General features: G+C 55.3%; 389 protein-coding genes, 2 tRNA genes, 1 other RNA gene, 2 pseudogenes and 1 other annotated feature (1 of these 395 only partly in view). Of the genes and pseudogenes, 202 read left to right on the top strand and 192 right to left on the bottom strand.

The annotated features are described in order from the left end of the window. The 15 genes and pseudogenes from NR114_RS07660 to NR114_RS07590 all read left to right on the top strand — a co-directional run. Positions 1-300: pseudogene (locus NR114_RS07660) on the top strand (hypothetical protein); the annotation flags it as partial. Then, complete coding sequence (locus NR114_RS07655) at positions 300-644, top strand: hypothetical protein (protein WP_234529133.1); 345 nt, start codon at positions 300-302, stop codon at positions 642-644. The pseudogene NR114_RS07660 and the gene NR114_RS07655, both read left to right, overlap by 1 nt. After that, positions 641-1,183, top strand: a complete 543-nt coding sequence (locus NR114_RS07650) for an ATP-binding protein (RefSeq protein ID WP_129940354.1) — start codon at positions 641-643, stop codon at positions 1,181-1,183. Before NR114_RS07655 ends, NR114_RS07650 begins: the two co-directional genes overlap by 4 nt. Before the next feature lie 4 nt (positions 1,184-1,187). Next, positions 1,188-1,382, top strand: coding sequence for a DUF2635 domain-containing protein (locus tag NR114_RS07645; RefSeq protein WP_129940355.1), 195 nt, complete (start codon positions 1,188-1,190; stop codon positions 1,380-1,382). Continuing rightward, positions 1,379-2,884 (top strand): phage tail sheath subtilisin-like domain-containing protein, encoded by a 1,506-nt coding sequence (locus NR114_RS07640; protein ID WP_256813824.1) that lies wholly within the window; start codon positions 1,379-1,381, stop codon positions 2,882-2,884. The genes NR114_RS07645 and NR114_RS07640 overlap by 4 nt, the downstream gene beginning before the upstream one ends. Before the next feature lie 9 nt (positions 2,885-2,893). Continuing rightward, positions 2,894-3,262, top strand: a complete 369-nt coding sequence (locus tag NR114_RS07635) for a phage tail tube protein (RefSeq protein WP_062790459.1) — start codon at positions 2,894-2,896, stop codon at positions 3,260-3,262. A 1-nt stretch (position 3,263) separates the two neighbouring features. After that, a complete protein-coding gene (locus NR114_RS07630; protein WP_129939251.1) occupies positions 3,264-3,554 on the top strand; it encodes a phage tail assembly protein in 291 nt (96 codons plus the stop codon). A 121-nt stretch (positions 3,555-3,675) separates the two neighbouring features. After that, positions 3,676-5,550, top strand: coding sequence for a hypothetical protein (locus tag NR114_RS07625; RefSeq protein ID WP_256813823.1), 1,875 nt, complete (start codon positions 3,676-3,678; stop codon positions 5,548-5,550). A gap of 36 nt (positions 5,551-5,586) precedes the next feature. Further along, on the top strand, positions 5,587-6,990 hold the full coding sequence (locus tag NR114_RS07620) for a DNA circularization protein (RefSeq protein ID WP_256813822.1): 1,404 nt from the start codon (positions 5,587-5,589) through the stop codon (positions 6,988-6,990). Further along, entirely contained in the window at positions 6,987-8,057 is a 1,071-nt protein-coding gene (locus NR114_RS07615; RefSeq protein ID WP_256813821.1) for a phage baseplate assembly protein, read from the top strand. The genes NR114_RS07620 and NR114_RS07615 overlap by 4 nt, the downstream gene beginning before the upstream one ends. Then, positions 8,057-8,647, top strand: coding sequence for a phage baseplate assembly protein (locus NR114_RS07610; protein ID WP_234529141.1), 591 nt, complete (start codon positions 8,057-8,059; stop codon positions 8,645-8,647). Before NR114_RS07615 ends, NR114_RS07610 begins: the two co-directional genes overlap by 1 nt. After that, the gene (locus NR114_RS07605; protein WP_256813820.1) at positions 8,644-9,081 is read left to right on the top strand and encodes a phage GP46 family protein; all 438 of its coding nucleotides are present in this window, start codon (positions 8,644-8,646) and stop codon (positions 9,079-9,081) included. Before NR114_RS07610 ends, NR114_RS07605 begins: the two co-directional genes overlap by 4 nt. 3 nt (positions 9,082-9,084) lie before the next feature. Then, positions 9,085-10,233, top strand: a complete 1,149-nt coding sequence (locus NR114_RS07600) for a baseplate J/gp47 family protein (protein ID WP_256813819.1) — start codon at positions 9,085-9,087, stop codon at positions 10,231-10,233. After that, positions 10,230-10,904 carry a YmfQ family protein gene (locus tag NR114_RS07595; RefSeq protein ID WP_256813818.1) on the top strand — a complete coding sequence of 225 codons (675 nt, stop codon included), beginning with the start codon at positions 10,230-10,232 and terminating at the stop codon, positions 10,902-10,904. Before NR114_RS07600 ends, NR114_RS07595 begins: the two co-directional genes overlap by 4 nt. Positions 10,905-11,520: 616 nt before the next feature. Then, positions 11,521-11,676: a hypothetical protein gene (locus NR114_RS07590; RefSeq protein WP_234530698.1), complete on the top strand. Its 156-nt coding sequence runs from the start codon at positions 11,521-11,523 to the stop codon at positions 11,674-11,676. Between the two features lie 128 nt (positions 11,677-11,804). Here the strand turns inward: NR114_RS07590 and NR114_RS07585 are convergent, their stop codons facing one another. Beyond that, entirely contained in the window at positions 11,805-12,839 is a 1,035-nt protein-coding gene (locus NR114_RS07585; RefSeq protein WP_256813817.1) for an acyltransferase, read from the bottom strand. Positions 12,840-12,933: 94 nt separating this feature from the next. Between NR114_RS07585 and NR114_RS07580 the strand changes: the two genes are divergently transcribed. The 4 genes from NR114_RS07580 (at position 12,934) to umuC (ending at position 17,676) form a co-directional block, all read left to right on the top strand. Beyond that, complete coding sequence (locus NR114_RS07580) at positions 12,934-14,847, top strand: GDSL-type esterase/lipase family protein (protein ID WP_256813816.1); 1,914 nt, start codon at positions 12,934-12,936, stop codon at positions 14,845-14,847. Next, on the top strand, positions 14,844-15,560 hold the full coding sequence (locus NR114_RS07575) for a LamG-like jellyroll fold domain-containing protein (protein WP_116690152.1): 717 nt from the start codon (positions 14,844-14,846) through the stop codon (positions 15,558-15,560). The genes NR114_RS07580 and NR114_RS07575 overlap by 4 nt, the downstream gene beginning before the upstream one ends. Positions 15,561-15,985: 425 nt before the next feature. Continuing rightward, the gene (gene umuD / locus NR114_RS07570) at positions 15,986-16,408 is read left to right on the top strand and encodes a translesion error-prone DNA polymerase V autoproteolytic subunit (protein ID WP_060441619.1); all 423 of its coding nucleotides are present in this window, start codon (positions 15,986-15,988) and stop codon (positions 16,406-16,408) included. After that, on the top strand, positions 16,408-17,676 hold the full coding sequence (umuC, locus tag NR114_RS07565) for a translesion error-prone DNA polymerase V subunit UmuC (RefSeq protein ID WP_256824825.1): 1,269 nt from the start codon (positions 16,408-16,410) through the stop codon (positions 17,674-17,676). Before umuD ends, umuC begins: the two co-directional genes overlap by 1 nt. A 135-nt stretch (positions 17,677-17,811) precedes the next feature. Here the strand turns inward: umuC and NR114_RS07560 are convergent, their stop codons facing one another. Then, a complete protein-coding gene (locus tag NR114_RS07560; RefSeq protein WP_256813814.1) occupies positions 17,812-18,705 on the bottom strand; it encodes a dihydrodipicolinate synthase family protein in 894 nt (297 codons plus the stop codon). A gap of 21 nt (positions 18,706-18,726) precedes the next feature. Continuing rightward, on the bottom strand, positions 18,727-19,422 hold the full coding sequence (locus NR114_RS07555) for a B3/4 domain-containing protein (RefSeq protein WP_256813813.1): 696 nt from the start codon (positions 19,420-19,422) through the stop codon (positions 18,727-18,729). A 43-nt stretch (positions 19,423-19,465) separates the two neighbouring features. Here NR114_RS07555 and NR114_RS07550 point away from each other — a divergent pair, with 43 nt between their 5' ends. The 4 genes and pseudogenes from NR114_RS07550 (at position 19,466) to NR114_RS07535 (ending at position 21,983) form a co-directional block, all read left to right on the top strand. Continuing rightward, positions 19,466-20,068, top strand: coding sequence for a helix-turn-helix domain-containing protein (locus NR114_RS07550; RefSeq protein WP_256813812.1), 603 nt, complete (start codon positions 19,466-19,468; stop codon positions 20,066-20,068). Between the two features lie 76 nt (positions 20,069-20,144). Next, positions 20,145-20,606 carry a GNAT family N-acetyltransferase gene (locus tag NR114_RS07545; protein ID WP_256813811.1) on the top strand — a complete coding sequence of 154 codons (462 nt, stop codon included), beginning with the start codon at positions 20,145-20,147 and terminating at the stop codon, positions 20,604-20,606. Positions 20,607-21,005: 399 nt separating this feature from the next. Further along, a pseudogene (locus tag NR114_RS07540) lies at positions 21,006-21,185 on the top strand (isocitrate/isopropylmalate family dehydrogenase); the annotation flags it as partial. Between the two features lie 399 nt (positions 21,186-21,584). After that, positions 21,585-21,983, top strand: coding sequence for a hypothetical protein (locus tag NR114_RS07535; protein WP_129982990.1), 399 nt, complete (start codon positions 21,585-21,587; stop codon positions 21,981-21,983). Positions 21,984-22,066: 83 nt separating this feature from the next. Here NR114_RS07535 and NR114_RS07530 read toward each other — a convergent pair whose 3' ends face one another. Both NR114_RS07530 and NR114_RS07525 read right to left on the bottom strand, forming a co-directional pair. Next, on the bottom strand, positions 22,067-23,188 hold the full coding sequence (locus NR114_RS07530) for an AI-2E family transporter (RefSeq protein WP_020826483.1): 1,122 nt from the start codon (positions 23,186-23,188) through the stop codon (positions 22,067-22,069). Between the two features lie 198 nt (positions 23,189-23,386). Further along, positions 23,387-24,598 (bottom strand): CynX/NimT family MFS transporter, encoded by a 1,212-nt coding sequence (locus NR114_RS07525; RefSeq protein ID WP_234529509.1) that lies wholly within the window; start codon positions 24,596-24,598, stop codon positions 23,387-23,389. A gap of 672 nt (positions 24,599-25,270) precedes the next feature. On the opposite strand from NR114_RS07525, the gene NR114_RS07520 reads away from it, so the two are divergent. The 8 genes from NR114_RS07520 to cspA all read left to right on the top strand — a co-directional run bounded on the left by NR114_RS07520 (position 25,271) and on the right by cspA (position 31,702). Continuing rightward, positions 25,271-25,687 (top strand): DUF2000 domain-containing protein, encoded by a 417-nt coding sequence (locus tag NR114_RS07520; RefSeq protein WP_129940369.1) that lies wholly within the window; start codon positions 25,271-25,273, stop codon positions 25,685-25,687. Between the two features lie 112 nt (positions 25,688-25,799). Next, entirely contained in the window at positions 25,800-26,837 is a 1,038-nt protein-coding gene (locus tag NR114_RS07515; protein WP_234529508.1) for a LacI family DNA-binding transcriptional regulator, read from the top strand. 208 nt (positions 26,838-27,045) lie between these two features. Then, the gene (locus tag NR114_RS07510) at positions 27,046-27,969 is read left to right on the top strand and encodes a TIM barrel protein (RefSeq protein WP_116690684.1); all 924 of its coding nucleotides are present in this window, start codon (positions 27,046-27,048) and stop codon (positions 27,967-27,969) included. A gap of 14 nt (positions 27,970-27,983) precedes the next feature. Continuing rightward, positions 27,984-29,156: a Gfo/Idh/MocA family protein gene (locus tag NR114_RS07505; protein WP_256813810.1), complete on the top strand. Its 1,173-nt coding sequence runs from the start codon at positions 27,984-27,986 to the stop codon at positions 29,154-29,156. A 144-nt stretch (positions 29,157-29,300) separates the two neighbouring features. Continuing rightward, entirely contained in the window at positions 29,301-29,510 is a 210-nt protein-coding gene (locus NR114_RS07500) for a hypothetical protein (RefSeq protein WP_020826491.1), read from the top strand. A gap of 148 nt (positions 29,511-29,658) precedes the next feature. Beyond that, positions 29,659-30,402: a DUF3658 domain-containing protein gene (locus NR114_RS07495; protein WP_256813809.1), complete on the top strand. Its 744-nt coding sequence runs from the start codon at positions 29,659-29,661 to the stop codon at positions 30,400-30,402. Positions 30,403-30,529: 127 nt separating this feature from the next. Further along, complete coding sequence (locus NR114_RS07490; RefSeq protein ID WP_046373798.1) at positions 30,530-31,174, top strand: Qnr family pentapeptide repeat protein; 645 nt, start codon at positions 30,530-30,532, stop codon at positions 31,172-31,174. A 315-nt stretch (positions 31,175-31,489) separates the two neighbouring features. Further along, the gene (gene cspA, locus NR114_RS07485; protein WP_020826494.1) at positions 31,490-31,702 is read left to right on the top strand and encodes an RNA chaperone/antiterminator CspA; all 213 of its coding nucleotides are present in this window, start codon (positions 31,490-31,492) and stop codon (positions 31,700-31,702) included. 395 nt (positions 31,703-32,097) lie between these two features. Here cspA and NR114_RS07480 read toward each other — a convergent pair whose 3' ends face one another. Further along, positions 32,098-32,778: a hydrolase gene (locus NR114_RS07480; protein WP_020826495.1), complete on the bottom strand. Its 681-nt coding sequence runs from the start codon at positions 32,776-32,778 to the stop codon at positions 32,098-32,100. Between the two features lie 268 nt (positions 32,779-33,046). On the opposite strand from NR114_RS07480, the gene NR114_RS07475 reads away from it, so the two are divergent. Both NR114_RS07475 and NR114_RS07470 read left to right on the top strand, forming a co-directional pair. Continuing rightward, the gene (locus tag NR114_RS07475; RefSeq protein WP_020826496.1) at positions 33,047-33,472 is read left to right on the top strand and encodes a universal stress protein; all 426 of its coding nucleotides are present in this window, start codon (positions 33,047-33,049) and stop codon (positions 33,470-33,472) included. Positions 33,473-33,747: 275 nt separating this feature from the next. Then, positions 33,748-34,503 carry an SDR family NAD(P)-dependent oxidoreductase gene (locus tag NR114_RS07470; protein ID WP_020826497.1) on the top strand — a complete coding sequence of 252 codons (756 nt, stop codon included), beginning with the start codon at positions 33,748-33,750 and terminating at the stop codon, positions 34,501-34,503. A 41-nt stretch (positions 34,504-34,544) separates the two neighbouring features. On the opposite strand, the gene NR114_RS07465 is transcribed toward NR114_RS07470, so the two are convergent. The 4 genes from NR114_RS07465 to puuD are packed head-to-tail and all read right to left on the bottom strand — an operon-like array spanning position 34,545 to position 38,664. Then, positions 34,545-35,825, bottom strand: a complete 1,281-nt coding sequence (locus NR114_RS07465; protein WP_020826498.1) for an FAD-binding oxidoreductase — start codon at positions 35,823-35,825, stop codon at positions 34,545-34,547. A gap of 11 nt (positions 35,826-35,836) precedes the next feature. Further along, positions 35,837-37,333: an aldehyde dehydrogenase PuuC gene (gene puuC, locus NR114_RS07460; RefSeq protein WP_256813808.1), complete on the bottom strand. Its 1,497-nt coding sequence runs from the start codon at positions 37,331-37,333 to the stop codon at positions 35,837-35,839. Between the two features lie 15 nt (positions 37,334-37,348). Further along, positions 37,349-37,906: an HTH-type transcriptional regulator PuuR gene (puuR, locus tag NR114_RS07455; protein ID WP_020826500.1), complete on the bottom strand. Its 558-nt coding sequence runs from the start codon at positions 37,904-37,906 to the stop codon at positions 37,349-37,351. Continuing rightward, positions 37,903-38,664, bottom strand: a complete 762-nt coding sequence (puuD, locus tag NR114_RS07450) for a gamma-glutamyl-gamma-aminobutyrate hydrolase (RefSeq protein WP_041414480.1) — start codon at positions 38,662-38,664, stop codon at positions 37,903-37,905. The genes puuR and puuD overlap by 4 nt, the downstream gene beginning before the upstream one ends. A 239-nt stretch (positions 38,665-38,903) precedes the next feature. Between puuD and NR114_RS07445 the strand changes: the two genes are divergently transcribed. The 6 genes from NR114_RS07445 to NR114_RS07420 all read left to right on the top strand — a co-directional run bounded on the left by NR114_RS07445 (position 38,904) and on the right by NR114_RS07420 (position 45,886). Continuing rightward, the gene (locus tag NR114_RS07445; RefSeq protein ID WP_020826502.1) at positions 38,904-40,322 is read left to right on the top strand and encodes a glutamine synthetase family protein; all 1,419 of its coding nucleotides are present in this window, start codon (positions 38,904-38,906) and stop codon (positions 40,320-40,322) included. A 317-nt stretch (positions 40,323-40,639) separates the two neighbouring features. Further along, positions 40,640-42,010, top strand: coding sequence for an APC family permease (locus tag NR114_RS07440; RefSeq protein WP_020826503.1), 1,371 nt, complete (start codon positions 40,640-40,642; stop codon positions 42,008-42,010). Between the two features lie 216 nt (positions 42,011-42,226). Then, positions 42,227-43,120, top strand: a complete 894-nt coding sequence (gene yddG, locus NR114_RS07435; protein WP_256813806.1) for an aromatic amino acid DMT transporter YddG — start codon at positions 42,227-42,229, stop codon at positions 43,118-43,120. A gap of 73 nt (positions 43,121-43,193) precedes the next feature. Beyond that, complete coding sequence (locus NR114_RS07430; RefSeq protein WP_046373794.1) at positions 43,194-43,466, top strand: hypothetical protein; 273 nt, start codon at positions 43,194-43,196, stop codon at positions 43,464-43,466. Positions 43,467-43,674: 208 nt separating this feature from the next. Beyond that, the gene (locus NR114_RS07425; protein WP_256813804.1) at positions 43,675-44,547 is read left to right on the top strand and encodes a glycosyl transferase; all 873 of its coding nucleotides are present in this window, start codon (positions 43,675-43,677) and stop codon (positions 44,545-44,547) included. 463 nt (positions 44,548-45,010) lie between these two features. Next, positions 45,011-45,886 carry a nucleoside-specific channel-forming protein Tsx gene (locus NR114_RS07420; protein ID WP_041414482.1) on the top strand — a complete coding sequence of 292 codons (876 nt, stop codon included), beginning with the start codon at positions 45,011-45,013 and terminating at the stop codon, positions 45,884-45,886. 55 nt (positions 45,887-45,941) lie between these two features. Here the strand turns inward: NR114_RS07420 and NR114_RS07415 are convergent, their stop codons facing one another. Next, positions 45,942-46,121: a hypothetical protein gene (locus NR114_RS07415; RefSeq protein ID WP_020826507.1), complete on the bottom strand. Its 180-nt coding sequence runs from the start codon at positions 46,119-46,121 to the stop codon at positions 45,942-45,944. 461 nt (positions 46,122-46,582) lie between these two features. Here NR114_RS07415 and NR114_RS07410 point away from each other — a divergent pair, with 461 nt between their 5' ends. Continuing rightward, positions 46,583-47,056, top strand: coding sequence for an anti-virulence regulator CigR family protein (locus tag NR114_RS07410; RefSeq protein ID WP_046373790.1), 474 nt, complete (start codon positions 46,583-46,585; stop codon positions 47,054-47,056). A 111-nt stretch (positions 47,057-47,167) separates the two neighbouring features. After that, the gene (locus NR114_RS07405; RefSeq protein ID WP_256813798.1) at positions 47,168-47,698 is read left to right on the top strand and encodes a chorismate mutase; all 531 of its coding nucleotides are present in this window, start codon (positions 47,168-47,170) and stop codon (positions 47,696-47,698) included. 12 nt (positions 47,699-47,710) lie between these two features. On the opposite strand, the gene NR114_RS07400 is transcribed toward NR114_RS07405, so the two are convergent. From NR114_RS07400 to hutC, 4 genes are all read right to left on the bottom strand, one after another. Then, positions 47,711-49,246 (bottom strand): serine hydrolase, encoded by a 1,536-nt coding sequence (locus NR114_RS07400; RefSeq protein WP_256813797.1) that lies wholly within the window; start codon positions 49,244-49,246, stop codon positions 47,711-47,713. A 281-nt stretch (positions 49,247-49,527) separates the two neighbouring features. Beyond that, positions 49,528-50,331, bottom strand: coding sequence for an N-formylglutamate deformylase (hutG, locus tag NR114_RS07395; RefSeq protein ID WP_020826511.1), 804 nt, complete (start codon positions 50,329-50,331; stop codon positions 49,528-49,530). Next, the gene (hutI, locus tag NR114_RS07390) at positions 50,328-51,551 is read right to left on the bottom strand and encodes an imidazolonepropionase (RefSeq protein WP_256813796.1); all 1,224 of its coding nucleotides are present in this window, start codon (positions 51,549-51,551) and stop codon (positions 50,328-50,330) included. The genes hutG and hutI overlap by 4 nt, the downstream gene beginning before the upstream one ends. A gap of 159 nt (positions 51,552-51,710) precedes the next feature. Continuing rightward, complete coding sequence (gene hutC, locus NR114_RS07385; RefSeq protein WP_044550189.1) at positions 51,711-52,466, bottom strand: histidine utilization repressor; 756 nt, start codon at positions 52,464-52,466, stop codon at positions 51,711-51,713. Between the two features lie 176 nt (positions 52,467-52,642). Between hutC and NR114_RS07380 the strand changes: the two genes are divergently transcribed. The 3 genes from NR114_RS07380 to NR114_RS07370 all read left to right on the top strand — a co-directional run bounded on the left by NR114_RS07380 (position 52,643) and on the right by NR114_RS07370 (position 55,656). After that, on the top strand, positions 52,643-54,013 hold the full coding sequence (locus tag NR114_RS07380) for a formimidoylglutamate deiminase (RefSeq protein ID WP_048762644.1): 1,371 nt from the start codon (positions 52,643-52,645) through the stop codon (positions 54,011-54,013). Further along, the gene (locus tag NR114_RS07375) at positions 54,013-54,576 is read left to right on the top strand and encodes a HutD family protein (protein ID WP_197820717.1); all 564 of its coding nucleotides are present in this window, start codon (positions 54,013-54,015) and stop codon (positions 54,574-54,576) included. Before NR114_RS07380 ends, NR114_RS07375 begins: the two co-directional genes overlap by 1 nt. A 78-nt stretch (positions 54,577-54,654) precedes the next feature. Next, complete coding sequence (locus NR114_RS07370; RefSeq protein WP_149572928.1) at positions 54,655-55,656, top strand: LacI family DNA-binding transcriptional regulator; 1,002 nt, start codon at positions 54,655-54,657, stop codon at positions 55,654-55,656. 56 nt (positions 55,657-55,712) lie between these two features. On the opposite strand, the gene NR114_RS07365 is transcribed toward NR114_RS07370, so the two are convergent. The 5 genes from NR114_RS07365 to NR114_RS07345 form a co-directional block, all read right to left on the bottom strand. Continuing rightward, a complete protein-coding gene (locus NR114_RS07365; RefSeq protein ID WP_256813794.1) occupies positions 55,713-57,155 on the bottom strand; it encodes a glycoside hydrolase family 32 protein in 1,443 nt (480 codons plus the stop codon). Then, positions 57,152-58,411: an MFS transporter gene (locus tag NR114_RS07360; protein ID WP_122078975.1), complete on the bottom strand. Its 1,260-nt coding sequence runs from the start codon at positions 58,409-58,411 to the stop codon at positions 57,152-57,154. Before NR114_RS07360 ends, NR114_RS07365 begins: the two co-directional genes overlap by 4 nt. A gap of 172 nt (positions 58,412-58,583) precedes the next feature. After that, a complete protein-coding gene (locus tag NR114_RS07355; RefSeq protein ID WP_048762649.1) occupies positions 58,584-59,894 on the bottom strand; it encodes an MFS transporter in 1,311 nt (436 codons plus the stop codon). A 90-nt stretch (positions 59,895-59,984) separates the two neighbouring features. After that, positions 59,985-60,371 carry a GFA family protein gene (locus NR114_RS07350; RefSeq protein WP_256813793.1) on the bottom strand — a complete coding sequence of 129 codons (387 nt, stop codon included), beginning with the start codon at positions 60,369-60,371 and terminating at the stop codon, positions 59,985-59,987. An 86-nt stretch (positions 60,372-60,457) separates the two neighbouring features. Beyond that, complete coding sequence (locus NR114_RS07345) at positions 60,458-61,156, bottom strand: DAPG hydrolase family protein (protein WP_048762651.1); 699 nt, start codon at positions 61,154-61,156, stop codon at positions 60,458-60,460. Between the two features lie 93 nt (positions 61,157-61,249). Here NR114_RS07345 and NR114_RS07340 point away from each other — a divergent pair, with 93 nt between their 5' ends. After that, positions 61,250-61,906, top strand: a complete 657-nt coding sequence (locus NR114_RS07340; RefSeq protein WP_256813792.1) for a TetR/AcrR family transcriptional regulator — start codon at positions 61,250-61,252, stop codon at positions 61,904-61,906. Between the two features lie 98 nt (positions 61,907-62,004). Here NR114_RS07340 and pckA read toward each other — a convergent pair whose 3' ends face one another. Continuing rightward, complete coding sequence (pckA, locus tag NR114_RS07335; RefSeq protein WP_048762653.1) at positions 62,005-63,624, bottom strand: phosphoenolpyruvate carboxykinase (ATP); 1,620 nt, start codon at positions 63,622-63,624, stop codon at positions 62,005-62,007. A gap of 465 nt (positions 63,625-64,089) precedes the next feature. Between pckA and NR114_RS07330 the strand changes: the two genes are divergently transcribed. Both NR114_RS07330 and NR114_RS07325 read left to right on the top strand, forming a co-directional pair. Next, complete coding sequence (locus NR114_RS07330) at positions 64,090-65,433, top strand: 2-hydroxycarboxylate transporter family protein (RefSeq protein WP_256813791.1); 1,344 nt, start codon at positions 64,090-64,092, stop codon at positions 65,431-65,433. Positions 65,434-65,740: 307 nt separating this feature from the next. Continuing rightward, complete coding sequence (locus NR114_RS07325) at positions 65,741-67,171, top strand: serralysin family metalloprotease (protein WP_129982972.1); 1,431 nt, start codon at positions 65,741-65,743, stop codon at positions 67,169-67,171. Positions 67,172-67,321: 150 nt separating this feature from the next. Here NR114_RS07325 and NR114_RS07320 read toward each other — a convergent pair whose 3' ends face one another. Further along, entirely contained in the window at positions 67,322-67,531 is a 210-nt protein-coding gene (locus tag NR114_RS07320) for a hypothetical protein (RefSeq protein ID WP_041414492.1), read from the bottom strand. Between the two features lie 165 nt (positions 67,532-67,696). Between NR114_RS07320 and NR114_RS07315 the strand changes: the two genes are divergently transcribed. Continuing rightward, the gene (locus NR114_RS07315; RefSeq protein ID WP_256813842.1) at positions 67,697-67,864 is read left to right on the top strand and encodes a hypothetical protein; all 168 of its coding nucleotides are present in this window, start codon (positions 67,697-67,699) and stop codon (positions 67,862-67,864) included. Between the two features lie 33 nt (positions 67,865-67,897). Here NR114_RS07315 and NR114_RS07310 read toward each other — a convergent pair whose 3' ends face one another. Together NR114_RS07310 and yniD are read right to left on the bottom strand one after the other, a co-directional pair. Then, a complete protein-coding gene (locus tag NR114_RS07310; protein WP_017892602.1) occupies positions 67,898-68,035 on the bottom strand; it encodes a hypothetical protein in 138 nt (45 codons plus the stop codon). Positions 68,036-68,053: 18 nt separating this feature from the next. Then, entirely contained in the window at positions 68,054-68,146 is a 93-nt protein-coding gene (yniD, locus tag NR114_RS07305; RefSeq protein ID WP_369982358.1) for a small membrane protein YniD, read from the bottom strand. 343 nt (positions 68,147-68,489) lie between these two features. Here yniD and NR114_RS07300 point away from each other — a divergent pair, with 343 nt between their 5' ends. Both NR114_RS07300 and NR114_RS07295 read left to right on the top strand, forming a co-directional pair. Further along, positions 68,490-68,882, top strand: a complete 393-nt coding sequence (locus NR114_RS07300) for an ASCH domain-containing protein (protein ID WP_256813790.1) — start codon at positions 68,490-68,492, stop codon at positions 68,880-68,882. A 1-nt stretch (position 68,883) separates the two neighbouring features. Then, positions 68,884-69,486, top strand: a complete 603-nt coding sequence (locus NR114_RS07295) for a hypothetical protein (RefSeq protein ID WP_256813789.1) — start codon at positions 68,884-68,886, stop codon at positions 69,484-69,486. 54 nt (positions 69,487-69,540) lie between these two features. Here NR114_RS07295 and NR114_RS07290 read toward each other — a convergent pair whose 3' ends face one another. The 10 genes from NR114_RS07290 to yebS all read right to left on the bottom strand — a co-directional run bounded on the left by NR114_RS07290 (position 69,541) and on the right by yebS (position 81,417). Continuing rightward, positions 69,541-69,780 carry a YebV family protein gene (locus NR114_RS07290; protein ID WP_020826538.1) on the bottom strand — a complete coding sequence of 80 codons (240 nt, stop codon included), beginning with the start codon at positions 69,778-69,780 and terminating at the stop codon, positions 69,541-69,543. Between the two features lie 136 nt (positions 69,781-69,916). Continuing rightward, positions 69,917-70,849: a spore coat protein U domain-containing protein gene (locus tag NR114_RS07285; protein WP_020826539.1), complete on the bottom strand. Its 933-nt coding sequence runs from the start codon at positions 70,847-70,849 to the stop codon at positions 69,917-69,919. An 18-nt stretch (positions 70,850-70,867) separates the two neighbouring features. Beyond that, complete coding sequence (locus NR114_RS07280) at positions 70,868-73,213, bottom strand: fimbria/pilus outer membrane usher protein (RefSeq protein ID WP_256813841.1); 2,346 nt, start codon at positions 73,211-73,213, stop codon at positions 70,868-70,870. A 151-nt stretch (positions 73,214-73,364) separates the two neighbouring features. Beyond that, the gene (locus NR114_RS07275; protein ID WP_020826542.1) at positions 73,365-74,129 is read right to left on the bottom strand and encodes a molecular chaperone; all 765 of its coding nucleotides are present in this window, start codon (positions 74,127-74,129) and stop codon (positions 73,365-73,367) included. Positions 74,130-74,151: 22 nt separating this feature from the next. Further along, entirely contained in the window at positions 74,152-74,700 is a 549-nt protein-coding gene (locus NR114_RS07270) for a spore coat U domain-containing protein (RefSeq protein WP_020826543.1), read from the bottom strand. A gap of 5 nt (positions 74,701-74,705) precedes the next feature. Next, complete coding sequence (locus NR114_RS07265) at positions 74,706-75,209, bottom strand: spore coat U domain-containing protein (RefSeq protein ID WP_149572915.1); 504 nt, start codon at positions 75,207-75,209, stop codon at positions 74,706-74,708. A gap of 2 nt (positions 75,210-75,211) precedes the next feature. Further along, entirely contained in the window at positions 75,212-75,751 is a 540-nt protein-coding gene (locus tag NR114_RS07260) for a spore coat U domain-containing protein (protein WP_234529492.1), read from the bottom strand. 279 nt (positions 75,752-76,030) lie between these two features. Next, the gene (rsmF, locus tag NR114_RS07255; protein WP_234529491.1) at positions 76,031-77,467 is read right to left on the bottom strand and encodes a 16S rRNA (cytosine(1407)-C(5))-methyltransferase RsmF; all 1,437 of its coding nucleotides are present in this window, start codon (positions 77,465-77,467) and stop codon (positions 76,031-76,033) included. 103 nt (positions 77,468-77,570) lie between these two features. Further along, positions 77,571-80,201 (bottom strand): PqiB family protein, encoded by a 2,631-nt coding sequence (locus NR114_RS07250; RefSeq protein ID WP_234529490.1) that lies wholly within the window; start codon positions 80,199-80,201, stop codon positions 77,571-77,573. Then, positions 80,170-81,417, bottom strand: coding sequence for a membrane integrity lipid transport subunit YebS (yebS, locus tag NR114_RS07245; RefSeq protein ID WP_234529529.1), 1,248 nt, complete (start codon positions 81,415-81,417; stop codon positions 80,170-80,172). The genes NR114_RS07250 and yebS overlap by 32 nt, the downstream gene beginning before the upstream one ends. 244 nt (positions 81,418-81,661) lie before the next feature. Between yebS and NR114_RS07240 the strand changes: the two genes are divergently transcribed. From NR114_RS07240 to htpX, 5 genes are all read left to right on the top strand, one after another. Next, complete coding sequence (locus NR114_RS07240) at positions 81,662-82,159, top strand: GAF domain-containing protein (RefSeq protein ID WP_020826549.1); 498 nt, start codon at positions 81,662-81,664, stop codon at positions 82,157-82,159. A gap of 95 nt (positions 82,160-82,254) precedes the next feature. After that, positions 82,255-82,965: an RNA chaperone ProQ gene (proQ, locus tag NR114_RS07235; protein ID WP_234529489.1), complete on the top strand. Its 711-nt coding sequence runs from the start codon at positions 82,255-82,257 to the stop codon at positions 82,963-82,965. Positions 82,966-82,984: 19 nt separating this feature from the next. Beyond that, on the top strand, positions 82,985-85,021 hold the full coding sequence (gene prc, locus NR114_RS07230) for a carboxy terminal-processing peptidase (RefSeq protein WP_020826551.1): 2,037 nt from the start codon (positions 82,985-82,987) through the stop codon (positions 85,019-85,021). 99 nt (positions 85,022-85,120) lie between these two features. Further along, complete coding sequence (locus NR114_RS07225) at positions 85,121-85,504, top strand: DUF4260 domain-containing protein (RefSeq protein WP_234529488.1); 384 nt, start codon at positions 85,121-85,123, stop codon at positions 85,502-85,504. 407 nt (positions 85,505-85,911) lie between these two features. Continuing rightward, on the top strand, positions 85,912-86,790 hold the full coding sequence (htpX, locus tag NR114_RS07220; protein WP_020826553.1) for a protease HtpX: 879 nt from the start codon (positions 85,912-85,914) through the stop codon (positions 86,788-86,790). 48 nt (positions 86,791-86,838) lie between these two features. Here the strand turns inward: htpX and NR114_RS07215 are convergent, their stop codons facing one another. Continuing rightward, complete coding sequence (locus NR114_RS07215; protein WP_234529528.1) at positions 86,839-88,233, bottom strand: MFS transporter; 1,395 nt, start codon at positions 88,231-88,233, stop codon at positions 86,839-86,841. A gap of 211 nt (positions 88,234-88,444) precedes the next feature. Between NR114_RS07215 and kdgR the strand changes: the two genes are divergently transcribed. Further along, a complete protein-coding gene (kdgR, locus tag NR114_RS07210; protein WP_234529487.1) occupies positions 88,445-89,236 on the top strand; it encodes a DNA-binding transcriptional regulator KdgR in 792 nt (263 codons plus the stop codon). Positions 89,237-89,310: 74 nt separating this feature from the next. Here kdgR and phnR read toward each other — a convergent pair whose 3' ends face one another. After that, a complete protein-coding gene (gene phnR, locus NR114_RS07205) occupies positions 89,311-90,030 on the bottom strand; it encodes a phosphonate utilization transcriptional regulator PhnR (RefSeq protein WP_048762663.1) in 720 nt (239 codons plus the stop codon). Positions 90,031-90,174: 144 nt separating this feature from the next. Between phnR and phnW the strand changes: the two genes are divergently transcribed. After that, positions 90,175-91,278, top strand: coding sequence for a 2-aminoethylphosphonate--pyruvate transaminase (gene phnW / locus NR114_RS07200; protein ID WP_256813787.1), 1,104 nt, complete (start codon positions 90,175-90,177; stop codon positions 91,276-91,278). An 8-nt stretch (positions 91,279-91,286) separates the two neighbouring features. Then, positions 91,287-92,096 carry a phosphonoacetaldehyde hydrolase gene (gene phnX / locus NR114_RS07195; protein ID WP_234529486.1) on the top strand — a complete coding sequence of 270 codons (810 nt, stop codon included), beginning with the start codon at positions 91,287-91,289 and terminating at the stop codon, positions 92,094-92,096. Between the two features lie 65 nt (positions 92,097-92,161). Here the strand turns inward: phnX and NR114_RS07190 are convergent, their stop codons facing one another. From NR114_RS07190 to NR114_RS07175, 4 genes are all read right to left on the bottom strand, one after another. Beyond that, positions 92,162-93,553, bottom strand: a complete 1,392-nt coding sequence (locus NR114_RS07190; protein ID WP_020826559.1) for an L-cystine transporter — start codon at positions 93,551-93,553, stop codon at positions 92,162-92,164. A gap of 183 nt (positions 93,554-93,736) precedes the next feature. Next, positions 93,737-94,285 carry a metal-dependent hydrolase gene (locus NR114_RS07185; RefSeq protein ID WP_020826560.1) on the bottom strand — a complete coding sequence of 183 codons (549 nt, stop codon included), beginning with the start codon at positions 94,283-94,285 and terminating at the stop codon, positions 93,737-93,739. 396 nt (positions 94,286-94,681) lie between these two features. Next, positions 94,682-95,347, bottom strand: a complete 666-nt coding sequence (gene hxpB / locus NR114_RS07180) for a hexitol phosphatase HxpB (RefSeq protein WP_201895336.1) — start codon at positions 95,345-95,347, stop codon at positions 94,682-94,684. A gap of 58 nt (positions 95,348-95,405) precedes the next feature. Then, on the bottom strand, positions 95,406-96,686 hold the full coding sequence (locus NR114_RS07175) for an HdeD family acid-resistance protein (RefSeq protein ID WP_116690648.1): 1,281 nt from the start codon (positions 96,684-96,686) through the stop codon (positions 95,406-95,408). A gap of 195 nt (positions 96,687-96,881) precedes the next feature. On the opposite strand from NR114_RS07175, the gene NR114_RS07170 reads away from it, so the two are divergent. Further along, on the top strand, positions 96,882-97,442 hold the full coding sequence (locus NR114_RS07170; RefSeq protein ID WP_020826563.1) for a YniB family protein: 561 nt from the start codon (positions 96,882-96,884) through the stop codon (positions 97,440-97,442). A 44-nt stretch (positions 97,443-97,486) separates the two neighbouring features. Here NR114_RS07170 and NR114_RS07165 read toward each other — a convergent pair whose 3' ends face one another. Continuing rightward, positions 97,487-98,356: a fructosamine kinase family protein gene (locus NR114_RS07165; RefSeq protein ID WP_020826564.1), complete on the bottom strand. Its 870-nt coding sequence runs from the start codon at positions 98,354-98,356 to the stop codon at positions 97,487-97,489. Positions 98,357-98,616: 260 nt separating this feature from the next. Here NR114_RS07165 and NR114_RS07160 point away from each other — a divergent pair, with 260 nt between their 5' ends. After that, the gene (locus NR114_RS07160; protein ID WP_234529485.1) at positions 98,617-99,066 is read left to right on the top strand and encodes a GNAT family N-acetyltransferase; all 450 of its coding nucleotides are present in this window, start codon (positions 98,617-98,619) and stop codon (positions 99,064-99,066) included. A 37-nt stretch (positions 99,067-99,103) separates the two neighbouring features. Here NR114_RS07160 and NR114_RS07155 read toward each other — a convergent pair whose 3' ends face one another. The 5 genes from NR114_RS07155 to ghoS all read right to left on the bottom strand — a co-directional run bounded on the left by NR114_RS07155 (position 99,104) and on the right by ghoS (position 103,087). Then, positions 99,104-99,964: a metal ABC transporter permease gene (locus NR114_RS07155; protein WP_020826566.1), complete on the bottom strand. Its 861-nt coding sequence runs from the start codon at positions 99,962-99,964 to the stop codon at positions 99,104-99,106. Then, positions 99,964-100,824 (bottom strand): iron/manganese ABC transporter permease subunit YfeC, encoded by an 861-nt coding sequence (gene yfeC, locus NR114_RS07150; protein ID WP_046373759.1) that lies wholly within the window; start codon positions 100,822-100,824, stop codon positions 99,964-99,966. The genes NR114_RS07155 and yfeC overlap by 1 nt, the downstream gene beginning before the upstream one ends. Further along, on the bottom strand, positions 100,824-101,714 hold the full coding sequence (locus NR114_RS07145; protein ID WP_020826568.1) for a manganese/iron ABC transporter ATP-binding protein: 891 nt from the start codon (positions 101,712-101,714) through the stop codon (positions 100,824-100,826). Before NR114_RS07145 ends, yfeC begins: the two co-directional genes overlap by 1 nt. Next, a complete protein-coding gene (locus NR114_RS07140) occupies positions 101,711-102,655 on the bottom strand; it encodes a metal ABC transporter substrate-binding protein (protein WP_046373757.1) in 945 nt (314 codons plus the stop codon). The genes NR114_RS07145 and NR114_RS07140 overlap by 4 nt, the downstream gene beginning before the upstream one ends. A gap of 132 nt (positions 102,656-102,787) precedes the next feature. Continuing rightward, positions 102,788-103,087 (bottom strand): type V toxin-antitoxin system endoribonuclease antitoxin GhoS, encoded by a 300-nt coding sequence (gene ghoS / locus NR114_RS07135; RefSeq protein WP_116690645.1) that lies wholly within the window; start codon positions 103,085-103,087, stop codon positions 102,788-102,790. A 109-nt stretch (positions 103,088-103,196) separates the two neighbouring features. Between ghoS and NR114_RS07130 the strand changes: the two genes are divergently transcribed. The 6 genes from NR114_RS07130 (at position 103,197) to NR114_RS07105 (ending at position 110,852) form a co-directional block, all read left to right on the top strand. Continuing rightward, positions 103,197-103,862, top strand: coding sequence for a transglycosylase SLT domain-containing protein (locus tag NR114_RS07130; RefSeq protein ID WP_020826571.1), 666 nt, complete (start codon positions 103,197-103,199; stop codon positions 103,860-103,862). A 307-nt stretch (positions 103,863-104,169) separates the two neighbouring features. Then, the gene (locus NR114_RS07125; protein ID WP_234529484.1) at positions 104,170-104,895 is read left to right on the top strand and encodes a gluconate 2-dehydrogenase subunit 3 family protein; all 726 of its coding nucleotides are present in this window, start codon (positions 104,170-104,172) and stop codon (positions 104,893-104,895) included. Between the two features lie 2 nt (positions 104,896-104,897). Further along, a complete protein-coding gene (locus NR114_RS07120; RefSeq protein ID WP_116690643.1) occupies positions 104,898-106,679 on the top strand; it encodes a GMC family oxidoreductase in 1,782 nt (593 codons plus the stop codon). Positions 106,680-106,691: 12 nt separating this feature from the next. After that, a complete protein-coding gene (locus NR114_RS07115) occupies positions 106,692-108,029 on the top strand; it encodes a cytochrome c (RefSeq protein WP_048762668.1) in 1,338 nt (445 codons plus the stop codon). Between the two features lie 256 nt (positions 108,030-108,285). Then, a complete protein-coding gene (locus tag NR114_RS07110) occupies positions 108,286-109,569 on the top strand; it encodes a septum site-determining protein (RefSeq protein WP_020826575.1) in 1,284 nt (427 codons plus the stop codon). Between the two features lie 149 nt (positions 109,570-109,718). Then, positions 109,719-110,852, top strand: coding sequence for an ABC transporter substrate-binding protein (locus NR114_RS07105; RefSeq protein WP_046375047.1), 1,134 nt, complete (start codon positions 109,719-109,721; stop codon positions 110,850-110,852). A gap of 38 nt (positions 110,853-110,890) precedes the next feature. On the opposite strand, the gene NR114_RS07100 is transcribed toward NR114_RS07105, so the two are convergent. Together NR114_RS07100 and NR114_RS07095 are read right to left on the bottom strand one after the other, a co-directional pair. Then, positions 110,891-111,577: a MarC family NAAT transporter gene (locus NR114_RS07100; RefSeq protein ID WP_020826577.1), complete on the bottom strand. Its 687-nt coding sequence runs from the start codon at positions 111,575-111,577 to the stop codon at positions 110,891-110,893. A gap of 124 nt (positions 111,578-111,701) precedes the next feature. Next, positions 111,702-111,923: a hypothetical protein gene (locus NR114_RS07095; RefSeq protein ID WP_020826578.1), complete on the bottom strand. Its 222-nt coding sequence runs from the start codon at positions 111,921-111,923 to the stop codon at positions 111,702-111,704. A gap of 247 nt (positions 111,924-112,170) precedes the next feature. On the opposite strand from NR114_RS07095, the gene NR114_RS07090 reads away from it, so the two are divergent. From NR114_RS07090 to ihfA, 10 genes are all read left to right on the top strand, one after another. Further along, positions 112,171-113,211 carry a CAP-Gly protein gene (locus NR114_RS07090; protein WP_176983980.1) on the top strand — a complete coding sequence of 347 codons (1,041 nt, stop codon included), beginning with the start codon at positions 112,171-112,173 and terminating at the stop codon, positions 113,209-113,211. A 251-nt stretch (positions 113,212-113,462) separates the two neighbouring features. Next, on the top strand, positions 113,463-114,074 hold the full coding sequence (locus tag NR114_RS07085; protein ID WP_048762704.1) for a hypothetical protein: 612 nt from the start codon (positions 113,463-113,465) through the stop codon (positions 114,072-114,074). A 223-nt stretch (positions 114,075-114,297) separates the two neighbouring features. Beyond that, positions 114,298-116,226 (top strand): threonine--tRNA ligase, encoded by a 1,929-nt coding sequence (gene thrS / locus NR114_RS07080; protein ID WP_041414516.1) that lies wholly within the window; start codon positions 114,298-114,300, stop codon positions 116,224-116,226. Between the two features lie 3 nt (positions 116,227-116,229). Further along, positions 116,230-116,781 carry a translation initiation factor IF-3 gene (gene infC / locus NR114_RS07075; protein ID WP_013812633.1) on the top strand — a complete coding sequence of 184 codons (552 nt, stop codon included), beginning with the start codon at positions 116,230-116,232 and terminating at the stop codon, positions 116,779-116,781. 98 nt (positions 116,782-116,879) lie between these two features. Continuing rightward, entirely contained in the window at positions 116,880-117,077 is a 198-nt protein-coding gene (gene rpmI, locus NR114_RS07070) for a 50S ribosomal protein L35 (protein WP_004931418.1), read from the top strand. A 43-nt stretch (positions 117,078-117,120) separates the two neighbouring features. Further along, positions 117,121-117,477 carry a 50S ribosomal protein L20 gene (gene rplT, locus NR114_RS07065; protein ID WP_020826620.1) on the top strand — a complete coding sequence of 119 codons (357 nt, stop codon included), beginning with the start codon at positions 117,121-117,123 and terminating at the stop codon, positions 117,475-117,477. A 113-nt stretch (positions 117,478-117,590) separates the two neighbouring features. Beyond that, positions 117,591-117,713: a sequence feature (Phe leader region), on the top strand. After that, positions 117,595-117,639: a pheST operon leader peptide PheM gene (gene pheM / locus NR114_RS07060; protein ID WP_121626058.1), complete on the top strand. Its 45-nt coding sequence runs from the start codon at positions 117,595-117,597 to the stop codon at positions 117,637-117,639. It overlaps the preceding feature by 45 nt. 118 nt (positions 117,714-117,831) lie before the next feature. Beyond that, positions 117,832-118,815, top strand: coding sequence for a phenylalanine--tRNA ligase subunit alpha (gene pheS / locus NR114_RS07055; protein ID WP_020826621.1), 984 nt, complete (start codon positions 117,832-117,834; stop codon positions 118,813-118,815). Between the two features lie 14 nt (positions 118,816-118,829). Then, positions 118,830-121,217, top strand: a complete 2,388-nt coding sequence (pheT, locus tag NR114_RS07050; RefSeq protein WP_116690595.1) for a phenylalanine--tRNA ligase subunit beta — start codon at positions 118,830-118,832, stop codon at positions 121,215-121,217. A 4-nt stretch (positions 121,218-121,221) separates the two neighbouring features. Continuing rightward, positions 121,222-121,518 carry an integration host factor subunit alpha gene (ihfA, locus tag NR114_RS07045; protein ID WP_004943604.1) on the top strand — a complete coding sequence of 99 codons (297 nt, stop codon included), beginning with the start codon at positions 121,222-121,224 and terminating at the stop codon, positions 121,516-121,518. Between the two features lie 215 nt (positions 121,519-121,733). Here the strand turns inward: ihfA and NR114_RS07040 are convergent, their stop codons facing one another. After that, the gene (locus NR114_RS07040) at positions 121,734-121,865 is read right to left on the bottom strand and encodes a hypothetical protein (RefSeq protein ID WP_048762671.1); all 132 of its coding nucleotides are present in this window, start codon (positions 121,863-121,865) and stop codon (positions 121,734-121,736) included. Between the two features lie 232 nt (positions 121,866-122,097). Between NR114_RS07040 and NR114_RS07035 the strand changes: the two genes are divergently transcribed. The 15 genes from NR114_RS07035 to NR114_RS06965 all read left to right on the top strand — a co-directional run bounded on the left by NR114_RS07035 (position 122,098) and on the right by NR114_RS06965 (position 137,556). Beyond that, complete coding sequence (locus NR114_RS07035; RefSeq protein ID WP_020826624.1) at positions 122,098-122,517, top strand: DUF2502 domain-containing protein; 420 nt, start codon at positions 122,098-122,100, stop codon at positions 122,515-122,517. A 173-nt stretch (positions 122,518-122,690) separates the two neighbouring features. Further along, positions 122,691-123,698, top strand: coding sequence for a vitamin B12 ABC transporter permease BtuC (gene btuC / locus NR114_RS07030; RefSeq protein WP_020826625.1), 1,008 nt, complete (start codon positions 122,691-122,693; stop codon positions 123,696-123,698). 41 nt (positions 123,699-123,739) lie between these two features. Then, on the top strand, positions 123,740-124,291 hold the full coding sequence (locus NR114_RS07025) for a glutathione peroxidase (RefSeq protein ID WP_256813784.1): 552 nt from the start codon (positions 123,740-123,742) through the stop codon (positions 124,289-124,291). Positions 124,292-124,311: 20 nt separating this feature from the next. Next, positions 124,312-125,067: a vitamin B12 ABC transporter ATP-binding protein BtuD gene (gene btuD / locus NR114_RS07020; protein WP_116690594.1), complete on the top strand. Its 756-nt coding sequence runs from the start codon at positions 124,312-124,314 to the stop codon at positions 125,065-125,067. A gap of 400 nt (positions 125,068-125,467) precedes the next feature. Then, positions 125,468-126,622 (top strand): UDP-4-amino-4-deoxy-L-arabinose aminotransferase, encoded by a 1,155-nt coding sequence (gene arnB / locus NR114_RS07015; protein ID WP_128865391.1) that lies wholly within the window; start codon positions 125,468-125,470, stop codon positions 126,620-126,622. Further along, the gene (arnC, locus tag NR114_RS07010; protein WP_020826629.1) at positions 126,609-127,589 is read left to right on the top strand and encodes an undecaprenyl-phosphate 4-deoxy-4-formamido-L-arabinose transferase; all 981 of its coding nucleotides are present in this window, start codon (positions 126,609-126,611) and stop codon (positions 127,587-127,589) included. The genes arnB and arnC overlap by 14 nt, the downstream gene beginning before the upstream one ends. Next, on the top strand, positions 127,589-129,571 hold the full coding sequence (gene arnA / locus NR114_RS07005) for a bifunctional UDP-4-amino-4-deoxy-L-arabinose formyltransferase/UDP-glucuronic acid oxidase ArnA (RefSeq protein ID WP_256813838.1): 1,983 nt from the start codon (positions 127,589-127,591) through the stop codon (positions 129,569-129,571). The genes arnC and arnA overlap by 1 nt, the downstream gene beginning before the upstream one ends. After that, a complete protein-coding gene (gene arnD / locus NR114_RS07000; RefSeq protein WP_020826631.1) occupies positions 129,568-130,473 on the top strand; it encodes a 4-deoxy-4-formamido-L-arabinose-phosphoundecaprenol deformylase in 906 nt (301 codons plus the stop codon). The genes arnA and arnD overlap by 4 nt, the downstream gene beginning before the upstream one ends. Continuing rightward, positions 130,470-132,134, top strand: a complete 1,665-nt coding sequence (arnT, locus tag NR114_RS06995; protein ID WP_256813783.1) for a lipid IV(A) 4-amino-4-deoxy-L-arabinosyltransferase — start codon at positions 130,470-130,472, stop codon at positions 132,132-132,134. The genes arnD and arnT overlap by 4 nt, the downstream gene beginning before the upstream one ends. Beyond that, positions 132,131-132,478: a 4-amino-4-deoxy-L-arabinose-phosphoundecaprenol flippase subunit ArnE gene (gene arnE / locus NR114_RS06990; RefSeq protein ID WP_048762677.1), complete on the top strand. Its 348-nt coding sequence runs from the start codon at positions 132,131-132,133 to the stop codon at positions 132,476-132,478. Before arnT ends, arnE begins: the two co-directional genes overlap by 4 nt. Next, the gene (arnF, locus tag NR114_RS06985) at positions 132,475-132,864 is read left to right on the top strand and encodes a 4-amino-4-deoxy-L-arabinose-phosphoundecaprenol flippase subunit ArnF (RefSeq protein WP_046373746.1); all 390 of its coding nucleotides are present in this window, start codon (positions 132,475-132,477) and stop codon (positions 132,862-132,864) included. The genes arnE and arnF overlap by 4 nt, the downstream gene beginning before the upstream one ends. A gap of 177 nt (positions 132,865-133,041) precedes the next feature. Beyond that, entirely contained in the window at positions 133,042-133,506 is a 465-nt protein-coding gene (locus tag NR114_RS06980) for an NlpC/P60 family protein (protein WP_041414519.1), read from the top strand. Between the two features lie 57 nt (positions 133,507-133,563). Next, the gene (locus NR114_RS06975; protein WP_128865393.1) at positions 133,564-134,577 is read left to right on the top strand and encodes a lipoate--protein ligase A; all 1,014 of its coding nucleotides are present in this window, start codon (positions 133,564-133,566) and stop codon (positions 134,575-134,577) included. 552 nt (positions 134,578-135,129) lie between these two features. Further along, positions 135,130-135,867, top strand: a complete 738-nt coding sequence (locus tag NR114_RS06970) for an EAL domain-containing protein (RefSeq protein WP_020826637.1) — start codon at positions 135,130-135,132, stop codon at positions 135,865-135,867. 246 nt (positions 135,868-136,113) lie between these two features. After that, entirely contained in the window at positions 136,114-137,556 is a 1,443-nt protein-coding gene (locus tag NR114_RS06965; RefSeq protein WP_046373708.1) for a protein adenylyltransferase SelO, read from the top strand. 55 nt (positions 137,557-137,611) lie between these two features. Here the strand turns inward: NR114_RS06965 and NR114_RS06960 are convergent, their stop codons facing one another. From NR114_RS06960 to NR114_RS06920, 9 genes are all read right to left on the bottom strand, one after another. Continuing rightward, complete coding sequence (locus NR114_RS06960) at positions 137,612-138,397, bottom strand: heme ABC transporter ATP-binding protein (RefSeq protein WP_020826640.1); 786 nt, start codon at positions 138,395-138,397, stop codon at positions 137,612-137,614. Then, positions 138,390-139,394 (bottom strand): iron ABC transporter permease, encoded by a 1,005-nt coding sequence (locus tag NR114_RS06955; RefSeq protein WP_122079087.1) that lies wholly within the window; start codon positions 139,392-139,394, stop codon positions 138,390-138,392. Before NR114_RS06955 ends, NR114_RS06960 begins: the two co-directional genes overlap by 8 nt. Continuing rightward, positions 139,394-140,224: a hemin ABC transporter substrate-binding protein gene (locus NR114_RS06950; protein ID WP_046373706.1), complete on the bottom strand. Its 831-nt coding sequence runs from the start codon at positions 140,222-140,224 to the stop codon at positions 139,394-139,396. The genes NR114_RS06955 and NR114_RS06950 overlap by 1 nt, the downstream gene beginning before the upstream one ends. Next, a complete protein-coding gene (locus NR114_RS06945) occupies positions 140,221-141,255 on the bottom strand; it encodes a hemin-degrading factor (RefSeq protein ID WP_256813782.1) in 1,035 nt (344 codons plus the stop codon). Before NR114_RS06945 ends, NR114_RS06950 begins: the two co-directional genes overlap by 4 nt. A gap of 63 nt (positions 141,256-141,318) precedes the next feature. Next, on the bottom strand, positions 141,319-143,361 hold the full coding sequence (locus NR114_RS06940; protein WP_129982955.1) for a TonB-dependent hemoglobin/transferrin/lactoferrin family receptor: 2,043 nt from the start codon (positions 143,359-143,361) through the stop codon (positions 141,319-141,321). A 93-nt stretch (positions 143,362-143,454) separates the two neighbouring features. Beyond that, a complete protein-coding gene (gene hemP / locus NR114_RS06935) occupies positions 143,455-143,646 on the bottom strand; it encodes a hemin uptake protein HemP (protein ID WP_170868563.1) in 192 nt (63 codons plus the stop codon). Between the two features lie 162 nt (positions 143,647-143,808). After that, complete coding sequence (locus NR114_RS06930; protein ID WP_020826646.1) at positions 143,809-144,294, bottom strand: glutathione peroxidase; 486 nt, start codon at positions 144,292-144,294, stop codon at positions 143,809-143,811. A gap of 103 nt (positions 144,295-144,397) precedes the next feature. After that, positions 144,398-145,444, bottom strand: a complete 1,047-nt coding sequence (locus tag NR114_RS06925) for a 3-deoxy-7-phosphoheptulonate synthase (protein WP_046373703.1) — start codon at positions 145,442-145,444, stop codon at positions 144,398-144,400. 194 nt (positions 145,445-145,638) lie between these two features. Continuing rightward, on the bottom strand, positions 145,639-146,460 hold the full coding sequence (locus NR114_RS06920) for a pyruvate, water dikinase regulatory protein (RefSeq protein WP_017892646.1): 822 nt from the start codon (positions 146,458-146,460) through the stop codon (positions 145,639-145,641). Positions 146,461-146,992: 532 nt separating this feature from the next. Between NR114_RS06920 and ppsA the strand changes: the two genes are divergently transcribed. Further along, positions 146,993-149,371: a phosphoenolpyruvate synthase gene (gene ppsA, locus NR114_RS06915; RefSeq protein ID WP_020826648.1), complete on the top strand. Its 2,379-nt coding sequence runs from the start codon at positions 146,993-146,995 to the stop codon at positions 149,369-149,371. A gap of 112 nt (positions 149,372-149,483) precedes the next feature. On the opposite strand, the gene rprA is transcribed toward ppsA, so the two are convergent. Beyond that, positions 149,484-149,594, bottom strand: an RNA gene (gene rprA, locus NR114_RS06910) — antisense sRNA RprA. 260 nt (positions 149,595-149,854) lie between these two features. Continuing rightward, a complete protein-coding gene (ydiK, locus tag NR114_RS06905; RefSeq protein WP_256813781.1) occupies positions 149,855-150,955 on the bottom strand; it encodes an AI-2E family transporter YdiK in 1,101 nt (366 codons plus the stop codon). A 243-nt stretch (positions 150,956-151,198) separates the two neighbouring features. Between ydiK and NR114_RS06900 the strand changes: the two genes are divergently transcribed. Together NR114_RS06900 and menI are read left to right on the top strand one after the other, a co-directional pair. Then, positions 151,199-154,255, top strand: a complete 3,057-nt coding sequence (locus NR114_RS06900; RefSeq protein ID WP_256813780.1) for an FAD-binding and (Fe-S)-binding domain-containing protein — start codon at positions 151,199-151,201, stop codon at positions 154,253-154,255. Beyond that, the gene (gene menI / locus NR114_RS06895; protein ID WP_020826652.1) at positions 154,252-154,668 is read left to right on the top strand and encodes a 1,4-dihydroxy-2-naphthoyl-CoA hydrolase; all 417 of its coding nucleotides are present in this window, start codon (positions 154,252-154,254) and stop codon (positions 154,666-154,668) included. The genes NR114_RS06900 and menI overlap by 4 nt, the downstream gene beginning before the upstream one ends. Before the next feature lie 54 nt (positions 154,669-154,722). Here menI and NR114_RS06890 read toward each other — a convergent pair whose 3' ends face one another. Continuing rightward, positions 154,723-155,127, bottom strand: a complete 405-nt coding sequence (locus NR114_RS06890; RefSeq protein ID WP_256813837.1) for a hypothetical protein — start codon at positions 155,125-155,127, stop codon at positions 154,723-154,725. A gap of 555 nt (positions 155,128-155,682) precedes the next feature. On the opposite strand from NR114_RS06890, the gene sufA reads away from it, so the two are divergent. The 7 genes from sufA to NR114_RS06855 all read left to right on the top strand — a co-directional run bounded on the left by sufA (position 155,683) and on the right by NR114_RS06855 (position 162,650). Continuing rightward, on the top strand, positions 155,683-156,054 hold the full coding sequence (sufA, locus tag NR114_RS06885; RefSeq protein WP_020826654.1) for a Fe-S cluster assembly scaffold SufA: 372 nt from the start codon (positions 155,683-155,685) through the stop codon (positions 156,052-156,054). Between the two features lie 14 nt (positions 156,055-156,068). Further along, entirely contained in the window at positions 156,069-157,565 is a 1,497-nt protein-coding gene (gene sufB / locus NR114_RS06880; protein WP_041414521.1) for a Fe-S cluster assembly protein SufB, read from the top strand. A gap of 42 nt (positions 157,566-157,607) precedes the next feature. Beyond that, positions 157,608-158,354 carry a Fe-S cluster assembly ATPase SufC gene (gene sufC, locus NR114_RS06875; RefSeq protein ID WP_020826656.1) on the top strand — a complete coding sequence of 249 codons (747 nt, stop codon included), beginning with the start codon at positions 157,608-157,610 and terminating at the stop codon, positions 158,352-158,354. Continuing rightward, positions 158,329-159,621 carry a Fe-S cluster assembly protein SufD gene (gene sufD / locus NR114_RS06870; RefSeq protein ID WP_115058947.1) on the top strand — a complete coding sequence of 431 codons (1,293 nt, stop codon included), beginning with the start codon at positions 158,329-158,331 and terminating at the stop codon, positions 159,619-159,621. The genes sufC and sufD overlap by 26 nt, the downstream gene beginning before the upstream one ends. Continuing rightward, positions 159,618-160,838, top strand: coding sequence for a cysteine desulfurase SufS (sufS, locus tag NR114_RS06865; protein WP_020826658.1), 1,221 nt, complete (start codon positions 159,618-159,620; stop codon positions 160,836-160,838). The genes sufD and sufS overlap by 4 nt, the downstream gene beginning before the upstream one ends. Before the next feature lie 93 nt (positions 160,839-160,931). Beyond that, positions 160,932-161,345, top strand: a complete 414-nt coding sequence (sufE, locus tag NR114_RS06860) for a cysteine desulfuration protein SufE (protein WP_020826659.1) — start codon at positions 160,932-160,934, stop codon at positions 161,343-161,345. A 291-nt stretch (positions 161,346-161,636) separates the two neighbouring features. Then, on the top strand, positions 161,637-162,650 hold the full coding sequence (locus NR114_RS06855) for a L,D-transpeptidase family protein (RefSeq protein WP_234530682.1): 1,014 nt from the start codon (positions 161,637-161,639) through the stop codon (positions 162,648-162,650). Positions 162,651-162,792: 142 nt separating this feature from the next. On the opposite strand, the gene NR114_RS06850 is transcribed toward NR114_RS06855, so the two are convergent. The 6 genes from NR114_RS06850 to NR114_RS06825 all read right to left on the bottom strand — a co-directional run bounded on the left by NR114_RS06850 (position 162,793) and on the right by NR114_RS06825 (position 167,324). After that, entirely contained in the window at positions 162,793-163,029 is a 237-nt protein-coding gene (locus NR114_RS06850) for a major outer membrane lipoprotein (protein WP_004943717.1), read from the bottom strand. 308 nt (positions 163,030-163,337) lie between these two features. After that, positions 163,338-164,750 carry a pyruvate kinase PykF gene (pykF, locus tag NR114_RS06845; protein ID WP_020826661.1) on the bottom strand — a complete coding sequence of 471 codons (1,413 nt, stop codon included), beginning with the start codon at positions 164,748-164,750 and terminating at the stop codon, positions 163,338-163,340. Positions 164,751-165,154: 404 nt separating this feature from the next. Next, positions 165,155-165,460 (bottom strand): cupin, encoded by a 306-nt coding sequence (locus tag NR114_RS06840; protein ID WP_020826662.1) that lies wholly within the window; start codon positions 165,458-165,460, stop codon positions 165,155-165,157. A gap of 124 nt (positions 165,461-165,584) precedes the next feature. Next, positions 165,585-165,661 (bottom strand) — tRNA-Val (locus tag NR114_RS06835). A 20-nt stretch (positions 165,662-165,681) separates the two neighbouring features. Further along, a tRNA-Val gene (locus NR114_RS06830) sits at positions 165,682-165,758 on the bottom strand. A 189-nt stretch (positions 165,759-165,947) separates the two neighbouring features. After that, on the bottom strand, positions 165,948-167,324 hold the full coding sequence (locus NR114_RS06825; protein WP_046373698.1) for an MATE family efflux transporter: 1,377 nt from the start codon (positions 167,322-167,324) through the stop codon (positions 165,948-165,950). A gap of 242 nt (positions 167,325-167,566) precedes the next feature. Here NR114_RS06825 and NR114_RS06820 point away from each other — a divergent pair, with 242 nt between their 5' ends. Further along, positions 167,567-168,217, top strand: coding sequence for a riboflavin synthase subunit alpha (locus tag NR114_RS06820; RefSeq protein ID WP_234530771.1), 651 nt, complete (start codon positions 167,567-167,569; stop codon positions 168,215-168,217). 29 nt (positions 168,218-168,246) lie between these two features. Then, positions 168,247-168,543, top strand: coding sequence for an I78 family peptidase inhibitor (locus NR114_RS06815; protein ID WP_020826665.1), 297 nt, complete (start codon positions 168,247-168,249; stop codon positions 168,541-168,543). A 65-nt stretch (positions 168,544-168,608) separates the two neighbouring features. Here the strand turns inward: NR114_RS06815 and cfa are convergent, their stop codons facing one another. Continuing rightward, entirely contained in the window at positions 168,609-169,760 is a 1,152-nt protein-coding gene (cfa, locus tag NR114_RS06810) for a cyclopropane fatty acyl phospholipid synthase (protein ID WP_046373697.1), read from the bottom strand. 340 nt (positions 169,761-170,100) lie between these two features. Next, positions 170,101-171,312 (bottom strand): purine nucleoside transporter PunC, encoded by a 1,212-nt coding sequence (gene punC / locus NR114_RS06805; RefSeq protein WP_020826667.1) that lies wholly within the window; start codon positions 171,310-171,312, stop codon positions 170,101-170,103. Positions 171,313-171,435: 123 nt separating this feature from the next. Here punC and punR point away from each other — a divergent pair, with 123 nt between their 5' ends. After that, positions 171,436-172,344 (top strand): DNA-binding transcriptional activator PunR, encoded by a 909-nt coding sequence (punR, locus tag NR114_RS06800; protein ID WP_256813779.1) that lies wholly within the window; start codon positions 171,436-171,438, stop codon positions 172,342-172,344. A 34-nt stretch (positions 172,345-172,378) separates the two neighbouring features. On the opposite strand, the gene purR is transcribed toward punR, so the two are convergent. Then, entirely contained in the window at positions 172,379-173,404 is a 1,026-nt protein-coding gene (gene purR, locus NR114_RS06795; RefSeq protein ID WP_020826669.1) for an HTH-type transcriptional repressor PurR, read from the bottom strand. 323 nt (positions 173,405-173,727) lie between these two features. On the opposite strand from purR, the gene NR114_RS06790 reads away from it, so the two are divergent. Then, complete coding sequence (locus NR114_RS06790; protein WP_020826670.1) at positions 173,728-173,817, top strand: YnhF family membrane protein; 90 nt, start codon at positions 173,728-173,730, stop codon at positions 173,815-173,817. Positions 173,818-173,871: 54 nt separating this feature from the next. Here NR114_RS06790 and sodB read toward each other — a convergent pair whose 3' ends face one another. Then, complete coding sequence (sodB, locus tag NR114_RS06785; protein ID WP_020826671.1) at positions 173,872-174,450, bottom strand: superoxide dismutase [Fe]; 579 nt, start codon at positions 174,448-174,450, stop codon at positions 173,872-173,874. 194 nt (positions 174,451-174,644) lie between these two features. Further along, positions 174,645-175,463, bottom strand: coding sequence for a C40 family peptidase (locus NR114_RS06780; RefSeq protein WP_020826672.1), 819 nt, complete (start codon positions 175,461-175,463; stop codon positions 174,645-174,647). A gap of 415 nt (positions 175,464-175,878) precedes the next feature. Here NR114_RS06780 and NR114_RS06775 point away from each other — a divergent pair, with 415 nt between their 5' ends. Beyond that, complete coding sequence (locus NR114_RS06775) at positions 175,879-176,226, top strand: Grx4 family monothiol glutaredoxin (RefSeq protein WP_020826673.1); 348 nt, start codon at positions 175,879-175,881, stop codon at positions 176,224-176,226. 71 nt (positions 176,227-176,297) lie between these two features. Here NR114_RS06775 and rnt read toward each other — a convergent pair whose 3' ends face one another. Both rnt and gloA read right to left on the bottom strand, forming a co-directional pair. Beyond that, a complete protein-coding gene (gene rnt / locus NR114_RS06770) occupies positions 176,298-176,978 on the bottom strand; it encodes a ribonuclease T (protein ID WP_020826674.1) in 681 nt (226 codons plus the stop codon). A gap of 79 nt (positions 176,979-177,057) precedes the next feature. After that, positions 177,058-177,465: a lactoylglutathione lyase gene (gene gloA / locus NR114_RS06765; protein ID WP_041414525.1), complete on the bottom strand. Its 408-nt coding sequence runs from the start codon at positions 177,463-177,465 to the stop codon at positions 177,058-177,060. A 325-nt stretch (positions 177,466-177,790) separates the two neighbouring features. Between gloA and idi the strand changes: the two genes are divergently transcribed. Then, the gene (gene idi, locus NR114_RS06760; protein WP_020826676.1) at positions 177,791-178,330 is read left to right on the top strand and encodes an isopentenyl-diphosphate Delta-isomerase; all 540 of its coding nucleotides are present in this window, start codon (positions 177,791-177,793) and stop codon (positions 178,328-178,330) included. An 80-nt stretch (positions 178,331-178,410) separates the two neighbouring features. Here the strand turns inward: idi and NR114_RS06755 are convergent, their stop codons facing one another. The 4 genes from NR114_RS06755 to NR114_RS06740 form a co-directional block, all read right to left on the bottom strand. Next, entirely contained in the window at positions 178,411-179,508 is a 1,098-nt protein-coding gene (locus tag NR114_RS06755; protein WP_122079121.1) for an alkene reductase, read from the bottom strand. An 88-nt stretch (positions 179,509-179,596) separates the two neighbouring features. Next, positions 179,597-180,217 (bottom strand): TetR/AcrR family transcriptional regulator, encoded by a 621-nt coding sequence (locus NR114_RS06750; protein WP_129982945.1) that lies wholly within the window; start codon positions 180,215-180,217, stop codon positions 179,597-179,599. A 103-nt stretch (positions 180,218-180,320) separates the two neighbouring features. Continuing rightward, positions 180,321-181,958 carry a phosphoethanolamine transferase EptA gene (gene eptA, locus NR114_RS06745; protein ID WP_176983993.1) on the bottom strand — a complete coding sequence of 546 codons (1,638 nt, stop codon included), beginning with the start codon at positions 181,956-181,958 and terminating at the stop codon, positions 180,321-180,323. Positions 181,959-182,109: 151 nt separating this feature from the next. After that, the gene (locus NR114_RS06740) at positions 182,110-182,751 is read right to left on the bottom strand and encodes an NAD(P)-dependent oxidoreductase (RefSeq protein WP_020826680.1); all 642 of its coding nucleotides are present in this window, start codon (positions 182,749-182,751) and stop codon (positions 182,110-182,112) included. 141 nt (positions 182,752-182,892) lie between these two features. Here NR114_RS06740 and NR114_RS06735 point away from each other — a divergent pair, with 141 nt between their 5' ends. The 3 genes from NR114_RS06735 to NR114_RS06725 all read left to right on the top strand — a co-directional run bounded on the left by NR114_RS06735 (position 182,893) and on the right by NR114_RS06725 (position 185,079). Further along, entirely contained in the window at positions 182,893-183,822 is a 930-nt protein-coding gene (locus NR114_RS06735) for a LysR substrate-binding domain-containing protein (protein ID WP_041414527.1), read from the top strand. Between the two features lie 21 nt (positions 183,823-183,843). After that, complete coding sequence (locus NR114_RS06730; RefSeq protein ID WP_115058942.1) at positions 183,844-184,083, top strand: DUF1289 domain-containing protein; 240 nt, start codon at positions 183,844-183,846, stop codon at positions 184,081-184,083. A gap of 99 nt (positions 184,084-184,182) precedes the next feature. Next, positions 184,183-185,079: an aldo/keto reductase family oxidoreductase gene (locus NR114_RS06725; RefSeq protein ID WP_020826683.1), complete on the top strand. Its 897-nt coding sequence runs from the start codon at positions 184,183-184,185 to the stop codon at positions 185,077-185,079. A 58-nt stretch (positions 185,080-185,137) separates the two neighbouring features. On the opposite strand, the gene NR114_RS06720 is transcribed toward NR114_RS06725, so the two are convergent. Then, positions 185,138-186,985 (bottom strand): polyurethanase, encoded by a 1,848-nt coding sequence (locus NR114_RS06720; RefSeq protein ID WP_234530098.1) that lies wholly within the window; start codon positions 186,983-186,985, stop codon positions 185,138-185,140. Positions 186,986-187,225: 240 nt separating this feature from the next. On the opposite strand from NR114_RS06720, the gene sodC reads away from it, so the two are divergent. Then, entirely contained in the window at positions 187,226-187,750 is a 525-nt protein-coding gene (sodC, locus tag NR114_RS06715) for a superoxide dismutase [Cu-Zn] SodC (protein ID WP_234530100.1), read from the top strand. 6 nt (positions 187,751-187,756) lie between these two features. On the opposite strand, the gene NR114_RS06710 is transcribed toward sodC, so the two are convergent. Genes NR114_RS06710 through NR114_RS06700 form a run of 3 tightly spaced genes read right to left on the bottom strand, consistent with a single transcriptional unit; the run spans position 187,757 to position 190,897 of the window. Further along, positions 187,757-189,790, bottom strand: a complete 2,034-nt coding sequence (locus NR114_RS06710; RefSeq protein WP_234530102.1) for an FUSC family protein — start codon at positions 189,788-189,790, stop codon at positions 187,757-187,759. 9 nt (positions 189,791-189,799) lie between these two features. Then, positions 189,800-190,657: an HlyD family secretion protein gene (locus NR114_RS06705; RefSeq protein WP_122079134.1), complete on the bottom strand. Its 858-nt coding sequence runs from the start codon at positions 190,655-190,657 to the stop codon at positions 189,800-189,802. Between the two features lie 3 nt (positions 190,658-190,660). Further along, a complete protein-coding gene (locus NR114_RS06700; protein ID WP_104410897.1) occupies positions 190,661-190,897 on the bottom strand; it encodes a DUF1656 domain-containing protein in 237 nt (78 codons plus the stop codon). Between the two features lie 180 nt (positions 190,898-191,077). On the opposite strand from NR114_RS06700, the gene slyA reads away from it, so the two are divergent. Next, positions 191,078-191,512 (top strand): transcriptional regulator SlyA, encoded by a 435-nt coding sequence (gene slyA / locus NR114_RS06695; protein WP_012144945.1) that lies wholly within the window; start codon positions 191,078-191,080, stop codon positions 191,510-191,512. Between the two features lie 85 nt (positions 191,513-191,597). Here the strand turns inward: slyA and NR114_RS06690 are convergent, their stop codons facing one another. Next, positions 191,598-192,062 (bottom strand): glycine zipper 2TM domain-containing protein, encoded by a 465-nt coding sequence (locus tag NR114_RS06690; protein ID WP_041415361.1) that lies wholly within the window; start codon positions 192,060-192,062, stop codon positions 191,598-191,600. Between the two features lie 369 nt (positions 192,063-192,431). On the opposite strand from NR114_RS06690, the gene anmK reads away from it, so the two are divergent. From anmK to pdxY, 5 genes are all read left to right on the top strand, one after another. Next, on the top strand, positions 192,432-193,553 hold the full coding sequence (gene anmK, locus NR114_RS06685) for an anhydro-N-acetylmuramic acid kinase (protein WP_046373688.1): 1,122 nt from the start codon (positions 192,432-192,434) through the stop codon (positions 193,551-193,553). A gap of 45 nt (positions 193,554-193,598) precedes the next feature. Further along, on the top strand, positions 193,599-193,901 hold the full coding sequence (locus NR114_RS06680) for an MliC family protein (protein ID WP_122079141.1): 303 nt from the start codon (positions 193,599-193,601) through the stop codon (positions 193,899-193,901). An 87-nt stretch (positions 193,902-193,988) separates the two neighbouring features. Beyond that, a complete protein-coding gene (gene pdxH, locus NR114_RS06675) occupies positions 193,989-194,642 on the top strand; it encodes a pyridoxamine 5'-phosphate oxidase (protein ID WP_046373687.1) in 654 nt (217 codons plus the stop codon). Positions 194,643-194,781: 139 nt separating this feature from the next. Continuing rightward, the gene (gene tyrS / locus NR114_RS06670) at positions 194,782-196,056 is read left to right on the top strand and encodes a tyrosine--tRNA ligase (protein WP_020826694.1); all 1,275 of its coding nucleotides are present in this window, start codon (positions 194,782-194,784) and stop codon (positions 196,054-196,056) included. 65 nt (positions 196,057-196,121) lie between these two features. Continuing rightward, the gene (pdxY, locus tag NR114_RS06665; protein WP_046373686.1) at positions 196,122-196,982 is read left to right on the top strand and encodes a pyridoxal kinase PdxY; all 861 of its coding nucleotides are present in this window, start codon (positions 196,122-196,124) and stop codon (positions 196,980-196,982) included. Positions 196,983-197,030: 48 nt separating this feature from the next. Here pdxY and gstA read toward each other — a convergent pair whose 3' ends face one another. The 5 genes from gstA to NR114_RS06640 all read right to left on the bottom strand — a co-directional run bounded on the left by gstA (position 197,031) and on the right by NR114_RS06640 (position 200,050). Next, the gene (gstA, locus tag NR114_RS06660) at positions 197,031-197,636 is read right to left on the bottom strand and encodes a glutathione transferase GstA (protein ID WP_129940478.1); all 606 of its coding nucleotides are present in this window, start codon (positions 197,634-197,636) and stop codon (positions 197,031-197,033) included. 92 nt (positions 197,637-197,728) lie between these two features. After that, positions 197,729-198,613 carry a 4-hydroxy-tetrahydrodipicolinate synthase gene (gene dapA / locus NR114_RS06655; protein WP_046373684.1) on the bottom strand — a complete coding sequence of 295 codons (885 nt, stop codon included), beginning with the start codon at positions 198,611-198,613 and terminating at the stop codon, positions 197,729-197,731. Between the two features lie 106 nt (positions 198,614-198,719). Next, positions 198,720-198,905: a hypothetical protein gene (locus tag NR114_RS06650; protein ID WP_020826698.1), complete on the bottom strand. Its 186-nt coding sequence runs from the start codon at positions 198,903-198,905 to the stop codon at positions 198,720-198,722. 73 nt (positions 198,906-198,978) lie between these two features. Then, positions 198,979-199,245: a DUF3811 domain-containing protein gene (locus NR114_RS06645; RefSeq protein WP_020826699.1), complete on the bottom strand. Its 267-nt coding sequence runs from the start codon at positions 199,243-199,245 to the stop codon at positions 198,979-198,981. A 103-nt stretch (positions 199,246-199,348) separates the two neighbouring features. Beyond that, the gene (locus tag NR114_RS06640; RefSeq protein WP_256813778.1) at positions 199,349-200,050 is read right to left on the bottom strand and encodes an HD domain-containing protein; all 702 of its coding nucleotides are present in this window, start codon (positions 200,048-200,050) and stop codon (positions 199,349-199,351) included. A gap of 199 nt (positions 200,051-200,249) precedes the next feature. Between NR114_RS06640 and NR114_RS06635 the strand changes: the two genes are divergently transcribed. Continuing rightward, positions 200,250-200,645, top strand: coding sequence for a nuclear transport factor 2 family protein (locus NR114_RS06635; RefSeq protein ID WP_046373681.1), 396 nt, complete (start codon positions 200,250-200,252; stop codon positions 200,643-200,645). On the opposite strand, the gene NR114_RS06630 is transcribed toward NR114_RS06635, so the two are convergent. Together NR114_RS06630 and NR114_RS06625 are read right to left on the bottom strand one after the other, a co-directional pair. Then, positions 200,642-200,911 carry a hypothetical protein gene (locus NR114_RS06630; protein ID WP_044550680.1) on the bottom strand — a complete coding sequence of 90 codons (270 nt, stop codon included), beginning with the start codon at positions 200,909-200,911 and terminating at the stop codon, positions 200,642-200,644. The two genes, NR114_RS06635 and NR114_RS06630, sit on opposite strands and share 4 nt — an antisense overlap. Positions 200,912-201,010: 99 nt before the next feature. Next, complete coding sequence (locus NR114_RS06625) at positions 201,011-201,388, bottom strand: RidA family protein (protein ID WP_115058931.1); 378 nt, start codon at positions 201,386-201,388, stop codon at positions 201,011-201,013. Positions 201,389-201,531: 143 nt separating this feature from the next. Here NR114_RS06625 and NR114_RS06620 point away from each other — a divergent pair, with 143 nt between their 5' ends. Then, on the top strand, positions 201,532-202,386 hold the full coding sequence (locus tag NR114_RS06620) for an aminoglycoside phosphotransferase family protein (RefSeq protein WP_020826704.1): 855 nt from the start codon (positions 201,532-201,534) through the stop codon (positions 202,384-202,386). On the opposite strand, the gene NR114_RS06615 is transcribed toward NR114_RS06620, so the two are convergent. Together NR114_RS06615 and NR114_RS06610 are read right to left on the bottom strand one after the other, a co-directional pair. Beyond that, positions 202,351-202,854: a cupin domain-containing protein gene (locus NR114_RS06615; RefSeq protein ID WP_046373679.1), complete on the bottom strand. Its 504-nt coding sequence runs from the start codon at positions 202,852-202,854 to the stop codon at positions 202,351-202,353. The genes NR114_RS06620 and NR114_RS06615 overlap by 36 nt on opposite strands. Before the next feature lie 138 nt (positions 202,855-202,992). After that, positions 202,993-204,186 (bottom strand): benzoate/H(+) symporter BenE family transporter, encoded by a 1,194-nt coding sequence (locus tag NR114_RS06610; RefSeq protein ID WP_149573353.1) that lies wholly within the window; start codon positions 204,184-204,186, stop codon positions 202,993-202,995. 112 nt (positions 204,187-204,298) lie between these two features. Between NR114_RS06610 and NR114_RS06605 the strand changes: the two genes are divergently transcribed. Together NR114_RS06605 and NR114_RS06600 are read left to right on the top strand one after the other, a co-directional pair. Further along, complete coding sequence (locus tag NR114_RS06605) at positions 204,299-204,862, top strand: helix-turn-helix domain-containing protein (protein ID WP_234530106.1); 564 nt, start codon at positions 204,299-204,301, stop codon at positions 204,860-204,862. Between the two features lie 158 nt (positions 204,863-205,020). After that, the gene (locus tag NR114_RS06600; RefSeq protein ID WP_234530108.1) at positions 205,021-207,111 is read left to right on the top strand and encodes a prolyl oligopeptidase family protein; all 2,091 of its coding nucleotides are present in this window, start codon (positions 205,021-205,023) and stop codon (positions 207,109-207,111) included. A 79-nt stretch (positions 207,112-207,190) separates the two neighbouring features. Here NR114_RS06600 and dtpA read toward each other — a convergent pair whose 3' ends face one another. The 5 genes from dtpA to rsxD all read right to left on the bottom strand — a co-directional run bounded on the left by dtpA (position 207,191) and on the right by rsxD (position 212,378). After that, a complete protein-coding gene (gene dtpA, locus NR114_RS06595; protein WP_046373676.1) occupies positions 207,191-208,711 on the bottom strand; it encodes a dipeptide/tripeptide permease DtpA in 1,521 nt (506 codons plus the stop codon). 606 nt (positions 208,712-209,317) lie between these two features. After that, the gene (gene nth, locus NR114_RS06590; RefSeq protein ID WP_020826710.1) at positions 209,318-209,959 is read right to left on the bottom strand and encodes an endonuclease III; all 642 of its coding nucleotides are present in this window, start codon (positions 209,957-209,959) and stop codon (positions 209,318-209,320) included. Next, positions 209,959-210,657, bottom strand: a complete 699-nt coding sequence (locus tag NR114_RS06585) for an electron transport complex subunit E (RefSeq protein ID WP_020826711.1) — start codon at positions 210,655-210,657, stop codon at positions 209,959-209,961. Before NR114_RS06585 ends, nth begins: the two co-directional genes overlap by 1 nt. Continuing rightward, a complete protein-coding gene (gene rsxG / locus NR114_RS06580) occupies positions 210,654-211,283 on the bottom strand; it encodes an electron transport complex subunit RsxG (protein ID WP_020826712.1) in 630 nt (209 codons plus the stop codon). The genes NR114_RS06585 and rsxG overlap by 4 nt, the downstream gene beginning before the upstream one ends. Before the next feature lie 9 nt (positions 211,284-211,292). Continuing rightward, entirely contained in the window at positions 211,293-212,378 is a 1,086-nt protein-coding gene (gene rsxD, locus NR114_RS06575) for an electron transport complex subunit RsxD (protein ID WP_234530110.1), read from the bottom strand. A 380-nt stretch (positions 212,379-212,758) separates the two neighbouring features. Between rsxD and NR114_RS06570 the strand changes: the two genes are divergently transcribed. After that, on the top strand, positions 212,759-213,652 hold the full coding sequence (locus NR114_RS06570; RefSeq protein WP_020826714.1) for a helix-turn-helix domain-containing protein: 894 nt from the start codon (positions 212,759-212,761) through the stop codon (positions 213,650-213,652). A 178-nt stretch (positions 213,653-213,830) separates the two neighbouring features. Here NR114_RS06570 and rsxC read toward each other — a convergent pair whose 3' ends face one another. The 6 genes from rsxC to NR114_RS06540 form a co-directional block, all read right to left on the bottom strand. Continuing rightward, positions 213,831-216,176, bottom strand: a complete 2,346-nt coding sequence (rsxC, locus tag NR114_RS06565; protein ID WP_256813777.1) for an electron transport complex subunit RsxC — start codon at positions 216,174-216,176, stop codon at positions 213,831-213,833. Next, positions 216,169-216,741 carry an electron transport complex subunit RsxB gene (gene rsxB / locus NR114_RS06560; protein WP_004943888.1) on the bottom strand — a complete coding sequence of 191 codons (573 nt, stop codon included), beginning with the start codon at positions 216,739-216,741 and terminating at the stop codon, positions 216,169-216,171. The genes rsxC and rsxB overlap by 8 nt, the downstream gene beginning before the upstream one ends. Continuing rightward, entirely contained in the window at positions 216,741-217,322 is a 582-nt protein-coding gene (gene rsxA, locus NR114_RS06555) for an electron transport complex subunit RsxA (protein WP_004938443.1), read from the bottom strand. Before rsxA ends, rsxB begins: the two co-directional genes overlap by 1 nt. Positions 217,323-217,466: 144 nt before the next feature. Further along, positions 217,467-217,907 (bottom strand): DUF2569 domain-containing protein, encoded by a 441-nt coding sequence (locus tag NR114_RS06550; protein ID WP_020826716.1) that lies wholly within the window; start codon positions 217,905-217,907, stop codon positions 217,467-217,469. 159 nt (positions 217,908-218,066) lie between these two features. Continuing rightward, on the bottom strand, positions 218,067-219,572 hold the full coding sequence (araA, locus tag NR114_RS06545; protein WP_234530114.1) for an L-arabinose isomerase: 1,506 nt from the start codon (positions 219,570-219,572) through the stop codon (positions 218,067-218,069). Positions 219,573-219,606: 34 nt separating this feature from the next. Continuing rightward, the gene (locus NR114_RS06540; RefSeq protein ID WP_234530116.1) at positions 219,607-221,292 is read right to left on the bottom strand and encodes a ribulokinase; all 1,686 of its coding nucleotides are present in this window, start codon (positions 221,290-221,292) and stop codon (positions 219,607-219,609) included. A 361-nt stretch (positions 221,293-221,653) separates the two neighbouring features. Here NR114_RS06540 and NR114_RS06535 point away from each other — a divergent pair, with 361 nt between their 5' ends. The 6 genes from NR114_RS06535 (at position 221,654) to NR114_RS06510 (ending at position 228,449) form a co-directional block, all read left to right on the top strand. Beyond that, positions 221,654-222,637 (top strand): arabinose ABC transporter substrate-binding protein, encoded by a 984-nt coding sequence (locus NR114_RS06535; RefSeq protein ID WP_020826719.1) that lies wholly within the window; start codon positions 221,654-221,656, stop codon positions 222,635-222,637. Between the two features lie 60 nt (positions 222,638-222,697). After that, entirely contained in the window at positions 222,698-224,233 is a 1,536-nt protein-coding gene (gene araG, locus NR114_RS06530; RefSeq protein WP_234530120.1) for an L-arabinose ABC transporter ATP-binding protein AraG, read from the top strand. Positions 224,234-224,250: 17 nt separating this feature from the next. Continuing rightward, the gene (gene araH, locus NR114_RS06525) at positions 224,251-225,234 is read left to right on the top strand and encodes an L-arabinose ABC transporter permease AraH (protein ID WP_020826721.1); all 984 of its coding nucleotides are present in this window, start codon (positions 224,251-224,253) and stop codon (positions 225,232-225,234) included. Between the two features lie 104 nt (positions 225,235-225,338). Beyond that, the gene (gene araC / locus NR114_RS06520; RefSeq protein ID WP_020826722.1) at positions 225,339-226,256 is read left to right on the top strand and encodes an arabinose operon transcriptional regulator AraC; all 918 of its coding nucleotides are present in this window, start codon (positions 225,339-225,341) and stop codon (positions 226,254-226,256) included. Between the two features lie 81 nt (positions 226,257-226,337). Beyond that, positions 226,338-227,378 (top strand): oxidoreductase, encoded by a 1,041-nt coding sequence (locus tag NR114_RS06515; RefSeq protein ID WP_020826723.1) that lies wholly within the window; start codon positions 226,338-226,340, stop codon positions 227,376-227,378. A 66-nt stretch (positions 227,379-227,444) separates the two neighbouring features. After that, positions 227,445-228,449 carry a bile acid:sodium symporter family protein gene (locus tag NR114_RS06510; RefSeq protein WP_046373668.1) on the top strand — a complete coding sequence of 335 codons (1,005 nt, stop codon included), beginning with the start codon at positions 227,445-227,447 and terminating at the stop codon, positions 228,447-228,449. A 37-nt stretch (positions 228,450-228,486) separates the two neighbouring features. Here the strand turns inward: NR114_RS06510 and add are convergent, their stop codons facing one another. The 9 genes from add to NR114_RS06465 all read right to left on the bottom strand — a co-directional run bounded on the left by add (position 228,487) and on the right by NR114_RS06465 (position 235,696). Further along, complete coding sequence (gene add, locus NR114_RS06505) at positions 228,487-229,485, bottom strand: adenosine deaminase (protein ID WP_234530122.1); 999 nt, start codon at positions 229,483-229,485, stop codon at positions 228,487-228,489. A 177-nt stretch (positions 229,486-229,662) separates the two neighbouring features. Beyond that, positions 229,663-230,256, bottom strand: coding sequence for an AAA family ATPase (locus NR114_RS06500; protein WP_256813776.1), 594 nt, complete (start codon positions 230,254-230,256; stop codon positions 229,663-229,665). After that, positions 230,253-230,690, bottom strand: a complete 438-nt coding sequence (locus NR114_RS06495; protein ID WP_041415363.1) for a PTS sugar transporter subunit IIA — start codon at positions 230,688-230,690, stop codon at positions 230,253-230,255. Before NR114_RS06495 ends, NR114_RS06500 begins: the two co-directional genes overlap by 4 nt. A gap of 9 nt (positions 230,691-230,699) precedes the next feature. Next, positions 230,700-230,966, bottom strand: coding sequence for a hypothetical protein (locus NR114_RS06490; RefSeq protein WP_256813775.1), 267 nt, complete (start codon positions 230,964-230,966; stop codon positions 230,700-230,702). Positions 230,967-231,061: 95 nt separating this feature from the next. Next, a complete protein-coding gene (locus tag NR114_RS06485) occupies positions 231,062-231,904 on the bottom strand; it encodes a class II fructose-bisphosphate aldolase (RefSeq protein ID WP_048760913.1) in 843 nt (280 codons plus the stop codon). Then, entirely contained in the window at positions 231,891-233,258 is a 1,368-nt protein-coding gene (locus NR114_RS06480; RefSeq protein ID WP_129982929.1) for a PTS sugar transporter subunit IIC, read from the bottom strand. Before NR114_RS06480 ends, NR114_RS06485 begins: the two co-directional genes overlap by 14 nt. Beyond that, complete coding sequence (locus NR114_RS06475; RefSeq protein WP_256824824.1) at positions 233,251-233,565, bottom strand: PTS sugar transporter subunit IIB; 315 nt, start codon at positions 233,563-233,565, stop codon at positions 233,251-233,253. The genes NR114_RS06480 and NR114_RS06475 overlap by 8 nt, the downstream gene beginning before the upstream one ends. A gap of 10 nt (positions 233,566-233,575) precedes the next feature. Next, positions 233,576-234,556 carry a 6-phosphofructokinase gene (locus NR114_RS06470; RefSeq protein ID WP_048760914.1) on the bottom strand — a complete coding sequence of 327 codons (981 nt, stop codon included), beginning with the start codon at positions 234,554-234,556 and terminating at the stop codon, positions 233,576-233,578. 384 nt (positions 234,557-234,940) lie between these two features. Beyond that, positions 234,941-235,696: a DeoR/GlpR family DNA-binding transcription regulator gene (locus NR114_RS06465; RefSeq protein ID WP_020826733.1), complete on the bottom strand. Its 756-nt coding sequence runs from the start codon at positions 235,694-235,696 to the stop codon at positions 234,941-234,943. 100 nt (positions 235,697-235,796) lie between these two features. Here NR114_RS06465 and NR114_RS06460 point away from each other — a divergent pair, with 100 nt between their 5' ends. Together NR114_RS06460 and NR114_RS06455 are read left to right on the top strand one after the other, a co-directional pair. Continuing rightward, entirely contained in the window at positions 235,797-236,393 is a 597-nt protein-coding gene (locus NR114_RS06460) for an NUDIX domain-containing protein (RefSeq protein WP_020826734.1), read from the top strand. Continuing rightward, positions 236,390-236,758, top strand: coding sequence for an NUDIX hydrolase (locus NR114_RS06455; RefSeq protein WP_234530130.1), 369 nt, complete (start codon positions 236,390-236,392; stop codon positions 236,756-236,758). Before NR114_RS06460 ends, NR114_RS06455 begins: the two co-directional genes overlap by 4 nt. A 203-nt stretch (positions 236,759-236,961) precedes the next feature. Here the strand turns inward: NR114_RS06455 and NR114_RS06450 are convergent, their stop codons facing one another. After that, positions 236,962-238,143, bottom strand: coding sequence for a MalY/PatB family protein (locus NR114_RS06450; protein WP_048760924.1), 1,182 nt, complete (start codon positions 238,141-238,143; stop codon positions 236,962-236,964). Then, positions 238,136-239,755 (bottom strand): maltose/glucose-specific PTS transporter subunit IIBC, encoded by a 1,620-nt coding sequence (gene malX, locus NR114_RS06445; RefSeq protein WP_048760927.1) that lies wholly within the window; start codon positions 239,753-239,755, stop codon positions 238,136-238,138. Before malX ends, NR114_RS06450 begins: the two co-directional genes overlap by 8 nt. 261 nt (positions 239,756-240,016) lie before the next feature. Here malX and NR114_RS06440 point away from each other — a divergent pair, with 261 nt between their 5' ends. Then, positions 240,017-241,048, top strand: a complete 1,032-nt coding sequence (locus tag NR114_RS06440) for a Mal regulon transcriptional regulator MalI (RefSeq protein WP_046373658.1) — start codon at positions 240,017-240,019, stop codon at positions 241,046-241,048. A 2-nt stretch (positions 241,049-241,050) separates the two neighbouring features. On the opposite strand, the gene NR114_RS06435 is transcribed toward NR114_RS06440, so the two are convergent. Next, positions 241,051-241,926 carry a LysR family transcriptional regulator gene (locus NR114_RS06435; RefSeq protein WP_256813774.1) on the bottom strand — a complete coding sequence of 292 codons (876 nt, stop codon included), beginning with the start codon at positions 241,924-241,926 and terminating at the stop codon, positions 241,051-241,053. 204 nt (positions 241,927-242,130) lie between these two features. Here NR114_RS06435 and ampC point away from each other — a divergent pair, with 204 nt between their 5' ends. Continuing rightward, positions 242,131-243,267 carry a cephalosporin-hydrolyzing class C beta-lactamase gene (gene ampC, locus NR114_RS06430; protein WP_256813773.1) on the top strand — a complete coding sequence of 379 codons (1,137 nt, stop codon included), beginning with the start codon at positions 242,131-242,133 and terminating at the stop codon, positions 243,265-243,267. Between the two features lie 45 nt (positions 243,268-243,312). Here ampC and NR114_RS06425 read toward each other — a convergent pair whose 3' ends face one another. The 3 genes from NR114_RS06425 to NR114_RS06415 all read right to left on the bottom strand — a co-directional run bounded on the left by NR114_RS06425 (position 243,313) and on the right by NR114_RS06415 (position 246,239). Then, a complete protein-coding gene (locus tag NR114_RS06425; RefSeq protein WP_176984008.1) occupies positions 243,313-244,467 on the bottom strand; it encodes an MFS transporter in 1,155 nt (384 codons plus the stop codon). Positions 244,468-244,543: 76 nt separating this feature from the next. Further along, complete coding sequence (locus tag NR114_RS06420) at positions 244,544-245,146, bottom strand: TetR/AcrR family transcriptional regulator (protein ID WP_020826743.1); 603 nt, start codon at positions 245,144-245,146, stop codon at positions 244,544-244,546. 163 nt (positions 245,147-245,309) lie between these two features. After that, the gene (locus NR114_RS06415) at positions 245,310-246,239 is read right to left on the bottom strand and encodes a LysR family transcriptional regulator (RefSeq protein WP_048760935.1); all 930 of its coding nucleotides are present in this window, start codon (positions 246,237-246,239) and stop codon (positions 245,310-245,312) included. A 101-nt stretch (positions 246,240-246,340) separates the two neighbouring features. Here NR114_RS06415 and NR114_RS06410 point away from each other — a divergent pair, with 101 nt between their 5' ends. Further along, entirely contained in the window at positions 246,341-247,489 is a 1,149-nt protein-coding gene (locus NR114_RS06410; protein WP_256813772.1) for a serine hydrolase, read from the top strand. Between the two features lie 106 nt (positions 247,490-247,595). Here NR114_RS06410 and NR114_RS06405 read toward each other — a convergent pair whose 3' ends face one another. The 4 genes from NR114_RS06405 to manA form a co-directional block, all read right to left on the bottom strand. Further along, the gene (locus NR114_RS06405; protein WP_256813771.1) at positions 247,596-249,065 is read right to left on the bottom strand and encodes a YdgA family protein; all 1,470 of its coding nucleotides are present in this window, start codon (positions 249,063-249,065) and stop codon (positions 247,596-247,598) included. Between the two features lie 361 nt (positions 249,066-249,426). After that, positions 249,427-250,914 carry a YdgA family protein gene (locus tag NR114_RS06400; protein ID WP_256813770.1) on the bottom strand — a complete coding sequence of 496 codons (1,488 nt, stop codon included), beginning with the start codon at positions 250,912-250,914 and terminating at the stop codon, positions 249,427-249,429. Positions 250,915-251,272: 358 nt separating this feature from the next. Next, positions 251,273-252,772: a YdgA family protein gene (locus NR114_RS06395; protein ID WP_256813769.1), complete on the bottom strand. Its 1,500-nt coding sequence runs from the start codon at positions 252,770-252,772 to the stop codon at positions 251,273-251,275. A gap of 141 nt (positions 252,773-252,913) precedes the next feature. Beyond that, entirely contained in the window at positions 252,914-254,092 is a 1,179-nt protein-coding gene (manA, locus tag NR114_RS06390; protein ID WP_256813768.1) for a mannose-6-phosphate isomerase, read from the bottom strand. A gap of 525 nt (positions 254,093-254,617) precedes the next feature. On the opposite strand from manA, the gene NR114_RS06385 reads away from it, so the two are divergent. The 4 genes from NR114_RS06385 to NR114_RS06370 all read left to right on the top strand — a co-directional run bounded on the left by NR114_RS06385 (position 254,618) and on the right by NR114_RS06370 (position 257,815). Further along, positions 254,618-254,950, top strand: coding sequence for a hypothetical protein (locus tag NR114_RS06385; RefSeq protein WP_256813767.1), 333 nt, complete (start codon positions 254,618-254,620; stop codon positions 254,948-254,950). A gap of 261 nt (positions 254,951-255,211) precedes the next feature. Further along, positions 255,212-256,609 (top strand): class II fumarate hydratase, encoded by a 1,398-nt coding sequence (gene fumC / locus NR114_RS06380; protein ID WP_116690548.1) that lies wholly within the window; start codon positions 255,212-255,214, stop codon positions 256,607-256,609. A 58-nt stretch (positions 256,610-256,667) separates the two neighbouring features. Beyond that, positions 256,668-257,357: a YafY family protein gene (locus NR114_RS06375; protein WP_020826752.1), complete on the top strand. Its 690-nt coding sequence runs from the start codon at positions 256,668-256,670 to the stop codon at positions 257,355-257,357. Between the two features lie 89 nt (positions 257,358-257,446). Then, on the top strand, positions 257,447-257,815 hold the full coding sequence (locus NR114_RS06370; protein ID WP_048759109.1) for a VOC family protein: 369 nt from the start codon (positions 257,447-257,449) through the stop codon (positions 257,813-257,815). Here the strand turns inward: NR114_RS06370 and tus are convergent. Together tus and NR114_RS06360 are read right to left on the bottom strand one after the other, a co-directional pair. Then, positions 257,805-258,743 carry a DNA replication terminus site-binding protein gene (gene tus, locus NR114_RS06365; protein WP_122079212.1) on the bottom strand — a complete coding sequence of 313 codons (939 nt, stop codon included), beginning with the start codon at positions 258,741-258,743 and terminating at the stop codon, positions 257,805-257,807. The two genes, NR114_RS06370 and tus, sit on opposite strands and share 11 nt — an antisense overlap. Before the next feature lie 148 nt (positions 258,744-258,891). Then, entirely contained in the window at positions 258,892-260,157 is a 1,266-nt protein-coding gene (locus tag NR114_RS06360; RefSeq protein ID WP_170868547.1) for an MFS transporter, read from the bottom strand. 129 nt (positions 260,158-260,286) lie between these two features. On the opposite strand from NR114_RS06360, the gene NR114_RS06355 reads away from it, so the two are divergent. From NR114_RS06355 to bioD, 3 genes are all read left to right on the top strand, one after another. Beyond that, a complete protein-coding gene (locus NR114_RS06355) occupies positions 260,287-261,177 on the top strand; it encodes a LysR family transcriptional regulator (RefSeq protein WP_046373645.1) in 891 nt (296 codons plus the stop codon). A 159-nt stretch (positions 261,178-261,336) separates the two neighbouring features. Further along, complete coding sequence (locus NR114_RS06350; RefSeq protein WP_020826757.1) at positions 261,337-262,554, top strand: ROK family transcriptional regulator; 1,218 nt, start codon at positions 261,337-261,339, stop codon at positions 262,552-262,554. A 152-nt stretch (positions 262,555-262,706) separates the two neighbouring features. Beyond that, positions 262,707-263,378 (top strand): dethiobiotin synthase, encoded by a 672-nt coding sequence (gene bioD, locus NR114_RS06345; protein WP_020826758.1) that lies wholly within the window; start codon positions 262,707-262,709, stop codon positions 263,376-263,378. Here the strand turns inward: bioD and clcB are convergent. Further along, positions 263,375-264,655, bottom strand: a complete 1,281-nt coding sequence (clcB, locus tag NR114_RS06340) for a voltage-gated ClC-type chloride channel ClcB (protein ID WP_046373643.1) — start codon at positions 264,653-264,655, stop codon at positions 263,375-263,377. The genes bioD and clcB overlap by 4 nt on opposite strands. Positions 264,656-264,929: 274 nt before the next feature. Between clcB and NR114_RS06335 the strand changes: the two genes are divergently transcribed. Beyond that, a complete protein-coding gene (locus NR114_RS06335) occupies positions 264,930-266,417 on the top strand; it encodes an MDR family MFS transporter (RefSeq protein ID WP_122079218.1) in 1,488 nt (495 codons plus the stop codon). A 33-nt stretch (positions 266,418-266,450) separates the two neighbouring features. Here the strand turns inward: NR114_RS06335 and NR114_RS06330 are convergent, their stop codons facing one another. Then, the gene (locus tag NR114_RS06330; protein ID WP_020826761.1) at positions 266,451-266,750 is read right to left on the bottom strand and encodes a DUF1161 domain-containing protein; all 300 of its coding nucleotides are present in this window, start codon (positions 266,748-266,750) and stop codon (positions 266,451-266,453) included. Between the two features lie 88 nt (positions 266,751-266,838). Further along, on the bottom strand, positions 266,839-267,207 hold the full coding sequence (locus NR114_RS06325) for a DUF1283 family protein (protein ID WP_020826762.1): 369 nt from the start codon (positions 267,205-267,207) through the stop codon (positions 266,839-266,841). 148 nt (positions 267,208-267,355) lie between these two features. Between NR114_RS06325 and NR114_RS06320 the strand changes: the two genes are divergently transcribed. Then, a complete protein-coding gene (locus NR114_RS06320) occupies positions 267,356-267,682 on the top strand; it encodes a YnfA family protein (RefSeq protein ID WP_020826763.1) in 327 nt (108 codons plus the stop codon). A gap of 35 nt (positions 267,683-267,717) precedes the next feature. Here NR114_RS06320 and ydfG read toward each other — a convergent pair whose 3' ends face one another. The 11 genes from ydfG to NR114_RS06265 all read right to left on the bottom strand — a co-directional run bounded on the left by ydfG (position 267,718) and on the right by NR114_RS06265 (position 279,938). After that, complete coding sequence (gene ydfG, locus NR114_RS06315) at positions 267,718-268,467, bottom strand: bifunctional NADP-dependent 3-hydroxy acid dehydrogenase/3-hydroxypropionate dehydrogenase YdfG (protein ID WP_044550842.1); 750 nt, start codon at positions 268,465-268,467, stop codon at positions 267,718-267,720. Positions 268,468-268,644: 177 nt separating this feature from the next. Then, entirely contained in the window at positions 268,645-269,166 is a 522-nt protein-coding gene (locus tag NR114_RS06310; protein ID WP_041414537.1) for a GNAT family N-acetyltransferase, read from the bottom strand. A gap of 97 nt (positions 269,167-269,263) precedes the next feature. Continuing rightward, complete coding sequence (locus tag NR114_RS06305; RefSeq protein WP_020826766.1) at positions 269,264-270,706, bottom strand: MFS transporter; 1,443 nt, start codon at positions 270,704-270,706, stop codon at positions 269,264-269,266. A gap of 169 nt (positions 270,707-270,875) precedes the next feature. Then, complete coding sequence (gene fecA, locus NR114_RS06300; protein ID WP_256813763.1) at positions 270,876-273,206, bottom strand: TonB-dependent Fe(3+) dicitrate receptor FecA; 2,331 nt, start codon at positions 273,204-273,206, stop codon at positions 270,876-270,878. Positions 273,207-273,316: 110 nt separating this feature from the next. Beyond that, complete coding sequence (gene fecR / locus NR114_RS06295; RefSeq protein WP_256813762.1) at positions 273,317-274,273, bottom strand: ferric citrate uptake sigma factor regulator FecR; 957 nt, start codon at positions 274,271-274,273, stop codon at positions 273,317-273,319. Beyond that, positions 274,273-274,794: a ferric citrate uptake sigma factor FecI gene (gene fecI, locus NR114_RS06290; protein WP_116690541.1), complete on the bottom strand. Its 522-nt coding sequence runs from the start codon at positions 274,792-274,794 to the stop codon at positions 274,273-274,275. The genes fecR and fecI overlap by 1 nt, the downstream gene beginning before the upstream one ends. Positions 274,795-274,887: 93 nt before the next feature. Next, positions 274,888-275,967 (bottom strand): ABC transporter ATP-binding protein, encoded by a 1,080-nt coding sequence (locus NR114_RS06285; protein ID WP_234530199.1) that lies wholly within the window; start codon positions 275,965-275,967, stop codon positions 274,888-274,890. Further along, a complete protein-coding gene (locus NR114_RS06280; protein ID WP_129982907.1) occupies positions 275,967-276,920 on the bottom strand; it encodes a carbohydrate kinase family protein in 954 nt (317 codons plus the stop codon). Before NR114_RS06280 ends, NR114_RS06285 begins: the two co-directional genes overlap by 1 nt. 20 nt (positions 276,921-276,940) lie before the next feature. Then, positions 276,941-277,780 (bottom strand): carbohydrate ABC transporter permease, encoded by an 840-nt coding sequence (locus NR114_RS06275; RefSeq protein WP_129940549.1) that lies wholly within the window; start codon positions 277,778-277,780, stop codon positions 276,941-276,943. Then, positions 277,770-278,678: a carbohydrate ABC transporter permease gene (locus NR114_RS06270; RefSeq protein WP_020826773.1), complete on the bottom strand. Its 909-nt coding sequence runs from the start codon at positions 278,676-278,678 to the stop codon at positions 277,770-277,772. The genes NR114_RS06275 and NR114_RS06270 overlap by 11 nt, the downstream gene beginning before the upstream one ends. Before the next feature lie 9 nt (positions 278,679-278,687). Next, positions 278,688-279,938 carry an extracellular solute-binding protein gene (locus tag NR114_RS06265; RefSeq protein ID WP_234530201.1) on the bottom strand — a complete coding sequence of 417 codons (1,251 nt, stop codon included), beginning with the start codon at positions 279,936-279,938 and terminating at the stop codon, positions 278,688-278,690. A gap of 100 nt (positions 279,939-280,038) precedes the next feature. Between NR114_RS06265 and NR114_RS06260 the strand changes: the two genes are divergently transcribed. The 6 genes from NR114_RS06260 (at position 280,039) to dcp (ending at position 289,804) form a co-directional block, all read left to right on the top strand. Further along, complete coding sequence (locus tag NR114_RS06260; protein WP_020826775.1) at positions 280,039-281,214, top strand: ROK family transcriptional regulator; 1,176 nt, start codon at positions 280,039-280,041, stop codon at positions 281,212-281,214. A 310-nt stretch (positions 281,215-281,524) separates the two neighbouring features. Beyond that, entirely contained in the window at positions 281,525-282,856 is a 1,332-nt protein-coding gene (gene guaD, locus NR114_RS06255; RefSeq protein WP_048759090.1) for a guanine deaminase, read from the top strand. Beyond that, positions 282,853-284,283 carry a xanthine dehydrogenase small subunit gene (gene xdhA, locus NR114_RS06250; RefSeq protein ID WP_234530202.1) on the top strand — a complete coding sequence of 477 codons (1,431 nt, stop codon included), beginning with the start codon at positions 282,853-282,855 and terminating at the stop codon, positions 284,281-284,283. The genes guaD and xdhA overlap by 4 nt, the downstream gene beginning before the upstream one ends. Then, positions 284,276-286,678, top strand: coding sequence for a xanthine dehydrogenase molybdopterin binding subunit (gene xdhB, locus NR114_RS06245; RefSeq protein ID WP_256813760.1), 2,403 nt, complete (start codon positions 284,276-284,278; stop codon positions 286,676-286,678). Before xdhA ends, xdhB begins: the two co-directional genes overlap by 8 nt. Continuing rightward, positions 286,662-287,435 (top strand): xanthine dehydrogenase accessory protein XdhC, encoded by a 774-nt coding sequence (xdhC, locus tag NR114_RS06240; protein ID WP_256813759.1) that lies wholly within the window; start codon positions 286,662-286,664, stop codon positions 287,433-287,435. The genes xdhB and xdhC overlap by 17 nt, the downstream gene beginning before the upstream one ends. 167 nt (positions 287,436-287,602) lie before the next feature. Beyond that, entirely contained in the window at positions 287,603-289,804 is a 2,202-nt protein-coding gene (dcp, locus tag NR114_RS06235) for a peptidyl-dipeptidase Dcp (protein ID WP_020826780.1), read from the top strand. Between the two features lie 192 nt (positions 289,805-289,996). Here dcp and NR114_RS06230 read toward each other — a convergent pair whose 3' ends face one another. From NR114_RS06230 to NR114_RS06210, 5 genes are all read right to left on the bottom strand, one after another. Continuing rightward, a complete protein-coding gene (locus NR114_RS06230; RefSeq protein ID WP_130015692.1) occupies positions 289,997-291,304 on the bottom strand; it encodes an MFS transporter in 1,308 nt (435 codons plus the stop codon). Between the two features lie 118 nt (positions 291,305-291,422). Then, entirely contained in the window at positions 291,423-292,064 is a 642-nt protein-coding gene (locus NR114_RS06225) for an N-carbamoylsarcosine amidohydrolase (protein ID WP_256813758.1), read from the bottom strand. A gap of 9 nt (positions 292,065-292,073) precedes the next feature. Then, positions 292,074-292,826 carry an Asp/Glu racemase gene (locus NR114_RS06220; protein WP_020826783.1) on the bottom strand — a complete coding sequence of 251 codons (753 nt, stop codon included), beginning with the start codon at positions 292,824-292,826 and terminating at the stop codon, positions 292,074-292,076. A 15-nt stretch (positions 292,827-292,841) separates the two neighbouring features. Further along, positions 292,842-293,636, bottom strand: coding sequence for an alpha/beta fold hydrolase (locus tag NR114_RS06215; RefSeq protein ID WP_020826784.1), 795 nt, complete (start codon positions 293,634-293,636; stop codon positions 292,842-292,844). Beyond that, positions 293,633-294,784 carry an FAD-dependent monooxygenase gene (locus tag NR114_RS06210; RefSeq protein ID WP_041414542.1) on the bottom strand — a complete coding sequence of 384 codons (1,152 nt, stop codon included), beginning with the start codon at positions 294,782-294,784 and terminating at the stop codon, positions 293,633-293,635. Before NR114_RS06210 ends, NR114_RS06215 begins: the two co-directional genes overlap by 4 nt. A gap of 329 nt (positions 294,785-295,113) precedes the next feature. Between NR114_RS06210 and NR114_RS06205 the strand changes: the two genes are divergently transcribed. The 4 genes from NR114_RS06205 to NR114_RS06190 all read left to right on the top strand — a co-directional run bounded on the left by NR114_RS06205 (position 295,114) and on the right by NR114_RS06190 (position 301,026). Further along, positions 295,114-296,172 (top strand): 2,5-dihydroxypyridine 5,6-dioxygenase, encoded by a 1,059-nt coding sequence (locus NR114_RS06205; RefSeq protein ID WP_256813757.1) that lies wholly within the window; start codon positions 295,114-295,116, stop codon positions 296,170-296,172. 66 nt (positions 296,173-296,238) lie between these two features. Continuing rightward, positions 296,239-296,712, top strand: coding sequence for a MarR family winged helix-turn-helix transcriptional regulator (locus NR114_RS06200; protein WP_046373624.1), 474 nt, complete (start codon positions 296,239-296,241; stop codon positions 296,710-296,712). Between the two features lie 203 nt (positions 296,713-296,915). Continuing rightward, positions 296,916-297,458 carry a (2Fe-2S)-binding protein gene (locus tag NR114_RS06195; protein WP_020826788.1) on the top strand — a complete coding sequence of 181 codons (543 nt, stop codon included), beginning with the start codon at positions 296,916-296,918 and terminating at the stop codon, positions 297,456-297,458. Next, positions 297,451-301,026, top strand: a complete 3,576-nt coding sequence (locus tag NR114_RS06190) for a molybdopterin cofactor-binding domain-containing protein (protein WP_234530209.1) — start codon at positions 297,451-297,453, stop codon at positions 301,024-301,026. The genes NR114_RS06195 and NR114_RS06190 overlap by 8 nt, the downstream gene beginning before the upstream one ends. Before the next feature lie 20 nt (positions 301,027-301,046). Here the strand turns inward: NR114_RS06190 and NR114_RS06185 are convergent, their stop codons facing one another. Next, positions 301,047-301,928, bottom strand: a complete 882-nt coding sequence (locus NR114_RS06185; RefSeq protein WP_234530210.1) for a LysR substrate-binding domain-containing protein — start codon at positions 301,926-301,928, stop codon at positions 301,047-301,049. Positions 301,929-302,039: 111 nt separating this feature from the next. Here NR114_RS06185 and NR114_RS06180 point away from each other — a divergent pair, with 111 nt between their 5' ends. The 3 genes from NR114_RS06180 (at position 302,040) to NR114_RS06170 (ending at position 306,657) form a co-directional block, all read left to right on the top strand. Further along, on the top strand, positions 302,040-302,786 hold the full coding sequence (locus NR114_RS06180) for a sulfite exporter TauE/SafE family protein (RefSeq protein WP_234530213.1): 747 nt from the start codon (positions 302,040-302,042) through the stop codon (positions 302,784-302,786). A gap of 464 nt (positions 302,787-303,250) precedes the next feature. Continuing rightward, on the top strand, positions 303,251-304,519 hold the full coding sequence (locus tag NR114_RS06175) for an HlyD family secretion protein (protein WP_234530215.1): 1,269 nt from the start codon (positions 303,251-303,253) through the stop codon (positions 304,517-304,519). A 2-nt stretch (positions 304,520-304,521) separates the two neighbouring features. Continuing rightward, positions 304,522-306,657, top strand: a complete 2,136-nt coding sequence (locus NR114_RS06170) for a peptidase domain-containing ABC transporter (protein WP_234530216.1) — start codon at positions 304,522-304,524, stop codon at positions 306,655-306,657. A gap of 32 nt (positions 306,658-306,689) precedes the next feature. Here NR114_RS06170 and hpxO read toward each other — a convergent pair whose 3' ends face one another. Then, positions 306,690-307,847 carry an FAD-dependent urate hydroxylase HpxO gene (gene hpxO / locus NR114_RS06165; protein ID WP_234530218.1) on the bottom strand — a complete coding sequence of 386 codons (1,158 nt, stop codon included), beginning with the start codon at positions 307,845-307,847 and terminating at the stop codon, positions 306,690-306,692. Positions 307,848-308,178: 331 nt separating this feature from the next. Between hpxO and NR114_RS06160 the strand changes: the two genes are divergently transcribed. From NR114_RS06160 to NR114_RS06150, 3 genes are read left to right on the top strand one after another with little or no spacing between them, the layout of a single operon-like run. After that, entirely contained in the window at positions 308,179-310,386 is a 2,208-nt protein-coding gene (locus tag NR114_RS06160) for a xanthine dehydrogenase family protein molybdopterin-binding subunit (protein ID WP_020826796.1), read from the top strand. Positions 310,387-310,400: 14 nt separating this feature from the next. Beyond that, positions 310,401-310,859 carry a (2Fe-2S)-binding protein gene (locus NR114_RS06155; RefSeq protein WP_020826797.1) on the top strand — a complete coding sequence of 153 codons (459 nt, stop codon included), beginning with the start codon at positions 310,401-310,403 and terminating at the stop codon, positions 310,857-310,859. 11 nt (positions 310,860-310,870) lie between these two features. Further along, on the top strand, positions 310,871-312,175 hold the full coding sequence (locus tag NR114_RS06150) for a cytochrome c (RefSeq protein ID WP_048759055.1): 1,305 nt from the start codon (positions 310,871-310,873) through the stop codon (positions 312,173-312,175). 36 nt (positions 312,176-312,211) lie between these two features. Here the strand turns inward: NR114_RS06150 and NR114_RS06145 are convergent, their stop codons facing one another. Beyond that, on the bottom strand, positions 312,212-313,381 hold the full coding sequence (locus NR114_RS06145) for a cupin domain-containing protein (protein WP_234530220.1): 1,170 nt from the start codon (positions 313,379-313,381) through the stop codon (positions 312,212-312,214). A 599-nt stretch (positions 313,382-313,980) separates the two neighbouring features. On the opposite strand from NR114_RS06145, the gene NR114_RS06140 reads away from it, so the two are divergent. From NR114_RS06140 to licT, 3 genes are read left to right on the top strand one after another with little or no spacing between them, the layout of a single operon-like run. After that, a complete protein-coding gene (locus NR114_RS06140; RefSeq protein WP_234530223.1) occupies positions 313,981-315,846 on the top strand; it encodes a beta-glucoside-specific PTS transporter subunit IIABC in 1,866 nt (621 codons plus the stop codon). Next, positions 315,843-317,255 carry a glycoside hydrolase family 1 protein gene (locus NR114_RS06135; RefSeq protein ID WP_234530225.1) on the top strand — a complete coding sequence of 471 codons (1,413 nt, stop codon included), beginning with the start codon at positions 315,843-315,845 and terminating at the stop codon, positions 317,253-317,255. The genes NR114_RS06140 and NR114_RS06135 overlap by 4 nt, the downstream gene beginning before the upstream one ends. Before the next feature lie 26 nt (positions 317,256-317,281). Next, on the top strand, positions 317,282-318,121 hold the full coding sequence (gene licT, locus NR114_RS06130; RefSeq protein WP_234530227.1) for a BglG family transcription antiterminator LicT: 840 nt from the start codon (positions 317,282-317,284) through the stop codon (positions 318,119-318,121). Here the strand turns inward: licT and NR114_RS06125 are convergent. After that, positions 318,118-319,038 (bottom strand): LysR family transcriptional regulator, encoded by a 921-nt coding sequence (locus tag NR114_RS06125; protein ID WP_234530229.1) that lies wholly within the window; start codon positions 319,036-319,038, stop codon positions 318,118-318,120. The two genes, licT and NR114_RS06125, sit on opposite strands and share 4 nt — an antisense overlap. A 99-nt stretch (positions 319,039-319,137) precedes the next feature. Between NR114_RS06125 and NR114_RS06120 the strand changes: the two genes are divergently transcribed. Together NR114_RS06120 and NR114_RS06115 are read left to right on the top strand one after the other, a co-directional pair. Continuing rightward, on the top strand, positions 319,138-319,710 hold the full coding sequence (locus NR114_RS06120; RefSeq protein WP_020826804.1) for a chromate transporter: 573 nt from the start codon (positions 319,138-319,140) through the stop codon (positions 319,708-319,710). After that, positions 319,707-320,228 carry a chromate transporter gene (locus tag NR114_RS06115; protein WP_020826805.1) on the top strand — a complete coding sequence of 174 codons (522 nt, stop codon included), beginning with the start codon at positions 319,707-319,709 and terminating at the stop codon, positions 320,226-320,228. Before NR114_RS06120 ends, NR114_RS06115 begins: the two co-directional genes overlap by 4 nt. Before the next feature lie 38 nt (positions 320,229-320,266). Here NR114_RS06115 and NR114_RS06110 read toward each other — a convergent pair whose 3' ends face one another. Beyond that, a complete protein-coding gene (locus tag NR114_RS06110; RefSeq protein ID WP_048759042.1) occupies positions 320,267-320,626 on the bottom strand; it encodes an AprI/Inh family metalloprotease inhibitor in 360 nt (119 codons plus the stop codon). 418 nt (positions 320,627-321,044) lie between these two features. Here NR114_RS06110 and NR114_RS06105 point away from each other — a divergent pair, with 418 nt between their 5' ends. Then, on the top strand, positions 321,045-322,655 hold the full coding sequence (locus NR114_RS06105; RefSeq protein WP_234530230.1) for a serralysin family metalloprotease: 1,611 nt from the start codon (positions 321,045-321,047) through the stop codon (positions 322,653-322,655). A 54-nt stretch (positions 322,656-322,709) separates the two neighbouring features. Here the strand turns inward: NR114_RS06105 and NR114_RS06100 are convergent, their stop codons facing one another. From NR114_RS06100 to NR114_RS06090, 3 genes are all read right to left on the bottom strand, one after another. Continuing rightward, positions 322,710-323,717: an alpha/beta fold hydrolase gene (locus NR114_RS06100; RefSeq protein ID WP_256813756.1), complete on the bottom strand. Its 1,008-nt coding sequence runs from the start codon at positions 323,715-323,717 to the stop codon at positions 322,710-322,712. An 83-nt stretch (positions 323,718-323,800) separates the two neighbouring features. Beyond that, on the bottom strand, positions 323,801-324,958 hold the full coding sequence (locus NR114_RS06095; protein WP_234530234.1) for a phytanoyl-CoA dioxygenase family protein: 1,158 nt from the start codon (positions 324,956-324,958) through the stop codon (positions 323,801-323,803). Further along, a complete protein-coding gene (locus tag NR114_RS06090) occupies positions 324,951-325,781 on the bottom strand; it encodes an SDR family oxidoreductase (protein WP_256813755.1) in 831 nt (276 codons plus the stop codon). Before NR114_RS06090 ends, NR114_RS06095 begins: the two co-directional genes overlap by 8 nt. A 161-nt stretch (positions 325,782-325,942) precedes the next feature. Here NR114_RS06090 and NR114_RS06085 point away from each other — a divergent pair, with 161 nt between their 5' ends. Then, on the top strand, positions 325,943-326,983 hold the full coding sequence (locus NR114_RS06085; RefSeq protein WP_046373604.1) for a LacI family DNA-binding transcriptional regulator: 1,041 nt from the start codon (positions 325,943-325,945) through the stop codon (positions 326,981-326,983). Between the two features lie 85 nt (positions 326,984-327,068). On the opposite strand, the gene NR114_RS06080 is transcribed toward NR114_RS06085, so the two are convergent. The 4 genes from NR114_RS06080 to NR114_RS06065 all read right to left on the bottom strand — a co-directional run bounded on the left by NR114_RS06080 (position 327,069) and on the right by NR114_RS06065 (position 331,637). Then, a complete protein-coding gene (locus NR114_RS06080) occupies positions 327,069-328,421 on the bottom strand; it encodes a GMC family oxidoreductase (protein ID WP_234530238.1) in 1,353 nt (450 codons plus the stop codon). Positions 328,422-328,692: 271 nt separating this feature from the next. Continuing rightward, the gene (locus tag NR114_RS06075) at positions 328,693-329,223 is read right to left on the bottom strand and encodes a sugar dehydrogenase complex small subunit (protein ID WP_020826813.1); all 531 of its coding nucleotides are present in this window, start codon (positions 329,221-329,223) and stop codon (positions 328,693-328,695) included. After that, the gene (locus tag NR114_RS06070; RefSeq protein ID WP_104410895.1) at positions 329,220-330,515 is read right to left on the bottom strand and encodes a cytochrome c; all 1,296 of its coding nucleotides are present in this window, start codon (positions 330,513-330,515) and stop codon (positions 329,220-329,222) included. The genes NR114_RS06075 and NR114_RS06070 overlap by 4 nt, the downstream gene beginning before the upstream one ends. A gap of 216 nt (positions 330,516-330,731) precedes the next feature. Then, entirely contained in the window at positions 330,732-331,637 is a 906-nt protein-coding gene (locus NR114_RS06065) for a DMT family transporter (RefSeq protein WP_020826815.1), read from the bottom strand. A 177-nt stretch (positions 331,638-331,814) separates the two neighbouring features. Between NR114_RS06065 and NR114_RS06060 the strand changes: the two genes are divergently transcribed. The 4 genes from NR114_RS06060 to NR114_RS06045 all read left to right on the top strand — a co-directional run bounded on the left by NR114_RS06060 (position 331,815) and on the right by NR114_RS06045 (position 334,406). Continuing rightward, positions 331,815-332,684 carry a helix-turn-helix domain-containing protein gene (locus NR114_RS06060; protein WP_020826816.1) on the top strand — a complete coding sequence of 290 codons (870 nt, stop codon included), beginning with the start codon at positions 331,815-331,817 and terminating at the stop codon, positions 332,682-332,684. A 17-nt stretch (positions 332,685-332,701) separates the two neighbouring features. Then, the gene (locus NR114_RS06055; protein ID WP_046373601.1) at positions 332,702-333,139 is read left to right on the top strand and encodes a glyoxalase/bleomycin resistance/dioxygenase family protein; all 438 of its coding nucleotides are present in this window, start codon (positions 332,702-332,704) and stop codon (positions 333,137-333,139) included. A 318-nt stretch (positions 333,140-333,457) separates the two neighbouring features. After that, positions 333,458-333,907 carry a MoaF N-terminal domain-containing protein gene (locus tag NR114_RS06050; RefSeq protein WP_046373600.1) on the top strand — a complete coding sequence of 150 codons (450 nt, stop codon included), beginning with the start codon at positions 333,458-333,460 and terminating at the stop codon, positions 333,905-333,907. 10 nt (positions 333,908-333,917) lie between these two features. Continuing rightward, on the top strand, positions 333,918-334,406 hold the full coding sequence (locus tag NR114_RS06045) for an ester cyclase (protein ID WP_020826819.1): 489 nt from the start codon (positions 333,918-333,920) through the stop codon (positions 334,404-334,406). Positions 334,407-334,437: 31 nt separating this feature from the next. Here the strand turns inward: NR114_RS06045 and NR114_RS06040 are convergent, their stop codons facing one another. Then, complete coding sequence (locus tag NR114_RS06040; protein ID WP_234530240.1) at positions 334,438-335,634, bottom strand: multidrug efflux MFS transporter; 1,197 nt, start codon at positions 335,632-335,634, stop codon at positions 334,438-334,440. A 264-nt stretch (positions 335,635-335,898) separates the two neighbouring features. On the opposite strand from NR114_RS06040, the gene NR114_RS06035 reads away from it, so the two are divergent. The 8 genes from NR114_RS06035 to NR114_RS06000 all read left to right on the top strand — a co-directional run bounded on the left by NR114_RS06035 (position 335,899) and on the right by NR114_RS06000 (position 343,932). Continuing rightward, positions 335,899-336,747 (top strand): GNAT family N-acetyltransferase, encoded by an 849-nt coding sequence (locus tag NR114_RS06035; RefSeq protein WP_234530242.1) that lies wholly within the window; start codon positions 335,899-335,901, stop codon positions 336,745-336,747. 246 nt (positions 336,748-336,993) lie between these two features. Beyond that, positions 336,994-337,866 (top strand): MurR/RpiR family transcriptional regulator, encoded by an 873-nt coding sequence (locus tag NR114_RS06030; RefSeq protein WP_130015714.1) that lies wholly within the window; start codon positions 336,994-336,996, stop codon positions 337,864-337,866. Positions 337,867-337,883: 17 nt separating this feature from the next. Continuing rightward, positions 337,884-338,447 (top strand): D-alanyl-D-alanine dipeptidase, encoded by a 564-nt coding sequence (gene ddpX / locus NR114_RS06025; protein ID WP_046373595.1) that lies wholly within the window; start codon positions 337,884-337,886, stop codon positions 338,445-338,447. Positions 338,448-338,482: 35 nt separating this feature from the next. Further along, positions 338,483-340,033, top strand: a complete 1,551-nt coding sequence (locus NR114_RS06020; protein ID WP_234530244.1) for an ABC transporter substrate-binding protein — start codon at positions 338,483-338,485, stop codon at positions 340,031-340,033. Between the two features lie 48 nt (positions 340,034-340,081). After that, positions 340,082-341,098 (top strand): ABC transporter permease, encoded by a 1,017-nt coding sequence (locus NR114_RS06015; RefSeq protein WP_044550981.1) that lies wholly within the window; start codon positions 340,082-340,084, stop codon positions 341,096-341,098. Between the two features lie 5 nt (positions 341,099-341,103). After that, positions 341,104-341,991, top strand: coding sequence for a D,D-dipeptide ABC transporter permease (gene ddpC / locus NR114_RS06010; protein ID WP_234530247.1), 888 nt, complete (start codon positions 341,104-341,106; stop codon positions 341,989-341,991). Beyond that, positions 341,991-342,995, top strand: coding sequence for an ABC transporter ATP-binding protein (locus NR114_RS06005; protein ID WP_234530249.1), 1,005 nt, complete (start codon positions 341,991-341,993; stop codon positions 342,993-342,995). The genes ddpC and NR114_RS06005 overlap by 1 nt, the downstream gene beginning before the upstream one ends. Continuing rightward, positions 342,985-343,932, top strand: a complete 948-nt coding sequence (locus NR114_RS06000; RefSeq protein ID WP_048759009.1) for an ABC transporter ATP-binding protein — start codon at positions 342,985-342,987, stop codon at positions 343,930-343,932. Before NR114_RS06005 ends, NR114_RS06000 begins: the two co-directional genes overlap by 11 nt. Positions 343,933-343,943: 11 nt before the next feature. Here the strand turns inward: NR114_RS06000 and lpxA are convergent, their stop codons facing one another. Next, positions 343,944-344,732: an acyl-ACP--UDP-N-acetylglucosamine O-acyltransferase gene (lpxA, locus tag NR114_RS05995; RefSeq protein ID WP_197820869.1), complete on the bottom strand. Its 789-nt coding sequence runs from the start codon at positions 344,730-344,732 to the stop codon at positions 343,944-343,946. 317 nt (positions 344,733-345,049) lie between these two features. Then, positions 345,050-345,331: a YjcB family protein gene (locus NR114_RS05990; RefSeq protein ID WP_020826830.1), complete on the bottom strand. Its 282-nt coding sequence runs from the start codon at positions 345,329-345,331 to the stop codon at positions 345,050-345,052. Between the two features lie 292 nt (positions 345,332-345,623). On the opposite strand from NR114_RS05990, the gene mrdA reads away from it, so the two are divergent. Both mrdA and NR114_RS05980 read left to right on the top strand, forming a co-directional pair. Beyond that, positions 345,624-347,549: a penicillin-binding protein 2 gene (gene mrdA, locus NR114_RS05985; RefSeq protein WP_165801829.1), complete on the top strand. Its 1,926-nt coding sequence runs from the start codon at positions 345,624-345,626 to the stop codon at positions 347,547-347,549. Between the two features lie 102 nt (positions 347,550-347,651). Next, positions 347,652-349,370, top strand: coding sequence for a penicillin-binding transpeptidase domain-containing protein (locus tag NR114_RS05980; RefSeq protein ID WP_115058856.1), 1,719 nt, complete (start codon positions 347,652-347,654; stop codon positions 349,368-349,370). Positions 349,371-349,653: 283 nt separating this feature from the next. On the opposite strand, the gene osmB is transcribed toward NR114_RS05980, so the two are convergent. Continuing rightward, positions 349,654-349,866 carry an osmotically-inducible lipoprotein OsmB gene (osmB, locus tag NR114_RS05975; RefSeq protein WP_020826833.1) on the bottom strand — a complete coding sequence of 71 codons (213 nt, stop codon included), beginning with the start codon at positions 349,864-349,866 and terminating at the stop codon, positions 349,654-349,656. Between the two features lie 502 nt (positions 349,867-350,368). Between osmB and NR114_RS05970 the strand changes: the two genes are divergently transcribed. Then, positions 350,369-350,503: an AcrZ family multidrug efflux pump-associated protein gene (locus NR114_RS05970; protein WP_044550993.1), complete on the top strand. Its 135-nt coding sequence runs from the start codon at positions 350,369-350,371 to the stop codon at positions 350,501-350,503. A 44-nt stretch (positions 350,504-350,547) separates the two neighbouring features. Here NR114_RS05970 and NR114_RS05965 read toward each other — a convergent pair whose 3' ends face one another. From NR114_RS05965 to NR114_RS05940, 6 genes are all read right to left on the bottom strand, one after another. Further along, positions 350,548-351,309 (bottom strand): amino acid ABC transporter ATP-binding protein, encoded by a 762-nt coding sequence (locus tag NR114_RS05965; protein WP_020826835.1) that lies wholly within the window; start codon positions 351,307-351,309, stop codon positions 350,548-350,550. Next, positions 351,306-352,223 (bottom strand): amino acid ABC transporter permease, encoded by a 918-nt coding sequence (locus NR114_RS05960; protein ID WP_048759000.1) that lies wholly within the window; start codon positions 352,221-352,223, stop codon positions 351,306-351,308. The genes NR114_RS05965 and NR114_RS05960 overlap by 4 nt, the downstream gene beginning before the upstream one ends. After that, positions 352,220-353,134, bottom strand: coding sequence for an ABC transporter substrate-binding protein (locus NR114_RS05955; RefSeq protein ID WP_234530251.1), 915 nt, complete (start codon positions 353,132-353,134; stop codon positions 352,220-352,222). Before NR114_RS05955 ends, NR114_RS05960 begins: the two co-directional genes overlap by 4 nt. Positions 353,135-353,150: 16 nt before the next feature. After that, complete coding sequence (locus tag NR114_RS05950) at positions 353,151-354,488, bottom strand: LLM class flavin-dependent oxidoreductase (protein ID WP_234530253.1); 1,338 nt, start codon at positions 354,486-354,488, stop codon at positions 353,151-353,153. A gap of 17 nt (positions 354,489-354,505) precedes the next feature. Further along, positions 354,506-355,825 (bottom strand): MmgE/PrpD family protein, encoded by a 1,320-nt coding sequence (locus tag NR114_RS05945; protein ID WP_048758993.1) that lies wholly within the window; start codon positions 355,823-355,825, stop codon positions 354,506-354,508. Between the two features lie 225 nt (positions 355,826-356,050). Continuing rightward, the gene (locus NR114_RS05940) at positions 356,051-356,938 is read right to left on the bottom strand and encodes a LysR family transcriptional regulator (protein ID WP_048758992.1); all 888 of its coding nucleotides are present in this window, start codon (positions 356,936-356,938) and stop codon (positions 356,051-356,053) included. A 123-nt stretch (positions 356,939-357,061) separates the two neighbouring features. Between NR114_RS05940 and NR114_RS05935 the strand changes: the two genes are divergently transcribed. Together NR114_RS05935 and NR114_RS05930 are read left to right on the top strand one after the other, a co-directional pair. Further along, positions 357,062-358,231, top strand: a complete 1,170-nt coding sequence (locus NR114_RS05935; RefSeq protein WP_234530255.1) for a serine hydrolase — start codon at positions 357,062-357,064, stop codon at positions 358,229-358,231. 2 nt (positions 358,232-358,233) lie between these two features. After that, complete coding sequence (locus NR114_RS05930; RefSeq protein WP_234530264.1) at positions 358,234-359,409, top strand: MFS transporter; 1,176 nt, start codon at positions 358,234-358,236, stop codon at positions 359,407-359,409. On the opposite strand, the gene NR114_RS05925 is transcribed toward NR114_RS05930, so the two are convergent. After that, the gene (locus NR114_RS05925; protein ID WP_048758990.1) at positions 359,402-360,265 is read right to left on the bottom strand and encodes an alpha/beta hydrolase; all 864 of its coding nucleotides are present in this window, start codon (positions 360,263-360,265) and stop codon (positions 359,402-359,404) included. The two genes, NR114_RS05930 and NR114_RS05925, sit on opposite strands and share 8 nt — an antisense overlap. A 187-nt stretch (positions 360,266-360,452) precedes the next feature. On the opposite strand from NR114_RS05925, the gene NR114_RS05920 reads away from it, so the two are divergent. Then, the gene (locus NR114_RS05920; protein WP_234530258.1) at positions 360,453-361,889 is read left to right on the top strand and encodes an MFS transporter; all 1,437 of its coding nucleotides are present in this window, start codon (positions 360,453-360,455) and stop codon (positions 361,887-361,889) included. On the opposite strand, the gene NR114_RS05915 is transcribed toward NR114_RS05920, so the two are convergent. From NR114_RS05915 to NR114_RS05905, 3 genes are all read right to left on the bottom strand, one after another. Beyond that, a complete protein-coding gene (locus NR114_RS05915; protein WP_020826842.1) occupies positions 361,868-362,269 on the bottom strand; it encodes a VOC family protein in 402 nt (133 codons plus the stop codon). The genes NR114_RS05920 and NR114_RS05915 overlap by 22 nt on opposite strands. 83 nt (positions 362,270-362,352) lie before the next feature. Continuing rightward, the gene (locus tag NR114_RS05910) at positions 362,353-363,600 is read right to left on the bottom strand and encodes an LVIVD repeat-containing protein (protein WP_234530260.1); all 1,248 of its coding nucleotides are present in this window, start codon (positions 363,598-363,600) and stop codon (positions 362,353-362,355) included. A 9-nt stretch (positions 363,601-363,609) separates the two neighbouring features. Continuing rightward, positions 363,610-364,683, bottom strand: coding sequence for a sugar ABC transporter substrate-binding protein (locus tag NR114_RS05905; protein ID WP_020826844.1), 1,074 nt, complete (start codon positions 364,681-364,683; stop codon positions 363,610-363,612). A gap of 223 nt (positions 364,684-364,906) precedes the next feature. Here NR114_RS05905 and NR114_RS05900 point away from each other — a divergent pair, with 223 nt between their 5' ends. Next, entirely contained in the window at positions 364,907-365,995 is a 1,089-nt protein-coding gene (locus NR114_RS05900; RefSeq protein ID WP_048758985.1) for an oxidoreductase, read from the top strand. Positions 365,996-366,031: 36 nt separating this feature from the next. Here the strand turns inward: NR114_RS05900 and NR114_RS05895 are convergent, their stop codons facing one another. From NR114_RS05895 to NR114_RS05880, 4 genes are all read right to left on the bottom strand, one after another. Continuing rightward, a complete protein-coding gene (locus NR114_RS05895; protein WP_012145111.1) occupies positions 366,032-366,226 on the bottom strand; it encodes a ribbon-helix-helix protein, CopG family in 195 nt (64 codons plus the stop codon). Positions 366,227-366,282: 56 nt separating this feature from the next. After that, positions 366,283-367,071 (bottom strand): spermidine synthase, encoded by a 789-nt coding sequence (locus tag NR114_RS05890; protein ID WP_234530262.1) that lies wholly within the window; start codon positions 367,069-367,071, stop codon positions 366,283-366,285. 37 nt (positions 367,072-367,108) lie between these two features. Beyond that, complete coding sequence (fabZ, locus tag NR114_RS05885; protein WP_020826847.1) at positions 367,109-367,564, bottom strand: 3-hydroxyacyl-ACP dehydratase FabZ; 456 nt, start codon at positions 367,562-367,564, stop codon at positions 367,109-367,111. A 240-nt stretch (positions 367,565-367,804) separates the two neighbouring features. Further along, positions 367,805-368,299 carry a TIGR00645 family protein gene (locus tag NR114_RS05880; protein ID WP_041414553.1) on the bottom strand — a complete coding sequence of 165 codons (495 nt, stop codon included), beginning with the start codon at positions 368,297-368,299 and terminating at the stop codon, positions 367,805-367,807. A 310-nt stretch (positions 368,300-368,609) separates the two neighbouring features. On the opposite strand from NR114_RS05880, the gene NR114_RS05875 reads away from it, so the two are divergent. The 3 genes from NR114_RS05875 (at position 368,610) to NR114_RS05865 (ending at position 373,661) form a co-directional block, all read left to right on the top strand. Beyond that, complete coding sequence (locus NR114_RS05875) at positions 368,610-370,070, top strand: serralysin family metalloprotease (protein WP_306219290.1); 1,461 nt, start codon at positions 368,610-368,612, stop codon at positions 370,068-370,070. 319 nt (positions 370,071-370,389) lie between these two features. Then, positions 370,390-372,747, top strand: coding sequence for a TonB-dependent receptor domain-containing protein (locus NR114_RS05870; RefSeq protein WP_234531052.1), 2,358 nt, complete (start codon positions 370,390-370,392; stop codon positions 372,745-372,747). Between the two features lie 95 nt (positions 372,748-372,842). Next, positions 372,843-373,661, top strand: a complete 819-nt coding sequence (locus NR114_RS05865; protein WP_256813750.1) for a hemin ABC transporter substrate-binding protein — start codon at positions 372,843-372,845, stop codon at positions 373,659-373,661. Here NR114_RS05865 and NR114_RS05860 read toward each other — a convergent pair. After that, positions 373,658-373,951 (bottom strand): SelT/SelW/SelH family protein, encoded by a 294-nt coding sequence (locus NR114_RS05860; protein WP_048758976.1) that lies wholly within the window; start codon positions 373,949-373,951, stop codon positions 373,658-373,660. The two genes, NR114_RS05865 and NR114_RS05860, sit on opposite strands and share 4 nt — an antisense overlap. A 71-nt stretch (positions 373,952-374,022) precedes the next feature. Next, on the bottom strand, positions 374,023-375,981 hold the full coding sequence (locus NR114_RS05855; RefSeq protein WP_256813749.1) for a sigma-54-dependent Fis family transcriptional regulator: 1,959 nt from the start codon (positions 375,979-375,981) through the stop codon (positions 374,023-374,025). A gap of 196 nt (positions 375,982-376,177) precedes the next feature. Here NR114_RS05855 and NR114_RS05850 point away from each other — a divergent pair, with 196 nt between their 5' ends. From NR114_RS05850 to NR114_RS05840, 3 genes are all read left to right on the top strand, one after another. Next, on the top strand, positions 376,178-377,194 hold the full coding sequence (locus NR114_RS05850) for a Gfo/Idh/MocA family oxidoreductase (protein WP_234531087.1): 1,017 nt from the start codon (positions 376,178-376,180) through the stop codon (positions 377,192-377,194). Beyond that, positions 377,194-377,973, top strand: a complete 780-nt coding sequence (locus NR114_RS05845) for a TIM barrel protein (protein ID WP_256813748.1) — start codon at positions 377,194-377,196, stop codon at positions 377,971-377,973. The genes NR114_RS05850 and NR114_RS05845 overlap by 1 nt, the downstream gene beginning before the upstream one ends. 91 nt (positions 377,974-378,064) lie before the next feature. After that, positions 378,065-378,988 carry a substrate-binding domain-containing protein gene (locus NR114_RS05840; protein WP_046373573.1) on the top strand — a complete coding sequence of 308 codons (924 nt, stop codon included), beginning with the start codon at positions 378,065-378,067 and terminating at the stop codon, positions 378,986-378,988. A gap of 73 nt (positions 378,989-379,061) precedes the next feature. On the opposite strand, the gene NR114_RS05835 is transcribed toward NR114_RS05840, so the two are convergent. Continuing rightward, a complete protein-coding gene (locus NR114_RS05835; RefSeq protein ID WP_256813747.1) occupies positions 379,062-380,288 on the bottom strand; it encodes an MFS transporter in 1,227 nt (408 codons plus the stop codon). Between the two features lie 96 nt (positions 380,289-380,384). Between NR114_RS05835 and NR114_RS05830 the strand changes: the two genes are divergently transcribed. From NR114_RS05830 to NR114_RS05810, 5 genes are all read left to right on the top strand, one after another. Next, the gene (locus NR114_RS05830) at positions 380,385-381,323 is read left to right on the top strand and encodes a LysR family transcriptional regulator (RefSeq protein WP_041414557.1); all 939 of its coding nucleotides are present in this window, start codon (positions 380,385-380,387) and stop codon (positions 381,321-381,323) included. Positions 381,324-381,469: 146 nt separating this feature from the next. Next, positions 381,470-382,231, top strand: coding sequence for a dimethylarginine dimethylaminohydrolase family protein (locus NR114_RS05825; RefSeq protein WP_020826859.1), 762 nt, complete (start codon positions 381,470-381,472; stop codon positions 382,229-382,231). A gap of 27 nt (positions 382,232-382,258) precedes the next feature. Further along, a complete protein-coding gene (locus NR114_RS05820) occupies positions 382,259-383,032 on the top strand; it encodes an ABC transporter substrate-binding protein (RefSeq protein WP_020826860.1) in 774 nt (257 codons plus the stop codon). Positions 383,033-383,087: 55 nt separating this feature from the next. Continuing rightward, complete coding sequence (locus NR114_RS05815) at positions 383,088-383,777, top strand: ABC transporter permease (RefSeq protein WP_129940592.1); 690 nt, start codon at positions 383,088-383,090, stop codon at positions 383,775-383,777. Next, positions 383,777-384,499: an ABC transporter permease gene (locus tag NR114_RS05810; protein WP_129940593.1), complete on the top strand. Its 723-nt coding sequence runs from the start codon at positions 383,777-383,779 to the stop codon at positions 384,497-384,499. Before NR114_RS05815 ends, NR114_RS05810 begins: the two co-directional genes overlap by 1 nt. Before the next feature lie 6 nt (positions 384,500-384,505). On the opposite strand, the gene NR114_RS05805 is transcribed toward NR114_RS05810, so the two are convergent. Beyond that, positions 384,506-384,961, bottom strand: coding sequence for an Lrp/AsnC family transcriptional regulator (locus tag NR114_RS05805; RefSeq protein WP_020826863.1), 456 nt, complete (start codon positions 384,959-384,961; stop codon positions 384,506-384,508). A 14-nt stretch (positions 384,962-384,975) separates the two neighbouring features. Here NR114_RS05805 and NR114_RS05800 point away from each other — a divergent pair, with 14 nt between their 5' ends. From NR114_RS05800 to adhP, 3 genes are all read left to right on the top strand, one after another. Beyond that, positions 384,976-386,082 (top strand): succinylglutamate desuccinylase/aspartoacylase family protein, encoded by a 1,107-nt coding sequence (locus NR114_RS05800; RefSeq protein ID WP_129940594.1) that lies wholly within the window; start codon positions 384,976-384,978, stop codon positions 386,080-386,082. A gap of 375 nt (positions 386,083-386,457) precedes the next feature. Then, positions 386,458-386,658: a hypothetical protein gene (locus NR114_RS05795; RefSeq protein WP_020826868.1), complete on the top strand. Its 201-nt coding sequence runs from the start codon at positions 386,458-386,460 to the stop codon at positions 386,656-386,658. 130 nt (positions 386,659-386,788) lie between these two features. Next, entirely contained in the window at positions 386,789-387,802 is a 1,014-nt protein-coding gene (gene adhP / locus NR114_RS05790) for an alcohol dehydrogenase AdhP (RefSeq protein ID WP_020826869.1), read from the top strand. 57 nt (positions 387,803-387,859) lie between these two features. Here adhP and NR114_RS05785 read toward each other — a convergent pair whose 3' ends face one another. Continuing rightward, entirely contained in the window at positions 387,860-389,380 is a 1,521-nt protein-coding gene (locus NR114_RS05785) for an aldehyde dehydrogenase family protein (RefSeq protein ID WP_020826870.1), read from the bottom strand. Between the two features lie 277 nt (positions 389,381-389,657). On the opposite strand from NR114_RS05785, the gene NR114_RS05780 reads away from it, so the two are divergent. Further along, positions 389,658-391,448, top strand: coding sequence for a sigma-54-dependent Fis family transcriptional regulator (locus tag NR114_RS05780; RefSeq protein WP_256813746.1), 1,791 nt, complete (start codon positions 389,658-389,660; stop codon positions 391,446-391,448). Between the two features lie 35 nt (positions 391,449-391,483). On the opposite strand, the gene NR114_RS05775 is transcribed toward NR114_RS05780, so the two are convergent. The 5 genes from NR114_RS05775 to NR114_RS05755 form a co-directional block, all read right to left on the bottom strand. Then, positions 391,484-392,410, bottom strand: a complete 927-nt coding sequence (locus tag NR114_RS05775; RefSeq protein WP_256813745.1) for an ABC transporter substrate-binding protein — start codon at positions 392,408-392,410, stop codon at positions 391,484-391,486. Positions 392,411-392,556: 146 nt separating this feature from the next. Next, a complete protein-coding gene (locus NR114_RS05770) occupies positions 392,557-393,024 on the bottom strand; it encodes a GNAT family N-acetyltransferase (protein WP_149573288.1) in 468 nt (155 codons plus the stop codon). A 38-nt stretch (positions 393,025-393,062) separates the two neighbouring features. Beyond that, the gene (locus tag NR114_RS05765; protein WP_234530969.1) at positions 393,063-395,150 is read right to left on the bottom strand and encodes an EAL domain-containing protein; all 2,088 of its coding nucleotides are present in this window, start codon (positions 395,148-395,150) and stop codon (positions 393,063-393,065) included. 264 nt (positions 395,151-395,414) lie between these two features. Continuing rightward, complete coding sequence (locus NR114_RS05760; RefSeq protein WP_234530970.1) at positions 395,415-397,850, bottom strand: glucose/quinate/shikimate family membrane-bound PQQ-dependent dehydrogenase; 2,436 nt, start codon at positions 397,848-397,850, stop codon at positions 395,415-395,417. Between the two features lie 855 nt (positions 397,851-398,705). Beyond that, positions 398,706-399,593, bottom strand: a complete 888-nt coding sequence (locus NR114_RS05755; protein WP_046373564.1) for a LysR family transcriptional regulator — start codon at positions 399,591-399,593, stop codon at positions 398,706-398,708. 132 nt (positions 399,594-399,725) lie between these two features. On the opposite strand from NR114_RS05755, the gene NR114_RS05750 reads away from it, so the two are divergent. Continuing rightward, the gene (locus NR114_RS05750) at positions 399,726-400,712 is read left to right on the top strand and encodes a zinc-binding dehydrogenase (RefSeq protein ID WP_234530971.1); all 987 of its coding nucleotides are present in this window, start codon (positions 399,726-399,728) and stop codon (positions 400,710-400,712) included. Between the two features lie 65 nt (positions 400,713-400,777). Here NR114_RS05750 and NR114_RS05745 read toward each other — a convergent pair whose 3' ends face one another. Both NR114_RS05745 and NR114_RS05740 read right to left on the bottom strand, forming a co-directional pair. After that, entirely contained in the window at positions 400,778-401,680 is a 903-nt protein-coding gene (locus NR114_RS05745) for an endonuclease/exonuclease/phosphatase family protein (RefSeq protein WP_234530972.1), read from the bottom strand. Positions 401,681-401,812: 132 nt separating this feature from the next. Next, entirely contained in the window at positions 401,813-402,733 is a 921-nt protein-coding gene (locus NR114_RS05740; protein ID WP_234530973.1) for a LysR family transcriptional regulator, read from the bottom strand. Between the two features lie 325 nt (positions 402,734-403,058). Between NR114_RS05740 and NR114_RS05735 the strand changes: the two genes are divergently transcribed. Continuing rightward, positions 403,059-403,946: a LysR family transcriptional regulator gene (locus tag NR114_RS05735; protein ID WP_234530974.1), complete on the top strand. Its 888-nt coding sequence runs from the start codon at positions 403,059-403,061 to the stop codon at positions 403,944-403,946. Between the two features lie 46 nt (positions 403,947-403,992). Here NR114_RS05735 and NR114_RS05730 read toward each other — a convergent pair whose 3' ends face one another. The 5 genes from NR114_RS05730 to NR114_RS05710 form a co-directional block, all read right to left on the bottom strand. Next, on the bottom strand, positions 403,993-404,844 hold the full coding sequence (locus NR114_RS05730; protein WP_116690480.1) for an aldo/keto reductase: 852 nt from the start codon (positions 404,842-404,844) through the stop codon (positions 403,993-403,995). Between the two features lie 126 nt (positions 404,845-404,970). Further along, on the bottom strand, positions 404,971-406,035 hold the full coding sequence (locus NR114_RS05725; protein ID WP_116690479.1) for an alpha/beta fold hydrolase: 1,065 nt from the start codon (positions 406,033-406,035) through the stop codon (positions 404,971-404,973). Positions 406,036-406,083: 48 nt separating this feature from the next. Further along, positions 406,084-406,848, bottom strand: coding sequence for a carboxymuconolactone decarboxylase family protein (locus tag NR114_RS05720; RefSeq protein ID WP_122079325.1), 765 nt, complete (start codon positions 406,846-406,848; stop codon positions 406,084-406,086). Next, positions 406,826-407,305 (bottom strand): cupin domain-containing protein, encoded by a 480-nt coding sequence (locus NR114_RS05715; protein WP_234530976.1) that lies wholly within the window; start codon positions 407,303-407,305, stop codon positions 406,826-406,828. Before NR114_RS05715 ends, NR114_RS05720 begins: the two co-directional genes overlap by 23 nt. 133 nt (positions 407,306-407,438) lie before the next feature. Next, positions 407,439-408,116 (bottom strand): heavy metal response regulator transcription factor, encoded by a 678-nt coding sequence (locus tag NR114_RS05710; RefSeq protein ID WP_187962889.1) that lies wholly within the window; start codon positions 408,114-408,116, stop codon positions 407,439-407,441. Between the two features lie 201 nt (positions 408,117-408,317). Here NR114_RS05710 and NR114_RS05705 point away from each other — a divergent pair, with 201 nt between their 5' ends. Continuing rightward, positions 408,318-409,370, top strand: a complete 1,053-nt coding sequence (locus tag NR114_RS05705; RefSeq protein ID WP_234530975.1) for an alpha/beta hydrolase — start codon at positions 408,318-408,320, stop codon at positions 409,368-409,370. Positions 409,371-409,677: 307 nt separating this feature from the next. Here NR114_RS05705 and NR114_RS05700 read toward each other — a convergent pair whose 3' ends face one another. Beyond that, positions 409,678-411,150, bottom strand: a complete 1,473-nt coding sequence (locus NR114_RS05700) for an aspartate aminotransferase family protein (protein WP_256813744.1) — start codon at positions 411,148-411,150, stop codon at positions 409,678-409,680. Between the two features lie 5 nt (positions 411,151-411,155). Beyond that, positions 411,156-412,278 carry the 3' portion of a diaminobutyrate--2-oxoglutarate transaminase gene (locus NR114_RS05695; protein WP_020826882.1) on the bottom strand. The gene runs 269 nt beyond the window's last position, so only the last 1,123 of its 1,392 coding nucleotides appear in the window; the start codon falls outside the window, past its right edge; it ends in the stop codon at positions 411,156-411,158.

Here is a 412,278-nt window from a genome sequence, read left to right as displayed (position 1 = left end):
GACACCGACACCGACACCGACACCGACACCGACACCGACACCGACACCGACACCGGCGATGATTCGGATGACGATGAGGACGGTGAAAAGCTGCCGGACGGCATGGTTTCAGTGGTTGTCACCAAAGGTAATACGGTGCGCCATGATGGCTGTGACTATTCAGAAAACCGGGCGTTCACGTTGCCGGTAGCGGATGCGCAGCGGCTGCTCGGTCTGGGTGTGGTTGCTGATGTTGAACAACTCCGCAAGCTGGCGTTGCTTCGCAGTGCGCCCGCAGTCACTGTGCAATCGGGGGAGTAATGGGTATCAACTGGGATCAGCATTTGCTTGCACCGTTGCACGGCGTTTTTGGTGACCCGGTTGACTACCGGCCAGCCGGCGGTGCGCCGTACACCGTCAGCGGCATTTTTGATCGTGCCTATACGCAAGAGGTCGAGCCGCTGGACAACGGCAGCACTATCAACACCACTTCTCCGGTGTTGGGAGTGCGTGATAGCGAGTTCCGGGCTCGGCCAAAGCAGGGGGATCGTGTGTTCGTCGGTATCGTCGGTGGGGTACCGGTTAATACGCTGTTTGCCGTGTCGGACGTTCAACCGGATAGCCATGGCGGGACAAAGCTTATTCTCAATAAGGTGAAAGTATGAATGCCAGAGGGATAAGGCTACTGGTCATTGAGGCGCTGAAGAATAAAACCGATGCAGGCGATCGGGTTTATTCGCCACGGGACTGGCCGACCACAGCGGACATGTACCCGGTTATTCTGGTGCAAACGCCGATCGACGTTAAGAGCTCACTTGGACGTAATGTTCCTCAGTTCAACACGGTGACGACTGTTCGCCTCACGGGGCGCCTGCAGGAGTTGGACGATGCATCGGAAGACAATGGGGCAGAGAGAGCAGAAGAGGCGCTGGAGCAGTTGCGCGAGCAGGTAGAGCGCGCGGTTATCAATAGCTATGAACTGACCCGCAAAATTCAGCAGTTTTTTCAGGTTCGCTCCACCATTGGTATTGATGCTGACGGTGAAGGGCACACAGCTCAACTGCTGATGGAACTGGACATCGAATATTACCAGGGCCCTGAAGAGTTCTATGAAATCGATACTGAACCTCTCGAGGGAATAGACGCAACGATCTCCATGCCTGATGGCACCCCCGAACCACTCGTAAAAATCGATCTGGAGTAACTCTATGTTTGTGAAACCCGCACCGGGGCGCATTGTGCGCGATCCGGTCAAGGGCACCTTTTTGCCTGAATCCGGCGAACAGGTACCCGACAATATTTTTTGGGGGCGCCGCCTGAAGGATGGCGATGTTGAAAAATTCGACCCTAAAGCGGCCGCAAAGCCAGCGACAGGGAAGAAAATCCAGGAGAATGATCAATGACCGTTCCATTTAATCGCCTTCCTTCCAATCAGCGCGCGCCATTTTTCTATGCTGAGTTTGATAACTCGATGGCCAACACGGCGACTGCGGTTCAGCGCACGCTGTTGATCGGGCAAATGCTGTCTACGGCAACTGCAACGCCAGGTATCCCGCAAAAGGTATCGTCTGATTCTGCTGTCGCCGGCATCTGTGGCAGCGGTTCAATGCTGCACAATATGATGACCGCGTACCTGGCCAATGACATTTCAGCGGAGCTCTGGATTTTGCCTCTGGCTGATGGCACCACGGGAACCACTGCAGCAACCGGGAAATTACAGGTCGTGACAGCAGCAGCCGCTACCGGCGTGCTGTCTCTCTATATTGCTGGCGTGCGTGTGCAACTGACGGTGGTCAGCACTGATGACAACCTTGCTGTGGCGGCCGCCATTGCTGCCGTGATCAACGCTCAAAGCAAATTGCCAGTCATCGCCGAGGTGGATTCCGCTGCTACCGACACAGTCAAGCTGACGGCGAAGAACAAAGGTGCGCACGGTAACAGCATCGACATTCGTCTGAATTTTCAGGGGGCAGCCGGCGGAGAAGAAACCCCTCAGGGTATGGAACTGAAAATAACGGTTATGGCAGGTGGTGCAGGTGCGCCAGCGCTGACGGACGCGCTGGGTAATCTGCAAGATCGGGCTTTCGATTTTATCGTCAACCCGTATACGGACACCACGTCACTGGATGCCGTGAAAGAGTTCCTTTCCGATGCCACCGGCCGCTGGTCTTACGCGCAACAGCTCTATGGTCATTCTTTCGGCGCGCTGGCGGGCACTTATGGTTCTCTTTCCGCTGCCGGCGAAGCGCGTAATAACCAGCATGAGACACTGCTGGGTATCAACGGTTCACCAACGCCGGCCTACCTGTGGGCCGCCGCGTTAACAGGTGCCATTGCGCCTAGTCTGCGTAATGATCCGGGCCGTCCGACACAAACCCTGACCATCAGTGGTGTTCTGGCCCCGCCGCTGGAAGAGCGTTTTATGCTGACGGAGCGTAACAATCTGCTCTACAGCGGTATCTCTACATTTACCGTGGCTGATGACGGTTCTGTACAGGTAGAAAAGACGATCACCACCTACCAGAAAAACAAGTTTGGTGACGCTGACGATAGCTATCTGAATATCGAGACGCTGTTCCTGCTGATGTTCGTGACGCGGTTCCTGCGCACTCAGATCACCTCCAAGTTCAGCCGCATGAAGCTGGCCAATGATGGAACGCGATTTGCGCCGGGTTCGGCTATTGTGACACCGAATGTGATCCGCGCAGAACTGATCGCTCAGTACCGCACGCTGGAATACAACGGGTATGTGCAGGATTCCGCGACATTCGCCAAAACCTTGCTGGTGGAGCGAAACAGCAGCAACACCAAGCGCATCGATGTGCTGTGGACAGGCACGCTGATCGACCAACTGGAAATTTTCGCACTACTCAATCAATGGCGCCGCGCGCAGACCGCAGCCTAAGGGGGATTTATGGGAGATACAACTAACCGCCTGGCCGGTACCGCTTACGTCACCATCGATGGGCTAACGGTCATGGTCGCCGGCCAGTTCAAGTACAGCCCCGGTAAAGTGGAACGGACCACGTTGACCGGGATGGATACGGTACATGGTTACAAGGAAAAACCACGGGCACCGTTCATTTCTTATCAGGCGCGTGACAGCGGCGGCACGTCGATCGCGCAAATCAACGACTCAACCAATGTTTCTGTTGTCGTTGAGCTGGCGAATGGGAAAACCATCATTGGCGAAAATATGTGGTCCGTGAATACGCAAGATGTCGATAGCGAAGAGGCGGTATTTGATGTTCGCTGGGAAGGCGGCTCGGTAACGGAGTATTGATATGGCTGTACTTGATAAAACCAAAACGATTGTGCTCTGCCAGGCGCTGACAGTGGGCGATACGCGTTATGAGCATCTGGACCTGAAAGAGCCTGCGCTGGCTGAGGTGGAGCAGTTTTATGACATTCAGCGTGCCAAGAACAGCATGGCTGCAATGAAGCTACTGATTGCCCTTAATGCGGGAGTGACTGAAAAAGCGTTGGGTGCCATGGCATTTACTGATTACCGGAAATGTGAGGATTTTCTGATGTCTTTTTTAACCTTCGATCCCTCTACGGATGGCAACAGTTAGCTGCTGAGGTGACGAAGTATTACGGATGGGGTCCACGCGATGCGTGGTCCCTGACCCGTACCCGGTTGGATTTTTGGGCTGACCAGGCCCGTCGTATCAACAAAGCGAAGGCGGGTAAGTAATGGCCAACTCATTCGATTTTGAGCTGAAGGCTAATGACGAAGCGTCGGCCGCGATATTGCGCATTGAAGAGGTGGTAAAAAACCTCAATCCGCTCCTGGATAAAACACGCGATGCCCTGGCGTTGGGTGGGCAGGATTCGAGAGATAATCTTGACGATTTGGGGAGTCGCTTTGACGTTCTGGCAAAGAATGCCCGCAGCGGTGTTCAGTTCATTGGTGATATGGTTCCACCACTGAAAATGGTGGGAGGGCTAACGCTGGGCTTGGGTGGCGCAGCGGCGGTTGTCAATGTCGTCAAAAACAATCTTACCAACTTTGCCAACACCGGTTACCGCATCGATAACATCGCGAAAAACGTCAATATGACGGCTGATGCTTTCCAAGAACTAACCGGAGCCATGATTGAGAACGGCAGCGCCCGTGAGGCAGCAGAGGGCTCTATAGGCGATTTGTTCGAGAAAGCGAACGATGCCGCACATGGTCGGAATGACGGGTTTTTGGCACTGCTGAAGCAACGCGGAGTGGGAATTAGTCTAACCAAGGATGGGCTGGCGGATGTTGGCAAGCTGGTTAACGATCTCAACCGCTCTATGCAGTCTCTGCCTGCAGGCCAACAGGCTCTTTTTGCCAATAAGCTAGGACTTTCACCTGAACTGCTCAGCTATTTGCGCAACACCACCAGTGAGGTGCAACGCCTGAAGGATCAGGCTCGCCGTGATGGCCTTATTTTTAGCGATAAGGACCTGCAGAACGCCCTGGCATTTAAACAGCAACTGAACCAGATCGGCGCAGCCTATGACGGGATGCTGTTGAAGGGGCAGGCCTGGCTGGGGCAATCTGAGACGCTGGCTGCGTCTGTGGACCAAATAAAGCAGGTTATGTCTAACGGCCTCGACAGCACGACGGTCGGCTCCATCCTGACGTTTAACCGTGGAGGAAAGCAGGCCGATATCATCCGTAATGCGCAGGGCGATGATAAATTTAAAGACACGCTTTCATGGAAAGAAAAGCTGGATTTAAAACTGGGTTATGCATCGGAAGATCTGATCAAAAAGCTCGACGGGTATTACAAGCCGGTTTGGCGCGCGGATCGGTTGAAAGGAGATTTGGATAAAATTTCTGGTATGCCGGGGCCCGGAAATGGGGTTTCTACGCCGTATGGCCAGCCTGGGAATAATGCGCTGGGTTTGCGGAATAACAACCCCGGTAACTTGCGAGCGGCCCCCAATGCCACGGGAAGAAATGGCGGGTTTGTCACCTTTGAAACCCCCGAGGATGGGTTGGCTGCACTATCACGCCAACTGATGTTATTCGGCGACCGTGGCAAAAATAAGCTAAATAGCATGATCCCAACCTATGCGCCTTCAAGTGAAAACAATACCCAGGCATATATTGAGGCTGTGGCAAAACAGACGGGCTTTAACCCATCTGAACTGCTGGACCTGCATTCTCCTGGGGTGCTGGAAAAGCTTATTCCCGCCATCATCAAGCATGAAAATGGTGCTCAGCCGTACACAGCAGACGAGATATCGAAAGGGATCAATGATTCTGTGAATGATGTGCGCTGGAGTGGTTTACGAGACCAGAACAATTTATTTAACCAGCGTCAGTCAGGTGTTTTCGAACAGGGTGATTCTACGGTACCGCTAACGGCCCAATCACCAAAGGCATCTGAAACGCAAGTCTCACTATTCACCCCTAAAACTGATGGTGAAGCAGCGATGGGCCAGATCACCGAGGCCATGTCGAAGGCGATGGACGAGAATAAGTTCCAGTTGGAAATTACCCTGGTGAATCCTCAGACCGGGGAACGCCGAAAAGTGCAAACGGATGGTGGAGGGCGTGTAGCGCTTTCCATGCAATCATTAAGTTAAACCCGCCTCGGCGGGTTTTTTATTTCAGGAGGGATGATGGCTCTGATCACTGATGCGCTTTCTTCACTATTGGGCAGTGGCGAGAGTTGGGACTGGTTTGAGCATATTCACCCTGCGTCGTTTCGTGGCGTACCTTTTGCTGTTGTCAGCGCAGAAGGGGTGTTTGGCCGCCGGCAGGCGGTGCATGAATATCCCTACCGCAACACCGCCTGGGTGGAAGATCTGGGCCGCGGCACTCGAAAAATGACCATTCGCGGTTTCATTGTGCATAACAGCCTGGCGTATGACGCGCCTGATGTTATCACTCAGCGTAATTCGCTGGTGGCCGCCTGTGAAATGGAGGGGGCTGGTACGCTGATCCATCCTACGCTGGGGGAACTCACGGTTAGCGTTCCTGATGGTGGTCTGCGCGTGCTGGAAAGTGTAGATAACGGGCGATCGTTTGAATTCACACTCACCCTCATTGAGTCCGGTCTAAAGGTTTTCGCCATTACCGGCAGCACACAGGCTTCTTCCCTGGTTCAAACCAATTGGCTACGCACCGGCTTGATGGCCGCCACCAAATTTATCGCAACGGTGAAGGGCGAGATCCGGAGTGTCACCCAAACCATCAAGACGCTACGAAACACGGCAGCGTTTTGGGGAAACATGGTGAAAGGCACGGCCAACGAAGTGACGAACCTCAGCAACGTCCTGAAATCCACCTTCGGCAGCGCCCGCTATGGCAGGTATAGCAAAGGGAGTGTGGGCGGTGGGGTGTCCGGTTCTACCGGTGCGATTAACCGATCAGACGATACGGCGGATTACGCTGGGCTGGTTCATCAAAAAATGGCTGAGGCGGTGACTGGCCGTGCAACGTTGCTGACCCTCACGGCCACCTTCGAGAGTGTGGTCGCAGTAGATGACTTTCCTGTCGATGCGAGGGCGATCATTGATGAGGTGATAACGGTAAGTGGCAGCGTTGAGGAAAAGATCCGCATGCTGGAAACCTTGTCCTCATACCGAAATGCGACGTTTTACGCGACGGATGCAGAAAATGCCATTGCTCAAAGTGCCACGATCCTACTTTGCGTTTTATCCGCTGGCGTCCTGGCTGTGGTTGCTGCCGACTATGAGCCTTCAAGCTATGACGATGCCATTTTGATGTTAAACCGCGTCTGCGACACGCTGGATGACGTTTTACTGATGGCAGCTGATGCCGGCGACGATGACGACTATCTCAATTTGCTGGAAACGCGAAACGCCCTCGTCAATGCGTACGGGCAGAAGGGCGCGGAACTGAGCTCGCTTACTCAAGTTGTTCTGTCTGCGTCATTGCCGGCGTTGACGCTGGCTAATCGCCTTTACCAGGATGCCGCGCGCGGTGACGAGCTGGTGCAGTCAGTTCAGCCGCGCCATCCAGCCTTTATGCCGACAAAATTCAGGGCGCTGAGAAAATGAAAGATGAACTGATATTGAAGGTAGACAACAAAATCATTCAGGGCTGGGATGAGGTAAGGGTAACGCGCGGCATTGAACGTTTACCCTCTGATTTCGATTTGTCTCTGATGGATTACTACCCAGGTACAGACGAGAAACAACTCGTTAAAAAGGGAGACGCGTGCCAGGTCATGCTGGGTAACGACCTGGTGATAACGGGATACATCGATCGCTGGTCTCCGACGCTTTCGAAATCACGCCATGAGGTCAGGGCAAGCGGGCGAAACAAATGCCAGGACCTGGTGGACTGTTCAGCAGAATGGCCCAATAACGTCATCAGCCAGGCTAACGCGCTGCAAATAGCTCAGCGCCTGGCGACGCCCTACGGCATAAAGGTTGCCTCTGACGTGACCGATCTGGTGACGGTGCCGCAATTCACGTTGAACTGGGGCGAGTCGTCGCAAGAAATTATCGACAGGATCTGCCGTTGGGCGGCATTGCTCTATTTTGATACGCCCGATGGTGATCTGCGTTTGACCCGGGTGGGTACTCGCAAGGCTGCCAGCGGTGTGGCTCAAGGTGAGAACATTGAAACGGCGTCATTGATGGACTCGATGGACGAGCGATTTTCCGATTATGTCGGCGTATCGATGTCGATGACGCCCGCGATGGAACTGTCACCTGACAGTGGGTATTCAGCGGTTGCACTGGCAAAAGCGCAAGACCCTGAGGCGGCAAAAATGCGGTATCGCAACCGCATAATCATTGTTGAAAGCACGATGAACTCTCATAGCCAGGCGCAAAGCTGCATCGACTGGGAAATGAACCGACGTTATGGCCGGTCAAGGCAACTGCAGGTGACGGTAGATAGCTGGCGTGACAAAGACGGCAAGCTGTGGGAACCCAATACCCTCATCCCCATCAAGATCCCTACGTTCGGACTCCCGGATGAGCTGTGGCTCCTCTCTGAAGTGACCTTTATTCGAAATGGTTGGGAGGGGACAATGGCGCGGATGGTGCTCATGCCTCCCGAGGCTTTCGCGGTGCAACCTTACCAATTTTACAGCCAGGTGCAGGAGCTTAATTGATGAGTGGCGATATTTTGAGGCAACTCGGCCGGCGCGTGTCCATGATGCTCGGCATTGGCCGGATCACCGCACACAGCGACGCTGGCGGCATACAAAAGCTTCAGTATCAGACGCCGCTGGAGGTGCGTGGCGAAACACCGCGTATGGCTGAATTTGGCTTTTCTTCAGGTCTGCCGGTGGGCACTGATGTTGTGCTCGCCTATTTGGGGGGGGATCGCTCCAGCGCTGTGATAGTGGCCAGCAACAACCAGCAATACCGGCAATCTGGTTTAAAGCCCGGCGAATCGGTCATTTATAACCAGTGGGGCATGTTTATAAAACTGACTGAGAACGGCATTGAAGTTGAAGCCAAAGGCCAGCCGGTGACGGTCAGCAACGCAACAACGGTAACGGTCACAGCAACAGAGAAAATTCGGCTTGATACGCCACGCCTTGAGGTGACAGGTGACGTCATTGACAACTGCGACAGCAATGTAGCCACGCTGAAACAACTGCGTGATGGGCATAATGATCATGACCACATCGTGAAAAACGTGCAGAGCGGCAACGATGAGAAAACCAGCGAGAAACCCAGGGAGCCTGTTGAATGAGTGATATCAGTTCTTTCTGGGACGTCGAACGCCTGGCGGCTGATTGGCGAGAAGGGCGCGGCGATTTGGTCAGCGGCGACGACCTGCAGACCGCAATCATTATCAGCCTGTTTACCGATCGGGTGGCACGCGATGATGACGATATTGATGGTGATGATCGGCGGGGTTGGTGGGGGGATGCCGACGAGGAAAATGATATTGGTTCCCGCCTGTGGTTGCTGCGACGGCAGAAACTGACTCAGGCAGTCGCGCAAAAGGCTGAAGATTACTCCCGGGAGGCGCTGCAATGGTTGGTGACTGATGGTGTGGTGTCGTCGTTTTCTGTCGCGACTCAGATCGTTTATCCCCGCCGTCTGAACATGGTGATCCGCTATCAAAGGCCGGGGAATAGTAACGATACGGATATGCGATTTTTTTGGGTTTGGGAGCAATAAATTATGCCATTCAAGCGGCCTACATTAACCGAGCTGCGTGAGAAGAGCCGCACACAGCTTCAATCAGAGCTCAGAAAAACTGGCGCGTTATTGCGTTATTCCAATATGCGCGTGCTGGCCGACGCCGATGCCGGCCTGGCTCATTTGCATTACGGCTATCTGGATTACATCGCGCTGCAGGCGACACCTTTTAATTCCACCGATGAATGGCTGGCGGGATGGGCAGGCCTGAAAAGTGTTTACCAGAACGCCGCCAATCCGGCGTCAACACCATCCTATCAATTCAGTGGGACGGCAGGGGCACCCGTTGGCAAAGGGGTTGTATTGCGCCGTGGTGATGGTTATCGCTACAGCCTTGTTGATGCCGTGAAGATCGGTGCTGATGGTACCGCTCATGGGAAACTTATCGCTATCCTGCCTGATATTATTGATGCGCCGAATGGGGGAGGAATTGACGGCAATGCTGATGCCGGTACTTCTTTGACACTCGATATCTCATTACCTGGTGTTGATGCCAGCGGTGTAATGATTGAACCCGCGACCGGTGGCGCTGATATTGAAACGCAGGAAAGTTTGCGCGCCCGCATGCTGTTGGCATACCAAAGCCCGCCGCAGGGCGGCAGTGATACGGATTATAAGCAATGGGCGTTGGCGGTGCCTGGCGTTACACGTTGTTGGCCCAAGAGGCGGTTGATGGGGGCAGGCAGCGTTGGGGTGTACATCATGTGTGACGGCAACGATGAAACCAACCACGGCTTTCCTGTTGGGACTGACGGCATATCACAGTTGGATGACTGGGGAGCGCAAAAGGCAACAGGTGATCAAGGTCGGGTGGCTGACTACATATACCCACTGGCGCCAGTGACTGCCCTGGTGTATGTCTGCTCCCCTGTGGCCAAGACGATTAATTTTGAGATCAGCGGTATCAGCCATGTTGGCAGCGATATTACTGCTGCAATCGATGCGGCCATTGATAACGTGTTCTTTGAGGGGGGAACGCCGGAAGGAAACGGAAAGATTTTTCTCTCTGACTTGAACAGGGCGATCGGGGATATTGATGGTACCGCTGGTTTTATCCTGGTATCGCCTGCGGCGAATATTGAACTTGGCGTGGGAGAACTGCCGGTGCGCGGTGAGGTGAACTATACATGAGCCAATTTACCGCAGAGAATTATCAGCAGGCTTTGCAGGCACTCATTCCAACCGGGTTGGCGTGGCCACGGGATCAGAACAGCATTCAGGCCGCCGTTATTCGTGCGTTGTCTATCAGCTTTCAGCGCAGTGACACTGATGCAATCGCATTGTTGGTCGGTGCATTTCCAGAAACGGCGACAATTATGCTCACCGAATGGGAAAAAACGCTTGGATTACCTGATGACTGTTCTATCGGAGAGGTTGATACCATTGCCAAGCGTCAGGCCGCTGTAGTATCGAAATTCATCAGCACAGGCGGCCAATCTCGCTCCTATTTCATCGGTATAGCCAATGCGCTGGGTTATAACATCACCATTAAAGAGTATCGTGAAGCCCGCGCAGGCTTGTCCGTTTGTGGCGATGGGCTGAATGGGGATGAATGGCCTTTTGTCTGGCTTGTTGAAGCGGAAGACACAACCATTACGTATGCACGATGTGGAATGTCGTACTGTGGTGATCCTTTGGCCTCCTGGGGTAACAGGCAGCTTGAATGTAGAATAAGTGCACTGGCTCCATCTCACACGCTGGTAAAATTTGGATATATCTTCTTTGGATTTAACGACGAAGGCGTTTATGACGTAACGCCTGAGTTTGCAAACATATTCGATACCGCCTCCGGATACCTTTAATTCAATTCTACATTCACTTTATCGTTCAATGAGCGAGGATAAGACATGCAAAAAGTTGGAAGTGTAACTGAAACTGCCGATCAGAACGGCGAGTTTACTAATGGTAATGTTGCACAGGGGGTTCCCCCTACAATATTAAAAGCCGAGATATTCAACACCTGGCAACGCGAATTAGTGGGTGTGGTCGAAAACTCGGGTATTTCTCTAGATCCTGCTAATGATGGTCAGTTGCTCTTAGCAATTAAGAGAATCATTCAGCAGGTTGGCAATAAACAAGCCCGGTTTGAAATGTCGGGTAATTTCATCGTGCCAGCCGGGATCACAACTGTGTATATCACGGCGTGCGCTGGTGGTGGCGGCGGTGGCGGCGGTGGTGGGTGTATAGCCGGTGGTTATGGCGGTTCTGGCGGTGGCGGAGGTGCGGGATATTCAGTGGTTAAAAAAGCGATTACGGTAACACCAGGAGCAACATACGCGGTGACTATAGGCGCTGCGGGGCAAGGTGGAATCGGTGGTACAAACTCAGGTACAGATGGGCAAAGTGGTACCGCAGGATCGGCAACCTCGTTTGGGACATTGTTAAATCTCGCCGGTGGTTCAGGCGGTCGATTTGGTAATGGATCTATTGCTGCTGGCGCAGGTGGTCAGGGGGGAATACCTGGCGGTGGTGATGGTGCAGATAGCGCTGGAGTTGGCGGTGGAACTGGAGGGATGGGAGGCGGAGGGCCACTGGGGACCGCTGGTGGTAGCGGTCGAGCAGGCAATACTGTAGGTTTGGATGCAAGTTCAGGGTATGGTTTTGGCACTGGAGGTGGCGGTGCCGGCGGAGGGTACAATTTAGCCGCTAACGGTGGGAAAGGTAGTTCCGGCACACCGGGGTTGATGCTAATTGAATGGTAATTAAGTAAACCATTTCATATAAGGTATTCTCCTAATCACATCAATAATAAGTGTACATGCCGTTAATGTGATAAATGCATTTAACGGTATATTTATCCACTTAGATATATTGAATTCTGAGGTCGCTGTTATTGTTAAGGATAACACAATTATATGTAAACAATAAATCCCAAGTGAGTTTTTGGCAATGATTGCAGATGCTTTATTATTTTTAATGTTTAATAGCAACATGAATAGACTAACACTATAAGTTAGCGTTAGAGGCGAGTTTAGGCCGCGAAATACCTCGCTTATTTCAAATGGAGTGCCGCTTGGTGACATTCTGATTGAGTCCCAATATGTTAGGGCTAGCATTAAAATTATGCTAATAAAAACAACTAATGCATGGGGGGCTTTTATTTTAAATAATGGTTTTTTGATATCTCGTAAGTAAGCGCCTAAGAAAAACCAACCGGACATTCCATAGAAAATATGTAGGTTATAAATATCTATTATGTTGTTTTTTGATTCAGAGACGCCCATCATTGTTGGATATAGAAAATTAGTTATTAACCATAATCCTAAAAAACACAATTTTTCTGCATGTGATGAATTGTTGTAAAATGGTATTAAAACTATGGCGGAAAGATAAACTCCTATCATCGAGTACAAAAACCAAAGGTGATAGTAAATCGGGAAGGTTACAAGTTGCTTGGAGAAATTCACTACAGACTTATAATCATCTTGCTTCCATATATAATAAATAATAGACCATGCTATTAATGGAAGAACTGCTCTTGGTAGTCTTCTGGTTAAAAATATTAATGGCGTGTAATTTTTATTAATGAGTAGAACGCCAGAAATCATAAAGAAAAACGGGACTGCGAATCTAGGGATTACACCATAGAAATTATTAGCCCACCACTCCGTTGGTGAGGAAATTATTGATGCGTGTATTAATATTACGGCAAAGCAGGCTAGTGCTCTCATGTTAATAAGAGCTGATGAAAGTCTGTTTTCAAAATTCATATCGTTGTTGTTATTTATATTATTCATTTTCATTTCTTAAATATTTGGCTTGTTGAATGATAGCTATACAGAGCTATTTGTCAATCTTATATATACAACTATCTCATTGATAGGAATTAATATGGCTCAAAGATACAATACCGGGAACCCTCGTTCTTCAAACAGCATGAAGGATGTGAACGATAACGCAATAGCGTTTGACGAGTACATCAACGGTGAAGGTGATGAAGCATATGATAGGTTTGAAAAGCCATTTCCGACGGTACGCAGAGCTGTTGCCGATCGGATAAATGAGATAACTGGAGCCAGTAGGGATGCTGAAGAGTATGCGAAGGATGCAAAGGTGTCGGCTGATAACGCTCAGAATATCGCTGATGCAAATACGTACTACACCACGCCAGAAGACCCAGACGGAACGATCGCCGGTTTAGCGGGCACACCTGATGGTAAGTCATTTCGTGTTGCCATTCAGGATGCAACGCTGTCCGTCGTTGCCTTCAATTACTACCTAAATAAAGGCGGTATCGCGGAGTTCATCACCTCATATCCGAATAAGCGTTATATCGATATGGTGAATGCCCTTGCTGATTCTACAGACAGGCGCACTCGGGGATTGTTGACATTAAAACGTAGAAAAAAACCTGTTGATTTTGTTAGCCGTCAGGGTGCAAGCATGTTTTCAATCAATGAGAACAGTGAAAAGGAGATGCCTGGTAAAACCTTCTCAGATTATATGAATATTCTGCGGGAGCTTATTATCGGACCATCGGCATTGCGTCGTGCCCGTCCTGGCTATCTTTTCAATATTGTTGCTGGTGGCTTCCGACTACTAGCTGTTCGTGATGATGGTACTGGTACTGTGGAGTATCGAGGTATCCCATTAGAAAACCATATTGGACTCTTGCAAAATACGCTTGGTGGCTTTGGCGACTCATTGTCCGATAACGGGCGAAATCCTCCAGTAGATGCAGGTAAACCGCGAGGATGGACGTTTAACGCACGTTCATGGCAGGTGTGGGCATCCTTATTTAGCGATGGGAGAATAAAATACATTGGACAATGGGCAACGGGGGGGTACACAACTGATGACATGATCCGATATCATTTAAAATCAGCAATCGCTGCAAGACCGAGGTTCATTACTTTTCTCGGCGGGCGTAATGATGTCATACAGACAAACAGCGATGGAAGTTTTAAATTCTCACTATCAGTAATAAAAAACAACATAAAATATATTTTAACTGAGTTCCGAAAAAACGGAATTATCCCGGTTGTTTGCTCTATGGCAGCTCAGAATAATTCTGTTCCAGCGTTAAAAAATCGAGAAAACGCAATTAATGCCTTTTTACGGGCATATGCGAACAAACAGGGATTGCCATTTGTTGATATGCGAGCAGTGACTGTAGATCCGGTTACCGATGGGTGGAAGGAGGGATATAACGGTAAATTACCGGATGGGGGACCAGACCCCTCGCATCCGGCACCGCTGGGCGCATTCCATATGGGCAAAGCGTTAGAAGAAGCATTGGCACCATTCACCATGCCAGTTTATCCGCAACTTGCGATCGCAAACCCCGTCACAGAGGGGGGAGCAAACGCGATTGTTAATCCTCTTTTCCTAGATACAGTTTCTGGTATACCGACCGGATGGACGGTAGTCGGTGGGGGCGTTTCGATCGCGACTGACCCGGCAGTAGTTGGAAATGTTCTGGTTGTGACAGGAATTGGCGCAACGGTTCCCCGAGTTTCGCAGATTGTGACTGTCATTCCTGGTGAAACGCGCACATTTAGCTTCAGGGTAAAAACAGACGTCACAATTGATAACTCAACGGCATGTTACTGCGAGGCAAATGATGCCTTTAAGACAAATATTGCTGGTATCAGAACGTGGAGGCAATCAACAGATGGATTTATGACATTCAACTATGACGTCATTATTCCTGCTGACGTGACTGAGGTTAACGTAATTATTGCGGCTAATGCTGGGCAAATTTGTGTGGGTCAAATTGGGCTGATAAAGGTGGAAGATATATGATTATTATTTGTGATGGTGTTATCAACGCCGGTGATTTGGAACTGGCTGAGCCGGAAATGATGCTGAATGATGACTCCAGCCTGGCGACTTATAGCATGCAAGACAAATATGATTCAAGCGGCAATGCTCGCGACCTGGTGACTGATAACGAATTTACAACCTTAGGGATGAAAACAATTGCAGACTCAGCGCATGGTGCAAACACTGGCATCATAGAAACAGATGAGATGACATTTGCGTTGTGCATTAATATGAGTTCGCCGACAGTATCAGGGCGTATATTCTCTAATTTCTACCCAGGTGTAGCCCCATTCTCTGGCATCCAGCTACGTATTGAACCTAACGGCGCACTGATTTTGCAGATTGCGACCGGCGATACAAACAATGGACAGACAGGAACCATTTCTGTGACATCTGTTGAGCATGGTGGTGCTGTTGGAGGCTGGACTCGCTTCACCGTCACAGTGTCAAATACAGAGGCTTCAATCACTCGATCGGGTGGTGAACGCAGGTCAACGCCGATTACTAAACGGAATAAATCGACAAGGCCGCTCATGTTTAACGGTTCACCAAGTGCTGAGCAGAATATGGGGCTACCAGGGTTAATAGGTTGTGCCGCAGTTTATGGCAGTGTTCTGACAGCAGAAAAGCAGGCGGAAAAGCGTGATGATTTGAAAACGGTCATGTCTCTTCGTGGTCAGTTCGTTAACTGAATGTCAACTAGGCGGAGCTATCTCCGCCTTCTCCAATCCCATTCTGCATGAGCCCAGATAGCAAGCATCGCGCAGCTCGAGATGAACATGACATCAGGCCAGCGCGTAAAGTCAGTGATAATGGAAGTTGCGGAAATCAGAGCTGCGATCCGTGTCAGCGTTTTGATGGGCATTTGAGGGCCAAGGCAAGGGGATTAGTCCTATATGTTGAGGCCGCCGCTAAAACGCTTCAAATTGGTTTTATAGATCAATTACTGAGTATCGATCGTCCAAAACGATCGCAAAGCTAACCATCACGCAAAAACATTTACAGGAACTATCTTTCTTTACCGATCAATATCCTACCATTCCAAGAGTTTTCCGAACTTTCCCCCCCTAAAAATTTGCGCTTATACTGTATAAAAACACAGTAACAAGGCAACATTATGACTTTCTTTTATCCAACACCAAACCCAACCAAACTAGAGATCCCGCTGTTTTCCGATAAAGTACCTGCGGGCTTTCCCAGTCCTGCAGCTGATTACGTCAGTTCACGTATCGACTTAAACGAGTACTGCATCAGTCACCCTAACGCGACCTATTTCCTCTATGCGACCGGCGACTCGATGCTGGAAGCGGGCATCACGGAGGGTTCTATGCTCGTTGTCGATCGCAGTATCAACCCTGCCCATGGCGATATCGTCATTGCCAGTATCGCCGGTGAGTTCACTGTGAAACGCCTTTGCTTGCATCCGCGCGCGCAGTTGGAGCCTATGAACCCGAAGTATGAGCCGATCTCACTCCATGACGGCGGCGACGATCTGGAGGTGATGGGCGTCGTAGTGTCTTCGATAACGAGGCTTAAGTAATGTATGCGCTCGCCGATGTGAATAGCTTTTACGCGAGCTGCGAAACATTGTGGCGTCCAGACCTGCGCGGCCGGCCCGTTGTCGTTCTATCGAATAATGATGGTTGCGTGGTGGCCAGGAGTAAAGAGGCGAAGGCTCTGGGCCTGAAAATGGGGGAACCCTATTTCAAAATTAAGCGCGAATTTGAGAGCGTCGGGGGGATAGCGTTCAGCAGCAATTATGAACTCTATGCTGATATGTCACAGCGAGTAATGGCCGTTTTAGAAGAGATGGCGCCGCGTGTTGAGATTTACTCTATTGATGAGAGTTTTATGGATCTGACAGGCGTCCGTAACTGTATCGACCTTGAAACCTTCGGTCGCCAGGTGAGGGCTAAAGTGTTGCGCAATACTGGGCTAACTGTCGGTGTTGGCATTGCCCAAACCAAGACACTGGCGAAGCTGGCGAACTTTGCGGCGAAGAAGTGGGACAAGACTGGCGGGGTTGTGGATTTGTCCAATGAAGGGCGCCAGCGCAAACTTATGGACTTACTGCCAGTGAATGAGGTTTGGGGTATCGGCCGGCGGATATCGAAAAAGCTAAACATGATGGGTATCGAAACCGCGCTGCAATTGGCAGATGCCAGCACTACGATGATCCGCAAACACTTTAGCGTTGTGATAGAGCGGACTGTGCGGGAGCTACGCGGTCAGCCTTGCCTAGAGCTTGAAGAATTCGCGCCGACGAAGCAGCAGATCATTTGCAGCCGCAGCTTTGGAGATCGCATCACTGAATATGACCAAATGCATCAGGCAATCTGCATGTATGCGACACGTGCAGCGGAGAAATTACGAGAAGAACGTCAGTTTTGCCGGCATGTTAGTGCCTGGCTTAAAACCAGTCCGTTCTCTATCAATGAGGAATACTACGGCAACACGGCCAGTATAAAACTGAGCACGCCGACACAGGATACCCGAGACATTATTGCCGCCGCGATGCGCTGTCTTGACGCGATTTGGCAACCCGGTCATCGGTATCAGAAAGGTGGGGTGATGCTGCAGGACTTTTTCAGCCAGGGAGTGGCGCAGCTTGGGCTGTTCGATGAATATCAGCCACGGAAGAACAGTGAGCAACTGATGGGTGTTCTTGACCGCATCAATAACTCGGGGAGGGCCCAGCTATGGTTTGCTGGGCAAGGGGCACACCAGTCATGGTCGATGAAGCGCGAGCTACTATCACCAGCATACACAACACGGCTAAGTGATCTTCCACGCGCTCGGGTGTACTAAACTAGTGACAAAATTTCACCTGGCAGTCAGTTTTGAGCGAAAAGCGAACCTAGAGATGTTGCTTCAATATACGATAAGTATTGAACTCCTGACAGGTTTCGAAAGGACTGGCAGACTGCCAATCCGGCGGGTAGATTATTTCAGCTCCAGCATGCTTATCACACTGGCAATATCCGCGATACCACTTGCTGACAACGGTTGCAGAGGTCGAGGTAGGCAATCCGTGTCGGCAAGCCCAAGCACGCCAGCGGCAGCGGCAATAACGCGAATACTTCCGCCATATTTACGGAACAGTGCCCACAATGGCTCAAGGCGTGCTGTAAGGGTAGTAACTCGTTCATGATCGCTCGCCGCCGCTGCGTCAGTGATTTGTTTCGCCATCTCAGGGAACAGACCTCCACACACGGAATACCAGACTTCACAGCCAGCGTTTAATCCCAGCCCGGCATAAGCATCTCCACTAATACCGATAGTTACGCCAGGGCGCAGATGTTGACGTAACGCATCCACTCGCTCGGTTGCTGCAGCCGGGCTATCCGGAACGCCGGGGATCTTAACCGAGCAAATACCCTCAAGTGATGAGAGACGTCCGTGAAGTTCATCCGTAAAGGTAAAATGCGTAGTGCCCGGATTATCATAGATGCACACCGGTACAGACACATACTGGGTAACGGTCTCAAAAAGTGAGAAGACTTCTTCGTCACAGAGTGGCTGGTAGCTGAGCGCCGGGAGTAACAGAGCATTAGCGCCAGCTGCCTGTGCATCATCTGCCAGATGCAGAATGGCATCGGTACTGACCGACCCGACACACACCATAACAGGGATATTCCCGGCATGCTGTTTTGCCAGAATTGCTACGCGCTTGCGCTGCTCCCGGGTCAGATAGGCATAGCTTCCGGTTGACCCCAGGATGCCCATAGAATCAACCCGAGCTTCTGTAAGGCGGGAAAGAATATGGCTGAAACCCTTTTCATCCACGCCGCTGGCGGTGACCGGGGTTAATGGGAACGCCGACAAGCCGGTAAACATAAATGTTTCTCCTAAATGATATTACTGGTGCTGTTCTTCTATGAGAGCAATTTCAACACACAGACCAGGCATCATTCTTTCCAGACCGTCAGTCAGCATGTTTCCGGCTTCGTGAAGCTTCGCCAGTGGCATCTGTGGCAGGCTCTCCAGAATAAACCACATATGTTGAGCTTCCACGCTTAAGCGAGTTCTGATCCCCTGTCGCCAGTTCCATCGGCGACAGGTTACGCCTGAATCGTCGCGCCAGATCACTTCGTATTGTGAAGGATACTCAACGGTGGTTTCCCCCTCTTTTACGGTATCGAAAGGCTCAGTGCCCTCTGCAATGACCAGACGTGGGGAACCCTTATAGGCAGCAATATTTTCGCCGCCCACCGGAATGGCATAGCGAAGACTAACGGCGTTATAAAGATCAACGATGGGATCGAGCGCGGGCATCGTACCGTCACGTAATACGCGCTTACGTAACGCATCAGCTGAACAAGGGGTGCGTTTGGGTTTGGCACCAAACTTTTGGAAAACCTCAGCCCACGCGGCCAGATGAGACTCCGCCCATTCAGACTCACCGGCCAGAACCGCTGCACACGCCTCTCGCAGCGCCGTTTCCCCAATATCAGGGTTCTGCAATGGGGCAGCTTTTACGTAGATACTGAGTGCCCGAAAGCCGGGAGCAATGCGATAAATTTCAGGGGCAATTGACGGAGATACTGTTAACACGTGATAATCCTGTAATGACCAATTTATCCCATGATAATGACCAATGACTAAAAAAGTCAATTTAATGACCGAAGCGGGTTCTATCGTCAGCACCGTGAATGAAGCAGTATCTCAGCGAATTAAGCTGTATCGTAAACAAAGGAAAATATCCCTCGATGAACTCTCCCGTCGGGCAGGCGTCAGCAAGGGCGCGCTGGTTGAGATTGAGGGATGCCGTGCGAATCCAAGCATTGCCCTGTTATGCCGCCTAGCTGCCGCAATGGGTGTTTCGGTGGCTGATTTTGTGGATGTTAGCTCCAAACCTACAGTACATCTCATTACTGAAGATGAGATCCCAGAATTGTGGGAGGGTGAAAAAGGCGGGAGGGCAAGGTTGCTTGCAGGGTCGGGTGGCCCCGATATGACTGAGCTCTGGATGTGGGAAATGCAGCCGGGCGAAAAGTTTGCTTCACCTGGCCACACGGAAGGGACGCTTGAACTGTTTTATGTTCAGACGGGCAAGCTCACATTGGGTGTGCAGGACCATCTGTATCGGGTAAAGACCGGCTGTTCGGCTACGGCCAGAACGGACGTTCCTCATTTCTATGAAAACCGGGAGGATGACCCATTGGTGTTCATCATGACAGTCCATGAGAAAGCATCCTAAGTACGGACCAATATAGAAACCAGCCCTTACCAATATGGCTTGTCTCATCACAAGTAGGTGCAGAAGGATATGTTCAGTGGATAATCAGCATCTGAGTTTTGCCAAAGACAAGTTTACTGTCACAACCGATCCTGCCTTTTTTCAGCTGGATGCCATTCACGATTACCTCTCGCAATCGTCTTGGGCTCCTGGCATTGATGCTGAAACGGTCAGAATATCCGTACAGAACAGCCTTTGCTTTGCGCTTTTGGATGGAACAAGACAAATCGGCTTCGCTCGTCTGGTCACAGACTATGCCACTTTTGGCTATTTGTGCGACGTCTACGTGCTGAACGATTATCAGAAAAGTGGCCTCGGTCGTTGGTTGATTGAATGCTGTCACGCCCATCCGTTGATGTCACGCCTGCGACGGATTATGCTGGTCACCGACAGCGCGCCCTGGCTCTACCAGAAACTGGGGTATCACCCGTTGAACCGACCGGACTTTATCTGGCAGATAAATCGACCAGACATTTATCGTAAGACCGAAGGTAAATGAATACTTTTCGGAGAGTAATGACAAATGCCAATCCGTAGCGCTGACGCCTCTGATCCAGAAGAACTCACCATATTCGCGAAACTAACTTTGCGATGTCCGCTCCTGGCACCGAGCTGCGAGCTGCCTGTCAGATTGGCTCTGGGCCCTAGCTGTGTCAGATTAAGTTTAAGCTAATACACTTGAGTCATGGTTGAAATCAGTCATCTGCACCTTCTCACGCCTCCTGCAGCATTTTCTCAATAGCCTCTCCGTCCGCTGCCCTATGACGGTGAGCGCAGTCAAAGGCATTATCAAAACCAGATAAACATTAATTATAATCAAAGGCTTACGAATTGCCTACAATGATACAACCACATGGATTAGATGTGGTTTTTATAACTACATTCAATTGGTTATGAACTAGATTGCAATCTAATGCTGCGCCACATGGGCTGGTTCGAAGCGGCTGACCTGATCGTTAAAGGCATGGAAGGTGCTATCGCTGCCAAGACCGTGACCTATGATTTCGAACGCCTGATGGAAGGCGCTAAACTGCTGAAATGTTCAGAGTTTGGCGACGCTATCGTTAAACACATGTAATGGTGTTTTAGCGTCAAATGATAACGGGAGCCTGATGGTTCCCGTTTTTTATTATGCAAACTGCAGTCCTTATCATCCCCCCACAAACCTCTCCTATTTAAATGGCAATAACGACCCAATCCAGCCCTGCCTATATATTATCGCGAGTGTTTTCGTAAAAAATTTAGCCATATTACCAGCCTCATTTAGACGTTTTGGTTGTGAGCCTGTATTTCTCGGGCCTGGCCTGCGTCAAGATAATCCGGACATTCAAAGATAAGCCAATGTTTACTGATAGGCCAAACAACGGCATTCAGTACGTTATGTTCTATAGATTACATAAACTGACTGTGTCGGTACCGGCAATGGTTCGGGTTTGTAGCCTGATAATTAAAATGGGAAGTCAGAGAGAGATTAATAATGGACAATCAAAAAGTTGAGTTTGGATTCGATACTATTGCAATGGAAGATGATACGGGGGCATCTCTGAGCGAATTACAAAGTCATTATAAAGTTGATGGTGTGGAAGTTTGGAAAAATTACGTTGAACTATATAAATTCAACGAGGGGGAATCGTTTGGTAACTATAGCGTGAGCATGTTGGAAATTCCCATCGATGCAGCGGGCAAGCCATTACCAACCGATATTTATATGCAGTCTCATGGGTTAAATGAACGAACCTTGCTCAGTGCGACCATCTGCGTTCATGGTGAGTGCGTCGGGTTCCAGAATATCGTTGGTGGTTCTGTGCGGCAACGTGATGGTGTATGGGGGCCAACGGTTCAGGCAAATTATACACGGCTGATTACACCGGTATGATGCCATCGTAAAATACCCCGCAGTATGCGGGGTATTGTTTACATTAAGTCGTAATGCTCAATCAAAAAACGACTTTTTATTATTCACTCAGCCTTGGTGGCGTCTGGGTGATTCTTGCCTTCCTCGATAAAGTCTTCGTCGATCTCATCGGTGGTTTCTGCACTGTCACGGCCGGAAAGAATATTCCAGCAGGCGATGAACAGGGCGGCGATCAATGGGCCGATAACGAAGCCGTTGATACCGTAAATCTCCATGCCGCCCAGGGTGGAAATCAGGATCAGGTAGTCCGGCATTTTGGTGTCTTTGCCGACCAACAGCGGGCGAAGAATATTGTCGACCAACCCGATGATCACCACGAAGAAACCGACCAGGAACAGGCCTTTCCACAGCATGCCGGTGGCGAAGAAATAGATGGCTGCCGGTACCCAGATAATGGCGGAACCCACCGCAGGGATGATAGACAGGAATGCCATCAACGCGCCCCACAGCAGGCTGCCGTCGATCCCGGTGAAGTAAAATGCCAGGCCGCCAAGCGCACCTTGCACCACGGCCACGACCACCGTGCCTTTCACCGTCGCGCGCGACACGGCAGCGAATTTCACAAACAAATGGTGTTTAACGTGCTGGGATAACGGCAGGGCTTCCAGCGTCAGATTGACCAGATAAGGGCCGTCTTTGAGCAGGAAGAACAGCAGATACAGCATGACGCCAAAACCCACGGCGAAGTTGAAGGTGCCTTTACCAATCAAAAAGACGCTGCCGGCCAGGTATTGGCCGCCCTTGAGTGCCACTTCGGAAAGCTGTTTCTGTATTTCCGCGGCGCTGTCCAGATTATGTTCCGCCAGAAAATGCCGTGCCCATCCGGGGAGCAATTTCAGGGTGTCGGCAACAATAACCGGGAACTGCGTATTATTGGTCTGCAGCTTGGTGTAAACGACATTCAGTTCAATCGCCAATGAAGAAGCGATGATCGCCAATGGCGTAAAGACGATCAAACAGATCACCGCGAGCGTTATCAATGAAACCAGGCCGTTTCGGTCTCCCAGATACTGTTTAAGTTTTTGTTTCACAGGGTGGAAAATCACCGCCAGGATGATAGCCCACAGCACAGATGAGTAGTAGGGACCCAAGACGTCCATAAAAGCAGCGGTAACGATAAAAAGGATCAGAAGAAAGAATCCCTTTGAAATACCTTTAGACATCATACCCGTCCCTCAGATGATAGATTTTGCCGGTGGATCTCGGTATTCACCGGCATTGACACTTCTTGAAGAATAAACCCTATCATCACAAACGGTTAACAGGTAGCGGATTTTATCGGTGAACAGTTAATAGAATTTACTAATAGTGCCTCATGTTATGAGGACATGAAGCTGATGAAACGGTGGCAGGGCATGCATTGCCTAGGCTCTGGTTTTCGATGCGAGCGCCAGTGCCAGGATACTGCCCAACAGCGCGGCGGCCAGCACCATACCCGCGGGAGCGGACCAACCGGCATAGGCGACAAGCGCACTCAGTACGATGGGGCCGATCACCTGACCGAGATAAATGCCTTGCATCACCAGCCCCAGGCTCAACGGGATCAAACCCGGCTCTGGCGCCGCCACCGGAGTGGCGGCCAGAATGGTGGCGGGCATCATGCCGCCAATGGCGCTAAACACTAAGCACAGCGGGATCAGTAAAGCGTTTGGTGTAACGGACAGGAAAACGCCGGTACCGGCAAGCCCCATCAGCAGGCTGACAACAGCGAGCAGAGTTCGAGCCCGCAGGCCGCGCGAAAGCAGTACCCCAGCTGCAAGATTGCCGAGGATATTGACGGCTATCACCGCCGCGCTGATCCCACCGGCGGCAGCCAGCGTCAGCCCTATACGCTGCATCAGGAAAATCGGCAGAAAGGCCATCACGGCGAAGAACTGCAGGTTATAGGTAGTAAATATCAAGGCCAGCAGCAGGGGCTGCCGTGCGCGCAGTATGCTGACCAACGCCTGACGCAGTTTAAAGGCAACAGTGGAAGACGTGGTGACAGCGGCTCGCGGAGTGGTGAATGGCAGCAGTAGCGCGGCCAGCAGGGTGAGGATACCGCCGGCGATCCAGCTTTGTTGCCAGTTGCTAAAATGCGGGCCGAAAAACAGCGAAATGGCCATGCCCGCCGGCATAAAGGTGCTCCAAATACTGAAAACCAGATTACGTTTTTTCGCTGAAACCACGCGTGTGAGCACGGTTGGCGCTGAGACCACGACGATAACGAAACCTATCCCTTCAATCGCGCGGGTGACGATCAAACCGATGAAGTTGTGTTGAGCCGCGCCAACGAAGCTGGCGGCGCTGACGATCACCAATCCCAGCCCCAACAAACGCCGGTCGCCCCAGCGGCGCACCAGCAGGCCGGCGGCGATGCCACCGAACACACCGATAAAGGGAAAGGCCGAAATGATCCAGCTCAGCGACTCCAGCGAACGGCCGAATTCGCGTTGCAGCTCCGGTAAGGCAATAGTCGCTTTACCCACGTGCAGGGCAACGGCAATACCGGCGAGCACCACATTGGCGATAGCCGGCCAGTGAGTGGTCGGGGTATCGAGGGTTGTGTTCAGCGTTTCAGGTTTGATGGCGGACATGGCGGTCTCCAGCGACGACAAAGACCAGACTATGCGCCTGGGCGCGACTAGCGGCAGTTCAATTATTGCTCTGTTTTTTGGCGCAACCGCATATTTCGAGCTTAATTGCGCAATCGCACTGGAAACGTTGGTACACCATCGCAGAGCCGCTGTTTATCGGGGCACGTCTTTAAGCCGGGGAATGGCCTTGGCTTAGGTACTGCGTATAAGAAGATGCCGATAGTATTTCCGCATCAGATGGATTGATATCTGGCTCCATATAAAGACGGGGATCGTGACTGTGACCAGGATCTGCAGCAAACGCCCCATTTCGCCCTCGACATGTGGGTAAATAAAATGGGATAGGTGAATAAATAGCCAAATCAACGCGATGTAGATCATCAATCCAGCCCAGCCCTCCCAATGGCGAAAAGTTCTAAAATAGGCATCGCGGTAATTACGATTGCGTATCCTGCGGGGTAGTGTCTGCAGCTCTGGGATTTGGCGTCGCGACCAATATATTTTCATGGCAACCTCCTGTTGCTAAGATGCATATGATATTCATTCGCAACAATGTCTGCAATCTGCCTGGCTACGACTTGGCCGCTCGGGAAGTAGCTTGCCAATGATCAATATCATTGAAGGCGATTGCGCGTCTGAATAACACTGGAGCCCCTATTCAAGGAGAAAAAGATGTACAGCGACAACGAGAAAAAGTTCTATATCATTCTGAACCGCAACCACGAACCGGCCACCTTATTTAACGCTTCCTGCCATTTAACCGCCGGCATTACCGATCTGATCGGACAGCGTGAATTCGACCATTATCCCAGCGCTATCGAAGGCGTAAGCGCCAATATGAGTCATTATCCGATCGTGATCCTGCAGGCGAAAAACAGCAGCCAGCTCAGCAATCTGATGCTCAAATGCAAGGAGGAAGGGGTGTTAGCCAACTTCTTTACCACCACCATGCTGTCACACTCCGCTGAACAGCAAATTGCCGATACCGCCAATACCGAGTATGACAAGCTGGAGTTCGTTGGGGTGGCGCTGTACGGGGATAGCGAACAACTTAAGCCGCTGACGAAGAAATTTTCCGTTTACCGTTGAGGTTTCCCTCCGCGCTGGGTGATTAACGCGTCCGATCACACAAATCCCGCATCGGCTTTCTTTTAACCTGCCTGCCATGATAGTTTCTATCAAAACAGTGATTGGAATGATTATGGCAGGCAAAAAAACGACGCTGGCAGCTATCGCCAGAGAGGCGCGCGTCGGTGTCGCGACGGTTGATCGAGTGATCAACCAACGTGCGCCGGTGCGGCCGGAAACGGAGCGTAAAGTCATAGCCGCGGCACAAAAGCTGGGGTTTGCGCTGGAGAAATCCCACCGGCTGTTTGAAGCCGCCAGACAGCCTGCCGTGCGCCTCAAAATGGGGTTTATCCTGCTGAAAAAGGAGCATTCATTCTACTCGCAGCTGGCGGAAAGCTTGCTGGAGCAGGCTATGCCTTATCACGATCGCGAGAGTCCGCCGCAGTTTATTTTTCATGATATTAGCGCGGTCAGCGACACCGCCGCCGCCATTACGCAGTTAAGCCAGAGCGTGGATGTTATCGGGGTGCTTGCGCTGGATAATCCGATAATCCGCTATGCGGTTGAAGAAGCCACTCGCCAGGGCGTGAAGGTGTTCACGCTGCTGTCCGATCTGTCGGTACACTGCCGCGCCGGTTATATCGGGTTGGATAATCAGCAGGCCGGCCGTACGGCCGCCTGGGCAGTGGAGCGTCTGTGCCGGCGGCAGGGCGAAGTAGGGGTGATCATCGGTGACAACCGCTTTCAGTGTCAGGAAACCTGTGAAAGCAGCTTCCGTTCTTATCTGCGTGAGCATTTAAGTACGCAGCGGGTGCTTGAGCCGGTCCGCAGTCATGAACAGGCCGAAAGTGCCAGGCAAGTGACTCATACTCTGCTGGAGCAGCATCCGAACCTGGTCGCTCTGTATGCACCCTGCGGCGGCGTGGAGGGAATCATTGCCGCATTGCGCGAGAGCGGCAGGCAGCATGAGGTCATGCTGATTTGCCATGGCCCGGTTGAGGGGGGCGAGATGGCGTTGATTGACGGCACTTTGGATCTGATGTTGAGGCACAGGATCCAGGAATTCGCCGCCTCGATCGTCAACACCTTTATTTCTGCCGCCAGCGGCGACGCTTCCGGGTTTACCCACGGCATCAACCGTTTTGATCTGATTACCAAAGAAAATATCTGATTACCGGCTCCCGCCCTGGGAGCCAATTCCCTCGCTAAAAATACCGTGCTCCCGTGAAGTCACGGCCTGCCTATGTTTGATAGAAAAGCATCATTTTATCTATCAGAAATAACGCGATCGCCATCAAAAAATGAAAATTCCATCATTGTTGGTTTCGAAATTTTCGTTTGATACTGGCGCTACACAACACCAAGAGACGGACTGAAAAATGACTTTGCCTATTGCTAACGCTCCCTGCAGCTGGGGAGTGGATGATCCTAAAAATCCTGACCTACCGCCTTATAGCAAAGTGCTGCAGGAAGCGAGCGCAGCAGGTTATCACAGCATTGAACTGGGGCCCTGGAGCTATCTGCCCACCGATGCCGCAACTCTGACCGCAGAGTTGCAACGCTATTCGCTGTCGCTGGTGGGGGGCACCATTTTTGATGATTTGGTCAGCGAGCATAACTTCGAGCACATACTGGCACTGACCCACAACATATGCCGCAACCTCTCGCAGGCGCCCCAGGCGCAACCCATTTGCGAGGGCCATTTTTCACCGCCGTATCTGGTGATTATCGACTTCGGCAATCCGCAACGGGCCAGGTTTGCCGGGCAATCAATGCTGGCACCGCGGCTGGATACAGCCGATTGGAACAGGATGATCGGCCATATTATTGCCGTTAGCGAGATTGCCTGGCGGGAATATGGGGTACGCCCGGTGGTACACCCGCACGCCGGAGGCTGTATTGAGTTCGCTGATGAAATCGAACTGCTGGCCGCGCAGATCCCGCACCACACTGCGGGGTTGTGTCTGGATACCGGACATCTGTACTACTCCGGCATGGATCCGCTCACCTGGCTCGAGCGCTACTTCTCCCGGATTGATTATCTGCATTTCAAAGACGTTAACCCGCAGGTGTTCCGCAATGTATTGGCGCGTGGTTTGGATTTCTTTACCGCCTGCGCGCAAGGGGTTATGTGCCCGCTGGGGAAGGGAGCGATTGATTACCCTGCCGTGCGCGACTTATTGGCTGCGCGCGGCTATCAGGGGTGGATCACCATTGAGCAGGAACGGGATCCGCGTCAGGCGCAAGGCAGCCTGCGCGACGTAACGGATAGCCTTACTTATTTACGCAGCGTCGGTTTTTAATCAGGAGCAACGAGATGATTAACGGTATTAAACCTCTGGAAAGATCTCTGCGGTGGGGCATGGTGGGCGGCGGGGGTACCAGTCAGATCGGTTATATCCATCGTTCTGCGGCATTGCGCGACGGCACTTTCACCTTACTGGCCGGCGCGTTTGACATTGACGCATCGCGCGGGCGCAGCTTTGGGCAAAGCCTGGGCGTGGCAGCGGAGCGCTGTTATCCGGATTACGCCACGTTATTCCGTGAAGAAGCCGCCAGGGCGGACGGCATAGAGGCGGTTTCCATTGCTACGCCAAACAATACCCATTTCGCTATTTGCCAGGCGGCGCTGGAAGCAGGCCTGCACGTGGTGTGCGAAAAACCCCTGTGTTTCACCACGCAGGAGGCGCAAGCACTGGTGGAACTGAGCCAAAGGCAGCATAAAATTATCGGTGTTACCTACGGCTATGCCGGGCATCAGTTGATCCTTCAGGCGCGTCAGATGATTGCCGATGGCCAACTGGGTGAGATCCGTATCATCAACATGCAGTTCTCTCACGGGTTCCATGCCGCGCCGGTGGAACTGGACAATCCCAGCACGCGTTGGCGGGTGGACCCGCGTTTTGTCGGCCCCAGCTATGTATTGGGTGATTTAGCCACCCACCCGTTATTCCTGGCGGAAACCATGGTGCCGCAGTTGAAGATCAAACGGTTGATGTGCAGCCGTCAGAGCTTTGTCAAAACTCGTGCGCCGCTGGAAGACAATGCCTATGTACTGATGGAGTACGATAATGGCGCTGTCGGTTCAATGTGGTGTTCGGCGGTTAACAGCGGTTCTATGCATGGCCAAAAGGTGCGTATTGTGGGGGAAAAGGCCAGCCTGGAATGGTGGGACGAACAGCCTAACCAACAGCGCTTTGAAGTGCAGGGCGAGCCGGTGCGTATTCTGGAGCGTGGTATGTCCTACCTCGATCCTATGGCATTGGCGGAGGATCGCATCGGCGGCGGTCATTCCGAAGGGCTGTTCGAAGCCTGGTCGAATCTTTACCGGCGCTTTGCGTTGGCGATGGACGCCACCGACCGGCGAGACGAGGCGTTTCTGGCCGGCTTTTGGTACCCCGACGTGCATGCCGGCGCGATGGGGGTACGCTGGGTGGAAAACTGCGTGCGCTCCGCCGATGCCGATGCCAGTTGGGTGGCGTTCCGCTAATCATTTCGACTGATGTATTTTCTGCCATATCGATGTACCGGCAACTTATCCTCAGCGGTAATGGGGGGTTCTGTGGTTCGCTTCATTAGATAAAACTTTAAATTCTGTTAAGTTACTTATTAGCGTAATCACAAGGAGAGAACGATGTTAGAGCAATATTACCCGGCCACCATGAGTTCCAAACCTATCACGGACGAACAGCATAAAAGGCTGGTGGCAGTGCAAGCGGCACTGGAGTTGATCAAGGCGACGCTGTCTGACACCAATGACGGCAACGGCGTAGACTTCCAGCTTAAGGCCGCTGAAAAGCACGTTGGCCCGCTGGCCGATGCCATTCAGGAAGCGCTGAAGTAAATCTTCATGCTTATCATCAACCGCCCAAGGGCGGTTTTTTTATGTCGCTTAAACGCAAAAAATCAGATTATTTGCCTGGTGATGCAGGGGGAAAGGGGGCAAAATTCAGCTCAGGATTGACTTAAGCAATAGCGAAGGAGAAGCATTGATGAAGGATGTGCATATCGCACTGTCGGGTGGCTGCGTGCGGTTGGCCTACCCGGGAGAAAACGTACTGAATTTTGCCGATAGCCTATCGTTTGGGCCGCTGTATGGGCTGGATGATGATCAGGCCCTGCAAGCCCGATGCCGCTGGTTGCGCGATCTGCACCAATCTGTTCATGCTCCCGAGTGGGATACCTCTGAAGCGCTGCCGCTGGCGATGACCACGTTAAAAACGCAACTCGCTGCTGTAAGCGGGCAGGTGACGTTGTGGGCTGGTGCCAATCCCGACGAGCAACTGATGCTGCGCGCACTATTGCCGTTGCTGGGGGAACGTCGCGTTTTCGTGGTTAACGTAACCGAACACACCGGGCGGGTTGCCACTAACTGGTGCCCGGCAGAAATGCTGGAACCACTGTGGATCTTGCGGCGCGAGCTTTCTGAGGAAGAGAAAGCCAGGCTGATTGCCGATTGGCATCGCCTGTTGGCGGAAAACTCACTGGTACGGATTTTTGCGGAAAACCGCGTGCAGGGGCAGGCGCTCGATTTCCATGACCGTCCGTTGTTAGATGCTTGCCCGAATGACTATACCCAGGGCTCACGGGTGGTCGGTGATGCGATGGTAAATTCACCTTATCCGGTGGGGGATACCTTTTTGAATTTCCGATTGTATGCCCTGATTGAACAAGGAGTGGTGCAGGCGCAGAACGCCAGCTTGAATATGAACCGGATCCAGGTCAAACAGGCTTAAAACTCACCTATCCCACGGGTTATTTTTTTGTGCTCAGAGGCAGATAAACCCCGTTAAAGCAGTTTAATCTGTCATGTAAATAGGATTATACTGCGCCATTGACTGTACAAATAAACAGGTGAATGGAATGGCGCTGGCTCTGAAGGGTGAAAAGATTGCTCGTAACCGGTTTACCGGTGAGAAAGTCGAAAATGGCAGCTTTATTAACTGCGATTTCTCGGGCGCCGACCTGACCGGCACCGAATTTATCGACTGCCAGTTTTACGACCGCGAGAGTCAACAGGGCGGTAACTTCAGCCGCGCCGTGCTCAAGGACGCCAGCTTCAAGAATTGCGATCTGTCGATGGCTGATTTTAGAAATGCCAACGCTTTAGGCATCGAAATTCGTGAGTGCCGGGCTCAGGGTGCAGACTTCCGCGGTGCCAGCTTTATGAACATGATTACCTCGCGCACCTGGTTTTGCAGTGCCTACATCACTAAAAGCAACCTGAGTTACGCTAACTTTTCCAAAGTGGTGCTGGAAAAGTGTGAGCTGTGGGAAAATCGCTGGAACAGCGCGCAAATCCTCGGTGCGACCTTTAGCGGTTCAGATCTGTCCGGCGGCGAGTTTTCCTCCTTCGACTGGCGTGCTGCCAACTTTACCCATTGTGATCTGACCAACTCTGAACTGGGTGAGTTGGATCTGCGCGGAACCGATCTGCAGGGCGTGAAGTTGGACAGTTACCAGGTGTTCCAGCTAATGGAACGCCTGGGCATTGCCATTATCGGCTAAGGCGACGATCCCGCAAAGGGCAATCAGGCCTTGCTGGGCGTGGGTGGGGCTGCAGAATCTGGGAAATAATAAGCAGGGCGTATAAATATAATGTTAAATATTCCTTGCTTAAATAATCTAGCTATGTGTAAATAGCGTCATCGGTTTGTAGTACAGACCTTATGAAAGCAGTTTTAGTAAAGCAGTTCTCAGTATTAGTGATATCCCATAGATAGCTCTTCTCCCGCGAATTTCCTTCTCTAGTGCCCAATAAGTTTCCAATAAAAACAGACCTCTATCGCCTTATGGCGTCTCAAAAATATAAAGGAAATATCTATGTCTAATAAAATGACTGGTTTGGTAAAATGGTTTGATGCAGGTAAAGGTTTCGGTTTTATCTCTCCGGAAGACGGTAGCAAAGACGTGTTCGTACACTTCTCCGCTATCCAAAGCAATGATTTCAAAACGCTTGATGAAGGTCAGCGCGTTGAGTTCACTGTCGAAAACGGTATGAAAGGCCCGTCTGCAGGCAACGTAGTCGTTTTATAATTTCAAGGTAGTGCTTTATTTCTTGCGATAGCGATGATGGTTTAAGCCGGAGCAGATGAGAAATAAAATAATTGCCTGAATAAACTCCGGGATTACCCGGAGTTTATCTAAAATAATTAGCTTCACCATTTTCAATAACCGAAGTTATTGGCAACAGAAAAGAAGATTGGCCCATAAAGTTATAAGTCCGATCCAGTCTATTTTTCTGTTGTGAAAAAGTTGTGCTTAGGCTGCGTAAGGTTGGAGTGTTCGATGGACGCTTACGCCATAACATGACGGTCGGGAAAGTAACCGACAAACATTGATGACCCTGGCCGAAAGCCGGGGTTTTTTTATGCCTGCTGCTCCGGTAAACAGGCTGGACCAGAATGAAGCAGGCCAGCCTGGCGTGACCGTTAGCCGCGCTGGGAATCCAGCACTTCGTTATTCTTCACCACGTCCTGAGCTTTAACATAGCTTTCAATCAGCAACTGATATGCCGGGAAGATTTTGGTGTAAACCTCAGCCCATTGCTGTGCATCCTCGCGGTTCCAACTGCCCTGCAGTTCAGAGGCCACGCCGGCGGTATCGATCGGTACCACTCCGGCCTGCACCACTCGCGCCATAGTAATCTCCTGCGCCATTTTAGAGTAGGTGCCGGAGGCGTCGATAACGGCAAAGACCTTATAACCCTCTGCCACGGCGCTGATCGACGGGAAGGCCATGCAAACGCTGGTGATGGTTCCGGCGATAATCAGGGTTTTACGTCCGGTCGCTTTTACGGCCGCAACAAAATCTGGATTATCCCAGGCGTTGATTTCGCCTTTGCGCGCCACATATTGCGCATGCGGTGCATTTTGGTGGATTTCGGGGATCAAGGGGCCGTTAGGACCCTGTGGAACGGAAGCCGTAGTAATGACCGGCAATTTGCTTAGCGTAGCGATACTGGCCAGTGCGCCAGCGCGAGCGCGCAGTTCAGTCATCGGCATATCGCCGACGGTTTGGAACAGGCCGCTCTGGTGGTCAATCAACAACATCACCGCGTCATTGGCATCAATAACAGGACGCTGGCCATTAAAGTTTGCTGGAGAGCTCATCTTTCTTTCCTCTGTGATCGGGACGTAGACAACAATTAACTTTGTTTAATAAAGGGTTAATCTCAGTGCTTGTTAACAGTGTAGGGCCAGAGGAAAATTCCACTAGAGGGCTAACTCAGGATGCATCGTTCTATAAAAAGAACAATAAGGCCAGGGGCAGGCGATTATTTCAGCGCTGAACTAAACTTAAACAGCATAACAAACATGCGGAAAGGCCCTGGCAGGGAGCGCCACTTTGTTCACCAGCGCAATGCGGAGGGCTGTAATCATGGCTTATCATCATATCGTTGTGGCAACCGATCTCAGCGAAGACGCTGAATTTTTGCTCGGCAAAGGCGCCAAGTTAGCAAGCGCACTGAATGCCAGACTATCCCTGATTTATATCGATATCCACCGTGGCGGCTATTACGCTGAGCTGGGCGTGGGTGAATACAACTACACCGACCGAACTTTTTCGGAGCGTGTCAAAAACATGCTGAATGCGATCAAGGATCAGTCGTCTTACCCGGTTGAAGAGGTGATTATCAGCCGCGGCGAACTGACGGAAGAATTGAACCGGGCGGCGAAAGAGAAAGGCATTGATCTGATTATCTTTGGCCATCATCACGATATCTGGAGCAGATGGATATCTTCGGCCCGGCAGGCGATCAATAACCTTAACGTTGACCTGTTGGTGATCCCCATTGCGAAGTAATGAACCTCGCCAACTGCACTAACGCGACGGTACGGGACTTATTGATAGGTGATAATGCGCGTTGGCAATAGTCACTGACATGAATTTTATTAACCCTATCAAATGGTTGGCTTAATTCCGATAATGCCTGACCTAGCGCATTGAATTCGCACTGAATACCTCTTTGTGATTAATAAACCGCACATTTTGACTGTCACTCGTCGTCCATGAGTTTTATCCTCGAACCATTAGGATTTGTATGATTTATAGAAATACATTCACATGGAGGAGGTCTCATGCGTTTTGACAATAAAGTGGTAGTGATCACCGGTGCAGGCAATGGGATGGGAGAGGCGGCAGCGCGTCGTTTTTCTGCCGAAGGGGCTACCGTGGTATTGGCTGACTGGGCGAAAGAGGCGGTGGACAAAGTTGCCGCTTCGCTGCCAAAAGGCAAGGCACTGGCGGTACATATTGACGTTTCCGACCACGTTGCGGTTGAAAAAATGATGAATGAGGTGGCCGAAAAATTAGGCCGCATCGACGTGCTGCTCAATAACGCAGGCGTGCACGTGGCCGGCAGCGTATTGGAAACCAGCGTTGCCGACTGGCGACGCATTGCCGGGGTGGATATCGATGGCGTGGTGTTCTGTTCCAAATTCGCCATGCCGTATCTGCTGAAAACCAAAGGCTGCATCGTTAACACCGCGTCGGTTTCCGGGCTGGGTGGTGACTGGGGCGCGGCGTACTACTGCGCGGCGAAAGGGGCGGTGGTTAACCTGACGCGTGCCATGGCGCTGGATCATGGCGGTGACGGTGTGCGGGTCAACTCGGTATGTCCGAGCCTGGTGAAAACCAATATGACCAACGGCTGGCCGCAGGAGATCCGCGACAAGTTTAACGAGCGTATTGCGTTAGGCCGAGCGGCGGAGCCGGAAGAGGTGGCGGCAGTAATGGCATTTCTGGCCAGTGACGACGCCAGTTTTATCAATGGTGCCAACATCCCGGTAGACGGCGGGGCGACCGCCTCTGACGGCCAGCCGAAGATTGTTTAAGCGGTAATTTCGGGCCCGGTGGTATACCGGGCCCGATAGCGTTACACCCCAATCCGATCCCGCAGCTGGTAGTAAGCTGCACCAATCGCGGTGAAAGGAATTTGCAGGTTGCGGCCGCCGAAGAACGGCAGGTGCGGCAGCTTGGCAAACGCATCGAACCTTTCCGCATCGCCGCGCATCAGCTCGGCAATCAGTTTGCCCGCCAAATGAGTACAGGTCACCCCGTGGCCGCTGTAGCCCTGCATGTAATACACGTTATTTTCCAGCCGACCAAACTGCGGCATGCGCGACAGCGTCAGCAGGAAATTACCGGTCCAGCGATAGTCGAGACGCACGCCTTTGAGCTGCGGGAAAGTTTTCAGCAGCTTTGGCCGGATCAGATTGTCGATATCGTCCGGATCGCGGGCGCCATACACTACGCCGCCGCCGTACAACAGGCGGTTATCGCCGGTGATACGGTAATAATCGAGCAGGTAGTTACAGTCTTCGACGCAGTAATTTTGTGGGATCAGCGATCGCGCCACTTCCGGCGCCAGCGGTTCGGTAGCCACCACCTGGGTGCCGCACGGCATGCTACGTTTCGCCAGCCGCGGTTCCAGCTTATCGCCCAGATAAGCGTTGCCGGCGACAATCACATAACGTGCTGTCACCTGGCCGTTGGCGGTGCTGACGATTGCCGGTTCGCCATGACGGATGTGGGTGACCGCAGACTGTTCGAAGATCCGTCCACCCTGCAGGCGAATGGCTTCGGCTTCACCGAGCGCCAGATTCAGTGGGTGAATATGGCCGCCGCTGTGATCCAGCAGCGCGCCGACGTAGCGCTCGCTATCGACCTCCTGGCGGATACGCTCGGCGTCCAGCAATTCAAGCTGGGTATTGCCGTAGCGCTCCCAGTGCTGTTTTTGTTCGATCAACGCATGATATTGCCGGTTGTTCAGCGCGGCGAAGATGCCGCCAGGGCGATAGTCACATTCGATGGCGTACCGTTGGATACGGCTGCGAATGATCTCTGCGCCTTCAAACATCATGCTGCCGAGCAGGCGGGCGCTTTCGGCGCCATAACGCTGTTCAATGACGTCGATATCGCGGCTGTAGGAGTTCACCAATTGCCCGCCGTTACGTCCGCTGGCACCGAAACCGATGCGGGCAGACTCCAGCACCACCACGTTGTACCCCGCCTCTACCAGAAACAGCGCCGATGACAAACCGGTGTAGCCGCCGCCGACGATACAGACGTCGCATTCAATGGATTCATTCAGCTGCGGGTAGGGCGCGTGGTTGTTGGCCGAAGCCGCATAATAGCTTTTTACGTGTTCAGTCATGATCTCTGCCCTTATTCCAATGAAATCCAGGTGGTTTTCAGCTCGGTGAATTTGTCCAGTGCGTGCAGTGACTTGTCGCGGCCGTTACCGCTTTGCTTGTAGCCACCGAAAGGAACGGTCATGTCCCCGTCGTTGTAGTTATTGACGAACACCGTGCCGGCTTTTAGCTGACGCGCCAAACGATGGGCACGGGACAGGTCGCGGGTCCAGATTGCAGCCCCCAGGCCGTAGTCGCTGTCGTTAGCCAACTGCATGGCCTGCTGCTCGCCGCTAAACGAAGTGACCGCCAATACCGGGCCGAAGATTTCGTCGCGCGCCACGCTCATGGCGTTGTCTACCTGGGTGAGAATGGTTGGGCCGAGATAACCGCCGTGTTCGGCTTGCGGATGATCGCGACCGTCGAGGAACAGCGCAGCGCCCTGAGTCAAACCCTGTTCGATATAGTCGGCCACTTTCTCGCAGTGGCCCTGATCAATCAGCGTGCCCATCGCCGTCGCCGGATCGAGCGGATTGCCTGGTGCAAAGGCTGCTGCATGGCGGCGCAACGCCTGTAAAAATTCTTGCTGTATGCTCTCTTCCACCAACAGTCGAGTACCGGCAATGCACACTTGCCCCTGGTTATAAAAAATCCCGGCGGCGGCGCTTTGTGCGGCCTTATCCAGATCCGGGCAGTCGGCAAAGATGATATTGGCGCTTTTGCCACCGGCTTCCAGCCAGACCCGTTTCATATTGGATTGGCCGGCATAGATCATCAGTTGTTTGGCCACTTGCGTTGAACCGGTGAAGGTCAGCGCGTCGACGTCGTTATGCAGCGCCAGCGCTTTACCGGCATCGTGACCATAACCGGGAACGATATTCAGCACGCCGTCCGGCAGCCCCGCCTGCTGCGCCAGTTGACCCAGATAGATCGCGCTCAGTGGCGATTTCTCCGAAGGTTTGAGGATCACGCTGTTGCCGGTGGCCAACGCCGGGCCGAGCTTCCAGCAGGCGAGCAATAACGGGAAATTCCACGGTACGATGGCGCCGACCACGCCAATGGGTTCGCGTTCGATTAACGCCAGCGCATCGCTGCCGGTAGGGGCGATTTCGCCATAAACCTTATCGATCGCTTCGGCATACCAACGCAGGCAACGAATAGCACCGGGCACATCATCACGCAGGCTGTGACGAATCGGTTTGCCGGTGTCCAGCGTTTCCAGCAGCGCCAGCTCTTCGTGGTGTTGTTCCATCAATGTCGCCAGCTTGAGCAGCGTCGCCTTGCGTTGCGACGGGGCCGCGCGCGACCAGTCGCCCCGCTCAAACACCTCGCGGGCGGCGCTGACCGCCAGGTCAATATCTACGCTGCTTCCTCGGGCCACCTGAGTCAGCTCTCGCTGACCGGCAGGATCCTCCACGGCAAAGGTTTCGCCTTCGGCCGCCTGCTGATAGCGGCCATTGATAAACAGTCGGTTCTCAATATTCAGGGCTTGCGCCCGGTGTTGCCAATACTGCAGGTGGTGGAAGTCCATACCTTGCTCCGTTGATCAGAATGTCGTCGGCGTATGGGCGCTGATAATCCGGCAAATCCGCGCCGACGTGTTGCTGAAACTGTGGGGAATGCCGGTGTTGATGGCGTAGCTCTGGCCAGCCAGCAGGGGATAAGCCTGCCCGTTGACCTGCAGCACGACTTCGCCTTCCAGCAGGGTGCCAATCTCTTCCCCCTGATGCTTGATGCGTTCACCGGTGGTGGTACCCGGCTCATAGGTTTCGATCATCATCGCCAGGGTGCGATTAGGATCGCCGTTGTGGATCAGTTTCATAGAAACCCCCTGGCTGCCAATCTCAATCAGATCCTGGTAGTCGATAACAATCCGTGGCTCGGCCGGCTTCTCTGGTTCGGCGAAAAATGCCGACAGGGACAGCCCGTACACCGTCAGCAGCTTTTGTAAGGTGCTGATGGCCGGACTGACCTTGTCCTGTTCGATGGTGCTGATGGCGCTGTGAGTTAACCCAGACAGTTCGGCCGCGCGGCGCTGCGATAATCCCAATTGCTGGCGGATTTGCGACAGACGTTTGCCCGGTGCCAAGCTGACATCGCTCATGGGCGTTTTTCCTTTTGATAGTTCCGGCAGGCGCTAATGAAACCTTCAAACAGCAGGCGTGACAGGGCATATTCCTCGCTGTTCCATTCCGGGTGCCATTGCACGCCCAGCGCAAAGGGCTGATCGCGCAGGCTGATGGCTTCTACCAACCCGTCGGCGGCGTGGGCTTCGATACGTACGCTGGATCCCAGCGTCTTCGCGCCCTGGCCATGCAGTGAGTTCACCCAGAATCTGTTGCAATCCGGTATCAGTTGCGAGAGTAGGCCCCCTTCCTGAACGATGACTTCGTGGGCAGGGGCATATTGCTGTTCGAGCGGCAGGTCGTGATCTTCACGGTGTTCCAGCAGCTCGGGCAGTTCATACAGCCGGCGGTGCAGGGTACCCTGGGTGGCGACCACCATTTCCTGCATGCCACGGCAAATGGCGAAAAGGGGAATGCGCCTGTCGAGCGAGTGGCGGATCAGCGCCAGGCTCAATTCGTCTCGCCCGGGATCGGCGTCAGGCTCATCGCCGTTTTCACCATAAAGGTGCGGCTGCACATTACTGGGGCTGCCTGGCAACAGAATGCCATCGAGTTGTGGCAGTAACTCTTCGAGCAGTTTCGGTTCTGCCAGCGCGTGTGGCAGGGCTATCGGCAACCCGCCCGCAGCGATAACGGCATTTAGGTACTTTTCTTGCAAGGTCTGAGTGAGGTGCCCGTTTAACCTATACCTGCACATCACTACGCCGACCACTGGTCTGTTAAATATATTGCCCATGCTGTCCCCTTGGTATGTTCGAAATTATGAACGATAAGCTTCTCCACTGCCGTTTCCGTTCAATATTTTATAAATCTAGCAGTGAGATGGGCAATATTCAAACTAAAAGTAACACTTGCAAAACAATTTTGTTGCATCTATGTTTCATTGGTGGACATTATATTGAGCAAGATGGTCAAAAAACATCGACGGCAATAAGTGTGAGAACCACAGACAAAAACATACATGGCGGGTGAATCATGCAGACCAACATAGTAGAAGTGGAAAACTTTGTTCAGCACCACGAAGAAAAGCGAAGTAGCGCGTTCCAACGTGAAGTGAAGAAGTATCTGGAACGTTATCCATTAACTCAGCACGTTGACGTTCTGTTGACCGACCTTAACGGCAGCTTCCGCGGCAAACGGATACCGGTTGGCGGGCTGAGCAAACTGGAGAAGGGCTGTTACTTCCCGGCGTCGGTGTTTGCGATGGATATTCTTGGCAACGTGGTTGAAGAGGCCGGATTGGGGCAAGAGCTCGGTGAGCCGGACCACATCTGTGTACCGGTGTTGGGCACGCTGACGCCGTCGGCGGCGGATCCACAATATATCGGCCAGGTACTGCTCACCATGCTGGATGAAGATGGTACTCCCTTTGACGTTGAACCGCGCAATGTGCTGAACCGAGTGTGGCAGCGTTTGCGTCAGCGCGGGCTATCCCCCGTAGTAGCGGTAGAGTTGGAGTTCTATCTCATCGATCGTCAGCGTGATTCGGAAGGGTATCTGCAGCCGCCGTGTGCGCCGGGTACGCAGGAGCGTAACACCCAAAGCCAGGTCTATTCGGTAGACAACCTTAACAACTTTGCCGACGTGTTAAGTGAGATAGACGAACTGGCACGCCTGCAGGGGCTGCCGGCAGACGGTGCGGTGGCCGAAGCCTCGCCCGGTCAGTTTGAAGTCAATCTGCACCATACCGACAACGTGCTGCAGGCCTGCGACCATGCGCTGGCGTTGAAACGCCTGATCCGCATGGTGGCAGAAAAACACAACATGCAGGCCACCTTCATGGCCAAGCCGTATGAAGAGCACGCCGGCAGTGGCATGCACGTGCATATCAGCATGCTGGACCGCCAGGGCAACAATGTCCTCGCCGATGATGACGGCGAAGACTCTGCATTGTTGAAACAGGCTCTGGCGGGAATGATCGCCCTGATGCCTTCTTCTATTGCGCTGTTGGCGCCGAACGTTAACGCCTACCGCCGCTTCCAACCGGGCATGTACGTGCCGACTCAGGCATCTTGGGGCCATAACAACCGCACAGTGGCACTGCGTATCCCTTGCGGCGACCGCGATAGCCACCGGGTGGAATACCGCGTGGCCGGTGCCGATGCCAACCCTTATCTGGTGATGGCGACCATCCTGGCGGGCATCGTCTACGGGCTGGAAACACCGCTGCCGCTGCAAGAGCCGGTAACCGGCAACGGGCTGGAGCAGGACGGACTGCCATTCCCTATCCGCCAGAGCGATGCACTGTATGAATTCGAGCATCAGCCGGTGTTGAATGCGCTGCTGGGTGAAAGGTTCAGCCATGTTTATCTGGCCTGTAAAACGGATGAGCTGGTGCAGTTTGAGCGCCTGATCACCGATACCGAAATCGAGTGGATGCTGAAAAACGCCTGAACCCGCTCATCCTCGATGATACCGCGCGCGTCTGGCGCATTCCGCCGGCTATCCTGTGGCCTGCGAAGCTGCGCGCAGCGGTAAAGCATTTCTTCTACTTGGCGTACAGGACGCCGGCGAGGAAAGAACCATGACAGCCATAACTGTTCCATCAACCTGCGCGGGCGGTTGCCTGTGCCGCAGTAAATATGGGCCTTCCGCTGGCCGCGTTTTTTTGTCTTTGCATCGTCCCTTCCGCCGCCTGAGCAGCAGTTTCCCCGCGGCCTCTCTGAATGACGTTAAACGGTTACCAGCAGAGGACAAAGGGGGGAAACGCCATGGCGATTAATGCGATCGAGGTTAATGAGGCGGCCAAGCCGCAACTGCGTAAAAGCCTGAAGCTATGGCAAGTGGTGATGATGGGGTTGGCTTACCTGACGCCCATGACGGTGTTTGACACCTTCGGCATTGTCTCCGGCCTGACCGACGGCCACGTCCCGGCCGCTTATCTGTTGGCGCTGGCTGGCGTGTTGTTTACCGCCATCAGCTACGGCAAGTTGGTTCGCAAGTTTCCGACCGCCGGTTCCGCCTATACCTATGCGCAAAAGGCCATTAACCCGCACGTCGGTTTTTTGGTAGGGTGGTCCTCGCTGCTCGACTACCTGTTCCTGCCGATGATCAACACCCTGTTGGCAAAGATTTATCTGACCGCGCTGTTCCCCGAGGTGCCGCCGTGGGTGTGGGTGGTAGGCTTTGTGATCATCATTACCGCCATCAACCTGAAAAGCGTCAATTTGGTGGCTAACTTTAACACCCTGTTTGTTTTGGCCCAGATAGCGATCATCGTGGTGTTTATCTTCCTGGTCGTGCGCGGCCTGCATAACGGTGAAGGACTGGGGACGGTGTGGAGTCTGCAACCCTTCATCAATGAGAATGCGCATTTGCTGCCGATCATCACCGGCGCCACTATTTTGTGCTTTTCGTTTCTCGGCTTCGACGCGGTCACCACCCTGTGTGAGGAAACGCCCGATGCCGCCAAGGTGATCCCGAAGGCCATCTTCCTGACTGCGCTGTACGGTGGGGTAATCTTCATCAGCGTTTCCTTCTTTATTCAGCTGTTCTTCCCATCTATTCAGCGCTTCCATCAACCGGACGCGGCGCTGCCGGAAATCGCGCTGTACGTGGGCGGCAAGCTGTTCCAGTCAATTTTCCTCTGTATTACCTTTATCAATACCCTGGCATCGGGGCTGGCCTCGCACGCCAGCGTTTCGCGACTGCTGTACGTGATGGGGCGCGACAACGTGTTTCCGGAAAAGTATTTCGGCTATATCCACCCGAAATGGCGCACCCCCTCATTGAACGTGTTGCTGGTTGGGCTGGTGGCGCTGTCCGCGCTGTCTTTCGATCTGGTCACCGCGACCGCGCTGATCAACTTCGGTGCGCTGGTGGCCTTCACCTTCGTTAACCTGTCGGTGATCAGTCATTTCTACATTCGCGAGGGGCGCAATAAAAGCTGGAAGGACCGTTTTAACTACCTGTTCCTGCCGTTGGTGGGGGCGTTAACGGTTGGCGTGCTGTGGCTTAACCTGGAAAAAAGCTCGCTGACCATGGGGCTGATCTGGGCCGGGCTGGGTTTTGCCTACCTGGTATATCTCACCCGGCGTTTCCGTCAGCCGCCGCCGCAGTTTGAACGGCAGCCGCAGCAATAAGGCCAAGGCGGTTGATGAACCCATCCAGGGGTAAATCGGTGGGGGGCGGCCATCTTCGCCCCGATTCAACTCATTGATTATGCTATAGGGCGCAGCATGCAGCGCCCCCACCAGGAAACGATAGGTACTCCGAGGCGGGCTTTCCCGCCTTTCTTTTTTTATCACCGGGCAGTAGAGTGAAAATCCTGATAAAAAATAACTGATTGGAACGCTTTCATGTCTTCTCTGCCCGCCCAATATAAAGCCACCTTGCTCGGTCTGTTGGCGATCCTGCTGTGGAGCAGCGTGGTTGGCCTGATACGCAGCGTCAGCGAAGGGCTGGGGCCGATTGGCGGGGCAGCAATGATCTACAGCGTCAGCGCGGTATTTTTGCTGTTGGCGCTGCGCATGCCGAATTTACGCCTGTTCCCACGCCCCTACCTGCTCCTCGGCAGCCTGCTGTTTGTCAGCTATGAAATCTGCCTGTCGTTGTCTTTGGGCTATGCCAATACCCGTCTGCAAGCGATTGAAGTGGGAATGATCAACTACCTGTGGCCCTGTTTCACCGTGCTGATGGCCCTGGTGTTTAATGGGCAAAAAGCCAAGTGGTGGCTGCTGCCGGGGTTGCTGCTGTCCTTGTTCGGTATTGGCTGGATCATGAGCGGCGAGGGCGGCTGGTCGCCGGCGCAAATGCTGGAAAACGTGCGCAGCAATCCGCTGAGTTATTCGTTGGCTTTTGGCGGCGCGGTTATTTGGGCGCTGTATTGCAATCTGACCAAGAAAATTGCCCAGGGCCATAACGGCGTGGTGTTGTTCATTACGCTGACCGCCGTGGCACTGTGGTTGAAATATGCATTCAGCAGCGAAAGCGGTATGCAATTCACGTTGCCGGTAACCCTGACGTTGATGTGCGCTGGCATGGCAATGGGAGCAGGCTATGCGGCGTGGAACGTGGGTATATTGCGCGGCAATATGACGCTGTTGGCGACGGCGTCTTACTTTACTCCGGTGCTGTCGGCGGTGTTTGCCGCGCTGGTGCTGAATACTGCACTGACCGCCAATTTTTGGCAGGGTGTGGTGATGGTCACGGCAGGTTCGTTGATCTGTTGGCGGGCAACCCGAGGAAATTAACGGAAATTATCTGCCTGTCGCCCAATGTTGAACTAGAATTTAACTAGCGATTCTGCCTGAAGGAACATAAAAAATGAGAGACGATATTCAATTCATTCAGCAGCCAGTGATTGACGACGAACGTTTTATGCGCGGTGATACCGTGCGCCTGACCACCGCCAATTTACGTCACGAATACCAGCTTGATGTCAGTATTTTACGCCGGGAAGGCAAACTGATTTTTGGCTCGGTCATCGCCGCCGCACCTAAAGTGGATATCCCGCCAAAAGAGTGGGAGATAGCTCCGGGGCAGGAGGTGGTTTTCCGCCAGGAAAATATTGCCAAAGCACTGCCTTCGGTAAACTAAGTGCTTTCCACGAACTTTGTATAATTGCCCTCACACAGGGCTTTTTCTGAGAATTTTTTTATTATTCACTATAATCGACTGATAAATATGGATGTTGGTTATTTCTTGTTCCGGCAAATGATAAAAATCTCATTTGCTATTAGAATGCTCCGAAAGTTGTTGGTAACATCATGGAAATGATGAAGCTCCAAATAGGGATATTATTGTTATGACTCACCCTGCGGATATCGCGCGCGTTTTTATCGGCTGCGACCCCAATGATTGCGATCTGGAACAGATGATGGTTCTGGAGTACAGCCTGCGTAAACATGCTTCGATACCCGTTCAAATCGTATGGATGCAGCTATCACGGGATCCTGCCAGCTTTTGGTTCTCGAATGGTGAGGGCGAAGGCTGGACGACCGAATGCTGGGCAACGCCTTTTTCCGCTTTTCGTTGGGGAATTCCCGCTTATTGTAATTTTCAGGGGCGTGCTTTCTATTCTGATGCTGACGTGCTTTATCTCAGTGATATCGCTGAAATTTGGCATCATCCGATGGAAGAGGGTACCGCCATACTGGCTGCGGGTACTGGCAAGGATTTACGTCTGGGTGAAATGCTGTGGGATTGTGAAGCGGCTGCACGTTTCTTGCCTTCACTCGAACAGTTGCGAGGCGATCGCCTGGGCCATAAAAAAATGCAACAATTTTTTGAGCAACACCCGGAGTTTGTTGCACCGCTGAAACCGGAGTACAGCAACTTAGATGGCGATGATCTGCCTGTGGAATCGCTGAAAACGCTACATTATTCAGATATGGGAAGCCAGTTCTCTCACCACTACTCATTGCCGCGGCTAAAAGCTGAAAATCGCCAGCACTGGTTTGATGGAAAAATTTATCGTCACTACCGCGACGATCTACGGGAACTGTTCGAGCAGTACTATCATGAAGCCTTGCAAGCCGGTTATACGCTGGAGCAGTATCGCAATGTGTTGCCGTACGGCCGCTTCAATAAACAGTCTCAGGAAAAATATGATGGCAATCCGATCACTCGTAAGAAAAAGCCATTCCTACAGCGCGTATTGAGAAGTCTTCTAGACTAGTCCCGCCTGCCTTATTGCCATTCCTTAATTAACCTGAATTTTCGATAGTCCGCTGGTGGGATGACAATCCGGCGGACAAACCCCTGCTGCAGCCAGCCGACCGCTGGGAAATCTATTTTCTGCATCCGCTTAGGTAACATCCCGATATCTTGCGTTTTGCCACAGTCATGAGAACGGTAATCAACTGGTTACAATTGGCACAAAAAATGCTCTAAAAATCACCGGGCATGACAAAAATCACAGCGATCGTGAATTTGCATGAAACATAATTTGACAAATGTGAACGCAATCGATTACCTATTCGCGAAATGCATAACTGGATCACAGATTCTTACACCCAGTGATTTCTATAATGCGCGCGTCGCCCGAGAGTTTGTAAGCAGAGGCAACGCCAGGTGTCGTCAGACTCATTGTCATCTTTTCTAACGGGCAGGAAATGGCCCTTTAAGCATGTGGTAATAAAATGAAAAAAATAGCTCTCGCAGCAGGTGTACTGCTCGCAGCGTCTTACAGTGCATCTTCAATGGCTGATAGCAAAGACAGCCAATACGTCTCGGATTGGTGGCACCAAAGCGTTAACGTGGTGGGCAGTTACCACACCCGTTTCGGACCTCAGTTGAACAACGATCTGTACCTGGAATATGAAGCCTTCGCTAAAAAAGACTGGTTCGACTTCTATGGCTACATCGACGTGCCTAAATTCTTCGGCGTGGGCAACACCCCTGACCGTGGTATCTGGGACAAAGGTTCTCCGATGTTTATGGAAATCGAGCCTCGCTTCTCCATCGACAAACTGACCGGCACCGATCTGAGCTTTGGCCCGTTCAAAGAGTGGTACTTCGCCAACAACTACATCTATGACCTAGGCCACAACGCCGACGGCCGTCAGAACACCTGGTATATGGGTCTGGGTACCGACATCGACACCGGCTTGCCAATGAGCCTGTCGATGAACATCTATGCCAAATACCAGTGGGAAAACTACCAAGCTGCCAACGAAAACAGCTGGGACGGTTACCGCTTCAAAGTGAAATACTTTGTGCCGTTGACCCAGGTGTGGGGCGGCAATCTGAGCTACATCGGTTTCACCAACTTTGACTTTGGTTCCGATCTGGGCAAAGACGACTTCACCGTGAACGGCCGTCAGGCGCGTACCAGCAACTCGATCGCTTCCAGCCATATTCTGGCGTTGAACTACGATCACTGGCACTACTCGTTCGTGGCTCGTTATTTCCATAACGGCGGCCAGTGGCAGGACGGCGTGGATATTGGCACCCCACAGGGCCCAATCAAATCCACCGGCTGGGGTTACTACATCGTGGCCGGTTATAACTTCTGATTTTCCGTGGTATCAGAAACAGAAAACCCCGCTTTGGCGGGGTTTTTTTTCGTCATCACTGCGCTTGTTCACCGGGCAGATGCCGCACCGGCATAAATAATCGTCCTTTGATTACGTGGCATTCATTATCGATCCAATTGATGATTTGTTCACGGCTAACGCCTTCGGATTGTGCGTAGCGGTGAAGATCGCCATTAAAGTGCTGCGTGATGTATTCCATGAGGGTCATTTGCATGTCTTTTGCTCCTGAACGCCCACCCGTTGCCAACTGGCCACCGTGGGAGGTAAAGGTTTCTCAGACGCCGAATTTAAAGTATTGGCAACCAAATCTCAACAAAAAGCACTGTCGTGGTGCATGCAATGTCGATTCAGCTGCAAAAAAGAATCCCGCACGGAGAGGCGGGAAGGGTTCAGTATTATCACTTTGGGTGATAAAAAGATGATTTGAGGTGCGACGAAAAAGAGCGGGCTAACTCTTTTTGTGACTTAGCCAAACTACTGCATGGCTTATTTCGCTGCAAGAAAAATCTTAGGCTGGAATTCGGTTTTTTCGAATAGTTTTGCGCTGGGATAATATTTTGTCATTTGGCCTGATGCCGATCTCTGTATGGCATCTAACTCTCAGAGTTTTCCTCATGCTTTGTGCGGAGAATTGCGCCTATAGTGAAGGTAATAACCCATGCAGGAAGTAACAAAATGAGCAAACGTCGTACTACTTTCACCGTATTGGCGCTGATTGTTTCTCTGGGGTTGTCATCCGCACCGGCGCTGGCCGATAAAGGCGGCAACGGTAACGGCGGGGGTAACGGCCATGGTAACAGCGGCAATCATGGTAATAACGGCAACAATGGCAAGCATGGCAATAAAGTCAAAGATAACGATGGCGACCGCGGCTTGGTTTCCGTCAGTATTTCTCATGAGCGTGCACGTTCTCTGGCCTTGAACTACGGTCTGACCGGCTACCGTTCTTTGCCACCGGGGATCGCCAAAAATCTGGCGCGTGGCAAGCCTCTCCCTCCGGGCATCGCCAAAAAAATGGTGCCATCCTCCATGCTGCACGATCTGCCTTATTACCCAGGCTATGAGTGGCGCATTGCCGGTAACGATCTGGTGCTGGTGGCGTTGAGTACCGCACTGGTTGCCTCGGTGATCAACGGCGTGTTTGATTGATTCCCGCTGACTCTGCTTTAAGGCCCCGCTTCGGTGGGGCTTTTTATTTGCCTGCAACGGGGGATCGTGGTGAACTCTTTTCCTGTAATTTTGGTGCATAAGGAAATTGTGATGTTCAGGATGTTATTGATTGCCTGCTGCCTGGTCAGTTTTTCCGCTTTGGCCAACGGAGGGACGGCACTGGGTGAACTGGTCAATCAGCGTCTGGGTTATATGAAAGACGTTGCCGGCTACAAGGCACAGCAGCATTTGCCGATCGAGGATTTGGCGCAGGAGGCGAAGGTACTGGCAAGCACGCAGGCAGAGGCGGGGCGCTTAGGGTTGGATCCGCTTTCGGTTCTACCGTTTATCATCGCGCAAATGGACGCCGCGAAGGCGATTCAATACCGTTACCGCGCGGACTGGCTGGCGCAGCCGGAAAGCGGCTGGCAGCCACGCCCGCTGGAACAGGTGCGGCCGCAAATTGCAGAACTCAGCAGTCGCATTTTGCAGCGACTGGCTCAGGAATTAAAAGCCGGAGCGCTGACGGAGAGTGCGCGCAGTCATTTTATTCAGGCTATTGATCAGAACAACCTCAGTGAGGCCGATAAGCAGCGGCTGTTTACCGCCTTATTGGCCGTCAGGGCCGCCAAGGCGGGGTGATCCCGGCGTCCGCTAATCGCGGCCGAGGCTGCTGCGCTGGAAGGTCAGCACCCGGCTGCGATTGGCAATCAAATCTACGCTATAGCCGCGGAAATAGAGGCAAAAGCGTTTCAACCACGGACCGTCGCTGCTTTCGACCAGCATGCGGCCCTGGCCCAGCGAACTGATCTTCCCGGTTTGCGATGCTGGGCCCACGCCAATGTGAACCCGATCGCCGCAGATCTCGAAGGCGGTGCGGTACTGCGGGTGGTACCACAAGCCCTGCACGTGCTTCAGACAATCGCGGTTTGGCGTGACGGGCAGAAAGCTGCGCGGCACGTGGCACACTTCACCTTCTACCGCTTCACCGGTCCATTTCAGCCGCATCGGCATATGAGCGGAAAGCGACACTGCATAGCCGTCATCGGCCTGATACAGCGCCTCTTCACTGCCCAGATAAGCGACGTTGCCGTCTTTCACTTCCAGCCAGTAAGGATCTGCCACCGTGGTGTAAATGCCATCAGGAATGGCGGTGCTGCGTTTCGGCAGGGCTTCACCCAGCAAGGCGGTCATCACCTGCAGTGCCATGTTGAAACTGTCGCAATCCTCCCGGTTAGCCACCACAACGACACCGGATTGCCGGTCGGGTGACAGCAGGAAATAAGTTTTGTAGCCGGCATGCGAACCGCCGTGGCCCAGCAGACGGTGTTCGCCGAGCGGCGTTTGCGCCAGCCCCAGCCCGTAAGCGCTGACCTGCCCTTGGTTGAGATGGCGTGGGGCACTCAGTTGCGCCAGTACGCCACGGCCAGGGCCTTGATTGGCCAGCAGCGTTTGCAGCCAGCGAGTGAGGGCATTGGCACTGCCGGTCAGGCTGCCGGAGGCGGAAAGGTGCAGGCCGGCGCTGGCCAACTGCCAGCCCTGCTCGGAACGCCAGTAACCGGGGGCAAGCCCAGGCACCACGTCATACCAGCTTTCCGGTGCCCGCAGTTGCACCTGCAGCGGCTGTGCAATGTGCTGCTGAACCAGTTGGTCGAAGTCATAGCCTTTGGCCTGTAGGGCCGCTTCAACCAACCGGTAGCCAGTGTTGGTATAGGTGATTTCGCTGCCTGCCGGGTAGTTCAGCCCCTCTAGCCCCTGCAGAAACTGCATGACCGGTTGCGCGTCACTGCGGGTATGCACCGAAATACCGAGCAGCCCCAGTGTTTCACGTACGTCAGGCAGCCCGCTGGTCATATCCAGCGCCTGGCCGACGGTTACATTTGCAAGCGGCTTTCGCAGCTCAGGCAGCAAGTCACCCAGGCGGTCGTTCAGGCTCAGTGCCTGATCCGTAGCGTTGAGCGCCAGTGTGGCGAAAATATGTTTGGTGACGGAAGCGTAGCGCACCACGGTGTCTGCGTTAAAAGGGGTATTTTGCGCCATATCGGCTCGCCCGGCATAGGCAGTTGCGCGTACTTGTGCGGCATCGAACAGGGTAATAGCGCCACCGGGTTGGTTGCCGGACTGCCAATCAGCCAGCAGTCTATTGGCGACGGCCTGCGCGGCACGCCAGTTCAGCGGGATTTCGGACATAGAGGGCCTCCAGAGTATTTTTTATTTATTTGTGCCTTGATGGGCTTTTCGCCAGATTGTGGCGTACCGCGCAAACGGCGGGCCGCTGTTTTGTGCGCTGTTCCGACCAGATTCACTGATTTTCAGTCAAAATTGCGATGCAGTACGCAAATTGAAACGGAAGCAACAAGGAGGCAAATTGTGTGCCGCAACGTCAGGGCGTTAAAGCGGGGGAGTGCTTGCTTGAAGGCTTGATTGTCGCAGGGCAATTAGCGTTGCCCCGCAACAGGAGGAGAAAAGGATTAACGCAGTTGACCGCCACCGGACAGCAGGCTGTCGATCATCTGTTTTAGCAGGCGTTGCAGAGAGGCGGCACGCTCGGGCTCAAACGCATAGGGATACTGTTCGGACATGTAGTTCACCTGCGCCAGCTCCAGTTGAATGGCATGCTGCTGCTCTTGCGGACGGCCATAAGCCCGAGTGATGTAACCGCCTTTGAAGCGGCCATTAAGTACATGCGTGAACTGCTGTTGCTGTTCGCAGCAGGCGACCAGACGATCGCTCAGCGCCGGGGCGCAGCTTTCGCCCCCGTTGGTGCCCAGGTTGAGGTCTGGCAGCTTACCGTCGAACAGACGTGGGATAACGGAGGCAATGGAATGGGCGTCGAACAGCAGCGCGTAACCGTGCTTGGCTTTCAGGCGCGTCAGTTCGTCTTGCAACTGTTGGTGGTAAGGTTGCCAGATCTGTTCCAGATAGCCGGTGCGCTCCTGGTCAGAGGGGGCTTTACCCGGCAGGAAGCTCGGTCGGCCGTCAAACAATACGTCAGGATACAGACCGGTGGTGGCGGTAGTATAAAGCGGTTTGTCGTCGGCTGGACGGTTCAAGTCGATAACAAAGCGCGAATAATTGCCGACCAATATGCTGGCACCCATGGCACGAGCGAAATCGTACAGCTGTGGGATATGCCAGTCAGTGTCGGGCAGTGGCCGTGCATCGTCGGTCAAGCCGGCTTCGACGGCCGGTGTCAATCGGGTACCGGCATGGGGAATACTGATCAGCAGCGGCAGGCTGCCGGGGTGGAAATCTAAAGCATCGCGAATGGTCATTGACGTACTTCTCCTCGGAAAATCACCGTACAGGGCAGTTGACCGCCCAACCAGTAAGCCAGTTCAGCCGGACGGGATAGCGGCCAGTGCACAAAATCCGCCAGCTTGCCGGCTTCCAGCGTCCCCTGGCTTGCCTGCAGGCCCAGCGCCTTGGCCGCATGCACCGTGACGCCCGCCAACGCCTCTTCCGGCGTCAAGCGGAACAGCGTGCAGGCCATATTGATCATCAAACGCAAGGACAACGCCGGTGAGGTGCCCGGGTTCGCATCGCTGGCGATCGCCATGGCTACGCCGTGCTTGCGAAACAGCTCTACCGGTGGGCATTGGGTTTCACGCAGCAGGTAATAAGCGCCCGGCAGCAGCACCGCAACGGTGCCTGCATCGCCCATTGCGCGCGCATCCTGTTCGGTAGCGTATTCAAGATGATCGGCGGAAAGGGCATGGTGCTGCGCTGCCAATTCACTCCCGCCCAGGGCAGAAAGTTGTTCCGCGTGCAGCTTAACCGGCAGACCCGCTTTTTCCGCTGCGGCGAACACGCGCGCCACCTGCGCCGGTGAGAACGCCAGATGCTCGCAGAAGGCGTCAACCGCATCGGCCAATCCGGCAGCGGCAGCCTGAGGAATAATGGTGTTGCACACCAGATCGATATAGTCGTCGGCGCGATGGGCATATTCCGGTGGCAGCGCGTGCGCCGCCAGACAGGTGGTTTTCACTTCAACCGGCAACAGTTCACCCAGCTTGCGCGCCACGCGCAGCATTTTCAGCTCGCTCTCCGGCGTCAGCCCGTAACCAGATTTAATCTCCACGCAGGTCACGCCTTCCGCCAGCAGCGGTCGCAGCCGGAACAGCGCCTGCTCCAGCAGCAGTTCTTCGTCGGCGTCACGGGTAGCCTTGACGGTGGAAATGATGCCACCGCCCTGGGAGGCGATATCGGCGTAGCTTACGCCGTTCAGGCGCTGCTCGAATTCGCCGCTGCGGTTGCCACCGAACACCAGATGGGTATGGCAGTCGACAAAGCCCGGCGTGATGATACCGCCGTCGAATTTCACGGTTTCATCCGCTATCAAGTTTGCCGGTAACGCCGCATGTTCACCCAGCCAGACAATCTTGCCGTCACGCACGGCGATCGCGCCGTTGGTGATGGTGTGATATTTACCGTAGCGCATGGTGACGACGTCGGCCCCGTGCCACAGGCTGTCGCAGTGAATCTCAGAGGTCATGGCTTTTCTCCGCCGGAGCCGTGGCTCCCACATGGTTGTATATACAATTAAAAACAACCTAGCTCATTCATCGAGTTGTCACAAGGGGCGGGATAAAAATTTGTTATCGGGATGTGATCGTTGTGGAAGAGCGGGTACCAAAACGGCACCCGCAGGGGATCAGACTTCGCTGGTGAAACGGCCGAACAGTTGATAACGGCTGCCCGGGTACAGCAGGCGTGCCGACGTGACCACGGTTTTACCGGACCAGGTGCGGCGGTGGATCAGTAATCCGGGTTCGTGGTCTTCCAACTGCAGCAGTTCGCGCTCCTGGCGGGTCGGCACTACCGCTTCGACGATGTGTTCGCCTGCGGTCAGCGGCGCGGCCTGCGTTAAATAGATATAGGGCGTAACGCGGTCGAAATCCTGTTTCATGTAGTCGGGGGCGATCAGGGGATTCACGCAGCGATCTTCCACCTGTACCGGCAGATCGTTTTCGTAATGCACAATCTGCGAATAGAAAAGCTGCTGGCCTGGTTGAATGCCCAGCGCCAGTGCCTCTTCTTCGCTGGCCGCTCGCGCTTTCAACTGCAGGATTTTGCTGCTGTGGCGATGACCCCGGGCGGCGATTTCGTCAGCGATGTTATGCACTTCCAGCAGCGCGGTGTGCGCCTTGGCTTCGGCGACGAAAGTACCCACGCCTTGCATGCGGATCAAATAACCTTCGGTGGTCAGTTCGCGCAAGGCGCGATTAATGGTCATCCGGCTGACGCCCAATTCGGCGACCAGCTCACTTTCCGAGGGGACGCGTTGGTGCGGCAACCAATGACCTGCACGAATTTGGTTCACGATCGCCTGCTTGACCCGTTGATATATTGGGGCGGGGGTATCGCTCATTGCAGCAGCCAGTTGCAGCACGGTCTGTTGATCAACCACGACGTTAACCTCGTCAAATAAAAAAATAATAACATCAGTTTACTGTTGATGTCGGCGTATGTATATGTATATACAACTAAGGGCCGGTCCGCCACAGCAATGCGCTGGGCCCGTATATTTTCGGATGCGCGATTATCGCGCGTTATTAGCCGTTACACTAACAGTGGAATACTGCCATGCCTGCATATTTTGCCTCACGCGCTCTGCTTCCTGAAGGTTGGGCGCATAACGTCCGGTTGGACGTGGATGCGCAAGGTTACCTGACTCAGGTGACTGCCGACGCCGATCCCGAAGGTTGCACCCGTCTGCACGGCGATGCGGTGCCGGGCATGCCAAACCTTCACTCCCACGCCTTCCAGCGTGCGATGGCCGGGCTGGCGGAGGTGGCGGGCAATCCGCAGGACAGTTTCTGGACCTGGCGCGATCTGATGTACCGCCTGGTGCAGCGCTTAACGCCGGAGCAGGTGGAGGTGATTGCCCGCCAACTCTATATCGAAATGCTGAAAGGGGGCTATACCCAGGTCGCCGAGTTCCACTATCTGCATCACGGCGCCGACGGTCTCCCTTATGCCGATCGCGGCGAAATGACCGGCCGACTCAGTCAGGCGGCGGCCCAGGCGGGGATCGGCATGACCCTGCTGCCGGTGCTGTATAGCTATGCGGGATTTGGCGGCCAGCCCGCTCAGCCGGGGCAAAAGCGTTTTATTCAGAATGCGGACAGTTATCTGGAGCAACAGCAGACGATCGCGCGTCAGTTGGCAGAGCAACCGTTGCAGAATCAGGGCCTGTGCTTCCACTCGCTGCGTGCGGTGGAACTGGGCCAGATGCAGCAGATCCTGGCGGCGTCGGACAGTTCGCTGCCGGTACATATTCATATTGCCGAGCAGCAGAAAGAGGTCAACGACTGTCTGGCCTGGAGCGGACGTCGCCCGGTCGCCTGGCTGTACGAGCATCTGCCGGTGGATCAGCGCTGGTGTCTGGTACACGCCACGCACCTCGATCGTGACGAGCTAGAGCAGCTGGCACGCAGCCAAGCGGTAGCCGGCCTGTGCCTGACTACCGAGGCTAACCTGGGCGACGGCATCTTCCCCGGCGACGCCTATCTGCAACATCAGGGGCGTTGGGGCATTGGTTCTGACAGCCACGTATCGCTCAATGTGGTGGAGGAGCTGCGCTGGTTCGAATACGGTCAACGCCTGCGCGATCAGCGCCGTAACCGGCTGACCACGCCGGAACAACCGGCCGTGGCTGACGTCCTCTACCAACAGGCCTTGCAGGGTGGGGCGCAGGCTTGCGGTGCGCCGATCGGTCGGCTGAAAAGCGGCTACCGTGCCGACTGGCTGGTGCTGGACGGCGACGATCCGTACCTGGCAGCGGCGCCGGACGCCTCCATCCTCAACCGCTGGCTGTTCGCCGGGGGTAAAGAGCAGATCCGCGATGTGTTCGTCGGTGGACGACAGGTGATCGAGCAAGGGCGTCATGCACTGCAGCAACGCAGCAGTGCCGAGTTCTTGCAGGTGTTGAAAACCTTCCAGCAGGAGGCGTGATGAGCCTGACGCGTTTTGATTTTGCTTCTCTGCCGGTTACGCCGTGGCGCAACGGTGGTGGGGAAACCCGAGAGATCGCCAGTTGGCCTGTAGGCACCCAGGATTTCGACTGGCGTGCCAGTATCGCCACCATCGCGCAAGACGGCCCGTTCTCGGCCTTCAACGGCATAGATCGTTCGATCACGCTGTTGGAAGGCGATGGCGTGCATTTGTTCAGCGCCGGGCACGTTGATCATCATTTATCGCAGGTTGGTGAACCGTTCGCCTTCTCCGGCGATGTGGCGTTGGGCGCGACCTTGTTGGGCGGCAGTAGCCAGGACTTCAATATCATGACCCGTCGCGGCCGCTGGGCAGCCGACGTGCAGCGAGTGACTAAGGCAATCGAGCTGCCGACACCGCATGCCGGTGTGCTGTACGTGCTGCAGGGACGCTGGTTGCTGGCGGATGGCGTTACCCTGACTGCACGCCAGGGTGGTTGGTGGCCGGCGGGTGAGTTTAGCGGGACGCTGGCCCCTCTGGAGGAAGATAGCGTCATTCTGTGGGCCGACATCACAGCCTGCTAAACCGGGCTAGAGTCCAGCGCTAAGTTGTGGGATGATCTGTACTTCTATCCCACACTTATCCCAGATTGAGAAGGGCGCATGGCCTCGCTGAAAGACGTTGCAAAACTTGCCGGGGTATCCCTGATGACGGTATCCCGCGCCATCAACGAGCCCGATAAGCTGCGGCCGGATACCTACCAACGCGTCAAACTGGCGATCGACCAACTGGAATACGTGCCCGATCTTGCGGCGCGACGCATTCGCGGCGACAGCAGTCGGGTTCAGACCCTCGGCGTGCTGGCGCTGGATACCGCGACAACCCCATTCTCGGTAGAGATGATCCTGTCGATTGAAAAAACGGCGCGTGAACACGGCTGGAACAGCTTCGTGGTCAACCTGTTTGCCGACGACAGCGCGGAACATACCGTAGATTTGCTGCTGGCACACCGGCCGGACGGGGTGATTTTCACTACCATGGGGCTACGCCAGGTAGATATACCGGCCAAGTTACTGGATAAAAAACTGGTGCTGGCCAACTGCATCAGCCAGGAACACCCGGTAGCCAGTTACATTCCCGATGATGAGCAGGGCCAGTATGACGCCATGCGTGCTTTGATCGCCAAAGGCTATCGCGCACCGCTGTGTATTCATCTGCCGGAAACGACCCTGGCGGCCGGGTTGCGCCGTCGCGGGCTGGAGCGCGCCTGGCGTGAAGCGGGTGGAGACGTCGATCAATTACGGCAATATCATCTCGATCTGACCGAAGGCGACGAGCATTACCGCGACAGCGTGGCATTGCTGGAACGGCACTTCTCGCCGGGGCGGCGCGACTGCGATGTGGTGGTGTGTGGCAACGATCGGGTGGCGTTTTTGGTGTATCAGGTGTTGCTGGCGCAGGGCTGGGAAATCCCGCAACAGGTCGGGGTGCTGGGCTACGACAATATGGTTGGTATTGGCCAGCTGTTCCTTCCGCCGCTGACCACGGTGCAGTTACCGCATTATGAGCTGGGCCGACAGGCGGCACTGCATCTGATTAATCAATTGGATCACAGCGACAGGGTGAAGGTGGCCTGCCCGTTATTACTGCGTGGGTCGCTGTAACCCAACAGGGCGCAGTTTATTCACCGCCGCGCCCTGCACATTGAGTTGTTCTCAGATCACTCCCAGATGCTTTCCAGTTTCCAGGCCTGTGCCGCGCCAAACTGCGCCAGTCCGCCTTCGGCGAACAGGGTGACGCTGCGTTGCCCGTCGGTTGGGTAGATACGGCTGGTCAGGCAGGCCTCGCCATGATTAACGAACACTTCCAGCGATGAGCGGTCGATAAAGACGCGCAGCGACAAAATGTCCGCCTCAGGCAACGGCACGCTGCGGCAGCCGCACAGGCCCGGATCTTCACTGAAACGTTCCAATACCAGTCGATGCGTTTGATTATCGACGTACAGCCGTGCGGCGGTGCCTATAACGATGCCGTAGCGCTCTGCATCGCTGGCGGCGACGTTTAGCGTCAATGCCAGTTCTTGCACCCCGTCAGTCAACACCTGCCGCTGGTTACGTACAGACACGGCGTCAAATGACTGTTGCTCGCCGCGCAACGCTGTCAGCTCACGCGCCGGATTCATCAGTACGTTGCCTTCACATGACAGCGTCAATTCACGGGGCAGGGTGAGTGCACCGGCCCAACCGTGGGGTTTGCTCGGCATAGGCGATTCCCACATGTCCATCCAGGCGAACAGCATGCGGCGACCGTCGGCGGCGGTGAAGGTTTGCGGTGCGTAGAAATCGTGCCCGCCATCCAGCTCGCAGAATGACTGGGTGACGCTGAAATCCTCATCGGGCCGCCAGTGGCCGAGCAGATAGCCGCTCTGGAAGCGGTTACGATTGCGATAACCCTGCGCTGTCAGTCCCTGCGGCGAGAACAGCAGAACCTGCTTTTCACCGAGCGGGAAGAAATCCGGACATTCCCACATATAGCCCTGGTGCGGCGATTGTGCCCCCGCCAGGACGCGATCGAACTGCCAGTCGCGCAGGTCATTCGAACGGTAAAGTCGAGCCTGGCCTAGCCCGTTTTCTTTGGCGCCCACCACCATCCACCAGCAGTCAGCTGCACGCCAGACTTTCGGATCGCGAAAGTGCTGAATGCCTTCCGGCGGCAGCAACACCGGCCCGTGTTTGACGAAATTTACGCCATCTTCGCTGGTGGCCAGGCACTGCACTTCGCGTACCTGGTCGTCATCGCCTTCTTTGCCCAGCCAGACGTGGCCGGTGTAGAGCAGCGTCAATACGCCGTTGTCATCCACCGCACAGCCGGAAAAACAGCCGTCTTTGTCGTAGCTTTCGCCGGGAGCCAGGGCGATCGGCTGATGCTGCCAATGCGCCAGATCCCGGCTGGTGGCGTGGCCCCAATGCATGGGGCCCCAGTTTTGGTCATAGGGATGATGTTGATAGAACGCATGGTAGACGCCGTTAATGTACACCAGACCGTTGGGATCGTTGATCCAACCGGCGGCCGCCGCCAGATGAAATTGCGGATAGTAATCGTCCTGACGTTGCGCGCGCAGCGCTTCGACCGCGTGATCGGCCTGAGCTAAAGCATTTTTCATTGGGTTGGCTCACTTGATTTTATCGTTGATTGAAATTGGGGCGTGCGGGCGACGGTTTCACCGCGCAGCAGGAAGCAGGAAATCAGCGTGGTACCGGCTACTGCGCAGCCCATCAGCAAATAGGTGTCGGCAAAGCCGATACGGTCGTAGCCGTAACCGGCGAGCGGCGCCAGGATGCCGGCGACGATCTGGCTGATAAACTGGAAGCCCACCAGATACAGCGTCGAGGACAGGCGGCTGTCAAAGCGGGTGGTGATGTATTTGAACATTGCCACCAGCAGGATAGGCAACTCCACGGCGTGCAGCAGTTTCATGGCGGAAATCATCAATGCGCCGCTGGCAAAGCCGGAACCGAACATGCGCAGTGCCATCACGCTGCTGGCCAGCAGCAAGCTCTGTTTGATGCCGATGCGATTGACCAGCAGGGGGGCCAGGAACATGCCGCCAGCCTCCAGAAACACCTGCAGCGAATTGAGGAAACCGTACATGCGGTTGCCTTCTTCGTGCGTTGCGAACTGCGAGGCAAAATACACCGGGAATTGCTGGTCAAATACGCCGTAGATGCTGGTACCGAGTACGAACACCACCAGTGCCCAGAAACCCGGCAGGCGCAGCAGCGCCAGCGCGTCCTGCAGCTTCAGATTTTCCGGTTTGCCGTATTCCAGACCGGCCATGGCGTTGGGCTTCAGTTCGCGCACCTGCCACAGCAACAGAAGAAATATCGCCGCCGAGGCCGAGGCGATCCAGAAGTTGATATTCGGATTGATGTTGTAGATGAAGCCGGCGAAGAAGGTCGCGCTGGCCCAGCCCAGTGAACCCCACATGCGGGCCCGGCCAAATTCAAAACCGACGATCCGGCTGACCCTTTCGGTATAGGACTCCAGCGCGCCAATGCCGGCATTGAACGCCAGGCTGACGAACACGCCGCCCACCAGCGCACCGGCCACCAGGTTGGTTTGCAGCAGCGGGGCGTAGACGTAGATAAAGAACGGGCCGGTCAGCAGCAGCAGCACGCCGACAAACAGCAGCAGATGCTTACGCAGCCCGAGCTTGTCCTGAATAAAACCGTACAGGGGCTGTGCGCACAGCGCCATGATTGACATCGCCGAGAAGATTAGGCCGGTTTCCGTGCCTTTCAGGCCGATCTTTTGGTTCAGCCAGATGGAGATCAGAGAAAAACTGGATGACCAGGTGAAGAAGAAGAAAAACAACAGGCCGCTGAGAAGCACATAATATTTTTTTGTTTCGCGGTTCATGGGGAATGCCCTGATGGATGAAATTGGCTCTATTGTTAACGTTAACTTTAAATCAAATAAAGCCACCATGGCCAGGGATTGCGATGTTAATCACAAAAGTTAACGTTAACATTTTGTTGGTGTGATCCAAATCACCTGTCAATAAAACAGGGGCGCAGTGCGCCCCGCAGGGTTAACGTTCGTTGAGTGAACGGAGATGGTCGTCGCGCCGCAGGGTCATCAGCGCGAACAGGCTGACTACCGAGGTGGCGACCACATAGTAAGCCGGGATATCGAGGTTGCCGGTCTGTTTGATCAGGCCGGTGATGATTAGCCCGGCAGAGCCGGAAAATACCGCGTTGGAAAGCGAATAGGCCAGCCCCAGGCCGGTATAACGCACCTGCGTCGGGAACATCTCCGCCAACATTGCCGGACCGGGGCCGGCCAGCAAACCGACGACAGCACCGGCGATCATCACCGCGATGCCTTTGGCCAGCAGCGAACTTTGAGGATCCTGCAGCAGGTGCAGCAGCGGGAAGGTGAACAGGATCACCGCCACTACCGCCGTCAGCATCACCGTTTTGCGCCCCAGCTTATCGCTGAGGATGCCGGCGGGCAGAATGGTCAGGGCGAAACCGACGTTAGCCAGTACCGTCGCCACCAGCGCCTGCTGGAAGGTGGCGTGCAGCGAGGTTTGCAGGTAGGACGGCATCACCACCAGAAAGGTGTAACCGGCAGCGGACCAGCCCATCATGCGCCCAATGCCAATCGCGATAGTTTTCACCACGCCGCTTAACTTCAGCTCGGGGGCTTGCACCTTGGTGCCGAGGTTTTGTTGCGCCTGGGTAAAGGTTGGCGTCTCTTGCAGTTTTAAGCGTAGCCACAGTGCTACCGCGCCCATTGGCAACGCCAGCAGAAAGGGGATGCGCCAGCCCCAGTCATGTAACTGCTCAGGGGTTAAAAGCGCAGCCAACAGCGCTACCAGTCCGGCCCCGGCCAACAGCCCGAAGGCCACGGTCAACGACTGCCAGGCCCCGAACAGGCCACGTTTGCCCTTCGGCGCGAATTCGGTCATCAGCGAAACCGCACCGCCGAACTCGCCGCCGGCGAACAGCCCCTGGAACATGCGCAACAGGGTCAGCAACAGCGGGGCGGCAACGCCGATGGAGGCATAGGTCGGCATCACGCCGATCAGGGCGGTAGCCACCGTCATCAGCAACAAGACTGCGATCAGCGTCGGTCGGCGGCCAATGCGATCGCCGATGCGGCCGAAAATCACGGCGCCTATCGGGCGACAGAAAAAGGCCAGCGCAAAGGCGGCATAGGTGAGGATCAGGCTGGTAATTTCACTTTCACCCTGAAGGGTGAAAAAATTGGCGGCGATCACGGTTGCGAGAAAACCGTAAACGCCGAATTCGTACCATTCGATAAAGTTGCCGACCGATCCGGCCAGCAAGGCCTGACGCGACTGGCGTGCGTCGATAACCGTGGTTTGTGTGTCCATCCCCATTCCCGTGCGTTTGAATTATTGTCATTCAGTTCTAAATTCTTATGACAAAACAATCAATTATTTTAAGCGGGAAGTGTGAAGGCCTCAGACGATGTCGTCGATTTTCCACCAGTCGGGGCAGCCATCGGAGAAGGAATGCGCAGTGGGGCGCAGCGCCGCTAGCTCACCGCGATCAAAACTGCCGGTGACCAGCGCGACGGTCGGTGCGTCATCGACAGCGCCCAGAGTACTGCCGCAACGTGGGCAAAAGGCGCGGCTGGAATAGTCCGAAGAACGGTACAGGGCAGGCACGCCGCCGGTACCGATCCAACTGACGGCTTCACGCGGAAACTCAACCCAGCACAACGTCGGTGCGCCGGAGTGACGCTGACAGAACTCGCATGAGCAACTGTGAGGATTACCGGGCAGGCCAACGGCCTGAAAACGGATATGCCCGCAAAGACAGCCACCTGAATACCGCCGTTTTTCCATCGCTTCACCTGTCGTTTATCGTTGTAGCCTGTAGGTTGAGCTTACTATAACGGCCCCGGCGAAAAATAAAACGCCGGGGTGAATGATTACCAGGGTAAGGGGGCAGCCTCATGGCCGTTTTCGGCGTAGTACAGCGAAGGCAGGAATTGCGCCAGATAGCTGAATTCATTGTAGCAATGGCGCATCAGATTAAAACCAACCTCGTCCGGCAGTTCTTCATGTGCGTTGACACAGGATTTCCCCAACAGAAAACGGCTGCGTAGCACGCAACCATAGGAGGTGTCGCGTGCCAGATGCAGCATTTCACCGTCCAGCGGATCGCCGTTATCGTCCAGCGCCACCTGCTCGCCAAAGCCGATCCGTGCGCATACGGCGGCGGATAACGCCTGACCGTCTCGCGCCTGTTGCAAAGGTTGTGGGGCAAAAAAGTCTTCTGCCGCGTGGAATTTGAGGCGGGCCGGAACCGGTGGCAATTCGGCTAACCATTCCACCGCGTTGATGCTGGCACCCACGTAGCTTTGGCCTTTTCTCCAGTGCTGGTCCCAGCCGCGGTGTTCGACATGATCGTGCGGATGCCACCAACGGATGTGCTGGGTGGTTTCGAAAAAGGTAAACCACCAATCCAGCATGCGGCCCTTGCAGCCGTGCAGATCGGTACGGATTGCCACGGTCAACCAGCCGTCGCTATTGCGCGTCAGCCCCATCTCCAGCCGCAGCGGTTCAGGTTTGAGCAACTCGTTGATATCATTTACGCCCCAGGGCAGCATCAGTGATTGATGTGTCATCACGCTCATCCTTTTTTATTTGGAAACGATATTGGTTTCCTAAATAAGGCTATGCCGCTATGCTGACTCTGTCAACGATTTCGAGGAACTGTGATGGTAAATAAAGTGGAAGCCGAACCCCGTTCGCGTGGAAGGCCCTCGGCTCCGGAAGGGGAGTTACGCGCGGCGGCAGTGGAGGCCACTCTGGCGTTGTTGCTGACGCAGGGCTATACCGCCACCACCGTGGACGCGGTGGCGAAGTGGGCGGGCATGGCGAAGAAAACCCTGTATCGCTTTGCCGAGAACCGCGATGCGCTGGTGACGCAGGCGATCGCTAGCTGGACCGACGCTTTTGCGCCGGTGTTTGAACAGGACGCCCAGCGGGCGACAGAGTTGCCGACGCTGTTGTCGCAGGGCTTGCAGGCCATTGCGCGACAGGTGCTGAGCGAGCAGGCGGTGGGGATGTTTCGCCTGCTGCAGAGTGAATTTCCGGGGCGTGAAGATTTACTGGCGGCTTATCAGCGCAACGGCATTGAACGGGGCAGGACGATTGTGGCTGACTGGCTGCAGCGCCAGCAACGGCGTGGTTGGCTGCGTGAACTGGATTGCGCGCAAACCAGCGATCTGCTGCTGGCGATGGTGATAGCAGAACCTTTGCGCCAGATGGCGCTTGGTCTGTTGCCGCCGGGCAGCGATATCGACACTCGCATAGCGGCGGCGTTGGCTTTAGTGCTCCCAGCTTTACTTAGGTCACCCTTGTCCGCCGCATAAGAATGGCAGAATTTGCCCGGGGGTTAGCATCGGGGCCAAGCCGCTGATGTAAAAAGGGGCCAGCAGGCCCCTGTAAGGATGATAAAGCGCGCTGTGGCTTAAAGTTTAGGCCCGGCGCTCACCAGTTTTTCCCCTGCGGGGGTGACGGTGTATTTGGCAAAGTTATCGATAAAGCGCTGGGCCAGATCCTGGGCCTTTTCCTGCCACAGAGATTCGTCGGCGTAGGTTTTACGCGGATCGAGGATCGAAGGATCTACCCCCGGCAATGCCTTCGGTACCGCCAAGCCAAAGATTGGCAGGGTGAAGGTGTCGGCGTGCTCGATCTCCCCGTTTAAAATGGCGTCGATGATGCCGCGGGTGTCCTTAATGGAAATACGCTTGCCGCTGCCGTTCCAGCCGGTATTCACCAGATAGGCCTGTGCACCGGCCGCTTCCATGCGTTTGACCAGCACTTCTGCGTACTGCGTCGGGTGCAGCGTCAGGAACGCCGCGCCGAAACAAGCGGAGAAGGTCGGGGTTGGGGTGGTAATGCCGCGCTCGGTGCCGGCCAGCTTGGCAGTGAAGCCGGACAGGAAGTGATATTGGGTTTGTTCCGGTGTCAGGCGTGATACCGGCGGCAATACGCCGAAGGCATCCGCCGTCAGGAAGATTATTTTCTTGGCATGTCCCGCCTTGGACACGGGTTTGACGATGTTTTCGATGTGGTTGATCGGGTAAGAGACTCGGGTATTTTCGGTCTTGCCGGCGTCATCGAAATCGATGCTGCCATCGGCCAGCACCTGCACGTTTTCCAACAGCGCGTCTCGGCGGATAGCCTGATAAATCTCCGGCTCAGCCTGAGGAGACAACTTGATGGTCTTGGCATAACAGCCGCCTTCGAAGTTGAATACGCCGTCGTCGTCCCAGCCGTGCTCGTCATCGCCGATCAGCTGGCGTTTAGGATCGGTGGAGAGGGTAGTTTTACCGGTGCCGGACAGGCCGAAGAAGACCGCCACGTCACCCTGTTCGCCCACGTTGGCTGAGCAGTGCATCGAGGCAATACCCTGCAGCGGCAGCAGGTAGTTCATGATCGAGAACAGGCCCTTTTTCATTTCGCCGCCGTACCAGGTCCCGCCGATCAGCTGTATACGTTCGGTCAGGTTAAAGGCGACGAAGTTTTCCGAATGCAGCCCCTGCTGTTTCCAGTCAGGATTGGTGCATTTGGCACCGTTCATCACCACAAAGTCCGGCTCGAAATTCTGCAGCTCTTCATCCGACGGGCGGATAAACATGTTTTTGACAAAGTGCGCCTGCCAGGCCACCTCGGTGATGAAACGCACTTTCAGGCGGGTGTCTGCGTTAGCGCCACAGAAGGCATCCACCACAAACAGACGCTTGCCGGAAAGTTGGTTACCCACCAGCGTTTTCAGATGTTGCCACACTTCCGGCGACAGCGGCTGGTTGTCGTTTTTGCCTGTGCCGCTATCGGACCACCAAACGGTATCGCGCGTGGTGTCGTCACGCACGATGTATTTGTCTTTCGGAGAACGGCCAGTGAATTCGCCGGTATCGACGTTGACCGCGCCCAACGTCGTTAACGTACCGCGCTCCAGCGCCGGCAGGTCGGCGCGGGTTTCCTCGATAAACAGTTGTTCATAGCTGGGATTATGGACGATCTCGGTAGCCTGATGGATACCGTAGCGGGCCAGCGTTTGTGGGGTAATCGCGATTGAAGACATATCCTACTTCCTTATTAGTTCTATGCCCTTCGCCTTTCTGACCACGGCCTTTGAAAGCGATAGGGCATATATTATGTGCCTGCTTTCCGCACGGTGCCGCGTGCAGAGCAAGGCTCGGGTACAAGCTGACCGGATTCAGCTATTTACCGCTCCGGTTCTCATTAATAAACGCACGGATTTTTACTTCCATCTATAGCATAGCAGTGAATTGGCGCCTGATTAATTTAATTACAAAACGCTGACGATAATTAATTAAAACCAACATTGGTGGGGGCTCACAATATTGAATTAATAAAAGGTAATTTGGTTTTGTATTTTTATTTTTTATCATATTGTCAGTGCTGTCCACTATTTTATTTATTATAAATAAGCCCATTCCGAAACGTACCTTTTAAAGCTTATAAATTATTTTATATGCCATTAGTCGATCCACTCCACACTGAACGCTTGTCAGCAGGGTGAATAATGAAACAGATAAATGCAGAAATGACCTGTGAGAAAGAGATACCGCAACCTGATTCATCAGGATTGATTAGCCACCTGCGGAAAATGGATATCGGTGCCGTGCCGGTTGCGCTGTTTATCACTATTTGCGCGATTGTCGCCGTATCGGCCTACGCCAACTTCCTGCCAAAGAATATGATCGGCGGCCTGGCGGTGATCATGACGCTGGGCTTTGCGTTGGCGCATTTAGGTAAAAGCATTCCGGTACTGCGTGATATTGGCGGCCCGGCCATTCTGTGCCTGATGGTGCCTTCGGTGCTGGTGTACTTTAATTTCTTCCAGCCCAACGTGATGGGCACCGTCCATCTGCTGATGAAAGACGCCAATCTGCTGTACTTTGTGATCGCCAGCCTGGTGGTCGGCAGTATTCTTGGCATGAACCGGGTGATTCTGATCCAGGGCATGATCCGTATGTTCGTCCCGCTGGTGGTGGGCACGGTAACGGCGGTGGCAACCGGATTGCTGGTGGGTAAGCTGTTTGGTTTTACCTTCTATCACACCTTTTTCTTTATCATCGTGCCGATCATCGGTGGCGGTATCGGCGAGGGCATTTTGCCGCTGTCGCTGGCGTATTCCGCCATTCTGGGTTCGACACCCGACGTGTACGTTGCACAACTGGCGCCGGCGGCGGTGCTGGGCAATATCTTTGCCATTGTCGCGGCCGGAGTGCTGGCGCGACTGGGCATGAAACGCAAGGCGTTGAGCGGTGACGGCATGCTGATCCGTTCGGCGGAGGAAAATGCGGTATTCGATATCAAGGAAACCAGTGGCAACGTCGATTTCCAGCTGATGGGCGGTGGACTGCTGGTGATTTGTGCCTTCTTTATCGTCGGTGGCCTGTTCGAACATATCGTGCATATTCCCGGTCCGGTACTGATGATTCTGTTTGCGGTGCTGTGCAAATATTGCCGGGTGATCCCAACCTCAATGGAAACCGGTGCGCACAGTTTTTATAAGTTCGTCTCCACCGCGTTGGTGTGGCCGCTGATGATTGGCCTCGGTATGCTGTATGTTCCGCTGGAAAGCGTCGTGGCGGTGTTCTCGGTCGGTTATGTGGTGGTATGCGGTTCGGTGGTGTTGTCGATGGGGCTGGTGAGTTTCCTGATTGCGCCTTACCTGAAAATGTTCCCGGTTGAAGCGGCGATTGTTACCTGCTGCCACAGTGGCTTAGGCGGTACCGGCGATGTCGCCATTCTCTCCGCATCCAACCGGATGGGCCTGATGCCATTTGCACAAATCGCCACGCGCATCGGCGGTGCTTCCACCGTTATCGGCGCCACGCTGTTATTGGGTTGGTTAATTTGAATCCGGGCTAAATTAAGGATTGCCGGGGTGGATTGCCCCGGTTTTTTTATTTTCGCCTGCCGCTAATAATAAGCACTCAAACGGAGTCGGAATTGAAGGTAATATTTTAATCAGATAGTTCTGTATTTTAATGAAAAGTGTCTATCCTGTTATTTAAGGGATTATCGTTCTCATTAAGAGTGCTCATGGAGGGTGCCAACCGCATTAGCGAGATCCCCGTATTTATTCAGCACCGGAACACGGCCATTAAGGCCATCCGACAGTGATCGTAGCGACTCACTGAAATGACGAATATGGAGATACTCTAATGTCATCAAGCAATCAACGCGTTAACCCATCGGCAGAAGCTACAAGCGTATTGGCCCTTCAAGGAGCCTATAAGGCTGATAGCGATCATGAATTGAACGTCATTCACCCTTCGAAAAGTTTTGAAGATGCCGGGTTGGCATTGATCCGCGGCGACCGCAGTTGGCACGACAAAGGTGTGACCGATACCGCGGTTAACCTGAGTTACAGCTTCTGGGAACAGGCGCCAGGCAACATGTCTAGCATGGGGATCGGCGGCTTCAGCAGTTTCAATGAACAGCAGCGCGAACAGGCGAAACTTTCGCTGCAATCCTGGTCGGATGTGGCCAATATCACGTTTACCGAAACCAGCGATACCCAAAGTGCCAATATCAAATTTGGCCTGTTCGATGTCAGTTCACGCGGCTCCTATGCCTTCGCCTATAACCCCGATACCTCCCCATCGGTGGCTGGGCAAACCTGGTACAACGCCACAAGCAATGTGTTCGCCAATAACCTGATCCATGAAAACGAATATGGCCGTCAGACGTTGACGCATGAAATTGGCCATGCGCTGGGGCTCCAGCACCCTGGGGATTACAACGCTGCCCCGGGTGTGAGCATCACTTACAACAATGACGCGACCTATTTTGAAGACAGCCGCGCCCACAGCGTGATGAGCTACTTTGGTGAAAGCAGCACCGGCCAAGATTTCAAAGGCGCTTACTCTTCGGCTCCGCTGTTAAATGACATTACGGCGATCCAGCAGTTCTATGGCGCCAATATGTCTACCCGCAGCGGCGACACGGTTTACGGCTTTAATTCCAATACCGATCGTGATTTTCTCACCGCCACCCACGCGCAGGATAAAATCGTGTTCAGCGCCTGGGATGCAGGCGGTACGGACACCTTTGATTTCTCAGGTTTTAGCCAGAATCAACGTATTAACCTCAACGAGAAGTCCTTCTCCGACGTGGGCGGCCTGGAAGGGAACGTGTCAATTGCCGCCGGTGTGACCATCGAAAATGCGTTTGGGGGATCCGGCAACGATGTGATCATCGGCAACGCCACCAATAACATTTTAATCGGCGGCGCGGGGGACGACATTCTGTACGGCGGCGGTGAATCGGATCATCTGTTTGGTAATGAGGGTAAGGACACCTTCGTTTATTTCGCCGCCAACGAATCACGTGCTGATGCGCCGGATTGGATCGTGGATTTTGTCAGCGGTGAAGACAAAATCGATCTGACGCTGTTCAACACCGGCAGCAGCAATGGCATCGAGTTCGTTAGTCAGTTCAGCGGAAAGGCCGGTGAAGCCTTGTTAACTTACGATGAGCTCAATCACGTCAACGATGTGGCAATCAATCTGGGAGGTGGGTTCGACAGCAGTGACTTCCTGGTGAAAGTGATTGGCCAGCCGCTGGTGGAGAGCGATTTCGTGCTGGTTTGACGGTTGCAGGCAACAAAAATAGTGCTTTATTGGGAAAAACACGACAATTCCTATTAATTTCGTCACGTTAGCCTGACATAGTAGCGCACAGAAGGCCGGGCTTGCATACCTCGGGCTTCTGCCGAATCGCCAACCAATCCGGTTGGCGATTCATTTTCCATCTTTCAGCATGTTGATCGCCGCGCTTATCAGGATCCGGCGTTCAATGTCGTTGCTTTCGGCCAGTTGCTGCGCCAGGTGTTTTGCCAGCGTTTCGACCGATAAAACCTCGCCGCGATGACGCAACTGCATCACGCTGTCGCCGATCAAACGCGCCACTTCATCCCACACGGTTTTTATCTCCTGCTCCGAGAACATCATGGGTTACCTCGGCTGGGTGATTTTTGGTCAATGTAGCAGTTGAGGTCAGGGGGCGCCACCGTACCGATCGCACAATGCCAAAACCGGATGCATAAAAAACAAGCCATCAGTATTTCTTCTGGTTTTTTCGTCCAATACTAACAGTGTCGAATATCTGGAGGGTGAATGATGAGACTGGTCGATAAACTGGCTGAGTACCATCGCCGCAGCCAGCGGGCTGAAGCGCAACATTGGCTGTACCGTTTATGGCTGCCGCAAGGGGAGGCGAGAATTACCTATTTACGCGAGTTGTTGGAGCCTGAGGCTAAGCAACCCGCGAAGCGGGAACACTGAAAGAAGGCGTGTCAGTATCCGGCCGGACTGGCGTTACTCGAGAATATCTTCGATCTCTTCAAGCACCTGGTGACCTAGCTCGGTGGTGATCATCAAAATACCGCAGACCAAAATAACCAGCGCCAGCAGCAGTAAGGCGATTTGTACGCCGTTGCCATTTCGTTTTGCCATGGGGCCTGTTCCTTGCCGTTAGCCGAAAACTATTGCCGCCCAGCGCAATAACAGTAGGGCGAGACAGATCAGCAATAATATTAAAAACATCTTCCAGTGCTTGCTGCGCATGCGTTTGGTGGCCAATGTGACCTCCTGTTTTAGTGATCAGCTGAAATACCAGCCGCCGATAGCAAAGATTACAATCATCACCACCGCCAGAACTTTTAACAGGTCGCTGAAGGTGTCATCGGGGTCTTTGTCGTCATTCTTCATTTTACCGCCTGGCCGTTAGCCATTGAGTGAATTGCGTTCACAGTATGCCTGTTGTCCCGGCATAGGCACAGGGGTTTACCCCAAACAGCCGTTAAAAGAGCCCAATAAGGCGGCTGCGGGCTGAATTCGGCAGTGCAGGCAGCGCCGGATACGTTGTACTATTCTGTCTGCACAATGATTTATTTAAAAAGGTATGGCAATGGCGAGCGAAATTCCGAAGAAATATGAAAACACCGAGCGTTGGGCGTTCGGCAAGACCGAGCAGCAGGCCGACGACGTGGCCAAGCTGATCCTGGACGGTACCAAGACGGCAACCTGCTCCAATCTGGACGGCGAAGGCATCCCGCTGGCCGGTGACGTATTTGTAGTGGTGGATGGTAAAGGTCAGCCGGTTTGCGCGGTGGAACTGACGTCGGTAGAGATGAAAACCTACGATCAGGTTGATGAGGCCCATGCTTTTGCCGAAGGGGAAGGTGACCGTTCGCTGGCTTATTGGCGTAAAGAGCTGCAGAGCTTCTTTGAAGAATATGAGCTGTTCTCACCGAACATGACGCTGGTGCTGATGAATTTCAAAGTCACAGAGACTTTCTGATTTGACGTCCCCCGTTCCTTACGTCTGCCAATGGGCGACGCCTGAGCTGGCGGCCGACCTGATTGCCGGGCGCGTGACGCTGGCGGATGACGCCAACTGGGCGCTCAGCGGCGCGCACGACCGGGCTGAATATATCGAATGGGCGAATCACGTTTGCGGTATGGCCTGCCTGAAAATGGTGTTGAGCCACCGCGATGGCGATGCACCGCCGCTGTTGGAGCTGGCGCGCCGCAGTTTGCCCTATGGGGCTTACGTGCGTGAGGGGGATCGCATCAAGGGGCTGATTTATGCGCCCTTTGTCGACTTTGTGCGTGAGCAGTTCGCCCTGGAGGCGGAGGTTCAGGTGGGTATTGAGGCGCAAGCGCTGCCACAGCTGTTGGCGCAGCGACGCTATTTTATGGCCTCGGTGCACCCTGGCATCCGCTGGCCCGAGCAGACACCGCCACAGCGGGGCGGACATCTGGTGTTGATTACCGCCGCTGAGGCACAGAGCGTGACATTCCACAATCCGTCTGGCGATCGGCCGCAATCGCGCAAACAGGTCACTTTACCGTTGGGCAGCTTTGCCCGCTTTTTCGCCGGGCGCGGTATCGCAATAGCATAAAAAAACGCGCGTTGTTCCCAGCGAAACAGCGCGCGTTCTTAGATATTCCATCATTCAATCCAACCGCATTACCCAGGCATCGGTCTGGCGATCGTAATGCTGCTTATACAGCAGCGATTGCTTGCCATCGAGTATTGCCGGGATGCTGGTGTGCTCATCCCAACCGTCTAACTGCATGCACAAATCGGGATCCGACTTGCAAGGGATCGCCAGTGTACTGACCTGCTCGGCCGAGGAGGACAAATGTGCGTCATCAACCTCGAAACTGCCTATTTTCACCACGGTTTTGCCCATTGGAACTCCTTGCTTGCTGTGCTGGTATGAGGTGTGACCAGTTGAGTCATCTTAATCAGCATAGCTAAATGAGCAAAAAATGCCACATAAAAAATACAAACTGGCAACATGAGCATTCAGCGGCTAGCGCAGGGGCTTAATACTCCACGACAAAACTCAGGTTGTCCTGGTAGGTGCCCACCGGCACTTCGGTTTGCGCCTGGTTGATTTGCGCCAGGTAGGGAATGCTTTGCGCCAGCCCTGTGCCAGAGCCTGCTTGCTTGTTAGCGCTGTTCCACACCGTGGTGGTGTTGGGCAGGTAAATTTGATACTGCAGATAGTTGCTGGTGCCACTTTTCATTCGCCGCCATCCGGTGACGGGGTTATTACCATCGGTAAAGTAGGTATTGTACCCCTCGGTTTTAGTGCAGGTGAGGGTGATGCTTTGGTTCACCGGATTAAACTGACCGACCAATGCCATGCTGCCGAAATTGACGTTTTGCGCGGTACCCAGCAAACAATCTTTAGTGATCGTCAGGCTGATGTTAACGGTGCTGGGCTTATTGGTGCCGTCCCACCAGATGCAAAGCCCAATCAGACCCAGGCCGCAGATATGGTAATTCCACACCAGGTTGACGGTATCGGTATAGGTACCTGCGCGCACGTTAGCCCCGGCGGTAGTTTTGATATACAGCGGGAAATTGACGTTGGGCGAGATCAGGATCAGCGTTAACAGGTTCAATGAACTGTAATCAATGGTTTGTCCGACGCTGTAGGGATATTGGTAATTCGCATCGGGGTAAATCAAATAAGGAATCTGATCGCCGGAACCGTCGGTATTAGCCAGCGCCATATTGTGGGTGGTCGAGTTGATTTTAACCGTCACGGTGTTTTGCGTCAGCAGCGACAGGCCAAGGCCGCTGCAGTTGAGCCCGGCGGTACCTTGAGCGCTGAGCGAACCGTTGTAGACGGCAAAAGAGCTGCTGCCGGGCAGCGTCACGGCACCGTTGGTGGTGGTACAGTCGGCGAGCGCCTGGCGGGCTGTGAGCAAGAGCAGCGCCAGCAATAACGCCTTGGTTCCACGGATCATATTTGTCTCCATAATGAGTTACTGGCACACGATCGGCCCGATACTTTGGATACCCTGGGTTTTGGTCAGGTTGAATTGCGCCTGGCAAGGGGCACTGCCGTCTGCCGGGATAACGCTCAGCCGGTTTTGCAATTGCACCGGATCCACATAGACCATGCCATCCCAACCGACGTAGCTTTGCTGTTTGCTGCCGATAACGGCCACTTCACTGCCATTAGCCAGTGGTTTGCCCTGGGCGTCGACCAGTTTGACGTCGGCGGCGGAAATGTGCTGGATGGGAAAATCGACCAGAAAACCGCTGTGATCGCGGATTGCCACGGTTTTCTCTACGGTGGGAACCGCCACGTCTGCAGGCAGGTTGAGCGGATCGATTTGGAATTTGGCGTGGTAGTAGGAAGTGACGGTTGGCACCAGCAAATAGCCTTTGGCGTTGGTCACCCCGATTAACTGATTTTCATAGCGGACCGGGATGTCCGGGTAGCCCTCGGTAGAGATCAGGGCGAAGGCGTCATTGATGGTGTTAGTGGCATACAGGTCGCCTTTCATCGCCACCAGCGAGCCGCTCACTTCGCCCCAGCGGGTATAATCATTGCTGTTGCCGTACATCCCGCCGCGGGCTTCGAGCAGGCGGGTACGCCAGGTGATATCGGCCTGGCTATAGCTGTCGCTGCTCTGTCCGTCCGCATAGGCCAGGTTCCAGCCCAAACCACCGTCGGTCGGCGCGGCACGGCTGTAGCTGACGCGTTGGTTCCAGCGATTGTTGTTGTCACGAGAGGCGCTGACGCTGGCGGTACCCCAACTGTCGAAGGGAATGGACAGTTGCAGTTGGGCGCTGTAGCCGCTGCTGCCGATTTCACGGTTCACTGACGCATACAGACTGGTATTGCGCCACAGCGAGATGCTGTAGGAAAAGTTGACCAGACGAGTGCGTTGGCCAATGGCGTCACGGACGTCGAAATAGCCGGCGCCAATGCTACCGAATCGGTTCAGACCGATACTGCCGGTCAGTTGATCGGTACGACGGCTCAGACGATAGTCACTTTTATACACCGAAATATCACCGAAGCCGGCACTGCGCAGGATGCGCTGAGCATTCAGACTGTAATAGCGGTTGCTGTAGGTATAGCCGATGCTGCTTTGATCGCCATGATTGGAGCTGTATTGATAGACCGGCTGCGGATCGGGCTGCGGGATAGGTTGACCGGTCAGGGGATCGTAGTAGTTGGGTTGTTGCGAAGGTTGATAATCGTTAAAGGCATTATCGCTGGCCTGGCTGTAGCTGTACGAGGCATTGAAAACGCCCCATTGACCAAGGCGAATATTCGCACCTGCGCCACCCACCGCCAATTCCGCTGCGCCTTCGGCGCGGCCTTCCAGAGTCAACCAGTCAGTGACGCCGTAACGTCCACTGCCGCTGGTCACCCACTGGCCATAATCGGCAGAGCTCATGCCATAATTGCGTCGCAGGGCACCGGCGGACAGGCTGAAATCGCTCATGCCGGTCTGCAACAGGTTACTGGCGACATAAAACGGCACCACGGTACTGACTTGTCGGCCCAGTGCATCGGTGGTGACCACGGTGGCTTGGCCCGCGCCGTTAATGTAGGGCACGGTATCCAGGGTGAAAGGACCGGGGTTAACGCTGGTGCTGCTGTTTTTATAGCTGTTGATATACAGATCGACGCTGCTGGGCAGTGCCGCCTGGCCCGAGAACTGCGGTAGCGGATAGGTGATCAGGTCTGGCCGGGAAGCAAAATTACGCGCCAGCTGGACGCCGCCGATACGCACCGAACTGCTCCAGGTCAGGGCGCCGGTGGTGAGATCGCCGGCGGTATAGCTAAGCAGGCGGTCATCATCATTGTAGCGCCACTGACTATCGTAGCGGATATAACGGTTGTCCTGCTCACTGTTGGCGGAGGTGTTAAAGCTGCCGCGGAAAATACCGGTGTTCGACACCACGCCAAAGCCATCGAACAGCCGTTGTTCTGTCCAGGCAGAAAGAGAGCCCGGCTGGCCGTTGGCGCTGCTTTGGCTGGCGTACAAATCGTAATTGAACAGCAGGCCGAGGCTGCTCTGCGCCGGCAGGCGATCCAGTGGGTTCTGAGCGTTGAATTTTTGATTGGGTAGCCAGTCGTTGGGGACGTTGATCATCAACTGTTGGGTTTCACCGCTGTAGGTGACGTCCACTTTCTCTAATTGGTCGACGGCGATTTCTTTCGCCTGTTTATCCGCTACCGGCAGGCCTGCGTCGAGCAACTGCTGCGGTGTGAGGTAATAGTGGCCGCCGCGATAGATCACTGGCACCACTTTCCCGGTCTGACGACCATTGACCACCGGCTCCAGATATAGGGTGGTATCCGGCATGCTGATGGCGCTCGGCGGCGGCGGCAAATCGTCGGCGCAAGCGTACGGTAGCCACGGCGTGGCCACTGCGCACAGTACGGCGAATGCTAACGGCTTCAGCCCGAACCCGTTACGCCTGGGGGACGGTATCCTGGTTAACGGCACATCAAGCTCAATAAGCGGTTAAGGTTATCGGCTGTTTGTTATCGTTGACCGTGGCTTGCAACTGACCGCTGCTGAAACTGCCCGATGCCGGCAGGGCAAAGCGCATCTGCGAGCCGGGCAACACATACCCCATCAGACCGGCATTAAGCGTTTTTCCCTGCATCGTCACTTTGGAGATACGCGCATGTACGATGCCCTGGTTGCGCACCTCCAGCCAACGTTGGCTACTCTGTTGCAACAGACGGTAGCTGAGCTGCGGCTGGTTGGCGGTGGCGTAATCGCGCGGTTTTTCTGAGTCTTGCTTGGTCCAGACCCCTTTACCGCTGACAAACAACGGGACTGAATAGCGCATCTGGAATTTCAGCCCCATCTGCGCCCCTTCTGGCGCGGATTGACTGCCTGAATCTTTTACCGGGACTTCATCAATCAGAATACGGTAGGCGCGCTCCTGCCCGGCGGGCGGCGGGGTTTGTTTAACCAGCCGGATCAGTTGGCGTTTTCCTGGTGCAATTGAGGCAACCGGCGGGCTGGCGATCACTTCGCTTTGGTTGCTGTAGTCGTCTTTACCGGCGGTCTGTTTCCAGCCGAGCACCCGCACTTGCATATAGACCGGCTTGCTGTCCCGATTTTCCAACCATAGCGCCGTCGCGGGTTGTTGATCTTCAATCACTGGATCGATGGGCCAAATCAGGATCGACGCGGCGGCCAGAGCCTGTTGTTGGCCGACAATCAGCAGCGCTGCCGTCAGTGGCAGTCGGAAGGGTATGCGCATGGCTAAATCCTTATTCAAAATACTAATAAGTGACCGTCAGTAAGACCGTATCGCTGTATGTGCCACTGGTGGGCAGGGTACTGGTCGAGAACAAACGGGCATAAACTTTTATTTCCTGGGTGCTACCGGTCGCGGCGACGACCTCTGTGGTGCCGCCGTTACTGCCATCGCCCCAAATGGTGGAATAATTACTGTCCTGGTAAAGCTGATAAATCAGGGTCTCGGGGGTCAGGGTATTTTTCAATTTGCGCCCGGCGGAGATAGAACCGGTGACATTGTTGCCGATGCCAAGCGCCAGCGTGACGCTCAGGCCAGGGTTGCAGCGAAACAGCACGGAACCGGCCCCCGAACTGGAAACTATGCTGATATTGCTGGCTAACGAGGAGATCTGTCCAAAGTTGAGGTTGCCGAAGGTGGTGACATCGCTGCTGCCGCTGCCCAAAATACAGCCTTTCACTACCGTCGCGTTGACGGTAAGCGCCTGGGTTTTTTGCTGATCGTTGACACCCGTGTCGCCCAGTACCGGCGGCGTTATCATCCAGAGCAGTAAACCACCGCTTAAAATACGCATTACCCTTACCAATTGATGGTGACCTGCACGGTGTCGGTGTAGCTGCCGATCGGAGGAGTGGATTGCACCGGGATCATGCCATACACCGGTAACCAGTTATCCTGACCGTTGGCGGTTTGCGATACTCCGGTCAGATTATCCCAAATGGTGCTGTGGGCGCTGGTGGTATACAGGTTGTAGTTCACCTGTTGGCCAGCGGCACTTTTCAGGTAACGGGCCGCGGTGTTACCGCTTTGTCCGCCGCCCAGCAGGACGTTGTAACTGGTGCCGTTGTTGCATTTGACACGAATGGCGCCCGCGTTTTGTTGCCCGGCAATACTGACGTTGGTAGTGAGGAAATAGACTGTACCAAAGTCCAGCGAACCAAAGCTGACATTGCCGCCCGAGTTGCTGCCTGCTTCACAGGCCTTCAACAAGGTGGCACTGACGCCGATGGTGGCGGTTTTGCTATCCGCGTTCACCGCCAGGCTCAGCGTCAGCAACCCACAAACAAAAAGGGCTTGCCGCACTGTTACCAGGTTACCGTCATCGTCACGGTATCATTGTAGGTATCAGGATCTGGCGTAGTGGCCGCCGCCGGGACACGACCATAGACAATTAATGGAACCGCTGCGCCGGTACCGGTGCCGGTCAGGGCATTGGCGCCGCTGGACCAGGCGGTAGCACGTGCCGAATCCTGATAGAGGTTGTATTTGATTAACGCGCCGGCCGTACTGGCCATTTGGCGTTGGTTACTAGCACCCACGTGCAGACCGTTATTCAACGCCACGGTATAGGCGGTGCCTGTGGTACAGGTCAGCGACAGGGTACCTGCACCGCCGGAACCGGTTGCGCTGGCGTCAATAATGTTGGACAGGGAAGAGTAAGTCCCGAAGCTAATGGCGCCAAAGTCGTTGGCGCTACCCGCGCTGTTTCCACCGCCGACTACGCAACCCGCGCCGATGGTTAAGGTTACGCCCAGGTTGCCCTGAATTGTGCCTGCTGCGTTAGCTGCGCCGTTTGCGCACAGCAGGGTGGCTACCGAGGTCAATGCCATCAGAGTTTTTTTCATATTAGTTTCCTTGCTGTGTAAGGGAGAACCCCACAAAAGCGCCGCCCGGAACCGGGTTAAACGCATTAATTTATTTACAGTTTAATTAATAGAATAAGAATGCTGAATTGTCTTGGTCAGGAGCCAAAAATTATCTTTATTTTTGAAAGGTGACGGTATATTTGGCAAGTCGGGAGGATAATGCCGAAAAGGGTAAATGATTAGAATAATAATATTCCCCTATCGGAATATTATTAGCGCCATTAACTGGCCGGCATTTCCCGGCCAGTTTCAGCGCATCTACTGATGAAAATCCAACGCGCCGTCGCGAACCAGTTCGCGGGGCAGATTATTTTTTATCCGGCTGCCGATGCGTTTGGCGATCCCCAGTGGCTGTTGCTGATAGGTCACAATACATTCATCGGTCAGCGGCGGTGAGTCCGGGTACAGGTCGCGGCCGTGATACCACTCCTGCGCCAGTGTGGCATCCAGCTCAAAGCGCTGCTTACCGTCAGCCGCCGCCAGTGCGATCACCGCTTCGTGCTGCCAGCGATAGCCTTTGGTGAAGCGTTCGGCCAGTTTCAGCCCAATGCGGGAAAAACGTACTTTGTTGACTAACGTTTCCAGCTCGGCGGGGAACAGCCAAATCTCTTTATCGCGCGCCCACAGGCGGCTGGTTTCATCCCAGACCAACCCGGAAGCAGCGGCGGCCTGGGCTATTTCAGCAGAGTCCTTGGCGGAAAGCGGCGCGAACGGGAATTTGCCCAGCTTATAGCTTGGTTTCGCCAACGCGGGCACGGAGTGATGTTTGCGCAGGCGGGCCACGAAGAAGCCTTCGCTGTCGTAGATCTGCGGGAACACGTGCAGGAAGCCTTCGTCGGTCAGGGCCTGTTTGGCGCCTGGGAACAGTTCGCCCAATGGCTCGACGCTGACCGCGTCGCCATAGGTCGCCAGCAACCCGTTGATGATCTGCTGATTTTCCTGCGCGTTGAGCGTGCAGGTGGAGTAGACCATGACGCCACCCGGTGCCAGGGCATGGAAGGCGCTGTCGATCAATTCGCGCTGAGTCTCGGCGATGGAGGCAACGCTCTCCGGCGACCAGTTGCTCATGGCGTCCGGATCTTTGCGTACTACGCCTTCACCGGAGCAGGGTGCATCCAGCAGAATGGCGTCGAAGCTTTCCGGTAGTGCGGCGCCGAATACCCGCCCGTCAAAGTGGGTGAGCGCCGTGTTTTTAACCCCGCAGCGGCTGATGTTGGCATGCAGCACCTTGACCCGGCTGGCGGAATATTCGTTCGCCACAATGCCACCCTGGTTGTTCATCAAGGCCGCAATCTGAGTGGTTTTGGAACCCGGCGCGGCGGCGACGTCCAGCACCCGACGTGGCGTTTCCCCTGCGGCGAACAGTGCGCTGACCGGCAGCATCGAGCTGGCTTCCTGAATGTAAAACAGGCCGCTCAAGTGTTCCGCCGCGCTACCCAGCCGCAGTTCCTCGTCTTTGCGTTCGATCCAAAAGCCTTCCGCGCACCAGGGGATCGGCTCCAACTGCCAGTCGTAATCCTGCACCAGCGTCAAAAAGTCGGCAACGCTGATCTTCAGCGTATTCACTCGCAGGCTGCGGCGCAGCGGGCGTTGGCAGGCGGCAATAAAATCGTCCATCGACAGGTCGGCGGGCATGATGGCACGCGTCGCGTCGAGAAAGGCGGGCGGCAAATAAACGGAGGCAGGTTTGGCCACGGGGTGAACTCTCTGGCAGCTGTCAAAATAAGGGCGGAAGTTTACCACAAAGCTGGAAACAGTAGGGGCCCAGCATTGCTGAGCCCCTGAGAAGGTGACTTATTTACTCTTTAGGGATGGCGGTTCCCCAGTCTCTCCAGTCCTTAGGTTCCTCCGCATTCAGCATAAAGTGCTTGTGCGGCGTGGCCTTAGGCGCCAGCGGAATACTTGGCGGGGTGGCGAAAGCAATGCCGCCGCGAATGAACTGCTGGAAGGTGCCGCTCTTGATCACGCCGCCGGTCAGGCCAAACTGCAGGTTATAGCCGGAGGCTTGCCAGAACACGCTGTTGTTGCGAACCAGATATTGGTATTTCTTGCTGATGCGCAGCGCCACGTGGATGCGATCGGACATGGCCCCCAGATAGAAACCGGTGACGGTGCCCACTTCCACGCCGCGGAACAGCACCGGAGTACCAATCTGCAGCGAGCCGGTTTCGGCCGCGTCAAGGATCACGCTCAGACCGTCCAGATAGCGCGAGTCGGTGATGCTGGCTTCCTGCAGCTCAAAGCTGCGCAGCTCGCGCCCGCGACCCGGTTCCACGTTGATATAAGGTTGCAGCAGAGTATCGAGGTTGCTGACTCCGGCGGCGGAAATCTCCGGCGAGACAATCGAGAATCGGCTGCCCAGGCGCGCGAAGGTCTGGACGTATTCCGGATACAGCACCGCCTTGGCCAACACTTCATTTCGCTCTGGTGCCAGCTTCAACGAATCCACCTGGCCGATATCGATGCCGAGATAGCGCAGCGGCATACCCGGCGACAGTTTGCTGGCGTCGTAGGTTTTCAGGATGATCTGGCTACCCACCGCGCGGGCGGCGGTTTCCGTGGCGTACAGTACGCGTTTGGCGCCTTTGTCCAGCGTCACGCCCTGCAGGTTGTCGAAACTTATGGCGCCTTTCAACGCGCGGTTAAGCGGGGATGCCTGTACCGTCAGACCGTTGCCGTTCAACTGCACCTTGGCACCGCCCTCGGCCCAGAAGATGCTTTCACTGGTCAGCAGCTTGCGGTATTCCGGGCTGATATAAACATCGACTTCAAACTCGTTGGCCTTGGGGCGCACGTTAACAATTTCGCCCACCTGGAATTTGCGGTACAGCACCACCGAACCGGCCTGAACGTCAGGCAGGCTCACGGCGTTCAGCGTCAGGGTCGGCGTTGGGCTGTTACCGACGATGCCGGCTTCGGCCTTTTCGGTATTGCCGTACAGAGGATACTGGCCTACTGGATCGCCTTTGCTGCCGGGGATGATGCGCACGCCGCCGTCCAGCCATTCCTGCGCGCTGGCACCCAGCACTTCCATGCCATCGAGCCCCAGCTTGACGTCGACGCGGCTGTTGACCACGAACTTGCTGTCTTTATGCAGCAGGCGGCGATATTGGGCTTCCACGGCGGCGGTGAATACCACACCGCTGTCGGTCAATGCGCGGCTCATTATTTGGCCGACCTTGACGCCATGAACCACTAGCGGCTGGCCGACGTCGATGCCATAGCTTTGCGGCGCGTTAAGCGTTACGGTCAGCACGCCCGGCTGTTGCAGTAGGGTTTCGCTGCTGTCGAGCACGTTGAAGTGCTGCTGCGGCTCGCCTTCGCCCGGCACCAGCTCCAGCGTATTGCCGGTCAGCAGCTGGCTGAGTTTGGCATCGTTAAGGCTCAAGCGCGGGCTGCGCATGACGATTCGCGTACCGCTGCGCATTAAATCCACCACCGACGGATCGATGGTCAGTTCGCCGGTGACCTTACTGTCATGTTCCAGCGTCAGTTTTGTCAAAGTACCTACCTGCAGCCCCTGATAAATCAGCGGCGTGTGATTTTCACTCAGGCTGTTACCGCTGGGCAAATCAAGCGTAATGTTAACGCCACGCTGGCTGTGCGCCAGATCCGGGTAGAGGGTGTAACTTTGATCGGCCTTGGCCTGTTGACCGTCGAGCGGTGAATCAAAAGCGATGGCGCCGTTAACCAGCGCGGCCAGGCTTTCCATCTGCACCGAGGCGCCCGACAGGCTGAAATCGCCCTTAAAGCCGGAAACGTTCCAAAAACGGCTGTTGCCCTTCACCAGATTGGCAAAGCGGCGATCGATCAGCACATCGATAGTGACGCCTTTATTCCCTTCGGAGATGGTGTAGTCATACACCTTGCCGACCGGAATTTTGCGGTAATAGACCAGCGAGCCGGTATTGAGTGACCCCAGATCGTCGGCATGCAGGTGAATCATCAGCTCGCCGGTGTTCAGCCGGTATTTGGGCTGAGTATCGAGGGCGGTGAAGTGGGTTTGCGGCTGCCCGCTGCCCGGCATCATGCCAATGTAGTTGCCGCCGACCAGCGCATCCAGGCCTGACACACCCGCCAATGAGGCTTTTGGCGTAACCAGCCAAAATTGGGTGCCGTCGCGCAGAGAGTCTTCCAGATCGCTCTTGATGCTGGCTTCGACCACGATGCTGCGCAGATCCTTGCTTAGGCTGATGCTCTGTACGGTGCCGACTTCTACCCCTTGATAGCGCACCGGTGTACGGCCAGCGACGATGCCTGCCGCAGACTGAAAATCAATGGTCACCGTGGTGCCGCGTTCCTGGAAATTGCTGTAGACCAGCCACCCCGCAATCAGCAGGGCAATAAACGGCAGTAACCAGAATGGCGAAATGCGGCGCTTGTTTTTGACCCGCGCTTCAGTCGGTGTATTCGGCGTTTCCTGTTGCATGTGCATCCCAAATCAATCGGCTATCCAGCCACTCTACGGCAAGAATAGTTAAAATAACCGCAGACCCAAAGTAAAAGGCTGCCGGTCCCATAGTAAAAGATAACAACTGGTCGCGGTTCACCAGCGACATCATCAGTGCAATAACGAATAAATCGAGCATTGACCAGCGGCCGATCCAGGTCACCAGCCGCAGCAAGCGAATGCGCGTTTTCAGGCTGTGCGAGGTTTTGAAATGAATACTGAACAATATCGTGATCAGCACAATGACCTTGGTAAAGGGCACCAGCACGCTGGCGATGAAGACGATGGCGGCGATCGGCACATTGCCGGAGCTTGCCAGTGACACCACCCCGGAGAATATAGTGTCTTCCATCCGGGCGCCATTGGCGTAAATGATCGATATCGGCAACAGGTTGGCCGGGATCAGTAAAATCATTGCCGCAATCAGCGCCGCCCAGGTTTTTTGCAGGCTGTAGGGCTGACGGTGACACATGGGCACATGGCAGCGCGGGCAGCGTCCGCGCTCATCGGGATAACCGGTGAAATGGCACGACAGACAAATATGCAGTGCCTTCGGCGGGCCCTCTGGTTGCTCTTGCGGGTAGTAGCGTTCCCACAGCTGTTCCAGATTGACGTGGATCAGCGTCAGAATACTGAGCAGGGTGAGTGACAGGTAGGCGATCAGGGCGCTGCCGGCCTGGATATCGGCATACTCTTTGACCTTGATGGTTGCCACGGCCATGCCAATCAAATAGATATCGAGCATCACCCACTCTTTTAACCGTTCCAGCATCAGCAGCACCGGGCGCAGGTTCATGCCCAGCGCATGGCCGAAACGCAGGTACAGAAGTGACAGCGCCAACGTCAGTGGAGCACCTATGGTGCAGAACGCCACCATGCTGGCGGTGATAGGATCACCCTGGCGGCTCATCTGCCAGATGCCTTCCAGCAGGCTGGCGTCGATACGTACGCCCAGCAAGCGGATGCTGATCAGCGGTTCGCTGAAGGCGAAGGGCATCAGCAGCAACATGGTGACCGCCATGGCGGTCAGTCGGGTCATCGACCAGTCGCGTCCGCTGACCACCTTCGCATCACAACGCGGGCAGTAGGCTGCCTGTTTGCCGCTCAGCGGCGGCAACACAAACAGCAGGTCGCATTCGCAACAGCGCTGGTGGCGTGCTTTGGAAAGTGGGCCGGTGATAGCGTGTATTTTCATCATGAGAAAAGCTGCCCTAAAGCTCGCCGCAACAGTTAGCGTAGCTGAAAAATAAATCTGTCCGTGCTCATCGGTTCAAGCGCCGGGCGGCAAAACAGGGTTTCAGACCGGCAAACATACCTTGCCCGGTAGGGTTTTGTGAAGCAACAGATGATTAACCTTGTGGCTATAGGCATTTAATGCTTATTTTATAGGGCTTAAGACTTGGGCTTCTGGCCATCTTCACGGTATTAATGGTTAACACATGACAAAAGAACAATTCTACGCGGAATTAAAACGTGATTTGTGCGCGCTGCTTGACGGGGAAACCAACTTTATCGCCGCGTTGTCCAACGCCAGTGCGTTGATCAACGAGCGCCTTGATGACGTCAATTGGGCCGGTTTTTATCTGATGGACGGTGCGCAATTGGTGCTCGGTCCGTTCCAGGGGAAGATCGCCTGCGTACGTATTCCGGTAGGCAAGGGCGTGTGCGGGACTGCCGTGGCGGAAAACCGCGTGCAACGTGTTGGTGATGTCCATGCGTTCCCAGGCCATATCGCCTGTGACGCAGCCAGTAATGCAGAAATTGTGCTGCCGCTGAATGTTAGCGGTCAGATTATCGGCGTTCTCGATATCGACAGCACAGTTTATCAACGTTTCGACGAACAGGACGAAAGGGGCCTGGAAGCAGTGGTGGCGGGGCTTTGTGCGCAGCTGGAACAGTGTGATAGTGCGAAATATGTCACTGTGGCAGCAAGTTGATCTACGGTTAACGTGGCATTTACCGATGGCGTCATTATAATGACGCCTGTTCATGCCTGCGCTGGTTGGCAAACCCGTTGTAATCAGGAAATTTCATGGAAAATCAACCTAAGTTGAACTCTAGTAAAGAAGTCATTGCTTTTCTTGCCGAGCGTTTTCCGCTCTGCTTTAGCGCCGAGGGCGAAGCTCGCCCGTTGAAAATCGGTATTTTTCAGGATCTGGTCGAGCGTGTTCAAGGGGAAGAGAACCTCAGCAAAACGCAATTGCGTTCTGCCCTGCGCCTGTACACCTCTAGCTGGCGTTACCTGTACGGCGTCAAAGTTGGCGCGCAGCGCGTCGATTTAGACGGCAACCCGTGCGGTGAACTCGAACAGCAGCATGTCGATCATGCCCGCCAACAGCTTGAAGAAGCGAAAGCGCGCGTTCAGGCACAGCGTGCCGAACAAAACGCCAAAAAACGTGAAGCTGCCGGCGAATCAGCCGATGCGCAACCGCGTCGTCCACGTCCAGCCGGTAAAAAACCTGCTGCACGTCGCGAAGGCGGAGCCGCATCGGAGAACCGCAAGCCACGCCCACAAACTCGCCCACAGCCCGCTCGTCAACCTCGTGAAGTCAAAGAGGAAAGCCAGCAGCGCCATGTGCCAGTCACGGATATCTCTAAACTGCAAATTGGCCAAGAAATCAAAGTCAGAGCAGGCAAGAGCGCGATGGATGCTACCGTACTCGAAATCGCTAAAGATGGCGTACGTGTGCAGCTCTCTTCCGGTCTGGCGATGATTGTGCGCGCAGAACACTTGCAGTTCTGATACGGAGGCCAACCAAGGCATGAACAAATTTGTCAGATTAACAGCAGTCGCGGGTCTGTTGTGGGCGGGCGTCAGTTACGGAGCGGACACAGCCAACATCCGCATCGATCAACTGCCCCAGCTTAAGCAGGAACCGCAACATGCAACGGTGAGTGAGCGCGTAACTTCGCGCTTCACTCGCTCTCATTACCGCCAGTTTGCCCTCGATGCGGACTTTTCAGGCAAGATCTTCGATCGTTACCTGAATATGCTGGACTACAACCATAACGTGTTGCTGGCTTCCGACGTGGCGCAATTCGCCGACAAGCGCAACCAGCTTGGCGAAGAGCTGAAAAGCGGTAAGCTGGATACGCCATACGCGCTGTACAATCTGGCCCAAAAACGCCGTTTTGAGCGTTACACCTATGCCTTGTCGCTGCTGGAAAAGCCAATGAGCTTCACCGGCAACGACACTATCGATCTCGACCGCAGCAAAGCGCCGTGGCCGAAAGACAAGGCCGAACTGGACAGCCTGTGGGATGCCAAAGTCAAATATGACGAGCTGAACCTCAAACTGACCGGCAAGACCGACAAGGAAATTCGCGAAACGCTGACCAAACGCTATCAGTTCGCCATCAAGCGCCTGACGCAAAGCAACAGCGAAGACGTATTCCAACTGGCGATGAATGCCTTCGCGCATGAAATCGACCCGCATACCAATTATCTGTCCCCGCGCAATACCGAACAGTTCAACACTGAGATGAGCCTGTCATTGGAAGGCATCGGTGCAGTGCTGCAGATGGATGACGACTACACCCTGATCAATTCTATGGTACCGGGTGGCCCGGCGGCGAAGAGCAAGGCGATCACCGTAGGTGACCGTATTGTCGGCGTTGGCCAGGCGGGTAAACCTATGGTTGATGTTATCGGCTGGCGTCTGGACGATGTGGTTTCGCTGATCAAAGGGCCGAAGGGCAGCAAAGTACGCCTGGATATCCTGCCTGCGGGCAAAGGTACCAAAACCCGCGTGGTCACACTGACCCGTGAGCGTATTCGTCTGGAAGATCGCGCGGTGAAGATGACCATCAAGACCGTCGGCAAAGAGAAAGTCGCGGTGATGGACATCCCAGGCTTCTACGTTGGCCTGACCGATGATGTGAAAGTTCAGTTGCAGAAGATGGCCAAGCAGAACGTCAAGAGCCTGATCATCGATCTGCGCACCAACGGCGGCGGCGCGCTGACCGAAGCGGTATCACTGTCCGGTCTGTTCATTCCGAGCGGTCCGGTGGTGCAGGTGCGTGACAACAACGGTAAGGTGCGTGAAGACGCGGACACCGACGGCGTGACCTACTACAAAGGGCCGCTGGTGGTGCTGGTTGACCGCTTCAGCGCCTCTGCTTCCGAGATCTTTGCTGCGGCGATGCAGGACTACGGCCGTGCGCTGATCGTCGGCGAACCGACCTTCGGTAAGGGCACCGTCCAGCAGTACCGTTCGCTGAACCGCATTTACGACCAGATGCTGCGTCCGGAATGGCCGGCGTTAGGCTCGGTGCAATACACCATTCAGAAGTTCTACCGCGTGAATGGCGGCAGTACCCAGCGTAAAGGCGTAACCCCGGATATCCTGATGCCGAGCGGCATTGATCCGGCGGAAACCGGTGAAGCCTTTGAAGACAATGCGATGCCGTGGGACAGTATTAATGCGGCGACCTACACCAAAACCGGCGATCTGAAGCCTTTCGATCCTGAATTGCTGAAAGATCACGAGCAGCGTATCGCCAAGGATCCTGAGTTCCAGTACATCGCGCAGGATATCGCCCATTACAAGGCGCTGAAGGACAAGCGCAACATCGTTTCACTCAATCTTGCCCAGCGTGAGAAAGAGAACCACGATGATGACGCTACCCGTTTGCAGCGCATTAATGACCGCCTGCAGCGCGCCGGTAAAAAGCCGTTGAAGAAGCTGGAGGATCTGCCGAAGGATTACCAGGAGCCCGACCCATACCTGGATGAAACCGTGCATATCGCTCTGGATCTGGCGCACCTTGAACAGGCGCAGCCAGCGGCAGCGAAGTAACGCAGCCAAGCACCAAAAAGAAAAACGCACCTTCGGGTGCGTTTTTTAATGGGCGCGGTCAGGGCCCCGAGTCGAAATTAAACGTTTTGTGAGGTCACGATGAGCGACTTAAGCCCGCCAATGCGCGCTGTACTCCGTTTTGAAGCCGTGCTGGTGTTGATACTGTCCGTGGTGATATACCACGGACAACACTACAGTTGGAGATTGTTTGCCACCTGTTTCCTGATCCCCGACATCTCTTTTCTGGCCTATGTATTGGGTAAAAAAGCGGGGGCCATCGGCTATAACCTTGCCCACTCTTATATTGGGCCCGCGTTGTGCGGCCTGGTATTTGCGGGAACCCAACAGCCACACTGGTTGATGGCGGCGTTGATTTGGGGCGCGCATATCGGTTTTGATCGAACCTTGGGTTATGGGCTGAAATACGCTAGCGGCTTTGCAGATACCCATCTGGGCGGGCTGGGACGTAAACCACAGCGTTAAAATACCGCCCCCTCGAAGTGTGAGGCCGGTGTGCAGTCCGCTTTCTTGCGATTACGTAAGCCCAGTCGCCGCCGGCGAGGAAATAGATCAGGGAGCGACGGTAAGGGTAGCGCTTTGTGACGTAAATCTTACCGGCTGGGGCTGGCGGACACTTTGCTTCCTGTGCAGGGGACGGAATTTTGTTCGGTTGTTCCGATTGGCTCGCAGATAAAATTCCCATAAAAACTCGCCGCTTTACGCAACAATCGTTTACAATTTGGGGAGTATTGCTGAAGCGCCGTTTTTGTAAAGTTTCGTATTTTTAGTAGGTTAATGGCGTGCAACTCTTGAAACTGTGATGAATGCCCATACGATCTAGGGTATCCAAGGCAGCGTTTTGTTAACATTTATGAGGAAGTAAACATTTTATGATGCGTATAGCTCTGTTCCTGCTCACCAACCTGGCGGTGATGTTGGTTTTCGGGCTGGTGCTCAGCCTGACAGGAATCCAATCCAGTAGCGTTCAGGGCCTGATGATCATGGCCGGTCTGTTCGGCTTCGGCGGTTCTTTTGTCTCACTGCTGATGTCCAAATGGATGGCGCTGCGCTCCGTTGGCGGGGAAGTGATTGAACAGCCGCGTAACGAAACCGAAAACTGGCTGCTGGAAACGGTACGTCGTCAGTCGCAGCAGGCGGGCATTGCTATGCCGCAGGTCGCTATTTATCACGCACCGGACATTAACGCCTTCGCCACCGGCGCGCGTCGCAACGCTTCGTTGGTCGCCGTCAGTACCGGTCTGCTGCAAAGCATGAGCCGTGACGAAGCGGAGGCGGTTATCGCCCATGAAATCAGTCACGTCGCTAACGGTGACATGGTCACCATGACGCTGATTCAGGGTATCGTGAACACCTTCGTGATCTTTATCTCGCGGCTGATTGCGCAGGTGGCCGCCGGCTTCCTGGGTAACCGTGACGGTGAAGGGGAAGGTAACGGCAACCCGATGATCTATTTTGCCGTGTCGATGGTGTTGGAACTGGTGTTCGGTATCCTGGCCAGCATCATCACCATGTGGTTCTCGCGTCACCGTGAGTTCTATGCCGACGCAGGCTCAGCCAAACTGGTGGGCCGCGAGAAGATGATCGCGGCGCTGCAACGGCTGAAAACCAGCTATGAACCGCAGGAAGCAGGCAGCATGATGGCGTTTTGCATTAACGGCAAGTCCAAGTCGTTCAGCGAACTCTTCATGTCTCACCCGCCGCTCGATAAACGTATCGAAGCGCTGCGTTCAGGCCAGTACCTGAAGTAACCCAAAGAACGCAAAAAACCCCGGCTTGCCGGGGTTTTTTTATGCCTGCTATTTGGCTTGCTCACGGTTTTCTACCGCTTGCGCACGCGGTTGGGTAATGCGCAGACTGCTGACTGCCGCCGCCAGCGTGGCAAAGGTACCGGCCAGAATCAACGAAGCGTGGGTACCGGAAGTGGGGAACAAATTGAACATCAGTGCCACCAGTGCGGCACCGGAAGTCTGCCCCAATAAGCGGGCGGTACCCAACATGCCGCTGGCGCCGCCGCTGCGGTTGCGCGGGGCGGCGGAAATAATGGTCTGGTTATTGGGCGATTGAAACAGCCCGAAGCCGGCGCCGCACAGCACCATGCGCCAAATGATATCCAGATCGGAAGGGTTATGCGGCAGCAATGCCAGCAAGAATAACCCCAATGCAAACACCGCCAGGCCGATACAACCCAATAATCCGGCGTGGATCCGCTCCACCAGCCGCCCGGCCAATGGTGCCATGACGATAATCGCCAGCGGCCAGGGGGTCAGCAACAGCCCGGTGGCGACCTCATCGCGGCCCAGCGTCCCTTGCAGAAAGAATGGTAACGAGACCATCGCCAGCATTTGTGCGGTAAAGGAACAAATTGAGGTGCCCATCGACAGGGCGAAAATCGGGATACGCAGCAGGTCTACCGGCAGCAGCGGAAATTCCTGGCGCAGCTGGCGGCGGACAAAGAAGAAGCCAATGACCAGCAGCGCGGCGATTTCACTGAAAATCAACGTCAGGCTCTGGCCCTGGGCAAAACCGCTGATGGCGGTGATCAGCAGCCCGAAAGTCAGGGCGTTCATCACCGCACTGGTTGGATCGAAACGCTGATTGCTGCTCTTTTGACTATTGGCGGGAAGATATTTCATCCCCAGCAGCAACGCCACAATGCCGATCGGCAAGTTGATGGCAAACAACCATTGCCACGAGGCCACCGAGAGGATTGCCGCTGCCACCGTGGGCCCGGCGGCCGAAGAAAAGGCGACAATCAGCGAGTTGATGCCCATACCGCGTCCGAGAAAACGTTGCGGATAGATAATGCGGATCAGTGCGGTGTTGACGCTCATGATGGCGGCGGCGCCAAACCCCTGAAGCACGCGAGCAATAGTCAATGTCGTCAGCGAGTCGGACAGCGCACAAAACAGTGAGGTCACGCTGAAGACCAGCAAACCGGCCTGATAGATGCGGCGATAGCCAATCAGATCGCCGAGCGAGGCCAGTGACAACAGAGAAATGGTGATGGCTAACTGATAGGCGTTCACCACCCAGATGGAGCTGGCCGGGCTGGCGTTCAGATCGCGGGCGATAGTCGGCAGCGCCACGTTGGCGATTGCGCCATCGAGCACGGAAACGGTAATGCCGAGGGCAATGGCGAGGATTGCCCCATAGCGCTGCGGGACGGGGAGGCCGTCGGTACAAGAACGCATGTTGATCTCGAAGGTATTAATCCGGGGGAGTATTACCATGCTAATCATGTTCGTCTGCGATTGCATCCACAGTTTTCCGTTCAATTGTAATAACCGATGAGATCCCAGCGTGCATTCAGCCCAGCCCGATTGCGTGGCTTCTGCGGTACCGCGTATACTGAAACCCTTGTTCAAATTTCTTAAAACACAAAAGCTGGGTAGGATTTTGACTATGGTGAACGCAGATCCAGATAAACAACCGGATGCGGTTTCCTCCGTGCTGAAGGTATTCGGTATCTTGCAGGCGCTGGGCGAGGAGCGTGAGATTGGCATTACTGAGCTTTCCCAGCGGGTGATGATGTCCAAAAGTACCGTATACCGTTTTCTTCAGACCATGAAGTCGTTGGGCTATGTGTCGCAGGAAGGGGAAACGGAAAAATATGCCCTGACGCTCAAGCTGTTTGAACTGGGTGCCAAGTCGTTGCAGAACGTCGATCTGATTCGTATTGCAGATGTTCAAATGCGTGAACTGTCGAATCACACCCGGGAAGCTATTCACCTTGGGGCGCTGGACGAAGACAGCATTGTCTATATCCATAAAATCGACGCGCAATATAACCTGCGCATGTATTCACGCATCGGTCGGCGTAACCCGTTGCACAGTACCGCGATCGGTAAAGTGTTGTTGGCGTGGCGCGATAGGGCGGAAGTGGCGCAAATTCTGTCGCAGATTGAATTTACCCGCAGCACGCCGAATACCCTGACCGATGCCGGGGCGCTGCTGTCGCTGTTGGATCAAGTGCGTGAGCAAGGTGTGGGTGAGGACATCGAAGAGCAAGAAGAAGGGCTGCGCTGTATTGCGGTGCCGGTATTTGACCGCTTTGGCGTAGTGACCGCCGGCCTGAGCATTTCGTTCCCGTCGATTCGTTACTCTGAAGATGCCAGGGCAGATTATGTCAAACGTCTGCACACCGCCGCACACAACATTTCTGAGCAAATGGGCTATCACGACTACCCGTACTGATCCCGTCAGTTGACCAAATCAAGGGCGCAGCCATTCACCGGCGGCGCCCTTTTTTGTTTGGCACAGTGCAGAGATCACAGCGTATCGACCTCAATGCGCAGGCTGTCATGTCGCCAGTATTCGATATCAAAATCGAGAATTCGCCCGTGCTGGTCGTAGTTTAATCGGCGTAGCAACAGTGCGGGCAGGCCAACCATCGCGCCCAACGCAGTGGCGGCGGCGTATGGCAGGGCGGTAGGGTAAAACGACAGGTGCATCCGGTGGTAAATCAAATTGTACCGTTGCTGATAAATCTCGGTCAGGCTGCCGTTAAGATCCTGGTTGAGCAATTCAGGCACCCGCTGCGGTAGGCAGTGGTTCTCGCAATAGCAAATAGCCCGGCCGTCGGCATAGCGTACGCGGCGCAGCAGATAAATTGGGTCACTCGGCTCCAGCGCTAATGGTCGCATGACGTCGAGTGGCACCGCGGTTTTTTCGGCGGACAACAGCTCAGTGCGCGGCGTGCGCCCCTGCTCCTGGCACAACCGGTGGAAGTTGGTGTTCTGCGTCGGATCCAACCACAACCTTTCCGGCGTAACAAACCAACCCCTGCGGTCGGCGCGGTAGATGGCACCGGTGGCTTCCAACTGCGCCAGGCTTTCCCGTACGGTGACACGAGTAGTAGAGAAAATGGCGCACAGCTCGCGTTCGGAAGGCAGCTTATCGCCGGCCTGCAGCGCGCCGCGAGTGATACGCGCCTGTAGCTGTTCCTTGATTTGCAGGTAGTGGGGCAACTCACCCAGATGTTCTTTCATTTCATCTCGCTATGGCATTACGGCACGCGCTCATTATACATGCCCAGATGAATTTTTTGTTTCACCTGCGGTTGGCGTTTGACCCGAAGGCCGGGTTGCGGTCAGTATAATACTCATCTGGTATAGACCAATTGGGTGAATGAAATGTCTGAGCACGATTATTTGCTGTTAACCCCTGGCCCGTTGACCACCTCAAAAACGGTGAAGGAAGCGATGCTGTTCGATAGCTGTACCTGGGATGAAGATTACAACCTGGGCGTGGTGCAGAACATTCGTCAGAAGCTCGAGGCCCTGGCGACTCGGTCAACGGGCTACACCTTAGTGTTGTTGCAAGGCAGCGGCAGTTTTGCGGTCGAAGCGGTATTGGGCACGGTAATGGGGCCGCAGGACAAATTGCTGATCGTCAATAACGGCGCTTATGGTGCGCGGATGATCGAAATGGCCCGGTTGATGGACATCAATCACCATGCGTTCAACTGTGGTGAAGTGAATGAGCCGGATGTTGAGGCGATGGAGGCGGTATTGAAAGGCGATGCAGGCATCAGCCATATCGCCATGGTGCATTGTGAAACCACCACGGGGATGCTGAATCCGCTGGAGCGCGTCTCAGGCCTGGCGGCGCGGAATGGCAAAACCCTGATCGTGGATGCGATGAGCAGTTTCGGCGGTATCCCGCTGGATGTCGATGCGCTGGGCATTGATTATCTGATCAGCTCGGCAAATAAATGCATTCAGGGCGTGCCGGGTTTCGCCTTTGTGATTGCCCGCCGCAATGAACTGAATAAGTGCGCTGGGCGCTCGCGTTCGCTGTCGTTGGATCTGTATGCTCAGTGGCGCTGTATGGAAGATAACGCCGGTAAATGGCGCTTTACCTCGCCGACGCATACGGTGCTGGCTTTTGCTCAGGCGCTGCGCGAGCTGGAGCAAGAAGGGGGGATCGATGCCCGCCACGCTCGTTACCGGGCAAACCAGCAGCGGCTGGTGGCTGGGATGCGCGCGTTGGGGTTCGAAACCTTGTTGGAGGATGATTTGCACTCGCCGATCATCACCGCGTTCTATTCGCCGAAGGCCGACACTTACCGTTTTACCGAGTTCTATCAGCGCCTGAAACAGCAGGGCTTTGTCATCTATCCGGGCAAGGTATCGCAGAGCGACTGCTTCCGCATTGGCAATATCGGCGAAGTTTACCCGCAGGATATCGAACGTTTGCTGGCCGCGGTCGGGCAGGCAATGTACTGGGAGCAATGAGGATGAGCATGAGTCAGATTAACGCAGTGATACTCGACTGGGCCGGCACCACGGTAGATTTCGGCTCCTTTGCGCCAACGCAGATTTTTGTTGAAGCCTTTAAGCAGACCTTTGATATCGACATCAGCCTGGCGGAGGCGCGCATTCCGATGGGGTTGGGCAAATGGCAGCACATTGAGGCTTTGGGCAAATTGCCCGAGGTGGATGCGCGTTGGCGGCAGCAGTTGGGCCGCTCCATGAGTCATCAGGACATTGACGCGCTGTACCAGGCTTTTATGCCGTTGCAAATTGCCAAGGTGGTCGACTTTGCCGATCCGATTGAGGGTGTGCCACAGGTGATTGCTGCATTGCGTGAGCAGGGCATCAAGATAGGTTCCTGTTCGGGCTATCCGCGGGCGGTGATGGAGGTGCTGGCGCCGGCAGCAGCGCTGCGAGGTTACGCGCCGGATCACTGGGTTGCGACTGACGATTTGGCCGCTGGTGGGCGTCCAGGCCCGTGGATGGCGCTGCAAAACGTGATTACGCTGGGTATCGATTCGGTGGCGCACTGTGTGAAAGTGGATGATGCAGTGCCGGGCATCAGTGAAGGATTGAATGCAGGCATGTGGAGCATCGGGCTGGCACTGTCGGGTAACGAGTTTGGGGCTACCTGGCAGGAATACCAACAAATGAGTGAGTCGGAAGTTAACAAGCGGCGCGCTTTGGCAACCGATAAACTGTATTCCGCCGGTGCGCACTACGTGATTGATACATTGGCACAACTGCCTGATGTGATTGCTGAAATCAATCAGCGACTGGTGGCGGGCGAACGGCCCTGAGTGGATTGCAGATATAAAAAAACCGGGGCTGCGAACAAGCCCCGGTTTTTTATTGCCGACGAGATTTACTGGTGAGCCAGTTCCACTTCGTCTTCACTGTCCATAATGGACTTGTCTGTTTGCTTCATCAGTTGGCTGGTGATGGTACCCGCAGCCATAGAGCCGTTGACGTTCAGTGCGGTACGGCCCATGTCGATCAGCGGTTCAACGGAGATCAGCAGGGCAACCAGCGTCACTGGCAGACCCATTGCCGGCAGCACGATCAGCGCAGCGAAAGTCGCGCCGCCACCCACGCCGGCTACACCGGCAGAGCTGATGGTGACGATACCGACCAGGGTCGCGATCCACACCGGGTCCAGCGGGTTAATCCCGACGGTTGGGGCCACCATCACCGCCAGCATCGCTGGGTACAAGCCTGCACAGCCGTTCTGGCCAATGGTAGCGCCGAACGAGGCCGAGAAGCTGGCAATGGATTCCGGTACGCCCAGGCGACGGGTTTGCGCTTCCACGTTCAGCGGAATGCTGGCGGCGCTGGAGCGGCTGGTAAAGGCGAAAGTGATGACCGGCCATACCTTGCGGAAGAATTTCAGCGGATTAACACCGGTGAAGGCCAGCAGGGCAGCGTGCACCGCAAACATGATCGCCAGACCCAGATATGAAGCCACGACGAAGCTGCCCAGTTTGATGATGTCGTGAACGTTAGAGCCGGCAACCACTTTGGTCATCAGCGCCAGAACGCCATACGGAGTCAGTTTCATCACCAGACGCACCAGCTTCATCACCCAGGCCTGCAGGGTGTCGATAGCGACCAGCACGCGCTCACCTTTCGGCTTGTCGTCTTTCAGCAGCTGCAGCGACGCCACACCCAGGAAGGTCGCGAAGATTACCACGCTGATGATCGAGGTAGGGCTGGCACCGGTCAGATCGGCGAACGGGTTTTTAGGAATAAAGGACAGCACCATCTGCGGTACGGTCAGGTCGGCCAGTTTGCCCACATAGTTGCTTTGGATTGCGGACAGACGCGCACTTTCCTGCGCCCCCTGCACCAAGCCTTCAGCGGTCAGACCGAACAGGTTAGTTACCAGCACGCCCACCAGCGCCGAAATCAGCGTGGTGAACAACAGGGTGCCGATAGTCAGGAAGCTGATTTTCCCCAGGGAAGAGGCGTTATGCAGCTTGGCGACCGCGCTCAGAATCGAGGCGAAGACCAGCGGCATGACAATCATTTGCAGCAGCTGCACATAGCCGTTACCGACGATGTTGAACCAGCTGATGGATTCTTTCAGTACCGGATTGTCCGAACCGTACACCAGCTGCAGTGCCAAACCGAACACCACACCCATGACCAGGCCGACCAGTACCTTTTTCGCCAGGCTCCATTGCTTATGGCGGCTTTGCGCCAACAGCAAAAGGAGGGCGACAAAAATCACCACGTTAATAACCAGCGGAAAATTCATCCCCAATGTCTCCAAAATTTTTTCTTATATGAAAATGGCTATGCACCATGGCGTAGCGATACTAAATATCGTAACAGTTTGCTTAACGGCTCACTTATATCCAAATGGAATTTGATATAACTCATTGCGTAAATTTGTTTAATTTACGCACTCTGTGGTTATTAAGTGTCCGTTTTTATGTGATCACAGTCTGATATTTTTTATTTGCTCAAAATAAGACTGCACTGGGATGGTGCATCCGCCCTGCCAATAGATAGCGAAAGCCACCAGACACAGGCACAGGGCGCGCTCAAGCTGATTGCCTTTCTGAGAATTTAGCAGCGGCAGACGAAAACGCCAGCGGCATGGCCAGAGTAAGGGGACGCCGGCGGGAGTGAGCATATCCGCCAGCAGATGGCTGAAGTAACCGATGATCATGGCATGCAAGACGTCGGCCGGAATCGGCCAACTGCGCGGCACGTCAAGCTGGAACAACGCCATGCCGCCGGCGATCGCCAGCAGGCTATGGGTAAAACCGCGGTGGCCGAAGGCGCGCGATATCGGAATGGCAATCCAGCGCAACCGTTGGCCCAGTACCGACTTGGGGTGATCGATATCGGGCAGCAGTGAGGTCAACAGCGCGGCAGGGATGATGTGCCACCAGTCGCCCGTTGCCAGCTCTGGGGTCACCTCGGCCTTCTTGGCGAAAATCGCGCAAGCGACAGAAAAAATAAGATGTCCTTCCGCGGTCATACTGCTGTTCCGGCTGATAAACTGTTAATTTATCCAGTATATGGGAAAATTCCCAGTAGTGGAAGCAGTTACCCTGTAACCAATTGTTTATTTTTCCCGGTTTTACAACGGCTTGTTACTTAAATGGCCAAGTGCTGTACGCTTTTTCTGCGGTAAGGGGATGGGCGTAGGAGAAAGCGCCGGACGAGAGCGTAAGGCTGCGTGGCAGTGACAGCCTGTGCCTAACGTCCGGCGACTTTCTTGAACTGCAGCATAATGAGGCCGCTACAGTAACTCAATAAAAATGAAATAATGTTTTATTTATTTTATGACGTGCAGCCAGATTTTGAACTTAAGCAACGAAAAGGCGGGAGAAGTCAGGTTAGCGGCACCGGCAGTAAGCCGATGCCGTAAAAATCAGGCCAGATGATCGGAGGTCAGTTGCTCAAGGGAATCGAGCTTGTGGTCGGCCAGCGCCCAACGGCCATCATGGCGATACTCGTGCGCAGGGATCACGATAGAACGCATCCTCGCGGCCTTGGTGGCAATCATGCCGTTGAACGAGTCTTCCAGCGTTATACAGCGCAGGGGATCGCTGCCCAGGCGCTCGGCGGCGATCAGGTACACTTCCGGGTGCGGCTTGCTGTAAGGCAAGTACTCGGCGGAGACAAGTTGATCAAAGTAGCCTTCGAGGTCAAACATCTGCAGCACCTGTTGTTGCATGTGCAGCGGTGAGGCGGAGGCCAGGCCAATATTCAGATCCAGGCTGCGGCACAGCTCCAGCGCCTGTTGTACGCCAGGCAGCAGGGGGCGTGTTTCACGCACCAGCTCGATGGCGCGCTCGATAATACGCGCAGAGACTTCTTCTTGCGACACCCCTTGCCACGGCATGGCCTGGTACCACATCTTCACCACCAGATCGATGCGCAGACCCAGGGTATCCGGCAGTTTGTGGCGGTCTGACAAATCCAGCCCCAGTGCGCCAAAGATATCCAGCTCTGCCTGTAGCCACAGCGGTTCTGAATCGATCAATAAACCGTCCATATCAAAAATAGCGGTTTCAATGCGTTGCGAATAGGCCATTATCGGTTAACTCCTGCCGGTGAATGTGCCCGACACTTTAACATCGCCGGCGTTGAGACTAAAATTTTTGCCTGCGTGGCTGAGCCTTGCCGAAACGCAGGATGCGCCACATCTCCTGCACTTTTAGCCACCAGCGCTGATGTTGGCGTTCGGTGACCTGTTGCAGCATGCGGGCATAATCAAGCACCAACCCCGGTGTCCAGGTCATGCTTTCGCCACGGCTACGCAGCACCGCCAACATCCACAGGTTGGGATCGAGTATCAGCAACAGGAAACGCCGCCACAGATGTTTATCGCCCAGTACGCCTTCCAGCGCGCTATCGAGCGCCTGAATAACCGTGGTGGAGCAGTTGCGACGAGTCAGATTGTAAGTGGCATCCTGACGATAACGCTGCCAGAAGGCGCGTAATGCCGTCGGGTTGTAACGGCGAAACTGTATTCTTTTGTCCGGGGGGCACCAGGCTGCCACTTCCTGTTGCAAATCGGGCAGAAAGCGTCCGTCGACGTTGTTTTGTTCGCCGGAGTGCAATAGCCGGCGGAAATCTTGTGCAGACTGGCTGATTTCGTTAAGCGGATAGTGGCTGATATACACGTCCGGTGCCAACGCCAGGGCGGCATGGCCAGTGGATATATTGCCGCTGCCGTCCACCGCCGCGATATAGCGATCGACGATGTAACGCCTGCGGGCATCTTTTGCCGATCCTGTCGGTGTCCAGACATACACCCTGAGCGGATTAGCGTCATTGGTTTGCGGCTGCGTGGCTAACTGCGGGTTCTGATTTAGCGAGAAGCTTTCCAGCCTGCGGGCAATGCGTAACAGTGCCCAGCCGGAAAGCAGGATCATCACGCCGATACAAAAAGGAACCGTCATCCGATGCGGCACCGGCCAGCCAATAAAAATCATCAGCGAAAGCAGTATTTCGCCGCTGCCCGCCAGCGCGACCGGTTTCCAGCGGCTGTGCTGGATCACCGTAGAAGAAGCAATGCGAACCGCACCGTCAAGCAGTAGCGCGCTGCCAAACACCAGCGTGGCGACGATGTTGTCGTCGGCGGGCACGTCCCATACTAAAAAGGCCAGAAACAAAAAGCCCAATCCCTTCAGCATCACTGGGCGACTGGCGGATGAGCCGATCACCAGTGCGGCGGAAATCGCCACTAATCCCTCCAGCGCCAGCAGTACCGCCAGCGCATCCAACGCCAGCACCGAACGCCCGTCCTGAAGTACATCGAACAGCATCAGCGCGCCTACGGCGATCCACGCCCAGCCGAACAGCATTAGCAGGCGGCGTTGCCCCCGCAGCGCTTGCGCACCCAGCAATAAGATAATCAGCCGAATCATGAAGGCCCCTGTTTAAACGGTTTGATTTAACTATATAACTATTTACCGGCAACGCGCGCTCGCCGTTAAGCTGTTGATTTCGGATAATCCCGGCTACGCTTGTAGCACAGCAGTGCTGAAGAAAACGGTGGGCGAGTTTCAATAACTACAGGTAGACTTAGCCCATTACGGTTACGTCGCTTACAAGGGGAACACATGACGTATCAACAGGCTGGGCGCATTGCCATTTTAAAACGTATTCTTGGCTGGGTGGTTTTCATCCCTGCGTTACTGTCAACGCTGATCTCGCTGCTGATGTTTGTGTATCAACACAGCGAAAAGACCAAAGGCATCAACGCAGTAATGCTGGATTTCGTTCACGTAATGGTAGATATGGTGCGCTTTAACACCCCGTTCCTGAATATCTTCTGGTATAACTCGCCGGTACCGGACGTAGAAAAAAGCCTGTTCAGCGGCGCGAACCTGATGTTTATCATCATTTATATTCTGATTTTTGTCGGGCTGGCGCTGCAGGCCTCTGGCGCACGTATGTCACGTCAGGTGAAGTTTATCCGCGAAGGCCTGGAAGACCAGATGATCCTCGAACAGGCTAAAGGCAGCGAAGGGCATACGCGTGCGCAGTTGGAAGAGCGCATTACGCTGCCGCACCACACCATCTTGCTGCAATACTTCCCGCTGTACATTTTGCCGGTGGTGATTGCGGTGATTGGCTGGTTTGTGATCAAGCTGCTCGGCCAACTGGCCGGGGCGGCCTGATAACGGCTGCTCATTAAAAAGGCGCTGATTTCAGCGCCTTTATTTTATCGGGACTCGGGATGCAGCAACGCTTCCACCGCGCGTTGGGCCCGAACCAGATGCTGCCCGCCGAACAGGTTACTGCGGTTGAGCAGGTAATACAGTTGATAAAGCGGCTGACGTTCGATAAAGCCGCTCTCTAACGGCCAGACGCTCTGGTAGCCGTCGTAAATCTGCGGCGGCAGTTCCGGATACAGCGGCAGCATGGCCAAATCACACTCTCTGTCGCCCCAATAGCAGGCCGGATCGAACAGCAGTGGGCCGTCGGCGGTCATTGCGCAGTTGGCCGGCCACAAATCCCCGTGCAGAAGAGAAGGTTGCGGCTGATGATGCTGCAAACGCAGATACACGATGTCGACAATCTCATCGATATCCCCAAAGGTCATGCCTTTCTCTGCCGCCATCTGCAGTTGCCAGCCAATGCGCTGTTCGGCAAAAAACTCTGACCAGCGGCGCTGCCAGGCGTTGGGCTGCGGGGTGGTGGACAGGTCGTTGTCGAAGTCGAGGCCAAACTGCGGCTGTTCGCTCCACTTGTGTAAATGGGCCAGCTGTTGTCCGAGACAGTGAGCGCCATGGGCGTCTAAAGGTTTCAGGGTTTGGTATTCCAGCAGCAAGAAGCTGTAATCGCGATCGCTGCCTACGCCGTACACCTGCGGAACCCGCACGGTTTTACTGCGCGCCAGCAAGGCCAGCTGGTCGGCTTCGGCGGTGAAGATGGGCAACAGTTCGCGAGCGTCACATTTGACAAACACCTGATTGTCACCGTAACTCACGCGCCACGCCGGATGGATTTCTCCCCCGGGCAGTTCGGTCCTTTCGCGGATTTCTGCGCTGCCAAGATGTTCACTTAACAGACGGCTAACGGCTTGCCACATGGTACACCCCCTCTGTGTTGCCTGCGAATTCATTAGGTTAGCGTCTTTAGCCCTGTGAAAACACGACCTGGCGCACAGCTGGCACCAACAACCGGCGATTTTATCGCCATCGCATTTGCTCAAAGTATATACGCTATTGATTAATTTAAGTACGACGTCTGTTGCAACTTGGCGGCGTGAGAGCGATGTTTATAAGGTCGTCAGCTATTACGGCAAGGGCAGGATTCATATAACTATCATTATCAATGAGATGAACAACAATGGAGCAAAACCGGCAGTGGCAGCGAGGGGAATACCGGATCAACTGCGATACAAGTGAATTGAACCTCTCCTTTACTCACGCATTTTTGACCACTTCAAGCTGGGCGAGCGGCATTTCGTTGCCGACGGTGCAGTTGTCTATCGACAATAGCCTGTGCTTTGGCCTGTACCATCAACACCAGCAGATTGGTTTTGCGCGTCTGGTGACGGATTACGCCACTTTTGGCTATCTGTGCGATGTGTTTGTCTCCCCGGACTACCAGGGACAAGGGTTAGCGCGTTGGTTCATGGACTGCACGCTGGAGCACCCGGTGTTGCAGCGGCTGCGACGGATTATGCTGGTGACCGGTACTGCGCCGTGGTTGTATCAAAAGGTGGGTTATGAAGCGGTAAACCGCGAGGATTTTGTCTGGCATATTGTCCGACCGGATATCTATCAGCAGCCGTAATGAGCAGCGGCGGCGCCATTAGGCACCGCCGCCTGTTTCAAGGTTTTGCGTCGAGCATTCCATTTTCGTGACGTTGTAACGGTTTAAATTTACTGTAGAGCAGGGCGAACACAAACAGAATGGCCTGGACTATCACAATGCAGGGGCCGGTGGCACCGTCAATGTGGAAGCTGATCAAGGTGCCGAGTACGCAGGAGAACACAGACACCACCGTGGCGACTATCAGCATGCGGTCGAAGCTGCGGCACAGCATGAAGGCAATGATGCCTGGAGCAATCAACATCGCAATCACCAGAATGACCCCGACGGCCTGCAATGAGGCGACAATCGTCAGCGCCAGCAGGCACAGCAGCCCGTAGTGCAACAGTTTCACCGGCAGGCCAATCACCCTGGCATGGTTGGGATCAAAACAGTAGAGCATCAAATCTTTGCGTTTCAGCAACACCACCAGCAGCGTAATGCCAGCCATCAGCAACGTCTGTTTCAGCTCTGCGTCGGTAATGCCCAGCATATTGCCGAACAGAATGTGGCTGAGGTGCTGATCGGTATCGATACGGGAAAACAGCACCAGGCCAAAGGCAAACATGCCGGAGAAAACGATCCCCATCACCGTGTCCTCTTTCACCCGGCTGTTTTCTTTCAGGTAACCGGTAGCTACCGCACAGAAAATACCGGAGAAGAAGGCACCTATCACCACTGGGATGCCGAGCACGAACGCCACCACGATACCGGGCAGCACCGCATGCGAGATGGCGTCACCCATCAGCGACCAGCCTTTGAGCACCAGATAGCAAGAGAGCACTGCACACACCACGCCGGTCACGATGGCGGCCAGGATTGCCCGCTGCATAAAGGGATAGGCGAAGGGCTCGCTGAGCAGTTGATACAGGGTTTCCATCAGTGGCCTCCGGTCTGTTCACGTGCTACGCGGCGTTTGGACGCCAGTAGCCCATGTTTGGGGGCGAAGAAAAAGGCGGCCAGGAATACCAGCGTTTGCAGAGTCACGATCACCCCGCCGGTAGCCCCGTCGAGGAAGAAGCTGAGGTAAGCGCCCAGGCCGCTGGTTAGTGCGCCAATCACGATGGCGATAATCACCAACCGGCTGAAGCGGTCTGTCAGCAGGTAGGCGGTAGCCCCCGGCGTGATCACCATGGCGATCACCAAAATGGCGCCAACGGTTTGCAATGCCGCTACGGTGCAGGCGCTGAGCAGGGTGAAGAACAGGATCTTTAACCGCAGCGGCGACAGGCCGATAGACACGGCGTGGTTTTCGTCAAAAAACACTGCCAGTAAGTCTTTCCACACCAGACACAAGATCAGTAGCGAAACGCCGATGATAATCTCGACCTGCAAAACGTCTTCATCGGCGATACCGAGGATATTGCCGAAGATAATCGACTGGACGTTAACCGAGGTCGGGTTTAGCGACACAATCAACAGGCCTACGGCGAAGAAGGTGGAAAAGATAAAGCCGATAATGGCGTCTTCGCGCAGGCGAGTCACGTGGCGCACCAGCGTCATTGCCAGCGCGGCCAGCATGCCGGTGAAGAAGGCTCCGGCGGCGTAGGGCAGGCCTAGCGCATAGGCCCCGGCAACGCCGGGTACCACCGAGTGCGACAGTGCGTCCCCCATCAGCGACCAGCCCTTTAGCATCAGGTAGGCCGAAAGGAACGCGCAGGCGGCGCCGACGATGGCGCTGACCCAAATGGCTTTGACCATGTAGTTGTAACTGAAGGGTTGCAGCAGAAGTTCCAGCATCAGGGTTGTTTCTCCTTCGGCTGGCTTTGCGCCGGCGGATCGCTCTTGGTATGGCCGTAGAACACCGCTGGCCGCTCGTCATCGGTCAATACCGTGACCGTGCGCGGATCGTTGTCGTCGTGCAGATCCGGGCCTGACAGATTGATATGGCGCAGTACGCCGCCAAACGCCTGTTCCAGGTTGCTTTGGGTAAAGGTGGTTTCTGTTGGGCCGGCAGCCAGCACCGTGCGGTTAATCAGGATAACCCGATCGCAAAATTCCGGTACGCTCCCCAGGTTATGGGTTGAAACCAGGATCAGGTGGCCTTCATCACGCAGTGCGCGCAGCAGATCGATAATGGCGTTCTCGGTTTTGACGTCGACCCCGGTGAAAGGCTCGTCCAGCAGCAGAACGCTGCCTTGTTGCGCCAGTGCCCGCGCCAGAAAGACGCGTTTTTTCTGCCCGCCGGAAAGCTCGCCGATCTGGCGGGTGCGTAACTCACTCAGCCCAACGCGCTCAAGCGCCTTGTCCACCCGCAGCCGGTCTTCCTTTGAAGGAATACGCAGGAAGTTCATCTTGCCGTAACGGCCCATCATGACGACATCTTCCACCAGCACCGGGAAATTCCAGTCAACGTCCTCGGTTTGCGGCACGTAAGCAATAACGTTTTTCTTTAATGCCTGCGCGACCGGCTGCTCGTTGAGCTGTACGCGGCCCGTGGTGGGCCGCACCAGGCCCATAATGCTTTTGAACAAGGTCGATTTACCGCTGCCGTTGACGCCAACCAGCGCGCAGATGGCACCGCCGCTCAGGGTAAAGCTGGCGTTGTGGATCGCGGTATGGCCGTTGTTGTAGGTCACGGTAACGTCGTCCACGCTCAACTCAGGGCGGACAAAAACCTCACTTGTCATTGATCAAATCCTTTGGCAATGGTTTGTACGGTGACGTTGAGCAGGTCGATATAGGTCGGTACCGGGCCATCCTGGGTGGACAGGGAGTCGACATAGAGCACGCCGCCGTATTTTGCGCCGGTTTCTTTCGCGACCTGCTTGGCCGGTTTGTCTGAAATAGTGCTTTCGCTGAACACCACCGGGATGTGGTTGGCACGCACGGCGTCAATCACCCGGCGAACCTGCTGCGGTGAACCTTGTTCATCGGCGTTGATCGGCCACAGATAGACTTCTTTCAACTGATAGTCTTTGGCCAGATAGCTGAAGGCGCCCTCGCTGGTCACCAGCCAACGCTGGGCTTCCGGAATGCGAGACAGGCGTTCGCGCAGCGGGGCATCCAGCGCGGCAATTTTGGCGGCGTAGGCTTTAGCATTGCGATTGTAGGTTTCCGCATTGGCCGGGTCGTACTGCACCAGCGCTTTGCGGATATTTTCGATGTACACCTGCGCATTGCTGGCAGACATCCAGGCATGTGGATTCGGGTTGCCGTTATAAGGCCCTTCGCGGATCGGCAGCGGGGTGATGCCCTCGGTGACCACGGCCGCAGGCACCTGTTTAATGTTCTCGAAGAAGCGTTGGAACCAGCGTTCCAGATTCATGCCGTTCCACAGGATCAGGTCGGCGTGCTGCGCTTTGACGATGTCGCGTGGTGTAGGCTGGTAATCATGGATCTCTGCACCCGGTTTGGTGATCGACTCCACTACGGCGGCGTCACCGGCTACGTTCTGGGCAATGTCCTGAATAATGGTGAAAGTAGTCACCACACGCAGCTTCTTTTCCGCCAACGCGGCATGGCTGGCAAGGCTGGCGGTCAACAACAGACACAGCAGGGTGAAAGGGCGGAAGTAGGCCCTGTTCTTAACGAGGGATAGGCGGGGAAAAGCGCGTTGTTTCAAAAACATGGTGACATCTCCTGGCTCAAATGAAAATGATTATCAATATCAATTAGAGCAAAGTCAAGCGTCACCTGCAGGCAAACTGCCGGTTATTTCCACAGCGAAGCGAAATAATACCCAGCAGTGAGTTATAGCATTTTATGTATCAGTATGTAACCGCTTTACGTAGTCCTCATAGGTGACGATGTCGGCCTCCGGCGCCTTGCCCAAGGCCACCTGACCAAGCTTCTGGGCCAATTGCCGTACATCCTCTTGATCCAGTGGGGTTATTAACGCAAAACTGTTGCTGCCCAGCTCGTGCGGAACGCCATTTTCGTCGGCCACCGACGTGACAAATCCTTGCAGGGTTAATTGTCCTGTCAGCTTGGCTAAATCAGCTAATCCTTCTTCCTGATAGCGAAAAGTGACCACAAAACACGTCGTTGCAGATTGACTCATAAATCACCTCTTGGTATACGAGTAGCTTGAGAATAGACCAAAAAAACCGTACAGGCGTCCTTACAAGTTGTATATGCTACGCAACTCATTGAAAGGAGTGAGGGATTCTGTGAAAACAAAAATAGGTTGCCTGACGGCAATTTTGCTTTTGTCGGGGTGTGCGAAAGACCCGCAAACAGCAACTAATAATTCAGGCAGTGGCACATCGCGTGGTGGTTGGCTAAAAACCCCCCCGCAGGCACCGGTTAACCGCACGGGGACACCGATAGCCTATAACGATTACATTCGTCAGGCAGCCAGCAGCTATGGCGTTGACGAAACGCTGATTAAAGCGATTATTCAGGTGGAGTCCGGGTTTAACCCGAACGCAGTCAGCACCTCGAACGCAGTGGGATTAATGCAGCTGAAGCCTTCAACCGCCGGGCGTGATGCCTATCGTTTAAAAGGAAGAAGCGGGCAGCCAAGCTCGCGTGAGTTGAAGGATCCGGCGGTCAATATTGATCTGGGAACGGCCTATATCAATATTCTTCAAAGCCAGCAGCTAGCCGGGATCAACAACCCACAGACGTTGCGTTACGCCACCATCGTTTCCTACGTGAATGGGGCGGGCGCTATGCTTCGCACTTTCTCATCGGACAAGCGTGTGGCGGTGAACCGCATCAACCAAATGAGCCCGGATGAGTTTTATCAACACATCCAGAAAAAGCATCCTGCCCCGCAGGCACCACGCTATCTCTGGAAAGTGACCACCGCCTACCAGGCGATGTCACCCTAGCCAAGATTTTTTCGTAAAACCGGCCGCGTCAGCAGCCGGTTTTTTATTGGCTTGCGCTAAATTCGCGACACATCTCTCATTTTTCGTTATTTCCCATCCTGTTACCTAAAAAACCGCACGAATCGTTAACTTTACATTACCCATCAAATCTTTACGTTTATTCAATAAGTTACCGGTAACATTTTGGCTTTTGTTCACATTTTGGTCTTCAATAAATATACAAATAAGTAACAATTTGTGTTTAAAACCCGCATCGACCGCAAGGTTGAGGTTAAATAGTTGTGATTATCTTTGGATGGAATGTGATATGTCGGACGATAAAACTAACAATTCACGGCGCGATTTCCTGTTGAAATCGATGACTTTAATTCCCGCAGCAGTGATTGGCGGCAGTGGCGTGAGTGCGCTGACAGCTCCAATCCCGGCGGTTGCGGCAACAGACACCTCAAAACAGCCAGATTACCAACCGACTTTCTTTACGCCGGAAGAGTGGGCCTTCGTTAAAGCCGCTGTGGCGCGACTGATCCCGGCGGATGAACGCGGCCCCGGTGCGCTGGAGGCCGGCGTGCCGGAGTTTATCGATCGTCAAATGAATACCCCGTACGCCACCGGTTCTATTTGGTACATGCAGGGACCGTTTAACCCGGATGCACCGAAAGAAATGGGTTATCAACTGCCATTGGTGCCAAAACAGATCTATAACCTTGGCATCGCAGATGCTGATGCCTACTGCAAGAAAACCGCCGGTAAACCCTTTGCTGAACTTGACGCTACACAGCAGGATGCGCTGTTGCAGAAGTTTGAGTCCGGAGAGGCGGAATTCTCGCAGTTGCCGGCAAAATTGTTCTTCTCCTACCTGTTGCAAAACACCCGCGAAGGTTTCTTCAGCGACCCGATCCATGGCGGCAATAAAGACATGGTTGGCTGGAAGCTGATTAATTTTCCGGGCGCGCGCGCCGACTTTATGGACTGGGTTGAGCGAGGGGAACGTTATCCCTTACCTCCGGTCTCGATTCGTGGGGAGAGGGGGTAACAATGGCAACGGTAATGAAAAAAGTAGACGCGGTGATCGTCGGTTTCGGTTGGGTGGGCGCGATTATGGCCAAAGAGCTGACCGAAGCGGGCCTGAGCGTGGTGGCGCTGGAGCGTGGCCCGATGCGCGATACCTATCCGGACGGTTCCTATCCGCAGGTGATCGACGAACTGACCTATAACATCCGCCGCAAGCTGTTCCAGGATCTGTCGAAAAGCACCGTGACCATTCGTCACAATACCAGCCAGACTGCGGTGCCTTACCGCCAGTTGGCGGCGTTCCTGCCGGGTACCGGCGTGGGCGGTGCGGGCCTGCACTGGTCCGGCGTCCATTTCCGGGTCGATCCTATTGAATTGCGTATGCGCAGCCATTACGAAGAGCGCTACGGCAAGAGCTTTATCCCGAAAGACATGACCATCCAGGATTTCGGCGTGAGCTACGCCGAGCTGGAGCCATTCTTCGATAAGGCCGAAAAAGTATTCGGTACTTCCGGCACCGCCTGGACCATAAAAGGCCAGAAAGTGGGTCAAAAGGGCGGCAACCCGTTCGCGGGTGACCGTTCGGACGACTTCCCGCTGCCGGCGCAGAAAAATACCTTCTCTGCCCAGCTGTTCGAGAAAGCGGCGCTGGAAGTAGGTTATCACCCGTATAACCTGCCTTCCGCCAACACCTCCGATTCCTATACCAACCCGTACGGTGCGCAGATGGGGCCGTGCAACTTCTGCGGTTTCTGCAGCGGTTATGCCTGCTACATGTATTCCAAGGCTTCGCCGAACGTCAACATTCTGCCGGCGCTGCGCATGGAAAAACGCTTTGAGCTGCGCACTAACGCTAACGTGTTGAAAGTGAATCTGACCGCCGATAAATCCCGTGCGACCGGGGTGAATTACATTGACGCGCAGGGTCGTGAAGTCGAGCAGCCGGCGGAGTTGGTGATCCTGGGGGCATTCCAGTTCCACAACGTGCACCTGATGCTGCTGTCCGGCATCGGTAAACCTTACGATCCGGTGACCGGCGAGGGTGTGGTAGGGCGTAACTTCGCCTATCAGAACATGACCACCATCAAGGCGTTCTTCGACAAGGACGTATACACCAACCCGTTCATCGGGGCCGGCGGTAACGGTGTCGGCGTTGACGACTTCAACGCCGATAACTTTGATCATGCCAAAGAAGGCTTCGTCGGCGGTTCGCCGTTCTGGGTCAACCAGGCGGGGACCAAGCCTATTTCCGGCTTGCCAACGCCGCCAGGAACGCCAGCCTGGGGTAGCAAGTGGAAAGCGGCAGTGGCCGATGCTTATACCCACCATGTATCGATGGATGCGCACGGTGCGCATCAGTCGTACCGCAGCAACTATCTGGACCTCGATCCCAACTACAAGAACGTCTTCGGCCAGCCCTTGCTGCGCATGACGTTCGACTGGCAGGAAAATGACGTCAAGATGTCGCAGTTCATGTACGACAAAATGGCACCTATCGCCAAGGCCATGAACCCTAAACTGATCGCCGGCAGCCCGAAAAACGCCAATAGCCACTTTGATACCACCAGCTACCAGACCACCCATATGAACGGCGGGGCGGTGATGGGGGAAGATCCGAAAACCAGCGCGGTGAACCGCTATCTGCAAAGCTGGGACGTGCATAACGTATTCTCGATCGGCGCGTCGGCCTTCCCTCAGGGGCTGGGTTACAACCCGACCGGCACCGTGGCCGCGTTGGCTTACTGGTCTGCCCGTGCCATTCGCGAGCAGTATCTGAAAAACCCAGGCCCTTTGGTGCAGGCATAAGGACGGCGACTGATGAAAGCATTTGTTCCCGCACTGGTTCTCAGTGCACTGAGTTTTTCCGTATGGGCGCAGGACGCCACGGTCAGCAGCGAGCTGATCAAACGCGGCGAGTATTTGGCGCGCGCCGGTGACTGCGTGGCCTGCCACACTAACGGCAAAAGCGGTAAAGAGTTTGCAGGCGGTCTGGCGATGGAAACGCCGATCGGCACCATCTACTCCACCAATATTTCGCCGGACAAGAAAACCGGTATCGGTGATTACAGCTTCGAAGACTTCGACAATGCGGTACGCAAAGGCGTCGCCAAAAACGGCAGCACCCTGTACCCGGCGATGCCGTATCCGTCGTTTGCCTTGGTGAAAGAGGATGACATGCGCGCCATGTACGCCTATTTCATGCACGGTGTGCAACCGGTGGAGCAGGCCAACAAGGATTCCGACATTCCTTGGCCGCTGTCGATGCGTTGGCCGTTGAGCATCTGGCGCGGCATGTTTGCGCCTTCACCGGCCGACTTTGTGGCTGACACCAAAGCGGATCCGGTGATTGAACGCGGTCGCTATCTGGTGGAAGGGCTGGGTCACTGTGGCGCCTGCCATACGCCACGTAGCCTTACCATGCAGGAAAAAGCGCTGAGCAATAACGACGGCGATACCTATCTGTCCGGCAGCAATGCGCCGATCGACGGTTGGGTGGCTTCCAGCCTGCGCGGTGACAACAAGGATGGGTTGGGGACCTGGAGCGAAGCCGAACTGACGGAGTTCCTGAAAACCGGACGCAACGACAAATCTATCGTGTTTGGTGGCATGAGCGACGTGGTGGAGCACAGCCTGCAGTATCTCAGCGATGAGGATCTGACGGCGATCTCGCGCTATCTGAAAACGCTGCCGCCGAAAGACGGCAAGCAGCAGGCGGCACCGGTCGAAGACAGCGTCGCCAAGGATCTGTGGCGTGGTAACGACAGCAAGCCCGGAGCGGCGCTGTACGTCGATAACTGCGCGGCCTGCCACCGCACCGATGGCGTCGGCTATAAACGCGCCTTCCCGGCGCTGAAGGGCAATCCGGTGGTACAGACCGAAGACGCGACTTCGCTGATTCATATCGTGCTGACAGGTAACACCACGCCGGCGGTGAAAGGGGCGGTTTCCAACATCACCATGCCGCCGTTCGGTTGGCGTCTGAACGACCAGCAGGTAGCGGATGTGGTGAACTTCATCCGTTCAAGCTGGGGCAACAGCGCCAAGCCAATCGACGCCTCAGACGTGGCCAGCGTGCGTAAAGACCGCTCGATGATCCGCGATGAGAAGGAGATGGGCAGCGCCGCCGTGCCGGAACATCCGGACGCCAACAAGTAAATCTGAAAGGGCCTCGTTCGAGGCCCTTTTCTTTTGGCCCGGCGTGCTGATTTTGGCAGCATTTTCTGCTCGTAAATCACTCTGTCAGCCGATAAAACATAGACCCGAGCCGCATTTTTCATTATCCTTTGCCGTCCTTTTAGCAGGAACAAGAGTGAAATACTGCGTTAATCCACTGATTAATATTAAAAATTCGCGGAGAAGGATATCCCGTTGAGCGCAATCGTTGTCGCTGAAGAGTAAGGTAAGCTTTCTTATGAGTACGATTTCTCCCGATTCAGGCACGCTGGCAACCGCCCAGGCTGCCAAATGGAATAAAACCGATACCGTGTGGATGTTTGGGCTCTATGCCACCGCTGTCGGCGCAGGAACCCTGTTCCTGCCGATCAATGCAGGTCTGAATGGTCCGCTGGTCCTGTTGTTGATGGCGTTGTTCGCTTTCCCGCTGACTTATTTACCGCACCGCGCATTGAGCCGCTTTGTGCTGTCCGGCTCCAGCCGCGACGGCAATATCCATGATGTGGTGGTGGAGCACTTTGGCGTGCTGGCCGGCAAAATCATCATGGTGCTGTACCTGATGGCGTTCTTCCCGATCGTGCTGGTGTACAGCATCTCGATCACCAATGCGCTGGACAGCTTCCTGATCCATCAGTTTCATCTGGCGCCGCTGCCGCGTGTCTGGCTGAGCCTGGCGGTGGTGGTGGTTCTGAATCTGGTGTTGCTGCGCGGCAAAGACGCTATCGTTTCGGCGATGGGCATGTTGGTGTTCCCGCTGCTGGTGTTTTTGATGGGTATCTCGCTGTATCTGGTACCCACCTGGCAAACGGCAAACTTTGTCAGCGGCCTGGCCAACACCCAGTTCAGCAGCCCGGACCTGTGGCATTCACTGTGGCTGGCGGTGCCGGTGATGGTGTTTTCTTTCAGCCATGCGCCGATTATTTCGTCCTTCGCCTCCACGCAAAAGAGCCTGTACGGTGAGAAGGCCGAACGCCGCTGCGCGCGTATCATGCGCTACAGCTATGTGCTGATCTGCGTCACCGTCTTGTTCTTTGTCTTTAGCTGCGTACTGAGCCTGTCTCATGAGGATATGCAGCAGGCGAAAGATCAAAACATCACCGTGCTGACCACGCTGGCGAACAAATTCTCCAACCCGCTGATCGCCTACCTTGGCCCAATGATGGCGATGCTGGCGATGGCCAAGTCTTATCTCGGCACTTCCCTGGGCGTGACTGAAGGGGCAACCAGCCTGATCGACGGCCTGACGCGAGCGGTTGGCAAACCCTTGAGCTCGCGAATTACGCACCGGATTTCTGCGATATCGCTGTTCCTGCTGACCTGGGCGGCGACGGTGTGGAACCCAAGTGCGCTGCACATTATCGAAACCATCAGCGGTCCGCTGATTGCAGCGATCCTGTTTATTCTGCCGATGTACGCTGTGCGTGCAGTGCCCGCGATGCGCCGCTATCGTGCGCTAAGTAACGTCTTTGTCCTGGTGATGGGCCTGATAGCGCTGTCGGCGCTGATTTACGGCCTGATTTGACCTCAGTAGCGCATCGGATCCGGTGCGCTACTTTTTCCCTGTTCACATCCCTTTTCAATTAAGCGAAAACGCACCCGGGGTTCTCTTTGATAATGGGAGCGGTTCTCATTATTATTTCCGCACTGATTTCCTACGCTAAGGAGTTTTACGTGCACCGTCGAATCACCCTGTTGGCTTTGGCCTGCGCCTGCGGTTTGTCCGCTCAGGCGATGGCGACTACTTATCCGTTAACCCTGACAGATACCTCTGGCCAGAGCCTGACCATCAAGCAAGAGCCGAAACGCATTGTGGTGCAGGACGGGCGCGATATTCTGACGCTGGCCTTGCTCGACCGCGCCGATCCTTTCGCCCGGCTGGTGGCCTGGAATAACCTGCTCAAGAAAAGCGACGGTGAAACCTGGAAGATCCTGCGTAACAAGTGGCCGGAAGCCAACGGCATTATCGATATGGGCTTTAGTGATAAGGGCGAGGTCAACCTGGAAAGCGTGATCGCCAAACAGCCTGATCTGATGGTGGCTCAACTGCGTTCCAAGCCTTCACTGAGCCAGACTGGCGTGTTGGATAAGCTGAAAGCGCTCAACATTCCGGTGCTGTTTATCGACACCATGCTCAAACCGGTGGAAAACACCCCGAAAAGCATCACGCTGCTGGGTGAGACCCTCAACCGCGAAAGCGAAGCGAAACAGTACACCGACTTCTATCAGCAGCATTATCAGAACATCCTGGATAAAACCAAAGCCGTCGAGCCAAAGCCGTTGGTATTTATCGAGGCAAAAGCCGGTCTTAACGGGCTTGAGTCCTGTTGTTTCACTCATTCTCACGTCGGTTGGGGTGGGATGATCGAGGCGGTAGGCGCACGTAACCTGGGCTCCGCATTGTTGCCTGGCGCAACCGGCGATGTCTCCCTGGAAAAAGTGATCAGCATGAAACCTGACGCCTATATCGTGTCCGGCTCTCAATGGGCGACCAAAACCAATGCCGCAGTGCCCTTTGGTTACGGCGTGACGCAGCAGCAGGTTGATGACGCTTTTAACCGGATGAAGCAACGCCCGGGTTTCGCCCAGGTCACGGCGGTGAAGGAGGGGCGCTTCTACGGCATTTACCATAACTTCTATAACCACCCGTACAACATCGTCGGGCTGGAATATCTGGCGAAGTTTATCTATCCGAATCAGTTCAAGGAATTGGATCCGGCGAAAACCTACAGCGAAATCCTCAGCCGCTTTACCGAAGTGCCGGAAGGTAAGGGGATATTGGGTGCGCAGGCACCGGCAGGAAAGTAAACATCGTGAAGGGCGCGGCTGATACCGCGCCCTTATTGTCAGGCCGCAGGCACGTAGGTGGAGATGATTTCCAGCACGCCGTTGATAATAAACTGCACGCCCATACACACCAGCAAGAACCCCATCAGACGCGAAATGGCTTCGATGCCGCTTTTGCCCACCAGGCGCATAATGGCGCCGGAACTGCGCAGGCAGACCCACAGGATAAAGGCAACCGAGAAGAAAATCGCCACCGGGGCCACCAGCAGCACCCAATGGGCGAAACCCAGCGTATTTTCGTGAATGCTCGATGCGGAGCTGATGATCATGGCGATAGTCCCGGGGCCAGCGGTACTTGGCATTGCCAGGGGGACAAAGGCGATATTGGCCGAGGTTTTCTTACGCAGTTCGTTTGACTTGGTTTCCACTTCTGGCGCGTCTTCTGCGCTTTGCTGCGGGAACAACATGCGGAAACCGATAAATGCCACAATCAACCCACCGGCAATACGCAGACCGGGAATGGAAATGCCGAAGGTATTCATCACCACTTGGCCGGCGTAGAACGCCACCGTCATGATAAAGAACACATAAATGGATGCCATCAGCGACTGCTGATTGCGTTCTTCGCGCGTCATATTGCCCGACAGGCCAAGCAACAGCGCGACGGTAGTCAGCGGGTTGGCCAGTGGCAACAGCAGCACCAAACCCAGTCCGATGGCCTGGAATAACTGCAGAATACTTGTCATAAAGCGAACTCCCTGTTTTCAGTTAAAACACGACAGCGCAACCTGATCGCCTGCCATGAAATGCGAATTGCTTCCGCAATAAGTTACTTAAAATACAATGAATTAATAAAAGGTTCTCACACCGTTAACCTGGACTGCCAGGGGGGAGCAATTCAAGAACGGCGTCGGTATTAGCGTCATCGTCGTTCACGCAATCATTGGCAATCTCCGGTGTATCCTCACATTCCATCGGCGGCTCATTCACCGCGATGGCCCGTGGATGACGGTCTGCTCCCAGATGGAGCAGGACAAAAAGAGCCGTCAGCACCAGGCAGGCGCCAACGAGTAATTTCAATAACCGGTTCATGATGCGGGGTGCTTCTCAACTCTGCCGTTAATGGCATCAGGATAGCGGGAGCCAGAGATGTTCGCCATCGCTGATTTGCGCAATGTGCAGGGAGCAAAACGCCGGCTAAACACGGACAAAGAGTACATGTATCATTAGTTAATTTTATATTTTTGATCATTAAGCCACCCCTTTTTTTATTGGATTCTATACTGATAGGGCTTTCGGGCAGTTTCACTTAATCGAAAAGCTTAAAAGGAGTTTTACTATGCAAGTGGCAAACGAATTGGCAACGGTTAAAAAAATATCGTGGGGCAGCGTAATTGGCGGGGTTATCACCGTTTTGGCGGTGTCGCTGCTGCTGTCTACTCTGGGGACCAGTCTGGGGTTTTCCATCGTCGATCCGACCTCTGACGATCCGGTCAACGGGGCCGGCACTACTGTGGTGGTTTGGTCTGCAATTTCGATCATCCTGAGCCTGGCTGCCGGTGCCTTTATTGCCGGTCGTCTGGCAGCGAATGATGGGTTAATCCACGGTTTCCTGGTTTGGGCCACCTCGCTGATTGTAGCGGCCGTGTTGGGCGCTTTGTTAGTGGGGTCTGCAGTCAAAGCTACCGGGAACGCGCTGGGGGCTATTGCCTCAACTTCCGGTAGCCTGCTTTCCGGTGCCGGGTCAGCCATTGGTAAAGGCGCTTCGGGTCTCGCGGATGCCGGCGGCAAAGTGTTTGATAAGTTGGGTATCGACACCAAGTTGGAACCCGAAAAGTTACAAGACAATGTCGTGGCGGCACTGAAAAAAAGCGATATCCCTTCATTGCAGCCGGAGTTTATGCAGCAACAGTTGGACGCGGCCAAGAGTGAAGTGGGGGACGCGGTAAAAGCGTTGGCGCTGCAGCCTGAGAATAGCGATGCAATTATTCAGGATCTGGTTGCCAAATTGAAAAAACACGGTGAGGCCATTTCGCAGGACGTCGATGAGGATTCGCTCAAGAAAACGCTGTCGGAGAATACCGATATGACACCGCAGGAAGTTGACCAGACCGTCAAAAACCTGGTGGATGCGAAAAACAAAACGGCGCAGTTGGTGAATCAGCGCTTGAACGACGTGGAAGTAAAAATTAATCAGGCTAAGCAGGAATATACAGAGCTGAAGCAAAAAGCGCGCGAGCAGGCAGCGGAAGCGGCTAAGGCCTTGTCTCATGCGGCCCTGTGGTCATTCTTCGCATTGCTGATTGGCGCAGTCATCAGCGCGTTGGCCGGCCTGTGGGGCGTTAAGACCAACAGCCGTATCGTGGTGGTGAGAGAATAACGGCGACAAGGAGTTAGCCGGGTCTTACTTGCGCGTCTCGGTATCGGGATGAGAGGCCCGGATCTTCACGACGGTGAAGTGACAGCCAGGAAAGACTGGCATTCTCCCTGGCAATTTGCCGGGGATTTTTGTTTTTTATGGCCCTTTAGTGGCAAATCAGACACGAAGTAAGCCTATTCCGCATCAATTGCTACGATCCCCTTGCGCAGGTGAATACCATAGTCGCGCTTTAAATAATAACGAGTATGACTATGAAACATGATCTGCAAATTTTACTGGGAAAAATAGGCTCCTTTCTGCTTTACAGCGCATTTTTGGCTGCGCTGATGGGCTTAATGTTCATTGATGTGCACTGGTTGCATAATTTTGTCTACGAAACCTCCTTAACCGAATCGGCGCAGGAAGTGATGCTGGCCGCCATCTCAGGCTTGTTCTTTGTGGCTGCACGCCGGCAAGTTGCCTATCGGCCCGCGTGGGTGCTGGCGGGAGGTTTCTTTCTTTGCATGCTGATCCGCGAGATGGATTTTGCCTTCGATATGCTGTGGCACGGTTCCTGGCTGTGGTTCGCCTTGGCGGTGACGCTTGGATGCCTGTGGTATGCGTCACGCCATATTGAGGCCACGGTGCAGGGATTGGCGCATTTCGTGACGCATCCGAGCTACGGCATGATGTGCGCAGGCCTGCTGTGCATTCTGGTATTTTCACGCTTGTTTGGCATGAATTCTCTGTGGCAAATGCTGATGCTGGATGGTTACAACCGAGTGGTGAAGAACATGGTGGAAGAGGGTTGCGAGCTGTTGGGTTACGCCTTCTGCCTGATTGCCGCGCTAGGTTACCTGAAGGACCGCCGGGCTTCCCGCTAAAGCCGGGCCTGTGCCGCAGTTTATTTATCCGGAACAATTTTAGTGATACTATCCGCTTAGCCAATATGGCTGTGAAGGTATGCTTTCCATTCTGTGTACCAAGTTAGGTTTCAATCTGGCAATTGTGGGCGAGATCTGAAACCTGGCTGACTAAACCCAAACTCAATTTTCGTACTGCATGTGATCTGTCGTGTGGGTCACCACTGTAGATAAGGAATTATTAATGCCTGTTATTACTCTTCCTGACGGAAGTCAGCGTCATTTCGATCACCCTGTTTCCCCTTTGGATGTTGCCCGCGATATCGGCCCTGGCCTGGCGAAAGCCTGTATTGCCGGCCGTGTGAACGGTGAACTGGTTGATGCCGGCGATCTGATCGAATCAGACGCGCAGTTGGCTATCATCACCATCAAGGATGCCGAAGGCCTGGAAATCATGCGCCACTCCTGTGCGCACCTGTTGGGTCATGCCATCAAGCAGCTGTGGCCAGACACCAAAATGGCTATCGGCCCAGTGATCGACAACGGTTTCTATTATGACGTTGATATCGACCGTACCCTGACGCAGGAAGACCTGGATCTGCTGGAAAAGCGGATGCATGAGTTGGCCGACAAAGATTATGACGTCATCAAGAAGAAGGTTAGCTGGCAAGAAGCCCGTGACACCTTTGCCGCGCGTGGTGAAAACTACAAAGTGGCGATTCTGGATGAGAACATCAGCCATGACGACCGTCCTGGCCTGTATCACCACGAAGAATATGTCGACATGTGCCGCGGTCCGCACGTGCCGAACATGCGTTTCTGCCATCACTTCAAACTGCAGAAAACGTCTGGCGCCTACTGGCGTGGCGACAGCAAAAATAAAATGCTGCAGCGTATCTACGGCACCGCATGGGCAGACAAGAAACAGCTGAATGCCTATCTGCAGCGTCTGGAAGAAGCCGCCAAGCGTGACCACCGCAAGATCGGCAAGCAGCTCGACCTGTACCATATGCAGGAAGAAGCGCCGGGTATGGTGTTCTGGCACAACGATGGCTGGACAATTTTCCGCGAGCTGGAAGCCTTTGTGCGCATGAAGCTCAAAGAGTACCAGTACCAGGAAGTGAAAGGGCCATTTATGATGGACCGTGTGCTGTGGGAAAAAACCGGCCACTGGGAAAACTATAAAGACGCCATGTTCACCACCTCGTCGGAAAACCGCGAGTATTGCATCAAGCCGATGAACTGCCCGGGTCACGTGCAGATCTTCAACCAGGGCCTGAAATCCTACCGTGATTTGCCGCTGCGTATGGGTGAGTTCGGCAGCTGCCATCGTAACGAGCCTTCGGGTTCTCTGCATGGCCTGATGCGCGTACGCGGGTTCACCCAGGATGACGCCCATATCTTCTGTACTGAAGAGCAGGTGCGTGCCGAGGTGAACGAATGTATCCGTATGGTCTATGATGTCTACGGTACCTTTGGCTTCGACAAGATTGCGGTAAAACTTTCTACTCGCCCTGAAAAGCGTATCGGGACTGACGATATGTGGACCCGTGCGGAAGAGGATCTGGCTGCGGCGCTGACTGAAAACGGGATTCCGTTTGAATATCAGCCGGGTGAGGGTGCCTTCTACGGACCAAAAATTGAATTTACTCTGCATGATTGTTTGGATCGTGCATGGCAATGTGGTACCGTGCAGCTCGATTTCTTCTTACCTGGCCGTTTAGGCGCATCGTATGTTGGCGAAAACAACGATCGCGTGGTCCCGGTAATGATTCACCGCGCTATTTTGGGCTCCATGGAGCGTTTCATCGGTATTCTTACCGAAGAGTACGCAGGGTTCTACCCAACCTGGATTGCTCCGGTGCAGGTGGTGGTGATGAATATCACCGACAGCCAGTCTGATTATGTCCAGCAATTGACCAAAAAACTGCAGGACGCAGGGATTCGCGTTAAAGCGGACTTGAGAAATGAGAAGATTGGCTTTAAAATTCGCGAACATACTTTACGACGGGTTCCTTACATGTTGGTCTGCGGTGATAAAGAGGTCGAATCAGGCAAAGTTGCCGTTCGTACCCGCCGTGGCAAAGACCTGGGAAGCCTGGACGTAAACGAAGTCGTAGACAAGCTGCAAAAAGAGATTCGCAGCCGTAGTCTTCATCAACTGGAGGAATAAAGTATTAAAGGCGGAAAACGAGTTCAACCGGCGCGTCCTAATCGCATTAACAGAGAAATTCGCGCGCAAGAAGTTCGCCTAACCGGCGTCGATGGCGAGCAGATTGGTATTGTCAGTCTGAATGAAGCTCTTGAAAAAGCTGAGGAAGCGGGCGTTGATTTAGTAGAAATCAGCCCAAATGCCGAACCGCCAGTTTGCCGGATCATGGATTACGGCAAATTCCTCTACGAGAAGAGCAAGTCGACAAAAGAACAGAAGAAGAAGCAAAAAGTTATTCAGGTCAAGGAAATCAAATTCCGTCCTGGTACCGATGATGGCGACTATCAGGTCAAACTACGCAACCTGATTCGCTTTCTGGAAGATGGCGATAAAGCCAAAATCACCCTGCGTTTCCGTGGGCGTGAGATGGCGCACCAACAGATCGGTATGGAAGTGCTTAACCGCGTCCGTAAAGACCTGTGTGAAGATTCTGATTTGGCCATTGTCGAATCCTTCCCTACGAGGATCGAAGGCCGTCAGATGATCATGGTGCTCGCACCGAAGAAGAGACAGTAAGGCTTCCAAGTAATCGAACCCACGCAGCGCTTGCGTTGTGTGGGTTTTATTCGCCTCACTGATTCGTTGTTTAACAATGCGAAGTGGATTTAATTAAAATGCCAAAGATTAAAACTGTACGTGGTGCAGCCAAACGCTTCAAAAAAACCGGCAGCGGTGGTTTTAAGCGTAAACATGCTAACCTGCGTCATATTCTGACCAAAAAAGCAACCAAGCGTAAACGTCACCTGCGTCCGAAAGGCATGGTGTCTAAAAACGATCTGGTCCTGGTTACCGCGTGCCTGCCGTACGCTTAAGCCATTTTTTTTGAATCTAGAATAAGACTTTAGGAGAGAGCATATGGCTCGCGTAAAACGTGGTGTAATTGCACGCGCACGTCACAAGAAAATTTTAAAACAAGCGAAAGGTTACTACGGTGCCCGTTCGCGCGTTTATCGTGTTGCCTTCCAGGCAGTAATCAAAGCAGGTCAGTACGCTTACCGTGACCGTCGTCAACGTAAGCGTCAGTTCCGTCAGCTGTGGATTGCACGTATCAACGCAGCTGCACGTCAGAACGACATGTCTTACAGCAAATTCATTAACGGCTTGAAAAAAGCTTCTATTGAAATTGACCGTAAGATCTTGGCTGACATCGCGGTCTTCGACAAAGTGGCATTCTCTGCACTGGTTGAGAAAGCGAAAGCAGCACTGGCGTAAGTCAGTTGAAGAGGGAGCTTGCTCCCTCTTTTAATCTTTAGCTTTCAGAGACAATATTGACTTTTATTGCCCGCCGCTTTATCACTGGTGGACAATCATCGACAAGGTAACGCAATCATGCACGCTGCTATTTTTCGTTTCTTCTTTTACTTTAGCGCCTGATCTCAGGAGGCTTTGCGCGTAAGAAAAGAAACGAAAAGTAGCGCCTAAGCCTCCCCTGTGGAGGCTTTTTTGTTTTTGGCCGTCTTCTGAGTCGGGTTAAAGCGTTAAATGCTTTGAAGATGTGCTAAAGGCGTGTTCGAATAACAGATAACAATTACTTAGAGCCATATCGGCCAGAGGAAGAGGAAAGCAATGCCACATCTCGCAGAGCTGGTTGCCAATGCCAAGGCAGCCGTAGAAGATGCCCAGGATGTTGCCGCGTTGGATTTGGTACGCGTCGAATATTTAGGCAAGAAAGGCCATTTTACCTTGCAGATGCAATCGCTGCGTGACGTGCCGGCAGAAGATCGCCCGGCAGCAGGCGCGGTAATCAACCAGGCAAAACAGGCAGTGCAGGATGCGCTGAACGCGCGTAAAAATACGCTGGAATCGGCTGCGCTGAACGAGCGACTGGCAGCAGAAACCATCGACGTTTCCCTGCCGGGCCGTCGTATGGAAAACGGTGGGCTGCATCCGGTCACCCGTACCATCGACCGTATCGAAGCTTTCTTCGGCGAACTGGGTTTCTCCGTTGAGACCGGGCCTGAGATTGAAGACGACTATCATAACTTCGACGCGTTGAACATTCCGGGTCACCACCCGGCGCGTGCCGATCACGATACCTTCTGGTTCGACGCAACGCGCTTGCTGCGCACCCAGACTTCCGGCGTGCAAATCCGCACCATGAAGAACCAGCAGCCGCCAATCCGCATTATTGCGCCGGGCCGCGTTTATCGTAATGACTACGACCAAACGCACACCCCGATGTTCCATCAGATGGAAGGGCTGATTGTCGATAAAGACATCAGCTTCACCAATCTGAAGGGCACACTGCATGATTTCCTGAACAACTTCTTTGAAGAAGATTTGCAGGTTCGTTTCCGTCCGTCTTACTTCCCGTTTACCGAACCTTCCGCTGAGGTGGATGTGATGGGTAAAAACGGCAAGTGGCTGGAAGTTCTGGGTTGCGGCATGGTGCACCCGAACGTTCTGCGCAATGTGGGCATCGATCCGGAAATCTATTCCGGCTTCGCTTTCGGTATGGGTATGGAGCGTCTGACGATGCTGCGTTACGGCGTCACCGACCTGCGTGCGTTCTTCGAAAACGATCTGCGTTTCCTCAAACAGTTTAAGTAAGGCGGGAATATCACATGAAATTCAGTGAACTCTGGTTGCGCGAGTGGGTAAACCCGGCCATCAGCAGCGAAGCATTATCCGATCAAATTACCATGGCCGGTCTGGAAGTAGACGGCGTGGAGCCGGTTGCCGGCGCCTTTAACGGCGTGGTGGTAGGCCATGTGGTTGAGTGCGGTCAGCACCCAAACGCAGACAAATTGCGCGTGACCAAGGTCAACGTGGGCGGCGATCGCCTGCTGGACATCGTCTGTGGCGCACCAAATTGCCGTACCGGCCTGAAGGTGGCGGTTGCCACCGTAGGCGCAGTACTGCCGGGTGACTTCAAGATCAAAGCTGCCAAACTGCGCGGCGAGCCTTCCGAAGGCATGCTGTGCTCGTTCTCCGAGCTGGGCATTACCGACGATCACGACGGTATCATTGAGCTGCCGGAAGACGCGCCGATTGGCACCGATATCCGTGAATACCTCTCGCTTGACGACAACACCATCGAAATCAGCGTAACGCCAAACCGTGCCGACTGCCTGGGCATTATCGGTGTGGCGCGTGACGTTGGGGTGCTGAACCAGGTTGCCCTGACCGAGCCGGATATGAGCCCGGTAGCGGCCACTATTGCGGATACGCTGCCAATTCGCGTTGACGCGCCACAGGCGTGCCCGCGTTACCTGGGCCGCGTAGTAAAAGGCATCGATGTCAAAGCGGCAAGCCCGCTGTGGATGCGCGAGAAGCTGCGTCGTTGCGGCATCCGCTCCATTGATGCGGTGGTTGACGTGACCAACTACGTACTGTTGGAACTGGGCCAGCCAATGCACGCCTTCGATCTGAGCCGTATTGAAGGCGGTATCGTGGTGCGTATGGCGAGCGAAGGCGAAACCCTGACGCTGCTGGACGGCAACGAAGCCAAACTGAATGCTGATACCTTAGTGATCGCCGATCACCAGAAGGCGCTGGCCATGGGCGGCATCTTCGGTGGTGAACACTCCGGCGTGAATGAAACTACTCAGGACGTGCTGCTGGAATGCGCATTCTTCAGCCCGCTGTCCATTACCGGTCGTGCACGCCGTAATGGTTTGCACACTGACGCTTCACATCGCTACGAGCGTGGCGTTGATCCTGCATTGCAGTACAAAGCGATGGAGCGTGCGACCCGCCTGCTGATTGATATCTGTGGCGGCCAGGCTGGCCCGGTCATCGATGTGACAGCTGAAGCCGAATTGCCGAAGCGTGCCACCATCACCCTGCGTCGCGAAAAGCTGGACCGTCTGATCGGCCACGTGGTACCGAGCGAGCAGGTGAGCGATATTCTGCGTCGTTTGGGTTGCCAGGTGACCGAGCAAGGCGACAACTGGCTGGCGGTCGCGCCGAGCTGGCGTTTCGATATGGAAATCGAAGAGGACCTGGTAGAAGAAGTCGCACGCGTTTACGGCTACAACAATATTCCTGACGTGCCGGTACGTGCTGACCTGATCATGACCAAGCATCGCGAAGCGGATCTGACGCTCAAGCGTGTGAAAACCATGCTGGTCGATCACGGCTTCCAGGAAGCGATCACTTACAGCTTCGTCGATCCTAAGGTTCAGGCCTTACTGCACCCGGGCGAAGAAATGCTGATCCTGCCAAGCCCAATCTCGGTAGAGATGTCCGCTATGCGCCTGTCGCTGTGGACCGGCTTGCTGTCTGCGGTGGTATATAACCAGAATCGTCAGCAGACTCGTCTGCGCCTGTTTGAAAGCGGCCTGCGCTTTGTGCCTGATACTGCGGCAAATCTGGGTATCCGTCAGGATGTCATGCTGGCAGGGGTGATTGCCGGTCATACGCATGAAGAACATTGGGATCTGGCGCGTAAGCCGGTCGACTTCTATGATTTGAAAGGGGATCTGGAGTCTGTCCTGGAGCTGACCGGTAAATTATCCGAAATTCAGTTCAAGGCAGAGACCAATCCAGCCCTGCATCCAGGGCAAAGCGCCGCTATTTATTTCCAGGGCGAACGTGTCGGTTTCATCGGTGTGGTTCATCCGGAACTTGAACGTAAACTGGATCTTAACGGCCGTACGGTGGTGTTTGAACTGGAGTGGAACAAGGTCGCAAGCCGCGCCGTGCCTCAGGCGCGGGAGATTTCTCGCTTCCCGGCAAACCGTCGAGATATCGCCGTTGTGGTGGCTGAAAACGTCCCCGCAGAAGATATTTTGGCAGAGTGTAAGAAAGTTGGCGCAAATCAGGTAGTTGGCGTAAACTTGTTTGATGTGTACCGTGGCAAGGGCGTGGCAGAGGGTTATAAGAGCCTGGCTATCAGTCTGGTATTGCAGGATACCGCTCGTACACTGGAAGAAGAGGAGATAGCCGTTACCGTTGCAAAATGTGTAGAGGCTCTAAAACAGCGATTCCAAGCATCCTTGAGGGATTGAACCTATGGCGCTTACTAAAGCTGAAATGTCAGAACACCTGTTTGAAAAGCTTGGGCTTAGCAAACGGGATGCCAAAGACCTGGTAGAACTGTTTTTCGAAGAGGTACGTCGTGCTCTTGAGAACGGTGAGCAGGTGAAACTGTCAGGTTTTGGCAATTTTGATTTGCGTGACAAGAACCAACGTCCGGGGCGTAACCCGAAGACCGGCGAGGACATTCCGATTACGGCGCGCCGCGTGGTCACTTTCCGTCCAGGGCAAAAACTGAAAAGTCGGGTAGAGAACGCAAGCCCGAAAGAGTAAGTTGCGTGAAACCAAAAAAGGCCGCTTTTGCGGCCTTTTTCTTTTTTTGAAGAAAAATTCGGGTTATTCCTAAATTATGGCCGTAAGAACCTATGCGATTAAATAAAGTAGGTTGGTGTTTAATATTAAGATATAAACTTTTTGCGGATTTTTCTTATGGATATTAATATTATCGCTTTGCCTAAAATAAAACCAGGAGCCTCGGCTCCTGGTTTTTAATAATGGTTGTAATAGTGGCCCGGGCCACCACCGCCACGATGACCGCCACCGTGGGGGCCGAAGCAGCAGGCGCTGAGCGCGGTGGTCAGGACGGCAATCGTGAACAACATTCCAATGCGTTTAATCATAATAATATCTCTTTGATAAGTGTCAGCGTCATTATAAATAGCGGCATGGCATCCGGTATGTCAGCTATTCGTTAAACGTTGTTAGCAGCTGTTTTATTTAATCTGAAAAATGAGAGTGTATGGATTATGTAAGCGAGGTGAAAACGATCTGAAAATAGGCATTGAGGCGATAGGCGTAAAATAATCGCGCTGATATAACCAGCTCAGCAAAAAATAAAGTGAGAGTGCCAAAATGAAAAAGATCCTGTTGCTGGTGTGTTTACCGCTGCTGCTGCCGCTCGTGGCCCAGGCAGATGTCTCCATTGATATCAACGTGCCGGGCGTCTCGGTCCATCTGGGGGATCAGGATCGGCGAGGTTACTACTGGGACGGTTATGACTGGCGTCCGCCACAGTGGTGGCATGCTCATCAGGGACGCGGCGTGGGTGAGCGTAATAGCCGTGGTTTGTACTGGGACGGTGGTCGCTGGCAACCCTCACCGCCGCGCGGCAACGATCACCGGAGTCCAGAGCGGGGCGGCAATCCGTTCCACGGTGAACGCGATAACCGTAACGATGGCAACCGTCATGATAATGACCACGGTAAGGGCCGCGGCAATGACAATGACCACGGTAAACCCTACCCACAAAACGGAAATGATCCGCGACGCTAATTGAGTGTACGACGTCTGGTGTTGCCCCTCAGTGGAGGGGGGCAGCATCAGCCGTTGTTTTCCTGCCATAATCCTTAAGCAAGGCTTTCCCTTCTGGCGCTAACCCCCTAATATTTGACCCAGACGTCAATTATTCGACCGCCGCTCGCGGCCCGCAGGGAATCGCCACACCTATGCCAACCAGCCAGACCTTTACTTTATTACTGCACAAACAGCGTCATCGCGATAAACGCCATTTATGGCTGTTGGCGCTGGGCGTTGCCGTGGCTTTTGTTTTTAGCCTCAGCGCGGGTGATGTCTGGCTTTGGCCCTCACAGTGGTCAAGTGATGCGGCGCAGCTGTTTGTCTGGCAATTACGCCTGCCGCGTGCGCTAGCGGTGATGTTGGTCGGAGCCAGCCTGGCCATTGCCGGTGCGGTAATGCAGGCCTTGTTTGAGAACCCGTTGGCAGAGCCTGGCTTATTGGGAGTGGCTAACGGTGCCGGGGTTGCACTGGTGCTAATGGTATTACTGGGCAACGGCCTGCTGCCGGTAGCGTTGATGAGTCTGAGCGCCATTGCGGGTGCGTTAATCATGACCTTTATGCTGCTGAGCTTTGCTCGTCGCAAGCGTCTGACCAACGCGCGATTATTGTTGGTCGGCGTTGCCTTGGGCATTGTGTGCAGTGCAGTGATGACCTGGGCAGTGTACTTCAGTTCCAGCCTGGATCTGCGCCAGCTAATGTACTGGATGATGGGCGGCTTTGGCGGCGTAGACTGGCGCCAAAAATGGCTGGTGCTGGCCCTGGTGCCGGTGGTGCTGTGGCTGTGTTGCCAGGGCAAGGCGCTGAACTTCATGGCGCTGGGTGAGGTACAGGCCCGCCAGCTCGGGCTTTCACTGCATTTGTGGCGTAATCTGCTGGTGCTGGCAATCGGCTGGCTGGTAGGCGTTAGCGTGGCGTTGGCGGGGGTGATCGGATTTGTCGGGCTGGTGATACCGCATATGCTGCGCCTTAGCGGTTTGACCAATCAGCGTTATTTACTGCCGGGTTGCGCACTGGCCGGTGCCGGCGTCTTGCTGGCGGCCGACGTGGTGGCGCGTATTACGCTGCTGTCGGCTGAATTGCCAATCGGGGTGGTGACAGCCACCCTGGGGGCACCTCTGTTTATCTGGTTGCTCACTCGGGTAAAAAGCGTAAGGTAGTTTCTCTGTTCACCTGCAAGTAAAACAAGAGGATAAGCTCCATGACTCAAGCTATTTATGACATTCCGCTGAACACCATCAAGAATCAATCTACCACGCTGGCACAATATAAAGGCCGCGTGTTGCTGGTGGTGAATGTGGCGTCGGAATGCGGCCTGACCAAGCAATATGAAGGGCTGGAAGCCCTGTACGAAACCTACCGGGATCAAGGTTTTGAGGTGCTGGGATTCCCCTCCAACGAATTTCTGGGGCAGGAGCCAGGCAGCAACGAAGAGATCCTGGCGTTTTGCCGGGGTACCTTTGGCGTTCAGTTCCCGATGTTTGCCAAACTGGAAGTGAACGGCGAAAACCGCCATCCATTGTATCAGGCGTTGACTGCCGCCAAACCGCACGCCGTTGCGCCACAGGGCAGTGAGTTCCTGGCGCGTATGAGCATCAAGGGGCGGGCACCAAAGCAAACTGGCGATATCCTGTGGAACTTCGAGAAATTCCTGATTGGCCGCGATGGCAAGGTCATCGAACGCTTTTCCCCGGATACGACGCCGGAAGATCCTGCGTTGCTGGCCGCCGTGAAACAGGCGCTGGCCGACTAAAGAAGGAGCGGTAATACATCATGCTGCAACTCAGGCAGGTTGGGGTAGAAGGGCGTTTGGCCCCGTTTTCAGCACAGGTTGATGCTGGGTTGCAGTTTCACCTTATTGGCCCGAACGGCGCCGGTAAAAGCACGCTGTTGGCCTGCCTGGCGGGTATCTTGCCCGGTATCGGGGAGATCCTGCTGGACGGTCATCCGCTGAAAAGTTTTCAGGGCAATGAGCTGGCACTGCGTCGTGGTTATTTAAGCCAACAGCAGCCCCCGGTGGCGTTGATGCCGGTATTCCAGTATCTGGCATTGCATCAACCGGCGGGAGCTTCGGAAGAGGCGCTGGAAAGCACCATTCTTTATCTGTGCCAGCGTTTAAAGCTGATGGACAAGCTGCCGCGTATGCTGACTCAGTTATCCGGCGGGGAATGGCAGCGAGTACGTCTGGCTGCAGTGCTGCTGCAGGTCTGGCCGACGGTTAACCCGTATAGCCAACTGCTGTTGTTGGATGAACCGACCAACAGCCTGGATGTGGCGCAAAAGGTGGCATTGGACCGACTATTAAGAGAGTTTTGCCAGAGCGGGCGCAGTGCCTTGGTTTGCGCGCACGATCTCAACCACACCTTACAGCAGGCCGATCGGGTCTGGCTGCTGCATGCGGGGCGCTTAGTTGCTCAGGGCAGCACGCGGGAGGTGATGGAGCCGGTTCTGCTGTCACAAATTTATGACGTCGATTTTCATTTGCAGGCAGTGGGCGATCAACGCTGGATTATGACCAAAACCGCCTAGTGCGTTAGCGTATTGAAAATGCGGCCTAAACGAAAATTAAACGGACTCGATATAAATAGCCGAGTAAGCATCGGCTTTATTTCACTCTTTGCTAAAAATCACCTCATAAATCTTGAAAACCGTCGCTGACGTGCTACGCTGATTTAGTTCGAATAAAATAAGTAAATAATTATTAATAACTATAACTAATTGATTTTTAAATCAATATAAAATAATGATGATGGCCCTCGCAAATCAGATAGTCCGCTGATAATTAATCTCGCCTTAAGGTTTAGTTAAGCTTGCGGCCGTAAATTGGCAGTTAATCCACCGGGAACGATTCTCTCTGGCGTTTAATATTCGTTAAATAAAAGAGATCTACAGTGTCATTAAAAGAAATTTGATACGTTTGGGGTTAACTATGGATCAATTTTTACCTTTCTCACGCCCGGCGATCGGCGATGAAGAAATCGCGGCGGTAGAAAAGGTATTGCGCTCAGGGTGGATCACCACCGGACCGCAAAATCAGCAGTTGGAAAGTGAGTTTTGCGCCACCTTCGGCTGCAAACATGCGATTGCCGTTTGTTCCGCTACTGCAGGCATGCATATCACCCTGATGGCTCTGGGCATTGGTCCCGGCGATGAAGTCATCACTCCCTCACAAACTTGGGTTTCAACCCTCAACATGATTGAGTTGCTCGGCGCCACGCCGGTAATGATCGACGTTGACCGCGATACGTTGATGGTCAATGCCAGAGATGTTGAAGCCGCCATTACGACCAAAACCAAAGCTATTGTCCCGGTGCATTACGCTGGTGCGCCATTGCAAATGGATGCATTGCGAGACGTGGCCAAACGCCATAATCTGCCGCTGATTGAAGACGCTGCTCATGCGGTGGGTTCCCGTTACAACGGTGAATGGGTTGGCGCACAAGGAACGGCTATCTTCTCGTTCCACGCGATTAAAAACCTGACCTGTGCCGAAGGTGGCCTGATTGCCACCGACGACGATGTGCTGGCGGATCGTCTGCGCTGTCTGAAGTTTCACGGCCTGGCCGTTGACGCTTTCGACCGTCAGCAACTGGGGCGCAAGCCGCAGGCCGAAGTGGTGGAGCCGGGCTACAAATACAACCTTTCGGATATCCACGCGGCCATCGCCGTCGTACAGCTGGCGCGCCTGCCGCAGTTGAACGCCCGCCGTAAAGAGCTGGCACAGCGTTATCTCACCGCGCTGGAAGGTTCACCTTTCCTGCCGCTGGGGTTGCCTGATTATCCGCATGACCACGCCTGGCACCTGTTTATGGTGCGCGTTGACGCCGAGCGTTGCGGTATCGATCGCGACCAACTGATGGAACGCCTGAAAGAGGTGGGCATTGGTACCGGTCTGCATTTCCGTGCCGCGCATACCCAGAAGTTTTATCGCGACCGCTATCCGCAATTGTCCTTACCTAATACCGAATGGAACTCGGCGCGTTTGTGCACCTTGCCGCTATTCCCTGATATGACCGACGCTGATGTTGATCGCGTGGTCAAAGCCTTGTCTTCTGTTGTGGAGTCGTTACGTGTCTCGCGTTGAACCGATTAAAAAAGTTTCGGTGGTGATCCCGGTGTACAACGAGCAGGAAAGTTTACCTGCCTTGCTTGAACGTACCACCGCCGCCTGTAAACAGCTGGCCCAGCCCTATGAAATTATCCTGGTCGATGACGGCAGCAGCGACAATTCTGCCGATATGCTGACCGCTGCCGCCGAACAGCCCGGCAGTTGCGTCATTGCCGTATTGCTGAACCGCAACTATGGCCAGCATTCGGCAATCATGGCCGGTTTCAATCAGGTGAGCGGCGATCTGGTGATCACGCTGGATGCTGACCTGCAAAACCCGCCGGAAGAGATCCCGCGGTTGGTGCGGGTGGCGGAAGAGGGTTACGACGTGGTCGGCACTGTGCGCGCCAACCGTCAGGACTCCTGGTTCCGTAAAAGCGCCTCCCGCATCATCAATATGATGATCCAGCGCGCTACCGGTAAATCGATGGGCGACTATGGCTGCATGTTACGTGCCTATCGCCGCCACATTATCGAAGCGATGCTGAACTGCCACGAGCGCAGCACCTTTATCCCGATCCTGGCGAATACCTTCGCCCGTCGTACTACTGAAATTGACGTGCTGCACGCTGAACGCGAGTTTGGCGACTCTAAATACAGCCTGATGAAGCTGATTAATCTGATGTACGACCTGATCACCTGTTTGACCACCACGCCGCTGCGTTTGCTGAGCGTAGTGGGCAGCGTGATTGCGCTTTCGGGTTTCGTGCTGGCGGTATTGCTGATCGCCCTGCGTTTGATCATGGGCCCTGAATGGGCGGGCGGCGGGGTGTTCACCCTGTTTGCCGTGCTGTTTTCCTTTATTGGCGCCCAATTTGTCGGCATGGGTCTGTTGGGAGAGTACATCGGTCGTATTTATACCGACGTGCGTGCTCGTCCTCGTTATTTTGTTCAGAAAGTGGTCGGTGAACAGCCGAACCACAATACTCAGGAAGAAGAATGATGAAAGCTATTGTATTTGCTTACCATGATATTGGCTGCGCAGGTCTGAAAGCGCTGACTGACGCAGGCTATGACGTTCAAGCAGTATTCACGCATACCGACGATCCTGGTGAGAACAACTTCTTCTCCTCCGTTGCCCGTGTGGGTGCAGAATTGGAGTTACCGGTCTATGCGCCGGAGGACGTTAACCACCCGCTGTGGATCGAGCGCATTCGCCAGATGCAGCCGGACATTATTTTCTCCTTCTATTACCGTAATCTGCTGAGCGACGAGCTGCTGTCGCTGGCGCCGCTTGGCGGTTTCAACCTGCACGGTTCACTGCTGCCTCGCTACCGTGGCCGCGCACCGGTGAACTGGGCGCTGGTGAACGGCGAAACAGAAACCGGCGCTACGCTGCATAAAATGGTCAAGCGTCCGGATGCCGGCGATATCGTTGGCCAGCGCAAAGTGGCAATCACCGCTGACGACACGGCGCTGACGCTGCACAAAAAAGTGCTGGAAGCCGCACAGTCATTGCTGAAGGACGAACTGCCGAAGCTGAAAAACGGCACGGCGACATTCAGTGCGCAAAACGAAGCCGAAGCCAGCTACTTTGGCCGCCGGACTGCGGCAGACGGCGAGATCCTGTGGCATAAATCGGCGCAGGAAATCAACAACCTGATCCGCGCAGTGACCGAACCTTATCCTGGCGCCTTCAGCTATCTCGGCCAGCGTAAATTGATTGTCTGGCGTGCACGCGTGCTGGATGCGCAGCATGACAAGCAGCCTGGCACCGTGCTCAGTACTTCTCCGCTGGTCATTGCCTGCGGCGAAGGCGCACTGGAAATCGTTGCCGGTCAAAACGATGCCGGCCTGTACGTACAGGGTAGCCGTCTGGCGCAGGAAATGGGCATCGTCACCGACGTACGTCTGGCCGCCAAGCCCAACGCAGTGATGAAGCGCAGAACCCGCGTATTGATCCTCGGCGTTAACGGCTTTATCGGTAACCACCTGACCGAACGTCTGCTGCGTGACGATCGTTACGACATTTACGGTTTGGATATCGGTTCTGATGCCATCAGCCGTTTCCTGGATAACCCGCGCTTCCACTTTGTGGAAGGGGATATCAGCATCCATTCCGAGTGGATCGAGTATCACATCAAGAAATGTGATGTCGTTCTGCCGCTGGTGGCCATCGCCACGCCGATCGAGTACACCCGCAATCCACTGCGCGTGTTTGAGTTGGATTTTGAAGAAAACCTGAAAATCGTTCGTGACTGCGTGAAATACAACAAGCGCATCATCTTCCCGTCCACCTCCGAAGTGTACGGTATGTGCGACGACAAAGAGTTCGACGAAGATCATTCCCGCCTGATCGTCGGGCCAATCAACAAACAACGCTGGATTTACTCAGTGTCCAAGCAGCTGTTGGACCGAGTCATCTGGGCCTATGGTGCCAAAGAAGGGCTGAAGTTTACGCTGTTCCGTCCGTTTAACTGGATGGGGCCGCGCCTGGATAACCTGGATGCAGCGCGCATCGGTTCTTCCCGTGCCATCACCCAGTTGATCCTCAATCTGGTGGAAGGTTCGCCGATCAAACTGATGGACGGCGGGGCGCAAAAACGCTGCTTTACCGATATCAACGACGGTATTGAAGCGCTGTTCCGCATCATCGAAAACCGCGACGGCCTGTGCGATGGCCAAATCGTCAACATTGGTAACCCGACCAACGAGGCCAGCATCCGCGAACTGGCGGAAATGCTGCTCGAAAGCTTCAATAATCACCCGTTGCGCGACCGCTTCCCGCCGTTTGCCGGCTTTAAGGATGTCGAAAGCAGCAGCTATTACGGCAAGGGTTATCAGGACGTTGAGCATCGTACGCCAAGCATCAAAAATGCCCGTCGCCTGCTGGATTGGCAGCCGACCATCGCGATGCAGCAAACCGTTGCCGATACCTTGGACTACTTCTTGCGCACCACCGTTCAGGAAGGTGGCGGTGCATGAAGAAAGTCGGTCTGCGAGTTGATGTAGATACCTTCAGCGGTACCCGGGAAGGGGTACCGCAGTTGCTGGAGTTGTTCGACAAGTACAACATTCAGGCCAGTTTCTTCTTCAGCGTAGGGCCGGACAATATGGGGCGCCATCTGTGGCGCCTTTTACGTCCGAAATTCCTGTGGAAAATGCTGCGCTCGAACGCCGCGTCGCTGTACGGCTGGGATATTCTGCTGGCCGGCACCGCCTGGCCGGGGCGTAATATCGCCCGTGCCTTGGGGCCATTGATGAAACTCACCGCCCAGGCCGGACATGAAGTGGGCTTGCACGCCTGGGATCATCAGGGCTGGCAGGCCAAGGTCGGCCGTTGGTCTGAGGCGCAGTTGACGCAACAGGTGCAGTTGGGTGTGGATGCGCTGACTGCCAGTACCGGGCTGCCGGTCAAATGCTCGGCCGTTGCCGGTTGGCGCGCGGACACACGGGTGCTGGAAGTGAAGCAGCGCTTCGGTTTTCACTACAACAGCGATTGTCGTGGTACCCATCCGTTCCGTCCGCTGTTAAGCGATGGCCGTGTGGGAACCGTGCAGATCCCGGTGACGTTACCGACCTTTGATGAGGTAATTGGTAGTGAAGTCAGTATGGCTGACTTCAACGATTACATTTTACGGGCGATTGAAAACGATCGCGGCGTGCCGGTTTATACCATTCATACCGAAGTTGAAGGTATGTCTCAGGCCGCAATGTTTGAGCAGTTACTGCAACGGGCGCAACGGCAGGGCATAGAATTCTGCCCGTTAAGCACCTTGTTGCCGCAAGATTTGGCGTCATTGCCATTGGGCCGCGTCGAGCGTGCTCCTTTCCCTGGCCGCGAAGGTTGGCTGGGTTGTCAAACCGATGTGAAGGACGATTCATGAAGGCGCTAAAAGGATCCTGGGCCATTGTGTTGGCCATTTTTTTTGCTCTGGTTTACCTGATCCCCCTCAATGGTCGCCTGCTGTGGCAACCGGATGAAACTCGTTACGCCGAGATCAGCCGTGAAATGCTGCAACGCGGCGACTGGGTAGTGCCGCATCTGCTTGGGCTGCGTTATTTTGAAAAGCCGGTTGCCGGATATTGGTTCAACAACATCAGTCAGTGGCTGTTTGGCGATACCAACTTCGCGGTGCGTTTTGGCTCGGTATTCAGCACCGGCATGACCGCCGTGCTGGTGTTCGCGCTGGCAATGCTGATGTGGCGCAACGCGCGCCGCGCCAGCCTGGCGACGTTGATTTTCCTGTCGATGGTGCTGGTGTTCAGCATCGGCACGTACAGCGTGCTGGATCCGATGATTTCCCTGTGGCTGGTGGCGGCCATGGTCAGTTATTACCTGACGCTGAAAGCCACCACGGTCAAGGGTAAAGTCGGCGGTTACCTGCTGCTGGGGCTGGCCTGCGGCATGGGCTTTATGACCAAGGGGTTCCTGGCGCTGGCGGTGCCGGTGATTGCGGTGATCCCGATAGTCATTCAGCAGCGGCGGATCAAGGATCTCTTGATCTACGGCCCGTTGGCGATCCTGACCGCGGTATTGCTTAGCCTGCCTTGGGCGCTGGCTATTGCTCAACGTGAGCCGGACTTCTGGAACTACTTCTTCTGGGTGGAGCATATTCAGCGTTTTGCCGAGGATAACGCCCAGCACAAAGCGCCGTTCTGGTATTACATCCCGATTTTGATGGCGGCGGTATTACCGTGGCTGGCGTTGTTGCCGGGATCTTTGCTTAAGGGTTGGCGTGAACGCGTCCAACGGCCGGAGCTGTTCTTCCTGCTGAGTTGGGTGATGATGCCGCTGATCTTTTTCAGCATCGCCAAAGGCAAACTGCCGACCTATATTTTGCCGTGCATGGCGCCGTTGGCGCTGTTGATGGCCGCTTACGCTGAGGATTATGCGGCAAGCCTACGCAGCAAAACCTTCAAGATCAACGCATTGCTGAACGGCTTATTTGGTCTGATTTGCGTGGTGGCGCTGCTGGTGCTGGGTTCAGGATTGCTGCCGAAGGTGAAGCTGTTTGGGGCACAAGAGTGGCCGAAGATCGTCATCGGCATTATTATGTTCGGCGGTTGGCTGTTATTTGCCATAGTGTCGGCGCGTAATAATGCGCAACGCTGGCGCTGGGCGGCGGCTTGTCCGCTACTGCTGTGCTTGCTGGTGGGTTACGCCATTCCGCAGCAGGTCACTGACTCCAAGCTGCCGCAAAACTTTATCAGCGTAAATATGGCGCAGTTGGGCCATAGCCGTTACGTATTGACCGATAGCGCAGGGGTAGCAGCAGGGCTGGCCTGGGAGTTGAAGCGCAGCGATGTGCTGATGTTCAGCGAGAAAGGTGAGGTAGCTTATGGCCTGGCCTACCCGGATTCCCGCAGCCATTTCATCAGCGATGCCGATTTCCCGCAGTGGTTGGCCCAGGCGCGTAAACAGGGTGACGTCTCATTGGTATTGCAACTGTCGAGAGGGGATCACGTGCCGGAAACCTTACCTGCAGCGGACAAAGTGGTTGAGATGAACCGCTTAGCGCTGCTTTGGTATCAACAGCAGCCATGATAGTCGGCTACTTGCTGGTGCTGGTGGTCAGCCTGCTCACCTGCGGTGGGCAGCTGTGCCAGAAACAAGCGGCCCAGAGTTGGCAATTGCCCCCCGACGTCAGACGGGGGGTGACGTTGCGCTGGCTGCTTCTGGCGGTGTTGTTGCTGGGGTTGGGCATGGCGGTCTGGCTCAACGTGCTGCAGCGTTTGCCGCTCAGCCTGGCTTATCCGACGCTCAGCCTGAATTTTGTGTTGGTGACATTAGCTGCCCGGTGGCTGTTTAACGAACCCACCACCGCACGTCATTGGTACGGCGTGGCGTCGATCATGCTGGGGATCCTGCTGATGAGTATCAATCCATGAGGGGCTACGCCTGGGGCGCGGCCAGCGTGCTACTGGTCACGCTGGCGCAACTGTTGATGAAGTGGGGTATGGCGCAGATCCCTCTGATGTCGTTTGCCGACGTTACGTTAGACCTGTTTGCTCAGTATTGGGTGCCGCTACTGGCGGTCAGCGGTGGTATCTTCGGTTATGCGTTGTCCATGCTGTGCTGGTTCTTCGCGCTGCACCATCTGCCGCTAAACCGAGCGTATCCGTTGCTGAGCGTGAGCTATGCGCTGGTGTACCTGGCCGCGGTGATCCTGCCGTGGTTTAACGAATCCGCCACCCTGTTGAAAACGTTGGGAACGCTGTTTATCCTGTTTGGCGTGTGGCTGATTAACAGCCAGGCCAAGGTAAAAACGCCTTAATAGCGCAAAAAGTGGCGCCAATGCGATTATCTCCTTCACCGTGCTTGCCTTTTTCCCCTGCTGGGGGATAAATTAGCCCCAAATAGCGCTTTCCTTACGTGGTGCCGGCTTTGCCTCGCAGGCGGTATGCTTTTACCGGACGGCATGATGCGGCAACGTGTTCAATGAAGGGATATTATGCGGATGCGTATTTGGTTTTTATTAGCCAGTTTAATTCTTGCCGGTTGTAGCAGTCATGCACCGCCGCCGAGCGGTCGGTTGGCAGACTCTATCGTGGTGGTAGCTCAGTTGAATGAGCAACTGCGTCAATGGTACGGTGCACCTTATCGTTACGGTGGGGTCGATCGCGGCGGCGTTGACTGTTCCGGTTTCGTTTATCGCACCTTCCGCGACCGTTTCGATATGCAACTACCTCGTTCGACGGTGGAACAAACCTCGCTGGGAACCAAAGTCTCGCGTGATGAGCTGATGCCGGGCGATCTGGTGTTTTTCAAAACTGGCGGCGGTGAGAACGGTTTGCACGTTGGCATTTATGATACCAACGATCAGTTTATTCATGCCTCCACCAGCCGTGGCGTGATGCGATCCTCGCTGGACAATGTGTATTGGAAAAAAGCCTACTGGCAGGCGCGGCGCATTTAATCTTAAGCTGTTGATTTGGTGTATCATGGCGGCATCACGTGCTTAGCGGAGACCGCCATGAATAACTTACGCTTACTGATTTCCGATTCTTACGACCCCTGGTTCAATCTGGCCGTGGAAGAGTGCATCTTCCGCGAAATGACCACGCAGAAAATCCTGTTCTTATGGCGCAATGCCGAAACGGTGGTCATAGGTCAGTCACAAAACCCATGGAAAGAGTGCAACACCCGGCGAATGGAGCAGGACGGCATTCGCCTGGCGCGTCGCAGCAGCGGCGGTGGAGCGGTATTCCACGATCTGGGCAACACCTGTTTTACCTTTATGGCGGGCAAACCGGGTTATGACAAAACTCTTTCCACCGGCATCATTCTGCAGGCGTTGGCCCAGTTGGGTATTTCTGCCACGGCATCGGGCCGCAATGATCTGGTGATCGAAACGCCGGAAGGCGTGCGTAAAATCTCCGGCTCGGCCTATCGGGAAACCCAGGATCGCGGGTTCCACCATGGCACCTTATTACTGAATGCCGATCTTAACCGTCTGGCGGATTATCTTAATCCGGATCCCAAAAAGCTGCAGGCCAAGGGCATCACCTCGGTACGTTCCCGGGTGGCCAACCTGGTGGAATTTAAACCTGACATCAGCCACCAGCAGGTCTGCGATGCGGTGACTCAAGCATTCTTTGACTACTATGGCGAGACCGCTACGGCGGAGATCATCTCACCGGATGTCTATCCCGACCTGCCGGATTTCGCCGCGCAGTTTGCCAAACAGAGCAGTTGGGAATGGAATTTCGGCAAGGCGCCGGCATTTAGCCATTTACTGAATGAACGCTTTGTCTGGGGTGGGGTGGATATCTTCTTTGACGTAGAAAAGGGGCAGATCTGCCGGGCGCAGATTTTTACCGACAGCCTGAGTCCGGCACCGCTGCAGCGTTTGGCAGAGATGCTGGTGGGATGCGCTTACCGCAGTGAAGCCTTGGCTGAGTGCTGCGACAAACTGATTGCTCAGTTCCCGGAGCAGGCTACCGAGTTAGCCGAGCTGCGGCAATGGCTGGCAGAAACGATCAAATAGTAATCAAACTTTGAATATCAAAGGATGACAGTGTTCATCCTTTTTTTACATCTCAAGTTGGCTGCGCTTTATTGTTGTTATCCATTCTTAGGGGCTGGAATCCACCTAAATCCCAGGTAGCATGAATTTTCTAAAAATCAAGGTGGGCATTTTTTCGCATTTTCAATGCAAAGAATAACGTACGGAATTGATGCGTTATTAAATTTAATCAGTTGGCGATAGGCTTGCGCTTGTGCAGATTTCATGCTTAATTGATATTTAGATGTGTTTAAGAATTTCTTTAATGAAAACAATGACAATAAGTTAAATTTTTAGAGTGAATATACCACTTAACCTAAATACACCTTAAATTCAGCGAAGCGATGGCAATTTTGCCATAAGCCAAATTGGTTCTGACTCTGCGCCAAGTGGACGCAACATAGCTTTAATCTATCAATTAAATGATAAGTTATCACTAATTGCATTGATATTTCCGATTAATCTCAGAGGGATTGATCGATAAAATATATTGATATACGATGAGATGCTCGCCATTCAGCCTGTGGCATTGAAATGAAAATACAATTCGAAGCTGACTTTATTAGTAGCTATGTTTTTCAACCTGTTTACTCAATGGAGGGCAGGCTGTTAGCGGTGGAAATTCTGAACCGCTTTAATAGTCTGGACGGTGATTTGGCTATGCCTGCTGACATTGGGATTAATTTACTGACCGCTGAGCAAAAGATTGAGTTATTTAATGAGCAATTGAAATTGGCAGAACAGAATGCATCCTGGTTTGTCGAAAACGACGTTTTGTTGACGTTAAATATTGAAGAAACCCTGGTCGATTTGATACTCGCTGACGGTCAACTCTGTGATCGTATCAGGCAGTGGTCATTTATTGCCTTTGAAATCAGTGAGGGCTTTCCGAATCTTTCGGCCGGCAAAAACAATGAGAAAATCCTCCGGCTTAGCGAGTTGTTTTCGCTGTGGTTGGATGATTTCGGTTCCGGTCAGGCGACCCTGACCGCCTTGTATGATGGGTTATTCGACTACGTGAAGATCGACAAACGTTTTTACTGGCAGTTGTTTACCCATCAGGGATATGACGTGGTCATTGACTCGTTATTAAAGAATATCAATCTACTGTGTAAGGGGGTAATCGTCGGAGGAATTGAGAAGAGGGAATATTTTAATAAGCTCAGACACGCCGGTGTTTTTGGCCTACAAGGTTTTTTATGGCCTAGCGTTGGTGTGGATAATCTGACAGCGTTACGGGTAACACCCGATGAGTTCAATAACAATAATTGAGAGTACTACACACAACGGAGCCAATAATGGACTGGATGATGTTTACCGTGATTCCTGTGCTGTTATTCATTATGATTTTTTCGCTGAACGCGTATTTTTCCTCTCAGCGTAAAAAGGTCTTAAAGCCGTATCGGCATAAACGCTGATCCCCGCATCTGCCCAGGTATCAGGCAGATGCGTTCTCCCTGCATTTCCTCTGTGTTAATCGCCCCGTTCAAGCTCTACACTAGGTGCAACGGAGGGCCTATGCCGCAGTTTGAAAACGCTTACCAACATCAGTTAGCCGGTTTTTATACCGAATTGAATCCCACTCCGCTGAAAGGCGCTCGTTTGCTGTATCACAGTGAACCGCTGGCACGCGAACTGGGGCTGGACGAAAGCTGGTTTACCCAGGACAAAACCCCGATTTGGGCGGGTGAGAAACTGCTGCCGGGCATGCGACCGTTGGCGCAGGTTTACAGTGGCCATCAGTTCGGCGTTTGGGCTGGGCAGTTGGGGGATGGCCGGGGAATTTTGCTGGGTGAACAACGCCTGGCGGACGGCCGTAGCATGGACTGGCACCTGAAAGGGGCGGGGTTGACGCCTTATTCACGCATGGGCGACGGCCGTGCGGTACTGCGTTCGGCGATCCGTGAGTTCCTCGCCTCCGAGGCACTGCACCATCTGGGCATTCCAACCACCCGTGCGCTGACCATTGTGACCAGTGAAGAGCCGGTTTACCGTGAGCAACCTGAGCGTGGAGCGATGTTGCTACGCGTAGCGGAAAGCCACGTGCGTTTCGGCCACTTTGAGCATTTTTATTACCGTAAGCAGCCGGAACAGGTGCAGCAATTGGCCGATTTTGTCATTGCCCGTCACTGGCCGCAGTTGCAAGATCAGGCGGAGGGCTACTTACTGTGGTTTACTGACGTTGTCGAACGCACTGCGCGGCTCATCGCCCATTGGCAGACCGTCGGTTTCGCTCACGGCGTAATGAACACCGATAACATGTCGATTCTGGGGCTTACCATCGACTATGGCCCTTATGGCTTCCTCGACGACTACAAGCCCGACTATATTTGCAACCACTCTGATCATCAGGGGCGCTATGCCTTCGATAATCAACCGGCGGTGGCGCTGTGGAACCTCCATCGGCTGGCACAGACCCTGTCCGGGCTGATGAGTACGGAACAGCTGCAGCAGGCGCTGGCGGCCTATGAACCGGCCCTGATGCGCGCTTACGGGGAACAGATGCGTGCCAAGCTCGGCTTCTTCACCCAATCGCAGCAGGATAACGATTTGCTCACCGGGTTGCTGAGCCTGATGGCGCAAGAAGGCCGGGACTATAGCCGAACTTTCCGCTTGTTAAGTCATACCGAACAGCAACAGGCGCAGTCGCCGCTGCGTGATGAATTTATCGATCGCGCTGCGTTCGACGGTTGGTACCAACAATACCGCCAGCGCTTGCAGCAAGAACAGGTGAGCGACGCTGAGCGTCAACAGGCGATGAAGGCGGTGAACCCGAAGCTGATCCTGCGCAACTATCTGGCGCAGCAGGCGATTGAAAGTGCCGAACGGGATGATGTCAGCAAACTGGCGCGCCTGCATCAGGCCTTGTTGACGCCGTTTGCTGACGCGCCGGAATATGACGATCTCGCCGCATTGCCGCCGGATTGGGGCAAGCACCTGGAGATATCCTGCTCGAGTTAGAGGCAATGAAATGAAAGGATGACGGGCGCGGCGGGTACCGCGCCCGGTACTGCCACTACTGGCGCAAATACACCTGCGGTAACGCTACTTCCGGGTGATGTACTACCCCCAAATCTGCCTGATACCAGCGGGTGAGGATTTCCGCCTGCAACACCTCCTGCGGCGTGCCCGAGGCGACCAATTGCCCCTGATGCAGCAATAAAATGCGGTCGGCATACAGCGCGGCCAGATTGAGGTCATGCAGCACGCAGCACACCGCGATCGGCTGTTGGCGCGTAAGCGTGCGCAGCAACCTCAGCGTATGTTGCTGGTGGTAGAGATCCAGTGCAGAAGTCGGTTCGTCAAGGAACAGCCAGGACGGGGTGGGCTGTGGCTGCCAAAGTTGCGCCAGCACGCGGGCCAGCTGTACCCGTTGCTGCTCGCCGCCGGAAAGTTGGCGATAATCGCGTTGGGCCAGTTCAAGGCAGTCGGTTTGCGCCATCACCTGTTGCACCGCGTGCCGTGCATCGCGTTTGCCGTGCGGTGCCCGTCCCATGCTGACCACTTCCTCTACGGTAAAAGGAAAGGCCAAATCACTGTGCTGGCGCATCACCGCGCGTACCTTCGCCAACTGCTGCGGTTGCCACTGTTCTAACGGTCGTCCCAGCAGCTGACATTCGCCGCAACCCGGAGCCAGATAGCCGGTTAACAAGCGCAACAACGTAGACTTACCTGCGCCGTTTGGCCCGATTATTGCCACCATTTCGCCGCTGGCGATACTGAGCGAAACGTCGTTTATCAGCCGACGTGAACCCAGGCTGTAACGCAATTGCTGCGCCGTCAGGCTTGAGGAGTTATCCACCCACACGCTCCCGCTGGCGCATCACCAGCCATAAGAAGTAAGGCCCGCCGATCAGGCTGGTCATCAACCCGACCGGCATTTCCGCCGGTGCTACCAGGGTGCGTGCCAGCGTATCGCTGACCAACAGCAGGCAGGCACCGCCCAACGCGGAGCAGGGCAACAGCCAGCGGTGGTCGCCGCCGAGGCGCATGCGTACCAGGTGCGGCACCACCAGACCGATAAAGCCAATCACGCCGCTCATCGCCACCGAAGCGCCAATCAACAAGGCGCTAAGCAACAGCAGTTGCAGCTTGGCACGCTGGACGTTGACCCCGAGGTAATGCGCTTCTTCATCCCCCAGTTGCAACAGATTCAGGCGACGCGCCTGTAACAGGGTCAGTAAGGTGGTCGGCAGGATCAGCGAAGCGCACACCACCAGCGTCGGCCATTGCGACTGGCTAAGGCTGCCCATCATCCACAGCGAGAACTGACGCAGCTGTTGGTCGTTGCTGAGGTAAGACAGCACGCCAATCGCCGCCATGCACAGGGCGTTGATGGCAATCCCCGCCAGCAGCAGGCGCGACAGGCTGCCGTGGCCGCTGCGGCTGATACCGTAGATCAACAGCGACACCAGCATGCTGCCGAGGAACGCCGCCAGCATATGGCCATACAGGGCAATCACCGGAGGCAACGCCAGAGGCATCACGATAATCAGCGCGACAAACAGCGCGCCGCCGCTGCTGATGCCCAGCAGGCTCGGGTCAGCCAGCGGGTTGCGAAACAACCCTTGCATCACGGCACCAGATACCGCTAATGCACAGCCGATCACCACCGCCAGCAGTACGCGCGGCAGACGGATGTTTAACCAGATATGCCAGGCGGTGTCGCTGAACGGCTGTTGCCACAGAGTGCGAAACGACAGGGGCAATGCCCCCATATTGGCGGCACCCAGCGCCAGCAGCGCCAGTAACACCAGCAGGCCGGCAATCGCCACGCGTGGGGAAGTGCGACTGCGCATTACTTTTGCTCCGCCGCGTGGCGTAGTTTGGCCAACGCCGCCGGCGTTTCCAGCCCAAAGCCCAGCAGCGCCATATCGTCAACCACCAGCACGCGGTGGTTTTTCCCCGCTGGCGTGAGCGCGACGCCCGGCAAGTTCCACAATTGTTGTTGGCCACCGAGCGTTTTTATGCCGTCAGTGGTGACCAACAGCAGATCGGGCGCGCTGGCGATCACGCCTTCCTGCGACAGGGGACGATAGCGACTGAATCCCTGCATCGCATTCTTCAAACCGGCTGCCGTGATGACCGCGTCGGCGGCGGTGTGTTGCCCGGCGGCCATCGGCGTAATCCCCCCGTGGCTCATGACGAACAGGACCTTGACCGGCAGAGCATCGGTTTTCACCGCCGCCAGCTGTTGCTGATACCGTTGGCTCAGCTTTTTGCCTTGCTCGGTACGCTGCAACGCATTGGCGATCACCTCGATTTTCTCCGGCACGCTTTGCAACGTGGTATCGCCCGGAATGCGTACGATCTTAACGCCGCTTTCTTCCAGCTGTTTGAGCACCAGCGCCGGTTCGGCCAGTTCGGTCGTCAGCACCAGCGAAGGTTTCAACGCCAGAATACCTTCGGCATTAAGCTGACGCATGTAGCCGACATCCGGCAGCTTTTTGACGGCTTCCGGTTGCAGACTGGTACTGTCGCGCGCAATCACCTCATCGCCCGCGCCGAGTGCGAAGGCAATTTCGGTGACGTCACCGCCTATCGAGACAATACGTTCCGCCGCCGCAGCGGAGAAGGGTAACGCCAGCGCAATGCACAACGCCAGGCGACGGGTCAATGAGGGTTTCATGCGGCAATGTCCTTGGGTTCAAGCGCGGCAACCTGCTCACGCCACTGGGTTTGTTCCGGCTGGCCTTCGGTACGCTGGCCGTAAAGCTGGGCGATTTGCGTGCCGTCCGCGGCAAACAGCTCCAGGCTGGTGACAAAGCCGTCTTTGGTTGGCTTGCGGGTGATCCAGCTTTCGGCAATTGCGTCTTCGATCAGGTGCAGGGTGAAACGACGGTTAAACACGTTAATCCAGCCTTCCTGCGGCATCAGACGCTCGATCTGACCGGTGAAGATCTGCACGCAGCCGCGGTTGCCGACAAAAATCATGATTTCGTTTTGCAGACCCAACGCTGCGTTGAGCAACTGGGACAGGGCGCTGTTATCCACCCGGTAGGCCAAATCGTTGCCGACGGCCTTGAAGGCCTGCTGACGCGTCAGCTTATTGCGGCTTAACAACTGGAAGAACTGGTGAACATCGGTCATTTCACGCCATTCGCGGTCGATCTTTTCGTTGTCCGGTACGGCGTTACTGACGGTGGCGTCCGGGGATTTCAGTTCCAACGCCGGGTTTTCTGCACTGAGGTGGCGTTCCACCAGCGCCATCCAAGCTGCCAGGTCGGTTTCGTCGGTGGTGTACACCTTATGCAACGCATCACCCTGATGATCGAAGAACTGAATGCTGTGACGCACACCGCGCTTGTTGGTTTCGCTCATGGCGAAGGTGCTGGCCCATTGGTTGAGGAACAGCCGCAAATCCAATTCGCGTGGGTTGAGGATCAGCCCCGCGTGGCCGTTCAGATGCTGGTTGAGGTAGCGCCCCATCTGCTCGTGCACCGCGTAGCTGTTACGGGTGATAGATTTGGTGACGCCAACCTGCTCCAGCTCGGTCAGCAGGGTGCGGGCATCGGCCTGCAGACGACGAGTATCCTGACCGACGCGAGCATGGGTCAGTTCTGCTTCGCTGACGCCAAGCAGCTCGGCCAGATCGCGTGCGTATTTGCCTGGGTTATCAATTTTTGCCTGCTGGTAGCGTTGGTAGAGGGTATTGCTCATTGATAGTTCTCCTGTGAGAGGTGCAATCGGCGGGCATTCGGGTTGCCCGCCGGATTCAAAACGTTACCACTGATAGCTGACCAACAGTTTGGCGTTGCGGCCATCCTGCGGAATGCCCTGCGGCGAGTAGTATTCTTTGTCGAAGGCGTTGCCCAGCACCACGGTGGTGGTAACGCCCTGCAGACGATCGCGGCCTTTATAGCTCAGGTAGAAATCATTGACGCCGTAGCCGCCTTGCTCGGCGGTGCCGGTTTTCACATGTGTGGAGCGCTCGGCGAAGGTAGCGACCCAGCCGGTAGACAGGCCGGTTTCACCCAGCGGAACGTCCAACGAACTGGTGACGGTATCTGGGTTGATATCGCTCAGCCATTCACCGCTGTTGCCGTTCAATTCCCCGCTGCGTGACTTATCCTTGCCGCGCGTGCGGTTGTAAGCCAAATCCCAATTAAACCACTGGGTTTGATAGCCCAGTGACGTATCCCAGCCCCAAATTTTAGCGCGTGAGATATTTTGCGACGAAGTCTGGGTCCGTGTGACGTACAGGCTAATGTAGTCCTTGGCGTCGGTATCGAAGTAGCTGGCTTTAAACTGCAGGTTATCGCCGGCCATCAACAGATCGTCAAAGCGCAGGCCGAAACCGTACTCGGCGGTGCTGGTGGTTTCCGGTCTTAGATTCGGGTTGGGTACCCAATAGTTGCCGGGGAAGTGGCGAGAATCATTGTACATTTCACCCATGGTCGGCGCACGAAATGCCTGCGAGTAAGAACCGAACAGCATCAGCCAGTCGGTTGGTGAATAAGTCAGTGCACCACGAGATGACCACTTGTCGGCATCGACGTCGTTGTGGCCCTGGCTGCTACCTTTGTAGTTGTCGTAGCGAGTGCCGGCCAGCAGGGTGACAGGAATATCACGCAGCGTGATTTCGTCCTGCATCCAGCCGGAAGCGAAGTTGATTTTCGCCTGTGGGAAGCTGGTGGTAGCGCCGCCAGGATGTTGTTTTTGCTGATAGCTTTCCGAGCCGTAGGTCAACAGATGCGAAGCAAAGCTGTCGGCAAACAGGCGGGTGCGGTTTTCCAGCTTGGCACCGTGAGTGGTTTGTTTGCGGAATTCGTCCGTGGAAGCCGCATTGTGAGCGTTGATTTTGACCTCAGAGGTATACAGCTTGACGTCGGCGTCCAGCCACTCCTGATCCAGGGGTTTTAATTTATAGCTCAATGCCGCATCGCGCTGGATGGTGGAGCGGTTGGTCATCGGATTTCTGCTGGAGTAATCAGGATCCTGGGGATTTTTCGGTTCACGGGCGCTGTTATTGTAATAGCGCAAATCGCCGCTCAACGACTGGGCATCATCAATCTTCCAGGTGCCTTTGGCCAGCACATTGCTGATGGTCTCGTCGTTGGGCGCGTCAAAACCGTTGCCCTGACGCAAATCGCCAACGTCGCGAGTGCCGAATGACAGCAGGCCGTCGAGGTTGTCGGTCTTGCCATAGGCGCTGGCGCCCATACCCAGGCTGTGATCGCCACTGCCTGCTGTGCCGTAAACCCGGAACCCGGTGTCATGACCTGGCAGCAGCAGATCGGCGGCATCCACGGTTTCATAAGCAATTACGCCGCCCAGTGCGCCACTGCCGTAAAGCAGGGCCGAAGGGCCGCGTACCACTTCAATGCGTTTTACCAGTGCCGGATCCAGGAAGGTGGCGCCAAGATGACCGGTATCGGTGCCTTGACGGATACCGTCTACCAGCGTCAGTACGCCGTTTTTACCGTAGCCGCGCATGAAAACATCTTGGCCATTGGTACGGCCGGTGCCATTGACGGTTATGCCCGGCACGCGGCGCAGCATGTCGGCGGCGCTGGTGGCGGTCTGGCTTTCAGGGCTATTGCCTTCGATCACGGTGACCATCATCGGCGCTTCAAAACTGCTGCGTGCATTGCCGGTGGCGGCAACGGTCAGGGTTTCATCGCTGGCTTTACTCGTTTTAGCCGACACATCGCTGGAAGAAGAAGCCGTGTGGTTGGTTTGTGCAAAAGTCACCGTCGGCAGAGCGCAGGCAATCGCCAGACTCAATGCGGATAAACGCAGCCGGGTGTAAGGGATCAGAGGCATGTCGCAACTCTCCGTATGTTTTTAACATATCAATAGATTTGCTGGCTGCCTGGATCAATATCGATCGGGGTGGCTGGCGTTGAGGGATGGGTGTTATTTGGTCAGGATCAATTTCCCGGCTTTGGTCTGCCGCAGCTGGTAGCGCTGGCCCTGATGGATGATGATCGCCACGCCCTCGGCGTCGAGCAGCTGAGCGCTGTCGTAGCAGGGAGGCGAGGTCAGGCCACTCACCGCGGGGCTTACGGTTTTGGCAGGTAAGTCGTGATTGTGATTATCCATCGTCATGTGTTTATAAAACAGACCGTTAAATAGTAATTAATATCAAAGTGAGAATCATTATCATGTGAACGAAAGGTTACATCAAGGAAAATTTTCTTACCGATGGAACCTTTTTGTAGGAAGGGAAGGTGACAGGGGCTGAAGGGGCTCAGCCCGTCTAAAACAAGGTTATTTCAGCAGGGTTTCAATGCGGTCGAACAGGCGCTCGGGTTTGGTGATCGGTGCGAAGCGTTTCACCCGTTGACCGTCGGCGGTCAGCAGGAATTTGGTGAAGTTCCATTTGATTCGCTGGCTGCCCAATACGCCCGGAGCAAGGCGTTTCAATTCATTGAACAGCGGATGCGCCCCAGGACCATTGACCTCAACCTTGCTGAACAGCGGGAAGCTGACGCCGTAGTTCAGAGTGCAGAAGTTGGCGATCTCCAGGGGATTACCGGGCTCTTGCGAACCGAACTGATTGCAGGGAAAGCCCAGCACCATCAGCCCCCGTTCGCGGTAATACTGCCACAGGTTTTCCAGCCCACGGTATTGCGGCGTAAAACCGCATTTACTGGCGGTGTTAACCACCAGATAGGCTCGGGCGGGGAAATCCCCCAGCGTTTTGTGTTCCCCTTGCAGGGTGACGCAGGGGATGGATAACAGTGAGTGGATCATGTCGAGGTTCCAAATCCTTTCCAGGGAGACTGCGAGAATTGCTAACAGTATAGATGAGCGGATGACAGGGGAAAAAGCCGGGACGGGCGCCCCGGCTTTGGCATCAGAAGCGGGTATCTACCGCATCGGCCAGCATGGCCAGCAGCTGTTCGCTGTCGGCCCAGCTCAGGCAAGGATCGGTAATTGACTGACCGTAGGTGAGCGGTTGACCGGCCACGATTTTCTGGGTGCCTTCCACCAGGAAGCTTTCCGCCATCACGCCGGTCACGGCAGCAGAACCGGCACGGATTTGCTGGCAAACATTTTCTGCTACTTCCAACTGGCGGCGATGCAGTTTCTGGCAGTTGCCGTGGCTGAAGTCGATCACCAGGTGTTCCGGCAGGTCGAATTCACGCAGGCTGTCGCAAGCGGCAACGATATCGGTAGCATGGTAGTTCGGGGTTTTGCCACCGCGCATGATGATATGACCGTAAGGATTGCCGCTGGTCTGATAGATAGTCATCTGGCCGTGTTTGTCCGGGGACAGGAACATGTGCCCGGCGCGCGCCGCACGGATGGCGTCAATGGCGATGCGAGTATTGCCGTCGGTACCGTTTTTGAAGCCCACCGGGCAGGAGAGCGCCGAGGCCATCTCACGGTGGATCTGGCTTTCGGTGGTCCGTGCGCCAATCGCGCCCCAACTGATCAGGTCGGCGATGTATTGACCGACCACCATATCGAGGAATTCGGTAGCGGTAGGCAGGCCGAGCTGGTTCACTTCCAGCAGCAGCCGACGCGCCATTTCGATACCACGATTCACCTGGAAGCTGCCATCCAGCGCCGGATCGGAGATCAGGCCTTTCCAGCCCACCACGGTACGCGGTTTTTCAAAATAGGTGCGCATCACGATTTCCAGGCGATCCTGGTAACGTATGCGCAGTTGGTTCAGGCGGCCGGCATAGTCTACGGCGGCGTCGAGATCGTGTATCGAGCATGGGCCGATAACCACCAGCAGGCGGCGATCTTCACCGGTCAGGATTTTTTCAATGCGTTGCCGGGAGGCCGTCACGTTATCCGCGATTTCCGCCGAGATCGGCAACTTCTCCGCCAGTTCTTGCGGCGTGACAAGGCTGTCGATGCGCGCGGTCCGCAGTTCATCTGTTTTGTGCATGATTTTCTCTAAAGACTTTTCTTCGCTGCGGCAGGAGTGCCGGGAAGTGATGGCGATCACAATAACGTAAAAACCGATGAATTCAACCGGAGAAACTGTGTTCTGTTGATCAGAATCGCTAAAAAAAGCACAAAAAACGTCGCCAATGAATAAATAAGCAGCACGCGGCAGGGGACCGGCCCACCGCGTGAAAACTAGAACATGCGGCGGCTCATGCCCAGAATGTCCAGAATTTTGGTCGAGATCTCCTCTACCGAATAATTGGTGGTATTGAGATAACGGATCTGATTTTTACGGAACAGCGCTTCCACCTCGGCAAGCTCCATTCGACACTGGCGAATAGAGGCATAACGGCTGTTTTCGCGCCGTTCTTCACGGATGGCGGCTAAACGCTCCGGATCGATAGTCAGGCCGAAAAGCTTGTGCTGAAACGGCTTCAGCGCGGCGGGAAGGTGTAAATTGTCCATATCATCGGCGGTAAACGGGTAGTTGGCGGCGCGGATACCGAACTGCATCGCCAGGTACAGGCTGGTGGGGGTTTTGCCACAGCGTGAAACCCCGAGCAAAATCACCTGGGCCTGGTCGAGATTGCGCAGCGAAATGCCGTCATCATGGGCTAACGTGTAGTCAATAGCCGCGATACGCGCATCATATTTACCGAGGTTGCTGGCCGTCAGGCCGTGGGTACGATTAGGGACCGGGGTGGGCTCCACCTCTAACTCGCCCTGCAGCGGGCCGACCAGTGCCTGAACAATATCCTGACAGAACCCTTCACTCTGGGTGATGACTTTGCGCACTTCCGGCGAAATGATCGAGTAAAACACCAGTGGCCGCACGCCGGTATCTCGATAGATATCATTAATCTGCTGACAGACTCCACGGGCGCGCGCCTCGGTTTCGACAAAGGGCAACGTAAAGGTTGTGGCCTTCACCGGAAATTGAGACAGCACGGCGTGGCCCAAAACCTCGGCGGTGATCGCCGTACCATCCGAAATATAAAAAACGCTTCTTTCCACCCGAGGCTCCTTACCTGAAACGGTGATGCAGTTATCGCATCTGCTTGCTCTTATCATGGGCTTGAGATGATCGAGCGGTAAAGGGGCGGGCAAAAAAAATGTGATAGTGAGGGCAGAGTCGTCGATTAATTTCGCCGATCAAGGAATAAGCTTTCGTCGGAGCGTTTTTGATTGAAATGCTATTTTAAATTTTATGAAAAGCAGGGATTTCTTTTTCTTGAAGAATGATTCTACAGAACGATGTTATTTTCACCAAAGTCATTAGTGATAATATGGTTTTTAAAAATCAAGTTTAAAAATTACTTAATTTGTTGAGATTTAAGCTATTAGTGCGACAGGGAACGATTCCATCCTCATTTTTCATTTCAGGAAGTTTTCCTAAAATCCATTTTCTTCGCCGGGTTGATCGATTCACCTTTCCATTTCCTATGGATCATTGTGCTAGTCTGATTCGGCACCGTTTTAGCGGCGCTGAGAAAGCAAGCGAATTAAATCCGTCTATACCCTACTGATAGCAATAAGGATTGTCTCGATGTCCAACAATGGCCCAGACTTGCGTAATGTGCTTTGGTACAACCAGCTCGGCATGCACGACGTTGACCGTGTCGGCGGCAAAAATGCCTCCCTCGGTGAAATGATCACCAATCTTTCCGATTTGGGCGTAGCCGTGCCAAACGGTTTTGCCACCACCGCGCAGGCGTTTAACGATTTCCTCGAGCAAAGCGGTGTTAACCAGCGCATCTATCAGTTACTGGATCAAACTGACGTTGACGACATTGCCCAACTGACCAAGGCTGGCGCGCAAATCCGTCAATGGATCATCGACACGCCGTTCCACGCAGAGTTCGAGCGCGAAATAAACCTGGCTTACCAGCAACTGGCCGACGGCGAGCCGGAAGCCTCTTTTGCCGTGCGTTCTTCCGCCACCGCAGAAGACATGCCGGACGCTTCCTTTGCCGGGCAGCAGGAAACCTTCCTCAACGTGCAGGGCATCGACGCCGTAATGGTGGCGATCAAGCACGTATATGCCTCACTGTTTAACGACCGTGCCATCTCTTACCGCGTGCATCAGGGTTACGATCACCGCGGCGTGGCTTTGTCGGCCGGCGTGCAGCGCATGGTACGTTCTGACCTGGCGTCTTCCGGCGTGATGTTCACCATCGATACCGAATCCGGTTTTGACCAGGTGGTGTTTATCACTTCCGCCTTCGGCCTAGGTGAAATGGTGGTGCAGGGCGCGGTAAACCCTGACGAATTCTACGTGCATAAACCGACGCTGCTGAAAGGCAAGCCGGCTATCGTGCGTCGTAACCTCGGGTCGAAGAAAATCCGCATGGTGTACGCACCTTCGCAGGATCACGGCAAGCAGGTACAAATTGAAGACGTGCCAGAGCAGCAACGCAATCGTTTCTCTCTGACCGACGAAGAAGTACAGGGCCTGGCGCATCAGGCACTGCTGATCGAAAAACACTACGGTCGTCCGATGGATATCGAGTGGGCCAAAGACGGCCATACCGGCAAGCTGCTGATTGTTCAGGCCCGTCCGGAAACCGTGCGTTCCAACGAACAGACGATGGAGCGTTACCAGCTTAACGGCAGCAGCCCGGTGCTGGTGGAAGGGCGCGCCATCGGCCACCGCATTGGCGCAGGCCCGGTAAAAGTCATCCATAATATCAGCGAAATGGACCTGATCGAGCCTGGCGACGTGCTGGTGACGGACATGACCGACCCGGACTGGGAACCGATCATGAAAAAGGCCGCGGCAATCGTCACCAACCGTGGCGGCCGTACCTGCCACGCGGCGATCATCGCGCGCGAGCTCGGCATTCCTGCCGTGGTCGGTTGCGGTAACGCTACCGATCTGCTGAAGGCAGGCCAGAAGGTCACCGTCTCTTGTGCGGAAGGCGATACCGGCTTTGTGTACAGCGATATGCTCGACTTCAGCGTGCAAAGTTCCGAAGTGACCGAGCTGCCGTCGCTGCCGCTGAAAATCATGATGAACGTCGGTAACCCCGACCGCGCCTTTGACTTTGCGCGCTTGCCGAACGAAGGCGTGGGCCTGGCCCGGCTGGAATTTATCATCAACCGCATGATTGGCGTGCATCCGAGGGCGTTGCTGGAGTTTGATCAACAGACTCCAGAACTGCAGCAGGAAATCAAGGCGCTGATGCAAGGCTACGACCATCCGGTCGAGTTCTATGTGGGCCGCCTGACGGAAGGGATTGCCACGCTGGGGGCGGCATTCTGGCCGAAGCGGGTGATTGTGCGCCTGTCTGACTTCAAATCCAATGAATATGCCAACCTGGTGGGCGGTGAGAAATACGAGCCCCATGAAGAGAACCCGATGTTGGGCTTCCGTGGCGCCGGCCGTTACGTCGCCGACAGCTTCCGCGATTGCTTCGCGATGGAATGTGACGCGGTAAAACGCGTGCGTAATGAAATGGGCCTGACCAACGTCGAAATCATGGTGCCTTTCGTGCGTACCGTAGCGCAGGCGGAAGCGGTGGTCGCCGAATTGGCGCGCCAGGGTCTGAAGCGTGGCGAAAACGGCTTGAAAGTGATCATGATGTGCGAAATTCCGTCCAATGCCCTGTTGGCCGATCAGTTCCTGGAACACTTCGATGGCTTCTCCATCGGCTCCAACGACATGACCCAGCTGACGCTGGGCCTGGATCGCGATTCGGGCGTGGTGTCTGAACTGTTTGACGAGCGTAACGAGGCGGTTAAAGCGCTGCTGTCGATGGCGATTCAAGCGGCTAAACGCCATGGCAAATACGTCGGTATTTGCGGGCAGGGCCCTTCCGATCATGAGGACTTCGCCGAGTGGTTGATGGAGCAGGGCATTGACAGCCTGTCGCTCAACCCGGATACCGTGGTGCAAACCTGGGTCAATCTGTCGAAGAAAAAGTAATTCTTCGACATAAGATTCCGCATTAACTCTAAAGCCGTAGCTCAGGTTACGGCTTTATTATTTCCGAATGTAAATAGAATGGATTTCGGCATTAACCCTGGCCAAAAAAAGAATAAAAAAAAGCCCATCATAGGAGACGGGCAAAGACTACACACAGCAATTCACATGTATGGCATTACATTGTTTGGAAATCTTGCTTTAAATCAGATGTTTGAAGCAATAGATGGCAATAATACTAGATATTTAAACGAAATTAGTCATTAAGAATCATCCTAATCAAGATCCAGGTTCCCATTTATTTTAAACCTTGCTCAATTCTATCTTCAGGCTAAAAAGATGTATTCATGCGGTATGTTTAATTAATGCCCGTTAGCCCGGCATTCAGAGGGACTTTATTAATTATCGCCGCGACGGATTGAAGTAAATGAGAATGGATATGGATAAAGAAAGGATTCTGCCCAGGGAGCCGGGCAGAGATCCGGATTACATCTGTTCCAGGTCTTTGGCGACTTCTTCCAGATCGGTCGTCGGTTCCGGCGCTTCGTTCATCCAGGCGGTGAGCAAGCGATAAGACACCGCCAGCACCACAGGGCCGATAAACAGGCCAATCATGCCGAAAGCCAATAGGCCGCCGATAACACCGGACAAGATCAGCAGCATCGGCAGATCGGCACCCATGCGGATCAGCACCGGCCTCAATACGTTATCCAGCGTAGCCACCATGCAGCTCCAGACCAGCAGCACGGTGCCCCAGGTGGTATCACCGCTCCAGTACAGCCAGATAATGGCCGGCACCAGTACCAACAGCGGCCCCAGTTGCGCGACACAGCAGATAAAGATCAGTACCGTCAGCAGGGTGGCGGCAGGAATGCCAGTCACCGCCAAGCCAATACCGCCCAATACCGATTGTACCAGCGCCGTCACCACCACGCCCAAAGCCACCGCACGGATTGCCTGACCACCCAGCACGACGGCAGCATCGCCTCGTTCGGCGCCCAGACGCGTTGCGAAGTGGCGAATGCCCAGGGCAACCTGCTCACCACGGGCATAGAGCAATACGCTAAACAAAAGCATCAGCGTGCAATGTAACAACAGGCGACCAATATGCGCCGCCTGCGCCACAAACCAGGTGGCGGTTTGGCCGAAGTAGGGTTGCACTTTCGCCACCAGGGCGGTGCCGCCGGCACTCACCAGCGTATGGTAGCTGTTATAAATCTTATCGCCGATCATCGGGATCGATTGCAGCCACGCCAGATCGGGAATATGCAGCTTGCCGGGGGTACTGGCCCAGGCAACCACGGGCGCGCTGTTGTCTACCACGCTGCTGACCAGCAGAGAAATCGGCAGGATGAACAGCAGGATCAACAGCAACGTCATGACCAGCACGGCCAGAGAGCGGCGGCCCCAAAGTATTTTTTGCAGCTTGATCAGCAGCGGCCAGGTGGCGATAACCACCATGCCGGCCCAGGCGAAGCCGAGAATGAACGGTTGAATGACCCAAAAACAGGCGACGATCATAATGGCGATAAACAGCACGCCAAAAATAATCCGTGGCAAATCGTATCGGGACTGGGGGATTGTCATGAATGGGTTCTCATCCTGGTAAGTTAATTCCTTTGTTTAGATTAAGCATGGTGCATTTTCGTCACTTTTCATCATGCGCCGCACCTTTTATCGCGCGTCGTCTGACGACCTAATAATGTGCATGCCTTCACTAAACGAGTATGTTAGTTTTTATGCCTAATAAAAAGTAGGGTGGGTCTGAATAAAGGCCTGATTCAGCGTGCATAAGCGCATAAAAAATAGACAGACAGGGTCAAAAAGCGAATGATCCCACAGATTTCTCAGGCACCCGGCCTCGTTCAACGGGTGCTCGACTTTTTGGAAGCCTTAAAGCAAAACGGATTCAATGGCGATATCGCCACCAGCTACGCCGACCGGCTGACGATGGCGACCGACAACAGTATCTATCAGTTGCTGCCCGACGCGGTAGTGTTTCCCCGCTCCACCGCAGACGTGGCGCTGATTGCACGCCTGGCGGCTGAAGAACGTTTCAGCGCGCTGACCTTCAGCCCCCGCGGCGGCGGAACCGGCACCAACGGACAGTCGCTTAACAGCGGCATCGTGGTGGACATGTCGCGCCACATGAACCGTATTCTGGACATCAACGTCGAGCAGGGGTGGGTCAAGGTGGAGGCTGGGGTGATCAAAGACCAGCTTAACCAGTACCTGCGGCCCTTGGGTTATTTTTTCTCGCCGGAGCTTTCCACCAGTAACCGCGCCACGCTGGGCGGCATGATCAATACCGACGCTTCCGGCCAGGGGTCGCTGGTGTACGGTAAAACCTCCGATCACGTACTGGGCCTGCGGGCGGTTTTGCTGGGCGGCGACATGATCGACACTCGCGCCATGCCGACGCCACTGGCGGAAACGATTGCCTGTGAGGAAACCCTTGAGGGGCAGATTTACCGAACGGTACTCAACAGTTGCCGTGACCAACGCGCGCTGATCCTGGAGAAATTCCCCAAGCTAAACCGCTTCCTGACCGGCTACGATCTGCGACACGTATTTAGCGACGATCTGCAAACCTTCGATTTGACGCGTATTCTGACCGGTGCCGAGGGGACGTTGGCCTTTATTACCGAAGCGCGGTTGGACATTACGCCGCTGCCGAAGGTGCGCCGCCTGGTGAACGTTAAATACGACTCCTTTGATTCCGCGCTGCGTAATGCGCCCTTTATGGTTGAAGCCAAGGCGTTGTCGGTAGAAACCATCGATTCCAAGGTGTTGAACCTGGCGCGTGAGGATATCGTCTGGCATTCGGTGAGCGAACTGATCACCAACGTGCCGGATAAAGAGATGCTGGGCCTGAACATCGTCGAATTTGCCGGTGACGACCAGGTCCTGATCGACCAGCAGATGGAGAGTCTGTGCCTGCGATTGGACGAGTTGATCTCCGAGAGGCAGGGCGGCGTGATTGGCTATCAGATCTGTGGTGATTTGGTGGGCATCGAGCGCATTTATAACATGCGCAAAAAGGCGGTAGGGTTATTGGGTAACGCCAAAGGGCGGGCCAAACCGATTCCCTTTGCCGAAGATACCTGCGTGCCGCCTCAGCATCTGGCCGATTACATCGTCGAATTCCGTCAGTTGCTGGACAGCCACAACCTCAGCTACGGCATGTTCGGTCACGTCGATGCCGGCGTGCTGCATGTGCGTCCCGCGCTAGACATGTGCGATCCCCAGCAGGAAGTGCTGATGAAACAGCTCTCCGATCGGGTAGTGGCACTGACCGCCAAATACGGCGGCTTGCTGTGGGGTGAACACGGTAAAGGTTTCCGTGCCGAATACAGCCCGGAGTTTTTCGGCGAGCAGCTGTATCTGGAACTGCGTCGCATCAAAGCCGCATTCGATCCGAACAACCGCCTCAACCCCGGCAAAATTTGCTCGCCGCTGGGCGTCGATGCGCCAATGATGAAAGTGGACGCCGTCAAGCGCGGTACCCTCGATCGCCGCATTCCTGTCGAGGTACGTACTTCATTCCGGGGGGCGATGGAATGTAACGGCAACGGTCTGTGCTTCAACTTTGACGTGCGTAGCCCGATGTGCCCGTCGATGAAAATCACCGGCAATCGTATCCATTCGCCAAAAGGCCGGGCCGCGCTGGTGCGTGAATGGCTGCGTCTGTTGTCCGAGCAGGGCGTCGATCCCGTGGCGTTGGAAAAACAGCTGCCACAGCAGCGGCTCAGTTTCCGAACGCTGATCGAGAAAACCCGTAACAGCTGGTACGCAGGCAAAGGCGAATATGATTTCTCGCACGAGGTGAAAGAGGCGATGTCCGGCTGTCTGGCCTGCAAAGCCTGTTCTACCCAATGCCCGATCAAGATTGACGTGCCGGGCTTCCGTTCGCGTTTCCTGCAGCTTTACCACACGCGTTATCTGCGGCCGGCGCGTGACTATATGGTCGCCGGGGTAGAGAGCTATACGCCGCTGATGGCGAAAGCGCCCAAGGTGTTCAACTTCTTCTTCCGTCAGCCCTGGGTGCGTGAGCTAAGCCGCAATACTGTCGGCATGGTTGATTTGCCGATGCTCTCCAGCCCTACGCTGCGTCAACAGCTTTCCGGCCATGGTGCCACGACCATGACGCTGGAACAGCTGGAAGCGCTGAATGCCGAACAGCGTGAGCAGCACGTTTTGATCGTGCAGGATCCCTTCACCAGCTATTACGATGCCAAAGTGGTGGCGGACTTTGTACGGCTGGTGGAAAAGCTCGGCTACCGGCCGGTGCTGCTGCCGTTTTCTCCGAATGGCAAGGCCCAACATATCAAAGGATTCCTGACGCGCTTTGCTCGTACTGCGCGCAAAACCGCCGACTTCCTCAATCGGGTGGCAAAACTCGGCATGCCGCTGGTGGGGGTCGATCCGGCGCTGGTGCTGTGTTATCGCGATGAATATAACGAGATCCTGGGGGAAACCCGCGGGGACTTCCAGGTGCAACTGGTGCACGAATGGTTGCAGCAACTGCTGGCCGAGCGGGCCGAACAGCCTGCGACCGGTGAGGCCTGGTATCTGTTCGGTCACTGTACTGAAACCACGGCCTTACCAGCCAGCGGTCAGCACTGGACGTCGATCTTTGCTCGCTTCGGCGCCAGGCTGGAAAATGTCAGCGTAGGCTGCTGCGGCATGGCGGGTACTTACGGGCATGAAGTGAAGAACCTGCAGAATTCGCTCGGCATTTATGAGCTATCATGGCACCAGGCATTGCAACGTTTGCCGCGGCAACGTTGTCTGGCGACCGGTTACTCCTGTCGCAGCCAGGTCAAACGCATTGAGGGTAACGGTGTACGGCACCCATTACAGGCACTTCTGGAGATGATTGAGTGAAACTGTGGAAACGAGAAACGACGCTGGAACAATTAAACCAGGCCGGTGAAGGCTGTATGGTCAGCCATGTGGGGATCCAGTTTACCCGTATGGAAGAGGATTACCTTGAGGCTACCATGCCTGTGGATCACCGTACGCGGCAGCCGTTTGGTTTGTTGCACGGTGGGGCCTCGGTGGTGCTGGCGGAGTCAATGGGATCGATGGCTGGTTACCTGTGCAGCGAGGGCGATCAGAAAGTAGTAGGGCTGGAGATCAATGCCAACCACCTGCGAGCGGTGTTTGAAGGCCAGGTACGCGGGGTTTGTCGCGCACTGCATGTTGGCCGTCGGCATCAGGTGTGGCAGATTGAAATCTTCGATTCGCGCGACCGCCTTTGCTGCACTTCGCGTTTAACCACCGCAGTGATCGATTAAGTTTCCTTCCCCCGCAGGCATTCCGACCTGCGGGTTTCTTGTCAGTCGGCGGGGTTACAGCTGAAACGGCACCCGCTTGACGAAGTCCTTCTGGAAGGCGTTGGCTTTCTCCCAGGTGCCTTCCATCGCGTATTTCTGGCAGATCAGGGTCAGGGTATGGCGGGCAAAATGGTAGCTCTGAACCCGAAACAGCTGGCAGCGCTGCGGATTGTTGATTTCCACGATCAGCCGATTATGCAGCTTGCTCAACGCGTGCAGATAGCTTTCATCATCGCCGTTTTCCAGGCACAGATTGGCCATGCTGAGGCTGACGTTGTTGTAGCGTTTCAGGTGGTTGATATTGCATTCCGGCCGCCTGAGCGACGCTTCCGCCATGTAGAAATCTACCGTGGCGTCACGCACGCTGAACTTATAGTCATCAATTTTGCCCAGCAGCCACGCATTCATCGAGATATTCATTTGCCCGCGCTCAATTTGTAATTGAATGATAATCATTATCATATTTACTGGCGCGTTTACGATCAATCATTCTGTTGAAATTTTTATCGCGGCAGGGGGATGCATTGAGCGCACGGCGACCCAATATGGTCAGTAACGACTAAACTTTAGTCATAGAGCGTGCGAATTGTCTGCCTGCAGTGAAGCGCGAAAGAGTGGGAAAAGTCCCTTATTGTCGATAAACGCATTTTTAAGACAGACAAAATTCAGAAATAGGTATTTTCTATGAATGTTTAAAGCAAAATAAAAATCCAGATCTGTAAAGCGTTCGAGCCAATAGGCAAGCGCGAAGGTAGTACAGGATGTGCTGTAAATTCATAGGGATAAATTGATCCCCTTGCCGACCTGCAGCGATTGTGTCGCTGACTGTCCCGCGCGCTTGCCGCATGCCGAAACGAAAATCCGGGTTTTTGGCGGATACCCCCGCAAAACAAACGGTTGAAGTGATAATTGTTATCACTAACATAGTAGCAACCCAGATTGGCTGTGGAAAAACACGAGTGTGAGGTAGGCCATATGCAAACGGAAAATGTCGGCACCTTTTCTCTGGACGAAAATGTCTGGCAAGGCATTTTGCTCAGTGATAATGCCGTACAACAAATTACTAAATTAATGCAGCAGGATCCGCAGGTGAAGGGGCTGCAGCTCGGAGTGAAGCAGTCAGGCTGCGCCGGGTTTGCCTATGTGCTGGATCTCACCCGTGAACCCGCTGACGACGACCTGCTGTTTGAGCGCGATGGCGCCAAACTGTATGTGCCGTTAAAAGCCATGCCGTTTATCGATGGCACCACGGTGGATTTTGTCCGTGAAGGGCTGAATCAGATATTCAAATTTAATAACCCTAAAGCTCAGCATGCCTGCGGGTGCGGCGAGAGTTTTGGCGTTTGAGCGATGCAATCAACATGACACGAAGCAATGTAGAAATGCCTAATGAAGTGCAGGCTTGGGTCAGCGAAGGTCGCTATAAAGAAGGCTTTTTTACCCAACTGGCTACCGACGAGTTAGCGAAAGGCATCAACGAAGACGTGGTGCGCGCCATCTCGGCCAAGCGTAACGAACCTGAGTGGATGCTGGAGTTCCGCCTGGAGGCTTACCGTGCCTGGCTGCAAATGGAAGAGCCACACTGGCTGAAAGCCAACTACGACCGGCTGAATTACCAGGACTACAGCTATTATTCGGCGCCGTCCTGCGGCAGTTGTGATGACGCCTGCGGCTCGCAGCCCGGCGCAGAACAGCAACCCGGCGCGGTCACGGACAACAATTACCTGACCAGCGAGGTTGAACTGGCGTTTAACCAGCTCGGCGTGCCGGTGCGAGAAGGCAGTGAAGTGGCGGTGGACGCGATCTTTGACTCCGTCTCGGTCTCCACCACCTATCGCGAGAAGTTGGCCGAGAGCGGGGTGATTTTCTGTTCTTTCGGCGAGGCGATCCACGAATACCCGGATCTGGTACGCAAATACCTCGGCCGCGTCGTACCCTCAAACGACAACTTCTTCGCCGCCCTGAACGCCGCGGTGGCCTCTGACGGTACCTTCGTCTATGTGCCGAAGGGCGTACGTTGCCCCATGGAACTGTCGACCTATTTCCGTATTAACGCCGCCAAAACCGGGCAGTTCGAACGCACCATCCTGATCGCCGACGAAGGCAGCTATGTCAGCTACATCGAAGGCTGCTCGGCTCCGGTACGCGACAGCTATCAGCTGCATGCGGCGGTGGTGGAAGTGATCCTGCATAAAGACGCCGAAGTGAAATACTCGACCGTACAGAACTGGTTCTCCGGCGGTGACAGCAAGGGCGGGATCCTGAACTTTGTCACCAAGCGCGCACTGTGCGAAGGCGCCGGGTCGAAAATGTCCTGGACCCAGTCGGAAACCGGCTCGGCCATCACCTGGAAATACCCGAGCGTGATCCTGCAGGGCGACAACTCTATCGGTGAATTCTTCTCTGTGGCGCTGACCAGCGGCCATCAGCAGGCGGACACCGGCACCAAGATGATCCACATCGGCAAGAACACCCGTTCGACCATCATTGCTAAAGGCATCTCTGCCGGGCACAGCGAGAACACCTATCGCGGCCTGGTGAAGATCCTGCCGGGGGCGGAAAACGCCCGTAACTTTACCCAGTGCGACTCGATGCTGATCGGGCCGGACAGTGGCGCCCATACGTTCCCTTATGTTGAGGCGCGTAACAACAGCGCGCAGCTGGAGCATGAAGCCACCACCTCAAAAATTGGCGATGACCAACTGTTCTACTGCCTGCAACGTGGCATCAGTGAAGACAATGCCATTTCGATGATCGTCAACGGATTCTGTAAGGACGTGTTCTCTGAGCTGCCGCTGGAGTTCGCCGTCGAGGCGCAGAAGTTATTGGCCATCAGCCTGGAACACAGCGTGGGCTAATCGCCGGATTTACAGCGCGAAAGCGCGACCTAAGGACACTGCATGTTAAGTATCAAGAATTTAAAAGTCAGCGCGGAAGGCAACGAGATTCTCAAGGGTCTGGACCTGGAGATCAAACCCGGTGAAGTGCATGCCATCATGGGGCCGAACGGCTCGGGCAAAAGCACGCTTTCGGCGACCCTCGCAGGGCGCGAAGAGTATGAAGTCACTGAGGGCGAGGTGACCTTTAAAGGTAAAGACCTGCTCGAGTTGGATCCGGAAGATCGTGCCGGCGAAGGCGTGTTTCTGGCGTTCCAGTACCCGGTGGAAATTCCCGGCGTCAGCAACCATTTCTTCCTGCAGACGTCCGTGAATGCGGTGCGAAAATACCGCCAGCAGGAGGCGCTCGATCGCTTCGATTTCGCTGATTTTATCGAAGAGAAGATTGAACTGCTGAACATGCCGCCCGATCTGCTGACCCGTTCGGTCAACGTCGGTTTCTCCGGTGGGGAGAAAAAGCGTAATGATATTCTGCAGATGGCGGCGTTGGAGCCGGATCTGTGCATTCTGGATGAAACCGACTCCGGTTTGGATATCGATGCGCTGAAGATCGTCGCCAACGGCGTTAACTCGCTGCGCGACGGCAAGCGCTCGTTCATTATTGTCACGCACTACCAGCGTATTTTGGATTACATCAAACCGGATTACGTTCATGTTCTTTCCCAGGGGCGCATCGTCAAATCCGGCGATTTCTCCCTGGTGAAACAGTTGGAGGAGCAGGGCTATGGCTGGCTTACCGACGAACAATAACTCACGCGCGCTGCAGCAGCTTTATAGCTTGTTCGAAGAGCGCGGCGGCGAGCATTCCGCGCATGCGCTGGCGCACTGGCAGCAGGCTTTACGCCTGGGCTGGCCGACCCGCAAGCATGAGAACTGGAAATATACGCCGCTGGAAGGCCTGCTGGAGCAGCAGTTCCTGGAGCCGCCTGTAGAGCAGGTGACCACGGCTCAGGTGGATGCATTGGCGTTGGCTATCGATGCATATCGGTTAGTGTTTATCGACGGCCGTTTCAGTGCGGCGCTGAGCGATGGCGAACTGGGCGATTATCAGTTTGATGTGGCCTCCTACGGCACGCCGCAGGCGCTGCCTGAGCCCATTCAGCCTGAAATTTTTCTGCACCTGACCGAAAGCCTGGCGCAGGAAACCAGCATTATCCGCGTGGCGGCCGGTAAAAGCGCGTCACGCCCTTTGTACCTGTTGCATATCAGCAGCGGACGCGGTGCTGCAGGCGAAGTGAACACCGTGCATCACCGTCATCATCTTGAGATTGGGCGCAGCGCCCAGGCCGAAGTGATTGAGCACTACGTCAGTTTGAACGATGCCGCGCATTTCACCGGCGCACGCCTGACCGCCAATGTGGCTGACAATGCCCAACTGCATCACTGCAAACTGGCGTTTGAAAGCCAGCCAAGTTACCACTTTGCCCATAACGATTTGGTGATTGGCCGCGACGCGCAGGTGAAGAGTGACAGCTTCCTGCTCGGTGCGGGCCTGACGCGCCACAACACCAGCGCGCAGCTTAACGGTGAAGGTTCTAATTTGGTGATCAACAGCCTGGTGCTGCCGGTCGGCAAAGAGGTGTGCGATACCCGAACTTACCTGGAACACAACAAGGGTTACTGCGAAAGCCGCCAATTGCACAAAGTGGTGGTTAGCGACCGCGCCAAGGCCGTGTTCAATGGCATGATCAAAGTGGCCAAGCACGCGATAAAAACCGATGGGCAGATGACCAACCACAATCTGCTGTTGGGCAAAGTGGCTGAGGTCGATACCAAACCGCAGCTGGAAATCTATGCCGATGACGTGAAGTGTAGCCATGGCGCCACCGTCGGGCGTATCGATGAAGAGCAGCTGTTCTATCTGCAATCACGGGGCATCGACAAGCACGCTGCGCAGCAGATGATTATTTTTGCCTTTGCCGCTGAGCTGACTGAGGGGATCGGTAACGAAACCATTCGTGAATCGGTGCTGGCGCGCATTGCACGGCGCTTGCCGGAGCCGGGGGAGGCCGCATGAGTTTTCCCATCGAACGGGTGCGCGGCGATTTCCCGATCCTGTCGCGTGAGGTCAACGGCCAGCCTCTGGCTTACCTCGACAGCGCGGCCAGTGCGCAAAAGCCGCAGGCAGTAATCGATCGCGAGCTGGATTTTTATCGTCACGGTTATGCGGCGGTGCATCGCGGCATCCACACCATGAGCGCCGAGGCGACTCAGGAAATGGAAGCGGTGCGTGAAAAGGTGGCGGCGTTTATCAATGCAGGCTCGGCGGAAGAGATCGTATTCGTTAAAGGCACCACCGAAGGCATCAATCTGGTGGCCAACAGCTTCGGTCGCCACTTCCTGCAGCCCGGTGACAGCATCATCATCACCGAGATGGAGCACCATGCCAACATCGTGCCCTGGCAGATGCTGGCGCAAGAGCGTGGGCTGAACCTGCGCGTCTGGCCGCTACAGCAAGATGGTACGTTGGATGTGGCGCAGTTGCCTGGATTGATCGATGCCACCACCAAACTGCTGGCGTTGACTCAGGTTTCCAACGTGTTGGGCACGGTCAATCCGGTGCAGGAAATTACGGCGCAGGCCAAAGCTGCCGGTCTGAAGGTGCTGATTGACGGTGCGCAGGCGGTCATGCACCAACGGGTTGATGTGCAAGCGCTGGATTGTGATTTCTACGTATTTTCCGGTCACAAGCTGTATGGGCCTTCCGGTATCGGCGTTCTCTACGGTCGTCAGGCGCTGTTGCAGCAAATGCCACCGTGGGAAGGCGGCGGCTCAATGATTCAGCAGGTGAGCCTGACTCTCGGCACCACCTATGCCGAGCCACCGTGGCGTTTTGAAGCCGGTTCCCCCAATACTGCAGGCATGATGGGACTGGGGGCGGCGATTGACTACGTGAACGCGCTGGGGCTGGAGGCGATTGCTGATTATGAGCATTCGCTGATGCATTATGCGCTCGAAGCGCTGCAGCAGGTACCGACGCTGAAGATCTATGGTCCGGCGGATCGCGCTGGGGTGATCGCCTTTAATCTGGGCGAACACCATGCCTATGACGTCGGCAGCTTCCTGGATCAGTACGGCATCGCTATTCGCACCGGGCATCATTGCGCGATGCCGCTGATGGCGTTCTATAATGTGCCGAGCATGTGCCGCGCCTCGTTGGCGTTGTACAACACCCGCGAAGAAGTTGACCGGCTGGTGGCCGGGTTGCAGCGAATTCAAAAACTGCTGGGATAGGGTAGACTGTCGGGCTTGGCGCTATTGGCTGAGCGCCGGTAGCCAGTGACATGGGGTCGGCATGCCGGCCCCTGAATTATTGAAAGGAACCTCATGGCGAACTTGCCGGATAAAGAAAAGTTGGTGCGTAATTTTTCCCGTTGCCTGAACTGGGAAGACAAGTACCTGTATGTCATCGAACTGGGCGCGAAGCTGCCGGCGCTTGACGATAGCGAACGTCAGGCGGGCAATCTGATTTCCGGTTGTCAGAGCCAGGTGTGGATTGTGATGCGGCTCGATGAACAAGGGCAGGTCGAGTTTCACGGGGATAGCGACGCGGCTATCGTCAAAGGGCTGCTGGCGGTGGTGTTTATTCTTTATCACCAAATGACGCCGCAGCAGATTGTCGAGCTGGACGTGCGGCCGTTTTTCGCCGAACTGGCGTTGAGTCAGCACCTGACGCCTTCCCGTTCTCAGGGGCTGGAAGCCATGATCCGCGCAATCCGCAGTCAGGCCGCCAAACTCTGATATTCCTAAGGCTCATTGATAAAGCGCTTATATTTGCTATGTCAATGAGTCTTTACAAAACCCGCCCAACCCTGCCATTCACCCCGCAAATCAGTGACATATCAGCAGCTTATCCCTTGACGTTATACTGACAAATGGAGAAAGCGATTACGTTATAACATGTTGATTTTTAGAGGACTTATTGCCTTTGACGTCAGCATTGCTAGTATTAATCAGGTCTTGTCTGATTTACCGGTCACCAAGTGCCAGATAGCCTTGTGGCCGAACCGTAATAAGCATATAGGGATGATAATGAAACGTGCGTTGAGTTTAATGGGCATGCTATTTGCCACCGTACTGACCGGCACGCAAGCCGCCAGCGCGAGCGAATACCCGCTGCCGCCGCCGGACAGCCGTCTGATTGGCGAGAACACCACCTATACCGTACCGAACGATGGGCGTCCGCTGGAGGCGATTGCTGCCGACTATAAAATTGGTCTGCTGGGCATGCTTGAGGCCAACCCGGGTACCGATCCCTTCCTGCCCAAGCCGGGTTCGGTGTTGACCATCCCGACCCAAATGCTGTTGCCGGACACCAAGCGTGAGGGGATTGTCGTCAACCTGGCCGAACTGCGTCTGTATTACTACCCGAAAGGCGAGAACAAGGTGATCGTTTATCCTATCGGTATCGGCCAGACCGGGATGCACACTCCGCTGCAGGTGACCTCCGTAAGCCAAAAAATCCCGAACCCGACCTGGACGCCGACCGCCAATATCCGCAAGCGCTATCTGGAGAAAGGCGTGAAGCTGCCGGGCGTGGTGCCGGCCGGTCCTGAAAACCCAATGGGCCTGTTCGCTATGCGTCTGGCTATGGGGCACGGTGAGTATCTGATCCACGGCACCAACGCCAACTTCGGTATCGGCATGCGCGTCAGCTCTGGCTGTATCCGTCTGCGCCCAACGGATATCGAGGCGTTGTTCAACATGGTACCGCGCGGTACCCGTGTTCAGGTCATTAACGATCCGGTGAAAATCTCGGTTGAACCGGACGGCAAACGTTACGTAGAAGTGCATCAGCCGCTGTCGAGAGTTGAAAGCGACGATCCGCAGACCATGCCGATTACGTTGTCCAAAGCCGAGAAGGCTTTTGTCGGCGATGCACAGACCGATAAGACCGTGTTCGATAGCGCGGTTGTACGCCGCTCTGGCATGCCGGTACTGGTTAACGTGGGGCAGAACCCCTCTGACGTCAGTTTAACGCCTGTAGCCTCGCAGGAAACGAATAAGGGCCCGTTCAAGGGGGCACCTATCAGTTCGGTGAATTAAAAAGTAGCCGTAGCGGTCAATACCGATGGGTTCAGCGTGCTGAGCCCTTTTTTTCGCCTAAAGACGGAAGGGGGGAAATGCGGAAATGACAGGCAAAAAAAACGGCGCACAATGTGCGCCGTTTTCAATAACCGAAGCTATCTTACTTTTTGTAAGCGTGAGCTTGGTTGTCCAGGCGCTGGTTAGCACGTGCTGCGTCGTCTTTAGCTGCTTGAACGTCAGAACGGATTGCGTTCACGTCGTTGCTCAGCTGGTCAACTTTAGCGTTCAGAGTCTGAACGTCAGAAGACAGTTGATCGATTTTAGCATTGCTAGAGCAGCCTGCCAGCAGAGTGGAACCCAGGATTACCGCGCCCAGTACCAGTTTAGTACGATTCATTATAACACCCTCTAGATTGAGTTAATCTCCATGTAGCGTTACAAGTATTACACAAACTTTTTTCGAAAGAGAATAATTTTTTTGTATTGGAGTGCTTTATTTTGATCGTTCGCTCAAACTTACAGCTTCTTTTGAAAAATAGTTAAAAAATGTAGGGAAAACAGCTGGATTCCATGGGACAACTCCGATTTATAATTAGCTAAATAATGAGCAATCCACGGTTGCGTTTTTGAGAAAACAGTTTACCAGTGCTAAAAAAAACGCCGCTAAGCGGCGTTTTCATCAAAATAATTATGTCACGTTTTATATTAAAGCACGTGAACCGAGGCAGTATTGGTTGTGCCGCTCGGAACCAGAGCTCCGGAAACCATCACCACAACGTCGCCTTTTTGTGCCAGACCGCTGGCCAGCGCCGCTTCTTTACCGATGCGATAGAAGTCGTCGGTAGAGGCAATTTCCTTGACCATCTGTGGGATCACGCCTTTGCTCAGAATCAGCTGATGCGCGGTGACTTCATTGGTGGTCAGCGCCAGGATCACGGCGTTAGGGAAATATTTACGCACGGATTTGGCTGATTTGCCGCCGCTGGTGGCAACCACGATCAGTGGCGCATCCAGTTTCTCTGCGGTTTCAACGGCGCCACGGCATACGGCTTCAGTGATACGCAGCTTACGGTTGTCATTCAGGCTGTCGATACGGCTTGGCATCACGCGGTCAGTGCGCTCACAGATGGTCGCCATGATGGTCACGGCTTCAAGCGGGTACTTACCCTTGGCGCTTTCGCCTGACAGCATCACTGCGTCTGTACCGTCCAGAATGGCGTTGGCAACGTCGCCGGCTTCTGCGCGGGTAGGGCGTGGGTTCTTGATCATGGAATCGAGCATTTGGGTGGCGGTGATCACCACTTTACGTGCGCGGTTACATTTTTCGATCATCATCTTCTGCGCGAAGATCACTTCTTCTACCGGGATTTCTACGCCAAGATCGCCACGAGCGACCATGATGCCGTCAGAAGCTTCGAGGATTTCGTCGAAGTTGTTCAGGCCTTCCTGGTTTTCGATTTTGGAGATGATCTGGATCTGCTCGCCGCCGTGGGCTTTCAGGTGCTCACGAATTTCCAGCACGTCGGAACGCTTACGGATAAAGGAAGCGGCAACAAAGTCCACACCCTGTTCGCAGCCGAAGATCAGGTCGCGCTTGTCTTTTTCAGCCAATGCCGGCAACTGGATGGAAACGCCCGGCAGGTTAACGCCTTTGTTTTCGCCCAGGTCACCGCTGTTAAGCACCTTACAGACCACTTCGTTTTCGGTCACGTTGGTGACTTCCATGCCGATCAGGCCGTCGTCCACCAGTACGGTGTTGCCGATTTTCAGATCTGCGCTAAAACCGGCGTAGGTTACTGCAACGCGTTCGTTGTTGCCGATAACGCTCTGATCGGTGGTGAAAGTAAAGGTCTGGCCAGCAACCAGAGAGGCATCTTTGCCGCCTTCCAGTTTCATGGTGCGGATTTCCGGGCCTTTGGTATCCAACAGGATACCGGCGTTCTGACCGGTTTTCGCCATCACGGCGCGCATGTTCTTGATGCGGTTGCCGTGCTCTTCGTAATCGCCGTGGGAGAAGTTAAGGCGCATTACGTTCATGCCGGCGTTCAGCAGGTTGGTCAGCATTTCTTCCGATTCGGTTTTTGGACCGATGGTACAAACAATTTTGGTCTTTTTCATGACGGAGTTTTCTACAAGTTGTGATGGATAATAAAACGAATAAAACCAGCGGTCAGGCCACTGATAAGGGATTTGAGTCGAGCCTGGTGGTGCAAAACATAGTTAAGGATAGGTGACCGGGGTCGAAATGGGGCGGAAAAATTCAGCCCGCGCCGGGATGCGGGGATGCTGCGCAACGTGATGAGATGAAAATGTGTTGTTATTGCGTTTTCGCAGATCAAGGGCTGAAACCATTCAACTGAAAGACGTTGCGCATTATAAAGGCTAAGCGGCGGGAAACAAAATAAAAAACCGGTGCTAACGCTCGGATCCGGCAAATCAGCAGCAAATGTGGCGCAAATGCAAACTGACAGCTGCGGTTTGTTGCGCAAATAACCTTAGTGTAAACATGCCATTGGCCGATTTTAGCCGGATACGATAATTTCCAGCAGCGTACCGGCCGACAGGCAGAAGCAGCCGCTGGCAATGTTAGCGGGGATGGCGATAGTTTCACCGGCCACGATCACCTGGGTATCATTGCCGACGGTGAATTCAAACTCACCGGAAACCACCCGCGTCTGCAGAGCGTAAGCCCGCTTTTGCAGTTGGCCGAAGGTTCCTGCGTCGAACTTCACTTCCGTGGCGCTGGTGCCGTCGCTCATTACCCCTTGCCTGCGGGTAAGGCCGGTGTCCAGTTTTTCAAACGCAGTCTCTGCGGTAAATTTCAGCATGGGATCTGTCCTGATAGGGTATTGACCTTGATGATACCTGATGTGGTTTGCGGTAGCAGGAGCAAAGTTTTTAAAGCTTGAGGAACTGTAGGGTCGATAGGGTGGAGCTGCGGATATTATGATTTGGTGCGTCCGAGTGGACTCGAACCACCGACCCCCACCATGTCAAGGTGGTGCTCTAACCAACTGAGCTACGGACGCACTGTACTGCTTTAGAATTTTGGTGCGTCCGAGTGGACTCGAACCACCGACCCCCACCATGTCAAGGTGGTGCTCTAACCAACTGAGCTACGGACGCATCTTTTCCTGTCTGTCATGGCTGACAGCGGGGACGAATATTAACGAGCTACCCGCGCGCTGGCAAGGAGAAAAACGTAATTTTATCCGGTATTTCACGCGATTGCTGCGCTTGTGTGCAGTGCGGCGGTTTTTTCTGCAATCCATGCTGCTGAAGCCGCCGGTCGGCGTAACCGACCGGTGGTGATAGTTAGCGGGTAGAGCGCTGCAGGATCAGTGCCGCAGGCTGTTTTTGCAGCCAACGCATACGCAAGGCCATCATGATGGCGGCGAAGGTCAGCCCGATAATAAACCCAATCCAGAAGCCGCTAGGCCCCATCGCCGGGACGACAATGTCGGTCAACGCCAGCAGATACCCGCTCGGCAGACCCAGCACCCAATAGGCGATAAAGGTGATGAAGAAGATTGAGCGGGTATCTTTATAGCCACGCAGAACGCCGCTGCCAATTACCTGAATAGAATCGGAGATCTGGTAAATAGCTGCCAACAGCATCAGCTGTGATGCCATGGCCACTACCGCCGGGCTGTCGTTGTACAGCAGGGCGATTTGCTCGCGGAAGGTGGCGGTAAACAGCGCGGTGCAGCAGGCCATCAGGATACCGACCCCGATAGCCGAATAAGCGGCAATCCGCGCGCCTTCGACCGAGCCTTCACCCAACCGATAGCCAACGCGAATAGTCGCGCTGACGCCCAACGACATAGGCAACACGAACATCAGCGCGCTGAAGTTCAGGGCAATCTGATGCCCGGCCACCGAAACGATGCCCAATGGAGAGACCAGCAGAGCGACGACGGCGAACAGCGTGACCTCGAAGAACAGCGCCAGCGCGACCGGCAGACCGATGCCGAACAGGCGTTTTATTGCCGGCCAGTCGGGCCGCGGGCTGCTGCCTTCGTGCGGCAAAATATCGCGCTGCGACGGGGCGCGCTTCACGTACCAACGCATCGCCAGGAACATAAACCAGTAAACGCTGCCGGTTGCCACGCCGCAACCTACGCCACCCAATTCCGGCATGCCGAATTTACCGTAGATAAAGATGTAGTTGATCGGGATATTCACCAGCAGGCCGAGAAAGCCAATCACCATGCCCGGCTTGGTTTTCGACAGCCCTTCGCATTGGCCGCGCAGTACCTGGAAGAACAGATAGCCCGGCGCGCCCCACATGATGGCGTGCAGATAGCCCACGGCTTTATCCGCCAATTGCGGGTCGATATTGTGCATCAAGTCGATGACGAACTTGCTGTTATACAGCACGATAATCACCAGCAACGAGACCGCCCCCGCCAGCCAGAAGCCCTGACGCACCTGATGAGCAATGCGATCTCGTCGGCCCGCGCCGTTGAGCTGGGCGATGACCGGTGTCAACGCCAACAACAGGCCGTGCCCGAACAAAATGGCAGGCAGCCAAATAGAGGTACCGACGGCAACCGCCGCCATATCTGTGGCGCTGTACGCACCGGCCATAATGGTGTCTACCACACCCATTGCGGTTTGTGATATTTGCGCGATGATTACCGGGATTGCGAGGGCCAATAAACTACGCGCTTCAATGAAGTACTTCTGCACGCATACACCTTTTCTATTTATTTATGATGGAGGGGGGGGTCGTCGCGAAAGGACAACAATTAAAAATAGCGGAATTTTGTCAAAAAGATTGTACCCGCTCGGCGAGGTTAAGCAAATGCTGTGATGAAATAGTTATTAAATGCGCAGGCACAGACTTTTTGTCGCCGCGGGTTTGGTTTTCCTCGCCAACTGGGGCAAACTGCCCCAAGCGCTTTAAACATTTTCAGAAAGAAGAGGCTCACATGTTCACCGGTATCGTACAAGGCACCGCGCCGCTGGTCGCCATTGATGAAAAATCCAACTTCCGTACCCACGTCATAGAAATGCCTACCGAGCTGCTGCCTGGATTGGAGCTCGGTGCGTCTGTGGCGCATAACGGCTGCTGCCTGACCGTCACGGCGGTAGAAGGTAACCGCGTCAGTTTTGATTTGATCAAAGAAACGCTGCGCCTGACCAACCTTGGTGAACTGGCGTTGGGCGATGTGGTTAACATCGAAAGGGCGGCCAAGTTTAATGATGAGATTGGCGGTCACCTGATGTCCGGCCATATTATCTGCACGGCGGAAGTTGCCAAGATTTATACCTCCGAGAATAATCGTCAGGTATGGTTACGTATGCCGAATGCGGAACTGATGAAATATGTTCTGCACAAAGGCTTTATCGGTATTGACGGAATTAGCCTGACTATCGGTGAAGTGGTGAATAACCGTTTTTGCGTGCATCTGATCCCGGAAACGCTGGAACGTACCACGCTGGGCAAAAAACGCCTGGGTGATAAGGTGAATATTGAGATCGACCCGCAAACGCAGGCGGTGGTAGACACCGTTGAACGGGTGTTGGCAAGCCGCGAAGCGGCAATGGCGGCGGCGAACGCGCTGGCGCAGAAGATCTGACAAACGACCCACCAGAGAGGAGCAATCGCGTGAAGTTTTATGGGAAAACGTTGATGTTAACGGCGCTGCTGGCGCTGAGTGCTTGTAGCAGTTCGCCGGACCAGGGCGCGGCCAACCCGACAGTGGATGCCGATAGCGACACCTGTGGTGCGGCGCAATACCAGAATTATGTCGGTAAACCGATGTCTTCGCTGGAAGGCGTACGAATTGAGTCGCAGGTACGTGCGATTCCGTATAACTCTGCGGTCACGATGGACTTCAACCTGCGCCGCCTGAATTTCCTGGGCGACAGCGAGGATAAAATCATCCGTGTTTATTGCGGCTGATGCTTTTGCAGGTCATGTATAAGAATAACCCCGGTTAATTGGCCGGGGTTTTTTATTGTGCGTATTTAGCGCGTCACGCGGATACCGCCTTCTACGCCTTTCGGGCTGAAGACGACCTGCCAGAGTTGAATGTCACGGGCGCGAAATGCTCCAGCGCAGGCGTTCAGGTAATAACTGAACATGCGTTCGAAACGATCCGAATAACGTTGGGCCAACTGCGGCCATGCCTGTTTGAATCTTTCGTACCACGCCATCAAGGTGCGATCGTAGTCAGCGCCAATATTGTGCCAATCTTCCATCACAAAATGCCCTTCGCTGGCCTGGGCAATATGGGTAACCGACGGCAGGCAGCCATTCGGGAAGATATATTTGTTGATCCACGGGTCAACATTCATATCTGTCCGATTCGAACCAATGGTATGCAGCAGGAATAAGCCGTCCGGTTTTAAATTACGTTCCACCACGTTGAAGTAGGTGCGGTAATTTTTCGGACCGACGTGCTCAAACATACCGACGGAAACAATACGGTCAAATTGCAGATGCAAATCACGGTAATCCTGCAGCAGGATCTCGACGTCCAGCCCGGCACAGCGCTCCTGTGCCAGCTTTTGCTGCTCGGCAGAAATGGTCACGCCCACCACCGAAACGCCATAGTTTTTCGCCGCATAGGCAGAAAGCCCGCCCCAGCCACAGCCAATATCCAGCAAATTCATGCCGGGCTGCAGCTGCAGCTTTTCGCAAATCATCCGTAATTTGGCTTCCTGCGCTTCTTCCAGCGTGGTCGCCTCTTTCCAGTAGGCGCAGGAATACTGCATATAAGGATCCAGCATCAGGGTAAAGAGATCGTTCCCCAGATCGTAATGTTCTTTGCCGACTATCCAGGCGCGTTTCTTCGATTGCAGATTGGTTAATCGCGCGGCGGCAATTCGCAGGGTATCTTTGAGGTGGCGGGGCAATTTCTTTTCCAGACCGGCGCGGACCACGTGATGAAAGAATATATCCAGCCGTTCGCATTCCCACCAGCCGTCCATATAGCTTTCGCCCAGGCCGAGAGAACCCTCCTGCAGCACGCGTTTAAAAAAATTAGGATTTTTAACCTGAATATCGAAAGGGCGCGAGCCGTTTATTTCAATACCGGCCATGCTGAGCATTTCATGAGCGATACGGTACCATTGGTTGTCCTGGATGCTCACATCTTCTATACACGATGAACTCATAGCTTCTCCATCACCTTCTTCTGACTTATGACCCGTCAAAAAATAGCTTAGACAAATTCTGCGGGTGCATACGTTTACCTACGGTAAGAATCCCGTGGCGTCTGATATCCGACTATGAACAGAGGAAAATTTTAAGAAGGTTCCAGCGCAAGAAACGCGGGAAAGACAATCCTTAAAAAACTGTGACGCCATACGCGTACACAACAGTTGCTAGTGATAAAGAAATTATAAAAGTGTTATTTTTAAAGGTCGTTTTTGAGTATAGGCTTGCCGAGGCGCTTACTCAACTGTAAATCGCACTCGGCAAAAATATTCTTTAAGTGATTATTAATACTGGCAATTATGACGCGGAGTTAGCATGTTCCTGACGCGTCGCCTGTCGATCGTCCATTACCTTTCTCCGTTGCATCAGATAGCCCAACGCGGCCAATACCACCGTCGACACCATTACCGTGACCGTTGCCAACAGAGGCTGGGCGATAAAGGCCGAAACCAGCATGCTGGCGACAAAACACAGGCCTAATTGCAGGGTGTTTTGCAAGGCGGCAGCTTTACCGGTTCCCTCCGGGAACGGGGTCAACGCATTGGCTACCACGATAGGGTAAATGGCTCCGTTGACCAACGCCATCACGCAGAACGGAATTAACAACGTAGTGAGCGTGGGCTGAGTCAGGGTGGCAACCAGATATAATGCAACCATACTGACGCCATAAACTACCAGCAGCCAAGGCAACAAGGTGTTGCCATTCATGCGGTTCAATGCGGTACGACAGCCATAGCCCCCTAATAAGAACGCCAGAGTCTGCGGCACATAGCTCAGACCGATGTCGTTCGGGCTATAACCCATATCACCAAGAATAAACGGTGAACCGGTCAGCCAGGCGAAGAAGCCGGCAGAACAGGCGGCAAAGATCATAACGTTGCCACTGAAGATGCGTGACTTTAATAGTTGGAAGAAACTGAGCGCGCTTTTCTTATTGTCGTCGGAAGGCACGGTTTTGGCGCTTTCTTTCAGCAGCAGCGTCGGCAATAGCAAAAGCACGGTAATGCCCAGCAACACGGCGAAAATGGCGCGCCAGCCCATGTGGTTCAGCAACCAGGCACCTACCAACGGCGCCAGCGCCGGTGAAAGGGCTACCAGCGGCATAATGGTGGCGAACACGCGGTTAGCCTTGCCTTCGCGATAGCGGTCAATCACCAAGGCCTGCCAGGTAACGGCAGCGGAACAAACTCCAATCGCCTGGATAAAGCGCAGCGACCAAAGTTGCACGGCATTTTGCACCCATAGCATGCCAAGGCAGCCGAGGGCAAACAGCGCCAGACCGATCAGCAACACCGGTTTACGGCCGAGGCGATCGGAAAGCGGGCCCCACAGCAGTTGTGCAAAGGCAAACCCGGCCAGGAAGATGCTCAGGCTGGCGCTGATTGCCCCGGCGGAAATCTGCAGATCTTGCTGCATCATGCCGAAGGCGGGCAGGTACATATCGGTGGCCAGGTAACCCAGCATGCTCAGGCCGGCAAGGTAGAACATAAAACCAAAGGAATTTCGCATGGTATTTCTCGTTAATATTTTATTGTCGCAGGTTTTTAGCGCCGGCAAGTGTATCCGGCTGGATCTCTGCTTGTGAAACGGTAATATTTGCGAGGTGCTGTTAAAAAAATTGAAGGCAAAGCTATGTGGTCTGAATATTCCCTGGATGTCGTCGATGCGGTGGCCCGCACTGGCAGTTTCAGCGCCGCGGCGCACGAGCTGCATCGGGTACCATCGGCGGTAAGTTATACGGTGCGGCAGTTGGAGCAATGGCTGGCGGTACCGCTGTTTGAGCGCCGTCATCGCGACGTGGAACTGACACCGGCGGGCGTGCTGTTTATTCAGGAAGCGCGTGGTGTCATCAAAAAAATGCTCGACACGCGCCGACAGTGCCAACAGGTCGCTAACGGCTGGCGGGGCCAATTGAAAATAGCGGTGGATATCATCGTTAAACCCCAACGCAGTCGCCAATTGGTGCTGGATTTTTACCGCCATTTCCCCGACGTCGAATTGCTGGTTCAGCCGGAGGTGTTTAATGGCGTATGGGATGCGCTGGTGGACGGTCGTGCCGATATGGCGATCGGCGCTACAAGGGCGGTGCCGGTGGGCGGCGGTTTCGCCTTTCGCGATATGGGAGATATGCGTTGGTTGTGCGTGGCCAGTCCGCATCACCCGCTGGCCGCAATAGAGGGGCTGTTGAACGACGATCAACTTCGGCCCTTTCCGTCGCTGTGCCTGGAAGATACCTCGCGCAACCTGCCCAAGCGCGTGACCTGGACGTTGGACAACCAGCGCCGCCTGGTGGTGCCGGACTGGGCTTCTGCGGTGGACTGCCTGTGTGCCGGGTTGTGCGTTGGCATGATGCCCGCGCATCAGGTATTGCCTTTGGTGCAGCGCGGGGAGCTGGTGGCGCTACAGTTGCAACAGTCATTTCCCGCCAGTCCTTGTTGCCTGACCTGGCAGCAAAATACGCCGTCTCCGGCTATGGCCTGGTTGCTGGATTATCTGGGAGACAGTGAAACCTTGAATCAGGAGTGGCTAAGCGAAGAATAACGCCGGAAACCGTGAGAGTTTCCGGCGCAGATAATTAGCGGCGATAATCGATGAACGGACCGTCAGCGACCGAACGGCGCTCAACCAGCTTGGGATGAACCTCAATCACCTGCGACTCTTCACGCTTGCTGATGATGCGATCCAGCAGCATGGTGAAGGCCATCTCGCCCAAACGCTCTTTGGGCTGATGAATGGTGGTCAGTGCCGGGGTAAAGTAGCGAGCGTTTCGCACGTTATCGTAGCCAATCACCGATATGTCTTGTGGTACGCGCAGGCCAAGTTCATCGGCGGCGCAGATCGCCCCCATGGCCATGATATCGCCACCGCAGAAGACTGCGGTAGGGCGTTGCTTCTGCGACAGTATCTGATGCATGGCCTTGTAACCGGACTCCGGCTCAAAGTCGCCCTGAACAATCCATTCTTCACGCACGTCGATATTGGCTTCTTCCATGGCTTTTAAAAAGCCCTGATGGCGTCCGCCACCGGTATTACGCGCCAGTTGACCCGGAATGGCCCCGATATCGCGGTGGCCGCGTTCAATCAGGTAACGCCCGGCCAGATAGCCGCCTTCAAAGGCGTTATCGATAATGGTGTCGGTAAAGTCACCGCGTGCGGCGCCCCAATCCATGACGACCATCGGGATATTGCGATAATCTTCCAGCATGCCGAGCAGTTGGTCCGGGTATTCCGAACACATGACTAACAGGCCATCGACGCGCTTTTGCGCCAACATCGCCAGATAGGCGCGTTGTTTGTCCAGATTGTTATGTGAGTTGCACAGGATCAGCGTATAGCCTTTGCTGTAGCAGCTGTTTTCCACCGCCTCGATCACTTCGGCAAAGTAGGGTGCTTCGCTCGATGTGGCCAGCAGACCAATAGATTTGGTGTGATTGACCTTGAGGCTGCGCGCCACGGCGCTGGGTGAATAGTGCAGCTCTTTGATCGCGGCGCCAACGGCCGCTTTTGTTTCTTCGGCGACGAAACGAGTCTTATTGATGACGTGCGAAACGGTGGTGGTGGAAACGCCAGCGCGTTTGGCCACATCTTTAATCGTTGCCATGTAAAGAATGACTCCTGAACTCACATGTTGCAGTATGTAAGTGTGATGTTAATCGTTTGCCTGCGTAGATCCTTCTCCAAAGAAGCGAAAACTGAGTTTTTAGTGTGTTGAAGTCGTCAGCGCTTGGTCAGGAGGGGCATTTTGCCGGTACACAGTTGTGAACTGCGAATTTTGTCCCATATTGAGCAAAAGGGGAAGAGGTAATCGGTATTATAAACTGGGAAATGATAACAAGATTTTATCGGCCAACTGTGGGAAAATGGTTTAACACATTAATTGTGTGCCTTTTACCCTTGGGAAACCCAATCTGAAAAGGAGTTGTAATGGATACCGATTTGAAAATGTCACTGTTCACCACCCTGGGTGCGCTGGCTGTGATTATCGCTTTTAGCTTCACCGCAGCATTGAACTGATACTCTTCAGTCAACCAGGCGCAGTTCGCTACGCCTGGTTGTATTTTCCCCGCGTTACGCCAGATTTTCCTCCACAAATGCCCAGTTAACCAGCGCCCAGAAGTTTTCCAGGTAGGCCGGTCGTGCGTTGCGATAATCGATGTAGTAGGCGTGTTCCCAAACGTCCACGGTCAGCAACGGTTTGTCTTCACCAGTCAACGGCGTGGCCGCATTCGACGTATTAACAATCGCCAGCGAGCCATCCGGCTTTTTCACTAACCAGGTCCAGCCTGCGCCAAAGTTTTTCACCGCGGCGTCGCTGAATTGTTCCCGGAAGGCGGTAAAAGAACCAAAAGCCTGGTTGATCGCGGCAGCCAATTTGCCCTGAGGCTCTCCACCGCCCTGAGGTGACAGGCAGTGCCAATAGAAGGTGTGATTCCATACCTGAGCCGCATTGTTGAAGATGCCGCCGCTGGAAGCCTTGATGATTGCTTCAAGAGATAATCCTTCAAACTCGCTGCCTTTCAGCAAATTGTTCAGGTTGACCACATAGGCGTTGTGATGCTTGCCATAGTGGTATTCCAGGGTTTCTGCCGAAATGTGCGGTTCGAGGGCGTTTTTTTCATAAGGTAGTGCGGGCAGTTCAAACGACATTGCTTCCTCCTTGTACAGTGTCAACTCGCCGCTAAAGCAACGGACTTTAAATTGACCTGTTTTTATTGTGGGTATTTAGCTTAGCAATTTTCGCGATGAAATACAGTGGGGGCGGGCTAAAGGATTGGGTGCTTTAGGGACAGCAGGAAAATCAATCAGGGGAGAGCGGCTGGGCAAGCCAGCCGCTAAAGAAATTATCGAATGGTTTTCGGTGTTACTACACGGCGGGCGCCGATGTAATGGTTTTGCCAGTAGTCATTGTCGAGTTGGCTGATCCGAATTTCTTCACCGGTACGCGGTGACTGAATAAATTTGCCGTTGCCCAGATAAACGCCAACATGGTCTGCCACGCCGCGGTTATTAATGCGGAAGAACACCAGGTCACCGCTTTCCAGTTCGCTTCTCTTGATCGGCGCGGCGTCTCGCAGGTGATACATTTCGTTGGCGGTGCGCGGCATTTTGATTTTCACCACGTCTTTATACGCGTAGTAAATCAGGCCGCTGCAGTCGAAACCGGTTCTTGGTGAAGTACCGCCCCAGCGGTAAGGCTTGCCCATTTGGTCCATCAGCTTGGCCATCGCGGTTTGCTTGGCGTGCTGATAGCGTTTTTTGTGCGCTGGAGTCAGCTTCAACGGTTTATCATCACGCACCAGTTTTGCGGTGGCCATCCCGGCCTCGCGGTGGCGACCATAGCCTTTTTTGTAACCCTTTTTCGGCGGGGTAACTTTGATTTTGGCTATTTTCTGAGTTTTGCCTTTCGATTTGGCGCTGACGATCTTTTTAGCGGTTTTTTCCGTTTTGGCTTTGGAAACCTTGGCGGTTTTCTGCGGGGTGGTGGTTTTTGCTTTTTTGCTGGCTTTTACCGCTTTCTTTTTCTTGCGGTCATCTGGCCGGGCTTCGTTGACATGGCTTTTGCGTTGCTCGGCGGCAATACGCGCCTGTGGCGCAGCATGCGCCAGATTGAAGAATAGCTGTGTAAACAACAGCACAAAAAGCGTAAGAATTAAACGCATGTCGACGTTACCAACCTTGGCCCCGGAACAGATATCGAAAGAAGGACAGTATTCCCGAATTTCGCCATATAAAACAGCGAAGAACTCATAAATGATAATCCATATTGTGAGAAAACGTTAATGGCATTTTTTTTGCTGAAAAATCAATCCGTTGATGTATAAAAAAGCGACAATCACCGTCGGCGGGATTATTTAACGGCGCATTTTGATGGCAAAATATATTAGTGAAATGGCCAGATTAAAAATGTTATTCTGCGCATATGTTTTGACCGGAAAGGCTTTGCCGGTAAGACGCGACTGACTACGGGGAAATGCCCTTGCAAAAGATGGCGTTTTCTTGCGACTGTTCCAGCCGCTACAATGGCCGGTGTGATGCATGTTGTAGCCATAAGACTTGGCTTGAGGAAGCAATACAATGACGACGACGATTGAAAAAATTCAGCACCAGATCGCTGAGAACCCGATTCTGCTGTACATGAAAGGTTCACCGAAATTGCCAAACTGCGGTTTCTCTGCGCAAGCCGTGCAGGCGCTGTCTGCCTGTGGCGAACGCTTTGCCTACGTTGATATTCTGCAGAACCCGGACATCCGTGCCGAGTTGCCGAAATACGCCAACTGGCCGACCTTCCCACAGCTGTGGGTCGACGGTGAGCTGGTAGGCGGCTGCGATATCATCATCGAAATGTATCAGCGCGGCGAACTGCAGCAGCTGATCAAAGAAACGGCAGAGAAGTACAAACAGCAGGAAGACCAGCAGCCATAATCGGCTCGGTTTTATTGTTGGGATCCATCGGGCGGCACCAGTGAAGACTGGGCCGCCCGATTTTTTTTGTCTTAGTCGGTGTTTTCGACCGCCAGTGGCCAGCCACCCAAGCGTTTCCAACGGTTGACCAGTTCACAGAACAGCAACGCGGTTTGCTCGGTGTCATACAGGGCAGAATGTGCCTGGGAACTGTCGAACGGGATATTGGCGGCGATGCAGGCTTTGGCCAACACCGTCTGCCCCAGTACCAGCCCACTCAGCGCCGCAGTATCAAAGGTGGCGAATGGATGGAAGGGGTTACGTTTCAGGCTGGCGCGCTCTGCGGCGGCCATCAGGAAGCTGTGATCAAAATTGGCATTGTGCGCCACAATGATTGCCCGGTTGCAGCCACGATCCTTAATGCCCTTGCGCACGGCTTTAAAAATAGCGTGCAACGCATCATGCTCACTGACAGCACCGCGTAATGGGTTACTTGGGTCTATGCCGTTAAAGGCCAGCGCTTCCGGCTGCAGGTTGGCACCTTCAAAAGGCTCCACGTGGAAGTGCAGGGTCTCGTCCTGCTGCAACCAGCCGTTTTCATCCATTTTTAACGTAACGGCGGCAATTTCCAGCAGCGCGTCGGTTTTGGCATTAAATCCGGCAGTTTCTATGTCTATGACTACGGGGTAAAACCCACGAAAACGGCCACTCAGGGCGTTAAGATCACTTTTTTCGGCCATCAGTTTCTTATCTTCATCGAATGCAGCGCGCATTATGGCAAATTTTGCGCCCAGTTGCAGGCGGTTATCACGCAGATAAAAATAAGGGCGCAGGAAGCGCCCTTAATCGACCTCAGTGGCCCAGACCATGCCCAGCATGTTTGTTCTCGATCAGTTCGATCTTGTAACCGTCCGGGTCTTCAACGAAGGCGATCACCGTGGTGCCACCTTTTACCGGGCCGGCTTCGCGAGTAACCTTGCCGCCGGCGTTACGGATGCTGTCACAGGTTGCAGCGACATCGTCGACGCCCAGCGCCAAATGGCCAAACGCGCTGCCCATTTCGTAGCTGTCGGTGCCCCAGTTATAGGTCAGTTCAATCACCGCACCTTCGCTTTCATCGGTATAGCCTACAAACGCCAGCGAGTATTTGTATTCCGGGTTCTCGCTGGTACGCAGCAAGCGCATGCCTAATACCTTGGTATAAAAGTCGATGGAACGTTGCAGGTCACCGACGCGGATCATGGTATGGAGTAAGCGCATAATTCCTCTGATTGGATGTGCCGTTGCCAATGGCGGATGGATTGAAGCGAAATTCAGTATAGCGTTGCCGCATAAGGGATTTCAATGTATGCCGGGGCGGGAGCGGCAGAGTTTCAGTGACATTGTCACCTTATCAATGGCAATCGCACAGTATGTGCCCTATGGTTGATGGAAATAGGTACTATACCCCTCGCAAGGAACAGCAGGGTCGGATAGCGATACAGACTCAGGGTGAATGGCCTCAATTTATACATTTGGATCTGGTTAATATGCTTTTTTGTTTTTACCCGTGTGGAATGATGGCTACTGCCGAAGGAGATCATTAATGGATGAAATGCTGATTCTGGTGGACGCCGAAGATAATTCCGTGGGGTCGCAAACCAAAACGCTGGTGCACCAGCAGGGATTACTGCACCGGGCGTTTTCAATTTTTATATTTAATAGCCAGGGCAGACTGCTGCTGCAACAGCGGGCTTACGGTAAATACCATTCTGCCGGGTTGTGGACCAACACGTGCTGTGGTCACCCGCGCTGGGGAGAGGCGACACAGGCAGCCGCACAGCGGCGGTTGCAGGAAGAGATGGGCTTTTGCACTGAGCTACTGCAGGTATCGAGTTTTACCTACCGCGCGGAAGTGCCAGGCGATTTAATTGAGCACGAATTCGATCATATTTACGTGGGCTTGTTTGACGGTGAACCGCAAGAGGATCCCGAAGAGGCCCACAGCTGGTTGTGGGTCGATATTCGGCAATTAGCCCAGGAGATAAAAAACGATCCTGATAAATTTACCGTTTGGTTCCGCACCATAATGAACAATATCGACGCCGCTGAGATTGAACGTTGGGGAAAGTTGGTTCCCCGTTAAATTGCCCCTGAATCGAAAAACGACAAAAGCCCGCCGGCATTCGCATACCGGCGGGCTTTCTTATCTGGTATTCCGCGTTATTACAGCGTCGGGTAGTCAGTATAACCCTCTGCACCGCCGCCATAGAAGGTGGCAGGCTGCGGCTCGTTCAACGCAGCATTCTGCTTGAAGCGCTCTACCAGATCCGGGTTGGCGATATAGCTGCGGCCGAAGGCCACTGCATCGATAAAGCCTTTATTGATCAGCTCTTCTGCTTTCTCGGCGGTATAAGCGCCGGCACCGACGATGACGCCTTTAAAGTGGGCGCGTACCGAGTCACGGAAGGCGTCGGAATAAGGCTTGCCGCCGGCCCAGTCGGGTTCGGAAATGTGCAGATAAGCGATATTGCGCTTGTTCAGCTCTTCCACCAGATACAGCGCCGCTTCTTCCTGATCTTCCCCGTTATCCAGGCCGTTGAACGGACCCAGCGGTGAAATACGGATGCCAATGTGTTCTGAACCCCATTCGGCGATGCTCGCGTCAACCACTTCCAACGTCAGGCGAGTGCGGTTTTCGATGCTGCCCCCGTATTGGTCGGTACGTTGGTTAGACGCTGGCGACATAAACTGGTGTAGCAGATAGCCGTGCGCCGCATGCAGCTCGATAAAATCAAAGCCGGCTTCACGTGCGTTGGCGGTGGCCTGACGGAAATCGTTGATGATCCCCGGGATCTCGTCGGTTTCCAGCGCTCGTGGGGTAGAGGTCGGCACTCGTACCCAGGCGCCGGTTTCGTCACGCACGGTGGTGCGGGTGTCGGCATTGATCGCAGAAGGGGCCACCGGTGCCTGCTGGCCCGGTTGCAGGCTGTTGTGGGAAATACGGCCCACGTGCCACAGTTGAACGGCGATATGGCCATTCTTATCGTGTACAGCCTGGGTGATTTTTTTCCACGCGGCGATCTGCTCTGGAGTGTGCAGCCCCGGAGCGCCGGCATAGCCTTTCGCCTGGAAAGAAATCTGAGTGGCTTCAGTGACGATCAGGCCGGCACTGGCGCGTTGAGCATAATATTCGCCCATTAACGGAGTAGGGATATCGCCGGGCTCAATGCTGCGCAGCCGCGTCAGTGGGGCCATAAACACGCGGTTTGGCAGGGTGACAGCGCCAACCTTCAACGGGGAGAACAACTTTTCAATCTTCATAGTGCATCCTATATTAATAGACCGGTCGACTAGTAATGTGATAAAACTGCCCCACAGGGCAAGTTTCGATAAAGCCAGGGTGTTTCGTTTAAAGTTGCGGCGGACGCAACAGCAATTCAATACTTTCCAGCGCGCTGGTCAACGGTGCGACCGAGCGGCGGATTTTGGCACGCAGCGAAGCGCCAAGCCACAGTGAATACAGTGTTTCTGCCGTTGCTGCCGGGCTCATGGCAATCGACAAGGCGCCTTCGCGGATACCGCGTTCAATCGCGTCCTGCAGGTGAGCAATCACCCGGGCGGTTCCCGTTTCCAATGCATGACGCATCGGTTCTGACAGATCACTCACCTCGGCGGAAAGCTTCACCGCCAGACAGGCATTGTGGCATTCGCTGCGGCAGTGATAGCTGATTGCCTGGGCGTAATAGCTCAGCAACTGGTGGCGCGCATCGCTTTTATCGTCGGCAAACAGCTGTTTCATTTGCCCATCATAATGCTCGAAATAACGTTGCAGCATCGCTTCACCAAAGGCTTCTTTCGAACGGAAGTAGTGGTAGAACGAGCCTTTCGGCACCCCGGCCGTATTCAGCAGTTCACTCAGCCCCATGCCGGTAAAACCAAGGCGCAGGCTTAGCGTCTCGCCGGTAGCGAGCAAATGTTCACGGGTGTCTGTCGGGCAATGCGCATGTTTAGTCATAATGGCTGTCAGCATAATAGACCAATCGGTCTAGGTCAATAGCAATAAAAAAACCGGCGTAAGAACGCCGGTTGCGATGAACGGTATTTTGCCCGAGCGGGGTGAAGATGTTAAGCGGTTATGAACCGCTGCGGCAGCGTTGCAGAATATCCAACTGCGATTGATACTCGCGAGTTTGCACGTTCATCATGCCGATCAGGGTATGGAACAGGTTGTCTTGCGAGACTTCGTCCTTTTCCGCCATATTGTTCAGACACTGGCGATCGATCTTGAAGTTGCGCTCATAGTCTGCAGACATCCACATCAGGAAGGGAACGTGGGTCTGCTGGCTTGGGGCGAAGACATAGGGCGTACCGTGCAGGTACATACCGTTTTCACCCAATGATTCACCGTGGTCGGAAAGGTACACCAGCGCCGTATTGAATTTCCCGCTGTACTGCTGCAGCAGTTTGATGGTGTCGTCCAGCATGGCGTCGGTATAAAGCAGCGAATTGTCATAGGTATTAACCAACTGCTCGTGGGTGCAATCCTGGATCTGATTGCTGTCGCAGGTCGGCGAGAACTTCTGGAACTCTGGCGTACTGCGGCGGTAATAGGCCGGCCCGTGGCTGCCCATCTGATGCAGTACGATCACACCGTCGTCTTTCAGGCTGTTGATGTAGTCGTTCAGCTTGTACAGCAATACATTATCCATGCACACATCGCCGTCGCAATCCTGCGGCAATTTCAGCTTGGTCATGTCTACGTGCGGTACGCGATCGCATGCACCTTTGCAGCCGCCGTCATTTTCACGCCACAGCACGTTAACACCAGCATGAGCCAGTACGTCTAGTACACCTTCCTGATGCGTAGCCAGAGTCGCATCGTAATCCTTGCGCGGCATGTTGGAGAACATGCAGGGGACGGATATGGCGGTTTCAGTGCCACAGGAGCTGGCGTTTTTAAAATAGGTCACATTGTCTTGTTTCAGGCGCGGGTTGGTTTCGCGGCCGTAGCCCCCGAGCGAGAAATTCTCGGCGCGCGCCGTTTCGCCCACCACCAGGATCACCAGGGTTTTCTTTTGCTGTGAGGCTATCAGCGGCCCTTTGCGAGCATCTTCACCAATTTTCACCAGCGGCAGGTTACGGGTGAAGTAGCGCTGCTGGGTAAACTTGATGGTGCCGGCGACGAAGTTAGAAGGCGTCAGCATTTTCACTACGCTTTTGTTATTGCGGATCAGCGAAGCGTAGTCCTTATAAAACAGCGCGGCGATAATCAGGATCACCACCACGGAAAGCATCACGTTGGCGGCACGCAGCCCGGCCATGTACCACCAGGGGCGAGTTTTTCGGATATCGGTAAAGCAGACCGCCACCGCCGGAAGAATACCGAGCAACACCAGCCACAGCCCCATGCGGGGTGTCAGCAGGGCCGTGGCCTCCTGCGGGTTGGTCTCGAAGGCGTTCTGCATCATATTGCCGTCGATGACCACGCCATAGCTGAACATAAAGTAGTTGGCGGCCGCGCTGCCGAGCAGGAAGAAAATCATCAGCGGTTTACGCAGGAAGGGCACGGTCAGCACGCTGAAGATGATATTCAACGCGCAAAAAATCACTACCGGCATGGTGGCGGCGAAAATAACGCTGTGGACGTTATCGAAGCTGATATACGACCAGGCCTTATGAAGGAATAACGCATTCTGGAACAGAGTGAAGAACAAGGCGCTGGCGAGGATAAAACCCAGGCTGTTGCACTGTAAGCGTTGACGTAACCACATTGCCAAATCTAAGTCCTGCTATTAAGTAATGCGCTGAAATTTACAGGATGAAACTTAAGAAAACCTTAGAGATTCAGAATGGTGGCGAAGTCGTTTAGTTTTGGTTTAGAAAAAAGATCGCCAGACCGGGGGATGGTCTGGCGATGCGATATCAGTAAGCGGCGGTAAATTGCGCTTTGATAAACTGCGGTTTTTCAATTTCGTCGATGATGGCGACCGACAGATCTTCCACCGAGATACCGGCTGGCGCCTGGCCATTCATCAACAGTTTGGTGGTGCCAAGGCGGAACTGGCCGGTGCGTTTGCCAGGTTCCAACAGGGCAGCTGGCGACAAATAGGTCCAGTCGAGCGAAGTCTCGTTACGCAGTTTGTTGCGTAAATCGCGTACCGCTTGTGCGCCTGGACGGATATTTTCCGGGAATTCCGGCGTGTCCACCAATTCAACGCCCGGCGCGACTTCCAGACTGCCGGCACCGCCCACCACCAGCAGGCGTTTAACGCCGGCTTTTTTAACCGCGTCCAGGATCTGCTGTGCGCCGCGGCTGGTTTTTTCGTAAAGGTTGTCTTCCGCCCAGCCTGGGTTATAGGCGCTGATCACCGCATCCTGACCGGCCAGCTGTTTCGCCAGCCATTCGGTGTCGGCGACGTCGCCCAGCGCTATGCTCAGGTTGGCGTTTTCCGGCAGGTCTTTTTGCTGACGGGCAATCGCCGTGACTTGCAGTCCACGTGCCAGAGCTTCATCCAGCACGCGGCGGCCTACAAAACCTGTTGCTCCAATAATGGCTACTTTCATCTTTATGCTCCTGTCAGTAAAGGGGTCAGTATTAACTTTCTGCTCAGATTGACCCGAGCGGGTATAGATAATGTAGTACTTAACAATGATGTTGATTAGTGCCATATTCATGCTTTCTTGATTAAGTAAAACTTCATAATCATGGATAAACTGAATCGAATGGCGGTATTCGCCACCGTGGTGGCCGAAGGATCGCTAGCCGGAGCCGCCCGGCGACTGGGAATGACGCCGTCAGCGGTCAGCCAGCACCTGCGCTCACTGGAAAAAACGCTTGGCGTGCCCTTGTTGCACCGTTCTACACGCCGCCTGGCGCTCACCGAAGCGGGGGCGGCGTTCTATCCCGGTTGTGAGGCGATGTTGTTTCAGGCACAGCAGGCCGAACAGCGTCTGGCGGAACTGCGCGATACCCTGGTGGGAGAATTGCGCATCGCGACGACCATCGGTATCGGTGGTCGCCCGTTAGCGGAGGCGATGGCGCCGTTGTTGCAGGCGCATCCCAAGCTGACGCTGAAGGTGCTGGCTGACGACCGGATTGTCGATATGATTGATCAACGTATCGATATTGCGCTGCGGGTTAATCGTCAACTGGCGGACGCCAATATGATTGCCCACCCGCTGGCCGAATGGCCGATGGTGCTGTGTGCCGCTCCTCGCTATCTCAGCCAGCATGGCGTGCCGGAGACGCCACAAGACCTGGTGCAACACCGATGGATCACCGGGGCTTTCAGCGGTGCGCATCTCGATTTGCATCACCAGAGCGGCCAGCAGCTTAAATTGCGTCTGGCGGAAGGGCAGATTGTCAGCGACAGCATGACCGTCATGCGTGCCTTCACCCGCAATGGTTTGGGGATCTCGATTCAACCCCTGTATGAAATAGAAGATGAGCTGCAACGCGGTGAGTTAATCCAACTGATGCCTGAATGGCGGCCGACACCGTTACGGCTGCATGCGATGACGCTCGAGCGGGCGATGCCGGAGAAAAATCGCCAGGCGCTGCGTTACTTGCGCGACTATTTTCGCCGCCACACCGAAAAGTCACTTGCCAGCGGCGCCGATGGCGTCTTCAATTAGCAAGAGATAACAGGAGGACGCGTGCCGCAGCAGCTTGAGTTTTTTGACATCCCCAGCCCGTGCCGAGGTATCTGCCAGGCCGATGACCGAGGCTTTTGCCGTGGCTGCCTGCGCAGCCGCGAAGAACGCTTTGGCTGGATGCAAATGAGCGATGCGCAAAAAAGGGATGTGCTGCGCCTGTGTCACCAACGCTTCCTGCGCCTTCAGCGAGCCAATAAACAGCCCGATGAGCCGCTACCCGAACAGCCGTCGCTATTTTGACCGGTACTCGATCCGCCGCACGTTAGCGCGGCTTTCCCCTTTCCACGTCGTTACCCGCTTGTGTATGCTGGCATCAAACACTGTCATGAGGTTTCAATAATGGAAAACCGTATTCAACTCGCGCCGCAGGGGCCTGAATTTTCCCGCATGATTTGCGGATACTGGCGTTTGATGGAGTGGGGCATGTCGCCGCAACAGCTGTTGGCGTTCATTGAACAGCATATCGAGCTGGGCGTGACCACTGCCGATCACGCGGATATTTACGGCGGCTATGCCTGCGAACAGGCTTTTGGCGAAGCGATGCGGCTGAAGCCGTCATTGCGCCAGTCGATGGAGTTGGTGTCCAAATGCGGTATCGCCACTACAGCCAAACCGGGCAACGCCATCGGCCATTACATCACCGACCGCGAGCATATCGTTTATAGCGCGGAACGTTCGTTGGCGCATCTGCATACCGACTATCTTGACCTGTTGCTGATCCACCGTCCGGATCCGCTGATGGATGCCGATGAGGTCGCCGAGGCCTTTGTGTCTCTGCACCAAAGTGGCAAAGTGCGTCACTTCGGCGTTTCCAACTTCACACCGGCGCAATTTACGTTGCTGCAATCGCGGCTGCCATTCTCGCTGGTGACCAATCAACTGGAGATTTCACCGATTCATCAGCCGAGTATCCTGGATGGATCGCTGGATCAGTGCCAGCAATTACGCATTAAGCCGATGGCCTGGTCTTGTCTGGGGGGCGGCCGCCTGTTCAGCGACGCCGAGTTCCAGCCGCTGCGTGATGAGTTGCAGGCGGTGGCGCAGGAAATAGGGGCCGAGACTATCGAGCAGGTGGTGTACGCCTGGGTGATGCGTCTGCCGTCGGCACCGTTGCCGATTATCGGCTCAGGCAAGATTGAACGCGTGCGTTCGGCATTGAAGGCGCAGCAATTGACGCTGGATCGTCAACAGTGGTTCCGCATCCGCAAAGCGGCGCTGGGTTACGACGTACCTTAACCGGCCCAATAAAACGGGCAGCCTCGGCCGCCCGTTTTTAACGTTAATGTCCCGGTGTTCAGGCCAGTACCACCTGGCCGTCCGACAGGCTATCGAACCCGATCCCGACTAAAGTGACCGTATTGCCGCCAAAATTAAACACCAGATTGTCGTTCACCTCGGAAGCAAAATCACGGAAATTACCGCCCGTACTGCTGCCGTCGGTACCGATAAATACCAGCTTGTCTCGGGCCTGATAGCCGTAAATCAGATCCTGACCGAAGTCGCCGCTGAACAGGAAGGTATTGCTGCCGCCCTGGCTGTGCATAACGTCGTTACCCGCGCCTCCGACGAACACGTCATTGCCTTTGCCGCCAAACAGCTGGTCATTTCCCTCCAGACCGAATAGCCAGGAGCCGGAATCCTTGGCGGTCAGAACGTCATCGGCCGCGGTGCCGTTCGCCGAACTGGCGTAGGCGGTCAACCCCTTGGTGGAAAGTAATCCGTTGTCGGTCACCTGATGATCAACCTCTTTGGTGAAAATCAGCAGTGACGACTCTTTGCTTTTCAGCGTGCCAATCGAGTTAGCCAGAGTGATGCCACCGTCAGCATCGCGCAAATAGAGCGTATTGCCGTCGTACGCGACCTCGGTATTTTTCAATGCATGTTGCAAATCCAGGGTGTTATGGGCTTCACCGCCGGAAATAATATTAAAACCGCCGTCGTCACGGAAGGTGTCATTGCCGGCGCGGCCCTCGAGATAATCATTTCCCGCGCCGCCCTTGATAAGGTCATTGCCGTCACTGCCGACAATAAAGGTTGGGCCGCTGTGTTGCTCGGCGTTACGGTTGAGGTCTTCCACCCAGGTATTGCCGCGGGTAACGTCAGAAAGATTGGAGACAATCACCGTCGAATCTTTGCTGGTCAGCGAGTAGAACTCTGAATTCAATACCCGCATCAATCCGTCCTGATAAAAGAACGGCAGGTGAGATAACCAGGTTGGCACATTGAGGATCGAGAAGGGCAGAATATTCCAGGCGGTGGAGGCATAGTGGTCGTTGAAATTAACGATGTTATTGGTAGCGGACTCTTGTGGTGCGTCATGCACGCCCAGCGTTGCCGAAGTGCGCGTCGTGCCATCCAACGCGCGGAATACCGGATCGTTTTCGTAGCCGATATTAATGACTTTATCGCCGGTTTCGTATTGGGTAGGAGAAGCGAAGGCGACATAGTTTGACTGCGCGTAGAAGCCACCCCAATTGCCGTCGCTGAGCGCCGCCATGCTGTTCACGGCCAGGCCGCCGAGGCTGTGACCACTGATGGTAATGTCATCCCCGCTCAGTCCGTGAGATTGGGCGAACTTGGCCACATCCCCCAGCAGGGTGCCGAAGGCTTTCAGGCTGTAATTATCGGCATAACCACTGGGACCGAAACCGGCCAGCAGGTCATTGACCAGATCGCCGATGGTATCGGTGATTAACGATTCACGCGGGCCACTGGTGCCGCGAAAAGCAATGCCGATGCCGGTGAGATTACCCTCGCTGTCGTATTTTCCCAGTACTTCGGCCTGTGCAGTGGTATAGCCCAGAGTTTCACCGTAATAGGTGCCACGCGCGTCCGTTTTGCCCTGATAGCCTAATTGATCTGCGCTAATCAATGACCAGCCGGCGTTATTTACCGCCGCCAGCGCCGCCTTTTCCGAGTCAGGGTTCCAGGGAATACCGGGTAATCCGCCCTGTGATTGAGTGCTGCCTATCAATGCGGTGACCAGGGTAAAGGGCAGGCCCAGCCCGAAGCCGGTATTATGATAGCCTTCATCAAAACCATTATCGATATTGTGATAGGCGTAGGTAGAAATTGCCATGGCATCGGTAAATAACGCTTTGGACTTCGCCTCATCGAGGCCTTGATAATTAAAGATTCCCATATCAGTTCCTTATGAATTAGCTGCGTTGCCGGGTTAATCTTTGAATAGCTATTGCAGCGAGTCGCAATGAAATGAGTATGCCGCACGGCGTCTGGTCAGAGGACCGACATCGGTAGAATTATTATTAGTAGTAATTATTAAGAATGCGAATTTGATCGCCAAAATTGTGCGTGTTTTGTGCGGTGACGCGGCAGCTTCCCCTATACTGAACACTCACAGAGACTTCAAGGAGATTGATTGATGAAACACTATTGGTATGCGGCCTTTGGTTTGATGGCCTGCGGTGTTGCTCAGGCGGCGACGGTGGATGTTGACATGAATCTGGTGACCGGACAGGGAGTTGGTCAGGATATTGGCAAGGTGACGATCAGCGAAACGCCTTATGGTTTGTTGTTTACGCCACAGCTCAAAGCCTTGCCGGCCGGCGTGCACGGTTTTCACGTTCATGAGAAGGGCAGTTGCGAACCGGGAATGAAGGACGGCAAGGCCGTCGCGGCGTTGGCGGCCGGCGGACATCTTGATCCACAAAAAACCGGTAAGCACCTTGGGCCGTACGCCGACGGTCATTTGGGGGATTTGCCGGCTATTTACGTGACCGACGACGGCATGGCCAGCTACCCGGTGCTGGCGCCTCGGCTGAAAAAAATCAGCGAAATCAGCGGCAAGGCACTGATGGTGCACGCCGGTGGTGATAATCACTCCGATCATCCCAAACCGCTGGGTGGCGGAGGCGAACGCTTCGCCTGCGGCGTGATTAAGTCATAACAACGGTTAGCGGGCGGTGGATGTCGTCGCTGCGCTATCAACAGGGACAATCGCCTGTTGTAGCTGCTGCAACGAACAATAAAGCCGCCAAATCAAGCCTGCCAGATCGCGCGCCGCCTGTTCCGGGTGGTGCGCCAGCGCAGTACTCATGCGCTGCAGTTCTTGCAAGCTGGCGTCCAGCGAACTGTGCTGCACGCCTTTCTCCGTCATGATGCCCCGCAGGCAATGAATACAGACGTCGCGAACCGCCGAGAGCGGATCGGAACGGGTTTGCCAGTCACGCAGTTGCCAGACGATATGGCTGCAGTTGAGCAGCACCACGCCCCAGCGCAATAACCAACTGCGCGCTTCTTGATCCTGACTTTGATTCAGTTGGCTGATGCGATGATAGATTCGCGATTCAAACTGGCTCTCGCTTTGCTGCGGTTTTTTGCTTAACTGATCGATAAAGTCCTGCCGCAGGGCGCGGATAATGCGCCGACTTTTGCGTTTGTCCGAGCTGGGTCGCAATATTTGGAAGGCTAAACCGGCCAGCAATACCCCGACAATCTTCCCGATGCTGTCATTGATAAACGACTGATAGTCGTAGCTTGGTGGATTGGTGACGGAAAGAAAAGAGCCCATGAATACGATCAGTTGGCCCCAGAGTGCGGCGTAGGAGGGGTGCTGCAGCTTGATCATCTGCATCGTTACCAGCACCGGGAACAGAAAGGCACAGAACAGCCAAAAATCATCAATCTGAATCATCAGGCCAAATTTCACCACAAAGCAGGCAATCGAAAGCAGCAGCACCGCCTTTAGCAGGGTAGTGATGCTGTTGATGGGGGACGGCGTGGAAGAGTAGAGCACGCAGCTGATAGCTATCAGCGTCAGGGCCGAGCTGCCCGCGTCCCATTGGGTGTTAATCCAGTAAGCGCAACCGATGACAATGCACAAAAAGGTGCGCAGGCCGTTATACGCCGCTTCGTAGCTGTCGGTGTGACGGGCCAAAGAGGTGACACGCGGTGGCTGAATATCGCTGACCGGCGTGGCGCTCTCAAGGCGCTGCAACCAGCGGCTGGCGCCCAGATACAGCCAGCAGAAATGGCGCAGACGTAGCCAGAAGGCGCGATGACGATAGTCGGCGGGATCTTGCGGCGCAATCTGTTGCAGTATGCGCGCCAAACGGTACTTGTCAGTCTCGGGGTTACGCAGCTCGATGAGCAGTTGCTCCAGCACGCTGGCCAGGTTGTCCGGGCGATCCGGCCAGTTCAGCAGCATGCGGCGCAGGCTGGAGATCACGCTGGTAATACGTAACTGCTGGTGCAGCATATAGTTGAGCAGATTATTCTGTCGGCGTAGCCGGTAGTGGCTCCAGAAAGCCTGAATACGCAGCAAGTTCATGGTCAGGATTTGGCCGATAACCCCTTCGTGCGAGGTACGCATCTGCACGGTGATTTCCGGCTGCCACAGCATCGCGGCATGTTCCAATAATCGCAGATGCATGCGCCGCAACGAGGTTAACAAGGCTTCGCCGTCAGAGGTGCTGGGCAGGATCATCATCATCAGACCGCCGCACAGAATACCGGTGATAACCTCACAAACGCGCGCTTGGGCAATATCAAAGATCTGCTGAGTGTCCGTCACGTTGACGGTGCTGAAGGCGATGATGGCGGCGGTGTAGCCCGCCAGAGCGAAGGCGTAGGAAACGTTGTTCTGATAGTGGTTTGAAATGTAAGTGCACAGGCCGATCCAGGCGGCGATAAACAGCGTGAACAGCCAGGGGTCATTCAGGCAGTGCCCGGCGATGGCCACCGATGCCGCAGCGCCGACCAGGCTGCCAAAAACCCGGCCGATGCTTTTGCTGATCACACCGCCGACGGTGGGGAAGCTGACGACCGCGGCCGATGTCAGCGCCCAGTAAGGTTCGTCAAGATTGAGAACGAACGCGACCCACAGTGACAGGCACATCGCCAGCGAATTGCGCAGTGCATAACGCCATTGTCCGCCGGTGGCTTTTCCCCAAGGGGTGCGTTTCCATTCCAAAAAAGGCAGGTTCACACGTTAGCCTTACTGATGAATCGAGATGGTGCAGGTGGTGCCCGCGACCAGCGGCAAATCTGCCGGAACATTTAGCAATTTTATCCGTACCGGTACGCGTTGCGCCAAACGAACCCAGGGCACGTTGGGTTTCACGTCCATTAATAAATCGCTGCTGCTTTCGACGCTTTGATCGTAAATGGCGCGGCCGATACTCTCAACTTCACCCTGAAGCGGAGTGTTGCCGTTATATAAAACGATGTCCGCTTTATTGCCTTCTTTTATATGTTTTAGCTTGGTTTCTTCAAAATAACCGAGCACATAAAACGAGTGCACATCAACCAGCGCAACCAGCGGTGAGCCGACGCTGGCATAGTTACCCACGCGGGTTTGCAAATTGGTGATATAGCCATCGGTAGGGGCATAAATTTTAGTTTTACTTAAATTCCATTTTGCCTGTTCCAGATTAGCTTGCGCGGCTTTATACGCGGCTTTCATTGCCTGTGCCGCTAAATTCGATTCGTCCATATCTTCCGCAGAAATAACATTTCGCGGCAGACCGCGGCGTCGAGCCGCCTCATGATCGGCCTTGGCCAAATCAGACTGCGCTTTTGCCAGCGCGGCCTCAGCATTGTCCAGCGCAATCTGGTAAGGCACGGGGTCGATCGTAAAAATCAGACTTCCCGCAGGTATGAACTGATTGTCATGAACGGTTATTTTCTCTAATCTTCCAGAAACTTCTGGTGTGATATTGACGAGTTCGGCGCGCACCTTTCCATCGCGCGTCCAGGGGGATTGCATATAGTAATTCCATAACCACCAACCGGCACAGATGGCAATGGCACAGACGATTACCGTAGAAAAATATTTTAATGTTTTATACGTCATGAGTTACCAACTCGCTAAAAGCCACAGGGAGCCGCTGACGGCGATGACGAAAATAGACAAATCCATCAGCATAGGGTGCCAAATTTCGCCGGAATAAATCCAGTCTCGCAACAGGTGGTGTACCAGTAGCCATAAAATCAGGCCTAGCAAAACAGCCTTAAATAGGGGCGGAAAATAAAGCGAGGCGCCCAGCACCAAATCGGGTAGCGGGGACGAGGCATGAAGCCATGAAGTATTCACATTAACAATCCCAGTGAGTGAATATGTTGAGCGGTTGCATAGAGAATAAACAATAACTGATCAAAATGGTGGCTATTTCCACAATATACATTATATACATTTGTGTTTTTAATGTGAGTTACTCAAAATAGTCTAAGCTCTGGGAGGGTATGTTAGCATGCTAATTATAAGGAGGGGTAAGTGGAGTCAACATTAGGTTCAGATTTAGCACGATTAGTTCGTGTATGGCGCGCGCTCATCGATCATCGGCTCAAGCCGCTGGCGCTCACGCAAACGCATTGGGTTACTTTGCACAGTATCAATCGTTTGCCGCCGGAGCAGTCACAGATCCAGCTGGCTAAAGCGATCGGCATTGAGCAACCGTCATTGGTTCGTACTCTGGACCAACTGGAAGAGAAGGGGTTGATTACTCGCCACACCTGCGCCAACGATCGGCGTGCAAAGCGTATCAAACTGACTGAAGCGGCCGATCCCATCATCCGGGAAGTGGACAGCGTCATCAGCTCTACGCGGGGCGAGATTCTGAGCGGCATTACTACTGATGAAGTACAACTGTTGGTTGGTTTAATTGGCAAGCTTGAGCAAAACATCACTGAACTACAAAATAAACAATAAGAATTTCTTTTTATTCGATTAGATTTCACAGCATCGGAAATGAAACCGGAGGCCTAAAGCCTCCGGTTTTACCCATCTGTATCGCTTACAGCGGAGATACGGTAATGGTGTCGCCAGTACGAGCCATACGAACACGCTGGCCTGGGCTGAACTTGGTCGCGCCCGCCTTCTGAACCACCACGATGTTCTCTTTCTGGTCAGTTTTGATTTCCAGCTCGTAGCCTGAGGTACGGCCTGCGGCTTCGCCGATGCTGTTACCCGCTACGCCACCGGCGACTGCGCCGGCTGCGGTTGCCAGGCTGCGACCGGTACCGCCACCGACGGTGTTACCGAGGAAGCCACCCAATACGGCACCACCGATTGCGCCAATGGTATTCGACGTTTCACCACCCTGGATCTTGACTGGGCGCACCGAAACCAGCGTGCCATAAGTCACGGTTTGAACCTGTTTGGCCTGCGAAGCGGAATAAACGTCGCCGGACATGGATTCATTGGCGCACCCTGCCAGCGTAACTGCGGCGATAGCAACGACGAGAAGACGCTTGATCATATAAAACTCCTGTTGGTAGTAGTCCATAACCTGGGGAACCTTTCCAGGCCAGATTCAATGAAAATGATAGACAAAGTATGGCTCAAACGCACGCACATCACCATGACCCGCTACTGCATGCAGCTTAACGTTGCGCTGTTCAACCAATAATAAACGGTGGTTTAGCTTTATAACAGCGCCGCAGGAAATTCCGTTGCGCGTTGAGCCATCGTTTAGCGCTGGTTATCAACCGGGGAAGTGAGCAGAAAAACAGGCGCGTTGCTCACAGAGGTGAAAAAAGACAACAGAATTCATGGCGTTAATGTTTTAATTCTGGTTTATTTATCAGGTCAAAATTTTGTTTCCCCGCACAGGGTAAAGGATGTTGCTATGAAGTCAGGCCGCTATATAGGTGTTATGTCCGGCACCAGTCTGGATGGCGTCGACGTGGTGCTTGCTGCGATCGACGGACGAATGGTGGCGCAGCAGGCCAGTTACAGCCATCCGATGCCGATTCAGCTCAAGCAGGATATTCTCGGTATGTGCCAGGGGCAACAGACCACGCTTGCTGCAGTGGGGCGACTGGATGCGCAGCTCGGCACCTTGTTTGGTGAGGCGGTGCTTGGCCTGCTAAAGCAAACCGGCGTGTCGGCTCAGGACATCACCGCCATCGGTTGCCATGGTCAGACGGTATGGCACGAGCCAGAAGGCGACGCCCGTTTTTCTATGCAATTGGGCGATAACAATCGCATTGCAGCGCTGACGAACATCACTACCGTGGGGGATTTCCGGCGGCGCGATATGGCCTATGGGGGCCAGGGCGCGCCACTTGTGCCGGCCTTCCATCAGGCGTTGTTGGCGCATCCGGTCGAACGCCGCATGGTGCTGAACATCGGCGGCATTGCCAATCTTTCGATGTTGTTGCCGGGGGCGCCGGTGCGCGGTTTCGATACCGGGCCGGGCAATATGCTGATGGACGCTTGGGTATGGCGCCATCGCTCGCAGCCTTACGATAAAGACGGCGCCTGGGCGATGGAAGGCCGTGTCTGCCTGCCTCTGCTGCAGCAGATGCTGGCCGATCCTTACTTTGCGCTGCCGGCACCGAAAAGTACCGGCCGTGAGTATTTCAATGCGGCTTGGCTGGAACGTCAGCTTACGGGACTGCCGGCAGTCAAGCCGGTTGACGTACAAACTACGTTGGCGGAACTGACGGCGATCACTATCTGCGAGCAGGTCCAGTTGGCTGGCGGGTGCGAACGCCTGTTGGTCTGCGGTGGTGGGGCGCGTAACCCATTGCTGATGGCGCGGATGTCGGCGCTACTGCCCGGCACCGAAGTGTGCCTGACTGACGATTTCGGCATCAGCGGCGATGATATGGAAGCGCTGGCCTTCGCCTGGCTGGCGTTTCGTACCTTGTCCGGCCAGCCCGGCAATCTGCCTTCGGTCACCGGTGCCAGCCGTGAAACCCTGCTGGGTGGGATTTATCCGGTTTTGCCTTTAGGGGGCCGTTAGCTCTGTTAGGATAGAAATCGACAGATTTTCCTAAGGAGCAACAGCATGAAAAAAATCATTATTGCCGCCGGTGCGCTGGCGTTGGCCGGTTGCAGCTACGTTCTGCCGCAAAGCAGCCAGACCCTGCATTATCAGTGTGGCACCACGCCGCTGACGGTGGCGCTGGACGGCAAGGAGAGCACCGTCAGCCTGCTGATGGACGGCGAGCAGTTGAAACTCAAGCAGGTGCTGGCCATGACCGGAGCAAAATATAGCGACGGTAAATACACCTTCTGGTCCAAGGGCCAAAACGCCTACCTTGAGCGTAATGGCAAAGTGATCATGAGCGACTGCACGCTGGCGAACTGATCCGGCGGTTGCGGCGTCAGATCGATTGAGATCCTGACGCCACTGGCGCAGAATAGAATCACGATTTTTCAGTTGGTTGATAACCCAATGATTGAAAATAATGAATTTGATGTTGCGGACCTGCGCCGTGAATACACCCGAGGTGGCCTGCGTCGCAACGATCTGACCGCCAATCCGCTGGAGCTGTTCGAAAAGTGGCTTAAACAGGCCTGCGACGCTCGTTTGGCCGATCCGACTGCCATGTGTGTGGCAACCGTGGATGAAAATGGTCAACCCTATCAGCGTATTGTTTTGCTTAAGCATGTGGATGAAAAAGGGTTGGTGTTCTACACCAACCTGGGCAGCCGCAAAGCACAGCAATTGGCGAATAACCCGCATATCAGCCTGCTGTTCCCGTGGCACATGCTTGACCGCCAGGTGATTTTCCTCGGTAAGGCGGAACGGCTTTCCACTTTAGAAGTAATGAAGTACTTCGCCAGTCGCCCGAAAGACAGCCAGATCGGCGCTTGGGTGTCGCAGCAGTCATCGCGCATTTCCGCGCGCGGGGTGCTGGAAAGCAAATTCCTCGAGCTGAAGCAAAAATTCCAACAGGGTGAAGTCCCGCTGCCGAGTTTCTGGGGCGGATTCCGGGTCAATTTCGACTCCGTCGAGTTTTGGCAGGGCGGTGCCAACCGCCTGCACGACCGTTTCCTGTACCAACGGGACGGGAATGACTGGAAAATTGACCGACTGGCGCCCTGAAGACCGAAAATCCCCCTTAAGCGCTGGCACTGATGTCGCCGGCGCTTTATTCTATGCGGTATTCTGAATTTTATATTTCGCCAGTGGGCGAAAGGTCGTGTACCGACAAAGGTGCATTCGTTTATACATGGAGTCATTGATGGCAAGCAGCAACTTGATTAAACAACTGCAAGAGCGGGGCCTCGTTGCCCAGGTTACGGATGAGGAAGCGTTAGCAGAGCGACTGGCGCAAGGGCCAATTGCACTGTATTGCGGTTTCGATCCGACCGCTGACAGCTTGCATTTGGGCCATCTGGTTCCTCTGTTGTGCCTGAAGCGTTTCCAGCTTGCCGGCCACAAACCGGTCGCGCTGGTGGGGGGCGCCACGGGGCTTATCGGCGATCCGAGCTTCAAAGCAGCTGAACGTAAGCTGAACACCACCGATACCGTGAACGAGTGGGTAGAAAAAATCCGCAAACAGGTTTCTCCGTTCCTGGATTTCGACTGTGGCAACAACAGCGCGGTAGCAGCCAACAACTACGACTGGTTCGGCGGCATGAACGTGCTGACCTTCCTGCGTGATATCGGCAAACACTTCTCCGTCAACCAGATGATCAACAAGGAAGCGGTGAAGCAGCGTTTGAACCGTGACGATTCCGGTATCTCGTTCACCGAGTTCTCCTACAATCTGCTGCAGGGCTTCGACTTCGCCGAGCTCTACAACCGTCATCAGGTTGAGCTGCAGATCGGCGGCTCCGACCAGTGGGGCAACATCACCTCAGGTATCGATCTGACCCGCCGCATGCATCAGCAGCAGGTGTTCGGCCTGACCGTGCCTTTGATCACCAAAGCCGACGGCACCAAATTCGGCAAAACCGAAGGTGGCGCAGTCTGGTTGGCACCTGAAAAAACCAGCCCGTACAAGTTCTACCAGTTCTGGATCAACACCGCCGACGCCGACGTGTATCGCTTCCTGAAATTCTTCACCTTTATGGATCTGGCCGAAATCAACGCGCTGGAAGAAGAAGACAAGAACAGCGGCAAGGCACCGCGTGCCCAGTATGTGTTGGCAGAAGAAGTGACCGGCATGGTGCATGGTGCGGAAGGCTTGGCTGCGGCCAAGCGCATCACCCAGAGCCTGTTCTCCGGTGCGCTGCACGACATGACTGAAGCTGACTTCGCTCAGTTGGCGCAGGACGGTATGCCGACCATCAAGCTCGATGGCGACGCCGATCTGCAACAGGCGCTGGTGAATGCCGAGCTGGTACCTTCACGCGGCCAGGCTCGCACCATGATTGGCTCCAATGCAGTGACCATCAACGGTGAGAAGCAGTCTAACGCCGAATACACCTTCAGCGACGCCGATCGCCTGTTCGGTCGTTATACGCTGCTGCGTCGCGGCAAAAAACATTACTGCCTGGTAGATTGGCAGTAAACGAAATTGCAGCAAAGGGGCCCTCAGCGGCCCCTTTATTTTTGAGGCATCAGAGCAAATTTTTGATGAAAAACATTCTTTCTATTCAGTCTCATGTGGTGTTTGGCCACGCGGGCAACAGTGCGGCAGAATTTCCGATGCGCCGCATGGGCGTTAACGTCTGGTCGTTGAACACCGTCCAGTTCTCCAATCACACCCAGTACGGCAAGTGGACCGGTTGCGTGATGCCGGCCAGCCACCTGACGGAAATTGCCCAGGGTATTGCGGATATCGATCAACTCAAGCATTGCGATGCCGTGCTGAGCGGTTATATCGGTTCGCCGGAGCAGGGTAGCCATATTCTTGAGATCGTGCGTCAGGTCAAACAGGCCAATCCGCACGCCTGGTATTTTTGCGATCCGGTCATGGGTCACCCTGAAAAAGGCTGCATCGTGGCACCGGGTGTGGCGGAGTTTCATTGTCAGCAGGCATTGCCGTGCAGCGACATGATTGCGCCAAACCTGCTGGAGCTGGAGTTGTTGAGTCAGCGCACCGTCGCGAATGTTGATCAAGCGGTAAGCGCTGCGCGTGAGCTAATTGCCAAGGGGCCGAAAGTGGTGCTGGTCAAGCACCTGAGCCGCGCCGGTTACCATCCGGACTGTTTCGAAATGCTGTTGGTTACGGCGGATGAAGCCTGGCACATCAGTCGTCCGCTGGTGGATTTTGGCAGCCGCCAACCGGTAGGCGTGGGCGATCTGACCAGCGGCCTGTTGCTGGTTAATCTGCTTAAGGGCGAGGCGCTTGATAAGGCGCTGGAGCACGTGACGGCGGCGGTTTATGAAGTGATGCTGACAACTCAGGCAATGGGACAGTACGAACTACAGGTGGTGGCGGCTCAGGATCGTATCGTGCAGCCAGACTGTGATTTTAAAGCGGTAAAGCTGTAATTAAGCTGACGCTGTGCCCCGGCGGATTATCGCGCCGGGGCCAGGAAATTATTTCAATCCTTCCGCGTTCAAGGTGGCATCTACTGCCGGCCGTGCGGCCACGCGATCAAAATAGGCCGATAAGTTGGCGTGCTTTTTGAGATCAAACTGCATGGCGATAGCCCAGCGCAGAACGGTAAACAAATAGGCATCTGCCACGCTAAACCGGTTCCCCAGCAAGAAATGCTGCTTCGCCAGCACCGAATCCAGATAGCTGAACTGCTTCTCCAGTTTTTCCCGCGTGAAGGCTTTGTATTCTTCAGGCGTTTTCGGGTTAAACAGCGGGCTGAAACCCTTGTGCAGTTCGGTGGCAATATAGTTAAGCCACTCAATCGCATGGTAGCGCGACAGCGTGCCCGCTGCGGGGATCAGACCGCGATCCGGCACGCGATCGGCCAGGTATTGCACAATCGCGACGCCTTCGGTCAGCAGACTGCCGTCATCCAACAGCAGCGCAGGCACTTGTCCTTTCGGGTTGATGGTCAGATAGTCGGCACCGCTTTCCGTTTTCTTCAGCGCCAGATCGACCTTTTCCGCCGTGAAATCCAGGCCCGCCTCACGCAGTACAATGTGTGGAGACAGAGAACAGGCACCGGCTTTATAGAACAGTTTCATCGAAAGCTCCTTGATAATGATGAGTGACAGGCATGCTTAACTTCTGATCCTAGCTCTATAACGCCAAAATTACAGCGGGTTAAACGACAAATTTAACTTATCAACGCGGCTTCGGGCTGCAACTGCGCCAGGGTGACGGCAATTTGCTGTTGCAATGCCTGCGGCGCGATTTGCATGGGCGAACGCAGCTCGTTACGGATCAGACCCTGCTGCGCCAATGCGGCTTTGACCGGGGCTGGGTTCGGGAAGCTGAACATTTGCTGGATCATCGGCAGCAGGCCATAGAAGTTAGCGCGGGCGGCAACCAAATCGCCGTCGGCGACCTGCTGCACCAATTGCACAAAACGCTGCGGCTGAATATGCGCGGAAGCAGAAATCGCCCCGGTGCCGCCCAGGCACAGCGTCGTCAGGATCAGGTTATCTTCCCCGGTCAGTACGTCGATTTCACCGTCGTTAATCAGCGCCATGGTGGTGTCCGGATTACCGCCGCAGTCCTTGATGGCTTTCACCTGCGGATGGCGTGCAATCTGGCGCAGGGTTGTCAGCTCCATCACCACGCCGGTGCGTTGCGGAATGTTGTACAGGATCACCGGCACGCTTGAGGCGTCGGCCAACTGGGTGAAATAGTCCACCAGACCGCATTGCGACGGGCGAATGTAGTAGGGGGCGGGGATCAGCACGCCGGCGACGTCGCGCAGCTGGATCGCCTGTTGCATTTGCAATGTGTCGATAAGGTTATTGCCGGCCAGCCCCATCACCACCTGATGGGCAGGCGTCACGGCCAGCACGGCATCGAGCACCGCCAGCTGTTCTTCCTTGCTTAACGCGGCAGCCTCACCGGTGGTACCGCAAACCACCAACCCATCGACGCCAGAGGCGATCAGGTGTTGGGCCAGCCGTTGGGTGGCGGGCAGGTCAACGGCGTTGTGATTAAATGGGGTCACCAGCGCAACCCAGATACCGGAAAATGAGGCCATAGTAATTTCCTTCAATGCGAACAATAAGAAGCCAGATGAGATAACAAGAGGGGAAACGAGTCGTACACCGCCCAGTCAGCTCATCTGACGGGACAGCGCGCCCCGATCAAATGAGCGTCTGTTTCTTCGAGTAAACTGCCACCAAACCTTCAAGCGGCAATGCCGATATTTGCGCAGCGTCATTGTGGTTGAGGTGAGTCATGGCGGTCTCTTGAAAAGGGGTAATGCGATGATAATGAATATTCTGCATGATGCTGTCAATTTGCAACAGGTTGATAACACGGTTATTCATGATTAAACCGCGCTGATGAGTTTGGCTAATAAGCAGGGAAAAGGAAAACCCCGCCTTGGCGGGGCGAAATTGATTAGCGGGGACGGCGTGCGCCGTTGATCGAAGCCGACCAACTGAACGTTTCCCCGGTGGGTTGAACGCGATTGGCTTTGCGTTCGGCCCGGGTAGCTTTTTCAATTTTCTCGCGGGCGGCAGTGATGCGAGCCACCACCTCATCCTTGATCTTGTTATTCTCGCCATTGGTCAAGGCGCGCCCGAGGCTTTTACGTGCCTTGTCCAACTCGGTTTTTACTTCACGTTGCTCGCTTTCCGTCATGTCTTTCAGCGTCAGTTTTTTCATTTTTGCAGCCTGGTCAGTGAAGTTGGCATCCAGTGTACAGCAATTAGCGGTGTGAAGATGCTGCTGCCGTAACGGAAATGCCAGTTTGCAGGGCGCTGGCGCGTTACATCTCTTCCAGCAGTTCGCTGAGGAAACGCCGCATGCGTTCGGTACGTTCCAGCGCCATTTTCTTGCCGGTGGCGGTTTGGAAACCTTCCTGCAGTTTGAATAACTTGGTTTCGAAGTGATCCAGGGAAAAACGCTTGTCGTCATATTGGCGCTGTTCCGCCAGCGGATCGGCGGCATCGTACAGCGCGCTGCGCATGCGTCCACCAATATAGAAACAACGCGCTACGCCAATCATGCCGATAGCGTCCAGACGGTCTGCGTCCTGAATGATTTTTGCCTCCAGGCTCTCCGGGGTAATGGCTGCGGAGAAGCTGTGGGCCTCGATGGCATGGGCGGTTTCGGCAATGTCCTGCGGCTCCCAGCCCAGCTGTTTGAGCACCAGGGCGCCTTTCTCTGCCGCCATGCGCGAGGCCAGATGGCGCTGTGGCGAGTTTTTTTCCACTGCCACACAGTCATGCAACAGCACGGCCGCACACAGGATGCGACGGTTGCCACCTTCTTGTTGACTGATTTTGCGGGTGTTTTTCCACACGCGATGCAGATGTGCCACGTCATGAGAGCCATCATCGGAATCGAGCGTCAGTGGCAACAACGCCTGAGCCAGTTCCTGATGGGGGGCGAAAGGCTGTAGTAAGGCTTGCGTCAGTGGTGAAGAATGCACGTGTTTTGTTCCTTGTGGGCGGAAAACCTCAATCATAACCCCCTTTGATGCGGCGGTGATGACAGCGCAATGTTCTAATTGTTTACTACAATGCAACAGACTATTGCCGCAATCGCGGTTTTTATACCGGAATAAGCAACTTACAATGACGCCATTCCGGTCATCTCCGCTTGGTGTAAACCTGTGTCTGCGGGGTATGGCCGGAATATCCTGCAGACGCCACCGGAGAAAGATCATGCCTACGAATCTTGAAATTGTACGCGCCACCTATGAGGGCGGCAGTGCCGAAGAGAATGGCCGCAATCTGCTGGCAGCGCTGGCGCCAGATGCCGAGTGGACCGAAGCGGCGGGGTTTCCTTATGCCGGCACCTATATCGGCCCGCAGGCGATATTCAAAAATGTTCACCAGCGTTTGGGGACGGAATGGCAGGGCTATCGCGCCGATGTCGACCACTTCTATGATGCCGGCGAAACCGTGATTGCGCAGGGGTTCTACCATGGCACCTACGCGGCCACCGGAAAGTCCTTCACCGCATCCTTTGCGCATATTTACCAGCTGCGTGCGGGAAAAATCGTTAAGTTCGTGCAAATCGTCGACAGCGCAAAAGTGCTGGAAGCAATGCAGGACTAAAGGCCGCTGTGCTTGCCAAATTTGCGATCGTACTCCCGCCGATAACCGCGCGCTTTGTTGCGATCGCGGATCCACAAATATCCGCACACCAGCGCAACGGCGCCTGAAAAGGTAATGTTGCGCATATCCCGGTCATAAAAAAATACCAGTATGGCGTCAAGCGCCGCGATAAAGGCAATCCACTTATACATATGGGATTGCCGACGCGTGGCGGCGTTGAGGCGCTTTAACTGTCTGGCTTCGTGCATAACCGGCTTTTGCTGCATTAACGTCTCGGCGGTAATAAAGTTCCTAGCTGTAAATTAGCAGAATAGTCCCAATGGCGGCAAAGGGTAACGCACGCGATGCCTACGGGCACCTTACGTTCACAGCGCCAGAACGGCTTCGATCTCAACGCTGACCTGTGGCGAGAACAAGGCGCTGACCGCGACCAGTGAGCAGGCCGGAAGCGCGCCGTCGCAATAGTCAAACAGTATCGGCCGGATGGCCGGCAAATCGCCGATATCGGTTAGAAACACGGTTATTTTAATCAGCGCTTTGAGGTTCGTGCCCTCTGTGGCGGCGATGGTTGCCAGTTGCTCCAGAACCGCCTGCGTCTGTTGCTGGGTCGTTTGCCCCTGAGCCTCGGTGGCAAATGCCGTCAGGCCGGAAACATACAGCGTATCCCCGTGGCGTACGGCATGGACATAGGGCCCCCCCGGCGTAGGCAGATGCGGATAATTAATGCGCTTTAATGATGTCATGGTAAAAACCCCGAGAGATAAATTAAAAAAGTAAACAAACTTGGTTAGGATAGTGCGATGAACATCGGAAGTACGCTGCGATATATTGATTTTAAATAATATCACTACCATTCATTTATAACTGTGAAGGACGTTTCAGGGTAATGAATTCGGCCTTAATACCTTACATGCAACGCTGGCAGCTACAGCCCGACGGCCAGGCGTTTGAAACTCACAGCAGCCTGCTGATGCCCGTTCGCTATCAGGGGGCCGCCGCCATGTTGAAAATAGCCCGCGAACAGGAAGAAAAGTTCGGCGGTTTATTGATGTGCTGGTGGCAGGGCGAAGGTGCTGCGCGGGTGCTAGCCTGGCATGAGGATGGGATCTTGCTGGAGCGTGCGCAAGGCAGCCGCTCGTTGCCGCAAATGGTGCGCGATGGCGACGATCGTCAGGCGACGGAAATTCTTTGCCAGGTTGTTGCCCGCCTGCATGCACCACGTGCCGAACCCTTACCGGAACTCATTCCTTTGCACCAATGGTTTAACTCACTGTGGCCGGCGGCGCAGGCACACGGTGGCATGCTGCGCCTCAGCGCCAGGGTGGCCGCAGAATTGCTGACCAGCCCGCGTGAACAGACCGTGTTGCACGGAGATATACACCATGACAACGTGCTGGATTTCGGTGAGCGTGGCTGGCTGGTGATCGACCCTAAACGCCTTTATGGCGAACGCGCCTTCGACTACGCCAACATCTTCTGCAACCCCAACTACGGTATTGCTACTGACCCAGACATTTTTCAGCGGCGAGTCGTGCAGATCTGTCAACTGGCCGGGCTGGAGCGCCAGCGTCTGCTGCAGTGGATCCTTGCCTGGGCAGGGCTGTCCGCCGCCTGGTTCATGGAGGACGGCGAAGCGGCGGATATCGATTTCCGTGTCGCCGAGCAGGCGGCGCTCGCACTGGGCCTGTCGTTACCGGAAGGGGATTCAGGGTTCATCCTGCCAATAATCGAGCGACGCTGAAGGGCGCTGTAAATAGCGTACCGTTTCACCATTTTGGTCCACGGCCATCGCCTGAAATTTGCCTGAGTCAGGATATTCCACCAGTTCGGGCTGCTCGCGGGTGCTGACAGACAGATATTTTAGCGGCGCATCCGACGTGTTGATGATCTGATGCGGGTATTCCGGGCCCGGCGGAATGAAAATAACGTCCCCGCTTTTGATCGGCAGCCGCTCCCCGGCAACCCGTAAGGTGCCGATCCCCTCCAGCACGATGAACATCTCCTCCTGCGCATAGTGGAAGTGATAAGGGCATGAACGCATGCCCGGGGCTACCACGTCGATAGAAGCCCCCAGTTTTTTGGCTGCGGTACCGGTGCCCAAACGGGCGCCAATGCTGTCATACAGCGGTGGACGGCTGTCGTGTGATTTCTCGACCTGGTCGAAATTACGGATCAGACGCTGGGCTAACAGCGTGGCATGCTCATTCATAAACATCCTCGTGACAATGTCACTTAGTGATTGACGATGGCAGTAGAAAAACCGTCCATGGTTCCCCATCAGTTAAGCAGAAGATCGCTAAAGGGGGAACATTGACGGAGGGACTAAAGCACCTTTCAACCTGCGGACTTAATTCTCGCTGCGGTTCGCGCGGTGTGGCAGTGAAAGGATGATATGAGCGATGGCCCCCCCAATAATCCCCCAAAATGCCGAGCCGACGCCGAGCAGCGTCACGCCGGATGCGGTGATCAGGAAAGCGATCAGCGCGGCATCACGTTGCTTTTCATCTTGCAATGCGCGTTGCAGACTCCCGGCAATGGTGCCCAGCAGCGCCAGCCCGGCAATGGTGTGGATCAAGGCGGCGGGCAATGCGCTGAACAACATGCCGATAACGCCGCCGAAGGCACCGGCCAGCAGGTAAAATACCCCGGCGGCAGCGGCGGCCATATAGCGGCGCTGCGGATTCGGATGCACGTCAGGCCCCATGCAGATCGCGGCGGTAATAGCGGCGATACAAACCGAAAACCCGCCGAACGGCGCCAGCAACAGTGCGGTCAGCGCCGTCCAGCTAATCAACGGCGAGGTGGGGACGCTGTAGCCGGCGGCCTTGAGGGTGGCGATGCCGGGGGCATTTTGTGACGCCATAGTGACCACGAAGAAAGGCACACCAATCCCTAACAGCGTAGACGCACTAAAGTGTGGCGCAATAAACTCCGGCATGGCGAACGCCAACGGTTGCTGCGCAAGATGGATATTACCCTGCAGCGCTGCAATCAGCAGACCGGTCAACAAGGTCAGGACAATCGCGTAGCGGGCCAGATAACGGCGAGTTATCAAGTACACCAGCCCCATCCCGGCACTGAGTACGAAATTCACCTGTAGCGAAGCGAAGGCATCCAGGCCAAAACGCAGCAGGATCCCCGCCAGCATCGCCGCCGAAATTGCCTGAGGGATGTAATCCATCAACCGGGCAAACAGCCCGGTCACGCCGCACAGCAGGATCAGCCCGGAGGCAAAGATGAAAACGCCAATCGCTTCGTTGAGTGGGGTTCCTGGCAGACTGGTGACCAGCAGCGCGGCGCCGGGCGTCGACCAGGCGGTCAGGATCGGCGTGCGGTAATACAGGGACAGTCCCAGGGAGGTGATGCCCATCCCCAGCCCCAACATGGTCAGCCAGCCGCCAATCTGCATTGGTGTCGCACCGGCGGCCGCGGCCGCCTGAAAGATAATGGCGGCAGAACTGGTGTAACCGACCAATACCGCAACGAACCCGGCCATCACGGCGGGCAGGGACAGATGACGCAAAGAGAGGGCTGGGCGCATGGCTGACTCCGGCAACGGTCGTGCGTTATAACGCACAGTGAAGCGGCAGCATAGCACCGTGCGTTATAACGTACAAGGGGGTATAATCAGCCGAAAAGCAAGGGAGAAAAACATGCAGGAATTGTCCGGTCATCTGGCACAAACGCTTCGTTCTTTGCGCGTGCAGCGCGGTTGGAGCCTGAATCAGGCGGCGGAAAATACCGGCGTCAGCAAGGCCATGCTGGGGCAGATCGAACGCGGAGAATCCAGCCCAACGGTGGCAACGCTGTGGAAAATTGCGACCGGGTTTAACGTGGCATTCTCTGCGTTTCTCGAGATCTCACCGCTGCAACAGCAGGCCACGCTGCACCGCTATGGCGATGCGCCAGTGTTTAATCAATACAACGCCGATATGCGTGTCGTCCCGTTGTTTCCCTTCGATCGCCAACTGGGGTTCGACATGTTTGTCATCGATCTGGCTCCAGGGGCGCTCAGCGAGTCTTCTGCACATGAGCCGGGGGTGATCGAGCATGTGATTGTCATCAGCGGCGAGCTGGAGCTGGCCGTCGACGGGCAGTGGTATCACCTGAGCAGCTGCGAGGCGATGCGCTTTCAGGCCGATCGGCCACATGCTTACCGCAATGCCAGCCAACAGACGGTACGCATTCACGATCTGATCCATTACCCTAAATTTTGATTCAACGGCGTGGGCGCAGGCTTTGACTCTGCGCCGCCAAACGCCTACCTTGTTGAAAATGAGTCTTATTAACTTTCAAAGGGAGATTGAACTTGCCAGTCACCAACCGACGCCAGTTTATTAAACTCAGCGCACAAACCGCAGGAGCCGTATTCGCGATGACTTCATTACCCAACAGTATCCGCCTGGCGATGGCGGCAGACGGGGGCACCAGCGCCGCCGACCAATTCTTGTGGCTGGAAGAGCTGCAGGGCAAAGCTGCACAGGCATGGATCAAGCAGGAAAACCAACGCACCACCGCGCGTTTTGCCCAGGGTGAAGGTTTTCGTCAGGTGGAAAAGCAGGTGCTGGCCATTCTGAATAAAGAGAGCCAAATTCCGTGGGTCACCAAGCGGGGTGAGTACTATTACAACTTTTGGCAGGATCAAGCCAATCCACGCGGCCTGTGGCGACGGACCACCTTGCAGGAATATCGCAAGGATCAACCGGACTGGGAAACGGTGCTGGATATTGACGCGTTGGGCAAGGCCGAAGGCAAAGATTGGGTGTTCCATGGCTCGCAGTCGCTGGCTCCCGAATACCGCTATTGCCTGCTGGAGCTGTCGCCGGATGGCGGTGACGCCACCGAAATCCGTGAATTCGATCTGGTGACCAAGCAGTTTGTTAAAGACGGCTTTGTGCTGCCGGTGGCGAAAAGTCAGGCCTCGTGGATTGATAAGGATACGCTGTTTGTCGCCACGGATTTTGGCGCGGGATCCATGACTCAATCAGGTTATGCGCGCATTGCCAAACGCTGGCGGCGCGGCACGCCGTTGAGCGCGGCTCAAACGCTGTATGAAGCGCAACCGCAGGATATGGTGGTGTATGCCTATCATGACCATACGCCAGGCTTTGAGCGAAACTACGTGGGCCGCAGCCTGGATTTCTATCGCCGCGAAACCTATCTGCTGACCGCACAAGATCAGAAAATCAAAATTGATATTCCCGCCGATGCCGAGTTCAGCACCCACCGTGAGTGGCTGTTGGTTAAGCCGAGCAGCGACTGGCAGGTGGGGGAGACGCGCTATCCTTCCGGTGCATTATTGGCGACCCACTTTGACGATTATCTGGCCGGCAAGCGTGAATTTACGGTGTTATTCACCCCGACCGCGCAGGTGGCGTTAAGTGGCTACAGCGCCACGCGCGATCACCTGATCCTCAGCATCATGGACAACGTGGTAAACCGGTTGGAAGTGCTGACGCCGCAAGAGAATGGCTGGCAGCGCAAGCCGCTGGGCAAACCGGGGGCAATCAGCACCCTGTCCGCCGGCGGCATTGATGAAGAGACCAACGATTACTTCCTGACTCTCAGCGGCTTCCTGCAGCCGACCTCTTTGTACATGGGCAATCTGGACGGCGGGGAGCCGGAACTGCTTAAGCAAGGGCCGCAGGATTTTGACGCCAGTGGTTATCAGGTCAGCCAGCATTTCGCTACGTCAAAAGACGGGACGCGGGTGCCGTATTTCCAAATATCGGCCAAGGACATCAAGCTGGACGGCAGCAACCCTACGCTGCTGTACGGTTATGGCGGGTTTGAGGTGTCGCTCACGCCGGGTTACATGGGAGCCAAGGCGCCGGCCTGGCTGGAGCGTGGCGGGGTGTACGTCGTGGCCAATATTCGCGGCGGTGGTGAGTATGGTCCAGCCTGGCACCAGGCGGCGCTTAAGCAAAACCGTCATCGTGCCTATGAGGACTTTGCCGCAGTGGCGGAGGATCTGATTGCGCGAAAAGTGACATCGTCACAACATCTGGGAGCCCGCGGCGGCAGCAACGGCGGCTTACTGGTAGGCAACATGTTGACGCTGTACCCGCAGCTGTTCGGTTGCATCGTCTGTGAAGTGCCGTTGCTGGATATGCAACGTTATACCCAGCTTTCCGCCGGGGCTTCATGGATTGCCGAATACGGCGACCCGAGCAAAGCGGAAGAGTGGGCGTACATCAAGACTTTCTCGCCGTATCACAACATCAAAGCCGATGTACCTTATCCGCCGGTGCTGTTTTACACCGCCACCAGTGATGACCGGGTCAACCCGTCGCACGCGCGTAAAATGGCGGCGCGGATGCAGCAGATGGGCTACCAGCAGGCCTATTTCTATGAGAATACCGAGGGTGGGCACAGTGCGGCGGCAGACAAACAACAGGCCGCGTTCCACGGTGCGTTGGTCAGCGAGTTCATGTGGACTAACCTGAGCGCTAAACCGAAGGTCTGAATCTCGCAGGACGAGAGATAAAAAAGCCGGGGCAAATGATTGCCCCGGCTTTTTATTGCGATGAAAACCTCGCCGGCGATCAGTTGGCCGCAGCGGCCGCCTGTGCTTTCTTGTTGGTATCTTCAGCGGTGTCCAGCGTCATGCGGTACAGCTTCGGCGCGGTCAGCATCATCAGGATGGCGATCACGGCAGTAGCGATACCGATTTGCATAAACACGTGGCTGTAGATAGCCAGCGAAGCGTGCGCGTCGTTAACATTGCTAGGCACGGCGGTCAGACCGGCGACCTTACCGGCAATCAGCGCGGCAGCGGCGGTGGTCAGGAACCAGGAACCCATGATAAAGCCCATCAGGCGTTGTGGTACCAGTTGCGCCACCATAGCCAGGCCCAAACCGGAGATCATCAGCTCGCCGATACTCTGCAACGCGTAGCTCAGGATCAGCCAGTTAACCGAAACGATACCCTGTTCGTTGGCAAAGCTGGCACCCCACGGCAGCACCAGGAAGGCACCGGAACACAGGATCATACCGAAAGCGAACTTGTGCGGCATCGGCAGACGGTCACCCATCTTGTTATACAGCGCCGCCAGAATAGGGCTGGCCAGCATGATCCAGAACGGGTTCAGCGCCTGATATTGCTCGGGTTCGAAACCAATACCGAGGATGCTGTGTTCCACGTTGTGGATAGCGAAGAAGTTCAGCGAGGTCGGCATCTGGCTGTAGAGCACAAAGAAGACGACCGCTTCCAGCATCAACAGGAAGGCGACGATCATCTTGCGGCGCGCAGCACCGTGCAGCGCAAAGGTTTCTTTGGCGAACACAATCACGATACCGATGGAGATAATCGCCAGTGCCCAGCGGGCAATCACCTGGTTGTGCAGCAACCAGCTGGAAATGGCTACCAGAGCTACTACGCCCACCAGGACCATCAGCAGCTTTTTCACCTGCAGGGGTTTGAAGTCAGGCTTGGAACCGTGCTGTTTAACCCACTTGTGGCACACCATAAAGTTGACCAGGGTGATCAGCATGCCCACCACGCTCAGTGAGAACGCGACGCTCCAACCGTATTTCGCCGCCAGCCACGGTGTGGCCAACATGGAAAGGAAAGAACCGATATTGACGGACATATAGTACATGGTGAATGCACCGTCCAAACGCGGATCGTCTTTCTCATAGCAGGTTGACAGCAGGGAAGATGGGTTAGCCTTGAACAGGCCGCTACCCACGGCGATGGTCGCCATACCCAGGTACACCCAGAAGATTTCATGGCCGGAGTAGGCCACCATGGCATAGCCGACGGCCAGCACCAGCGCGCCCAGCACGATCACGCGCTTGGAGCCCAGCACTTTATCTCCGAGCCAGCCACCGATGGCCACAAAGCCGTACACCAGTGCGCTGAAGGAAGAGAACAGGGTAATCGAGTCGGCTTCGCTCAGGCCAAGCATTTTGACCAGATAAACCGCCATGATGCCTTGCAGGCCGTAATAGCCAAAACGTTCCCACAGCTCGATAGAGAAGATCAGGTAAAACGCCTTGGGTTGTTTGAAGGCGTTAAGACTCACGCTTTCAGGTTGTTCGCTGTTGTTGTTTGCTGTTGACACTGGTACCTCTGATTTTTCACTGCCCCGTCCCAGAGAGACGAGAAATTGCAAAAGGTGATGCAGGACTGCATCCTTCTGCGTTGTTATAGGATGGGATGACGGCGGTTAATGTTCACTATCTTTGTCAACGAGGCAAGGCGTTTGTCATATCCTGTTACATATAACGCTCGCGGAGTGAAACAACCATGTTGCAAATGTTATGCAGCATTAACGTTCGTCTTTATTTGCTTTGCCGAGTTTTTGTTTTGATTAAAAGCTATACGGAATTTAAACAGTGATATATTCTGCTGAATGGAGTTTTATTAGTCCATATCAATAGGTGGGGTGATTAATCCATTGGATTGTTGTGCATATGACGCATTTTGTAAAATTATAGAAATTTAAGAAAACGGGACTGGCGCTTGTGACGGTAATGTGATCTTTAAAACGTGAGGTTTACCGCAATTTTTAACTAATTTTTCGCTTGAAAATAAGCGGGAATTGGGTTTTCTACTGAAATCCGCGAGAACACCAAGGTTACTGCTGCTTGATATCACATTTCCGATAAAAAATAGCTCAATGGGATATGAGGAAGAGACGGGCGCGCGTTGCGCCCGGTGGCAGCGATCAGGCGTCGGGATAAACCTTCTCGTTAAACTCGCAAAGATCTTCAATGATGCAGGAACCGCAGCGCGGTTTACGTGCGATGCAGGTATAACGGCCGTGCAGGATAAACCAATGGTGGCAGTCGACCTTGAACTCGGCCGGCACCACCTTGAGCAGCTTCTCTTCAACCAGATCGACATTTTTGCCCGGAGCGAAACGGGTGCGATTGCAAACGCGGAAGATGTGGGTATCTACGGCAATGGTCGGCCAGCCAAAGGCGGTATTGAGCACCACGTTGGCGGTCTTGCGACCAACGCCAGGCAGGGCCTCCAGCGCGGCACGATCTTCCGGTACCTCGCCGCCGTGCAGTTCTAACAGCATGCGACAGGTTTTGATCACGTTCTCGGCTTTGCTGTTAAACAGACCGATAGTCTTGATGTAGTCTTTGACGCCGTCGACGCCCAGGGCCAGCAGGGCGGCCGGGGTGTTGGCCACCGGATAAAGCTTGGCGGTGGCCTTATTGACGCTGACGTCGGTCGCCTGCGCGGAGAGCAGTACGGAGATCAGCAGTTCAAACGGCGTGCTGTACACCAGTTCCGTGGTCGGCTGCGGGTTGTTGTCGCGCAGCCGGGTAAGAATTTCCAGCCGTTTTTGCTTATTCATCAGGCTTTCTCTGTCTGTCCTTGTCCCAGCGTCGGTTCAGCCAGCAAGGCTTTGGCCGTACGCGCTTTCATCCGTTCATCAATCAGGTATTTCAACGCCAACAGCAGGCCCAGGCCGATAAAGGCCCCCGGTGGCAGCATGGCCAGCAGGAACGGGCTGTCAAAGTGAACCACTTCGATGCGCAATACTTTGGCCCAGCTGCCCAGCAACATATCGGCGCCGTCGAACAGGGTGCCGTTGCCCAGCAACTCGCGCATCGCGCCAAGCGTCACCATTACGCCGGTAGCGCCCAGGCCGATTGCCAGGCCGTCCAGCGCCGACAAACCGATGGGTTTTTTAGAGGCTACCGCTTCGGCGCGGCCCACCACGATACAGTTGGTAACGATCAGGGGAATAAAGATCCCCAGCGATTGATACAGGCCAAAGGCATAGGCATTGATCAACATCTGCACGATGCTGACCGCCGCCGCGATGATCATGACGTAAATGGGAATACGCACTTCATTCGGCACCCAGCGGCGCACCGCGGAAATGGAGCCGTTGGTCAGCGTCAATACCAGGGTGGTCGCCAGCCCAAGCCCGAGGGCGTTGGTCACGGTGGACGTCACTGCCAGCAGCGGGCACATCCCCAGCAGCTGTACCAGTGCGGAGTTGTTCTTCCACAACCCCTGGACAATCAGATCTTTGGCTTCACTCATTCGCTGGCTCCACACACAGGTAAGCTATCAAGTTTAGGCGGCAGCGTTTCCATATACAATGCCGTGCGCCGAACGGCGTTGACCACCGCGCGCGGTGTGATGGTGGCGCCGGTGAATTGATCGAACATACCGCCGTCTTTCTTCACCGCCCAGCGTTTATCGTCCGGGCCTTCAATTTTCTTGCCGCTGAAGAACGAAATCCAGTTCGAGATACGCAGCTCAATTTTATCGCCCAATCCAGGCGTTTCATGGTGTTCGACCACGCGGGTACCCAGCACGGTGCCGCTGAAATCAGCGCCGACCAGCAGCTGAATGGCGCCGGAATAGCCGTCCGGTGCGGTGGTTTCTACCGCGGCTGCCGTAGGTTGACCGTTTTTACGCGCCAGATACAGGCGGTGAGGGGCACCGTTGCCCAGCGCCGGATCGCTTACCAGGAAGCACTCGGTCTGCATGTCGTTGTCGTAGTGTTCCGGGGGCACCACTTGGTCAAGCAGGGCTTTTTGCTGCAATGCCGCCTGGTGGGCGATGGTTTTTTGCGTCAGGCTATGCACCACCGCGGTCAGACCGGTAGTCACTGCGGCAAACACCGCCAGCGTAGTGCCATGCTTTCTCATTGAATTCAGCATCATGGCTCCTTAGCGATGGCCGTACACGCGTGGCTGCGTGTAGTGGTCGATGAGCGGTACGGTAATGTTGGCCAGCAGAACGGCGAAGGCAACGCCGTCAGGGTAGCCGCCATAAACACGGATAAGCCACACCAGCACGCCAATCAATGCGCCATAAATCAGGCGGCCTTTTGGCGTGGTGGAAGCGCTGACCGGGTCGGTAGCAATAAAGAACGCCCCCAACATGCTGGCCCCGGAGAACAGGTGGATCAGCGGCGATGCCTGCTGCAGCGGGTCAAGCCACCAGGCCAGTCCAGAGCACACGGCGATAGCTGCCAGCATGCTGAACGGGATCTGCCAGTGGATCAGGCGGCGAGCCAGCATAAACAGCCCGCCGGCCAGGAAACCGAGGTTGACCCATTGCCAACCGATACCGGCCAGAGCGCCACCAAACAGCGACTGTTGCAACACTTGTTCGACGCTATGGCCACTGCGCAACCCGGTTTTGAAACCGTCCAGCGGGGTGGCCTGGCTGATGCCGTCAATCCCCATCTGCAATTCGTGAATGGTGGCGCCCTGCGCGGTATGGCCGCTGAAGATCGCCAGCAGGGTATCCTGGAATGAAAGCGCGGTGGCTCGCAGTTCATCCGGCGGCAGCCAACTGGTCATTTGTACCGGGAAGGCGATCAGCAGCACCACATAGCCGACCATCGCCGGGTTGAACGGGTTTTGCCCGAGGCCGCCGTACAGCTGCTTGGCGATGACGATGGCAAAGAAAGTGCCGATGACAATCATCCACCAGGGGGCCAGTGGCGGCAGGCTGATGCCCAACAGCAAGGCGGTCAGCAGGGCAGAATTATCTGCCAGACGCGTGCGAACCGGCAGCTTGCGCAAGGCGAGGATAGCGCCTTCCGCCAGCGGGGCGACCAGCATCGCCAGGGCGGTTTGAATCAGAGTACCGTAGCCAAAGAACCACACCTGCGCCGCGACACCGGGAATACAAGCCAGCATGACCCACAGCATAATACGGCTGGTGCTTTGCTGGTTATGGGTGAAAGGAGAACTGGCGATGTGCAAGCCTTTGGCGGCTGTTTGTTGTACCGGCCTGAACTTCATAGAATAACTACACCTATCTTTGCCGTGCATCGGCAGTTTCAACGCGCCTCTCAGAGGAGCCGCAGGAAAAATTATAGCGCTGCATTCTACCTGAATCACTGCGAGGGTAATACGTCTTAATTGTGCGGGTATTCGGCTTTTAGCACGGGGTGTACGCGAGCGGGAAATTTCTAATGGCGCGATTAGATTTTTTTTGCCGAGAAAAGCGGGGTAGTTTGGTCAGTCAAAACAAAAATCGTCGGCATCACTGGCCGACAACAGGCGATAACCACTGGATTTGCAGGGTATTTTAGGGGCTTTTTTTCGCACAAAATAACAACTTTTGCATAATCTATGTGGGTTATTATCCCGTGTATTATTAAGTTAGTGAATGTACATTAATGACAAATGAAGATGTATTTTTTATTGAAGAACTGATTGAGTGGGTTGAGATACATCTGGAGAAACGGCCTAATCTGGACGAAGTCGCGCGTATTTCCGGCTATTCCAAGTGGCATCTGCAACGCAAGTTTAAACGCATCACCGGCATTCAGCTCGCCACCTATATCCGCTCACGTATTCTGACGCGTGCAGCGGTGGCGTTACGTATCACCCACCGTTCTATCATCGATATTTCAGACGAACTGGGCTTTGATTCTCAACAAACCTTTACCCGCATGTTCAAACAGCGTTTCGACACCACGCCCAATCGTTATCGTTCGATGGACACGTGGGATGTGAAAAACCTGATGCCGCGCTTTAGTTTCGATGCCAATTTCGCAGCTGATTATTACCCAGAAGTGAAACGCCTGACGTTGCCGGATATGCAGCTGGTGGGTTTTTCGCGCCAGTTGGATTTTGCCTCGGAAGCGGAGATCGAACATTCGTCTTGTATGGCGATGAAGGACGAAATCTTCACCGATTTCTTCCGTGGGCTGAGTGTGGATTGTCATCGGGTTTACAGCATTCATTCCGTGCGAAATCGAGATGATGACGCGTATTCGGCCACCCACATCATGGCAGTGGATCCTGAGAACAAACAGGATATTTTGTCGGGCTACCAGATCGACACTATCCCGATCGCCGGGCGTGAATATATTTCTATTAACCATCTGGGCTCTGCGAAAGAGTGTTCGCAGTTCTTTGCCTATCTGATCACCCACGTGATGCCGGGGCTGCGTAATGAAGTGAAAGGGAGCGTGGAGATGGAAATAATTCAAACCAAGGAGCGGAATCAGGATTCGAAGATGCGCCAGATTGACGTTGATTATACCTATCTGATTTCTATTGATTAGGGCGTGACTCCAAGGGCTGGGACCATTGGAACGCGCCCTGTATTACGAACCGCCTGTTTGGTCCACTAACCCTCATATCTCACGCCTTGCTGCGTGCTCAAGTGGTCGCCAGCGGCGCTCACGCATTATTGAGTGAAACAGCCAGGGCCGCCTTGCGTTTTGCAAGGCGCCGCTTCTGCTACTCTTTATCGTTTTCCGCCGTCGCCAGGTTTTGCTCGGCCTTTTTAGCTTTGACGCGTGCAATAGCCGCCGCAACCGCCGCCTTGCGCGGATCTTCTTCCTGTACGGCAGCTACCGGTTCTGCCGGCGATTCAACAGTTTCGGCCTGCTGCGCGGCTTTCTTGGCTTTAGCACGTGCAATAGCCGCCGCAACCGCCGCCTTGCGTGGATCTTCTTCCGGTACGGCAGTTACCGGTTCCGTCGGCGATTCAACGGTTTCGGCCTGCTGCGCGGCTTTCTTGGCTTTAGCGCGAGCGATGGCTGCAGCAACCGCCGCCTGGCGTGGATCTTCTTCCTGCACGGCAGCTGCTGGTTCCGTCGGCGATTCAACGGTTTCGGCCTGCTGCGCAGCTTTCTTGGCTTTGACCCGTGCCAATGCAGCAGCCACGGCTGCCTTGCGCGGATCTTCTTCCTGCACGGCAGTGGCTGGCTCCGTCGGCGACTCAACGCTATCGGCCTGCTGCGCAGCTTTCTTGGCTTTAACCCGTGCCAATGCAGCGGCCACGGCTGCCTTGCGCGGATCTTCTTCCTGTGCCACAGCTACCGGTTCAGCAGGCGTTTCAACTGCGTCGACTTGCTGAGCTTCTTTCTTGGCTTTAACCCGGGCTAACGCAGCAGCAACTGCAGCCTTACGCGGATCTTCGTCCTCTACAGCCGGAGACGTCGCTGGGGTGGCAGCCGCGTCTTGCTGAGCACGACGTTCACGCGCCTGCGCTTTGCGGGCTTCGCGGGCGGCGATCATCTCGCTATTGTCCGGTGCCTCGCCGCTGATGGTTCCGGTTGCCGGCGCGGCATTTTTACTGCGCACGCGGGCAAGGGCGGCTTGTACCGCATCCTGATCGCCGTCGGTCAATTTGACGGCCGCTTTCTTGTGACGCTCTTCGCGCGCCAGTTTTTCACGTTCCAGACGGGCCAATTTGGCTTCGTAACGGGCCTTGGCTTCGGCGGTGCGCGCGGCTTCCTGATCAATGGCTTTGATTTCGGCCTTTTCCTGGCGGTAGTACTGCACCAGCGGAATATTGCTGGGGCATACAAAGGCGCAAGCACCGCACTCAATGCAGTCGAACAGGTTATGCTTGCGGGCTTTTTCGTGTTCTTCGCCACGGCTGAACCAGTAAAGCTGCTGTGGCAACAGGCCCGCCGGGCAGGCATCAACGCATAAACCGCAGCGAATACAGGACTGTTCAGGTTCTTGCGGCGCCATTTCACTGACGGAAGGGGCCAGAATACAGTTGCTGATCTTAACGATCGGCACGTTCAGCGCGGGCAGGGTGAAGCCCATCAGCGGACCGCCCATGACCACCATTTGTTGGGCCTGCGGCTGGAAACCGGCAAAGTTCAGCAGGTGCTGCACCGGGGTGCCGATGCGCGCCCACAGATTACCCGGTTGGCTGAGCGCTTCACCGGTAAGGGTGACCACGCGTTCGATCAAGGGTTCGCCGTCGACAATGGCGCGCTTAATGGCAAAGGCAGTCCCGACGTTTTGCATCAGCACGCCGATAGCGGAGGAGTGTTTGCCGTGCGGCACTTCCTTGCCGATCAGGATCTTGGTGAGCTGTTTGGCGCCGCCGGAAGGATATTTGGTTGGGATCACCCGCAGCGAGATGCCCGGTTGATCGCGCAACGCCAGTTTTAACGCTTCGATCGCTTCGGGCTTATTGTCCTCGATGCCGATCAGCGTCACTTTCGGCTGCAGCAGGTGGCGCAGGATCTGCGTGCCTTCGATCACTTGGTCGGCATGCTCCTGCATCAAACGGTCATCGGCGGTGATGTAAGGCTCGCATTCCGCGGCATTGAGGATCAGGGTTTCTACCCCGTTCATGCCACCCTGCAGCTTGCTGGCGGTAGGGAAACCTGCGCCACCCAACCCGGCGATGCCGGCCTGATGAATCCGCTGGATCAGTTCGCCGGTAGGCAGTTGACGGTAATCCGCCACCGGTGCGCGTTCGCACCAACGGTCTTCGCCATCCGGCTGAATAATTACGCACAGCTCTGCCAGCCCTGAAGGGTGAGCGGTGATATGCGGTTTGATGGCACTGATGGTACCGGAGGTCGGCGCATGCACCGGTACGGTACGGCCACGGCCGACGGTCAGCGGCTGGCCTTTCAGCACGTGCTCGCCGACGTTGACGCACAATTCGCCTTCCGGTCCCAAATGCTGTTGCAAGGGGATGACAAAGGTGTCGGGCAGCGGGGCGGTACGCAGCGGTACGCCGCTGGATTGGGTTTTCATTTCCGGGGGATGGATCCCGCCGTCGAAATCCCAAATCCGGTCTTTTTTGAAGGCGGCGAACAAATTAAGCATGTTGCTCCACGTGGATCACTTGCACCGGGATCGTCTTCATATCCCACTTCCAGTTGGCGGTAGTGGTGGCGACCGGTTTCATTTCAATACAATCGGTAGGGCACGGCGCGACGCACAGGTCGCAGCCGGTACAAAGATCGGTAATCACGGTGTGCATGGCGCGCGTGGCACCCACTATCGCGTCCACCGGACAGGCCTGAATGCACTTGGTGCAGCCGATGCAGTTGGCTTCATCGATATAAGCGACCTGACGCACCGGCTCGGCGGCGGCTTCGCTGCCCAGCGGCTGCGGCTCGACGTTGAGCAGTTCGGCCAATTTCAGCATCACTTGCTCGCCGCCGGGGGCGCATTTGTTGATCATCTCACCGTTGGCCACCGCCTCGGCGTAAGGGCGGCAACCGGGGTAACCGCACTGGCCGCATTGGCTCTGCGGCAGGATCTCATCGACCTGCTCGGCCACCGGATCTTCTTCCACTTCAAAGCGGCGCGCGGCGAAGCCCAGCACCAGCCCGAACAACAGGCCGAGGGCGCTGAGCGCAGCAATCGCAATCCATAACGCGGTCATTAGAATTTCACCAGCCCGGTAAAGCCCATAAAGGCCAGAGACATCAACCCGGCAGTGATCAACGCGATGGAAGAACCACGAAATGGCGCAGGCACGTCGGCAACCGCCAGACGCTCACGGATCGCGGCGAACAGCACCATCACCAGCGAGAAGCCGGCGGCGGCGCTGAAGCCATAAACCGCAGACTGCAGGAAGTTGTAGCCGAGGTTAACGTTAAGCAACGCAACGCCAAGCACCGCGCAGTTGGTGGTGATCAGCGGCAGGAAGATGCCCAGCAAGCGATACAGTGCCGGGCTGGTTTTGCGTACCACCATCTCGGTAAACTGCACCACGACGGCGATCACCAAAATAAATGACAGGGTGCGCAGATACACCAGATCCAACGGAACCAGGATAAAGGTGTTGATCACCCAGGCGCTGACGGAGGCCAGCGTCATGACAAAGGTAGTAGCCATGCCCATGCCGATGGCGCTTTCCAGTTTCTTGGAAACGCCGAGGAACGGGCACAGGCCGAGGAACTTCACCAGGACGAAGTTGTTCACCAGTACGGTGCCGACAAACAGGAGCAGGTATTCGGTCATTGCGATGCCTAAAAAAATAAAAGCCGCTTATTATCGGGAATTGGCGGCCTGACCACAACACAGTGATAGCAAGGTTATTGCTATTTTCGCCCTTTTTTGGCGAAAATTTACACAATCATACGCACAAAACGTGCCACAACGCGCCTAGCGTTCGGTAAAGGTCCCTTTGACCCGCTTGGAACGTTTCATATAAGGCACTAACAATGCCGCCATCAGCAGGGGCCAACCCAGACTGCGTACGGCCAACTCATCCGGCACCGGCGCAAAGGCAAAGGCTTTCACCGCCAGCAGCACGGTAATCAGCAACCACAGCAGGAAAAACTTGGGGAAGCGTTGCGAACGATGGCAGAACAGCCACAGCAGCCACAGCGTAAAGCACCACATTGCCATCGTGGTCAGCACTGAAAAATACCACTGTAGGCTAAACGCCTGAGCGTTGGTCAGCAGGTATTCGCGCGATTCCGGCATGAAAATCGCCATGGCATACAGAAGCAGCATCAGGCTGGCGCTAAGCAGGGTGACGATCAGATAGGACATCGGGGCCAGCAACCAACCGCCAATACGGTTGTAATCAGCTTGAGACATAAACGGCTTCCTGGGTAAGACATGATTCAATGTGACAGCCGCATAGCTTAGCGGGTAACGCGGGCTTCGTCATCAATATCAAGCGGATGGTCGGCGCCAGGAGGCCGGTGCAGCACGTTTGGCTACCGACGGCATGATAAGCCGCCGGTAGCAGGCCGATTAACGGCGATTAAGCTGATAGTAGGCTTCGTTCCAGCGCAGCTCATTTTTGAACGCCGGCAGGCTGGTATTGTGGTCGATCGTCACAAACTCGATGTTATGCATCTCGGCGTAAAGTCGCAGCAGGTCGGCATCCAACGCCTGTGAGAACACGGTATGGTGTGCACCACCCGCCAGGATCCAGGCTTCGGCGGCGGTGGCAAGCGTTGGCTGAGCCCGCCAGATGGCGCGCGCAACCGGCAGTTTGGGCAACGGATGCGGTTGTTCCACGGTGTCCACCTGATTGACCAGCAGGCGGAATCGGTCGCCCAGGTCGATCAGGCTGGCATTGATCGCCGCACCGGCCGGGGTGGAGAAAATCAGCCGTGCCGGATCCGCCTTGCCGCCGATACCCAGCGGTTGTATATCCAACAGCGGTTTTTGTTCTTTGGCGATCGATGGGCAAACCTCCAGCATGTGCGAACCGACCACCAAATCGTTGCCGGATTGGAAATGGTAGGTGTAATCCTCCATGAATGAGGTACCGCCTTCCAGTCCCTGCGCCATCACTTTCAGGATGCGCAACAGCGCGGCGGTTTTCCAGTCGCCTTCGCCGCCGAAGCCGTAACCCTGCTGCATCAGGCGTTGTACCGCCAGCCCCGGTAACTGCTTCATGCCATGCAAGTCTTCAAAATTGGTGGTGAAGGCCTGGAAGTTACCCTGTTCGAGGAAGCGCTTCATGCCTAATTCGATTCGCGCCGCGTCGAGCAGGTTTTCACGCTTTTCCCCGTTGATTTGCGCCGCATCGCTCAAGACGTAGCGGGTTTCGTATTCTTCAATCAGCGTATCCACATCGCCACGGCTGACCTCATTGATCACGCTGACCAAATCACCGATGCCATAGGCATTCACCGAATAGCCGAATTGGATCTGCGCCCCGACTTTGTCACCCTCGGTCACGGCGACCTCACGCATGTTGTCGCCGAAGCGGGCCACCTTCAACTGCTGGCTGGCCTGTTTGGCGTTGGCTGCACGCATCCACTGAGCAATGCGCCGGTGCGCTTCCGGGTCTTGCCAATGGCCGGCTATCACGCTGTGCTGCTGGCGCATACGGGCGCCAATAAAGCCAAATTCGCGGCCACCGTGTGCGGTCTGATTGAGGTTCATAAAGTCCATGTCCATGCTGTCCCACGGGATCTGAGCGTTGAACTGGGTATGGAATTGCAACAGCGGCTTGTGGAGGATCGACAGTCCGGCGATCCACATTTTGGCCGGCGAAAAGGTGTGCAGCCAGGCCATGATGCCGATGCACTGTGGCTGATAGTTGGCGTCGCGGCACAGGGCGGTGATTTCATCCGGCGTGGTCACCAGCGGTTTCAGCACCAGTTTTACCGGCAATCCGGCCTCACGGTTGAGATTTTCCACCACCTGCTCGGCGTGTGCCTTGACCTGTTGCAGGGTGTGCGGGCCGTACAGGTGCTGGCTGCCGATGGCGAACCAGACTTCGCGCTGCTTGAATGCGTCCATGGAGACTCCTGAATTGTCATGTCGAAATGGGGGTTCAGCAGGCTGAACCGGCGTTAGGGGCATAGCGTGGCTCGGCGGCCTGGCACCATTGCTGATAGCGTTGATAAAGCTGTTGGTAGCGGGCGACGCGCTGCGGATCCGGCTGGAGAGTGCGTTCGATGCCGCAGGCCATGTGGCGTTGCGCTTCGGGCACGCTGCGGAAATGACCGGCCGCCACCGCGGCGAAGATAGCCGCGCCCAGCGCGCAACATTGGTCTGAAGCCACGATCTGCAGCGGTCGGTTCATCACGTCGGCGCAGACCTGCATGATCGCCGGTGATTTACGCGCAATCCCCCCCAGCGCCAGTACGTTGTCCACCGGAATAGACTGCTGCTCAAAACACTCCATGATGGCGCGGGCACCGAAGGCGGTAGCGGCGATAAAGCCACCGAACAGCGTCGGCGCATCGGTGCCGAGGTTCAGATCGGCGATCACGCCTTTCAGACGTTGATTGGCATAGGGCGTGCGGCGGCCGTTAAACCAGTCCAGCACCACCGGCAGATGATCCAGTGACGGTTTTTCGGCCCAGGCCTCGGTCAGCGCGGCCAGCATGCCGGCTTCTATCTGTTGCAATTGGGGCTGCAGCTGCGGTTGGCTTTTTGCCGCTTCGCGCAGCGGCCAGCTCAGCAGGCGACCGAACCAGGCGTACATATCGCCAAAGGCGGACTGTCCTGCTTCCATACCGATTAATCCCGGCACCACGCTGCCGTCAACCTGGCCGCAAATGCCCTCGATGGCGCGCCCGTCCACCCGCTGGCGATCGGCGATCAGGATGTCGCAGGTAGAGGTGCCAATCACCTTCACCAGGGTATAAGGCTGGGCTCCGGCCCCGACTGCGCCCATATGGCAGTCGAAGGCGCCACCTGACAGCACCACCGTGGTTGGCAATCCGAGGCGTGCGGCCCATTCGGCACTCAGTGTGCCGACCGGCAGCTCGGCGGTGTGGCAGTCGTCAAACAGCGGGTAGGGCAAATGCTCAACCAGCAAGGGATCGAGTGCGGCAAAAAAGGGTTTTGGCGGCAGGCCGCCCCAGTCGGGGTGCCACAAGGTTTTGTGGCCTACGCTACAACGCCCGCGTTTCAACCGCTGTGGGGCGGTGGTCCCGGACAGTAACGCCGGCACCCAATCGCACAGCTCTATCCAGGAAGCCGTCGCCTGACGTACCTCGGCGTCCCGTCGCGTGACGTGCAGAATTTTGGCCCAGAACCATTCGGAAGAGTACACGCCGCCGATATAGCGGGAATAATCGGGGAATTCGCCGCTACGGCAGAGCCGATTGATGGCATCCGCTTCTTCAAGAGCCGTGTGATCTTTCCACAGCACAAACATGGCGTTCGGGTTGTCGGCAAATTCTGGCCGCAGCGCCAACACCTGGCCCTGCTGGTCGATCGGCGCAGGGGTGGAGCCGGTCGAGTCGACGCCGATACCTACGACCTGCAGCCGTTGCGCCGGGGTCATGCGCTGCACCAGACTGACCATCGCCTGTTCCATGGCTTCAATATAGTCGAGCGGATGATGACGAAAGCGATTCTCCGACGCATTGCAAAACTCACCGCGCTGCCAGCGAGGGTAATAAACCACTTCGGTATCCAGCTCCGCACCGTTTTGGCAGTCGACCGCCAACGCCCGCACCGAGTCGCTGCCGAAGTCCAATCCCAGGGCAATAGCACCTGCCGTCATGATGTTGACTCCTGATGTGTTAATACGCTGTGACAACCATAGGAGCCGAAGCGCTGGGCAGGTGAGGAGCCATTGGCTGGAAGTATGCACTTTTCTGCTTCCCACAGTGGTTTTGTGACGGCTGTCATAAGTTAACGCTTGGCGAAATTCGCTAAATATATGCACATATCTGCTGTATTCCACGGATGTGATAGCGCTCTACATTTTAGCAACAAATACCCGCTAAAACTTAAGCCGTCTAACCCCGGCTGTAAGGCAATGCCGCGAGATAAGCGCTACAGCTACAGCCATTACTCTAATGATAACGTTTTCACCGCGAGCGGGTTTCGTCGCCACAGAGAACAAAATAGCGGAGAGCATCATGCATAAATTCACTAAGGCGCTGGCGACATTGGGGCTGGCGGCCGTTATGTCACATTCGGCTATCGCCGAGACCATGAAGCTGGGTTTTTTGGTCAAGCAGCCGGAAGAACCCTGGTTCCAGACCGAATGGAAATTTGCTGATAAGGCCGGTAAGGATCTCGGTTTTGAGGTGATTAAAATCGCGGTGCCGGACGGCGAGAAGACCCTGAACGCCATCGACAGCCTGGCGGCCAGCGGGGCCAAAGGGTTTGTCATCTGCACGCCGGATCCGAAATTGGGCTCGGCGATCGTCGCCAAGGCGCGCAGTTACAATCTGAAAGTGATCGCGGTGGACGACCAGTTCGTTACCGCCAAAGGCAAGCCTATGGACAGCGTGCCGCTGGTGATGATGGCCGCCACCAAAATCGGCGAACGCCAGGGGGAAGAGCTGTGGAAAGAGCTGAACAAGCGCGGCTGGAAGCTGCCGGATACCGCGGTGATGGCCATTACCGCCGATGAACTGGACACGGCCCGTCGCCGCACCGGCGGTTCTATTGCCGCGTTGAAAGCCGCCGGTTTCCCGGAAAAGCAGATTTACCGGGTACCGACCAAATCCAACGATATCCCAGGAGCGTTCGACGCCGCCAACTCAATGCTGGTGCAGCATCCTGAAGTGAAAAACTGGCTGATTGTCGGCATGAACGACAACACCGTGCTCGGCGGCGTGCGCGCTACCGAAGGCCAGGGGTTTAAGGCGCCGAACGTGATTGGCATCGGGATCAACGGGGTGGATGCGGTCAGTGAGCTGTCCAAGGCGCAGGCCACCGGCTTCTACGGTTCGCTGCTGCCTAGCCCGGACATTCACGGTTACAAGAGCATCCAGATGTTGCATGACTGGGTCGAAAAAGGGGTAGAACCGCAAAAATTCACCGAAGTGACCGACGTGGTGCTGATCACGCGCGACAACTTTAAAACCGAACTGCAGAAGAAAGGCCTGATGTAATTACCGCGCCGCCCACAGCATGCTGTCGGGCGGCATTTTTAACTGCAGGAGGAAAACACTATGACTACCGCGCTGCCGTATCTGGCGTTTAAAGGCATAGGTAAAACTTTCCCAGGGGTGAAGGCGCTGGATGACATCAGTTTCAGCTGTCAGGCCGGGCAGATCCACGCGCTGATGGGGGAAAACGGCGCCGGGAAATCCACGCTGCTGAAAATCCTCAGCGGCAACTATTCACCTACTCAGGGAGAAATTCAGCTGCAGGGGCGTTCGGTCACCTTCGCCAACCCTACCGACGCGCTGGATGCCGGGGTGGCAATCATCTACCAGGAGCTGCATCTGGTGCCGGAAATGACCGTGGCGGAGAACATTTATCTCGGTCAACTGCCGACCAGGCGCGGGCTGGTGGATCGCAAACTGCTGCGTTACGAGTCCCGGCTTCAACTGGAGCATCTCGGGCTGGATATCGATCCGGATACGCCCTTGAAATACCTGTCGATCGGCCAGTGGCAAATGGTGGAAATCGCCAAAGCGCTGGCGCGCAACGCCAAGGTAATCGCGTTTGACGAGCCCACCAGTTCGCTGTCCGCCCGGGAGATCGAACAGCTGTTCCGGGTGATCCGCGAATTGCGCGCTGAAGGGCGTGTGATCCTGTATGTCTCACACCGCATGGAGGAGATTTTTGCCCTCAGCGACGCCATCACCGTGTTCAAAGATGGCCGCTATGTGCGCACCTTTGACGATATGCGTCAGGTTGATAATGCCCAGTTGGTGCAGGCGATGGTGGGGCGCGATCTCGGTGACGTCTACGGCTATCAACCGCGTCAACTGGGGCGGGTGCGTTTGGCGCTCCAGGGGTTGCAAGCGCCTGGAGTGAAAACGCCGATCGATCTGAGCGTGCGTGCCGGGGAGATCGTCGGGTTGTTCGGCCTGGTCGGCGCCGGCCGCAGCGAGCTGATGAAGGGGATCTTTGGCGCCACGCGGGTCAGTGCCGGGCAACTGATGCTGGATGGGCAGGCGCTCGCCATTCGCTCGCCAATAGACGCTATTCGTGCCGGCATCATGCTGTGTCCGGAAGACCGCAAGGCGGACGGTATCATCCCGGTGCATTCGGTTCGCGACAATATCAACATCAGCGCGCGGCGGAACAGTGTCCGCGCGGGTTGTCTGATCAACAACGGTTGGGAGGCCAGCAACGCCGAGCATCATATACGTGCGTTGAATATCAAAACCCCAAGCGCCGAGCAGCTAATTATGAATCTGTCCGGCGGCAACCAGCAGAAGGCGATTCTGGGGCGTTGGCTGTCGGAAGACATGAAGGTGATCCTGCTGGATGAACCGACACGCGGCATTGACGTTGGCGCTAAACACGAGATTTATAACGTCATTTACCAACTGGCGCAGCGCGGCATCGCTGTGCTGTTTGCTTCCAGCGATCTGCCCGAAGTCCTGGGGCTGGCGGACCGTATCCTGGTGATGCGGGAAGGGGCCCTGTCCGGTGAGTTACTCCATGATGACGCCAGCGAGGAAAAAGCCCTCAGCCTGGCGATGCTGCGCACCCCCGAGATTGCCCCCGATACCGCTGCGGCGGTGGCCTGAAAGTGAAGGAGAAAGAGATGTCGACCATAACGACCGATTCTGTGAAAAACCGCAGCGGCCAGGGGCTGGCGCGGATTTGGGACAGCTACGGCATGCTGGTGGTGTTCGCGGTACTGTTTATCGCCTGCGTGCTGTTTGTGCCTAATTTCGGCTCATTTATCAATATGAAAGGGCTGGGGTTGGCGATATCCATGTCCGGCATGGTGGCCTGCGGCATGCTGTTTTGTCTGGCCTCCGGCGACTTTGATCTGTCAGTCGCGTCGGTGATCGCCTGCGCCGGGGTCACTACCGCGGTGGTGATCAATATGACCGAAAGCCTGTGGATCGGCGTGGGCGCCGGTTTGCTGCTGGGAATGGTCTCCGGGTTGATCAACGGTTTTGTTATCGCCCGGCTGAAAATCAACGCGCTGATCACCACCCTGGCCACTATGCAGATATTCCGCGGGTTGGCATACATCATTTCCGACGGGAAAGCGGTAGGCATTGAAGACGAGCGCTTCTTTACGTTGGGTTATGCCAATTGGCTGGGGTTGCCTGCGCCCATTTGGATCACTGTAGCCTGTCTGATCCTGTTCGGCTTCCTGCTCAATAAAACCACCTTTGGCCGCAATACGCTGGCGATTGGCGGTAACGAGGAGGCGGCCAGATTGGCCGGGGTGCCGGTGGTACGCACCAAGATTGTGATCTTTATGCTGTCCGGGCTGGTTTCCGCCGCTGCCGGCATCATTCTGGCTTCGCGTATGACCAGCGGTCAGCCAATGACCTCGATCGGCTATGAGCTGATCGTGATCTCAGCCTGTGTACTGGGTGGGGTTTCGTTGAAAGGTGGTATCGGTAAAATCTCCTATGTCATCGCCGGCATCTTGATCCTCGGCACGGTGGAAAACGCCATGAACCTGCTGAACATCTCACCGTTCTCGCAGTATGTGGTGCGCGGCGTGATCTTGCTGGCGGCGGTGATTTTTGACCGTTACAAGCAGCAGGCCAAACGTCGGATTTAGAAAATCGGCAACCGCGTTCACAGTTCTGTTATCGGCTCAGGCAGTTCTCTGCCGGGCCGATACACTTGTTCAGGATAGTTCTATCAGCCGTTCCGGGAGGACAGATGTACCATCGTATGGCACAGGAACCGCAGCCGAACCCGCTGTTGCCGGGTTACACCTTTAACGCCTATCTGGTGGCGGGGTTAACGCCCATCATGGCGGACGGCCCGCTGGATTTCTTTATCGATCGCCCCGGCGGCATGAAGGGCTATATTCTCAACCTGACCATCAAGGGCCAGGGCAAGGTGTTCGACGGCGAAGACACCCTTTACTGCAATCCTGGCGATCTGCTGCTGTTTCCCCCCAAGGCGGCGCATTACTATGGGCGTTCGCCGGACAGCGACTGCTGGTATCACCGCTGGGTGTATTTCCGGCCGCGAGCCTACTGGGCCGACTGGCTGGAATGGCACAGCAAAACCCATGAGGTCGGGCGGTTAACTTTACCGAATAATAATTTACTGCTGGAGTTCGATCGGCTGTTCGCCAATATCGAGCAAACGCAGCGTTCCGGCCGGCGTTTCGCCGAAGAGTTGGGGATGAACCTGCTGGAGCGCTTGCTGCTGCGCGCGATGGAAGAAGATCCGCTCAGCCCACAGAAAATCATGGATCCCCGGGTGATAGAGGCCTGCCAGTTTATTACCGGTAATCTGGCCGGTGAGTTGCGCATCGACGAAGTGGCGCGCCACGTCTGCCTGTCGCCTTCGCGGCTGGCGCATCTGTTCCGTGAGCAGGTGGGTATCAATATTCTGCGCTGGCGCGAAGATCAGCGGGTGATCCGCGCCAAGCTGCTGCTGCAGACCACTCAGGAGTCGATTGCCACCATCGGCCGGGTGGTGGGTTATGACGATCAGCTCTATTTTTCCCGCGTATTCCGCAAACGGGTCGGGGTCAGCCCGAGCGATTTTCGCCGCCGTAGTCTGGAGATAAACTATCCGGCCAGGAATCAGCGTGAGACGCCTTATGCTGTGGCTACAAATTAACATTACATTTACTTCTTGTTCCCGCCAGCGTCATGGTGTCAAATCTGACTGGTCTATTGCGAGCCAGTAAGAGGAAACACCATGGCAGAAAAAATTCGGGTTGGGCTGGTCGGTTACGGCTATGCCAGCAAAACCTTTCATGCGCCGCTGATTGTCGGCACCCCAGGCGTAGAGCTGGCTGCGGTTTCCAGCAGCGATGCCGGCAAAGTGCACGCAGACTGGCCATCGATGACGGTAGTCAGCGATCCGCAGGCGCTGTTTAACGACCCCTCTATCGATCTGATCGTCATTCCTACACCCAACGATACCCATTTCCCTCTGGCGCAGCAGGCAATGGCGGCCGGCAAGCACGTGGTGGTGGACAAGCCTTTCACCGTGACGTTGTCACAGGCGCAGCAGCTGGAGCAGCAAGCGCAGCAGAGCGGCAAGCTGCTGTCGGTGTTCCACAATCGCCGCTGGGACAGCGATTTTCTGACGCTCAAGGCATTGTTGAAAGAAGGCGCGCTTGGTGAGGTGGTTTATTTCGAGTCTCATTTCGATCGTTTCCGCCCGGAAGTGCGTCAGCGCTGGCGCGAGCTGGGCGGTGCCGGTAGCGGCATCTGGTACGATTTGGGGCCGCATCTGATCGATCAGGCACTGCAACTGTTCGGCAAACCGGAAACGCTGTTTGTCGATCTGGGTGAACTGCGTCCGGGCGCACAATCGGTGGACTATTTCCACGCAATATTGAACTACGGCAAACGCCGGGTCGTTCTGCATGGTACCGTGCTGGCCGCGGCGGAAACCGCACGTTATATCGTGCACGGGACTCAGGGTAGCTTTATCAAGTTTGGGCTGGATCCGCAGGAAGACCGCCTCAAAGCGGGCGAGCGTCTGCCGCAGGCCGACTGGGGTTACGACATGCGTGATGGCGTAGTGACATTGTCACGTGATGGCGTGCTGGCGGAAAAACCTTTGCTCAGCATTCCAGGCAATTACCCAGCCTATTACGCGGCTGTCCGCGATGCGATTAACGGTGAGGGTGAAAATCCGGTCACGGCTGCTGACGCCATCCAGGTGATGGAAATGATCGAGCTGGGGATTGAATCTGCGAAACAACAAAAGGCGTTGCCGGTAGTCTGACCGCGGCGTTTTATTCTCAGGGTTCGGCGTGCCGAACCCGTCTTACTCCTCGAGGGATCCTGACCCATGTCCTGGTTGCAGCGTCTGCGCATTGATAAATTTTTGCTGGTATTGATTCTGGTGGTGATTGTCGCTTCGGTTTTCCCCTGCGAAGGCAGATGGGCAACCTTTTTTGATCATCTGACCACCGCGGCTATCGCGCTGTTGTTCTTTATGCACGGTGCCAAGCTGTCTCGTGAGGCGATTATCGCCGGCATGGGGCACTGGAAGCTGCATTTGGTGGTGTTTCTCAGCACCTTTGCGCTGTTCCCGCTGCTGGGGCTGGCGATGAACCTGATGGTGCCGGGTTTGATGACACCGACGGTTTATCTGGGCTTCCTGTACCTGTGCGCACTGCCGGCGACCGTTCAGTCGGCGATTGCCTTTACTTCGGCGGCGGGCGGTAACGTGGCGGCCGCGGTGTGCAGTGCTTCGGCATCCAGCATTCTTGGTGTTTTCCTCTCGCCGTTGCTGGTCGGGGCGCTGATGCATACTCAGGGCGGTAATACTGATGTGTTGCACGCCATAGGTTCGATCATTTTGAAACTGATGGTGCCCTTTGTGGTTGGGCATTTGGCTCGGCCGTTAATCGGCAAATGGGTCGATCGTCACCGCAAGCTGATCAATCTCACTGACCGTTCATCGATTCTGCTGGTGGTGTATACCGCTTTTAGCGCTGCGGTGGTGGAAGGGATTTGGCACAAGATTGACGGCTGGTCGCTGTTGACCATTTTAGTGATGTCGCTGGTGTTGCTGACGGTGGTGCTGATTATCAACACCTATGCCGCGCGCTGGCTGGGGTTCAATACTGCCGACGAAATCACCATCGTGTTCTGTGGTTCGAAAAAGAGCCTGGCGAACGGCATCCCGATGGCCAACGTGCTGTTCCCGGCGGCGGCGGTGGGTGCCATGGTGCTGCCGTTGATGATTTTCCATCAGGTGCAGTTAATGGTGTGTGCCGTACTGGCGCAGCGTTACGCGCGTAAAACGGCCAAGCAGCGCGCAGAAGCAGGCGCGTTGACCGCGAAATGAAATAAATAAAAAGGGCGCTTGGCGCGCCCATTTTCACTTAGCCCTGCACTTTATCGCGCAGCGCCTGTTTTTCCTGTTCGTTGAGGAACGCCATTTTCAGGCCGTTTTCCTGGGCGGTGCGGATTTCAGCTGGCGTCAGGCCGGCTTGCGGTGCCGCCACGCGGTATTCGTTTTCAATTTCAATGCCCTGTACGGCCGGGTCATCGGTATTGATCGACGCCATAACGCCGTGGCGCAGGAACTTCGCCAGCGGATGCTGCGCCAGAGAAGGCACGGTGCTGGTCTGAATGTTGGACGTCAGACAAGATTCGATACCGATGCCATGTTCGGCCAGGAAGTCCATCAGTGCCGGATCCTCAATCGCTTTCACGCCATGGCCAATACGTTCGGCACCCAGTTCGCGGATCGCCTGCCAGATGCTTTCCGGACCCGCGGCTTCACCTGCGTGTACGGTGATGCGCAGGCCAGCGTCGCGGGCGCGGTTGAAGTGGCTGAGGAACAGGCTGCCAGGGAAGCCGAGTTCGTCGCCGGCCAGATCCAGTGCGGTAATACCGTCGCGGTGCGCCAGCAGGCCTTCCAACTCTTGTAAACAGGCCGCTTCGCCGAAGGTACGGCTCATGATGCCGATCAGGCGTACGTCGATACCCAAATCGCGCGAACCGGAACGAACGCCGTCAATCACGGCTTCCACCACCCCAGCCACCGGCAACTGATGTTTCATCGCCATGTAATACGGCGAGAAGCGCAGTTCGGCATAGTGCAGACCGGCATTGGCCGCATCCTCGACGTTTTCGTAGGCGACCCGGCGGCAGGCGTCCAGATCGCCCAGCACCGCTACGCCCCAGTCCAGCTTCTGCAGAAAGCTGACCAGATCCGGTTCGGCGTGAGTGATTTGCACGTGCGGACGCAGCGCCTCCAGTTCGTTGGCGGGCAGGGCAAGGTTAAACTGACGGCCCAGGTCAAGAATGGTTTGCGCACGGATATTGCCGTCAAGATGACGGTGGATGTCGGTCAAGGGGAGGCGTGGGTCAATCATGATGTGCACTCGTTATTTTGTTGTAGGTAAAGTGCAGATCAGTATAAAAACAAAATGATGAAAATTGCCATCGTGTTGCATAAAAAAGTGACGAAAATCACATTAATGTTGCTGGTTGCTGCATTTATGCGCCAAAGCGGGAGCGTGCCACTCCCGCATTGATGTCGGTAACAGAGCCTATCCGACCCTCAGTTTTGCGATGTTTTTTTCCTGGTTATCGCCGACGCCGTGCTGCGCCAGCCAGTGGTTAACCCTGTCGATGTCCAGCGGTTGTGCCTGCTCAATACGCAGCACCGGGCCCACGGCCATCGGCATGGCGCGATCGGCCAGCGCCCGCAGTTCGGGTAAGTACTCCGCGCCGGGGTGGCCTTTGGGACGCTGGCCGGTGCGGGCGGCGTAGCGTTCTGCGGCCAGTTCACCGGATATTTGGTTCCACACCTCCAAAACTTGCGTCACGCCCGCCTCGCGCAGGTACTGGCGTAGCTGTTCTCTGGACTGAAAGCCAAACCAGGCGTCGATGACATAGATGCAGCGCAGGGGCGCCTGCGCCACCATTGACCAGATAGCCTGGTACGCGGCATAACCCAACTGACGGTTCAGTTCGCGGTTTATGTTATCCAGGTGTGCCATAAAAGGTTCTTTGATACCGTCGAGGGAGAGATAAGGCAGATCAAAATGGTGCGCCAGCGCGCGGGCAACGGTGCTTTTACCGGAAGCCGGAACGCCATTGACCAAAATAACGGTTTTACCGTCGCTATCTGTCGAAGTCATAATATTTCCACCACCTCTTGCCAGAGTTTTGCGGCGCGTAACCGCTCGAGCCGCGGCTTGTTATCCAGCAAATCCACAATCGCGCGGATGCCTTCCTCAATGTGGCTGTTACTGTCGGTCGCCCCGAACAGGATCACGATGTCGGCCTCTTCACTGTCTTCGAAGGCGATCGGCTGCTCCAGCAGCACCATGCTGAAACAGTTTTTGATCACGCCGCATTCTGGGCGCGCATGGGGAATGGCAATGCCTTCGTCGAATACGTAATAAGCCCCATGGGCCAGCGTATTGCTGATCACCGCCTGATAATAGGATGCGTGAATATAACCGTTTTCGACCAGGGGCCGGGCTGCCAGCTCAATCACCTTCTTCCAGTCGGTTTCCTGCACGCCGACCTGTATCGCACCGGCTTCTATCAGCAGTTGTTTAATCGTCATCATATTCCCTCACAGAGACTTCCTGATAATATTGCGCAGCTCATCCATTTTAATAAAAATTCCATCGATCTGCTGGCGATAGCTTTTATTTTTGGCATAAATCTTTAATGCGCGATTATAAGCCAGCATTAAAGCCTTATGAATTTCGCTATCCGCCGGCGCTGTGGCCAACTGCTGTTCTAATACACTAATTTCGGCTGATATTTCATTGGCTTCGGCATTCTGTAGGCCGTGATCAAGTTCTTTGTTTCGCGTACTTTTCATAAAATTAAACATGACCTTCTCCACAAATTAAGCGTGAACTTTCCAGCCCCGACGGGCGCCGGGGCACCAGGGTTGTGGGTTTTATAAAAAAGAAAATAGGGCAGTGATTATTTAAACAGGCCGATCTTTTCCGTTAATACCTGGGTAACGGCATTGTTGGCGGGGATCAGGAATTTGCGCACGCTGTCATTGACCTTGCCCTTTTCAAAGGTTTGTTTGCATCGGTCTACCCATTGCACGTTCATCTCGGTGCCCACGTTCACCTTCTCGATGCCACCGGCTACCGCGAGCCGCATATCTTCATCGCTGACGCCGGTACCGCCATGCAGCACCAGCGGGGTACCTGTGGCGGCGGTGATTTCCGCCAGACGCTGGTGCTGGATATGCGCCTTGCCGGTATAGAGCCCGTGGACGGTGCCTACCGAGACCGCCAGCATATCGACCCCGGTTTCATCGACAAAGCGTTTGGCATCTTCCACCGTGGTAAAGCAGATATCCTCTTCCGCCACCGCCTTACCGTCTTCGGAGCCGCCGATGGCACCCAATTCGGCTTCTACCGACACGTTATGTTGGCGAGCAATGTCGATCACTCGACGGGTATTGGCGATGTTCTCATCCATTTCCAGGTGCGAACCGTCATACATTACCGAACTGAAGCCTGCGTCAATCGCCGTCTCGATGGAGGCAATGTCAGAGCAGTGATCCAAATGCAGGCAGGTGGGAACATCCTCGCTTTGGGCCAGAGAACGCACCGAATCAACCAGCAGCCTGTAACCCAAATATTCGGCAGTACCGGTCGAAATCTGGATCATCAACGGGCTGTGCATACTTTTGGCCGCTTTGAAAAAGGCCGGTAACATTTCCAGACAGTGGAGATTGAATGAACCTATCGCCTTGAAATCTCGGGCTTTGGCCACTGACAACAGCTCGTTGAAATTATAGAGTTTCATGGACTTTTTCCTCATGGTGCTTGGTTGATTTACCGTTAACAAACCACGCAATCAGCGTGACAAAGGCGATGAACAGGGCGATGAACAGCCAGTTGCCCTGGAAAGCATGTCCCATCACCAGCCCACTGCTGATGACGTCGGAGTCGCTGAAGGTCACCCCGACAAAGCCGTAACTTTCCAGCATCGGTACCAGAATGGCCGGCAGGAAGGTGATAAACAGGCCATGAACAACCCCGCCAATCATGGCGCCGCGACGGCCACCCAGCGCATTACCGAAGATGCCTGCGGTGCCGCCGGCGAAGAAGTTGGTCAGCAGACCGGGCAGGATCATCGCCAGACCGAACATTGGGAAAACGATCATGCCGATGATTGAGCCAAGGGTGGTGGCGAGGAAGCCGACGATCACCGCGTTAGGGGCGTAAGGGAACAGCACCGGACAATCCAGCGCCGGTTTGGCATCCGGCACGACGCGCAGGGCGATACCGCGGAAGGCGGGTACCAGCTCATTGAGCAGCAGGCGTACGCCGCTATAGAGGATAAATACGCCGGCGACAAACTGGATGGCCTGCATAAAGGAATACATCAGGTAGTTCATGCCGCCGGCATACTGGACGATATACTGCGGACCGGCAGCCAGCGCCGGGATCAGATACATCGGGATCATCACCACCGCCATCGACAGGTAGGTGTCCTGCAGGAACTTGAAGTTATCGGGCAGCTCCAGGTCTTCGGTAGAGCGGGAGCCCTTACCGACTACCTTGGCGACGGCAGCCTGTACCAGATAACCGATGGTGCAGAAGTGCCCCAAGGCCACATCGTCCGAACCGGTGATTTTGCGCACCACCGGCTGGGCCAGCGCAGGCATCAAAACCGCCATCACGCCGCCGAATATGCCGCCGGTCAGAATCAGCGGCATGCCGGTCAGCCCGGCCTTGTAGCCGATCACTGCCCCTATGGTGGCCATCCACAGCAATGCCTGGCCGGTCAGGAAGATGTATTTGAACGGAGTAATGCGCGCAATGATGATATTCACCGCGAAAATTACCATCAGGGTCAGCGCCACTTCTGAACCCAACTCGCGGTTGGCCAGGCCGGCGATGGCGGCGACGTCGGTGATATAACCGGTCATGCCGAACCCTTGGGTGAATATACTGTTCAGATAGGTTAAGGCACCGACAATAATGTTGATGCCCGCCATCATGATCAGGAAACCCAGCAGGGTTTTGAAGGTGCCTTCGGCCACTTTGCCGATGGATTTCTTCTGCAGCAATAGCCCCAGCATGGCGATAAAAGCGACCAGAATGGAAGCCTGGCCCAACAGATCTTTGACGATAAAGTCAATCAGGCTATTCATGGCGGGTTTTCTTCATGTCACGTTCTTTCAGGAAGGCCACGATCTTTTGCTCAATTTCCACTTTATCGGTAAGCCGATGCAGAATAATGACCCGCTTCTTTTCCTCTTCGCTGGCGTCGGCATTTAAAATATCGGCGAAGGTTTTCTGGGTAAGAATAATATCTGATTTAAAGGCGCTGGCCTCAGAGATAGTAGTGTGATCAATATCTGCCTCAATCTCTAATTTCTTCAGCACCGCTCTTGCGCTCATTTCGATGGCAAAGCTGGAGCCGAGGCCACAGCCACATACGCACAGTATTTTAAGCATGGGTATCTCCTCAGATGATATTTAATTGCCTGGCGAGTTTGTAATGGTGTCCTTCGGTATCAACCAAACGTTTCTGCATGCTGATTAAATCGATGGGAATAGGTTGGTTGCCGGCATTAATAATGATTGCCTTGTTCTTCATTCCTGAATAAATACAGCGAACCACTTCGCTGGCCATAATGGTCCCCTGATAAATCTCTTCGCCGGTCGGTTCACCATTGCGCAGACCGTAGCCCATAATCGTTTTACGAATACGCACGCCAATTTTGGGCTCCAATTGTTTAATCATGGTGTCGATAGCGCCTTGAAAACCGGGCGAGTATTCTTTGGTATAACCCTCTGAGCACAAAATAATCACGCTATTTTGCTGCTCCAGTCGTTGAGTTATTTTTTCTGCCAGCTGATTCAAGGCATATTGGCATTCCGGGATCAGGGCAAAATCCGCATTGGATTTGATGGCCGATTGCAACGTCAACTCCCCGCAGTAGCCGCCCAGCAGCTCAATCATGAACACGCGTCCGGGCAGGGCGCGCCCGGTGTTTCTCAGTTTTGAAACTTCTTTTATCACCTGTTCGCAGGCGGTGGAAAAGCCAATGCTGTAATGACTGCCGAAAACGTCATTGTCGATAGTCATCCCCACGCCAAAACAGTTAATACCGAATTCACTGAGCGTATTTAAAAACTGCAGCGACCCGTCACCGCCGGCCATAATAAGCACGTCTATGTGCAAGGCCTTAAGCTGTTTGCTGATGGTTTCATATTCTCCAGCCGTCAATTTCTTGGCCGTGCGGCCGGAAGAGATTATCGGCATTGATGAAATGGAGAAATCAACCAAATCGCGTTGGGCAATAGGATGGTGCTGATTAGCCAATAATCCGGGGATGCCGCCGTTAAACAGAATGATATCTGCCTGCGCCAACCTGGCGACCTGGAAAATAAAGTTATTGATCCCGGTGACATCGCCGCCGCTTATTACTACGCCAATCTTCATATACCTGTCTCCAGCGAATTCCGTGGAGCTCATTGTCATTTTTGGCATCGGTAAAATTTGCAGGCGATATCACAAAACAATCACAAATATTTTTATGGATGGCCTTGACAGGCTTACCGGAAGGGTTAATTTTGCGAAGTAGATCTCATTTTATTTTTGGCGGCTTCGAGGTTTTTAGATGATGATTATTAATAATCAACGAGTTGCGTTCACGTCGCGTTAAGGCCGGTTTTACCGCCATCAATGGCGAGGAGCAAAGAAATAAGTTTAATGAAGTGTGATAACTCTCGCATTTTTATTCGATACGCTGAGTGTGACGTTAATAAATACGCGGATAAAAGAAATAGCCACGTATTTATTAAGTTATTTAATGATTGAGGTTATTCAGGCTCTAACCACGGTCAAACCGGCCTGTTCCAGCGGGCCCGTCAGTGCAACATCGGTGGAGCGCTCGACGATAATACTTTGCGCCATGGAAATATCGCCAATGGCATATTGCGAGGCGGCATTGAGCTTGGCGGCCGAGGCCAATACCACGGTTTCTGCCGCCCGTGCTGCCAGTGCCCGCTTGATGTAAGCCTCTTCGAGATCGCCGGTGCTCAGGCCGGCGGTAGGGTGCACGCCAGTCACGCCCATAAAATAAATATCGGCGCGAATATGAGACATGGCTTCCACTGCGGCTGCGCCAACGCTGACGATCGAATGTTTATATAAACGCCCGCCGATCAGGATCACTTCGACCTTCGGGTGGTCTACCAGACCGACGGCCACGCTGGGGCTGTGGGTGACGACGGTGGCTTCCAGCGTGGGCGGGAGCTGCCTGACCAATTCGGCAGAAGTCGTGCCGCCATCCAGAATTACCACTTGCCCAGGGGTAATCATTGCCGCCGCGGCTTTGGCAATCGCACGTTTGGCGGCGGATTCCTGCCCGTTTCTTTCGGCAAAGGTGGCAATGGCCGGGGAGACCGGCAGCGCTCCGCCGTGCACTCGTTGCAATAGGCCTTCACTGTCCAATTCGCGCAGATCGCGCCGCAGGGTATCTTCGGACAACCCGAACATCTCGCTGAGCTGTTTGGCCAGAACCTGTCCGTCCTGAGCCAGTTTTTCCAGAATGATTTTTTTACGTTGGCTGGTGAGCATGGCGTTTTACCGTTAAATTTGCGCTGCACGAAATGTCTTGATCATACACGAAAATGCACGATAGTATCAATTTCCTTTCCTGCTTGTGGAGTTGAGCACCATGATCGCTACCCAAGATCGGGTTCGCATTGTCGAAACCCGGGTACTGTCTGATGACTGGTATTTGCTGAAAAAAACCACCTTTGATTTTTTGCGTCGCGATGGCGTATGGCAGCGACAAAGCCGTGAAACCTACGACCGCGGCGATGGAGCCACCATTTTGCTGTTTAACCGGCAAAGGCAAAAGGTAGTGCTTACGCGTCAGTTCCGCTTCCCGGCGTTCGTCAATGGGCACGACGGCATGCTGATAGAGGCTGCCGCCGGGTTGCTGGACAATGCGTCGCCAGAAGAGCGCATCCGGGCTGAAGCGGAAGAAGAAACCGGCTATATCGTGCAAAACGTGCAAAAGGTGTTTGAAGCATACATGAGCCCCGGTTCGGTGACGGAGAAACTGCACTTTTTTGTCGGCGAATACCAGGCTGATGAGCGGGTCAGCGATGGCGGCGGGGTGGAGGCGGAAGGCGAAGATCTCGAAGTGATCGAACTGCCGTTGGCAGACGCACTGCGCGCTGTCAGCCAGGGCACCATTGTCGATGCCAAAACCATCATGCTGCTGCAGTTTGTTGCCCTAAACCACACTCTGGAGAAGCGTTTATGAGCGCCCAACTGATCCTGATTGCCGGCCCGTACCGTAGCGGCACCGATGGCGATACACAGCACATTGCCGACAACTTGCACCGGTTGGAGCAGGCCGCGCTGGCGGTCTATCAGCGTGGGCATGTGCCGGTGATCGGCGAATGGTTGGCGCTGCCCCTGGCAGCGGCGGCCGGTTCGACCCAGTTGGGGGATGCGGTGAGTGAAGCGTTTCTCTATCCGGTGGCCCACCGACTGATAGCCCAGTGCCAGGCTATTTATCGCATCGAAGGGGCGTCGGCCGGCGCGGATAACGACGTGCGCCTGGCTAATGAGTGGGGAATACCGGTGTATTATCGTCTGGATGATATCCCGCAGTTGACACCGTAAGAATGAAAAAAGGCAGGCTTTCGCCTGCCTCAGACTGCGGACATACCCGCGAAAGGCTAAGCCGGTAGGGGTCGAACATGTTCGACCCGATTTAACTCATTGATTATTCTAATGGGCGCAGCATGCAGCGCCCTACAGTAAAACAGCAGAGCACTTCGTCAACGGTTTCAGGCAGGCTTTCGCCTGCCTTCCAGCCCCTCAGTTCAAACCTCGTCCAACACAAACTTCAACCCATTTATCAGCTTGTCCATGCCTGCTTCGAGCTTGCTGCGCGGGCAACCTACGTTCAGCCGCAGGAAGCCACGGCCTTCTTCGCCGTAGGTGAAACCGGGCATAATCGCTACCTTTTCGCGTTCGATCAGAACCTGCTGTAGCAGGCGATCGTCTATGCCCAGTGGGCGCAGATCGATCCAGGCCAGATAGGTAGACTGCGGCGGCTGCCAAGCCAGGGCAGGAAAGGCCTGATTCAGCCGCTCGGCGACGTACGTCAGGTTGTCCTGCAGGTAATCACGCAGCGCATCCAACCAGGGTTCGCCATGGCGATAAGCGGCAATATGCGCCGCCACTGCCAGCACCGCCGGGGAAGATAAGCCGTCGCGCGCTTTCAACTGCTGGAAATAAGCCTCGCGGCTGGCATCGTCACTGATAAAACCGTAGGCGCCGGTCAACGCCGGGATATTGAAGGTTTTCGAACCTGAAGTCAGCAGTGCCCAGGGCGTGGTGGCGACCTGACTCCACGGCGTGTGGCGGTTTTCCCCCCAGACCATATCCATGTGGATCTCATCGCTGATCACCCGTACGTCGTGGCGTTCGCACAGCTCGGCCATCTGCTGCAATTCTTCCGCGCGCCATACCTTGCCGGTCGGGTTCTGCGGGCTGCACAGCAGCAGAATTTTGGTCTGTGGCCGTGCCAGCAAGGCTTCCAGGTGCGCCATATCGCACAACCAGTCGTTACCCTGCTGATGCAGCGGGCAGGCCAACAGTTGGCGCTGATTACCGAGGATCACCTTATAAAAGGCGTCATAGGCCGGGGTATGGGTAACCACGTATTCACCCGGTGCCGACCACAGGCGAATCAGTTGCGCCACCATATAAATTACCGACGGGCCATACACGGCCATGTTGGTGTCGACGGGGGTCGCAAAGCGCTGTTGGTACCAGTGGCGTACCGCACCGAGAAAATCTTCATGCTGCCAGCGGCTGTAACCCAGTACGCCATGCTGCAGGCGCTGTTGCAGCGCCTCTAGGATGCAGGGGGCGGTGGCGAAATCCATATCGGAGATGGTAAAAGGCAATAAATCGTCATGGCCAAAGCGATCGGCAATGTAATCCCACTGCGTGCACCAGGTACCGTGCCGATCGACCGGGGTAGAAAAATCAAACATGAGACGCTCCCTGCAGGGCCGCAGCAGGTTGCGCGGCGGCTATCAGTGAGTCTAATTCATCTTTCACCGATTGCACCTGCGGGCCGATCACCACCTGCAGGTTATGCTCGTTAAGGTGCACCACGCCAATCGCGCGGTTGGCTTTAAGCGCGGCATCGTCCACTTTGCTCATATCATCAACGGACAAGCGTAAACGGGTGATGCAGTTATCCAAAGAGACGATGTTCTCGCTACCGCCCAGCGCCGCCAGGATTGCCGGCACGTTATAACCGGATTTGCCTACCGCACCGACAGGGGCGCTTTGGCTGCCGGCAGTCTCGCTTTCACGGCCCGGCGTTTTGATATTAAAGCGCTGAATGGAGAAGCGGAAAATAGCGTAGTAGGCCGCGAACCAGATGGCGGCAACGATCGGCACCAGATACCACTTGGTGGCGGTACCGTGCAGGATGCCGAACACCACGAAGTCGATGATGTTGCCGTCGGTGTTGCCGATGGTTACACCCAGCAGCGCCATCACGGTGAAGCCCAGCCCGGTCAGGATGGCGTGAATGAAGTACAGGAAAGGCGCGACGAACAGGAACAGGAACTCGATCGGTTCGGTAGTCCCGCCGACCACGCAGGCCACGACGCCGGAGATCAGCAGGCCCTTAATCTTATGGCGGTTTTCCGGTTTGGCGCAGTGATACATTGCCAACGCCGCTCCCGGCAGACCGCCGAGGAATGCCGGCATTTTACCCTGTGACAGGAAGCGGGTGGCGCTTTCGGCAAAGCCGGTGGTGGTCGGGCAAGAGAGTTGAGCCTGGAAGATGGTCAGTGCGCCGCTGACGCTATGGCCGCATACGTCCAGCGTGCCGCCCGCCTCGGTAAAGCGAATTAGCGCCACCAGAATATGGTGCAGGCCGAACGGCAACAGCAGGCGTTCGCCGGTACCGAAAATCATCGGCCCAAAGGCACCGGCACCATTAATCACCCAGCCCAGGCCGTTGATGCCGGCGGCAAACCACGGCCAGATCAGAGGAATCACCAGCCCACACAGGCCCAGTACCAGGGTAGTGACGATCGGCACGAAGCGGGTGCCGCCAAAGAACGCCAGCGCATCCGGCAGTCGAATGGTATTAAAACGCTCATGCAGCAGGTAAACGATAATGCCGACGATCACCGCACCCAGAATGCCGGTATCGATCGACTGAATGCCGAGGATGTTCTGGATGTTATTGGCTTTCAGCACCAGCGGATCGGTGGTGGGCAAAATGCCGGCGGTGGTCAGATAGAAGTTGGTGGCCAAGTTCAGCACCGCAAAACCGACAAAGCCCGAGAACGCGGCGACACCCTTGTTTTCACGCGCCATGCCCAACGGAATGGCGATGGCAAACATCACCGGCAGGAAGCTGAAGGCGAATGAGCCAATCTTGCTCATCCAGGTGAACAACAACTGGAAGGCAGGGTGACCGATAAACGGCATCAGGGTGATGACGTCGCGGCTGCTTAGCGAACTGCCGATCCCCAGCATGATGCCGCAGAACGACAGCAGGGCGACGGGCAGCATGAATGTTTTGCCCAGGCTCTGGAAAAACTCCCAGAGCGTAATTTTTTGTTTTTTAGGTGCTGGCATAACCGGCGGCTCCTGGCGAAAAAGCGTGCAAAAATGGTGTGTACCCCTGTTAGGTAAAAATAAGATAAAACGTTTTACCTAGCAAAAATGCGCCGCTAATCACAATTTCAAAGCCTGCTTTGCGGTGAGAATGGAAGAGCCAGTAAAACGTTTTACTGATCAAACAGATTCGGTATACCATTTGCTTCAAGAGACATCCCCCTGGCTTGCTACCCTTGAGTGGCCAGGGACAGAATGCCCAGGATCGGGCTCGCCGAGGTCATGACCATCAAAAAGATCACCATCACTGATGTTGCGCAGCAGGCCGGCGTCTCCGTCACCACGGTTTCGCTGGTGCTGAGTGGCAAAGGGCGCATTTCATCGACCACCGTAACGCGGGTGAATCAGGCGATTGAAAGCCTGGGCTACGTGCGTAACCGTCAGGCGGCGACGCTGCGTGGCGGAGAGTCGGGCGTGATTGGGCTGATCCTGCGTGATATTTGCGAACCGTTTTATGCGGAAATGACCGCCGGGCTGAGTGAAGTGCTGGAGGAACACGGCAAAGTGCTGTTCCTGACCCAAAGCGGTCGTGATGGCAAAGGGCTGATGCGTTGTTTTGATACCCTGCTGGAGCACGGCGTCGACGGCATGGTGCTGGCGGGCGGTGTACGTATGGCCGAGGGGCTGAAGGAAAAAGCCGCAGAGCAGGGGGTTCCGCTGGTCTGTGCGGCACGTTCCAACGGTTTGGACGGGGTAGACGTGGTGCGGCCGGACAATATGCAGGCCGCCAAACTGGCCACTGAATTTCTGATCAAACGCGGTCACAGCCAAATCGCCTATCTCGGCGGGCAAAGCAGCTCGTTGACCCGCGCCGAGCGCCTGGGGGGCTTTTGCGCCACGTTGGTACAGTACGGCCTGCCTTTTCGCACCGAATGGATTGTCGAGTGCGACTGTCAGCAACGGGCGGCGGCGGAAGCGGCAGAAAATCTGCTGCGCCAGTATCCGAACATCAGCGCACTGGTGTGCCACAAGGCGTCGGTGGCGCTGGGGGCTTATTTTGGCATCGTACGTAGCGGGCGCAGTATTGGCTCGGAAGGTGTGGATACCTATTACGGTCAGCAGGTGGCCCTGATCGGTTTTGGCGACGTTCCGGAAGCCGAACTGACCGAGCCGCCCTTGACGCTGGTTTCCAGTTCTGCGCGTGAAGTGGGCCGCAGCGCGGCCTCACGCTTGCTACAGCGGATTGCTGATACCGGGTTGCCGCCGCAAAACGTTATCCTGCCACCAATGTTGATTAAACGCGGTTCTGCCTGAATTTACGCCGACTCTTCATTGGCCTGTTGCTGTATCCAACCGACAAACACCTTCATCGCGGGTGTCATATCGCGTGATTTCAGGTGGGTGAGCCAGTAAGCACCAAGATTGGCTTCGGCGGCAAAGGGGCGCTGCAATATCCCCTCGCGTAATTCGCGAGCAAACATGCGGGCCGGTGCCAGGGCGACGCCGCCGCTGTGAATGGCACCTTCCACCATCAGCCGCGAAGAGTCGAATACCGGGCCGTTTATCCGCCATGGTGTGACCTGTGCCGCGGTGAACCAACGCTCCCATTCGTCTTTGCGATAGCTGCGCATCAGAAGTTCGTGTTGCAGATCCTGCGGCGTGCGCAGGCGTTGGGCGATTTCCGGCGGGCACAGCACCGTCAGCGGGGCATCAAACAATTTAAGATTGTGGGTAGCGGGCCAGCGTCCTTCGCCGAAGCGGATAGCAAAATCCATTCCGTCGGCGGACAGGTTAACCAGGTTATTGTTGGTCAAGACACGCAGATCGATAAACGGATGCGATGCTCTGAAGGCCGCCAGACGCGGCATTAGCCACCCTACGGCAAAGGTACCGACCACCGCCACCGTCAGCACCTCATGAAAGTGCCCGCCTTCGAACTGCTGCAGCACCGATTCAATGCGGTCGAAGGCGTCGGTCAATATCGGCAGCAACGCCTGTCCTTCTTCGGTCAGATCCAGACCACGCGGCAGTCGCCGGAACAGTTGAATACCCAACTGTTGTTCGAGCGTTCGCACCTGTTGGCTGACGGCGGCCTGGGTAACGCTCAGTTCCAATCCGGCGCGGGTAAAATTCAGGTGGCGGGCGGAGGATTCAAACGCCCGCAGGGCATTCAGAGGAAGTCGATTGCGCATAAGCTAAGCCATAAGTTTTTCTTTATGCTGGCTGAAATTATTATCGCTTGTCAATCTATGTCTAAACCCCGATATTTTGCGCAGCTGGTGCGGATATCACGCAGTCAGAAAAGGAATACCTTCATCAACCAGGGATGTCTTTGTGTCGAATGACAACAAAATCTTTTAGCCTCGGCCGATACCCTAAAACTCAAGAGCTTCATTATGACGAAAATAAATCGCTTGGCGGCAGCATTGTTCGCCGCACTGATCCTGCCGGCAGGCCATGCCGCCGATAAAGCCGACATTGACGCCATTATTCAGCCGCTGATGCAGAAATATGCCGTTCCAGGCATGGCAATTGCGGTATCGGTAGAGGGGAAACAGCAGTTTTATCACTATGGCGTGGCGTCCAGGCAGACCGGCAAACCAATCACCAACCAGACGCTGTTTGAAATTGGTTCATTGAGCAAAACCTTCACTGCGACCTTGGCGACCTACGCGGTCAGTGAAGGCAAAATGTCGTTTGCCGATCCGGCCAGTCGATATTTGCCGGCGTTGCGCGGCAGCGCCTTTGACCATGTCACCTTGTTGAATTTGGCGACCCACACCTCCGGTCTGCCGCTGTTTGTCCCGGACGACGTGACCAACGACGCGCAGTTGATGGCCTATTACCGACAATGGCAGCCGCCGCATGCGGTGGGCAGCTACCGCGTTTATTCCAACCTGGGCATCGGTATGCTGGGGATGATTACCGCCAAGAGCCTGAACCAGCCTTTTACTCAGGCGATGGAAAAACAGCTGCTGCCGGCTCTGGGGATGAATCACACTTATATTAAGGTGCCAGCCGAAGAAATGGCGAATTACGCCCAAGGTTACAATAAAAAAGACCAACCGGTGCGCGTCACGCCGGAGCCATTGGATGCCGAAGCCTACGGCATCAAGTCCAACGCCCAGGATCTGATCCGCTACCTCGACGCCAACATGCAGGTGGTCAAGGTCGGGGATCCGTGGCGCAAGGCGCTGGCGGCCACCCATACCGGTTATTACCGTACCGGGGTGTTTACTCAGGATCTGATGTGGGAAAGCTATGCGTATCCAGAGAAGTTGGCGACGCTGACGGAAGGCAACAATGCCGGAATGATCATGAACGGGGCGCCGGCCACGGCGATAACGCCTCCGAAGCAGGATCAGGGCGCGGCCTGGTACAACAAAACCGGTTCGACCGGCGGCTTCTCCACCTATGCGGTATTTATTCCATCGCAAAAAATTGCGGTGGTGATGCTGGCCAATAAATGGTTCCCGAACGATGACCGGGTTGCAGCCGCTTACCGTATTGTTCAGGCGCTGGACAAACGCTGATACCAATAGGGGCGCTGCGGCGCCCCTGACTTCACTTGTTATAAATTAACGCCAGCCCTGCTGACCGCGACGCAAATAGGGTGAAATTGACAACAGAGCCAATACTGCCAATGCCATCCCGATCCACAACGCCGAACGCAAGCCATAACCGGAGGCGATCGCCATTCCCCCCAAATAAGAACCGCCGCCTAAACCAATATTAATCACTGAGGTATGAACCGCATTAACCATAGGCCCTGGATGCGCCACGCTAACAATTCTCGCCATCATGGCAGGGTTCATTGGCACACCGGATAGGCCAATCAGTATTACCGCGCAAATGGCGATTAACGGGTATTCGGCAAATAACGCCATGCCGAACAACGACAGGCTGAGAATAGACAGTCCCACCACCATAATCGCCAGGCTGTGGCGATAGGCCAAGCGCCCGGTGATCATGTTACCGACAATATTGGCCAGGCCGTAAAGCATCAAAATAAACGGCACGGCCTGCATGCTAAAGCCGCTGACGTCGACCAAAACGGGAACGAAATAGCTGAAGGCTGCGAAGCTGGCACCCAGAATTAAGCAGCTGGTGGTGCAGGCTTTCCAATAGGCCTTGTTTTTAAACGCCTTGATTTCCTCTGCCATTTTGAGCGTCCTGCCTGCGGCGATAGCGGGTAACAGGCGCACCAGCGCAAGCAAACAGATAAAGACCAACACGGCGACCAGACCGAAGGTGATGCGCCAGCCCCAGTGTTGATCGATGATAGTCGCAAGAGGTACGCCGAATACGTTAGAGACCATGAAACCGCCGATGACTATTGAAGCGGCGCGCGGGCGGTGTTGTATCGGAACCAGCGCCATGCTGGTCGCCAGCGAAAGGCTCAAACACCCAGCGCACAAAATGCCCGTCACAATTCGGATAGCAACCAGAATAGAATAGTCGGAAATAAAGGCACTCAAACCTTGTACCACCACATACAGAGCTAATAGCCACAATAAGGTGGTTCGGTAGGGGGCTTTAAATTTCAAGAAAAAATAGGTTAATACCGGACCACCCAACATCACGCCAAAGGCATAATAAGAAATTAAATGGCCAACTTCCCCGACGGTGATGCTAAAGGCCTCGGACAAAGTAGACATCATGCCCGCCACCATTAATTCTGCTGTGCCAATTGAAAAAATGGCCAACCCCAATATATACACTGCTAACGGCATAGCTTTACTGCTCTCCTGGATTTTGAATGATCGTTACAAAAATATTTAATACTCTGCGTGTGATTTTTTCTTTGTTTTATAAGTTGATTAACAGACCTGCGACGACGTCTTCGAGGGTGTTTCTATCTGAAATGTTTTTATTCAGCACGCGCAAACCGTAATAACCGGCTAAAAAGCCTCTGGCCATTTCAATCGCGGATGCTTTGCTACCGAGTTCTCCTGTTTGTTGGCCTTCGGTAAACACCGCGACCAGGGTTTGTTCTAAACGTTGCCGATATTCCTGGTTCAGACTGGCGACCGCCTGGTCTTTGCTGCCTCGCTCCAGTGCCGAGAACAAGACCATGGCGTCATGTTGCTCGGGTTGCGAGAGATCTTCGGCAATTCCCCACAGCAGCAGGGTACGTAGTCGCTCCTTCACCAGGCCAGGCTGTGTGAGAATGGCTAATTGCGCCGACATGGTGTGTTCATGGCTGCGCAACAACGCTTGCTCGTACAGAGCTTGCTTGCTACCAAAGGCATTATATAGGCTTCCTCTCCCCAACCCGGTACCGTTGCATAAATCTTGCGCAGAGGTGCCTGCATAGCCATTGACGCTAAAAACGGCCACGGCGGCATCAATGACATCCTCATCTTCGAACTGTCTCGGACGACCTGGATAGATAGGTTTTTCAGCACTCATGGCGGGTTGGGGGGCTTTAAATGAGTTGAGGCCGTATAGTATTGATTGTGGAACGATCAGTCAAATAATTTCCCCTCGGTTATTTATCGAATAGCCTAAGAAGATATATCTATATTTATCAGTTTGTTATGTCATTTTCTGTCACGGTGCTTCCAAAAAAGACTCAGGGGGCGCTAAGGCTTTTTTCGAAAGGAGACTGTTGCGCTCGTTTTTCGCGCATAAAATCAATAAACACGCGCAGCTTGAGCGGCATGTGCCGACTGGCGGGAAAATAGAGGAAAAATCCGGGAGCATCGCTGCCGTAATCGGCCAGAACTTCCACCAGTTGCCCACTGCTCAGTTCACGGTGTACCGTGCCGATAAACCGCTGGGTGATGCCCAATCCCGCCAGCGCGGCATCTTTAATCAGTCTGTCTTCGTTAAATATCAGGCTGCCGCCGACCTCCAGCGTCAGCTGCGCGCCATCCTGCTTGAAGTACCAGGGTTCGAATTTACCGCTGCCGGGAAAACGGTAGCGCAGACAGTCGTGATCGCTCAGCGCTTGCGGTGTTTGCGGCGTGCCGTGCTGCGCCAAATAGCCGGGGGCGGCGATCACCACCCGTTTCTGACCGTTGTCGATGGGGACCGCAATCATGTCTTTTTGCAGCATGGCGTGCATGCGGATACCGGCATCAAAGCTGTCCAGCACCAGATCGGAGAAATGGTCGTCGGTAAACAGCTCAAGCTGGATCTCGGGGTAACGCGCCTGAAACTCGGCCAAATGCGGGATAACCAGCAGCGAAGCCGCCAGCTGTGGCAGAGTGATGCGTAACAGCCCGGAAGGGCGGCCGCGCAAAGTTCGCAGATCTTCGGCCGCCACGTCAATCTGACCCATAGCCGGAGCCACCCGTTGATAAAACAAGCGGCCTTCATCGCTTAGCCGCACGGAGCGGCTGGTGCGGTTGAACAACCGTACGCCCAGGCGGGTTTCCAACGCCTGAATGTTTTGCGAGACAGCCGGAGGCGTGACGCCCAATTGATTGGCTGCCTGAGTAAAACTGCCCAATCGGGCGACGGCTTCGAAAAACGGCAGCAGCTGCAACAGTGAGCTCATCTATCAGTAATTCCTGCTTAATGATCCGTTAAGAAATGCGGCATTTAATTTTATAATAATCGCTTTAGACTGATTTCATCATCCTCAGAGAGCAACAAAACATGTCGATAGCGGATCAGTCATTAGCAAAAAGAGTGCAGGGCGTTAGCCAACAGGCGATTGATGAAGGGCGTATCGTTGGCAGCGTGGTGCTGGTCGCTCGGCACGGTCGCGTGATTTACGCCAATGCCAGCGGCTATGCCGATCGTGAACAGAAGAAGCCTATGGTGCGTGAGACCCAATTTCGGCTGTCGTCGGTGTCCAAGCCTTATATTACGCTGGCGGCCATGCGTATGATCGAACAGCAGAAGCTGGGGCTGGATGATACCGTCAGCCGTTGGTTGCCGTGGTTTACCCCGGTGCTGGCCGATGGGGTTCGCCCGCCAATTAAAATCCGTCACTTGTTGAGCCACACTGCCGGCCTGGATTATCGTTTGAGCCAACCTGCGGAAGGACCGTATCATCGACTCGGTATTAAAGACGGTATGGAACTGTCGTCGTTAACGCTGGAACAGAATCTGCGCCTGTTGGCGCAGGCGGATCTGTTGGCCGAGCCGGGCAGCGAGTTTCGATATTCACTGGCAATCGATGTGCTGGGGGCGGTGCTGGAACAGGTGGCGGGCGAGCCCTTGCCGCAGGTGTTCAACCATTGGGTTGCCCAACCTTTGGGGTTGCGTAATACCGGTTTTTACACCACCGATGTCGATAATCTGGCAACGGCGTATCACGACACCGCCGCGGAGCCGGAACCTATACGAGATGGCATGTTGCTGACCCTGCCGGAAGGGTTCGGCTTCGAGATTGAACTGGCACCCTCGCGCGCACTGGACGCTCAGGCCTATCCTTCTGGCGGCGCTGGCATGGTTGGCGATGCAGACGACGTGTTGCAGTTGGTGGAAACCTTGCGCACTGGCAAGGAAGGCATTTTACAGCCGGCCACCGCAGCGCTGATGCGTCAACCACATGTCGGGTCGCACGCTGAGACTCAGGGGCCCGGCTGGGGGTTTGGTTTCGGCGGTGCGGTACTGGAGGACGCGCAGTTGGCGGCGACACCTCAGCATAATGGCACTTTGCAGTGGGGCGGTGTCTATGGCCACAGTTGGTTTTACGATCCGCAAGCGGCGCTCAGCGTGGTGGCATTGACCAATACGGCGTTTGAAGGCATGAGTGGATGTTATCCACTGCAAATCCGAGATGCTGTTTACGGGTAGTCGAGCTTCTTTGCAGAGTGGATACATCTGCCCAAAGGCGAACCAAAAAAGGGGATCGGTAAACCGAACCCCTGGGTACATTATTGTTTATTATGTTTGCGAGCTATCACTTCTGGTAACTCACGGAGTTCAGTATTTTATCAAACGCTTGCAGGGACATTTTTTTTCCGTTGAACTCGATTTGGTTGTCAGCGTAGTTAATATGGACGCCGATCACCTCGTCCTTCAGGGTGGTTAGTTTTAACATATCCTGCGAGGCCAATAGCTCTTGCATCTGTCGCTGCGCTATTTTCTGTGCATTTTTGACGTCGCCGCCTGGCTGCCACGAGGTTTGAAAAAATGTTTCAGTCGCCATTGCCACCGGAATGCTTAGGTTTAAGTCGAATCTTTTTACCGTACGGGTCATCAACTGCTCCATCGATGTTGCCGGCGAATCGGCTTGCCCCGCAACGTTCAGATCCAAGTTAAGGGTTAGGGTACTTTCACCTTTGCTGTTTTTCCAGCTCAGTGGTGCAATGCTGATTGACGTACCCTTCAACAGCAGTGGCAGGAGACCCTCAGTCTGCTGTTGACTGGCGACTGTCTCTGCAATTTGAGCCTGCCCCTGTACTAACTTGGCCATTACCAGTTGGTTGTAACGGTCGGCGAACTCTTTCAGTGATTTGGCATCCAATTTGTCGATGTTGAACGACAGCTTACCGGAACCGAAGTCAACGTTTTGGATTTTCAGCGCATTAATGGCGAAATCGACCCGGCCATTAAGATTACTATCTTTTTCATCTAACAGGGTCGCCAGCTTGATGCCTTCCAGTAACAGGGTGTCTTTATCTTCAACGGCAATCTTAATCTGTTTCAACACTAAGTTCTGATTACCCAGGTCGAGGTCGAACGGCCCGGTTTGGGTCTGGCTCTTCAGGGATATGCCCAGCAACTGAATTTCTTTGGTCTGCCCAAGTTGGTTCGGACCACGGATTATGACGCTGCCACTGTTGGCATCCAGGTTGATTGTTTCCATGTCATGGGACACATCGGCCTTAATGGCCGCACCGCCGAATTTCAGCGCCGACTTGTCTTTTTGGTAATCCAGCGGGATCACGTCAATGGTGGAGGTGGTGTCGCCACCATAAGAGATGCGTGATTCTGCGGTAAACAGCGACTTGCCCTTGGTGATATCAAACAGGCCTTTGGTCGCTGCGGTGTTTTCGAGCTCGGTGTGCACCGATGCCATGCTTGGCAGCAGGTTGAATTTCTTCAACTGGGCAAACGGGAACGGGCCATGGTCGATGATTTCCTGGAACGCCACTTCGTCACCCGGCTTCAGCGGAGCATCGTCGGTAGTGACGCTGCCGTCGGCGCGCAGCACATAGCGAATTTTACTGCTGAAAATACCGCGCTGGTAATTTTCATAACCGAGTTTAACGCGGAATTTAGGCAGATGAGATTTTAATAAGCTGTTGGCATTATCAACCAATGCACTCATCCGCTGTTCGATCAGTTTGCCGGTGTACCAGGAGGCTCCGGTCCATGCTGCGCCAAGAACCACAATAATACTTAACGCAACAAGTGATTTTTTCATGGTTTATTCATCCTTAAATTAAATTGAGCCATCTGTTCCAAACAGATTAATAGGCAAGTTGGGGCCAACAAATAATGCCCGCAACCGTTTAATTGTGTGCTTAGTCCACTTTTTCAGCAATCAATTTTCGTGGGGCTAGTGAGGGGAAACATCAACAGATGATAAACAACCGCGATTTAATAAGTGCGGCTTAACCGTCAATACGTGGGTTAATTGCTGAACAGCATGCACTGAAGGTTGCAATTGCCCGCGGTAGTATATTTGACGAGTGCAGCGCGAAAAATAAAAGTAATGAATCGAGGTAAGTATGGGGAAATAAAAAGGGGCTCGGCAAGCCGAACCCCTGGGTGTAAATTTGCGTTTATTGTGCCGGTGCGCTGTCTTCCGCCGGGGCGCCAAACTGGCCAAACATACCGATGAATTCCTGCAGCGACATTTTGTTGCCGTTCAGATCAACCTGGTTATCGGCGTAGTGAAAGCGACTGCCGATCACACCCTCTTTCAGGGTGGTCAGTTTAAATATTTGGCCGATTTCCGCCAGTCCATTTATCTGTAGTTCCGCCACTTTCTGCGACTCTTCGGCACTGTAGCCTTGCAGTAATGTCAACCGCGCCGCGGTTTCCGTCGCCATTGCCAGCGGAATGCTTAGGTTCAAGTCGAAGCTTTTTACCGTGCGGGTAATCAACTTCTCCCTCGATATTGCCGGCGAGCTGGCCTGCGCCGGATCGGTTAGATCCAGATTCAGACTCAGCGTAAAGGTGCTTTCACCCTTGCTGTTTTTCCAGCTAAACGGTGCAATGCTGATGGACGGATTGCCCTTCCGCAGCAGCGGCAGGTTTTGCAGCAGGATATCGGTTTTCTGTTGTTGATAAGCAATCGGATCCATAGTTTGCACCTGTTGCGACATGGCCACCGCCTGCTGGTTGTAATGGTCGGCGAACTCTCTCAATGATTTGGCATCCAGTTTATCGATGTTCAACGACAGCTTGCCGGAACCGAAGTCGACGCTTTGGATCTTCAGCGCATTAATGGCGAAATCGACCCGGCCATTAAGATTACTATCTTTTTCATCTAACAGGGTGGCCAGCTTGATGCCTTCCAGCAACAGGGTGTCTTTACCGTCATCAGCAACCTTAATCTGTTTCAACATCAGGTTTAGGTTGCCCAAGCTGAGATCGAACTGACCGGCATATTTCTGGCTCTTCAGGGATACACCCAGTAACTGAATCTCTTTGGTCTGCCCAAGTTTGTTCGGGATACGGAGTAATATGTTGCTACTGTTGATGTCCAGGGTAATGGCTTTCATGTCGCGGGATACGTCGGCCTTAATGGCCGCTCCGCCGAATTTCAGCGCCGACTTGTCTTTTTGGTAATCCAGCGGGATCACGTCAATGGTGGAGAAGGTATCGCCACTGTAAGAAATACGGGATTCTGCGGTGAACAGCGACTTGCCTTTGGTGATATCAAACAGATCATTGGTCGCCGGGGTGTTTTCGAGCTCGGTGTGCACCGATGCCATGCTTGGCAGCAGGTTGAATTTCTTCAACTGGGCAAACGGGAAGGGACCATGATCGATGGTTTCCTGGAATACCACTTCGTCACCCGCTTTCGGCGCTGCGTCGTCGGGTCGGAGTACATAACGAATTTTACTGCTGAAAATACCGCGCTGGTAATTTTCATAATCCAGTTTAATACTGGCTTTCGGTAGATGCGATTTTAATAATCTGTTGGCATTATCAACCACTGCAACCATCTGCTGTTCGATCAGTTTGCCGGTGTACCAGGAGGCTCCGGTCCATGCCGCGCCAATAACCACAACAGTACTTAACGCGACTAACGATTTTTTCATGGTTTTATTCATCCTTAAATTAAATTGAGCCATCTGTTCCAAACAGATAAATAGGCAAGTTGAGGCCAACAACGAATGCCTGCAACCGTTTAATTATGTGTGTAACTCACTCTTTTAGCAATCAATATACACATGCTTTGTGAGGGAAATTTCAAAAGAAGAAAAATAACCGTATTTAACCAGTACAGCTTAACTGATAATGAATTAATTGCTGAACAGCATGCACCGAAGGTTGCTATTGCCAACGGTGGTGATATTTGACGAGTGAAGCGCGACAGATAAAAGTAATGAATCGAGGTAATTATGGGGGAAATAAAAAGGGGCTCGGCAAGCCGAACCCCTGGGTGTAAATTTGCGTTTATTGTGCGGGTGCGCTGTCTTCCGCCGGGGCGCCCAACAGGCCGAACATACCGATGAATTCCTGCAGCGACATTTTGTTGCCGTTCAGATCAACCTGGTTATCAGCGTAGTGGAAGCTACTGCCGATCACACCCTCTTTCAGGGTGGTCAGTTTGAACATCTGGCCCATGGCTGCTAACCCTTGCACCTGTTGTTCCGCCAGTTTTTGCGACTCTTCGGCACTGTAGCCTTGCAGTAAGGCCGTTTGCGAAGTGGTTTCCGTCGCCATCGCCACCGGAATACTCAGGTTGGCGTCGATCTTTTTCACCGAGCGAGCAATCAACTGGTCCGGAGATTCTGCCGGGGAGCCGGCCTGCGCTGGATCGGTCAGATCCAGATTCAGCGTAAAGGTGCTTTCACCCTTGCTGTTTTTCCAGCTCAGTGGCGCGATGCTGATGGACGGATTGCCCTTCAACAACAGCGGCAGGTTCTGCAGCAGGATGTCGGTGGTCTGCTGTTGGTAAGCCACCGGATCCATAGTTTGCGCCTGTTGCAGCATGGCCATCGCCTGCTGGTTGTACCGGTCGGCGAACTCTTTCAGTGATTTGGCATCCAGTTTGTCGATTTTCAGCAACAGCTTGCCGGAGCCGAAGTGGCTGTTCTGCACCTTCAGCGAATCGATGGTGTAATCAATTTGACCGTTCAGGTTGCTGTCTTTTTCGCCAAATTGGCTCGCCAGCTTAAAGCCGTCCAACAACAGGGTGTCTTTACCGTCAACGGCAACCTTAATCTGTTTCAACACCAGGTTCTGATTACCCAGGCTGAGATCGAACTGCCCGGCATGGGTCTGGCTCTTCAGTGATACACCCAGCAACTGAACCTGCTCGGTCTGACCAAACTGGTTCGGGCCGCTGATCACCGCGCTGTCGCTGTTGGCGTCCAGGGTGATGGCTTTCATGTCGCGTGACACATCGGCATTAATGGTCGAACCGCCGAATTTCAGCGCCGACTTGTCTTTTTGATAATCCAGCGGGATCACGTCAATGGCGGAGGAGGTGTCGCCACTGTAGGAAATACGCGACTCCGCGGTAAACAGCGACTTGCCCTTGGTGATATCAAACAGGCCTTTGGTCGCTGCGGTGTTTTCCAGTTCGGTATGCACCGATGCCATGCTTGGCAGCAGGTTGAATTTTTTCAATTGAGCAAACGGGAACGGACCATGGTCGATGGTTTCCTGGAACGCCACTTCGTCACCCGGCTTCAGCGGAGCGTCGTCGGTAGTGACGCTGCCGTCGGCACGCAGCACATAGCGAATTTTACTGCTGAAAATACCGCGTTGGTAATTCTCATAACCCAGTTTAACGCCGGCTTTCGGCAGGTAGGCTTTCAGCTGGCTGTTGGCGTTCTCAACCACTTCACCCATCCGTTGTTCGATCAGTTTGCCGGTGTACCAGGAAGCCCCGGTCCATGCCGCGCCAAGAACCACAATGACGCTAACAGCGACTAACGATTTTTTCATAGTTCTGTTCATCCTTATTGAGCCATCTGTCTCTCGCAGATGGATGGGCAAATTTGGGCCAACAAAAAAACGCCCGCAGGCGTTTAATTGTGAAGGTAAGCTACTCTTTCAGCAACTAATTTGCGGAAATTTACCGAGTGTTTACGCCAACAGATTATAAACACGCGCGATTCGACCGGTGCCGCTAACGCTGACCGGCGATTCGAAAGCGCCGATAAAGCAGGAATCACCGGGCTTAAGCACCAGTTGCTGATCCTGTTTACTCAGTACCGCTTCACCCTCAACGCAGAAAACAATTGCCGCGCTATCTTGCGCCAATGCCTGTGGAGCGGCGGAAAGATCGTGCAGCGAGAAGGCGAAGTCCTCTACCGGGATCGGGAAGAACAGTTCGTCACCGCGCTTTTGCGGCTGGGTCAGCAGCCCTGAGGCTGGTTGCGGGTGGAACTGCAGGTTGGCCAGCAGTTCCGGGATATCGATGAATTTTGGCGTCAGACCGGCGCGCAGCACGTTGTCCGAGTTGGCCATCACTTCCAGCGCCACGCCTTTCAGGTAAGCGTGTGGCGTTTCGGCATACAGGAACATCGCTTCGCCAGGTTGCAACTGCACCACGTTCAGCAGCAGCGGCGAGAACAGGCCGCTGTCATCCGGATAGAAACCGGCAATGAAGCGCACCGTGTCCCAGGTTTCCCCCTGTTGGTTATTCAACGCGGCTTTCAACACCCCCAGCGCCAGCGATTTCTGCTCGCCGCTCATCGCCAGCAGGCTGGCAAACAGAGCGGACAGATGGCTGACATCCGGTTGCTGCAGGAAGACAGCGATATCGTGGTGTGCACCGGCGATCGGCTGCAGCAGGGAAACAATGTCGGACAGTTCGCGGAAGCCATTCATCGCCAGGAAAGGCGTCAGGGCAAATACAAGTTCCGGCTTATGATTGGGATCCTTGTAATTACGCTCGGCAGCATCCAACGGAATGCCGGCCGCGTTCTCTTTGGCGAAGCCCGCTACGGCGGCGGATTTGCTTGGATGCACCTGAATCGACAACGGCTGATCGGCGCACAGCACTTTGAACAAGAACGGCAGCTCGCCGAAACGACGTGCGACTTCGGCACCCAGCTGCTTAGGCTGATCTTCATCAATAACATCGCGCAGCGAGCGCAAATTACCGTCGGTACCGGCTACGCGAGAGCTGCTCTTCGGGTGAGCCCCCATCCACAGTTCCGCCATCGGCAGTCCTTGTGGGTTGGCAATGCCATACAGCTGGGTTAACGCGTCGTGGCTGCCCCATGCATAGTTTTGCACTGCGTTGGTCATTTTTTGCATTTTGATAAACGTCCTTTGCATTCGCCGCCAGGTGACGGTAATTGGCTGACTGTAAAACAAACAAATTTTGTGCGTCTTATCCTACACCCGAAAGAGGGTGACAAAATGGTGCGCGATCAAACAAGTGGCGCAGTGGTCGGCGGTATAAGGTATTCGCGCCGGGCCGCAGCTCAGGGTGGGTAAAGTATAACGAGATAACGACCTCTGTCACCCTCCAGATATCATTGAACATTGGCCTGAACGGCTTAAAAAACGCCATTTTCGTTTGTGGGCAAGTTGACGGTGGCAATAACAAAATTTCAGACGGCGTGAGCGCAAAAATAAATGTTATTTTTGGCTTTATTTGTTCGTTATATTTCAAGCTGTGTTTTTTGACGCAAATTATTACCTGCTGAATATCTCTATCACCATAATGACTCCGTTTAAATTGCCAACCACACAAATGGCTTAAATTAACCTGTAGCACCGCTATACAGTGCAGGCCAATAAAATGATTCTCCGATTATTCCTAACGCCGAGGCGCTAATGAAAAAAATTTTGCTGGTTCTGCTGATGTGTACTTCCGGTGCCAATGCGACCGTGGTGGTGACCCATGCTTACGGCTACGGTGTCCGCCCGGTTGTCGTCGCACCTCGCCCGGTGGTAGTCGTACCGCGCCCGGTGGTTGTTGCGCCGGCTCCGGTGGTGGTGACAACGGCGCCCGTAGTAACTACAGCACCGGTCGCCCACCCGGTTGCCGCCGCGGCCGGTGCGGTGGGAGTGGGCGTTTACCGCCATAATGAACGCCAGGATGCCTACGATGAAATCAACCATCTGCAGGACCAAAGAATTAATGCTTATAATCAACATCACCATTAATTCCTTCGTCAGAAATTAATAAAGAGAGCGCCAGACGGCGCTTTTTCTATTGTCGATATTCAATTGGCCGATGAAAACGGCAAGGACGTGTTGCCAGAAAATAAAACCCGCACAATAACCATGACAATGGAGGAAAAATGCTGTGAGGCAACTCTCTTAATGCGAATAGTTATTATGTCACTATACTGGATGGGTGTGCCCGCGGCCTTTCGAGCGCTGGCGTAATCGTACATTTTTAGGAATTGTACTAAGGAGATAGTGATGGCAGCCGTTCGTATTGAAAAAGACTCTATGGGACCCATCGAAGTGCCGGCCGACCGGCTATGGGGCGCACAAACGCAGCGTTCCCTGGAGCACTTCCGCATTTCTTCCGAAAAGATGCCGACCGCGTTGATTCATGCGCTGGCATTGACCAAACGCGCCGCTGCCAGCGTGAACATGGACCTGGGGCTGCTGCCTGCGGAGCGGGCCAACGCCATTATCAGCGCCGCCGATGAAGTGCTGGCGGACCAGCATACGAACGAGTTCCCGCTGTCTATCTGGCAAACCGGCTCCGGCACCCAGACCAACATGAATATGAATGAAGTGCTGGCCAACCGCGCCAGTGAACTGTTGGGTGGCGTGCGTGGGGAAGAGCGCCGAGTCCATCCGAACGACGACGTTAACAAGAGCCAAAGCTCCAACGATGTGTTTCCGACGGCGATGCACGTGGCGGCGGTGATCGCCGTGCGCGAACACCTGATCCCCGAGCTGAAAGTGCTGCATAAAACGCTGAGCGACAAAGCGGAAGCCTATCGCGATATCGTCAAAATTGGCCGCACCCATTTACAGGATGCCACGCCGCTGACCTTGGGGCAGGAGATTTCCGGCTGGGCGGCGATGTTGGCGCACAACCTGCAGCATATTGAAGCCAGCATTCCACATATTTGCGAACTGGCGCTGGGAGGCACCGCTGTTGGCACCGGCTTGAATACTCATCCGGAATACGCGGTTCGCGTAGCCAAGGCCCTGGCTGATCTGACCCGGCAGCCGTTTGTCACCGCCCCTAACAAATTTGAAGCGCTGGCTACCTGCGATGCACTGGTGCACGGCCACGGCGCGTTGAAAGGGCTGGCGGCTTCGCTGATGAAAATTGCCAATGACGTGCGCTGGCTATCTTCCGGCCCACGTTGCGGCATTGGCGAGATCGCGATCCCCGAAAACGAGCCGGGCAGCTCCATTATGCCGGGCAAGGTCAACCCGACCCAGTGTGAAGCGATGACCATGCTGTGTGCTCAGGTGCTGGGTAATGATGTGGCGGTCAATATTGGCGGCGCCTCCGGTAACTTTGAGCTAAACGTGTTCCGGCCTATGGTGATCCACAACTATCTGCAGTCGATCCGCCTGCTGGCTGACGGCATGCAGGGCTTTAATGAGCATTGTGCTGTGGGCATTGAACCTAATCGCGATCGCATCAGCCAGTTGCTGAATGAGTCGCTGATGCTGGTTACCGCGCTGAACACGCATATCGGCTATGACAAGGCGGCCGAAATTGCCAAGAAAGCGCATAAGGAAGGCCTGACGCTGAAAGCCTCCGCGCTGAAGCTGGGCTACCTGACCGAAGAGCAGTTCGACCTGTGGGTACGTCCGGAAGACATGGTTGGCAGTATGAAGAAGTAATTGATTGCTCGGCTTGTAAAAGGCTTACTGAGGTAAGCCTTTTTTATGGAGAAAATGCATGTCACGCACCGAGCGTCTACTCGAGCTGATGCAAATCTTGCGACGGCATCGCTACCCGGTTGCCGGCCACGCATTGGCGCAGGAAATGAATATCAGCATGCGCACGCTGTATCGCGATATTGCCACCTTGCAGCAGCAGGGAGCCGAGATTGTTGGGGAGGCGGGCGTGGGATATGTACTGCGGCCGGGGTTTATGCTGCCGCCGATGATGTTCTCACAGCAGGAAATTGAAGCACTGGTGTTGGGCATGCGCTGGGTAGGCCGCCGGGGCGACAGTCAGTTAGCCGAAGCGGCCAAGAATGCCCTGGTAAAAATTGCCGACGTGCTGCCTGCAGCATTACGCGACGAGCTAGAGGCCAGCACGTTGTTGATTGGCCCCTTGGATTTGATCAAGGTGGCGGACGAAACCCTGGTGTTGATCCGCGAAGTCATTCGCCAGGAACGCAAGCTCGAGGTGCATTACTGCGATAACGACGGCAATGAAAGCGAGCGTATCCTCTGGCCTTTTGCCCTCGGTTATTTTGAGCAGGCGAGGATGCTGGTGGCCTGGTGCGAACTGCGTCAGTCATTCCGCCATTTTCGTCTCGATCGTATCCGGTTGGCTACGCCGCTGGCGCAACGCTATCCACGAGGACGCCGCCTGCTGATGAAAGAGTGGCATCAATCGCAGGGCATCCCTACGCAGTAATCCCACACTGCTGCCAAAAACTGTCAGTAGGGGCGCTTAGTCTTAAGGTCTCGGGAGCCAGCCGGTTCCCTCACCCAAAGGTTAATGCGATGACAACCCCAAATATGACCCTTCTCTATGTCGATAACCCAGAAAAAAGCGCCATCTTCTACCGTCATTTACTGGGGCAGGAGCCGGTGGAGCTTTCGCCCACTTTTGCGCTGTTTGTGTTGAGTAACGGCCTCAAATTGGCGATGTGGTCGAAGCATACTGTGCAACCTGGCGCGACGGTGACCGGTGGCGGTGGGGAACTCGGTTTTCTGTGCGAATTGCCGCAGCAGGTGGATGCGCTTTATCAGCAGTGGCGCGATCGGGGGCTGAATATCATTCAGCCGCCGGTGACGCTGGACTTCGGTCATAGCTTCGTCGCCACCGATCCTGACGGCCACCGTCTGCGGGTTTACAGCCTCAGCGAGTAGGGGCGTCGGTATACAGGTGGAGCCGTTTTATCAGCAACCTCAACGGCTTGGCGTCCGGCTTATATTTATGTTTGACCGTCGCCGCGTCGTAATTGAGCAACTCGCCAATCTTCGGCACCTGGGCGCCATGTTCCACCTGGCATAGCGCAATCAGCGGCAGCGGGCAGGGGTGCTGTACCTGCTTTTGCTGCGGCTGATACCATACCCGGGCAATGGGTTGTACTTTCACTGGCCGCTTGATTTTTAGGGCCGCCTGCTGGGGCAGGCGACTGACATCATCGATTTCACGGCTGACCAGTTCTGCCCACTGTTCACGGTTATGTGGCGGTACCGCTCGGCCGGCTTTCAGGCTTTTTTCCAGTTGCGCCAGAATATCGTCGCGCTTTACGTTCTTGATAATATGCTTGTTGGCCCAACCGAAACGCACCGAGTCCGGATCCGTCACAACGGTCAAACTACGGTAGGCGCTAAGAGTAATCAGGCCGTGCAGATGAGTATGAACGAAGTCAAAGCGTTGCTCCGGCGCCAGGCCGGAATCGACGGTAATAATCTGTTCTAGCTCGGCTTTCAGCCGGTTTATCAGGCCAATTTGCGTCTGGATCTGCAGGTATTCCGGCTGCTCTACCGCCAGGCAAATAACGCCGGGCAGGCGTACCGCAGCCTTGCTGCTGACGTTGTGTTTATTGTGATGGATAAATAACCGCTGATAATGCTCCAGCGCCAGGTCGCGTGCGGCCTGGCCGACATGCTGCTCGACGGCAATCTGTTCTACCGTCGCATGCTCTTTGCCTTTCTCGATTTCCGGCAGGCTGAACACCCTGCCGGCTAACAAACGTAACGGTAAGACCTGCTGGTGGAGGGCTGTCAGCGCCTGTTCCAGTTGGTTAAAACAACCATTCATCCTGCCAATTAAATCGTATTTATCCATCTGGCACCTCTCATTTTAGTTACAACATACATTAAGGTAACAACAAACGGAAGGGCAGCATCGGCTAAGGTGAAGAATGAGACACCGAGTGGTCCAGGCTAACCAGAGGGGTTAAGGCCCCCCGCACCCGTGGGTACAGGGGGGAGGGTTAAACGCGTGCCGCTTCCGGCAGTTTTTTCAGGTAATGCACGACCAGCAGGGCGAGTAGCAACATGACGCTGATAAATGCCACGACGCCATTCCAACCGAAGCTGTGCCAGAAAACACCGCCGAGGGTCCCGGCGACGCTGGAGCCAACGTAATAGCAGAATAAATACAGCGAGGATGCTTGTCCTTTGGCACGGCGGGCGCGACGTCCGATCCAACTGCTGGCAACCGAATGGGCGGCAAAGAAACCGGCGGTGAACAGCATCATGCCGATAAAAATCACCGCGACCGGGGCCAGGGCAGTAATCAGTATCCCGATCAGCATAATCAGGGTCGAAGCCAATAACACTGGCCCGCGTCCGAAGCGAGACGTCATGGCACCGGCCTTCGGCGAACTGTATGAACCGGTCAGATAGACCACCGACAACAGGCCGACAATCGCCTGGCTCAGGTGGTAAGGATCAGCCAGCAGGCGGTAACCAATATAGTTGAACATGGTGACAAAGCTGCCCATCAGCAGAAAGCCTTCGGCAAACAGCAGCGGCAGGCCTTTATCGTGCCAGTGCAGACGGAAGTTGATCAGCAGGGTACGTGGGCGCAACGAACTGGCGCGAAAATGTTTTGAAGCGGGCAAAATACGCCAGAACATGCAGGCGGCGGCCAGAGCGAATAGCCCGATCACCGCCAGTGACACACGCCAGGAGAAGAAGTCGGTCAGCACCCCGGTGACCAATCGGCCGCTCATGCCGCCGATGGAATTCCCGCTGATATACAGCCCCATGGAAAAAGCGACAAAACTGGGGTGGATCTCTTCGCTCAAATAGGTCATGCCAACGGCGGCGACTCCGCTCAGGGAAAGCCCGATCAGCGCACGCATTAGCAGAATGCCTTGCCAACTGGTCATAAAGGCGCAAATCAGGGTACAAATTGCCGCCAGCAGCAGCGCCACAACCATCACCGGTTTACGGCCGATGGCGTCAGACAGCGGGCCGGTAAACATCAGGCCCAGGGCCAGCAATCCGGTAGACACCGACAGCGACAGGCTGCTTTCCGCCGGGGATATGCCAAAGTCTTGCGACAAAACCGGCAGAATCGGTTGCACGCAATACAGCAAGGCGAAGGTAGCCAGCCCGGCGGAAAACAGCGCCAGGGTCACGCGCATAAACTGCGGCGTACCGCGCTCGATGTAGGGAAGTTTGTTAAGAGTGGAACGTTGGGTTTTTGGCGCAGCAGCCGCGTCGTCGTTAGCGGCCAGCGTCGACGGCATACCGGCCGCAGAACGCACAGGGGTTGTCACAGTCTTTCCTTACACAGCACTTGATGAGTTAACAAAATGATAGGGAGAGGGCAGTTTTTTGTCTAATATATTAATAATTAAAATTAAGATGTTTAAAGTATGAATATTGAGTTGAGGCATCTGCGTTATTTTATCGCCGTGGCGGAAGAGTTGCATTTTGGCCGTGCAGCGGAGCGGCTGCGTATTTCACAACCGCCGCTCAGCCAACAAATCCAGGCGCTGGAGGAAATGGTTGGCGCTCGCCTTTTGGCGCGGAATAACCGCAATGTCAGCCTGACTCAGGCGGGGGAGATGTTCCTGAAAGAAGCCTATCAGGTGCTCGATCAGGTCAGTCGTGCGGCGGAAAAGGCAGCGCGATTGGAACGCGGCGAACTTGGCGAACTGACCATTGGTTTCACCTCTTCGGCACCTTTTATCAGCGTAGTGTCGCGCAGCCTGCGGGCTTTCCGTCAGCAACACCCGCAGGTGCACATCAAGATGCGAGAAGTGAACACCAAGCAGCAGATCGAACCCTTGCTCAATGGCGAGCTCGATCTGGGCGTGATGCGTAACACCCGCTTGCCGGACGTGTTGAAACATCAACTTTTACTGTGCGAGCCCCTGGTGGCAGTGGTGCCTGAAGGGCATCCGTTAACCCAGGTGGCTTCCGGTACCTTGCGTTTCCAGCATCTGGCGGAAGAACCCTTTGTGTTTTTCTCGCGTGAGGTGGGAACCGCGTTGCATGACGAAATTTTGTCGCTGCTGGCCAAGGCGGGGATCACGCCCTATATCACTCAGGAAGTTGGCGAGGCGATGACCATCATTGGCCTGGTGTCTTCTGGCCTGGGTATCTCTATACTTCCGGCGTCTTTCGCCCGGGTCAAAATCGACGGAGTACAATATTTGCCGCTGGCGGAGCCGGAGGCGATGACTGAAGTGTGGCTGGTGCACCATCGTCAACGGCCGTTGACGGCGGCAGCAAAATCCTTGATGGCGTTACTGTTGCCCTGACGGAGCAACTGGGTAAATAAAACACAATCCGTAGCGAAAGCAGGGTGAATTTGTGCAGCAAATCACATAACGAATCAAATAGTTGACGCTGTATTCCAAAAGCCCCACCATAGCCGATAGTCTTTATTTAGAAGCGCGAAAAATAGTAGGAGCAGGTTTGTGATTGCTGTTGGGCAGCCTGGGCATATTGATCAAATCAAGCAAACAAATGCAGGGGCAGTTTATCGGTTAATCGATCAACTGGGCCCAATTTCGCGCATCGAACTGTCAAAGCGAGCACAGCTGGCGCCCGCCAGCATCACCAAAATCGTGCGGGAGCTGTTGGAAGCCCATCTGGTTAAAGAAACCGAATATCAGGAAGTAGGCAGCCGCGGCCGCCCGGCGGTGGGTCTGGTGCTGGACACCGAAGCTTGGCATTACCTTTCTGCCCGCATCAGCCGTGGCACCATCACGCTGGCGCTGCGTGATATCAGCAGCAAGCTGGTAGTTGAGGAAATCCTCCCCCTGGCCGCCGAACACCCCGATCCGCTGCTGAAACGCATTCTGACCGAAGTCGATCAGTTCTTTATCCGCCATCAAAGCAAACTGGAGCGGTTGACGGCCATTGCCATTACCTTACCGGGGATGGTGGATGCGATTTCCGGCGTGGTGCATCGCATGCCGTTTTACGACGTGGAAGATATGCCCTTGGGGCCGGCGTTGGAAACGCGCACCGGTCTGCCGGTGTATCTGCAGCACGACATCAGCGCCTGGACCATGGCCGAAGCCTTATACGGCGCTTCACGCGGCAGTCAAAACGTCATTCAGGTAGTGATCGATCATAACGTCGGCGCCGGCGTCATCACCGGTGGTCGGGTGCTGCATGCCGGTAGCCGCAGCGTGGTAGAGATTGGCCATACCCAGGTCGACCCTTACGGCAAACGCTGTTACTGCGGTAACCACGGCTGCCTGGAAACCGTAGCCAGTATCGAGAATATGTTGGAAATCGCCCGCACGCGGCTCGGGACCTCGATGAGCTCCAGCCTGCACGGCATGCCGCTGACGGTCGAATCACTGTGTGATGCGGCGCTGGCAGGCGACCAACTGGCCAAAGATATCATTCTTGGCGTGGGCCACAGCGTAGGCCGTATCCTGGCTATCATGGTCAACCTGTTCAATCCGGAAAAAATCCTGGTCGGCTCCCCGCTAAACCGCGCGGCGGAAATTCTGCACCCGGCCATTGCCTCCTGCATTCGTCAGCAATCTCTGCCGGCTTACAGCGAGCATATTAAGGTGGAGTCCACCCAGTTCTTCAACAAAGGCACCATGCCCGGTGCGGCTTTGGTGAAAGAAGCGTTGTACAACGGTTCGCTATTGGTTCAGTTGCTGCAAGGCTAACACCAATCAGGAATACTTATCGTTTAACGCCAAAATGTTGCGCTACCTCAAGCCCGTGCCTGTCGGCATCCTCTAGACTTTTCCCCGTTCTACTCTTTCGCCGTAAACCCGGCGATATTTTGGTTAACGGTGTATCTCGGGGCAATTAAGTCATGTTAACGCGTTTATTTGTAACAGGAACGGATACCGATGTCGGTAAAACCGTGGTTTCTCGCGCTTTGTTGCAGGCCTTTGCCGCACAGGGCCGCTCAGTGGCCGGCTACAAGCCGGTTGCTGCACGCTGTCAGGAAACCAGTGAAGGCCTTCGCAATAAAGACGCTTTGGTTCTGCAGGCCTCTTCAACTCTGCCGCTGTCATATCAGGAAATTAATCCCATCACCTGTCTGGAAGAAGTGTTTCACGCGCAACCTACCGACGATATCAACTATGGTGTGATGAGCAGCGGACTGCAGCATCTATCCGCCAAGGCCGATACCGTGGTGGTCGAGGGCAGTGGCGGCTGGCGCGTGCTGATGAACGACATGCGGCCTTATGCCGAATGGGTGGTGCAGGAGCAGCTGCCGGTAGTTTTAGTGGTGGGGATTAAATTGGGCTGTGTCAGCCATGCGTTGTTAACGGCTCAGTCGATCATTAATGACGGCTTACCTTTGCTGGGCTGGGTGGCTAACCGCATTAACCCGGGGCTGGCGCACTATGCCGAAACCATCGACGCGTTGCAGCAGCGCATTCCTGCGCCGTTGCTGGGTGAAATTCCTTATCTGCCGCGGGCTGAGCAGCGTGAATTGGCACATTACCTGGATATCTCACCGCTGCTGAACCGCTAGGCGTTGTGATAGACCGACACCGAGCGCAAACCGCGTGAAACGGTAGTGGCGATCACGCAGGCCAGCAAAATGCCCGGCAGCAGGGTGTATTCACCGGTCATTTCGAACACCATCAACGCAGCCATGATCGGCGCGTGGGTGGTTGCGGCCAGCAGCGTGGCCATACCGGTCAGCGCCATCAGCAGCGGCACCGCGCTGCCCAGTTCCGGCCAGGTGGCGCACAGTTGCCCAACCACCGAACCCAGGGCGGCCCCGACAAACAGCGTTGGCGTGAATACGCCGCCGGGCGCTCCGGAACCGCTGCTGGCGAGCACCGCCAACAGTTTACAAATCAGAATGGCGCCAACCAGCAATACGCCGGGCGGCGCACTGAGCAGTGACTGCACCACGCTGTAGCCATTGCCCCACACCTCAGGAAACAGCAGCGAAAGCAACCCCACGATCAACCCGCCGAGCGCCAATTGCAAAGGGGGCTTCAGGCGCAGCGAACGGAAAGCATGGCCGGTGGCCTGCATCGCCCATAAAAATAGCGGGCCGCAAATGCCGGCCAATACGCCCAGTAGCGCCATCAGCAGATATTGCACCGGCCAGGGGGCGGGCAGAGGCTCAACCAGATACAGCGGCGCCTGGCCACCGTTAAGCAAGTTGGTCATCAGCAGTGCGCAAACGGCGGCAATCACCACCGGGCCCAGCGAGGCCAGCATCAGTGTGCCAAACAGGATTTCCGCAATAAACAGGCTGCCTGCCAACGGGGCGTGGTAAGCGCTGGCCATCCCGGCAGCCGCGGCGCAGGCGACCCACAGTTTCCATTCTTTCTCGTGGGTGAAGCGTTGAGCAAACACGGAACCTACCAGCGCGGCCAGCAGGATCATCGCACCTTCGCGACCGATGGCGCTGCCGCTGGAGACCACCAGCAGCGAAGCAAGGCATTTCACCAGACTGGCACTGACGTCCAGCCGCCCGTCGCCGGTTTCGATCGCTTCCATATAATCGGTTGGCGCTATCTGTCGTTGATGTTGATAGCGCTGGTAAACCCACAGCAGCGTGCCCGCCGCCAGGCCGCCTAACGCTGGGGTCAGCGCCCTTCGCCAGGCCGGTAACGCGGAGGCGGCAGCGACAAGACTGCCGCTCTCATGGTCGAGCAATAGCCATTCCAGGCCCAGCATCGCACGGTGAAACAGCCAAACCACCAACGCGGCGGCGATACCAAGAAAGATGGCAATAAACAGGCGGCGCAGCAGGGCGCGATAGTGATGCAGGTGGACCCATCGTTTCATGCGTCAGTAAAATCAGGAGAAAAATGAAAGGTTCAGCGGAGTATTGTGCTTGCCGTGTCAGCCGAAGGCCAGTGAATCTTTGCAGAATTGGCGGAGGGTTCATGGTTTAGCGGGATGGCAGGGATTTACCCTGATTTTTGTGACGATGTCACTTGAAGTTCAAATGGTGCGTTTTTCGCCAGCGAAAACAGCTAACTAGACAGCGGTAACGGCAGCGACTCGTCGGGCTGATATAATGGGATGAAAATGAGAATCCAAGGTTTGTAATCACGCTATGACAAATAACGAAGCCCCAGCGCCACTCCCTCATCGTCCGTTGATCCTGATTGCCTGCATGTTGGCGATGTTTATGTCAGCCATTGAGGCGACGATTGTCGCCACGGCGATGCCCACAATTATCGGCGATCTGGGCGGGTTTTCTCTGCTGGGCTGGGTGTTTGCGGTGTATTTATTGGCGCAGGCCATTACCATTCCGATTTATGGCCGGCTGGCGGACTTCCTCGGGCGCAAACGGGTATTTTTCTTTGGGGCCACGCTGTTTTTGCTGGGTTCGGTACTTTGCGGTTTCTCACCCAATATGTACTGGCTGATCGGTTTTCGGCTGCTGCAGGGCCTGGGGGCCGGGGCGATTATGCCGATAGCCACCACCATCATCGGCGATGTTTACAGCGCCACCGAACGGCCGAAGGTAATGGGTTATCTGTCCAGCGTCTGGGGTGTTTCGGCGATCGTTGGCCCGCTGCTGGGCGCATTTATCGTCCAACATCTGCCTTGGGCGTTGGTGTTCTGGGTTAATTTACCCATTGGCCTGTTGGCGATGTTTTTCCTTGGCCGCTATTTGCCTTCTCACCAACAGCTACGTAAGCATGCGTTGGATCTGGCAGGCACGGCTTGGCTGACGCTGTTTGTTTCGGCGCTGTTGTTATCGCTGCTGCAGGCCGAAAACCTCGGGTGGTGGGTGCTGCCGCTGTTAGGGGTAGCGGCCGTTGCGCTGATGTTGTTGGTTCGACAGGAGCGCCGTGCGCCGGAGCCATTGTTCCCACTGGCGCTGTGGCAAAGCCGGGTGATTGTGGCCGGCAATATTGGCGGACTGGTGATTGGTGCGGCGATGATGGGGATTAGCGCTTTCCTGCCGACCTTTATTCAGGGCGTGATGGGCGGGACACCGCTGGAAGCCGGTACCACGCTGGCGCTGATGTCGATTGGTTGGCCGCTGGCCAGCACCTTCAGCGGGCGGCTGATGCTGATGACGTCCTACCGTACGACGGCGCTGCTGGGCGCGCTGTTGCTGGTGGCCGGTGGGCTGATCTTATTGCTGATGCAACCGAGCGGTGGTTTGCTGTGGGGCAGAGTGGCCGCCTTTATGATCGGTGCCGGTATGGGGCTGTGCAACACCACGTTTTTGGTTTCGGTGCAGAACGCCGCGCACCACAGCATCCGTGGCATCGCCACTGCTTGCACGGTGTTTACCCGCATGATGGGCTCGGCGATCGGTACCGCGATTTTGGGGGCCACACTGAACATTAACCTTCAGGTGCGTCTGCCGCAAACGACCGATCCGGTCCAACAGTTGATGGAGCCGGCTACGCGTGGCGCAATGGGGTCGGAAATGCTGGCAGAGATGACGCAGCAGGTTGCCGCCTCACTGCATTGGGTATTTTTGGTCTCCGCTATCATTTCACTGTTGGCATTGGCGGCTGCGATGTTGATCCCCGCCCGGCATCGGCCGCAGGGTGAGGGAGAAGAGGCGGAACAAGCCTAAAGGAAAGGGCGCTGATAGCGCCCTGGATCAGAATTACTGTGCGGTTTTGGTATCTTGACTGGTGCCGGTCTGGGCCGCATCACCGCTGTCGTCGCCGTTGCTCAGGCGAGTATATACAATCTTTTGGGTGTCGTTCTCGCAGTGGCCAACCACCAGCCCGCCGGCCTGTTGGGCCTGATCGTTAGGCACGATATCCAGCTTGAAGCCGGATTCCGGCACGCCGTTGTTGATAATTTTCTGCGAAATGTCCGCCTTCACGCTCTCGCACGAGGCCAGGGCGGCCAGGGGGGCTGCGGCCATCAGCACTGCACCCAAGATAAGCGCTTTTTTCATCAATTCGTCCTTTTTGAGAATGGGCTTCCTTAGTCAGAATAGCAGCAACGGCGGCGGAGAGTAACGGCCGCCGCGTGCTGCCGCAAGATTAAGGATTAATCTGACGACCGGTCTGACGATCCAGACACTTGCGAGTATTGGGTTCCCAATATGCATTAACGTTCAGGCTGTCGTTGCAGCGGTCTTCGTTATCAATCGCCTTGTCTACCTTGTCGAACTCTTTCTCCACGCGGGTGTTGACCTTATGGCGCAGAGATTTGGTGTCGTTGAACTGTTCTTTGCTCTGACGAGCCGCTTCGGTACTCATGGCGCCGCTGTTACTGCCGTCGACGGTCACGCAGGTGCTGCCCTGAGTGCAACTGGCGGCCAGTGCCGGTGCCTGCCAGGCGCCCATCAGCATCAGCATGGCGACCGGCAGCATCCCGCGCAGCAGTCGTTGAGTAGAAAGTGTTTTCATCGTTTCATCCTTATGAGTTAGTGTTGCCTTATAGCGGCAGCACTGGCTTTAACGCGCCCTCGGGCGTGCTGATAAATATACCATCCTGCTCTTGGAGTGCACCAATTAAGCGCCACATCGTTTACTTTACAGAGAGAAAGCTTTCCCCATGTTAAAGACCACCCTGTTATTTTTCGCCACCGCGCTGGCAGAGATCGTCGGCTGTTTCTTACCTTATCTGTGGTTGAAAAAGGGCGCCAGCGCCTGGCTGCTGCTGCCGGCGGCGGCCAGCCTGATGCTGTTTGTTTGGTTATTGACGCTGCATCCTGCAGCCAGCGGGCGTGTATATGCGGCGTATGGCGGAGTCTACGTTGCGACGGCACTGTTGTGGCTGCGGGTGGTTGATGGGGTGAAACTGTCGGCGTTGGACTGGCTGGGCGCCGGGGTGGCGTTGGCGGGGATGCTGATTATTGTTTCGGGCTGGCGAGCGGCCTGACAAGCGGCGGCAGGGGCTGGCCCTGCCGCATAAAATCACGCTTCGCGGTGGATATTCAATCCGGCAAAGGATTGGCTGACCGGCATGATCTCCAGCGAGTTGATGTTAACGTGGGCCGGCAGAGTCGCCACCCAGAACACCGACTCGGCAATATCTTCCGGCGTCAACGCATTGGCGCCGTCGTAGACCTTATCCACCTTGCCGTCATCGCCTTTGAAGCGCACGTTAGAGAATTCCGTTCCGCCCACCAGGCCTGGCTCAATGTCGGTTACGCGGATGCGGGTGCCGTGCAGGTCGGCGCGCAGGCCGAGGCTGAATTGCTTGACGAAGGCCTTGGTCGCGCCGTAGACGTTACCGCCGGCATAGGGCCAGTTGGCAGCAACGGAGCCGATATTGATCACATGGCCGACGTTGCGTTCAACCATTGCCGGCAGCAGGGCGCGGGTCATGTTCACCAGGCCTTTGGCATTGGTGTCGATCATGGTTTCCCAATCATCGGCGTTGGCCTTGTGCGCAGGCTCCAAACCTAACGCCAGACCGGCGTTGTTCACCAGCACGTCAATCTGGCGCAGTGCCGCAGGCAGCTCATCAATCACCTGCTGAATTGCCGCGCGATTACGTACGTCCAGACGGACGATATGCAGCGCCTCGCCCAATTCGTCTTTCAACTCTTCCAGACGTTCAATACGGCGGCCGGAGGCGATTACCTGATGGCCTTCGCGGATAAAACGTCGTGTGATGGACTCACCAAACCCTGAGGTGGCGCCCGTGACAAAAATGATCATGCTACTGTTCCTCAACTGTTTTTAACCACATGCTAATAGCATTAGCATAATCCCGGTTTAAGTGGCAGTGGTTATCGGCGTCGACATAAAAAAACCGCCATCGCTGCTGCCAGACGGGCGGTTTTTTGGTCAGAGGGTTATACAAGCCGGGCAGAAAGTGCCCGTTCTGCAATGCAGCTACAGCTGAGGCGGTACGTGGTACACCACGCAGTCATATTTGGTATTTTCGCGTCGGCCTGCCACTACGCCGCCCAGAGATTCGGCGATGCGTCGGCTGGGGGTGTTTTGTTCTGCCACCGGATAGATAAAGTGACGCGGCCGGTAGCGCTCGCTGGCCCACACCGCCATGGCATGAACGATTTCGCGGCCGTAGCCGTTACCGTGCAGGCTCTCTTTTACCCAGATACCCAGCTCCGGGGTGGTGTTGTGCAAGTCATGCAGGCCGCCCATGCCGACAAACTCTTTGCTGTCGCGCAGGCGAGCGACGAAAATCAGCTCCTCACCTTCACGGATCAGCGGCAGCCAGGTTTGCCAAACGTTGGCGAAGGCCTCCGGCGACTCTTCAGGCTCAAAATTCATAAAGCGCGTCAGTGTAGGGGTAATCGCCTGGTAAACATCGTCGGCATCTGCTGCGGTAAAAGGGGCAATCAACAACCGGTCGGTGTTCACGCGGCACTGAGAAAGGTCACTGTGGATCATTATTATTACCTCGCTTTTCAGGCCAAAACGGCAAAAAATCCGCACCGGTGAAACGGGGCGGATCATCGATATTACGTTGATTGGCGACAGATGCGACTTATTTCTGCAATCGCTGAGGCGAGAGCGGCAAAGGTTCGGCCGCCGGTTTTCGCTGGCGTACCTCACTGCCGGCGTTCGGATCCAGGGTAAAGCTGTCAATCACCGCCAGCAGCGCGATAACGCCGATGACCACAAACGCCAGTTGGAAATCGACCAATGGAATGCGCGCTGTGGACTGCGGCATCAGCATTTCCGCCAGGCGCAGTGCCAACGCGCCGATGGCGATACCCAGCCCGCTGCCCATTTGCTGCGAGACATTAAACAACGTATTGGCGCCGTTCATTTGCGGCTGCGGCACTTCGGAAAACGCTAACGTGTTGAGCGCAGTGAACTGCATGGAGCGCGTCAGTCCACTGACGAACAGCAGCCCCAAAATCAGCCAGGTCGGCGTCTGCGGCGTCAACAACGCGCAGGCGAAAATGGTAGCGGCATTGAGCAAACCGTTCACCACCAGCGTAGTACGGAAACGAAAACGGTACAGCACCGCCGAGGTAAAGGGCTTCATCACCAGGTTGCCGGCGAACACCGCCAGCACCAACAGCCCGGCATCGAAGGCGTTAAGGCCAAACCCAATCTGGAACAATAGCGGCAGCAAGAAGGGCACGGCACCGATGGCGATACGGAACAGCGTACCGCCCCAAATCGTGACGGCGTAACTTTTTATCCGCATCGCCCACAGGTTGATTAAAGGATGTGCCGTACGCTTGGCATGGCGAACCGCCAGTGCACCCAGTGCCAGGCTGCCAAAAATGCACAACGCGGGTACCAGCCAGGACAATTGCGGATGGTTGATCAGATCCAAACCGAACATCAGGCCGAAGCAGGCAATGCCGGTCAGCACGAAGCCGAGTGCGTCAAAGGGAACGCCTTTCTGCGGCGCTTCCTGAGGAATCAGTCGCCAGGCCAGCCACAGTGCGGCGATGCCCAGCGGCACGTTCAGAATAAAAATCCAGTGCCACGAGGCGTAAGTGGTAATAAATCCCCCGACCGGCGGACCGAGGATCGGGGCCACCAGGCCCGGCCAGGTAATGGTGGCGATGGCTTTGATTAAATCGGGTTTGGCGGTATTGCGCAGCACCACCAGGCGCCCGACCGGCACCATCAACGCTCCGCCGAAGCCCTGCAGAATTCGGGCAGCAGTAAACGTCGGCAGGTTAACGCTGGCGGCACAGAGCACCGATGCCAGGGTAAAAATCAGCACTGCCGCCGCGAAGATATTGCGCGCGCCAAAGCGGTTGGCAATCCAGCCGCTGGCAGGAATAAATACCGTCAGCGTCAGAATATAGGCCGAAATACCGATGTTCATGTCCACCGGTCGCACGCCGAAAGCCGCCGCCATCTGCGGCATGGCGGTGACGATCACTGTCCCGTCGAGGTTTTCCATAAAAAAAGCACCCGCCACCAGCAGTGGCAGCGCAGTGGCGCGTGAAAAGAAACTCATGGCAAAGCACGCCGGACGAAGCGCGGACAGGATGCGGACATGACAGAAACCCCGTTTCAAAAATGTTAACGCCGGAAGAGTTTTTGAGGATAACGCATTGCGCCGAGGTTAAAAAGAGGTTGAGCGGGTGATAATTAGCGGGCGCAGCGCTTGCGCCCGCACAGGGAAATCAGAACTTCACCGAACCTTGCAAATACAGAGTTCGTGGCTGACCGATGTATAGCCCCTTGTTGTTATCGTCGTAAGCGCGGGTGAAATATTCATGGTCAAACAGGTTTTTAACCCCGAGGCCCAGATTCAGTCCGGCCATTTCCGGTCCAAAATCATAGGCGGCGCGCAGGCCCCACAGCATATAGCCAGGAATGCGGCCGGTACTGCCATCGGCACTTTCCGCCACGGTGTTTGCATTGTCGGCGAACTGGCTGGACTGGAATTCACTGTTGAGGTTGAACGTCCAACTGCCCGGCGTGTAATCCAGCCCCAGCGTACCTTTATGCTTCGGTGAGAACGGCACCTGGTTGCCTTTGTAGGCGCCTTCCTCACGGATGGTGGCGTTGACATAGGCATAGCTGGCGTAAACCGTCACGTCGTCCAGTTTGGGAGTCAACTGCGACAGATCGTAACGCAGGTTGCCCTCCAGCCCGGCGTGTCGAGTTTTGCCACGTGCGGTGACGCTGTCGGTGACCTGGTTCGAATCATACTGATTATTGAAGTTGATCAGGAACAGGCCAATCTCACTTTGCAGCGCATCGCCTTCATAGCGGGTGCCCAGTTCCCAGGTTCGCGCTTTTTCCGGTTCGATATTGCCGCTGTCGACCGCTTTACCCATCTGGCTGTATTGCACCGTGCCGAACGAGCCTTCGGTATTGGCGTACAGGTTCCAATATTCGTTCAGATGATACATGACATTCAGCGCAGGCAGCGGGGCGTTGTAGCTGACGTCGAGGCGATTATTCTTGATGTAATTATTCTGATAGGAAGAGATATGCTCATAGCGCATGCCCGGCGTGATGGTCCAATCGCCGATATCTATGCGGTCATCAATGTAAAAGGCGTGGGCGTCAGTGCCGGACTGCGTATCGCGATCGTAAGGACTGCTGGTTGAAGGTAATACGCCGCTGCTGGCCTTGCTGTAGTAGCGTAGCTCATGGGTCGATTCGCTGACGTAGCGATAACCTACGCCGACTTCATGCGCCGACTGGCCCCAGCGGAAGCTTTGGCTGTAGCGTGGCTCCACGCCGCGTACCCAATATTCGCGTGGCGAAAGCGTCAGGTTCTTGCCCTGATCGAGATAGCCGCTGCGCAGGGTATAGGTATAGAAACTCTGCACGTCGAATTTGTGTTGCTGATCCGGCTGATATTGATAGCCGAAGTTGGCCAACTGGCGACGGCCCCAGAATTTGTCATAAGGACGCGTAGACTGGAATGGATTGGCGTTGTAATCCGCCCGGCTTAATCCACCCGGCATATCGGCCTGGCCTTCGTAATATTGCAATAAGCTATTAAAGGTGTGCACCTCGTTTGGCGCATAGCGGCTTTTCAACATCACGTCGTCGATTTTGGTCGAACTGTGTTCGCGCCAGTCGCTGCCGCGGGTGCCGGAATAAAGCAACGCGCTGCCAAAGCCGTTGTCGGCGGTACCACCGATCATCAGGTTGCCGGTGCCTTTGGGGTGATCCTGACGGGAGGTCGGGCTAAGTTGGCCCTGCATGCCGGCTTCCATGCCGAAGGTTTTCGGGATGGCCTTGGTGACAAAGTTCACTACGCCACCGACGCTTTGCGGCCCGTAACGTACGGCACCGCCGCCGCGGACCACGTCTACTGCATCCATATTGCCAAGGGATACCGGTGCTAGCGACAGCTGTGGTTGACCATAAGGGGCAAAGGGCACCGGAATGCCGTCCATCAGCACCGTCGAACGGCTGGCCAGGCGCGGGTTCAAACCACGAATGCCGAAATTGAGTGCCATATCGTGGCTGCCGGTGCCGTTATTTTCCGGAGCAACCACGCCCGGCACGCGATTCAGTGCTTCTCGCAAGGTGGTGGCGCCGGTTTTGGCGAACTCTTCTCGGCGCACCACGTCACGCGCGCCGGCGTGTTCAAATACGTCAATCTGACGGCCTTCAGCCAGCCAGTCACCGACCACGGTGATGTCTTGTTCTTGCTGCACCGTCAGCTGTTTGACCAGCGTAAAGCTATTAGCCCCCAACGCCTTGGCCTGCAAGCCGCTGCCTGCCAGCAGTGCGTTCAGCCCCTGATTAACGTCGTAGTTGCCTTTCAACCCTGGTGAACGCTTGCCGGCGGTCAAACTTCCGTCAACGGACAGCGCAATGCCGGCATGGGCGGCAAAGGCATTTAACGCGCCATCCAGATCGCCTGCGGGGATCTGATAAGCGGTAGCGGCAACCGGTGCTGTCTGCGCTGCCAGCAAGGGTGAAGCGAATGCCAGACCCACGGCGACCGCCAGTGGTTGAAGCGGTTTTCCCCAAAAATTGTTCATACCTTCTCCTGATTATTCTATTTTTTGCTGCAGTGTTTTAACTGGAGTCGGATGAAAACGAAAAAGGGACAATCAAGAATGCGATTTTTTATCATTTTCATTTAAATAAATCAGGCGGGGACCACTTTTAACCAATAACGGGTAAAGCTTTGCAGCCGGATCGGCAGCGTTTGGCTGAGCAGCAGGAGTGCGCGATCGGGCTCCTTCAGTGGGAAACTGCCGCTCACGCGTAGGCCGGCAATGGCCGGATCGCAATCCAAACGGCCGTGACGGTAACGCGCCAGTTCGGCAAGCACCTGATCCAGCCGCCATTGACTGACGCTCAGCACGCCGCGGGTCCAGCTGTCGCCGTTGCCGGCAGCCTGTTGTTGGCCGAATGCCACAGCGCTGAAGCTGATTTGTTCCCCGGCGTTGACCCGTCGTTTTTCCTGTGGGAACTGTGCCAGTTGGGCTTCTACGGCGTGTTCAAGCACCGTCAGTTGCGTTTGATCGTCGTTTTCTCGCACCAGGAAATGGGTGCCGAGCGCGCGCATGGCGCCTTGCCGGCTTTCGACCCAAAACGGCCGGTCGTCGCGGCCGGTAATCAAACTGATTTCTCCGCTGTGCAGCAGGATCAGCCGTTTTTCAGCGCTGTAGCGAACATCGACAGCGCTGGCGGTATTGAGTACTAACTGGCTGCCGTCGCTGAGGACGATGGGTTTAATTTCACCGGTAGCGGTACGGTAGTCGGCGCGCAGCTCGCGGCCCAACGGGGACTGAAAGCCCAACCAACTGCCACCGACGCCCAGCAACAGCAACAGACTTTTCAGCAGGGTGCGGCGATCAAGCGTGGACTGGCGGCCGGCCTGGTCGAGCGTGCGATAGCTGAATTTTCCAGGTACGCCCTGCAACTGACTTTGCAGTGCTTCAACGCGTTGCCAGGCCCAGCGGTGATCTTCGTTTTGTTGGTGCCAGGCCTGCCACTGTTGCCGTTGGTGCTCGGTGACGTTTTCGTCGCATAACAGGGCAAACCATTGTGCGGCCATTTTCAGCGCCTGGCGCTGCTCGGGGGTGAGGGTGTGGCTCATTACGGGTATTCGGTTTCCAGGCTGAACAGCAGGCAGTGCTCGGCGGCTTTGGCCATGTATTTTTTTACTGAACTGACCGAAACGCCGAGGCGTTGTGCAATCTCGGCATAGCTCAGTCCTTCGAGCTGCGACAGCAAAAAGGCCTGTTTGATCTTCGGCCCCAGGCCGTCGAGCATGCTGTCGATGTGTTGCAGACTTTCAAGCAGGCTGTGACGCTGTTCGGGTGAGGGCGCCAGCGCCTCCGGCATCAGCGCCAGCATATCCAGATAAGCGCGCTCCAGCGTTTTGCGGCGGAAGAAATCGACCATCACCCGCTTGGCAAGGGTGACCAAAAAATCTTTGGGTTCGCGAATAGCGGCGGCGGAGTCGTTTTTCAGGACCCGCATGAAGGTGTCCTGTGCCAGGTCGTCGGCGTCAAAAGCGCAACCGAGTCGACGTTGCAGCCAGCCCCGCAGCCAACCGTGATGGGTTGCGTAGAGGCGTGTAAGCGCATCTGAGGAAGTAGGGGCTGTGGCTGACATGGGTTCCGCGCTGCCGGTCAAAAAAGATGCGCGGATGATAATTGAGAATGGTTATCGTTTCAAGTTTGACGCCGTCCCTGGCCACGCGAACTTTCAACTTTCACTCAAGCGCAGTCCCGTCGCGGCATCGAACAGGTGGATCGCGTCACGGTTGGGCGCTAACCACAGCGGCTGGTCGCTTTGTGCGTTAATTCGTCCGTTGAACTGTACGTGCAGCCGATAACCGCCCCAGTTGATATGCAGCAGGCTGACATCGCCGGTGATCTCCATCAGTCGCAGTTGGGCGGCAGGTTGCACGCTGGTGTCGACCAGGTGGAAGTCATGGGGACGCAGCCCGAGGATCACCTTGCTGCCTGCCGCAACATGCCGCCATTTTGCGGGCAATGGCAGCCAGAGTTCGCCACAGGCGATGCCAGGCCGGTCGTCGCACGGCATGACGACGCCGTCCAACAGGTTCATTGGCGGTGAGCCGATAAAGCGCGCCACAAAGGTATCGGCGGGGGCGTCGTAGATCTCCAACGGTTTGCCTTGCTGCACGATATTGCCATCTTTCATCACCACGATTTGGTCCGCCAGCGTCATGGCTTCAATCTGATCGTGGGTGACATACACCGTGGTGGTTTTGAACTGCTGATGCAGGGCCTTGATCTCGGCACGCAGCTCCATACGCAGTTGGGCATCGAGATTGGACAACGGTTCGTCGAATAAAAATACCTTGGGATTACGCACCATGGCGCGGCCCATCGCTACCCGCTGCCGTTGGCCGCCGGAGAGTTCTTTTGGATAGCGCTGCAAAAGATGATCGATCGCCAAAATGCGCGCTGCTTGCTGAACCTTGGCCTGCTGCTCAGCCTTGGCTACCTTCATCACCTGCATGTGAAAAGCCATGTTTTCCGCCACCGTCAGGTGCGGATAGAGCGCATAGCTCTGGAACACCATGGCGATGTCGCGGTCGGCAGGATCCAGATCGTTGATCTTCTTTTTATCCAGCAGGATCGTGCCCTCCGTCAGGCTGTCCAGTCCGGCCAACAGGCGCAGCAGCGTGGACTTGCCGCAGCCTGACGGGCCGACCAGCACGGTAAAACTGCCGTCGGGGATCACCAGATCCAAGGGGTTCAATACCCGTTGTTTGCCGTAGTATTTGGCCACTTTTACCAGTTCTACACTTGCCATCAGACCATTTCTCCGGCGCAGGTTTTCAGGGTATTCCAGTCCAGATACTGGCGCGGTGAGCTGCTGATAGCGTGGCTGGCAGCACGAATACCCCAGCGCAGCGCCACTGCTGACGAGTGGCCATGCAGGCTGGCGGTCAGGAAACCGGCGTTGAAACTGTCGCCGGCGCCAATAGTGTCGACCACCTTGATCGGATGTGCCGCCGCCTGCAATAACCGTTCGCCGCACCACATGCGCGCACCGTCCGGACCACATTTCACCACGCAGGCGGCGTCGGCAGGCTGTTGACGATTCAGGGTGCGAGCGGCGGTGTACAGATCCTCACTGCCCGCCATGCCACAGGTTTCCACTTCATTGAGCAGCAAAATATCGCAGAACGGCAGCCAGTCGGCGATTTGTGTGCGTAACGGTTCGCTCCAGCCCTGTGGGGGCCAACCGGTATCAACCGCAATGCGATAGCCGCGCTGGCGCAGGGTCTTCAGCAACGCCGGGTAGTCCGCCAACAAGGTGGTGCACAGGAAGGTGCCGCACAACAAAACGGTGTCGCCGCTGCCGGCCAACACCGGGATCTGATGCAGCACATCGTCTTGGCTGAGGCGGGTAATATGCCCCTGATTGCTAAAAAACGTGCGTTCATTGTCGGGGTGGGTGACGCCGAAAGTCAGCGAAGTTTCGCAACTGTAGATCGGCCAATACGGCGAACTGTCCGGAAACCGCTGCGCCAGCCAGGGACTGAAATAGTCATTGCCCTGATTGGCCACCAGCCGGTAAGGGGTTTCCAGCGCCGCCAGCGCCAGTGCGCAGTTGCCTGCTGAACCGCCGGGGCGCAGTTCACTGTGATCGAGCATCGCTTCAGTTCCTTTCTGCGGCCATTGCTGCAAGGTGCTCATGATCACATCGACGTTGATATTGCCCACCACGTACAGCGTGGGTTTGGTGTTGGTCTTCATCATGTCTATTTTCCCTGAATAAATTAGCCCTTGCTGCCGCCGCTGGTTAAGCCGCTAACCAGGGTTTTTTGCAGCCAGAGGGCAATGAACAGCGGTGGAATGGCAGCCAGAATGCCGACGGCGGCGATCAGCCCGTCATCGGTGGCCCGCCCGGCGGTGAAACCGGCTATGGTCACCGGCAAGGTCTGCGCCTGAATATTGCTGGTAAACAGCAGCGCGTAGAAAAATTCGTCCCAGGCCAGCAACCAGCCGAACAGCGCCGAGGCACCCAATGCCGGTTTGGCCAGCGGCAGGGTAATGTGCAACAGCACTTGCCACTGGCGTAACCCGTCCAGCCGGGCCGCCTGCTCGATGTCGATCGGCAGGGCATCAAACTGGTTTTTCAGCATCCAGGTGAGAAACGGCAGGATCAGCGAGCAGTAGACCAGCACCAGACCGATATGGGTGTTCAACAGCGCCAACTGTTGCAGGATAAAGTACAGCGGCAGCACGAAAGCCACCGGCGGCACCATGTAGATCGCCAGGCTGGCAAACAGCCAGCCGTCGCGGCCGGGGTAGCGGGAAAAGCTGAACGCTGCAGGAATGGCCAGCAATAACGAAATCAGCGTCGCGCCGCATGCAACCAGCAGACTGTTGAACAACGCATGCAGAAACAACGCACCGGGTTGGCCGGGTTGCAACGACAGCAGGCTGACGTAACGCGAAAAATCCCAGTGACGCGGCAGCCATTCCAGCGGCACGCGGGTCAGATCGGCCGAAGAGCTGACGCTCATCAGAAACAGCCATAGCATCGGTGCGAGGATCGACACTGCCAGCAGCAGCGCGGCGCCGTAGCGCAAGAGCAGGCGGAGCTTAGGCTTCATCGGCGAGGCTCCTTCTGCGCTGGCGGAACAGCATCAGCATGTACAGCGCAATCAGCACGCCGCACAGCAAGGTCATCAGCACGGCGTAGGCGGCACCGCTGCCGGCGCGCAGATAGCTGAACGATTCCTGATAGACAAAGAAACTCAGGGTTTTGGTGCTGTCCATCGGCCCGCCGCGCGTCATCACGTAAATGATGTCGAACACTTTGAACGCGTCGATGGTACGCAGCACCAACGCCACTGCCAGCGGCGCCAGAATGGCGGGCAGGGTGATGGCGCGGAATCGTCGCCAGGCAGAGGCGCCGTCCAGTCGGGCCGCCTCGTACAAATCGTCCGGGATGGTTTGCAATGCCGCCAGCGTCAGCAGGGTGATCAGCGGATAGTTCTTCCAAATGTCCGCGAGCATTACCGCGTTGAGTGCCGAAGCCGGGTCTCCCAGCCAACTGCGATAGTGGTCGATCACGCCGAGTTGAGTCAGCAGCGCGTTGATGCTGCCGTAATCCGGGTTGAAATTCAGTCGCCACATCGTGGCGTTGACGATGGTCGGTAGCGCCCAGGGTAAAATCACCAACACCCGCAGCAGATTGCGACCGTGGAATTTTTGATTGAGCAACAGCGCCACCAGCACGCCAATCACCCCTTCAAACGCCACCGAAACCAGGGTGAAATACAGCGTACGCCCCAGCGCCGCCTGAAAGTCAGGGTCGGTCAGGGCATAAAGAAAGTTATCCGCACCGACCCAGGCCGGCGCAACGCCGTCGCCGACCAGCGCCGCATCGGTAAAACTCAGCCACAGGGTACGACCCAGCGGCCAGGCGGTAAGCAGCAGCATCATCAGCAGCATGGGTGCCAGCAGCACCCATGCCTGACGACGCTCACGTTGGGGCAGAGTGAGCATCGTCATCGCTTAACGCAACCGTGCTGCGCTTTGGGTCGCGGCATCCAGCCCGGCCTGCGGCGTGACTTTACCCTGCAGGATTTGCTGTAGGTCCTGCTGCAATCCGTTGGACAGCCGTGAGTAATCCGCGGTTTCGGGGCGCGAAAGCATCACGTTCAACGACTGTTTGGCGGCGGCGATCAGCGGTTCCTGACCTTTCTGCACCGCGGGATCCTCATAGGAGGATTTCCAGATCGGCAGACTAAGCTTGGCGTACTTGTCCTGCACCGGCTGCGAGGTCATGTAACTGATGTACTGCCAGGCCTGATCGGGGTGGGCGCTGGCCTTGGCAATGCCGAGACCCATGGAGCCATTCACCGCAGAAACCTGACCGGCCTCGGAGCCCGGTGCCGGCACGATACCGACGTCGCCGGCCACCTTGCTTTGCTTCGGATCGTTGGCCATGTTGTACATATAGGTCCAGTTCAGTGCGAAGGCTGCATCCCCGTTGGAGAAGGCCTTGCGCACGTCCTCCTCAAGATACTCGCGAGAATTCGGGTTGGTGAGTCCCTTATCCAGTGACGCTTTCATGTAGCTGGCGGCCTGCAGCGAACCCGGGCTGGAGAAGGTGATTTTGCCCTGCTGGATGAACTGGCCCTTGAAGGCCGACACCAGCGTGGTGTAGTCGCAAACCAGCGCTTCGGCCTGTGACCAGCTCCACACCAGCGGGTACTTGACCACGTTTTTCTGCTTCAGAATTTCCGCCTGCTGTTCCAGCTCCTGCCAGGTTTTCGGCGGGGCGGCAATCCCGGCCTTGGCCAGCATGGCCTTGTTGTAATACAGGTATTTGGTGTCGAGGATCCACGGCATGCCCCAGCGCTTGTCTTTGTAGGTGACGGTGGTCATGGCGCCGGCAAAGATTTTGGCGCTGTCGTCGGCGCTGATGCGCGCGGTGACGTCTTGCAGCAGGCCGAACTTGGTGAATTCCGCCGGCCAGATGGCGTCGAACAGCACCACGTCGTAGCCATTGCTGCCGGCACCACGTGCCGCGACGATTTTATCGTGCAGCGCCTCGTAAGGGACAAACTCCAGATTAACGGTGATATCCGGGTGTTGTTTGCTGAAGTCCGCGGTCATGGCGCGGATATCGTTTTCACTGTAGGCCGCCTGGGTCATAAACAACGCGCTAATTTGCGTGGGGGCGGCATAGGCGGATGAGAGACTGAGCGTCAGGGCAGACAAAGTACAGACTGTCGTAGCGGCAAGGGTATGGCTTTTCATTGTGCGTTCTCCGGTGTTAAAAAGATTTTTAAATCAATTTGATTGCTTTATTGGAGGGCACCATACTGCAAAGACGATTTCCCTTTCTGCATAGGCAGTTATGACGACTTCCGGCACTAACCTTGAACATGCTCGCGCACACAACCGGCGCGTAGTGATAGAGGCTATCCGTCTGCACGGAGAACTGACCCGTGCCGAAATTGCCCGGCTGACCTCACTGACGCCGCAAACCGTTTCAAACATCGCAACCGAGCTGGAACAGGCCGGCATTCTCTCTTCGCACCTGCCGCGTCGTGCCGGCGGGCGAGGTCAGCCAGCCACGCCGTTGACCCTTAACCCAGACAGTGCGTATTCCATCGGCATCCATCTGGATCACCAGTCCCTGCTGATGATCGTGGTTGATCTGTCAGGCAGCGTACGTTTCCACCGGCTGATTATGGTGCAAAAGCCGCAACCTGCTGCGACCTTGAAACTGATTTGTGATGTACTGCAAGAAATGCGCCAGCAGCCGGATCTGGCCTGGGGAAAAATGCTGGGGATCGGCGTGGTAATGCCGGGGCCGTTTGGCGTGGAAGGGATTTCGTCGGTCGGGCCGACCACGCTCAACGGTTGGGAAAATATCGATGTGGTGGCTGAACTTAACGCGCAAAGCGGCCTGCCGGTGACGCTGGAGAACGATGCCACCGTCGCCGCCATCGGCGAGCGTTTGCACGGCGTAGCCAGACAGCTGAATTCGTTTATTTATCTGTATCTCGGTACCGGGCTTGGCGCGGGGATTTTCACCGATGGCCGAATTTATACCGGCCATGCGCACAATGCTGGTGAAGTCGGCCACATGATTGTGCAACCGGGCGGGCGCGCCTGCTACTGCGGTAACCAGGGCTGCCTGGAGCGTTATGTCTCTCTGCAGGCGGCCTACGAGAGCTGCGGGCTGGATCCGATGAGCGCCAGACCACAAGACTTGCTGGCATTGCCGCAGTCGCAGATTGACACCTGGCTGGATTCGGCGGTGCCTGCGTTACGTCAGGCGATCAACATAGTCGAATGCATGTTTGACGCTGAAGCCGTGATTATCGGCGGCCTGATGCCGGAAAGCCTCGTGGCGCAACTGATTAAACGGTTGGTGCCGCTGCATCGCTCGGTGCGCAGCAAATACCTCGACGGCCTGCGGGTGCGGCTGGGCACCACCGGTGCGGATACCGCCGCATTGGGGGCGGCGGCACTGCCGCTGTTTGATGAATTCAATCCCCGTTATGAAGTGTTATTGAAGTCATAAAACCCATCCTCCGATTTATATTCTTGCCCAATAATGGTGCAGGCTAATCATTAATCCAATATAAGCAAACGGTTGCTATTTAAGGGCAACCGTTTGCTTATATTCTGCTTATTTTTCGTTGGCTCAGAATATTGTTCGGTGAATTTTATCCTTCTGTTTTTAAACATAAATAGTCAATAAAAAACCGACTGGCACGCGGCTTGCTATTCTTAAATCAACATCTGCGATCGATAAAAAGACCGCCATCGCTCTCCAGGCTGAATTGACTCAGCCGGGTGCTGTGCGCTGGTCGGTAGAGAAGGAAAGCAAAATGAACATGCCATTCACCACGGCGATCCGTGGCAATTTTTTCGACATCGCGGCCTGCGTGGATCATCCGCAGCAATTAGGTCAGCAACTGCGACATATTCCTGACGGGTTAATGCTGCTCCATGAAGGCGCGATTGCCTGGTTCGGCAGCTGGCAGCAGGGCGAATCGCTGTTGCCGCCGGGGTTTGAGGTCGCTCATTATCCGGACAAACTGATCGTGCCGGGTTTTATCGACACCCATATTCACTACCCGCAAACCGAAATGATCGGCGCCTATGGCGAGCAACTGCTGACCTGGCTGAAAAACTATACCTTCCCGACAGAAAGCCAATTTTGCTGCGAACGGCACTCTGACAAAATGTCGGCATTCTTTCTGCAGCAGCTGTTAAGCAACGGCACCACTACGGCGCTGGTATTTGGCACCGTGCATCCTCAGTCGGTTGAAGCGCTGTTCCGCCAGGCGGCGGCGCTGAACATGCGCTTGATTGCCGGTAAGGTGATGATGGATCGCCATGCGCCGGAAGCCTTGCTGGAAAGCCCGGAACAGAGCTACCGCCAAACGCGAGCGCTGATTGAGCGCTGGCACGGCAAACAGCGGCTGAGTTACGCCATTACGCCACGCTTTGCGCCCACCAGCACCCCGGCGCTGCTTGAGCAGGTGCAGCGCCTGCGCCAGGAATTTCCGGATGCCTACCTGCACACCCATCTGAGCGAAAATCTTGATGAAGTGGCCTGGGTAAAAGAGTTGTTCCCCGACAGCCGCAGCTATCTGGACGTGTACCACCAGTACGGGCTGACCGGAGAGAAAAGCGTGTTCGCCCACTGTTTGCATCTGGAAGAACAAGAGTGGGATTGCCTGTGCCAAACCCGTTCGGCGATCGCCTTTTGCCCAACCTCCAATCTGTTTCTGGGCAGCGGTTTGTTCAACCTGCAAAAGGCCTGGCAGAAGCAGGTCAGGCTGGGTATCGGCACCGACGTCGGGGCCGGGACCACCTTTAACATGCTGGAAACGCTGGGTGAGGCTTACAAGGTCGCTCAGCTGCAGCGCTATCAGCTTTCCGCCTGTGAAGCCTTCTACCACGCGACGCTGGGCGGAGCTCGAGCCCTGTCGCTCGACGACAAAATCGGCAACTTCGACGTGGGCAAAGAGGCGGATTTTGTGGTGCTGGATCCGGCCGTGTCACCGCTGCAAAAGTTACGACATGAAAACAGCCGCGAACTGGCGGAGCAACTGTTTGTGTTGATGACTCTGGGTGACGATCGCAATGTTTATCGTACTTACGTCGACGGCAAAGTGGTGTACCAAGCGGCCAAGTGCCAGGAGGCGGCATGATCCAGTTTCTGCTTAATCAAACCCTGAAAACAGAAACCGCACTCGATCCCAACACCACGGTGCTGAACTACCTGCGGCGTGACCTTGGCCGCTGCGGCACCAAAGAGGGCTGTGCCTCCGGCGATTGCGGCGCTTGTACCGTGGTGTTGGCCGAGCCGGAAGGCGATCGGCTGCGCTATCGCAGCGTTAATGCCTGTCTGACCTTCGTCAGCGCGTTGCACGGCAAACAGTTGATCACCGTAGAGGATCTGAAACAGCAGGGGGAATTGCACGGCGTGCAGCAGGCTATGGTCGACTGTCACGGTTCACAGTGCGGTTTTTGTACACCGGGTTTCGTGATGTCGCTGTTCTGCCTGCAAAAAAACACAGCGTCCTATCAACGCGAACAGGCGCAGCAGGCACTGGCCGGCAACCTGTGCCGCTGTACCGGCTATCGCCCGATTTTGGCGGCGGCGCAGCAGGCGTGCGATAACCCTCAGCCAGACAGCTTCGACCACCACCAGCCACAAACGCTGCAACGGCTGCAGGCCATGCGTGCCGCAACGCCGCTGGAGGCTGACGGCAAGCGCTGTTTGCTGCCGCAGAGCCTCGATGAGCTGGCGCGGCTCTATCAACAGCACCCGCAGGCCAAGCTGCTGGCTGGCGGGACCGATCTGGCGCTGGAAATCACCCAGCGGCATCAGGATATCCCGCTGATCATCGCTATTGGCCAAATTGAGGCGCTCAGGCAGGTAAGCTGGCAGGGCGATCGTCTTGTGATTGGCGCCGGCGCCGCCTTGAGTGATTTGTATCCGATGTTGGCCAACTATCATCCGGCCTTTGGTGAACTGCTGGCGCGTTTTGCTTCCCAGCAGATCCGCAATCAGGGCACGTTGGGGGGCAATATTGCCAATGCTTCACCGATTGGCGACGGTGCGCCCTTATTGCTGGCGCTGGACGCGCTGCTGATCCTGCGCTGTGGTGCTACCCAGCGTGAACTGCCGTTGAACGACTTCTTCCTTGGCTACCGCCAAACCGCACTGCAGCCGGGGGAATTTATTGAAAGTATCGTACTGCCTGCCAGCGCACCGGCGGACTTTCGTGCCTGGAAAGTCTCCAAACGCCTGGAAGACGACATTTCGGCCGTGTGCGGCGCTTTTAATTTGACCTTTGATCAAGGCGTTATCCGCAGCGCCCGCGTGGCGTTCGGCGGCATGGCGGCGACCCCGAAACGCGCCGAACTCTGTGAGCAGCAACTGGTTGGGCAGCCCTGGCGGCGAGAAACCCTTGAGCAAGCGGCACAGGCGTTGGCGCAGGACTTTACGCCGCTGAGCGATTTCCGCGCCAGCAGCGCTTACCGTTTGCTGGTGGCGCAAAACCTGCTGCGTCGCTACTTCATTGCGCTGACAGCGCCGCAGCTGGCAATAGAGGTGACCGCTCATGAGTAATCGCAAAGGGACCGAACACACCCAGGAACACCTGGCAGAACGTTTCCGCCAGTCGTTAACCAGCGGCGTAGGCCGCAGCCGCAAGCACGAGAGTGCCGACAAGCACGTCAGCGGTGAAGCGCAATACATCGACGACAGGCTTGAGTTTCCGAACCAATTGCATCTGGCGGCCAGGCTGAGCGAACGGGCACATGCGCAGATCGAAAAGCTGGACCTGTCGGCATGTTACGACTTTTCCGGCGTGGTAAGGGTGATCACCTGGCAGGACGTACCGGGCGAACTGGATATCGCCCCTTTAACGCACGGCGATCCACTGCTGGCGAAAGATAAGGTGGAATACGTCGGACAGGTCATTGCGGTTGTGGCGGCGGAAGATCCGGAAATTGCCTGGCGTGCCGCTCAGGCGATTAAAGTGACCTATCGGGATTTACCGGCACGGTTGGACGTCACTCAATCTTTACGGGAAGGTTTCCTGGTGCAGGAGGCGCATCGTCATCAACGGGGCGACGCCGACCGCGCGTTGGCGCAGGCGAAACACCGCATTCAGGGGGAGCTGCATGTCGGCGGTCAGGAACACTTTTATCTGGAAACCCAGATTGCGTCGGTGATGCCGGCCGAGGACGGCGGCATGCTGGTGTATTCCTCGACTCAGAACCCGACCGAGATCCAAAAGCTGGTGGCCTCGGTGCTCAACCTGCCAATGCACAGAGTGACAATCGATACGCGGCGCATGGGCGGTGGTTTTGGCGGTAAGGAAACGCAGGCTGCCGGTCCTGCGTGTTTGTGCGCCGTGATGGCGCATCTCACCGGGCGACCGGTCAAAATGCGCCTTAACCGCCGCGATGACATGTTGATCACCGGCAAGCGCCACCCGTTTTATATTCAATATGACGTAGGTTTCGACGACAGCGGGCTACTGCACGGGGTGAAAATCAGCCTGGCAGGCAACTGTGGCTATTCGCTCGACCTTTCGGGTTCTATTGTCGATCGCGCCATGTTTCACGCTGATAACGCCTATTTTCTGGAAGATGTGCTGATTACTGGCCACCGCTGTAAGACGCATACCGCTTCCAATACTGCTTACCGGGGCTTTGGCGGGCCGCAGGGCATGATGGCGATTGAGCAGGTTATGGATCATATTGCACGCTATCTGGCGCTCGATCCGTTGGCGGTGCGAAAAACCAACTATTACGGCAAGGATCAACGCAACGTTACGCATTATCACCAGCCGGTGGAGCAGAACCTGCTGCAGGAAATCACCGCAGAGCTGGAGCAAGGTGCCGATTATCAGGCCCGCCGTCAGGCGATCCGGCAGTTCAACATGCAAAATCCAATCCTGAAAAAAGGGCTGGCGCTGACGCCGGTGAAGTTTGGTATTTCCTTCACCGCCGGCTTCCTTAACCAGGCAGGTGCGTTGGTGCTGGTGTACACCGACGGCAGCATTCAACTTAACCACGGCGGCACCGAAATGGGCCAGGGGCTAAACACCAAGGTGGCGCAGATTGTCGCCGAAGTGTTCCAGGTGGACATCGAACGTATTCAAATCACCGCTACCGATACCGGCAAGGTGCCGAATACCTCGCCGACGGCGGCGTCATCCGGCACGGATCTCAACGGCAAGGCGGCGGAGAATGCCGCGCTAATCATTAAACAGCGGCTGATCGAGATGCTGAGCAAACAGCATCAGGTCAGTGCGGAGCAGATTATTTTCAATAACGGCCAGGTCAAAGTGGCCGAGCGTTATTTCAGCTTCGAGCAGGTGGTTGAGCAGGCGTATTTCAATCAGGTTTCGCTCGCCAGCACCGGCTATTACCGCACGCCGAAAATTTTCTACGATCGCGACCAGGCCCGCGGTCACCCGTTCTATTACTTTGCCTACGGCGCGGCCTGCGCGGAGGTGGTGATCGACACCCTGACCGGCGAGTACAAACTGCTGCGCGCCGACATCCTGCACGACGTGGGCGACTCGTTGAACCCGGCAATCGACGTCGGTCAGGTCGAGGGGGGCTTTGTGCAGGGCATGGGCTGGCTGACCAGCGAAGAGCTGGTGTGGGACGAACAAGGGAAGTTGCTGACGAACGGGCCTGCCAGCTACAAAATCCCGGCTATCGGCGATGTGCTTGCCGATTTGCGCGTCAGGCTGCTGGAAAACCGCAAAAACCCCGAGGATACGGTATTTCATTCCAAAGCGGTGGGCGAGCCGCCGTTTATGCTGGGCATTTCGGTATGGTGCGCAATCAAGGATGCGGTCGCCAGCCTGGCGGATTACCGCCTGCAACCCAACATTGACGCACCGGCCACGCCGGAACGGGTGCTGTGGGGCGTGCAACAGATGCTGGCAAGTGACATTGTCACTGAATTGACGCGGGAGAACGGCGATGGACGAATGGATTGAGGCGCTGGCAGAGGCACGCAGGCGCGGCGAGCCCTGCGTGCTGGTGACGCTGGTCGATGAACGGGGCTCCACGCCGCGCAACCGGGGTACCAAAATGCTGGTAACCGCCGAACGTGCGGTGAATACCATTGGCGGCGGCCATCTGGAGTTTCAGGCATTGGCGATTGCCCGCGAAATGCTGCAACAGGCTGCGCCCCAGTTACGGCTGGAACGTTTCCCGCTGGCGGCGCGACTGGGCCAGTGCTGCGGCGGCACCACCAGCGTGCTGTTTGAGCCGATGATATCGCCGCGCCCGCAGATCGCTCTGTTTGGTGCCGGCCACGTCGGGCGCGCGCTGGTGAATATCCTCGCCACGCTGCCGTGCCGGGTGCGCTGGGTGGACGGCCGCGCTGCGGAATTCCCGCGGGTTATTCCCGCCGGGGTGCAGCAAGAAATCAGCGATGAACCACTGGAGATCGTCGACGCCATGCCGCCGGGCAGTTTCTTTATCGTGATGACCCACGATCACGCGCTGGACCTGGCACTGGCGGAGCGAATTTTACGTCGCGGCGACGCAGGGTACTTCGGCCTGATCGGATCGCTGACCAAACGCAAACGCTTCGAATACAAGCTCGGCCAACGCGGCATCAGCGAAACGGCGATCGCCGCCATGCGCTGCCCCCTGGGCCTGCCGGACGTGAAGGGCAAACTGCCGGCGGAGATCGCGGTGGCGGTGGCCGGAGAGGTTATTGCCTGCTACGGACAAGGTTTACGCTGAAAAGGTTTTCATTAAACTGAAGGCCAAAAAGCCTGATGCTTAGGCCAACTCAACATTCTAATCACTTGTTTTTGCTCAAACTGCCAACTGCGCCTAAGCTAGGATGTGGCCTGGGAACTGGGGTTCCCGCGCAATTTATTCTGTGAACATGGAGGAGTTTCGATTTGATGCGTTTATCTACATTGGTGTTGGCGATCGGCATGGCGCTGAGCTCGCAGGCACAGGCAGCAGAAACTAACCCGCACGCTGACCACACCGCGTTGCCGAGTGGTCAGGCGAAGGAGGCTAACGTGACCGGTGAAGCCAACCAGCACAACAATAAAAAGAACCAGAACCCGTTCTTCTACCAAAGTCGCCTGCCGTTCCAGGCGCCGCCGTTCAATTTGATTAAAGAGAGCGACTACGCCCCGGCAATTGATGCCGGTATCAAGCAAAAGCTGGAGGAAGTGGAGAAGATTGCCAACAACCCGGCCAAGCCTGATTTTAAAAATACCTTCGTGGCGCTGGAACAGTCTGGGGCGTTGCTGTCACGCGTGATGAACGTGTTTGGTGCCATGACCTCGGCCAACACCAGTGACGCGCTGCAAAAGTTGGATGAAGAAAGCTCACCGAAGCTGGCGGCGCTGGACGACGCCATCATGCTCAACAGCAAACTGTTCGCGCGTATCAAGACGATTTATCAGCAGCGTGATGCGCTGAAGCTGGATGCCGAATCTCGCCGCCTGGTGGAAGTGACTTACAAAAACTTCGAGCTGGCGGGGGCCAATCTCTCCGACGCCGATAAAACCAAGCTGAAGGCGCTGAACCAGGAAGCGGCGACGCTGAGTACCCAGTTCTCCAACAAGCTGCTGGCGGCGACCAAAGATGGTGCGCTGGCTATCGCCGACAAGGGTAAGTTGGACGGATTGTCTGAGAGCGAACTGGCCGCTGCCGCTCAGGCCGCCGGTGAGCGTAAGCTGGACAAGCAGTGGTTACTGGTATTGCAAAACACCACCCAGCAACCGGATTTGCAAAGCCTGAAAAATCGAGACACTCGCAAGGCGCTGTTTGACGCTTCGTGGAATCGGGCAGAAAAGGGTGACGGCAACGACACTCGCCAGACGATTGCCCGCCTGGCCAAAGTCCGCGCCGAGCAGGCCAAGCTGCTGGGCTTCCCGAACTATGCGGCCTGGAAGCTGCAAAACCAGATGGCCAAAACGCCGGATGCGGCGCTGAGCTTCATGCGTAATATCGTCCCGGCAGCCACTGCGCGTGCCGAACGTGAAGCCAAAGACATTCAGGCGGTGATCGACCAGCAGAAAGGCGATTTCAAGGTTGCCGCCTGGGATTGGCAGTTCTATGCCGAACAGGTGCGCAAGGCGAAGTACGATCTGGATGAATCGCAGATCAAACCTTACTTCGAATTGGATAACGTGCTGAACAATGGCGTGTTCTATGCCGCCAACCTGCTGTACGGCATCAGCTTCAAAGAACGTAAGGATATCCCGGTTTACCAGCCGGACGTGCGCGTGTATGAGGTGTTCGATAAAGACGGCAAATCGATGGCGCTGTTCTATACCGACTTCTTTAAACGCGACAACAAAGGCGGCGGCGCCTGGATGAGCAACTTCGTCGAACAGTCGAAGTTGAAAGGCACCAAACCGGTGATTTACAACGTTGCCAACTTTACCAAACCGGCAGCAGGTCAGCCTGCGCTGCTGTCTTACGACGACGTGATCACCATGTTCCACGAGTTTGGTCATGCGTTGCACGGTATGTTCGCCGATCAGGAATACCCAAGCCTTTCAGGTACCAATACCGCACGTGATTTTGTCGAATTCCCCTCGCAGTTCAACGAGCACTGGGCCAGCGATCCTAAAGTCTTTGCGCATTACGCCAAACACTACAAAACCGGTGAAGCCATGCCGCAGGAACTGGTCGATAAAATCAAAAAAGCCGACAAGTTCAACAAGGGCTACGACATGACCGAGCTGCTGTCTGCGGCACTGTTGGATATGCACTGGCATATGCTGAGCGCCGATCAGCCGCAGCAGGACGTGGATAAATTCGAAGCCGAATCGCTGATGAAAGACAAGATCGATCTCAGCTACGTGCCGCCACGCTATCGCTCAAGCTACTTCAAACACATCTGGGGTAACGGCTACGCCGCCGGTTATTACGCCTATCTGTGGACTGAAATGCTGGCGGATGACGCCTTCCAGTGGTTCAGCGAGCACGGTGGGCTGACGGCGGAGAACGGCCAGCGTTTCCGCGATATGGTGCTGTCGCGCGGCAACAGCCAGGATCTGGAGAAGTTGTACGTCGAGTGGCGCGGTAAAGAACCGAGCATCGAGCCGATGTTGATCAACCGCGGTCTTAAAGACGAATAACAGTTCGCGGCATTGCCCAAAACTCCCAGAAGGGCGCAAGTTTCTTGCGTCCTTTTTTTCGTCGGGACATAGCTGAAACGAGGATTTATCATGCGCCGGATATTTTTGGCCCGTGAGCAATGAAGGACAAAGATGGCAGACCGATCCTGTGGTTGCCAATAAGTCAGGCCCCGCGAGCGGGGCCCAACGTCCTCAGCGGTTAACCACCTTGGCAGGCAATGCAACTACCAGCAATGAACTGATCAGCAGACACCCGGCGAATGCCCACAGAGCGCCGCCGCTTTTACCGGTCAGGTCCAATGCCAGCCCCATCAGCGAGTTACTCACCAACCCGGCAATGTTTGCCAGCGAACAGGCCAGCGCGAAGCCGGTTGCCGCTGCTGTGCCGCGCAGAAAGGTGGCCGGCAGGCTGAAAAACACCGGTACCGCACCAATGATTGCGGCCTGCGCAACAGAGAACAGCAACACCGTGGCGATCACGTTATGGGTGAAGAACGTGCTGCCGGCCATTGCCATCGCGCCGACAATAAAGGGCACGATGATATGCCAGCGACGCTCACGCATGCGGTCGGAACTGGTACCGATCAGCAACATGCCCAGCAGGGCAGCTACGCTCGGTAATGCAGTCAGCAGGCCGATGGTAGTGATGTTGGTCACGCCGGCAGTCTTGATAAAGGTTGGCATCCAAAAGCCCATGGCATAGGCGCTAAGCAGGATCGAGAAGTCAATGCCACCCAACATCCACACTTTGAGGTTAAAGAAACCGTCGCGAAAACTGTGCTTGCTGTGGCTGGCTTCGGCGTCGTCCTGGGCCAGATCGTCTGCAATGCGTTGTTTTTCGTCCTCGGACAGCCATTTGGCCTGTCGATAGTTGTTCGGCAGCACCCAGAACGTGAGTACGCCCAACAATACGCTGGGAATGCCTTCCAGCAGAAACAGCCATTGCCAGCCGTGCAGCCCGTGGCGCATATCAAAATGTCCCATGATCCAGCCAGACAGCGGGCCGCCAAGCACGCTAGACAGGGGCAGGCCGATCATGAACAGCGCAATGATGCGGCCGCGACGGTAAGTCGGGAACCACAGCGTCAGATAATACAGTACTCCTGGCAGGAAGCCGGCTTCCGCTACGCCAAGTAAAAAGCGGATGATGTAAAACTGGTTGGGGGTAGTGACAAACATCGTACAGGCGGAAAGCAGGCCCCAGGTGATCATGATGCGGGCAATCCACACCTTGGCGCCGACGCGCTGCAGGATCAGGTTACTCGGCACTTCAAACAGGATATAGCCGACAAAGAACAGCCCGGCGCCCAGCCCGAAGGCGGCCTCGCTCAGTTGCAATTGGTCGGCCATCTGCAACTTGGCCAAACCGACGTTGATGCGGTCGAGATAGGCGGCCAGATAGCACAAACAGAGGAACGGGATCAGCTTCCAGGTGATTTTGCGGTACAGAAGCGATTCTGCTCCCGCTTTCCCGGTTAACGGGGTTTCAACAATGGCCATGATGATGTCTCCAGGTGGTGCATAGTGGCCTCCGGAGGAGGAGCGTTGTGTGTTTGCTTTTGAGGCGCTTTCCGCGCCTTCTTTATTGTTCAGCTCTCCGTGCAGGTGAAGCTCTGGGTTACAGCCGGTTCAGATAATCGAGGGCCTCCTTTTTAGTCACGACATCACCGTATTTACTGTCGATGTCGAACAGATTAGCCTCATGCGGCCCGGGGTGACGATCGCCTACGCATTCCCGCACGACGATGGTGCGGAAGCCGTGCTGTACCGCGTCCACTGCGCTGGCACGGATACAGCCGCTAGTGGAGCAACCGGCCAACAGTAGGGTATCGACGCCCAGCGCCACCAACATCGGGGCCAAAGAGGTGCCGAAAAAGGCGCTGGCATACTGTTTGGTTAATACCACTTCTGAGGCCAGAGGAGTTACCTGCGTGCAAAAAGCGGCCAGCGGGTTGCCTTCCACCATGTCCTTCATAACCGGAGCTTTTTTCACCCAAATGCCGCCATCGGCAAAATGCCCTGCATGATAGCGGATATTGGTGTGAATCACCGGAATTCCCGTTTGGCGAGCGGTGGCCAACAGCGCCACGCTCTCTTCGACCGCGCTGACCACGCCGGGAGCGAACAGCGGTGCACCCTCGGTTGTGTAGCCCTGCATAAAGTCGATCATCAGCAGGGCCGGATGTCGGCCGAAGCCAATGCGGTTGCCCCAGACGCCGCTGTAATTCTCGGTGAGTGAGTTATCGGCTGCGGATGCCATAGTTGCTCCTTAATAGGCGCCGGACAGCAGGGCACCTGCGCCGGGAACGATCGGCTCCAGCTCCAGTGCGGTCAGCATGGCGTAAGTGGTTGCGATGGCGGCGGTCAATACCGGTTTGCCGGTTTGTGCTTCAACGGTAGCCACCGCCGGTAAGGACGGCATTTGCACGCAGGCGGACAGCACGATGGCGTCAACGTCGCTCAGATCCATCTCGGCGACAATGCCCGGCAGTTTGGCCGGGTCATGGCGTCCCACGGCCAGATTGTCGGCAATCTCCAGTGCCCGCCATACCTTGACCTCAATACCCTCGTGCTCGATATAGTCCACCACCATTTGGGTCAGGGGTTTCATGTAGGGGGCGACTAACGCAATGCGTTTGGCCCCCAGCACTTTCAGACCGTTGACCAGCGCTCCGGCGCTGCTGATGACCGGAGCGCCGGCGTTATTATCTTGCGTCACCTGTGCCAGTCGAGCCTGTGACTCACGGTGATAGCCCAGCCCCATCGACATGATTGCCACCAGGCAGGCATAACCGAGCACGTCGACTTGTGCGTCGGAAAGTTCCAGAGCACAACGGTCGGATTCGGCGTCCATCGCCGCCAACTCCGCCTTGCTGACGTGTTTCATGCGCATGCGGCTGGAGTGAAAGGTGAAACGCTCCGGGCGGATCAGTTGGCGAGCGTTCAGCATCGCCGGAATTTCGGTTTCCATCGTGGTGTTGGAGCTGGGGACGATTTGGCCGATACGGTAATTTTTAGTCATGACACCACTCCTTAATTAATCCAGAAAATTGCCCAGAGCACGGAAGAAACCGTCAAAGTCGTCCCACGGGATCATATGTCCGGCATTTTCAACGTGCGCGAGAGTTATCTCTGGCTGCAATGCGCGGATCTCCGCCTCGTCTTCCTGCTGGATCACGCCGCCAAGGCCCGCGACCATCAGTAATGTCGGCATGCTCAACGCGGGATAATCGCGATGACTATCGACCTGATGGAAATCTTCATAGGCGCGTTGGATGGCCGGTTCATAGCAGGTGTGCAGCCATTCGGCACGCAGTTGGCGCTGCGATTCGCTCCAGCTGGGGCAGTAAGTGCGCATCTGTTCGGCGTTCATGCCCAACAGTGACTGACGGATCGAATCGACATACCAGGGCCACTTGCCCGGATATTCGCGCCGACCGGGGCCGGAAACTGGCGGGTCGATCAGCACCAGCCGTCGTACCCCTGCCGGATGGAGCGCGGCAGCGCGTAAGGCAAAGCGCGCCCCCATTGAATGACCGAGCAGGGCGTAGTTTTCCAATTGCAAAGCGCAAGCGAAAGAGGTTATGTCCTGGGCACAGGTTTCGGCGTCATAAGCCAGGTCCGGCCCGCTGGCGGATAGTCCGCGCCCACGTACGTCCAGCACATAGGTGTCGTACTTTTCAGCCAGTCGTTCGGCGACGAAGCCCCAGGTGATCGCCGGGCTGGTGATGCCGGGGATCAGGATCACCACCGGGCCTTGCCCGCCGTAGCGCAGATAGTGCTGGCGAATGCCGTTGGCCTGCACGTTGGCGCCATACAGAAAGTGGCTCATGCGGCGTTCTCCGATTTCAGCGCTTGCGCGTACAGGTCATAGCCGTAAACCCAGGCGGGATCTTCCTGCGTGCGCAGGAAGGTATTGGCATTGGATACCGCCTGCACGCGAGAAGCCCGCTCTTTGCGGTTGGCTTCATACAGTTGGAAAGCGGTGCGGTAGTCGGTCAGGCCGGTTTCCTGCAGGCAACGCGCCAGCATGGCGGCGTCTTCGATCGCCATGGCTGCGCCCTGAGCCATGTGCGGCTTCATCGGGTGGCAGGCATCGCCGAGCAGTACCATGCGACCTTCGCTCCACAACGGCAGCGGTTTACGGTTCAGCAACGGCCATTTGGTGACCTGTTCGCTGGACTCGATCAATGCCTGCACAATCGGGTGATAACCGGCGAAGGTTTCGTACATTTCCTCGCGGCTGCTGTCGATAAAGCTGCCCTGGAAATCCCATGCCGGGTGCGGCACGCCGCTGACGTAGTAGTATTCGTCGCGCTTTTGGGTGGTGTAATAGACCATCAAGTGACGATCCGCCGACCACCATTTAACGCAGTCTTCAAAACTCAGGTTGTATTTGGCCAGTTTGTCGCCGCGGATCAACGCCCGGTGCGCCACCCAACCACTGTAGGTTGGGGCTTCAGTGCCCAGCAGGTGTTCGCGAATGCGGGAATTGATGCCGTCGGCGCCAATCACGATGTCTGCACTGGCCTGAGTACCGTCGGCAAAATTCAGCACCACATGGTTTTCGCGCTCTTCAATCTTGCTCAGGTGCTTGCCAAAATGCACGCTGCCCGGTTGCAGTGCCGCCATCTGCAAGGCCTGCAGATCGCCGCGGTGTACCGTCACGTAAGCGGCACCGTACTCTTTGCGGGCAAATGCCCCCAGTTCGATGCGAGATAGATAATCACCCGTTTCGGCGTCGCGGCTGAACCAGAAGTCCGGGTGAGACGCCATTTGCTCCAAGGGTTGTTCAATGCCGAGACGGCGGAAAATCTTCAATACGTTTGGCCCCATATGGATACCGGCACCCAATCGTGAAAACACCGGACTCTGTTCGTACAGGTCGACGGTAAAGCCCGCTTTTTGCAGCAGACCGGCGGCGGCGGCGCCACCCAAACCGGCGCCGACTACGGCAATGCGTTGTTGTTTGCTCATCATTTTTCCCCTGACTGTTGGTTTTTTTACCTGCTATCCGCTGCGATAACGGATAATCGATTTATAGTGTATACGCTAAATAACACAAAGTTGCACAAGTGTTAATTTTGACTTGGCTCACGCTAATTGGTTGCCATTTTCTGTTAACCTTATGTTAATCACAGGATGATAAGGGCTTAAGATAGGATTTGCTTATAGGTATCTCGGGCTTCTTGCTTCCGGGGGTTTTTTAGTCTTAGATAATTAAAAGAGTGTATTCACTGTAATTTGTACAAAATAACCTCGTTGACGCCGGGCGCGTCGACCCCTTCAGGCAAAACAGGAGATACCGCATGGCGGTCAATGATAGTCAGTTGGTTCAGCTGTTCGAGCAGGTGCTTACGCTGTCAAAGGTTGATGCTTCGCAAAGCGTGGCGATCCTGAAAAGTCACTATTCCGATGCGCGCACGGTACGCGCAGCTACCGATGCTGCACTGCGATTGGGCGCTAAGGTTTATGCGGTGGAGTTGCCCTCGTTTAACCATCCGCGCGCCATGGGCAACGACATGACTGCTTATTGCGGTGATACGGCATTGACCGGCAACCATGCGGCGCAGCGCGCGTTGGAGGCCGCCGATCTGGTGGTCGATACCATGATGTTGCTGCACTCGCCGGAGCAGGAGCAAATCCTTAAGACCGGCACGCGTATTTTGCTGGCGGTCGAGCCGCCGGAGGTATTGGCACGGATGTTGCCTAATGCGAAAGACAAAGCGCGAGTGTTGGCGGCGGCTGCCGTGCTGGAACAGGCAAAATTAATGCAGGTGAAATCTGTCGCCGGCAGCGATTTTCGCGCCCCGCTGGGGCAATACCCCACGGTAACCGAATACGGTTACGCCGACGAACCGGGACGTTGGGATCACTGGCCAAGCGGCTTCCTGTTCACCTGGCCGAATGAGGAACAGGCCGAAGGGGTACTGGTGCTGGATGTGGGCGATATCCTGCTGCCGTTCAAGAGCTATGCGCGGGAACGGATCACGCTGGAGATAGACAAGGGCTTTGTGACGCGTATTCACGGGGGATTTGAGGCGGAATATCTTCGGGAGTACATGAAATATTTCAACGATCCGGAAGTGTACGGCATCTCGCACATCGGCTGGGGCTTACAGCCACGTGCACAGTGGACGGCGATGGGGCTGCACGACAAAAACGACGGGATGTGTATGGATGCACGTGCCTTCTATGGCAACTTCCTTTTTTCCACCGGGCCGAATACCGAAGTCGGTGGTACGCGTAAAACGCCGTGCCACATGGATATCGCGCTGCGCCATTGCGACATTAGCCTGGACGGCACGACGGTAGTGGCGGATGGCGAAGTGGTGGCTCCTGCGGCGTCCCGAGTAAGCCAGGGCTAACCTTGCTGCTAAACGCGGGGGTTTGTACTATTCTCGGTGGTTTCCATAGATGGTGAGAGTAACGCAATGACGCCCCCCGAATACCCGGCTGCAGAAAACGGCAAGACCGAAAATTATCATTTTACTGAACAAGTCGGGCACCTGCTTCGTAAGGTTTACCAGCGCCATGTGGCCATCTTTCAGCAGAACGTTGGCGATTCGCAGCTGACCGCGGTGCAGTTTATTACCCTGTGCGCGGTGCGTGACATGGGCCCGAGTTCGCTAACTGAGCTGGTGCAGGTGACGGCAGTCGATCAGGCCACCATTCGCGGCATTGTCGAGCGCCTCAAAGCGCGTGAACTGATCACCGTTATGCCGGATCCTGTCGACCGGCGCAAAGTGGTGGTCGGGCTGACTGATACCGGTGCCGATCTGTTGAGGGAGACGGTGCCGCATGCGGCGAAGATCACAGAATTAACCTTCGGCACGCTCAATCCGGCCGAACGTATAGCACTGATGTTCCTGCTCAATAAAATGCTGGAAGACCAGCCACCCGGCTGATTCGCCCCGCGCAACTGCTGTTGTCTGGTGAGTGCGGTGGCGGCGAGGTCACGGCCCACAATTCATACCCTATAGCTTTCAAGTTGCAGCCAGGCTGGCAGCTTGCCCACTCTCAAGTCAGTAACTGGGATGGGCAAGTGCGGCAACGACGCAGCGGCGTGAAAGATGACGGGTATCACCAGAGCGCAGGCGGAGACGCGAGAATGGCGATATCTGAAGTGCAATCGCCCAGGGAAGGCGCGGTAAAAACGCTGACGGAGCACCCATTGATGCTGTCGGTAAATGGCGAAAATATTCATACCTGGGTGATGGCGGATACGCCTCTGTTATTGGTGTTACGCAACGATTTGGCGCTCAATGGCCCAAAGTACGGCTGCGGCCTCGGAGAGTGCGGCGCATGCACCGTATTGGTTGACGGCATTGCCGCACGCTCCTGCGTGATCCCGGCTCTGGGTGTGACCGGCCGTGAGGTCACCACGCTGGAAGGGCTGGGCGATCGCCAACATCTGCATCCGGTGCAGCGCGCTTTTATTGAAGAACAGGCGGCGCAGTGCGGTTATTGCCTGAACGGCATGATCATGACCACCAAAGCCCTGTTAGATCGAAATCCCTCGCCCAGTGACACAGAAATCCGTCAGGCACTGTCCGGCAATCTGTGTCGTTGCGGCACCCATATCGAAATTCTGCGTGCGGTTCAGCGCGCTATCACTCTGTATCGCAACGAGGAAACCTCGTCCCATGACTGATACCCATTCCTCATTGCCGAGTCAGGCGGAGCTATTGCAGCGCCAGGGCACATTGCTGATTGTCGATCAGATCCAACCGCCGCCAGGGCTGGTACCGAAAGGTCAGACGCCGAGCCTGAAACCCAAAGAACAAGGGTTGTTCATTGCCATTTGCGACAGCGGTGAGGTTTATGCCTTCAACGGCCATGTCGATCTGGGCACTGGCGTGCGCACCGCATTAGGTCAGATTGTCGCCGAAGAGCTTTACCTGCGCATGGATCAGGTGCGCATGGTGCTGGGCGACACTGAGAGCACGCCGAATCAGGGGGCGACTATCGCCAGTGCCACCCTGCAAATTTCGGCGGTGCCCCTGCGTAATGCCGCCGCCGAAGCGCGCCGCTGGTTGCTGCAGCAGGCGGCACAACGTTTTGACTTCAGAGTAGAGCAACTGACGCTGGACGACGGCATCGTTGTTAGCCCTGACGGGCAAAGGCTGAGCTATGGCGAACTGGTGGCTGGTGTACATATTGCATTAACGATAAGCGGTGATGCACCGCTTAAGCCGCAGGCCGAGTACCGTTTGGTGGGGACCAGCACCGCACGTGTCGATATCCCGGCCAAGGCTACAGGCGAATCCACCTATGTGCACGATATGCGGCTGCCGAACATGTTACACGGGCGGGTGGTGCGACCGCCCTATGCGGGCTACGACAGCGGTGAGTTTGTCGGCACCAGCCTGCTGGCGGTGGACGAACGATCGATTGCTCATATTCCCGGCATCGTCAAGCTGGTGGTGATAGAAGACTTTATCGGCATTGTTGCCGAGCGCGAGGAGCAGGCGATCAAGGCGGCACAGGCGCTGCAGGTGAGCTGGAAAGACTGGCGGCGTAACCTGCCGCAGATGACCGATGTGGCTCAGGCGCTGCGCGATAATCCCCATTCGACGCGGGTGGTGCATGATACCGGCAACGTGGATACAGCGTTGGCTGCCGCCGACCGACGCTTTACCCGCAGTTATCTTTGGCCATATCAACTGCATGCGTCGATTGGCCCGTCCTGCGCATTGGCAGATTACCAACCACAGCAACTGCGGGTGTGGTCGGGCAGCCAGAACCCGCACTTGTTGCGCGCCGATCTCGCCTGGCTGCTGGAGTACCCGGAAAATCAGATTGATATCATCCGCATGGAGGCAGCCGGCTGTTATGGTCGTAACTGCGCCGATGATGTCTGTGCGGATGCGGCGCTGCTGTCGCGAGCGGTAGGCCGTCCGGTACGGGTGCAGCTAACCCGTGAGCAGGAACATCTGTGGGAACCGAAGGGCACTGCGCAACTGATGGAGGTTGACGGTGGGTTGGACGCCGGCGGTGATCCGGTCGCCTATGATTTTCGCACCTATTATCCTTCCAACGGTGCGCCCACCCTGGCGCTGTTGCTGACCGGAAGGGTGGAGCCGGTGCCGGTGGCTTATGAGATGGGGGATCGCACTTCGGTACCGCCCTATGAATATCCGGCGTTGCGCGTCAGCATTGAGGATATGGCACCGATTGTCCGCGCTTCCTGGATGCGGGGCGTATCGGCACTGCCGAATACCTTCGCGCACGAGTCCTATATTGACGAACTGGCTATCGCCGCCGGCGTCGATCCGCTTGAATATCGGCTGCGTTATATCAAGGATCAACGTGCCACCGAACTGATGCGCAGTACCGCCGAACGTGCCGGCTGGACGCCGCATACCGAACCTATGCAAACCCCGGCGGAGGACGGCGTACTGCGTGGACGAGGCTTTGCCTATGCGCGTTATATTCACAGTAAGTTTCCCGGTTTCGGTGCCGCGTGGGCCGCCTGGGTCGCCGACGTTGCTATCGACAAAGTCAGCGGCGAAGTGGCGGTCACGCGGATTGTGGTCGGGCACGACGCCGGCATGATGGTCAATCCGGACGGCGTACGTCACCAGATCCACGGCAACGTTATCCAGTCGACCAGCCGGGTGCTAAAAGAGCGAGTGACCTTCGAAGAATCCACGATCTCCAGCAAAGAGTGGGGGGCTTACCCGATCCTGACTTTCCCGGAGGTGCCGGAGGTGGATGTCGTGATGATGCCACGCCCTTATGATCCGCCATTGGGGGCCGGTGAGTCTGCCTCGGTGCCCAGCGCGGCAGCCATCGCCAATGCGGTGTTTGATGCCACCGGTATTCGGTTTCGCGAGTTGCCGATCACCGCTGATCGACTGCGCGAGGCGTTGAACGGTCCGGATAGTCAGCGGCAGCCGTCAACGCAGCCAGTCAAAACCAAACGCAGTAAATGGTGGTTTGGTGGCGTGGCTGGGATTTTAGGGGCCGCGCTGGGTGTTGCGACGACGGCACTGCCATGGCGTGCCGAAATTGCGCCGGTGGCTACCCCTGGCTCAGGTACCTGGTCAGCCGCGACCCTGGAAAGGGGGCGTCAGTTGGCCGCTGCCGGGGATTGCGCGGTATGCCATACCGCCTCAGAAGGGCTAACCAATGCCGGGGGGCGGGCGATGGAAACTCCGTTTGGAACCCTGTACAGCACCAATATCACCCCAGATGTGGAAACCGGTATCGGCAACTGGTCGTTTACCGCATTCGACCGGGCGATGCGTCAGGGCATCAGCCGCGATGGCAGGCATTTGTATCCGGCATTTCCCTATACGGCGTTCAGTAAGATGACCGAGGGTGACATGCAAGCGCTGTATGCCTATATGATGTCGCAACCGGCGGTGGTGCAAAGTACCCCGGCTAATCAGATGCGTTTCCCGTTCAATATGCGCCCGTTAATGGCCGGCTGGAATGCGCTGTTTCTCCGCCAGGGCGAGTTTCAGTCAAATCCCGCGCAAAGCGCGCAGTGGAACCGTGGCGCTTACCTGGTTAACGGGTTGGGCCATTGTGCCGCCTGCCATTCCCCGCGTAATCTAATGGGCGCTGAAAAGGGCGGCAGCAGCTTTTTGGCGGGGGCGATGGTGGATGGCTGGGAAGCGCCGGCATTAAACCAATTGGCCAATGCGGACAAATCCTGGACCGAAGAGCAGCTATTCCAGTATTTGCGTAGCGGTCATTCTGCCGAGCACGGCGTCGCGGCCGGCCCGATGGGACCGGTGGTCGGCGAACTGGCCACACTGCCGGAAACCGACGTTCGAGCGATGGCCAATTACCTGATTTCATTGAGCAACCCGACCGGATTGAACCTGGAACCGCAGGCCAAACCGGCTGCCACTCTTTCGACCGCCGTAGGGCAATTGGGCGGAGAACGTCTGTTTCAGGGCGCTTGCCAAGCCTGTCACAGCGCCGCCAGCGGCGGGCCGCAGCTGTTTGGCGTCAGCCCGGACTTGGCGAACAACACCAATATATTCAGCGAGCGGCCGGATAACCTGATTAACGTGATTTTGCAGGGAATTTCAAAACCGGCTACCGCTGATTTGGGCTTTATGCCTGGATTCAAAGACAGCTTTTCCGATCGCCAAGTGGCTGATCTGGTGAATTATCTACGGCAGCATTATGCCGGGGACAAACCGGCATGGCACGATGTCGAAACGCAGGTTGCCAGGCTACGTGCCAATCCGGGCAGCCATTAACTGTCGTTAAAAAAACGGCGCTATTGCGGTTGCAGGAAAGCAATAAGCCGCTGCGCCGGTAGCGGTAACTGGGCCAACCGACGCACGACAATCGACAGCTGGCGTGTGGCCCAGGTATCGTCCAGCACAAGAATTCTGACTTGCATGCCCGGCCATTGCCGGGCGATCTCCTCCGGTACCACGGCGATACCGGCACCACGCGTCACCATCCGACACACCACTTCAAAGCTTCCTGCCCGGGCGCGTAAGCGCATTGGGCCGCCGTTGCGTAGGGCGTGTTGCGCCAAATGTTGCTGCAGCGCGCTGTCGTCGCTTAAGCCAATAAAGTCATATGCCAGCGTTTCGCTAAAACTGACGCTGGGGCGGCCGGCTAACGGATGATCGACCGGTAGCGCCAGCACCAGGCGATCCTGGCGGAACGGGTAGCTTTCCAGCCCGCGCAGGTCGGCGTGGTTGGCGACAATGCCGATATCCGCAGTCTGATCGAGGATCGACTGGCTGATCGCCGTGCTGGGCAACTCTTCCAACGCAATGTCCGTCTGTGGGTTAAGCAGCAGATAGTCGGCCAGCAGCTCCGGGAGAAAAGCGCTGGCGGCGACGGTATTGGCCAGAATACGCAAATGGCAGGCATTGCCCGGGGAAAACTCTGCCATATCCCCCCGTAGCCGTTCGCTTTGCTGTAACAACAGACGAGCATGGCCCAACAGGCGTTCACCGGCCTGAGTGGTTTGTACTCCCCGCGCGCCGCGGGCCAAAAGCTGAATACCAGCCTGTTGCTCCAATCCGCGAATGCGGGCACTGGCCGATGCCAGCGACAGGCAGGCACGATCGGCCCCGGCGGTGATGCTGCCCGCCTCTGCCACGGCGATAAACAGCCGCAGGTCGGTAAAATCGAAATGCATCGGCTTCTCCTACGTATTTGCCTCAGGCTGGCTCAGTGATTGCCGCATTGTGCGGCAGGCAAGGGCTGCGGACAATCCATGCACCAAGGGATAATGAGGAAGGATAGACCTATGACGTTGACGCTACCTGAAATTTTAGCCCTGCTGGGCATCTTTATGCTGGCGGGCACGGTAAAGGGAGTGATTGGCCTGGGGCTGCCGACGGTGTCTATGGGGTTACTCAGCCTGCTGATGTCTCCGGCACAGGCTACGGCGCTGTTGCTGGTGCCGTCGCTGGTGACCAACTTCTGGCAGTTGTTCACCGGGCCGGACGTCCGTGCACTTTGCCGCAGGTTATGGCCGATGATGGTCTGTGTCGCCATGGGCACAATGCTGACCACGGGCACCTTGACCACCGGTCAAAACCGGTTGGCACCGATAGCGTTGGGGGTCTGTTTGGTCGTTTACGCGCTGTTGGGTTTTAGCCGTTTTCAGTGGCGGCTTTCATCCACGGCTGAGCGTAGGTTGGGCCCTCTATGCGGTGTACTTACCGGGCTGATTACCGGTGCTACCGGGGTATTCGTGATCCCGGCGGTTCCTTATTTAAATGCATTGGGATTGGCGCGTGACGATCTGGTGCAGGCGTTGGGGCTGTCATTCACCGTTTCGACGTTGGCATTAGCCGCCGGCCTGGCATGGCAACATGCATTGCCGGGCGCGTTGCTAGGCACCTCATTATTGGCATTGCTTCCTGCGCTGGTGGGGATGTGGTTGGGGAGTGTGCTGCGCCGGCATTGTCGCCCTGCGGTATTTCGTCGCTGTTTTTTTATCGGCCTGTTAGTTTTAGGAATTGAAATAGTGTGGAATGGCATTAATTAAATGCGAGTAAATAATGTTTCACCCAGTTGCGAAGTAATTGGTTTGTATTAGCGGTTAAATTAAATGTTCCGTGTAATTCATTCTATTTAGTTCACTTGGTTCTATCGACAGAAATGGTTTTATATATTGACATGGCGGCGACGTGTATTTATATCTATATCTTCCTTGCGTTCTTAAAAGAGGGCGGGCGAAAACAATTTCGACAGCTTTTATTATTGTGCTTTTTGCCGTTACGCTATCCCATAATCTGTTTTTATTGTGGGCATTAGCCAATAGGGCAGCCTGATCAGGAACAGTAACCCTGATGCAATGGCTAAATGGATGATTTGTTTTTCATTGCCGCCAGGGGTAATGACATTGATGAAAAAATTATATAATTCAGCGCGAGGGTGAGTCCGCAAATGGAAGCGTCGCGGTCAGTAAGATAATTATCGTTCCAAAATCCCGATAAAGGTGTAACCCCCATGTCAGAACGTTCTCTCCAGATTTATCGTGAGGGTTATTTCGCTGCGCAGGTCAATAAAGCGGAGGGTGAGGTAATTATTCCTGCCAGCCTCAGTCTGACCGCCTATGCCTGGGCCAGCATCTTGCTGGTGTTGGCTATCGGGCTATTTCTGATCTTGGGTGAATATACCCGTAAAGCGCGTTTGGACGGTGTGGTGATGCCATCCAGCGGTTTGATCAAGGTGGTTGCCCGCAGCGCCGGACAGGTTACCGAACGTTTAGTGACGGAGGGGGCGACCGTCAAAGCCGGCCAGGCACTTTATCGGCTCAGCGGCGAATATTTCAATGGTCAAGGTATCGCGACGCTGGCGTCGGTTTCCGACTCGTTAAAACGGCAATATCACATGCTGGAGCGCCAACGCGCACAAGAACTGGCCACTCGGATTTTACAGCAAACCGGTGTGCGCCAGCGCATGACGCAACTTCAGGATGAACTGGCCAGCGCAGAGGCGGCAATGGTGGAGGTAAAGCAACAGGCGGAATTATCGCATTCGCTGATGGCGCGCTACCACAAGCTGATAGGCAAAGGTTACGTTTCCGAACTTGAGTTTCAGCAGCAGAAAATGACGTTGTCGACGGCGCGGGAAAAAGTAGAAATGCAGCGTCAGGCGCAGTTGCGGTTAAAGCGTGAGCTTGCCGCGGCGGCCTCGGAACTGCGGACGCTGGCGCAACATCAACAAGGGCGTGACGCCGAACTTGAACGCCAGTTGCAGGGCATCAGGCAACAGGAAATAGAACTGGTTGCCCAGCGTGACCACACGCTCACTGCGCCGGTAGACGGGCATGTCGTAGTAGTGCTGGCCCGGGCGGGGCAGACGGTCAAGCAAAACGATCCTTTGCTGATGATGGTCGCTGACGGTGCCGAGCTGCAGGTTGAACTCTTTGCGCCCAGCAAAGCGGTGGGCTTTATCAAACCTCACCAACGGGTCGGGTTGCGCTTTGCCTCCTTTCCCTATGAAAAGTTTGGCGTGCAGTATGGCGCCACCCGCGCCATCACCGATGCCAGCCTGAGCGCCAATGACGTCATGCAGCAAAATCCGATGACCTGGAAGGAAAACGAAGGGCATTACCGCGTCATCGTTGCGCTGGAGAAAACCACCATTACCGCCTATGGGCGCCAGGAACCATTGCGCGTCGGGATGACCGTGTCCGCAGACGTGGAGTTGGATCGCCGCCGCCTGTACGAGTGGCTGCTGGAGCCGTTATGGAGTCTGCAAGGAAGGATATAAACATGGACGTTACAGAAGGGCTCAACTGGGGCTGGCGAAAGCGCCTGCCGTTGATACGCCAAACGGAGTCCGCAGAATGCGGCGTGGCGTGCCTGGCGATGATTGCCGGTTGGTATGGGCATCGCGTAGATCTGCCTACGCTGCGTGCGCAGTTTAAAGTTTCTCAGCTCGGCATGACCTTCTCGCAGCTGATTGCCTGCGCCGAACGGCTGCACCTGAGCGGCCGAGCAGTGCAGCTGGAGCTTGAAGAGCTACACCTGTTGTCGCTGCCCTGCATTTTGTACTGGGACATGAATCATTTTACCGTGCTCAAGCGGGTGCGAGGGCAAACTCTGGAGTTGCATGATCCTGCGCGGGGCCTGGTTAAAATGAGTCTGCAGGAGGCAAATCGTCACTTTACCGGCGTGGCGATGGAATTGACGCCAACCCATCAGTTTGTCGTCAAAGATCAGATAAAAAAGATCCGCCTGCGGGAGCTGATCGGTAAAACTCAGGGGTTGAAGGTGGCATTGGCCCGGATCTTCTGTTTCGCGTTGGCGCTGGAAGTGTTTGCGTTGATCGGCCCATTAATCAACCAACTGGTGATTGACGAGGTGCTGGTGGCGTTGGACGCCAGCTTATTGACGTTGATCGTCATTGCCATGCTGCTGATGGCCGCCACCCAGACGCTGCTGGAGCTGGCCCGCCAGTGGGCGACGCTCACCATGGCGGTCAACTTCAATATGCAGTGGACGGCGAATGTTTTTCACCACCTGTTGCGGCTGCCTATCAACTGGTTCGAATCGCGCAACATGGGCGATATCAGCGCGAAATTTGATGCCGTCGACACCATTCAGGACACCCTCACCACCACGCTGCTTGAAGCCTTTTTGGATGTGCTTTTGGTCCTCGGTACCTTGACCATGATGTTTTTCTACAGCGTGAAGTTAACCCTGGTCGCTTTGGCCGCCGCGATGGTGTATGGGCTGCTGCGCCTGTTTTGGTTCAGTACGTTGCGTAAAGCGGCGGATGACTCCTGGGTTGCCGGCACCCAGGAATCCAGTCATTTTCTTGAAAGCCTGCGCGGCGTGCTGAGCCTGCGGGTCAACGAGGCGCTTACGCCGCGGGAAACGGTTTGGCGTAACCTCAATGTCGCACGGCGCAATGCTGAACTGCGCGAAAGCAAGCTGATGATGGTTTACGGCATTATGCAAACCGTCATTGGCAGCCTGGTTGGGGCGGCGGTGCTGTGGCTGGGGGCCGGGGCGGTGTTGGCCGGGCAGTTTTCAGTCGGCATGCTGGTGGCCTACATGTCTTTTCAGGGCCGGTTTTCCGCCAGCATCAGCGGCCTGATCGACAAGGCCGTTGCCTACAAAATGCTGGATGTCTACAATCAACGGCTGGCGGATATCGTGTTGACGGCACGTGAAGACGCAGCGGCGCAGGCGGCGGGCAACTCAACGCTGTTATTGTCCGCCAGCGCCTGGCCCCAAGATCGGCCGGCGCTGAGTTTGGAGCAGGTCAGTTTTCACTATGCCGGCACCGAATCTGAAATCCTGTCGCAGGTCTCGCTGGACATTATGCCCGGTGAGGTAGTGGCACTGGTAGGGGCGTCCGGCAGCGGCAAAACCACATTGGCCAAACTGGTGTTGGGGCTGTATTCGCCCACGGCCGGCGTGATACGTACGCTGGGCATCGAGCATCGACAGGGGGATTATTCGCAGGTACGTCAGCATATCGGCGTAGTCTTGCAGGAGGATCAGCTGTTTCGCGGTTCTATCGCCGAGAATCTGTCATTTTTCACGCCACGGGTTGATCAGGAAAAGCTCGTTGAATGCGCGCGACTGGCGCAGTTGGACCAGGATATCGATAACCTGCCGATGGGTTACCAGACGTTAATCGGTGAAATGGGAGGCACCCTGTCTGCCGGGCAAAAACAGCGCTTGTTGTTGGCGCGGGCGCTTTACAAAAAACCACGGCTGTTGATCCTGGATGAGGCGACCAGCCATTTGGACGTGAATAATGAAATGTTGATTAGCCATACCCTGCGCCAGCTTGGCCTGCCGATTTTACTGATTGCCCATCGCCCGGAAACCATCGCCTCGGCGGATCGGGTCGTCGAACTGGCGGCCGGGCGTCTTCACCGGCGCAAAGGGTGAATCAACCCTCTTCGACTCGAAGATGGGTCGGATCAGGCCAGCGGCCCACCCAGAATCGTTTCTTTCATGCCTGAAAGAATGCGCTCACCGGTTTCGGTTTTCAGCTCCTCGTACCAACTGCGGGTGACGTCCATCTCTTTGCCGTGCGTGACGTCGCAGCGCTTACGTGCCTTCAGCACCAAATCTTTCACTCGATAGCTGCGTTTTTCCTGATAGCGCAACAGCGCATCTTCAATACCCAGTGAATTGGTCTGCAAGGCAATCGCCAGCACCACCGCGTCCTCCATTGCCGCGCAGCCGCCCTGACCGATGTCCGGAGTGGTGCTGTGCCCGGCATCGCCCAGTAAGGCTACGCGGCCCCGCACCAATTGCTCGAAAGGTTCGATATCGTGGATCTCAATGCGGTTGACGCTTTCCGCATCAATTGCGGCAATCAGTTTCTGTACCGGTTCGGCCCAGCCGGTAAAGTAACGTTGCAGGTCGGCTCGCGCGGTGCTGCGGTCTTCCGCCAGCCCGGTCGGCAAGGGAACGTCGAAGAAAAAGTAGAAGCGGTTGCCGGAGACCGGCATCAGCGACACGCGCTTACCTTCGCCGACAAAGGTGGTCCACTGGTCGGCCGGTGCGATGGACTCATCGATGGTGACCAGCCCGTTCCAGTTGACGTATCCGGCATAGCGCCGCTCCACGCCATGGCCCAGCACATAAGGGCGAATAGCAGAATGGGTGCCGTCGGCGGCGATCAGAAAATCTCCGCTGGCCTGGCTGCCGTCTTCAAACCAGGCGGTAACGCCCTGTGGGGTTTCTTCAATACCGCTAACCCGTTTGCCGAAGCGCACCTGGTCGCGGCCGTAGGTGTCCAGCAACATGGCCTGCAGCTCGGCGCGCGCTACCGGGTAAGGGCGTTCGCCGACGCTGGTGATTAACGGATCCAGACTAAAACGCGTCAGCGTTTGTCCGTGCAGGTATTCCTGATAGGCCATGAAATGCATCGGCCCCCCGAGCGCCCGCAGTTGTTCTTTCATCCCCAGATAGTTGAGGCATTTGACGCCGTTAGGCCAGATCGAGATTGCTGCGCCAACCGGTTTGATCGCTTTGACCGCTTCAAAAACCTCGGTCTCGATACCGCAACGCTGCAATGCGATGGCGCTACACAGCCCACCAATACCACCGCCAATGATGATTGCTTTCATGTTTTTCTCCTCCATAGCCACGATGGGGAGAAGCAATTTCCGTACCAGTCCACCAATACTGCTGACGTCAACGTGGCCGTAGCACCATCAGGGGCGTTTCTGATGCAATTTGGTGCAATCCATGAGCGATAACGGAGCAGGGTTTCGAGGACCATTGAGATCTCGCAGAGCACGAATCAGCAACGGAAAACGGCGACTGAATGTTAAACAGACAAAATAATAGACTACGCTAACTATTAGCCCGTCGCGTCAGTGCAGGCAGACGGCGCAGATAAAAAGAACGATGTCGCCGTATTGATTAAGGTTGATCGGCATTTTGGAGCGATGAGCAATGAAACTACCTCAAGTCCCGCTTACCCGGCGGCGGTTTATCGTTGGCGCCAGTGCATTGGTGATCGGTGCCTATCTGCCGTCAACCGGCGCACTGGCGCGTACAACGACGACCACGGCGCCAGAAAACACCGCTTATGAAGCCAATGCTTTCGTGCAGATCGACGAAAATGGCATTGTCACCGTCCTCAGTAAACACACCGAAGTGGGCCAGGGCGTTTATACCGGCATGGCAACGCTGGTCGCTGAAGAGCTGGATGCCGACTGGTCGCAGGTGCGGGTGGTTGCCGCACCGGTGGATACCAACGTCTATAAGAATCTGGCGTTCGGTTTTCAGGGCACCGGCGGCTCCAGCTCGGTGGCCAACGCCTACGAGCAGATGCGTCGCATGGGCGCGATGGCGCGCGCCATGCTGGTTCAGGCCGCTGCCCAAAGTTGGAAAACCTCAGCGGAAGAAATCACCGTGCAGGCGGGCAAGATCCGCCATGCCGCCAGTGGTCGCGAAGCAGGGTTCGGTGAGTTTGCGGCGCTGGCCAGCCAACTGCCGCCGCCTGACCCCGCCAGCCTGACCCTGAAGGATCCGAGCCATTTCACCCTGATTGGTAAGGTCAGTGGCTTGCATCGCGTAGACTCGTTGGCGAAGACCAACGGTTCGGCGCAGTTCACTCAGGATATTCATGAGCCGGATATGCTGACCGTTACCATTAAAAAACCGCCGCGTTTTGGCGGCAAGGTGGCCGCGTTCGACGCCAGCCGGGCGCTGAAGGTGCCGGGCGTGGTGGATGTGAAACAGACCGATACCGGCGTGGCGGTATATGCTAAAAATACCTGGGCGGCGATCCAGGGCCGTGAAAAATTACAGGTGGAGTGGGACGACTCGCAGGCAGAGCGGCGAGACACCGAGCAGATATTTGCCGAATTCCGTCAGGTGGCGCAAAAGCCCGGCGTAGTGGCGAAAAGCCAGGGCAAGCCGGGCGAGATTTTCGATCAGGCGGATAAGGTGATCGAAGCGGAATACACCTTCCCCTATGTGGCCCATGCGCCGATGGAGCCGCTGGATGGCTATCTGTTTTGGGATGGCGAGAGCGTCAAGGCACGCTACGGCTGCCAAATCCAAACCCTCGACCATAAACAGCTGTGCGATCTGTTCCAGCTACCGCCGGAAAAAGTGCAAATCGACACCATTTTGGCCGGTGGCAGCTTTGGCCGCCGCATCGATCTGGGCAACCCGAAGCTCGGGCCCGACCTGGCGGCGGACATGGCCGCGGCGGCCAAAGCCATTGGTCCCGGTCACGGGGTCAAAGTGGTGTGGACGCGAGAGGATGATATTCGCAACGGCTGGTATCGTCCGATGATCCTCCACCGGATGAGAGGGGCGATCCGCGACGGTAAAGTCGTGGGCTGGAGCGATACCGTCGTTGGTCATTCCTGGACGCTTAACAGCGCGATGACGGCGCTGGTGGTTAACGGTCTCGACCAGATGATGGTCGAAGGTGCCAGCGAAGTGCCGTACACCTTCGAAAACTTCCTCTGCGACGCGCATATCGTCGCGGGTAAAGTGCCGACCACCTCATTAAGATCGGTCGCCAGTACTCATACCGGTCACGCCGTCGAAAGTTTTATTGACCAGCTGTTGCAGGAGACCGGGCAGGATCCGGTCGAGGGGCGTCTGGCATTGATGGGTGATGCGCCGCGTGAGGCCGGCGTGCTGCGGGCGGTGGCCAAAGCCGCCAACTGGCAGGGCGCGAAGGTGGTGGATGGACGAGCACGCGGCGTAGGCGTCGCCAAGGCGTTTAATACTCGGGTGGCGCAGATAGCCGAGGTGTCAATCGGCGAAGGTGGCATTCCGCGCGTGCACAAGGTGTGGTGCGCGGTGGATTGTGGTGTGGCGGTCAATCCGGATGTGATCCGCGCGCAGATTGAGGGCGGCATAGGTTATGGCCTGAGTATTGCGCTGTACGGCAACATTACGCTCAAAGACGGGGTGGTTGAGCAGTCCAACTTCAATAATTTCCGTCCGCTGCGCATCGACGAAATGCCGGAGATAGAGGTGATTATCGTACCTTCAAGCGAAGCGCCTACCGGCGTTGGCGAGTTGGGGGTGCCAACCATCGCTCCGGCCGTCGGCAATGCACTGGCACTGCTCGGGAGACCTCGCAGTTCACTTAGCCTGCCTTTACACCGTCCCAACCGTGACGCCAGCGTCTGAGCAAGGAGAACAGCATGATAACTTTAACTGTAAACGACCAACCGCTGACGTTTGATGGCGATCCCCATATGCCGCTGCTGTGGTTCTTGCGTGATGAGGCCGGATTGACCGGCACCAAATTCGGCTGCGGCATCGCGATGTGCGGGGCCTGTACCGTCCACCTGGATGGGGTGCCGGTACGTTCTTGCATGACGCCGGTCTCTGCCGCCGAAGGCAAGAAAATCACCACCATTGAAGCGATCGGCGAAACGCCGGCGGGCAAAGCGGTGCAGGCGGCCTGGGTCAATCTGGACGTAGTGCAATGCGGCTACTGCCAGTCCGGTCAGATCATGAGTGCTAGCGCACTGCTGGCCCAGAGTAAAAATCCGAGCGATGCGGATATCGATGCGGCAATGAGCGGCAACGTCTGTCGCTGCGCCACCTATGTGCGCATTCGCGCTGCCATCCACCAGGCCGCCAAGGCGTTGGATTAAGGGAGAAACTCATGAGCAACGCCCTGAGATGGCTATTTTGGTTGATCGTGGCAATCGTGGTGCTGGCCGGCGGTTATGCGATCTATACGCTGCTGCGGCCGGTCGGCCCGGAACCTGCTGCGCCGATCGCCGGTGCCCCTGCCGGGATCAGCGATAAATTGGCGCGTGGCGAATATCTGGCGCGGGCTGCGGACTGCGTGGCCTGCCACACTGCGCCCGGCGGTAAACCTTTCGCCGGCGGTTTTGCCTTTAAACTGCCCTTCGGCACCATTTACGGCACCAATATAACCGCCGATCCCGACACCGGTATCGGTAATTGGAGTGACGATCAGTTTGTGCGTGCGGTGCGTGAAGGCGTTGGGCCGCAGGGTAATCTTTACCCGGCAATGCCGTACACCTCATACACGGCCATGAGCCGTGACGACGTGTTGGCGATCAAAGAGTATCTGTTCAGCCTGCCGCCAGTGAAGCAGGCCAATCCGGAAAATGGGCTGTCGTTCCCGTTTAACCAGCGCTGGGGCATGAAGTTTTGGAACCTGGCGTTCTTCAACGAAAAACGCTTCGAGCCGAACCTGAATCAGGATGAGCAATGGAACCGAGGCGCATATCTGGCCACCGCACTGGGACACTGCAGCGAATGCCACACGCCGCGCAATTTGGGCTTTGGCATTAATCAGAGTAAAAACCTCAGCGGTGAGGTGATCCAGGGGTGGTTTGCGGCCAACATTACTCCCGATCCGCAGACCGGTATCGGTGCCTGGAGCGAACAACAGCTGTCGCAGTATCTGGCGACCGGTCACGCGGAAGGGCGCAGCAGCGCAGCCGGTCCGATGGCAGAGGCGGTGGAAAACAGCCTGCAGTATCTGACGCCGGAGGATAATCAGGCGCTGGTGAAATACCTGCGCAATATCGAGCCTATCGCCACGGACAGTGCCAGCGCGGTCAATCTGCAGCCGAAGGGGGCAACGTCGTCCAGCGCGATATTGCCGGGCGGGCAGGAAGACTCGTTGGGACGGCGACTGTTCGCTGGAGACTGCAGCGGTTGCCACCAGTGGAACGGAACGGGACGCCAGAGCAAATATGCTTCCTTGGTCGGCAGCACGGCGGTTAACGATCCGCAGGGCCGCAGCGTGGTGCAGGCGATCCTGAAGGGGACGCGCATCAGCATCGGCGAACAGCATGAATTCATGCCGGACTTCGGTGCTCAATACTCGGACGAGGAAGTGGCAGCGGTTGCCAATTATGTTGTCGGCCAATTTGGCGAAAAACAGGGCAAGGTAACGGCCAAACAAGTCGCTGAACAACGCAAACAGTAAGAGGCGGCGAGGGGGGGCTGCCCCCCTCGCTACCTGTCATTTTCTGCGCCGGGACATTACCAGTTTGTCTTTGGGGCGATCCAGCCAATCGGCAACCTCGTTATTGAAGTTATCCGCTAACAGGTAGGCAGGAGTTTTCGCCAACCAGTCAGACAGCGAAATGTCCTGATAGATGCCATTATCCAACACGATTAATACCTTAAGATCGTCATCCCCCATATTTTCGATATAGTGACCAAAACCCTGTGGAACATAGCCAACGTCGGTAGGAGAATATTCTTCAGTCTGCACATGGCTGTGCGAACTGAACACCGTCATGCGCCCCTTACCGGAAATATAGTATTGCCACTCATTGGCATTGGGATGCCAGTGTAATTCCCGCACCGCCCCAGGCTTAACGATTTCTATAATGCCGGTCATGGTAGTGGAAATAGGGAATTCTTTTGAAGAGACCAAGTGCACGCTGCCGGCATCATTTTCGAAGAAAGGCTTTTGCTTCATTAATTCATAGCGATGAGCCAAAGGTGCATTATTTAAACCGCCATCGTGGGCTGGTAAGGGCAGTGCGGGCGGAATGGCACCGCCGACAATATAAGCCTCACCTTGTTTTGCCTTGGAAAATACCGCCGCCGGCATATTCACGCTTTTTTCCAACACTTCTTTGGGCATGTGGGCTACCCAGTCGGTAATGCTGAAGGTGCCGAACTCGGAAAAGTGACCATTATCAAAGGTCAGAACAAAATGTGCGCCGTCTGCCAACGCCTGAATCGAGTGGCCGTAACCCTTGGGGAAATACCAGACGTCGCCAGGGCCGAAATCTGCCACCTCACATTTTCCTTCAGGATCAATGATGGTAATGCGGGCATGCCCCTCCAGCATAAATGCCCATTCAGCAGCGATGGCGTGCCAGTGCAGTTCACGTATGCCACCCGGCTCCAGCGTCATATCCACCCCGGCAACCCCCTCGGAAATCGGGAATTGTTCGACGGTAGCCTCCCTGGCCCAGCCGTTGGGTAAACTGCGTTTTTTACTGTGGCTAAAGACGTATTTATACAGATTTTTTGTATCAGCAGCGGGTTGGAAATTGCTGGGGGGAACTATATTTCGATGTTCATCGGCGCTGGCGGATTTAATCATGCTGCCCATAACGCCGGCGGCTGCGGCGCTGACTGCGGAAACTTTCAATATATCTCGACGCGATAACATAGGGCTTTCTCCAAATAAAAGTGGCCCACAGCGAATACGGCTGGCTGGGTTTATTCTTTTGTTTTATTGTGTGCAGATGGCTTATTGCTGAAATGGAAGCATTCGGCAACGGTTAAAGCATAGTGGGTTAAAAACAGGATGCCGCGAATAATATATTAATTTATGTTACTAATTGAGTGTGGCTGTAATTTTTAAATCCGCTTTAAAATAGTTATCTACCGGTATCAAATAAATGCATTTCATTATTAAATAAAGGATAAACAAAGTGAGTTTAATTAAAGTAGATAATGTGTTTCAGGTGCTATTTTATGCGGTTGAGTAAATGGGCATCAGTAAAAAAGCATGGCAGGGTACGGCGGGCAACGTTGAAGTGCGTTTTCGGTAAAGAGTGATGTGAATCACAAAGCGTAACTAAGACTATTGCCGAAAAATGGCAACTATGACGATACTTTCGCCGCGATCTTAGCGATCGCCAGACATTTTTATTACGGCGTGTTACTGCTTAGGCAGGCAAGACCAAAATAGGAATGCACCTCTCCTTGTGATGAGGCGCATTTTGATTTTGGTCTTTTTTTTTGCTTTTTTACCGGGGATATTCGATGGATTACAAACAGTTGGGCCTGGAAATTTTGCTGCAGGTCGGGGGCAAGGACAACGTCAGCAAACTGACGCACTGTGCCACCCGTCTGCGGATGGAGTTTAACGATGACAGCAAGGTACAAGCGAAAGCGATCGAGTCCTTGCCTGGGGTGATCAGCGTGGTGGAGCGTGGTGGCCAGTTTCAGATCGTGGTCGGCAACAACGTGCAGCAAACCTTCCGTGCGATGCAAAAAGAAATCGGCGATCTCAGTGGCCGTCAGAGTGAGAAAAACTCCCAGGCGCGGGGCGGGGTGATTTCACAGATTATCAGCGTTATTTCAACCACTTTCACACCGGTGATCCCGGCTATCACCGGTGCGGGGATGATTAAGGCGCTGCTGGCGATCCTCAAACTGACCGGAGTGATAGATGCCGCCAGCCCGACCTACCATCTGCTGGACACCATCGCCGATGCGGCCTTTTTCTTCTTGCCGGTGCTGCTGGCCTACGGTGCGGCAATCAAATTCGAATGTAACCCGATCCTGGCAATGACCATTGCCGGCGCGTTGCTGCACCCCAATTTGGCACAGATGCTGGCGGCGGGCACGGTGATTGATTTCGTCGGCATACCGGTGCGCCTGGCGGATTACGCCGGCTCGGTGTTGCCGATCATTTTCACCGTCTGGTTAATGTCCTATATCGAACGGTTTGCCGAGAAAGTGTCGCCGACGATGATCAAGTTCTTCACCAAACCTATGATTATCCTGTTGGTGACCGCCCCGTTGGCGTTGGTGGTGGTAGGGCCGTTCGGTATTTTCCTCAACGATCTGGTGGCCGCCGGCGCCGCTATCGTCGACGGTAAAGCCAGTTGGCTGATCCCGATGCTGATGGGCGGCCTCCAGCCGTTTCTGGTGATCACCGGTACGGCCTGGGCAATGACGCCGATTGCTACCGGTCAACTGAGTAAAAATGGTTTCGAAATGATTAACGGCCCAGGCATGTTGGCTTCCAACATTGCACAGGGGGCTGCGACGTTGTGCGTGGCCTTTCGCACCAAAAACAAAAATCTGCGCCAGCTGGCGTCCTCTGCGGGTTTCACCGCGCTGCTGGGTATCACCGAGCCTTCGTTGTACGGCGTGACGCTCAAACTGCGCAAACCGCTGATTGCAGCAATGATCGGCGGCGGCTGTGCCGGTATTTACGCCGGGCTGAGTGGGCTGGTGCGCTATGCCTTCGTTTCTCCCGGATTAGCGGCGCTGCCGGCGTTTATCGGCGAAAACCCAATGAACATTGTCCATGCGCTGATCACCTGCGCCATTGCCATTGTGGTGACTTTTGCACTGACCTGGATACTGGGGTTCGACGATCCGGTTGAAGAAACGGGATCTGGGGGCTCGGAGGCCGTCAGTGGCGCCGAACAGCAAATTATCAGTCCGCTCAACGGTCAACTGGTGGCATTGGCGCAGGTTAACGACGACGTGTTCTCGCAGGGGCTATTGGGTCAGGGTGTCGCAATACGGCCGCAGGAAGGCGTGTTGCGCGCGCCGCTGACGGGGGAAGTAGTGACGTTCCTGCCATCCATGCATGCGGTCGGTATCAAAGGTGACAACGGCGTCGAGCTGCTGGTGCATATCGGCATTGATACGGTCAATCTGGCGGGACAGCATTTCACTTCCGAGCTTAAAGTTGGCGACCGCGTCCAGGTGGGAGATGAACTGGTGCGCTTTGATCTGGCGGCGATCGTCGGGTTGGGTTACGACATCACCACACCGGTGCTGGTGGTTAACAGCGAAGCTTTTCCTGAGTTGAATTGCCGCCAACCGGGGGCAGTGGATTTTGGGCAGCCCATCATCACCCTTAATAATGCGCAGCAGGAGCAGGCATGATTTACCAACGACTGAACGATTTTCCCGCAGATTTTCTGTGGGGGGCTTCCACCTCTGCCTATCAGGTGGAGGGGGCCTGGAACGAAGACGGCAAAAGTCCATCGATTGTGGATATGCTTGATCACCCGGCAGAAACCGCTGATTTTAAGGTCGCCAGCGATCACTATCACCGCTTCCGAGAGGATGTGCAGCTGTTTGCCGAGCTGGGGTTAAAGGCCTATCGTTTCTCGATTGCCTGGACGCGAGTGCTGCCGCAGGGGACCGGTGAGGTCAACGCCGCAGGGCTGGATTTTTATCGCCAGTTGATTGATGAACTGCTGAGCCATGGCATAGAACCTGTGGTAACGCTCTATCACTTCGATCTGCCTTATGTGCTTGAGCAACAGGGCGGTTGGTCGAACCGCGCCACCATCGATGCCTTTGTCGATTATGCCGAAGTGTTGTTTGACGCATTCGGTGACCGGGTAAAGTATTGGCTGACCATCAACGAGCAGAACACCATGATCCTGCATCCGGGCGCCATTGGCACGCCGAAGGGCGGTGAACTGCCGTCCAGGCGAGTGCTGTATCAGCAAAGCCACCATATGTTGGTGGCTCAGGCCCGGGTGATGGCGTTGTATCATCAGCGCTGCCCGGCCGGGAAGATCGGCCCGGCGATAAATACCACCTCGATGTATCAGGAAACCTGCAATCCGCTGGATGCCATTGCCGCCCATAACTGGGAAACGCTGCGTTGCTGGAGCTTCCTCGACGTGGCCGTGCAGGGTCGTTATAACCCGCTGGCCTGGCGTTACCTGCTGGATCGTCAATTGGCGCCACGGATGGAACCCGGTGATGCGGCGCTGTTGCTGCAGGGCAAACCGGACTTCGTGGCGATAAATTATTACTCGACCGCCACCATTGCCGCCAGCCGAGGCGATGCGTCGGACATCAGCGCGCGAGCTGGCGATCAGCAAATCATGCTGGGGGAACCGGGCGTGTATCGCGCGGCGGAGAACCCGTTCGTCGGTAAAACCCGCTACGGCTGGGTGATCGATCCTGTCGGATTGCGGCTGACGCTACGTAAAACCGCGGAACGTTACCATTTACCGATATTAATTACTGAAAACGGCATTGGCGCCCCGGACCAGCTACAGGCCGATGATACAATCAACGACGATTACCGCATCGAGTTTATGCGACAACACGTCGAACAGATGCAGTTGGCCATCAACGACGGCGTCGAACTGATCGGCTATTGCCCCTGGGCGGCAATAGACGTGGTCAGCACCCATCAGGGCTATGTCAAGCGCTACGGGTTTATCTATGTAAACCGGGGTGAGCAGGATCTGAAGGATCTGCGGCGGATCAAAAAGCGCAGTTTTGACTGGTACCAACGGCTGATTATCTCCAATGGCCGGCAACGATAATAAAAACAGAGGGTGTGGCCGCGACGATGAAAGTCATTAAGGTACTCAATAATAGCCTGGTGCTATCGGCGGATGACGATAACAATGAAGCTATCGTGATGGGCAAGGGTATTGGCTTTAACAGCAAAGTGGGTGACGTTCTCGACCCGGCCGCGATAGAGAAAGTGTATGTGGTGCAGAATAGTCAAAAGGGTCGCGATTACCTGCGGCTGATTGAAACCACGCCGGAAGAGCACATCGAGATTGTGCAGATGATCCTGGCGGAGGCTAACCGGCAGCTTAACGGGCGAATTAACGAGCAGATTTTCTTCACCCTGGCGGACCACATCAGTTTCGCCATTGAGCGCTATCACAAGGGTATCGCAATCCAAAATCGCCTGTTGTTCGAGGTGAAGCGCTTTTACCCGCAGGAGTTCGCGGTGGCGAGCCAGGCACTGGCGCACATCAACCGGCGGTTGAACATTGCGCTGCCGGAAGAAGAGGCGGGCAATATCGCTTTTCATCTGGTTAATGGTCAAACCGACGTGCAGAACATGGAGCACACGCTGCTGTCGGTGAAGATGCTGAAAGACATTTTCAATATCATCAAATACCATTTTCGCATCACGATCGACACTGACTCGCTCAACTACTCGCGTTTTTTGGTGCATATGCAGTTTTTCATACAGCGAATGGTCGAAGGGCAGCAAATGCCGTCGAAAGACGACTTTATCTTCGCGCAGGTGACCAGGGAGTATCCGCATGCCTATCGCGGCGCACTGCTGATCCGTGACTACGTGAAGAATCTGCTGCAGATGGAGATGTCGAACGATGAACTGCTGTATCTGGTGATCCATCTGACGCGTATCGCCGACCGGTCTGATTAGCCGGGCGACTGCTCGCTGACGGCTTCGGCCACCAGATCGCGAAAGCGTTGGATGATGGCCGACGTCCGGTTGCTGCGCAGCGCCAGATAAAGCGGCGCGCTGAGCTGGGCCTGTTCGGCAATGGTTCGGTAAACAATGCCGTCCCCGCCCAACCGCCGCATGGAGGCCGGTACGATCGACAACCCCAGACCGGCACCTACCAGGCTAAGGGTTGCGGGCAGGCGCGGGGCTTCCTGAATAACGCGTGGGCTGAACCCGGCACCGTGGCAGGCCGCCAGAATCGCATCATACAAGCCCTGGCCCGCCGGGCGACGATAAAGAATAAAGGCCTCCCGGGTTAACGCAGTCAGCGGTAGCGGCTGGTCGTCATGGGTGGCCAGCGGGTGACCGATGGGCAGGGCGATCAGCATCGGTTCGCGCAGCACCGGCTCAATTGTCAAACCAGGAATACCGCCCACCGGCGAGCGGACAAAGGCCACGTCGAGCCGCTCATCCACCAAGGCATCCAACAGTTCGCCGCTGCCTGCCTCTTCCAACTGAGTGGTAATGCCAGGCAGGATCTCACGGTAGCGGCGCAGCAGATTGGGCACGAAGGGATGCAATGCGGCGGAGCTGGTGAAGCCGATAGCGATATGCCCTTGTTCACCCCGCGCGGCGCGGTGTACTGCTTCGGTCAGATGTTCTGACCGCGTCAGTAGCGCCCGCGCTTCATTGAACAACACGCTGCCGGCTTCGGTAACGCGTACGCCACGGGGCAGGCGTTGCAGCAGTTTTACCCCCAATTCCTCTTCCAGCCCCTGTAACAGGCGGGTCAACGGCGGTTGTTGTATAAACAGTCGTTCGGCGGCGCGGGTGATGTTGCCTTCTTCCACCACGGTAACGAAAGCCCGCAGGCGGCGAAGTTCGATCATTGACATACCTTGAAGGTATCCTTGTTGCTTGTGAAATGCATTAGACATCATGGCATGGCGACGCGCATCATACCAGCCATCAAAATAAGCGATGTGGAACGGACAATGTCGGAATCTGATGCGGTAAAAAATGACCCGCAGGCAGCACCGCCGGGCAACGGCGAGTTGTTTTTGGGCTTTCTGATGCTCGGGCTGATTGGCTTTGGCGGCGTACTGCCGTTGGCGCGCAATATGCTGGTGGAAGATCGCCGCTGGCTCAGTGGTCAGCAGTTTACCGAGCTGCTGGGGCTGTGCCAGTTTTTGCCGGGTGGCAACGTGATTAACCTTTCGGTAGCGGTTGGCATGGAGTTTCGCGGCCTGCGCGGGGCTTTTTGCGCCCTGCTGGGGCTGATCAGCGCACCGACGGCCATCGTAGTCGGTTTGGGTATGGTTTATGCCCGCTTCCAAAATGACGCGCATGTACAACACGTGTTTGCCGGTCTGGCTGCCGCGGCGGCCGGTTTGTTGCTGTCTACCGGGGTGAAAATGCTGCTGCCGCTGCGCGGTAAATGGCTGGCACTGGGCATTGTGGCGCTGTGTCTGATCGCCATCGCCTGGCTGCGTTTGCCCTTACTGCCGACCATGCTGACATTGGCGCCGCTGAGCATCCTGCTGATGTGGTGGAGGGATCGCTCATGATGGCGGTATTGATCTCGCTGGCGATCATATTCACCGAGCTGTCACTGCTGGCATTTGGCGGCGGAATGACCATTCTACCGGAAATGCAGCGTCAGGTGGTGGAGGTTCACCAATGGATGAGCGCGCAGGAGTTCAGTGCGCTGTTCGCCATGGCGCAGGCCGCGCCAGGGCCGAATATGATGATTGTGCCGCTGGTGGGGTGGCACGTGGCCGGGTGGGCCGGGCTGTTGGTGTCCTCCATCGCCAAGTTCGGCCCGTCGTCGATTGTTACCCTGCTGGTGATGGGCGTCTGGCGACGCTTCAAGGACAAGCCCTGGCGGCGTCGGGTGCAAAGTGGATTGGTGCCGGTGACCGTTGGTTTGGTGGCGGCCAGTGGCGTGCTGATTGCCGAAGCTTCCGCACCGAATTGGCCGTTGGCGATGATTATCCTGCTGGCAACGGTGCTGAGCATGAGCAAACGTATCCACCCATTATGGGTGTTGGCGGGCGGGGCAATACTGGGGCTGTTGGTGGCGTAATCGATATTGGCGGCAGGGGCTGCTGCCGCCAAAGTGAGTTACTGGCGCGGCGTCAGCGAAAAGCGGGGCTTGCCGTTATGGTTCATCACTTCATAGCGTTTGGGGGCCGTCAGCGCCAGAAACGCAACCATGCTGCCATCGGCATTGGTCAGCGTCATGCCGTCCGGCGTCGGACGCCAGGCCACTGGCAGTTCGGTGAGCGACAAGGGTTGCAGACACTGCTCTGAAGCGGTGAAACGGTAGGCGTTAGTCCCTTCGATCAGTTCATCGCTTAATTCAACGTTGCAGGCTGGGGCTTTGCCTTCGGCATCGTTCAACTGCCAGTGACCCTTCAGCGCAGAGGGGGCCAGCAGGGGCAGTGAACTGGCAAAGGTAGTGCTGCTTAACATAAGGCTCATAACAACTCCTGTCAGGGCAACGCGCCTGAGTGCGCGCAAAGAGAGAAATCTCGACATCGGCCACTCCTTACTGAAATCCGTTAATACCATAGCACGATCCTTGTTGCTGGGTGATCCAAGGATAAGTGATTTTAATACTCGTTTATTCTGAATCAATGAATAGCCCGCAGTATAAATGACGAGCAATTAAAGCCAGTAGTCTTCTTGTTATTGTGGTCTATATTTTTCAATTATTTGTTTTTAATTGCTTTAATGATTTTATTTGATTTGAAATGCCTGCTTATTATTCCACTGTTGTATGGTTGCGCCGTCAGACTAATTCCCTATGCTGGATTGCGGAACTGGAATGTTCCCATTAGTTATTTTGATTGAATGCCTCACCAATTGACTGAATTCCTATTGTGTAAAGGAGAATGCGATGAACCGCAATCACAATGAAATTTTGCAAGATGACGAAGCGTTTACCGGCCTGGCGGCCACATCCCCCCACGATCCCAACTATCAATTCTACTATCACCAAACCGGCAGCATCTACAATGGACTGGGCTATGGCGCTTATCTGACGTTGGATAATGCCAATCTCTACAGCAACCAGCGAGGTACCGGCCCGCTGACTACCTGGGGCAAGACCCGCGAAAACTACAGCTCCGAGCGCGCTGCCGATCAGCTGACTCGCAGCGGGTATACGCACAACGGCGACAACGTTTTCCATCAGCCGGCAGATCTGACCTTTTCCTTCCTGACCCAGGAAGCGCTGGATGTTATCGGCAGAACCGGAACGGGTAACAACGCCAATAAAGGGCTGGAGCCGTTGACCGAAGCGGCTAAAAGCCAGGCGTTAAAATCGATGCAGGCCTGGGCAGATGTGGCAAATGTCACCTTTACCGAAGCGCAGTCCACGGATCTGAACCACCGGGCAGACATCACCTTCGCTTATTACACCCAGAAAGCCGATGGCAGCGCTGCGGATGACAATGCCTTTGGTTACTATCCCGCCACCTCTGATCCTGCGGATGATAACAGCTACGCCGGTACGGTCTGGTTTAATAAAGGTTTTCTTACTCATCAAGCGCCGGTGCCGGGGGATTTCAGCAGCCAGACCTTCACCCATGAAATTGGCCATGCATTGGGCTTGATGCACCCTGGCGATTATGATGCTTCCGACGACAAGGACCCCACTTATATCGATGACGCCGTGTATTATCAGGATTCGGTACAATATTCGATAATGAGCTACTTCAGCGGCAATAACACCGGCTCCGATACCAAAGGGGTCAACGGTTATGGCCCGATGATTGACGACATCGCCGCGATGCAGAAACTGTACGGTGCCAATATGGAAACGCGCACCGGGGATTCGGTGTACGGCTTTAATTCCAATACCGGGCGTGACTTCCTGACCGCAACGGCGGATAACGGCAAGCCGGTGAACTTTGCGGTGTGGGACGCGGGCGGCAACGACACGCTGGATTTTTCCGGCTACAGCCAGCAGCAACTGATTAATCTCAATGACGGCGCCTTTTCCAGCGTCGGCGGCGGCACGCAGAACGTATCGATCGCCAATAATGCGGTGATCGAGAACGCCATTGGTGGCAGTGGTCGTGATGTGCTCATTGGCAACGAACAGGACAATTTACTGGCCGGCAATGCCGGTTCGGACATGTTGTATGGCGGGTGGGGGGCGGACCATCTGTGGGGCGGCAAAGACGCCAACAACTTCGCCGATTATTTCGTTTACCTCAATGCTAATGAGTCCACCACGACGGCATTCGATGTGATCGAGGATTTCGAGCACGGCGTCGACAAGATCGACCTTTCCGGGCTGCGTTTCAACAACAGCCTGAGTGAACTGCGATTGATCGACAGTGCAGACAGCTTCAGCGGACAGAAAGGCGAGTTCAAACTTAACTTCGATACCTTTAACGGCACGACCGATTTATTGCTGAATACCCATAACGACAGCTATGCGGCGGGTTTCAAAATCCAGGTCGTAGGCCAGGTGGAGCAAAGCGATATTCTGTTTGCCTGAGTGCCGCGCTTGATAAGGGCCCGAGGGCCCTTATCAAGCCGCCATCTCCGGTTTTTAAGGGCGCAGAGCCCTGATCAGCGCCTGATTGAACCGTTCGGGCTCTTCCATTTGCGGCGCATGCCCCAGGCCCGGGAATTCGATCAGGTTGGCGTGCGGGATCATTTTCGCCACCTGTTTCCCCAGCAGATTATAGTGCCCGAGCTGAGCCTTGACGGTGGGGGGAGCGATATCGCTGCCGATGGCGGTGGTATCGGCGGTGCCAATCATCAAGGTGGTCGGCGTTTGCAGATCCTTGAACTCGTAGAACACCGGCTGGGTGAAAATCATGTCGTAAATCAGCGCCGAGTTCCAGGCCACCAGGCGATGGCCAGGCCCATTGTTCAGCCCGGCCAGCATATCGACCCAGCGGTCATATTCCGGCTTCCAGCGGCCAACATAATAGGTCTGCAGTTCGTACTGTCGAATACCGGCAGCGGAGGTTTTCAATTCACGCTCGAACCACTGATCGACGCTGCGCCACGGCACGCCTTTGGCTTTCCAGTCTTCCAGCCCAATCGGATTGACCATCACCAGCCGTTCCACCGCCTGCGGGTACATCAGGCTATAGCGGGTTGCCAGCATACCGCCGGTAGAATGGCCGACGATCACCGCTTTAGCGATTTTCAGGTTATTCAATAGCGCGTGGGTATTGTTCGCCAACTGCTGAAAGCTGTATTGGTAGTGCTGCGGTTTGGTGGAGCTGCAAAAGCCAATTTGATCGGGCGCGATCACCCGATAACCGACCTTGCTTAGCGCTTTGATGGTGTCTTGCCAGGTGGCGGCGCAGAAGTTTTTGCCGTGCATCAGCACCACAGTATGGCCGTTGGCATCGCCCTCTGGCGGCACGTCCATATAGCCCATGCTTAACTGCTGCCCCTGAGAGCTGAAGCTGAATTGTTGCAGCGGGTAAGGGTAGTGAAAGCCCTGTAGCTCCTGACCGTATTTGGGCGTTTCGGCACCCACGCTGGCAGAAAAGGCGGCCAGAGCAGCGGCTAGCGCGACTCGACGGGTCAATCTCAGCATCCTGATGTCCTTATGAAAATCGGCAAGAGTCTGAGTATAGCCGTAAAGACCATGCCTCCCTGATGAAAAGGAGGCATGAAACGCTAGGCGCTGCGCAACTGTTGTTGGCGCTCAAGCTGCTGGTTGAAATGCGCGGGGGCCCAATTCGCCTGCAGCGCCTGCATCAGCAACTGCTGCTGGGTCTGCGGAGCCAGTCCGGCCAGCGGCGGATCGCTGTCCAGATTGGTGGGGAAAGAGTAGCCGTCTGCCGCCGCCGCCACGGTCGCCGCCAACTCCGCACCCAGCAGTTCTCCTGCTTGATAGCGCCGCAGCAACGCCGGATAGATCTGCTGCAGCAGGCGCAAGCGGTTCACGGTTTCCATCGGCTTGCCGAATGCCGATGAGACCTGCAACAGATTGGCGATGCGCACATGGTCGTGGGTGACATTGTTGCCCGCAGCATGGAACAGCGCCGGGTTAAAGAACAGCGTGTCTCCCAGATCCAGCGGCAGCTGTACGGCATGTTGCTGGAAATAGTCGATAAACTCCGGACGTCGCCAGGCCAGGTAGCCGCCGGGATACTGGTGTGAGAACGGCAGTAATTGGGTTGGGCCGGACTCCAGCGGCATCGCGGAATGCGCTACCGCACCTTGCAGCGTCAGATACTGGGACAGCAGTTGCAACGGCAACGGAAAACGTTGTACGTCCTGATTTTCCTGAAAGCCCAGATGGTAGTCACGGTGCGGTTGCTGTGCCTTGCCCCCAGGGCGCACTACGTTGACCTGCGCCGTCATTTGATACCAGGGCCCAAGCCAGGCTTCGCTGACCAACGCCAGCACAGGGTTGGCGTAGTAATCAATAAAAGCATCGGGATCGTGCTGGGCGGCCTTTTGCAGCGAATTCCAGATGCGGCCGTTATTGCCGGCGGCAGAGAAGTGATCGCCCGCGTTCCCTCTGGCGGCCTCCTCCTGGAAAATGGCTTCGAAAACCCGGTTATGGCGCTCTATGATGCTCTTGTCGGGATAGGTATTTTTAATCACCAGCACGCCGGGGCCGGTGGAAAGTGCCCGGTGCAGCTCACTCAATACCGAGGTTTTATCGGTTTGCGCACACTCAATCAGCGTGGCGGCGTGATAAATCAGCACGTTTTTTTGCGCGTCGGTCGCCAGTGGATAGTCACTCAATGTGAGCGACTGCTCACATGTCTGGCCAAAGTCATCAACCGAAAGCCGGTCAGACTGTAAAAAAAGAGTTTCAGTCATGATGTGCTCCCGAGTTCAGGCTCAGCGGGTGGTCCGGTTTTGGTGAGCCGCCATCGCCGCAGCCAATCACCCCCTGATCGAAGTCGACAACCGCGCCGGTCATCATTCCGGACTCCTCAGACAGCAAGAACGCCACCGCACGCGCCACTTCCCGTGGTTTCAACAAGCGCCCAAACGGCTGTTGCCGTTCCGCCTGCGCTAACCAATTCTCATCGGCGTCGTGATACTGGCGCTGAATTTCATGCTCATGTGGCGTGTCCATCCAGCCGATATTCAGGCCGTTTACCCGGATGCGGTTGCGCATGGCGCTGAAGGCGACGTTTTTGGTCAGGGTGATCAGTGCGCCTTTTGACGCGGCATAAGGCGCGAGAAACGACTGACCCCCGTGCGCAGTAATGGTAATGATGTTAACGATGGAACCCGCGACCTGATTCTTGATCATCACTTTGATGGCTTCCTGCATCAGGAAGAAGGGTGCGCGAATATTGACGGCGAAAATGGCGTCGAACAGCTCTGGCGTGGTGTCGATTATGGTACCGCGGTCGGACATGCCGGCGCAGTTAACCAACCCATGCAGGGTACCGAAAGCGTTTTCCGCTTCGGCAATGACGTTGCGGCAGGCTGCCGGATCGGCAATGTCAGCGGTGACGAATCGGGCATCGCAGCCGGTAGCGCGTAACTTCTCTGCCTGGGCGGCCCCCGCTTTCTGATTGCGACCGCAAAGCATCAGCCCGGCGGCTCCGCGCTCGGCCAGCAGTTGCGCCACCGCAGCGCCCAGACCCTGGGTTGCCCCCGTCACCACGTAATAGTTTCCGGAAAACATAGTGTTTACATTCTCGTGCATTGCGTCAGCCTCAGATAATTTTTGATATTGAAAATCAATCGGTTGTTTTTATCTTCATCTTGCTATTGCTAACCCTAGCATCTACATTTTGTTAACAAAACCTCACTGAAACCTCAAAAAGACCTCAATTTGGTGACGTCATGAAATTCTCTATCAAGCAAATTGCCGCGCAGGCGGGCGTCAGCAAGGCAACGGTCGATCGCGCGCTGCATCAGCGGGGCAAGGTGCATCAACAAACCTTGCGGCGTATTGAGCAGGCGCTGCAGGATTTGGAAAATCAGCAGCGCAGCGGGCTGGCCAGCGGCCGTACGCTGCCGATTGACGTGGTGATGCACACGCCGCAGCGTTTCAGTCAGTTGGTTACGGATGCACTGTGTAGCCAGTTGAGTGCTTTTGTGCCGTTTCGCATTACGCTGCGCTTTCATATTTTCGAACAGATCGGTACCGCTGAACTGCAGCAGGTGCTCGAGCGCTGCCGTAGCCAGGGCTCCTACGGGGTGATCCTGAAGGTGAGCGATGAGCAATTGCTCAATGACAGCGTCGGTTTGTTGCAGCAGCAGGGCATACCGGTGGTGACCATAGTGACCGATCTGCCACAAAGTCGGCGCATCAGCTATATCGGCATGGATAACCGAGCCGCCGGTCGTACAGCGGCTTATCTGATGGCACGCTGGTTACCGCCCCAGCCTCAGCGGGTGGCAGTGGTGATCAGCAGCCAGGGTTTTCGCGGCGAAGAAGAAAGAGAGAGTGGATTTCGTCAATGGCTGCGGGAAAGGGCACCGCACCTGAGCGTGGTGGACATTAGCGGCGGCCTGGGGGTGTATGCACCGACTCTGGCACGGGTGACAGAAACGTTGCGCTGTCATCCGGATATTCACGCGGTTTACAGCGTCGGTGGCGGGAACTCCGCGATTGTTGAGGCGTTCAGCCGGCAACAGCGGCCGCTGGCGGCGTTTATCGGCCACGATTTGGATCAGGAGAATCGCCAACTGCTGGCACAAGAGCGGATTGATGCGGTGATCGACCACGATTTACAACGGGACGCGCGCAATGCCTTCCAGGCCATTTTGCAACACCACGGCTTTGTTCCCGGCAATATCATCACGCATGCCTTTTCAAGGGTTAGCGTGGTGACGCCGTTTAATCTTTCAATGGTCGACGAACCCTCTGCCGGTGTTTAACGCCGAAGGTTTTTGCCACCGGCGAACCGGTGGCGAAGGGGGGAAATCAGCCTGGTGACGGGCTCTTTTTAACAGCAATAGGTTATTAAATCTCTTTATTGATGATATCGGCAACGCGCAGGGCAATGGCATAGCCGGTTAAGGTTGGATTCACCACGGTAGAGCTGGGGTGGACGCTGGTGCTGGTGATAAAGAGATTGGCATGATCGAAGGAGCGGCACTCGTGGTTGACCACCGAGTCCCGTGGATCACTGCCCATAATAGTGGTGCCCATGATATGGGAACTGGGTACCCATGCCTGGATGTCATTTAGCACTTCAGTGGCGCCAAATAACGCCTTGAACTGCTCATAGTCTTGATAAAGTTGGCCCATGGCGTTCAGGGTGTATTCATGTGCGATGTCGTAATTGATACGCGGCGTCGGCAAATTAAGCGCATCGCGCTTATTGCTCAAAGTGACGCGGTTCGCGGGATCGGGTAATACCTCGACGTAGGACGCAATTTTCAGGTAGCGTGCGCTATTGTGACGAATAAGGCGATCCAGCTCAGGGCCGACGATACCCTGGTCCAGCAAACGCTTGGTGATCAACTCGTTAGGGACGGTATTATCGAGAAAGTGGCGGATTGCCGCATGCTGGTGTCGCAGCGGCGTGTCGCGCCAGGTGTTGATGCTTCCCTGCTGCGTCGGACCACGACCTGCCCAAACGGGATCTTTCGCCAGCATGGCGATAGCCCGCCCAGTATGACCCATCATGTTACGTCCGACCTGATCCGACGAGTTGCCTATGTCCGACATCAGCATCAATTTCGGTGTTTCTACCCCATGGGCAGCTAGCACGAAATAGCGAGCCGTGAGGCGCGTACTTTCCCCCTGCGGATTCTTATAGTGCACGGCGACGATTTTGTTGTCCGGGCCTTTTTCGATACGGTAAACCACCGCATTCACCCGCAGCTTTGCCCCACGATGCTCTGCCCAAACGACCGGCTTATCGCCAGAGAACTGCGCACCGATCGGGCAGATAGGGGCACAGTTGTTGTTACCCGCGCATATTGGTCGCCCTTGATAGGGGCGGGTCGCACGTGCGTTGGGTTCATCGACGAAGTGGTGATGTGCACTGGAGACTTTTTCCGCTACCTGCTGGGTCAGATAGGTCCAGGGTTGCATCGCCATGGGATAAGGTTTGGAGCGTGGGGGATAGGGTTCTTCACCATGGCCACGCTGGTCATCGGTATCGGAGCCGCTCACGCCAATTTCTTCTTCGGCCAATTGGTACCAGGGTTCCAGCGTGTCGTAGTCAATGGGCCAGTCGCGTCCGTGCCCATAGAGCGTTTTTAATTTGAAGTCGGCAGGCAGATTACGCCAGGTTGCCCCGCCCCAGTGCCAGGTAGTTCCCCCAACCAGACGCAAGAAAGAAGGCTTTTGGGTAATATTGCCCACGCTCTCAATATAGTCGTCAGAATACGTGCCGGTCGCCGACTTGGGCGCCCAGGGCAGGTCTGGGTAAGGGCCGTTATAATCTGATTTATTCCCATATTGGCGAAATGCTTCAAGGATTTCCGCACGCTTAACGCGGGGGCCCGCTTCTAAAATGATGACGGATCTTCCTTGCCTGACAAGGCTGTTCGCAATAGCACCGCCTAAAATACCGGCACCCACGATGATAATGTCGCAATCATATTCAATGGCCATATTTGCTCACTAATGATCTTCAATTTTCCAAATTTGGCGTGGCTATCCAGTAATTGGGTCGCGCGCGAATATAGGTAGGGATCACGGTCACATCACTCGTTGCCTGGAACATCAAGGCTTTCTCGTAATTCACTACTACGGCCTGGCGGCCACGCCCTACATTACCGGTATAAAAGCTCTCTATAATTAGCAGTGCTAATTTCCGATTTTCATCCTCTGCGGGCAGGGCAGAAATAAAGGATTGCACATCGGGGGCACCACTATCGCTTATCCTTTTTTCCAACATGGCGAGCCTGTCGCCAAACTTCTCGGTATGGGACGCCATGGTTGAATACATGGCTGCGGTAAATGCCGGATCGAGGTTCTGTCGGAGGGTCAGCCACTGAGCCAACTGATTAAAAAGCACCTCTGTGTGTTTGTCATCGAGCCGTTTTAGCGGGGTTGAAACGGCATTGACCGACAGAAAGGCAGCCCCCGCGATGAGGGTGCTTTTCAGCAGATGGCGACGAGAAAAGCCGTAGCTCGCTTTACTTTTGCTCTCTTTTTTCATTGCACGACGTCCTCATTGCTGGAACCACGCAGTTTTTCAACCTGATCGGGGGTGACGTTAAGTGCATGTCCTCCGAAGCTTTCCACCAGATATTCAGCCAGTTGAGCGATTTGTTGATTGCTCAACTGATCTGAGAACGCGGGCATAAAGTAGTGGTCCTTACCGTTGTTCACGTTGGCGCCGTGTAGAATGACCTGAATCAGGTTGTTGGCGTCGTTCGCGCCGATCACGCTGTTGCCGAGCATTGAAGGGTAATAACCGTCCGTTGTGCCGGCACCTTCTCTGCCATGGCAGCTTGCACAATTGTTCAGATAAATGTTGGCGCCCGGCATTTCGTCGTTCGGCCTCGGCTGTACCTGAGATGAGCGGGGTCGGGTCTGTTCATCACCTACGGCCTGTATGTCTTTCAAATACCCTGCAATGGCGTTCAAGTCCGCATCATTCATTTTGCTGAAGCTGTGGGTAATGGCTTCCGCCATGGAACCGGCTGCCTGAGCTTTAAAGGGGACATTGCCTGTTTTCAGATATTGAACGATCTCTTGCTGTGTCCAGCTACCGATACCAGATGCTTTGTCGCTGGTGATGTTAAACGCCTCCCAGCCGCCAATCTTGGCGCCGGCCAGGAAACCTTTCTGACTTTCGTCATAGGCTTTTTCTTGCATGCCCAATCCGCGGGGGGTGTGGCAAGAGCCGCAGTGTGCGGCGCCTTGCACCAAATAAGCGCCACGGTTCCACTCTGGGCTGCGGTCTGATTTGTATTGATAAGCCCCTTTCTCCAGAAATAGAGTATTCCAGGCCATCAGCGGCCAGCGCAGGGTAAGGGGCCAAGAGAAGTCAGGCTTTTTATTCGGTTGGTTAACAGGCTCAACGCCATGCATAAAATAGGCATACAGGTTGGCAATGTCTTCGTCCGTTAACTTGGTGTAAGAGGGGAATGGCATTGCCGGATAAAGATTTGAACCATCACGTCTAATCCCTTCCCGTAATACCTTCTTAAAATCTTCCAATGTATATTCGCCAATACCGTAGGTTTTATCTGGCGTGATGTTGGTGGAGTAAATATTGCCCATGGGCAATGGCATAGCCAACCCCCCGCTAAAAGGCTTGCCACCCGACGCGGTATGGCAGGCCACACAGTCTGAAGCAATGGCTAAATAACGGCCTTTGTGCTGTGCAAAATCACTCTCTGCGTCAGCAGGTTGCGCGTAACTCAATGAAGAATATAAAGGCATCACGACGACCAGGAAACGGGTGAGCCTCTTTATACTCCAATGAGTTTTTTTATTACTCATCTTTGTTTTCCAAACCAAAATGGTGATATATGCGTTAAGATACAAAAAATACTGTAACGGTTTAGTATTCAATGTATTGATCTGCAGCCGCTAATGTCAACGGTTATGTCTGTCGTTCAGCATTAATTGTTAATTTTTAGTGGGATGTAAATGGCGGAGTCAGGTTGGGGAGTTTTGGGATAAAGCGCCTTGGGATCAGGCGCTTTTGACGTATGTTTATGCCACCGGGCGCCGCCATAACCCAGCAAACCGGCCCGGTTTGGCAAACATCACCAGATTGCCAAGCAGGATCAGGCACAGGCCTATCACCGCATTGGTGTGCCACTGATAGCCTTCATACAGGGTTGAAATGGTCAGTGCCACCAGAGGAAACAGCAGGGTGCTGTAGGCAGCCGCCCCGGCGCCGATCCGCCCCAGCAGGCTGAAATAGGCCGCAAAGGCAATCACCGAGCCGAAAATCGCCAGATACAGCAACGAGCCGATGTAACGGGTGCTGAACTCAATCTGGAATGAGGCGCCCTGGGCCAACGCAATCAGCGCCATCAGGATTGCGCCGTAGCTCATGGCATAGGTATTGGTGGAAAGAATGTCCAGCCCATGCCGCTGGTGGCGGGAGCTGATCATGTTCCCCAAAGAGAAGCCGTAGGTGCCAAGAGCGCTCAGCCCGATGCCTTTCAACAGGTCCGGCGCCATTTGCGTTGCCACCAGATCTTGCCAGAACAGGGCGACGATCCCGGTCAGGCCCAGCACCGCTGCCGGTAACAGATTGGGGCTAGGGCGCTGGCGAAAGAAAATAATGCCGTTAACGGCATTGAACAGCACTGCCATCGAGAAAATCACCGATTCCAGCCCGCTGCTGATGTAGGCTGCGGCATGGTAAAAACAGTAGAAGTTAAAACCGAAAACGCAGCAGCCTTGCAGGACGCAAAACAGATGGTCGCGCAGGGCGATACGGCGCAAACGTCGTGCCAATAAAAGAATGACGAGCATCACTACTGCGGAAACCACAAAACGGTAACTGATGGAAACGGGAATGGCCACCGGGCCTTCCTGCTGCAGAGTTATGGCAATCCAGGTGGTGCCCCAAATCAGCACCACGGCAAGGTACAACAGCACGTTCATAATTAACTCCGGCAAAATGGATAGGCTGAGTATCCGCCGCTGCACGGCGCCGCGCTTTCAGCGCTTTGCGAGCAATTGCATATTCTTGCGCTTTTTTTGGCAAAAGCGCGTGCTGATGGCTGGTGTGGCACCGCGCCACTCTCTAAACTGGAAAGATTGAGCAAAGCGGGGTCGGTAATGTCCAGATACAAGGCGTTTGAAACGCTGCGGGAACATAAAGCGCAGTTGCACGACAGTGTGCGATTAAGCTGCGGCGTGGAGCTGGCCGCCTGGTCCAACTGTGACGATCGCATTACCCAGGAAAGCGCGGAGCACCATACTCTGAGCCTGTACGTCGCCGACGGTTACGAGTGCTATCAAAAAGTGCCCGGAGGGTGGAGAAACGGCGGCGGACCTGACCGTTTCTGCATTATGCCGCGCCAGTATGAATCCACCTGGGACGTGCGCAGCGATCTGTCTTTCGTCCACCTTTACTGTACCGATAAGCACCTGCGTCAGGTGGCGGAACAAATCTGGGATCGCAGCCCTGCGTCGATAAATCTGGTGCCCAACGCGTTTGCCGAAGACCCGCAAATCACCTTGCTGTATCGCCAGTTTCTACTCAGTTGCAACTGGCAGGAACGGGCCAATCAGTTGTCCCTCAGCAGTGCCACAACGCTGCTGATGACCTGTCTGGTTCAGCGCTACAGTGAACTGCAATGGACGCTGCCGCAGGTCCGTGGCGGTCTGGCCCCGGCCGTTGCCAAACGGGTGAAAGAGTATATCGAGCAGCATCTCGATCTGCCGCTGGTATTGGCCGATTTGGCCGCGCAGGCGGGGCTGAGCGAGTTCCACTTCGCCCGTATGTTCAAACATGACACCGGTCTGGCGCCGCATCAGTTTGTCATGCGCGCACGGCTACAGCAGGCAGAGCAGTTGCTTTGCCACAGTCAGTTGCCGCTGACGCAGATAGCGCTGGAGTGCGGTTTCAGCTCCGCCAGTCATTTCAGCAATCGCTTCAAAGTGGCCTATGGATGTTCCCCAACGCAGCGGCGTCAGGGACGTTAACCTCAACAGGAGAGAACATGGAACAGCAGTTCGCAGGACTGGGCGTGTTGTTTGTCGCCGGATTTGGGCCTATTACCCAACAAACAGAGCACAGCAAGGCATTTTACGTCGATGCCCTGGGGCTGCCGTTGAAGCCGATGGAAGGCAATGCCGATTATCTGCTGAGCGAGCACGGCGCGCTGGACGGCGTGAAGCACTTTGCTCTCTGGCCGCTGGCGCAGGCCGCGCAGTCGTGTTTTGGCAGCGATCAATGGCCGACGGACCTGCCGGTGCCGCAAGCCTGGATGGAATTTGACGTCGCTGATATGGCGCTGGCAACTCAGGGGTTGATTGACCGTGGCTACCGTCTGTTGGTTGCCAATCGCGAAGAGCCTTGGGGCCAGAGTGTCACACGGTTGCTCAGCCCTGAAGGGCTATTGATTGGCGTTACCTTTACCCCCTGGTTGCGTGATTGATTTTCACTGGTCTAATTCCCTCGCCGCTGGTGGGGGATATATCGTTTTTTAGAAAAATTTATTATTAGCTTATTCAAAACCCCAACTGATAAACCTATTGTTCTCGAGCTCTTCATTTGATTGGTGATAGTTATTCCTGTCAGTTAGATAAAAACATCATCCATAGAACGTTATTTCCTTTCTTTAGAAGCCAAAATAAAATTAGGGTGCTCATAATTACACGCTAAGGAAAATTAAATAGAGATAATTCTTATATTCCACACCCATCGCTAAAATAATAATGATTCTCGTTTCAACCAAGGAAAGGAAGAAGGAACTATGGGCAAATTAGCAAGGGTAGGGATGACAGCATTAATATCCCTGGGAATGACGATGATATTACCTACGGCAATGGCGGAGAATATCAATATGCCAAATAAGGATGTTACGGCCCAGCAGACGCAGCCGTCGTTTATCGCGGCCGGAAAAGTTGTGCAGGTTACTTTCGGCGATTTTGCCTTCAAACTGGATTTCACCGACGACAAAACCATGACTTTTACGGGGGTTGGCGCGGCCTCTCAGGGCGTTACCGACACCGTTCAGTATACGGCGGTTGAGATACGTCCCAAGGTCTACATGGTTTACTGGAGCGAACCCAAGTCCGGCGATAATGTCACTCATGTCGAGGATTTTCAGCGGGGTGAGGTCTACACCAATATCGCCAGTAAGGATGGGACTTTCACCCATCTGAAAGGGCAATTGAAAATCATAGGTCACTCAGGAAAATAAAGGAGCTACAATGAAAAAGGTATTTATCCCTTTGGTTATCGTCGGCAGTATGCTGGCTAATTACCCTGCATTGGCGGTTAAAAACAGCGAGCCTCATAAAGTCGCTGGAAATAAAAACATTCAGGATCAAAAGAAATTAAAGGTAGTGGAAGATCTGTACGCCGGTTTCTTTAATAAGCATGATATCAGCGTGGCGCAGCGGCTGATAGTGGAAAACTACAAGCAACATAATCCGTTTGTGGGCGATGGCATTAAACCGTTCCTGGATTTCTTCAGCCAGAATTTTAAAGATAATCCACAGTTCAGCGCGAAAATATACCGCAGTGCAGTGAGCGGCGACCTGGTGTATGTCCACGTATTGTATAAAAACAATCCACAAGACCGCGGTACCGCCAGCGTGGATATTTATCGGGTGAACAATCAGGGCAAAATCACCGAACACTGGGACGTCAATCAGGAAGTGCCGGAGAAATCGGCCAACGACAACACCATGTTCTAACGCTACAGGGCCGCTCCGGCGGCCCTGTTACTCATCTGCGCCTATTCTCGACCTGTTTGAACTGCCTGCGTACCTGTAAGCAATTGAGCAGCACCAACACCGCCGTGACGGCAAACACCCAGCGGAACCCCATCAGCGCCGAAACCCCAGAACCAATCAACGGACCAACCACGTTGCCAAGATACATAAACGACTGGTTGTAACCGAAGATACGACCGGTGACCTGATCGGAAGAGTACTTCAACAACAGCGTTTGTACCGCAGGCATCAGGGCACCGTCGGCAAAGCCCAGCAGAAAACGCAGGATCCCCAACTGGAGCGGTGTTTCCACCCAGGCCATGATGGCGAACAGCAGGGTGGTTAGCCCCAGCGCCGCCAGCAGAATGCGTGCGGTGCCAATACGATCGCCCAGCCGGCCGAGGCGTGGTGCGGAAATCAACGCCGCCACCCCAGGCACGGCGGCAATCATGCCGCTAATAAAGGCGATATTACCGCTATCACCTGACAACTCTTTTATAAACAGCGTCAGTATCGGGCTGATGGAGGAGTTGGCAAGTTGGATCATCAGAGTGCTGATAAACAGCGTTACAATCAGCGCAGGATAGGGCAGCGACTGGAAAACGGCCTTGCCGCTCAATCGGTCGGCTTTTTTTACCTCGATACGCCGCTCTTTTATCAGGAACAAGGTAACCAAAAAGCTGACGAACATCAGCCCAGCGGTAACGTAAAACACCACGCGCAACCCCAAGTGGTCCGCCATCAGCCCGCCGAGCAGCGGGCCGGCGATCACTCCGGAAATTTGACCGGTGGACAAGGTGCCCAGCGCCCAACCGCTTTTATCACGCGGCACCTGCGAGGCAACCAGCGCCATTGCATTGGGGATATAGCCGGAGGTCAGGCCCATCAACGCACGCAGCGCAAACAGCTGATAAACGTTAGTGACCATACCCTGCAGTGCAATGACAATAGCCATGCCCAGCGAGGCGCGCAACAGCATCAGCTTGCGGCCTTTGCGGTCCGCCAGGCTGCCCCACAGCGGCGACACCAGTGCAGACACCAAAAAAGTGCCGCTGAACACCAGGCCCGACCAAATGCTGAGCGACTGGTGACCGCTGACGCCGAGCTGTTCGACGTACAGCGGCAGAAAAGGGAGGATTTGGCTCATTGCCAGCCCGGTGAAGAAACAGCCGAGCCAGACCGAAATCAGATTGAGTTTCCACGCTTCCATCAGCTTGTCGTACCACTTTGAATTAGGAGGGAATTATTGAGCAAGATAATAATAACACCGGTTACCAGGGTATGACGGATGAAATAAGTGAACAAAAGTAAAACCTGCCGGTTGGCGGATGGCTCTGTAACGGCAATATCCCGCGCTATGGCGCCGTAATGCTACTGTAAAATGATCACCGGTAACGCAAGATTGCCGGTTGCCATCGGCGATGCAGTCATGGTGCTATAGCAAGGAATCAGCATTGTTCAGGAGACGCGGGAAATGACGTTTACGCTGCGAGAGATGGGGGCGGCCGATGTTGCGCCAGCGCATCTACTGTCGCAAAAAATACTGTGGCCGCATCGGCTGGAAGATTGGCAGCAAGCGTGGTCATTGGGTGGCGGGGTGATCGCTGAAGTCGAGGGAGACGTGGTTGGCTGCGCCTTGCGCTGGCTATGGGGCGACCAACGGGCCACGCTAGGGTTGGTGATTGTTGCAGAGCAATGTCGTGGGCAAGGTATCGCCAGAGCCTTGTTGCAGCAGATGATAGCGCCTTTGCCCGACTATCAGCTTCATCTGGTAGCGACCGATCAAGGCAAACCGCTGTACCAAAAATTGGGGTTTATCGATCAGGGATTACTGGCGCAGCACCAATGCCGGGAGATGCCGGCAGGCCATACCGCACCTTTGCCAAAGGGGGCAAGGCTACGGCCGGCCTTGCCGCAGGATCTTGCCACCCTGGTTGAGCTGGATTTGGCCGCCAGTGGCCTCAGCCGCCAACCCCTGTTGGCCGCAATGTTGGCAAGTGCCGAACAGGCTTTGGTGCTGGAGCAGCAGGGGATTGCCGTCGGATTTGCCTTCCGCCGTCGTTTTGGTCACGGCAACATGATTGGCCCGGTGGTTGCGCCTGATCTAACGGGGGCCATTGCCATGGTTGACGCCTTATGCCTGCCTTGTCAGGGCGAGTTTGTGCGGGTGGATACTCCCCTGGCCAGCGGCCTCAGCCCTTGGTTGGCCGAGCGCGGTTTACCCTGCGTCGATACGCCGACCATTATGGTGCGCGGCGTGCCCCATAGACCGGATTGCGACGTTGCACTGACATTTTCACTGGTTTCGCAAGCCTGGTCATAAAATAGAAATTAAGGGTTCAGGGTGGTGCATCGCCCGATGCATTGCCCAAATGTTGTGCAATAGTTATCAACTGATGACTATGTTGTAACCGCAGGTTTTTGTCGTTCCTGCGCCGCCGTACGCCGTCGCGCGTGAAATTTCCCCTGCAATCCGCAATTGGCACAGGCCATGCATTGTCATCATCTCGCTTTGTTATCTGAGTAACAGAGTGGGGTTTGGTGACAACTTAACAACAGCGGGCGAACTATGGCAGAGCATCCAGATGTGATGGCACAAATAGAAGCGTCATTTGCGGTGCAAACCCCCACCGGGAAACGCATTGCCGGATATCTGCTGGCCAATTTGCCACAGGTGCCGTTTGAGACCGCCGACAGCATTGCTCGTAGCACCGCCACCAGCGGTATTTCGGTCGGGCGCTACCTGCGCAGCCTGGGTTACCGCAACCTTGAGGACTTAAAGCGCACCTTGCGCGAGCAGGGTACGGCTTTGCATCAACCCTGGGGCGTGACCGATCGCCTGGGGGCTTACCGCCGCCGGCGCGAACAGCCGCAACCCCAAAAATTACGTCAATCATTAACGCTGGAGCTGGAAGCGATCGAACACGTTTACCAATTGGCCGGCGGCGAAGCCTTTGCGCAGGTCAGCCGTCAGTTGGCGCAGGCGGAAGCGGTGTTTGTCGTGGGCATACAGTCGACGCGCGGCATTGCCAATGCCTTTTACAGCCATCTGGAATATCTGCGGCCCAAGGTCTATTACGCGGACGGGTTATCCGGCACCTATGTGGAGTCGCTAAATTCGGAATTCAGTGCGCCATACCTGGTGCTGACGGACACGCGCGCGTATTCGACCATCGCACAAAAATACTGCCAGGCGGCCTGTGCGCGTGGGCTGCGGCTGGCGCTGATTACCGATATTTACTGCCCCTGGGCTCGGGATTACCCGATCGACCTGCTGCAGGTAAAAACCGACACCGGTCAGTTTTGGGATTCGCTGGCCCCGCTCAGTTGCCTGTTCAACCTGCTGCTGTCTTCGGTGCTGGAACAGGGCGGTACAGTGGTCGAGCAACGGCTGGCAAGCAACCGAATGCTGCAAAAAGAGCTGGGGCAATTTGAATCTTAACCGTATGGGAAAACGCAATGAGTGACAATGTAACATTAACCGATCTGGCCGAGGCCTTTCCTGGTCTGCCGATTGAGTTGAAATATGCCGGCGCCGACAACCTGACGGGCCGGGCGATTTATCGCGAGAGCCGCTGCCTGCTGCATCCTGATGCGGTGCAGGGGCTGACGCGTTGCCTGCTGGCGGCGCGGCTGGCCGGTTTTTCCCTACTGGTGTTTGACGCTTATCGACCGCAGCAGGCGCAGGCGTTGCTGTGGCAAGCCTGTCCGGATCCGCAATATGTCACCAGCACCTTGACCGGATCGCATCATAGCCGGGGTGTCGCGATCGACGTGACGCTGTTGGACGCCGAGGGTATCGCTCTGGATATGGGCACCGGCTTTGATGAAATGAGCGAAAAATCACACCCGTTTTATCCCGATTTCCCTCCGGAGGTGCAGCGCAACCGGCTGCTGCTGAATGCGGTGATGGCCGCCGGAGGTTTTCGCGGGATCGCCAGCGAATGGTGGCACTTCGAGCTGCCCAACGCCGGGGATTATCCGCTGCTGGCCGATCGCTTCGGCTGTTTTTCTTACGACTAAAACAACACACATTCAACGCATCAGGAGCTTTGTTTATGAATCAGATCAAATACGCCGCTCTGGCGGCTGCAGTGACGTTGGGCATGACGGTAGCCGGGCCGGTACAGGCGGCGGTGCCCAAAGACATGCTGGTGATTGGCAAAGCGGCCGATCCGCAAACGCTGGATCCGGCGGTGACTATCGATAACAACGACTGGACGGTGACTTACCCGGCCTATCAGCGACTGGTGCAGTACAAGACCGAAAGCGGAAAAGGTTCGACCCAGGTGGAGGGTGAGCTGGCCGACAGCTGGACCAGTTCAGACGACCAACTGGTCTGGACCTTTAAGCTAAAACCCGGCAACAAGTTTGATGACGGTTCGGACGTGAACGCCGAGGCGGTCAAATGGTCGTTCGAGCGTCTGATGAAGATTGGTCAGGGGCCGTCAGAGGCCTTCCCGAAAGACCTGCAGGTCACGGTGGTGGATCCGCTGACGGTGCGTTTCACTCTGAAAACGCCGTTTGCGCCGTTCCTGTACACCTTGGCCAATGACGGTGCCGGCATCGTTAACCCGGCGATTGCCAAGGCGAATCCGGCGGACGAGGGCAAGGCCTGGCTGGCGAACCATAGCGCCGGCTCTGGGGCGTACAAACTGGATCGCTGGCAGAAAGGCCAGCAGTTGGTGCTGGTGCCTAACCCGCATTACAGCGGTGCCAAACCGGCGTTTAAACGCGTCACGGTGAAAATCATCGGCGAAAGCGCCACCCGCCGTCTGCAACTGACCCGAGGCGACCTGGATATTGCCGAATCGCTGCCGATTGACCAGCTCACGGCGCTGAAAAGTGAAAACAAGGTTGCGGTCAACGAGTACCCGTCGCTACGGGTGACCTATTTGTACCTTAATAACGGCAAAGCGCCGCTTAACCAGGTGGATCTGCGTCGCGCCATTTCTTACGCCGTGGATTATCAGGGCATGGTGAAGGGCATTCTCGGGGGCAACGGCAAACAGATGCGCGGCCCGATCCCGGAAGGCATGTGGGGCTATGACGCCAATGCCCAGCAGTACAGTCAGGATGCGGACAAGGCCAAGGCAGCACTGGCGGCGGTGAAAGACAAACCCGCTTCGCTGAACTTCCTGTATTCGATCAGTGACCCTAACTGGGAGGCGATTGCGCTGTCGGTGCAGGCGAGCCTGGCGACGGTCGGCCTCAACGTCAAACTGGAGAAGCTGGCTAACGCCACCATGCGGGATCGCATCGGTCAGGGCAATTACGATATCGCCATCGGCAACTGGAGCCCGGATTTCGCCGACCCCTATATGTTCATGAACTACTGGTTTGAATCCGACAAGAAAGGGCTGCCGGGCAACCGGTCGTTCTACAGCGATCCGCAGGTGGATGCCCTGTTGAAGAAAGCGGTATCGGTGTCCGATCAGCAGGTTCGCACCGCGGATTACCAGGCGGCGCAGAAAATCGTCATCGACCAGGCGGCCTACGTCTATCTGTTCCAGAAAAACTATCAGGTGGCGATGAACAAAGAGGTGAAGGGCTTTGTGTATAACCCGATGCTGGAGCAGGTGTTCAACGTTGGGCAGATGAGCAAGTAATTTTTTTCGGGCAGCCGTTTGGCTGCCCCTGCACCATGGGAAACCGCTATGAACGTTTGGAGCCTTATCCGTCAGCGCTGCTGGGGGTTGGTGCTGGTGATGTTCGGGGTGTGCGTGATCACCTTTACCATCTCGCACCTGATCCCCGGCGATCCGGCGCGCCTGCTGGCCGGTGACCGCGCCAGCGAGGAAATCGTCCAGCATATTCGCCAACAGCTGGGGCTGGACCAGCCGCTGTATGTGCAATTTGGCCGCTACGTGCTTGATTTGCTGCATGGCGATTTGGGGACATCCATTCGCACCGGGCGGCCGGTGCTGGAAGATCTGCGCGCCTTCTTTCCCGCCACGCTAGAGCTGGCTTTTTGCGCTTTACTGCTGGCGATCGCGTTTGGTGTCCCGCTTGGGGTGGTGTCGGCAGTGTATCGTAATAAATGGCCCGATCATCTGGTGCGGCTGTTGTCGGTGACCGGCATCTCCACCCCGGCGTTCTGGCTGGGGTTGGGGGTGATTATCCTGTTCTACGGGCAACTGAATCTATTGCCCGGCGGCGGCAGACTGGACGACTGGCTGGATCCTCCCACCCACATCACCGGGTTTTACCTGCTGGACTCCTTGCTGACCGGCAACGGCGAGGCGTTCTGGAACAGCCTGCAACACCTGATCCTGCCGGCGCTGACGTTAGCCTTTGTTCATCTTGGGGTAGTGGCGCGCCAAATCCGCTCGGCGATGCTTGAACAATTGGGGGAAGACTATATCCGCACGGCCCGTGCCAACGGCCTTTCGCACTGGCGAGTGGTGCTTGGGCATGCGTTGCCCAACGCGTTGATCCCCTCGGTGACGGTGTTGGGGCTGGCTTTGGGGGACTTACTCTATGGCGCGGTGCTGACCGAAACGGTCTTCGCCTGGCCGGGCATGGGCGCTTACGTGGTGGATTCCATTCAGGCGCTGGACTTTCCGGCGGTGATGGGGTTTGCCGTGGTGGTCTCTTTTGCCTACGTGATGGTTAATTTGATCGTCGATCTGCTCTACCTGTGGATCGACCCAAGAATGGGGCGCGAGGGATAATGACAATGACTCAAATCGAACAACCACCGATCGCGGAACCCGTATTGCGCTATCTTAGCCTGCGCCGCGCCTGGTACCGGGTTCGGCGGAGTCCGCTGACGCTGCTGGGTGCCGCCATCATGATAGCCGTGCTGTTCCTGATGCTGTTCTCGCCGTGGCTGGTGCCGCATAACCCGGACGCCATTGACCTAACCGCGCGCTTACTGCCGCCTTCGCCCGAGCACTTGTTCGGTACCGACGAAGTGGGCAGGGACCTGTTCAGCCGAGTCCTGGTTGGCAGCCGTCAATCGGTGGCCGCCGGGCTGGCGGTGGTGGTTTTAGCGGGGAGCATTGGCTCGCTGCTCGGCTGTTTCTCCGGCGTGATGGGCGGTACGGTTGATGCGTTAATTATGCGCTGCATGGATATCATGCTGTCGGTGCCGTCGCTGGTGCTGACCATGGCGCTGGCGGCGGCGTTGGGCCCCAGTTTGTTCAACGCCATGTTGGCGATTGCCGTAGTGCGCATTCCTTTCTACGTGCGGCTGGCGCGCGGCCAAACGTTAACGCTGCGTCATCAGGCGTATATGCAAGCGGCGCGCACCTTTGGCGCTTCGCGCTGGCATCTGATTGGCTGGCACGTGCTGCGCAATGTGATGCCGCCGTTGGTGGTGCAGGCGTCGCTGGATATCGGTACCGCAATCCTGATGGCGGCTACGCTGGGCTTCATCGGCCTGGGTGCCCAGCAACCGACCGCCGAATGGGGCGCTATGGTGGCCAATGGACGCAACTATGTGCTCGACCAATGGTGGTATTCGGCCTTTCCCGGCACGGCGATCCTGATCACCGCCACCGGTTTCAACCTGTTCGGCGACGGTCTGCGCGACCTGCTGGATCCTAAAACCCGGGGGCGCTGATGAGTGAAACCACCGTTTTATCAATCGATGAATTGCAGCTGGAGTTTCCGGTTTACGGCGGCAGCGTCAAGGCGCTCAATCGCGTTTCGTTGCAGGTCAAGGCGGGTGAAATCGTCGGCGTGGTGGGCGAGTCCGGCTCCGGCAAGTCGGTCACTGCGATGATGACGTTACGGCTGCTGGCGGAAGAGGGTTACCGCGTGACCGGCGGTTCGCTGGAGATGCTGGGCACCGACGTGCTTAACGCCAGCGAGCGGCAAATGCGCCAGTTGCGCGGTGCGCGGGTGTCGATGATTTTTCAGGAACCCATGAGTGCGCTTAATCCAACGCGCAAGATCGGCCGCCAGATGTGCGAGGTGATCCGCCTGCACCAGCGACTTTCCGCCTCGGCGGCTCGCGACAAGGCGATTCAGCTGTTACAGGAAATGCAGATTGCCGATGCACCGCGGGTGATGGAGCGATATCCGTTTGAGTTGTCCGGCGGTATGCGCCAACGGGTGCTGATTGCCATGGCATTTTCCTGCGAACCGGAACTGATCATCGCCGACGAACCCACCACTGCGCTGGACGTCACGGTCCAGCGTCAGGTGTTGCGTTTGCTACAGCAGAAGGCGCGAGCCAGCGGCACGGCGGTGCTATTTATCACTCACGATATGGCTGTGGTGTCGCAACTTTGCGACCGGGTGTATGTGATGTACGCAGGACACGTGATTGAGAGTGGCGCAACCGCCAATGTGATTGAGCATCCCAGTCATCCGTACTCCATTGGGTTATTGCTGGCGGCGCCGGAGCGTGCCGAACCGCGCAGCCTGCTGCAGGCTATCCCCGGTACGGTGCCCAACCTGAGCGCGTTACCGCCAGGCTGCGCTTTCAGCAACCGTTGCCGCCATGCTGACGCTCAGTGTCGGCATACGCCAAGACTTACGCCATTGGTGGCAGAGCCGAGCCAAAGGGTAGCCTGTTGGCATCCGCAGTCTGTCGATTTGGAGATGCAAAATGAACGTTGAGGCACTGCTGGAACTGCGCGACGTGCGATTACGTTTCCCCGCCAGCTATAACTGGCGCGGCAAGCCGCGAGAGTATGTTCATGCGCTCAATGGGTTGGATCTGAACATTATGCGCGGCGAAACCTTGGGCATCGTTGGCGAGTCCGGCTGCGGCAAAAGCACCCTGGCGCAGTTGCTGATGGGGTTGTTGAAGCCCAGCAGCGGCGAGCTGCTGCGGGCGCGCAATGCCGGCTCCTGGTTTGGCAGCGGCATGCAAATGGTGTTTCAGGATCCGCAGTCATCGCTCGATCCGCGCCTGCCGGTATGGCGAATTATCACCGAGCCGGTGTACGTGCAGCAACACAACAGCGTGGCGGAACGACGGGCGCAGGCGGCGGAGTTGGCTCAGCAGGTGGGACTGCGGCCGGAGGCGATTGACCGGTTGCCGCACGAGTTTTCCGGCGGACAGCGACAGCGTATTTCCATTGCACGCGCACTGTCGTCACAGCCGGACATCATCGTGCTGGACGAACCTACTTCGGCGCTGGATATTTCGGTGCAGGCGCAGATCCTCAATTTACTGGTGGAACTGCAACGCCAGCGCAACCTGACTTATGTGCTGATCTCGCATAACGTCTCGGTGATCCAGCACATGAGCGATCGGGTAGCGGTGATGTATCTGGGGCAGATTGTCGAATTGGGGCCGACCGCGCAGGTGTTGCGCCAGCCGCAGCACCCTTACACCCGGTTGCTGCTGGATTCGGTGCCCCGTACCGGCCGTTCACTGAGCGACAGCACAATTGAAGACCGCAAAGGGGAATTACCGGGCAACCGGCAGTTGCCGCAGGGCTGCTTTTTTCGCGAACGTTGCCCTTACGCCGGCGAGGGGTGCCAGCGACCGCAAAGTTTGAGAGTCAACTTGGGCGGCACGGCGGTGCGTTGCCATAAGGTAGGATGACGGCGATACGCTCAGCGGATAATGCCGCGCGTCGAGCGTGTGAAGAAGTCGAGGAACAGGCGTAGCAATGGGTATTCCACGCTCAGGTGGATAACCTCTTGCCGTAAATCCTCCAACGCCATCGACCGGTGATACAGCATATCGTAGAGAGCGTGAATAACTCGCTGTTGTTGCGGATCGGCGGCCAGAAAAGCCAGCGCTGCCAGATGCAGGCCGTCAGGTTTGGCGCGATGGCCGCCGGCCTGAACAAAGGGCGGCAGATCCTGCACCAGCAGGGCACCGTCGGCAACTTTTGCATGGGCACCGATAATGCAAAATTGGTGTACCGCGCACCGGGCGCCGACCCATGCAGCATCGCCCATCTCAACATGCCCGGCCAGGCCGCTGTGCTCGCCGACGTAAGCACCGTTTCCGATGACGCAGTCGTGGGCAACATGCACATTATCTCGCAGGTGATTGTCGTTACCGATGACGGTGCGCTGGCGCCCCTGTACTGTACCGCGATGTAGGGTGGCGTAATGGCCTATACGGTTACGATCGCCAATGATTAACGAGGTCGGTTCATCGGCATACTTCAAATCCTGGCCGGCTTCGCCGATCGAAGAAAACGAGCCGAAAACGTTGTCGCGGCCGATACGGGTCAGGCCGTTAATTACCGAGTGCGAGGCAACAGTGGTGCCTTCGCCTATCTCAACCCCGGCGGAGATGACGCAAAAAGGCCCGATACGCACGTGCGCACCGATCATCGCGCCGGGCGCGATCAGGCTGTTGTCTGCAATAAGGGCAGAGGGAGAAATCATCACGTTTCCTGATGGCGGCGCGTGGCTATCCATCAGCCAGGCCAGTCATCGGTTAATTATTAAGCCGGATTCTGGATTAATTGGGGGAAACAGGAACGCGTGGGCAGGAAGTTTGCCTTCCGGTCGGTGTGACAAGGTTTGTCTGCGGCCAGCATAAGCCGGTATTTGCCTCAGACCGCTACCTTATATTTTATTTATTTTGTGAACCTTTGGGTAATAACGGGATGTTACCACCGGCGATTTCAACCCTTTGCTCTGCAGGGCTGAAAATGGTCAGGCTGACAACGGTCAATTCCGTCGCCAGCGAATGCCATAACTCAGGGCAGTGGCCAATCGGTAGGGGTGTTACTGACGACCTCGACATACATGTCCCAGGCGTGGGACCAGAATTGCGTAAAGCCTTCCTGACTGAAGCTAATGCCCATCAGGCCCATCACGAACCAGCAGGTGGTGAACAACCCGAGGCTGCTGAACATAAATGCCATGCCGTTGCGGCTGGTCTTACGGCAAACGACGTTTAGCTGGCTGGCCATAAACATCATAACGGCGCTAAGCAACTCCCAGCGCATCATAATAAAACCTGTGGCAATGGCACTCATCGAACGGGATCCTTGGTGATAAAGCTGCTCCCGGCGAGCGGCCGGAAGGTCAGGGCAATGGGTGAAATAGTGTGATCTGTGTCACATTGTAGCACTGGGATAAATCGCTGCTCAATCCCTGAGCGGGAGAAAAATCGGCATTTGGTAACATTCCAACATGCTGAAACATTTATGCCATTTCATTAGCAACCTTTTAATGGGGAGCGCAAACCAATAACGCTATGCTTGCCGACTTTTCACTGCCCTGATTTATCTTGGGAAAATGTGACGTCTGACAGGTAACTCGCCACGTATGGCCCTATTAAAAGATAAAATTCGCGACCATTCCGCCGAAGAAATGTTGTTTATACGCCGCGCCGGCGTGGCAATGGTGTTGGTTGTCGCCTGTTTTGGCGTGTTGATCCTCAACCTGTACCGCCTGCAGGTAAAACAGCATGCGTTCTACCAGACGCGATCCAATCAAAACGACATCAAGATGGTGCCGATTGCCCCCAGTCGCGGGCTGATTTTCGACCGCAACGGCATTCCGCTGGTGCGTAACATTACGCTGTATCAGATCCAGATTATCCCCAGCAAAATCGACAATATGACTGCGCTGCTGCAGGCGCTGACGCCGATTGTCGATCTGACCCCCGAAGACATCGCCGCTTTTCGCGATGACATGCACCACAATGGCCGCTACAAGCCGGTTACCTTGAAAAGCGGGCTGACGGAAACCGAGGTGGCGCGCTTCGCGGTCAATCAATACCGTTTTGACGGGGTGACGATTGACACCTATCAGCAGCGGGAATATCCCTACGGTGCCGAACTGGCCCACGTGGTGGGTTACGTGTCTAAAATCAACGATGGCGATTTGAAGCGGCTGGACAAGGCGGGCCTCAGCGAGAACTATGCCGCCGACCACAATATCGGCAAGCAGGGCATCGAGGCTTATTATGAGTCAGAGTTGCATGGCACCACCGGTTATCAGGAAGTCGAAGTGGATAACCACGGTCGCGTGATACGCCTGCTGAAAGAACAACCGCCACAGGCGGGCAAAAACATTTACCTGACGCTCGATCTGCCGCTGCAGCAATATATCGAATCAGTGCTTAAAGGGCAGCGGGCGGCAGTGGTGGTGGAAGACCCGCGCGACGGTGGCATTTTGGCCATGGTCTCCAGCCCCAGTTACGATCCCAACCCTTTTGTGAAAGGCATCAGCTATCCCGCGTATAAAGCTCTGCTGAGCAACCCCGATCTGCCGCTGATTAACCGCGTCACGCAAGGGCTCTACCCACCGGCATCCACGGTGAAGCCTTACATGGCCACGTCCGCGCTGTTTGCCGGAGTGATCACCCCCAACACCACCTTCTTTGGCGCGCCGACCTGGACCTTACCGGGTACCCAGCGCCGTTATCGTGACTGGCTTAAAACCGGGCATGGCATGCTGAACGTGACCAAGGCGATAGAGGAGTCCGCCGATACCTTCTTTTATCAGGTGGCGTTTGAAATGGGCATTGACCGTATTCACAGCTGGCTAAGCCAGTTTGGTTACGGTCAGGCGACCGGGATTGACCTTAACGAAGAGTATCGCGGCGTGCTGCCAAGCCGCGAATGGAAACAGCGGGTGCATAAAAAAGCCTGGTATCAGGGGGACACCATCTCGGTAGGCATCGGCCAGGGATATTGGGTGGCTACGCCGATCCAGATGGTGAAGGCGTTAACGACGCTGATCAACAACGGCAAGGTGAAAGCGCCCCATTTGTTGTACTCCATGCGGCAGGGCAACCTGGTGAGTCGCTACCAGCCACCGGTAGAGAGTGCACAGATTGGTGATGCCAAATCGCCGTACTGGGGCATCGTTCGCAATGGCATGTACGGCATGGCCAATCTGCCAAACGGCACCGGTTATAAGCTGTTCCATACTGCGCCGTATCAGATTGCCGCCAAGTCCGGGACTTCACAAGTGTTTGGTCTGAAAGAGAATCAGACTTATAACGCCAAAATGATCCCGGTACGGCTGCGCGACCATATTTTCTATACGTTGTTCGCGCCTTATAAAAATCCGCGGGTGGCGATGGCATTAATTCTGGAAAACGGCGGCGGTGACGGTGTGGTCGCGGGGCCGACGGCCCGGGCGATCCTCGACCATATTTTTGACCCGGCCAACGCCCCGCAGCCTGAGGTTAACCAGAAAGTTAAACCGGAGTTAAACGACAGCGCGGATGTGCAACAGTAAACGCGTTTGTTTTTACTTTCTTACAAACTGCAATCTTCTAACTATTTCTGTCAGGGTAGACTGAAATAATCACATAACTTTAATAAAAACGCAGGGTTAACAGTGGCGCCATTAACAAAAAAAAGCGGTAAAAATTATTCGACCCTTCGCTTTGGCTGGATTTGCGGCGGGATCCTGGTTTGCTTTTTCCTGCTGGCCTTTCGGGTCGGCTATTTGCAGTTGCTGGAGCATCAGCAGTTGGCGGATCAGGCCGATCAGCGTTCGATTCGCACCCAGGTGCTGCCCACCAACCGGGGGATGATCACCGACCGTAACGGCGAGGCCTTGGCCGTCAGCGTGTCATCGAAAGATATTGTGTTGGATCCCAAGCATATTCTCGACACCCATACCGATATCGGCAATGAACGCTGGCAGAGCCTGGCCAACGTGCTGAAAATGCCGCTACCCGAGGTGCAAAAGCTGATCCAGGCTAATGCCCACAAGCGTTTTGTCTATCTGGCGCGCAAAGTCGAAGATGATAATGCCGATTACATCAGCAAGCTGCGTTTAACCGGCGTCAGTACCCTGCAGGACTTCAGCCGTTTCTACCCGATGAGCCAGGATGCCGCCGGGCTGATCGGCATTGTCGGGCAGGACAATCAGGGTCTTGAAGGTATCGAGCTGGGCTTTAACCACCTGCTGCAAGGCAAGAACGGCCTGCGGGTTTACCAGAAGGACGGCAGCGGGGCGGTGATTGGCGTGATCAAGAACGTCGATCCTGTGCCGCCGCCGAATGTCACGCTGAGTATTGATAAATTCATCCAGTACGTGCTGTACGCGCAAATTCGCGACGGCGTGGTGGCAAACCAGGCCGATTCCGGCTGTGCGGTGCTGGTAAAAGTGAATACCGGTGAAGTGCTGGGGATGGCCAGCTACCCGTCATTCAACCCGAACAACTACGCCAATACCCCGGCCAAAGATATCCGCAACGTGTGCAGTAGCGACAGTTTCGAACCGGGTTCTACCGTGAAGCCGGTGGTGGTGATGGTCGGGCTGGAACACCGGTTGATTAAGCCGGATACCGTACTGGACACCACGCCTTACCGGGTCAATGGTCATTTGATCAAGGACGTAGGCCACTGGTCGAAATTGACCATTACCGGCGTGCTGCAAAAATCCAGCGACATCGCCGTTTCACATATTGCGCTGGCGCTGCCCGCCACCGTACTGCCTGCGGTTTACAAGAGCTTTGGCTTGGGCAGACCGACCGACCTGGGCATCGGCAACGAAAGCAGCGGTTATTTGCCGCAGCACCGCGAACGCTGGGCTGACATCGAACGCGCAACCTTCTCGTTTGGTTATGGTTTGCGTGTGACCCCGTTACAGATGGCGCGTGAATACGCGGCTATCGGTTCCTATGGCGTTTATCGGCCATTGTCGATCACCCGAGTGACGCCACCGGTGATGGGGCAGCGCATTCTGCCGGAAGATACGGTAAAAACCGTGGTGCATATGATGGAAAGCGATGCCTTACCGGGGGGCAGCGGGGTCAGCGCTGCGGTACCAGGTTACCGTTTGGCGATTAAAACCGGTACCGCAGAGAAAATGGGCACCAACGGCAAATACGACGGTGGTTACATTAACTACACCGCCGGCGTGGCGCCCGCCAGCGATCCGCAGGTGGCGCTGGTGGTGATGGTCAACAACCCGAAAGCCGGCAAGCACTTCGGTGGTTCGGTGGCTGGCCCGGTGTTCGGCAAGATCATGGCGCAGGTATTGGAACATATGAATATCTTGCCTGATGCCCAGCCGTTGAACGTCGTTTCGCAGGTTAAAGGCTAACCTGATGTTCCCCCTCTGTGGAGGGGGAACCAGTCACTTTTTCAACGTCGCAAGGTGGGCCTGTGCCCATTCGACATCACGAGTGAAGTTAAGATAAATCTGGCGGTTTTATTAAAAAGGGGAATATTTTTTAAGCGTCGATACTTTGTCTGGGCGGGAATATTTATAGATAAGACAATCTGATTAATTCTATAAAATAAAAAGAATCTGATGCACCAATGCGTGGCGATTAAAATAAATTCTGCCGGGTATTTTGAATTGAAAACAACCCGGCCTAAAAATATTAACGGCTGGTTTGGTGGCCGATGATACCGCCCAGCGCTGCGCCGCCCAAGGTACCCAGCGTACTGCCGTCGGTCAATACTGCGCCACCCAGGGCGCCAACGCCGGCACCGATAGCGGTGTTGCGATCGCGGTGAGACATATTCCCACATGCGGTGACAGAAAGTGTTGCCATGATGATAACCATCACGCCTGCGGCACGTTTAAGGTTCATAAGAGTTTCCTGATAAATTGCCTAATTAACAGACAAAGAAAGCACTGATTAATCGGCCGGTAGAAGTTGAGATGAATGTATTCTGCCGAAAGAAAATAGAACAGGTAAATATTCTTAATTTTGTGCCATCGGATTTTATTTAATCGCCATTTTACTTTGGGGTGATGATTAAATCGCCAGCCTGTTATCTCTTGGGGCAGGTTGGATAATCCTTAAAACGCGTTAAAAATCCTAAGGCTGAGGGTTATGGGCTATGACGCGTTCCGGCCTGCATTGGCGTACGGATACCGCTGGGTGTTGGCGCCACTGCTTCTGGTGCTGGTTGTCCCTGACAGAGAGCATTTTTTTGCATTGCGGTAATGCAACTGTGTAAGTTACATTAGCGATATTGAGTTGTGATCTGCATCACAGATTGAAATCAAGCAAAAATAACCTTAAGAAATTCCAGGGAAATTTTCCTTTCTGGGCAGGCTTTTTGCTGCTTAAAAACCAGGAGACAACGATGTTAGAAATGCTAGAGAGTTTGGCCACCGTGGTGATCATGGTGCCGGTAATGATTGCCTTGTTGCTTGGCTCGATTTATGGCTTGGGTGAACTGTTTAATCTGTTTTCTGCCGTGGGCGGGAAAAAGAGCTGACGCTGAAATAATGTTCGAGGGGCGCAATGCCCCCCGATGCAGGCTTAAAGTACCGTTGCCAGGAAATCCCGCGTTCTTTGATGTACCGGTTCATCCAGCACCTGTTTTGCCGTCCCCGTTTCTACCACTTTTCCTTGATCCATAAAGATGATTTGGTCCGCCACTTCGCGGGCAAAACCGATTTCATGCGTCACCACCACCATGGTCATGCCAGAGTGCGCCAGGCCTTTCATCACCTGCAGCACTTCGCCAACCAATTCGGGATCGAGCGCAGAAGTGGGCTCATCGAACAGTAGCACCTCTGGCGTCATCGCCAGGGCGCGGGCGATCGCCACTCGCTGTTGCTGTCCACCAGAAAGCTCGCGTGGCCAGGCGTGAATGCGATGTTCCAGCCCGACGCGGGCCAGCAGCGCTTTTGCCCGTTCCACCACCAGGCTTTTCTTTTCCTTTTTGACCAGCAGCGGGGCTTCAGTAACGTTCTCCAGCACTGTGCGGTGCGGGAATAAATTGAACTGTTGGAACACCATACCGATGCTTTTACGCTGTTCGGCCACTTCGCGTTCCTTCAGTTCATACAGCTGGTTGCCTTTTTGGCGGTACCCGATGAGTTGCTCGCCCACCCGAATGGTTCCGCCGTCGAGTTTTTCCAGGTGATTGATGCAGCGCAGCAAGGTCGACTTCCCCGAACCGGAAGGGCCGAGGATCACCGTTACCGAGCCTGCCGGGATCTGCAGGCTGATATTTTTCAACACTTCGGTGCCGGAAAATGACTTGCGCACCTGGTTGATCTGAATGGCGGCGCTCATGATTGTGTCTCCTGTGGCGGACTGGATGCGGCTTTGCGGGGACGGAACAGCCAGTTGCTGCGCACCGCCTGGCTACCTCGACCAAAATAGCGCTCAACATAGTACTGGCCGATCGACAAAATCGAGGTCATCACCAGATACCACAACGTGGCAACCAACAGCAGCGGGATCACCTCATAGGTGCGCTGATAGATGATCTGCGCCGAATAGAGCACGTCCTGCAGGGCAATCACCGACACCACCGCAGTGGTTTTAAGCTGCCCGATCACCTCATTGCCGGCAGGGGGCAAAATGGTGCGCATGGCCTGCGGTAAAACTACGCGCCACAGGATTTGTCCACGGCGATACCCCAAGGCCTTGGCGGCCTCCAGCTGGCCACTGCCGACGCTTTGGATACCGGCGCGCACAATCTCCGCCGCATAAGCCGACTGATGCATCACCAGGGCGATCACCGCCGCGCTGAAGGTACTGATGATGGTGTTGGTCGGAGCGCTGGCCACTTCACCCAGGAAGGGGATCCACAGACTGATGCGCGGGTAGAGTGCGGCGATGTTGTACCACAGGAAAAGCTGCACCAGCATCGGCACCGCGCGGAAGAACCAGGTATAAAACCAGCTCACCGCCACCAGCACCGGGTTGGCCGACAGACGCATCAACGCCAGCAGCACGCCCCCGGCGAAGCCGAAGATCACCGAAATCACGGTGAGCTTCAGCGTCATGATCACGCCATTGATAATCGACGCTTCGGTAAAGTTTTCCGCCACCACCGCCCATTCGAAGCGAGGGTTATGCAGCATCGAATTGGCGATAATGCCGACGATCAGCAGCACCAACAGGGCGCTGAACCAGCGCCCATAATGCCGATGACCGACGATGCGCAGTTCGGCATCACCGGTCGCTTGTGGCCCATTCATTTTGCAATCTCTTCATTGATGCCAGCGGTTTTCACCGCGCCGAAGCCGATATCCCAACCGTCGAGGATTTTCTGGTAGCTGCCGTCGGCAATCAGCGAGTTAAGCGCCGCCTGCACCGGTTTCACCAGGTCGGAACCTTTCGGCAAGGCGAGGGCGACCGTGGTGCCTTCAATGTTGATGTCGCCTGCCAGCGCCAGCGGTTTAACGTGGGTAGCCTGATAACGCAGGCCTTCATACGGACCAAAGAACATCGGCACGCGTCCGCTGATTACGGCCTGAACACCGGCCGGACGGTCGGGGAAAATCGGAATGGTGATCGCCGGTTTTCCGCCGCTGACGCAGCTGTCGCTGGCCTGCTGCAAGCGGGTAATTTGTGAAGTGCCCGCCCCGGCGCCGACGGTTTGTCCACAAAGCTGCGCCAGCTCGGTGTAAGGGCCGAGGGCGGCATCTTTACGGGCGATCAGCGCCAGCTTGGACGCGTTGTAATAGCCGACAAAATCGACCTGTTGGAAGCGCTTCTTGTTTGCGTCGATATTGGCCAGGGCAACGTCATAACGGCCGGATTTAAGGCCGGGGATGATATTGTCGAAGCCGCCGGTATCCTTCCAGTGGATTGCCACGCCGAGGCGATCGGCGATGGCGCTCATCACGTCGATTTCACGCCCGGCCAGCGTTTTGTTGTCGGCTTCATAGAAGGTGGTCGGGGGCGTATTGGGGTTGGTGCCCGCCACGATGTAACCGGCTTTTTTTATTGCTTCCGGCAGGCTGTCGTGCAGTGCGGGATCGGCGCTGGCTTTTACCGCGGCGCGGAAGGGCACATCGCCTTCAGCGGCATAACCAACGGCCAGCGGAGCCAAGGTAGCGCCGGCCAGCAGCAGGGAGAGTACGGTGCGTTTGAGGTTGGTTTTCATCATGTTCCCCTGCGAATTAAGCCGATTTTACGTTAGCGAAGTTGATTGCCGGTTGCGGCAGGCCCAGGTTTTCACGCAGGGTTGAATACTGATATTCCTCGCGGAACAGGCCGCGACGGCGTAGCTCCGGGATCACCAGTTCGACGAACAGTTCCAACTGATTCGGCAATACCGCAGGCATGATGTTAAAGCCGTCGGCACCTTGCTGTTCCAGCCACAGCTGGAAGTCATCGGCGATCTCTTCGGCAGTTCCCACCACCACGCGATGCCCGCGCGAACCGGCAGCAACCGCCGCCAGTTCACGCAGCGTCAGGTTTTCGCGTGCCGCCAGATCGGTCAGCAGCTTCACCCGGCTTTGGCCGCCTTCGGTCGCGCCGACGTCCGGTACCGGGCCATCGAGCGGGAAGTCGCTAAGATCGAAGCCGAAGCGGGCGGAAAGCTGTTCGATGCCGTTATCGATATCCACCAGTTGATTGAGCTGATACCAGGTTTCCTGCGCCTCGGCTTTGGTGCGGCCCACGATCGGCATCACGCCCGGCAGGATCAGCAGGTGATCCGGGTTGCGGCCGGCATCGGCGACAAATTTCTTCTGGCTGCGATAGAAGGCCTGGCCTTCCTCCAGCGTGGCGGCGGCGGTAAACACCACCTCGGCGGTCTCTGCGGCCAGCTGTTGTCCGGCCGGCGAAGAACCGGCTTCGATGATCACCGGGCGCCCCTGTGGCGAACGGGCAATGTTCAGCGGGCCTTGCACCGAGAAGTGCTTGCCTTGGTGGTTGGCCGCGTGGATTTTCTCGTCAATGGCATACACGCCACTGTGCTTGTCACGTACGATAGCCCCTTCCTCCCAGCCGTCCCACAGCTTGTAGCTGGCTTCGAGAAACTCTCGTGCCACTTCATAACGCTCTGCGTGCGAAGGCAGATCGTCACGGCTGAAGTTACGTGCCGCGTCACTGGAGAATGACGTCACCACGTTCCAGGCGGCGCGGCCGTGGCTGATGTGATCGATAGAGGCCATGGCGCGCGCCAGGTGGAAAGGCTGGTCGAAAGTGGTGGAGGCGGTGGCCGCCAGGCCGATGTGTCGGGTTCTGACCGCCAGCGCCGCCAGCAGCGTCAGCGGCTCCAGGCGGGACAGGGTGGAAGGCAAGCGGTGCACGCTGGTCGCCAGCGCATCGCCGACGAAGAACATATCAAAGGTGCCTTCTTCGGCCTTTTGGGCGATCCAGGTGAACCAGTCAATGTCCGTAGGCGAGCCGCTGGCCCCTTCGGCACGCCAGCCGCCGACGTGATGGCCCAGAGCTTGAACAAACAGGCCGAGACGTAATTGACGCGATGGTGTTGAAGGTGAAGTACTCATAATTATTCCTATATTTATTATTGGTTTAATAATTCGATTAAACGGCTCAGCGCGGCGGGCTGCGTTAGCGCGCAGTCCTCGATCACGCGGTCACCGTTCAAATGCGGCAGCAATAGCAGGATGCTGCGCAGTTTCGCACCGACGTCGGTCTGTCGGGCGGCGGTTTGCTTTCTTGTGACAATGTCACTTAACTGGCGGCCGTCGTGCAGCGTTAGCGTGACGCGGTGGAAGCGTAACTCCGCATCCAGCTCGTCTGGCGGTGCCGTCAGGTCGGCATGGCGTTCAACCCGTGCCGCCAGGGCTGAAATATTTGGGTCAACGGGGGCCTCACCGTAGTGCATTAGCGGCACGCTGCCGCTGTACAACGCATCGGCGATGACGTATTCCAGGCTAAAACGCGCCTCAACGCCGGTTGACGGGCGGCGAATATAGGGAGCGGTATCGGCACCGGGTGGAAAACTGACCTGGATCTTGGCGATGGCAGCGGAAATATCCTCGACGGCAATGCCTTGTTCGAGCAGGCGTTCGCGCAGGATAAATGCGGCCTCCGCAGCGCTGTGGGTACCGCCGCAGGTGGGATAGCGTTTAAATTCCAGCCCCGGTTGCAGGATACGCCACGGCGCCCCCCAATCGGCCGTCAACAGCTCGGGCCGCTGCCGTCCGTCGCCATGCGAGCTCAACAGGCTGTCTATCACGCCTTCCGGCTGCCCGGCAAAACCCAGTTGCGCCAGCAGCACGGCATTGACTGCCGCCCGAGCGGCGATCCCTGCGTGCAACGGCTTGGCGGCTGACCCGAACTGACTGCGCAGCCCAGCGGCCTGGGTGGCCGCCAGCCCAAGGGCGATCTGCGTTTGGTGCAGCGTGAGGTGTAAATAGCGTGCCGCCGCCGCAGTGGCGGCAACGGCACCAAGGGTGGCAGTGCTGTGAAATCCCAACTGATAGTGCTGAGTACCGGCAGCCAGCCCCAGTCGCCCGGCTGCCTCTACGCCAATGACATAGGCGGTCAGTAGCGCGTCAACGTCGGGGTTATCGTCGGTCAATGCCAGCAGCGCAGAGAGCACCACCGTGCTGGGGTGCCCGCGCAGCGCGGGGTGATAATCGTCAAAATCCAGCGAATGGCTGATATAGCCGAAATAGAGCGCACGGTTCTCGGCACTGGCAGGCGGGAACACTTTTTTTACCGCTGCCAGGCCGCTGTCGGTGAGTACGCCCTGGGCGATCGGCAACGCGCAGGCAAAATAATCTATCAGCCCAAGGCGGGCGGCCGACAGGGCTGATGCTTCGGGCCGGCTATCCAGCACCAAATGGGCAAATTGAGCGGTTATGAGCGATGACAAGATATAAAACCTGATTTTTTATGCGGTTATGCGCCGGCCTGCGATTCAGATTTCATTGTGTGGCGATTTCATTAGCCCCGAAAGAACGAACGGAAATTTCATATTTCAAAATGGAATATGGTGGATGCCGATCCCGGCAATAAAGCTGGCTCAATACCGCGGGGCATCTGGCTTAGTCATTTTAAGGCAAAGCAAAGTCGCCATTTGGCTTAAGAAAAAAGGGCGCTAAAGCGGGAAAAGTTGTTCACTCAGCAGATCGATAAACACCCGCAGTCGGGGCGTCAGGTGCTTGCTGGAGGGCCAGAGAATTTTAAAGCTGCCCGTGTGCCGGCAATGCGCACCGAGCAGTTGCTGAAGACGTTGCTCAGCCAGCGACTGCTTTACCGCAAAGTCAGGCAGGCAGGCAATGCCCTGGCCCTGTTCTGCCAAATAGATCAGCGTATCGACGCTGTTGCACACTGCGCTTGCATGCAGACCGTCGCCGAGCATTTTATCCCAGTCCATTACCGGCCAGGCTTCGACTTTGCCGGTGGTGGGGAATTTGTACAGCAAGCAGGCGTGCTGACGCAGATCGTCCGGGCATTGTGGTGTGCCGGCCTGACGCAAATAGGCGGGCGAAGCGACCAGTTGCAGATGAAAACTGCCCAGTTGGCGGCTCATTAATCTTGAGTCTTCCGTTTCCCCAACACGGATCACCGCGTCGAATCCTTCCTCGATTACCTCAACACGACGGTCGGAAAAGTCCAGTTCAAGTTCAATTTCGGGATATCGACGAATAAACGTCGCCAGCACCGGGTTGAGCAGTCCGCCGACCAGGGGCAAGCTGACGCGAAGTTTGCCACGCGGGGCGCTGCGAGTGTCGCTGAGTTCCTGTTCCGCCGCTGCCATTTCTCCGAGGATCCGCTGGCAACGCTGCAAGAAAAGCCGACCTTCGGCCGTCAAAGTCATGCTGCGGGTACTGCGATGGAACAATCGCACGCCCAGACGGGCCTCCAATCGGGCAACGCTTTTACCGATTGCCGAAGCGGATACGCCCAACAGGCGTCCGGCCTCGACAAAACTGAGCGCTTCTGCCGCCTGAACGAAGGCGGAGATCCCGGCCAGATTATCCATCTCGTGCCTCCTATTACGGACGTTAATGTCCGTTATGAAGGGAAATCTAGCCTGTTTTTCTTCTTTTCGCCACAATCTATCCTCGGGGTTGACAGAATTCGCTGTCAACCTGAGGTATGGCTAATGAATAAATACAAACTTGATGCCAAGGCTATTGATAAGGTCATCGATCTGGCGCTGGAACAAAAACGGCTGGTGGGTGCAGTGGTGTTGGTGGCGTTGGGCGGCGAGCAGGTCTATCGTCGTGCGGCCGGTATGGCGGATCGAGAGGCGGGCAAACCGATGCGCATCGATGCGCTGTTTCGCTTGGCTTCGGTCTCCAAACCGATCCTGTCCACGGCGGCACTGGTGCTGATGGCTCAAGGGCGTTTACGGCTTGAAGACCCGGTGGTGCGCTGGCTGCCGTCGTTCCGGCCGCGTACGCCGGACGGCCAGCAACCCTTAGTGACCGTACGTCATCTGATGACCCACACCGCAGGGCTGAGTTACCGCTTTTTCCAACCTGAGCATGGATCCTATGCGCAGGCGGGAGTTTCCGACGGTATGGATGACGATCCGCTTAGCCTGGCGGAAAATGTGCGTCGTATTGCCTCGGCTCCTCTGCAGGCAGCACCAGGAACCGAATGGCGCTACTCGATTGCCACCGATGTGCTGGGTGCGGTGATTGAACAAGCCAGTGGTTTGCCGTTGGCACAAGCGGTGGCACATCTGGTGACCGGACCGATGGCGATGCGAGATACCGGGTTCAGTACCCACGATGCGCAGCGGCTGACAGTGGCTTACGCTAACCATTACCCCGAGCCCCGGCCTCTGCAACAACCGGATCGCATCGAGTTTATTGACGGCACCGACGGTTTTAAGCTTTCACCTGCCAGGGCGCTGGATGCCAGCGCCTATGCGTCAGGCGGGGCCGGCATGGTAGGTTCGGCGGAAGATTTTCTGCGTTTGCTGGAAACCCTGCGTCGGGGCGGCGCACCATTGCTGCCCGAAGAGTGGGTAACGGTCATGACCAGCAACCAGATCGGCGATTTACCGATGCCATTCTGGCCGGGGCGCGGTTTTGGGCTGGGGATCACCGTATTGAAAGATCCGCGGGCGGCCCAGACGCCGGAATCGGTAGGTACCTGGCGTATGGGCGGGACGTACGGCCATTCCTGGTTTGTCGATCCGGCCCGGCAGCTCAGCGTCGTGGCTTTTACCAATACCGCGCTGGAAGGGATGGCGGGAGCATTTGTCGGGGAACTCTGCCAGGCGGTATATGACGGATTACCGCTTCTCGCAGGAGACCAATGATGATGAAAATCCTGTCGCCGATTTTTTTCATTGCCCTGGGGCTGTTCGGTGTGTACTGCATCGAATTTGGCGTGGTGGGCATATTACCGCTGATCATGGAACGTTACGCAATTTCAGCCTCGCAGGCAGGGTGGCTGGTGGGGGTTTTCGCGATAACGATTGCTTTGCTGGGGCCACTGTTGGTGCTGTTGGCCTCACGGTTTAACCGTAAGCGCATGCTGCTGATTTCACTGGCCGTATTTGTCGTGACCAGTGTGCTCTCGGCTTATGCGGCCAGTTTCGGCTCCCTGCTGGTGTTGCGCATTTTACCGGCGCTGTTCCACCCGATATATTTCGCGTTGGCGATGGTGGCGGCGGCTTCGTTGTATCCCCAACAGCAGGTGACGCGGGCGACGGCTTATGCTTTTGTCGGCACCAGTATGGGCATGGTGCTGGGGATCCCCTTGACGCATTGGATCGCCGGGCAGTTCAGCTATGAGGCCTCTTTCCTGTTTTGTGCCCTGGTTAACCTGCTGGCGGGTATCGGCTTATTTTTCTGCCTGCCTGATAGTGCCCCCCAGCGAATGGAATATGGCAAGCAGTTGGCAATATTGCGCAGCGGTGCGCTGTGGCTGAATATTCTTGCCTGTGTGCTGATCTTCGCTGCGATGTTTTCCGTTTATGCCTATGCCACCGAATACCTGAGTGGTGAAATCGGCATCAGTGGACCAAGGGTTGGCTTGCTACTGGTGATTTTTGGCTTGGGCGGCGTGTCCGGCAATCTGCTGGCGGGGAAATTACTGAACCGTCACCGGTTCGCGGCCACCTTATTGCACCCAGTGGTGCTGGCGCTGGCTTATGGGTTGCTGTATCTGTACGGCAGCACCCATCTGGGCACGATGATCGTTCTTTGCCTGTTTTGGGGGGCGGCGCATACCAGCGGTTTGATAGTGACACAAATGTGGCTGACGGCCGAAGCGCCGCAGGCACCGGAATTCGCCACCGGGCTGTATATTGCCTTTATCAATCTGGGGGTGGCGTTGGGTTCGGTGGTCAGCGGCGGCTTTATTGATGCCGTGGGGCTGCAGGGCATCATGCTCTCCGGTGGGGTGTTCGCGGCGCTGGCGACGGTGACGATCGCGTTTAAAATCAGGCTCTACCCTCGAATCGGCGCCGCAGTGACTCACGGCGTCACTTAATCATTGCCATAACGCGTTGGAACAGGATGCTGTCGGGGTTGGCCAACTCGTTAACCAGCGTGAAATGGTTGTTGTGCCGATCTTCCAGCAGCGCCACATTCAGCCCTTTTTCTCGGCAGGCGGCGAAGTAAGCCAGCGTCTGGTTTCTGAACCCCTGGGTTTCTTTGGCGCCGACGTCGAGCAGGATCTGCGGCGCATGCGCCTTTTCCGGCAGCATAAACAGCGGGCTGAGGGTTGCCGCCTGCTCAGGCGTCAGGCGCATCCAGTCATTGATGTAGATATCGCACAGCGGTCGTATGTCGTACAGGCCGCTCAGCGCCAGCGCCCCTTTGATCACGTTGACGGGCACCTGATACAGGTGCTGCCAGTCATCGGCAATCAGCATGCCACACAGGTGGCCGCCGGCCGAGCTGCCGCTGACGAAGATGCGTTCTGGGTCGATGCCGTACTGGCCGGCGTGGTGGTAAAGCCAGGCTATTGCGCTACGAACCTCTCGGACGATTTCTGCCAGCGTGGCTTCAGGTTGCAAGGTGTATTCCAACGTAGCGACCGCTACGCCATGCTGGGTGAAAGTTGCCGCCATCGAACAGGCTTCTTCCTTACGCTGGGAGTGCCAATAACCGCCGTGAATAAACACCAACAGCGGTGACGGTTGTCTGGCGGCAGGGAACAAGTCCAGGCGCTCGGCGACGCCCATCCCGTAGTGGATATCGTAAATCCCCGGCGTCTGCGCTTTGGCCTGCGTGGCCAGTTGTTCATATTGCGCCATACAGGCGTCAAAATCTTCTACCGAGGCACGGGCGTTGTACTGCACGGCGCGCATCGACAGATCGTCAAACAGCAGGTCGATTTTCATTATCTATCTCTCCTTGAGGGGGTGTCCTCATCATCTACCTGAAGCCGTTTTGACGTTTGCTTCTTAATGCGGGTACAGGTCCGCCGTGACATGGCGCCTGGTGCACTAATAAACTGCATTTGCTGCGCCTTCCGCCTGCTCTCTGGACGGCATAGGCTACTGACAGGTTCTTTCAGGAGTCAGCAACATGAAGTCAATAACCCAACACGCCAGCCCGCCAGTCAATTTGCGTGGGATCCTTGCCAGCCTTTCTTTGTCGATGCTGGTTTCCTCGCTGGGCGCCAGCATTGCCAACGTGGGCTTGCCGACGCTGGCGCAGGCGTTCAACAGCTCTTTTCAGGCGGTACAATGGGTAGTTATCGTCTACCTGCTGGCCGTTACCACGTCGATTATTGCCATGGGCCGCTTGGGGGACAGGATGGGGCGCCGCCGCCTGTTGCTGACGGGGATTGCTCTGTTCACCCTGGCGTCCGGATTGTGTGCTTTTGCGCCGGACATCTGGCTATTGTTGGCGGCGCGCGTTGCGCAAGGTTTGGGAGCGGCCGTCATGATGGCAATGACCATGGCGCTGGTTGGTGAGACGGTGGGTAAAGAAAATACCGGCCGTGCCATGGGATTGCTGGGCAGCATGTCGGCCATCGGCACGGCGCTTGGCCCTTCGCTGGGGGGCGCACTGATATTGGCTTTCGGCTGGCGGGCGATGTTTCTGGTCAACATACCGGTGGGCGTAGTGGCTTTTCTGCTGGTTTATTGCTCCCTGCCGCAGGATGAACGGCAACGGCAAAAAGAACGCGGTCGGTTTGACTGGGCAGGGACCTTACTGCTTGGGGTAACGCTGGCCTGCTATGCGCTGTCGATGACGTTGGGGCGCGGTGACTTTGGCGTCGTTAACCTGACGTTGTTGTTGGGCGCGGCGCTGGGGATGGGGTTATTTGTCCGGTTGCAAAAGCGCACGGCGCTTCCCCTGATCCAGTTGGCGCTGTTCCGCCAACCGGGGCTGAGCGTCGGGTTGGCGATGAGTGCGCTGGTAATGACCATCATGATGACGACGCTGGTGGTAGGGCCATTTTATCTGACGCATGGGCTGGGTTTGGCGGTTGGGCAAGCGGGACTGGCGATGTCGGCGGGGCCGATAGTGGCCGCATTGCTCGGGGTACCGGCCGGTCGGTGGGTGGATCGCTTCGGAGCGCAAAGGATCACTTTGATGGGGCTGACGACCATGGCTGTCGGGGCAGGCATCATGTCGATGATGTCGCTGAATCAGGGCGTGTTCGGCTACGTGGCACCGCTGTGCCTGATGACGCTGGGTTATGCGCTCTTTCAGGTCGCCAACAATACGGCCTTGATGAAGCATGCCGCCCCCGAGCAGCGTGGGGTGATCTCGGGCATGATCAACCTCTCGCGCAACCTTGGGTTGATCACCGGCGCATCGGCTATGGGGGCGTTATTTATGTTGGCAACCCACACCGGCGATATCAAGTTGGCTTCGTCGCACGCCGTTGCAAATGGCATGCAGATTACCTACCTGGTCGCCGGTGCGCTGGCGGCGTTTGCGCTGGTGATGGCTGCCAGAAACGGTGGCGTCCGCCCGCACGAGGATGATTACAGCAGGTCGCCCCGGTAGGCGATATGAATTTTGTTGCCGTCCGGATCGCGGAGATAAGCGCCAAAATATCCCTTGCCGTAATGGGTCCGCTCGCCGGCTTCACCTTCCGATGTGCCGCCCGCCGCCAGCCCGGCGGCATAGGCTTGCCGAACCTGTTGTTCATTCTGGGCGGTGAACGCCACCATACTGCCGTTGCCGGCACTGGCCGGCTGTCGGTTATAAGGTTGGTAGGCGTAAAAACGCGGCAATGTCCGGTCAGGCAATACCCAGCAACGAGCCCCGGGGCCGCCATCGGGCGTGACCGGGCGTTGCTTGAGTCCCAGTGGCAGCAAAATCGCATCGTAAAATGCGGCGGCTTTGTCCAGATCGCTGACGCCTACGGTGATATGACTAAACATAGTTTCCCTTATTTGTCCCTGCTTACACGTTGCCTCACTTTAGGCCTGATAGCCCAAAAAATAAACAACGCGGCGCTGGATTTTTAGCCTAGATATTCAATGATCGACAAACCGCCGTTGTAATCCGTGCTGTAAATGATCCCCTGAGCGTCGACAAATACGTCGCACGACTGAATAACCTGCGGACGATCAGGGCGTGTGTCCATCATCCTCTGCGGCGCAGCGGGAACCAAAGCGCCGGTTTCCTTCGGTTGATAAGGGTTGCTGATGTCGTAAGCGCGAACGCCGGCATTTTGGTAAGTGGCGAAAATCAGCGTCGAACTGATAAAGCTGCCAGGACGGTTCTCATGCAGATTATGGGGGCCGAAGTGTGCGCCTTTGCTGACGTAATCGCGTTCATCCGGCTGTGGGAAGGTCGCGATGCTCACCGGGTTGGTCGGTTGGCGAATATCAAACAGCCAGATCAACTTTTCGCCGTCCTGCTGGTTGTCGAGCACCGCCTCATCCAATACTACCAGCAGGTCCCGATCCGGTAGCGGTAGTGCGGTGTGGGTGCCGCCGCTAAACGGCGGGCTCCAGTTGCGATGGGCAATTAACTGCGGTTGACTGCGGTCCTTGATATCCAACAGGGTTAGCCCCCCGTCGCGCCAGCTGGCATAGGCGGTATCGCCGCTGATGATCGCATGGTGCAAAGCGTAGCGCTTGCCCTCCGGCCAGTTGGGCGTTTCACCCCCGGCGCTGTGCATACCCGGTAGCCACCAACGCCCGGCGATTTGCGGATGACGAGGGTCGGCCAGATCGACGGTCAAAAAAATGTAGTCGCTGTAGCCGTCGATCAGCGCCGAAACGTAAGCCCAGCGCCCGCCCACGTACCAGATGCGGTGTACGCCGATGCCTTCCAGCGCCAGAAAACCAATCTCCCGTGGCCGGTCCGGGGTGGAAATATCGAAAATACGCATCCCGGCGCTCCAGCCGCGGAGATCGCTGCTCGATACCGTCTGGCTGATGGCGCGGGTGTAATAGACTTTTTCATCGGCAAAGCGGACGTCGGCAAATAAATCCCGGGCGTTAATCACCAGCAGCAAATCGTCATGCGCCTGTAAATGCACATTCCAGGTGCCGGGTGGCGCAGGGACAAAGCCGGCGGGTTTCGGATCCTTCGCATCGCGTACGTCGACGATGGAAAAGCCCTGCGAAACCATGTGGCCGATATAGGCATAGCCCCGATGAACCATCACCTGTACGCCGTCCGGCCTGCCGCCCTGATCGCTGTGACCGATCAGCCGCATATTGCGGCTGTATTCGGGCTGCACAAGGGGTTGCGTTGCCATCACCGCTCCTTATTTCTTAGCCTGTTGCGCTTCAAGCGTGGCGAACCAGGGGGCGATGAAATCGTCTGATTTACCCCAGTTCGGGATCACTTTCGCCAGCGAGGCGACGTTGGTGGCCGCCGGATGGCTGAGCAACAGGGCCTGCGGGATTGCCGCAGCTTTAAATTCATAGGTTGCAGGGGTTTTCTCGCCGCCAATTTTATTGGCCACCAGGCGCAGGTTAACGGCGCCGATCAGCTTGGGATCCACCGCCACGCTGAGCTTCCAGGCGCTGTCTTTAGCGCGCATCAGCGCCAGATCCTGGTTGGAGATATCGATACTGTAGAGTTTGATTTCGGTACGGCCATTCTCCTGCAAGGCCTTGTAGGCCCCCTGGCTAAACGCATCCCAGGTACCCCAAATGGCATCGATTTTGCCTTTTGGGTATTTGGCCAGGATCGCGCCAATTTTGTTGGCCGTATCGCCCTGAACGTCGGAGGACACCGCACCGATGGATTCCAGCTCTTTGATGCCGGGCTGTTGTTTAAGCAGTTTCTGGTACTGCGCCTGACGTCGCTCCATGGGCGGGAACCCCGCGACCCATAGCTTGATGATATTCGCCTGACCGTTGAAATCTTTTACCAGTTGGCCAAACGAAAGATCGGTCAACGAAGCGTCGTCCTGCTGGGTAATGGTCACGCCCGGAATTTCGCCCTGCACGGCGGTATCAAAGGCGGCCACCGCGATGCCGCTGTCGGCGATGCGTTTGAGCAGGGCGGTTGAGTAAGGATCGCGCCCCTGAGACAGAATAATGCCGTCGTACTTCTGGCTAATGGCCTGATTGACGAAGTCCTGGAATTTGGCGTCGTCGCCGTTGGTCAGGAAGGTATTGACCTGAAAGCCGAGCTTGCGGCCTTCCTGCACCGCCCCGGATACGAACTGCGTGGTATTGTCGTCAGAACCCAAATTGCGGATCACCGCAATGCGGATCGGCCCCTGATGATTCGCTATCGCTGCCGGGATTGGGGCGGCAGTGGGGGCGGATAGTGCCGGAAACACGGCGAACAGGCTGAGCGCCAGAAGTGAGGTGTTGAACAATTTCATTGAGTTTTACCCTGCATGGTTAAGCATCATTAAAAAGCGAGAGGACAATTCATCGTCACCATTGGGATGGCTTTTTATTGAAAGGATGAATTGAGGCAGCCAGTTTCCATGGCCGACCGGCGGATGACAATGAACGAAAAAACATAAGCTAATGCAAAAGAGTATTAGTGATTGGCGTCCTCGCCCCTATGATGGTAATAGCTGATAAAATAAGGACTTGAGCATGAGTGATAACTCCATCCGCGTGGTCGTCGGCCCCGCCAACTATTTTGCGTTCCCCGGAGCCATTGACCAACTGGCGCAGTTTTATTCCCCGCAACAGCTGAGCAAGGCGCTCTGGGTGTACGGTGAGCGCGCATTGGCGGCGGCAAAACCCTGGTTACCGGCGGTATTCGACGATGCCGATGCTCGTCGGGTGCTGTTTAACAACCACTGCAGCGAGAGCACCGTGCTGGATATCGTGCGCCAGGCTGGCGCGGATCGGCAGGTGGTGATTGGCGTTGGCGGCGGTGCAGTGTTGGACACGGCCAAAGTGGTGGCCCGTCGCTTAGGGCTGCCGCTGGTGGCGATCCCGACCATTGCCGCCACCTGTGCCGCCTGGACGCCGCTCTCGGTGTGGTACAACGACCAGGGGCAAGCATTGCGCTATGAGATTTTCCATGATGCCAACCATCTGGTGTTGGTCGAGCCGGAAATTATCCTGCGTGCTCCGAAGGAATACTTGCTGGCTGGGATCGGTGACACCCTGGCGAAATGGTATGAAGCGGTGGTGCTGACTCCGCAGCCGGAACGTTTGCCGTTAACCGTGCAACTGGGCCTCAATACCGCACTGACGCTGCGCGACGTATTGCTCAACCAAAGCGAGGCGGCGTTGCAGGCACAGGCGCAAGGACAATTGAGTCAGGACTTCCTTAATGTGCTGGAGGCGATTATCGCCGGTGGTGGTTTGGTGGGGGGACTGGGCGATCGCTATACCCGCATCGCCGCTGCACATTCGGTGCATAACGGGTTGACCGCGCTACCGCAAACCGATGCCTTCTTGCATGGCACCAAGGTGGCGTACGGCATTCTGGTGCAGAGTGCACTGTTGGGGCAACCGGAAACCGTGGCGCAACTGATTGCGCTTTACCGGCGACTGGATTTACCGGTCAGTCTGGCAGCGCTGCAGGTGGATATCCACGATGAAGCGCAAATTAAACGGCTGACCGAACGCACCCTGCAGCAGGGGGAGTCGATTCACCTGCTGCCGATCACGATCAACGATTCCAGCTTGCGCACTGCGCTTAGCTTTGTGGAGTCACAGCATCGTTGAGGGGTACGGATGGCGCTGGGTGTGCGCCATCTGACGTCAGGCGTTGTCCACCCGAGGATTGGAGTGGGTCGGCTGGCTGGGATACTCCACCTGGTGCTTGTGCAGATAGTCACGTATCAACTGACGGATCACCTGAGAGGGGGTCACGTCCTGTTGCAGACAGAGTTCTTCCAGGGCTTTTTTCTTGTCTGGGTCGATGAGGACGGTCAGACGCGCCGTTTTCTTTTCCATGGTGATTGCTCCAGAGGATGATAATCAAATGATAATAGCAGGGCGGCAATACCGCCTCAGCTAAAGTGCAGCCGTTCAATTTTGCGTGACAGGTAGCGAAGATCGCAGCTAAAGCTTGGCCCGACCTCAGCGGAAAGGCGGCGCAGCAGGCTGAGTGGCGTTTCGGTATTGGCAAGCGCAGCGTAGATAATCACGTTGCCGCTGGGTGCCACGCAGTACAGAACCGTGTTAAACACCCGGTGTAAGCTGTGATACAGCAGTGAGCCCTCATCCGGCACTTCATGGTAGTTCAGTACTAACCAGCCCGGATCCGAAAGCCGCTCGGCGCACTGCGCCAAAAAGGCCTGTGTGCCCTGTTGCGGATCCATGGTAAAGGCGCTGTAGAGGTCGGAAAAAATCAGGTCATAGCGCCGCTGGGCGGGGGCTCGCAAGAAATCAGCGGCATCGGCGATGTGCATGGTGATGTTATGAACGGTAGGCAAAGTGAAGTATCGGCGGGCGACGGACACCACCGCCTGGCGTAATTCCACCACTTCCAACAGCATATTGGCATCATAGGCGTGCAGCGCCCGCACCAGGCCACCGCCGCCCAGCCCCAGGATCAGTGCCGAGGCGGGGGGCTGCCAGGCGACTGCCATCAGCATGGTTTTGATGTAGTTATGAACCGGCACCTGCGGCGCGCTGATGCACATTTTGCTCTGTTCGCAGATACCGTCAAAACGCAGGGTGCGGTAACCTTTGTGATCGGAGACGATAATTTCGCCGCAGTGATCCAACTCCCGTGCAATCACCTGACCGCGAGGGGAGAAATCCAGGCTATTTAGCAGCTTATCAACCAATGACATAGTAGTTTCGTCGAGCCTCCATCCTAAAAAGGCAGCCTTACTTACGGGCGCACATAAATTCTGCGGTACAGATCCTGCGGCCATTGACCGACGCACGGCCAGAGAATCGGGCAATGCCGGAGCGCTGTCGGACAAATGTCACTTCCATACAGAGTTGGTCACCGGGCCGTGCCGAACGATAGAAACGGGCGCGATGGATGGCCGCAAAATAGTAATGCTCGCCTGGCAGCAACGGGCTGAGAAAATAATGTGCCAACAGACCGGTGGTTTGCGCCAACGCTTCCACCATCAATACGCCGGGAAACACCGTCATCTGATGATGGCCGGTCCAGAATGTCGGTTCGTTGGCGGTGATATTTTTGATGGCGCTAAGGCGGCCTTCGGCAATGCAAGTGCCAGCAGGCAGGATGCGGTCAACCAGCAGACAGGGAAAACGGTGTGGCAGGATAGATTGAACATCCTGGTACTGCAGTGGATTACCATTTAGCGGCATGTGTGTTTCGGATCCTGTCAGCGGGCAAAGCTCAGCTTGCGTGGGCCTCTGTGCCGGTCGAAGTGTAATGACATTATAATGTTATTATCATCAGATGCACCAAATGAAAGCCTTCTGGGTTGAAAAACAGCGAATAACGTCAGCCGATTCAAACGCCAGTAATTACAACTTGTTGAAGATATTGCGTGTTTCGAGGGGGAGGAAGTTAGCCGCCAGCAGGAGAGCGGCGGCTAAGGGGGATCAGTTTTTGTAGCGCGTCAGCTTATCGAGGTAGCCCATCACAAAAGCCGAAAGGACAAAGGTCAGGTGGATGATCACATACCACATCAGCTTGTTGTCCGGCACGTTTTTGGCGTCCATAAACACCCGCAGCAGGTGAATGGAGGAAATGGCGACAATCGAAGCGGCCACCTTGTTCTTTAATGAGGTGGCATCCATCTTGCCCAGCCAGCTCAGTTTCTCTTTGTTTTCGCTGATATCCAGCTGCGAAACAAAATTTTCATAGCCCGAGAACATCACCATCACCAGCAGGCCGCCAACCAGCGCCATATCGACCAGCGAGAGCAGCGTCAGAACCAGATCCGCTTCGGCTATGGAGAAAATGTTCGGCAGAACATGGAATATCTCCTGGAAAAATTTAATCGACAGCGCCAGCAAGGCCAGGGACAGGCCGAAGTAAACCGGGGCAAGTAGCCAACGGGAGGCATACATGGCATTTTCTAGAAAGCGTTCCATAGTCATCTGAGTTCGTTACAAAAAGTGGGATACAGTATAACGCAAGAGGCCCGTCAAAAGGCAAGAGAGCCCGCGAGGATTGAAAGGGGATTTCGCCGGGATGAGGGAATGCCATGCGAAAGAAATAAGCCCCTTTAATCACTGCGTGTTTTTAAGCTATTTACTCCGCAAAAAAATATTTTATCAATATATATTGAGCTATCCGAAAATCAGACTAGCCTTTAAATGCTGCATGATGACATTGCAGTGGGTTTTTATATCGCGAGCGAATTATATATAACGGAAATGAATTAACCTAATGGAGATGGATATGGATAATTCCCTAAATGGAAAAACCAACGGTTGGGATAGTGTTAATGATTTGCTGAATTACCATAATAGAGGCAATGGTTTAACCATTAATAATAAGCCTTCTTTTGATATAGCAGCGGCAGGCAAGCAAATAGCGCGCAGTGAACAAACCTGGAATGGAACTCACGTCATCGGCCAAGGCGCCACCGTCACTTACTCCTTCCCGGATTGGGATTATAATCAGAGCAATTTAAATGGTCGCTTTGCCAGCCAAGACACCGGCCTTAGCGCCTTTACCGCCGATCAAAAAGCGCAGGCCAAGCTTTCCCTGCAGTCTTGGGCCGATGTGGCGAACCTTAATTTCGTCGAGGTAGCCCCAGGGCAAAAGTCCAACATTACCTTTGGTAATTATGAGGGCGACGGTCAGGCTTATGCGATTAAACCTTTTACCGGCGCAGGTACGGATTATCGCGGGCATAATACCGACGGTCAAAGCTGGTTCAATATTAATTACGACTATGCAGATCCCCGTGATGGTGTTTATGCCAATTTACATCCTGAATTGGGCAACTATGGCCGCCTGAGCATCACCCATGAATTGGGGCACACTTTGGGGTTGGATCACCCAGGGGTTTACAATGCCGGACAAAGCCCGAGTTATGCCAAGGCTACCTACGCCGAAGATACTCGCCAGTTCAGCGTGATGAGCTATTGGGATGAATCTGTCACCGGCGGCGATCACGGCGGTTATTATTCCGCGGCTCCGCTGGTCGATGATATTGCTGCCATTCAGTATTTATATGGTGCCAATACCACCACGCGCACCGGTGACACGGTATATGGATTCAACTCTAATTCCGGCAGAGATTTCTACACCGCGACGGACAGCAGCCAGAAACTGATTTTCTCCGTCTGGGATGCGGGCGGTAACGACACCCTTGATTTCTCAGGGTACTCGCAAGACCAGCGTATTAATCTGACCGAAGGCTCGTTCTCTGACGTTGGCGGATTGAAGGGCAATATTTCCATCGCCGTAGGCGCTGTCATCGAAAACGCCATTGGCGGTTCGGGGAATGATGTCATTGTCGGCAATGACGCCGCCAATATTCTTCAGGGCGGCGCGGGGAACGACGTTATTTACGGTGGCGGTGGGCAGGATCAGTTATCCGGTGGCAGCGGCAGTGATATTTTTGTTTTCTCCGCCGTGAGCGATTCACCGTTCAAATCGCCGGATAAGATCCTCGACTTTGAAACCGGTATCGACAAGATTGACCTCTCTTTCTTTAATCAGGGCGATAACGGTACAGACTTTATTCATTTCGTTGACAGCTTCAGCGGTCAGGCAGGTGAGGCCACGTTGACGTATAATTCACAAAGTGATTTTAGTGAATTGGCATTGAATATAAGTGGTCATGCGACACCGGACTTCCTGGTGAATATCGTAGGCCAGGAAAATACCGCCACTGATTTTATTGTTTAATTCTGTCACGGTGGGCTATGCCCACCATTTTATTACGGTTTTATTCCCCTGCGTCCCATAACGTCTCTTCGCCACGTCGGCTGCCGTCGCCGCTTTGTAAGGATTTCGTAAGCGGTTTGGAAGTATCTCATCAATGTATTTAATAAGGTTATAACGACGTTGCTTATGGTAAGCATTGTCATTATTATCAATTTACTGAGTCTGCGAAGAAAGACCTTTATTTTAGCATTATTAATTTCTTTTAATCTCTTTAACTCGGTTAAACCCGAGTGGCGAAGCAACTGCGAGCGAATACTAATAATTAATGCAGGGCTAACACATGTGCAGAACTTTTAATTGTCGGGGAATTATCGGGCATTCCGCCTTATGGGGTGCGTTAATCGCCAGTGCCTTTAACGCCAATGCGGAAGTTAAGAAAATATCATTAGAAAAGACCACGCAAAGTGAAGAAGAAATAACGGTAGTGGCGCCGGTTATTGAAAACAAATCGGGGACAATCACCACAATTACCGCGCAAGACATGCAGAAAAAAGGGGGCAATGATTTCGGTTCGATTATGCGCTACGAACCCTTGATCAGTGCCACCGGTGTCAGCGGGGGCTCATCATCGGGGAAAAGCGGTTTCGATCGCAGCGGGTATACCGGTTATAACATCCGTGGCCTGGAGAGCAATCGCGTCGGATTGGACGTCGACGGCATTCCACAGCCTGATGCCACCGGACGCAGCTACGTCAGCCGCGCCGGGCTCAATACCTTTGGCATCGGCAGGGACTATATCGACCCTTACATGTACGGCCAGGTGGAGATCGAATCGGGCGCAACCTCGATTGAACGCAGTAATACTTCTATTGGCGGCGCCGTTTCGTTTTTACCGAAATCAGCCGATCAGTACCTTTCCCCCACCAAACAGACCTACTTTGGTTACCAGAGCGATTACGATTCGTCCAATCGCAGCTGGCACAATGGCATTACCGCCGCTGCGGGCGATGAACAACTGCGCGGGGTGTTTGTTTACAGTCGCCGTGACGGCCAGGAAACGCGCAATAACAGCGGCACCCACCAGGCCTATCCGGCCAACTGGCACACCAATGCGCTGATGGCCTCCGGTATCTGGCAACCGAACGACGAACACAAACTCACGGGCACGGTGGATTACTATGACAAAACCAACCACACCCATTACGACAGTTGGAACTCGGCCGGCAGCGCCATTCTGGGGACCGCCCAACAGCAAAGCAATACGCGCCGTTGGGGAGTGAGCCTGAAAGATGAATGGACGCCGTACAACGATTTTGTCGATACCCTGACCTCAAAAGTCTATTACCAACAGACTCAGGCGCATGACAACACCTATATGCCCACCAGCACTGGCAGCATGGAACGGGTTTACTCCGACTACAACGTCAACACCTATGGTTTTGAAACCCAGATAGCCAAAACATGGGGACGGCACACGCTGAGCGGGGGACTCAATGCAAGGTTGACCGATACCGAGCGACCGTTCCGTGAAGAGCCTGCACCCAGTGCATTTACCGCCATCATGCAGCCGGAGTCCGACAGTCGCAGCTATGTGCTGGGCGGTTATGTGCAGGACAGGATCCAGTTTGATCTCGACGGGCACGGCTTTGCCGTGGTGCCGGGCGTGCGCGTGGCTCACCAAAGTACCAAGCCGCAGAACCTGAGCAGCCTGACTACCGGCAGCACGGTGCTGACGGAGTCCGAGTTGGAAACGCTGTACGGCAAAAGCAACACCGATACCCAGGTCCTGCCGTCACTCAGCTTCCAGTACAATCTGACGCCGACGTTGATGACTTATCTCCAGTACAAACGCGGTGCGCAGTTCCCGAACGCCAGCCAACTTTATGGCTCATGGAACCTCGGCTCCAGCTACGCAGGCACCGCGCAGTATGCGTTGATCGGTAACGCCGATCTGAATACCGAGACCAGCAATAACCTGGAATGGGGCGTGAAGGGAGAGGTTGTCGAAGGTGTGACCCTGCGCACCTCGCTGTTCTACAACACCTATAAAAACTTCATTGCCTATACCCGCTACCAGCGCGCCAGCAGTCCGGACAAGTTTGCTAACGTGCCGTCCAATATCTACACCATTTATCAGGCAGAAAACCGCGACAAGGCCTACATCTACGGGGGTGAAATCAGCACCCGGCTGAATTTTGGCACCTGGTTTGAGCAGGTTAACGGCCTGAGCACCAAATTTGCCCTGGGGTATAACCAGGGCAAGTCCAAGTCCAGTTACTCCGGCGATAAATATGTCGATATCGACAGCGTTGCGCCAATGAAGGCCATTGTCGGCGTGGCGTGGGACGATCCGGCGAAACGCTACGGCGCTGCGGTGACGGCGACCTTCGTTAAAGGCAAGCAGGCAACGGCCACCAACCGTGAAAGCTACAACAATGCCAGCGGCAGTACGCTCACCGACGCAACCACGGAATATTTGCGCGTACCGGGTTATGGCCTGGTGGATATGTCCGCGTACTGGCAGGTGGCCCGCAATGTGAAGCTGAGTGGCGGTGTGTATAACATCACCGACAGAAAATACCGTGACTACCTGAGCAGCCGCGAACTCACGGACTCGACTCAACAGGATGCTTACGATAATGCGTTGGCCGTTATGCCGGGAAGAACTTTCCAGTTAGGCGTAAACGTGGATTTCTAAGCCCATCCGGTGGATGAACCCATAACGTTCCTTATGCCGCCTTTTGTCAGTGAAGGGCGGCTTGGTCATCCATCTCCCGTTGAAGGAGACACCCCATGAAACTGTGGATTATCGGTTTGCTGGCACTGCCGTTTTCGCTCTGCGCCACCGAACGCGTGATCTCGATTGGCGGAGACGTCACGGAGATTGTTTATGCGCTTGGCGCCCAGCAAGCGTTGGTCGCACGCGACAGCACCAGCCTGCAACCGCCGCAGGCCACGGCGCTGCCCAATGTCGGTTATATGCGACAGCTCAATGCCGAAGGGATGCTGGCGATGAAACCCACGCTGGTGATCGCCAGCATGCTGTCACAACCCTCGATGGCGTTGCAGCAGGTCGAACAGGCCGGAGTAAAAGTCGTCACCGTGACAGGCAAACCTGAACTGAACGCGATCGACGAAAAGATAACCGCGATCGCCGCTATCCTGGGCCGCGAAAAAGAGGGGAAAGCCCTGCAGGCAGCGTTGGATCGCCAGCTCGCCGCGGTGCCGACGAACCCTCTGCCGGTCAGGGTGCTGTTTATCATGGCGCACACTGGGATCACGGCCATGGGGGCCGGCAGCGACACCGCCGCCGATGGCGCCATTCGCAGCGCCGGGCTGCAAAATGCCATGGGCGGCGTAGCACGTTATCAATCGTTAACCCAGGAGGGCCTGGTGGCCGCTGCGCCCCAGCTGCTGGTGATAGGCAAAGGCAGTTTGCGACGGATGGGCGGTGAGGCGAATATCTGGGCGCTGCCGGGATTGGCTTTTACCCCGGCGGGTCAACAACGGCGTCTGTTGGTGATTGATGATAATGCGCTGCTGAGTTTTGGCCTGGCCATGCCGGCGGCCATTGGCCAACTGCGTCAGGCGGCTCAAGCCGTAACCCCTTAAGCTTTCGTGCCTTTATTGTCTACGTGCCCTAATGAGCGCTCGGGGAAACAACGATCGCGTAAGCGCTGTTTCAATGCCGCCGCATCCGGAAAGCCGCCCTCGATTTTACGATCCCAAAGTACCACGCCGTCGACGGTGATTTCATAAATGCCGCCGGTACCGGGTACCAGGGTGACGGCGGCTAAATCGGTGCTGAAGGTGTGGAGCAACTCTTGCGCCATCCACGCCGCACGCAGCAGCCAGTTGCATTGCGAACAATAGTGAATGGTGACGGCAGGGGATGTTTTCATGGGCAGAACCATAGCGGCGAGAGAGAGCCTGCATCATCGAACGCCGCCGTAGTGCTGTCAAGCCAACTTCCTCAGGGACGCAGCAAGGCCAAATCAATCTGCCACCTGTTGATTTTATTGTACAAGGTGGTGCGTGAAAGCCCGAGCAGACGAGCCGCCTGTCGCAGATTACCGTTACTGGATTCAATGATTTGAATGATATGGGCGCGTTCATTGTCCTCCAGGCGGCTTGAGGGGACGGCTTCCTGTTCAGGAAAAGCCTGGGCGATCTCCCTGGGCAAATCATCCACGTCGATCAGCAACCCTTCGCACAGGTTCACCATCCGCTCCACCAGGTTTTCCAATTCGCGCACGTTGCCGGGCCAGTGCCAGGCGTTAAGGCAAACCATGGCCTGCGGTGAGACCTGCGGCGGGATCTTCTTCATCCGCGTACTCAGCTTGTGAATAAAGCCGTTGACCAGTCCGGCGATATCTTCCCGACGTTCACGCAGGGGCGGAACGGGGAGGGAAAGGACGTTCAGGCGGTAATAAAGGTCACGACGAAACGCGCCGTTCTCCACGGCCTGCAGCAAATCGCAATGGGTAGCCGCAATAATTCGCACATTCACTTTGACCGGATGCGCCGCGCCAATCCGCAACACTTCGCCTTCTTGCAATACGCGCAGCAGGCTGGTTTGTGCATCCAACGGCATTTCACCGATTTCGTCGAGCAACAGCGTACCACCGTCCGCCAGTTCGAATTTGCCTGCCGAACCGCCGCGACGCGATCCGGTAAAGGCGCCATCGACGTAGCCAAACAGCTCGCTTTGCACCAGATCGCGCGGCAGGGCGCCGCAGTTGACCGCGACAAAGGGTTCGTTGCAGCGCTCACCGCCGTTGTGGATTGCCTGAGCGAACAGCTCCTTGCCGGTGCCGCTTTCCCCCGTCAGCAAGACCGTGCTGTCACTGCGGCTGCAGGTGCGCGCCTGCATGATCGCCTCCCGCATGCGGCTGGAATGACCGAAAATCATCTCGAAGGTGTAGCTGGCGCTCACGCCCATGACTCGTCGGGTGATGGCACGGATGCGCTGATTTTCGCGCAGGGAGAGCACCCGGCCATTATCCGGCGCAGGCATCAGCGAAATCACGCAGGAGAGGGCTGGCTTGCCGACGGGCATAAACACCATTTCACGATCGTTGCAAAACGGCATGGTTAACAACGATCCGGATTGGGGGCACAACAGCTCATCGATCGGCGTATCACCGGGTTCCAGCCCGCCAAAAATTTGGCGAGCATAGCGGTTGACCGTTTTCAGCCGGCCGTGCCTATCGCAGACCATCACGCCTTCATTCAGGGTTTCCAAAATCGACTGCTGCTCGGCCAACAGCCGGTGCAGCTTGAGCTGTTGACCGATGGCCTCCGCAGCCGCCTGCACGGTACCCAGAGTGTGGGCATTGAAATTGTCCGGCGTGGCGGTGAGCGTCAGCACGCCAATCATGACACCTTCGGCGTTGCGCACCGGCGCGGCGGCGCATTGGCGATGCCGTTGCCGCAGGCCCATCTTCCAGTTTTCACCGCTGAGCACATATACCAGCCGCTGTTCAAGCAGGCAGCGTGCGGTGCAGTTAGTGCCCTGAACCTCTTCACGCAAGATGCTGCCGATCGGCGTCATGTCCGCGCCACAGTAGTGAAGGGTGACGCCATGGGCATCGGTCAGGTTGATGTGACCGTCGGGATTATAGGCCAGCAAATTTTCCATGATGCTGCGCGCCACGGCAATCAGCTCGGCATTGTGTGCCAGAATCGCCAGCAGTTGGTCAGGCGGTGGCGCGTGATAGACAAACTCATCGGGATCGATGCCGTATTCACGCGAGCGTCGCCAGGATTGCAGGATCGACTTGCGTATCCAACCGGGCTGGCCGCCTTCATTAAACGCCTGCCACCCTTGCCAAAACAGGCTGTCCCATTCACCGGATTCCGCCCCTTCAGGCAGGCTGAAGATCGGATCGCTCTCGTCTTTGATCGGCATCAGGCCGGCGGCTGTCTGCATGGTGCGCTCCGCTGTTTGGAATGTAATGTTCATTTTATTGACATGTGAAATTGACATGTCAATTTAGTTGTCACTTTGTTATGCCTATCTGTGCAACGTCTCACAAATTCCGCGTGTTTTGAGCTGGCATCCCCTTTGCAATACCCAGGGTGAACTCCGTTGCCCAATAGGGCGTTACCTCACATAAGGAATCACTATGAGTCATTCATCCCAACCCCTGCGTGTTGGTCTGATCGGTGCTGGCAGAATGGGCACTTTCCATGCGGAGTCGTTGGCACGGCGCGTGCCGGGGGCTGTGCTGGCGGCGGTGGCCGATCCTCTGCCGGGGGCGGCGCAACGGCTGGCGGAACGTTTGGGCGTTGAAGCCTACAGCGATTTGCAGGCGATGCTGGACAACCCGGCTATTGATGCGGTGGTCATCGCTTCTCCGGCCCGCACCCATGCGGAGTGGGTGATTGCAGCGGCACAGGCCGGTAAGCATGTGTTCTGCGAAAAGCCGATGGCCATCACGCTGGATGAGGCAGACAGCGCCATTGCCGCCGCAAAACGGGCGGGCGTGGTTCTGCAGGTCGGATTTAATCGCCGTTTTGTCAGCGGATTTGCCGCCGCTATCGCCGCCGTAAAGGCGGGTGAGAATGGCACTACGCAGTTATCCCGTTCGGTGACGCGCGATCCCTTGCTACGGGATCCGGCGCCCATCCCGGCGTGGACCATCTTTCTTGAAACCTTGATTCATGATTTCGACACCTTGCTGCATTTCAACCCTGGCGCCAGGCCGGTAGAGGTTTATGCGTTGGCGGACGCCCTGGTGCGGCCGGACTTCAAAGACAAAGGGCTGCTGGACACCGCCGTGGTCACCATTCGCTTTGACAACGGGGCAATCGCCACCGCCGAAGCCAATTTCCAGGCGGTGTACGGTTACGACGTACGCGGCGAGGTGTTTGGCAGCAAAGGCATGTTGCAGGCGGGCAATATCAACCTGAACAACTGCGTGCGTTATCACGCCGGAGGCATCGCCATAGAAACCTCGCGGCAGGACACCGATCTGCTGCGTGACGCTTACGTGGCGGAGTTGACCGAATTCGCCCAGAGCATCCGGCAGGGTTGCAGCCCGCGTGCTACCGGACAAGATGCGCGCAATGCGCTGGCGATAGCCTTGGTCTGTATCGAGTCGGTGCAGCAGGGCAAACCGGTCAAGTTAGGGGGGCAATAATGGCCAGTTATCAGCTCTCTGTATGCGCAGAAATGGTATTTCTCGATCTGCCGTTTATCGAACGCGTGGCGCGTATCGATGCGCTGGGTTTTGGCGTTGAAATGTGGAACTGGGCCAATAAAGACCTTGATGCTTTGGCCGCCAGCGGGGCGCGCTTCACATCAATGACCGGCTATCTGACCGGCAACCTGACCGACGACGAAGACATTGCCCAACTGTTGCACAGCGCGGAGCAGTCATTGGCCGTTGCCCAACGCTTGAACTGCCCGAGCCTGAATCTTCACGGTACCGGGTTGGATCCTCAGGGATTACCGGTGAAACCGGTGGCGGTGGTAACCGGTGCGATGTGGCTCAAGGCGGCCGATACGCTAAGCCGGCTGGCGCACATGGCGGAGCGGGCCGGGAAAGTCTTCACGCTGGAAAACCTCAATTTGCCACGCGACCACCCTGGCACACCCTTCGCCAAAGCCTGCGACACCCTGGCTCTGGTGGAGGCGGTAAACCGTCCGGGCCTGAAGATGAATCTCGATCTTTACCATGCGCAGATTGGCGAAGGGGATCTTATCGAACTGATCCGTCGCTGTGGCCCGGCAATAGGGGAAATCCAGGTGGCGGACGTGCCGGGGCGGCGACAGCCTGGTACCGGTGAAATCAATTACCGCGCCATCGCACGCACGTTAGAAGACATCGGTTATCAGGGCGTGGTGGCGATGGAAGGGTGGGCATCCGGTGACAGCACCGAGGCGCTGTTACAGTTCCGCGACCATTTTACCCGATAGCCTGAACACATCCGGGCAGGGCCGCTGCCCGGCATTCAAAATGATGCGTTGATTTTAATAATAAATAAACCTCAACCTACAGGATGTCATCATGAAAACCAAAAGCTTGCTACTGATACTGCTGAGCATCGTCATGAGCTTCAGCGCCCAGGCGAAAACCTACAAGGTCGGCGTGGCGCTGGCCAATTTCGACCTTAACTTTGTCTCTATTTTGCGTTCACAGATGGTGAGCGAACTTAAGCAGTTGGGGATGGACGGCCAGTTTGTCGATGCCAAAGGGGACGTGGCGTTGCAGGTGCAGCAGGTGGACGATTTTATCAACCTCGGGGTGGACGCCATTATCCTCAACCCGGTTGACACTCAGGGGGTGAAACCGATGATGGACGCTGCCGAACGGGCCAATATTCCGTTGATTTTCGTCAACCGCAAACCGGAGGTGAAACTGGGCAAGGACATGGCCTACGTAGGCTCTGACTCTGCGGTGGGTGGTGAAATGCAGATGGAAGCCTTGGCGAAAAAGATGAACTACCGTGGGAACGTGGCGATCCTGATGGGGGCGTTGTCCAATGAAGAAGCACGCGAGCGCACCCGAGCCGTGGAAGCGGTGATCGCCAAATATAAAGACATGAAGGTGCTGGAGAAGCAGACCGCCAAATGGCAGCGCAACGAGGCGGTGGACGTGGTATCCGGTTGGCTGCTGAACGGCCGGCCGATTGACGCGATTGCCGCTAACAACGATGAAATGGCGATTGGTGCCATCATGGCGCTGAATCAAGCCAAAAACAAAACCATTCTGGTGGCGGGCATCGACGGCACGCCGGACGGTCAGCAGTTCATTAAAAACGGCGGCATGACGTTGACCATTTTCCAGGATGCCAAAGGGCAGGCCATCGGGGCGGTGCAGGTAACCAAGGCGCTGTTGGAAAAACAAAAGGTCGAGCCTTATAACTGGGTACCTTACAAAACCATCACACAGCAGAATTTGGCAGAATTCCAGGCGGTTAATCAGAAGTAGATATAGTGCCCTTGGTGGCCGTGAGGCGATGGCATCATAGCCGCAGTGACTGCGGCTATCGGTGATGTACTTTTCAGGCCGTCACGCGCGGGGCGGTTTTGGCGAACAACCTCATTGCCAGACCGCCAGCAGCCGTCAGCAAGGCCAACGTCACTACGCCAGGCCAGCCGGCAGCTTCCAGGATCTTGCTGCCCAGCGCGGCCCCGCCTGCCATGCCGATAAACACCAGCGTAAACATGATGGCGTTGAGGCGGCTGCGGGCGGCCGGATTGATAGCGTAAATAATGGTTTGATGGGCGACTAGCGTGGCCTGAATGCCGAGATCAAAACCTACCGCGCTCAGGGCAATCAACGCCAATTGCGCGGGGAGCGACAGCAACGGCAGCATGAACATCAGGGCAAAAGAAACCACCACCATGGCAGCGCCAATCTTAGTGACATAGTCCGGCCCGTGACGATCGGCCAGCATGCCTGCCAAGGGGGCAGCCAATGCGCCTGCCGCACCGGCCAAACCAAAAGCCCCGGCGACGGCGCTACCCAACTGATACCGTTCCGCCAACATCACTGCCAGCGTAGACCAGAAAGCGCTGAACGCGATCGACAGCAAGCCTTGCGCCAGCGCTGCACGCCGCAGCTCCGGGTAATCGGCCCACAATTGGCCCAATGAACGCAACAACGCCGGGTAGCTGAGGGAAGTATTGGGTTTTAAACGGGGCAATACGGCCCCGATGGCAAAACTGATCGCCAACACCGCCACGGCCGCCAGCAGGTAAACGCTGCGCCAGCCGAAATATTCCGCCACCACGCCGCTGAACACCCGTGAAAGCAAAATCCCCGCCAGTAGTCCGGTCATCACGGTTCCCACCGTTTTACCCCGATTGGCGTCGGTTGCCAGCGTTGCGGCCGCCGGGATAATGTCCTGCGCCACCGTAGCGGCCAGGCCGATCGCCAGGCTGCTGAGCAGCAACAGCGGGAATGAGGATGAAAAACCACAGAACAGCAGGGTAACAGCCAGCAGCAAGCCTTTTATACGGATGATCTGGCGACGATCGTGACGATCGCCCAGCGGGGCCAACAGTAGGATCCCGAGTGCGTAGCCTGCCTGGGTGAGCGTAGGGACCCAGCCGGCGTCACTTACTCCGGCATGGAACGCATTCCCCATAATCCCTAGCATCGGCTGGCTATAGTAAATGGACGCCACGCTAAGACCGGCGCCGGTCGCCAGTAGAAAGACAACCTTGGCGGAAAGCGCATGGGCCGGTGTGGTGCCGGTATGATTGGCTGGTGAAATCAGGGTCATGGTAATTATCCCGTAGAGGTAAAGTGCGCTTATTTTTGCCAGTATTTGCCGCAAACTGTAGCCCCCGAACGGGTAGAACTGTTATACGTAATACGTATGAATAAAAACTCATTTCCCAATGGCGATCGCATAGCCATGATGCAAACGCTGGTGCGCATCGTAGACAGCGGCAGTCTTTCTGCCGCTGCGGCGCAAATGCAGACCTCACAACCCACCGTTAGCCGGCGCCTGCAGGTGCTGGAACAACTGCTGGGCGTTAAATTAATCCAGCGCACCACCCACAGTATGAAGCTGACGGATGACGGAGAGCGTTGTTATCAGCATGCGCGCAAGCTGATAGAGCAGTGGCAAATCATGGAGGATGAGCTGCGCGGCGTGCGCGATGAGCCGGTCGGCGTATTACGGGTACGTGCGCCGCATGCCTTCGGCCAGGATCAGCTAATCGGGCCGCTGGGTGACTATTTGCAACGCTATCGCCAGACCAGCGTGGAATGGACGCTTAACGACCACTCACCGGATTTTATCCCCGAAGGCGTGGACTGCGCGATCCACGTGGGGGCCGTAACCGATCCTTCGGTGGTGGCGGTATTGCTGGCGGAAGTGCCGCGCATTGTGGTGGCAGCACCGAGCTTATTAGCAGGTCATGATCCTCTGAAGCAGATCGGCGATTTAGCGCAGTTGCCCTGGCTGGCGTTGAATAGCTTTTACCGTAACGAAGTCACCCTGACTCACAGGGATAGCGGTGAAGCCTATCGTTTTGACATTGCTCCCAGATTAAGCACCGACAGTCTTTATGCGGTGCGTAAAGCCGCGTTGAACGGCGTAGGGGTGGCGATGTTGTCCTCCTGGGTGGTCAAACAGGATTTGGAGCAGGGCGCTCTGATTCCTTTAATGCCAACCTGGCGTGCCGCGCCCTTGCCGATTTATCTGCTTTATCCGTACGCCAGCTATTATCCTGCCCGGCTGCGTAAATTCCTCGAGCTGATGAAAGAGGTGATGCCGCGCATCACCGGCGCAAATGCGCCAACGACCTAAAAACGCGTACAGCGGAATTTGTCGTTAGCGGAGCGATATACAGCGCAAATCTAGAGTGTCTGCGCGCGGATTCAACCTGATTGGCGGCGGTATCTGTTTGATAATCTAAGCAACAGTGACCGTCCCTTTCAATCGAGAGAATCGCCATGCACTTTACTCAAGCCATTGCCAGACTCCCTGCCGACAGCTGCGGCAGCGGACAAACTACCGCCCAATTGGGCGCGCCCGATATCGCGGCCACCGGCCGTCAGTTTTTGGCCTATGTGGACACCTTGCTCCGTCTGGGGCTAAAAGTGACCGTGTTACCGGCAGCACCCGCATTCCCGGATGCACACTTTGTTGAAGACACGGCGGTGGTGATGCCTGAGCTGGCGGTGATCAGCCATCCGGGCGCACCCAGCCGTCAGGGCGAGGTGGCCACCATTGCGCCCTTGTTTGAAGGCGAACGGCCAGTGGTGCGTATGAGCGAGCGCGGTCATCTGGACGGGGGGGATGTGCTGCTGGTCGATCGCCAGTTTTTCGTCGGCCTGACGGCCCGTACCGATGAGGCTGGTATTGGCGAGTTCGCTGCGGCGGTGGAGCCCTATGGCTATCGGGTGACGGCGATTGAAGTCAGCGCCGGTCTACACCTGAAGTCCATTGTTAATTACGTTGGCCGCAATACCTTGTTGCTGACCGAAGACTATCAGCACCATCCTGCCTTTAGCGGTTTCAGTTCGATCGTCATTCCCGAAGCGGAGTCCTATGCCGGCAATACGCTGTGGATCAACGATACGCTGATTACGCCGCAGGGTTATCCGTACACGCTTGCGCAAATCGAAAAGCTGGGCATGCCCATCGTTCAGCTCGACACCAGTGAATTTAAAAAAATGGACGGCGGCCTGACCTGCCTGTCACTTCGTTTCTAATCTTTTCTTTTACCGGGGATCTCAGCCATGAAAAAAACATTAGCGGTTTTACTGACCAGCCTGGCGTTGGGTGGTCCTGCGGCGGCTCAGGCCTTCGACACCATCAGTTTTGGCGTTGACGGTGGCTATCCGCCGTTTGACGTGCTCGCGCCCAACGGTGAGATCACCGGTTTTGATATCGATATCGCCAATGCGCTGTGTACGCAGCTGCATGCCAAATGCGTGTTCGTCAAACAACCCTTCGAAAGCATGATTGCCGCGCTCAATGCCCATAAGTTCGATGCCATTATCGCTTCGCTGACCATCACCGATGAGCGCAAAAAGGAAGTGGATTTCACCGATCGCTATTACCGCAGTTCCGCCCAGTTGGTGGCGCGTAAAGGCAGCGCTTTACTGCCTGACGTTGCCAGCCTGAAAGGCAAAACCGTCGGCGTGCAGACCGGCTCGATACATGAAGCCTACGCGAAACAACATTGGGGCGGAAAAGGGGTGAAAATTGTTTCTTACGCCAACCAGGATAATGTCTATCTGGATCTGATGTCCGGCCGCATTAATGCGTCGTTGCAGGACAATACTCAGGCCGCCAGCAGCTTTATCGATACGCCGCGCGGACAGAAATTTGCCTTTGCCGGCCCGGTGATTGAAGACAGCAGCATTTCCTCCGACGTCGGCATCGCGGTAGGCAAAGACAACCCGGCGCTGCGCGATGCGCTAAACGGTGCGATCAAGGCCATTCGTGCCGATGGTACTTACGAAGCCATCCAGAAAAAATATTTCAGCTTCGATATTTACGGTAACTAAACCGGCGCGCTAATGCCGGCTGGCCCGGCAATCTGTCAAGTATGGGAGGCCGGGTATGGTCACAGAGTATTTACCGTTGCTGGCGCAGGGGGCGGCGCTGTCGCTGTGCGTCATGCTGGTGTCACTGGCGGTGGCGCTGGCGCTTGGACTGGTCAATGCGCTGATCAAACTCTTTGGTCCGCGCTGGCTGCGCTGGGTTTCAACCGGCTATACCACGCTGGTGCGCGGTATCCCCGAACTGGTGATTATGCTGCTGTTGTTCTTTGGCGGTGAGATGCTGGTTAACGGAGCCTTGGGTCTGCTGGGGCTGGGGCCGCTGCGGTTCAACACCTTTATCTCTGGGGTGTTGGCGATTGGCTTCGTGTTTGGCGCTTACTATACCGAAACCTTCCGTGGCGCGTTTCTTACCGTGGAGCGTGGCCAACTGGAGGCCGCGATGGCCTATGGGATGAGCCCAGGCCAGGTATTTCGCCGTGTTTTGTTACCCCAAATGCTGAGCTTTGCCATCCCCGGCATCAACAACAACTGGCTTGGGCTGATGAAGGCCTCGGCGCTGGTGTCGATCCTCGGGCTGGAGGATATGGTCTGGCTGGCCGAGCAGGCCGGGCGGGCAACCCAAAAGCCTTTCCTGTTTTATTTCCTGGTGGCGCTGATTTATATGGCGATCACGGCGATTTCCAGTTGGGGCTTTAGCCGGTTGTCGCGGCGATACGCCTTGACTTCCTCAAATGCAGGAGCCCGCTGATGAACCTGCAAAATATGCTGGAAGCCGCACCGAGTTTTCTGTGGAGTGACGGGTCCGACGTCACCGGGCTAGCGATGACTGCCAAACTCTTCTTGCTGTCGGTCGTCCCCGGTTTAGTGCTGGCGATGCTGATGGCGATCGGTCAGGTTTACGGCCCGCGTCCGCTATCTTATCTGATCCGCAGCGTGACCTACTTTTTCCGCAGTACGCCGCTGTACCTGCAATTGATGCTGATTTATTACGGCCTGTCGCAGTTTGACGTGGTGCAGTTGGGTTGGCAGAACGACCAACCTTTCTGGCTGCTGTTTCGCGACGCGACCTTCTGCGCCACGCTGGCGCTGGTACTCAATACCAGTGCCTACGTCGCGCAGCTGCTGGCCGGCATGATGGAGACCTTCCCGCGCCAGGAGTGGATTGCCGGTGAAGCCTATGGCATGAGCCAGCTGCAGATCATTCGCCGGCTGGTGCTGCCGGCCACGCTACGACGCGGCATTCCAGCACTCAACAACGAAATGGTGTTTTTGCTGCATGCCACTTCGCTGGCCAGCACGGTAACGCTATTGGATATCACCGGCGTGGCACGGGCACTTTATGCCGCCACCTATTCGCCATTTATCCCGTTTTTGATGGCGGCGGCGCTCTACCTGCTGTGCACCTTCCTGCTGATATTCCTGTTTTCGCGGGCAGAGCGACGCTGGTTGGGCTTTATACGTCGTGATTGAGACCGTTCAGGAACGTTTGATGGATTGCAGTTCGGTCAGGGTGACGATTTTATCCACCCGGAATTTCTTGCTGGTCAGCCAGCTGTCGGCCAGCAACCGGTAGTTTTCCATGCTGCGACAGCCAATGCGCACCAGAAAATCGAAGTTGCCGCTGACCAGCCAGCAATCCAGCACCTCCGGGGTATTACGCATCTCCTGCTCAAACGCCGGTTGAGAATGACCGTGGTCGGCCAGCGCGATCTGAGCCTGGATCACGAACGCATGCTCCGGCTCCGGCAGTTCAATGATGGCACTGTAGCCGCGGATGATGCCGTCGCGCTCCAGCCCACGCACCCGTTCCAGACAGGGGCGAGCGGTCAGATTGACCTGCTCGGACAGCTTTTGATAGGAAATGCGGCCATCCCGGCACAGTATTTCAAGGATTTTTTTGTCGATGCGATCAAGCCGGGCTTTCTTTTCCACAGATAGGGCGTCCAATGAAAAGTAAACATCATAAGTTACCTGAACATGCCCTGGGGGGGCAGCGCCAATTCACCAGTTTTCATTTCGGCCAGCCGGGCAAAGGCGAAAAAATTTACCTGCAGGCCGGTCTGCATGCCGACGAACTGCCCGGCATGCTGGTGCTGCATTATCTTAAAAGATTACTCAGCCAGGCGGAACGGCGTGGTGAGCTGCAAAGCGAAATAATTCTGGTGCCGCTGGCCAATCCTCCAGGGCTGGCGCAGGTGCTGCTCAACGGCGGCGTAGGGCGCTTCGACCTGATTAGCGGTCGCAACTTCAACCGCGATTTTCCCGATCTGGCGCGTCTGCTGCAAAACCACGATTTTACCGCCTCGGAACCCCTTCAGCCGCAAGTCCGGGCCGCCATGCGTACCGTTTTGCAAGCCATGACCGAGGGCAGTGAAGTCACGGCACTGCGGCGGCAATTGCTGCTACTGGCCTGTGATGCCGATGTAGTGCTGGATCTGCACTGTGACGATCGGGCGATCTTGCATATGTACGCCGATCCGGCCTGGGAACGGCAGGCCGAAATTCTGGCGCGCTTTATGAACATGGCGGCGGTACTGCTTTCGCAAGACAGCGGTGGCGGCTCATTTGATGAAGCCTGCGGTTTGCCCTGGCTTCGGCTGGCGCAACAGCATCCTGACCTAAGCCAGCTCAAACCGGGCTGCATGGCGGTTACGCTGGAGTTACGCGGACAGCGGGATGTCAGCCATGAATTGGCCAGCGGTGACGCAGAACGCTTGTACCGTTATTTACAGCACCGAGGCGCCGTTGCCGGACCCTCTCCGGCGATACCGCAATGTGAAGTGGCGATGCTGCCGTTCGCCGCCGGGGAGATCGTTACCGCATCCGCCAGCGGTATTCTGCTGTTGTTGCGCCAGCCGGGGGAATGGGTGGAAGCCGACGAGGCGGTGGCCGAAATTATCGACCCGATCACCGATACGGTAAAAGCGGTGCGCGCCAAGGCCGGCGGGCTGATTTATGCCTGTCGGCAAGCGCCTTTTGTCACCCTGGGAGCCGAAGTGATGAAGATTGCCGGTAAGACTGCCTACGCGGGCGGTGGTGAATTGGCGTCCTGAGTCGATTTATTCGTGAATTGGTATCGTCGCCAGCGGCGACTTTGTGACGTTAAAAAACAATAATGCCTATATTCAATCGATTCTGCGGCAAGAGGCGTTAAAGCAAGCCGGCTGAGGCAGAGCACGAGCAAGTCCGCAGCCGCCGGTCTCAGGCAGTGAGCATGCTGGCGGGAAAGATGGCTTGCGGACCGCGGTCCATGTTAAATTTGTGCCAGGTAACTCTGTATCCCTGATGACAAAGAGGATTTAACATGAAGATCGGCCATTTTTATCCCATCACGAAGGATGTTGCCCCTAAGGCCTGCAACGTGGCTCTGCGACTGCGGGCCATTGAATATCAGCGATAACCGATCCGCCCCGAAGAAGTCAGACGCTATGCGCACCACCAAACCACGCCGCCCGCATGGCCGATGGGTCTACTACATTCTGCATGAAGATATTCTGTGGCCCTGCCCGGTAAAATGGGAGTGGGAAAGCAGTTACCATGCCTGGTTGCCTTTTTACTATTCGCCAACGCTGGAGTTCGTTGCCGGTAACCCTGCCAAAGCGACAAAAATCACTAAAACCAAGCGTTAATCATTATTTTCGTTTCACAACCGCAATCGTGCTGGTTGATATTAAATATTTGTTTTTAATTTCTTGCCCTCAGGGTTATGAGTAACTACATTAACAACTGTACTTCAACTCACCTGAGGAGAGATATCCTATGAAAGCAGCCGTAGTGACTAAAGACCACAGTGTCGATATTCAGGATAAACAGCTTCGTCCACTGAAACACGGTGAGGCCGCGCTGAAAATGGAGTGTTGCGGCGTTTGCCATACCGATCTTCACGTCAAAAATGGCGATTTTGGCGAAGTGCCCGGCATCACCCTGGGGCACGAAGGGATTGGGGTAGTCACCGCCGTAGGTGAAGGTGTCACCTCGTTGAAAGTCGGGGATCGCACCAGCGTCGCCTGGTTCTATCAGGGATGTGGTCATTGCGAATATTGCGTTAATGGTAACGAAACGCTGTGCCGCTCGGTGAAAAATGCCGGTTACAGCGTCGACGGCGGCATGGCGGAAGAGTGCATCGTAGTGGCGGACTATGCGGTCAAGGTGCCGGATGGCCTGGACTCCTTTGCAGCCAGCAGCATTACCTGTGCCGGTGTCACTACCTATAAGGCGGTGAAAATTTCCGACATCAAACCGGGGCAGTGGATCGCGATTTACGGCCTGGGCGGCTTGGGCAACCTGGCATTGCAGTATGCCAAGAACGTGTTCAACGCCAAAGTGATCGCCATTGACGTCAACCAGGGGCAGTTGGATTTCGCCAAAGAAATCGGCGCCGATCTGGTCATCAACTCCAAAACTGAAAACGCCGAAGAAATCATTCAGCAAAAAGTCGGGGGCGCGCATGCTGCCGTAGTCACCGCGGTGGCGCGTTCAGCCTTTAATTCTGCGGTCAATGCGGTTCGCGCAGGGGGCAAAGTGGTCGCCGTGGGGCTACCGCCAGAGAGTATGGATCTGAGCATTCCACGCTTGGTATTGGACGGTATTCAGGTTGTGGGCTCGTTGGTGGGAACCCGTGAAGACCTTAAAGAAGCTTTCCAGTTTGCCGCCGAAGGCAAAGTGACGCCGAAAGTGACCAAGCGTCCGTTGGGCGACATCAACGCGATCTTCGAAGAGATGAAGTCGGGCACTATCCGTGGCCGCATGGTTATCGATCTCTCCGCATCATAATCCCGCGCAAATAACTAAGGCCACCGAGGTGGCCTTAGTTTGCAGTAACGCTAAAAATCAAAACAGCCCGAGCGGTTTACTGTCGTAACTGACCAACAGGTTTTTGACCTGCTGGTAATGCGACAGCGCTACCTTGTGGGTCTCGCGGCCGACGCCGGAGTTTTTGTAGCCGCCAAAGGCAGCATGCGCCGGATACAGGTGATAACAGTTGGTCCACACGCGTCCGGCCTTGATGGCGCGCCCCATGCGATAGGCGCGATTTACGTCGCGAGTCCACAAACCGGCACCCAGCCCGAACTCACTGTCGTTGGCCAATGCCAGTGCTTCGGCTTCATCTTTGAAGGTGGTCACGCCGATCACCGGTCCGAAGATCTCTTCACGGAAGAAACGCATGCTGTTATTGCCGGTGATTAAGGTGGGCTGCAGATAAAAACCGCTTTGCAGAGTTTGCTCATGGCTGGCGCGCTCGCCGCCGGCAATGATTTTGCCGCCTTCGTTTTTAGCGATCTCGATGTAAGACAGGATCTTGTCGAACTGCTGCTGAGACGCCTGAGCACCGATCATGGTGTCGGTGTCAAAGGGGTCACCCTGGCGAATGGTGGTGATGCGCGCCAGCACTTTTTCCATAAATTGCGGGTAAATCGATTCCTGAATCAGGGCGCGCGAAGGGCAGGTACAGACTTCACCCTGGTTGAAGAAGCCAAGAATCAGCCCCTCAACCGCCTTGTCGATGAATTCGGGTTCCGCCTGCATGATGTCTTCAAAGAAGATGTTAGGCGATTTACCGCCCAGCTCCACGGTGCTGGGAATGATATTTTCCGCCGCGCAGGCCAGAATATGGCGGCCTACCGGGGTTGAACCGGTAAAGGCGATTTTGTCGATACGCTTGCTGGTTGCCAATGCCTCACCGGCTTCTTTACCGAAACCGTGAACCACATTGAGCACGCCCGGCGGCAGCAAGTCACCAATCATTTCCAGCAGCACGCAGATGCTGAGCGGGGTTTGCTCCGCCGGTTTAAGCACCACGCAGTTGCCGGCGGCCAGCGCCGGGGCTAGTTTCCATGCGGCCATCAACAGCGGGAAGTTCCAGGGAATAATCTGCCCAACCACGCCCAGTGGCTCATAGATATGGTAGGCCACGGTGTTTTGATCGATCTCAGCGGCGGTGCCTTCCTGTGCACGCAAACAGCCGGCGAAATAGCGGAAGTGGTCGATCGCCAGCGGAATGTCCGCGTTCAGCGTTTCGCGGATCGGTTTGCCGTTGTCCCAGCTTTCGGTCAGTGCCAGCAATTCGAGCTTTGACTCCATACGATCGGCGATCGCCAGCAGCACATTAGACCTTTCCTGAACGCTGGCTTTCCCCCAGGTTTCGGCTGCGGCATGCGCCGCATCCAGCGCTTGTTCGATATCTTTCGCGTCGGAGCGCGGGAATTCGGCGACAGTCTGACCTGTCATCGGGGAGGTGTCGGTGAAGTAGTTGCCTGAAACGGGTTCGACAAATTTACCGCCAATGTAGTTGCCGTAGCGCTGTTTGAAAGAGACCAACGAACCAGGCAAACCGGGATGAACGTATTTCATGTAACACCTCTCATGGGAACGGAGACTGTAAGGGTGGTGCCTGATTGCCGGCACTCTACAGACACTTAAGCATTGCCCATGCCACATTGATGGAAAGCTGTGCCACATAAATAAATAATATAAAAATATCAACTAATTAAAAAAGAATAATAGCTACCAATGCCAATAAAGCCCCTGGCTTACTATTCATTTCTATTGTTTTTTGTGTTCCATGTCGCAACGCATGGGACACATTCATGATACAAAAATGCAACACTTTAATTGGCGGGAGTTGGGTATGCTGCATAAAGACCAGACCACCCAGACCGGGTGTATCTCTGACGACGATCGCCTGTCACTCTCCGGCCCACTTTCCGAATCCTGGTTACGCAGCCGGCACTATGGCCTCAATCGAAGCGACGACCATGTTCCTTTTATCCGGCCGACCCTGTTGAAAGAAGTGCGGGGGCAAAACGGTTGGGTTGCGCAGCTCGCGCGGCCGCTGATCGAGCGCTTGGGTGGTGAGATCAACCGACAACCCTCCATTGTGGTGGTGTCCGACGCCGGTGGCCTGGTGCTGGAAACCTGTGGCAACACGCACTTTTTACGTAAGGCATCGCGGGTTTCTCTGGCTCCGGGCAATCTGTGGGGCGAGCAGGAGCGTGGCACCAATGCCATCGGTACCGCTTTGGCAATGGGGGCGCTGTGCGAAGTCAATGGCGACGAGCACTTTCTCAATCAGAATGCCGGGCTTTACTGCTCCGCAGCGCCGATTTATCGCCCCGACGGCCTGATCGCCGGCGTATTGGATATCTCGACGCCTGCCCAACATCCTTACAGCGAAGCAGGTTCGTTGATTCTGCAGGCTGTCCGGCACATTGAACATCAATGGGTGAAAAGCTGTGTCACCGACCGACATTGGACACTGCGCCTGCACAGCGATGCGCGGGTTCTCGGCAGCGCCCATGAGATGATATTGGTGTTTCGCGATGAGATCCTCACCGCGGCCAACCGATTAGCGATGCAAGAATTCAATCTCAGCGCGGCGGCCTTTGGGTCGATGGACTTTGCCACGCTGTTTCCGGAAATGTCCCTCCAGACAATGAATGCGCCGCGACAGACTCTGGCGGTGAATAATCGTCACTATTATTCACTGTTGCAGATGCCGGAACGCCCATCGCAGTGCGTCAGGCAGCAGTTGCAGCCTTATGATCGTGACGGAGCAGACAGACAGAAAGCCCTGCGTATTCTTAATGCCGGGTTGGCGCTATGCATTAGCGGGGAAACCGGCTGCGGTAAAGAGTATTTCAGCCAGCGTTTGTTCGAGGAAAGCCACCGGCGACAGGGCAATTTTGTGGCTATCAACTGTGCAGCCCTGCCGGAAAGTCTGATCGAGTCCGAACTTTTTGGCTATGCGCCAGGGGCGTTTACCGGCGCCAGCACCAAAGGGTACGTCGGCAAGATCAGAGAGGCCGACGGCGGGGTGCTGTTCCTTGATGAGATTGGCGATATGCCATTGAGTTTGCAGACCCGGTTATTGCGGGTGCTGCAGGAAAAGACGGTCACGCCGCTCGGCAGCCGCGTCAGCTATGCGGTCGATTTCTCGCTTATCTGTGCCACCCATCAGGATCTGGAACAGCGGGTTGCGGCAGGGGCATTCCGCGAAGATTTGCTGTATCGCATTCAGGAATTCAGCCTGCGCATCTTGCCGCTGCGGCAGCGCGCGCACGTTGATCGTTTTATCCTCAATCTCTGGAGCGAATTGGGGGGTGATACGCGGGGCATCAGACTGGCACCGGACGCTATCACCGCCTTGGCGGGTTATTCCTGGCCCGGTAATGTGCGGCAGTTGTTGAGCACCTTGAAAGTGCTGTTGGCTTTGGCCGATGACGGTAACCTGATCAGGCTTGAGGATCTGCCGGAGCAGTTTTATCTGCTTGCTCGCCCCGTAGCGCCGCAGAGCTTATCGGTAGACATGTTGACGGCTATTCGAAACGCCAAGGGCAATATCAGCCTGGCGGCAAAACGATTAGGGATCTCGCGCAGTACGCTTTACCGCAAGATGGAGAAACATCGCGCCGAGAGCTGACAAAGCGGGGGCCCATTCAGGGCCCCGCGTGGTTATTATTTATCGCCCAATCCCTGTGGGTTGATTTCGGATCGTTCGATTTTCTCGTCGCTTTCCGCCCAGCGATCCAACACTTTCAGATAACTGCCGTTGGCAATAGCGCTATTGAGCGACGCCTGCACCGCTTCCACCAAACCATTGCCTTTCTTCAGCGTAACGGCAATGTTGGCGCTGCGCGGCCAACCGCCCGGCACGATGCCGACCAACCGGGTATTACCGGTCAATTTTGCCTGATAAGCGCCGGACACGTTCGGCCCGAAGGTCGCATCCGCACGGCCGGACTGGATGGCCAGCGTCGACGCCGCCTTGTCAGTGACATAAATCGGCTGAAGGGCCGGTAACCCTTTGGCCTGGTTCTCTTTATCCCAGGCCAGCAGCACAGCTTCCTGATTGGTGCCGGAGTCTACGATGATCTTTTTGCCGGCAATGTCCGGCGCCGATTTGATCGAGGTGATCTTACTGTCGGATTTCACGTAGAAGCCCAACGTATCCTGGCGATAGGTGGCGAAGTCGAACTTGGTTTTACGTTCCTGAGTGACGGTAATGTTGTAAACCGCGGCGTCGTATTTACCCGAGGTGACGCCTAACGGCCAGTCTTCCCATGAGGTCGGAACCAGTTTCAGTTTCAACCCCAGGCCGTCGGCAACCAGCCTGGCAATATCCGACTCGCTGCCAATCACCGTTTTATTGTCGCGCGCGTACAGACCGAACGGTGGGCCGCTGCCCAAGATCGCGACGGCTACGGTCAGCGTCCCCGGTTCAACAAATTTGAACCCGGCGGGGATTTTGGCCGCAGCCTCGGGATCCTTCTGGGTATGAATAGGGGTTTCGTTGGCGATCAGGTCCAGCCCCGGTGCGGCATGGGCCAGGGCGGAAAGGCTCAGGAGAGCCGCCGCTGCGGTGAGTTTTGCGCTATATATCATTATTATTACCTGCATTATTATGTTGTTGAGGCGGTCAACTCACTATCCTTCAAGCCGCTAAATCTGTGAACGAACAAAATTGGCTAACTAATTTTACAAACGGTTAGGTTGCAAAGAAGGGGGAGCGCTCGGTGAGCGTGAGGGGCTTAAACGTCGAGATTTTTACGCATGAAAGCATTTTGCAGCACGATGCCGCGCAGGACCGGACTTTTCCGCTCAACGACCTGAAATCCCTGGCGCATAAAGAAGGGTTCTGCGGTTTTACTGACGTCTGAGGTCAGCTCTTTAAGCCCTAACAGTCTGGCCTCTTTATGGATTCGATTCATCAATAAGGTCCCAATGCCTTGTCGGGGACAGGCGCCGGATACATAGAAATGGTCGATATAGCCGTCAGGCTGGAGATCGGCATAGCCGACAATCTGTTTATCAATCTCAACGACAAAGGGATGCAAATCTCTCATGCGAGCCGCCCAAAGCTGGGGATCAGTATCGGCGGGAGCCCAGGCATTGACTTGCTCAGTGGTGTAGTCGCGTGATGCGACCTCATGCACCGCAGAGAAAAAAACGCGAAACAGCGCAATTTCATCGCCTTTGATGAACTGTCGAATCATCATGCCTTTCCTTAAGAAGTCCCGGAAAGTATTGTACCGGTTCAGGTGTTTGAAGGGACGTTTTCTCGTAGCATATTGATGACTTGGGTCGCTTCAACGGCCTGGCTGAACAGAAACCCTTGCCCCAGGTGATAGCCGGAATCACGCAGCGTTTGCCGCTGCTGCTCGGTTTCAATGCCTTCCGCAATAATATCAATGGATAATTTCTGCCCCAAAATTCCCATACTTTCCACGATGCCCAAAATCGCCGGTTCGTTATTCATGCGGCGGATGAAATCCCGATCCAACTTGATGCAGTCCAGAGGGTAGTCCATCAGGTGCGTAAAGGAGGAGTGGCCGGTGCCAAAGTCATCAAGCGCGATCCTGATCCCCATTTCCTTAAGCATTTGCAAGGCTCGCAGCACATACTTCGACCCGTGTTTGTTGAAGGCATGTTCAGTGACCTCCAGCTCGATAAGATGGTGGGGGATGCGAAACATTTGCAGACGCCGCAGGAAAGTTTCGGCGTAGTTATCACGTAAAAATTCGATAGGTGCGGCGTTCAAAGACACCGGCAACACCTCCACGCCAGACGCGATCCAAGTGGCGATATCGGCAAAAACCTTCATCTGCATGGTTTCGCTGATCTTGGTTGCCAATTCGTAATCGTTGAATGCTTCGACGACGGTATCTGGCATCTTCATACCATGATGCGGACAATACCAGCGCAGCAGCGCCTCAAAGCCCACAATGGCACCGGTTGCCAGGCTGACCTTGGGTTGGTAACTGGGGCGGATTTGATTATCGCGAACTATCTGCCGTGCGTGATTAAGCTGCGCGGCACGCTCTTTGGCCTTATCCATCATCTGTGGATTAAACATGTACACGCCGCCCCGGCCGCCGTCCTTGAGTTCGTACAACGCGGTATCGGCGCATTTCATCAATTCCGAGGCGTCGCGGGCATCCTGAGGATAGAGGGCGCAGCCGATACTCATGCCGCAATGCAACGCCTTGCCGCCATGGGTAATGGGTGACTCCAGCTGCAACAGAAAGGTATTGGCGATTTTGTAAATATCCTGCTCGTTTTCGACGTCGCCGATCACAATCGCAAACTCGTCGCCGCCCAGGCGGGAAACGAACGAGTTCGGATTTAAATAAGCCGTCAGCCGACGGGACAACACGCGCAGCAGATGATCGCCGGCAGCGTGCCCTAGGGTGTCGTTAACCAGCTTAAAATGGTCCAGGTCCAGCAAAATCAACCCGAGCGATTTATTGCTGCTCAGGGCTCGCTTCATTTCCTGCTTTAATCTTTTCTTGAATAAGCGTCTGTTGGGCAAACCGGTCAATTCGTCATACTGACTGGCGATCAGCAAACGTTTTTCAGCTATTCGCTGAGAGCTAACGTCGCGCGAGACGCACAATATATTTTCTATTCGATCCTCGTTATCGAAGACCGGACTGAGAATATTGTCCCAGTGCTGCAGCTTGCCGTCAGGCGTGGCGCTAAGGCCGGCGAAGCGGGCGTTTTTACCGGTTAGCACTTTACGCAGCGCTTTTTTGCCGCGCGAGCGCACTTCGGGTTGCAGCAGATTCAGCCAGGGCATGCCAAATTGCGGTTGGTGCTCATCGATGCCCAGCGCGACGCTGCCGGCTCTGTTGATGTGCAGCAGCGTGCCGTCATTATTGATGACCTTGATGCAGTCGACGCTGGCATCAAGCATGTTTTTCTGCGCGGCCAGCGTGGTGGTAATTCGCTGTTTTTCCAATACGGAATCATGGATATCGGTGCCGCTCAGATACCAATCTGTTTCCTCGCTATCAGGCTTTTTCTTCGCGCCGAAAGACAGTAAAAACCAGCGGTACTCGCCGTTGTACTGTCGCAGGCGAACTTCATTAACGAAAGAGGTCGCCGTGGCAATCGCCTGCTGCCATAGCGATTCGATAAGAGGATATTCGGCAGGGTGCAGGGCTTTCAACCAGCAAGCGCCTGGATTATCAAATGAGGAGAGGCCGGTATATTCACACCAAAGCTTATTGAAATGTCCCCCGAGACTATTACCCATGCCAATGAGATTAGGTAAACCATTAAAAATTTCATTAGCCATATCCACAGGCGGTTTTTCATCACTGCGCTCGGGTAGAACACTCATTCGTCATTTCCTCTGAAAACCACCTGTCTTTTATGCTAGCTAATAAAAAGCCTGCGGGTGGAAATATTCAATAGCCGTTTCTGCGCAATAAAAAGCCGCCAGAGAGAATGAGATATAAAGTCGGTTAACACATTAGGAATACTCTCGTATTTCCGCCTTTTAATGGGCCAGCTTAATGAAGTCTCGGCTATTAGACCGTTGCCTGGGAATATAAAAAAGCCCCCGCGGTGAGGCGGGGGCTGCGATCATAACCTATGGTTAGATTTATTTATCAAGTGCATAGGCAATGACGTAATCGCCACGGTCCGGCGACTGACGAGCGCCACCGGCGGAAATCACGATGTACTGTTTACCGGTTGTCGGTGAAACATAACTCATTGGCGTGCCGCCGCTGCCGACAGGCAGGCGCGCTTTCCACACTTCTTTACCGGTGGAGGAGTCAAAGGCCCGTAGGTAGTAATCCTGAGTACCGGCAATGAATACCAGGCCGCCCTGAGTCGCCAGCGTGCCGCCGAGCGTCGGCATGCCCACCGGCATTGGTGCACGCATTTTGATACCGAAAGGCCCGGTATCCTGAACCGTACCGGCCGGCACTTGCCACACCACTTTCTGCGTTTTCAGATCGATCGCCGACAGGGTACCAAACGGTGGTTTCTGGCAAGGAATGCCCAGAGGTGACATGAAACGATTTTTGTTCACGCCGTAAGGCGTGCCTTTTAACGGTACCGCACCCATACCGGCATTGACCGATTCACCGCCATTGCTGGCCGGGGTATTGGCATCGGTTTTTTGCGGGATCATTTGTACCCACAGGCCCAAACGCATGTCGTTGGCGAAGATGTAATGGTTGTTCGGATCGGTCGACAGGCCACCCCAGTTCATGCCGCCCAGAGAGCCTGGGAAACTGAGTGAAATATCGGTGTCCGGTGCGGTAAACAGGCCGTCATAGCGCATGGATTTAAAGCTGATGCGACACATCAGCTGATCAAACGGCGTAGCGCCCCACATGTCGGACTCAATCAGTTTTTCAGCGCCAATTTGTGGCATGCCGACAGAGAAAGGTTGAGTGGCGGAGTATTGCTCACCGGGGATGGTGCGGGTTTTCACCGGCAGCTCTTTCACTTCGGTCAAAGGCTTCCCGGTATGGCGATCCAACACGAAGATCTGACCGGTTTTGGCACCAATGACCAGGGCCGGTTTGGTGGTACCGTCCTTCATTGGGAAGTCGATCAGGCTAGGCTGCATCGGCAGGTCGAAATCCCACAGGTCGTTATGAACGGTCTGATAAACCCATTTCTCTTTACCGGTGGTGGCGTCCAACGCCAGGATGGAAGCGCCGTATTTGTGATCCAACGCGTTACGGTTAGCGCCCCACAGATCCACCGAGGAGCTGCCCATTGGCAGGAACACGGTGTTCATCGCCGGGTCATAGGACATCGGTGCCCAGGAATTTGGGGTGCTGCGTACAAAGGTCTGGCCGGGTTTTAAGGCCGAGTTTGGATCCTGATTACCCGGGTCGAACGCCCAGCGCATCGCGCCGGTGATCACGTCGAAACCGCGCAGCACGCCGCCAGGCATATCCGTTTGTACGTTATCGGCTACGCGGCCGCCGACGACAACGGTGGTACCCGCCAGGGTGGGTGCGGAAGTCAGCTGATATTTCGGATCGGCCGCATCGCCCAGACCGACTTTCAGATCAACCACGCCCTGGTTGCCAAAGTTCTGACAGAATTCACCGTTATCGGCGTTGATTGCCACCAGGCGCGCATCGATGGTATTCATCAGAATACGGCGCTGGCAACTGTCGCCCGCAGCCAGGGTGACCGGTGTAGCGGGCGTAGAGCCGGGTACGGTCGGTTGTTGCAGGGGCTTGGCAACATCAAAGTAGGCCAGGCCGCGACAACGGTTCCAGACCTGGGATTTCGCGTTGATTTCACGTTTCCAGATCTCTTTACCGCTGTCGGCATCGACGGCAATCACGTTGTTATGCGGCGTACACAGGAAGATACGGTTGCCGATTTGCAACGGCGTTTGCTGATCTTCAGCGCCGTTGCCATCCGGACTCAACGGAGTATCGCCGGTGTGGAAGGTCCAGGCGACCTTCAGGTCTTTCACGTTGTCGCGGGTGATTTGGTCCAGCGCCACGAAGCGGCTGCCACCCGGGGTATTGCCGTAGTTATCCCAATCTTTTTGTTGTTTGCTTTTGTCCACTGGGATCAGCGGCAACGGCTCACCGCTGAAAGCCACGGTAGGGTGTGGCTGGAACATCTGCACAAAGGTGCCGACCATGCCAACGGCCAATACCGCACTTAGCAGGTAAGACAATTTTGCCAACGGCGTTTTGCCTTCTGGCTTACGCAGGGCCGGCCAGCTCAGGAAGGCCAACAGCATCAAACCGGCAGGGACCATCAGCCGCGAAACCAATGGCCAGAAATCGAAACCGGCATCAACCACCGACCAAACCAGCGTGCCGACAAACACCAGCAGGAATAGCGGCACGGCCGAAGATTTGCGACGGAAGAATTGCACGGCGGAAAGCAGAGTTACGATACCGGCAATCAGGAAGTAGCTGCTGCCCCCCAGCGAAACCAGCTTACCGCCAGCGATGGCGAAGAATAGGCCGACAGCGGTAAGGATTATCCCTAATAAACAACACCATAGTTTAAGTTTTATACCCGGACGGGCATTTGATTCAGGCATGTCTGAAAGACTCCAAGATAATGTTTTTCTTCATGTTTACCTCGAATGATCGCGTCCGTACCGTTCCCTGGTGGGGTGAAAGCAGAGCGTAAATCAAACGATGGAATGTCGATATTGTACCATTTGATTCATTATAAAGTTAAGGATATGTTGCCTGCTAACTAAATTCTTAGCCCGAATTGCAACAACTGCAGGGCAGCGTGCTCCATCCTGGAGAGAACGCGGCTTAGGCGTCCAGCAACTCCCCAAGCCCGCAAGGTACCCCCGCGCAAAATTTGTGATGCCTGGTTATTTAAAGGAAGGTAGCAGCCACATACGCCAGCCGTATCTGCTGAACTGCCGCAGTTATTATTTATTGCGTGAAGACAGGATGAGGCACCGCCTTACACAGAAGCAATGGCGAAAGCCTTTAATAGCCCCTGCATCATTGTTGAATGGGATGGGGCATACGCTCGCGTTTTCTGGATTAAAGCTGTGCGTTAATGATGCGGTTATTGACTAATTTATAAACCCTGAGGCGTTTGCTGGAAGTAAAAAGGACGAGTGTTATACAGAGAGAATATAACCCAGTCGCTTTTATATTTTTGCTCTGGCAACGAGAAAGGATTATCAGGTTACTTTTCAGTTTCTTTAGTTACATAAGGTTATAGAAATTAACTCATTACGTTAACATTAGTATTCCACTATGCAGTGCTTCGATTGATTGGGCGTCATCGTTTTACTGTACTGCATAGTGGGCACTATTAAAGCATTATTAATCTTAAAGCGGAAAATCCCAAAAAACGCCGTCCTCTGCTAAATTTCCCGCTATCAATCACCTGTGAATTTTATCGTCCAACCTCGCCGCTATCTGGCTTATTCAACATTCGCGCTCAGGTAGGTTGTCAGCTGTTCCTGACAGAAATCGAGATACGCCCGCACCAGTCGCGAGGGATGCCGTTGTGATGGATAGAGCAAGCTAAGCGTTTGTTCTGGCAACGGGTGAGAAGGTAAGACTGCGCACAAACGGCCGGCGGCGATCTCCTTGTTCGCCATAAAGGGCGGTAACTCAGTGACCGCCTGACCCGCGACGGCTCTGCTGCGTAAAAGTGCGTAATCGTTCGCCACCAGTACCGCCTTCGGCTCAAACACCTGATGGCCCAGCCGCCAGAGGCCACGGGCGCTGGAGTCCGCCGCCCAGCTCGCGCAAGGGTAGCGATGCAAATCCTCCACGCTGGCAGGTTGGCCAAACTGCGCCAGTAATGACGGCGCAGCAACCAGTAGATGCCGATACTTCAGCATTTGTCGTGCCACCATAGACTCATGCACGATGGTGCCGACGCGGAGCGAAACGTCAATGCCATCCTGTACCAGATCGATCCGCCGTTCCGTTGAAAATACGCTAACGCTGATTTCGGGAAACCGTTGCTGGAAAGCCCCCAGCAAGTCCCACCAGGGATCAAAGTTGGGGGGCATCGACAGACGCAGGCGGCCTTTAAGCCGGGTTTCATCGTTCATCACGGCCTGCTGAGCTTCGTTCAGAGCTTCCACCCCGCGGCTGGCATGTTCATATAAACGGCTGCCGGCTTCAGTCAGCTTGATACCGCGCGGCGAACGCTCCAGCAACTGCACGTCAAGTTCGCGCTCCAGCTCACGTATGCGCCGGCTCAGGGTAGGGAGCGGCACATGGGTCTTGTCGGCGGCGGCCGAAAGACTGCCTGCTTGTACGACTGAGACAAACATTTTGGTTGCGTTGAAGTCCATACGACACTCCTCTCATTTATGAGATTGACGTAACCATTTTCGTGTATTCCCCATCAATATTGGAATCTATACAGTTCAACCTATCGGCGAGATAGCTCGTTGATTAACTCACTGTTGAACTGGAGAACGGTTATGAAAGCTTATGTGATTGAACAAGTTGGCGGCCCGGACGTTTTGCAACTGCGCGATATTCCTTCTGTCGCGCCAAAGGCGGATGAAGTTCGCATTCGGGTACGGGCGTTTGGTCTTAACCGCGCCGAAATTTACCGCCGTGCCGGTAAAATGGGCCCGATCGCCGGACAGGTTGTGCCTGGGATTGAAGCCGTAGGCGAAGTGATTGAGGATGCTTCAGGACTGTTTCGCACCGGGCAGCATGTGGCCACCGCCATGGGGGGATTGCAGTTCACCCGCAACGGCAGCTACGCCGAGGAGGTCACGGTGTTACGCAGCAACGTCATCGATTTGGACGGCATCAGCCTTTCATGGGAAGAACTTGCCGCATTGCCGGAGAGCTATCTTACCGTATGGGGGGCTCTGGGCCGCTTAATCGACAACGTACCGGGGCAGACGGTGCTGGTGCGCGGCGCGACCTCTTCGGTGGGTCAGGCTGCCGTGGCCTATGCCAAGGCGCGTGGACAGCGGGTTATCGCCACCACCCGCTCGGCCAGTAACGCAGCCCGGCTGACCGCCATTGGCGCAGATGCGGTGGTGATTGATACCGGTGAAATTGCAGACCAAATACGGGGTGTAGCGCCGGAAGGCGTAGATGTGGCCCTTGAGGTGGTTGGCGCCGCCACGGTGCGCGATAGCCTCAATGCGCTCAAACCTTTTGGTACCGCAGTGGTAATAGGCCTGCTGGGCGGGGCACCGGTGTTGGATAATCTGCATCTGATGAACGATCTTCCCAATGCAACACGCTTGACCTTCTTTGGCAGTGGGTTGCTTGGCACCGCAGCGCTGCCTTTGGCCGATTCGCCGCTGAAGTGGATTGCTCAACAGGTAGCGGACCAGGCCATGCCGTCGCTGCGGGTGAAAACCTTCGACTTTGACGATGTCGCCAACGCTCACCGCATGATCGAGAATGACCGTGCTCAGGGCAAACTGGTGGTTCGCGTCTGAGGCCAGCAAGGACCATGATGGGTAAAAAACAGTGAGGAAGCCTGTGACTGGCTTCCTCATTGGCCTTACTGTTCTGAAAGCTCAAGCTCGGCAATAACCGGCAGGTGATCGCTTGCCGTTGACCAGGTAAATTCAGGCGAATTATGTGGGATAGCCAGATTCTTCACGTTCCACTTTTGCCCCTTAAATGTGAAGATATGGTCTATATCAATAGCGGGATTAACCGCTGGCCAACTGCGAGTATCGGCTCCATCTTTCGCAACTTCATTGAAAAAATAGCGTATTTCTTTCAATGGCTGTTCATCTTGAGTCGAGTTGAAATCGCCGGCGAGGATCTTAATCGAGGAAGCCATATCTTTGAAATCAGATGCGGCATCGCCAATACTCAAATCCAACAGGTAGCGTGCTTGTTCAGTGCGTATTGCCGGATCTTTTTGCCAGTCGAGATGGGTGACCATGATGATTGGCGCTGAATCAAATCCGGGAACCTCAACTTGCGCCAGTAATGTGACGCGCTGTTCGGCATCACCCGAGGGTAATTTCACCACCTGCGAATGTAGAATTTTATATTTGGAAAGCAGTCCTACCCCATACTCGCCGCCATCGAAATCAAGCGCTTTGCCAAAGGCATAATGCATTTTATTGGCATCAGCGATTTTTTTAAGCTGATCGAGTTTTTGACTGCGCTGGGTCTTATTGTCCACTTCCTGAATGGCGATGATATCCGCATCTATTCTTTTAATGGCCGAATTAAGTGCAGTGAAATCGGAGACGGCAGAGGAGGCTTCATTTTTACCGATGTTATAGGTGGCTATCTTCAAATGCGGTTTATCCTGCGTGAAAACCTTGTCTGGCACGCCGCCTTTTTGAACGGCAAGTATTTCATTACCAGCTAGTTTGTCGCTCGCCTGCGCGTTGGCGATAAGGCTGCCCAGCGCCATCATGGTGAATATAACTGTTTTTTTCATGTCACCTAATCTCCCGATAAAATAGATTCCTTAGCAAAGAATACAGAAGAAAAGGGGTGGTTATCGTGATACCTGACTCAAACTTCCGACGCGATGAAAATTAAGGCTAGAATATCTGCCGGCACAGTGCTTTCAGTTATTTAGCGTGGCAAAACGTTGTTGAACCACCTTCAACACCCATTGCCGCAGCCAACGGTGGGCAGGATCGGCCTCCAAACGCGGGTGCCACATCTGTGAAACGGTGATGCTTTGGGTTTTTACCGGCAGTTCAAACATATAAAGCGCAGTGCCCAGCGGTTGATTGATCAGGAAAGAAGCAGGGACCAATGCCACCAGATCGGACGCCTGAGCCACCGCCAGCGCGGCGGGAAAACTCGGCACCACGGCGGCTATTTTTCGCTCCAACCCCAATTCAGCCAATCCCTGATCTACCGGGCCGGTGACCAGCCCACGGCGTGATGCGACCACATGGCCACAGTCGGCATAGGCCCGCGCGGTGATGTCGGCTTTCTGCTCCAACGGATGGCCCTTTCTGACCACCGCGACAAATCGGTCGCGGAACAGTGCCTGCAAGCGAATTTCCGGCCCCATATCCCCCAAAACGCCGATTTCCAAATCAACCCGTCCCTCACGCAAATGGCGGGAGTTTTTTTCCGGTTTGGGCGCAAAACAGAGTCTCACCAACGGGGCTGCCGTTGCCACGGCGGAGATCAGTGCGGCGCCGAATGCTTCGACAAAGCCCTCGTTGGCGCGCAGGGTAAATGTGCGTTCCAACGTTGATAAACTCAGTTCTGAAACCGAGGGGCGCAGTATCGAACGCGCCTCAAATACGGTGTTTTGCGTACGTTCACGAATCTCTTCGGCATAGGGAGTGAGCACCATATTGCGGCCGGCCCTTACCAGTAAAGGATCTCCGGTGACTGCCCGCAAGCGGCCAAGCGTGCGGCTCATGGCCGAAGCGCTGAGGTTTAGGCGGCGTGCAGCTTCGGCCACGCTGCCGAGCGTAAGCAACGCATCGAGCGCAATCAGTAAATTGAGATCGGGTTCTGACATGTCGGGGATCCTGGTTTATTGATAGGAGAGGCGTCCGATGCAGGTGATTAGTACAAATGCTGCGTCTTCCGTAATCTATTTAGCATAGTTATATTTTTTACCGCACATGACAACGGAAACACAGAGGAATACTTTCATGCATGCAAACACCGCCAAAACAGCAACAGACCATGCTGCTCATTGGCGCATACCGGGGATTGGGGGTTGCGATGACTCACGCATCTTGCCGCTAATTGGCTGGACATTTCGGGCTAAAATGATTGCGTAGATCGCGCGTTGTCATTAGTTTTATCTGCCATTACTCAATGCGTTAAGGAAATACCTCATGTTGAAAGAAAACTTCAATGAGCTGCAAATTTTCCTGGTGGTTGCCAGAGAGAAAAGCTTTACCAAAGCGGCGGCTAAGCTGGGGGTTTCTCAGTCGGCATTGAGCCATGCGGTGAAGGCATTAGAACAACGTTTAAATACGCGTCTTCTGACCCGAACCACCCGCAGCGTCGCCCCAACGGAGGTTGGGGAGAAGTTAATCGCCTGTCTCGAGCCACGTCTTGCCGATCTTGAGCATGAACTTGAAATCCTGCTCCAACCAAATGGCACCGCTTCGGGCAATATCAGACTTTCCGCCGGGGAGCATGCAGCGCGATGCCTGCTGTGGCCGAAGCTAAAACCTTTTCTCTTGGAATACCCGGAAATCAATATCGAACTGGTGGTGGATAATGGGTTCGTTGACATCGTGGAAGGGCGTTTCGATGCAGGTATTCGCCTTGGGGAAAGCGTAGATAAGGACATGATTGCCGTAAAAATCGGACCGGACATGCGAATGGTGGTTGTGGGGGCGCCGAGTTACTTTGCCGAGCACGGGATCCCGCAGACGCCCCACGAGTTGCAGCAACATCGTTGCATCAACATGCGGCTTCCTACCGCCGGCGGTTTATACCACTGGGAGTTTGAGAAAGACGGTAAGCCGCTGCGTGTGAAAGTGGAAGGGCAACTGACATTTAATCTGTTGGCAGAGAGGATCGACGCGGCATCGTCAGGGTTTGGTATCGCCTGCGTACCCGAAGATATGATCCAAAACGAAGTCAAATCAGGGGAGCTTATCCAGATCCTGGATGAATGGTGTCCGACATTTCCCGGTTACTACCTCTATTATCCCAGCCGGAGGCAACATCCCCCGGCGTTTGCCTTGTTGATCGATGCGCTGCGCCATTAATGGGGTTTGGCCGGACACCCTTAGTGCTGCGCCGGCCGTGGCTCACCTAAACATCAAGTTTACGGCCCGTCAGCCACTCCACCATGGCGGGATCGCGATGAGAGAAGAAGGCGCTGGTTGCCGTATCCAAAGCGGTAATTTTCTCCATTTCCTCTTCGCTGAGCTCGAAGTCCAGAATATTGATGTTCTCTTCCATTCGTTCCCTGCGGACAGATTTTGCCAACGAGATGATATCGCGTTGATAAATCCAGCGCAGAACCACCTGGCCCACACTCTTACCCCGTTTTTCGCCCATAGCGGTTAATAACGGGTGCTGAAACAGGCCATTTTTCCCTTCAGCGAACGGTGCCCACGCTTCGGGCTGAATTCCCCGACTTTTCATCCACGGCACCGCATGCAGTTGCTGATTAAAGGGATTCACTTCAATCTGGTTAACCGCCGGAACGACGTTGTTGAATGCGATCAGATCCGCGAGCCGATCCGGATGAAAGTTGCTGACGCCAATAGCACGGATTTTCCCTGCCTGGTGTAACTCTTCCATCGCCCGCCATGCGCCATGAACATCGCCATAGGGCTGGTGGATCAAATAGAGATCCACGTAGTCAAGCTGCAGGCGGTTTAACGAGCGTTCAAACTGCGCCTTCGCCCCTGCATAGTGGGTGTCCTGCAACCACAACTTGGTGGTTACAAACAGCGCTTCACGCTCCACACCGCTTTGCTTAAGGGCATTGCCCACCTGGGTTTCATTTTGATAGGAGGCGGCGGTATCAATCAGACGATAGCCGGACTCAATGGCGTCGATAACGGCGCGTTCACATTCCTTGGCGTCCGTCATCTGGAAGACACCAAAACCCAGTTTGGGCATTTCGACCCCGTTGTTCAGCTTCACTGTTTGCATGTCGTTGTCCTTCTGCTTTTGTGTGAGGAAAGCATAGCGCAGCGTGATTTATTTGATTAGAGGGGGTAAATGGATAGGGTTAATCAGCAAGGTTCATTAATCGAACCTTGCTGCGACGGTGACAGATTACTGAAGATGCTTTTCCTGCAGGAATTTACTGACCTGATCGGCGATTTGAACATTGTTCAGATCCGAAAAGGGGAAGTGCGTATTTCCTTTAATACCGATCTCGGGCAGGTGGATGACGGTGACATCGCCACCGTGTTTGTTTACTACGTCTTGCCACCGGCGAGCCATCGCCAACCTGACTCTCCAACTGTCCTGCGCCGGCATTGCGACCGGTTTGTCAGGAATGTTATCCCCATAAAAAATCAGGATTGGGATTTTAGTCAGGGCGGCAAATTGCGTCCTGTTTACCGGCTCGCCTTTTAGTGTATCGAAAGCACTGGGCATCGGTGCAGGTAATTCACTCTCAGGGAAAACGAAGCCGCTACCCGGCTCAAAGGCAACAATCGCTTTCACCTTGGGATTTTTCATTGCGGTGTACCATCCTGGACCGCCCCCCTGGGAGTGAGTGAACAGGATTGCAGGGCCGATTTTATCGACCACTGCCGACATGGCGTCAGAAATGACGTTACTGTCAAACGGTCCGGTGTTGGGCGTCATCTGGCGGAAATATTGGTTTAATGCGGCCTTATCTTGCGGGAACTGAACTCCTTTGAAGTAGTCCGGCCAGATGCCGACTCGAAACTGATTGAACCACAGCTGCTCATCGGCTTTCGGTGCCAAAGCGGCTTCGACCATGCTGCGTCCTGCATTACCACGGCGTGGCTGATCGACTAAATAGGTCGAAAAACCGCGACGTAAGAAAATAGTCTGAAATCCTTCTCGCCCATCCGGCGTGCTTTGCCAGGTGCGTGAGGATTGCCCCGCACCGTGAAGCATGATTATCGGATATTTATGGGGATGCTCAGGAATTTGATAGAAAACAGCAGCATGATCGCCATGATAAGTTTGCCCCGCGGGAACCAAGGGCTTCTGGGCATCGAAGTGCCCTGGAGCTGTGGCCACAGACCCTCCAGCCGCGAAGCTGCCTTGCTCACGAATAACCAGAGGTTCCGCATTAACGTATGGGGAAATGAAACTGCCGACCATGGCGCATAAGGCCCATGTTTTTAATATTGTCTTCAAAATAACTCCTTTGTTTCATATTACCGCCGCGCTAGTTTTAAACGGCGTTTATCCGACGTGGTCCAGTGCCAGTTTCAATGCCTGTTCGGCACGGGCCGCCATGCCGGGCTCACCGTTTTCGTGCAGTATCTGCACCAGTTGTCGAAGTTGCTCTTTGCTCAATCCTACTCTCAGACTGGCGCGCATATGAGAGAGCAACTGGGTTTCTACACCAGGCGTGGCAGCCAATGCGCCTACGGTTGCCAATTCGCGACTCTGCCAGTCCAAATTGTCCCGAGCAAAAATATCGCCAAATAAATGCGTCTGCAGGAACTGATTGATGACGGGTGCAAATTCGAAAAGTGGCCCGTGTACCGGCCCACCGGAAATTTGGGTCTGGTTAGCGATACCGGCCTGACGAAGCGCATCGCCCACGGGAATTTTGTTGGCAGGTTCTTTTCCTTGAATGTCGTTTATGCCACGTTGTTTACGTGCTTCTACTAATTTCATTAACTCATTCAGAGCGTTGAGGCTGCGGGGGAATCCGGTATAGGCGTACAGTTGAACGAGAATTTCTTTGGTTTCGTTTACCGATAGCCCTGAATCCAGCCCCTGGTTAAGCAAGGTATTCAGTTTTTCCATATTACTGGTCGCCATAAATGCCGCGATTAATGGAATGCTTTGCTGGCGAGCGGAGAGGGTTTTTGAAACAGCCTGCGGCTGATGCATCTCTGATGTTCCTTGTTTTGCAGATGTGCCAAATGCCGTCAGGTTAAAGCCAAAAAGCAATAACGCAGCGGCGGTCAACGTTTTAACGCGCGTGGTATTGTTCATCAGTAACTTTCTCCATCCATTCAACATTACTGCCCGCCACGTTACCGGTCACTGCCAGATGCGTCATCGCACTGTCCGGGGTTGCGCCATGCCAGTGTTTAACGCCGGCAGGGCACGACACCACATCGCCGGGGCGGATAATCTGTATCGGTTGGCCTTCCTGCTGGGTCAAACCCACTCCAGAGGTGACAATCAGCCGCTGACCTGCGGGATGAGTGTGCCAGGCCGAATGTGCACCCGGCTCGAAGGTGACGTAGGCAGCGGAGACGTTAATTTGTTTATCCGCGGTGAAAAGTGGATCAACGCGGACACGCCCGGTAAAGTTTTCTTGCGGCCCAAAAAAGGCTTTTTGGCTTCCAGCCGCTGCGACAGTCGCGGTGGGGCTCGGTTCCTGTGCGACAGAATTAAAGGTAATAAGACCAAATATCAGCCCGATAACGCGGGGTGCATTTAACATATGAATGTATCCCTCAGTTAAAATAAAACCAACGCGGTTTTCAATGATTTTAATCAGCGACACATGTCTTCAGGCTGACCATTTCCTGACAATATTGTCAGCTACGACGTAAAGTATTTTTCTCTGTGCCGGATTAGCCTCTGACTTCAAGGATATAACCCATACCACGAACAGTGTGTAATAGTTTAACCTCAAAGGGCGCATCAATTTTTGCCCGCAACCGTTTTATTGCCACTTCAACCACGTTGGCATCACTGTCGAAATTCATATCCCAGACCTGCTCGGCAATCATCATCTTCGACATTATTTCACCTTGATGACGAGCCAGTAAACTGAGCAAAGAAAACTCTTTGGTACTCAGTTCCAGCCGAATATCCCCCCGAAACACCCGGCGAGCCAGAATATCAATATGCAGATCGTGGAGCTGCAATTGCGTAATATCTAATCCGTCATTCCCCCAGCGACGTACTAAAGCCTGAATACGGGCGACCAGCTCAATCAGTGAGAAGGGCTTTGGCAGATAATCATCCGCCCCCAGACGAAGACCTTTCACACGTTCATCGACTGAACCTCGAGCGGAGAGCATCAGTATTGGAGTTTGTTTCCGGGCACGAATACTTTCCAGCACTCGATAACCATCCATGCCCGGCAGCATGACATCCAAAATGATGGCGTCGTAGTCATATTCGAGCGCATAGTGCACACCCTCAGGCCCCTCTGCGGAGACATCCACGATAAAGCCTGATTCCGCCAAAGCATGCCTGATATAAGAAGCCGTCTTTTCTTCATCCTCGACCAATAATAAACGCATTGCTCACATTTCCTTATTTATGAAGATTTATTGCTCATTACTGTTAGCGATTACCTGGCTTCTCAGTAATAACATGACTGCTAACTGACAAAATTGTTATTAAGTGGTCATGGTACGGTCAGTTTCATCTCACTATGCTGGGGTGGAAATATTTACTCGGTGCATTTTGGTGCACTTAAAAATTTATCTTCAGGAGAGATCATGAAGTTCACGAGATTAAATTCCTTGATTCTGGTCGCGGTGGCAGGATTTTCCGTCACTGTTAACGCGGCAGACTACAAACAAAACCCTTATACCTTGGCGTATGAAGGAGCTATCACCGAGAATGTTCAGGGCAAGATCAATATTCGTCCGGTGAAATACGATCTTCATGGCATTCAGATCGCGGCAAATATCTATATTCCTGCCAATTACGATCCAGCAAAAAAATATCAGGCTATCGTCGTTGCCCACCCTAATGGGGGAGTCAAAGAGCAAGTTGCCGGACTCTACGCACAGCGCTTGGCAGAGCATGGCTTCATTACCATCGCTGCGGATGCTGCCTATCAAGGGGCCAGTGGTGGTCTGCCACGCAGTGTCGACAAACCCGCAAACCGCATTGAAGATATCCATGGCATGGCCGACTTCCTTAGTCAGTATCCCGGTGTCGACGCCGAACGTATTGGTTTGCTGGGTATTTGCGGTGGTGGCGGTTACTCGCTGAAAGCGGCTCAAACGGATAAGCGTTTTAAAGCCTTGGCAACGATAAGCATGTTTGATTCTGGGCTGGTGCGTCGCAACGGTTATCAAAATTCGCAAATCTCCAGTATTCAGCAACGTTTAACGCAGGCTTCGTTAGCCCGGGCGAAAGAAGCAACGACAGGTGAAATCACGTATACGGGCGATGCCAAACTGACGGATGAGCAAATTGCCAGGCTCCCATTCGACCTTTATCGCCAGGGTTTTGAGTACTACGGCAAAACCCATGCGCACCCGAATTCCACATTTCGTTATACTTTGAGCAGCCTGCTTGACTTGATGAGTTTCGACGCCCAAAGCAATATGGACTTGATTAATCAACCCCTTCTGATGATCGCCGGCACCCGGGCAGATTCGCTTTACATGACCGAATCTGCTTTTCCCAAAGCTATCAATGCGAAGAGTAAAGAGCTGTTTCTTATTGAGGGAGCAACGCATATTGAAACCTATTGGGTTCCAAACTATGTCGTTCAGGCCATAAATAAACTCGATGCCTTCTTCGATAAAAGTATCTAACCTGCCGCGCAACAAAACCAGTAAGGCCAGTTTTAGGTAGGCTCACTAAGCGTTCTGAACAGGCGTCAGCAAGGCTATGTTATCGATAAGGCCCGCAGGGATAATCCCTTCAAAGCGCATAGGGACTATGAATAAGATTCATCAATCTTGCTCATCACGCTGTTTTGTCGAGGGGGACGGATAAGTGAACTGAAGCCGTCATTCATTGGTGGTGATATTAATGGGTTTTGAAGCCTGCCCAACAAAAAAGCCGATAACAAGCTAATGTTATCGGCTTTTGGCTGCCGGTTAGGGCTATGCGGGCGGATTAGGCGGCAGGCAACTGCTGCGCGGTTTCTTCCACCAGCGCCAGCAGGACTTTGATATCGTCCAGGCTGACCGTCGGGTTCAACAACGTCATTTTCAGGCAGGTCACGCCGTTAAACTCGGTGACCCCGACGTTGGCGCGGCCAGATTCCAGCAACGCATCGCCGATCCTTTGGTTCAGCAGTGCCACGGCGGCATCGTCGGCAGCGGCTAACTGCTGCGGACGGTAGCGGAACAGCACGCTGGCCAGCTGCGGCTGCATGACCAGTTCCAGCGCCGGCCGATCGCCGATGTAGTGAGCCACCTGTTGCGCCAGCGTTACGCCATGATCGATGATCGCCGCATATTGCTCCTGCCCCAAAGCTTCCAGGCCCATCCACAGTTTCAACGCATCAAAACGGCGGGTGGTCTGCAAGGATTTGGACACCAGGTTAGGCACGCCCTGAGCTTCGTCGAACTCGGAGTTCAGGTAGGCCGCCTGATAACGCATCAGTTCATAGTGACGGGCTTCTTTCAGCAAGAAAGCACCGCAGCTGATGGTCTGGAAGAATTGTTTGTGGAAGTCCAGCGTGACGGAGTCCACCAATTCAATGCCATCCAGATAGTCGCGGTACTTCTCGGAAAGCAGCAAAGCGCCGCCCCAGGCCGCATCGACATGCACCCAGATCTGATGTTCCGCCGCCAACTGCGCAATGTCGCGCAGCGGGTCGATAGCCCCGGCATCCGTGGTACCTGCGGTGGCGACGATCGCCAGGATCTGCTCGCCATTGGCCTTGGCCTGCGCCAGTTTTTCGGCCAAATCGTTCAGATCCATACGTGCGAATTGATCGGTTTTCACCAGCGTCACGGATTGGTAACCCAGGCCGAGTAAAGCCATGTTCTTTTGCACCGAGAAGTGGGCATTTTCAGAACATAACACTTTAATCTTTCTCAGATTACCAACCAGGCCATCCTGCTGCACAGAGTGGCCCTGTTTGGCGAAGAAGGCGTCGCGCGCCAACATCAGCCCCATCAGGTTGCTCTGGGTACCGCCACTGGTGAACACCCCAGCGTCGCCAGGCTGGTAACCTACCTGGGTACGCAACCATTCAATCAGCTTCATCTCGATGAGGGTCGCTGACGGGCTTTGATCCCAAGAGTCCATGCTCTGGTTAGTGGCGTTGATCAACACTTCGGCAGCCTGGCTGATCACCAGGCTAGGGCAATGCAAATGCGCGACGCACTGCGGATGATGCACCGACAGGCTGTCTTTTAAAAAATACTCAATGGCGCGTTCGATAGCGACCTGGTTACCCAGGCCCTGAGGGGTAAAATCAAGCTTGATGCGTTCACGCAGCTCGGCAACGGTTTTCCCCTGATACATCTCGGGTTGTTGCAGCCACTGCACCACGGCCTGACTGCTCTGTTCGATCGCTTGCTGGTACGCCTCGGTGCTTTGCGCAGAGGCGGCCAGAATCGGGTTTAACCGGGACATCGACTTCACTCCACATCCACCGGCTTGATGCCGGCAGCTAACAGGGCCTGTTCAAATTTATCCAGGAAGATAGCCAGTTCGTCGTTAGTGATCAGCAGGGAAGGCAGCAGACGCAGCACGCAGCCGTTACGGCCGCCGCGCTCCAGGATCAGACCGGCTTCGAAGCATTTCTTCTGCAGCAGGGCAGAGAGCTGGCCGTCAGCCGGGTAGCAGCCCATGTGATCCTGCGCTTCGTTCGGTTTCACAATTTCCAAACCGATCATCAGACCCAGACCACGCACGTGACCAATCACCGGATAACGTTTTTGCAGCTCGGCCAGCTTGGCTTTCAGCCATTCGCCTTGCGCGGCAACCTTTTCGGCCACCTGATTATCTTTGAGGTGTTGCAGGGTGGTCAGGCCGGTAGCCATCGCCAGTTGGTTGCCGCGGAAAGTGCCGGTATGGTGGCCAGGCTCCCAGGCGTCGAACTGTTTCTTGATACCCAATACTGCCAGAGGCAAACCGCCGCCAACCGCTTTGGACATCACGATGATATCCGGCTCAATACCGGCGTGTTCAAAGGCGAACAGTTTGCCGGTACGGGCAAAACCAGCCTGAACTTCGTCGATAATCAGCAAAATGCCGTGTTCCTGCGTGACTTTGCGAATACGCTGCAACCACTCGACCGGGGCCGGGTTAACGCCGCCTTCACCCTGAACGGCTTCCAGAATGACCGCCGCAGGTTTGCGCACGCCGCTTTCAACGTCATTGATCAGGTTTTCGAAATAGTAAGTCAGCGCCTTGACCCCGGCTTCGCCACCGATGCCGAGCGGGCAGCGGTATTCGTGCGGGTAAGGCATAAACTGGACTTCCGGCATCATGCCGTTAATGGCTTCTTTTGGCGACAGGTTGCCCGTGACCGCCAGTGCGCCATGGGTCATGCCGTGGTAACCGCCGGAGAAGCTGATCACGCCGGTACGGCCGGTATGCTTTTTCGCCAGTTTCAGTGCGGCTTCTACCGCATCTGCGCCCGAAGGGCCACAGAACTGCAGGCAGTATTCCTGGCCTTGACCTGGTAATAAAGAGAGTAAATAGGCAGAAAACTCATCTTTCAACGGTGTTGTAAGATCGAGGGTATGTAACGGCAAG

Source organism: Serratia sp. Ser99 (genome assembly GCF_024519545.1).
Classification (GTDB): domain Bacteria; phylum Pseudomonadota; class Gammaproteobacteria; order Enterobacterales; family Enterobacteriaceae; genus Serratia; species Serratia liquefaciens.
The sequence above is the reverse complement of the archived record's forward strand: the minus strand, read 5'-3'. Positions and strand labels throughout refer to the sequence as shown.

Excerpts from the sequence above, each read along its gene's own strand:
- NR114_RS07655 (WP_234529133.1), top strand. The coding sequence starts at position 300 with ATGGGTATCAACTGGGATCAGCATTTGCTTGCACCGTTGCACGGCGTT.
- NR114_RS07650 (WP_129940354.1), top strand. The coding sequence starts at position 641 with ATGAATGCCAGAGGGATAAGGCTACTGGTCATTGAGGCGCTGAAGAAT.
- NR114_RS07645 (WP_129940355.1), top strand. The coding sequence starts at position 1,188 with ATGTTTGTGAAACCCGCACCGGGGCGCATTGTGCGCGATCCGGTCAAG.
- NR114_RS07640 (WP_256813824.1), top strand. The coding sequence starts at position 1,379 with ATGACCGTTCCATTTAATCGCCTTCCTTCCAATCAGCGCGCGCCATTT.
- NR114_RS07635 (WP_062790459.1), top strand. The coding sequence starts at position 2,894 with ATGGGAGATACAACTAACCGCCTGGCCGGTACCGCTTACGTCACCATC.
- NR114_RS07630 (WP_129939251.1), top strand. The coding sequence starts at position 3,264 with ATGGCTGTACTTGATAAAACCAAAACGATTGTGCTCTGCCAGGCGCTG.
- NR114_RS07625 (WP_256813823.1), top strand. The coding sequence starts at position 3,676 with ATGGCCAACTCATTCGATTTTGAGCTGAAGGCTAATGACGAAGCGTCG.
- NR114_RS07620 (WP_256813822.1), top strand. The coding sequence starts at position 5,587 with ATGGCTCTGATCACTGATGCGCTTTCTTCACTATTGGGCAGTGGCGAG.
- NR114_RS07615 (WP_256813821.1), top strand. The coding sequence starts at position 6,987 with ATGAAAGATGAACTGATATTGAAGGTAGACAACAAAATCATTCAGGGC.
- NR114_RS07610 (WP_234529141.1), top strand. The coding sequence starts at position 8,057 with ATGAGTGGCGATATTTTGAGGCAACTCGGCCGGCGCGTGTCCATGATG.
- NR114_RS07605 (WP_256813820.1), top strand. The coding sequence starts at position 8,644 with ATGAGTGATATCAGTTCTTTCTGGGACGTCGAACGCCTGGCGGCTGAT.
- NR114_RS07600 (WP_256813819.1), top strand. The coding sequence starts at position 9,085 with ATGCCATTCAAGCGGCCTACATTAACCGAGCTGCGTGAGAAGAGCCGC.
- NR114_RS07595 (WP_256813818.1), top strand. The coding sequence starts at position 10,230 with ATGAGCCAATTTACCGCAGAGAATTATCAGCAGGCTTTGCAGGCACTC.
- NR114_RS07590 (WP_234530698.1), top strand. The coding sequence starts at position 11,521 with ATGGATCTATTGCTGCTGGCGCAGGTGGTCAGGGGGGAATACCTGGCG.
- NR114_RS07585 (WP_256813817.1), bottom strand. The coding sequence starts at position 12,839 with ATGAATAATATAAATAACAACAACGATATGAATTTTGAAAACAGACTT.
- NR114_RS07580 (WP_256813816.1), top strand. The coding sequence starts at position 12,934 with ATGGCTCAAAGATACAATACCGGGAACCCTCGTTCTTCAAACAGCATG.
- NR114_RS07575 (WP_116690152.1), top strand. The coding sequence starts at position 14,844 with ATGATTATTATTTGTGATGGTGTTATCAACGCCGGTGATTTGGAACTG.
- umuD (WP_060441619.1), top strand. The coding sequence starts at position 15,986 with ATGACTTTCTTTTATCCAACACCAAACCCAACCAAACTAGAGATCCCG.
- umuC (WP_256824825.1), top strand. The coding sequence starts at position 16,408 with ATGTATGCGCTCGCCGATGTGAATAGCTTTTACGCGAGCTGCGAAACA.
- NR114_RS07560 (WP_256813814.1), bottom strand. The coding sequence starts at position 18,705 with ATGTTTACCGGCTTGTCGGCGTTCCCATTAACCCCGGTCACCGCCAGC.
- NR114_RS07550 (WP_256813812.1), top strand. The coding sequence starts at position 19,466 with ATGACTAAAAAAGTCAATTTAATGACCGAAGCGGGTTCTATCGTCAGC.
- NR114_RS07535 (WP_129982990.1), top strand. The coding sequence starts at position 21,585 with ATGGACAATCAAAAAGTTGAGTTTGGATTCGATACTATTGCAATGGAA.
- NR114_RS07530 (WP_020826483.1), bottom strand. The coding sequence starts at position 23,188 with ATGATGTCTAAAGGTATTTCAAAGGGATTCTTTCTTCTGATCCTTTTT.
- NR114_RS07525 (WP_234529509.1), bottom strand. The coding sequence starts at position 24,598 with ATGTCCGCCATCAAACCTGAAACGCTGAACACAACCCTCGATACCCCG.
- NR114_RS07520 (WP_129940369.1), top strand. The coding sequence starts at position 25,271 with ATGTACAGCGACAACGAGAAAAAGTTCTATATCATTCTGAACCGCAAC.
- NR114_RS07515 (WP_234529508.1), top strand. The coding sequence starts at position 25,800 with ATGGCAGGCAAAAAAACGACGCTGGCAGCTATCGCCAGAGAGGCGCGC.
- NR114_RS07510 (WP_116690684.1), top strand. The coding sequence starts at position 27,046 with ATGACTTTGCCTATTGCTAACGCTCCCTGCAGCTGGGGAGTGGATGAT.
- NR114_RS07505 (WP_256813810.1), top strand. The coding sequence starts at position 27,984 with ATGATTAACGGTATTAAACCTCTGGAAAGATCTCTGCGGTGGGGCATG.
- NR114_RS07500 (WP_020826491.1), top strand. The coding sequence starts at position 29,301 with ATGTTAGAGCAATATTACCCGGCCACCATGAGTTCCAAACCTATCACG.
- NR114_RS07495 (WP_256813809.1), top strand. The coding sequence starts at position 29,659 with ATGAAGGATGTGCATATCGCACTGTCGGGTGGCTGCGTGCGGTTGGCC.
- NR114_RS07490 (WP_046373798.1), top strand. The coding sequence starts at position 30,530 with ATGGCGCTGGCTCTGAAGGGTGAAAAGATTGCTCGTAACCGGTTTACC.
- cspA (WP_020826494.1), top strand. The coding sequence starts at position 31,490 with ATGTCTAATAAAATGACTGGTTTGGTAAAATGGTTTGATGCAGGTAAA.
- NR114_RS07480 (WP_020826495.1), bottom strand. The coding sequence starts at position 32,778 with ATGAGCTCTCCAGCAAACTTTAATGGCCAGCGTCCTGTTATTGATGCC.
- NR114_RS07475 (WP_020826496.1), top strand. The coding sequence starts at position 33,047 with ATGGCTTATCATCATATCGTTGTGGCAACCGATCTCAGCGAAGACGCT.
- NR114_RS07470 (WP_020826497.1), top strand. The coding sequence starts at position 33,748 with ATGCGTTTTGACAATAAAGTGGTAGTGATCACCGGTGCAGGCAATGGG.
- NR114_RS07465 (WP_020826498.1), bottom strand. The coding sequence starts at position 35,825 with ATGACTGAACACGTAAAAAGCTATTATGCGGCTTCGGCCAACAACCAC.
- puuC (WP_256813808.1), bottom strand. The coding sequence starts at position 37,333 with ATGGACTTCCACCACCTGCAGTATTGGCAACACCGGGCGCAAGCCCTG.
- puuR (WP_020826500.1), bottom strand. The coding sequence starts at position 37,906 with ATGAGCGATGTCAGCTTGGCACCGGGCAAACGTCTGTCGCAAATCCGC.
- puuD (WP_041414480.1), bottom strand. The coding sequence starts at position 38,664 with ATGGGCAATATATTTAACAGACCAGTGGTCGGCGTAGTGATGTGCAGG.
- NR114_RS07445 (WP_020826502.1), top strand. The coding sequence starts at position 38,904 with ATGCAGACCAACATAGTAGAAGTGGAAAACTTTGTTCAGCACCACGAA.
- NR114_RS07440 (WP_020826503.1), top strand. The coding sequence starts at position 40,640 with ATGGCGATTAATGCGATCGAGGTTAATGAGGCGGCCAAGCCGCAACTG.
- yddG (WP_256813806.1), top strand. The coding sequence starts at position 42,227 with ATGTCTTCTCTGCCCGCCCAATATAAAGCCACCTTGCTCGGTCTGTTG.
- NR114_RS07430 (WP_046373794.1), top strand. The coding sequence starts at position 43,194 with ATGAGAGACGATATTCAATTCATTCAGCAGCCAGTGATTGACGACGAA.
- NR114_RS07425 (WP_256813804.1), top strand. The coding sequence starts at position 43,675 with ATGACTCACCCTGCGGATATCGCGCGCGTTTTTATCGGCTGCGACCCC.
- NR114_RS07420 (WP_041414482.1), top strand. The coding sequence starts at position 45,011 with ATGAAAAAAATAGCTCTCGCAGCAGGTGTACTGCTCGCAGCGTCTTAC.
- NR114_RS07415 (WP_020826507.1), bottom strand. The coding sequence starts at position 46,121 with ATGCAAATGACCCTCATGGAATACATCACGCAGCACTTTAATGGCGAT.
- NR114_RS07410 (WP_046373790.1), top strand. The coding sequence starts at position 46,583 with ATGAGCAAACGTCGTACTACTTTCACCGTATTGGCGCTGATTGTTTCT.
- NR114_RS07405 (WP_256813798.1), top strand. The coding sequence starts at position 47,168 with ATGTTCAGGATGTTATTGATTGCCTGCTGCCTGGTCAGTTTTTCCGCT.
- NR114_RS07400 (WP_256813797.1), bottom strand. The coding sequence starts at position 49,246 with ATGTCCGAAATCCCGCTGAACTGGCGTGCCGCGCAGGCCGTCGCCAAT.
- hutG (WP_020826511.1), bottom strand. The coding sequence starts at position 50,331 with ATGACCATTCGCGATGCTTTAGATTTCCACCCCGGCAGCCTGCCGCTG.
- hutI (WP_256813796.1), bottom strand. The coding sequence starts at position 51,551 with ATGACCTCTGAGATTCACTGCGACAGCCTGTGGCACGGGGCCGACGTC.
- NR114_RS07380 (WP_048762644.1), top strand. The coding sequence starts at position 52,643 with ATGCCTGCATATTTTGCCTCACGCGCTCTGCTTCCTGAAGGTTGGGCG.
- NR114_RS07375 (WP_197820717.1), top strand. The coding sequence starts at position 54,013 with ATGAGCCTGACGCGTTTTGATTTTGCTTCTCTGCCGGTTACGCCGTGG.
- NR114_RS07370 (WP_149572928.1), top strand. The coding sequence starts at position 54,655 with ATGGCCTCGCTGAAAGACGTTGCAAAACTTGCCGGGGTATCCCTGATG.
- NR114_RS07365 (WP_256813794.1), bottom strand. The coding sequence starts at position 57,155 with ATGAAAAATGCTTTAGCTCAGGCCGATCACGCGGTCGAAGCGCTGCGC.
- NR114_RS07360 (WP_122078975.1), bottom strand. The coding sequence starts at position 58,411 with ATGAACCGCGAAACAAAAAAATATTATGTGCTTCTCAGCGGCCTGTTG.
- NR114_RS07355 (WP_048762649.1), bottom strand. The coding sequence starts at position 59,894 with ATGGACACACAAACCACGGTTATCGACGCACGCCAGTCGCGTCAGGCC.
- NR114_RS07350 (WP_256813793.1), bottom strand. The coding sequence starts at position 60,371 with ATGGAAAAACGGCGGTATTCAGGTGGCTGTCTTTGCGGGCATATCCGT.
- NR114_RS07345 (WP_048762651.1), bottom strand. The coding sequence starts at position 61,156 with ATGACACATCAATCACTGATGCTGCCCTGGGGCGTAAATGATATCAAC.
- NR114_RS07340 (WP_256813792.1), top strand. The coding sequence starts at position 61,250 with ATGGTAAATAAAGTGGAAGCCGAACCCCGTTCGCGTGGAAGGCCCTCG.
- pckA (WP_048762653.1), bottom strand. The coding sequence starts at position 63,624 with ATGTCTTCAATCGCGATTACCCCACAAACGCTGGCCCGCTACGGTATC.
- NR114_RS07330 (WP_256813791.1), top strand. The coding sequence starts at position 64,090 with ATGAAACAGATAAATGCAGAAATGACCTGTGAGAAAGAGATACCGCAA.
- NR114_RS07325 (WP_129982972.1), top strand. The coding sequence starts at position 65,741 with ATGTCATCAAGCAATCAACGCGTTAACCCATCGGCAGAAGCTACAAGC.
- NR114_RS07320 (WP_041414492.1), bottom strand. The coding sequence starts at position 67,531 with ATGATGTTCTCGGAGCAGGAGATAAAAACCGTGTGGGATGAAGTGGCG.
- NR114_RS07315 (WP_256813842.1), top strand. The coding sequence starts at position 67,697 with ATGATGAGACTGGTCGATAAACTGGCTGAGTACCATCGCCGCAGCCAG.
- NR114_RS07310 (WP_017892602.1), bottom strand. The coding sequence starts at position 68,035 with ATGGCAAAACGAAATGGCAACGGCGTACAAATCGCCTTACTGCTGCTG.
- yniD (WP_369982358.1), bottom strand. The coding sequence starts at position 68,146 with ATGCGCAGCAAGCACTGGAAGATGTTTTTAATATTATTGCTGATCTGT.
- NR114_RS07300 (WP_256813790.1), top strand. The coding sequence starts at position 68,490 with ATGGCGAGCGAAATTCCGAAGAAATATGAAAACACCGAGCGTTGGGCG.
- NR114_RS07290 (WP_020826538.1), bottom strand. The coding sequence starts at position 69,780 with ATGGGCAAAACCGTGGTGAAAATAGGCAGTTTCGAGGTTGATGACGCA.
- NR114_RS07285 (WP_020826539.1), bottom strand. The coding sequence starts at position 70,849 with ATGATCCGTGGAACCAAGGCGTTATTGCTGGCGCTGCTCTTGCTCACA.
- NR114_RS07280 (WP_256813841.1), bottom strand. The coding sequence starts at position 73,213 with ATGCCGGATACCACCCTATATCTGGAGCCGGTGGTCAATGGTCGTCAG.
- NR114_RS07275 (WP_020826542.1), bottom strand. The coding sequence starts at position 74,129 with ATGCGCATACCCTTCCGACTGCCACTGACGGCAGCGCTGCTGATTGTC.
- NR114_RS07270 (WP_020826543.1), bottom strand. The coding sequence starts at position 74,700 with ATGCGTATTTTAAGCGGTGGTTTACTGCTCTGGATGATAACGCCGCCG.
- NR114_RS07260 (WP_234529492.1), bottom strand. The coding sequence starts at position 75,751 with ATGAAAAAAACTCTGATGGCATTGACCTCGGTAGCCACCCTGCTGTGC.
- NR114_RS07250 (WP_234529490.1), bottom strand. The coding sequence starts at position 80,201 with ATGCAACAGGAAACGCCGAATACACCGACTGAAGCGCGGGTCAAAAAC.
- yebS (WP_234529529.1), bottom strand. The coding sequence starts at position 81,417 with ATGAAAATACACGCTATCACCGGCCCACTTTCCAAAGCACGCCACCAG.
- NR114_RS07240 (WP_020826549.1), top strand. The coding sequence starts at position 81,662 with ATGACAAAAGAACAATTCTACGCGGAATTAAAACGTGATTTGTGCGCG.
- proQ (WP_234529489.1), top strand. The coding sequence starts at position 82,255 with ATGGAAAATCAACCTAAGTTGAACTCTAGTAAAGAAGTCATTGCTTTT.
- prc (WP_020826551.1), top strand. The coding sequence starts at position 82,985 with ATGAACAAATTTGTCAGATTAACAGCAGTCGCGGGTCTGTTGTGGGCG.
- NR114_RS07225 (WP_234529488.1), top strand. The coding sequence starts at position 85,121 with ATGAGCGACTTAAGCCCGCCAATGCGCGCTGTACTCCGTTTTGAAGCC.
- htpX (WP_020826553.1), top strand. The coding sequence starts at position 85,912 with ATGATGCGTATAGCTCTGTTCCTGCTCACCAACCTGGCGGTGATGTTG.
- NR114_RS07215 (WP_234529528.1), bottom strand. The coding sequence starts at position 88,233 with ATGCGTTCTTGTACCGACGGCCTCCCCGTCCCGCAGCGCTATGGGGCA.
- kdgR (WP_234529487.1), top strand. The coding sequence starts at position 88,445 with ATGGTGAACGCAGATCCAGATAAACAACCGGATGCGGTTTCCTCCGTG.
- phnR (WP_048762663.1), bottom strand. The coding sequence starts at position 90,030 with ATGAAAGAACATCTGGGTGAGTTGCCCCACTACCTGCAAATCAAGGAA.
- phnW (WP_256813787.1), top strand. The coding sequence starts at position 90,175 with ATGTCTGAGCACGATTATTTGCTGTTAACCCCTGGCCCGTTGACCACC.
- phnX (WP_234529486.1), top strand. The coding sequence starts at position 91,287 with ATGAGTCAGATTAACGCAGTGATACTCGACTGGGCCGGCACCACGGTA.
- NR114_RS07190 (WP_020826559.1), bottom strand. The coding sequence starts at position 93,553 with ATGAATTTTCCGCTGGTTATTAACGTGGTGATTTTTGTCGCCCTCCTT.
- NR114_RS07185 (WP_020826560.1), bottom strand. The coding sequence starts at position 94,285 with ATGACCGCGGAAGGACATCTTATTTTTTCTGTCGCTTGCGCGATTTTC.
- hxpB (WP_201895336.1), bottom strand. The coding sequence starts at position 95,347 with ATGGCCTATTCGCAACGCATTGAAACCGCTATTTTTGATATGGACGGT.
- NR114_RS07175 (WP_116690648.1), bottom strand. The coding sequence starts at position 96,686 with ATGATTCGGCTGATTATCTTATTGCTGGGTGCGCAAGCGCTGCGGGGG.
- NR114_RS07170 (WP_020826563.1), top strand. The coding sequence starts at position 96,882 with ATGACGTATCAACAGGCTGGGCGCATTGCCATTTTAAAACGTATTCTT.
- NR114_RS07165 (WP_020826564.1), bottom strand. The coding sequence starts at position 98,356 with ATGTGGCAAGCCGTTAGCCGTCTGTTAAGTGAACATCTTGGCAGCGCA.
- NR114_RS07160 (WP_234529485.1), top strand. The coding sequence starts at position 98,617 with ATGGAGCAAAACCGGCAGTGGCAGCGAGGGGAATACCGGATCAACTGC.
- NR114_RS07155 (WP_020826566.1), bottom strand. The coding sequence starts at position 99,964 with ATGGAAACCCTGTATCAACTGCTCAGCGAGCCCTTCGCCTATCCCTTT.
- yfeC (WP_046373759.1), bottom strand. The coding sequence starts at position 100,824 with ATGCTGGAACTTCTGCTGCAACCCTTCAGTTACAACTACATGGTCAAA.
- NR114_RS07145 (WP_020826568.1), bottom strand. The coding sequence starts at position 101,714 with ATGACAAGTGAGGTTTTTGTCCGCCCTGAGTTGAGCGTGGACGACGTT.
- NR114_RS07140 (WP_046373757.1), bottom strand. The coding sequence starts at position 102,655 with ATGTTTTTGAAACAACGCGCTTTTCCCCGCCTATCCCTCGTTAAGAAC.
- ghoS (WP_116690645.1), bottom strand. The coding sequence starts at position 103,087 with ATGAGTCAATCTGCAACGACGTGTTTTGTGGTCACTTTTCGCTATCAG.
- NR114_RS07125 (WP_234529484.1), top strand. The coding sequence starts at position 104,170 with ATGTCGGACGATAAAACTAACAATTCACGGCGCGATTTCCTGTTGAAA.
- NR114_RS07120 (WP_116690643.1), top strand. The coding sequence starts at position 104,898 with ATGGCAACGGTAATGAAAAAAGTAGACGCGGTGATCGTCGGTTTCGGT.
- NR114_RS07115 (WP_048762668.1), top strand. The coding sequence starts at position 106,692 with ATGAAAGCATTTGTTCCCGCACTGGTTCTCAGTGCACTGAGTTTTTCC.
- NR114_RS07110 (WP_020826575.1), top strand. The coding sequence starts at position 108,286 with ATGAGTACGATTTCTCCCGATTCAGGCACGCTGGCAACCGCCCAGGCT.
- NR114_RS07100 (WP_020826577.1), bottom strand. The coding sequence starts at position 111,577 with ATGACAAGTATTCTGCAGTTATTCCAGGCCATCGGACTGGGTTTGGTG.
- NR114_RS07095 (WP_020826578.1), bottom strand. The coding sequence starts at position 111,923 with ATGAACCGGTTATTGAAATTACTCGTTGGCGCCTGCCTGGTGCTGACG.
- NR114_RS07090 (WP_176983980.1), top strand. The coding sequence starts at position 112,171 with ATGCAAGTGGCAAACGAATTGGCAACGGTTAAAAAAATATCGTGGGGC.
- NR114_RS07085 (WP_048762704.1), top strand. The coding sequence starts at position 113,463 with ATGAAACATGATCTGCAAATTTTACTGGGAAAAATAGGCTCCTTTCTG.
- thrS (WP_041414516.1), top strand. The coding sequence starts at position 114,298 with ATGCCTGTTATTACTCTTCCTGACGGAAGTCAGCGTCATTTCGATCAC.
- rpmI (WP_004931418.1), top strand. The coding sequence starts at position 116,880 with ATGCCAAAGATTAAAACTGTACGTGGTGCAGCCAAACGCTTCAAAAAA.
- rplT (WP_020826620.1), top strand. The coding sequence starts at position 117,121 with ATGGCTCGCGTAAAACGTGGTGTAATTGCACGCGCACGTCACAAGAAA.
- pheS (WP_020826621.1), top strand. The coding sequence starts at position 117,832 with ATGCCACATCTCGCAGAGCTGGTTGCCAATGCCAAGGCAGCCGTAGAA.
- pheT (WP_116690595.1), top strand. The coding sequence starts at position 118,830 with ATGAAATTCAGTGAACTCTGGTTGCGCGAGTGGGTAAACCCGGCCATC.
- ihfA (WP_004943604.1), top strand. The coding sequence starts at position 121,222 with ATGGCGCTTACTAAAGCTGAAATGTCAGAACACCTGTTTGAAAAGCTT.
- NR114_RS07040 (WP_048762671.1), bottom strand. The coding sequence starts at position 121,865 with ATGATTAAACGCATTGGAATGTTGTTCACGATTGCCGTCCTGACCACC.
- NR114_RS07035 (WP_020826624.1), top strand. The coding sequence starts at position 122,098 with ATGAAAAAGATCCTGTTGCTGGTGTGTTTACCGCTGCTGCTGCCGCTC.
- btuC (WP_020826625.1), top strand. The coding sequence starts at position 122,691 with ATGCCAACCAGCCAGACCTTTACTTTATTACTGCACAAACAGCGTCAT.
- NR114_RS07025 (WP_256813784.1), top strand. The coding sequence starts at position 123,740 with ATGACTCAAGCTATTTATGACATTCCGCTGAACACCATCAAGAATCAA.
- btuD (WP_116690594.1), top strand. The coding sequence starts at position 124,312 with ATGCTGCAACTCAGGCAGGTTGGGGTAGAAGGGCGTTTGGCCCCGTTT.
- arnB (WP_128865391.1), top strand. The coding sequence starts at position 125,468 with ATGGATCAATTTTTACCTTTCTCACGCCCGGCGATCGGCGATGAAGAA.
- arnA (WP_256813838.1), top strand. The coding sequence starts at position 127,589 with ATGAAAGCTATTGTATTTGCTTACCATGATATTGGCTGCGCAGGTCTG.
- arnD (WP_020826631.1), top strand. The coding sequence starts at position 129,568 with ATGAAGAAAGTCGGTCTGCGAGTTGATGTAGATACCTTCAGCGGTACC.
- arnT (WP_256813783.1), top strand. The coding sequence starts at position 130,470 with ATGAAGGCGCTAAAAGGATCCTGGGCCATTGTGTTGGCCATTTTTTTT.
- arnE (WP_048762677.1), top strand. The coding sequence starts at position 132,131 with ATGATAGTCGGCTACTTGCTGGTGCTGGTGGTCAGCCTGCTCACCTGC.
- arnF (WP_046373746.1), top strand. The coding sequence starts at position 132,475 with ATGAGGGGCTACGCCTGGGGCGCGGCCAGCGTGCTACTGGTCACGCTG.
- NR114_RS06980 (WP_041414519.1), top strand. The coding sequence starts at position 133,042 with ATGCGGATGCGTATTTGGTTTTTATTAGCCAGTTTAATTCTTGCCGGT.
- NR114_RS06975 (WP_128865393.1), top strand. The coding sequence starts at position 133,564 with ATGAATAACTTACGCTTACTGATTTCCGATTCTTACGACCCCTGGTTC.
- NR114_RS06970 (WP_020826637.1), top strand. The coding sequence starts at position 135,130 with ATGAAAATACAATTCGAAGCTGACTTTATTAGTAGCTATGTTTTTCAA.
- NR114_RS06965 (WP_046373708.1), top strand. The coding sequence starts at position 136,114 with ATGCCGCAGTTTGAAAACGCTTACCAACATCAGTTAGCCGGTTTTTAT.
- NR114_RS06955 (WP_122079087.1), bottom strand. The coding sequence starts at position 139,394 with ATGCGCAGTCGCACTTCCCCACGCGTGGCGATTGCCGGCCTGCTGGTG.
- NR114_RS06950 (WP_046373706.1), bottom strand. The coding sequence starts at position 140,224 with ATGAAACCCTCATTGACCCGTCGCCTGGCGTTGTGCATTGCGCTGGCG.
- NR114_RS06945 (WP_256813782.1), bottom strand. The coding sequence starts at position 141,255 with ATGAGCAATACCCTCTACCAACGCTACCAGCAGGCAAAAATTGATAAC.
- NR114_RS06940 (WP_129982955.1), bottom strand. The coding sequence starts at position 143,361 with ATGCCTCTGATCCCTTACACCCGGCTGCGTTTATCCGCATTGAGTCTG.
- hemP (WP_170868563.1), bottom strand. The coding sequence starts at position 143,646 with ATGACGATGGATAATCACAATCACGACTTACCTGCCAAAACCGTAAGC.
- NR114_RS06930 (WP_020826646.1), bottom strand. The coding sequence starts at position 144,294 with ATGATCCACTCACTGTTATCCATCCCCTGCGTCACCCTGCAAGGGGAA.
- NR114_RS06925 (WP_046373703.1), bottom strand. The coding sequence starts at position 145,444 with ATGCACAAAACAGATGAACTGCGGACCGCGCGCATCGACAGCCTTGTC.
- ppsA (WP_020826648.1), top strand. The coding sequence starts at position 146,993 with ATGTCCAACAATGGCCCAGACTTGCGTAATGTGCTTTGGTACAACCAG.
- ydiK (WP_256813781.1), bottom strand. The coding sequence starts at position 150,955 with ATGACAATCCCCCAGTCCCGATACGATTTGCCACGGATTATTTTTGGC.
- NR114_RS06900 (WP_256813780.1), top strand. The coding sequence starts at position 151,199 with ATGATCCCACAGATTTCTCAGGCACCCGGCCTCGTTCAACGGGTGCTC.
- NR114_RS06890 (WP_256813837.1), bottom strand. The coding sequence starts at position 155,127 with ATGAATATCTCGATGAATGCGTGGCTGCTGGGCAAAATTGATGACTAT.
- sufA (WP_020826654.1), top strand. The coding sequence starts at position 155,683 with ATGCAAACGGAAAATGTCGGCACCTTTTCTCTGGACGAAAATGTCTGG.
- sufB (WP_041414521.1), top strand. The coding sequence starts at position 156,069 with ATGACACGAAGCAATGTAGAAATGCCTAATGAAGTGCAGGCTTGGGTC.
- sufC (WP_020826656.1), top strand. The coding sequence starts at position 157,608 with ATGTTAAGTATCAAGAATTTAAAAGTCAGCGCGGAAGGCAACGAGATT.
- sufD (WP_115058947.1), top strand. The coding sequence starts at position 158,329 with ATGGCTGGCTTACCGACGAACAATAACTCACGCGCGCTGCAGCAGCTT.
- sufS (WP_020826658.1), top strand. The coding sequence starts at position 159,618 with ATGAGTTTTCCCATCGAACGGGTGCGCGGCGATTTCCCGATCCTGTCG.
- sufE (WP_020826659.1), top strand. The coding sequence starts at position 160,932 with ATGGCGAACTTGCCGGATAAAGAAAAGTTGGTGCGTAATTTTTCCCGT.
- NR114_RS06855 (WP_234530682.1), top strand. The coding sequence starts at position 161,637 with ATGAAACGTGCGTTGAGTTTAATGGGCATGCTATTTGCCACCGTACTG.
- NR114_RS06850 (WP_004943717.1), bottom strand. The coding sequence starts at position 163,029 with ATGAATCGTACTAAACTGGTACTGGGCGCGGTAATCCTGGGTTCCACT.
- pykF (WP_020826661.1), bottom strand. The coding sequence starts at position 164,750 with ATGAAAAAGACCAAAATTGTTTGTACCATCGGTCCAAAAACCGAATCG.
- NR114_RS06840 (WP_020826662.1), bottom strand. The coding sequence starts at position 165,460 with ATGCTGAAATTTACCGCAGAGACTGCGTTTGAAAAACTGGACACCGGC.
- NR114_RS06820 (WP_234530771.1), top strand. The coding sequence starts at position 167,567 with ATGTTCACCGGTATCGTACAAGGCACCGCGCCGCTGGTCGCCATTGAT.
- cfa (WP_046373697.1), bottom strand. The coding sequence starts at position 169,760 with ATGAGTTCATCGTGTATAGAAGATGTGAGCATCCAGGACAACCAATGG.
- punC (WP_020826667.1), bottom strand. The coding sequence starts at position 171,312 with ATGCGAAATTCCTTTGGTTTTATGTTCTACCTTGCCGGCCTGAGCATG.
- punR (WP_256813779.1), top strand. The coding sequence starts at position 171,436 with ATGTGGTCTGAATATTCCCTGGATGTCGTCGATGCGGTGGCCCGCACT.
- purR (WP_020826669.1), bottom strand. The coding sequence starts at position 173,404 with ATGGCAACGATTAAAGATGTGGCCAAACGCGCTGGCGTTTCCACCACC.
- NR114_RS06790 (WP_020826670.1), top strand. The coding sequence starts at position 173,728 with ATGGATACCGATTTGAAAATGTCACTGTTCACCACCCTGGGTGCGCTG.
- sodB (WP_020826671.1), bottom strand. The coding sequence starts at position 174,450 with ATGTCGTTTGAACTGCCCGCACTACCTTATGAAAAAAACGCCCTCGAA.
- NR114_RS06780 (WP_020826672.1), bottom strand. The coding sequence starts at position 175,463 with ATGCGTTTAATTCTTACGCTTTTTGTGCTGTTGTTTACACAGCTATTC.
- NR114_RS06775 (WP_020826673.1), top strand. The coding sequence starts at position 175,879 with ATGACGACGACGATTGAAAAAATTCAGCACCAGATCGCTGAGAACCCG.
- rnt (WP_020826674.1), bottom strand. The coding sequence starts at position 176,978 with ATGCGCGCTGCATTCGATGAAGATAAGAAACTGATGGCCGAAAAAAGT.
- gloA (WP_041414525.1), bottom strand. The coding sequence starts at position 177,465 with ATGCGCTTACTCCATACCATGATCCGCGTCGGTGACCTGCAACGTTCC.
- idi (WP_020826676.1), top strand. The coding sequence starts at position 177,791 with ATGGATGAAATGCTGATTCTGGTGGACGCCGAAGATAATTCCGTGGGG.
- NR114_RS06755 (WP_122079121.1), bottom strand. The coding sequence starts at position 179,508 with ATGAAGATTGAAAAGTTGTTCTCCCCGTTGAAGGTTGGCGCTGTCACC.
- NR114_RS06750 (WP_129982945.1), bottom strand. The coding sequence starts at position 180,217 with ATGCTGACAGCCATTATGACTAAACATGCGCATTGCCCGACAGACACC.
- eptA (WP_176983993.1), bottom strand. The coding sequence starts at position 181,958 with ATGTGGTTACGTCAACGCTTACAGTGCAACAGCCTGGGTTTTATCCTC.
- NR114_RS06740 (WP_020826680.1), bottom strand. The coding sequence starts at position 182,751 with ATGAAAGTAGCCATTATTGGAGCAACAGGTTTTGTAGGCCGCCGCGTG.
- NR114_RS06735 (WP_041414527.1), top strand. The coding sequence starts at position 182,893 with ATGGATAAACTGAATCGAATGGCGGTATTCGCCACCGTGGTGGCCGAA.
- NR114_RS06725 (WP_020826683.1), top strand. The coding sequence starts at position 184,183 with ATGGAAAACCGTATTCAACTCGCGCCGCAGGGGCCTGAATTTTCCCGC.
- NR114_RS06720 (WP_234530098.1), bottom strand. The coding sequence starts at position 186,985 with ATGGGAATCTTTAATTATCAAGGCCTCGATGAGGCGAAGTCCAAAGCG.
- sodC (WP_234530100.1), top strand. The coding sequence starts at position 187,226 with ATGAAACACTATTGGTATGCGGCCTTTGGTTTGATGGCCTGCGGTGTT.
- NR114_RS06705 (WP_122079134.1), bottom strand. The coding sequence starts at position 190,657 with ATGACGTATAAAACATTAAAATATTTTTCTACGGTAATCGTCTGTGCC.
- NR114_RS06690 (WP_041415361.1), bottom strand. The coding sequence starts at position 192,062 with ATGATCAAGCGTCTTCTCGTCGTTGCTATCGCCGCAGTTACGCTGGCA.
- anmK (WP_046373688.1), top strand. The coding sequence starts at position 192,432 with ATGAAGTCAGGCCGCTATATAGGTGTTATGTCCGGCACCAGTCTGGAT.
- NR114_RS06680 (WP_122079141.1), top strand. The coding sequence starts at position 193,599 with ATGAAAAAAATCATTATTGCCGCCGGTGCGCTGGCGTTGGCCGGTTGC.
- pdxH (WP_046373687.1), top strand. The coding sequence starts at position 193,989 with ATGATTGAAAATAATGAATTTGATGTTGCGGACCTGCGCCGTGAATAC.
- tyrS (WP_020826694.1), top strand. The coding sequence starts at position 194,782 with ATGGCAAGCAGCAACTTGATTAAACAACTGCAAGAGCGGGGCCTCGTT.
- pdxY (WP_046373686.1), top strand. The coding sequence starts at position 196,122 with ATGAAAAACATTCTTTCTATTCAGTCTCATGTGGTGTTTGGCCACGCG.
- gstA (WP_129940478.1), bottom strand. The coding sequence starts at position 197,636 with ATGAAACTGTTCTATAAAGCCGGTGCCTGTTCTCTGTCTCCACACATT.
- dapA (WP_046373684.1), bottom strand. The coding sequence starts at position 198,613 with ATGGCCTCATTTTCCGGTATCTGGGTTGCGCTGGTGACCCCATTTAAT.
- NR114_RS06650 (WP_020826698.1), bottom strand. The coding sequence starts at position 198,905 with ATGAATAACCGTGTTATCAACCTGTTGCAAATTGACAGCATCATGCAG.
- NR114_RS06645 (WP_020826699.1), bottom strand. The coding sequence starts at position 199,245 with ATGAAAAAACTGACGCTGAAAGACATGACGGAAAGCGAGCAACGTGAA.
- NR114_RS06640 (WP_256813778.1), bottom strand. The coding sequence starts at position 200,050 with ATGATTGAGGTTTTCCGCCCACAAGGAACAAAACACGTGCATTCTTCA.
- NR114_RS06635 (WP_046373681.1), top strand. The coding sequence starts at position 200,250 with ATGCCTACGAATCTTGAAATTGTACGCGCCACCTATGAGGGCGGCAGT.
- NR114_RS06630 (WP_044550680.1), bottom strand. The coding sequence starts at position 200,911 with ATGCAGCAAAAGCCGGTTATGCACGAAGCCAGACAGTTAAAGCGCCTC.
- NR114_RS06625 (WP_115058931.1), bottom strand. The coding sequence starts at position 201,388 with ATGACATCATTAAAGCGCATTAATTATCCGCATCTGCCTACGCCGGGG.
- NR114_RS06620 (WP_020826704.1), top strand. The coding sequence starts at position 201,532 with ATGAATTCGGCCTTAATACCTTACATGCAACGCTGGCAGCTACAGCCC.
- NR114_RS06615 (WP_046373679.1), bottom strand. The coding sequence starts at position 202,854 with ATGAATGAGCATGCCACGCTGTTAGCCCAGCGTCTGATCCGTAATTTC.
- NR114_RS06610 (WP_149573353.1), bottom strand. The coding sequence starts at position 204,186 with ATGCGCCCAGCCCTCTCTTTGCGTCATCTGTCCCTGCCCGCCGTGATG.
- NR114_RS06605 (WP_234530106.1), top strand. The coding sequence starts at position 204,299 with ATGCAGGAATTGTCCGGTCATCTGGCACAAACGCTTCGTTCTTTGCGC.
- NR114_RS06600 (WP_234530108.1), top strand. The coding sequence starts at position 205,021 with ATGACTTCATTACCCAACAGTATCCGCCTGGCGATGGCGGCAGACGGG.
- nth (WP_020826710.1), bottom strand. The coding sequence starts at position 209,959 with ATGAATAAGCAAAAACGGCTGGAAATTCTTACCCGGCTGCGCGACAAC.
- NR114_RS06585 (WP_020826711.1), bottom strand. The coding sequence starts at position 210,657 with ATGAGTGAAGCCAAAGATCTGATTGTCCAGGGGTTGTGGAAGAACAAC.
- rsxG (WP_020826712.1), bottom strand. The coding sequence starts at position 211,283 with ATGCTGAATTCAATGAGAAAGCATGGCACTACGCTGGCGGTGTTTGCC.
- rsxD (WP_234530110.1), bottom strand. The coding sequence starts at position 212,378 with ATGAAGTTCAGGCCGGTACAACAAACAGCCGCCAAAGGCTTGCACATC.
- NR114_RS06570 (WP_020826714.1), top strand. The coding sequence starts at position 212,759 with ATGACAAATGAAGATGTATTTTTTATTGAAGAACTGATTGAGTGGGTT.
- rsxC (WP_256813777.1), bottom strand. The coding sequence starts at position 216,176 with ATGCTTAATTTGTTCGCCGCCTTCAAAAAAGACCGGATTTGGGATTTC.
- rsxB (WP_004943888.1), bottom strand. The coding sequence starts at position 216,741 with ATGACCGCGTTATGGATTGCGATTGCTGCGCTCAGCGCCCTCGGCCTG.
- rsxA (WP_004938443.1), bottom strand. The coding sequence starts at position 217,322 with ATGACCGAATACCTGCTCCTGTTTGTCGGCACCGTACTGGTGAACAAC.
- NR114_RS06550 (WP_020826716.1), bottom strand. The coding sequence starts at position 217,907 with ATGTCTCAAGCTGATTACAACCGTATTGGCGGTTGGTTGCTGGCCCCG.
- araA (WP_234530114.1), bottom strand. The coding sequence starts at position 219,572 with ATGGACGCATTCAAGCAGCGCGAAGTCTGGTTCGCCATCGGCAGCCAG.
- NR114_RS06540 (WP_234530116.1), bottom strand. The coding sequence starts at position 221,292 with ATGACGGCAGGTGCTATTGCCCTGGGATTGGACTTCGGCAGCGACTCG.
- NR114_RS06535 (WP_020826719.1), top strand. The coding sequence starts at position 221,654 with ATGCATAAATTCACTAAGGCGCTGGCGACATTGGGGCTGGCGGCCGTT.
- araG (WP_234530120.1), top strand. The coding sequence starts at position 222,698 with ATGACTACCGCGCTGCCGTATCTGGCGTTTAAAGGCATAGGTAAAACT.
- araH (WP_020826721.1), top strand. The coding sequence starts at position 224,251 with ATGTCGACCATAACGACCGATTCTGTGAAAAACCGCAGCGGCCAGGGG.
- araC (WP_020826722.1), top strand. The coding sequence starts at position 225,339 with ATGTACCATCGTATGGCACAGGAACCGCAGCCGAACCCGCTGTTGCCG.
- NR114_RS06515 (WP_020826723.1), top strand. The coding sequence starts at position 226,338 with ATGGCAGAAAAAATTCGGGTTGGGCTGGTCGGTTACGGCTATGCCAGC.
- NR114_RS06510 (WP_046373668.1), top strand. The coding sequence starts at position 227,445 with ATGTCCTGGTTGCAGCGTCTGCGCATTGATAAATTTTTGCTGGTATTG.
- add (WP_234530122.1), bottom strand. The coding sequence starts at position 229,485 with ATGATTGACCCACGCCTCCCCTTGACCGACATCCACCGTCATCTTGAC.
- NR114_RS06500 (WP_256813776.1), bottom strand. The coding sequence starts at position 230,256 with ATGACTTCGACAGATAGCGACGGTAAAACCGTTATTTTGGTCAATGGC.
- NR114_RS06495 (WP_041415363.1), bottom strand. The coding sequence starts at position 230,690 with ATGACGATTAAACAACTGCTGATAGAAGCCGGTGCGATACAGGTCGGC.
- NR114_RS06490 (WP_256813775.1), bottom strand. The coding sequence starts at position 230,966 with ATGTTTAATTTTATGAAAAGTACGCGAAACAAAGAACTTGATCACGGC.
- NR114_RS06485 (WP_048760913.1), bottom strand. The coding sequence starts at position 231,904 with ATGAAACTCTATAATTTCAACGAGCTGTTGTCAGTGGCCAAAGCCCGA.
- NR114_RS06480 (WP_129982929.1), bottom strand. The coding sequence starts at position 233,258 with ATGAATAGCCTGATTGACTTTATCGTCAAAGATCTGTTGGGCCAGGCT.
- NR114_RS06475 (WP_256824824.1), bottom strand. The coding sequence starts at position 233,565 with ATGCTTAAAATACTGTGCGTATGTGGCTGTGGCCTCGGCTCCAGCTTT.
- NR114_RS06470 (WP_048760914.1), bottom strand. The coding sequence starts at position 234,556 with ATGAAGATTGGCGTAGTAATAAGCGGCGGCGATGTCACCGGGATCAAT.
- NR114_RS06465 (WP_020826733.1), bottom strand. The coding sequence starts at position 235,696 with ATGCTCACCAGCCAACGTAAAAAAATCATTCTGGAAAAACTGGCTCAG.
- NR114_RS06460 (WP_020826734.1), top strand. The coding sequence starts at position 235,797 with ATGATCGCTACCCAAGATCGGGTTCGCATTGTCGAAACCCGGGTACTG.
- NR114_RS06455 (WP_234530130.1), top strand. The coding sequence starts at position 236,390 with ATGAGCGCCCAACTGATCCTGATTGCCGGCCCGTACCGTAGCGGCACC.
- NR114_RS06450 (WP_048760924.1), bottom strand. The coding sequence starts at position 238,143 with ATGTTTGATTTTTCTACCCCGGTCGATCGGCACGGTACCTGGTGCACG.
- malX (WP_048760927.1), bottom strand. The coding sequence starts at position 239,755 with ATGCCAGCACCTAAAAAACAAAAAATTACGCTCTGGGAGTTTTTCCAG.
- NR114_RS06440 (WP_046373658.1), top strand. The coding sequence starts at position 240,017 with ATGACCATCAAAAAGATCACCATCACTGATGTTGCGCAGCAGGCCGGC.
- NR114_RS06435 (WP_256813774.1), bottom strand. The coding sequence starts at position 241,926 with ATGCGCAATCGACTTCCTCTGAATGCCCTGCGGGCGTTTGAATCCTCC.
- ampC (WP_256813773.1), top strand. The coding sequence starts at position 242,131 with ATGACGAAAATAAATCGCTTGGCGGCAGCATTGTTCGCCGCACTGATC.
- NR114_RS06425 (WP_176984008.1), bottom strand. The coding sequence starts at position 244,467 with ATGCCGTTAGCAGTGTATATATTGGGGTTGGCCATTTTTTCAATTGGC.
- NR114_RS06420 (WP_020826743.1), bottom strand. The coding sequence starts at position 245,146 with ATGAGTGCTGAAAAACCTATCTATCCAGGTCGTCCGAGACAGTTCGAA.
- NR114_RS06415 (WP_048760935.1), bottom strand. The coding sequence starts at position 246,239 with ATGAGCTCACTGTTGCAGCTGCTGCCGTTTTTCGAAGCCGTCGCCCGA.
- NR114_RS06410 (WP_256813772.1), top strand. The coding sequence starts at position 246,341 with ATGTCGATAGCGGATCAGTCATTAGCAAAAAGAGTGCAGGGCGTTAGC.
- NR114_RS06405 (WP_256813771.1), bottom strand. The coding sequence starts at position 249,065 with ATGAAAAAATCACTTGTTGCGTTAAGTATTATTGTGGTTCTTGGCGCA.
- NR114_RS06400 (WP_256813770.1), bottom strand. The coding sequence starts at position 250,914 with ATGAAAAAATCGTTAGTCGCGTTAAGTACTGTTGTGGTTATTGGCGCG.
- NR114_RS06395 (WP_256813769.1), bottom strand. The coding sequence starts at position 252,772 with ATGAAAAAATCGTTAGTCGCTGTTAGCGTCATTGTGGTTCTTGGCGCG.
- manA (WP_256813768.1), bottom strand. The coding sequence starts at position 254,092 with ATGCAAAAAATGACCAACGCAGTGCAAAACTATGCATGGGGCAGCCAC.
- NR114_RS06385 (WP_256813767.1), top strand. The coding sequence starts at position 254,618 with ATGAAAAAAATTTTGCTGGTTCTGCTGATGTGTACTTCCGGTGCCAAT.
- fumC (WP_116690548.1), top strand. The coding sequence starts at position 255,212 with ATGGCAGCCGTTCGTATTGAAAAAGACTCTATGGGACCCATCGAAGTG.
- NR114_RS06375 (WP_020826752.1), top strand. The coding sequence starts at position 256,668 with ATGTCACGCACCGAGCGTCTACTCGAGCTGATGCAAATCTTGCGACGG.
- NR114_RS06370 (WP_048759109.1), top strand. The coding sequence starts at position 257,447 with ATGACAACCCCAAATATGACCCTTCTCTATGTCGATAACCCAGAAAAA.
- tus (WP_122079212.1), bottom strand. The coding sequence starts at position 258,743 with ATGGATAAATACGATTTAATTGGCAGGATGAATGGTTGTTTTAACCAA.
- NR114_RS06360 (WP_170868547.1), bottom strand. The coding sequence starts at position 260,157 with ATGCCGTCGACGCTGGCCGCTAACGACGACGCGGCTGCTGCGCCAAAA.
- NR114_RS06355 (WP_046373645.1), top strand. The coding sequence starts at position 260,287 with ATGAATATTGAGTTGAGGCATCTGCGTTATTTTATCGCCGTGGCGGAA.
- bioD (WP_020826758.1), top strand. The coding sequence starts at position 262,707 with ATGTTAACGCGTTTATTTGTAACAGGAACGGATACCGATGTCGGTAAA.
- clcB (WP_046373643.1), bottom strand. The coding sequence starts at position 264,655 with ATGAAACGATGGGTCCACCTGCATCACTATCGCGCCCTGCTGCGCCGC.
- NR114_RS06335 (WP_122079218.1), top strand. The coding sequence starts at position 264,930 with ATGACAAATAACGAAGCCCCAGCGCCACTCCCTCATCGTCCGTTGATC.
- NR114_RS06330 (WP_020826761.1), bottom strand. The coding sequence starts at position 266,750 with ATGAAAAAAGCGCTTATCTTGGGTGCAGTGCTGATGGCCGCAGCCCCC.
- NR114_RS06325 (WP_020826762.1), bottom strand. The coding sequence starts at position 267,207 with ATGAAAACACTTTCTACTCAACGACTGCTGCGCGGGATGCTGCCGGTC.
- NR114_RS06320 (WP_020826763.1), top strand. The coding sequence starts at position 267,356 with ATGTTAAAGACCACCCTGTTATTTTTCGCCACCGCGCTGGCAGAGATC.
- ydfG (WP_044550842.1), bottom strand. The coding sequence starts at position 268,467 with ATGATCATTTTTGTCACGGGCGCCACCTCAGGGTTTGGTGAGTCCATC.
- NR114_RS06310 (WP_041414537.1), bottom strand. The coding sequence starts at position 269,166 with ATGATCCACAGTGACCTTTCTCAGTGCCGCGTGAACACCGACCGGTTG.
- NR114_RS06305 (WP_020826766.1), bottom strand. The coding sequence starts at position 270,706 with ATGAGTTTCTTTTCACGCGCCACTGCGCTGCCACTGCTGGTGGCGGGT.
- fecA (WP_256813763.1), bottom strand. The coding sequence starts at position 273,206 with ATGAACAATTTTTGGGGAAAACCGCTTCAACCACTGGCGGTCGCCGTG.
- fecR (WP_256813762.1), bottom strand. The coding sequence starts at position 274,273 with ATGAGCCACACCCTCACCCCCGAGCAGCGCCAGGCGCTGAAAATGGCC.
- fecI (WP_116690541.1), bottom strand. The coding sequence starts at position 274,794 with ATGTCAGCCACAGCCCCTACTTCCTCAGATGCGCTTACACGCCTCTAC.
- NR114_RS06285 (WP_234530199.1), bottom strand. The coding sequence starts at position 275,967 with ATGGCAAGTGTAGAACTGGTAAAAGTGGCCAAATACTACGGCAAACAA.
- NR114_RS06280 (WP_129982907.1), bottom strand. The coding sequence starts at position 276,920 with ATGATGAAGACCAACACCAAACCCACGCTGTACGTGGTGGGCAATATC.
- NR114_RS06275 (WP_129940549.1), bottom strand. The coding sequence starts at position 277,780 with ATGAAGCCTAAGCTCCGCCTGCTCTTGCGCTACGGCGCCGCGCTGCTG.
- NR114_RS06270 (WP_020826773.1), bottom strand. The coding sequence starts at position 278,678 with ATGCTCACTCTGCCCCAACGTGAGCGTCGTCAGGCATGGGTGCTGCTG.
- NR114_RS06265 (WP_234530201.1), bottom strand. The coding sequence starts at position 279,938 with ATGAAAAGCCATACCCTTGCCGCTACGACAGTCTGTACTTTGTCTGCC.
- NR114_RS06260 (WP_020826775.1), top strand. The coding sequence starts at position 280,039 with ATGACGACTTCCGGCACTAACCTTGAACATGCTCGCGCACACAACCGG.
- guaD (WP_048759090.1), top strand. The coding sequence starts at position 281,525 with ATGAACATGCCATTCACCACGGCGATCCGTGGCAATTTTTTCGACATC.
- xdhA (WP_234530202.1), top strand. The coding sequence starts at position 282,853 with ATGATCCAGTTTCTGCTTAATCAAACCCTGAAAACAGAAACCGCACTC.
- xdhB (WP_256813760.1), top strand. The coding sequence starts at position 284,276 with ATGAGTAATCGCAAAGGGACCGAACACACCCAGGAACACCTGGCAGAA.
- xdhC (WP_256813759.1), top strand. The coding sequence starts at position 286,662 with ATGGACGAATGGATTGAGGCGCTGGCAGAGGCACGCAGGCGCGGCGAG.
- dcp (WP_020826780.1), top strand. The coding sequence starts at position 287,603 with ATGCGTTTATCTACATTGGTGTTGGCGATCGGCATGGCGCTGAGCTCG.
- NR114_RS06230 (WP_130015692.1), bottom strand. The coding sequence starts at position 291,304 with ATGGCCATTGTTGAAACCCCGTTAACCGGGAAAGCGGGAGCAGAATCG.
- NR114_RS06225 (WP_256813758.1), bottom strand. The coding sequence starts at position 292,064 with ATGGCATCCGCAGCCGATAACTCACTCACCGAGAATTACAGCGGCGTC.
- NR114_RS06220 (WP_020826783.1), bottom strand. The coding sequence starts at position 292,826 with ATGACTAAAAATTACCGTATCGGCCAAATCGTCCCCAGCTCCAACACC.
- NR114_RS06215 (WP_020826784.1), bottom strand. The coding sequence starts at position 293,636 with ATGAGCCACTTTCTGTATGGCGCCAACGTGCAGGCCAACGGCATTCGC.
- NR114_RS06210 (WP_041414542.1), bottom strand. The coding sequence starts at position 294,784 with ATGATGAGCAAACAACAACGCATTGCCGTAGTCGGCGCCGGTTTGGGT.
- NR114_RS06205 (WP_256813757.1), top strand. The coding sequence starts at position 295,114 with ATGGCGGTCAATGATAGTCAGTTGGTTCAGCTGTTCGAGCAGGTGCTT.
- NR114_RS06200 (WP_046373624.1), top strand. The coding sequence starts at position 296,239 with ATGACGCCCCCCGAATACCCGGCTGCAGAAAACGGCAAGACCGAAAAT.
- NR114_RS06195 (WP_020826788.1), top strand. The coding sequence starts at position 296,916 with ATGGCGATATCTGAAGTGCAATCGCCCAGGGAAGGCGCGGTAAAAACG.
- NR114_RS06190 (WP_234530209.1), top strand. The coding sequence starts at position 297,451 with ATGACTGATACCCATTCCTCATTGCCGAGTCAGGCGGAGCTATTGCAG.
- NR114_RS06185 (WP_234530210.1), bottom strand. The coding sequence starts at position 301,928 with ATGCATTTCGATTTTACCGACCTGCGGCTGTTTATCGCCGTGGCAGAG.
- NR114_RS06180 (WP_234530213.1), top strand. The coding sequence starts at position 302,040 with ATGACGTTGACGCTACCTGAAATTTTAGCCCTGCTGGGCATCTTTATG.
- NR114_RS06175 (WP_234530215.1), top strand. The coding sequence starts at position 303,251 with ATGTCAGAACGTTCTCTCCAGATTTATCGTGAGGGTTATTTCGCTGCG.
- NR114_RS06170 (WP_234530216.1), top strand. The coding sequence starts at position 304,522 with ATGGACGTTACAGAAGGGCTCAACTGGGGCTGGCGAAAGCGCCTGCCG.
- hpxO (WP_234530218.1), bottom strand. The coding sequence starts at position 307,847 with ATGAAAGCAATCATCATTGGCGGTGGTATTGGTGGGCTGTGTAGCGCC.
- NR114_RS06160 (WP_020826796.1), top strand. The coding sequence starts at position 308,179 with ATGAAACTACCTCAAGTCCCGCTTACCCGGCGGCGGTTTATCGTTGGC.
- NR114_RS06155 (WP_020826797.1), top strand. The coding sequence starts at position 310,401 with ATGATAACTTTAACTGTAAACGACCAACCGCTGACGTTTGATGGCGAT.
- NR114_RS06150 (WP_048759055.1), top strand. The coding sequence starts at position 310,871 with ATGAGCAACGCCCTGAGATGGCTATTTTGGTTGATCGTGGCAATCGTG.
- NR114_RS06145 (WP_234530220.1), bottom strand. The coding sequence starts at position 313,381 with ATGTTATCGCGTCGAGATATATTGAAAGTTTCCGCAGTCAGCGCCGCA.
- NR114_RS06140 (WP_234530223.1), top strand. The coding sequence starts at position 313,981 with ATGGATTACAAACAGTTGGGCCTGGAAATTTTGCTGCAGGTCGGGGGC.
- NR114_RS06135 (WP_234530225.1), top strand. The coding sequence starts at position 315,843 with ATGATTTACCAACGACTGAACGATTTTCCCGCAGATTTTCTGTGGGGG.
- licT (WP_234530227.1), top strand. The coding sequence starts at position 317,282 with ATGAAAGTCATTAAGGTACTCAATAATAGCCTGGTGCTATCGGCGGAT.
- NR114_RS06125 (WP_234530229.1), bottom strand. The coding sequence starts at position 319,038 with ATGTCAATGATCGAACTTCGCCGCCTGCGGGCTTTCGTTACCGTGGTG.
- NR114_RS06120 (WP_020826804.1), top strand. The coding sequence starts at position 319,138 with ATGTCGGAATCTGATGCGGTAAAAAATGACCCGCAGGCAGCACCGCCG.
- NR114_RS06115 (WP_020826805.1), top strand. The coding sequence starts at position 319,707 with ATGATGGCGGTATTGATCTCGCTGGCGATCATATTCACCGAGCTGTCA.
- NR114_RS06110 (WP_048759042.1), bottom strand. The coding sequence starts at position 320,626 with ATGAGCCTTATGTTAAGCAGCACTACCTTTGCCAGTTCACTGCCCCTG.
- NR114_RS06105 (WP_234530230.1), top strand. The coding sequence starts at position 321,045 with ATGAACCGCAATCACAATGAAATTTTGCAAGATGACGAAGCGTTTACC.
- NR114_RS06100 (WP_256813756.1), bottom strand. The coding sequence starts at position 323,717 with ATGCTGAGATTGACCCGTCGAGTCGCGCTAGCCGCTGCTCTGGCCGCC.
- NR114_RS06095 (WP_234530234.1), bottom strand. The coding sequence starts at position 324,958 with ATGACTGAAACTCTTTTTTTACAGTCTGACCGGCTTTCGGTTGATGAC.
- NR114_RS06090 (WP_256813755.1), bottom strand. The coding sequence starts at position 325,781 with ATGTTTTCCGGAAACTATTACGTGGTGACGGGGGCAACCCAGGGTCTG.
- NR114_RS06085 (WP_046373604.1), top strand. The coding sequence starts at position 325,943 with ATGAAATTCTCTATCAAGCAAATTGCCGCGCAGGCGGGCGTCAGCAAG.
- NR114_RS06075 (WP_020826813.1), bottom strand. The coding sequence starts at position 329,223 with ATGAAAAAAGAGAGCAAAAGTAAAGCGAGCTACGGCTTTTCTCGTCGC.
- NR114_RS06070 (WP_104410895.1), bottom strand. The coding sequence starts at position 330,515 with ATGAGTAATAAAAAAACTCATTGGAGTATAAAGAGGCTCACCCGTTTC.
- NR114_RS06065 (WP_020826815.1), bottom strand. The coding sequence starts at position 331,637 with ATGAACGTGCTGTTGTACCTTGCCGTGGTGCTGATTTGGGGCACCACC.
- NR114_RS06060 (WP_020826816.1), top strand. The coding sequence starts at position 331,815 with ATGTCCAGATACAAGGCGTTTGAAACGCTGCGGGAACATAAAGCGCAG.
- NR114_RS06055 (WP_046373601.1), top strand. The coding sequence starts at position 332,702 with ATGGAACAGCAGTTCGCAGGACTGGGCGTGTTGTTTGTCGCCGGATTT.
- NR114_RS06050 (WP_046373600.1), top strand. The coding sequence starts at position 333,458 with ATGGGCAAATTAGCAAGGGTAGGGATGACAGCATTAATATCCCTGGGA.
- NR114_RS06045 (WP_020826819.1), top strand. The coding sequence starts at position 333,918 with ATGAAAAAGGTATTTATCCCTTTGGTTATCGTCGGCAGTATGCTGGCT.
- NR114_RS06040 (WP_234530240.1), bottom strand. The coding sequence starts at position 335,634 with ATGGAAGCGTGGAAACTCAATCTGATTTCGGTCTGGCTCGGCTGTTTC.
- NR114_RS06035 (WP_234530242.1), top strand. The coding sequence starts at position 335,899 with ATGACGTTTACGCTGCGAGAGATGGGGGCGGCCGATGTTGCGCCAGCG.
- NR114_RS06030 (WP_130015714.1), top strand. The coding sequence starts at position 336,994 with ATGGCAGAGCATCCAGATGTGATGGCACAAATAGAAGCGTCATTTGCG.
- ddpX (WP_046373595.1), top strand. The coding sequence starts at position 337,884 with ATGAGTGACAATGTAACATTAACCGATCTGGCCGAGGCCTTTCCTGGT.
- NR114_RS06020 (WP_234530244.1), top strand. The coding sequence starts at position 338,483 with ATGAATCAGATCAAATACGCCGCTCTGGCGGCTGCAGTGACGTTGGGC.
- NR114_RS06015 (WP_044550981.1), top strand. The coding sequence starts at position 340,082 with ATGAACGTTTGGAGCCTTATCCGTCAGCGCTGCTGGGGGTTGGTGCTG.
- ddpC (WP_234530247.1), top strand. The coding sequence starts at position 341,104 with ATGACTCAAATCGAACAACCACCGATCGCGGAACCCGTATTGCGCTAT.
- NR114_RS06005 (WP_234530249.1), top strand. The coding sequence starts at position 341,991 with ATGAGTGAAACCACCGTTTTATCAATCGATGAATTGCAGCTGGAGTTT.
- NR114_RS06000 (WP_048759009.1), top strand. The coding sequence starts at position 342,985 with ATGAACGTTGAGGCACTGCTGGAACTGCGCGACGTGCGATTACGTTTC.
- lpxA (WP_197820869.1), bottom strand. The coding sequence starts at position 344,732 with ATGATTTCTCCCTCTGCCCTTATTGCAGACAACAGCCTGATCGCGCCC.
- NR114_RS05990 (WP_020826830.1), bottom strand. The coding sequence starts at position 345,331 with ATGAGTGCCATTGCCACAGGTTTTATTATGATGCGCTGGGAGTTGCTT.
- mrdA (WP_165801829.1), top strand. The coding sequence starts at position 345,624 with ATGGCCCTATTAAAAGATAAAATTCGCGACCATTCCGCCGAAGAAATG.
- osmB (WP_020826833.1), bottom strand. The coding sequence starts at position 349,866 with ATGAACCTTAAACGTGCCGCAGGCGTGATGGTTATCATCATGGCAACA.
- NR114_RS05970 (WP_044550993.1), top strand. The coding sequence starts at position 350,369 with ATGTTAGAAATGCTAGAGAGTTTGGCCACCGTGGTGATCATGGTGCCG.
- NR114_RS05965 (WP_020826835.1), bottom strand. The coding sequence starts at position 351,309 with ATGAGCGCCGCCATTCAGATCAACCAGGTGCGCAAGTCATTTTCCGGC.
- NR114_RS05960 (WP_048759000.1), bottom strand. The coding sequence starts at position 352,223 with ATGAATGGGCCACAAGCGACCGGTGATGCCGAACTGCGCATCGTCGGT.
- NR114_RS05955 (WP_234530251.1), bottom strand. The coding sequence starts at position 353,134 with ATGAAAACCAACCTCAAACGCACCGTACTCTCCCTGCTGCTGGCCGGC.
- NR114_RS05950 (WP_234530253.1), bottom strand. The coding sequence starts at position 354,488 with ATGAGTACTTCACCTTCAACACCATCGCGTCAATTACGTCTCGGCCTG.
- NR114_RS05940 (WP_048758992.1), bottom strand. The coding sequence starts at position 356,938 with ATGGATAATCTGGCCGGGATCTCCGCCTTCGTTCAGGCGGCAGAAGCG.
- NR114_RS05935 (WP_234530255.1), top strand. The coding sequence starts at position 357,062 with ATGAATAAATACAAACTTGATGCCAAGGCTATTGATAAGGTCATCGAT.
- NR114_RS05930 (WP_234530264.1), top strand. The coding sequence starts at position 358,234 with ATGAAAATCCTGTCGCCGATTTTTTTCATTGCCCTGGGGCTGTTCGGT.
- NR114_RS05925 (WP_048758990.1), bottom strand. The coding sequence starts at position 360,265 with ATGAAAATCGACCTGCTGTTTGACGATCTGTCGATGCGCGCCGTGCAG.
- NR114_RS05920 (WP_234530258.1), top strand. The coding sequence starts at position 360,453 with ATGAAGTCAATAACCCAACACGCCAGCCCGCCAGTCAATTTGCGTGGG.
- NR114_RS05915 (WP_020826842.1), bottom strand. The coding sequence starts at position 362,269 with ATGTTTAGTCATATCACCGTAGGCGTCAGCGATCTGGACAAAGCCGCC.
- NR114_RS05910 (WP_234530260.1), bottom strand. The coding sequence starts at position 363,600 with ATGGCAACGCAACCCCTTGTGCAGCCCGAATACAGCCGCAATATGCGG.
- NR114_RS05905 (WP_020826844.1), bottom strand. The coding sequence starts at position 364,683 with ATGAAATTGTTCAACACCTCACTTCTGGCGCTCAGCCTGTTCGCCGTG.
- NR114_RS05900 (WP_048758985.1), top strand. The coding sequence starts at position 364,907 with ATGAGTGATAACTCCATCCGCGTGGTCGTCGGCCCCGCCAACTATTTT.
- NR114_RS05895 (WP_012145111.1), bottom strand. The coding sequence starts at position 366,226 with ATGGAAAAGAAAACGGCGCGTCTGACCGTCCTCATCGACCCAGACAAG.
- NR114_RS05890 (WP_234530262.1), bottom strand. The coding sequence starts at position 367,071 with ATGTCATTGGTTGATAAGCTGCTAAATAGCCTGGATTTCTCCCCTCGC.
- fabZ (WP_020826847.1), bottom strand. The coding sequence starts at position 367,564 with ATGCCGCTAAATGGTAATCCACTGCAGTACCAGGATGTTCAATCTATC.
- NR114_RS05880 (WP_041414553.1), bottom strand. The coding sequence starts at position 368,299 with ATGGAACGCTTTCTAGAAAATGCCATGTATGCCTCCCGTTGGCTACTT.
- NR114_RS05875 (WP_306219290.1), top strand. The coding sequence starts at position 368,610 with ATGGATAATTCCCTAAATGGAAAAACCAACGGTTGGGATAGTGTTAAT.
- NR114_RS05870 (WP_234531052.1), top strand. The coding sequence starts at position 370,390 with ATGTGCAGAACTTTTAATTGTCGGGGAATTATCGGGCATTCCGCCTTA.
- NR114_RS05865 (WP_256813750.1), top strand. The coding sequence starts at position 372,843 with ATGAAACTGTGGATTATCGGTTTGCTGGCACTGCCGTTTTCGCTCTGC.
- NR114_RS05860 (WP_048758976.1), bottom strand. The coding sequence starts at position 373,951 with ATGAAAACATCCCCTGCCGTCACCATTCACTATTGTTCGCAATGCAAC.
- NR114_RS05855 (WP_256813749.1), bottom strand. The coding sequence starts at position 375,981 with ATGCAGACAGCCGCCGGCCTGATGCCGATCAAAGACGAGAGCGATCCG.
- NR114_RS05850 (WP_234531087.1), top strand. The coding sequence starts at position 376,178 with ATGAGTCATTCATCCCAACCCCTGCGTGTTGGTCTGATCGGTGCTGGC.
- NR114_RS05845 (WP_256813748.1), top strand. The coding sequence starts at position 377,194 with ATGGCCAGTTATCAGCTCTCTGTATGCGCAGAAATGGTATTTCTCGAT.
- NR114_RS05840 (WP_046373573.1), top strand. The coding sequence starts at position 378,065 with ATGAAAACCAAAAGCTTGCTACTGATACTGCTGAGCATCGTCATGAGC.
- NR114_RS05835 (WP_256813747.1), bottom strand. The coding sequence starts at position 380,288 with ATGACCCTGATTTCACCAGCCAATCATACCGGCACCACACCGGCCCAT.
- NR114_RS05830 (WP_041414557.1), top strand. The coding sequence starts at position 380,385 with ATGAATAAAAACTCATTTCCCAATGGCGATCGCATAGCCATGATGCAA.
- NR114_RS05825 (WP_020826859.1), top strand. The coding sequence starts at position 381,470 with ATGCACTTTACTCAAGCCATTGCCAGACTCCCTGCCGACAGCTGCGGC.
- NR114_RS05820 (WP_020826860.1), top strand. The coding sequence starts at position 382,259 with ATGAAAAAAACATTAGCGGTTTTACTGACCAGCCTGGCGTTGGGTGGT.
- NR114_RS05815 (WP_129940592.1), top strand. The coding sequence starts at position 383,088 with ATGGTCACAGAGTATTTACCGTTGCTGGCGCAGGGGGCGGCGCTGTCG.
- NR114_RS05810 (WP_129940593.1), top strand. The coding sequence starts at position 383,777 with ATGAACCTGCAAAATATGCTGGAAGCCGCACCGAGTTTTCTGTGGAGT.
- NR114_RS05800 (WP_129940594.1), top strand. The coding sequence starts at position 384,976 with ATGAAAAGTAAACATCATAAGTTACCTGAACATGCCCTGGGGGGGCAG.
- NR114_RS05795 (WP_020826868.1), top strand. The coding sequence starts at position 386,458 with ATGCGCACCACCAAACCACGCCGCCCGCATGGCCGATGGGTCTACTAC.
- adhP (WP_020826869.1), top strand. The coding sequence starts at position 386,789 with ATGAAAGCAGCCGTAGTGACTAAAGACCACAGTGTCGATATTCAGGAT.
- NR114_RS05785 (WP_020826870.1), bottom strand. The coding sequence starts at position 389,380 with ATGAAATACGTTCATCCCGGTTTGCCTGGTTCGTTGGTCTCTTTCAAA.
- NR114_RS05780 (WP_256813746.1), top strand. The coding sequence starts at position 389,658 with ATGCTGCATAAAGACCAGACCACCCAGACCGGGTGTATCTCTGACGAC.
- NR114_RS05775 (WP_256813745.1), bottom strand. The coding sequence starts at position 392,410 with ATGATATATAGCGCAAAACTCACCGCAGCGGCGGCTCTCCTGAGCCTT.
- NR114_RS05770 (WP_149573288.1), bottom strand. The coding sequence starts at position 393,024 with ATGATGATTCGACAGTTCATCAAAGGCGATGAAATTGCGCTGTTTCGC.
- NR114_RS05765 (WP_234530969.1), bottom strand. The coding sequence starts at position 395,150 with ATGAGTGTTCTACCCGAGCGCAGTGATGAAAAACCGCCTGTGGATATG.
- NR114_RS05760 (WP_234530970.1), bottom strand. The coding sequence starts at position 397,850 with ATGCCTGAATCAAATGCCCGTCCGGGTATAAAACTTAAACTATGGTGT.
- NR114_RS05755 (WP_046373564.1), bottom strand. The coding sequence starts at position 399,593 with ATGGACTTCAACGCAACCAAAATGTTTGTCTCAGTCGTACAAGCAGGC.
- NR114_RS05750 (WP_234530971.1), top strand. The coding sequence starts at position 399,726 with ATGAAAGCTTATGTGATTGAACAAGTTGGCGGCCCGGACGTTTTGCAA.
- NR114_RS05745 (WP_234530972.1), bottom strand. The coding sequence starts at position 401,680 with ATGAAAAAAACAGTTATATTCACCATGATGGCGCTGGGCAGCCTTATC.
- NR114_RS05740 (WP_234530973.1), bottom strand. The coding sequence starts at position 402,733 with ATGTCAGAACCCGATCTCAATTTACTGATTGCGCTCGATGCGTTGCTT.
- NR114_RS05735 (WP_234530974.1), top strand. The coding sequence starts at position 403,059 with ATGTTGAAAGAAAACTTCAATGAGCTGCAAATTTTCCTGGTGGTTGCC.
- NR114_RS05730 (WP_116690480.1), bottom strand. The coding sequence starts at position 404,844 with ATGCAAACAGTGAAGCTGAACAACGGGGTCGAAATGCCCAAACTGGGT.
- NR114_RS05720 (WP_122079325.1), bottom strand. The coding sequence starts at position 406,848 with ATGAACAATACCACGCGCGTTAAAACGTTGACCGCCGCTGCGTTATTG.
- NR114_RS05715 (WP_234530976.1), bottom strand. The coding sequence starts at position 407,305 with ATGTTAAATGCACCCCGCGTTATCGGGCTGATATTTGGTCTTATTACC.
- NR114_RS05710 (WP_187962889.1), bottom strand. The coding sequence starts at position 408,116 with ATGCGTTTATTATTGGTCGAGGATGAAGAAAAGACGGCTTCTTATATC.
- NR114_RS05705 (WP_234530975.1), top strand. The coding sequence starts at position 408,318 with ATGAAGTTCACGAGATTAAATTCCTTGATTCTGGTCGCGGTGGCAGGA.
- NR114_RS05700 (WP_256813744.1), bottom strand. The coding sequence starts at position 411,150 with ATGTCCCGGTTAAACCCGATTCTGGCCGCCTCTGCGCAAAGCACCGAG.